This window comes from Desulfoluna sp. CLI2B (assembly GCF_056847375.1).
The window spans coordinates 686,670-1,142,897 of record NZ_CP186557.1 but is presented as its reverse complement, the minus strand read 5'-3'; the positions used below and the strand labels follow the sequence as shown (position 1 = coordinate 1,142,897).

The following is a 456,228-nucleotide window of genomic DNA, read 5'->3' as shown; positions in this document are numbered from 1 at the left end:
TGCCCAAAACAGGCCAACGGGTACAGGGTTCATTCAGGGACATCCGGGTTCATTTCCTGCAAAGGGGAATCAAATTCAAAGGGAGCCTGACGTCCCTTGAGCCCGATGCCATCGAAATCACACTCTCTCCCTTGAGTGCCCACTATCTCAGTGGGATCACCCCCGAAGAGACCCTGAACCTCACGTTTTGCAAAAAAAAGATCCCCCTTTTTCAAACCGAAGCAAAATTTCTCAGAATGGAATACCATGGAGAGAGCGTCATTATAAACTTAAAGCCAGCAAAATCGATACCTGATCCCCACACTGGTCAATGTTTTGGAAAAAAGTCATTTGAAATGATTCCTGCTCCTGACTTTGTGTTCTCTCACCCCTTGACAGAAACCGTGTGTACAGCTGTTATTGATTCGCTTTCGGCAGTAGATATGCACCTTACACTCCACCAAGAAACCCCTCCTCTTATCCCTGGAATGTTACTGGAGGATGCTGCAATTACACTTGGCGACCTCTATAGATTACCATTAACGGCTCAAGTAACAAAATGCTGCACTCAAAAGTACAAAACTAAAAAAGAAGAAAAATGTCACATCTCATTTCTGGAGATGTCACCTGAAAACCATAGAAAACTCCAGACCATGGTCCACAAAGCAGAAAACAGAGACATTCGAATATGTTATCCGTTAGAAGAAGATGATTTATGGCGTTTTTTTTTTGAAACAGGCTTTATTTACAAAAATAAATACAGACTATTTCTTGAAAACAAGAAAAATATAAAGAAAACCTATGAAACAATCTACTCGACACCATCAAATGTTACTTGTCATGTTGCGTATCAAGAAAATGGAAGAACAATGGGACATATTTCAATGCTCAGATATTCAGAAGGAGCTTGGCTTGTTCATCACCACGCAGCTTTAAAAGGTGCATCTATAAGAGTTGGACTTGGTGTTCTTAACCAAATTGGAAACTACATTATTGCATCGCAATATATCCAACCTGACTGCTTTAAATATCTAATATGCTATTTTAGGCCGGAGAATCATTTTCCTAACTTTTTTTTCGATGGCTTTAGAAAGAAAAAAAACGACCCTAAAATCTGTTCCTCGGACTTATTTGCATATGTCTATTTTAAAAGCGAGAGTAATGATGATACAAAATTCCCAGACGAATGGAAACTAAATGAAGCGACCGAAAAAGACCTGACTGAACTGGAGGCATACTACAATAAGACATCTAAAGGTATGTTAATTGAAGCTTTAGATCTTTTTCAAAGGCAAGCCCCTTTTGAAGCTCTAAGAGAGCGATACAACCATGCAGGGTTAAACAGGAACCGGCAAATATGGGCCATTCGTCACAAAAACGTAACCGCAGCCATACTCATAGTAAACACGTCCGATATCGCTCTTAACATGTCGGAACTTACCAACTGCATAAAGGTCTGCATTGTCAGGCCAGACATACTCGACAAACACACACTCACTAACGCACTAAATATACTCATAAAGAACTACAAGACACACCGAACACCTGTGCTTATTCACCCGTTAGACTGGGTCGATCGGACTGGATTCAACTATCAAAAACGATACCATTTCTGGGTACTAAACAATCGTTTTTTTGATGATTTCATGCAACACGTCGCCGACACAGCACCTTTATCCCATAGGTCACGCTAAATACTAAGTCCAAGATCAACATGCTTTCCATTTGAGGCATCGAAAGCACTTAAAGAGTAACATAATCAAGCAATTTAAAGAATTCCAATCAAACTCATTGCAGTACGAGTTCACTGATAATATCGTAGTTTCCGCTTTGGCTAAGTAGCCCGCATGAAGCTTCAATGTCTACAGAATTAAATAGGACAAGGAACAAATGATGTACTCAAAATACCAATCAGAAATTGTTCAAATCCAATCAACAGCTCTTGAAATCCCCTTAAAAACAACAGTTCGCCACGCCAGTGCATCGCGAAAAAACGGCGAAAGCATATGGGTGCAAGCTCGCAGAAGAGAACTCACAGGGTACGGCGAAGGTTGTCCCCGCTCTTACGTTGCGGGAGACGATCTGGAAACGAGCCTGGCATGGGTCACCCAGAAATTCGCAGACGATGCTCTCTCTATTCGCAACATTGAAGATATCACCCGGTGGGTAGATAATAACAACGCGCTTATTGATACCTACCCATCGGCCTGGTGCGCTGTGGAAACCGCACTCCTCGACCTTTTTGCACAGGAACGTTCCCAGTCGGTGGAGAAACTCTTAAGCCTTGCCGAACCCGAACTGTCCACCCGGTACTCTGCTGTACTTGGCAACGAAAAACCCTGGAAATTTAAAGGACAGATCGATCTCTACCTCACCAAGGGAATGACGGACTTCAAGGTAAAGCTCTGCGGAGAGATGGAAAAGGACCAAGAAAAACTGACTATTTTAGAGACACTGGCAAAGGAACACCAGGCCGAGGGAATCAGGATACGACTGGACGCAAACAACCTTTGGGAGGAGGACCTGGCCGGAGCCGTCTCCTACATCAACCAACTCAAGGGCGATTTTTTCGCCGTTGAAGAACCTTTAAAGGCGAAAATGCCAAAGATGCTAAGCCAGTTTTCTGTAGAGACGGGACTCCCTGTCATCTTGGATGAAAGCCTCTGCACCATAGGAGAATTAGAAAGCTATCGCGACCTTCCCGGACAATTTATCGCCAACATCAAAATATCGCGTGTAGGCGGGTTGCTAAGGACCAAAGCACTCATGGACACCCTGCACTCCATGGGGTGGAAAATCATTATCGGGTGCCATGTCGGAGAAACATCCATACTCACCCGATGCGGACTGATTGCGGCATCCATGGCCGGAAAATCCCTCATTGCCCACGAGGGGGGCTTCGGAGACTACCTGATGGACCGTGAGCCTGCTTTCCCCACCCTGACTTTCAGCAGGAAGGGCACCCTCAACCTGCGCCGGCCCTACTTCCTGAAAACGGCCCGGGGCTTGGAATGCGTCCCACCGGATACATGGAGCAAGGGCCTGGGCGTCAAAGGAAGAATGCCTAAACAGATAAATGACGGGTCCCCCCGCATCGCAACCCTAACAATGCCCGACGGGTACCCTATTCACTACCGAATCTGGGGAGAAGACAAGGGGAAAGACGTCGTTCTTATCCTCCACGGAGGGATGAGTCACTCGGGCTGGCAGGCTCCTTTGGCCGAGGCGTTACGAAATCGCCGCGACAACATCACGATCATGGCTGCCGACCGGGAAGTTGCAGCGATTGAAACCGTGGTGACTCGGAACCATCCACCACGTCATTGACGATGTGGTTCGGCACGTGACCTTCCTTCAGAAGCACTTTGACCGCGTACACCTTGCTGGGTGGTGCCAGGGTGCACAATACGCAACCATCGCCGCCGCAAAGCTTACAAAAAAAACGGACAGCCTGATTCTTATGACACCGGGATTCTTCTGGAACGAGCGGTTCCGTTCGGTGATTACCATTTCTGAAAATGTGATGATGGACATGATTTTTTAAAATTTAACCTCAGCACCAAATCGGATGGTTCCGTAGCTTTCCCATCCCTATGGAGCCTGCGGACTTCACCATGAATGAGTCGTGGCTTGATTATATTGAGGGCGACACACTCAAAACGACAAAAATCACACTTAAATCAGCCAACATTATGGATGAAATTCAAAACCTTGCAATTTCAGCAATTCAAGAAAACACATGCCCAACCATTGCCATACTCGCAAATCATGATCGAATTGTAGACAACAAGAAAATCGTTTCTGTCATAGGTAACCAGTTTGATACCAACACAAGCAACACACTCAAATTCATCGATACGGCTCATGCATTGCAATTTGAAAAGCCACAACAGGTAGCTCAATTTATCGATGAATTTCTAAACAAAATTTAGCCATAGAGAACCAACACCACCCACCTCCTGCAAAGGCGTTGTAATGCCTTTGCAGGAGAATAAAAAACAATTCATCTAATCTCTTGCATTGACTATTTCCACCACTGGTATACCCAATCCTCGGACATTATCAGTTTAATACCTGGGGAATTAATGTTTATCGGCATTGTTCATCAGAAGCCTCTCAAGCAAGAAATACTTGACGAGATGACGAAAGGCTCATAAATATAAAATTTACTGACCTGTAACAGAAGATAATATTAAGTTTCATACCACTTTTAATTCTTGAGTAATACCGATACAACATCAAATCTGGAACACACATCAACAGAGTCACAAAAAACGACAATGTTCTACTTCACTCAAGAATGTTTTTTTTATATGCGTATGGTAAGATAATAATTTCGAAGTTGATTTTCACGATATCTTCCACGACTATTTTTTTGAAACCAATGAACGGTCACGATAAGCCATGCTTGAAAAGCAAAAAAATAAAACGTACCAATTAACAGAGTCCATTTGCCCACACACCGGGCTGACAACATATACCTGCCCTGAATGGACCGACCTTATTTTCGGAGAAAGTTATTTATTTTCTTTAAAAATCATTGGGGATTGTATTTTATTCGTCAAAATAAACGGCTTTTCGACCCTCGACGTCGTTGCAGAATCGACGGACTTTACCAAAAGTATTATCCACGCTTATTTGCCCAAAGAAAAAGAGCTATTTTATATTGGTGACTTTACAGGCGTCACCGGAGTGACAAAAGAGGCCAGAAAATATTATATCAATTATTTAAACAACCTCAGACAACTCAAAACCTTTGTACTATGCTCTCCATCCCCCATAATGATGCTTGCAGCCAACCTTACGCGGCAGTTTAGAATCATCAAATTCGGCCTTACTGTTGAAAAAAACTATTCCGCTGCCGTAAAGCAAGCAGCATGGAGAGCACAAGCTTTTCATGGCACGGCAAATGTTAAAAAAAATACTATCGAAGATATTCGTTTAACTGAAAACCAAGAAAAAAAGCCTTATGGCCGGAAGATAAATCGCATAATTCAATCCACTTTCCCATTCTTTCAAAAAGCAAAAGAAGAATTTATTCCACTCAAACGCTTTACCCGAAAGACTTGGCAAGCCTCATTTCCAGAATACTCTGTTCAATACGAACTGATTAACGACAACATAATTCACAAAATTTCCAAAGGATATCTCAGCGCTGAATATGTGTTGCCTGTATACGAGCTGCAAGAAAAAATATTCAAAAGCTGCGGGCTCTCTGGGCACCCATATTACCTTGTAAATGACATCAAAGAACTCAAGGGGTCATCCCTGAAGGCAAGGAAAAAACACTCTCGCTTGTTTGCCGAGTGGATTGAGAAATACCCAGAGATATGTCAAGTGATTGTTTATGGTGCAAACCGGCTTTTGCGGGCAGGATTAAGTGTCGCAGTTTACAACAGTCCATTTTCGTTTGTGTTTGCCGATAGCTTCAATGAGGCAATGGAAACAATCCAGCAACATAAAGAAAATAAATCTTTCGCAACATCCGGTCTTTTTACGAAAAAAGTGGGCCGAAAAAACGCGGTTAAACACTATGCCGATGAGCTCAACGGTTTTTTAGGCAACATCAACTGGGAAGTCGAAGGCGGTAAAGAATTAACTGAGCCCAAGGACGATGAGCACCCTTTTAAAACGGTCTATGATGCCATCGCTTTAATCAAGTCGGACATTGATGAACTGTTCCGAGATCGGACCATGGCCCAGGTGGCACTGAGGGAGAGTGAAGAGATCGCGCGGGCCCTGCTCAACGCCACCAGCGACCTGGCCTTGCTTATCCAGTCCGACGGCACCATCATCTCCGTCAACAAGGCTTTTTCCGCATTTATGAAACAAAATCAAATCACGCTGAAAGGGGCCCGAATCGCTGACTTTTTCCCAGAAGCCATGGTTGACACAACCACCACCCATCTCAAAGGGGTACTCATGACAGGGGAACCGGCTCTTTTCGAGAGCCAGTTAAACGGGCTTTACTACCAGAACACCATCTACCCTGTGTTCAACTCCGAAAAAAAAGTGGATCGCCTGGCGCTCTATTCCAGGGACATTACCGGTTTAAAGTTGGCCCACGAGCAGATTCATTTGCTGACGCAAGAGCTCATCAAAGCCCAGGAAAACGAACGACGGCGCATCGCGCGGGACCTCCACGACAATGTAGCCCAAGACCTGGCGTCCCTTATCATCCGAAGCGACACCCTCTTTGAAAATCACAAGGACATCCCCTGGGATGTGAGAAAACGCAATAAAAAGTTCTCTGAAATCCTGAAGAATACCATTGCTTCCATACGGGACCTTGTCTATGACCTGCGGCCACCTGGCCTGACGGACATCGGCCTTGTGAAAACCATCGACCAGTACTGCGTCGAATTCAGCGGTAAAACGGGTATTGCGGTGGACCTCTACACCGCAGGCCTTGAGAGAATCAAGCTTGATACCGACACCAAGATCAACCTGTTCCGAATCATCCAGGAGGCCTTGAACAATGCCTCCAAACATGCAGAGGCCAGCATTATCAAGGTCCGTCTGCTCTGTTCCCACCCGGACATCATCCTCCGCATCGAAGACAACGGTCAGGGCTTTGACCCCGAGGTAAGGATGGTGTCTGCCCTGAAAGAAAAACGAATGGGCCTTAAAAGCATGGAGGAGCGGGTCAACCTCCTCAGCGGGACCCTGACCCTCCACTCCCGTGAGGGGTCGGGCACAAGAATCCTGGTAAAATGCCCGGCAGGTCTCACCATTGAAGAGGATGAGGACCTATTCGAAGAAAGCCCCAGGGAGCTCTCCCGATAAAAAAAAGCGGGAACGACCTTTGTGAAAAGCTCGTTCCCGTCTCTTGAAATTCGCGGGTGGATGCCCTCTTTCCGGGCAAGACCGGCCTTATGGCCCGACACTGCAGAGTTCACCGTTGCATCAGGCCGTTTTTTTTTGCCGATCTCACAGCCTCCGGGCAAAACCGTCCCGGTAGATTTCGTGCTTAAGACTCGTCGGAGGGGGTCTCCTTGGGTGGTGCCGGCATGGGGTTACGACCAAAGCCAGCTCCCATGCCACCTCTGCATCGCCCTCCTCCGCCGCCACCACGACCGCCTAAGCCGCGACCACCCCGGCCACCGCCTCGGCCACCCTGCTGAATTCCCTGATTGCTCCGTGCGCACGGGCCGGTTCCCCAGCCGGTTTGCGGTCCTTGTCCATTGGGTCCTGTTCCATCACCTCGAGGCATGGCGTCCTCCTTTACATTGATGTTGTCCTTTTCCGCGTCCATCCCTTCTCCGTCGCCTCCTTCCGCAACCCGGCATCCGAAAATGATCGGGTACTGTTCCGGTGTCAAGGCGCACTGCGAGAAGAGCATCCGCATCGCCTGCGAGAAAATCGTGGGTCACAATCCCCCCTGCCTCCAGCATCATCCGGATCGGCCGGGAAACAGCCCCGCAGATCAGCTCCGAGACCCCCGCCGTTACCAGCCAGTGGATCTTTCCCGCTGGATCCTCAGGGACCCTCTCCATGGTCCGGCGTACCACATGGTTCCCCTCCAGCTCAACGAGGAGCAGGGTGGTTCCCACATCAAACACCGGTGCTATCCGATTCTGCCATACGCAGAGAGCGATTATCATCGCAGACCTCCTTTCTTACCCGGAGAAAAATGCATAAACGATGCCAAAAGGTTTTCCCGTTCTCAATACATCGATATCATGCATCATAGTTTCAAAACCATCTTCACACAGGCCTGCGGCAACTGTCGCAACCTTGCATCACCCCCTGTTGCAACCGTCGCAAAGGTGCAACAGGCCATACAGGATAGGGCAAACCATGCCGTTCGCCCGTACCGAATGGTTGCCCTTTTTCCTTGTGACCACCGGCCCCATTTTTCTATGTCCGGTGTCCTGTTTTCCCATACCTTGCCAGTTTGCGGATGAGGGTGCTCCGATGAATGCCCAAGATCTTGGCGGCCGCCGTGCGATTCCCGTCGGTACGGGACAGAGCATCACGAATCATGCGAATCTCCGCAGCATCCCGGCCTGACACCAACCCTTCCTGTTTTTTCCCCGCCTTCTCAGGAGTCTCCATGGCGGCCTTCCGGCAATATTTCATTGGTGCACAGCCCGCGGCCCGCTCGATGCGGTTTTCAAGCTCCCGAACGTTTCCCGGCCAGTCGTGGGCCAGGAGCCGTTCCATGGCCACCGGGTGGATCCGCATCTCTTCGTGCCCGGCAAGTCGCCCGAACCGTCGGGCAAACCGGTCTGCCAGATCGGGGATATCCTCTTTGCGTTCGCGCAGAGGGGGCAGGTGAAATTGGATCCGAATGACATCCAGCCGCCACAACAGATCCTCTCGAAACAGCCCCCGTTGAACCAGGGATGACAGGTCCTGATGCGTCGCGGCAAGAAACCGCGCATCGGTGCTGTCGGTCCGCCCCGTCCCCAGGGGCTCGTAGGTTCGCTCCTGCAACAGCCGCAGCAGCCTCACCTGAAAGGCCGATGAGATGTCTCCGATCTCATCCAGAAAAAGGGTTCCTCCCCCGGCCTGGGCAATGCGGCCTTGCCGCTTGCGATCCGCACCGGTGAAAGCCCCCTTTTCATGCCCGAAAAGCTCGTTTTCAATGAGGGTATCGGGGAACGCCGCACAGTTCAGGGCAACAAAGGGCGCTGAAGCCCTGGGACCCGCCCCGTGAATGGCTCGGGCCAGCACCTCTTTGCCGGTACCGGACTCCCCGGTGATAAGAACCGTACTCCTGCTGGCCGCCACCTTGGGCAGTATGGCGAAAATCTGCTGCATCTTCGGGCTGCGGCTTGTGAGATCCCCGAATCGCCGCATGGCCTCCCGGATCCGATCCGTTCCCACGGACTCCCGAAGGTCCCGAAAGGTCTCGGCAGCCCCCAGGACCTTGCCATCGGCGTCTCTCAAAATGGCCGTGGAGAGTCGCACCGGAACCCGCTCCCCATCGGCATCCACAAACCAGGCCGGGATATCCAGAAGCGATTTGCCCTTTTCCATGGTCTGTCTCAACGGACAGGCCGACTGACAGAGGCTTGCACGCAACACCTCGCAACAGGGCCGCCCCAGCGCCTCCTCACGATCCACACCGGTAATGGCTTCGGCTGCGCGGTTGAAGCTGGTAATTCGCCAGGCTTCGTCCACGGTGAACACGCCGTCGGAAATACTCTCCAAAATGGCAGAGGTCATGGGATCTGTGGGGTGTGATGAATTCATGGTAACCTTATAAGGATAAAAAACAGTCCTTGGAAACTGAAACGTCGGCGCCGTGGGTAAAGGTCAGAGGCCGTGTGCCTCCGCTCCCGGCAGCAATTATGAGCATATACTCAAAATATACCCGCAATGCTCCCTTTGCAAGGGCATATGGTATGGAAAAGCCACCCTAATCCAGATACTTCATGGAAAAACGGTCAACCCAACTCACTAAGGAGATGTTGCTGTGAGTTATCTTTGGAAAAATGCCGGGCGCGATTCATTCCCGGGAATCTTCTCCGTTGCCCGCCCCTTGGGCTGCCTTGGGGTCCAGGGCCTTTGCAATGGCGCCCCCCAAGGTTTTGAGCGCCAGGAGTGCATCGGACAGATCCACGTCCTCCTGATGGGTCTGGGGCACAGCGCTTCCCACCTGGAGTGGCGGTGACTCGGGCTGAAGAGAGGGGTTCTCCAAAAAGGCCAGGCGACCCTGACTGCTTCCCACAACAATATCCATATCGGTGTCACCGTCCAAATCCAGGGCGGCAGGCATGGTGGCAATCCCCACGGACAACGCCGCAAAAGGACACCGGGATGGCTCCCTGAGCACAAAGGTCAGGGGACCGCCAGATGCCGTGGTATTTTCAATCCACCGGAGCCCCCCGCGGATCTCGCCGGACACCACGTCCAGATCGCCATCACCATCCACATCCAGAACAGCTGGACTGGAGTTGTCCCCCACATCAATGCCGAAGAAGGGATTCAGCCGTCCCATCATCTCTGCATAGACGGGCACCCCTTCCTCAACAAGCAGGTTCCGACAATAGCGAAACGTGCCGGACCGATCACCGAAGATCAGGTCCGCATCGCCGTCTCCGTCGAAATCACCGAAGGCTGGTGTGCCCTGCCATTCGGACGAAATGCCCGCAAAGGGGTTTTCTTCCTCGGGCACCATCTGGAAGTCGGGAGCCACAGGGCTCCCCTGATTTTTCAGGAAGACCATTCTGTTCAGGTAGACCGATGACACGCGGGTGTCCATGGGACGAAAATCAAACCAGACGGCATCGGTATCTCCGTCATTGTCGATATCGGCAAGGGCCACACAAGGGGTATCGCTTTCATAGGACATGGTGACGGCATCCAAAGGATTCGCGGAAACGCCTGAGGCTCCTCCCCCCATAGCGGCGCAGGCCAGGGCCGTCACCCGCTTTCCATACGCCCCCACATACAGCTCGGCCCACCCGTCTCCATTCAGGTCGGCGGCCGTTGGTGACAGGTTGCGCCCCAGATTACGGCTGCAGGAAGGGATAACCGTGTCGCTGAACCGGTCCCAGGAGATGGATGAAGCATCCGGCACCTCGCTTCCCGCAGCATTGGGCGCGCCAGCGCAAAACACAAAGAGGCAGGCCACCATCACCCATGATCTAGTCCAACACCCCATAGCCCGGGGTGTACTGGACCCCACGGGCACCCGACGACAACACTGCGAACTCATACGCATCCCCACGAAAAAAGAGACCACCGAAGGGAAACGGGCCCAAGCCCTCACCGGCCACGCCCCCCGTCCGTATAGACGAGAGCCATAAAAAAAGCCCATCCCATGGGATGAGCCGAAATTACCCGGGGGGCAACCCGGCTGTCTTGACCCACCAAGACCCGTGGCTTTCCGTCCCCGCCTCACGACGGGTTTGGCTTGTTTCCCTTTCCTGCACACAAACTGCCGTGGCCCGACGTACAAGCATCGGATTTAACGTGCATCACCCGGCAGTTACAACATATACCGCCCCCCGTGGATTCATCCTTAACACACCCCCGAGGAACGGACAATTTCTATTTCTACCACTCTATCCACTGCATGGCACGTCCGACAATGGCTGTCATTGACGGCAGATAGCCCAAACGGCCACAGGGCAGCAACTCACTTCGTGTTCCACACCGAGGCCAGGACCTCCCGAACAGCATGAAAATCCGTCCAGGGATGGAACGGAAGGCAATGGGCCTCCATGTGCTCGGCCAGCTGCCGTCGGGCAAAGACCCGATCAGCCGTTTTGGCCATGTTGTAATCGGTAATGCCGTCGCCGATGGCCACGGACTCATCAAAGGTATAGGCAGCCATGACATCGGCCTTGGCCAGAAGCTCTGTCTCGCCGGGGAAATCGCTGACAACCTTTAAAAATGACCCGTTGACCTCAAGGTCCGGGGCATAGACAGCCGCGACCTTGTGGGCCAGGTCCCCAAGTTTTCGAAGCACCAGCCCCTTGAGCCCGCCGGAGATAACCACAAAGGGCACCTCCCGCTCGGCAAGCCAGTCGATAAGCTCCTCCAGCCCGGGCCTCATGGGAACCGTCTCGCAATGATCCAGCATGGCCGGGTACTGCGAAGAGGGAATGGTCTCCAGGATCCTGGTGAGTCCCTCCCGAAGGGTGATGCTCCCGTCCATAACCCCGGGAAGCCATGTTTTCACCGCCTCGGGTGCAAAGGTTTTGCATACGCTCACAAACCCGTCTTGCTCGGTGATGGTGCCGTCAAAATCGCAAAAAACAATACGCTGTGCCAAAAACTGCCTCCCTGAAAATCTCTTTTTCGCCATAACACCAAATCGACGAACCCAATACTTCGCCCTTTAGCCCTTCACCTTTTGCCCTTTAGCCTTTTAACCCTTAGCCTTTAGCCATTTGGCCTTATTTTTCACCCTCTCGCCTCCCCACCCTCTTCTTCCCGGGTCAGGGCGGAAAGGATCAGGCCCGCAAAGGAACCGGTTTTGGACTCAAAGAGCCACCCCATGTGGGAACCGCATCCCCGGCAACCTGCAAGTCGCCACCGATACCCCGCAAACCAGGAGAATTCAGCGGACGAATCCGAGGAGAAGCTGCAACCCGGAGCCGAAGAAAAGCATCCGATCTCGTAATAGAGCCCATGGGGATTGGCAAAGCCGTGGGTATGGGATCCTCCCACCTCCATGCGATCGTTATCCCTCGTAATGGGAAACCCGCAGGAGGCGCAGACAATGACCACCCCGCCACCGGAGTGGCCCACCGCTTCGGTGGCGAGCCCCTTCTTGCGCGCGGGCTCCCAGGCCTTTCCGGTACGCCCTCCCTTTTTCCTCGGGCAATCCCTGGTTTCCATGGGAATAAAGCAACCTGTGCCCGCAGGGCAGGACAACGCCCGGGGAAACTCCCCGGCATGTGCAGGCGGATGTGTAGGCATCATGGCCATCGGCTCCTCATCGTTGGAGATACATGGGTTAACGGTCTACTTTACTCCGGACCGTTGCTGCTTAAAAGTCAAAAAGCGAGGTGTCCGCAAGATGGGAAGGGACCACGTGCCCCATCCCGTGAAAAATTTTCTCCACACGGCCGGGATGCTGTTTCCGCCACCCGGCAAGGATCTCTTTGATCTCGCGCCTTTTTTCGTTTTCACCTGCCCCGCACAGGTCCTTTGTCGCTGTTTCATACCCGGCAAGGCGCTGGTACCGGACGATATCCGCCTCAGCCACAAAGGCCATGGGCCGAATCACGGTCAAATCCCCTTTGCGTGTGACCAGCTTCGGAGGCATGCCCTTCATCATCCCCCCATAAAAAAGGTTGAGCAAAAGGGTCTCCACCATGTCGTCCATGTGATGGCCCAGAGCAAGGTGGGAAAATCCGTTGGATGCCGCGTGGGCATAAAGGGCCCCCCTCCTGAGCCGGGCGCAGAGGGCACACATTTTTTTGCCGTCCGGGCATTTCTCCTGAAGGGTCTTCCATATATTCTGGCGAATCACCTCAAAGGGAAGGTCCACCCCAGCCATGTGCCGGTGCAGAAACGATTCATCAAAGCCCGGGAACCCGTGATCAAGGAAGACCACGGCCATCTCAAAATGCTCTTTACACTGCCGTCGGTAAGAGACCATGAGATCCACCAAGGCCAGGGAATCCTTCCCGCCGGAGAGGCAGAGCATGACGCGGTCCCCTTCCCCCACCATGTGATATTCACGAACGGCCCTGGCCACCCGCCAGGCAAGGTGGCGCCGGAGTTTATCCCGCTGCTTTGGTTTCCTGTCCTCACCCATGAACCGCCGACATCTCCTTTACCGACCGAAGGGCCTCATCCACGGCAACGGGTTCCCGCTGGTGGTTGGCAGCCATAAGCCGCTCACCGTCGCGAAACAGCACCACCCCTTCCAGGTATCCCACCTTGCCCCAGGTTTCATGGGCCAGCTGCAGGGCATACTCTTTAACGGCGAACAGATTCCAGTCATGGGTCACGGCCACGGTCAGGCCCGGATCCCCTTCAGCAAGGCGCGCGTCCGCAAAGGAAAGCATGACGGAGGCGGCATGGTCTGCCGGCTCCATCACCTCAGTGGGAAACGCCCCGTCCATCCAGCGCCGGATAAACCCGGTGAGGTCGTATTCCAGAATCAGGCCCACGGTGCGCTCGAAATCCTTTACATAAAATGGAGAGAGGGCCTCTTCGAGGGTATTGAGGTTATCCGCCGTGCAGCCGCTTCCCCGTTGCAGGAGGTAGGCGGTTTCAATGCACCGGCCTATGTAACTGGAGCACGGGGTGACGGGCATCTCTGCCCCGAGGCCTTGCCCAAAGGCCAGGGATGCCTGTTTGCCCTCGTCCGTCAGCCCCATAAAAGGCTCCAACCTGGGGTCGTCGCTGTAATGGCGTGCCGAATGCCGCATCAACACCACCTGGTTTGTCACCCCTTCATCCCGGAGGCGGCGCACCACCTCAACCGTCGCCCGGCCAAGCTCCTCATTACCCATATTCACTCCCATACACATTGAAACACCATGATTGTCAACCGCCCTCCACCCATGGCAACCCCTTCCCGGGATGCCCCGGGACAAATCCTTTTCCGCCGAGCATATGAATTTTAGAGCAGGAAATCAATTGCCAAGGGGCGCCTTGTCCCCGGAAGGCTTTCGGTAAAAAGCTGTTCCCCCGCATGATTTTCATATTGCATACCAAAAGCCTTGATGGGGGACAAACCCCTTGACAGGCAACCCTCAAACGATATAACCACACGTGGGTATGGGAAATCGTGACAGTTGCATCCCCGGAAGGGAACCGCATCGTGCATGACAGAAACCATCGTCACACGTGGGTCTCCCGGTATCGGGACTTGAAGTCGAGAAGATCTTTTACACTCAATGCTTGACAAGGATAACATATCCGTATATCTAAAAAAACTTTGTGTAAGAACATCCGTCACGGAGGCACAAAATCCTTCTTTCAAGGGGCGACGGCATACATGATGTCGTAGCCCATCCGCGTTGCAACACACCATGCTGTTGCAATCGTGGAATTAAGGGAGGCCGAGCCGTGGATGTCCGAAACAGCCACACAGACCAAGGATATCGTCAGCTGAGCTATGAATTGTATCGACGCCATTGAAGGAACGGCCAAAAAGGTGATCTCCGATTTTTATGCCATGCATGAATCCGGAGAGATGGATGACACCGAGTTTGCACGGAGTACACGGGTTCTCATCGACGGAACCGGCGAGTTCGTGGTGGACAACTGTGAAATCACGCCCAATCCCGAGTTGCTGAAGACCGTTTTGTTCGAATACGCGCGGGATCTTTGGAAACGTTCCCTCAAAGCCAAGGAAGAGGACAGGTGCGCCTCCTCCGTGGACCAGGGATACGACGATTATTATTTTGACTATATTTTCAGACACGGCACCTACCCCGATTAGGGGACGCCGGGTCTAAAACTCACCATATGTATTATCAATGCCCGCAAGTGGGGCATTCAAAGCAGCAAAAATTTCAGGAGTATGTTGGTATGACACTTACAAAAAACGACATTGTGATGCGCGTAAGCGAGATGGGATTTTCAAAGCAGCGTTCCGTAGATATCATTGAGAGACTGCTGGCCATCATGAAAGACACCCTGGCCGTAGGCGAGGATGTCCTCATCTCCCGTTTCGGCAAGTTCTGCATCAAAACCAAGGGTGAGCGAAAGGGCCGCAACCCCGCCACCGGAGCCGAAATGATCTTACGGGATCGCAAGGTAGTGACCTTCAAGTGTTCCGGTAAACTCCGCGACAAAATCAACGGTGACGACTAACCTCAACCGCTGATCCCCAGATGCAAAAAAGGCGACCCTGAAAAGGGTCGCCTTTTTTAGTTTGCGCTGATTTTATAAAGACGGGTTTAATAAAAAAGCCGTGGTCGCACGTGGATTTCAATAGGTCTCGCCAGCGTACCGCCGGAGGCTCCCTTCGGGGCTGAGTAGATACGAGCGGTTCAGCTCTTTTCTCCGGCACGCCGCCTTGCAAACTGCATGGTATGGAGCCTGGCATACTCCCCGTCCCTTGCAAGCAACTCGTCGTGCTTGCCCTCTTCCACAATCTCCCCTTTGGAAACCACCACAATGCGGTCGGCGTGCTGGATGGTGGAGAGCCGGTGGGCAATAACAAAGGTGGTTCGTCCCTTCATAAGGTTCTCAAGGGCATCCTGCACCACCTTCTCTGCTTCTGTATCCAGGGCACTGGTGGCCTCGTCCAGCAGCAGGATGGGGGCATCCTTGAGCAGGGCCCGCGCAATGCAGAGGCGCTGTTTCTCTCCTCCGGAGAGACGGCTCCCAAGCTCACCGATGCGGGTATCAAAACCGTCGGGCAGGCTCATGATGAACCGATAGGCATAGGCCGCCTTGGATGCCGCCACGATGTCCTCCCAGGTGGCATCGCTGTTGCCGTAGGCGATGTTGTCCCGGATGGACTCGTTAAAGAGAATGGCGTCCTGGGTCACCATGGCGATGCGGCTGCGCAGAGAAGCCAGGGTCACGTTGCGGATATCGACGTCGTCAATGGCGATACGCCCTGACGTCACGTCGTAGAAGCGCGGAATAAGATTGATAAAGGTGGATTTCCCGCCCCCGCTCATCCCCACCAGGGCAATGACCTCTCCAGGGTCGGCGCTGAGGTTGATGCCCTTAAGCACCGGGTCTTCCCCATAGGAAAAGGTAACATCCTCAAAAGCCACCCGGTGGGAACTCGGTGAAAGCTCCACAGCCCCCGGACGATCCGTGATCTCCGGCTCCATCTCGATGATCTCAAACACCCTGTCCAGGGCGGCCAGCCCCTCCTGAACGGTGTTGTTGAGCTTGCTCAGTTTTTTCAAGGGTTCATAAAGCAGCATGACAGCCGTCAAAAAGGAGAGAAAGGTCCCGGTGGTGGAGGTGCCTTTAATCACACCGTGGCCGCCGTACCAGACCACCGCCGCGATCCCCAGACCACCGCAGACATCCGTCACGGGCGAGGAGAGGGCCTTGGCCTTCACCTTTTTCATCTCAAAACGGAACAAGTCCCAGGATTTTTTGTAAAATCGCTGCTTCTCGTACTCTTCCCGTCCGAAGGCCTTGATGATCTTGGCCCCGGCAAAGGTCTCGTGGAGAAAGGTGTTGAGTTCCCCCACCGACTGCTGGGTGCCGGTGCTCACCTTGCGGACCCGCCTGCCCAGCTTCACGATGGGATAAAAAGCCACCGGCACAACCACCAGGGCCACCAGGGCCAGTTTCCAGTCCCGGTAGATGATCACCCCGGTAAGGCCGATGATGGTAAACACATGCTCAATGGCGGCGGTCACCGAGGTGGAGACCATGGCCTGGATAAGGGTGACGTCGTTGGTGATGCGGCTCATGAGGACCCCGGTCCGCTCCTTCTGGAAAAAGGAGAGGGACAGGTCCTGGATGGTGCCGTAGAGTTCGTTCCGCAGGGTGGTGATGATGGTCTGCCCCACGTTGTTCATGAAGTACTCTTTGGCAAGGACATCCCGGCGCACCATCCAGGTAATACGAAGGTCACCACCTTGAGCATCACACCATTCTGGGCGATAAAGATATCATCCAGGATATTCTTGATCAGAAAGGCCAGGGCCGCGGTGGAGCCCGAGATCAAGGCCATGCAAACCATGGAGATCCCCAGCTTTGCCCAGCTGTTGCGGATAAGCCTCAGAATTTTGCGATGCCGTTCACCGGCGGTCAATTCCTGAAATAGTTTCATAGTGATAATGTATCTTACCTTAGGCCCGCCCCTTTCGGGCGAGCAGCACACCGCACGTCAACGAAACGGCATGGATGAATCAACAGAGAGGCTCACCCCGCCGGGAGTCACGGGGTGATCAATGACAGGGCTGCTTGGATGAGAAAAACCTTGGCGGTGCCTTACTTCCCACCGAGGACGGGACAGGACGACGGAGAGCCGTCCACCACCACAATGGTCATGTTGTTCTTATCGGCATAGGTCACCATGGCGTCGCGGTCGAATACCACGGCATGGCCCGCTTCCAGCACCAGCCCGGTAACCCCGGCCTCTTTCATGGTCTGAAGGGTATTCAGGCCCACGGCCGGTACGTCGAACCGCATGTCCTGGGTGGGCTTGCTCACCTTGACCAGAACCGCGTCGCCGGTTCCCAGGCTACCCCCCCGGCGAATGGTGGCGTCGGTGCCGTCGATGGCCTCCACGGCCAGCACCGAGCCGCCGCCCATGACGATGCACTGCCCCACATCGAGGCGGCCGATCTCCTTGGCGATATGCCAGCCCGTGCACATGTCCTTGGCCTGGGCATCGGTGGGGCGTTTCCGGGTCCAGAGTCCGGCGTCGGCCAGGATCTCCGGCACCAGAAAGGTGGACGAACGCACGGCCAGCCCCTCTTTTTCCAAGAGCCGGGCAAAGGCGCTCAGCAGGGTGTCATCGTTGGTATGGCGCATACGGGCGAGGAAGGCCAGGGCCTTGGTGTCCGGTCGGATATCCCGAAAGACGTTGGTCTTGGTGACGCCGCCCACAAGGACCACTTCCTCCACCCCATGGGCCCTGAAAAAGCGGATCAATTTTTTTACCTGACCGATGTGGATCCACTCGGTCTCCTCGCAGAGCCCTTCCACGTCGGCCAGTGCTTCGTTTTTAATCGCTGCGGCGTAAACCCGGTAGCCCTTCTCTTTTGCTGCGCGCGAAAACAGCAGGGGGAACTGGCCGTTGCCCGCAATGATCCCCACCTTCATGGCGTGATTCCTTTCCGGTGCCCGGTCAGCCGTGCCGGTGCCGTGTCTGCCGGGTGTCATCGTTAGCGGGTGATCCCTCGGCTGGAGTTCTGAATAAAATCGACGAAAGCCACGACCTCGGGAATCTGGTTCACCTCGGCCCGGACCCGCTCGATGCCCTCGTTAAGGGTCAGCCCGATGCGGAACAGGAGACGGTAGGTACGCTTCAGTTCGGTGATGGTGGCCTCGGAAAAGTCGCTTCGGCGCATGCCCACCTTGTTGAGCCCGTGGAGGGTGGCGCGGTCCCCGGCGGAAATCACATACGGGGGGATGTCTTTCACCACCACGGACTTGCCGCCGATATAAGCGTAATCCCCCACGCGGACAAACTGGTGGATGGCGGTGAACCCGCCGATGTTGGAAAAGTCCCCGAGCTCGCAGTGGCCTGCCAGGGTGGAGTTGTTGGCAAGGATCACCCGGCGCCCGGTCTTGCAGTCATGGGCCACGTGGCAATAGGCCATGAGAAAGTTCTCGGCCCCCACCTCGGTGATGCCGCCGCCCACGCCGGTGCCTCGGTTGATGGTAACAAATTCGCGGATCACGGTGCCCCGCCCTACCTTGAGGTGGGTGACCTCGCCTTTAAACTTCAGGTCCTGGGGAGCCGCTCCCACGGAGGCGTATTGGAAAATCCGGCAGTCCGGGCCAATGCTGGTGTGCTCGTCGATGACCACATGGGAGGCGATCTCGGTTCCGGCTCCAATGGAGGTGTTGCCCCTGACGATGGTGTAGGGACCGATGACGACATCGTCGTCAATCTCTGCCGTTGGGTCAATGATGGCTGTCGGGTGTATGTTTGTCATGGCACGTCCTTAATATATTGTGCACACCAAATCGGTGCAAATGCTCTCACAGTTCGTTTGATCGGTTCTAATATCACGGTACAAGGCACCGAAGGTCCCCACCAGTGTATACCTTACGCGGGAACCTCGCAACGGGAAGCAGCGAAGCCCCCCGTTTCCCTGGGCCTTTACTCGCCGGATTCAAGGCGGGAGACCCGCTTTTCGAGGCGGGAAACCGTGCGCTTGAGCTCGGGCAGTTTGGGCATGAGGCTGATGAGCCTCAACCACAGCTTGTGGGGCATGGCCGGTGTTCCGGAGACCACTTCGCCCTCGCCCAGGGACTTGACCACCCCGGCGTCGGGACCGACGATGGTGTTGTCGCCGATATGAATATGGCCGGAGATCCCCGCCTTGCCAGCCAGGATCACATGGTTGCCCACCGTGGTGCTGCCGGCAATGCCCACCTGGGCCACCAGGAGGGTGTCTTCCCCCACCTCCACATTGTGGGCCACATGGACCAGGTTATCGGTTTTTACCCCGCGCTTGATCCAGGTCCGCCCGGAGGTAGCCCGGTCAATGGCGTTCAGGGCCCCGATCTCCACGTCGTCGTCGATCTGGACAATGCCGGTGTGGGGAATTTTCCGGTAGCTTGTCCCTTCCGGGGCAAACCCGTACCCGTCGCTGCCGATGACGCTTCCGGAGTGAACCGTGATCCGATCCCCCAGAATGCAGTCGTGGCCGATGGTGACGTTTGATTTCAGGGTGACGCCGTCGCCGAGGCGGGCCCCCTCTTCCACGACCACCCCGGGAAAAATGCGGCACCCCGCACCCAGGGTGACGTTGTCGCAGATCACCGCGCCGGGACCGATCTCAACGGGTCCACCGAAGGTGACCTGCTCACCGATAAACGCCCGGGGGCTCACCTTGTGGGTTACGTCCCCTTTGGGAGAGAAAAACTCCATGACCTTAATGAAGGCCACCCGGGGGTTGTCCACCACAATGAGTGCCTTGTCGCTGTCGTCCCGGGCTTCGGGCACGAGCACCGTGCCGGCACCGGTCTCCGAGAGCCGTTTCAGGTAGCTTGCATCCCCTGCAAAGACAACCTGGTCTTCTTTTGCGTCTTCAAAAGGCGCCGGAGCCGTGACAACCCGGGAGCCGTCACCAATGATGGTTCCTCCCAGCATGTCGGCGATTTCTTGAACGGTCCGCTTCATCTTACCTCTTTTCGTATGCCTTATCGTACAGGCCGATGAGCCTGCTTGTCATGTCCATGGATTCGGGGGCGTAGAGCACCTCTTTTTTTTCAACAATCAGCAGGTAGCCCCCTTTGCGACCGAGCCGGTCGATGATCCCGGCCAGGTCCGATCCGGAACTCCGCCGCCTGCGGTTCGATATCTTCAAAAAGGCGGCTGTACTTCCTGTCCGCCGCCTTGAACTCGCCTAAAAGCGTCTCCAGCTCCTTGCGCTTTTCGCCCACCTCGCGGGTGGTGGCGGAAAGCTCAAGGTTCTCCAGTTCACCCTGCAGAACCCCGATGCGTTTTTTCAGGCGCCCGAGTTCCGCCGTGCGTTCTGCCTGTTTGGTTCGAAGGGCTTCGGCAGCCTCACGCCCTGCTTTGGACTCCTTGAGCACGCGCTGGAAATCCACCACGCCGATTTTTGCCACGTCCGCGGCCTGAACGTTTCCCCCCAGAAGAGCAAGGAAAGCCAATGCCATCAGGCATCTGGTCATGCATCGCATAATAACCCCCGTTTGATTCCGCAGTATGCTTTGGATCTAGAACGCCGTGCCCATGGTGAACTCCCAGCGTCCCGATCCTTCGTCGGGCTCGGGATCCACGATGTAGCCCCTTTCGAAGCGAATGGGACCGATGGGCGAGTACCAGCGAAAGCCAAAGCCGTAGGTGTGACGAAGGTCCGAGAGATCGATGTTTCCGTTCTCCTCGTACACGTTACCCGCATCGGTGAAGATCAGGGCCACCAGACCGTCCACCCCGAACAGGGGGGCGATAAGTTCGGCGTTGAACTGAACGTACTTTTCACCGCCGATGGTCTTGCCTTCATCGTCCTCCAGGTGCACATCCTCAAAGTCGAAGCCGCGCAGGGAGTTGATGCCCCCTAAGTAAAACTTCTTGTAGTCAGGAAGAAACCCGCCGCTGTTTTCATGGACAAGGCCCCCTTCACCATGGAGCATGCCGATGAGCTTCCAGGCAACGGGAAAGAACCAGCTGGACTCGGCCGTGTACTTGGAGTAGCTGATGTCGCCCCCCAACGGCCCACCGGTGTGCTCCACCCTGAGGGTGTGGTTGAAGCCCCGGGTGGTCTGGGCATTGTACCGTCGGTCCCTGGAATGAGGGTCGGACAGAGGCTGAAGGCGGCACTGCTGAGGGTGTTCTCACCCTCCATCTCCTTGATCTGATCCGACGCTGTGGCGTCGATGTCGTCGATGGTGTTTTTCTCAAAGGTGTAGGAGACAAAGGCGCGGGTGTAGTCGTAGACAGGATAACCCAGGGTCAGCCCGCCACCGACACTCTCTTTGTCGTAGGAGGTGTACTCGTCGTCCCACTTTTTCAATTCATACTTGGAGTAGAGGGGAATGTCAAAAAGCCAGGGTTCCACAAAGCTCAAGGTAAACTTGTTGCCGGTTCCGCCGAACTGGGCCTTCAGGTCCAGGGACTGGTCCCTGCCGAAGAGGTTTCGCTTGGAGATGGAGGTGGTCCCGAAGAGCTTGTCCTCGCTGCTGTAGCCCATGCCAAAGGTAAAGGTCCCGGTGGGTTTTTCCTTGACGTCGATGGAAAGGTTGACCTTGTCCGGGTCTGTGGTGTCCAGGGTATTGACCTTGACGTCGCCGAAGTACTGAGGACGATGAAGCCGCGGCCAGTTCTCCTTGAGCCTTGCCCCCCGGTAGAGTTCCTGCTCGTAGACCTTAAGCTGGCGGCGGATCACCTTGTCCCGGGTCACGGTGTTGCCGGTGATGATGATCTTGTCGAAGTAGACCAGGCTCCCTTTGGTGACCCGGTAGGTCACATCCGCCACCTTCTCTTTGCGGTTGCGCCGGATGTCGGGGACCACCGAGGCCCGGGCGTATCCCTCGTCGCTGTAGGTATCGGTAAGGGCCACCACGTCGTTCTGGACCTTCTCGCGGTTGAGGAACTCATCCTGCTCCACGGTCAGCCTCTCGAAAAGCGCCTCCTTGGTGTCCAGGATATCGCCTGAAACGTCCACCTTGCCCAGGGAGTACCGGATGCCCTCTTCGATCTTGATGGTGACAAAGATCCACTTGCCCTTGTACTCCACCACGGGGTCTGCGATGCGGCAGTCGATGAAACCATTCTTCTGGTATTCGGCGTTGATCACCGCCATATCGACGTTCAGGTCCGCCATCTCCAGGGTGCCTGAGGAGGTCAGCCAGGAGAAGAACCCCTTCTTTTTGGTTTTGATCATCTTTCGGATCTTTTTGTCCGAGAAAAAGTCGTTGCCCTCCACGGAGACCTTTTTGATCCAGATCTTCTCCCCTTCTTCCAGGGTGAATTCAAGATCCGCCTGGTTGTTCTCCACGTCGATGAGCCGGTAGCTCACCTTGGTCTTATAATAATGTTTTTCGTTGTAGAGGCTCTCGATCTGCTTGATGGAGGTGTTCAAGGCGCCGGTGTTGAAGATGGCCCCCTTGGAGAGGGTGATGTTCTCCTTGATCTTCTCGTCGTCGAACACATGGTTTCCGGTCACCAGGACGTTTCTGATGGTGGGTTTCTCCTTCACGCGGAAGACCACTGTGGCCGTGGCGTCGTCATGGTGCTCGGCCACCACCTTGATGTCCTCGAAATACCCCATGCGGTAGATGGCTTTCATGTCCCGGGTGAGGGCGTCCTTTTTCAGGCGATCCCCGGCCTTGACACGGACCACGCGAAGCACCGCGTCGGACTCGATGCGGCGGTTCCCCTCCACCTTGACATCGGCCACGGTCTCAAAGCTGAAGATACGGGAACCGATCTTTACGGCCAGGTCCCCCACCGTGGAGATGAGGGTTTCCACGCCCATGCCCTCGCTGGAAAGGGGTGTGGTGGTTGCGCGCCGTACGTCAAACAGCTTGGCATCCAGCTTGAAGGTATCCCCTGTCTGGGTCATGGTTCCCCAGACCACATGGTCGACATTCTCGGATGTTGCCAGGGTCGAAAGGCGAGCGGTGTTTACGGCCCCGTCTTCTCCCACGGCCCCCAGCAGGGGCCCGGCGTCCACCATCTCGCCTCCGTCCCGCTTGAGCTGGCCGGAAAGGGTTGCAGGGATCTGATCGGAAAGGTACGAAAGATCTGTATCAGAAACCACGCGAAACGGAAGAACGGCGATTCGTTTCGCCGCCTCTTCAGCCCGAACGGGATCGGCTCCGGCCATCACCACGATCATGATCATCAGAGAAAAGAAAAGTGATCTGGTCAGTCGAGTCATCATGCTGTTTTCCTTGTAATCAATTCCGTTCAACGAGTTGCCCCCCTTCCAGGGTTACCTGGCGGTCCATGTAGCCGGCCAACTCCATGTTGTGGGTCACCACCACAACGGTCATGCCGGTTTCACGGTTCAAATCGTCGAGCAACTCATGGATCTGGCTGCTGTTCTTACCGTCCAGGTTACCGGTCGGCTCGTCAGCCAGAAGAATCGCGGGCCGTCCCACCACCGCTCGTGCAATGGCCACGCGTTGTTGTTCCCCTCCGGACAATTCCCCCGCCCGATGGTGAAGCCGCTTGGAAAGCCCCACCCGGTCGAGGATCGCTTCGGCGTCCTTAACGGGTGCTTCTCCCTTTTCCCCTCTGATCAGCCGGGGCAACATCACATTTTCCAATGCTGTAAACTCCGGCAACAAATGATGAAACTGGAACACAAAGCCGATGGTTCTGTTGCGAAAATCCGCAAGGTGCTTGTCGTCCGCCGCAAACACATCAACCCCGTCACAGACAAGCCGCCCGGCGTCGGGCCGGTCCAGGGCCCCTACGATATGCAGCAGTGTCGATTTTCCGATGCCGGACGCTCCGGTGACGGCAATGCGCTCGCCGCCCACCATGGAAAAATCCACGTCCCTGAGCACGTCCAGGGACACGCCTCCGGCACTGTAGGACTTGGAAATGCCTTCCAGGGTCAGGCTGGCGCCTCTCTTGGAATCATCCATAACGTATCGCCTCCACCGTGTTCTGCCTGGAAGCCTGCCAGGCAGGGTACAGGGTGGCCAGAAAACAGATGCAAAAGGCCGAAGCGGAGATGGCCAGAACATCCATGGCCTCCAGCCGCACCGGCAGGGTTGAAAAGATGTAGACCTTGGGCAGGTCGATGAACTTGAAATGCTTCAGGACAAAGCAGAGCGCCACCCCCAGGGCCACCCCGATGGAGGTGCCCACCATGCCGATGAGGGTCCCCTGGTAGACAAATATCCGCATGATGCTGCCGTCCGTGGCGCCCATGGCCTTTAAGATGGCAATATCCCGCGTCTTCTCCATCACCATCATAATGAGGCTGCTGGCAATGTTGAAGGCAGCCACAAGAACGATAAGAATCAGGATCACGAACATGGCCGCCTTTTCAAGCTTGAGTGCTGAAAAAAGGCTGGCGTTCATCTGCATCCAGTCCCGGGCCCAGTACACGGGCCCCAGCTGCCCGAGGACCCCTTCGCGAACCTCATGGGCCTCATAGGGAGCATCGATCCAGACATCTATGCCCGTCACCTTGTCCCCCAGGCGAAAAACGGACTTGGCGTCCTCAATGTGAATGTAGGCAAAGGCGCTGTCGTATTCGTACATGCCGGAATCAAAAAGACCGGCCACCCGGAACCGCCGCATGGAGGGCACGTGCCCCATGGGGGAAATCATCCCCTTGGGAGAGATCAGGTAGATCATGTCCCCTTCCCCCACGCCGAGATTCAGGGCCAACTCTTTGCCCCAGCACCACCCCCGTGGGCGCTCCCCTGGAGGGGGCTTTGCGGGCGAGCTTTTCTTCAAGGAGTTCCGGGTCAAACCCTTCGACCTGGGTCACACCGGCATCAGGGTCCACCCCGCGGACCACGGCACCGGACACGCCGTAACCGGAACGCAGCATCACCTGGCCGTAGACAAAGGGGGCGGCCACCGTCACCCCGTCCACCCCCTGGATCACATCCTGAAGGTTTGCCGGGTCGGCAATGCCGCCGCCACGTTTCATCACGGTAATATGGGACTGGAATCCCAGGATACGGGCCTTGAAATCCTTCTCCGCCCCGGTCATCACGGCAATCACCACCACGAGGGCCATCACCCCCACGGCAACACCGGCGACCGACAGCAAAGAAATCAGGGAAATAAAGGCTTGCCTGCGCTTGGCCTTCAGATAGCGCAAGGCAATGAGGAGTTCATACGATATGGAAAGGGGCGATCCGATTCGGCTCATTCAACCATCGTTTTACAGGAGGTATTAAAAAAACCGTCGGCAGGGCTCTGCCCCGCCGACGGCGTCTTATCATGACTTTTCGATCCGCTTCATCAAGGGGAACAGAATCACCTCACGAATGGACGGGGAGTCGGTCAGCAGCATGGCAAGCCGGTCGATGCCGATGCCCTCGCCGGCCGTGGGAGGCATCCCGTACTCCAGGGCTTCGATGTAGTCGCTGTCCATGTTGTGGGCTTCTTCATTGCCCGCTTCCTTGTCCGCCACCTGCTGGAGAAAACGGTCGCGCTGGTCTTCCGGGTCGTTAAGCTCGGAAAAGCCGTTGGCGATCTCACGGCCCGCGATGAACAGCTCAAAACGGTCGGTGAGTTCCGGGTGGACGTCGCTGCGCCGTGACAGGGGCGACACCTCCACGGGGTAGCCGGTGATGAAGGTGGGCTGGATCAGGTTGGGTTCCACCAGCTCATCGAAGAGCTTGGTGATCACCTTGCCCATGCGATCCGCCTTGGTGATGTGAATGCCCTTGGACTCGGCAAAGGCCAGAAGGCCCTGGTGATCGTCCAGGATCTCTTTGTCCACCCCGCCGATCTCCACCAGGGAGTCCAGTAGGGGAATGCGTCGCCACGCCTTGCTGAAATCGATGGTGTTGCCCTGGTACTCGATGACCGGCGACCCGGTGGTCTTTTCGGTCACATAGGCAAACATCTCCTCGGTGAGGTCCATGAGGTCTTCGTAGTTGGCGTAGGCCTGGTAGAACTCAATCATTGTAAACTCAGGGTTGTGCCGGGTGGACACCCCTTCGTTCCGGAAGTTGCGGTTGATTTCGAACACACGCTCGAACCCGCCCACAACCAGTCGCTTCAGGTAAAGCTCAGGGGCGATGCGAAGGTAAAGGTCCATGTCCAGGGCGCGGTGATGGGTCACAAAGGGAGTGGCCTCCGCACCGCCGGCAATGGGCTGCATCATGGGGGTCTCCACCTCGAGGTAGTCCCGTTCGAGGAGGAACTCGCGCACAGCCTGGACCATGCGGCTTCGCCTGCGGAAGATCTCCTTGACGTCCTGGTTCATGATCAGGTCGACATAACGCTGGCGGTAACGTTTCTCCGGGTCTTTGAGACCGTGGAATTTTTCAGGCAGGGGGCGCACGGACTTGCACACAAGGGAGAGGCAGGTGGGCTGAAGGGTCCACTCACCGGTGCGGGTCTTGAAAAGGGTGCCGGTCAGACCGAGGAAGTCACCGATATCCATCTTTTTAAAGAGGTCGTAGGCCTCGTCCCCCACCTTGTCTTTGGCCACAAAGGCCTGCATCAGGCCGCTGCGGTCACGGAACCGGACAAAGGAGGATTTGCCCATGCGGTTGATGGCCATGATGCGGCCAGCCACGGTAAAGACAGCTCCCTCTTCGCCGGTATTCTCCGGCTCGGCTTCGATGAAGGCCTTGATATCGGCCACAGTATGGGTTACCCGCAGGTCATTGGGGTAAAGGTTGATGCCCCGCCCTTTCAGCTCTTCATTCTTCGCTCGTCTCTGCTCAACGACGTCCTGTGCGCTTTCTTTGCTCATTCTTTTGCTGCTCACTTTATTGATGGCCCCGTAAAAAAACAGCCCTGCCCCGGCACATCCGATGCCGGGGTTGCCCCTACCATAGCAGGATAGGGAGAACCATTCGCAGCATATTTTTTTACGGTCGCATCATCATTAGATTATGTTCAGAAGCCGAGGCTTCGGATATTTCCTGGTTCGAAACCGCTTTGGTCCCCAGGTGCCCCCGGCCGCACGGGCCGCACCTCCGCCCTCGAATCAGACGGTTTTCAAGACAGCTTTGCCCGGATTCGACCAAAGGTCCCTAACCTAACCAATTTCATTTGCCGCTGTCAACAGCGGTCCCGAAGTTCCCGGGGCGATGGGGTTCCGGAGTCACAGGGAAGCGAAAGCAGAAACTCCGCCCCCTCCCCGGGGCAGCTCACAACACGAATCCCGCCGCCGCTCTCTTCCAGGAGCCTGTGAACAATGGAAAGCCCCAGGCCCGTGCCCTCTTTTTTGGTGGTAAAAAAGGGGTCAAAAATGTGCTTTACGATATCCGGGTCGATGCCCACCCCATCATCTTTAACGGAGAGCGCCACTGCATCCCGGCTCTTCCTGTAGCCGGAAACAATGACAGTCCCGCCGCCTGAGACGGCCTCGGCAGCGTTGATAAGCAGGTTGAGCATCACCTGGCGCAGGTGCCCCAGATCCATGCGGACCGTCAGGCCCTCCACCACCAGAACCTCCACACCCACATGATGCCCGTACCGTACGTCCTGCTCCAGCAGGGCCACGGTCTCCTCCACCACTGACGCCACCAGGATGGGCGCCGGACTACCGGAGCCGGGCCGTGCAAAGAGAAGAAACTCCGTCACCAACCCCGAAAGCCGGGCGGTTTCGCGCACGGCAATCCCCATGAGTTTTTCATGGTGGGGCTCCCATCCTTTCTCCCCTTTGAGCATCTGGATGGAGCCGGAAAGGGAGGCCAGGGGATTTTTGATCTCATGGGCCAGGCCGGCAGCCATTTCCCCGATGATGGCCATCTTCTCCACCCGCTTGACCTGCTCTTCCATCACCGCCAGATCCGCCCGGGCCCGGGTCTCCTGTTCGGCGATGTATCCGCTCACCAGACAGGTAACGAGGCAGGCGAGAAACAGCACCGAGGTCCGATAAAAGACGACCTGTCCGGTAAAATCCTGTGCAAAGGGAGAGGACTCAAAGCCCGGGGGCGCCAACATGCCGTAGTGCTGAAAATTCACCAACACCCCAAAGGCAATGCAGGAGACGGCTGCGGTAAAGTACCCGCCCATCCGTCCCAGGATGATGGTGCCGCAGATAATGACAATGGGATAGAGAAAGAGAAAGGGGCTGTAGAGAAGCCCTGTGAGGTAGGCTATGGCGGAGACGACGAGAACGTCTCCGAAGATCTGGATCCCGCCGAAGGCCTCTTCATGCCGGAACCATCGGAAGGTCGCCAGATAGAGAAGGTTCACAAGAAACACGAACCCCGCCACCACATACAGAGAGGTGAGGGGCTCGACAAAAAACGAAAGGCGCTCGCCTGCCCGATAGACAAGGATGGCGCCAAGGGTCAGCATGGCAAACAGAGCCCGCCCGAGCATCAGCCACCGGAGTTTCCGCACAAACTCCGTATCTCCTGCACGCGCACCCTGTCCCCGGCGATCCGGTGGAGTTCCCACGGCGCCCGCGGCCATCAGCCCACAACGCTGGCCATTTTGAAGATGGGAAGGTACATGGCCACGACCAGCCCCCCGATCACTACTCCCAAAAAGACCAGCATAAAGGGCTCAATGAGAGAAGTCAGGTTCTCCACGGCCTGGTCCACTTCGTCGTCGTAGAAATCCGCGATCTTCTCCAGCATGGTGTCCAGGGCCCCGGTGGACTCTCCCACGGCGATCATGGAGCAGACCATGGAGGGAAAGATGCCGCTTTCGATAAGAGGATCGGCCATGGTGCGCCCTTCGGAGATCCCGGCACGCACCTCGTAGATGGACTCTTCGATGACCACGTTGCCCGAGGTCTTGGCCACAATATCCAAAGCGTCCAGAATGGCCACGCCTGAGTTGAGCATGGTTCCCATGGTGCGGGTGAACTTGGAGACAGCCACCTTTCGGATCAGGATCCCGAACACGGGAATTTTCAGAAAGGTCCGGTCAAGAATCTTTCGTCCTTTGACCGTCTTGCCAAACTGCTTGTAGGCGATGACCGCAAGCACGATACTAACCAAAATATACAGAATTTTCCCACGGACAAACTCGCTCATGTTGATGACCACCTGGGTGGGCAGGGGCAGCGCCGCGCCAAAATCTGAAAACATCGTCGTAAAAGAGGGAATGACAAACACCAGAATCACAGCCACCACCAAAACGGCGATGACCATGGTGACAATGGGATACGTCATGGCGCCCTTCACCTGGCGCTTGAGCTTCATCATTTTTTCCATGTAGTTGGACAGACGGCGCAAAATGATGTCGAGGATACCCCCGGCCTCTCCGGCAGCCACCATGTTCACGAACAGGTCGTCGAAGAGCTTCGGATGCTTCTTCAGGGCCGCGGCAAAGGTCTGGCCGCCCTCCACATCCCCCTTGATCTCCTTGATCACCTTTTTAAAGGTGGGATTCTCCTGTTGATTCAGCAAAATTTCGAGGCACTGGATAATGGGAAGCCCTGCGTCGATCATGGTGGAAAACTGCCGTGCAAAAACAATGATATCGTTTTCCTTCACCACGGGCTGCAGGAAGGTGACGTTCTCCAGGATATCTTTGGGTTTCTGCTTGACCTTACCCGGCACAATGCGCATGCGCGTGAGGTTCGCTCGGACCGCATCTTCACTGCGGGCTTCCATTTCCCCTTTACGGGTTTCGTTTTTTCTGTTCTTCCCTTCCCAGAGATAAACAGGCATCGTCAACCTCCTACAAAAACTGGAGAGCGGGTTGGCATCAACATGCCCTGAACGGGCATGGGCGTGGCATCGAAGCGACCTTGCGGTTGGTTGGATGGGCCAGGGAACACGGCAGGGCCGCCTGCCATGAACCCATCATTCCTGAGACAGAAATTCAGGAAACGAAAACGCGGTTATGATTTCATTAAATGTTTTTCCCCATTTTATCAATCAATTTTTGGTTTGTCGCCGCTTTACAAGGGCTTGTAAAACATTCCCCGAGCCTGGATTTCCTGCTGGATCCGCCCTGTGCGCATCAGTATTTCCAATGCCTCATCCACCTGTTCCAGTAAAACGCCAAGGCTCTCGGCCAGGTCCTCTGCCGTGCAGGGGCGCCTTTGCACCATCCCCAGAATCCGTGACGCCACATCCGCGTCGCTGTCTCCGCCCGTTGAACGGGGGGTGTACGCTCCGATAACCTCTCCGGATCCCAGGGCCTCGGTAATGATTTTCAGCCGCTCCGGGTCCGCCGGTTTCACCCAGGACTCGGTACCGGGACGATCCAGGGTGTTCACCTGAACACGGTCCGGGCCGATACGTTTCACCACCTCGGCAAGCCGCGCCACCTCAGCATCATCGTCGTTAACGCCGGGCACGATGAAAACCTCGATCCACAACTCACCTGAAAATTCCTGCCGGAACGCGATAAGCCCCTCGGCCATGGCTTTGGGGTCCAGGGAAGGATGGGGCCGGTTCAGGGCATGAAACACCTTTTGGTTCGATGCCTCAAAGGAGGCGACGACCAGATCCGTTCGGGCGGCGTCGCGTCTCACATCCTCCCGGTCAAAAAGAGTGCCGTTGGTGAGCAGCACCACACGGACACCGGGGCAGCGGGATTTGATATGGTCTGCAATCTCCCCCAGGTCTTCGTGGAGGGTCGGCTCCCCTGCCCCGGAAAACGTCACGGCGTCCGGGGGCTCATGGGTGGCGAGATACCGGTCCAGTTCCGCCATCACGGCTTCTTTCGGCACCAGGGCGGAGCGCTTGACCGTAAGCCTTGTGGTGGCCCCGCTTTCACAATATACACAATCCAAAGAGCAGGTCTTTGACGGCACCAGGTCCACACCCAGGGAAAGACCCAGACGGCGGGAGGGCACAGGCCCGAAAAGATAGACATACGGTTCTTCTGTCATGGAACGTCCTCACTTGCTGAAAAATATGAAAAGGCCACCGACGCCCGGCACCGGCCTTGACCTGACGGAGGCACTTGGTTATATCATGCTCATGCGCGTCGCGACCCGCGAAGCTAAACAAATTTCTCGCGCGATTTCAAGGCCGCCGGTCACGTAACCGGACGCGCCCTCGCAGCGTGACCCTTGTTCAAGGCTGTTGCATTCTCGCACACCCGGGAGCAAGACGCAAAAACGACGACCAGAACAGGAGCCGACTGCCGCCCGGCAGCCAGCCCAGGCCGTGAACACCTTCCGCAACCCGCATGCCGGGAACCCCGGTTCCACTCTTCCCGGCCACCACAGACGTTTAAAAGGGGAGCCCGTGCACGAAACCAACCCAGCCAGCCAGGACGGCCTGACCGTCATCACCACCCACATCAACGCTGATTTTGACGGCATCTCCTCGGTCCTTGCCGCCCATAAACTCTACCCCGACTCCGTGGTGGTCCTGCCCAACGCCGGAGAGAAAAAAAACCTGAAAAATTTTTTCATCAGCTCCCTGCTCTATCTCTTCAACATGAAACGGAGCACCGACATTGCCGGCAAGCGGGTCAGCCGGGTGGTCCTCGTGGACACCCGGGACCTTTCCCGTTTAGGGGAGGTGGCCGCCATCATCAACGAGCAGGCTCCGGAGATCCACATTTACGATCACCACCCCGACCTGCCCGACGCCCTGTCCGGAGCCCTTGAGGTCATCCGCCCCACCGGCGCCACCGCCACCATCCTCACCGGACTCATCCGGGAACGCGGCATCGAGCTCTCCAAAGAAGAGGCCACCATCATCTGCCTGGGGATCTACGAGGACACCGGATCCTTCACCTACGCGTCCACCACCCCGGAAGACTTTGAGGCCGCGGCATGGCTCGTCTCCCTGGGCGCCAACCTGGACATCGTCTCCAGCCTCATCGCAAAGGAGCTGGACCCGGCCCAGGTGGCCCTCATCAACGAGATGCTGAACCGGTCCGAGCGACGGATGATCAACGGGGTGGAGGTCACCCTGGTCACCCTGGCCCTGGAAGAGTACATCCCGGACCTGGCGACACTTGTGCAGAAAATGATGCGCATGGAGAGCCTGGGGGTCCTTTTCGTCCTGGCCGGCATGGGCAACCGTATCCACGTGGTGGCCCGAAGCTGCCTGCCCGAGGTGGATTGCGGGGCCATCTTATCCGATCTCGGTGGGGGCGGCCACCCCTTTGCCGCCTCGGCCTCCATCCGCAACATGCCCCTGGCCCAGGTGGAGGAGAGGCTCGGCGCCCTGCTCGCCGCCCGGGTCAAACCCATCCGGACGGCCCGTCACCTCATGAGCGCCCCGGCCATCACCACCGCACCGCTCCTGCCCCTGTCCGAGGCGTCGCGGCTCCTGACCCGTTACAGCATCAACGCCCTGGTGGTCACCACCTTCGACGACGAGAGCGAGCAGCTCCTGGGCTATATCACACGCCAGGTCATTGAGCGGGCCCTCTCCCACAACCTGGGAGCCTGCCCCGTGCAGGACTTTATGTTCTCCTCCGTGGCCACGGCCAGCCCGGACACCGACTTCAACACCCTGGTGGACCGCATCATCGGCGACAAGCAGCGGCTCCTGCCCATTATGGAAAACGACCGCGTGGCAGGGGTGGTGACCCGCACGGACCTGCTCAACCTGTTGGTCTACAGCAAGGAGCACGCCCGCCCCGAAGGCAGCGAAGTCAGCGCCCCGCCCCACTACCCGAAACAGAAACCCGTGGTCTCCCTCATGCGGGAACGCCTCACCGGAGAGATCCTCGACCTCCTCAAACAGATCGGACGCGTAGCCCACGACATGGGCTACGGGGTCTTTGTGGTGGGCGGATTTGTGCGGGACCTGCTCCTGCGACGGCAAAACGACGACATCGACATCGTCATCGAAGGGGACGGCATCACCTTTGCCAAGGCCTTTGCCGAGATGATGGGGGCCCGCATCAACACCTACACCAAATTCGGCACCTCGGTGATCATCTTCCCCGACGGCTTCAAGGTGGATGTGGCCACGGCCCGCATGGAGTACTACCCCTCCCCGGCCGCCCTGCCCGAGGTGGAAACCAGCTCCATCAAGCTTGACCTGTACCGCAGGGATTTTACCATCAACACCCTGGCCATCCGCCTGGATCCCGACGGGTTCGGCACCCTCACCGACTTTTTCAACGGCCAGCGGGACATCAAGGAAAAACGCATCCGAATCCTGCACAACCTGAGCTTTGTGGAGGACCCAACCCGGGTGTTCCGGGCCATCAAGTTCGAGCAGCGTTTCGGGTTCACCATCGGCAAGGTCACCCGGGAGATGATCAAGAACGCCATCCACCTGGACGTGTTCCGGGAGCTGGGGGGCCTTCGGGTTTTCAACGAGTTCCGGCAGATCCTGGAAGAGGAGAACCCCATCCCGTCCATCCTGCGGATTTTCGACCTGGGCCTCATGGAGATCATCCACCCGGGCATCACCCGGCACAACGAGCTCATCGACCAGCTGGACGAAGCCAAAAAAGTCCTGGCCTGGCATGACCTCATGTACACGGACGAACCCATCGAACGCTGGATCATCTACTTTTTGACCCTGCTGGCCCCGTGCGACAGGGAGGTTTCCGAGGTGGTGGCAAGGCGCCTCATGCTGCCCCCGAAGTACCGAAAAATCCTCACCGAGGAGCGATTCCACGCCAGGGGAGCTTACATCTGGCTCACCCACGGCCTGCCCGCCGCCAACAGCGACCTGCATCGGCAGCTCTCCCCCTTGAGGACCGAACTGCTCCTGTACGTCATGGCCATCTCAAAGGACGAGGCCATCAAAAAAGCCATCTCCCATTACATGAGCCAGCTCCGCCACATCACCCTGTCCATCAGGGGCCGTGACCTCAAGACCCTGGGCCTCAAACCCGGCCCCCGCTACGGTGAGATCCTGGCAGACACCCTGGCCGCCAAACTCGACGGCCAGCTCAAGGACAGAGACGACGAGCTGGCCTTTGCCGCCGGCTACCTAAAGGGGTGACCCGCCCAAGACAAACCGATTGACGTTTGATCTTTCCCCTTTTTTCCGGCATAGAAGGGGGGCACCCGGTGGGCCAGCCCCGCCTTGAGGATTAAAAAAGAGACACCGTGTGACCCCGCCAAGGGGCCGCCTTATTGACTGCATAGATACCCGGTGTTCCGCACCCCTTGCGGAACGCCACCCTAAGGATGAACGCGATGAAAGAGACCGTACTGACAGGGATACAAACCTCCGGCACCCCCCACCTCGGCAACTACGTCGGGGCCGTCCGGCCCGCCATCGAAGCGAGCCGCAGAACCGATGTCCGCTCCTTCTATTTTCTGGCGGACTACCACTCCATCATCAGCTCCCACGACCCGGAAAGACTCAGGCAGTCCAGCATGGAAGTGGCGGCCACATGGCTTGCCACAGGCCTGGACACCGACAACGCCGTGTTTTACCGCCAGTCGGACATCCCCGAGATCCCGGAACTCACCTGGGTCCTCACCTGCATGACGGCCAAGGGTCTTATGAACCGCGCTCACTCCTACAAGGCAAAGGTCCAGGCCAACGAAGAGAACCGCACCGGTGACCCGGACAAAGGGATCACCATGGGGCTCTACAGCTACCCCATCCTCATGGCCGCAGACATTCTCATGTTCAAGGCCCACAAAATTCCCGTGGGAAAAGACCAGATCCAGCACATTGAGATGGCACGGGACATCGCCGCCCGCTTCAACCACCACTACGGCGAACACTTTGTGCTCCCTGAAGCCATGATCGACGACTCCGTGGCCGTCCTTTCCGGCCTCGACGGCCGCAAGATGAGCAAGAGCTACAACAACACCATTCCCCTTTTTCTCCCCGAGAAAAAGCTGCGCAAGCACATCATGAAGATCAAGACCAACTCCCTGGAGCCCGGTGAGCCCAAGTCCACCGAAGGGTGCACCCTCTTTGAGATCTTCCGGGCCTTTGCCTCCGCAGACGAGGTTGCCGATGTGAAAAAACGCTATGAAGCCGGTATTGCCGGCGTACTAGTTCCTCTTCGAGTACTTAAACGAAACCCTCTCCCCCTTCCGGGACACCTACGACCGGCTCATCGCCAACCCCGGAGACATTGAGGCCGAACTCATCAAGGGCAGGGACAAGGCACGTGAGTACAGCGTCCCCTTCCTCAAGGAAATCCGGGAAGCCGTGGGGTTCACCCCCCTGGGATAACCCCGCACACGGAAACAGGAACGCCATGAACCGACTCTTCGGTACCCGCTACGCCGTCAAGCTCGATGTCTTTGAGGGCCCCATGGACCTTCTGGTCCACCTGGTCATCAAAAACGACATGGATATCCTCGATATCCCCATCGCCATCATCACAGAGCAGTACATGGCCTATCTGGAAATGCTGAAGAGCCTGGACATCGAATTTGCCGGTGATTTTCTCCTCATGGCGTCCACCCTCACCCACATCAAGTCGCGCATGCTCCTCCCCCCGACAGGGGGCGAGGAGGATGAAGACCCCCGTATGGAGATCGCTCGGCCCCTGCTGGAATACCTGCGCATGAAACTGGCTTCCGACGCCGGGACCGGAGATGCTCGGCACCGCCCCCGGGTTTTGCTCGCCAGGGGCAGCGGGAGCCCGCGCCGGACCCCCCTGCAGGGGAAGACCGGCTCGTGGAAGCCGACCTCATGGACCTGGTCAACGCCTACAAAGAACTCATGGCAGGACGCTACCGGGATCATGCCGTGGACTTCTCCACGGAAAAGCTCAGCGTCCGCCAGCGAATCGAAGAGGTGGCAGCAAAGCTGGCACAGAAAGGATCCGTCCTGTTCACCGACCTGTTCCATCCCAAAGAGTCCAAGGCCGAGTTGGTGGTCACCTTCCTGGCCATTCTGGAGATGGCCAAACAGGGCCGCCTGCGGATCATGCAACACGTCCAGAGCGGTATCATCCGCGTTTTTGCCCCCATGCCGGAACCTCCGGCCCATGAGGAGACAGCCCTCCATGCCCCAGCCAACCCTTAAACAGATCGTCGAGGGCCTCCTCTTCTCCGCCCCCCACCCCCTGTCCATGGACAAGCTCCGTCGCCTGGTCCCGGAAACGGAAAAAGAGAGGGTGCCGGAAACGGTCCGTGAGCTTGTGGCCGAATACACCGCCCGGGACGGCGGCGTCCACCTTGTCCGGGTGGCCGGAGGCTATCAGTTCCGCACAGCGGCTCGCCGGGCTGGACCGCCCGGACCGACCAGGCCCCGTCCCTGAAGCTCTCCAAGGCCGCCCTGGAGACCCTGGCCGTCATCGCCTATCGCCAGCCGGTGATCCGAAGCGAGGTGGAGTACCTGAGGGGAGTGGACTCCGGCGGAATTATCCGAAGCCTCCTGGACATGCGACTGATCCGGGTGGCCGGGCGCAAAGAGATCCCCGGGCGTCCGCTGATCTATGCCACCACACGCCACTTCCTGGAGCTCTTCGGCCTCAACAGCGTGGACGACCTGCCCTCTCCGGAAGAGCTCGGTGCCCTGGACACCCCTTCTGCCGATGTACCGGACCCCGCGCCCTGAACACGGCCCGCCCCTTGACAGCCCTTTTATTCCAAAGGCTGACATTCATTTTTGTTCATCGGCATGGGCACAACTTTCCCCCTGAAGTGTCCTTTTAAAGTTTTCATTGACAGAACTTCCCCCGGCAACATAATCTTTTAGTCCCGTCAGACGTCCATTTACCGGGATTGCTTCCGCTCAAGAGGCCTCAGGGTCGAGCCAAAAGCGCCCCATGGGGGTCGTGCCCCGGGCCACGACGCGGAGCATACCATACACAGGAAAAAGACATCAGGGACTTAAACGTGGCACAGACTCTCTTGATATTCGGGTAAAAAACATATGAGACTATCCAGCAAAAGCAGATATGCCGTCAGAGTACTTCTTGAACTCGCGCGCCATAAAGAGGGCGATCCCATTCAGGTGGGCGTCATTTCAAGGCTTCAGGACATCCCCGTTAAATTCCTGGAGCAGATCATTCGCGACCTTAAAAAAGACGGGTACATCACCAGCTTTCGAGGGCCCAAGGGCGGATACAAGCTCATGGCAGACCCCGAGGCCATCACCTTCGGTGAAATCGTCCGAAAATTCGAAGGCGAGAGCGATCTCGTGGAGTGTGTCGCAGACCCCGAAGGGTGCAAACTCTCCGACGAATGCAGGGTGCGCACCGTCTGGGCCGATGCAACGCGCAACCTGTACGAATCCCTGGACAGTATCACCATCGCGAGCCTTCTGGAAACGTCCGGCGGCAACCTCAACGATGCCTGTGATGCCTCCCACTTCAAGCGTGAAGAGTTTTATTGATCACGCCGTCGTCCGTTTCACGACACACGCAGGCCGTGTCAGGCCTCGAATAAGACTGAAAAACCCGGCTTTCGCCGGGTTTTTTTGTCTCGATCCGTTGCGTCAATTCAGCTCAAAGGAAGGCGGCATTCAGCCCGCCATCAAAACGAATAGCCTTTGTTATCGGGGTCAAAATCATAGCTGCTCAACCCCACGTTGAGCTGCAGGTCCCTGTAGTGGTACACCTCATAGGGTGTTGTTCCAGTCATAATTCTCAATCTTCACGAGAAGCTCAGAATCCGCGTCATAATAGCTGACGGAACGACGACAATAGTAATCAGGAATCGTCAGGGCCTGTCCTTCCCTGATATCCTGCGGCGTATCCACGCCCTTGTTCACCGAAAGAATCACGAACATGTCCTGATCGTATCGGGCCGCGACATCCCAGAGGGTCTCCCCTTTTTTCACCGTGTGGACAGCCCCTTTCACCTCTTCCGGGAAAAACGCCTCCACGACCACCACCTCACGGCCGTCCAGGCTCTGACGGCCCCGGTCCATCACACGGACTTCATTGCGGCTCAAGCCTTTCTCCAGGTCGCGGAGAACGACTTCTGTGGTAAAGACGATGCCTGCATGGAATATCGGGTGATGCTGCCCCTCCATGGCCATCTTGCCCGTGGGATCCACGTTCACCGTAACCAGCCCCAAAAAACCGCCCTTATGGGCCTTTAGACGGTCTTCGTTTTCCCCTTTGACGTACAGGGCCTCCTGCCCCTTGTTGACCTTTCCGATCCATTGCATATACACCCGACCCGGCTGGGCGTATTTAAAGAGGATCTCCTCTTCCGGGCCAAGGCTGCCTTCGAACTGCTCCCGCTTCACAAGGACCGCCGTGTAATCGGAAAGAGAGCGACTCGTCTCAAGGGATCGCTTCACCCGGGCCAGAGGGTCGGCCACCATGACCTCCGCACACACCCTGCTGCCGAAAAAGAAAAAAGCCGCAACGAAAACGACCGCCCCACCCCAGCCTGCAACGCTCCTTCTGCTTCTCTTCATCCCCTTCTCCCTTTGGTTGCCCGTAACATCATGGTGATTTTAGGCGGCCTGACGGACACCCTGCGTCATGTTTACATTACGTAACATTATTCACCAACAGAGTACAAGGAGCCAAAAGCAAAAGAAAAAAAGGCTATTAAAGCGGAATCCGCCCAAGCGGTCACACCGAGTCCAGATGTTCCTTCACCAGGGTATTCACTTCCGAGGCGTGTAAAACAGGGCTTAATGCCATCTCGGGGTACAGCTCATGGGCCCGGTTGCCAGACTGGCGGCCCAAAATGGCTGAGATGGCGGTGGTGAGCACCGGACTGTGCCGACCGGTGGCAAGACAGACGGGACAGTCGATTTGCCCGTAATCGAAAGGGTAAGGGGGGTGGAGACCGCGGGCCTTGAATCCAGAAGCACTCTGCCTACCCCCGATGAAAGGGCTTTGCGGGCACCGTCCGGAAGCAGGTGAAAGCCATCCGTACCCGTGAGGCTGTTGAAAAACTCCCGGGCGGCACCCTCGTCATCTCCACGGTCGTGGAGCTCCGTAATACGACCGATCAGGGCCCTGCCGTCGTGTTGAAGGGGGTGCCCCGTCTCGTCGAGGACATGGTTACACATGGGCTCGAAGAGCACCAGGCTCTTGACGGCCCCGGGGAACATAACCGCATAGCACAGGGCCACGGCCCCTCCGTAGGAATGGCCCACCAGGTGACAGGGACCACGGGCCTGCAAATGGCCGTACACAAGCCCATGGACCCTTTCGGCCTCGGCCTCCATGGAGTGAGGTGTTCCTCCGGGTCGGGAAAGGCGCCTCACCATAACCCGTCAGGTCGACGGCAACGGGACGATGGGTCGGCGTAAGCTCGTCAAAGAGTACGCCACTGGCGCCGGGTGTTCATGGGAGCCGTGGGAAGTAGACCACCGTCTGTTCCGGCGGCGTCGTGGGGAACAACGTGCAGCATCCGGCCTCCCAGGTTGTAAGAAAAGGGTAACTGTTCAGTTGCCTCCGGCGACCAGGTGGGGACACCTGGAAGCCCTGTGGCGAATGCATGAAGGCAGCCGCGAGTTGCACTCGCGCCTCCCCTAATTCGGTAGATTTCGCGTGGGGTATGACATGTGGCAACCGTTTTTGAGAGGCCCATGTCACTCTTCCGGCACAGGGGAGTGGGCCCCGTTTTGGATTTCCTTTACTTACGGAATAACTCCGGCGGATCGGTTTGTCACTCACCCGTGTGCTACATGATCTTTTCATCCGCGGCAAAGGCTTCTTCGGCGTCGGTTTCACAGTCCCGGGTCTGCCCTTCCTTGCGTGCGGCGGCCTGCTCGTCGTACCACTCCCCGGCGATAATCAGGGACATCACCTCGTTGGTCCCCGTCCAGATGGAGGCGAGCCGCAGGTCCCGGACAATTTTTTCCACCGGATAGATGGTGGTGTACCCGATGCCCCCCATCACCTGCATGGACTTTTCCGCCACGGTCTGGCAGGCCTCGGTGACAAATTTTTTGGACTCGGAGACCAGGCGACGGATGCGGGCCGGTTCCACGGCTTCGTCCACGGCGCGGCAGGTGGTGTAGATCATGCTTCGGCTGGCATCCAGGAGCATGGCGGCCTCGGCCACCTGAAAGCTCACCCCCTGATAGCGGTTGATGGTCTTTCCGAAGGCCCGTCGTTTGGTGGTGTACGCCGTGGCCACTTCCAGGGCGGGACGTGCGGCACCGATGGTCATGGCGGCCGTACCGAGCCGCTCAGGAATCATCATGGTGTTGAACACGGCAAAGGCACCGTTGAGGCGTCCCACGATGTTCTCCTTGGGGACCTTGACCCGGTCGAAGACAATGCGGACCCCCGGCACCCCATGAGCCCGTAAAGATACTCCACCTTCACACCGGGTCCGCGATCCACGATAAAGCAGGTGAGGGCCTTATGGGGCTCGGCCCCTTCATCGGTGCGGGCGTACACAAGAAAATAGTCCGCCCCTTCACCGCCTACGATGAACCGCTTCTGGCCGCTTAAAAGAAAATGGTCGCCCTTGTCCTCGGCCGTGGTGTTGGTGCCGAAAAAATCGGAACCGCCCCGGGGCTCGGTGAGACACTCGGCCGCAGCAGCCCCTCCCCCTTTAAGAAGGGGTTTCACGTATTTTTCCTTCTGGGCGTCGGTGCCGTGGAGGATGATGGCATCGCACACCAGCTCCGCCCCCACGCCGAAGGTGCAGGCCATGATGTAGCCCAGTACCCCCACCTCCTCCATGACCATGGCTGTGGTCACCCAGTCCAGGCCCCGCCCTCCCCAGGCCTCTGGGTAGCGGCATCCCATGAGATTGCGCCGCCCCGCCTCCTCAAGAAACTCTTTGGGAAACTGCACCTTGTCGTTGTCCATGTCGATGAGCAGCTGCCTGGGCACCGCCTTGACAAACTCCCGCACCTCGTCCCTTAACGCAAGGGCTTCCGGGCTCAACAGGTAATCGAACATTGCCCCTCCCTTTGGATTGATTTCATCGTCACCAACCAACCTGAACAGCTATGGACGCAAGGCCTCCGGCGGCCCTGCCGGGGGCAAACATATATAAGGCTTTAAAATGGTCTCGTCATCGCTTCAGCTCCTGCAGGCGAAGCTCCAGGGCCTCTTTCATGGCCCGTATATCCTTTTCCATGAGGTCCAGCTCCCGTTTGCGCTCCCTGACCTCCTCGATCTTTCTCTCCGCATAGGCAAGGCTCATTTCGATCTGCCACTCATTCCAACTCCCGTGCTGGCAAGGCCGATGCATGAGCGATCTCTTCCAGGGAACACCCAAACCGTTTTCCCCTCAGAATAAGCTTCAGGCGGGCCCTGTCCTTGCTCGTGTAGACCCTTGGTCTCCCGGGGGTTCGAGCCGGGGGTATTAGCCCCTTTTCTTTTGAGTACTGAATGGTTGAAGCACTGAGTTCCAGACTTGATGCCAGTCCTCCTTATATGGTATATTGCTGGCCTTCCGAACGGCTACTCTCAAACCTTTCTTCTCTTAAAGTTAACTTTAAGTTAGCGGTACACACCATCCCTTGTCAAGCCCTGTTTACCATGGTAAACATCGACCCATACCCTGTATCAAGTACCTATGGCTCGAAAGGCCTTACCCATCGTGCTTTGACAGACTCTCTTCCCCCACAGGTTTCACATTTTTGTAAGAGTGTGCCATAATGCCGCCCATCAAACCATCAGAAGCCCTTAAGCGCTTCCGATTCAACCCGCAGGGCTGCCTGCGCAACAGGAGATTTTCATGAGCATCAACCGATTTATGGACGAAGTCATTTCACGGGGAGCGGAAGCGGTTTTGCCCCACAACCTGGAGGAGGAATGGCTTGAACGCCTGTTTATCGCGGCAAAAACTTTTTCTTGCCATGGCGGTTCTGAGCTAGGACTCCGACGAAGAGCCCTTCGGAGACGAGAACTCCATGATGCTCCTCTCCGCCGTCACCGAGTTGACCCAGGCCCAGAAAGATTATACGCCCGACGAGGAAGATGACCAGGTGGACGAAGGCCTCTTTTTCGAGAACCTCTCCTGCTACTCCCTGTCCATCCTTTTTGAGGCCATCCGCCAGCAGAGCGAATTCACCTTCGACCTGCCGGACACGGAGACCATCTTCGACAGGGACCGCCTCTATGCCATCGAACAGGAGACACCCGTTATCACCGAAATCCTCAACGAGCTGGTTCTGGGTGTGAAGCCCGACGAGGCCTCAGACGAGGACGCGCAACCCGAATAGTTTACCGACCCGCAACACAAAAAGGGGACCAGGCACATGTGGCCTGCTCCCCTTTTTTTTGTGTCGCGTGTCTGTGCGGAATCTTCCCCGGATCAGCTGCGTCCGCGGCGCCCCATGGCCTGGCACTCCGCCAGGTAGTTCTGGACGCGGATAAAGGGTGCGTAACGTGCGTCCTCCTCCTTGATATGCGCGGGAAGCCACGAGATCACATAGGCCAGCGCGTCCTCGGACACCTTTGCGGGATCTTCGGAAAAGAGGCGACGGAACCCCATGATCTTTTTGATGAACCGCTTGTGCTCACGCTTGTGCTGGTTCAATTCGGGGTATTGTTTTCCCACCAGAATACGCTCCTCTTCGTTCGTCGAAGTGCATCCTGGGACTCATGATATCGGCAAGGGCTTCGCCGATATTCTCAAAATCCTCTTCTTTTTTCCGTTTCACAGCGGTGAGCTCCTGGAGCTTCATCGCTATTTCCATAAGGCGCTGATTGCGCTCGTCGATCAATGGAGTTCTGACCCGCAGGAATCATCCAAGCCAGTCCTTCCATAGGGTACCTGTCTCCTTTGCACCGATCGGTTTGTCTGTGATATGGGGATCGGACGCTCTGCCCGCAGCGTCTCCGCCGGGTCAGGTGCGGTATCATTCGTGAGTATATAAGACGATCTGGTTACTGTTTTGGATATATAGCATCGAAATTGCGAGGGGGACAACCCATTTTCACAACCCCGTTTCGAAGGTGAGCCCGGTAGGCGTCGCCTCCCCTTGCAACCACCTCTTCCAGAAGCGAAATCTGCGCTGAAATCTGATCGGTATAGACATTACGGTCCATCCGCAAGCCCTCAAAGTCGCGTCCCGAAAATGATCCAGCACGCCCTTGCCGTCCCCGTCCACCATCTCCCTTAGGGCCTTCCGGCAAAATGCCGGCGTGTTCATCACAAGATCCCGTTCACCGAAAAAGGCCTCTTTATCCGCCTCGCGAAGCTCCTGGGCCAAAAGCAGAATCTTCTCCGCATACCGGCAATCGGCCATTTGCCCGCCCAGGTCAGCCGCCTTCAGCAGCTCCCCCATGTACCGGCACTCTTCGGTGTCGAACCGGATGGAGCGCATGTCCGCCTCAAGCTCGGTGCATGCAAGAAGAGACCGTGCAAAGCCACAGGAGGCCCGGTCCCATCCATGGGCGACGAGATACGCCCCGAGCATCTCCATACCGCGCGGTACATGCCTTTTGGTGAGTTCCGCCCCCGTGGTTTCGGGGTCATCCACGCCCCGGATCAGCCCCGCGTCGTGGAAAAGGGCCGCCACCAGGCAGAGAAGCCCCTCTTCGGCGGTGATCCGGTGGCCGTCGAGCACCGCACCGTGAAGAAGGCGAGCCATGGCAAGCGTCACGGTGACCACGTGGGTCAGGTTGTGAATGGCTTCTCGGAGGGGCAAATATCCCGGCCACTCTCCCCGATAAAGACGCTCCACATCGTCCCAGGACTCATCCAGAAAAGCCTCGTTGCCTCCGGGCCACATCAGCCGAAACAGATCTCTCACCTCGTTGCGCGCTGCCCCATGGGATTCCATGGTGACCAGATCCACTGTCATGGTGTGTGCCTCCCCTTACCCGGCTGGATGCCCTCCACTTTTTCAAGGAGGCGCCCGGCATTTTCTACACCCTCTCCGGCCTTGGCATGCTCCGGATTCAAGATAAGGCTCTTTCGCCACTCGGCAATGGCGCCGGTAAGATTTTCCTGAAGAAACAGACGAACCCCCTTTCGATAATGGCTCTCCGCTCTGGCTTTCAGCGTCCGGTTCAGTTGCGCCGCCAGCGCCTCTTTCCCGGGGAAACCGGAATCCACGCCCTCCAGCACATCCCGGCACGTCACAAAGGGGATCTGTTCCAGACAGCCTGTGCCTCGCGAAGGCGCTGGGTATTTGTGCGAACCTTCTCCATCACGCTGCCGTGCCTGGATGGCAAGGATCTCCTTGATTTGTGGTTTTTCGTTCTGAAGGCATCCACCCGGCCATGGCCAGCGCCTCCCCGCAGGCCCCGCCGGAACAACGCTTCAGCCAGGTTATGGGCTGCGGTGTTTTTTAAATATAGGGCTCCCTCATCCCCGGCTAATAGCCAGGCATCCTCCGGAAACGGCCAGGCAAACCCCAGGCCTCGTTCCTGTAATCCCTGCGCGCCTTTGCAATGGAACGGCCGTAGCTGAACTGGGCGGCCACCAGGGAGGCCTCCACTTCGGGCAACCGAAGCAACTCTCCAGCGGCCAGGTCATCGCCGTAAAGGGCCGCCACCAGGGGAGCAAGCCGGACGTTCTTATACACCCGAAGGGCCATGTCCGTTGCGGATTCCCCCTTCCTCACGGTGCAGGGAACCACCAGGTGTCGGGACAGGGTCCCGCGAAGGCGCTCCTTGGACCCTCCATGGCCCGGGTCCATGCGCAACACCATGAGGAGGTGCCGGATCCCCTCGTCCGTATCGCCCCGGGTCAGGGCCGTGTCCGCAGCCGCGAGCTCTCCCTGGATGTGCTCACGGCGAAGCGCGTGAAGGGAAGCGAGCTTCTCACGGGACACTGCCGCCGACGCCTCCCAATACCGAATGGCCCCCACGATATCCCCCCGGGCCTCCAGGGCCAGGGCACGCTCCTGCAAGGCATCGGGAAAGGGCACCTCGGAACGGGGGACCATGGGAATCCCGCAGCCCCCCAGAATCATCAGGCAGGCCGCCACCCAGAAAATACGACACGACCTCACCATGCCAACCTCGCCTCCCTGAAGGTGTCCAGATAACGGTCCAGGGGCTCTTCAGCCCCGCGTCCCCCCACATCCATACGCACGATGCTCAGGTTGTCGCAGAAAAAAGGATTTCCTCCGTCTCCCAGGACAAAGATCCCTTTGGTCCCCAAAGAGACCATCACCGAGGCCAACACGCTGTTGCCGGTGCCGTCCGGATACGCGGCAAACCGCACGGGTTGCCCCGTATGACTCTCCAGGCGTTCATGGGACGTGGTGATGGATTTCTTGACACGGCGTGTGTAACCCACCAGGCTCTCCTTGGGCGCAGGGGACGAGAGCCCCCTGGCCTCAGCAGGAAGCAGGGCGGGCTCAAGTCCGCCTTGCGCAAGTTGCGCCACTTCCTCCCACGTCAGCTGCCCGGGCGCCCCCACCTCGGACGGGTCCAAAAACAGAAGCCCGGTAAGTTTTATATGGCCGACCTTTGCCAGGAAGTCCCTGAACCCCTCGGCATCGCGAACCTCAAAGGCAAGGAGCACAGCGCCCTTGGAAACCGACCGCTCCATGCGGATAAATCCTAAAAAGGCCTCGGGCGTCAACAGGGCAGACCCCATGGTCTTCAACTGGAGCAGGTCGCCCTGCAGATGTTTCCCCACGGATTCAGATGTGCTCTCCATCAATCCACCGATAAGTCAAAACCGGCACGGCCTGGTAGCCGTCCGATCGGATTCCCAGATCATAAGCAGGGGTTGTGGGAACAAGCAAAGGGGTGTTGGCAGGCGTCAGCCCGGGCGGGTTCAGGGCTTTGACGGCCGGAAGGCCCGCGTCCCCCCCGCCGAAATCAGCAGCTACTTTTTCAAGGTTCTCTCCGGGGCCGGGTTGCACCACCACATATTCCCCGGCATCGTGGTGCCAGGGACGCGCCGTGCAGGCACTCCCCAAAAAGAAAAGTGCCAGCAGCACACCCCACAGCCGTCGTTCGGATTTAATTTCCATAATCGCGTATTCCTGTCACCCGGTACACCTCCACCAGCCCGGAGCGCCCCTTGACCTTCTGGGGCACCAGGGACTCCACCTCCAGCATGTCCCTGTGCCTCTCCATGACGCTGCTTCCCACAACGATCTCACCGCCCTCGGCCAGGGCGTTGATGTATGCGGCAACATTGACCGTGTCCCCGATGACCGTGTACTCCATCTTGGCCTGGGAGCCGATGCTGCCCGCCACAACCACTCCGCTCTTGATGCTGATCCCCACGCGGGAGAGAAGAGGGTTCCGGCCAGACTCGCCGGCCTGGCGAAACGCCTGCTGCATCTCCACGGCAGCCCGGACACACCGTTCCCATGGTCTCCGGATCTCGAATCGAGAAATCCTCAACACGGCCAGCACCGCGTCGCCGATAAATTTGTCCACATACCCCCCATGCTTGAGGATAATGGAGGTGGCGATCTCAAAGTAGCTGTTCGTATCTTCTTCCACCAGCACCTCCGGGGCCCGGGTTTCGCGAATACACTCCACGTCGGGCAGACACGGCGGTGATCCTCAACCCCTCGAGCCAGCTGTTCCTGGTCTGCATGATCAGCTCCAACACGTCGGCCCCCACGTACTTGCCGAAGGACTCCCGCATCATGGTCTGCTTGAAAAGCTCCTTGCCCATGCGGTTGAAGGCCGTGGCCAGACGGCCGAGTTCATCGTTGCTGACGGCGTCCTGACCTATGGCCTGGAACCTCCTTGGCAAACTCCTGGGTGGCCGTCACAAGGCCGGAGATGGGCTTGGAAAAGCGGCGGCCAAAGAGCACCGCCACCACCAGGCCGATAAGGCAGATGATCATGGTGCTGATGACAAGAAAGGCCCGCTCGTCCAGGAAAAGCTGGTCGATGAAATCAATGGAGAGCCCCACGTGCACCTCGCCGAGTCGCTTCTCCTTGAACACGATGGGAGCACTCATGTTCAAAACCTGCCCCGCACCTTCGGCGCTGACGGTGAAGAGGTCGACCTCGCCCCGGGAGCCCACCGGTCCGGTGGGCGGGTAGCGCACCATGGTGTTACCGATGCGGGACGAATCGGTATGGGCCTTGATCACCTCGTTGTTGTCCACGATGAGGGCGTACAGATGGCCGTCCACCCCTTCGGCGTTCTGGATCAGGGCGTTGAGGGAAAGGATGTTGTCTTCAAGGAGGGGGATCTTGGCGTTGCTGGCAAAGTAACCGAGGCTCACCATGCCCAGCTTCACCGCGTGATTGTAGAGTTTTTCCTTCTGGCGCTCCAGGATCACGTAGCTTAAAAGCCCCACGGTCAGGAGCATCACCACGGTCATGGTCACCGAGAGCTGGAGCCAGATGGGATCCTGCGGGGGGGCCGGGAATATCTCCCGGTGAGGGAATCGCCGATGCCACGGATCAGCTTGCGAGTATTGTCTTTTTTTAACAGGGAGGTGACATGGATACGGTAGTGCTCGTTGACTGCCGTGACGATCTCCTCCTCCGTGGCGTAGGAGAGCTCCACGATGACCTTTCCCAGGGGAACGGCCACCCCTTGCTGAAACAGCCGGTCTCTCTGCACGTCCAGGGCAGTCTCCAGCTCGGCGGGCGTGATCACGTCACGGGTGGTCAACACCTCCCCCATGATCATGTCGTCGCGATTGCGCCGGGAAAACAAACGGCGAAATAAGCCCTGCTGATGAGCCGGAGGGTCTTCAACATAAGGATGGGCTCCGTCGTCCATACATGAATGTGGGAATAACACAAAACGGCGTGCGGGCTCATGAGGCCGTCACCGGGAAATAAACCAAATAGTAATACGATACATCTTAAGGGTGCAAGGACTAAGGCCCCGGGATCATGCGGTCCCGCACGTCTCCCGGGCTTCCAGCATGGCCAGCAGGCGTCCGTGGATTCCCTCAAAGCCGCCATTGGACATCACCATGAGGAGGTCTCCTTTCCGGGCGTTGGCCCGGCAAAAATCAACGATGGCCCCAGCGTCAGGAAAACAGTGTGCCTCCTTACCCGAGGCCGAAAGGGCACTCACCAGGGCATCGGAGGAGAATCGCTCCCCTTCGGGGACCTTCTCCGGGTTGGGCGGGGTGCGCACGCACACAAGGTCCGCCGAGTCAAAGGCCGTGGCATAGGCATCCTGGAACACATTGCGCATGCTGGAGTTGGTGCGGGGCTCGAAGATGGCCACAAGCCGCCGGTCCGGGTAAAAAGAGCGCACCGCCCCAAGGGTGCTGGCAACGGCCGTGGGGTGATGGGCAAAATCGTCCATGACCAGAATGCCGTCCTCTTCTCCACGGATCTCCTGACGCCGCCTGACCCCTTTGAACGTGGCAAGGGCGTCTGCCACCTCGCGCCGATCCAGGCCCAGGCGATGACAGGCCGCGATGACGGCCACGGCGTTTCACGTTGTGGCCCCCGGGCATGGGCAGGGTATACTCCCCGTATAGCTCCCCTTGGTAAAAAACGCGGAAGCAGGTGGCCGGTGCCGTGGCTGTCAAGACTTCGGAACGCCAGAGGGGGTCTCCGTTGAGTCCGTAGGTAAACACCTCGCAAGGAGCGTCGGCCGTCACCTCGGTCACGTGTGTGCCGGGTCCGGCCACCACAGCAGCCCCGGGACGGTGACGGCCCATGAATTTTCGAAAAGACCCCATGACATCGGCAAGGTCGTCATAGATATCGGCGTGATCAAACTCCACGCTGGTGAGGATCGTCACCTCGGGGTCGTAGTGCAGAAACTTGGTTGCCATTAAAACGCGTGTTTTGTACCTTTGTCCCCTTCCACTACCAGAAACTCGCCCTTGCCCACCTTGCAGTTGCGGGAAAAATTCTGCAGCACCCCCCCGATCATAAAACTGGGATCCTTGCCCGCATGCTCCAGCACCCAGGCCATCATGGACGATGTGGTGGTCTTTCCGTGGGTTCCTGCCACCACCACCGTGCGCTTTCCACGGCCAAAGAAACCTGCCACGGCCTCGGGAAACGAGCAGTAAGGAAGGCCCCGCTCACCTAAGGCCAATGCCTCCGGGTTGTCCTTGCGGATGGCATTGCCCACCACCACCAAATCGGCATCCCCTAAGTGCTCGGCCTTGAACCCCTCCAGCAGGGTAATCCCGTTGTCGGCGAGCAGATCGCTCATGGGCGGGTAGATCCCGTTATCAGAACCGGTCACCTTAAGGCCCATCTCTTTAAGCATCAGGGCCAGGGCCCCCATGCCCGTGCCGCACACGGCAATGAGATGCACGCGCTTCACCCCTTCGGGGATTGTGTTCAACGAGGATTTCAGGTGATGTGGGGGTGTCTTCTGCATCATATCTCCAGGTTATCGAATGCTTGTTTTTTTGTTTCGTACCTAATTCAGATCTTAAAAGCAGGTTGCGGATGTGATGTAACCGGAGGAACGAGGGGATACTACGGCACCGGCCTTACTATTTTTCCTGAGGTACGAAGGAAAAATCGCAAGGGCAATACGCTTTCGAGGTGGCACACCTCGCCGCCGGAGGCATGCTTCAGGCTCTTTCCCTGCCTATCCGGCCAGTTCGCCCAGCACCTTGGTGGCGGCGGCGATGGTGGCGTCGATGTCCTCGTCGGTATGGGCAGCCGAGACAAAGGCGGCTTCGAACTGGGAGGGCGCAAGGTAGATGCCCTCTTCGAGCATGCGGTTGTAGTAGGCGCTGAAGAGATCGAGGTTGGAGGTCTTGGCATCCTCGAAGTTGGCAACGGGTCCGGCGGTGAAGTAGAGGCCGAACATGGAGCCCGCGGTGTCGGCGGTGCAGGGGACGCCTGCTTTGGCGGCGGCACCTTTCAGGCCGTCCACCAGGCGGGTGGTTTTTGCGGAGAGGGCCTCGTAGAAACCGGGCTCCCGGATGGCTTTCAGGGTCTCGATGCCAGCGGCCATGGCCAGGGGGTTGCCGGAGAGGGTCCCTGCCTGGTAGACGGGACCGCTGGGGGCGATGTGGGCCATGATGTCGGCCCGGCCGCCGTAGGCGCCAACGGGGAGACCCCCGCCGATGATCTTGCCCATGGTGGTCAAATCCGGGGTGATGCCGTAGAGGGACTGGGCGCCGCCCAGGGCCACGCGGAAGCCTGTCATGACCTCGTCCACGATGAGCAGGGCTCCGTGCTTTTCGGTCTCTTCCCTTAAGACCTTGAGGAAATCGTTCTGGGGCTTGATAAAGCCCATGTTGCCCGCGATGGGCTCCACGATGATACAGGCCACCTGATCCCCCATGGAGGTCATGACCTCACGCACCTTGTCGATGTCGTTATAAGGAATGGAGAGGGTGTGCTTGATGGTGTCTTCGGGCACACCGGGGCTGCCCGCGATGTTGTAGGTGGCCACGCCGGAACCGGCTGCCACGAGAAAGGAGTCGGCGTGGCCGGCAGCAGCTGATCAACGACTACCACGTCCCGGCCTGTGAAGCCACGGGCAAGGCGGATGGCGCTCATGGTGGCCTCGGTGCCGGAGTTCACCATGCGCACCACGTCCACGGAAGCCACGGTGTCGATGACCAGCTCGGCCAGTTCGATCTCCATCTCGGTGGGAGCGCCGAAGCTGGTTCCTTTTTCAATGGCGTCTCGCAAGACCGCATTCACCCGCTCCGGGGCGTGCCCCAGGATCATGGGGCCCCAGGAGCCTACGTAGTCCAGATATCCGTTGCCGTCGGCATCATACACCCGGGCGCCCTTTGCGCGTTGAATAAAAAGGGGGTCCCGTCCAACGGACTTGCAGGCCCTTACCGGGCTGTTCACACCACCGGGGATCACGACCTGTGCCCGGTCAAAAAGCGCTTTTGATGTTGTATCCATACGCGTTCAAAGCTCCTTGTGTTATGATGCGATGGCAAAAATCAGTGCCCTGACTTTTTTAGGGCCATCATGGAAACCAAAATACGGGGTCGGAGCCGCAGGCAAAAGGGAGCCCGGCTCGTCCTTAGAAACAGACTCTCTTGACTTACCATCAACGGCTTAAAATGCAACAGCCATTTTCAATTCGTGGTGGGAGCGGCAGGGACACATCGGAAACGTGACATCATGAGCCAGATCAAAGCAGCCAAGGCCTTCGCAAAAATGCTCTCCTACACCCTGGGGGTGAACCCGTATGAGTTCGGGCTTGTCCCCGATGAAGAGGGATACGTCAAAATCAAGGAACTCCTCAAGGCCGTCACCGAAGAAGAGGGGTGGCGACACATCCGGGAGGGCCACATCAAAGAGGTGTGCCTCACCGTCTCTCCCTGCCCTGTGGAGGTAATGGAGAAGAAAATCCGCGCCGCAGACCGGAGCCGCCTGGAACTACCCCGCTACGAAGCCGAAATCCCCGGCGAACTCTACGCCGTCATCCGCCGCAGGGCCTGGCCCAGGGTCCACGCACGGGGCATCGCTCCCACGGACGATTCCCTCATCCGCCTTACAACAGACAAGGCCTTTGCCAGACGCCTCGGAAAACGCATCGATCCCGACCCGGTCATTCTCACCGTCCATGTGCCCATGGCCGAAGACGACGGCATTGTCTTTCAAAAGGCCGCCGACCACCTCTACCTGGCCCACGAACTCCCGGCCAAAGCCCTCTCCGGCCCGGGCCTTCCCAAAGCCGACGAACCCAAGAAACAAACCGCCAAAAAGAAACCCAAGCCCCAGGTGCAGCCCGCCCCGGGCAGCATCTTTCCCGACCCCGACGACCTGCCGGCCACTCCCCACAAACAAAAGAACGGCAAAAAAGACAAAGAGAGCTGGAAAGAGAATAAAAAGCGATTTAGACGGGAGAAGGGCCGGTTCGACAATAGGTGATCGTGTGCCCTATGATCAACGTGGCTGGAAAAACAGGCCTTCTTATGGTCAAAAGCGCCGGAAAAAGCATGCCTCCGGCGGCCAGGGGATGACCCCCTGGACCCCAGGTTGCGGATGTCCTCGCCCTTCGTTCCTCAGGGCGAGGACATCCGCGAAGGCTTTGAGAAAATTGGGCAAAACCTGTTTGTCAAACCCGGTTTTATAAATCAGGCTAAAAGTTTGGCCCCCGGCAGGGCCGCCGGAGGCAGATTTTCCTATCCCGTAAACATGTTGACCCCATGACAGCAAATGAATACGCCTTGCCGTTCACCACGGGCGAAGCCCGTCAGCGAATGCGATGGACCTGGGGAACAAAGGTCGGTAGCATTCGCGCCCCTGGGGTGCAGGGGATGTATCCCCTGCCCGCCGGAGACACGTCCCATTAAGGTGTGTTTTCTGCCTGGAAGGCTTTGAGCATCTTGCCGGTGGAGGCAAAGGGGGTGGAGCGTTCAAAGCGTTCCAGCTTGAGGGCCCCGGCCTCACAGGCAAAGGTGCAGACGCCGCAGCCGATGCACGCCGTGGGATCGGCCACGGCTTTTCCGGCCTCCTCGTCCAGGGAGAGGGCCCCGAAAAAGCAGCGATCCAGGCACTGGCCGCACATGACGCAATCGTCGTTTGCCTTGGGCACAAAATTGGAGGGGGAGATGGACTCGGGGTTGTCCCAGCGGGTCCGCCCCCGCACCTGGGAGCAGCAGCACTCGCAGCAAAGGCAGATGGTGGAGCTCTCTTTTTCCACGTTCTCGGTGTTGGGTACCAGTCCCAGGCGAATCATCTCGTCCATGTAAGAGAGGACCTGCTTCCGGGTCACGCGCTTTCCAAGGCCGATGCTCTCGAAGTGAAGGGCCGTAAAACCGATCATGATGCAGCTGCCGATGGGGAACTTGTCCCGGCACTCCCGGTCTCCGGCCTTTTCCGCCCGGGTCCGGCAGGGACAGGGCACCATGACGAAATCCTCGGTGGACAGGCTCTCAACAAAGCTGTGGGCCTCCTCCGAGGTCATGACCTTTTCCCCGCACCGGATGGCCTCTTCCACGGGGATGGTCCTGAACACGGGGCTTCCCGCTTCGCTGGTTTCGTAGTAGCGACCGTAGCCCTTGTCGATGAAAAAATCGCGATAGAGGGTGATGGACTTGAGGTCGTCTTCCCTTAAGTCGCTGTAAAAATGGTGGAGGTTCAAGAGAACGGGAATGGGAGGGAGGCAAAACATGGTCCCCATGCCCACCAGGGCGTTTTTGTGATGGGCCGATTCGATGCGGCGCCCCACCTCATCCACGGAAAGACCGGAGGCTTCGGCCACCTGCTCAAAGGTAACAAAGGCGGGAAGCACATCCAGATGCCGGACCACCTCCGCCTCTTCCGGGGTGTACACAAGCTTGAGGTATTCAATAAACGAAGGGGTGAACTCGCCCTCGACCCGGGGAACCCTCATGGGATTCCGATTCATCCTCTCTGCGATGATGATGTATGCATCCTTGCCCATGGAACCGCCTCCTTGTAGGTTTATCTGGAATGCACCGGCCCTTGCCTTCAGGGTGTCCCGGCACGACGCCACCAACGGTCCCACATCATACATGAAAAATCAATACTACACATGTAAAACAGTCAACACAAATTCGCGACATGTGCTATAACGAGCCTGCCTGCCCAGCAACCATCACAAGACTGGAATCTGCCATGAAACGTCACACCCCATTCATCGTCCTGCTCCTTCTTTTTCTCACCGGCTGCGCCAACGGGCTCTTCTACCACCCGGACAACCGGCTCTACCAGACACCGGACCGCCCTTACGAAGAGGTCACCTTTGAAAGCCTCGACGGCACCCGCCTCACGGGCTGGTTCATCGCCTCGTCCCAGGCAGATCCTTTCGGAACGGTCATCCACTTCCACGGCAACGCGGCCAATATCTCCAACCATTACGGCTTTGTCGAGTGGCTCCCTGAAGCGGGGTTCAACCTCTTCCTTTTTGATTACAGGGGGTATGGGGATTCTGAGGGAAAACCCGGCAGGCGGGGTGTATTCGAGGACTCTGTGGCGGCTCTTAAGTACGCGGCCTCCCGCCCGGATGTAGACCCGTCCCGCCTCATCGCTTTTGGCCAGAGCCTGGGTGGCGCTAATGCCGTGGCTGCGGCGGCAGCAACACCGGACGTGCCCCTGAAGGGGGTGGTGGTGGACAGTGCGTTTTTTTCCTACCGGTCCATCGCGCGAGATAAAATCGGGCTCATTCCTGTTCTGAAGTGGCTCAAGTGGCCCCTCTCTTTTGTCATGGCCACCAACGGCCACAGCCCCGGGCCGGTCATTGAACGCCTATCCCCCACCCCGGTACTCATCATTCACGGTACCAAGGACCGCGTGATCCCCTACGACCACGGGCGTCGCCTTTACGACGCCGCCGCCTCCCCCAAGACCATGTGGACCGTCAAAGTCCACACAGATGCCCTCATGACATGGCGAGACATCTACAGGGAAAAGCTCGCCGCAACACTGCGAAATCTCGCAGAAGGAAAGCCAGCCCTTGAATAAATCTTTTTTTTTACATATATTGTCGTCGTAGCTTTACTCCCCCCTTGCCGCAAAGCGCGGTAAACGTATTTTACTTGCGGCACGTTCACCTACCATTTCATTTCAGGAGAGAACCATGAAAAAGTGTATTATCACGTTGGGTATTCTGTTTATGTTGGTCGGTACCACTTACGGCAAAACGGTATCTGAAGATTGTGGATGTGGTTTGGGAAGGGTAGCAATAGGAGAAAAAGAGGGACTGGGTTGGAACCTCCTGGGCACCTTCCTCAACAGCCTCTGCGGCAACCAGACCTTCGGCATGTCATCCGGCACCCTGGAGTGCGGTGAGCCCACAAAATTCGCCATCGACCAGCGCATCAACACCTTTGTTGCGGGCAACATGGACAGCCTTGCCATGGACATCGCATCAGGCGGGGGCGAGTCCCTTAGCGCCCTGGCCGAAATCGCCCAGGTAGACCCCGCCCTCAGGGAGCCCCTGGCCACTGAGCTCCAGGCCCGCTTTGACACCATCTACCCCGACGCCGACGTCAGCTACGTCCAGGTGGCAGACGCCCTTCGAGAAGTATTTGCAAGCATCTAAGCCATGGCCCCAAGGCCTCGGCACCAAGTAAAACCGGCATCCCGCGGCACATGCCCGCGGGGTGCCCGCACACAGCCCGACGCCCTTTCAGCCCCTCGCCGTATCCAGGGCCTGTCGCACCTGGTCCGCAAGCTCGCCCATACTCACCGGCTTTTTCACGATACCAAGCACCCCCAGCCCCTTGGAGGCCCGCTCCTGGGCTGCGTCCTTAAGCCCGGTGCAGAGAAGCACCGGCATGAGGCATCCCATCTCGCGCACCCGGGCCACAAGTTGAAGGCCCGTCATCTGGGGCATGGTCATATCCGTCAGCATGAGCTGCACCGAATCCGGATCGGCGGCAATAAGATCAAGGGCCTCCAGGCCGCTTGACGCCACCGAGACCCGATAACCCAGCCTCTCAAGCATCATCCGCTCCACCATGCACACCTCTTCCTCATCGTCTACAACCAGGATGTGTTCATGGCCCTCGGGGGCGGGGGAAACATCCGAGACGTCCTCTTCAACGCAGGCCGACTCATGTAGGGGAAGGTGGGACTCAGGGCGCCCCCTAGCCAACCCCGAGGGTGCTCTCTACGTCAATCTCCCCCCCGTGGTTCTCCACAATGCCGTGCACGACAGCCAGGCCGAGCCCTGTGCCCTTCTCTTTGGGCTTGGTTGTAAAATAGGGGTCAAAGATACAGTCCAGAACGGCTGGTTCGATGCCCCCCCCGGTGTCGCGAACGGTGAGGGAAACACCGGAAGCCCCGGGCCTGCCCCCCGGAGCCAGGGTCACCCAGATACAGCCGCCCCTTCCCTCCATGGCATGGTAGGCATTGGTCACGAGATTCATCACCACCTGATGGATCTGGGTGGCGTCTCCCATCACGGGGAGAATCTCTCCGGTGACATGCACCCGCAGGTCGATGGTTGCCGGCAGGCTGGCACGCACCAGCTCCATGACCTCGGTGAGGACCTCTGGAATCATGACGGGCTCAAAGACCTGATCTCCCTTGCGACTGAAGGCAAGGATCTGGTTCACCAATTTTTTGGCTCGCAACGAGCTTGCATGGATCTTGTTCAGGTATCGACCGTGGGGGCTCGACGCGGAGATCTCCTCCTGCATCATCTGCACATACCCCATGATGGGGAAAAGAATATTGTTGAAGTCATGGGCGATACCGCCTGCCAGGGTGCCGATGGCCTCCATCTTCTGGGAGCGGATCAGGCTGATCTCCATGGCTTTTTTCTCTTTTTCGCTCTCAAGGCGCTCCATCTCGTTGGCGATGCCCTTGGCCAGGATGGCCACCACCTCCTGGGTCCGCTTGGGAATGGAAAAGCGGGTCCTCGACATGGCGCACATCACCCCGATGATCTTTCCGTTGTGATTTCGCAACGGTGCAAGCCCAGAAAACTTTGCCCAGCTCAGCTGGCGAAGCATGGAGTTAGCGGGGAACCGATCCCGGACCCCTTCGGGGTAGATGCAGACCCCCTCGTTCATGGACTCAAAGCAGGGGGTCCCCATGAGCTGATAGGTCATGGAATCCTTCATGTACCCGTCCTTCACCATGGCCAGGGTCTGGACCATGTTGTCCTCGCGGATCTCACCGATAATGGCAGTGTCGCACCCCAAAAAGGCGCAGAGCTGACGAACAGCGCCATCGAAGAAGTCCTGTTCCACGCGCCCTGCAAGGGTCTCCACCAGGGCCTTCATGGCGGTATCCTCCTGCTTTGCATCGGTGATGTCCGAGGCCATGCCCGCGATCTTGGAGTCCCTGTCACCGGCCTCTTCGATGCTGAAGCCCCTGAAGCGGAGCCACCGCAGCCGCCCCTTGACATCCCGCATGCGGAATTCAATGGACTCCATCCCCTCCTGGCCGGATTGCAGGCGAACCAGGTAGGCAAAAAAGGACTCCCTGTCCTCCTCATGGATGGCCTCCCGGATCAGGGTGGGGTTGCGGCGGACCTTTGACGGGGACAGCCCCAGAATATGCTCCACAGCTGGACTGATCTCCTGGATCTCCCGCGTGGCCATGGATCCCACGCAGAACACCTCCTCCATGTGTCGGGTCAACCGACGGAACCTCAGCTCGCTTTTGGCCACCTGCTCATCGGCACGCCGCCGGTGAAAGGCAATGACGGCCAACACGCAGGCGAGAAAGGAAAACACGCCGATGCCACCCAGGGCAACACGGGTGTAGAGCCCATAGGAGCTGTCCCACGGCTCGACATTGCGATAGCGGTCCACGCCGTTGGGAATCAGGGAAAGAGACATGCCCCTGGCCTCCATGGCCTCCGGGTCCACCACAAAACGATGGGGGCTCTCAGCCTCCACGGGAATCTCAAAGGCCGGCGTGCCGGACAGGATCTCAAGGGCCATCTCCGCGGCCCGTTCCCCCTGGTCAAAGTGGCTGATGAGCTTGCCGCCGATCACCCCTTGCCCCATGCCGTGATACCAGAGGTGATACAGGGGAGACGCAAGGTTCTCCGTGACCAGAGACAGGGCATGGTCGAAATCGATGCGGCGCCCGGTGCGGTCCACAAAGGCGGACAGCAGCAGCACCGCGTCCCTGTTGTCAAAGGTCTTCAGCACCTCTGCCAACTCTTCAAAGCTCAGGTTTTCAAGGGAAAGCATGGAGAACTGGACGGACTTGAACTCCCGGGCGGCGGCATGGAAGTGATCCAGCACGCCTTTGACACTTACGGTGTTGTCCGCGATGGCCACGATACGCCGGACATCCGGCTGTAACCGGGCCATAAGGGAGAGGGTCTCGGAGAGGGCAACCGACTCCACCACACCGGTCACCAGCGGATTTTCGTTCTGTTCGAGGGCAAGCCGCCGGTTGTTCACCCCGAAAAAGACCATGGGAATGTTCTGGAACAGGTCGTTCTGATGATCCAGAACGTAATGAAGGGCGTTGTCGTCCCCCACCAGAATGAGATCGTAGGCCGGGAGACGCGACAGTTTGAAGGTGAGAAGGTCATGGAAATGGGCTTTGATTTCCGGGGGGGCGAACCGCTTTGTGTCGATGCACTCGATATCAAAATGGATGGATCGGGAAGAGAAGACAGAGCGGATCCCCTCCACCTGTCTGAAAAAGGTGGGATAACTGGGATGGTAGAGAAAAAGCTGCCGAGGAACAACACACTCCCGGCACCGCGCACCGTATCGGCGGCACAGACAGTTGACACCTGACTGCCCCCCCACAGACACACGGCCGCAACGGCCAGCACCATCGCATTGAGCCCCCGCAACAAACAGCAACACCCTCTCCAGGGCCCTGGATATGTCCTCACGCTACTCCCCCCAGCCAGCGGTCATTTTCCGGTTTGTCGCTCCCCGGCCTCAACCGGGGCACCGCCGTTCACATCAAAACGCCTTTCCATGATATCGTCCCGCCACTGCGGTTTCTTTATTTTTTCATGGCAACAGGGACCGCCGCCGTCCGGACCGACACCCTTAAGGTGCCGCCCGGAACGGCGCGCAACCTTACCTGCGCTTCTTTTTTCTCTTTCGGCTTTTTTCGAAAGCTTCGTTCTCTGCGATGAGCTCCTCTGCCGACAGCTCATTGGAAAAATGCAGGGTCCGGGCGTAGTCGGTTTTTCCCACGTGGAGCACCTCGACCTCTTTACCGATGAATTCCTGGATCTCTTCCAGGCGTTCCTTCTCCTCCTTGCTGCAAAAGGAGAGGGCCACGCCCTTATTCACACCACGACCGGTCCGGCCCACCCGGTGGACGTAATTCTCAGCCACCTCTGGCAGGTCGTAGTTGATCACGGCGGTGACGTCCGGAATATCGATACCGCGCGCGCTCACATCCGTGGCAATGAGCATCCGGCACGCCCCGTCCTTGAACGCCTTCATGGCCTCAAGGCGCTGCGCCTGCTCTTTTTCCCCGTGGATGGAGACGGCGTCAATGCCCACGCGCCCCATGGCCTTTGCCACGCGCTCGGCCCGCACCCGGGTGCGCACGAACACCACCAGCTTGCTCTCGGGGTTGTCCCGCACATAGCGTTCCAGAAAAAAGCGCTTGTCGTCCATCTCCACAAACATCACCGCATGGGAGACGTTTTTGGAGACCGGGTCCTCGGGGGAGAGCTGAATGCGGATGGCCGAGCTCTTTACCTGGGAAAAGGCAAGTTTCTTGATTTTTTCATTGATGGTGGCCGAAAAAAACAGGGTCTGGTGCTTTCGGGTGATCTTCTTTTTCACGAAACGGATGTCGTCGATGAACCCAAGGTCCAGCATCCGGTCCGCCTCGTCCAGCACCAGGGTGTCGATACGGTTCAGCCGGATATAGCCCTGGCTGATGAGGTCAAACATGCGGCCCGGGGTGGCCACCAGCACGTCGATGCCGTCCTGGAGTTTCTTGATCTGGGCATCCTGCTCCACCCCGCCGTACAGGGCAAAGGTCTTGACCTTGGTGTGGCGGGAGAGGCTGTCGAACACCTCGCCGATCTGAGCGGCCAGTTCCCGCGTGGGCACCATGACGATACAGCGGATACCGTATGAGCGCTTGCTGCTCTTGCCCCGCTGGATCCTGTCGATGAGGGGAATGGCAAAGGCCGCCGTCTTACCCGTGCCTGTCTGGGCGATGGCCAGGACGTCCTCTCCCTTCTGAATGGAGGGGATCGCCTTGAACTGGATGTCCGTGGGCCGCTTAAAGCCGAGCTGGGCCAGGTTCTTCTTGATATCGTCGGATATATAGTATTGATCGAATTTCATTCGTTTCCCTTCGGGTCATGGTGCCTGCGGGGTACACGGTTCCCACAGCCACGGAATTCTCGGCTCGTCAGAGGGTTTGCCACAGGTACGCTACCTGTGGATATACCGGCCCGTCAATGCGGCGGTTTTTGCCCGCCCAGCCATGGGCTGGCGTATGTTACCGAGGCCCCGGCCCATGTTCTGTTTTGCCGTTTCGGTTCATCCACTTACATGCGAATCGTAAAAATAGCAACACCCGATCATGCGGTTCCGGGGGGCAGTTCACTGCCAGGGAATACCATTTATCTTTCTTGATAGCGACTAGTATTCGTGGTACGGATTACCGGGACAGTCTGAAATCAGGTTTCGAGGTGCCTTGCTCCTTTTCAGGCAAAGGGAGAAACCGCGTCCCCGGCCCCTGTAACAACCACACGCAATCAATGGAAAGAGAACACGCAGATGAAAAAAGTCGGAATCATTCGTTGCCAGCAGACAGAGGACATGTGCCCCGGCACCACGGATTTCAAGGCCGCCACCCAGGGAACGCTGGCCTTCGAGGAGACGGGCCCCGTCGACATTGTCGGGTTTGTCAGTTGCGGAGGCTGCCCCGGCAAGCGGGCCATCTCCCGGGCCAAGATCATGGTGGATCGAGGCGCCGAGGCCATTGTCTTTACCTCCTGCATCTCCAAGGGGAACCCCATCGGCTACCCCTGCCCCCACTACGCAAACATGAGGGACGCCATCATCAAAAAGATCGGACCGGACGTCCAGATCATCGAATACACGCATTAACCCGTTTTTCAGCAACCCAAGCAATTCGAGACACCGGGCCAGAACCACGAGGCCACGTATCCCTTCCTCCCGAAACGTGTCCCTCGCGAGACAAAAAACCCCGGGCAGTTTGCCTGCCCGGGGCTTTTTTTATCTCAACAGGGCAGCAGCCCCCTGATCGGCTCACCCAAAGGGAGAGACAATCGTGCATTCCATGTTCCACTTTTCAGCCATTTGACTTTGCCACCATGGACGAACAGCCACCTTCACACAGGCGTGCCCATAGTCTAAAATACAAACCCTTTACACCCGAAATCGCCCCACCAGATCGGACACCTCGGTGGCCAGGCCCGACAGGGCCTCGGCGCTATCGCTCACCCGGGTGCTGCTGGCCGAGGTTTCACCGGAGATCCGGTTGATCTGGGAAATCTCGTCGGCAATGCTGTTGGAGACCAGGGAACTCTGGGCCACGTTTTCGTTGACCTCCTGAATGCCCGTGGAGGCCTGGGCCACGTTCCCGGCGATCTCCTGGGTGGTGACGGCCTGCTCTTTCACCGCTTCGGCGATGGTGGTGACAATGCCGTTGACCTTGTCGATGACCTGGGTGATCTGACCGATCTCCCCGGCGGTCTCGGCCGTGGAGTTCTGGATCCCTTCGATATGGCTGCGGATCTCCTGGGTAGCCCCGGCTGTCTGACCGGCCAGGTCCTGCAATTCGTCGGCTACCACGGCAACCCGCAGCCGGATCTCCGGCCCGGGCCGCTTCGATGGTGGCATTGAGGGACAGAAGATTGATCTTCTCGGAGATCTCGGTATCGACCTCGGAAACATGGCGGATTTCTGGGTCCAGACCCAGGGTGTTCATTTTGGCGGCTGCGCTCCCTGCCTGATTCACAGCTTCCCGGGTAATGGTGTGGGAGGTGTCGGAGTGCTCGGAGATCTCCGAGATGGTCACCGTCATCTCCTCGGCCGCGGAAGCCACCATACTCATGTTGGCGGAGGCCTGTTCGGTGGCGGCAGCAATGGACTGCATGGTGGCGCTCATCTCCTCGGAGGAGGCCGACGCCGTGCCGGACTTTGAAGAGACCTCGTCGGCCCCTTCGCTCATCACATGGGAGATCTGGGCAAGTTCGGTGGACGACCCGTTGAGTTTTTCGGCGCTTTCGGACACCAGCCGGATGATCTCCTGCACCTTGTTGATAAAGGTGTTGAACCAGTGGGAAAGCTCGGCCAGTTCGTCCTTCCCCTTGACGTTGAGGCGCACCGTCAGGTCTCCCTCGCCGTCGGCAATATCCTTCATTCCCGCTGCAATATCGTTAATGGGCCGCGTGATGGAGCGGGCGATCAAAAAGCCCACACAGACGATGGCGGCAACCCCGAGCAGCACCACAACCCCGATGAGGGTCTTGAGCTGGCGAACGGCGGCAAAGGCCTCATGTCCGTCAATCTTGGAGATCATGATCCAGTCCAGGCCGTCGATACCCAGCTTTCCGTAGGAGACCAGTTGCTGCTCCCCCTTGTAGGTGTAAGTCCCTGCCCCGCTCTCCTGGGCAGAGGCGTCGTCCAGGCAGGCGAAAAAGGCCTGCTCACCGGCTTTGCCTGTCCGGGTGTCTGTTCGGAACACCGCCCCCTCCCCTGTGCGGGCCACAAGAAAGGATTCCCCGGTCTCTCCCATGCCCTCACGCCTCATGGCGATGCTGTTGAGCTGGCCGTTATCGAGCTTCAGGGCAACAAGCCCCGTGACCCGTGTCTCCTGGGTCATGTTATCCACAACGGAAATGGGGGCCAGGATAAAGGCAATGGACTGATTGTCCGCAGGGGCATACGGCATAAAGTCCGTGGTGGCCAGCCCTTTGAGCCCCAGGGCAAAGGCCCGCCCGAGATGGGTTTCGGCCAGGGGGCCCTCCAGCACGGACTTGCCGAGATCCGGGGCCTTCCGGGCCGAGTAGACAATGCGCCCGTTGGCCTGGATCAGCAGCAGGTCGTTGTACCCGTACTCCTGGACGGCAAGCTTCATGGACTCCCCGTATCGGGTGTCGTAGAAGTCGTAGCCATCCATGTTGACGTTGCCTTCTTCGTCAAACAGCATGGGAAAACGGTTCAGGGCCTCGGACAGGGCGTAGTTCTTGGACAAAACAGAGATGTCTCCCAGGCATCCGGCATAATACTCCCGGACCTGGGCTTTTTTAATCTCCTGGACAATTTTCAATTTTTCAAAGGATTGCTCTGAGAGGGATTCACTCGACTTCAAAACGGAAACGGAACCGATGACGGCCAGGGGCACAATACCGACCAACAAAAATGTAATCAGTATTTTGGTCCCAATCTTCAGTCTGTCCAAAATCATCCTGCATGTCCTTTCTCTGCATGGGCTCCGGCCCGGCGCTTGCCCGGACCAGACCGTTGAAATACCAGTCAAACACACCGACAAAACCCATTGAAACCCGGTCAAAAAACAGCCATGCAAAGAAACGCCATGGAAAACCGTTTACGGCGCCATGCCATCCCACGACAGGTGTCCACTCTGCTTTTGCATCAGCCCGAACTTTATTAACAATACTGACTGCGACCTTTTTGATTCCGACACACACCATCCATGGGTTCATTGCCCTTGATGATACCCCATAAGCTCCGTATGTCAATGTTTTCAGAGGACACAAAGCAAAAAACGCAAAGACAAAATTAAGGAAAGAATATCGGACAGGAGATATACCTAGCCCTGAGGTGAAAAACCGGATAGGGATGCGGGCGCCTGAAAGGAAAAAACCGGTGCCTCCGGCGGCAAGGTGAGCGGCGCCTTTTAAAAAGCGCACCGCCGGAGGCATGACCGATGTGGCTGCAGGGACTTGTTGCCTGGATGAGGCATCCGGATCAGAGGCGGTCCATGACGGCCTGGGTAAAATCCGTGGTGCCGTGGGAGCCCCCCAGGTCGCGGGTGGTGCGGTCCCCTTCCTCGATGACGGCGGTGACGGCCCGTCGAATGGCCTCGGCCTTCTCCTGCATGCCCAGGTACTCCAGCATCTGAATGAGCGGGTCGCGCCAGGAGGTGGGGTTGGCCAGATTCTTGCCCGCAATATCCGGGGCACTGCCGTGGACGGCTTCGAACAGGGCCGCGTTGTCACCGATGTTGGCCCCGGGGGCCATGCCCAGCCCGCCGACGAGGCCGGCGCACAGGTCGGAGATGATGTCGCCGAACAGGTTGGTGGTGACAATGACGTCAAACTCCTCCGGGTTCATGACCAGCTTCATGCAGGTGGCATCCACGATCATCTCGGCGGTCTCGATGTCGGGGTACCCGGCACTGATCTCCCGTGCCACATCCAGGAACAGCCCGGAGGTAGACTTCAGGATGTTGGCCTTGTGGACGATGGTGACTTTTTTCCGCTTCTCTTTCCGAGCCAGCTCATAGGCAAAACGAACGATGCGCTCGGCCCCCTCACGGGTCACCAGGCTCATGGCCTCTGCCGTGCACCCGTCTTCCGACACGGTCTGGCCCAGCCCCGAATACATGCCCTGGGTGTTCTCACGCACGGTGATGATATCGATGTTCTCGTAGCGGGCCTGGGTGCCTTTAAAGGAGATCACCGGGCGCAGGTTGGCGTAGAGGTTAAACTGCTTGCGCAGGGTGACGTTGATGGAGGTGAACCCCTTGCCGATGGGCGTGGTCAGGGGCCCTTTGAGGGTCACCCCGTTCTTTTCAATGAGGTCCAGGGTGCGCTGGGGCAGGAGCTCGCCGTGCTTTTCCAGGGCTGCAAGGCCCGCGTCAGCAAACTCATACTCAAAATCGCATCCGGCTTTGTCCAGAATCTGTAGTGCCGAATCAATAATATGAAGTTAGACCCGTCTCCGGGGATCACGGTGGCTGCCGTTGTGCATCGAATATTCCTTTCTTGGTGCCGCCCCTTCAGGGCGGCCTATGGGCAATGACGGATTTGAAACCGGGGGATAACGCCAGATAACCAGGTTACTTTCATCGGGCGGGACCTTTTGTACAGGAGATCTCCTCCGATCTCAAGCTCTTGCCGCAGAAAACACGGCTCGCACCCGAAACAGGGCGTCATCCCCCCACAGATCCCATGCCCCATCATACACCCCCCGCAGACGTTTTCAACCAATGACGGTTTTCATCATTTTTTCAATGGGTTTCAAAACACACACCACCCTGACCACCCCTTTTTCATTCCACCCTTGTCGAATGAAGAATCTTATGGTAATCCTCTTTCGATACCACAAACATTTTCCCACATACGGGCAACGCCTTGAAAACACGATAATATTGTCGCATAACGTCGGTTAAGGCAGCACCACGGGAGACCTGGGTTGGTCTTGTTCGGCGAGCACAATTCAAACGTCGTTTCTAACAAAAACTACGGTTCATAACCAAAAACATATACCCACTAAAACAGAAGAGACACTGCATGACACCTAACGGCACACTCTCAGGACATACGGGCGCAGGCTTTGCGTCCCTGCCCCGAACTCCGGGACAGATTTTCTACAGGATCCCCTACCTCTTTCTCCAGAAGGCCAAAGACCGCGTTCAGGAGGCCTGGGAATCTGTGGCACCGGTCATCGACACCTTGAAAAAAGAGTCGCGGGACCACGCCATCAAAGGCGAAGAGGTGGCCTCCTTTACCTGTGAAGACGGCTCCCGCGTGGAGATCAGCACCACCGTCTCCGACCTCTGGATCAAGGCCGAAGCCTCGGACCCGGTTCCCTCTTCTCCCTTCCAGAAAATCGACGAGCTCATCAAGGGGCTGAAAAAACCCGCGTACAAATACATCTGCGACAAGGGCCGCGCCCTGGCTTTCCCCCTGGTCTCGGGCAACTGGACCGACACCGTCAAAGGCTTCATCGGCCTTGACGCCGGTTCCATCTCCATCAACATCGCCTTTGTGGATGAAGCGGGCGTCGTCTTTGAGACCGACTACACCCTCACCGAAGGGGACGTCATCAACAACATCAAAAAAGCGTTCTCCCGCCTGTCGGCTAAGCTCCCGGCCAACATCGACATCCTGGGCTCCGGGGTCACCGGCAGCGGCCACGAGATCTCCTCGGCCCTTCTGGGGGCCGACGTCTACGAGACCGAGCTGGACGCCCACGCCGAAGCCACCCTCCATCTTCTCCCCGACACCCAGGTCATCTTCGATATCGGCGGCCAGGACTCCAAGGTGATGTACATAGAAGACGGCGAGCTTGATGAAGCGGGCATGAACAAAAAATGCGGCGCAGGCACCGGCTCCTTCCTCGACGCCCAGGCCGACCGGCTGGGCATTCCCATTGAAAAATTCGGAGAGACGGGCCTCAAGGCCAAAAAGCCCTACAGCTTCTCCAGCATGTGCACGGTCTTCGTGGGCCGCGACCTCATCGCCGAGCAGGCCAAGGGCAACACCAAGGAGAACATCATCGCAGGGCTGCACCGCTCCCTGGCCATGAACTTCTACGCCACCCTCGGCATCAACAAAAAGCACCTCAAGACCCCCATTGCTTTCCAGGGAGGCGTGGCCTCCAACATCGGGGTGAAAAAATCCCTGGAGGACCTCCTCAGCGAAGCCCGTGGCGAAAAGGTCGAACTCTACGTCCCCATGCACCACAAGGTGATGGGTGCCATCGGCATGGCCCTGTTTGCCCGGGACGAAGTGGAAGACAGGGGCTCTTTCCGAGGCATTGAGACCATCCAGGGGATCACCTCGGAGTTCACCGAATGCACCCGTGCCCAGGAGCTGGGCTGCAACAACCATGTTAGGACCTGGTTCACCTGTCCAGGGGCGGGGGAGATGACTTAACCCTCTACGCCTGCGACGCCTACGCAGCCACTCCCATGGCCTCCTCGGCCGAAAGGTCGGCCCAGTGAAAAAGATAGGATGGTTCTGCACCTACACCCCCCTGGAGATTCTCCACGCGGCAGGGGCCCTTCCCGTGGGCATCAAATCTGATTCCGGGGCCGAGCATGAAGACGTGGTCCTGGGGGACTCCATCTGTTCCTACGTCCGCTCTTCCATGGGAGGCGCCCTCACCGGGGCCTACGACGCCCTTTCCGGCGTGGTCATCGCCCACTCCTGCGAGTGCATGCGGCGCCTGGCCGACGGCTGGCTCTATCGCCAGGACGAGATCAAGCCCGCCATGCTCCACCTCCTGGATGTGCCCAAGGTGGTCACCAATGCCAGCGTTTCCTTTTTTGCAGGGGGCCTGCGGCGCATGAAAGAGGATGTGGAGGCCCACGCCGGCCCCATCACCGACGAGGCCCTGCGGGCCTCCATGGCCCTCTTCAACAAAACGCGGGCCCTGTTCCGCGAGGTGGACGCCTTGAGAAAAGAGGAGGCCACAGCCGTCACCGGACGCGAAGTGGAGGCCCTCATCACCGACTCCTGGGACATGCCCAGGGAGGAGCTCAACAGCCGCCTTGAAGCCTTCATCTCCGAGAAAAAAGGCCAGACCGGAGACAAGGACGCCCCGCGCATCATGGTCATCGGCGGCCCGGGCAACGGCTCCCTTATTAAAACCATCGAGGCCACCGGCGGCGTCTCCGTGGTGGAGCACATGTGCACCGGCCTCAGGGCCTTTACCGGCGAGGCGGCCCCGTCGGACGACCCGTACAAAGAGCTGGCCAGCCTCTACCTTTCCGGTACGCCCTGCCCCCGCATGCTCGGGGACAAGTCTCGGGAGGCCATCGAGGAGATCCAGCGCCTCATCACCGAATACCGGGTGGACGGGGTCCTCTACTACTCCATGAAATTCTGCGCCAACATGCAGATGCAGTGGGCCCTTTTGAAAAACGACATCCCCGTGGACGTGCCCATGAAGGTCCTCGAAGGCGACATCAGCTCCGAGATCAACGAACGTGAGGTGCAGTCATTTATCAAGAGACTCAAAAAAAGACGAAAGAGAAACCGATGAACCGAGCCAGAAGGGGATGAATACAAGAAGAGAACACGGAGCAGCGAAAAGCCCAGGTACAAAACCTGCTCCGCGTCAACGGCCTGGAGGGAATCGAGCCCGGGGATGCCGTTAAAATGGCCTTTCCCAAGGCCTTTGACACCCTCTCCCCCTCGGCAAAGCGGGGGTACCTCAACACCGAGCAGTTTTTCAACGCCTACAACCTCAACACCAACGGGGAGTTTGCCTACCACAACGTGGCCTGGCGAAGCCTCTTTGTGCCCACGGAGATCATGTACGCCATGGGCCTGCTCCCCTTTACCACGGAGATGGTGGCCTCCCAGCTCGCCATGACCGGGGCAGCCCGGGAGCGCATGGAGGCCAGGAGGCACGAACTTTCAGGGGACCTGTGCTCCTTCATGAAAACCGTGGCAGGGGGCGTCATCGAAGACATCTTCCCCACCCCGGATGTGCTCATCACCTCCACCCACCTGTGCGACCCCTCGGCCAAGTACGCCGAACTGGCCGCCCACAAATACAAGCGCCCGGAGTTTATCCTGGACATTCCCTACGGCCTCTACGACCTGGCCGCAAGCACGGATGAAAAGGACATCAAACGGGTGGAAGAGGGCGTGGACTACGTCTACGAGCAGCTTCTGGAGATGGTGGCCTTCGTCACCGAGCACACGGGCCTCACCCTGGAAGACGAAGCCCTGCGCCAGGTCATCCGGTGGACCAACGAAGCCCGCACCTGGCTCAACGAAGGCAACGACGTGGTGCTCCAGCAGCGCACAGCGGCCAAGAAAGGGGTGCGGGAGCTGGACTACGCGGCCAACCTCATGCAGACCTGGGGCACAGAACGCATCGTGGACGTCTACAAGTCCCGCTGCAAGGAGTACAAGGGGAGCACGGCACCGGCAGACGACGACAGCCGTCCCCGCATCGCCTGGTTCCACCTGCGTCCCTACTTCAAGACGCCTCTCATGACCTACCTGGACGAGCGCATCGACATCTCCGCCTCCCAGGTCAACTACGCCTTCTGGGAGCCCCTGGACCCGGCGGACCCCATCCGGTCCATTGCACGGCGCACGGTACTGCACCCGGCCTTTTCCTCGGTGACGGCCCGAACGGGCATCGCCATCGACGAGATCCCCGAGGACACCGAAGGTATCATCGCCTACTACCCGAAGTCGTGCCGGCACTTCCACGGTGGCTCCATCATGGAAAACGAGATGTTCAAAAAAGCGGGCATCCCCATCCTCACCATCGACGGAGACTGCATCGACGACCGCGGGGAAGATTTTCCCATCGTCAAGACCCGCGTGGACCGCTTCCTGAAATCCATCAAGAAGCACCCGCGCAGCAAACGATAGCACGGTTCAAAAACGGCCTCCGGCGCCCCTGCCGGAGGCCAGCATTTCGAGTTTTCGCCGAGGTTATTCCAGTTAAACTCAAGTGACTCCCAAAGCCCCTTCATCGTGTTTCCAGTAAAATGAAATAGGCCTCTGCCGCAAAAACGGTTGCATAATGACGACCTCCATGCATTCGCCATAGGTTTCAAGGTGCCCCCACCTTGCCGCCGGGGACCTGCTTTTTTCACCCACGGTCACCATAGAAGGCGCTTTTGGCCTTTTCCCCTGTATCCTGCATCCCTTCCCTTGCTTGACATTTACGGGATCGGTCTCATCTTGTGGTGAAACCGCACGACTGCGGGTTACTTTCACGGATTCATATGGAGACTGTCCCCATGGTGTTACGTCTTTTTCTTTTGTTTACCCTGGTCCCCGTCATCGAGCTGTGGCTCCTCATTAAGATCGGCTCGTTCATGGGGGCTTTTGCCGCCCTTGCCCTGGTCATCGGCACCGGCATTGCCGGGGCATCTCTTGCCAAGATCCAGGGGCTCCAGACCGTCATCAAGATCCGGGAGTGCATGGACCAGGGGATCATGCCCACGGAAGAGCTCATTGACGCCCTGATGATCCTCATCGCTGGGATCGTCCTGGTCACTCCGGGCCTTCTCACCGACGTCGCCGGGATTCTCCTTCTGATCCCCGCCTCCAGGGCCCGTATCAAGGCCTGGGCCAGGGACGCCTTTAACCGCCGCATCGAAAGCGGAAACATCCGCATCCACCGCAACTTCTGACCCGCCGATGCCCACGCGGGCTCCCCCTGTGCCGGGGGGCCCGCCAGCCACGGGAGTTCAGCCATGAACCGAGCCTTAAGCACCCTGGGCCTTTTTCTGGGAACCCTCCTGTTTGCCGCCGGATGCCTGGGCACCGGCCGCGCCGCCATGGAACCGCCCCGATACACCATCATTGCCCCGGACGGCACCCGAATCAGCCAGGACGCCCTTCTCTCCGAAGCCGCCCGGGCCGATGTGGTGCTGGTGGGGGAGACCCACGACAACCCCTCGGCCCATCACCTGGAATATGCCCTTTTCAAAGGACTCCTTGAAAAACGGACCGCCATGGGGACAACGCCCGGGGCCATCCTGTCCTTTGAGATGCTGGCCCGGGACCTCCAGGGCGTCACCGACGAGTACCTCTCGGGACTCATCACCGAGATGCACTTCATGGCCGCCTCCCGCCCCTGGGGCAATTACACCCGCGCTTACCGCCAAACCCTCAATCTGGCCAAAGAGAAGGGGGCTCCTGTCATTGCAGCCAACGCCCCGAGGCGCTACGTAAACCTGGTGGCCCGCAAGGGCAGAGAGGCCCTTGAGCAACTCAGCCCCGAGGCCAAAACCTGGATCGCCCCCCTGCCCTACGAGGGGGCATCTCCGGCCTACCGCGCCAAGCTGGCGGCCCTTGAGCGACAGATCCTCCACGCCTCCCAAAACGACAATCCCCACGGCACCAAGACCCCGGGATCACCCCCGTCCACCATTAACACCGACGCCCAGGCCCTCTGGGACGCCACCATGGCCTGGTCCATTGCCGAGGCCAGAAATCAACACCCCGGCGCCCTTGTCATGCACATCTCCGGTATCTTCCACTGCGAAGGCGGCCTGGGCATCCCCGAGCACCTTGCCCTTTACGACCCTTCAGCATCCATGCTCATCATCACCATCAGGCCCCCGGGCTATGAGGCGGCTCTCCCCGACGCCCCACCCGACCGCGCCATTCCCGAATACCTTGTCCTCACAGAATAGAAAAAGCCCGCCTTCCGAACGCCTTTCGGACAGCGGGCTTTTTTTCATTTGCCTCCTCCCCTCAACGGGAAGCAGGGCGATCTATTTTCCCTTGCCCTCCCGGCCGTCAAGGTACTCCCTGGACCACGCGTTGAGGTCCTTTAAGATGGGGCTGAGCCTGCGGCCGATCTCGGTGAGGGAGTACTCCACCACGGGCGGAACCTCCGGGTATATTTTCCTGCTGACGAGCCCGTTTTTTTCCAGGGCCCTCAGCTGCTGGGTCAGCATCTTCTGGGTTGCAGACGGCATGATCTTCCTGAGCTCTCCAAATCGTTTGGTCCCTTCGGTTGCAAGGGTCCAGACAATCAGCGGGACCCACTTTCCCGAGAGGAGCTCAAAGGCCACCTCCACCTCATTGACATAGGAACTGCAACTCACTTTATGGGTCCTGTCTTCCGGCATGATACGCCTCCCGCCTTCCGTTTCTTCGATGTGATCCATCGTACCACATTTTCTTGTCATCATAATCATTGCCCAATGGGGCGGCAATGGCCCCTACTGCAAAGCCATCTGCCGTGCGCAGCATCCCGTGCCATAACACGAAATTGAACCAAACCGAAAGATAGTTCCCTTTTGGGAACCACATCTGCCCAAAAGCATACTGAAACACGAAAAAGTGCCTACTTTACAGGAAATCCTTAAAAAGGTTTAGTGCCTCTCGTCGGGCAAAAGAGTGCCCGTCAAGTAACCAGAGACACCCTTTCAATTAAGGAAAAAATCATGACCACTTTTATTGTCCCCAAAGATATCTTCCACGGCCTGGGTTCCCTTGAAAACCTGAAAAACGTCGAAGGCACCAAAGCCGTCATCGTCATCGGAGCGTTTGTCCAGAAAAACGGCGTCCTTGCCAAACGCAACTTTCTCACGGAAGCCGGCATTACCTCTGCCGTGTTTTCCGGTGTTGAAGCCGACCCCTCCATTGCAACCGTCCTGAAGGGCGCAGCCTTCTTCACCGAGGAGCAGCCCGACATCATTGTGGGCCTGGGCGGGTGCTCCGCCATTGATGCGGCCAAGGCCATGTGGAGTCTGTGAACCCGGACTCCAAACTGGAAGAGCTGGCGGCACCCTTCGGTGTCAAAAAAATGCGCAACAAGGCGACATTCGTCGCCATTCCCTCCACAAGCGGCACGGGCACCGAAATCACCGGCCTTTCCGTGATCACAGACACCGAGAAAGGGGTGAAGTACCCCCTCGTGTCCCACGAGCTGACCCCGGATGTGGCCATCATCGATGGTGAACTCTGCGCCAGCATGCCCAAGACCGTCACCGCAAACACCGGTCTCGATGCCCTGAGCCACGGTGTGGAAGCCTACGTTTCCAACATTGCGGACCGTTACAACGACGCCCTGGCAAAGGGGTCCATCGACCTGGTGTTCAAAAACCTTCCCAAGGCCGTGGCAGAGCCCGGAGACCTGGAGACCCGCCAGGCCATGCACGACGCCTCCTGCATGGCAGGAATGGCCTTTACCAACGTATGGCTGGGCATTGTCCACGCCATGTCCCACCAGGTGGGCGGCACCTTCGGCGTCGCCCACGGCTGCGGCAATGCGATTCTTATGCCCAACGTCATCCGCTTCAACGCCAAGGTCACCGAAAAGTACGGGGACCTGGCAGCCCTGTTCGGAAAAACCACGGCCGAGGAGTTCGCCCAGGAGGTCGCCGGTTTGACCGCATCCGTCGGCGTGGCCGGTTCCTTTAAGGCGTGCGGCATCGATGAGGCGGAGTGGAACGCGAAGCTTGATGCCATGACCGAACATGCCCTCAAGGATCCCTGCACCCTCTTCAACCCGAGAAAGCCCACCTTCGACGAGATCAAGGCCATCTACCAGGCTTGTTACGACGGAACGGCCATCGATTTCTAACCGGGACTGAAGCAGCTTCTGCCAGCATGCACGAAAAGGGGAGGGCTCCAGAGCCCTTCCCTTTTTTATCTTGATTCGTAACTGTTCAGCTTATGCCTCCGGCGGCCCTGCCGGGGGCTAAACGTTTAAAAAGTTGAACAAACAGGCTTTAAAAAATCTTTTTGAGTGAATTTTTACTTTAAAAGCGGATGTGATGTGACCCGAGGAACGGGGGGCAAAACACATCCGCAACCTGCTTTCAAGGTGGCACACCTTGCCGCCGGAGGCTGTTTTTTTTGAGCTGAAGAGTTACCTTGATTCATCCCCAAGGCTGTGGGTGCGATACATCTGGAGTGCATTGAACACCCGAAACAAACCTCACGTGAGAGCCCACCGATAAAGGCAGGCAGGAATAGGCATGATATTTCCTGTAATCTCTATTCCCATGGCCCATTTGTTCCATTATACTGCATCCCCTTAAATGGAAGACTCAGGGCTTACCCCGATGAAACGATACACACAGCCAATGGCAAGGTGAACGCCAACGTCAGGGTTGATTCGCCCGGCATCGTTTTGTTGGGCATGGTTTTCATCCAGGCCCTTATGCATAAAACCAACACAACATGATAAGAACCCATGAATAAAATTCTTTACAAAGAGCAGCTCTCGGAGACCGTTTTCCTGATGCGGGTTGAAGCACCGCTCATCGCTCAGGAGCACAAGGCCGGTCAGTTTATCATTCTTCAGATCGACCATGATTTCGGGGAACGGATTCCCCTCACCATTGCAGGCACGGATACCCGGGAAGGCTCCATCACCCTCATCTTCCAGGCCGTGGGGGAAACGACCTCGCGCATGGCCCGAATGAAAGCAGGCGATGACATTTCCGATCTCGTAGGCCCCCTGGGCACCCCGACCCGCATTGAACACTTCGGCAGGGTCGTCTGTGTGGGTGGCGGTATCGGCATTGCCCCCCTCTACCCCATCGCCCTGGCCCTGAAACAGGCGGGAAACCATGTCACCGTCATTCTGGGTGCACGGGACAAGGACCTGCTCATCCTGGAAGAGCCCATGCGTGAGCTTGCAGACGAGGTGATTGTCTGCACCGACGATGGGTCTGCCGGGCGCAAGGCATGGGTCACGGAACCCCTCAAAGAGCTCTGCGAGCAAACGGAAAAACCCGACTTCACCATCGCCATAGGGCCGCCCATGATGATGAAGTCCTGCTGCGCCGTCACAAAGCCCTTCAACATCCGAACGGACGTCTCCCTCAATGCCATCATGATAGACGGCACCGGAATGTGCGGGGGATGCCGTGTCACGGTGGGCGGTGAGACCAAATTCGTGTGCGTGGACGGTCCGGAATTCAACGGTCACCTCGTGGACTTCGACAACCTCACCTCACGACTCGGAACATACAAAACCCAAGAGCACACATGCCGTATCGGCCGCACGGTCGGCCATCAGGATTAAGCCCATGACATATATTTCCCCCGAAACATTGCAGGAACAGGCCCTGGAAGCCCTCAAGGCACTGCCCGAAAACCTCACCCGAAAATCACGGCTGACCCTTCCCATGCAGGAGATGCCGTCCCAGGCTCCATCCGTCCGCCGCCGTAACATGGGCGAGGTGGCGCTGGGGTACACGCCCGAGCAGGCCAAAATCGAAGCAGAACGCTGCCTCCAGTGCAAAAACGCCCCGTGCATTCAAGGGTGCCCGGTACACATCAACATCCCCGGTTTCATCAAGTGCATTGCCGACGGGGATTACCAGGGCGCCGTTGCCACCATCAAAGAGAGCAGCCTCCTGCCCGCGGTCTGCGGTCGGGTCTGCCCCCAGGAGACCCAGTGCCAGGCCCCCTGCACCGTGGGCAAGGCCATGAAATCCACGGACAAAGCCGTCAACATCGGCCGCCTCGAACGCTTTGTGGCCGACTGGGAGCGCCAGAACAACCTCATCGAAACGCCCCCTGTCAAGCCTTCCACCGGGAAAAAAGTCGGCATCATCGGCACCGGCCCTGCCGGTCTCACCGTTGCTGCAGACGTTCGCCGCCAGGGGCATGATGTGGTCCTCTTCGAGGCGTTCCACAAACCCGGGGGAGTGATGCTTTACGGCATTCCGGAATTTCGGCTTCCCAAGGAGATCGTGCAAAAAGAGATCGAGACCCTTCTCGAGATGGGGTGCACCCTTGAAACCAACTTTGTCATCGGTCGCACCCGCAAGCTCACCGACCTCCTTGAAAAAGACGGTTTCGATGCCCTCTTCATCGGCACGGGCGCAGGCCTGCCCCGTTTCATGAACATTTCAGGAGAAAACCTCGTCGGGGTCTACTCCGCCAACGAGTACCTCACACGCACCAACCTCATGAAGGCCTACGACCGGCAGCGTGCGTCCACGCCCATTTTTGAGTCCCGCAAAGTCGCCGTACTCGGTGGTGGCAACGTCGCCATGGATGCAGCCCGTACCGCACTGCGCCTGGGAGCCGAAGAGGTTCACCTCATTTACCGCCGCACGGCAGCAGAGATGCCAGCACGTTCGGAGGAGGTCCTCCATGCAGAGGAGGAAGGGGTCACCTTCCACTATCTCCAGAACGCCTCCCGCATCCTGCCCGACGACAACGGATGGGTCAGGGGCCTCGAGTGCCAGCGCTATGAACTGGGTGAAGCCGATGCATCAGGCCGCAGAAGCCCTGTGGTCATCCAAGGCAGCGAATTCACCATGGACATCGACACGGTCATCATCGCTGTGGGCAATGCGTCCAACCCCCTGATCCGCCAGACCACACCGGGCCTTGCCACCGATAAAAAGGGTCAGATCCTCGTTGATGACCAGGGCAAAACCTCCATCGACCGGGTTTTTGCAGGCGGAGATATTGTTCTGGGTGCCGCCACCGTCATCCTCGCCATGGGTGAGGGCAGACAGGCCGCCGCGGGGATCAATGAGATGCTCTCCACCGAGGCATAACGCGGATATTTCACGGGTTGAGTGTGTTCATCGACAAGGAGCCAAAACAACCACCAGGCGTTGAGTTTGCCGGTTGGCCCCTTCAAGGTTATATTTTTGGTATAAATGACATAAATTCGCCTTGACATTTATTGCAGTGGGTATACCTTTGGCTAACGCCCGGATGATACCCAACAACCATCAACCCGGTTGAAACGGCTGCAAAACGGCCATCCGGGCTCGATGCATTCGCCCTTCCGCAGCACGCTGCGGAGTTTGACTCCGGGAGACCCCGCAGGGCCCCCCTTGAGAGCTTGCCGCCTTTTTCGGCGCCACAACATGTGGAGATCCATCCGTTGACAACCCCGATTATTCAATCATTGCTGGACACCGACCTGTACAAACTCACCATGATGCAGGGCGTTCTTCATCAGTTTCCCTGGGCGGAGGTGGAGTATGAGTTCCGCTGCCGCAACCTGGGCATCGACTTTGCCCCCGTCATCGACGGAATAGACCGAGAACTGGACCACCTTTGCTGTCTGCGATTTGAAAAGGACGAGCTGGACTTCCTCCAGAGCCTGCGCTTTATCAAGCGTGATTTCATCGAGTTTCTGCGCCTGTTCCAGCTCAACCGCGAATTCATCACATCGGAAATGGAAGGGGATGATTATGTGCTGAGGATCAAGGGCCCCTGGCTCCACACCATCTTATACGAGGTGCCGGTCCTTGCCATCATCAACGAGCTCTACTTCCGCCACAACCACCCCGACGCCGACCTCTCCGAGGGGCTCTCCAGACTGGAAGAAAAGATCGACCTCGTCCAGTCGGAAAACAGCAAGGGCCTGCCCCTGAAGTTCTCCGACTTCGGCACGCGCCGCCGCTACTCCCGGGACTGGCATGAAACCATCATCAAGACCCTCAAAGACGCCCTCCCGGACAACTTCATGGGCACCAGCAACGTCTATTTCGCCTGGAAGTATGACCTCACCCCCGTGGGCACCATGGCCCACGAGTGGCTCATGGCCTGCCAGGCTCTGGGGCCCCGGCTTGTGGACAGCCAGAAATTTGCCCTGGAGCACTGGGCCCAGGAGTATCGCGGAGACCTGGGCATCGCCCTCTCCGACGTGGCCGGGTTCAAGGCCTTTCTCAAAGATTTTGACATGTACTTTGCCAAGCTCTTCGACGGGTGCCGCCACGACAGCGGGGACCCCATCGCCTGGGGCGAAGACCTCATCACCCACTACAAGGGCCTGCGCATCGACGCGTCCTCCAAGGTGGGGGTCTTCAGCGACGGCCTCACCTTTCCCCGGGCCATCCAGATCGCCCGCCACTTCAAGGATCGCCTCATCACCTACTTCGGCATCGGCACCAACCTCACCAACGACGTGGTGGGAGAACCCCTTCAAATCGTCATCAAGATGACCCGATGCCAGGACACCCCCGTTGCCAAGCTCTCCGACTCTCCGGGCAAACAGATGTGCGACGACAAGGGCTACCTGGCCTACATGAAGCGGGTGTTCGGCAAGAGTTGACACAAGCCGCGGTGGGCCCTTTTAAAAAAAACGGCATGAGGAGAAGAGACATGAAACGTATCCTGTTGATCATCGATCCCCAGAACTCGTTTTGCGACCCCACCGGGGAGCTGTTCGTGGAAGGTGCGAGCCGGGACATGGAGCGCCTTACCGATTTTATCGAAATGAACGGCGACGCCTTCTCCCGCGTGGTGGTCACCCTGGATTCCCACAACCGCATGCACATTGCCCACCCTGCATGGTGGCAGGACCGCTCCGGCAACCCGCCGACCCCCTTCACCGTCATCACCGCCGACGCGGTGAAAAACGGTGACTGGAAGGCGGCACACGATGAAGATCAGGCGTGGAGCCAGACCTACATGGAGGCCTGCGACACCCATGTGATCTGGCCTCCCCACTGCCTGTTGGGAACCTGGGGCCATGGGGTGTACCACCCACTGGACACCATCTTGAGCAGATGGGCCAACCGACACACCGACCTGGTGATGCTCCCCAAGGGCGCCTCACGATACACGGAGCACTTCTCCATCTTCCGGCCCAAGGTCGAGCGGGAAGGCGACCCTGCATCCGTGTTCCACCGGTCGCTTTTGGACGACCTCTCCGGGTTTGATGAAATCTATGTGGCAGGGGAAGCCTCTTCCCACTGCGTGGCCGACAGCGTCCGGGACCTGGTCTCCGCCCGGCCCGACCTTGCGCCCAGAGTGGTTCTTCTCACCGACGCCATGAGCCCGGTTGCTGGCTTTGAACACCTGAGCGACACTTTTTTCACCGATATGGCTGCGGCCGGGGTTCGTACCGCCGCCACCAGCGAGGATATTGATTAAACGCATGAACCATAAGGACGATATCATCAGGCTGGGCATCGATGTCCACGGGGTGGCCGACACCTTCCCCGATTTTTTCTCCAGGCTGAGCCGGGAGCTGGTGGCCCACGGGCATGAAGTCCATATCATCACGGGAACCGAGCACACCCGGTCCCTGGAGCACTACCTGAAGGATCAGCTGGGGCTCGCCTGGACCCACCTCTTTTCCGTGACCACCCACCACAAGCAGGGGGGCACTGAGGTGACCTACATCGACGGCAACCCCTACATGGACAACCGCATCTGGAACCGGTCCAAGGCCGAATACTGCCGACGAAACGGAATCCAGCTGCACATCGACGATTCCGACGTCTACGGCAAATACTTCACCACCCCCTTTGCCCGCATGGTGGACAGCCTCTCCCACGAAGAGGACCTTGTCCCCCTTCCCGAAGGGGGCGAGTGGCACGCCACCAAAGCTGGCAGTGAGCCGAGTGTCTACAGCGCCAAGACCACCTGCCCCCTGCCCACGGTCTCCGTGGAGATGGTCATTGCCGCCTTTGCCGACGGAGAGATCCAGGTCCTCCTGCCCCCCAAACCCGGGCGCCCTGACCTCCGGGCCCTTCCCTTTCTCCCCTTTACCCCGTCGGAAGGCGGGGATTTGGAGGTGTGCGCCACGCGCATCCTCTCCACCATGACCGGCCTGACCCAAACATGGATGGAACAGCTCAAGACCTACGACGAATCCCGTCACCTGGTCACCAGCTATTTTGCCCTGGTGCCGGAAAAAGCCGTGGCCTCCCGACACGGCGACTGGTTTCCCCTGGGAGAGGTCATCGCCCAAAGCGCGCCGCACCTGTCCCCGTTTCACCGGCAGGTCCTCTCCGATTTTCACGAGCGTCTCAAGGGCAAGATCTCTTACACTCCCATCGCCTTTGCCCTTCTGGACGAACGGTTCACCTGGACTGAGCTGCGGTGCATCTACGAAGCGATTCTGGAAAAACCCATTGACCCGGCCAACTTCCGGAAGATGATCCGCACCCACTACACCATCCGGAGCCTCAAGGAGAAAAAGGTCAAGGCCACGGCCGGAAGACCCCCGGAACTCCTCACCTACGGGGGCACCCGGGACGTTTACTGACCCTTGTGAGCGCACAAGCGCCACCCGCCTTACGCCCGGCAGCCATCCCCATGGCCTGCCGGGCGCCCTGCCTGTTCCACTCACAACCCTGCCCCCCCAGGCATCCTTCACCTCGCCCAGCAGCCCTGTGCCCACACCAAAGCCAAAACACGAAAACCAGATGCAGGGGTATGACCTGATTGTACCTGATGGGTTCGTTATTGTTTAAAATGGAAAATACAGAAGGGGATCGCCGCTAAGGGCAAGGGAGGATGACCCAATCGGCCAACAGGCAATGGTGGGACGAGGGCAGAGACGCAGACCATGGGCCCGGTGCCGCCCCGAACTCGTAAAGGTCGGAGAGTCAGCACACAACGCCATGACATGTTTATCTATATAAAGTAAGACACAAGAAACAAATTTGATCAAAAAATTTCTTAGCCAAAAGTTTATTAGCATTCCCACGGGACCCACACAAGGATTGGAGATCCCATGGGATGCGACGTTTTTCATGCCTTCAACTGACCAGAATATTAATTCACTGTCTCATATTCGTAGCTGGCCTTGATTTTTTTCAGGTTTCGAAAATACTCTTTCGATCCCATCCGGAGCTTATCACTGCTCCTGGCCCTGTACTCAGTATTGGCCTTGATGAAGCATTTCTTGCATGCCGCACGGAGTCCGTCTTTCCCACCTTTCTGCCGATAATACTCTGTAATCGGCTTCTCCTCACCACACTTTGAACACAATTTTGTTGTCACCATTTCCAACCTCTTTCCTTCTACTTTCATTCAAACAACCCTAACCAAAAACGAGATATTACTAAAACACGTCATGGCTGTACAGACTTTTTTAACTTCCGGTAAAAAAAATCGACGTAAAAATGGTCAGTATAAAGAAACACTTCAAAGAGACGAGATAGCATTCCCCCTTTCGTCAACCGTATAACTACCCAACAAAAGCAGCCACAACCCCCTGTCCTTCAAGGCTTTCCATTGTCCTGTCCCATTGCGATCCACCAGTGAACACTTGGAGCATGTCACCCTGTTCAGGTAACAAAAAACCCCTCCACATTTCCGTGGAGAGGGTCCGTTGCATCCCGAGTGAGAGATTTAATTTTATGAAATATTTTCTATAAGAAAGAGCGGAGAAGTAATAATTCTCCGCTCCATATATCGCTGTCCGGGGTCTCCAGAACCATGGGGATCTCCTCGAACCGGTGGTCGTTCATGATGTAGCGAAACACCTCAAGGCCCAGCATCCCCTTGCCCAGGGACGCATGGCGATCCACCCTCTTGCCAAGCTCGGGCTTGGAGTCGTTCAGGTGCATGCCCATGAGATGCGAAAAGCCCACAACCTCCTCAAAAAGGGCAAAGGTCTCGTCACACGCCTCGGCTGTTCGGAGGTCGTACCCGGAAGTGAAGGCGTGGCAAGTGTCCAGACACACGCCCACGCGGGTTTTATCCTCCACCTTGTCGATGATGTCCCGCAGGTGCTCAAAGCGATACCCCAGGTTGGTGCCCTGGCCTGCCGTGTTCTCAATGACCGCGCACACCCCGGGCACCTCTTTGTGGGCCAGGTTGATGGATTCTGCAATGCGCGTAAGGCAGTCCGCCTCGTCCATCTTCTTCAGATGGCTGCCAGGATGAAAATTGAGGCGGTCCAGGCCCAGCTGATGGACCCGGGCCATCTCATCCACAAAGGCGTCCCGGGACTTGGCCAGGGCCTCGGCCTCGGGGTGCCCCAGGTTGATGAGGTAGCTGTCATGGGGCAGGATATGCTCCGGCAGGTACCCGTTGGCCTCGCAATTGGCCTTGAAGGCGGCAATGCTCTTCTCCGTAAGGGGCTTGGCCTTCCACTGCCGCTGGTTCTTGGTAAAAACGGCAAAGGCCGTGGCCCCGATGGCCGCCGCATTCAACGGGGCGTTCTCCACGCCCCCCGCCGCACTCACATGGGCTCCGATTCGTTTCATAGTATCTGCCTTTTATATGGTCTAACCTTGAAAACAGGTTCTCGCTGTGTTTTCCCCTCATTCTTCGTAGGAAACACAGCGGCGTTCAGTCATAGGGTAACCAGAGTTACCTTTCGAATAAAAATATCCGGGCTAAGCAAGCCCCTTCCATCGTTTTTCCAAAAAAATAAAATAAGCCTCTCCTGCAAAAACGGCTGCCACATGTCCCCCCCCATGCGAATGCCCCGATAACGCGGGCAGAATGGCTACCACCATGCATTCGCCATAGGGTTTCCAGGTGCCCCCACCTGGCCGCCGGAGGCTTGCTTTTGCTCTCGATCTTAACCTATGGAAGGCCCGGCTTTTTTTCCAAGCTGCCCGCACCCCGCCACAAGATCACGGCCTTTTGAGGCGCGGATGCGCACGTAGGCGCCTTCGTGCACGAGAAGGTCACGGAAGCGTTCCACGGCCTCCTGGCAGGTGGAGGAAGGGGCTCCGGGGCCTGCGTTGAACCCGATGAGGTTGTAGCGCACGGCAAGGGGGGCAAGGAGCACTTACCCCGGGCCTTGGCGTCCTCTTCGCTGTCGTTGACCCCTTCGATGACGATATACTCGGCAAAAAGCGCCCCTTTTCGGGCAAAGGGATACCTGGCAAGGGTCTCCACCAGGGTTTTTAAAGGGGTTTTCCGGTTCACGGGCATGAGGCGGGAGCGAATCTCGTCGGTTGCCCCGTTGACGGACACGGCCAGGTTCACCGATGAAACAGGTGAGCCTGCCAGTTTTTGGATGCCTTCGGCGCTGCCCACGGTGGAGACGGTGATGCGTTTTAAGGGGATATCAAAGCCCCGCTGATCGCTCATGACGCCGATGGCTTCGGCCACGGCATCCAGATTGTCCAGGGGCTCTCCCATGCCCATGAAGACGATATTTTGAATGGAGTAGGAGAGCACATGGCGGGCAACATAGAGCTGGTCCAGAATCTCCGTGGGCGTCAGGTCCCGCACGAACCCCATCTTGGCCGTGGTGCAGAAAAGACAGCCCCGCTTGCACCCCACCTGGGACGAGACGCACAGGGTGTAATGGTTCAGCATGGGGAGCACCACGGACTCCACCTCGTGGCCGTCGTGGAGACGGATGGTGAACTTCACCACGCCGTCGGCCTCTTTAACGGTCACCAGTTCAGGGGCGGGGAAGGCCAGGGCCCCATGCACGGCCTCTGTTAGGCCTTCCCGCCGGGGGAGACGCGTCAGGGCCGAGGTGTCCACGGCACCCGACCGGACGGCCATGGTGTAAAGTTCGGCCGAGGCGTACCGGTCCAGCCCCAGGCGCTCAACCATGGCGTGACGAAAGGCGTCATAGGTCAACGAAAAAGGGTTCACCGGGCCCAGGCCCTTGAAGGCGTGAGGTTCCATCATAATCCTTCCAAACCCTCCCCCCGTTTTACCAGGGCCTTCAAATCGTCCACGGCGTGTTCCAGGTGCCCGCAAATGTTGGCCAGGCGCTCCACAAAGGGATCGGCCTCGCCCAGTGCCTGAACCGACTCCGACAGGGAGCCGTGGAACAGGGCCTTTCTCTCCTCCACCCGTTTTAAAAGGGCCTTTCGCACGGCATGGCGCTGACGCTCGCCTTCGATGAGCTCGCCAAGCCGCTGGATAGAAAACTCCACCAGGGCATCCCGTGGAGCGCCGAACCGGCGTGAGGCCATCTCCAGGGCATCCAGGGTCCTGCGGCTAATCACAAAGGTTTTCTGTACCCGGGGCACCTCTTTCATGGCGTCGGCGGACAAGCTGTCGGCAATGGCGTTCAGGGCCTCTGCGTCTTCCACAAGGTGATCGAAGAGGGATTTCTGTTTGATGCCGAAGTGTTCCGCCACCACGGCCATGGACTCGATGGCCCGTGACGAGATGCGGAAGGTGGCCCGCACGGACTGTTTGCCCATGAGGTCCCGCAGGGATGCCCCGCCGGGATGTGCCATCCTGTTCAATGGATCGTTCTTTTTATTCATATGACCTCCTCTTCTTTCTATACCAAAGATCACGGCATTCGTCATTCTCATTACCTTTAATCTAATTACGTTTTTGGTAATGACAAAAAAATATCATATTCTTTTGTTGACACGAATCAGATCATGACTATTTTTGTTTCAAACGAAAGAAACACCAAGCAACAAAAAAGCATGACACGTACAACACACAACAATGGAGGACACATCATGGAACTTGTCAGATTCAACCCCTTTGCCACCGCACCTTCCGTCAACAGCCGCCTCAACCGTATGTTCGACGATTTTTTCAACGACTCCGGGCGCCTTCTCTCCAACACGGCCAAAAACTGGAGCCCCGAGGTGGACATCTTTGAAAAGGACGGAACCGTGGTCATCAAGGCCGACCTTCCGGGCATCGAGAAAAAGGACATCACCATCAACGTGGAAGACGGCGTCCTGACCCTGAAAGGTGAGCGCAAGACCGAAGAGGAAAGCGACGACAAAACCGTCTACCGCCGGGAACGATTCTACGGAAGCTTTGAGCGCGCGTTCCGCCTCTCCCCCAAAACCGACCCGGAGACCATTGAGGCAGAATTTAAAAACGGGGTGCTGCACATCACCATCCCCAAGGCGGTTCAGCCCGCCGGAAAACAGATCTCCATCCAGTAAACCAGGGGCTGCGGCCCACAGGTTCCTCCTCCCCGGCGAGTGCCCGAAAGGGCACTCGCCCTTTCGACGGAACCGGAGCCGTCCCACAGGTAAAAAAATCACACGGCGCCATCCCCCACAATCCGGCGCCTCACAACACGTTCCATCGCAGAACGCAGAAAACCGGGCCTCCCACAGGGAGCACCCGGTTTTTGTTTAAAAAGCCTGCCTCCGGCGGCCAGGGGATAAATCCCCTGGACCCCAGGCTCGCAAATGATCCGGGGCTTCGCCCCTTCACATTTGCTGACGGGCTTCGCCCGTGAATAACAGCTTTTGTGCCACTTCGTCGGATAACCCGAATGCATAGACAGGCATTGTCACAAAGCTTCGACCCACTCACTATTCACCACTCACTACTCACTACTCACTATCTCTTACCCAATCACCTCAAACCCCTCAAACTCCCCCCCAAAGGACGAGGTGGTCACCTTCACCCCATCGACTTTTGCCATGGGTGGCCCGATGCGACACCAGCCCATGAAAGTATCCACTGCGGCGGCTTCGCCTTCGGCCAGTGCCATCACCGTACCATCGGAAACATTTCGGACCCAGCCGGTAACGCCCAGGCGCCTGGCCTCGGCCACGGCGTGGTAACGAAAGGCCACGCCCTGAACCACACCGCTTATTTTCAATGTCACGCGTTTCATTCGTACCATGGGGGCTCCATAGAAACAGGGGAAGGGGTTAATAAAGGCTAAAGGCTAAAGGCTAAAGGCTAAAGGCTAAAGGAACATAGCCTTGGACCTGGGTCTGTCAATACGCAAGGATGGCTGCGGTCATGCGGATGGCCGAGATCAGGGTATCCTCGCCGTCGGTGACACGCACGTCCCAGACGTGGTTGCGGCGCCCCAGGTGAAAGGGCCTGCAGGTGCCGTACACCCAGCCATCTTTGGCGCTGCGGATATGGCTGGCGCTGATTTCGGTGCCCACCACCCCGTGGGTGTTTAAATCGACACACAGGGCAGAGGCAATACTGGCAAGGGATTCGCCCAGCACGCAGGTGGCGCCCCCGTGGAGGAGCCCGGCGGGCTGACGTGTCCGATCATCCACGGGCATGCGGCCCTTGAGCCAGTCATCGCCCATGGCCACCAGCTCAATTCCAAGGTGGCGGAGCATGGCCACCTCCACAACGGGTTTTACCTCCTCAAGAGTCACTGCCTGATGCCAGATATGCATGGTCTCCCCCGATTTCAAATGGTAAGTGCGGCCCAAATCCTCCTTGACACCCGCCTTGCGATTGGTAATAAAGGTCTGTTGCGGTTTTCCATCATGAATCGGTTTTCCTTTTTTTTCAACTATTAATGATGGATCCTCCCCGTATCCTGCAGGCCGGTTTCCGCTCTATTTATTTCGTTTTCCGGAAATCCGGTGCACCAAGGACATCACGAGACCATGAGTCAGAACATATGAGTCAGGACACGATTTACTCCAAAAAGCTGCCCTCCGTGCCACCCTTCGAGTTCAACGAAAACGTGGCCGGGGTCTTCAACGACATGATCCACCGCTCGGTGCCCCTCTACCGGGAGACGGTGAAACGACAGGCCCAGCTCGCCGCCCGGTTTTATAAGGAGAACACGTCGATCATCGACCTGGGTTGCTCAAACGGCAACTTCGGCATGCGCCTGCTCCACGAAATGGGCAAGCGCCCCCTGCGCATGGTGGCCGTGGATAACTCCGCCCCCATGCTGGAAATCTATCAGGAGCGCCTGGACAACCATCCGGCTGGGGACCAGATCGAGCTCATCCGGGCCAACATCCAGGATCTGGATCTGGAGGCCGCTTCGGTGGTGGTGCTGAATCTCACCCTGCAGTTCCTCCCCGTTGCCGAGCGGGATGCCCTCATCGCACGGATCTACGACGCCCTGACCCCCGGCGGGATTCTGCTCATCACCGAAAAGGTGATCCATGAAGAGCAGGTGCTCACGGACCTGCAACAGGAGTTCTACTACCGGTTCAAAGGGGAGAACGGCTACTCCAACCTGGAGATCAGCCAGAAGCGGGATGCCCTGGAGAATGTCCTGATCCCCGAAACCGTGGAGACCCATACGGCGCGGTTCAACGCCGCCGGTTTCACCAAGGTGGACATCTGGCAGAAGTGGTTTCACTTCACCAGTTTTATCTGCATGAAAGACGAGAAAGAGACGTAAAGATGGACGCGTTGCTGCACGACCTGACACGACTGGGCCTGGAGCCGGCCCGGGAGGGCCTTTCCGCCCTCATCGAAGAGAAAATGGCCCTGGTGGGCCGAGACTTCGGCAATGAAAAGAAATTCCGCGCCATTGTGGAGGCCCTGCCCGACATGTTCGGAGAAGGCATCGACATCACGGGCAGGCGGGTCAGCGTGATCCCCAGGGACGACCACGCCCCGGAGGAGATGGACGCCCTGCTTACCGGACTCCAGGACTTAAGGCCCTGGCGCAAGGGCCCCTACGGCCTCTTCGGCATCGACATCGACACCGAATGGAACTCAGACGTCAAATGGGACCGGCTGGCGGATCACATCGCCCCCCTTGAAGGGCGGCGCGTGCTGGACATCGGAGCCAGCTCCGGGTACTACATGTTCCGCATGGCCGCAGGCCAGCCCGAGATGGTCCTGGGCATCGACCCCCAGATCCTCTTCTACTTCCAGTACCTGGCCCTCCAGAAATACCTCCAGATCCCGGACCTCTATTTCATCCCCGCAAAGATGGAAGAGCTGCCCCCCATGGGCCGTTACTTCGACACCATCTTCTGCATGGGGGTCATCTACCACCGCAAGTCTCCGGTGGATACCCTGCGGGAGATCCGCAGCTGTCTGCGCCCCGGAGGCGAGCTGGTCATGGAGACCCTGATCATCGAGGGCGACTCCGAGACCGCCCTCTTCCCCGAGGATCGCTACGCAAAGATGCGCAACGTCTTTTTCATCCCCACGGTCCCGTGTCTGGCCAACTGGCTGAAGCGTGCCGGGTTCACCAACATCCGCTGCGTTAACGTCTCCCCCACCACCCTTGCCGAGCAGCGCAAGACCGACTGGGTAACCACCGAATCGCTGGAAATGTTCCTCGATCCCGAGGACCCCACCAAAACCGTGGAAGGCTACCCCGCGCCCATCCGGGCCGTGGTCCTTGCCGACGCCGAATAAAGGAGCCCCATGTCCACAGCAGAAAAACGGGACGAAACCCTTCAAACCATGAGCGAAAACCTGGCGGCCTTTGCCGTGGACCGGGAGGACCTCAAGCAGCTCCTGGCCACCCTGCCCGAAGACGACACCATCAAGAAGGTAACCGTGGAGTATGAACTGCAGCTCCTGAAAATCATCAGCGCGGGGTGGGCCGTCAGCGTCTACATGGACGGCAAAAAAGAGAAGGATGCCCTGGCCGAACGGTTCTGGCTCATTATCCGCGAGTTCTCCAAGACCCTCAGCGAGACCCTGCACCTCACCACCGGAGCGGACGTGGACTACTTCGACACCCTGAAGCAACGGTTCGACACCTACCTGGCCGCCATCAAAAAAGCAGGCAAAGGAGAGCCCACCCAGGCCGTAGGCCCCGAGTTCGCCAGCCTCTGCGACTGCCCGGACAATCCCTTTGTCACCTTGAACGGAGCCCGCATCTTCCACCTCACCGTCACCGCGGTGCAGGAGTACGTGGCCACCGTGACCATTGTCCCCGAGTCGTCCTGATCCCCTCAACCTTTGGCCTTTAACCTTTAGCCCTTAGCCTTTGGCCCTTTAACCCTGTTTACCCTTGACCTTTAGCCTTCGGCCCCAAACTATAGAGGTATTATGTACGCCCGCGACCACGACCACCTCCTCGACCTGATGCGCGAACACCCGGACGCCACCCCTTCCACCTTCCTGGCGGACAGCTCTTACGCATCCTGGCTATACGACCACAGCGATCTCCGACGCTTGAAATCCGCCATGCAGGGGGACCCGGATCCCGAAGCCATGGACCGCTGGGACCTCTCCCCCGGTCTCTGGCGGGAACAGGTGGCCATGGCCCTGCTGGCCCTGACCCGCAAACCCTGACCCAACCACGGCGAACACATGACCCTTTTTGCCTTCGACGAGCCAGTCAGGCAGCGACACGCTTTTTTTACAGAGACGAAAGAGAGACATAATGTCGGCAGTCAGCCAAAAAATAGGTGCCTACTTCGTGGCCATGGCAGCCATGATGTGGGGATTTGACGCGGTGGTACTCACACCCCGCATGTACAACCTGGACGTGGCTTACGTGGTCTTTATGCTCCACGCCCTTCCCTTTGCCGTGATGCAGCCCATCCTCTTCCGGGAGTATGCCTGGCTGCGCAAAATGCGCCCCAGCGACCTGACCTTTCTCTTTCTTGTCTCCCTCTTCGGCGGTGCCATCGGGACCCTGGCCATTGTCAAGGCCCTGTTCCTGGTGGAGTTCAAGCACCTCACCGTGGTGGCCCTGCTCCAAAAACTCCAACCGATCTTTGCCATTCTCCTGGCCCGACTCGTGCTGAAGGAACGCTTCAGCAGGCACTTTCTTCTCTGGAGCGTCGTGGCCATCATCGGCGGCTACTTTCTCACCTTTGAGTTCCACGTTCCCAGCCTGGCCCACAACGGCAAGATGCTTCCCGCATCCCTGTTTGCGCTTTTGGCAGCCTTCTCCTTCGGCAGCGCCACGGTCTTCGGCAAGCGGATCTTAGGACTCCTTCCGTTTCAGACCGCCCTGTTTTTCCGCTACGGCCTGACCACCCTCATCATGCTGGTGATGGTCCTGTCAACGGGGGCCCTGTCCCAGCTTGCCGTCACCACCCAGACCAACTGGATCTTCTTCTGCATCATCGGCCTGACCACGGGAAGTGGGGCCATTTTGCTCTACTACTACGGCCTGCGGCACATCACCGCCGGAGTGGCCACCATCTGCGAGCTGCTCTTTCCCATCTCCAGCATCCTTTTCGACTACGTCTTCAACGGCAACGTCCTCTCCCCCGTCCAGTGGGTGAGCGCCTCGGCCATGCTCTTTGCCATCTACCGCATCGGCACAGCGCCCCCGGTCAAGGCATCACACACCGCGTCGACCTGATCCCGCGACACACGCCCGGACCACCTCTTTTTCCCGCATCAGATGATGATGACAGGCGCGGCAATAACACGCCGCGACCTGTTCCCGTTGGACGACGCCGTCGCCCGCTGCCAAGCCCCTTCCCATTCCCGCCCCACGGCCCCGACCGGCACGCCCCTGCCTTCGATGGTCAAAGTCAGCTCAAAAAGCGTATCTCCGACGCTCAGCGGCCATGTTGACGAAGTCATCGCGCCCCCGCGATTTCATTTAAACTGAATATCACGCTAAAACCACAACACAACTTACTAGCTTTCCTTACACCCGCACAAAAATCCACCGCCCGTTTCAATTTCATATTCAGCAATCCACATGCCTCGCCGATATACACCCCAATGTCTTGAAGCGCCCTGTGCCCTTGCGTTAAAAACACGTTTAAATAAGAGGATTATCGGTTGACAGACCTGTTGTTTTTTCCAAAAAAAACGTGCCGTAGCCCAATGCAAGCTTCGACATAAACTAGGACAACCCGCAAGAAAGTGCTTCGGCATATCATGTAAAGGAGAAAGGCATTCATGCTGAAAAACATCAAGCTTGGCCCCAAACTCGTTTCCGTCTTCCTGTTGGTGGGCGTCATCCCCCTTCTGCTTGTGACGTTCCTGCTTGCAGATAGAGCTGATACCGCCCTCTCCCGCCAGGCCTTTGATCAGCTCACCAGCCTGCGGTCCGTGAAAAAAAAGCAGGTGGAGGCCTACTGGACGGAAAAGCAGAATCACATGCAAACCCTCCTGGAGGTGGTGGATGCCAATTACCAGGCAGCCTTTGACAAGCTCGACAGCATCCAGGAGTTAAAGCGCTCCTGGGTCGAATCGTTTTTCAATGGCGTCCGCCAGGACATCACCGTCTTGTCCGGCGGCAGTGACGTGAATCGGGCCCTTTTCGGCTTTTTATCCTATGGCCTCAACCAGGGTGTGGAGGCAGACGGATCCTTTCCCGTGGAGACGCCTGCCTACCAGGCCATCCGAAACCGCGTATCCGGTCCCCTCACCGAGTTTGCACGTACGAGAGGGTACAGTGACCTCCTTCTCATGGACGCCCGAAGCGGCCACGTCGTGTTCTCCGTGGCAATGGAGCCGGATCTCGGCACCAACCTCCTCACGGGCCCCCATCGGGATCAGGGACTCTCGGAGCTTTTTCGCCGGGTCGTTGCAAGCGGAAAAACCGCGGTCAGCGACTTCTCCCCGTACGCCCCCAGCGGTGGGGCCCAGGCCGCCTTCATCGGTGCTCCGATCCACAACGCAGACGGTGACATAGCTGGGGTGGTGGCCCTTCAGATTCCCCACGACCAGATCAACGCCATCGTGCAGAAAAAAAGCGGAATGGGAAGCTCCGGTGAGACCTACCTCGTGGGTCGCAGCGGTGGCCAGACAGCTTTTCGCAGCGACATGCTCACCATGGGGGACGGTGCGTATGTAATCGGTGCCCCCATCGACACACCGTACATCCACATGGTGATGGAAGGAGAAAGCGAGCGCGGCGTCTACACCGACTCCAGGGGGAAGCTGGTCATGGTAGCAGCCGACCCTTTGCGCATCCCCGGCCTCTCATGGGGGTGCGTCACCAAGGTCGATCTGGAGGAGGCCATCACTCCGGGAGACACCGAGGGCCAGGGTGACTTTTACGCCCGATTCACACGGGAATACGGTTACTACGACCTCTTTCTCATCCACCCCGAAGGCAGCATCTTCTACTCCGTCACCCATGAAGCCGACTTCGGCACCAACATCCTCACCGGCCCCTATGCGAACAGCGGCCTGGGCCGCCTGACCCGAAAGGCCATGGACACCAACCGGTTCGCCATGGAGGATTTTTATCCCTATGCCCCCAGCAACGGGGAACCCGCCGCCTTCATCGCCCAGTCCGTGGTGCACGGGGGAAACGTGGAGCTGGTGGTGGCCCTTCAGCTCTCCATTCACCGCATCAACACGATCATGCAGCAAAGAGAAGGCCTGGGCCAAAGCGGAGAGACCTACCTGGTGGGCTCTGACCGCCTGATGCGGTCCGACTCCCGGCTGGCGCCGGAGACCCACTCGGTGAAGGCCTCCTTTGCCGACCCGGCCAGCGGCAGCGTCAACACCGAAGCCGTAAACCAAGCGCTTTCCGGCAACTCGGACACCCACATCATCCACGACTACAACGGAAACCCTGTGCTCTCGGCCTGGGCCCCGGTCTCCCTGGGGGACATCACCTGGGCCATCATCGCCGAGGTGGATGAATCCGAGGCTCTGGCCGCGGTTTCCACCATGAAGCGCCTCGCCCTTCTCATGGCTGCGGTGGCAACCGGCCTGGTCATCCTGGCCGGAACCCTCTTGGCCCGTTCCATTGCAAAACCCGTTGCAGGGGCGGCCACCTATGCCGAAACCCTGTCCAAGGGCGACTTCAGCACCACCCTCGACATTCACAGAAACGACGAGGTGGGCCAGCTTATCCGGGGGCTGACATCGGTACGGCCATTCTTCGCACCATGGTGGGCCGGGTGATCAATGGGGTGGGTGTCCTTGAGAGCACGGCCACGGACCTTGCGGGGATCTCCGATGCAACCACCCGGGACGCAGCCGACACCAACGACCGCTCCTCCACAGTTGCCGGAGCAGCCGAAGAGCTCAGCACCGGGCTCTCCGGCGTGGCCGCCGCCATGGAGCAGTCCACCACCAACATCGGATCGGTTGCCACGGCCACGGAGCAGCTCAACAGCACCATCACCGAAGTGGCCCGCCGGTCGGAAGAGGCCCGATCCACCTCGGACAGCGCCGTGGAAAAGGCCAGGACCTCCTCAGCGCGCATCGGAGACCTGGCCAATGCCGCAGACAACATCGGTCAGGTCACCGACGTCATCGCCGAGATCTCCCAGCAGATCAACCTGCTGGCCCTCAACGCCACCATCGAGGCAGCCCGGGCCGGAGAGTCGGGCAAAGGCTTTGCCGTGGTGGCCAATGAGATCAAGGACCTCGCCGCCCAGACCGCGGATGCCACCCAGCAGATCAAGGAACGCATCGACGAAGTTCAGGACTCCTCGGCCTCCACCATTCAGGAGATGGAAGGGGTGACCCGGGTCATTGAGACCATCCACGACACCGTGGGCTCCATTGCCACGGCCATCGAAGAGCAGTCCATCGCCACCGGGGAGATCGCCGAAAACATCAGTCAGGCATCCCAGGGGATCGACGAGGTCAACGAAGGGATTGCAGGCTCCTCCCTTGCCGCCGGGGAGATCACCAGGGACATTGCAGGGGTCCACGCAGCCGCCGGAAGCATCGACGCGGCCAGCCGAAGGACGCGGGAACGTGTCTCCGAGCTGGAATCCCTCACCGCCGAGTTGACCCAGATGAGCCAGGCGTTTAAAATCAACTAATCGCCATAAAACAACACGTCAGTTGCCTCCGGCGGCGAGGGTGGTGAAACCACTATAGCGAAAACACCTCGAAAGCATATAGCCCTTGCGCTTTGTCCCTCGTTCCTCGGGCCAAAGCGCAAGGGCCTTCGGCTCGGGCTTCGCCCTACACAAACGCCGATGGTTTACGCGTGTTGGTTCACAAGCTTCGAGGTAACAGGTACGTTGCTGCTACTTGTCCATTGTAGATCTACCCGCACGGCCTCCGGCGGGTCGCTTTTTGAAAAAAGCTCCGCAAAAACGTTCCGGAAACCAAAGCGTCTATCTTCAGTCGCGGCAAGACTGGAGATAAACGTATAGCGGTGGCCGCCCCGTTGCCTCCGACCCTGCCCCGTGGTATGACACAGACACCACCATCCACCCATGCCCAAAGGGGAATAAACATGCCCTGTGACCCGCTCAAAGACGCCGTCTTCCAGGCCATCGATGCTCAACAAGAGACCCTCATCGCCCTGGGGGAAACCCTTTATGCCCAGCCGGAACTGGGATACCGGGAGCATGTTGCCACCCGGGAGGTGGCAGGCCTTTTTAAACGCCACGGCTTTGAGGTGGAAGAGAACATTGCCGTCACCGGCATGCTGGCCAAACCGAAAGCCTCCCGGCCCGGTCCGGTGGTCTCGGTCCTCGGCGAGCTTGATGCCATTGTCTGTGCCGAGCATCCCCATGCCGACCCGGTTACCGGGGCTGTCCACGCCTGCGGGCACCACATTCAGGTGGCCATCATGGCCGGCGTGGCCCTGGGCCTCAAGGCCGCCGGGGCCTTTGACCTCTTGGACGGATCCGTCAACTTCATGGCCGTTCCCGCCGAAGAGTTCGTGGAGATGGCCTTTCGTGCCCGCCTGAAACAGGAAGGGAAAATAACCTGGTACGGAGGCAAGCAGGAGCTGATCCACAAGGGCTATTTTGACACCACGGACATCGCCATGATGACCCACGCCCTGGACCTGGGCCCCGGTCCCTCCGCCGTCATCGGGGCCACGGGCAACGGGTTCATCGGCAAAGAGATCCGTTTATGGTAGGGTGTCCACGCGGGTGCGGCTCCCCACGATGGAGTCAACGCCCTCAACGCTGCCATGCTGGCCATGATGAACATCCACGCCCAGCGGGAAACCTTCCGGGACGAAGACCACATTCGCGTGCACCCCATCCTCACCAAGGGAGGAGATGCGGTCAATGTCGTTCCGGCGGACGTGTGCATGGAAAGCTTTGTCAGGGGCCGCACCATTCCCGGCATGCAGGATGCTTCCCGAAAAGTGGACCGCGCCATCCAGGCCGGGGCCATGGCCGTGGGCGCCGCCTCCACCATCCACAGCATGCCCGGCTACCTGCCCCTCCTCACCGTGCCCGGGCTGGACGCCCTGTTCAAGGAAAACGCCCTGCCCTTCTGCGGTTCCCGCATCATCGACGGGGCGGAATTTGCAGGTTCTTTTGACATGGGGGACCTTCAACCTATTGCCTGCACCCGTTCACCGGCGGGGTCTCCGGCAACATCCACACCCGGGAATTCCAGGTCACGGACATGGCCTCGGCTGTCCTCTTTCCGGCCAAGGCCCTTGCAGGAACCCTCATCGACCTGCTCCGGGACGGCGCAAAAAAGGGAAAAGCCATCATCGACGGCTTTTCCCCGAGACTCACCAAAACCCAATACCTCAACTACCTGAACACAACCCTTGAAACACGCCGAATGAACGGGCCCGCAGACAAAGAAAAGTAACTATTCATGGGATCTCAATACTTGAATCGCAAGCCTGTTCCCACCCCCCAGTCATAGGGCTTGTCGCCCCCGACCCCCACAAGGCCATCCAGGTACAGGGCAATCCTTTCATTGATGTGCTTGCCGAGCTGCAATTCCGCATTTGCCGGGATGGCTTCATCATTTTCCCAGTCCACGGGAACCTTGGCATCCAGCTTGATCCATACCTGTTTGGGCAATGGCCTCAACACGATCACGCGGAAGGCCGTGGTGTTCACGTCTTCCCCACTGTAGCTGAGATAGTGCTGGACCAGTGGAATCAACATGGTGCCGCTCTGGAAGCCCAAAGCGATGCCGGCAAAGGGACCGATCTGATCGGCCCCTGTGCCGATGCCTTTGTCCAGATCTCCCAGATCAACGATCCAGTCAAAGCCAAAGGCGATGCGATACTTCAAATCCCCCCAGATCCCTTCCGACGGAAAAAAGATCCCCTTCACCAGGGCGGACTCGAAATCCTTTTCGCTGCTCCCGGTCACGTTGGTCTCCCAGTAGTGGAGTTCGTACTTGATCTTCACCTTCTCGTGGGCCATGAACGCGCCGTCAATGGAGAAATCATTCACGTGACCGCTGTCCAGGTCCAAGTACTGCCACCTCAGATCGGTGTTCTTGACCTTTGCAAGGGGGTTACTGGCGTTTTCCCGTTTCGCCTGCTCGGCAACCGCAACCAAGGCACTCGACAAAAGCAGCGCACACACAGAGAAAGAGGCCACAAGGCATCGAACCATGCGTCTTTTCATGGGTATTCTCCCAGTCAACCGGATGTAATGGCGACATTGACCAACGCCACGCAGATGCCGCTCTGTTGTGGACCAGGGCGTTCAACGCCCCCAGCCCGGTGCCCCTTCCCATGTGCGGCAAACGGTATGCCGAACACCGGAAGGGGCGATGCAAAGGGCGATTACAGGCCGCCTTCACCCTGGTTTCCCCGCGCCTCAATTCAGGCAAGGTCAAAGCGATCCAAGTTCATGACCTTGTCCCATGCAGCCACAAAGTCGTTCAGGAACCTCTCCTGGGAATCCCCGCACCCATACACCTCGGAGATGGCCCGAAGCTGGGAGTTGGACCCGAAGACGAGATCAACCCGGGTGCCCGTCCATTTCCGCTCTCCGGTTTCCCGGTCCACGCCGTCGAACACATCGGCGTCGTCGGAGGTGGGCTTCCACTCGGTGCCCATGTCCAGCAGGTTCACAAAGAAATCGTTGGTGAGGGCCCCAGGCCGATGGGTAAAGACGCCGTGGGAGGATTGACCGGTGTTGGCCCCCAGAACCCTGAGACCGCCCACGAGCACCGTCATCTCCGGTGCGGTGAGGGTAAGCAGTTGGGCCCGGTCCACCAGCAGCTCTTCGGCCCGCACGGAAAATTTACCTTTAAGGTAGTTGCGGAACCCGTCGGCAACCGGCTCCAGCACCGAAAACGATGCCACGTCGGTCTGCTCCGGGGAAGCGTCCGTGCGTCCGGGAGAAAAGGGAACGACAATCTCATAGCCGGTTTTCCTGACTGCCTGCTCGATACCGGCGCAGCCCCCCAGCACGATCACATCGGCAAGAGACACCTTTTTACCGCCGGACTGGATAAACACCTGCCGGACCTCCTCCAGGGTGTCCAGCACCCCCTTCAGCGCAATGGGCTCATTGACCGCCCAGTCCTTCTGGGGCGCAAGGCAAATCCGAGCACCGTTGGCCCCGCCGCGCTTGTCCGAGCCCCGGAACGTGGACGCAGAGGCCCAGGCCGTTGTCACAAGCTGGGAAATCGACAAACCCGAGGCCAGGATCTTGCCCTTGAGGGCCTCGATATCCCGGTCGTCGATGAGTTCATGGTCCGCCGGAGGCACCGGGTCCTGCCAGATAAGGGCTTCTTCCGGGACCTCAGGACCCAGATAGCGGGAGCGGGGCCCCATGTCCCGGTGGGTCAGCTTGAACCAGGCCCTGGCAAAGGCGTCGGCAAAGGCCTCCGGGTCTTTGTGGAACCGCCGGGCAATGGGCTCGTAGATGGGGTCCATGCGAAGGGAAAGGTCGGCGGTTGTCATGATGGTCGTCACCTGCTTTGACGCATCATGGGCTGACGGGGCCAGGTCCTTTTCATCGGGGTTGACCGGTACCCACTGCCAGGCACCGGCAGGACTTTTGACCAGGTTCCAGTCATAGCCGAAGAGCATGTCGAAATAGCCCATGTCCCACTGGGTGGGTTTCGGGGTCCACGCCCCTTCGATGCCGCTGCTGATGGTGTCGTCCCCGTGCCCGCTCTTGAACCCGCTCTTCCAGCCGAGCCCCTGTTCTTGAATACCCGCGCCTTCGGGTTCCGGCCCCACATGGGTGGGGCTGCCCGCGCCGTGGCACTTGCCGAAGGTGTGGCCGCCCGCCACCAGGGCCACGGTCTCTTCATCGTTCATGGCCATGCGCGCAAAGGTCTCGCGCACATCGTGGCCGGAAGCCACGGCATTGGGCTCGCCGTTGGGCCCTTCGGGGTTGACGTAGATCAGGCCCATCTGCACAGCGGCAAGGGGGTTTTCCAGATTCCGCTCACCGCTGTAGCGGGTATCGCCGAGCCACTCGGTCTCGGTGCCCCAGTAAATATCTTCTTCCGGTTCCCACACATCCTCGCGCCCGCCGCCAAACCCAAAGGTCTTAAACCCCATGGACTCTAAGGCGCAGTTGCCTGCCAGAATCATGAGGTCCGCCCAGGAGAGCTTCCTGCCGTACTTCTGCTTGACGGGCCAGAGCAGACGACGAGCCTTGTCCAGGTTCACGTTGTCCGGCCAGCTGTTGATGGGTGCCAGGCGCTGGTTTCCGGTACCTGCCCCGCCGCGGCCGTCTCCGGTGCGGTAGGTCCCTGCGCTGTGCCAGGCCATGCGGATAAAAAGACCGCCGTAATGGCCGTAATCCGCAGGCCACCACCCCTTGGAGTCGGTCATCAACGCGTAGAGGTCTTGTTTCACTGCCGCAAGGTCCAGTGCCTTGAACTCTTCGGCGTAGTTAAACGCCTCGCCCATGGGATTGACCAGATGAGAATTCTGATGAAGCATCTTCAGATTCAGCTGATTCGGCCACCAATCCTTGTTGGATGTTCCTCTGCCCGCAGCCGGGCTGCCGGTTTTGCCCGTCACCGGGCACTTGCTGGCGTCGCTCATGATCCGTCTCCTTTAAGGCTGTTGGTTGGACACGCATGGTTATTGATCCATGATTTGTGCATCATCATCCGTCGAAAGAAGCAAAAAAAGCGGTGGAAGGTCCCAGCAGAGAAGCCTGGGTTTATGTAGCGCGAATCCCATATGGGCAGAGCAGAGGATTAAATGGACGGGAGGCCTTGCCTCCCTGAGAGGAGCTTTAGAAACGGGAAACGTTTTTTGTATGAAACCGGTAAGAACCCGGGTGGTCGGGGTCGGTCACAGGGCGTCCCCGGACACGGCATGGCGGTGAAGAAAAGCAGGCGGCCCCGGAGCCTCCGACCGGGTGGCATATGCCCTGTTACCGGACGGAAGCCGTGCAGCACTGAAGGCATAGTATCACATTGATATAGTGGGTTAAAACAGTTTAGCCCACAAAAACGCCCAAAGCACATTCGCTGACCTCACAAAAAACACGTGCCCCTCGGAACACCGAACGGCACGTGTTGGTCAGTTTTCAGAACCCATGGGGGATTTGCTGCCGGTTATTTGGCTTTTACCCGCTCCTTCTTGGGATCGTAAACGGGGAAGGCCACCACCGTACCGGTGCAGGCCCCCTTGTCTCCAACGATCTCCACCCTGGTGCCCACGGCCGAACATTCGGGTTTCAGGCAGCAGAAGGCCAGGGATTTGTTCAGGTTCACGGAGTAAGCCGGCTTGCCGTTGACGCTTCCCGCCTCCTGGCCGTCCACCAGCAACGTTTCGCCGCCTTCAAGGGCTTCATCGATATCCGCTTCAATGCCGCACAGAAGGAAGCGCTCTTTTCCCTTGGCTGCCAGCACGGCCTCTTTGCCGCGGTAGTCGGCCTCTTTTTCAGGATGGATCACCCAGCCCAGCCCCACTTCCCATGGGGTCTTCTCCATGAGGTCAAACCTTCGCCAGACAAGGCCCGCTTCGATGCGGAGGGTAAAAATACTGGAGAGGGAGCAGGGAATGATCCCCAGGTCCTGTCCCTTTTCGTAGAGGTTGTCCCAGATGGTGCAGATGGTGTCGGGGCGGGCAAAAATCTCATACCCGCGCTCGCCGGAGAAGCCCGTGCGGGAGATGACGCAGGGGCAGCCGAAGAGCTCGGTCTCCTGATGGTTGAAGTATTTCAGGGCGGGAAGGTCCATGGGGGTGTATTCGTTGAGAAACTCATGGGCCATGGGGCCCTGGACCGAAACCAGGTGAACGGCATCATCCACATCTACCTCGGCGTCCAAGCCCTCACAGGAGGCCTCCACCATCTTGCGGGCGCACCCGTCACCGTGCCAGACCAGATACTCATCGTTGCCCATGTTAAAGGCGATGCCGTCGTCACAAATGGTCCCGTCATCCCGGAGGAAGGGGCCGTATTTGGAGGTGCCGGGCTTCAGCCTGGTCATGTCGTGGGTCATGGCATGGTTCAGTGCTTTGGCGGCGTCTTTTCCCCTGACGTAAAACTTAAGGAACGCGGTCAGATCGTACATGCCCGCCTTGGTGCGCACCGCGTTGTGCTCATCTTGGGGATCGGTGCTGTAGGACATGGGAACGGCCATGCGGATATATTCCTGGAGGCTGCCTCCCAGGTCGATATGGCGGCAGGTCAGTGCGGAAGTTCTCATGATTTTGGTCATCTTTTACTCCTTGTCTGATGGTGCGCGTTACAGGCGTCACACCGGGGTGACGCCGGTCGTTCCTTTGATTGGTAAGGTGCGGCACAACGGGCAGATGCCGGGATGCCGCAATGCCGGGTGAATCCCCGGCGGCCAGGGGAGCTCGCCGGGGATTCGTGTTCATCGGCTGCCGCTAAAGGATAGTCGGGGAAGGCTGCCGTCTGTGGTGCCCCGGGACGCCGGCCGCTTGCTGTGATGCCGGAGCCATACGGAACGTGGATTGAACGTAGGTGGCACCCCCATGGTGCCGAGTACACCGGAGATGGTCCGCGGGCAAAGAAAAGCCGCCACGCCTTAGTCGATAATGGCAGCAGCCCGTGGTCCCGGTGCGTGATACCTCAAGGTAATATGCACGGGACGTGCCACGGACCTTACCCATCATATCTCGTCAAAATATCAACCCCTTACAACACCAGCCCCAACCAAGATCAAAACCACCGATGCATTTGTGCAAGTCTTGGCCCTCACCGCCTGCGTGTGCTGTGGGCACCAGACAGCCGAAACCCCCTTCAATTTGGCAGGTTGGACCTCACATCAACACAACCGACCAGGCTCAGGGAACAAAAGACAGCATGCAAAAACGCATCGGCCTTCCATAAAAGAGCCAAACGCCCTTTGAGCCAAGGGTGTTGACGATGCAAAAACCCATCGCCCCTGCAAGCCGACTGTGCCCGTCCCCCCCTTTCCTTTACCGACCAACCCAAAAAGCCTTCGCCGTCACGGGCTGCGTTCTTTATGCAGCACCTGTGCGGGCGAAGGCTTTGTATACACTTTTCTGGCTCGACGATTCGGATCAGGCCTTGATCTTACCCGAGCGGGTGCCTTTGAGATAGTTCATGCAGAAGGTGTCGTTGCCCCTGAGCATCTCGCAGGTGGCCAGCACCGCCATGAGCTCGGTATCCAAGGGGTCCATGATGGCCGAGTCAAACCCGCGGGCCATCATCATGGCCAGAAAGTTCCGGTTGACCATGCGGCGCTGGGGCAGGCCGAAGGAGATGTTGGAGAGGCCCCCTGTGGTGTGGACCCCCTCAAGGTCGGTCATGATGGTCGCCACGGCGTCCAAGGCCATGATGCCGTTGTTCACATCGACGCTCATGGGCTGAATCAGGGGATCGATAAAGATATCGTCCCTTGCCATGCCGATGGCCTCCAGCTCGGACACGAGGGTTGTGGCCCGATCCACAATGTCGGCTACGGTGCGGGGCATGCCCGAGTCATCCATGCACAAAGCGATGATGCTGCACTCCTTGCCTCTAAGAAACGAGATCATGGGGTCGAACCGGTCCTTCTCCAGGCTGATGGAGTTGATCATGGGCTTTTTCTCGGCCAGGCCGTAGGCCATCTCCAAAACCGCGGGGTCTGGGCTGTCCAGACACAGGGGAAGAGAGGTGGCCTGCTGCACCACGTCCATGAGCCAGCGCATGTCCTCCTCTTCATGGCCGATGCGGGCCCCGGCGTTGACATCGATGCAGGTAGCCCCACAGGCCTCCTGCTGCCTCACGTCCTCTATGATGTAATCGACGTCCCGGTCGACAACGGCGGCCTTTACGTTTTTCAGGGTGGTGTTGATTCTCTCTCCGATGACGGTAAACATGTGAGGGCCTCCTGGTGGTATGCCTTATCAAGGGTGGATGGATTTATTGAGTGAAAAACAGCCTCCGGCTGGGTCTCTTTTTGAAAAAAACGCCGTAAAAACGTTCCGGTTGCAAGGCATGTTCACGGGCAGAGCCCCGGAGCATGAGCATGCCCGGGGCCCGGGGAATCACCCGGCGGCCATGACGGATTTGGCCAGCTTTGTGGCGGAACCTGCATCCGGGGCGTACCCGTCGGCGCCGATTTCATCGGCAAACTCCTGGTTTACCGGGGCACCACCCACCAGGATCTTGACCTTATCCCGGAAGCCGGACTCTTCGAAGGTCTGGACGGTTTGGCGCATCATGGGCATGGTGGTGGTCAGCAAAGCGGAGAGGGCCACGATGTCTGCGTTGTGTTCCTTGGCAGCTTCGACAAAGGATTCCGGGGCCACATCCACACCCATTTCAATAATATTGAACCCGGCGCTTTCCAGCATCATGTGCACCAGGTTTTTGCCGATATCGTGGAGGTCTCCCTTGACCGTGCCCAGGACAATGGTCCCGGCGGCCGTAGTGTCCTCCTCGGAGAGCAGGGGCTTCAGGATCTCCACCGCGCAACCCATGGCCTGTGCGCTCATGATCACTTCGGGGATGAACATCTCCCCGGTCTCCATCTTGCCCCCGATCACATCCATGCCGGCGATGAGCCCCTTGTTGAGAACCTCGTGCGCCGGCATCCCGCCATCAAGCATCTCTTTGACCAGGGCCACGAGTTTGTCCCCGTCCCCTGAGAGCATCATGTCCAGAACCGGTGTGTAATCAGTCATTGCGTACTCCTTCTCAGTGGTTGTGGTATGCCGCCTCCCGGCAGGGGCGAAAGGGCTCCACGGAGCCCTTCCGCTCGCTCCATGGGACCATGGGTTGATTCGGTGGTGCCGGGCACCTGCCGAATCATGCGTTGTCGGTTTCAAGCGCCTTGGCGTCCTTAAGAGCCGGAAGTTCGTTCTGGATCAGGTCTTTCACCAGGGCCACGATGCTCAGGACCATGATCATGAAGTAAGGCACGGAGCCCACGATAGTAGCGGTCTGCAGCCCCTTGAGGCCCCCGGAGTAGTTGAAGACCACGGTGTAGCAGGCCCAGGATCACCCCGAAGGTGACGGTGAGCCAGTACCCGGCCTTGGGATCTTCCACGCCCTCTATGCTGCTGGTGGCAAAACGCGCGGCAACGTAGGTGGCTGAATCGCAGGAGGTGATGAGAAAGGAAAAAATCAGGATCAGGGAGACGCCGGTCATGACGTGAAAAAGCGGCAGGTGTCTCAGGGTCTCGAAAAGGGCCATGGCCAGGTCCTGGTTGATCACCTCGCTGACGTTGATGTCCTGAACAAATTGCAGGTGCAGGGTGGTGCCCCCGAGGGCGGCGGAAAAGATAAAGGAGAACAGCGGGGGCAGGATGACCACGCCCAGGATAAACTCCTTGATGGTGCGGCCGCGGGAGATCCGGGCGATGAAGGCCCCCACAAAGGGCGCCCAGGCGATCCAGAAGGCCCAGAAGAAAACGGTCCAGCCGCGGGTCCAGCCGTCGTTTCCGAAAAGGGTGGTGGCAAAGGAGAGCTTGGGCAGGTCGGTCATGTAATCGGAAAAGCCCATCCACAGGGTTTTAAAAATGTAGGCGGTGGGGCCGAAGACCACAAAAAAGGCGATGAGGACAAACATCAACACCACGTTGAGGTTGGACAGGTGCTTGATGCCCTTGGAGACCCCGGTGATGGCCGAGACCACGAAGGCAAGTGTCACCAGAAGAATAAGAACGGTGGTGGTGTTGGTTCCGCCGGGAATGCCGGTGAGGGAGCTGATGCCGCTGGCCATCTGCATGCCCCCCATGCCAAGGCCGGTGACCACCCCGAAGATGGTGGCCCAGGCGGCAAAGGCATCCACCACGCGCCCTGCCATGCCGTTGGCGTGCTTTTCACCGATCAGAGGAATCAGGGACCGGGAGATCATGGCGCCATGGCCCCTTCGGTACTGAAAGTAGGCAATGGCAAGGGCCACGATGGCGTAGATGGCCCAGGCGTGGATCCCCAGCGAAGAAAGCAGCAGCATCGAAGGCCGAGGCGGGCTGCGGGAAGGCGTTGGCGCTCTGGCCAGTGGGGGGTGCCGCCATGTGGACCAGGGGCTCGGAGACGGACCAGAAGATCAGACCGATGCCCATGCCTGCGGAAAAGAGCATGGAGAACCAGCTGAAGGTGGAGAACTCCGGCTTTTCATCGTCCCGGCCCAGCCGGACCTTGCCGAAAGGAGAAAAGGCGATGGCAATGCAGAAGAGGAGGATACCGGTGACACCGAGCAGGTAGGTGGATTGAAACGCTTTGAAGACGAAGCCGACGGCGGTGTTGCTCACCGTGGCCAGGGCCTGGGGCCAGAAGGCCCCGAGCACCACAAAGGGCACGGTCAGGGCGATGATGATATAGAAAATTGCCGGATCGAGCTCTTTTCCGAAGTACCGTCTCAAAAATCCATCGTTTGGGTGGGGACCTACTTGATTCATGGTATCTCCTCATTGTGTGGTTGATGACACCGGATCTTTGTGCCTGGAAAAGAGACCGGCATGGAGGCAGAGCCCCTCGTGTACGACGGCCCCGGCCATGCCTGATCGGGCAGGGTTTCTTTTCAAAGGACAAAGGTCCGTATGGATCTGGGACATCTTTGGCCCTATTTCATGAATCTTCCGTAACGCCGGTGCTTGCCTTGTTCACAGCACAAGCCAGCACCGGTTCGAAAGTTGTTAAGTTATGCGGCAAACTCTCCTTTGTGTATGTACTGTCTCAGGTCATTTTCAATGGTCGGGTCGATGTCGGGCTTGACGTAGGCTTCGAGCCGTTTCTGGACCTGGTTGGAGGCATTTTCAAAAAAGGCGTCCCTGTCTCCGGCAGCCCACTTTTCATAGGAGGTGCGAACGGCGACATCCGGGATATAAAATTCGGTGCGGCAGCGTTTGGCCGTCATAGGATCCATGATGTAGGTGCCGCCGGAGCCGATGCGGTGGATGGCGTCCAGGGCAAGGGCTTCATCGCTCAGGTCCAGGGGCGCCATGGCCCGTTTGAGCATCCCGCCGATCTCTTCGTCCATGATAAATTTCTCGTAACTCAAGGCCGTGTAGGCGTTTAAAATACCGCAGGCCTGGTGCATGTAATGGACCCCGGAGAGCAGCCCGGCCATGATGGTCATGGCAGACTCAATCCCCGCCTGGGTGTCCGGGAAATGGGCATCGCTGAGGCCGCCCCCGTACCGGCAGGGCAACCCGTAGTAGGCGGCCATCTGGGTGGCGATGCCCAGGAGTTTCAAGAGCTCGGGGCTGCCGATGCTGGCGCTGCAGAACCTGAGGTCTGCGGCGCAGGAGGTCCCGCCGCAGACGCACGGGGTCCCCGGCCTCACCAGCTGCGCCAGGACAATGCCCGCAAGACTCTCGGCCATCTCCATCACCGCGGTCCCTGCAAGGGTGATGGGCCCGCTGACCCCTGCCATGACCATGCTGGAAATAAGCAGGGCCTGCCCTCCCCGGGCATAGGTGATCAGGCCGTCGGCTGCGTCAGGATCGTAGGTCAGGGGCGAGGTGGGGTTCACCGAGATAATGGTAAAAGGGGCTTCACTTGCCGCTTCCCGGCTTCCCCACACAATGGCTCCCATGTCCATGGCGATGAGGGCGTTGGCCTTGCAGCAGGGGTTGCCGGTCATGGGCATGTCCGTCAGGGTAAAGGCGGCGGCGAGCTGCTCGGCAGAGGCTGTTTCCGGGGGAAGGTCCTTGGCAGGGACAATGGAACTGGCCGTCATGTCCAGAAAAGGCGAGGTTTGAACCAGCTTGGTGAGATCTGTGGAATCCTTCCAGGTGGCGTTGCGACGGGTGCCGGAGGCATCCATGATAAAGGGAGCGCCCCAGCCCGGACTGAGAACGAAATGGTCGCCGCCGATGCGAACGGACTTCTCCGGGTTCCTGGCCCGGATGGTAAACTCCGACGGAGCAGTCTCCAGGGCTTTCATGACCTGGGCCTCCGTAAAGAACACCTTGCTTCCCTCCACCAGAAAACCATGGGCCGTAAAGATCTCGAGGGCCTCCTCGGAGTTGAAGACGATGCCGGTGCGTCCCAGCACGTCCAAGGTGGCGTGGTGAAGGCGCTCGATTTCCTGATCGGTAAGGGACTGAAGTCTGTTCTGCATGGCTGAGTACACTCCTTTGCATGGTGCCACACACCGTGGCTGTTACTGATCCGGACATTGGGATGTCGTTGTGAAAGAGCAACTTGTATGCCATCAGGGGGACTTCGACGAGGAATGGAGCTATATCAAGGGCGTTGGAAGCCGTTCTCACGGGGGGCCGCGGGCAAAGCGATGCGAAAACCCATCGTCTTTTCCCGCAGAGGTTGAAAAAACAAGTGGTTATGCAAGGCGGCATTGGCGATGGGTTTTTGCATCGGCACCGAACATGTGAAAAAACACCGTTTTGCAGAATTTTCGCGGTTTCGAAAATGTAAAAATGCATCGAAAGAAAGGCAGCCCCTCTAAAAAAACGCCCGGCCGTGGAGGCAACTCTCCACAGGTCCGCCGGAAGGAGGTCATGAGTGACCACTGTTTGTTTATGGGACCCTGGTTATTGACTTTGGGGGCTCCGGCACGCTATGTATTTGGCATCACAGTCAGGATTTCAGCTTATGGTTTGCTTTATTTTCTTCTCTATTACTCGTTTATAGGCATCGAATCCTGATGGGGAGGGCATTGGTGATGGGAAGCATTTTAAATTCCGCACCCCACGGGATCTGGGTGTGGGATGGGTTTGGCCGGGTGATCGCCGTGAACAAGACGGCGGAGAAATACGGCAGGGTTGACGAGAAGTCTCTCATTGGAAAGTGTTATCTGGAGCTGATTCGGGACGGGCTTTACGACCGATCCGTGGCCCATGACATTTTTCGGACAAAAACCCGTGCGTCTGTCAATTCACGCTCCATGCGCACCGGGCTCCTGACGCGCAACACCGGCATTCCGCACGTGGATGAGCGGGGTGAAGTCTATCGCATTGTGGTTACGGAGACACCTGTCAACGGAGCCGGTGAGGTTCGGCCCCTGTCGGACTCCGAAGCCATTGACGCGCTGTTGAACGAATCCTTTCACGACCCCACCATGGTTCGGGTGGGAAGCTGCGAGGTCGTGGCCCGAAGTGAGGCCTACCGCAACACCCTGAAAAAGAGTTTCAACCTCGCAGACAAAGGGGTATCCCGGATCCTGATCCTCGGGGAATCGGGTTCAGGTAAGGGGCTCCTGGCACGCGTTATCCATGAGAGAAGCGCACGAAAATCACACCCCTTTGTCCAGATCAACTGCGCTGCTGTTCCGGAAAACCTCCTTGAAGCCGAACTCTTCGGGTACGAAGGCGGTGCCTTCACCGGAGCCAGGGCCCAGGGCAAGGCAGGCCTTCTGGAGAAGGCCAACGGCGGTACCATTTTCCTTGATGAAATCGGAGAGATGCCCCTGTCGCTCCAGGCAAAGCTGCTGAAGTACTTAGACGACTTCCAGGTGATGCGCCTGGGCGGGACCCAGGAGACCAAAGTGGACTGCACCCTGATCGCGGCCACCAACTGCGACCTGGCCACCCATGTGAAGAAGGGACGGTTCCGTGAAGACCTTTATTACCGAATCAACGCCTTCAGCGTCCCCATCCCGCCCCTGCGGGAACGCCCGGAAGACATTCCCGTCCTCTTCGAGCATTACCTTGCGGCCTACAATGAGCGGTACGGCTCCAAATGCAAGCTCTCCCCCCTGCTGGTGGAGAGCCTCCGGAGCTACCCCTTCCCCGGCAATGTCCGGGAACTGAAAAACATCGTCAAACGGGTGGTCGTGCTTGGGGAAACCGAGGCCCTGGATGGGCAGGTGGCCGCCTTTATCAGGCAACGGCCCTCTTCCGACACCTCACAGCCCCTGAAAGCCCAGGTCGAGGCCTTTGAACGTGAGCTTTTAAAAAAAGCCATGGTCCTTCACCCCACAACCCGGGCCCTGGCCCAGCACCTGGGCATCGACCAGTCCAGCGTGGTGAGAAAACTCAAGAAGCACGGGCTCAATGCCGGGCGCCAGGGGTAGCTGCACGGTGAGCCGCCCTGAAATCTGGCCTCAGCGAAGCTGGCTGTCCTTGCTGCCCCGCCGGTTGATGGCTGAGGCACGTGTCTGGCGTTGCTCTTCCTCCTGCTGGCACGCAACGCACAGGGTAACGCCGGGTATGGCCTTGCGCCGGGCTTCCGGGATCTCCTCCTCGCACAACGCACAATGGGTGAGACCGGGGCCCGTGGGCATCATCTCGCGGACCCGCTTTACCTCATCGCCGATACTGGCATCGATCTGATCGTTTACGGCCCCGTCACGGGCCCATCCTACAGCCATCCTCCCTCCTTGCATCACACCATGGTTTCCAGGCCTTTTCCTTAAGCAATATCCCCAACAAAAACAAGCCTTGGGCCAATAAAAAACCCCGAACCGTTAAGGGCCTCGGGGTTTTTCGTTGCCACGCTCCGGTTGCCTTCGGCAAGCCGGGGCTTACTTCATGGCGGCGTTGATCTCTGCTTCGAGGGTCTCGCTGGTGGGGATCAGGGAGACGTGCTTGATCTCGCCGTTCACCAGCATGGCCGGTGCGTTGGCAAGGCCCACCCGGTTCATGAAGGCGACGTTTTCGGGTACATGATGGAGCGTTCCACCACCTTGACCTTGTCGCCGAAGGGAGCGGCAGCGTCGTTGGCGGAGGCGGGGACCATCCCTCGCAGGCCGCGCAGGTCTTGGAGTCAATGGTGACCACTTCGATGAGGACGTGGTCGAGGCTGGCGTAGTCCGGCAGCTCGATCTCCGGAAGCTCGTCTTTTTTCACATAGGCCTCAAGGGCCTTGCGGGTGGCCTCCTTATTATGGACGGCCATGCCGATCCCCACGATGTTTTCCGGGGGAACGTTGAAGGGCACGTCGCAGCCGGGGGCCAGGATGAAGTCCTTGGTGCCCAGGGCGTCCATGAGCTCGATGGCGGCCTTCTGGTTGTCCTGCTGGGTGCCGAAGAGCATGGTGATGGTGAGCTGAAGGTTGCCGGAGATGAGGATGCCGTGCTCGTCGGTGACCTTCTTGGCTTCCAGGATGTCCACGTTTTCATCGATGGCGATGGCATCGGGCCGGGTCTCGCACATGGCGGAGATGCTCTTTGTGGCGTCGCCGCACACAAAAAAGGTGGAGGGCACGCCCTGGGTCCTGAGCTTGTTGTAAAAGGCCGTATAGGGCTCGGTCAGGAACTGCTTGAAAGAGACCGGAGAGATCTGGGAAACCAGGGGATCCACGGCACCGATCACATCGCATCCTGCTTCAATCAGGAACCCGGCATACTCGCTGACCACCTCTTCGCAGTAGTTGATGAGCTCTTTGACCTTGTCGGCGTCGCCGTACATGTCCATGAAGATGTTGGTACCGCGCAAATGGGACGCCAGGGTCAGGGGGCCGCACACCAGGCCGTAGAGGGCAATATCGGGACGGGCTTCCTTGAGACGTCGGGTGGCCTCCATGATGATGGGAATGCGGCCGTCCTCTTTGGTCAGGCGCTTGGTGGGAATGGTAAAATCGTTGGCAAGGGGGTGGCTGCACACCGTGGGCGGGGTGTTGGGGTACCACTTCAGGTCGCATCCGAGGATCTCGGCCTCCACCTGCAGGTCGAACATCACGGGCAGTCCGTCCGGCGCATACTGCGCCACCGCTTCCAGCAGGCACTCGACGAGCTTGTCTGCGTCCTTGAAAATTTCATCTGCGGCATAGCCTTTGAGGTTCGCGATCTGGGCACCGGTGTAGGGGACCCAGGGGGTGCGGGGGACATCGTTGTGGTTAAGGGCGTTCAGAATCAAGGACTTGCCGTCCATGGGGTACCTCCGATCAAAAAAAACATGTATGTACGGGCCAGAAACAAAATCCGGCGATGTTGCTTAAAAATACAGGGAGCCTGCCGCATCCACGCCTGTCCCAAAGGGATGGGGAAAAAGCGTGGATACAACAGGAAAAACGTCACTGTTCAGCTTATGCCTCCGGCGGGTCGCTTTTTTGAAAAAAAGCTCCGCAAAAAACTTTCCTGATACAAAATCAGGCAAAACTATTTCGGCAGGTCCGCCGGAGGCGTTTTGGCGCTGAACAGTTCCATGCGCCATTGCCTTGGAGCATTCGGATTAGTGAAGAACCAGCTGTCGGGCGACTTTTCCGGCGTCTCCGGCATCGGCGGCAAAGGCGTCCGCCCCGATGCTTTCGGCGTACTCCTGGCTCAAGGGGGCGCCCCCCACGAGGATTTTCACGGAGTCACGGATACCGGCCTCTTTAACCGCTTCGATGGTTTCTTCCACGTTGCACATAGTGGTGGTCAAAAGGGTGGAAAGGCCAATGATGTCTGCGTTGTGCTCTTTGGCCGCCTCCACGAAGGCCTCCTTGGTGATATCCACGCCCAGGTCCACCACATTGAAGCCCGCGCCTTCCAGCATGATGCACACCAGGTTTTTCCCGATGTCATGCAGGTCCCCGTGCACCGATCCGATGACAATGGTGCCGATTTTTGTGTCGGCCTCACCGGTGAGATGGGGCTTCAGGACCTCCACGCCGGTTTTCATGGCCTGGGCGGACATGAGCATCTCCGGCACAAAAGTCTCCCCGGCGGAAAAGCGCTCACCGACTTCATCCATGGCCTTGATGAGTCCCTCCTGGAGGATGGTGTTTGCGTTGGTCCCTGCCTCGAGTTCTCCGTTGACTTCGCTGACGACTTTGCCGGCATCAAGGCCGATGACGGCCTGGAATATATCTTGGATAGCCATTTTTTTATTCGTACTCCTTGCAAAAAAAAGACAAAAAACACCGGGGCGTGTGGTTGGATGGCCCCGGTGCGTGGTGCTTGCTTATTCGCTGTGGGAGGGGGCCAGCGCGCCGCCTCTTCCTCTGCTCGTTGTTGAATCAGGTCTTTGACCAGGGTGACGATGCCCAGGATCATGACGATGAAAAAGGGCACGGACCCCAGGATGGTGGCTGTCTGGAGGCCCTTGAGGCCGCCGGAGTAGTTGAACACCACGGTCAGGAGCCCCAGGATAAGCCCGAAGGTGATGGTCAGGCGGTTGTTTGCCTTGGGATCGGAGACGTCAACGCCGCTGGTGACGAATCGGGCGGCCACGTAGGTGGCCGAGTTGCACGAGGTGATGAGGAAGAAGAAAATCAACACCAGGGAGAGCCCTGTCATGAAATGAAAGCAAGGCAGGTGCTTCAGGGTCACGAACAGCGCCATGGCAAGGTCCTTGTTGATGGGATCACTGACGTTGAGGTGCCTGACAAACTCCAGGTGCATGGTGGTCCCGCCCAGGGCCGCCGAGAAGATAAAGGAGAAAACAGGCGGCAGGATAATCACCCCGAGGATAAACTCCTTGATGGTTCGCCCCTTGGAAATACGGGCGATGAAGGCACCCACAAAGGGGGCCCAGGCAATCCAGAAGGCCCAGAAAAAGACGGTCCAGTTACGGGTCCAGGTGTCGTTGTCGAACAAGGTGGTGGCAAAAGAGAGCTTGGGAAGATCAAGCATGTAGTCGGAAAAGCCCATCCACAGGGTTTTGAAGATGTAACCGGTGGGTCCGAACACAGCAAAGAAGAACATCAAAACGATCATGAACACGACACAGAGGTTGGCCACGAACTTGATCCCCTTTGCCACGCCTGTCACCGCTGTGGCGATATAGGCAAAGGTCACCACCAGAATCAGGGCCGTGGTCAGGTTGGGCCCTCCGGGAATGCCGAACAGGCTGCTGATGCCGCTGGCCATCTGCATGCCGCCCATGCCCAGGCCCGTAACCACACCAAAAATGGTGGCCCAGGACGCGAAGGTATCCACGAGGCGGCCCACCAGGCCGTTGGCGTGCTTCCTGCCGATGAGGGGAATCAGGCAGCTGGAGAACAGGGCGCCCTCCCCTTTTCTGAACTGAAAATAGGCCAGGGTCAGGGCCACGACGGCGTAGACCGCCCATGCGTGGAAGCCCCAGTGAAAAAAGTAAAGCTCAAGGCCCAGGCGGGCCGCTTCAAAGGTGTTGGCCTCACCCGTGGGGGGAGCGGCCATGTGCACCAGGGGCTCGGCAACGGACCAGAAGATCAGGCCAATGCCCATGCCGGCGGAAAAGAGCATGGAAAACCAGCTGAAGGTTGAAAACTCCGGTTTTTCGTCGTCCTTGCCGAGGCGCACCTTGCCATAGGGAGAAAAGGCAAGGGCCAGGCAGAAGACAAGAATCCCTGTGACTCCCAGGAGGTAGGTGGACTGAAAGACCTTAAACACATAGCCCACGGCGGTTCCGCAGACCTTGCTCAGAAGGTCCGGCCAGCCGGCGCCTAAAACAACAAAGGGCACGGTGAGGGTAATAATAAAATAAAAAATGGTGATGTCTAACTCGGCACCGAAGTACCGCTTCAGCACGCTTTGGTTTTCCTTACATCCGTCCTGTAACATACAATGTCCTGTCATAGTGGTTGGAATGCGCGGCCGCCTCTCGCTCCATACAAGAGGTGCGGCCGCAGTATGATTGGATGACCCGTAGCCCGGATATGTCATGTGCCGCCTGATTCCACGGTCACTGGCATCAATTCATCGGCGTTGCGTTTTCCCATGGGATATCCGGGTGAGCCCTCGTCTTTCACGGGTCGAGCCACCCTTATGTCTCATGAAATACCCGGGTCAGGCTGCGGTGGTGGCTGAACCGCGCCGTGTTTCGATATAGGCCTTCAGATCCTTTTCAATGGCAGGGTCCATGTCCGGCCTGGTGTAGGCGGCCAGGCGCTCCTGAACGTGCTTCGCGGCGGTATCGAGCATCTGAGGGCTGCCCTCCTGCACCCATTTGGTGTGGTTGTTGCGATAGGCCAGGGTGGGAAGGAAAAATTCCGTGCGGCAGCGCATGGCTGTCATGGGCTCCATCAGGAAGCTGCCGCCGGCCCCTATGCGGGTAATGGCATCCAGGTTCAAGGTCTCATCGGTGAATTCCACGGGTTCAAGGGCCCTTCGAACCATTCCGGCCAGCTCTTCGTCCATGACGAATTTCTCCAGGCTCATGGCGGTGTAAGCCCCCAGGATGCCGCAGGCCTGGTGCATGTAGTGGGTCCCGGCAGCAAGGCTCAGGGCGGTGGCGGGGAAGCCAGAGATCGCCGCCTGCATGTCTGAGCAGTGGGCATCGGTGAGCCCGCCGCCGTAACGACAGGGAAGGCCGTAGTAACGGGCCATCTGGTTGGAAATGTTCATCAGCTTCAGGAGCTCGGGGCTGCCGATGGTGGCGGCGCAGAGACGAAGATCGGCCCCGCAGGAGGTGCCCCCGCAAACACAAGGGGTACCGGGGCGCACAAGCTGGGCAAGGACGATGCCTGCAAGGCTTTCGGCCATCTCAATCACGGCGGTTCCGGCCAGGGTGATGGGGCCGCTGAGGCCCGCCATCACCATGCTGGAGATGAGAAGGGCCTGGCCGCCGCGGGCAAGCTCGATGACGCTGCCGGCTGCCTCGGGGCCATAGATAAGGGGAGATGTGGGGTTGATGGAGGTAATGGACACCGGGCTTTTGATGACCTCCTCGCGGCTTCCCCACACAATGGACGCCATCTCCAGAAGCTCCACGGAGTTCTGCCGACCGGAGGGGTTGCCGGTGAGGGGCTTGTCCGAATAGATGAAGGTGGAGGCCAAAAGTTCGGCCGATGCGGATTTGGGATCAAGATCCGGAGGGGCCACCATGCCGCTGGCGGTCATGTCGATATACTGCGATCCCTGCACCAGCTTGAGGAGGTTCTCCACATCGCCCATGGTGGCCGAACGCCGGGTGCCGTCGGCATCCATCACAAAAGGAGCCCCCCAGCCGGGACTCAGGGCAAAGTGATCCCCACCGATGCGAACGGATTTTTCAGGGTCCCTTGCGCGGATGATGAACTCCGACGGAGTGGTCTCCAGGGCTTTTTTCACCTGCTCTTCCCGGAAGAAGACCTTGTTCCCCTCCACCTTGAAGTCGTTTGCCTTGAAGATCTCGAGGGCCTCGTCGTCTTCAAAGATGACCCCTGTGGATCCCAGCACCTCCATGCAGGCGGCGTGAAGTTTCTCTTTTCCGGCGTTATCCAGTGTTTGGAACCTGTTCAGCATGTCACCACACTCCTTGTATCTATTCTGTCGACCTTGCGGTTGATTGAAATCAGAAGAATAATTTATCGAAAACCGGATAACAGCAAGACACATGCCAAATTGAAATAAAAAAATTTGATAATGATAATCAGCGGGTTTGGCGGCGGGCTATGTTACGGCAGAAGGAGCGTTGATGCAAACATGCATTTTATTTCAGGCAACAGGCCGGATTCTTGGCATTTTATCTGCTTTGATGTGCCAATGCATTTTTGCATAATCTCTCAACAGGGCGTGTTTCAAAGGGTTTTTCCAAGGAAGGGAGGCGTGCCAATGCAGTTTTGCATTAAATGTGCCCCATCAGAGACCGCGCCCACGGCCTGCTGGCCCAATCAAAGCCCCCTGCCTGATACCTCGAAAGCGGATCCTCCCCCTCAGAAATAAGGACCATCATCGATGATTTCGTATCCATGCATAGCCCGGATATTTCACGAGTCGAGTGCACCCATATTCAAGGCATCAGAGCTGCAGAAGTCGTGGTTTTATAAAAGCTCTGATAACGCAGAAGATGGGTGCACTCGGCCCGCCCGAAGGGTGAGTATATCCTCTACTTTGAAAGGCTCTGACCCAAACGGATACGGTCCCACCGCACCCATAGTCCACACATCAACGATACAATAAAAAACCCCGCTGCATGTAAATGCAGCGGGGTTTTTGCTGGTGCCGAGTCTTTTGCATATGAATGGGCTAAACCGAAAGCCCGCCGCAGAACCGGCAGTATCAGCGTACCCTTTCATTCACTCTAAAAAGACATTTCGTATTGACTATTTCAATTGCTCATATTAACGTCCTTGGAGCCAAAAATAAATTTCGACACCCCAAACAAATCATCCCCCCCGCCACAGTGACACTGCGTAAATGCTGGGGAGTTGCCCCACACCAGGCCTTTTCCATGGGAAGGGGAGGTGGGAATACCGTTTCCTCTGTTGCATCACCACATGCCGGCCCAGCCATACCGAAAAAAGGAATTCAGACACATGCGCACCACCATTCTCCCAGCAACTGCTCTCTGTTGCCTTTTGATTTTCGGCAACGCCTTCGCCCACGACAACAACACACCCGAACCCCGGGCATTGAAAGAAGTGGTGATCACCGCCCAGAAACAAAGTGAAGATCCCCAGGCGATCCCCATCAGCCTCACCCTTCTTGATGCCACTGACGTGGAGGACCGGGAAATAGGCGTCCTCCGGGACGTCAGCAATTACACCCCGTCTCTCATGATGTTTGACCTGGGCTTCTCCACCACCTCCCCCCCTTCCATCCGGGGCCTTTTTGCCGACGCCATTACCCTGGAGAGCACCATGGGTGTCTACGTGGACGGCGTCCCCATGACCATGGGCATCGGCATCAACGACCCGATCCTGGACATTGAGCGCATCGAAGTCCTCAAAGGCCCCCAGGGGACACTCTACGGCAAGAACACCGAGGCCGGCGTTCTCAACATCATCACAACGGAACTGGACAACGAACCCACTCGGAAGCTGAGCGTGCGGGCCGGCAGCGACAACCTGCGCGAGGCCTCTGCGTCCATCGGGGGGCCCCTCATTCAAGACAAGCTATTCCTGGGCGTCTCACTGCGCCACTATGAAAAAGACGGGTATGTTAAAAACGTTCTCACAGGGGATGAGGTGGATGACCGGGAACACAACTATGGAAAGGTAAACCTGCGTCTTGCCCCCACCGACACCCTGGACATCACCCTGATCAAGAGCATCGTGAGCTTCGACGATGGCGCAGGAAGCCTGGGGAACACGTTCCAGCCGGACCGGGAGGTATCATCCGACCTGGAGGGAGAGAACACCTCCAGCAACGACCTCACCAGCCTGAAGGTCCATGGGGACCTCACCCCGGACGTGGCCATCGATTCGGTGACCACCCATCGAAGGTTTCACGGCGAACAGGTCCAGGACAACGACTTCACCTCCAACCCCATGCTGGAGCGCCACCTTTTTCTGGACAACGTCTACACAAAAAGCTCCCAGGAGCTTCGTCTCAGCGGCACCTCAGGTGCCCTCAGCTGGCTCATGGGGCTGTATGGAGACATCTTTAAAAACGACATCGATGAACGGTGGACGGGCACCATGCCCATGACCGTTCTCCAGACCATTGACGGGGACTCCCTCGGCATCTTCGGCCACATCAACTACGGGCTCACGCCCCGCCTCAACATCATCGCAGGCCTCCGCTACGACGATGAAAAAAAGGAACTCGACGACAAGACCAAAGGCCTGACCGAGAAGAACACCTATGACGAAGTCTCCCCCAAAGTGGCTGTCAACTACCATATCACGCCGGACATTATGGGATATGTCACCATCGCAAAGGGTTACCGCTCCGGCGGATTCAACCCATACGCCGTTGCCGGCTACCCCACAACCTATGACGAAGAGACCCTCTACTCCTACGACATCGGGTTCAAATCCCGGCTCCTCCAAAAGCGGCTGACCCTTAACGCCAACCTCTACTACATGGATATATCGGATATGCAGGTCACGGCCCACATCTCCAAATCGAGCCCGACCCATACCTACACATCCAACGCGGCTGAAGCCACCTCCCAGGGCGCAGAGATCGAATTCACGGCACTTCTGGGAACAAGCTTCACCCTCTTTGGCGGCCTCGGGCTCAATGAAACCACCTTTGACTCCTTTGAAGACGCCCTGGGCAACTACAGCGGCAACGAAAACCGGTTCGCCCCCAGATACAGCTTCAATTGCGGCCTGGCCTACCGCGACGCCCGGGGCCTCTTTGCCCAGGTTGATGCCACCGGCTACGGCGACATGTATCTGGACAAAACCAACACCACAAAGCGGGATGCCTATGAACTGGTCAACGTCAAGTTGGGTTACGAAGCCCAGTCCTTCGATGTCTATCTCTACGGCCGCAATGTGTTTGACACCACATACGACACCTTAGGCTTTGCAGGGATCTACAACATCTACTCTCCCCCGGCCGAGTGGGGGGCCCGTGTAACCGTCCGATTTTAGCCCACGCCGGATTGAACATAAAAAACGACACCAGTTTCAGCGCCCGTTGCCTCCGGTAATGCTACCGGAGGCCAAGCTGTTGAAACATTCTGGCACACTCAATAGATTCGATAATCGGGGCCACAAGCGCAGACAACAAGCCAGCCGCAGCTACCTCGCGCGAAAGTAGTAGAATACGTCGTGCACACCGAATTCCCGCCAATCCCACCACACATTTCTTTACCTGCCTGCGAACAAAATACAGATTTCCTCCACAGGCAAAAAACGACCCATTCCTATTCAGATCTCAGATGACCTCATCAGGCTGAATGATGAAATAAAAAACCCCGTTGCCTTTGGAGGCAGCGGGGTTTTTGCTGGTACAAGATCTGTTACGATATACAATAAAAATGGATCAGCCCGATAGATACGAAGAGTGCAAGGTCTGGCCAACCACCTTTTTTCTTTTAACCTTTAGTAGAAGCCAAGACGTTTTTATTTATCAATGAAACGGCTTCATTTACCTTATCGATATCAACGGTGACGTTTTCGATAACACTGCGTTTAAAGGACAATCCCCACAAGGTGTCGCCACCGTTCTGGACATTCAGCGCCATCTCTTGCTTCAGCATATATATTGCGGTCAATACCCCGGCAATAACCAATGAGGCAATGGCCGCGGCCGCCCCAGCTTCCACAGATAAAGACACCCCACCAAACAAAACGGCAATGATAGCAAAGAACAATGCCTTAGGTTTTTGAAAGCCACCAATAACTCCGGTCATAGCAACCAATGGAATGTTGATGGTTTGCCTTCCAAAAAAGCTGGATTGAGTGACTTCAACCCTTTCGTCATTGCATTTAATTTCAGTTGTAGGGTCTATCTTCATCAAAGACAGCAAGAAGGCGACAAGACCTCCCTGCCGACCGATAACATGCAGACAGTCTTCACCGTTTTTAGCCTCTTTGTTCAGATGAAATTTCTTCAACACCAGTGCGGCCATCTTTTCCTCCTTTTAAAACAACTCATATCATCCACAACAGTAGCAACACAGGGCGCGGAACCGATTGCGTTCCGTGAGAATTCACATTCCTCACCCTGTCAAACCATACTCAACAGCGCACCATATACATAATTTTAGCTTTTCATCAACAAGAATTAAGCAAAAAAACAATCTCCACAACACTACTTATCGGGGCTCTTGCATTCTCATGAAATCTTTACTTATTTGATAGGCACCTTGCTCAAATCAAACGCCGAAATTACAATCAACGACATCTTTCCTTGATCTTGGTCAGCCCCCCAGCTTATCGCACATCTGGAGAAGGTCCTTATCATGCGGTTTCCTGGATTATTCCATTGGAATTCCGGCTTTCATCGATTGTCCAGTCTACACCAAAGGCATTTCAGGGCGTACCTTGGCAGCAAGTACTGAACGTCCACACCAGTAAGTCCAAACGAAGATAACACACTCTTACGGCAACGCTAAAGCCTCAACGGGATCCACATCCGCCGCACCCATTAGAGGCCAAGAAACAAAACGCCATCCATAAAGTCATGAAGTCCATTAAGAAACTGAGCAGCTTACGCAACATCTACTCTACTTGCCCAGCGGTCGCGAGGCTCACTTCAAACGCAAAAAGGTTCCCTGCCACAACGACAAGAAACCTTTTTTAAGACACTGAAACCGTACATTCAATTATGATACCCTGATCAAAAATCGAACTCGTACAGCCTTGCGACTGAGGGGTTTCAAGTTTCTAAGAGAGCACTATTAAATAGCGCACTTACGCCAAACTATAACGAAAAAAGCCTGCTAATCTCCACCCAAATGATATTTCAGTGGGCACTGAATTTACTTTTTTGGGGAGAGAACATGCCACTTCATCGATTACCAGGGAAGCAAAACAGGTTTAGGGTTCCAGGCATTACCGTCACCGAGTTGCCCATGGGTGTTCAACCCCCACGCATGGAGTGTTCCATCGGATTTAATAGCCACGGTATGATTAGGTCCGGCTGATACAGAAGACCAGTTGTTGTCGTCTTCAATTTGAGTTGGCATTCTCAAGATTTTAATAATATCATCTTGAATATAATGGCCCCAGAAGTAAAGCCCACCATTATCACTGATAGCTACATATTGGTCATCGCTTGATGAGATAGTAGCCCAGTTACTATGGATACCTACAGCGTGGGGGGTATCCCCACCAGCTCCGCCAGAAGAGAGCATATAAGACCGTCCACATTCATAAATTCTGCCATTGCTTTTAAGCGCAATAGTTGAATTAGGGCTGGCAGAAACAGCGACCCAGTCATAATCGTCGCCTACTTGCATGGGTTCAGTTCGGTCAGCTAATGTTCCATCGCCAAGTTGTCCACATTGATTGTTGCCCCATGTATAAAGAGAGCCATCAGTTTTAATGGCCACAGTGTGGTCGTCACCAGCAGAAACTGAAGCCCAGTCATTATCGTTTCCTATTTGAACGAATTTATACTTATCTACAGTTGTCCCATCTCCGAGTTGACCATACGAATTATATCCCCACGAATGGAGCGTTCCGTCCGTTTTAATCGCTACTGTATGGTTCTTTCGACAAGAGACAGAGGCCCAGTTATTATCCTCTCCTATCGGAAATGGACAGGTTGACATTGCCAGTAAACTATCACCTATCAGATAGTTTATAGCTCCCCATCCATATAGGGTTCCATCGGATTTAATAGCTATAGTTTTATATTGCCCACAAGACACAGCAACCCAATCGTTTTCACAGCCAATACGAGTGGGAACTTGCTTGTCTAAACCCAATCCGCTACCAACTCCTGAGCCCCAAGCATAAAGGGAGCCATCCGTCTTAATTGCAGCTGTGTGAGTTTCACCTGCAGCAGCAACAGCCCAATCGCTTTTTGTTCCTATTTGGACAGGCTTAGGCTTTTTAAGCGTAATTTTATCATAGAGCCATATATTTGGTTTTCTTTTTCTTCCCCAAGAGCAAAGCGTACCATCCTCTTTTAACGCGACCGTTTGGTTGGAACCGGCTGCGACTGCTGTCCAATGATTATCCTTGCCAACCCTTACAGGAAGTTTTTGCGCTGAATATGTTCCATTACCATGTTCGCCGTGTTCATTATCTCCCCACGCATAGAGTGTCCCATCTTTTTTCATTGCCATCGTATGGGACCATCCTGCAGAGACTGAGGCCCAGTCCTTATCATTTCCAAGGGGTGATGGGTTTTCCAACACCCTATCCTCGGGGTCACCAAATTGTCTACCCCAAGAAAAAAGTGACCCGTTCTTTTTTATTGCCACCGTGTGGATACTGCCCGTAGATATGAAATACCAATCTTTTTCGCTGCCAATTTGAACTGGCGTAAGTCTGTCTTCAAGGTCTCCTGTCCCGAGTTGACCTGTCCAATTTCTTCCCCACGCATAAAGAGCACCGTTTGTTTTGATAGCGATTGTATATTCATCGCCAGCTGAGACAATGGCCCAATCATTGTCGCTGCCAATTTGCATAGGATTTGTTTTATCATCTGTTGATCCGTCGCCCAACTGTCCATAATAATTCCACCCCCAGGCATATAGTGTACCATCGGTTTTGATCCCCATAGTATGGGATCTTCCAGCTGATACTGAAGCCCAGTTGCAATCATTTCCAATTTGAATAGGAGTGTGTTTATCTATTGTTGTTCCATCACCAATTTGCCCAGAGGAATTAAATCCCCAAGCCCATAAGGTTCCATCATTTTTGATTGCTACCATATGATGGCCTCCGGCTGATACAGAAAACCAATCACTATCCATGCTGGTTTTTATAGGAGTGTCTTGTGGAATTGTTGTATCGTCTCCTAATTGTCCAAAGTAATTGTTTCCCCATGTATAAAGCGTTCCATCGCTTTTTATAGCTGTGGCACAATTATCTCCTACAGAAAGAATCGATTGTTCACTGCTAACAGCATTCTCATGATTTATCGTATCTCCACCGTCACTTTCACATCCGGCAAATACTACCATTAAAAGAATCAAGATCTTTTTCATCATGTCCCCCATGAGTTGATTTCGACTATTTTTCATCTTTCCAGATAGATAAACATTGTAACTATATCAAAACATCAGTATCACACAAGAAGTAACAAGTGCAAAGAAACTTCTGTACTCACGGCCATTATAGTGACCCTGCACCCCACTTCATTTCTGCAAAAAAATGCTCCAAACCTATCAAAGGTGAGGTGTGGAGGAATGAAATTCTTAAGAGGTGGCGGGGCGTTGGGGGTGTGGTGGAAGGAGAGAGTCAGGCGGCTGGATCAGCCGTCGATTTGTGTTTTAGCCCAGGATGGAGTCGATGTCAGATTTTACAACGGCCACGATGATGGCCTTGGCAGCCAGCGTGCCGGCCGCTGAAGACTCGCCGGCCCCATAGATCTTCCTCTCGGCCACCCGGGCCCAGGCCGAGGTGTTCCGACGGTACATCGTGGGCATCGCCCGGCAGCACTTCGACATCGAGCTGTCCGGCAACCCCATCATACTCAACACGGAAAAAGGCCCGGCGGAGCTGCACTTCCTCTCCAACAAAGCCAAATCCGTCCAGAGCCATACGGGCAACGTGTACATTGACGAGTTCTTCTGGATCCAGAAGTTCAACGAGCTCTACAAAGTGGCCTCGGGCATGGCCTCCCAGAAGCGATGGAGAAAAACCGTCTTCTCCACCCCGTCCGCCGTCACCCATGAGGCTTACGACCTCTGGACCGGGTACCGCTCCAACAAACGGTTCAAGAAAAAGCGGGTGGAGTTCCCCGGCTTCAAGGAGATGCAGTCCGGCATCCTCTGTCCGGACAACGCCTGGCGCAAGCTCATCACCCTGAACGATGCCGAGGCAGGGGGCTGCGATCTGTTCGACCGCAAAGACCTGGAGCTGGAGTACTTCCCCTCAGAGTTGGCGGAGACCTCTTCGGGGTCCGGCATCGACGACACCTTCGGGGTGTTCCGCTTTGCCGACCTGGAGGCGTGCCCCACCGATATCTCCCAATGGAAAGACCTTGACCCGACCGCCCTTAGCCCCTTCGGCAACTGCCCGGTCTGGGGCGGCTACGATCCCTCGCGCCATCGGGACGATGCCAGCTTTGTCATCGTGGCCCCGCCCTTGAAACCCGGCGGCACGTTCCGGGTGATCAAGCGGTTCAAGTAGGTCAACAAGATCCTTACCAGGCCTGTAAGTGGCAACATCAAATGGGCCGACATTGAGCGCTTCTTAAGGAGCTGGGGGCAAAGGTTAGCGAGCGCGAAGGCTCCCGCATCGGTGTGGTGCTTTTCGGAGAGATCCAGGTATTTCACAGACCGCACCCATCGCCGAACACAAACAAAGGTGCGGTTGCTTCTATTCGAAAATGGCTTGAACGTAACGGGATAAAACCATGAAGAACGTGATGACCATAAACGGCTATAACGCCGTGATTAAATATGACCCAGAGATCGATAGCTTCTGTGGGGAGTTTGTCGGCCTTAACGGTGGTTCCGATTTTTACGGAGCCACTACAAATGAGCTTCGCAAAGAAGGGGAAATTTCCCTTAGGGCTTTCCTTGAGATGTGTGAAGAGGAGGGGATCAACCCACGCAAGGAGTATTTCTGGAAAGTTCAACCTGAGGGCCCCACCTGAATTACATGCCGAAATCGCAACCAGAGCGGCGGCTGAAGGCCTAAGCCTGAACCAGTATTTGACAAATCTGCTCAGAGACCGGATGTAACGCCTTAGAACGTGGTGAAACGTCTGATTGCCATGAGGAAATGCGTATGAAAGATTTTAACCCGACCCACCCCGGCGAAATCCTTCTCGAAGAATTCTTAAACCCATTGGGGATAAGCCAAAGATGCCTGGCAAAGGACTTGGGCGTTCCGGCCATGCTCGTGAACAAAATCGTCCATGGAAAAAAGGGCCTCAGCGCCGACACCGCCCTGCGCCTGTCCCGGTACTTTTGTACGTCCGTAAAATTCTGGATAAACACCCAATCCCATTATGATGTTGAGATGGCAAAAATCACCCTGGGCGACACGCTGACCGAGGTAAAAATTTACGCTGAAATACCATAAAAAAGTCCCCGCTCGATAGAGCGGGGACAGAAAAGAACCATAGTCATCCATCTGAATAGAAGAAATGGCTATGAATTATTCAGGGCTGGCAAATCTGGCAAGCCCTGTAGCCCGCTGAAACAGCTTCTTCCCTTGTTTCAAAAACAACCGTACAGTTTTTACACTTGTAATATCGGCAAGAGGACTGAGGGAACACATGGGACCTCTTGTTTCCGTGGTAGGGCCCCAAAGAAGCAGCCGAAAGACCGATTGTCAAAAGCATCAGGGACCCAACCAGAAAAAGTAGCCAACTCTTTTTCTTCAAAGCCGCAAATGCACCTTTCATATGACCACCAGCCTAACTTTTTATCCAACCCATCATCACCATGCCAATAACTGCCATTTCGCTAACTTTTTGGTTAGCATACATTTTCTCATTTTCGACAGGATCAGGATTCTTTTCTGTTGCCTTATCCATAAATACGACCAACTCTTTTGCGTAAGGCTTCATGTCATCCATAGATCGAATTTGATTCTGAATCGCCGGAATGAAGGCCTCTTTGCTCCATAAAGCCGCGAACATACCGCCTGCCGTGGCTAATTTATTGGCATAATCAGCATCTTGCCAGCCAAGCGCACCTCCAGAATTCAAGTTACCACCGGTGTACCATTCTTTTTGGGGTGCTGGGTTTGTTGCTGTCGTATTCGTGGACGTATTCGTGGACGTGGACGTGGGCGTATTATCCGTAGCAGCAATCAAAACAATTAACGCCACAGCACATGTTAAAAAAACCTTCGGTTTCTTGTCGAATTGCTCACTCTTCCAAAGTCCATAGAGCCCCACTGGAAAAAAAACAATCAAAAACAAAATCACTTTTCCCTTCTGCTCATACCATGGGAGCCCACCCCACTGGGGCACAGACGCATTAGCCTGATCATCATTTTTTTTTCCAAATTCATCCATGTCTTCTCCTTCATACCAAGTTCAATCAAAACAACAAAGCCGGGCCGCACTCACAGCCCGGCCCCATCAAACTCATTACATAAAAATTTTTTGATTTATAAAGGCATTGACCTTCGTAACATCCACACCTTTTGTAAATTGGAGTTCGCAAATACCAAACCCTGAACCGCAGATCTTCAATTCGGCATCCAAATCTAAGGTTCCCGAGTTCTCCAGAGAAAAGGCGGAAATAGACTTCCAGGGAATCGAGGAAACGCAGACTTTCTTCCCGCGTAGTCCCTGAGGGTCAACAACGATCAACCTTAAATCAGTAAAAATAAGTGCGTCTCTGATTCCTTTGAACTCCATCTGGACTGTCTCGTTCTCCATAAGGAAGTTATCATACTTGCTTTTTGACGTTCCAATTTCGACGGGGTTACCGATAAACTTTTTTTCAATAAAAGCACTTGGACCTTTAATCAAAACTTCACTCCTTAGATATAAACTCCCAAAACAAAATCACCGGACCACTCACGCAGCCCGGCAACACATCCACTAGCTATTTATAACGCTCCTTTCTCGTGAACATTGTTCCCTTTCGGGGTAAAAAAAATGCACCTCCGCCTTAGAGCGATTGTGCATGGGAATCACACGGCCGTTTTTTTCAGGCTTTGACGGCTTGTCTTTGGTCTCCGCCCTCCGCTTAGCCGTTTCCAGCTCGCGGTTTCGTTCTCTAAGGTAACCGATCTCGTCACGCAAGGCGCTGAGTTCAGCCGTGTTCACCTCCAGCATCACCTTGTAATGCTGAAGAAGCTCTTTCAGTGCTTCAACTTCCATCTTCTTACCAACCTTCACTTCTTTGGTGGGTACATCTTTTGTCAGGTTGGTGTCGCTGTTTTTTTTGGGGTTGCCTGAGGCTTTTTCGGCCAGCAGCTTACGTCCCAGGACGAGGAACTCATCGTATTGGTAACCGCATGCCTTGGCTATTGCCGTTTGAGCTTTAAAACCGGCGGTCTTCTTGCCATTAATAATTTCACTTAAGAAGCCTCCTGAAATATTTGCCTTATCGGCCAACGCGGTTCGTTGACGATTCCACTTTTCAGCAGCTTCCCACTTAAGTGCTGCCAAAAAATGAGTGTACTCGTCTCCAGCCAAAGAAGCCCTCCTTAGATCAAAAATAAAAATATGTTCGCAATGAGCTAAGAAAAAAGCAACATCTTTAAGTTAGACTATTGCGAATAATGCTCGACATAAATATTCGCCAAAGCCTAAGTCATGAGATATAAAACGTGGAACGCAAATAAAGATAGCCAGAAAGGCGAATTTAAGTACAGGCTTTATGAGCGAAATATTCGCTAAAAAAAGCGGCCATCATGGAAAAAAGCCAAAGAATTGGCTAATGCCACCAGCATCAACCCTATTGTTTGGATTGAAGGGACACCCGAAGAGATCCAGGTAGCCGTAAATAAAGCAGCGACTCAACCTGACTCACTGTCTTGATGTTGCTTGATGGATTTTTTCAGGAAATAGATCACCTGCCGGGAAAGGATGCGCTCCTGCTCTTCAGCGATCTTCGTGAGCTGCTCCTTGAGATCCCGGGTACACCGGATGTGAATGTGTGTGGTCTTTTCCATCTTATCCATGGATCTCCCTTAACAAGGAACACGCAACGGCGCAATGCAATATACTGGAATCAAAAAAAAAAAAAAAAAAAAAAAAAAAAACGTGGGCCACACGGAACACAAACACAACACCCTGTAACACACGGGGTTTCCCACGGGCCACCACAGGGGCCGATCCGCCCCTCACTGGCAGGTCCCGCGCCACGCTTTAATAGCGGTATCAACGTAATCCAGGGGGAAAGAACCCTCTACATAAAAAAAGGAGCAGGAATCATGGAAAACGAATCAGGAGATGTAATGAAATAACAGGCGATGGCGCTACTCGAAAGTCATAGCACCACAATTCCCAAGCGCATCGTTCCTCTTTCAGCGGTGGCCCTCACATGTGGGATCACCATGTGGAAGGACCGCTTTTGCTTTGTTGTCAGGGCCTGGGGCAAGGATCTCACCAGCTGGCTGATTGAGTATGATTTCATCTCTAACTGGGTCGAGCTGGAGGAGCTTATTTTCAATACCCGGTACCCAATCCAGAATGCATACCCTGAAACGATGGGCATCTTTCGAGCAACCTTTGACCTGGGCTGTATGTGTGGTGACGACGAGGACGGCCAAGCACGCATCGATACGGCATACGAATGGCTGAGGGAAAAGGGGCAGGGTGTGGTGTTCGGCGTCAAGGGCTCATCCAGGTCCCAGTTCCAAAAAACACAGGTCAAAGTGGTTGAGGCTCTTCACAGGAACGGCGCATTCAGACCTCAGGAAATCCGCACCGTGGACATGGACCAGCTCAAGGACCTTTTTCACTACCGCCTCACCCGCAAGGATAGCGACTTTCAAAGGCTCTACCTGAACGCAGATACCGAACCGGCATATGCCAGGATGCTCCTGGCCGAAGAAAAACGCAGAGACCCCGACTCCAAAAAGATCCGATGGCCCCTCATCAAAGGTGAAAACTCTTACTTCCGGGATTGCGAAATGTTTGCGGCAGCCTGTGCAGACTCTTCGTGGGTGCCCAACCTCCGTTCTCTTGCAAAGCTGGAAGAACAGGGCACCACGAAAGACAATGAGTTGGGCCCTGACGAAAGCCAGCGCCCTCAGGCCGATTTGAGTCAAGCCCAGAAGATAAAGTTGCTGGAGCTGGCTTGTTCATTACCTGTGCCCCTCAACGGCGACGGCTGGAAAGTCTATTACAATGAGATGGTCGAGCTGGTAACCGGCGCGAGCATCCAGCCCAATGATACGAGATTACCTCGGCTTGAAAAGATACCACTGAGCGACACCTCGTTGTCCCAGGTCATGGAAATGAAAGAACGTGAACGGTCTCTCATGACATCACTTGGCCCGCTACCTCAGGCCTGATCTGATTTCTCACGACTCCAAGCCATTCGGTCGGCTCCCCCTGAAGTTACCAACTCTTAATAGAAGAGGGAGAAGGCCAACGCGAAAGATAAGAAGTCGAAACGCCCCTTTCCCGGGGAGTCTGCACGGGACTGGCCGCCCGGCACTGATGAGACAGGCTGAACAAATGAGCTGATGGATGGCTGCTGTGTGAGACTCCGGCCACAACATCCAACGACAAAAAGACAGACAAAAAGGGCGTTTCCCGTCACGGGTGAATTGCGCCCAAAATCAGGAGAGCCATGAAGCGTGAAAAATCGGGTCTTACGGCCTCGGAAAAACGGAAAACATCGGCAACCCTACTCGGTAAGCCCCACCCCATCTTTAAGAAAAACGACCCTGTACGATACCACCCTGTCATCGGCGGCCCCGATGATGGCAAGACCTACACCATCCGGGGATCGGATGCCTGCCCAGCAATCGACATGTGGCGTGGCTGATAGGAAAGGTTGGGTACGTGCAAGTGAAGGCCTTAAGCCTTGTGGAGAAAGGAAAGCTGAAAAGATGAACATCACCTGCATCGCAAACCAAAAAGGAAGCGTGGGCAAAGCCACCACCGCCATCAACCTGGCCGCCGGGCTCGCACTGGCGAAAAACGGGTTCTCCTTGTGGACCTGGCCCTCCAGGCGAACCTCACCAGCGCCGCCGGAGTGTTTGCTTCGGGCTGTGCCTACACAACAAGCCATGTGCTCCACCAGGAGGCGGGGATCCCCGTGGCGGTGGTGAAGGATGTCCTGGGCCTCACCGCGGGATCTGCTCCCGGCGGACGAGACGTTGAAGCGTGCCGAAGATCTGTTGATCCCGGAGCTGTTCTCCGAGTCCCGGCTGGCCAAGGCCCTCCAGGGGCTGAACTATGACCACGTGCTCCTGGACTGCTCTCCTTCCCTGGGCCTTCTCACCATCAATGCCCTAGTGGCGGCGACCCATGTGTTGATCCCCTGCGACTACGGAAGCTTTTCCATCGGCGGAATCGCCTACATCCATAACAAGATCGTCGAAATCGGCCTTACAGGAAAGACGGTGCGCCTGTTTGTAACCATGTACCGTAGCACCACCACCCGCACCAATGAATGGGCAGAAGGTGAATTGTCCCAATACCGGGAGATCATGCTCCGGACAAAGATCCGTAAGACGGAGCCCCTGCTTAAAATCGTCAAGGCTGGCGGGAATCGACCCCAGCGCCTTAACATGCCATTGTATACTTAATATCAAAACCATATATGACCATTGGCCTTTCATCTGTATCATGCTGCAGAAATCATCTTCCCCAAATATGAAGAAGCGCTCCACCTTACATTATTGCCTTTATCTTATTCATTCAGAAACCCTGCAGATCCCAAAACTAAACTTTTGACATTTTTTATTAAACGCAACGGCATCTGCCACTTTTTTCAAAGCACACTTTTCATTGAGCCTAATCGCTTGTAAATTTTTAAACAAAATGATAATCACAACAGGTTTTCTAAATTGCTACGATTAACCTAATTATACGATTAACCTAATTAATGGAAAAACGTAATATTCAACATGAGTATATCCCAGATAAACAACAAATTTTTTGTAATACTCAGAAAATACTTTGAGCTTCGTGCAAAATGGAATATTCGCAAAAGGCCTGAACTTTGGGGGATGCTATCCGAATATCTGAATAACACAAAATCTACAGGTTGCAGTTATAGTGACTACTGGGAACTATATAAATATACCCGGAAAATAAAGCCGAATGAAGTTCTTGAATGCGGCACCGGGGTTTCAACCATTGTTATTGCGGCAGCATTGAAAAAAAATAGATTGGAGGGCTTCGGGGGTAGAATTACTTCAATGGAAGAAATAGATGAATATTATCAACTTTCATTAAAGCTACTACCCCAATCGATCAATCCCTTTGTTGAAATCATCTGCAGCCCTCGTCAAGAATTTGCTTATTCCATATATAGAGGTATGGGTTATAGAGATTTACCCAATAGAGATTACGATTTTATCTTTATTGACGGCCCAAATTATGCTTCTCCCAAAGATGGAATGCTCACATTTGATTTTGACTTTATAAATGTCGTGTTGACGTCTAATCGTCCAGTTTATGGATTTATCGATAAGCGAGTTAGCACTTGTTACGTACTACAAAAAATACTTGGATGTAAAAAAGTCAAGTATAATGCGATCAAACATATTGGCTACATAGGGCCTTGTACTAAAAACGATTTAAAACAAATCGATCTTGAAACTCCGTCCCTTTCATTCGCTAAAAGTTTCAAACTATTTGGCAACTCAGAATTAAAATTAACCCTTTAAAACACACCCCTATAAAAACTTTTTTTTTTTTGGGGGGGGGGGATACGTCTAAGACACAAAGCATAAAAATCAATTTTAGTGTGCATTTTATATTACATCTCAACATAGATTGAAATAACAGGCACAAATCATCACGGCTGAAGAACCACGGGCCAAGGAATTGAGTCGGCAACTGCGATTAAAGTTTCCGGTAGATCCCTAAGCTGTGATCTGTAGATTTTCCATTCTTTTCTTTTATCTACGTCGATCGGATAATCAAGTATCATTATATAGTCGCATTCGCTTAACTTTGCGTCCCGCTGCGGCCTAACCACATTATCCAACCAGAGGGACAGATCCGTTTCCCAATCATTACCTTTCCATCTCGAATTTGGTAGAGGATCTTTATCCGTCCAGGCAGAATCAGGAGTAATTCTTATCTCCGAGATGCTATGTGCTTCATTAGAAACTGTATCAAAAAAAAACTGACCACGGTAATCTGACTTAACAACCCATTTGTGATATTCTAAGACAGCAACCTCATTGTTGCTGATTTCAGGTGGAGACTGCAATGATTATGTTTTAGGATTATAAAGCCACCGTTCTTCCAAAGAATGTGTTTCGTTAGACCACATTAGATTTTGACGTGGGATAGAGTCTCTTTCCACAAGGTATTCGCCGGTCTCTGGATGTGCATTATAAAGAGATGCAATTAGTAAAAAATCCCCCCCATTTATATCTGTTTATAGGCCTGGATTCAGCACCTCCCGACTTAGAAGTGATGGCTGCTGAACTGTTTGTTGTTGAGCCATAGGCTGCTCCAGGCCCAGGAGAATTTGTCGCAAAAGTGTTTAATGCATGAGAATGTTCCTTAATTATCAGACAATTGTTTTGTACTAACATTATCCCCTGTTATGCCATCCCCTCTATTTGTTCGGGATCAAGCGTCAGGATCAATCTCAGCCCCGTGGTCCCAATACTTAGGAAAAAGGCCTCGGTCATCGGGCAGACTAAAATGCAATTCGTCAACTCCCCCATACATGGTTCCAATTTTGGTAAAAAGATCCGGGTAATCTAACCGCAAGATGCTCGACCCATCCCGTTCAAGCATACGCCGCCGGATTATGTCAGCATCCGTGGGAACATAGGACAAGTTGATGTCATCACCCGGCTCGTAAAATGAAACTCTCTTCCCTTTGATGCTCACATCACCCGAAATCGACACATTCCCATGCTCATCCTTCCTTACCATCTCCGGATAAGCCTTCAACTCATCCGCCACATGCGCCCTCGTCGCCAACACAACCGCCGGAGCCACCTTCAGCTACACTGCAGCAGTGTCCGTCACCTCCAGGATCATCTTCACGTAGAGATCCTTGGAAGCACCCTGGGTAATCTTGGGCTTGTAGGTATGGGGATACTTACCGATGGCGATGAGGTTACCATCGGGATCTAAGATACCCACCTCCCGGGTGTCGAAGTCCCCCACACCCGATGGGTTTAACGCCTCCACCACCAGCCAGTTCGTTGGGTTCATGCACAGAAATATGGTTGATGCTGCCGCGCCACGCTTCGTTGATGAGGGTCGTTCGCTGCAGCATGGCCGCCAGATCCAGGCCCGAATAGGATCCGTTGCCGTCTCCCACGACCAGAGTTGAAAACGAGACCGACTTGCCCAGGACCGGGGAGTTGGTGAACATCGCCTTGCCGGTGTTGGTTAAGGTTGTGAAATAGGATTCTGCCATTGGTGTTTCCTTTTTAGGGATAGATGCAGGTGGTTTCGATCATCTGGGTTCCCAGGCCAAAGTATACCGGCCTGGACTTTTCAAGGTTTTCGGGTTGCCAGGGGAAGACGGAGACGGTTTCGTCGTATTGTCCGGCCATGGCCATGTGGATTGTGCCCTGCCCTGTCAGGTATTTGATCACGGCATAAAGCTTGGAGCGGACGTTCTTGTAGGCTTCGATGAGCTGATCTGCCCAGGCGTAGGCCTGATTAGTGACGCCCTGCTCGGTGACTTCCACGCGTACCCGAAAGTGGTAGGGCTGGCCGTCGTAGGTCCACCACTCTTCCACGGTACCGCCGCCGAGTACGTCGGCAATGGCGCCCTCGATGGCGGACGGGGTTCCTTTTTGTCGGTGACGGGCCACGGAGTTCCGGACAAGGGCCCTCTTCTTTTCAAGGGTCAGGCTGTCGTCCCAGAAGTCCACCTTGAACTGCCATGCCAGGTGGGTGAGGAGGGGCTCCTCTATCTCGTCTCGCCGGCTGTACATATATAAGGAGTCGATGGCCCGGTTGATCTGTTTCAGGTCGCCATCGATAGCGCGGGCGGCTGCCCGGATGCTTTCGTCTCAGGAGATAGACGCGGGGAGGATGTCTGAAAAGGAGATGTCGGGCAAGGCCTTACTCATCTTCCCCCCCCGCATAGTTCAGGGTTTGGGTGCCTGCCTGGGCCACCTAGGTGGTAGCCAGCTTTTGAAAAGAGGGAGACCGCAGCACCACGCGTTTTGCGCCGGCACTCTTTAAACGGAAAACCAGTTCGTCGGGGTTGATGTCACGGCCCAGCTTTTCGCACTGCCAGGCTGTATAGTCGGCAATGGCCTTGCTCACCTCTGGAGACATCCGACATACGGAGGCTTTTTTGCGGAATGGGAAGAGGCCAAGCCTGCTACATCCAAAAGCAAGAGCAAAGGCAACACAAGGACCCGGCGGAAGGCTCTCTGTCTCCCCGGGAACAGCCGAGCCACAAAAGACCCGAAGCTTGCAAGGAAGCTTCTCATGGAACAGAAATGCAAGGATTCCCTAATGGAAGTTGCCTGGGGCAACTACAAAGACGAACTCCTTGGTTACATCAAGGCGACCCGGGCCGATGGGACGTTCAAGCTCTATCAACAGGCCCTGAACAAGGCCAGCGAATGTTGGGGGTACTGTCATGATTGAGATCAACGGGCGCCATATCGACCGGCTTACCAGCAGCCTTCTTCAGGACGGACTGTCCTCGGCCTACGTGGCCAAGGTATATCGGCATGTCAAGGCGGCCTTAAAAAAAGCCACGGAATGGGGCTACGCCAAGCCATTGATCTTTCCAAAAGCACCGGCGGTACCCAGAACGGTACGCTACATCCCAACCCCCCGGCTCACAGAGATCATGGGGAAGATCGAAGACCCTGAATTTTACGATTTCTGCACCCTCACGGCCTACCTGGGGCTGCGCTCCGGTGAGGCGCTCCGGCTTACGCTCCAGGACATCGACAACCCCAAGTGCTTCCTGCGGATCTCAGCCAAACAATAATGCTCAAGAGTCCCGGGGTTCCAATCACAGCATGCCGTATAGGTCGGAGCGCTGCATCACCCGGATAGAAAAAGCCCCCGTGCGCAAAACCCTCTGGAGATGGACGACCGTCACGTATATCGGGCAGATGTTCAAACGAGCCGCACGGGCCGCCGAATACGAAAAGTACCACTTCCATGACCTCCGCCAGTGTCATGGCCATGCAGGGCGAACCCCTCAAGGCCATCCAGGAGCTGATGCGGCACAAGTCCATCACCTCCACCATGGTTTATCCCCATCCTTCCCCGCAGCACCTGGTCGAAGCGTCGGAAAGGTTCACATTGGGGCCAATCCAGCCACCCAAAAGCCCCGACGACAAATAGCCTACTTCACTTTGAAATATTTAAAAATATTGATGACAATTTTTTACCATGTAGCATATTATAAAATAATTTTTTAACGTATTTTTATACGTTCAGCGCAAAACATTGAAGTACTTCACAAACAACTAAATACTACAAAATCTTAGCCGCACATTTCCCGTCAGTTCCCAGCCCCCCGAAACTATACGGGAACTGTACGGGAATAGCGTAATGACAAGCATTTTGGGACCTATTCCAAAACATTTGACAAAAAAAAAGGGCCTCTCGATTCAATCGAGAGGCCCTTTATAATCCTCTGAAATTCAATAATTTTTATGGTACCCGGAACGAGAATCGAACTCGTACAGCCTTGCGGCCGAGGGATTTTAAGTCTCTAAGAGAGCACTATAAAATAGGACACTTACGCCGAACTGTAACGAAACTGTAACGGAAAACAGCCAATTCATGCATGTAAAGAAGGCACACTATTGATTAGTAATGAGCCTTCTTTTTGGAAATACAAGCAGGGTTGGGGTATCGAGTTGCCGATGCATCTGCCTAACGCTGAATGGATAATATTATCCTTTCACAAATCAAGCCATACATTATCAAACCCTTAAATCATACGAACCTTTTATTCTTCGCTACAAGAATATATCGCCCCGTCTTTTCCCCTTGGAGAATTTCGAAATCATTATTTTTCAAGATCTCTATGCATTCATCGATCGTTGATTCTCCTCTTCGCTCTTTCCCACAGTCAAAGGTAACATATTCCGCAATTTTGAGAGCGTTAGCAGCACCTTCTAAAACTTCAGGTTCAGCACCCTCAGCATCACACTTGATTAACTTAATTTTATTGATTCCTTTTTGCTGTATCAACCAGTCAAGTGTAACGGCTTCTTTGGTAATGGATACAGCACCTCCTAATGGCTGAATCAATGAACTATCGGCGGTGTCAATTTCGGAGAAAAATTCAATTTGCTCATTTTTATTCCATATCGCGTAGTTGTTCGTATCAATATTTTTTTGAGCAGCATTAGCTGTTAATGTTTTGAAGACATTATCATCTGCTTCAACTGAATAAACCGTTGCTCCAAGTTTACTGCAAAACATTGAGAACTCACCAATATTGGCGCCAATATCAACTACAACATCAGACTCAGAGATGCTGTAATAGTCTCCATAGCCATATGTTTTTGATAGCTTATTGACCCTTGCGCTAACACCGTTTTTATAAATGTACCACCTGTCTGGAGACACAATAAATAAATCCTCACCCATCACACTTAAGCGATAAGTCCCATTAGCACGACACAATTTCATGCGATCGGTATAATGATTACCGCTGAGAATATTACTTAAATTGTGCTCAGCGACCCGAAATCGAGCTCGCCAATATGCCGGTACTGAATCAATGACATTTTTAGGAATTATTTTGAAGCGTAACATCGTTAGTCTTTAACCTGTCCTTTCTGGCTGCGAACAGTACTGCAGCATATCATGCTATAACGGCCTTATACTTGAAACAATGAGCTTTCCGTCATGTTTATAGGGCATCTGGCTTCATCCGAATCGATTATCCTCGGAAAGCGAGGTCTGGGACAAAAAGGCAAGGAGTTCGCTACTCAAAAACCGCTACATCTCTTAAGCCATTTCGACCGATTTTCGTTTACAGGCTTCGTCCTTAACCTTTGTAGAGGGATCGGCCTCCATTACAAGAATGACGGAGAACCAAACAATTTGTATATCTAAACAGAACAGCCTCGTTTATATGCCATATAATTATTAGGTAACACAACCCTTCCATAGAAAAATTGAAGTTACCCCAACATGAATCCCCATATAATACACTTGTTAGAAGTGTCACATCTATACCCATTTAGATTTATAGAAAAGCTCTATTATAGTTCACTATGATTTCGATTACCTGCGAAGCAATGCAAACTCTGCAATTCGAGAAAATCGACGAAGACCCAGTAACAACGGGCTCCCATCCCCCTGTTGCACCCACCCCCTTAGTTGCAAAAAAACGCTCCAAGCCTATCGAAGGTGAGGTGTGGAGGAGTGAAATTTTTCCCGGGTCTGGGATTTTTCACGGATAGCGGGGCTTTGGGTGGTTTCCCGTCGGTGCTAAAAAAACGGCACAGGGATTTTGCCTGTGCCGTGGGCTGAGAAGCCCGTTGTTATTGGAGGATCACGGATTCGAGGTGTGGTGGAAGGAGTGGTACCGGCGGCTGGATCGGCCGGAGCCAGTTGCATTTGCCTGGATGGAGTCGATGTCGGATTTTGCAACGGCCACGGCGGTGGCCTTGGCTGCCACTGTGCCGGCTGCAGAAGACTGGCCCACCCCGGGGTGGGTATGGCTGGCCAGAGCGGACAGGGCATCCTTGATTGCGCCCAGGGCGCTGGTTAGGGTGGGCAGAAGGGAGACGCCACCCGGGGCCCCGATGGTGATGGCCGGGGCGGCCAGGGTCACGGCGGCGGCGTTGATGGCCTTGGGGCCGGTGACGGTTTCGGTGGAGGATCCGCCCACGGTCTCGGCATGGTTGCCGGAGACGGTGACCGTCTTTTCTCCGGACGACTCGGAGCGGGTCCCGCTTGCGGTATCGTCCACGGTCTGGGCCTGGAGCTTTCGCAGGGCCGTGGCCACCTCCTCGATGTTCCGGGCGGCGTCCAGGATGTCCTGGTCTGTTGTCCGCTCCCAGTTGCCTGCGGCATCGTGGAGCTGGTGAACACCCGGGCGCTGTTGCCAGAGTCCGGAGCCATCCGGCACCCCTGGCATGGAGAGCCCCATGGGGTAGACGTGCTGGATCACCGGGTGATCGGGGCGGCCCTCCACCCACCGCACGGTGACGATGGTTCCGGGCCGGGGCCAAAGAAAAAGCCCGGCATCGGGCCCTGCTGCCGGTACGGGCAGGGGCACGGCTTCGAACCGGGGGAAATCCGGGGCGGGCTCGCCCTCGGGGGTCAGGATCTCGATGTCCGCCGCCCAGTAGGGCCGGAACCGGTCACAGGTTGCACCGGCCACGGGCGGGTCGGAGATCTTCACCACCCGGGCGTACCGGTCCAGGTGATAGCCTCCGGAGAGCTCCGGGAACATCCGGAGCACTATGCGTCTAATCGCTTCGCGCATGTCACCACCATAAAGTGTTCTTTGAGTTGCAGGCTTGTGATGTACTGCCCGTTCATCTGCACACCGGGCCGCAGCCCGGGAATAGCTTGCAGGGTCTTGGTGCCGTCCAGCTGCACGTCCTGGAAGAAGGTCTCCGGCACGGTGAAGGGCTTACCCGCCCACCGGCTGTCCTCCCAGGCCCCCACGAAGACCTGGCCATCGCCCTGCTGCTGCCAGATGTAATTGGGGATGGAAAACACGGCACCCATGGAATCCAGGCCGTGGATGCCGTTGGCGATGGTCTGGAAAGCCGGGCATGGGGTGTCCGCATAGGACGCCTCCGGAACCACGAAGGAGAGCCCGGTTTTCCGGGTGTAGACGCCCAGCACGTCCCGCAAGGAGGCGTTCCGGATCGACACGGGCAAGGAGCCCCACAGCACCGCCGAAAGCTCGCGGCAAAAAAGGCGCTGCTGCCTGGCGTCCACCGTGTGGCTTCGAACCACAAACCCGGTGAAAAACGCCACCGGATCCTTCCGGGCATCGCCCATGGCCATCTCCACAATACCTGAAAGGGGCTTATCGCCATTACGGCGCAGTCGGCCCGGCGTGGAGATATCCAGGCTCACGTGCTCCCGGACCAGGGGCACCGGTTGCCCGGCCACCATCACTATCTTTTCCAGCTTCACGTCAAGGCCTCCGCGTTTTCCAGAACATCATCAAAAGAATCCGCCCCGCGCCCGTTCCGCCACGATGCCTGAAGCTTCACCGGCTGGCGCACCTCCACCCGTTCCGGGTTGCTCTTGCACTCCCGAAGGGTAAAGGAGACCTTCCAATTGCAAGCTCCCTGCCTCCTCCCAGTTCACATGCTCGGAACTGCACTGGGCGCATCGCCACCATCGGCCGTGGGGTGCGTGATGGTCCAGATCTTCCGGTCTCCTTCGTTGAGGTCTCGGCGGTCTGGATCAGGCCCCCCAGGTCCGTTGCCATAGTGAAAGGGATCTGAAGGGACACCCGAAGGATCTTGGGCTTGGTCCCCTTCTCCACGGCATCGGTCCCCGATGTCTCCCCGGCCATATCCTCCGTCCGGAACTCCAGGTTGCCTTTCACCACCAGGTTCTTGCCTGGGACCTTAAAATCATCCAGTTGCATCATGGGGCTGTGTACCTCGTGGGTTTGGGGGGCTGTTCGGGCCATGGGACGTCCCCTTCAGGCCAGGGCCAGCCGGGCTGGTCGGGAAGATCGCACAGGGCATCGGCCCATGCGTGCCAGGCGGCGCGTTGGGTTTTGTAGTGGGCCTGGGCGTTGGGGTTGTCTTCGGAGGAATCGATCCAGCGGGTGAGCTGTTCGATGGCGGGACTGTATGAGGCTAAAAGCTTTCCGTCCCGTTCCTGGCGCTTGGCAGTGGATAGCATCAATACATCCACAATCCATACAGACCCATCGTGAGTCCGATGATAGGATGACGACGGTTCGGTTGTGAGACACCCTGCAGGCACATCAACAGCCAAATCCGTGATGATATGTTTTGCTCCGTCTTGGGTCCAGTAAGTGGTATCACGTTTGTCTATGACCACCTCCCATTCCCGAAACCACCCTTCATCGGTCAAGGCGGCGCGGACTGCGTAACCAGAATGGATATTTTGGGGCCTGGGGATAGCTGTTTCACATCGCCCGATGGGGTTACAGTGGCTATCAGGTTTTTCAACAGATGGTAAGGCTTCTCTGCTTCGCTCATCCCATGGATATATCAATGTTCATTTCCATAGTTCCCGTGTAGCAGTACGAGCATAGCCATGTTTGTGCGGCCGGGTTCTTCGGTGCTTCTCGTGGTTGATGTATTAACTCCGGAGGAGTTATCCGTAGGGCCATAACAGGCGCCACCACCGGGGCTACTTTTGCTATAGGTATTGAATTTATGATTGTGAGCCTTGACTTATTGGTCTCAATTGCTTCCACTTTTGCCCCAGATCAACACCACGCCCGTGATCCCAACCACGCACAAACTCCCCCCGGAGATCTGGCAACAAGCTCCGCCCATTCCCCCCCACCCCATGCCGTCCTGCAAGCAGTGCGTTAAGTACTGCGGAGGCCTCCGGGCACTCCCCCCCATTCGCCTCCAACCACCCAGTTGGCGGCACCTCACAATCAAAGAAATCGATTTTCCCGATCCCCTGATTAAAAAGGGTCTTCACTTTATCTTCTGTGCATGCCCCCGTTTGCTCCGCAGTCACCCCGTGGGGGTTGGCCTTATTGCCAGCATGCTGCGCAAAGGCATCCCGAATGCCTCCATGCGCCCCCCGCATCCCCATCATGCTCCTCAGCTTCCTCGCTGGCGATCACGTGGTGTAATCAAACTGCCAGTGCTTCCGCCTACACACTCACCCCCGTCAGCGCCTGGGCATCCTGGAACCGCATCATCACGTTCCGGGTGATGTTGTTCCCTGTGGTATTCGTGCCCAGGTTCGTTTTCCTCTTGGGCGTCTCCGGCGTGGTGGTCACCGTGATCACATTGCCTGTCACCGCCTCCACGGTTCCGATCCAGTTAAAGGACATACCGCCGACATCGGAGCCCAGGATCAGAACAAGAACACCCACCCGCTCCGGGTTCACGTAGCCCTTGTGGGCATCATCGATGGTGTGGAGGATGATGTGGGCCGGGTCCGGCATTTGCTGGTTGCGGTCCACGGGTTGGGATGGGTCCAGGCCGGGGACCAGGGCAAGCACCATGCGATCGATGACGAGGGGGTTCTCCTCGCCCCGTAGCTGGTTGATGCGGGTCTGGCCCAGGGCGGTGATTGCACTGCTCATGGTTCCTCCAATATGGCTGTTTCGGTCAGGTGATCATTGGAAAATTCCACCACCTGGATCTCCATGGGAATGGTGGTGATGATCTTCCATTCGTAGCGGCGGCAGGTCCGCCCGTAGTGTTGAATCAATTCGGACAAAAGGCTTTCATTTTGGGCCAGCTGGTTGTCGGATAGGCGGATGGCCACCACGTCCCAATCGCGGCCCGGCATGCGTTCTTCCAGCTCCACGTAGCCCACGCCCAGGCGCTCGAAAATCTGTTTGAAGCCCTCCACGCTTCCGGCGTCCCGGGCGTTGGCGTAGGCGTGACGGACTCGCAGGCGGAAGAGGTTCAGGGGCTCGCCCTTGAACCGGGTGATGTCGCGTTGCCAGGCGATGAGCTCCAGCACGGCTTCCCGGCAGGTCATGGGGTCCAGTTGCTTCAGGGGCCAGAGGGCCCATTCGCCCAGGCGGGTGAACCAGCGGTGGGCGGCGGCTGCCAGCTTGGCCACCTGGCCCTTGTTCATCCAGACGGGCAGATCAAAGGCGGGTAGTTCCGTCATCAGGCCACCTCCGTGTTGACGGTGAGGAAGGAGAGCGTGGGGATCTCCATGGCGCTCACGATGTCCCCCAGGCTGAAGGAAACGGACTTTAAGTCCGGAAGCTGCTGGTGGAGCTCATAGGCCAGTGTGGAAAAGGAGAACCTTGAAAAGGGCATGGTCCGGGTAATTTTCGAAAAATCCTGGTTCTCGCGAAAGGCGAATCGCACCCGGTCCGACACGGCCTGATTCAGGGCGGCGATTCTCTCTCCGGAGAGAACCCCGTCGTGGTACACGGTCACCACCAATTCCCCGGGTTTCTCCGGCATGGGGAAGCACAGCATATCGTCCCCATGGCCGTGGTGGCCCTGGTCCCGGATGTAGGTGTTGATGCCGTCTACAAAGGACTGGGACGGCTTGACCCGGAGTCGATCATCACGAAGGCGTTGGCGTCTTCGGCCTCGGGGCGTCGTGTTCGAACCAGACGAAGTCGGGCTGGATACCTGCAAACAGGGAGATATCCGCCCGGTACGCGGCGTCGTGGTGATACTGGCCCACGGCGGAGAACTGGTTGCGGCATCGCAGCCGGAGGGAGTCGTCGGACTCCGCATCCGCCCCGGCGATGGTGATCCACTCCGCCTCGTTGGTGACGGCGGCAATTCCGGACACTGGCTCCGGCAGCACGGTGATCTGGCCCGAGGTTGTGGGCCGTGCCGGGGATCTCCGCCTCCACCGGCACCTGGGCGGAGATCACGCCGTCCGGGATGATCACCTCCTGGGTGGTGCGCACCCGGTAGATCTTCGTGTTGATGGGCAGCGTGGCAACCAGGATCCCGGCCTCCACCGTTACCTCCCCTTCGGCGGCCTCCCGGGTAAACACGAGAACCCCCCGGGTGGTCGCGGCTTTTTTCCTCTCTAAGTCCACGGCCCAGGCCAGCAGCTCCAGCCAGGCCCCGGTGGCGTCCTTCAGGAAGAAGTTGGGAAGCACCTGGGTTGCCAGGAGCTGCACCAGCCACATGGCCGGTTTGGTGGCGATGGCCGTGATCAGCCGCCAGAAGGGGGCCCACTCCGAGTCGTTGGCGATGCCCACCTCCTCCTCGGCGTTGATGGCCCGCCACTCGGTTTCCATGGCATCCTGGGAGACGGGGATCCCCGCGTCCACCAGCATCTGCTCGTATACGTCCGTCATCACACCTCCAGCGAAAAGCCGATGGGGCCAAAGTCCATGGTCTCGGCCCTCAGATAGAATTCCCCGGGTTTCACCTCGTCGATGGCGGCGGAGCCCGGCACGATGCGCACATCGTTATCCACGGCCAGGGTGATCATCATCTTGGTGCGGTCCACCAGCCCCCGGTTCCGGTTGCCCACCAGGGGCGGTAAAAAGCCCTCCTCCCGGATCATATGAACCAGGTCCTGGGCGATGACGTCCCGATCCGTGATGGTGTCGCATGTCGTCCAGGACCAGGTCGTCGTCTTCAATCAACAGGTCAAGATACATTGCCATTTACGATGCCATCACCAGCTGGCTGGTGACCTCCTGTGCGTTGATGGGCCGGGATGTAACGATCTTCCCCACATGCACGGTTTGAGAAGAGCTTGTGCTGGTGTTGGAGACAGCCGTGGCTATGGATTGAGACACGCCCCCCGCAGGCACCGCCGCCTGCCTGGGCGCCTCCAGGGAAGGCGACGTCTTCGGCGCCTCGGCCACGGGATCGTCCCCCACCCCGGGTATCCAGGAGAATTTTCCCTTCACCCAGCTCCAGGCGTCCCCCAGCTTGGCAAAGCCCCCCATCACCCAATCGATGCCCCCCATGATGGCCTTGCCCCAGGAGGAGTCCATGAAGGCGGCCTTCAGGTCGTCCCAGTAGTAAATGGCGGCGGCAATGGCCCCGGTGAGAAGCACCACGCCTCCGGCAATGAGCAGCACCGGGTTGGCCCACATGGCTGTGTTCATGAGCCACATGGCGATCTGCCCGGCGATCATCACGCCCCGAAACACGGCCATGATGCCCGACACCGCACTCACCGCCACGCCCCAGCCCATGGTGGCCATACTGGCCACGCCACCTGCCATGGCAAAGGCAGCCAACCCGGCGGTGAGGCCCGCCACCCCGATCACCGCGTATCCGATGTATTTGGTCAGGGTGGGATTGGCCGCAACCGGCATGGTCCCCGCCCCTTCGGCCATGGTCTCCACCACAGGGATTAGTGTGGGCAAAAGCGCCTGCCCCAGGCCGATGCGCAGGGCCTTGGTCCCCTGGTTCAACCGTTGAAAGGGGTCCACCATGGCATCGGCCATGGTCATGGCTTTTTCCATGCCCTTCACCTTGCCCAGGGCGTTCATGTCGCCTTCCAGCTTGCCCACCTTGGGCAACAGCAAATCGATCATGGCCACGGCTTCGTCGGAGCCGAAGGCCTCTTTCAGTGCGTCGGACTCGGCCACGTCCAGAGTGCTCCCGAACTTGCCCCGGATCTTCTGCAGGATGTCCACCATCCCCAGCATGCGCCCGTTGGCGTCGGTAAAGGAGAGCCCCAGCTTCTCCTGGGCCCCGCCGATCCCGCCAAGGAAGGCTTTGTACTTGGTCCCGGCCTCGGAGCCGGACATGGTGGCCTGGAGCGATCCCAGCACCGCCATCTGCTCGGCCTGGTCGATGCCCGCCGAAGTGGCCTTGGCCCCCAGGGCGGAAAAAGATGCGGCCATCTCGGAGCCGGTGGTCTTGAACATCTGCACCGCCGTGGCCGTCTGCCCGGTGAGCTGTTCCACCCAGTCCGCCTTGCCCATGGCGTTGGCGGAGTCGGCGAAGATCCCGTACATGGTGCCCATGTAATCGGTGATGGTTGCGGCGTCGGATTTCGTCCCCTTGGCAAGGATGTTGGAAGCGTTGGTGAAGGAGGAAAGCTCCTCTCCGGAGAGCCCGGCAATGGCCGACTGGATGTCGTAGGACGACGACACAAAGTCCTTGGCCGATTCCCCATACTTCACGGAAAAAGCGATGGCCTTGTCCGCCAGCATGTCCAGGGAGTTCTGGGCAACGTCCAGGCTTCGCACCTCGCCGATGGCCATGTTGAACTCCTGGGCCGGGGCGGTCAGGGCCGACACCGCGTAACCGGCGGCAGCCACCCCGGCAGCCCCGCCCGCCACCTTGCTGAAGGTGTCCGTCACGCCTTCCAGGGAGTTTTTGATTTTCCCCGCCGGGCCGGTCACCTTGTCCATCAGGTCGATGGTGAACATCAGTTTTTGAAGCTGGTTTGCCATGCATCACCTTCCGTTGAACGCCATGGCCACGCCTGCGGCAGTGGCCATGCGCTGTTTTTCCCAATAGTCCTTTTCCAGGAAGAGCGCTTCCCCCATGGCCCTGGGCGTCACCTCACGCCCCGGGAACCACTTGTGGGAGAAGGCCGTCATCTGGGATAGAGCGGAGTTCTCTATCCCGGCGGCAATCCGTTCTACTCCCCCACCGCCACCTCGATGGCGGGCACCACCTTGTTGATCAGATGGGTGCCGATGGCCATCACGTGGGTGGGGTTCTCCAGGAAGGGCTTCAGGGCCTCTTTGCTCTCCGGGGCCACACAGCGCACCAGGAAGTTATGGGTGGGCTGAACCTTGTCGGTGGGCTGCATCTCGTTGATCAGGCGCTCATGGTGGGCGGGGGTAACGTCGAAATCAATGGCGGTGCCGTCGATGGTCAGGGTGATTTTTGTGCTCATGGGTCTTTCTCCTTATTTTTTGATGAGCTGTTCGAACATGGAAAAGCGTTCGTCCAGGCGTTTGTCGAATCGGGTTTCAAAGTCTGAGAAGCGCGCGCTGAAGTCCGCAAACGTGTGAATCTCAGCCTTGGGAATATGCCGGGCTATCTTCAGCTCCAGCTGAGACATCTTAAGCTGAGTTTTAAAAATCTCTTCTTTGGCCTCCAAGGTCTGGGTGTAGCTAAAAACGCACCAGCACACGATGAGGGGCCAGACGTAGCGTGCACCCAGGTCGACCAGGTCACGAAAAGACAGAGGTTCATTTGTCGGGTGTGTCACAGCTCTTTCCCCTCAAAGTGGCTTGTGGTTATTTAGCCAGGGCCTTTTCAGCCTCGGGCAGGTCTCGGGTGGTCAATTCCTCGGCCACGAAGGCCACCAGCTCATCATCCACCGTGTTGGTGGTCCGTTTAGCCAGCTTCTTCAGCCCCAGGATCACCAGGCGGGTGAGGATCTTTTCACTGGCAACGGCCAGGGCCATGCGGCCAAGGATGTGGGAAGCGGAACTTGCAATGGCTGTCAAAAACATGGGCGTCTCCTTTTTTAGGTGGTGGCCATGCGGATCCCCGTGGCGATCTGGTCGTCGCTGTAGGGCATCTGGCCGTTTTCGTGTTTGATGATCACCGGAATGAGCCGGGGCAGAACCTCAGTCACCACCAGGGGCTCGTCCGGATCCACACCCAGCACCTGGGCCACATGGTCCACGTAGGCGGCGGTGTCGTTCTCCTTGGGAGGCGCCCACCGGGTGATGATGCCCCGCACGGTCTTGATGCCGTGGCGGCGCTGGTAGTTGGTCAACACCCTTGCCATGGCCCGGATGCCGTACTCCGGGGTTTTGAACAGGCAGAAGGCGGGGTCCGGCTGCACCTTGGCCAGGCCGTCCCAGTTGTCGCCGTGGCGGATGTTGCCGGGGTTGTTGTTGCGAATGCCTCGTGTTGCTTCCATCACATGGTCTCCAGTTCTTCCTGACAGTCCCGACACAGGGTGCAGCCGGGCATGGCCTTCCTGCGCCCTTCGGGGATCGGTTCTTCGCAGTGCGCGCAGATCGCAAGGCCCGGCCCCGTGGGAAGGGCGGCCCGGGCGCTGGCCACGGCGGCGTTGCGCTCGCGGGCTTCAAGGATCTGTGCGCGGTCCAATATGTCCATCAGTCGGTGAGCCCTTCCACCCTGGCCGGATCGAGGTAGGGTATCCGGCTTCACAAAGTTGGGGCTTGTCACCTCAAAGCCGGTTGGCATTCTTGTCGCTGGTGGGGTCGTAGTCCATGATGTCCTTGAGGTTCAGAAGGCACCCGAAGGCCTCCACGTTCTCCTCCTCCTTGGTCCCCTTGGCGTAGAACTGAAGGTCCACGGGCTCGATGCCCTGCCAGGAGCCCTTGGCCGCCGCCTCTTCCGCCAGGATGGCCATGGCCATCAGGCGGGCGTCCAGCTCGATGTCTCCCGGAGGCGCTGCCGCCCGCCCCGGGCACCCACACCGTTGGGCACGCCCCCGTCCTGAACGGACTTCCGCCCGTCTTCAATGGAGAGGGAGGCCTTCTCCGCCCGCAGGCGAAAATCCCCCAGGCTAAATGAAAAGCTGCTGTTGCTGATTCGCTTCATGGGTCACTCCTATGCGTTGGTGCTGAGATCCAGCATCAGGTTCACGGTGATGTCTTTGGGGCAGTTGTAGGGCCGCGCCTTCATGTAGATGCGCACGGAGTCCTTATCCACCCACTGGATGGTGATGGCGTCCCGGGCCGGGGGATGGATCTCCCCGGGGAAGATCTCCTTGCCGATGCGCGACCCGATGGACATTTTTCTCAGGGGCCGCATGAAATAGCTGGCGTTCTGGGCGATGGACTCCGGCGTGGAGTTCAGGCGGCGGTCGCCGATGCGCGCCACGGTCAGGGGATACACCTGGCGCATGGCCTTCTGAATGACGCGTAGGTTCTCCACCACCTGGAAGTCGCCCCCGGGCACGTCCAGCATGTTGCAGTCGCCCCAGTACACCCCGGGGTAATCCGGGTACCACTGGGGGACAGAGAACCGGTTCGCGTCCAGGGCCTTCAGGTGAGCCATGGAGAGCATCACCCCGTCCTTGTCCGTGGGCCTCTCGCCGAAGGTGCCGATGAGGGGACCGGTGGCCACCCGCATGGGCGTGTCCGCCACCGTGACAGCCCGGTTGCAAAGGCGCCCGGCCAAGGTGCCCTGGTCCGGTCCCCACAGGGCAGGCACCACGCACACCTGGTCGGCGGCCACGCCGTCGGTGATGGGCTTGATGGCCGCGATGTAATCGGCCCAGGCCTCTTCCACTCCGCAGCCCCGTACGCTGGCCATGAAGAAAACGGGCCGCATGTAGGTGGCCAGGATCGACTTGGCCTTGGTGAACATGGCCTCGATGTCGGTCTTTTGGGTCACGGGGTCGGTGATGACGATGGCCTCGCAGCTCGTCACCTCCATGGCGTAGTCCACGGCATCGGCCCAGGACCCGTCGGCGGCGATGGGCAGCACGCTGGCCCCCCAATTCTGCCCGGCGTTGACCATGGCGGCCTCCACCTGGGTCTTGAGGTTGGAGGCATCCGCCCCCAGGGCTTCGTCCAGGTCCGTGGCGTTGCTCACGGAAAGCACCTTGCCCTGGTTGACGGTGCCCTCCCCGATAAACAGGAAGTGACGCTCGATCTCGGGCAGGGGTCCCTGCATGAGGTTGAGCCGGTTAATCTGAATCGTTCCAAGTGACATTTTTTTTCCTAAGCTCCTTCGCTCTATGCGCGTCGCACGCGTTTCAAGGCGTCTTCGGTCATTTGGGTGAGAAAGGCGTCGGCATCTTCCGGGGTGGCCCCCAGGATGGGCCGGGGTGCGGGTTTGGTGTCCCAGCTCTGCTTGCCTTTGCGGGTTTTGTAGCGCATCAGGCGAAGGATCAGCCCGGCCTGGCCCAGGGTCATGTTGTCCATGATCCACTTGGCAGGCACCCGCTTGAGAACCGCCCCGCCCTTCCCCCGCTTCCTGGCCACCCGGCGGCGGAACCCTTCCCGGTTCAGGGCCCTTGCCTGGGCCGCGGTGGCGGGCTTTTTGTAGTCGGGCACGCCGTGGACCCTTGCCATCTTCCTGGGCGTCCAGGACTCGGCCACGCCCCGGTGATGCCGGTCCGCCACCTTGGCCTGGCCCACGTTCTTCCAGCCCACGGTGGCCTTGCTCTTGCTCACCACCTTGGTCTGCATGCCCTTAGCCATCTTGCGCATCATCTTGCGCTTGGTCCGGCCATCGGCCCGGGGTGCCATCCTTTCTCCGGACACGGTCTTCTGGCCCCGCACGTTGTCCCGGGTCTTCTTCCGGGTCTGCCTGCCGATATCGGCCAGGAGCCTGCGGGACTGCGCCGTGCTCATGGAGAGCACGTCCAACTGATCCAGAAGCCGCAGGGTTTTCCGTTGGTCTTGCTTGACTGCCAGGTTCATCAAACCGCCTCCAGCCCGGCCAGATTCTCGGCCACGTTCACCCCGGCATCTCCCACCCGCCACTGCTCGCCTTCAAAGGCAAGGGGCCCTTCCGGGTCGGGAACGATGACCAGGGGCTCGTCAAACTCCACGCCGATCTCCACGTCCACGGTCTGCTCGTCGGAGAGGGACACATCCACGTCCGGGTCGGCCAGGTCGAGTTCAAAGCGCTCAACGTCGTATTTGGCCAGCCAAAGCACGATGCAGGAAAGAAGCAACTCGGCAACGGAGCCCGGGCACCTCTCGATGGAGATCACCGCGTCGTACCGGAACCGGCCCACCTCCAGGCCGTGGCCCAGGTCCTTGCCGATGAGGGAAAGTTTCCCCTGGTCGGCAAAGGCTTCCATCTGGTCCCGGGTGATGCCGGGAAGGGTCAACAGGTGGGCAGCAAGGCCGGATAACTTCTTCATCCTTAGAGGGCCTCCACATGGATGGTCATGGTGCCCTGCATATCTGCCAGGGCAGAAAGGGCTTCCCGGAACCACCGGTCCGCGGTCTCCGGCGCTTCCTTGGCGTCGGACTGGGCGTCGTTCTTCCGCAGCATGGTGGCGTAGTCCGAAAGCAGAAGCCCCTTGGCGTGGCAGCACACGGCCCGGACGTACTGCAAAACAAGGGGATGAAGGTCCCCCAGCATCTCGCCGTCGTCCACGGGCACCTCGGACAGGCTCGTCCTGCCCGCCTCGGCATGTCGCGCCCGGAACCCGGCCAGCTCCTTGTTGGCCCAGAGCATGCCCAGCCTCATCCGATCGGCCAGCAAGGCTTCCCGGTACTCACCCGGCAAGCGGTAGGCCTCCTGGAACTCGGCCAGGTCGATGTCCGGCCAGAACGCGTTGTTCTGGACCATCGTCCCCTTGGGCAATTCGTCTGCAAACCCGGTAAAACTCATGGTGTCTCCTTGGTTGAAAATGGACCGGCCCCCGCCTGGGTCCGAAGCGTTTCACATAACGTGGACGCACGGCCCGGCGGGATCGGCCGGTGGTGTGGGAGCTTTATTCGGTGCCTTCGGCTTCCGCCCCGGAGGCCTCAGCCGGTTCGGCGGGCTTCTCCTCGGCGGGCTTGGCGCTCTCCAGCTTCTTCCGTGCTTTGCCCAGCACGGTTTTCACTGAAGCGCCATACTCCGTGGCACGTTCAAAATGGGTTACGGCTTCGGCCCAGGACTCCAGGTCCATGGCCACCAGGCCCTTGAGCTTGAACATCTTGGCGCTCACCTCGTCGGGGATGTCCCAGTCTTCGGCCAGCTCGCACACCTGGCCGAAGTAGGGCTCCACCGACCGCCCGGCCTCGTGCTCGCCGTCGGCCCAGGCCAGGATGGTGTCGCAGAGGAAGGTGGGCAGGTCCCGGCGGAACCGCTCGGGCATGGGCACGCCGTGCTCGATGCAGTAGAGGGCCAGGGCCATGCCTGCGTGGATGTCGGCGATGTCAAAGAGCCACACCAGGATCTGCCCAAGCAGGGGGTGGTCGGAGCCGGACGCCTTCAAGGTCTCCACCACGGGCATGTACTTGGGCACCAGGTGCTGGGCCTTCTCCGTCTCTTTCTGCTTCTTGCTGCGGATCAGCTTGAGCTTGGCCAGGTCGTCCTCCAGCTCCTTTTCAAAGCCGGTCAACGTCTGCTGCCTGGCGATGGGCGAGGTGGGCATGGTTCCCAGAACAGCGAAGGACTCCCCTTCCCCGTAGCCGGGATCTTCTTTTTTCTTTTCCTGAAATCGTTTCATCAACGACATGGGTTTTCTCCTTCAATGAAGTGGGGGCCAGGGCCAGGAGGAAAGCCCCGGCCCCCGGTCATACCCGGGACACGCCCGGCGTGTTATGCCCAGGTGGTCCCGTCGGGCTGAAGGAGCTTCACCTTGTCGAACTCCACGGCCACGAACTTCTCCGGGGTCTCCACCACGTAGCCCTCGTTCCGGCTGTTGAAATCTTCCACGCGGTCCTTCTCGGGCTTGTCCTTGATGTGGCGCCTCCAGGAGCCGGACTGCACATAGATGGAGAGGTTGTCATGGCTGGTGATCACAATGCCCCTGCCGGGGAAGTTGCTGGGGGTCTCCCAGGGCAGCCCGCCGAAGGTGGCCAGGGCCGCAGGGGTGAGGGTCTTTTCGGAAGGGGTCTGACCCATGGCGATGGCAAGGGCCGCCTTTTCTTTGCCCACCAGCTCCGACCCGATAAGGGCCACCAGGCCCTGGCGGAGATACGGGGGGATCCCCTCCACCAGCTCCAGCACGGCGTGGTCCAGGTTGATGAAGTCGCCATCGGGGCCGATGCGGATTTCATTCTGCGCCTTCTCTCCGGTGGTGAGGATGTTGGCGCTCATCTTCTCCCGCATGTACTGGAGCCACCCCTTGTTCACGTCTTCCATCATGGGGTTGGCGTCCAGGTCGGTGTCCGGGGCCGCGCTGGTGCCGTGCCAGCCGATGATCTCCCGGTCCGTGGCCATGCGCTGCTGCACGTAGCGCTGGTAGCGCTCGGGAAGGTCCTGGAACTTGGCCCAGGAGTCCATGGTGGCGTAGCGGATGTAGGTGTCCGTGTTGGTCTGGTAGAGCCGGTAACCGGACGCGCTCAGGCTCAGAAGGTCTTTGGGCTTGCGCTCGTTACCGTCCACGCTGGTGTCGGTGCGACCGGAAGCCGGACCGGCAGCGCCGCCCAGGATGTTCTGGCCTTCCAGGTCGTCAACAGTAATGACGTTGATGTTGGGCAGGAAGGTGGACTGCTCCACGATCTTGTCCTGAAGCTTCTGCTCCAGGGTGGGTTCCACGGTGAAGGTCTCATGGACGTTTTCAACGCCGTAGGTCTTCGCCAGCCGGGCTTCCATCTGGTGGAATGCGAGGCGAGATGTTTTGTTCATGGTCGGTGCTCCTTAATACGTATGAAGTGAAGGGAAGACGATCTCAGGCCATCACAGAAGCTCGTCGTGCTCCCCTGAAGGGTTGGGGTTCTCCCGGAACTGTGTGCCGGGCACGCGCTGTTCCATGCGCTCGGTCATGGTGTTGAAGGCCTTCACCATGGTATCCATGCTCGCCTTCAGCTCGGTGTACTGGGCCTCGCCTGCGGGTGCCGGGCTCTCCTCTTTTTCCCCGCCTTCGCCGCCCTCGCCTTTTCCGCCATCTGCCGGGGGCGTCTTGAATGTCTCCATAAAGGTCTGCATGTGGCCGGCAAGGCCTTCCACGGCCTGCTGGGTTGCCTCAAGGGTGTCCTTGACGGCTTCGAATTGCTCTTTGTTCATGGGGTCGTCTCCCGTCTCTTCGTCGTGGTTTTCGTCTGTAAAAAAGTGGGCAAGCTTTCTGAAAAAGGTGGTCATGAAGCGGTCCTCATCGCCCATGAACTCTTTGCTCAAATCCGGCACCTCCTCCCCGGCGTACCGGGCGGTGAACTCCCGGCCCTTCATCTTGTTAAACCGCATCTCATCGGTACCCAGGGACGCGGGGGAATCGGTCATGGCCAGGCCCGTCAGGTAGGTTTTGCCCGTGGCCGCAAAGTCCTCAGTCACCTCAATGGAAAAGTGGAGGTACTCCTCCCACACCTGGTTCATCTGAAGCAGGGAGCGGTTCGGGGAGATCTTGGCGTAAAGCTTCAGCACGCCGTCCACCTCTTCGGTCTTCAGCTCTCGCACCGATCCGTAGGAACCGCCGCGCATGTGGTCGATCCAGATCTTGGCGGTGTAGGTGGCGGGGCTGTAGGTCTCGGCCATGTCGATAAACCACTGGGGCTGAAGCACCCGACCGTCCACGGTGGGGCCGGAGGTGGCGACACATTTCCAATCAGTCACAAGGGAGGAAGGCATGTTTTTTCCTTGGTTGCAGGGGCGGTTCTCATGGGTTTCAAGTCATCAACACCCCCAACATAGGTGGCGGGAAAAGGACTGTACACGAAACCAATTCCGATTTTGGCGTTATCGGAATGGAAGTAAATCGGGCTTTGGGTTCGGGCTGGTATGCTCACGGCATGAGCCTTTACACACAGGAAATAAAAGACGCGGCCAAGCGCCTCTACCTTCGCCACCACACCCCCAAGGAGATCGCCGCCATCGTCAACGTGCCCCTGCGCACGGTGTACGACTGGCGCACCAAGGGGCAGTGGGACGACCTCCTCTCCACCGAAAGCGTAGAGGAGGCCATGGGCAGGCGCCTGGCCCTCCTCTCCGAGCGGGACGAAAAAACCAAGCTGGAACTCACCGAAATGAACAGCCTGGTGGAAAGCCTGGTGAAGCTTCGGCACAGCCGCATGCTCATGGAAGGAAAGGGACACCCCGGGGAAGGGTCGGAAGGGAATAAAAGAAAGGGCGCCTCCGGAGGGAAGCGCAAGCGGGGCAAAAAGAAAAACGACGTCACGGGCATCAAGGAAGACGACTTCAAAGTCAAGATGCACAAGCACTACTTCAGGTATCAGATGGAGCTTCGGGAAGCCCGGCACCACCGGTTCCGCATGCTCTTAAAGTCCCGGCAGATCGGGGCCACCTGGTACTTCGCCCAGGAGGCCTTTGAAGACGCCGTGCTCACGGGCCGGAACCAGATCTTCCTGTCGGCCACCCGGGCCCAGGCCGAGGTGTTCCGGCGGTACATCGTGGGCATCGCCCGCCAGCACTTCGACATCGACCTGTCCGGCAACCCCATTATCCTCAACACGGAAAAAGGCCCGGCGGAGCTGCACTTCCTCTCCAACAACTCCAAGTCCGCCCAGAGCCATACCGGCAACGTGTACATTGACGAGTTCTTCTGGATCCAGAAGTTCAACGAGCTCTACAAGGTGGCCTCGGGCATGGCCTCCCAGAAGCGATGGAGAAAAACCGTCTTCTCCACCCCGTCCGCCGTCACCCATGAGGCCTACGACCTCTGGACCGGGGACCGGTACAACAAGCGCTTCAAGAGAAAGCGGGTGGAGTTCCCCGGCTTCAAGGAGATGCAGTCCGGCATCCTCTGCCCGGACAACGCCTGGCGCAAGATCATCACCCTGGACGATGCCGAGGCAGGGGGCTGCGACCTGTTCGACCGCAAAGACCTGGAGCTGGAGTACTCCCCCTCAGAGTTCGCCAACCTCTTCGGGTGCCAGTTCATGGACGACACCTTCGGGGTGTTCCGCTTTGCCGACCTGGAGGCGTGCCCCACCGATATCTCCCAATGGAAAGACCTTGATCCCACCGCCCTCGCCCCTTCGGCAACTGCCCGGTCTGGGGCGGCTACGATCCCTCGCGCCACCGGGACGATGCCAGCTTTGTCATCGTGGCCCCGCCCTTGAAACCCGGCGGCACATTCCGTGTGATCAAGCGGTTCAAGTGGGTCAACAAGTCGTTCACCTGGCAGGCCGCCGAGATCAAGAAGCTCTGCGCCATGTACAATTTTACCTATATGGGCATCGATGTCACCGGCCCGGGCATGGGCGTGTTCGACACGGTGAAGACCTTCTACCCCCAGGCCACGCCCATCCACTACTCCGTGGGCAGCAAGACCCGCATGGTCCTGAAGGCCCAGGAGATCATCACCTCAAACCGTCTTGAATGGGACGCCCAGGAGACCACCATCGCCCACGCCTTCCTCACCATCCGGCAGACGTACACCCCCAACGGCCAGGTGACCTACTCGGCCAACCGAACGGACACCACCGGCCATGCCGACGTGGCCTGGTCCATCATGCACGCCCTGATCAACGAACCCATCAGCCACGACCAGGCGCAAGGCGCTTGCGTGGAAGTTTTATAATCCGGAGGCAACACCCATGGGAAAAAAAAGAAAACAGAGAAAGGACCACATGACCGACCAGGGCGGCACCGCCGAGGCCTTCAACTTCGGAGAACCCACCCCCATCCTGGCAAGCCAGCTCCAAGATTACGTGGGCGTCTGGCTCCTGGACAACGGCAGCTACTACAGCCCGCCCGTGTCCCTGGCAGGCCTGGCCCGGCTTCGCGGGGCCAACGCCTACCACGGCCCCCTGCTGGAGTTCAAAACCAACATGATCATGCGGGCCTTCAAGGGATCGGCCGCGGTGCCCATGCTGCAGATGCTCCCCTTTGTCACGGACTACGTCACCTTTTTGAACGCCTACTTCCAGAAGGTCACCAACTGGATGGGAGAGGTCATCGCCCTGGTGCACCTACCCGCCATCAACATGCGCAGGATGAAGGAACCAGGCCAGTACTGCATGCTCAACGTGGACGGCAGCCGCACGGACTTCCAGCCCGGGGAGGTGATCCACGTGAAGAACTACGACGTGGCCCAGACCATCTACGGCCTGCCCTCCTACCTGGGGGCCATCCAGTCCATGTTGCTAAACGAAGACGCCACCCTGTTCCGGCGGCGCTACTATCTCAACGGGGCCCACGCCGGGTACATCTTCTATTCATCCGCCGCCACCCTGGGGGACAAGGAGCAGAACGCCATCCGGGACGCCGTGAAGTCCACCAAGAAGCTGGGCAACTTCCGCAACCTCTACCTCCACGTACCCAACGGCAGGGAAAAGGATTTTCAGATCATCCCCGTGGGCGATTTTTCGACTAAGGACGACCTGGAAAAGATCAAAAACATCTCCCGGGACGACATCATCGCCGCCCACCGCATCCCCCCTGCCCTGGCCAGCATCGTCCCGGCGGAAGCCCGGGGCGGATTCGGAGACATCGCCAAGGCCGATATCGTCTATGAAAAAAACGAGATCGTCCCCATCCGCAACATCATCCTCCAAATCAACGACCATTTGACCGGCACCAAGCGGATAGCCTTTGACGAACCTGAATATGCACCATAAATTAAGGCTGAAAGGAATTAAGCCATGCGAATCAAGTGCAATCGATGCGGCCAGGCCGCCACCATTCAGTCCAGCACCCAGATCTCCGACGAGTTCAAGCAGCTCTACTGCTCCTGCACCAACACCCTGTGCGGCCATACCTTCGTCATGGACCTGGCGTTTTCACACACCCTGTCGCCCAGTGCGGTGGATATCCCACCGGAGGCGCTGGAAAAGATCCGTAAAGGGGCGTCGAGGTGTGAGCAGAGGGAGATGTTTCAGGTGTTGGAGGCGGGGTGATGGGGATTGAAAATGGTGTGGAGATGGAGGGGGCTGTACCAGGTGTCAAGGGGAGGTCCCTTTTCCATTCGATTTTTTATCGTCAGTGCCAATAATCGTTTTAGGAAAAAGATTTTTCATAACAGCCATAAATGCGGCCAATACGTTTACGGTAACCCCAGTTATGAATGAAATAAGAACCTTATTATCCAAAGCTGGATAAAACTTCATGCTATCATTGCCAATGAATCTCATATTATGAAAAACAACTATACAAATCACAATTGTTAGTACAACAAAGCTACCTACTGCAAACATAAATGATTTACCAGCATATTCGTTTCTTAACTCTATATGCTGTTTTAATTTATCAATTTCTAACTTATCAAGTTGATTTCGATAGTGTAGTTCTGAAGCTTTAAGCTGGCTTAAGGGGCTTTCTGTATCAAATTTTTCTGGATTTTCATAAGCCGCTAATTCATCTAAGTATGCTGAAATACCTTGTGAATCTTCTTCAACTTCAATTGCTTTGATTTTGTCTAAGTCAATAGTATCGCCCATGGCATAAAACAATCCAATATATCAGCTATTTAATCTTGCCTCAAAATACTCTTTAATTATTTCATTTGGGATTTCTACATAATCTTCACCTCGGAATTTCTTTACAACTTTATCCCAGGGTGAATCAGGCAGATGCGTTATTTCAGACAACTGTATTCCAGACAGATGTCCATAAACTTCCCATATCTTTTCCATTAAACTCTTGGGATATTGGTCATTTATAAGAGGCTCTTGTAATTCACCATCGACAAGAGTGCTAGCAAGTCGATTTATTCTTAAATTTTTAAAATGCTTAAACTCATGATAAATAGATGGTAATACTGGTCCAAATTTCCATGCCTGAAATTTTTCTTTAACCAAAGGTTTTTCAGCCAAAGCTAACGACCACCCATGTCCAAAATAAATTAATTTTTGGAGTTTTAGTGGTGTTATCGTAGCATGCGTACATTCTGGCAATATCTAAAACTATTAAATTTACAGGCTTAAGCTATACTGTAGAATATACCTCCTTACTACGGTGTATATCTGACAATACAGAACTTGCAATTTCATCCATAATAAAATTTATACTCGAAAAGTAATATTTAAAAATCACAAAGTAATTTTGTGATTTGTCTTTAATGAATCATAGAATACAAAACTGAAAAAAACAATTAACAGATCATAAATCATATTTCAATGAATAAGTACATTTCCCATGCAGTGCATTATATGTCAATAATTCAACTCGAAAAACAACAAACCTTTGACATATAGGAAAATTTTACTCAACACACCAACCTAAAATTTCAACAACGTATAACTCTATTCGCTGTGCGGCCCCCACGACGAATAGGCACAGAAGAACAAAAAGAAGTGACAAAAAAGATCTGTTTGTCGGATGTGTAGGCCTGACATCGTGCTCCGCATTTGGAAACATGTCTTTGTGAAAAGAGCTGTTCCATATGCCAAGACGAACCCCTTCACACTGGACTAAGCCAATCATTCTATAGCATTAAGTAAAGCCTTAACCAATTGTTCACCAGTTGTGGCTGCATCGATCATACAAATGTCCATTTTCATTAACCTGGAGGCGAGTTGTTCATCTATTTCTATACGATCCAAAAAAAACATACGAGAGTTACTATTAAGTATCTTTTTTTTCTGCTTTGTAACCCAACTCAACTTATCTGTTGTAAAGAGCGTAGTATTTGACAAATAAATTCTTGAAAAGACAGAGGGCAAAAATTCTTTTTTGTCAAAAGAGACAAATGGGTCTCCAATAGAAAGCTTTTTGACCGTCTTTTCACCATAGTTCATCAAATCCTTGCGGACAATCTCATAAATATTTGTGGGTAAAAAAACAGTAGTATCCACTCCTTTCTCAGAACATTCTTGGGCTATTTTCTTCTCGAATGCACTGCCACCCAATAAAATACTCAGACTGTGAGATTGACATATCTTTATTATTTCCTGAATTTTATTTATCTCATATTCACTTGGTTTTGTGCTGCATACAACGGTGATATCAAACTTGAAACGTTTAGTATCTACTCCATAAGAATAAAGGGTCTTTTCCGTCAACATTTTAAGCTTTTGTGGGTATTCATATGATGAAAACTCGACACTATTTATACCAAACTCAGTTAACAGGTTTAGATCCAAAACATTAGTTTTCTTTATATTCTTTGAACTTTTTGGCTCGAAAACAAGAATATGAGCCGGAGAATCATGCAAATATTTCTTAATTAGTGACTTTACGTTCTCCCATTTTAACCCACCATGCCCACAACCAAGTGCAGGAAGGGTAACGACTTTTCCAGGTTGATCTTTTAAATATGATGCAAGCCAAACAAGGCCATCTTCAACATATTTGTATTCAGAAGGATTTCTCCAATTGTCTTTAGTCGGATAGTTTATAATCGTAACCCCTTTTGAAAAGAGATCTCCCTCATGCCAAACATCTGGAATCCCGGGTTTAATTTTACCAGCCTTACATTTTTTAACATAATCCTTGAACATATCAGGGTATTTTCTCTTAAATGCCAATGCAACACCAGCACCCATAACGCCGACACAATTAACCGTGTTGACCCTAATATCTGCATCGTAATCGAAAAAGTCACCTGATATAAATTCAACCATTGTCATTACCTAAATTTTCTATTACTTTTGTTCTAAGCTCATTTATAGCAGGCCTATAAATATCCGCCCAAACACTCTGAATCGATTGCATATCTGAAACACCAAGTGCTATGAGCATATTCAGTGTATCTATATTATCTACTATATCAAATAACTGTTTCTTATCTCTATCTTTTGCAACAATATCGCCCACAAGGTCATGATACGCAACAAGCTTTATGATTCTTTCAATATCATACAAATCCAATCCACCAATTTCATGAGTCAAGATTCGCTCCAACAGTGGCAAAGCTCTTTTTGGATGGTTACTATCAACTTTCTGGCGCCCATCTTTTTTTGGACTTTTTAACTTGCCTATGTCATGGAAATAAGCTGCTATTTTAACGATTTTTTTGTTATGCGAATCTAATTGCTCATATTCAGATATTGAAACAAGTATTCGAACGACAGAGCGCGTGTGACTACCTACATTTTCAGGATGTACATCATTATCAGTTTCCAAACAATCTATTTCTGCCAGCTCATCGATACAACCAAAATTGGCATCTATAGACTGAAGCGCAATTTGAAGATTTTGATATTCAGGAGTGCAACCCGATCTTTTATCAGCGATATTATCAATTGTTCTTTTTACAGCTAAACTTAAGTCAATTGGACCAGCGACAATAGATGCTCCTTTATCACGTTTAAAATCTGTAAAATAATGATAATCATCAAATTTCACAGGTGGCGGTGTAACTCCTTTATTGGCAAACTCGCGCAATACACATGATCTTACTGAACCATTCCAAACATCTATATGGCTGATATCAGACAGACTGACACTTTGAGGAATTAATAGCTCAGCCATCTTTCTATGGCGTTGGTCATCATCTGTATACCCCCATGAGTTAGATTCTATGGTATTCCAATCAATTAGTGTATCTAACATACAGGCACAATCATGCTTGTAAAAATTTGGGGGATCCTCGGTATTCGCAGAAGCATCTGAAAAAAAACCTGTCCTTCTTTCAAGTATATCTAAAGAAACCGCAAAATAAATTAGCAGACATTGATCAATGTTTTTTTTGTTAATAATGGACAATTGCATTGGAGTGCGCCTTGCAAAATAAAAAGGGACAAAATCATGAACACACTTACCGCCTGATCCGGGAACAATCATTTCACTCCGTCTTCTTTGTATCCCATTTTCTGCAACATCAGTATGGTTTATCCCCCTATTTTTTTTTTCATTTGTACATAAAAGGCCACTCTCAAGAATAGACGACAGGTTATCTAACACAGTAAAATGATAGGCATATTTTCCTCTTAAACTTTTCGGAATACTCATTATATCACCTCTTTGTTATAAACAAAAATATCCAACCATGACAGTAGACACAATCACACTCTGAATTCAAAGAAGCATACACCTATACTCAACAATTTAGCAACAGTATTAATTTCAAAAAAGGCTCGACTATTGCCGAGCCCTAACTTTATTATATCTATTTTTCAGCATATTAACATCGGATAAACAGAGGTTTCATCACAGGCCAAAACAGTCGGCCTCATTTTTTTCGTGTTGTCACCGCAGACTATTTTGCGATCACACTTGAAGTATCGATCACTTCAATCTTTCTTTTAAAAATATCAGAGTGTTCAAAATACAAATTTGCTGCAATGTAAGAAAGGCCAAAAATAAGAATTATCCACAGCCACCATTTAGAATACTTTGAAACCTGCCTTTCAAGATAAATACGATTCTCAACAATAACCGGATCAATGCATTCATCAATTTCTGAAGCCATTAATACTTTTTGATAGTTCAATTTTAATATTTTTTTGATAGTATTTGCAGCGTTCTCAAATTGATGTAATATTTCAATCTTCATCATTGCACGCCAAACAAGAGACACAATGCAAAGTATTACTACAATCCCTAAATAAATATCTGAGAACACACTTTTAGACCCGGTATCTTTTAAGCCATTAACAACAACAACTGTCAGTATAAATGTTATGAAAATAAAAACACTACTTTTAAACGAACTGAGAAGTTCATCGGCCATAGCATAAGTCTTGGAAGATGATTCGATAACAAACTCTCCAATCTTATTTTTCACATCTAAATAACTTTTAACATTATCCTTCAGATATATTTGATAGTTTGACTTGACAGCTTCCCAAACTTCTTTATCAAATTTTATTTTACCTTCTGAGTCAAGATGAATAGAAAGCACATTTCTAACCAATCCAATTTTATCAGAACTATTACCCCCCTCATAAGCCCATGCGTATATTTTATATAATAATTTATAGTTATGGTCTTCAATATTGGAAGCGGGAACATAGAGAAATCGATTTATACCCCGAAATTTTATAGTTCAGCAATAAGTATCATTAAAAGAGGATGAATTGGAAATAAAAATCAAAGAGAGTACAGATGAAATATTTTTAAAGATGGTATTTAAATCCGTATTCTCAGATTCTTTCAACAAATAAAAATCATTTGGCAAGAGTTTGAGTGTAAAATTTGAAGTTGTTGCATTATCAAACAGTAAAGAAAAAATATTACCTCGGTTGTAGACAGCATTGTTTGCGACAATTGGGTCACATGATGTATTTGCCTCAACAAAACGAATCGTACTGCTTCCAAAACCATCAAATTTTGAAAACACTTCAAATTTAAGCTCATCGGAAAAGATATTAGAAACATTGTTTATTGTATTAATTAGAGACTATACTATCTTTTAAGTACTTTGGAGAGAAAAATCAACAAAGTATATGGAAACACATTTGTTGCTAACATTTTTGTTAATTTTAAGTTCAATCTCATAATCTGAATCTTCGGAAAAATCATCTATATGAGACTTAATTTTTTCATAGCTCAAAATTGTGCAATCAGAAACTTTCTCATGAGTACCCTCTATTTCAAGAAACATTTACATTTTTAAAAGGCTGTTTATCAGGCAGAGTTTTTAACTCGTCAAAAAATTTCGGAACAAAATCTAAAACAGGAATCGTAGGTTTTATGACAAGCCTTGAAGAGTCAAAAGTTTCTTCAATTGTAGCAGCATCAAATGTTTTGTTGTATTTTAAGTATTCTATCAACATAAAATTAAGTTCTCTTTTTAGCCTTGAACATAGCGTACCCATCCGGCGAGTCTACAACAACTAATTTTTTTCCATCCCTTGCTATTTCAGACCAAACTTTATCTTCCAAATTTTCAATACCATCATCAATGGAGATAGTTATTTCTCGACTAAGCTTAAATTTGACTCCTCGGAAACTATGATGGGACTAAGTTAAAAGAGGAATCAAATTTTTTTTTCTCTGGTAACTGACGAAGCTTATCAAGATCTTTTTGTAATTTTTCTTTTAACGCAGATTCTGGTTCCGTCATTCCTAAAAGTATTTGTTATAAAATCATCGAACCTCATTACCCCCTGTTGCTTAAATGCAGAAATTGTCGCATTTCGGAGTATTGTATAGTCTGCTGGAGAATCTTTCCTAATTCTATTAAGATATTTTATCACCTCTTTTGAAGCAGTTTTTGTATTCAAAGAGTCGCTCTTTTTTTCTTTTAAATCCAAAAAACCTTTCCACCAATAGACTGATAGTATATTGTTCTATCATAAATATAGACATCCAGATCCATTCCAAAGGTAGTCTTGCAAGCTTTTTGTATATTTTCTTTGAAATTGCCAGTCCTATTTTTCTCTTGAAATATTTTGCTTTCGTCCAAGAAAGCTGATGCTCTGTCTTCACACCCTAGGATCTGAAATATCAGTTCCTTTATCTCTGAATAAAAACTGAAGGAAACTTCCTTTTTTTACATGCCCGTCACCTGATGACGATAAGTGGCAGAGACGATTGTTGTGGATTATAAATTTCTTCCTCTAACAACTTCTGAGCTAAACATTTTGAGGCTTTCTCACGGACAAATCCTGTTGTCATTAATTGAAATTAATGCTTGATCAACTTTTGATTGTTTTTCTCGTGTAAATTCATAGCTCGCTTTTGTTTATCGCCGCTAATCTTTTTAAGCAAATCTGACGGAATTGATTTTCTAAATCATTTTTTATCATCTGTTATATTTTTGTCTTCTAAGATGACCTTATCAACATCTATTTGATAAAGGACACTACTTATTATTCGGCCTGATTCCACCTCGTCCAATTGTTTTACGGCTTCCATTTATGGTTCCTTTTTAGCTATTTCGAATTAAGGAAAAAGCTTAATAGAATAAATAATCATCAATATTTGTCCCGAACAAAAACACGCAAAAGAATCTATTCATTTTTATTTATCAACATCAAACCCTACTTCAATTTATATATTATATTGTCATAATTCTGGACTCTTACGATCATTTCATCAGATTTTATGGTTAATACTTAAGCATAAACTCAACAATCCATCAACAGTATTTAAGTCAAACAAAAAAAGCCCCGACCTTCGCCGGGGCTTTTCATTTGGTTTCTTTGTATTTTTTTTCTTCGGGCAGATTTTTGAGAATAGTTGGTCGGTAGTCCCAGCAATTTTTCTGGTAACCTTTTGGCCTGCCATGAATCTCATATAATGTATTGTTTCAAGGGGTTGAAAAAAATCAATTTTGCTTGTTGGTGCAGTTGACAATGGCCTGGGTACTCACGTCTTAGGGTGCTGAGCCCTTTCCGTTTGCCGCCCTCTTCCAGGCCTCGGTCGAAAAAGAACATGTGGACGTTGGCTTCGTAGATTTGGCGAGCGCGTGTCTGGCTCACGTTGAAAAGCCGACCGGCTTCCGCAAAGCTTTTGCCTCAGAGCACGGCGCGGGTGAGTTTGATGTTTCGGGTTTTCTGTTCTGGTTGGCCTATGGGGTCCTCCGTGGTTGTTTGGGTTCAGCCGTGCATGGCCGTGGGGGTGTTTGTGCCGATGGTTTTCACCATGCCCTGGATGAGGCCGCCCACGGCGGTGGGGCCGGAGATGGCCTTGACCTCGTCGCATTTGCGGTGGGCTTTGTAGGCGGCGGCCATGTTGCGGAGGAACCAGCTTCGGTCGCTGTCCGGGGTGGCGCAGATGGACTTCCAGCCGAGCTGGGAGACGACCCGGTTTGTGACGGGGTCCTCGAAGACTGGGCAGGCGTAGACGCCGTGGCGGCGGATGGCATCCCACACGAGGAGGGCCTGGACCGATGCCTTGTCGTCGGCGCTGCCCTCGATGGCCTCCACGAAGTCGGCGATGGTGGGCATGGTGGTGTACTTGCGGGTCCGCACGATCTGGAGGGCGGCGGCTTCGATCTGGGCCATGGTGTAGTTGCCCAGGGCCTTGAGCATGAACTCAAGAAAATGGGGCTCAAGCTGGACGCCGTAGTTCTGGCCGATGCCGATCATGGTTGTGGCAAAGTGTTTCCTCTCCGACGGGTTCAGCATGGCACCCCCAGGAACTCGGCAGCAACGCGGGTGTTGTGGGCCAGAAGCTCAGATCCCTGGAGCCTGCCGGTTGGGCGCATGGATTGCTTGGGCGGAGGGCATGGGTGTACTTCGTCTTCCCAGCGCTGCCCGTTGATCCAGGTGACGGCATCGGGCGGGAACTCGCCGTATGTGTCCCGGAGCCGGATGATGTCGGCGATGATCTGATCCGGGTTGTTGCGTTTGTGGCGCATGGCTTTCCACCAGGCATCGAAGGCTTTTCGCTTGTTGCCCTTCCTGCCCCTGCGGGCCGGGTACTCTGCCCAGAACGTTTCGAACGCGGGGTGGTAAGCTTTTGTGGGACGACCTGAAAACTCGGGCTTGGGTTTGGCTTGCTGGCTTGGCTCCTCTCCCGCGCCTCCGGCAGGAGGCAAAGGTTTTTGTTTTGTGTTTGGAATGTGAAGGGAAGGGAAAGGAAAGGGGCCGGGGACTGGCTGGCCTTCGCTGGCGACCGGCTGGCGATTCGCCGGGGCCTCGCCGGAAAGCCGCTCGGGCTGGCTCAGGGCATCGTACTCTTCCCGGGAGATGGCCTTCACGCCCTGGGCTTTCAATTCGTCGTACTTGGCTCGGTTGACCTGGGCGAGCCTGGAAAAGCGGGATGCGTCTGCCCTGTCTTTCACCTTGTGGGCCCAGGGCTGATGGCGCCGGTCTGAATGATGGCGTCATCCCCTTCCGGATCTTTGGTGAGCCAGTGGGTTTCCACCAGGGCATCCACCAACACCTTGGGGTCTTCCATCCAGTTGCAGGCATCGGCAATGTCTTCCTGGTCCCATCCCTCCAGGTAGCCGGAGGGGCGATCCACCCCCGCGGCGATCGCACCCGCCAGGTCTATGGTACACCTCGGCCCCGACGCCCGAGGCAGAGAACGTTTTCTTTTCTGTGATTACTAAAGGCAATGGACAATCGAATATATTGATCCCGTCTTATCACTCCGCTCAGCGTTCCAGCTTTCCGTTCAGACTCTACCCACGTTCCCCTGCTTCGATCATGGCAAGATCTTGCCGCATCTCTTGAAGCAGCATCCCGGCCTCCTCTTCGATGAGTTCACCCCAGACCTTTGGCCCGGCGATCTGGGTCCAGCCGCCGCAAGGTGTGATCCTGACATCCTTCATCACCTCACTTGCCAGGGGTCGGCAGCAATTTTGTGGCCCCAGGCCTCAATCCGTTCTACCTGATCTATGTGTTTGCCGAGCTTCATGGCCCGGGACCGGCGACTACACATAACGCCCCTCCGTTTCAAAACAGTATTGATGTGTCACTTCATCGTAAGCTTCAATGAAGGCTGCCGCCTGCTGGGCAACGATTGCATTGCCGTAACCGCCCATCGCGCCGATTATGGCGGACTCCCCATGAGCCAGCGGGAATGCTCGGGTCTAACTTCGCCAGCACATTCCATCCCTGCAGAAAAGCCAATCAACATCTCGCCAGAAGCCGTTAGTCGGGCCGGGCCCGTAAACTCTGCGGTGGCATATAGATGATCGGTTGACTGTTTCCCGGCACTGCCCCGACTGCCTGCCGCAATTGATCGCGGCCACGTCGCCAACGCCGCGATGTCCTGCAAATTCTGCTGCCGCCCTTGCGCTTTTCGTTTCATAACCAGCATCGGGTCCTTGTATCTCCCCTTGACATTCATTGTGTTTGGCCTGGGCCAAGAACTCAGGAGAACAGCATCCTCCAAATTCTTTGGACCGCCCGATTCGGTAAGCCTTGCTTTCTGAGCCCCACAATTCATTGTCGGTCTCGGCCATGTCGATAATGTGACTTGTTGTGTCAATGAACTGTGGCTGTTCATCCCCGGCGTTATTGTTCCGCCCCTTTCGCCGTCGCTCGCTGCGGGCCTCCGCCACCCAGTAAAGTCTTTCGCTTTGCATCGGCGCACCGACACCACATGCCGCAAAAGAGACACGCCCGACGGCGTAGTGCTCAACTTCCAATGATGCTTGTACAATGTCGCCCCAAGCTTCTCCGTTTTTTCCTGCAACCTGCTCGCCAAAGACAATTGAAGGGCGGCACTCTTTGATGAGCCTGTGAAACTCGGGCCACAGATGCCTACCGTCCGCATACCAGTCGTGTCCGCAATCTGTGCAGCGGAATACCCCTGTTCGATAAGCATGCGGTAGAGAGTTCCAGCTACCGCACTTCGGGCAGCTCTTTTTTTTGCCTGCGGTGCTAAATGGGGGGCATGGGCAGGATCCGGTCCAAACCGGGCGATCATCTGGCCATCCTGCTTGCCTGAGGGCGTAGCACCAAACGCCGATACCAGCGAAGAAGTGGCATTGGGCATATCCGCGAAGGTCATCTGGGTTAACATCTTCGATACTCCTCTCATCTACATCCCCGCCTGCAATGAGGCCCCGGGATATAAGTTCCCGCAGCCATGCCGCCGCCTTGGGGTCAACTTCATTGTAGTAAGCCGTCATGTCATTGCCTTTGGTATATGGGTGCCGATGGGTGTGGCTCTGGCCCCAACAACATCAGGCCCCATATTCATTTCATTGTCTGTTGATGGTTATGCGTAAATAACGTCGAACTTGGCCTGCTCGGTTTTGATGGCCAGATAAAAGGAGCCGAACGCCTGGAGGGCTTCCCAGGTTTCTTTCTCGCAATCGGCCAGCTCGCCTTTGTCCAGGCGATCATCGTTGCTCAGGCCCTCGGCCAGGGCCTTGATGGCCTCGGCGGATTCTTTGGCCATGGTGGCGCAGTACTGCACCCAACTCAGGGCGTTCATTTCAACCCCGGGTTCGGGGATGGGCAGGCTGATGCGACCAAACCGGCGGTTCATCTCGTCCAGGCTGGTGAGGTTTCCGGTTTCATCCAGAAGCACCATCCAGTCCAGCACCCCAAGCTTGTTGGTCCTGCGGCCAACGGACCGGGGATCCACATCTGCGTACAGAGTCTGGGGCCTGACGCCCAGGCGATCGGCCAAAGTCTTGACACCATGGGCTTTCACATCACGCTGAATGCCCCCTAAAAGTTCAACGAATTCACTTTTGTACATGAGTCGCTCCGCTAATTTCCGGTTATCTATTCGATTTGAAAGTGAAATACTGTTGTTACAGCAAGCCGCCACTCAACTTTTTTTGCTTGCGTCACTCAACATTTATGGCAATATGGAACCACTCAACATTTGGGTGGCCAAATTTCCGAGGGTTTCTTGCCAAGGGTTTCAATAATCAAGCCCCTGACGGGTGAACTTGGATGCGAGCCAGACATGACATGGCTCACCATTGAGCGCGTAACCATCGCTTTTCTTGCAAGATCCACAGGGCGAACTCCCTTCGCCTTGAGGGCCTTTTTGATTTCATCTTTGGTCATGGCCTCCTCCTATGTTGATCTATCATCATTGAGTGAGCTAAACGTCTGATGGATCAGAACTGAGTGTCAACAGTCACGTTACATTTTCCAACGCTACAGATCCTCAAAAATATGATAACCTAAATCAGCTGGAATTGCAGCAGATTTCGCCAGAGCAATAGGCGTTGCCCCAGCAACATTTCACACTTACATTAAGGGCAGATCTCCATCTGTTGAGACCCTAACGGGAATGCGGGATACATTCTCAATAAATATAAACTGGCTGCTAACGGGTAAGGGGGAAGTGTTTGGCGAAGGGGACAGAACTCCTGAAAATACTCAAGAAAGCCTGTCAATGGATCTTGAGGTCTTGCACCGCATCATAAAATGGGTTAAAGAAGCGAAAAACGAAGGTAAAGAGCTGGTCCAGAAAAAAAAGCCCGGTTTATTGCCTGCCTATGAATACTTCACCTCGCCTGAGGACGGAAAAAGTGTTGATGATAAGGGGATGAATCAACTTTTTAGGCTGGTTGTATAATTGCTATATAAGGGTTTTTTTATGTCAAATGAGCTACTTTTATCTTTCCGGGATTATGTAAATCACGTTATTTTAACCACAGGAGTAACAACATTTCTTTCCACTTTAATACTATTCATGCTTAGGTCATGGATAACAAGAGCTCAAAAACTAGATGGGATTGTGGTATGATGAAAGACTTGAAAACCACAAAGAAGCTTTAAAACGTGAATCTAAAAAAAGTATTGAAAGTTTAAAGCATGAGTTTGAATTAACAGTTGAACAATACAAGTCTGAACTTGCTTCTTTAGAGCACATAAAAAACACCAAATACAACAGAGTTGATGCAGATCGATCCGAAGCAATTAAGCAGATCAATAAAAATCTTTTTATCGTTGAAAAAAGTGCCATGGAAATGAGTAAGGAACTTCAGGATGCCCATTTTCTTCTTACTCATAGCCCACTCCCACCAGACTCAATCATGGAAGATATTGATTCCAAAATTAGCAATTTTAAATCATCTACGGAAAGGGCAATGGACAATTTGTCACTAAATTCAATATATTTAGACAAAGAAACATCAGCTAAAATTTTTCAAATTTTAAATATATTAATTAGTGAGACAAAATCGTTTATGGATCCTGTCATTGATGCTATTGCTACAGACTATGATTATACCCTTCTCTCAAACATCAAGGATGATTACCAAAAACTTTTTGATCAGGTTTATGCAACGCCAAAAAAAGAGCTTATGTATAAATTAAGCCGATTACTAAACATGGAGTTTGCATTAGATCTTGACCAAAAGGCCACGAGCGATAAATAGACATCTCTTTTTAAATATATAGAGACGCGAAGCCATTGAAGCCCGGCTGCATGCCCTCGTAAACGAAGCCCCCCACCAGACAAAAGCCACCTGCAAACCTGCTCGACCCGTCACCCCACAGAAGACATACAGCAAGGCCACCATGGCCGCCCTGATCCTGGGCGGGGCCATGCTCGGCGCCCTGGCCATGGGGATCTTTCGGGGTCATTCCGTGCCCCGGACGGCCGTGCCCGAGGCGGTGGCCGTGGCGGGTGATTCCGGTGAGGCTTCCGGGATAGACACCTTCCTCTTGTACGTGGGGGTGGGCCGCCTGCGGAAATAAGACAGATCATAAAAAAACCACCCCGGATGCCGGGGTGTTTTTTTTTGTGTTGTTCCTGTCGGTATATTCGGCTACCTTGAAAATCTCTCACCCCGATAAACATCGGCCCATATCCGGTCCTTCCGGCATGGGCCTTTTGTATTGGCCCCGGAAGGCGTTATTCGAAGCTTTAAGGGGAGAGATCATGACCCACACCATTTGCCACACCCAGGCCGCGGTTCGCGGCCCCAAATCCACACTGCCCCTGGAGGAGATCCAGCGCCTCCTGGACGAAGGCCACAAGCAGACAGACGTGGCCCAACTCTTCGGTACCAGCCAGCCCACCATCAGCCGCCTTTGCCGAAACACCCACTCGGCAGCGGCCAGGAAAAAACCCAAGGACGGCCCCATCTGCACCTGCTGCGGCCAGCACACCGTGGCCAAGGGAAACCGGTTTCTCTGTTCCTGGTGCTTCACCCACGCGGACACTGCCGGACCTGCGTTTTCCGAACACGCCCTGGCCGTCTGAACCGGGGACACCCCTTCAGATGGTCTATGGATAGATCCCCTCAATACAATGGAGTTGGTTTCATGGAGTTGACACACAGTGACATGGAGGCGATGGCGGCGGCCATCGCGGGAAAAGTGGCGGACACCCTGCGGGCGGAGCAGACCGTTCAACGGTGGCTCACCCTGGAGGAAGCGGCGGGGTATGCCAAGGCGTCCAAGAACACCCTGCGCGGCTGGATCAATGCCGGGTACATCTACGGGTTCAAGCGGACGGGAAAGCTGATCGTGGACCGGGAGTCCATCGACGCCTGGTACGCATCTGAAACAATTCAATTTTAACGCGAATAGCATCCACGGATTCAGATTGACATGGCAGTAAAGCTCTCTTACGGTGTCACCATGCCCAGGCTCTGGAGACACACCGAACACGATACCTACTACGCACTCTGGCAGGAGAACGGCAAACAGCGCCGCAAGGCCCTGTGCGTGCCGGGGTCCAAGCGCGCCACCAAAGACCCGAAGCTGGCCCGGAAGCTCTTCACCCAGTTCACCCGCCAGCTCATGACCGGGCAGGTGGCCGCCATGAAGACCGGCATGGCCAAAAGCTTCGGGGATTTTAAAAAGGAGTTTCTGGACTATGTGGAGACAAACCGGTCGGAGGGGACCTTCCTTGCGTACAAGCAGGGACTGAACAAGGCCTCCTCCTGCTGGGGGGATACCACGGATGTGAACCAGATCAACACCCGCCACCTGGACAAGCTGGGCAGCGACATGATCCGGGCGGGCCTGGCCCCGGCCACGGTGAACAAACACTACCGCCACGTGAAGGCCGCCCTGAAAAAAGCCCGGCAGTGGGAATACATCGACCACCCCATTGTTTTCCCCAAGCCCGTGAAAGAGCCCAAGAGCATCCGCTACATTCCCAAGGAGCACATGGCCCGGATCATGGCCCACATCGAGGAGCCGGAGTTCTACGACTTCTGCACCCTCTCCTGCTACCTGGGCCTCAGAAACGGCGAGGCCCTGCGCCTGACCCTGGCCGACGTGGACAACCCGCCCGACTACCTGCGCATCGTGCCCCTGCAGAAAAACCGGAAAGAGTCCCGGGTGCCCATCAACGCCACGGCCCGGGAAACCCTCTCCCGATGCATGGCCCGGGCCAGGGAGAAGAAGCGTCAAAAGATCTTCTGCTGGACGTCCCGCACCCACACCGGGCACAAGTTCAAACGGGCCGTGCGGGCCGCCGGGTTCGAGAACTACCGCTTCCACGACCTCCGCCACACCTTCGCCTCCTACCTGGCCATGGGCGGCGCCAACCTCCAGGCCATCCAGGAGCTCATGCGCCACGAGTCCATGGCCTCCACCCTCATCTATTCCAAGCTCTCCCCGGATCACCTCAAGGCCGCCTCAGAACAATTTTGCCTTACCTTAGGCCCCATGCCCCTCCCCACCTGCACAGATGAATAAGAAAAGATTTTGCCCCAGGGGCGCACATGCTCCGGGGCATCGCCCCTTCCCATGTGGTGACGGACTGCGCCCGTGCGTGACTTTTTTTGTGAGGTGCCACGGGGTGGCCATGGCAAAGGGGAAGCATTGGTTCAATGAGAGGGGGTTCGGCGGGGCGTATTCATTTTTCAACTGTAATGAAACTGTAATGAAAAACGGCCGATTTTGGCCCATTTTGTTACAGTATGAACGCAAAAAAGTTTCTTACCCATTGGCAAGAAACTTTTTACAAGATACCGAAATCGCATATGAATTTTTATGGTACCCGGAACGAGAATCGAACTCGTACAGCCTTGCGGCCGAGGGATTTTAAGTCCCTTGCGTCTACCAGTTCCGCCATCCGGGCAGAGCATAAAAATGGCCCTGTTCGACGTGTGTCGAAAGGACTGTATCTCTTTACTCGATTTTTTTTTGAATGGCAACCGACAATTTGGGGCTGAAGGATTTTAAGCTCCTTCGTAGCCTGAAAGGGGAAAGAAGCGCCCCGGCCCCCTGATGGCAAGGGGATGGGGCCACGCGGCTTATTTTACGGTGCGCCTTGCAACCCGGATTTATTTCTGCTACAACCCCCGAAATGAAAGAAAATCAACATATTGATACACAACGACTTGTCCTTGCATCCCAGTCTCCCCGACGGAAAGATCTCCTTGAAGAAGCCGGAGTCCTTATAGATATCCTCCCCAGCTGTGCCGATGAAGTCCTTCCGGAAGGGGTGGCGCCTTCGGGCTGCGCCATGGCCCTGGCCCGGCTCAAGGCGCGGGACGTCGCCGAAACCCACCCCGAACGATGGGTCCTGGGGGCCGATACCATCGTGGTGGTGGATGACACGATTCTCGGCAAGCCTGACTCAGCAGACGACGCGCGACGCATGCTGTCCCTTTTGTCCGGCCGCAACCATCAGGTGTGCACCGGGTTCTGCCTGATCAACAAGGCCCTTGAACGGGAAATCTGTGACGTTGTGGTCACCGACGTCACCTTCAAAGCGCTGTCCGAAGCTGAGATAAGCTGGTATATTGGCACGGATGAGCCCTTTGACAAGGCCGGTGCCTATGGAATCCAGGGCAAAGGGGCCTTCCTGGTAAGAGGGATCAAGGGCTCATACACCAACGTGGTGGGACTGCCCGTCTGCGAAGTGGTGGAACATTTAAAGGACATCGATCTGGTGGAGTTCAGATAGCACGAGATGAAAGATCGCATTGAACGTATTGAAAAGCAGATAAGAGAAGCCGCCGAAAAGGCCGGACGCAACCCCGACGAGATCCGACTCGTTGCCGTCAGCAAAATCAAACCCGCGGACATGGTCAGAGAAGCCAGGGACGCCGGTCAGACAATCTTCGGCGAGAACTACATCCAGGAAGCCGTAGCCAAAATCGAGGAGGTCGGAGACGACAGCATCGAATGGCACTTCATCGGCCACCTCCAGAGCAAAAAGTCGAAGTACGCGGCCGGGGTATTTACCCTGATCCACTCGGTGGACAGCCTGAAGCTGGCCAAAGAGATCAACAAACAGGCGGCCAAAAAAGAAGTGGTTCAGCCCATCCTGATCCAGGTCAACACCAGCGGCGAAGAGAGCAAGTCCGGCACCACGGCCGAGGAGGTCATTGAGCTGGTGCGAGACGTGGCAACCCTGGAACACGTTGCCGTCAAGGGCCTCATGACCATGCCCGCCTTTTTTGATGACCCTGAAGGGGCCCGGCCCTATTTCCGGCAGCTGAGGCTCATCAGGGACCGTATTGAGGCCCTGGGCATTCCCGGCGTGGAGATGAAGGAACTCTCCATGGGCATGAGCGGAGACTTTGAGGTAGCCATCGAAGAGGGCGCCACCCTGGTGCGTGTGGGCACGGCCATCTTCGGCGCACGGGACTATTCTGCAAAGTAAGGGCATGCCGCCTCCGGTGGCCCCCGCCGGAGGCCAAACTTTTCAAAAGTTAGACAAGCAGGTTTCAAGGGCTATTTCGGTTTTTTCCAAAAGAGTTGGTTTTCCGGTGGCCTTGTTTTGGTCCTCCGCCCCGTTGGAGCTGAGGACCAAAAGGGAATGTAACCGAAAAATTTTTTGCGGCGCGCTACGCCGCAGGCTTTTGCACAGACGGGACCTTATATTTAAAAAAGCGCCCGCAGGAGGCACTGAGCGACCATGAAAATTTTGATGCACACATGCTGCGGCCCCTGCGCCATCTACCCGACACGGGTGCTTCGCGAAGCTGGCCACACCTTGATGGGCTTTTTTTACCGCCACAACATCCACCCCTTCACCGAGTGCATGAAGCGTGAAGAGGCCATGCAGCAGTTTGCCGAATCCTGTGATTTAAGGATGATCTACCAGGAGGGATACGAGCTGGAGGCCTTTCTCCGGGGCGCCGCCTTCCGGGAACAGGACCGCTGCCGGGTCTGCTATCACGACCGGCTCCGGGCCACGGCCCTTCTTGCCAAACGCGGTAAATTCGAAGCCTTCACCTCCACCCTTCTCTACAGCCGTCACCAGAACCACGAACTCATCCGAAGCATCGGCGAGTCACTGGGCAGGCAGGTGGGCGTAAAATTCTACTATGAAGATTTTCGCCCGGGCTGGAAGGAGGGCATCGATACCTCCAAAGAGATGGGCCTGTACCGGCAGCAGTATTGCGGATGTATTTACAGCGAAAAGGATCGGTACGCGAAAGAGATCAAAAAGGTAAAACAGGTGATAGGTGATAGGTGATAGGTGATAGGTGATAGGGCCCTGCCCCTTTGCGCCCCGCGATACAATAAAAAAGGGCGACCCCACGGTCGCCCTTTACTGTTTCAGTATCCTTCCCTACCTAATTACCTATCCCCTTTTTTTTCCGAGTAACCGCCACCCCTCTTACACACCTTCCTCACCTGCAACAGGTCACAATACCCCTGAAAAATCTTTGCGATACCGTCTTGCTTCAGGCTGGTCATGCCGTCACGGACGGCCTGGTCCCGCAGCTCCTCCATGCGGGCGCTGGTCTGGATCAGCTTGCGCATCTCATCGGTGCCTTCCAGAAGTTCATGGATACCCATACGGCCCCGGTAGCCCGTGTTGCTGCACTTGTCACAGCCTTTGGGGCGATGCAGCATCAGGTCATCCGTAGGGAATTCTTGAAACTCATCGAACTCCTCCTGGCTGCCAAACTCCCTCACCAGTTCATCGTACTCGTCACGGCTGGGGTGGTACTCCTCTTTGCAATCCTTGCACAGGGTCCGCACCAGGCGCTGGGCCAGAATGCAGAGGATGGCGTCGGCAAAGTTGAATGGATCCATGCCCATGTCGAGGAGACGGGTGATACTTTCGGGCGCGCTGTTGGTGTGAAGGGTGGAGAAAACGAGGTGACCTGTGAGGGAGGCCTCGATGCCGATATGGGTGGTCTCACGGTCACGCATCTCCCCCACCATGATGACGTCGGGGTCGGCCCGGAGAAAGGCCCGCATGGCCGCAGCAAAGTCGAAACCGATCTTCTGCTGCACCTGGACCTGCCTGAGGCCCTTCTGAGTGATCTCCACCGGGTCCTCGGCCGTCCAGATCTTGCGTTCCTCGTCGTTGATCTTGGCCAGGGCGGAGTGGAGGGTGGTGGTCTTGCCGGAGCCCGTGGGGCCGCAGACAAAGATGATCCCGTAAGGCTTGTTGATCATCTCCACGAATTTATCGAAGTTCCGGTCGGAAAAGCGCATGTCCTCCAAGGGAATGGGCTCTCCGGCCGCCAGGATCCTCAGCACCACATCTTCCATGCCGCCCTGGGTGGGCACGGTGGCCACACGAAGCTCCACGTCAAGGCCGCCGTAACGCTTGAACTTGATCTTGCCGTCCTGGGGCTTGCGGCGCTCGGCAATGTCCAGGTCACACATGATCTTGAGGCGCGAGACAATGGCATTCCGGTACTGGTAGGGAATGGTCTGGTAGACCGCGCAGGCACCGTCGGTACGAAAGCGAACCTTGGTGTTCTCCTTGCCCGGATAGGGCTCGATATGGATATCCGAAACCCCTCGGTTGTAAGCATCGATAATGATCTTGTTCACCAGCTGGACCACCACGCTGCTCTCTTCGCTCAGGCTGCTTTCGGCCTCTTCGATCTCATCTTCTTCATCGGCCAGCTGAGAAATGATGTCGTCAATGGAGGATTGCTGCTTTTCGTCCTGGGTAAACAGGGTGATGTAGTCAAGGATATCCTCCCGAAAGGAGATAAAGGGTTCCAGCTCCCTTCCAGGGAAAAGCACGCGAATCTGCCCCATCTTCTGGGCATCGTGGGGGTCGTCCACGATGATAACCACCTTATCCCCCTCGGACCTCAGGGGCACCCAGTGGTTGTTGCGCATAAAGGGTACCTTCAGGTCCTCTAAAAGCTCTCCGGGGATGGGCATGCTGCTGTTGTACTCCACAAAGGGGGCCTTGTAGTAGCGGCTCAGGGCCTCGCCCACGTCACCTTTGGGAATGTTAAACCGGGAGAGGAGCACCTTCTCCACCGTCTCGCCGGTCTCCCTGGCCATCCGTTCGGCCTGGGACAGCTCCTTCTGGGTCATGATGTGATTTTCCAGGAGGTAGTCGAACTTGCTTTTCTTGTTTCGCGCCGCACGCTTCTGGTTGTACAAGGCGATCCCGATGATCTTGGCGATCTCCTGGAGGTTCTCTTCGTCCTGTGCGGTAAAGACATCCCCCTGCTTGCGGTTCATGAGCTGAACAGCGCCGAGGAGGTAAGTTTTGTAGAGGATGGGAACCACCAGCATCTGCCGGGTCACAAAGCCTGTCCTGCGGTCCCAGCTGGAGTCAAAGGTAATGCTCGGGTCGATGGCGGCCAGCTCCTGATTGTCGTGGACATCCTTGATGTTCAGGAGGCTTTTTTTAAGGACACTGTAGCCGGCGATGCTGGAGGTGGTGATGGACAGGCGGATCTCGTCGATCTCCGTGCCGGTCTTAAACCGGGAAACGATCTCCCGTTTGACCCCGTCCACGTAGTAGATGGTGATGCGTTCGGCTTCAAAGAGGGACTTTATCTCATCTTTGAGATGAATGATGATGTCGTCCAGGTTCACCGCAGCGTAAATTTTGTTGCAGATGTCCTGAAGACGGGTACGGTAGGTCACTTCCTGCTGAAGGTTTTCGACTTCGCTCACCCCGTTGGTCGCTCCGCTCACAGCCCACTCCTTTGCTAATCACCGCATGGGCGACCCTGTAAGGGCCCTCGCAACGGAAAAGGGGACGGCACTTGGGGGGGGGGTCGCCATCGACATGAAAATCTATAATTTAGTGGATGAAGGTTCGTACCGCTTCTTTATGGGGATCGATCCGGTATCTTAGGTGTCCCTGATCCCGGGTGCAGGGTATCGGCGGGATGGTATCGCCCTCATGTCACATGTTTTTTCCTTGTGACGCCGGTACGAACAACTTGTTTAAGGTTAATGCAAACCTCGGAAGATATAAACCTTTTTTATTTTTCGTGCATCCTTACCCTTCACAGGGCCGGGTCAGGAATCTTCGTCTGTATTTCCCTTGAGCTTCTGGATGCCGCCGCCCATAAGAAGGATACTGATGAGATAAAAACAGAATTTCATTAGCAGGACCGTCCCGCCGGATAGCTCCCGGATTTCCTGAATTTGTCGCGCTTTGGACGGAATGGTAAAAAACATGGCCAGCCCCATCAGCAGCAGCATGGCACCCCAAACTTTTTTCATCGCCTCTCCCCCTTATCGTCTCCACTCAGATACCCGCCGGACGGCCCTTTCCGGCCCTACACCGGACGCATTGGCAAAGGCCCCTGTCACGCAGCCCCCGCAATCTCTTGCCGCACCAGCTTACACAGCGCCGCCGAGTTCTTCAAGCTCCGCGTTGAACGAGGCCTCCAAACGGTCCAGCTCATCGGACAGGGTCTCAAGCACCTCAAACCCCTCGTCGATGACGGCATTGTGATGGTGCAACTCCTTGGACAAAGAGGTAATCAGGGCCGAATCCCCGCCCTGGGTGGCTTCAAGCAGAGCCTCATTGATCCGGTCGATCTCTTTTTCACTGGTATCGATGGCCTCCTCGGCAGCAGTCATCTTCTTTCGCAGGGGGGCCGTCTCTTTGTTTCGCCGTGAGATAATGGCGGAACGCAACTTGCGGCTCTCTTTTTTTCCCACGGATTTCTTAGGGGCCGGCGCCTCCGCCTCATCCATGGCAAGGGTTTCCGATACGGCGCCTTCGGGCTCATCGCCCCACCCCACTTTGTTGAGGAACTCGGCGTAGGTACCGTCAAACACCTCCACCCCGCCGTTGCGGAACACCACCAGACGGGTGGCCACCGCGTGGAGAAACATCTCGTTATGGGTGACCATCACCACCGTGCCGTCAAAGTTGTCCACGGCGGCCATGAGGGAATCGCAGGACTCCATGTCCAGGTGGTTGGTGGGTTCATCCAGAAACAGAAGGTTCAAAGGCGTCACCAGCAGTTTGCCGCACGTCGCCCGAGTCTTTCTTCTCCCCACCGGAGAGCACCGAGCACTTTTTCAGTGCCTTGTCCCCTTCAAACATCATGGCCCCGCAGATGTTTCTCGCCTGTTGGCGTTCCACATCGGGGTGGGCGTAGAGGATCTCTTCTTCCACGGTGCGCATGGGGTTGATGCTGCTGACGTTGGTCTGCTCGTAAAACCCGGGGGCTGCCGAGGGGTGATGGGTGATGGTACCGGTCTTGGGCGCCAGCTCCCCTGCCAGGAGCTTCAACAGAGTGGTCTTGCCCCGCCCGTTCTGGCCCACCACGCAGATGCGATCCCTTGCCCCCAGGGTGAGGGAAAAGTCGCGGATCAGCTCCGGCCCACCATCGTACCCGAAGGAGAGGTTCTCGGCCGTGTAGAGCTGCTTGCCCTTGATGGGGCAGCTTCGGAAACTGAATCCCAGTGTATCCAGGGAAGCCAGCTTGTCTTTTTTCTCCATTTTGTTCAGGGTCTTCACGCGGGACTGCACCATGTTGGCAAGGCGCGCCTTGGCCCGGAATCTGGAGATGAAAAGCTCCATCTCTTTTCGCTTTTTCTCGTCGTTGAGACGGGTCTTCTCGTAGATCTCCTCTTCCTGGGCGATCTGGGTATAGCAGGCCTCGGTGTTGCCCGTGACCTTGCGAGCGCGGCCCCTGTGGATCCCCACGGTATGGCTCACCACACGGTCCATGAATCCCCGGTCGTGGGTGATGAGCAGCAGCTCACGGGGCCAGGCCTTCAGAAAGCCCTCAATCCAGCGGATGGAGGTGATGTCCAGGTAGTTGGTGGGTTCGTCCAGAAGCAGCAGGTCCGGATCTGAGACCAGTACTCGTGCCAGGTTCAGGCGCACCTGGAATCCTCCGGAAAAAGATCCGGGATGTTTTCCCATGGCTTCCTGGGAGAACCCCAAGCCAGCCAGGATCTTCTCCACCTTCCAGAGCTGATCCGCCTCATGCTCGGGCAACCCGAGGGCGGCTTCCGCAAGGACCGTCTCTTCGGTAAAGCGGATATGCTGCGTTACGTAACCGAGACGATAGTTTTTCGGAATGGTCACCTGGCCCGAATCGGGCTCTTCCTCCCCGGTAATCAGTCGAAAAAGGGTGGTTTTTCCATGGCCGTTACGGCCCACCAGCCCCACACGTTCCCGTGTGTTGATCTTGAAGCTGACGTCATCAAAGAGTTGCTGCCCACCATAACTTTTGGTGATATTTTCAAGGTCACCATGGGTCTCCCAGAATTACCTTGGTCCGGTTGATTCCAACGCTTCCGCAGAAAATATGCGGGTTATATCGGAGGGCTGTCCCCTTGTCAACGCCGGGGCAGGTTCCCGGAGTTCCGTGAAACGTCCCGGTCACGCAAAAAAGCCCCCGGTTCCCCTGTGTTAAGGCTTGGGGTAACGGGGGCTCTCATGGACACCGGCCTGTGGCGGCGATCCGTCAGGAGGCCTTTACCGCTCTTTTTTTCATGGGACTCATCAGGGCGGTCCCCGTGATCACCACGGTGCCATCCTGATTGGTGCAGACCGTCTCAAGGATCACGCGATTCTTTTCGGCCATCACCTCCACCACCTCGGCCCGCGCCGTGATGGTATCGCCGATATACACCGGCGCCGTAAACTTGAGTTCCTGGCTCAGATAGACGGCCCCCGGCCCCGGCAGGTGCGTTCCCAGCACATTGGAGATAAGGCCGGCCGACAGCATGCCGTGGGCGATGCGCCGCTTGAAAAACGTCCCGCTGGCATAATGCTCGTTCACGTGGGCCGGGTTAAAATCCCCCGTCACCCCGGCAAAGGTGTAGACATCCGATTCAGAGATGGTCTTGGCCACCTCGGCGTGATCTCCCACGGCTATGTCATCGATGCTTTTCCCGTTCATGCCCTCTCCTTGTTCGCCTTACCGGTTCACCGCAGGCAAGGCTCTCCACAAGAGAGCAGCCTTGCCGGGGCTCTTCTGGCCCTGACGTGTCAAGTTGCAGACGTCCAGGCCGACAGGCCTCGTCCGGTTTCCCGATCGGCCAGCCACTGGATAATCTCCGGCGCAAACTCCTTCTGGGACCTGGAGCTCACGTAGATGCCGATGTGCCCGGTGTCGATGCAGAGATCCCGGGCATCCCGGCTTCCCACGGCACTGATCAACCGGTTGCAGGCCTCCGGTGGCACGAGGTGGTCCTTCTTTCCGTAGATGTTGAGAAGGGGCATGGTGATGTTTCTTAAATCCACGGTCTTGCCCCCCAGGACCATCTTGTTCTGGATCAGCAGGTTTTTCTGATAGCAGTCCGTGATAAACTGGCGGAAGGTGGCCCCGGGGACATCAGGGCTGTCGAAAATCCATTTTTCCATCCGCACAAAGTTCTCGACAAAATCCCTGTCCCCCATGTTCCTGGCAAAGTTGTTGTACTTATCCAGCATGAGACGGGCCGGGTTCAGCAGGAGAAACCCCAGGTTCATGACATCGGCCGGCATGTTCCCCCAGGCGCCGATGAGCTTGTCCACGTCCAATTCCCTCATCCAGCTGTGGAGAAACCCGGCATCGGTGTCGAAATTTGTGGGGGTAACGGTGGTGATGAGGCTGTTGACTTTTTCAGGGTGAAGCGCCGCATACATGGTGCTGAAGGTCCCCCCCATGCAGATCCCCATCAGGTTCAGGGTGGAGAGTTCCTCCCTTTCCAGCACCACGTCAACGATCTTGTCCATGTACCCGTTCACATGATCGTCGATGGTGAGGTGCTGGTCCTTGCGGGTGGGGTATCCCCAGTCCACCATGTACACGTCCAGGCCGCTCTCAAGGAAAATCTCCAGCACACTGCGTCCCGGCTGAAGATCCAGCATGGTCTCCCGGTTGATCAAGGCATACACCACCAGCAGGGGCCGCTGAAAAGCCTTCCGCTTGGTCTGTGCACGGTAGTGCTTCAGCTTCACGCGGTCGATCTCGAACACCACCTCAAAGGGCGTATCGGCAATGGTCGTGTCGAGCTCCGACTCAAAGACCTCCATCCCCCGGCGTGCTCTGTCCAGGCTGTCGGTACCGTACGCCATCAACGAGGTGAACGCATCCACCACAGGGTTTGCCATACCTTCCATGGAAGCGCCCTCCTATGGGGTTTTCCCGGCCGGTTTCGCCGTTGGTTTTGTCGGTTTTGAGGCCTTGTCCGGACTTTTCGCCGTCACAGGTGCAGACTGTTTCCCGGCGGGGGTCGCAGTGCGGGGCGTCTCGCTGGGCTTGGCCTGGGCCGACGGCGCCTTGGCTGTCTTTGCAGCCTCTTTTGGCTTCACAGCCGCTTTCGGTGCAGGCTTGGCTGCCTTGGGGGCGGCCTTGGGCTTTGCTGCTTTTTTTGGGGCGGGTTGCTGGGCTTGCGCAGCCTGAGTCAGTGCCTCCACAGAATTCTCAAGGGATGAAAGCGTCTTTTTGATGCTGTAAAGGTCCCTGTAAAGGTCGTCCAGGTCGTTTTCCGACGGGACGCCCATCAGTTTTAAAAAATCGCTGATGAAATTCTGACGAGCCATGTTGAACTCTCCCATGGCCGAAACCAGGCGTTTCAGGAGCCCCAGGTACTCCTCGGAACCGTACAGAGTGAAGTAGCCCTGCTCCAGCTCCTTGAGCCATGTTTCGTACACGGATTCAGGGGTCAGGGTGCGACGCTGCTCGTCGGTGAGCCCCTCAATGGTGACCTGCACCATGCGCATGGACTGCTCCAGGGGTGAGAACATGAGGAACATGTACTCGCCCAGGGTCAACAGGAACTGGTTTCCCTTCTCCACCACTTCAACAACCTTCTCCTGGTAATTTCGCGAAAGCCCCAGGGGAGGAATGGAGATGAACCGGTTCATCTCACCGGACATCATCTTGAACATCTCTTTAAAGGTGCCTTTTCCGCTGAACATATCCGGAACGCCCATGCCGAAGGCCTGCTGCCCCCATCCCATGGAGGGGCTGAAGCCATCGCCCATGGAGACAAAATTCTCCCAGCCACTCTTGGCCATTTTCTCAAACTGTTTGAAGCCCTCTTCCCTTACCTTTTCAAACTGACCGGCAAAGGTCTCCGGCGTACACGACTCCTGAAACTGTTTCCATGCGTCCATGGCTGGTTCCCAGGGCTCCCAGGGGTTGTACTCACCGGATCCCGTACCGCCTGCGCCAGACTCCTGGCCGGGCCAGGTAAAGCCCGCCATGCCCTCCCAAAATCGCGTTGAATTCCTGACCACCGCATCCATAAACTGAGAGGGATCCATTCCTTTTGAATCTTTACGGGTCATGTCCTTTTCCTTCTTTCATTATGCAATCAGGTTAACGTGCTGAGACCAAAGCAAAGGAAACAGCCCAGCCGAACAGAAAGGCTCGGGCTTTCCTGTGTTCATCGTTGGGCGTGGCAATGACGGATTGTGTGGCTGAAAATCGTAAAACGCCTGCCGGTGAAGGCCAGGAGGTTGCCGGGGTCAAGAATGGGAAAAGAAGGAAGGCGAGCAACTATGGGTTCGAATCGGCGAAGCATCCCCGGGAACCTGTGCACCGTTTATACCACTAAAAGCAGGAGCCCTGTCCATAAGGCCCACATCTCAATTTTTCGTGGAGATCTCCCAGGCAAACGAAATCACGGGACAATCCCCCGAAAATAGCGGGATAATCCTCCGGGAAATCATCACAGCCCGCTACCGGTCGCTGCGAAGGCCCTTGTCCGACGCAGGGTGACAGGTGCGAAGCGTCTCTTCAAGAAAGTGAAGCTCTTCAGACGTAAACACTTGTTTGGTTCGACAATATTCTGACTGGCGGGTGGCCCCGGGGCGGGGAGAGGGATCGGCGGCGAGTTTTTCGACCTGCTTCAAGGCATCGTCAATCACCTTGATCAACGCTTGCTGCCGTCTCTCGTCGAGGGGATTGGAAGCATGGACGGTGTAGGCTTTACGGCCCCCTGACAAGCGGGCCGAACTCTCCCCGTCGTTTTCGGGGCATGGCGGATCCAATTCGTTGATGAGACGCTGGCACGTGTCCATCAACGTATGAAACCGACGGGAGAGAAGGGTTGTATCATCCATGTCGTGCGGCTTGTCCATCAGTCCCTGGCCTTGGTTATGGGGTCAACCGGCTGTTGGTATGGAACGGAAAAACTGACAACTGCAATTCTAATGAAACCGGGTACAGGCGAAGAGGCGTTTGATTTTATATCGTATTATTTGACCCGTAATCGTTGACCGACATAGATACGGGTTTTGTCTTTCAGGCCGTTCATGTGGATCAGTTCTCGCTCGGAGATGTGATATCTCTTGCTGATCCTGTATAACGTCTCGCCTTTTTTTACGACGTGATAAGAAGAACGCGATGAAACCACGGGCCTGACGGGCAAGGCCCTTTTTTCTACTTTTACTACGTTATCTTTCGTTTTGACGGGATTGTCAACACTTTTTTCATGGCGTTCCAAACGCTTAGCAACCCCCACCACAAGGGATTGGAGTCCGTGCATCTGCTGCTTCAGGGTAGCGATCTCCCCCGGGTCACCCTGCCCCCCTTCAGCCAGGAGGCTTTCAAGCTTGAGAAGCCGGGCATCCAGCTCCCTGACCTGTGCAGCCAGCGCCTCCGAGGCGCCACCCGCCGCCACGGGGCCTGCCCCCTCCCCGCCTCCGCGGGATACCAGAAAAATCGAGCCCATAAGACAAAAAAGGCCGACACATACCAGGCCCACTGTTTTCAACGAAATAGACTTAACCATCACTTCCCCGATCGATCTGAACATTCTTCGCCCTTCAACAAGCATCAATCCATTGCCGCACATCATCATTATTTTGGGCACCATGCCTCTTTGGGCTGGTATTTTGGCAAGGCCCCCGGTTATGATAAATATGTAGCACAGCACCGGCTTCAAACCCAATTGAAAAGGGAACACGGAGCCGAACCGCCGGCCCGGATAGAAACGCCCTTAATTATTTCGGCCTCTCCGGGCCCCGGGTAACAAGACATGAAAAATCAGACAACCCATCAGGAGTAACGGCTTCACCATGAGCAAGCATACTTACCGTTTTGTTGAAGAATATACTGGAATTGCAATGTATGGATGGGATCTCGAAGGAGATCTCGACACCCTTAAATACTACCTTCAGAAGTTTTCCGACGACTCCTTCCTTGATCTGATCATGAAAAAGCTGGACCAGGAAGACCGCGACGCCATCTACAGCCTCCTGACGTCCCTTCTGAAAAAACATCTCACTGAACCGGAGTACCATCGCCACTTCCTCAAAGACGGCACCCATTGACACCGGTCGGCCGCCACCGACAAGCCCATCAATCACACTGTGGAGGTACCCCTTCCGGCCGGGAGATAATCCCGATCCGACGGGGATTCCACGGGGTTGACAGGCGGTTTTCCCCAACACCCTGAAAAAACCGACGGGAGAAAGACAATGCACCCTGCCCCCACCCCATCAACGGGCACCTACACACCGGGTCTCGACCCGGATACCGATGCATGGTTCACCACCTTTGTTCTTGAAAATCACCTGGACTACTTTGCCTATCCCGGAGAGGTCGCCACCCCGGAGCAGGTGAAGTTCATGGTGTTCCTCGATGAAAAGGAACGTTACTTTCCCTGTTCGGAGGCCACGTTCCGGGAGGTGATGAGCCGCGATCCTTCTCCCTACCTCCAGCAACGATATCTCACCGCCTTGAACCACATCCTCGACCTCATCGATGCCACCATCGAGGACCCCAAGGAGAGGGCCTACCTGACGACCCTCATCAAAACCAAATACGCCCACGAGACCCGTGATGAAATCATGATCCCCTCCCGGGTAGAAAAACGGCTCCTGCGCATCTTTCTCAACCGCACCCACATTGCCGATCCGTTTCAGGAAACCAAGATCAAGCGCAACGAAACAGCCGCAACATTCCTGGCTTCGCCCCTCTTCCGGGAGGCGTTCCAGCACATCGGGGATGCGGACATGACCCCGGCCCGGGCCATGACCCAGGTGCGCACCCGGCTGGACCACATGGCCGTCAGGCGATTTTTGAGCCTGCTCACCGCCCCTGAAATCTGGACGGGCAACCAGCCCTGCCCGGACACCGAAGAGGCCATTCAGGCCCTGTTCCAAAAGCCTGTTTCGGGCAATGCAGCCGACACGTTCTTCGACTTTCTCGGCATCCCCGCTTCCGGGGAACGCCACCAGGGCACCGAGCGGCGAACCCTTTTGTGGCTTGCCGACGAATCCGGCGAGGTCATGGTGGACCTGGCCCTGATCCGCTACCTGGTCAACCTGGGCCACAAGGTGGCCGTTGCTTTCAAGGCAGGCCCCCTCTTTTCCAAGGCCGAAATCCTGGGTACACAGGAAGACCCCACCCTCATGGAGGCCCTGGACGGCTCGTTTTTCATCCGCAGCGACTCCCTGACCAAAAACCAGCTCGTGGATATTCTGCGCCAGGAAAGCGACCTGCTGGTCCTCTCGGACGGGACCCACGAAAAACTCAACCTGCTTCTCACCTCCACCACCTTTGCCCGGCTGTTCAAAGAGGTGGACTGCATCGTGGCCCGCGGGCCGGAACAGAAAAACCGCCTCTTCGATACCCCCTTCCATTTCACCCAGGATGTCTTCAGCATCTGTGCCGACACCCGGGGGGTGACCATCGACTTCAACCCCAAGTCCCCCCAGGCCATCAAATTTTCCCACAAGGACCTGGAACGCAAAGCTCAGACCATCATCAGCGACATGAAAGCAGCCAAGAAGAAGGGCATGGCGGTCTCCTTCTACAGCGGCATCATCGGATCCATCCCGGGGAAAATCGATGTGGCCAAAAAAATCATGACCGTCTTTATCGCCCACCTTGAAGAGCAGTTCTCCCAGACCCACATCATCAACCCGTCCCTCTACTATGAACCGGGAATGGACGCAGACGACCTGATGTTCATGTGGGAAATCGTGCAGCGGAGCGGGTGCATCGACATCTGGCGTTTCCAGACCTACCAGGACATCGTCACCGCCTTCCAGCTCATGGGCCAGAAGGTCCCCCCCGAGTGGGTGGGCAAGGACGCCACCTACAGCACGGGGTGCACCAAGGAGATGAAAATCGCCATGGAGGTCCAGCAGGTGCACCCGGAGATGCAGATCATCGGCCCGGCCACGGAGAAATTCATGCGGCGCCGGGACTACGGCATCGGAAAGATGTACGACCAGCGCCTGGGACACGTGTCCCACGAATAAGGCGCCCCCAAATAAAAAACGGCGCGTTCGATGGACTCGAACGCGCCGTTGCATGTCTGTGTCACTCTCCCCGACGTTGGGGGCCCTACTCCTTCCAGAGTTCCACGTCAATCAGGCCAAGCCGGGCGGCATACCGCACCAGCTCCATGGTGGAATGGATGCCCAGCTTCTTCATGATGTTGGCCCGGTGATTCTCCACGGTCTTGGGGCTGATGCACAGCTTGTCGGCGATCTCCTTGGGGGTGGACCCTTCGGCCAGAAGGCGCATCACCTCCTGCTCCCGGGGTGTGAGGGAACCGTAATCCGCATCGGTGATCTTGGCGTCCTTCACCGGAAACTTCATGAGCTTCTCCATCACCTGGTGGGATACGGAGCTGTCCAGAAAATATTCGCCCTTCAGCACGGACTCAATGCCCTGAATCAACCGATCCGAAGCCGAATCTTTAGCCACGTACCCCGTGGCTCCGGCCTGAAAGGCCTCGGCAATGTAATCGATTTTGGAGTGCATGCTCACGATCATGATCTTGGTCTCCGGCAGGTAGGAGCGCATCTCCGTCGCCACCTGAACCCCGTTGATGTCCGGCAGCGATATATCCACCACCGACAGGTCCGGCTTGAGCTGGCGGGCCATCTTCAGGCCCTGTCGACCATTTCCGGCCTCTCCCACCACTTTAAAACGCTTGTCCCGTTCCACAATGGTCTTCAGCCCCTCCCTGAACAACGGATGGTCATCAATTATCAAAATATGTTTTGTCTGACTCACGGACGCATCTCCTCTGACTGTTCGGACATGTTGGCCCTTGCAAGATGGGGAAGTCGGTGGGGTCTTCCGTCAATTCGCATATTGCGAACGTTTGATCTTCTGAAAAAAACTTGTTTAGTAATAAAAAAGAGGGGGGCAACTGTCAATAGAATAAATCGGGAGTCGGAGCCCTGCATTGTGATACCAGGCACCGCAGGGCAACCCATGCGCCTTTGTGGTCGGAATTAATTGACCGTATGGGATCTGACGGAAAACCCCATTTCGCTCTCAAAGAGCCCCACCATCATGTCGAAGGTGGTCTCATCCAGAACCGAGGGCGGCCACCCGCGGCCCTCCATCGCCTTGTTGACGATGGCCACGGTAAAGCTCCCGCCGTCCCGGATCACCTGGAACACATCCTTGACCATCCGATGAATCTCATCCGGAGAGTGCCCTTTTTCAGCAAGGTGCCACAAAAGAGAGGTACACAGACGGGCCCCGTCCTTGGCTTGCCCCCCCTTTCCCACAGGAATCTGCCCCATACCCGCTCCTTTCATACCGGTTGCGAAAACGCGGACAACCCGCCCCGCTTCGCCGGTATCCGAACGTATCGTCCGTGATTGACCTGAGTCCTTCGGTGCCACAGGCGTCAAAGCACAACAGCACCATTCCGTATCGGCGAAATAACAAAACCGCCTCCACGATAAAAAGGTACCAATGCGACAACAATTTCCATTTTCCCGAAGTACCGTGATGTCAAAAGAAAATTTTGAGGTGATCGGCGTCGTGCAGCAAGAGGTTGGGGCACGGCCCCGGAGAAGGGATCAATGGGCGAAATTCGCAGCAGAGATTGACGTTCACGATCATACGATTGAATGATGACGTTTATCCATGAGACAACCCCATCAATTCAATGGGGCCTTCTCCCGAAACTGCTGGTAATATCCCGCTTTACATTATAATCTAAAGGATATATATCTGGGGTCCATAAGACACAGGTGAATTGAAGATTGTTCTCCCCAATTCAACAGACGAACCAGAAACGCCCGGTTCTCCCGCTATTCGCAACAACACTCCTCCGGCGTCAACGGTATAAGCAACATCAATCGATTCATCCCGATTTACAATCGATTCATCGTCCGCCCGGGCTTTTCCCGGCCTGTGGTGGGGCGACGGTACACACCGACATGGAGGTACACATGAGTGAATTCCTGAAAACCGTAAGAAACACACAGGGACGTTATCCCGGTAAGCGCGGCGGGAACTATACCGCCGGAAGCGGATACTATAACCAGGACCGCCGGGGCAACGAAAGACGCGGACAATCCCCACGGGGACGAGACCAGGACAACCGGGGATACAATCGTCAGGACGACCTCCTGACCCCCATACGCCAGCTCCTTGAGCAGGTCACGGAAAACCAGAGGATCCAGGAAGGATTTCTCGAGCGACAGACCATCGCATCCGAAGAGGTCGCCGCAGCATTCATCGACATCGTCAAAATCCTGGAACGACTCACCGAAGGGGCCCCCATGCCGGCCCCCCAGGAGACGGCGGCCCCGGCAGCACCGGTAAGCCTGACCCAGCTCACCGACGACCAGCTGCTCTCCCCTGCCGACGAACGCAGAGAAGCCATCAAGATCATGAAGAAGCTGAGGAAAAAAGGGGCAACCTACAAGGAGATCGCCCACTTCCTCAACGAAAAGGAGATCCCCACCTTCTCAAACAAGGGTCACTGGCACGCCCAGACCATTCACAGGCTCTGCAACCAGTAGGGCCTGGAAACAGGAAACCATCCAACCCCAGGGAGACGGCCGCCCCGGCCAATGCCCTGAGGTTGCGGTTTCCCCACCCCGGATATCGGTCTGGTTGGGCCTCTGTTTCATCGGCAACCTCACCCCGGGCACCGCGCCCGGGGTTCTTACCCTCCAGCCTGAAGAACGCCCCTTAGGATTCGCACCCCATTCCCGTCACAAGCGATGCTGCCACCTGGGCCAGTTGCCGGTAGCGCAGCCTGTCTTCGCAGGTCACGGATTGAATCACCAGCCCGTCGAGCACGGCCACCAGAAGCCGGGCCAGACCGTCGGGAAAGGGGCGACCGCCCGCCATGCGCAGATACCCGTCTTCCACAAGCTGAAACCACTGCATGTACGTGGATTCCAGGCGTTCCCTTAAAGCGGGGTTACCGGACAGGGATTCGTTTATAAGGTAGAGGTGCAGCCGGCTTCGGGTCTTGGAGCCCAAAAGCCCTTCAAACAGAATCCCCAGGACGTCTTCCCACACGGGATGCTCGTCCCCGGTCTCCATCATGGCAAACACCTTTTCCGTGATCTGGGCCATGTGGATGCCCGCGATATCAAAAACAAGATCGTTTTTCGTGGGGTAATAATAATAGAGGGTGCCCTTGCTGATGCCGGCTCTGCGCGCAACCTCAGACAAGGTGGTCTTATCCACGGATTTTTCACTGAAGCACTGCTGTGCCGACGCGATGATCCGATCTTTGCTGTCGCCTTCCTTCAGGCCCTGTTTCACATTCACCTGCCACCGAAATACCCTGCACCCCGAATGGAAGACACGGAAAACCTTGTAGGAATTACAGGCTGTTGATATAAGATTTCAATTTGTCCAGTTCCATGGTGTTTTCACACATAAAGCGAACGGCAAATCCATTGTTTCCTTTTCTTACAACATCACCGGAGAGCTTGACAAGGTCCACACCGGAATAGTCGGAAAAGAGCATCTGGACCCTCTCGCCCGTGGCCGGCCCGTTATCCGATTCGATAAAGACCCCGCCCACGCTGATATCCCGGATGGGATCTGAATAGACCCCTTCGGAGAGGGCATAATCCACATCGGTAAAAAAACAAAGTTTACGGTCATAGGCCCGTTTGGCAACCCTGCCGTCTCTGTCTTGTGTTGTCATCGGAACACCCCGCTTTGTCTTGGTAAACGGTTATGATGCGATGCCCCGCAAGGAGAATCGCTGCGCCCCGTACCCTGAGGCACCGGAGCGATGACGTCAGGTGCCGTTGACGACCGCATCAACAGTCAGGCGAATCGCCGGGAAACGCCATGGGCCGATCTGCGCGACATCGCCGCGGTGTCGCAAGGCGTCCGTTGCCAAACCGGCCCGATGGCACCTTATGCATAAAAGTATATAGAATTCAAATTGTTGTGTCCACTCTCAATTCAGAGAATCAGACGCCGGCCTCATCCTCAGCCTTAAGTTCCTCAAGGGCTTCCCAGCGGCTGTACAGGGACTCTACCTCTTTCTGGGCCTCGCCCAGGGCCCCGCAGGCTTCCTGCAGTGCCGCCGGATCCGAGGCAATGGCAGGATCGTTCACCCGGGCTTCGAGATCCGCGGCCAAAGCCTCGGCCTCACCGATCTTCTCCTCGATCTGCTCCAGCTCATACTTGTGCTTGTAGGTGAACTTTTTCTTTGCCTTGGGCTCCTGCCGCACCTTTTTCTCCGGTGCCGCCTTTTTCTGCACCGGCTTCGGACGGTTTTCCCGCCCCCATTGCTCCACCCCGCTGCAGGCAAAAGCGCCCCCCTTGTCCAGAAATCCCAGCATGGACGATGTGACGGTCTCCATGAGGTACCGATCGTGGGAGGCAAGAACCACGGCCCCCTGGAATTCACGGAGGCTCTCCTCCAGCATCTCAAGGGACGGGATATCCAGATCGTTGGTGGGTTCGTCCAGAAGCAGGACGTCGGCGGGCTGGCGCATGAGGCGCGCCAGAAGCACCCGGGCCTTCTCTCCGCCGGAGAGACGCCCCAGGGGCAGATCAAGCTGGTCGGGGGTGAAGAGGAATTTCTTGGCCCAGGTCACCACATGCAGGGGGCGGCCCCGGTAGATCACCGAGTCGCTGTCCGGGGAGAGCGCCTTTCTCAGGGGCATCTCAAGGTCCAGGGAGTCCCGTTCCTGCTCAAAATGGACGATGCGGAGTCCCTCGGCCTCGCGCACAAGCCCCTTGTCCGGGGCCTCCTTACCGCAAAGCTGACGCATGAGGGTCGACTTGCCCGTGCCGTTGTTCCCCACCAGCCCCAGGCAGGTGCCGGGGGAGAGCACAAAGGAGAGCTCCTCAAAAAGGGTCCGGTCTTCAAGGTGCCTTGCCAGGCCCTTGGCCACCACCAGCTGCCGGGTCTTGCGCTGGGTGGAGGTAAAATCCAGGTCCATCTCCCGGTTGCTGCGGTTTCGGGTCCTGACGTCGGCCAGCTCCTCCTCCATGCGCTTTGCATTGTCGATGCGGAACTGGGCCTTGGTGGTTCGCGCTTTGGGGCTTCGGGCAAGCCACTCCTTCTCCCTGCGCATCACCGATGCCAGGGCGCTCTCCTGCTTTGCCTGGCTGGACAGCAACTCGTCCCGGCGACGCAGAAACTCCTTGTAGTTGCCCTCAATCTTTAAGTACCCACCGGGGTACTGCTCACCGAGTTCCACAGTGATTCCCGTGACATTGGAGAGAAGGGCCCGGTCGTGGGTGATCATCACGTAGGCAAAATCGGCGCGCTTCAAAAGCGCCTCAAGCCAGAGAATACCGGAGAGATCCAGGTGGTTGGTGGGTTCATCCAAAAAAAGGAGATCCGGCATCTTGATCAGGGCCAGCACCACGGCAAGACGTTTTTTCCATCCCCCCGACAGGGTCTCCACCGGTGCGGACAGGTCCGGAAACTCCACCTGCCCGATGAGGTGCCAGGCTTTGCCGTAGGCCTCCGTATCCTCGGCGCAAAAGGCGTCCAGGGTCTCGTCGATGAGGGCCGAAACGGTTTTCCCCTCCTCAAAGTGGCTCTCCTGGGGAAGGTAAACCGCCCGGAAGCCCTTTTTGATGGAGACCTCTCCGGCATCCGGGGATATCACCTCGGCAAACACCTTGAGCAGGGTTGATTTTCCGGCGCCGTTGACGCCGATGAGGCCGATGCGGTCGCCCTCGTGGATATTCATGGATATGTCGGAAAAAAGGGTCCGGGCCCCGTAGGATTTGCCCAGCCCCCTGTATTGTGCGATGAGGGACATATGTCTTTTGCGTCTCTCTTTGTCCTTCGGCCTCCCCGGCACCTGAGATAAACCACCGATACGTGGGAAGCCCTAAAAAAAAGAAATCCCGTCTCCCCATGCAGTTCCCCAGTGGTAAACCACTGCCGCATGAAGGAAGACAGGCCGGTCCGTGTCCAGATGCCTGAAAAATGCCTTTTGTTTTTCTTAAAAGAGTACTACTGTTTTTGCTTTCACCATTTGGTTTTGTCGCTTCCATAGGGGGGACGCGGTGTCGATACGCATCCCACAGCCTGCCACGAGCCCTCTGACTTTACGGGCACTTGGTTCGGCCCCGCCCCCCACGGCGACATCAGCGGGGACCCGACAGCAGAAGGCAGACCGGAATGGACAAGAGTAGCAGATATATCGACATGTGCAAAGGGGCCAGAGAGATTCAGGAAACCTGGCAACACAAAACCGGGGACATCTTTGCCACCGAGGAAGGAGAGGTGCTTTTCTGGGTGCCGGGAAAGTACGGCGCCCCTGAGATCAAGAACGGCTTCGGCGTCACGCGAACCGATAAAGTCGTCACCCTTGCCCGCTACACCTGGCTGCCCCGATACAGCCAGCTCATTGAGATTGCCCAGGAGGGCTCCGCAAGCAGCTTCCGGGACGTCACCTTCCACTTCTACACCTGGCTGGACACCCCTTATGGCCCTGAGGCCGCACAACAGCCCAAAGAACTCTTTGCAACCAACGAGCAGGTATGGCTTGCCTATATAATGGAGAAACGCCACCAGAAGGTGTGGGAAGAGGCGGGATGGGTGGAAGCGGGCCTAAGGGCTAAGGGCTAAGGGCTAAGGGCTAAGGGCTAAGGGCTAAGGGCTAAGGGCTAAGGGCTAAGGGCTAAGGGAAAAAACAGGAAAGAAGGTCCTTTGTCAAGGAGATACGTGAGCCCCGGTTCATCTGCCCTCTGCCAGGCAGAGCGTGTTTCACGCCCGATCAATCGGCAACCGCCATGCCGATTTACCCGGGGAACAAAAGGTAAATCGACATGGCCTCTTCGTTTCCGCAAGGTAATAGACAGCCCGTTTATCAGGCCACGTCACGGGGGGCCAGGGTCACGGCGTCGGCGGGGCAGTCCTCCACACAGAGGCCGCAGCCCAGGCAGGCGGAGAGGTCTCCCATCTCAGGATAGCCGTTGGGGTCCTTGCCCTGGGGCGCCCCTAAGGCAAGGCAGCCCGTGGGACAGGCATCCAGACAGATCACGCAGGCCATGCAGCGCTTCCGGTCAAAGACAGGGGCGAGCCACTCGCTTTTTTTGATGCGAAGGGCCGGTATCCCGAAGGGATCGGCCACGGCTCCGGCCGGGCAGACCCGTCCGCAGCTGCCGCAGTCAATGCAGAGATCCGCCTTGATCTCGTGCGTCTCTTTCTTTTCTCCGGTAATGGCACCGGTGGGGCAGATTCGGCTGCAGGAGCCGCACCCCGTACAGTTGTCGGTAATGGTATACGCCATCTCTTCTCCCCCTTACATCGCCGCTTCGAGTTCCCGGATGGTTTCATCCAGGGGTTTTCCGGTTTCGGGGTCCCATCCGAACTGTGTCCAGTAGTCCCGCATCATCTCCTCAATGGCCACGGTGCGTCCCTTGTTGGCCCCTTGCGACTGCACCGGTCGCCCCAGGGCCCGGTCCGAAATCTTGAAACTCTTCGGTTCGATGCCGTGGCGCACATTAAAGGCCTGGCGCAGGGTCTGCACGTTGGCCCCCACCTCCATGTACTCGTTGGGGGTCAGGGTCCAGCCCGTGGCCGCGTTGAGCCAGTCGAACAGCCGCACGCGGCGGGCCCCAAGAAAGGTGCCGAACAGGCAGGCCCCGGAGCCGTTGACCACGTTCATGAACCGGCTGTTGGCCGCCCCGATAACGGCCTTCTCCTCATCGGCTTTGTACTTGCTTCCCTTCATGTACAGAGGGGTGACCTTGGGCAGACCGTCCACCACCTGCCAGAGCTTGAACATCTCATAGTAGAGCCCCGATCCCACGGTGTGCTTGCCCGGCGAAGGCTCCACGCTGTAGTGCAGGGCAAAACCGGGGTCGTTCCGGGAGTCGTGCATGGCCGGTTCCTGCCCCCCTGCGTGGACGGCAAAGGCCTCGGAACCCTTGCCGATGCGGTGGGCCGCCTGTTTGACCCCGTCGGCCAGGATGTGGCCGATGCCTTCACGGGCCACCATTTTTTCGATGAGGGTCACGATGGTCTCGCTGTCCCCCCAGCTGAGGGCCAGGCCACCGGTGTCTTTTTTGGTGAAGACCCCTTCCTCATAACACTCAATGGCAAAGGCCACGGCGTGCCCCGCGCTGATGGAGTCCATGCCCGCACGGTTCAACAGCTCGTTGAGGTAAAAGATGGAGTCCATGTCCTTGTTGAGGAGCAGCCCCCCCAACGAGAGCACGGTCTCGTACTCCGGCTTGTGGGTCTCTTTGTACTTGCCGTCGGTGCTGCAGATGCCTCCGCATCCCAGGGGACAGGAGTAGCAGTGATACTTTACCTGTTCGCACTTGGTAAAGGCTGACGGGCTGGAGCTGCGGCTCTTGAACATACCCCAGTCCTTACTCGACCCCTTCCAGTTCTTGATGGGGGAATCCCCCATCTCCACGGACATCTGGTTCATGGCCACGGTGCCCCATTTCTTGAGCATGATCTTGTACAGGATCCCGTCCTGGGCCATGACGCTGGGAAGCCACCGCATAAGGGCCCCGGTCCCCGCCATCATGGGGGCGGACATAAAAGGAGGCTGAAACTGAACCCACTTGTTGCAGATGGCGCTTAAACGCTTCATCTCCTTGCGGTTGTGGGGGACGATGCGTTTGCTCCCGGCCAGCACTAGGGCCTTGAGGCGCTTGGCACCCATCACCGCCCCCAGGCCCGAGCGAGCCGCCATGCGCCCGTAATCCGTTGCCACCCCGGAGATCAGGGAGACGCTCTCCCCTGCCGGGCCGATGCAGGCCACACCGATCCTGCGACCCTTTCTCCCCTGCCGGAAATGGGTCTCCGTCTCCACGGTGTCCTTGCCCCACACCTCGGAGGCGTCACGCAGCTCGGCCCCGTGATCGTCGATGTAGAGGTAAACCGGGGTCTCGCTGATGCCGCGCACAAAAATCCCGTCGTAGCCGCAGCGCTTGATGGCAGGGGAAAAGGTGCCGCCGCAGTTGGCGTCCCCCCAGGCCCCGGTGAGGGGCGATTTGCCCACCAGGGTCCAGCGGCCGGTAAACAGGCTCCCCGTGCCGGTGAGGAGCCCGGAGACAAAGCCGATCATGTTGTCCGGTCCCAGGGGATCGGCCCCTGCCGGAATGTGCTTATAAAGCATGTAGGCTCCCAGGCCCATGCCCGAGAGGTACTGCCGGTAAACCCGGTCCGGGATCTCTTCTTCCCGGACGCTTCTCTCCCCAAGATCCACGATGAGGACCTTGCCCATGTATCCGTTACCCATAATGTCTCCCTAAAAAGGCTACGAAAAACAGCCTCCGGCGGCCCTGCCGGGGGCCAAACTTTTGAAAAGTTTGACAAACAGGTCTTAAACCATCATTTCGAGGCTCCGCAAAAACAGTTCAGACACGTTCTCATCAGGAACATTTTTTGCGGAGCTTTTTTTCAAAAAGCGACCCGCCGGAGGCAAGCTTTTCCATGCACGTTAAGCATAGATGGCATTTTTCCGACAGGAATCTGCCCTAAGCCGTCTTCACACGGCTCAGGTCCAGGGGGTCTCCTGCCCAGGACGCCTCCATCACCATGAGGGCGTCGTCGTAGTCCACCTCCTCTGGGTTGTAAAAGATGGAGCCGTCCCCCAGGGCTGTCCGGGCGATGGCGGGCAGGTGCTCCCGAGTCACCGCCGGGTTGCCGTTCTGGTCCGTCACCTCTTTAAAAAAGCGGCTGTGGCGACCGTCGGTTGCCTCGTACAGGGCCTGATTAAACTCACGGATGCACGCCACGGTCTTTTCCGCCCGCTTGTCAGGGGCGGTGGCCGCGTAAACAGCCTCCCCTGCGATGGGGTAGAGGAGCTCTCCCGTCCACCGGCCGTTTTTGTGCATGTTGTACTCCAGGCCGTAGGGAAGCAGGATGGACATGCAGGTCCCGTGGGCCACATGGCAGACGCCCCCCACGGAGTGGCCCAGGGTATGCACCATGCCCACCATGGAGTTGGAAAAAGCGATACCGGCCAGGTTGGCAGCCGTGGCAAGGGCCAGGCGTCCTTCCTGATCCTCGGGCCGCTTTACCACGTCCATGAGGTTCCTGGAGATCAGGGAGATGGCTTCCACGGCAAAGGCATCGCTGATGGGATTCTTGGACAGGCAGGTATAGGCCTCCACGGCATGGGTCATGGCGTCCATGGCCGTTGCCGCCGTCAGGTGAGGCGGCAGGGTCAGGGTCATGCGAGGGTCCAGGACCGCGATATCCGGCAAGAGAAAATGAGAGGAAAACAAAAGCTTCCGGTTCACCGACGGATCGTTGATTACCGCCACCAGGGTCACCTCGGAGCCTGTCCCTGCGGTGGTGGGTACGGCCACCAGGGGCTTCAGGGGACGCTTAAGTACCCCGGCCCCGGAAAAATCGAGGAGGCTCTCCGCCTCTTCGGAGACCACGATGTTAACCCCCTTGGCCGTGTCCATCACCGACCCCCCGCCCACGGCGATAAGGGCGTCGCACCCGGCTTCACGGTACACTGAGGCGATGCGGTGCACGGTGCCCACATCGGAGTCCACGGGGACATCGTCCTCCACGGCAACGGCGGGCATGCCCGAGGCCAGGGCCTCTTCCACGATGGAGACAAGGCCTGCGGCCGCAACGCCCTTATCCGTGACGATCATGGGCTTTGAAGCCCCCAGGCCCTCAAGCAGGGCAGGGATGCGCTCCAGCGCCTCATGGCCTGCCACGGTCTTTACGCCGCAAAAAAACTCATAATATCCTGGGTTGTACATTAGGACACCTCCTGTGTGGCTCGGATGGGCTGGTTGTTCGGGTCGGGACGGGTCCCGTCCCAGGCGGAAAGGAGAAGACTCTCCACCTCCTGGCGCTGCCACCCCTCGGCCATGGCCGCGGCCTGCTCGCACAGCCCCTGCAGGGTCTCCTTCTCCAGGCCTGCTTCGGCAAGGCTCCGCGGAAGCCGGGCTTCGGAAAAGATCCAGAGGCGGTTGATGGTCTCCCGCACCATGGCAAGGGCGGCCTCGGCCCTCTGGTTCACGGGTGTGGCGCACAGCAGGTCCAGATCCGCCAGGGCGGAGAGCAGGCCGGAAAGATCCTGCCCCCTTACCCGGCTAATGTACTCCAGAACCGTGGGCAGCAATACGGCGGCAAGCACCTCACGGGAGGTCCCGGCCGCAGGGGAGAGCACGTCCGCCAATACAAAGGTCAGGCTTTTCCGTGCTTCGGGAAGCAACCCGCCGGAAACCGCCATGGCCGTCACAAAGGCCACCTCCTCCTCACGGGGCCCACCGGTGCCGAACAAACGTGAAAGGCGTCCCCGGGGCGCTTCCGCACGGGTCAGAAGAGGCATCAGCCCTGCCACCACCTGCCGGGCAGTAAGGCGTGCATAGGGCAAGGCCAGGGGATTCGCCTCCACCGGTTCATAGAGGCAAAGGGCCGCGGCCAGGGCACCCAGGCCTGCCTCGACCAGTCCGGCCCCGGCCTGTCCTTGAAGCATCCGCGGGTCCACGGCGATGAGATTGGGGCACAAAGACGTTCCCCGGATCACCTGATTCCCCAGGGCAGCTTCCGGAGCAGCTTCCCGGCCCGTCAACTCCAGGGTGGGAACCCAGGCAAAGGGAGCCGTCGCCGAAGCCGTCCCCCCACCTGCCAGGAGCTCTCTCAGGGCCTCGGGCCCTCCCTGGGCAGCCACGGCAAGGCACTTGCCCACATCCGTCACCGCGCCGCCCCCCACGGCAATGACGGCATCAAAGCCTCCTTCGTTGTAATGTCCCCAGACCTCGCGGACGGTCTCAAGGGTGGGCATATCCTCCACGGCATACACCCCGTAGGTAAGCCCTGACCCTTTGAACGCAGATTCCAGGGGCTTGAGCCCGCCTTTGCTGTCCAAGGCCTCGGCACACACCACCATGGGGTGGTATACAGAACCCGCCCAGGTCAAAGGGCAGGTGTTCCAGGGCCCGTGATCCGGCCCCGATCTTCGACGGAAATATAAAATCCCTCACACCCGTATCCATAACGTGCCTTCCTCCCTCCAGGTTTATAACCCGGTCACGGTTCTCAGGTAGACCTTGCTCCGCCCCAGAAGATGTCGGGACCAGGGCCAGGCGGGGTAGCGCTTGACGGCCAGTTTTGCGATAAACTTCGGCAGCAGGTAGACCTGAACGATATCCAGGACCCTGACCACGGCGCAGGCCTCGGGCACGCCGCCGTCCACGTAAAGCCGCGCCCTGGCATTGGCCGTGGGGGTGCTCTCCTGAAACGAAAAGATCATGAAAAAGGCCTGCATGTGCTTGATGGTCATGTCCAGATCAATGGACTCGCCCTTGCCCTGCCCGAGGTAACGCACCTTACCCCCTGCCTCCTTGCGCACCACCATGCGGGGGCCGTCGGGCAACACCCCCAGGGAGAACGTCAGCCCGTCCGGCAGCGACTCGAACTCCCGTTTCACGTCCTCATCCACCTTGGAGGCCGCCACGATGGCTCGGCCTACGAACCAGAGCATCAGCGTGATATAGAGTCTCTGAAACACCCTGCGCCCCGCCCTAACCTCTCTGAATTGTCCCATACCTACTCCTTGAATTCTGTGGTCTGCCTGAACCGGCTTACACCCTGACGAACTTACCGAGCCGAGAACAATGTTCGCTTTTTAGCTAAAAAAATTTACTCTCCGGCCCTCTCCACACCTCTCGGCCAGCTGGCCGACTCCATGAACATATAGCAAAGCAACGAGTACTGTCAAGGAAGCCCGGTATGCCCCAAAAACAAAAAAGCCGACCATCCGCCCTTATTCGGGCGGCATGGCCGGCTTTGCTTCATACAAAAAGCACGTGGTGAATCACCTGCCGAGGCCAGGGCCTCGGCATAACTCTCCACCTGAGACGGGACATCAGATGGATTCCAGGGACGCCCCTTCGCGCATGATGAGGAGAGCCAGCTTGTGCATGTACTCGCGACGCTCGGACTCGTTTCGGCCCGGATAGTTGCGAAAGGTCATGACAATGCCTGCAAGGGAGGCGAAGAAGGCCTGGCTGTGGAAGCGCAGGGGGGTCTCGCCGTCGGACTTTTTGACCACCTCGTCGAACATCTTGGTGAAGTAGAGGAGTACCGCGTTGAACTTCTTCAGGGCGCGGGGGTTTTCCTCTCCGCGCATGAGGAAATGGCACATCATCTGAAAGGTCGCTTCGTTGTCGATCATGTAATCCACAACGGCCACGGCAAGGGATTCAATGGTTCCGCCTGCCTTGAGACGGGTCTCCAGGAGCTGCTCGATCTTGTTGATGTCCCGGATCAGGGCCTCCACAAACAGGTCGTCGCGGCTGGGGAAATAGCGGTAAATGGATGCCGCGGAAACACCGGCTTCGCTGGCAATGTCCCTCATGCCGATCTCGTGGAAATTCTTGGTTTCGAACAGCTTCATGGCGGCTGAAATGATCAGCCCCTTTCGCACTTCTCGTTCGTTCTCTCTGAGACGCATGAACGTGGACTTGTCTGTCATTTTATATACCCTCCAAACTTCTCGGTACCGCCCGCTGGGCCGGGTACTCGTATTTTTTTAAGCAATGGCATGCCGCATCAGAAACATCGTTTTACTTCACAGGATATGACCGCCTTCCCGGAGGGGCCGTTTTCACCGATGTGCATCCCAAAGGTGGCGCAACCTTTGAGACTCCTTGAGGTAACTTGATCTGGACGACACAAAACAAAATTTACTTTAACAAATTTCGATATATACTACTGTTCATTTGGCATTGCAACACCTTCTCCCTTTTTTTATACGATCGGTATACTTCCTGGAGTAAAGGGAAGAACCGCCTTTTTCCATCCCGCTGTTTTTCAGGTGTGTTTTCATCATGTTGCCACATCAAGACCGGCTCATCACGGAAGAGGAGAAAAACCCGACAAACGGATTTTCCCTTAAGGGGAAGGGTCGGTGCCTGGCAAAAACAGCACTGTGCAGGCCTTTCGCACCGCCAGCAAGGGACTCACAACACAATGCCCGCACATGGACCGCTGGCATCAGCCACAAGCCGCCAGGATGGCACAGCTACTTGTAAAGGAAACACCAACGGTCATGAAAAGTGTATCAGATCACGGGCCCGCCATCAAACATTCAACCGGAAACCCGTTCATCGAGATACACTTATCACACACAAAACATCGTTCAATACCAAAAATAAAAAAAAGGAAACTATTCAACTGAAAAAGCCTCCGGCGGCCCTGCCCCGCGCTTCAGGGCACGGGGTAGGCAACGTCGGCCATGAACCGGTTGATAACCTCCCGCAAGGCGTTGATGGAGATGGGCTTGGAGATGTAATCGTTCATGCCCGCCTCAAGGCACCTGTCGCTGTCCTCTTTCATGGCGTGGGCTGTCATGGCCACCACAGGTACCCGAGGGTTGCTGACCCCGGTTGCCGGATCCCGGATCAGGCGTGTGGCGGCAAGGCCGTCCATTTCAGGCATCTGCACGTCCATGAGCACCAGCTCGTAGCTTTTAACCTTCAGCAGTTCCACGGCATCGGCCCCGTTTTCAGCCACATCGGCTTTGAGCCCGAGCTTGGAGAGAAACTTCTGGGCCACGAGGCGGTTGGTGGGGTTGTCCTCCACCACGAGAATGGGGTTGTCCGGGGCCTGGCCGTCCTCTGCATCTGCGGCCCCTTCGCCCCCAGGGCCCTGCCCGGCTTTTCCCGGGGATGCCGACTCCATGGCCACGGCAAGGCCGTCCAAGAGCCCCTTGACCTTCACCGGCTTGGCCACCATGGCGTGATAACCGTCGCCATCGGTCCCGTCGGTCTCCGGCGCCTTGCCCCTCTGGGTCAGAAGCAGCAGGGGAATGGCGTCTCCGCAACGTTCTTTCACCCGGCGGGCCAATTCCCCGGGCTTCATGATGGAGAGCTCGCAATCGATAATGACCAGGCTCACCGCCCGCACAGCACCGCCTGCCCGTAAAATTTCCAGGGCATGGTAGCCGTTGAGGGCCTCTTCACACCGAAGTTCCGCCGACTCCAGCAGGTTGCGAACCGACTTGCGGGTGGGGAGGCTCTCGGCCACCACAAGGTACTTCCCCTGCCGGACCCTCTCGGGCACGGCATGGGGCCGGGCTCCTGCCTGGCCACGGGAAAACACGGCGGTGAACCAGAAAAGGGCGCCCCCGCCTTCGCGCCTTCTGGCGCCGATCTCTCCGCCCATCATCTCCACGATCTGCTTGCAGATGGAGAGCCCGAGCCCCGTGCCCCCGTACTTGCGGGTGACGGAGACATCCTGCTGGGCAAAGGGAGTAAACAGCTCTTCCACCTCCTCTTCGCAGATCCCGATGCCGGTATCCGACACCTCGAATTTCAGCACCACTTGGTCCGCGCCTAAGCTCACCGGTGAAATGGAAAGCCCCACCTCCCCTTTCCCCGTAAACTTCACGGCATTGTCCATGAGGTTGGTCAGGACCTGCTTCAGACGAACCGGGTCACCGGCCAAAAGCGAGGGAACCTCCTCGCCCACAGACCCGTGGAGCGCCACATGCTTTTTGGCGGCCCGCACGGTGATGAGGTCCATCACGTCCTCCACCGCGCTTCGCAGGTCAAAGGAGATCTTCTCCAGGTCGAGCTTGCCCGCCTCCACCTTGGAGTAATCCAGAATGGCATTGATGATGGTGACAAGGGAGGTGGCGCTGCTGCGGATGATGTTGACGTACTCCAGCTGCTCGGCCCCGAGGCGGGTTCCCAGAAGCAGCTCGGTCATGCCCACCACCCCGTTCATGGGAGTGCGGATCTCATGGCTCATGTTGGCAAGGAAGGCGCTCTTGGCCCGGTTGGCCGACTCAGCCCGTTCGGCAAAGAACTTCAGCCGCTCCACGGCCTGGCGCAGTTCCAGGGTACGTTCCCGGACCTTTTCGTCCACCTCTTCGCACAGGGCCCGGTTTTCGCTGTCGAGAAAGCCCATGCAGAGGGCCTCTTCCATCCAGATCCCCAGGGACTCGGAGGCGTCGTCTCCCGAGCACGCCACCGAACGGACAAAGGGGCCCTTCGGGGCACTGCCGCCGGGGTCGTCCAGAAGGTAAAACAGGTGCACTGCGGCATGGGAGGGCACGTTTCGAAGGCATGCAGCCACCTCCTCGCTCCCCGGGGCCCCCTGCCGGGCCACCATGGCCACAAGGTTTCCGCAGGTGGAGGATGCCGCTTCGGCCTCTTTGGGCGTGGTGCACCGATACAAGGTTGTGATCCGGTCTTCGAGCCCGCGGCCCCTCAGGGCATTTGTCACAAACGCCTCGGCCTCGGCATCAAGGTCGTAGAGCAGCAGGCTGCCCCTGCCCTCAACCGGAATCAGGGATGTGGATGGATCATTGGATTCACAGGCGCCGGATGACATGGAGGTGCTTCCCATAGAACCGCCTTTTGAAATTTGTTTCATGTGCCGCCGAATTTAACCCGCATATCAGGGCCGCGGCCACAGTAAGAACCAATCGGTTTATGAATGGATTGTCGATTCATAACAGGTGCCGGACACACGTGTCAACAAGCCGAAATAACACAACTCAAGAGGCCCGGATGCCCTATGCGGCAGAAGGTCTCTGACTGAGAAACACCCCGGCAATCACCATGGCGCCTGCGCCGAACTGAATCGGCTTGAACACCTCGCCGAGCATCAGCCACCCGAAAAAAAGGGTCAGCACCGGGATCAGGTTGATGAACGCCGTGGCCTGACCCGCAGGCATCCGGCCCATGGCAAAGCTGAAGCAGAAGTAGGCCCCGAAGGTCACGAACACCCCGAGGTAGACGATGGTCCATACCGCCTCCATGGGAATGAAATCGGGGATGGGCACCTTGAGACCCCAGATGAGCAGGGCAAAAAAGAGGGCCCCCACAACGGACTGGACAAAGGTGAGGAACAGCGCGGTGTAACGGCAGGAGAGCCGCTTGAGAATCAAGGTATACCCGGTGGCCGTTACCATGGCCGGAGCAAAAGTTACGGGCGGGATTGGGCGCAGATTCCGTGGCCTCTCCGGTGAAGGTCAGCAGGCAAACCCCTGACAGGGCGACCACAAAGCCCGACGCGGTCCGCCACGTCATGGTTTCGTTGAAGATCATCCACGCCCCCACGGCCACCATCACCGGGAGCAGGGCCGTGACCATCCCCGCCTGGGAGGCGGAGGTGAGCATCAGGGCCTTGGCTTCAAAGACAAAGTAAAGGCAAGGCTCGAAAAGCCCCAGGGCCAGAAGGTACACCCAATCCCCTTTCCGATAGTCGGCGCGCCGGATCTGTCGAAAAAACAGCAGGGCACAGCAGGTGGCAACCGCCATGCGACCGAAAATAACCAGATAGGGGTCGCAACTCCTGAACGCAATCTTCAAGGCCACAAACGACCCGGCCCAGAGCACGATGGCCCCGAGAAGCGTTGCCACGGCAAGCCCTCTTTCACCCTTCATAACCGTTCACCTTTCACCCCCATTGCAAGTCATCCCGGGGATGCGGGATATCCATCACGTCAATCTCTGCGGGGAGGGCCGGGCAGTCCGTCTATCCACGGCATCGTCTCCCTGGGGCACCCCGTGCTGCATCGGGTGCGCATGGAGCTTTATCATCTTTTTATACAATTTGGAAACCACAAGGGATCCGCCCCCGCCTGCGCCACCGGTTTTCACGTGCCCGCCCCCCCTGATAATGGTATAGTAGACCCAACGATAAAGGCCTGAACTCGGCTTCCTTCCACGGGGCTCCCGCCCCTCACGGCAGCCGGTGCGGCCTTTGTGCGGACCCCGGGCCATGCATGGGGCCAGTTTTTTTTAATAAGGTGCGCTTTTTTGCCGCCACCCGAGGAGTTATTGTTATGCCGTGGGACCAACCGTCCAATACAGCGCCCCTTCCCATCAAATCCTGGTGCACCGACCTTGAAGAGGGCGCCCTGATCCAGGCGAGAAACCTGCAACGCCACCCCGCCCTGGTGGGACATATCGCCCTCATGCCCGACTGCCACCAGGGCTACGGCATGCCCATTGGCGGTGTTGTGGCGGCTGAAAATGCCATCATCCCCAACGCCGTGGGGGTGGACATCGGCTGCGGCATGGTGGCCATGCAAACGGACCTGGCCTGGGATACCCTCTCCCGAAACGAACTTCGCCAGCTCCTCACCCGGGTCAAGGAGAGGGTCCCCTTGGGGTTCTCCCGCCACAAAAAAGAACAGCCCTGGGAAGGTTTTGCGCGGCATCGTCCCCGGTTCATCAAGGACGGAGCCTGGAAAACCGCCCGGGAGAGCCTGGGTACCCTGGGGGGAGGCAACCACTTTATTGAGGTCCAGAAAGGGGACGACGGCAGCCTCTGGCTCATGGTTCACACGGGCTCCCGCAACCTGGGAAAAACCATTGCAGACCACCATCACAGGCGTGCCCTTGCCTGGTGCAGGGAAAGCGGCATCCTCCTTCCCGACGACGACCTGGCCTTTTTTCCCACGGAGACCCCGGAGGGCCTTGCGTATATCGAAGACATGGGCCTGGCCCTGGCCTATGCCATGGAGAACCGGAAACGCATCATGACGGCCCTGGCCCACGCCCTGGAGACCCAGTTCCCCTTCAGCGAAAAACGGCTGGTGAACATCCACCACAACTACGCCTCCCCGGAAACCCACCAGGGCAAAAAGGTGTGGGTCCACCGAAAAGGCGCCACCTCCGCGGGCAAAGGGGAAGCAGGCATCATCCCCGGGTCCATGGGCACCGCTTCGTACATCGTGGAAGGCCTCGGCAACCCGGCAAGCTTCCGCTCCTGCTCCCATGGCGCCGGACGGGTCATGGGCCGCAACCAGGCGTCCCGCATCCTCGATGCCGAACGCTGCAATGCCGCCATGGGGGACGTGGTATTCGACCGCTGGCACACCATCCGCCGCGGCAAGCTCAAAGGGCGCCCCGACCTCGGGGAAGCGCCCCAGGCCTACAAGGCCATCGACTCTGTCATGGCCGCCCAGGCAGACCTGACACGTCCTGTGGTCCGTCTCTTTCCCCTGGGCGTCGTCAAGGGATAGAACCCAACTCACCGCCTCCAGCCCTGTCGCCGGTGACACCCCGGCAACCGCCACCTGAAACGACCCAGCGCACACAAACCCGCGGTTGGTTTTTTCACGCAGACGCGTTGCAGCCCCTTCCGGTTTAAAAGGCCCTCAACCTCCACCGGGTTCCCGCCGATAAAAAATATCGGCGCTCGGGGTTGACAAACGGTATACGCCCTTTTAATTTGCGCCTTTCCAGACAGATACACCAGAATCAGGCATACACACCGACCGGAGCGACGGCGCACCGGCCGGATTAACATCACCCGCAAACAGGCACGGTCCCCTTTGCTTATCGGTACTTATCCAAAGGGCACCCGGGACAGCGATCATGGAAAAAAAACGAGAAACCCCCTTTTCCGCAGGCGACCACAACAGGGCCCCCTGGGCCGGATTAACGTTTCTGGTGGCACTTGCAGCCCTTTTTGTCGTCTTTTATCCCGAGCACATGGAGCCGAAAACGCCCCCTGTCCAGCCCCTGCCCCGGATCACGCCCCCGGTGGCACACACGGCCCCGGCCCTGCCCGATTTCGGTGCCATCCCTGTTGTGGTTGAAAAGAAAGAGGCCTTCTTCTCCTACATGCGGCCCATCGTCATTGCGGAGAACAACGCCATCCTCACCCTGCGCCGCCAGCTCATCCTTCTCCACGAAGCTGAGGTCCTGGGGCCCGAGGAGAGCACCTGGCTCAGCGAGCTGGCCACCCTCTACAGGCTCTCTCCCTTTTCGGCCCAAACCCCCGAGGACCGGGAGTCCCTGCTGACCCGCGTGGACATCATCCCCCTCTCCCTGGCCCTGGCCCAGGCCGCCAACGAGTCTGCCTGGGGCACCTCCCGCTTTGCCCGTGAAGGCAACAACCTCTTCGGCCAGTGGGTCTTCGGCAAAGGCAAAGGCATGGTCCCCAAAAACCGGACCGAGGGCGCCAGCCACGAGGTGGCCCGATTCGATACCGTGGCCGAGTCCGTGCGAAGCTACCTCCACAACCTCAACACCCTCTGGGCCTACAAACCCTTACGTGATATCCGCAGGGAGCAAAGGTCCATGGGGGTGGAACCGGACGGAGAGTCCCTTGCGGCGGGCCTTGTACGCTATTCCAGCCGGGGTGAGGCGTACATCCGGGAGATACAGCAACTTATACGCACAAACAACTCTCTCTTGAGCAAAAGGTAGACACACGAAGAAGATTTACCGTTGAAACCTTTGTTCAACCTCCAGACATTTCATTTCATTCATCAATCACGCGACACAGGCCACTTTTGCGTCAAAATGTTTATTTCAGTTATTGTGGCAAACTGTGTTTTATACTATGAGATAAATCAACCACCCAGATCAGGAGCATGATCATGAAGTTCCATACCCCATCTGTCATGGCAAAGGGGTTTCGCTGCGCCAGCATGAACTGCGGAATCAAGGAAGAGGGAAAGGACCTCTCCCTGTTTCTTTCCGACGTCACCGCCAACGCCGCAGGCGTCTTTACCCGCAACCTCTTTCCCGGGGCCCCCGTTGTGCTGGGCCGTGAGATCATCCGCAACGGAAAGCTCCGTGCCGTGGTGGTCAACAGCAGGGTCAGCAATGTCGGCACCGGCGAGGAAGGCATCGAAAACGCCCGCCGCATGGCCCGTGCCACAGCACACGCCTTTGATATCCCCGAGCAGGAAGTGATCATGAGCTCCACCGGCGTCATCGGGCGCCAGCTCCCCATCGAAAAAATCGAAGCAGGCCTCACCAAAATCGGAGAGGGCCTGACCACCGACCCCCTGGTGGGGGCCGAAGGGATCATGACCACGGATACCTATGCCAAGGCCATCTCCCTTGAGGTGGAGGGCGCCACCCTCACCATCATCGCCAAGGGTTCCGGCATGATCGAGCCCAACATGGCCACCATGCTGGTGTACATTCTCACCGATGCGGAGATCCCGGTCCCTGCCCTGGACCGCATGCTCCGCGAGGCCGTCAAAGACTCCTTCAACATGCTCTCGGTGGACTCGGACACCAGCACCTCGGACACCTGCCTGGCCCTGGCCAACGGACTGGCCGGGCCCGTGGACCACATCCTGTTTGCAGAGGCCCTGAAGGCCGCCTGCGTCGAAATGACCAAACTCCTGGCCCGGGACGGCGAAGGGGCCACCAAGCTCCTCACCGCAACCGTCACCGGGGCCGTCAACGATACCGAAGCCCGGTTCATTGCCAAAGCCCTGATCAACTCCCCCCTGATCAAAACCATGGCCTACGGCGCCGACCCCAACATCGGCCGTATCCTCATGGCTGTGGGCAAGTGCACCCACTGCACGGTTGCACCGGAAAAGCTCTCCATCACCATCAACGGCACCCTGGTCTACGCGGACCAGGCCCGCGTGGACTTCGACGAAGCCAAGGTCCGCAGCCTTCTTTCGGGCGAGCATGTCGCCATCGTTGTCTCCCTTTCCACGGGAGATGCCTCGGCCACCGCCTACGGCTGCGACCTCACCGAAAAGTATATTGAAGAGAATGCAGCCTACTATTCATCATGACAAGGGGAGACGTGAAGCGATGCATGAAATCAGAGTGGATCTCGAGAAAAACCGGCTCTATTTCACCCTGGGACGGATCAATCAGGCGGATGAACTTGCCGAGATTGTCCACAAAATGCAACGGGCGGTACACCAATTGTCCCGGGGATTTACCTGCATCACAGACCTTCGGCACTACATGCTGGCAGACGGTCTCTCCGAGAACTTCATGCGCCACTGCCAGGAGGCCCTCTGGGACTCGGCCATCGGCCGGGTGGTTCGCGTCAAGGCCGCGGAGCGGACAACGCCCCACTTCCCCCATGAGCACCAGAGCCTGGTCTGGCCCGCTTACAGTGTGACCTCGGCCCTGAGCCTGGAAGAGGCCGAGACCATGCTGGACCACTCCGTCTGATTTTTTCCAAAAGCACGTCGCCCTGCCTCCGGCAGGGCCCCCGTCACACCCCGGCAGGCTCCGTTAGGCCTGCCGGGACCGCCCCCTCCTTTTTGCCCCCCTTTCCCTTCCTGTTCCATCCTGTCATTGTGCTGATGCCTGTGATAAGGTAGCTCTCTTTTTCGCCTTGATTAATAAGGCACGGCACCACAACACACGCGACCCAAGCCAAGGGCTTCGGTCTGAGAACAAGACGAAGGATGGACCCCATGAACACACCCCACCGTTTTTTACCCGCCACCCGCAAGGAGATGGACGACCTGGGCTGGGAGCGCCCCGATGTCATCCTGGTGACCGGAGACAGCTACGTCGATGCACCGGCCATCGGTGCGGCCGTGGTGGGCAGGGTCCTGGAACGGGCCGGGTTCAAGGTGGCCATCATTGCCCAGCCGGACATCCAGAGTGACCGGGACATCACCCGCCTGGGAGAACCGGCCCTCTTCTGGGTGTGCCACCAAACATGGCCTGGACTCCATGGTGGCCAACTACACGGCCTCGGGCAAAAAGCGCAAGCGCTGCGACTACACCCCGGGGGGTGATAACACCCGCAGGCCCGACCGTGCCGTCATCGCCTACACCAACCTCATCCGCCGCCATCACAAGGGGAGCCCGGTTCCCATTGTCTTAGGGGGCATTGAAGCAAGCCTTCGCAGGGTCCCCCACTACGACGCCTGGCAGAACCGCATCCGCGGCTCCATCCTCTTTGATTCCAAGGCAGACTACCTGCTCTACGGCATAGCGGCGTGGTGAAAGCTGCCAAGGCCCTGGCCTCCGGGGACTCCCCCCATGACATTGCCGGCCTCTGCCGAAAATCCGACGCCCCTGTGCCCGGTTACCTGGAGCTGCCCCCTCTTGAAGAGGTCAAAAAGGACAAAGAGGCCTTTTCCCGAATGTTCACGGCCTTCAAGGCCAACGCCGATGCCATCACGGCCCGGGGCCTCATCCAGAAACACGACACCCGCTACCTGGTACAGAACCCGCCCCAGCCGCCCCTTTCCGAAGGGGAACTGGACGACGTCAACGAGCTTCCCTTCACCCGGGAACTCCACCCCCTGTGCAGCAGCATGGGCGAGGTACGGGCCATGGAGACCATCCGGTTTTCCATCGCCACCCACAGGGGCTGCTACGGGGATTGTAACTTCTGCGCCATTGCCCTTCACCAGGGCCGCACGGTCTCCAGCCGAAGCGAGGACTCCATCCTGAGGGAAACCAAAACCCTCACCACCCTGCCCGGCTTCAAGGGGTATATCCTCGATGCAGGGGGCCCCACGGGCAACATGTACGGGTTTGAATGCGAGAAAAAGCTGAAAAAAGGAGCGTGCAGCGACCGGCGGTGCCTCTACCCGTCCGTCTGTCCCGCCCTGAAACCGGATCACTCCCGGCTCATCTCCCTGCTTAAGAAGATGCAACGGGTGCCCGGCATCAAAAAAGTCTTCTCCGCCTCGGGGATCCGGCCGGACCTGGTTCTGGCCGACAAGAAAAAGGGGGACCTCTACCTCAAAGAGGTGGTGGCCCACCACACCTCGGGCCAGCTGAAGATCGCACCGGAGCACACCAGCGACAAGGTCCTCTCCCTCATGGGCAAGCCCCAGACCGAGCTGATCCGGTTCCGGAACCGATTCCTGGAACTCACCGAACAGGCGGGCATGCCCCAGTTTCTCACCTACTACTTCATGGCGGCCCACCCGGGCTGCGGCCAGAAAGAGATGGAGGAGCTGGCCCGGTTCTGCCGCACCGAGCTGCACACACGGCCCGAACAGGCACAGATCTTCACCCCCACCCCGTCCACCCTCTCCACCCTCATGTACGTGACGGAAAAGGATCCTGAGACCGGAAAACCTGTTTTTGTGGAAAAGCAAAAGGAAGCCAAGGAGCGCCAGAAAGCCGCTCTCAAAGGCACAGGACAGGGACACGGACGGGACAAAGGCAGAAAACCGTCAGGGGACAGAAAAAAACACGCCCCGGGCCCCGGACGAAAGCCCGGCAGGCACAAGGGCGCGCCACGTAAAAAAAGTCGTTAATACGAAACGATTCGACTCAAACAAGCCTCCGGCGACCTTGCCGGAGGCTTTCTTTTTGGACCGGTGTTGGCCATAGAAGGCCAGCTTCAGGATGTGACCCGGTCCAGGACTTCGGCCAGCTCTTTCAGGGTAAAGGGCTTGAGCAGGATCTCGGCCCCCTCCACATGACCCAGGGAACTCCGTGTCGTGGACTCGGGCCGCCCGGAGGTCACCACCAGGGGCATCTCCGGGGCATGGCTCCGCACGGAGCGCACCATGTCCACACCGCCCACGCCTGCCGTGAACAGATCCATTACCACAGCCTCGTATTTCTCAGGAGCCCCTGCAAACACCTCCAGGGCCTTCTGCCCGTCTGTAAAGGCTTCCACCTCATAGCCCAGCCTGCCCAGCACCTCCCGGGCCAGGTCAATGAGAATCTCCTCCTCATCCAGCAACAGCACCGTGCCCTTGGCCTCATCCGTGGCCCGAGCCCCTTTCGCTCCGTCGGCCCCGAGGGGTGTGATGGGAAGGTAGACATGGAAGGTGGCCCCTTTTCCCCGCTCGCTCTCCAGGCTCACGGCACCGCCGTGATTCAGGACAATCCCGTGCACCACGGCCAGTCCCATGCCCGTTCCCTTGCCCACCTCCTTGGTGGTGTAGTAGGGCTCGAAAATCCGCGAGGCGATCTCCGGGTCCACCCCGTGGCCCGTATCCGAAACACTTAAGCGCACATAGGGCCCTTCCGGCAGGTGCAGGGCCAGCGAGAGGCTCTCCTCCACCGTCACCTCCTCGGCGTGGACCCAGATGGTGCCTCCCCCTTCGCCGATGGCGTGAAAGGCGTTGGTGGCAAGGTTAATGATGATCTGATGGATCTGCACGGCGTCGGCCACCACCCGCAGCTTGCCCTCCCCTGCCGTAAACCGGACGTCGATGGTGGAGGGCAGGGAAGCGCTGAGAAAGCCCACCGTCTCCTTAAGGTGCTCCCGAAGGTAGCAGGGCTCCCGTTTCTGTTTGTTCCTCCGGCTGAAGGCAAGGATCTGGGCCACTAGGTCCCGGGCCCTCTGGCCCGCCTTCTCGATCTGCATGATCTTTTCCCGGGCCTTGACGTTCTCTTCGGAGATGTACATGAGGGCCAGGCGTGTGTAGCCCATCACCGCCATGAGGATGCTGTTGAAATCGTGGGCGATGCCCCCTGCCAGCACCCCGATGGACTCCATCTTCTGGGCCTGCCGCAGCTTGCGCTGAAGGGCTTCGCGCTCCCGCTCCAGGTGACGGCGCTCCGTGATGTCCCGGGAGACCAGCAGGATCTCCCGCGCCTTGCCCTCCCCGTCCCGGAGAAAACGGGCCGACAGCTCGCTCCACACCGGGGAGCCGTCCTTTCTGGTGAGCTCGGTTTCAAAAATAAAGGCATTGCGGGAATGGCCGCCCCGCACAGAAATGGCATGGCTCAGGACCGAGCGAATCTCCCGCTCCGACTCGTCGGAGAGCACCACATCCACCCCCTGCCCGATGAGCTCTTCCCCTTCATACCCCAGGTGCTTGACCACCGAAGGGCTCAGGTAGGTAAACTCCAGGGGATCGATGCTCAGGATGCCAATGGTCTCCATGACGTTGTCCGCCAGGAGCCGGGAGCGTTTCTCGCTCTGCTCCGCCTCCTCCTGGGTCCGTTTTCTCTCGGCGGCCTCCTCCACCAGGGCCCCGGTATGCCGGGAAAGCTCCTCCTGGAGGCGGCTCAGGTTCTGGTAGACCGTGGAGTTGTACAGGGCGATGGAGACAAACTCCTTGATGCGGCTGACAAAACGCTCCTCCCCGAGGGTCAGGCCCAGCCGCGCCGATTTCTGGGGAAAAAGAACGAGCCCCAGAAGTTCTCCGTACCTGGAGAGGGAGACGATGTACCCGCACCCGCACTGGTAGGAAAGGCCAGGTTGCCGGCGGCCTGGGCTTCCGGCGCGCCGCTCCACCTCCCGCCGGTCCAGCGGGACCTGAAGCAGCGAAAGCCAGCGATGGGTGGCCTCGGACAGCTCCAGGGCCCTGCCCGTGTCCTCCTCCAGGAACCCCTCCCCTTTCCGCGTAAAAAAGACCATGCCCCGGATGCGCAGGGTCTCCCCCACGGTCCGGCGGAACTCGTTGATCATCTCGTCGGTGCGACGTAACAGAAGGATGTTCTCGGAGAAATGGGACTCCACCTTTTTCAGGTCAAACCGTGACCCCTGGATCCCGTCGAGATACGGCAACATCACCAGCAGGGCCCGGTAGTTGAGATAAAACCAGCAGAGGAGAAAGAAAAAAAGGCTCAAGGGATCGATGGAAGAGAAGTAGGGGTGGATCAGGTAAAGCAGGCCCAGGTTCGGGGCCAGGAGCACCACCGCAGCCACGCCGCCTGCCAGCAGAAACCGGACCACGGCGCAAAGATTCGGCAGACGATCCCGAAACACGGCGCAGGCAAGGGTCGCCATGGGGAAAAAGAGCAAGTTCCCGGGGGCGTAAAGCGAAAACCCGGACAAGGGGACCAGGTTCAGGACAAAAAGCACCACCGCGCACACCACGGAGCCCACGGCAAGCCGGAGATTCCGTCGCTCCTCCACGGAGTACACCCACCCCATGCGGCCGCTGCTGAGCCGGATCAGGTACCCGGCGGTCAAGCCGCACACCAGCAGGTGAAGGCAAAAAAGCGGTCCGGTATCCGCCACCACCCCCCAGGGATACCGATGCACCCCCTGGACATACCAGGGGGTCAGGCTCGCCCCCGACACCACCAGGGTCAGCGTCAGGCCGATGCGCTCCATCCTCTCGTTCCTGAGGTCCAACCAATTGTAGATAAAATAGAGATGGGCCAGGGAGACCCAGGCCAGGAGCAGATAGTGCAACCGCTCCGCCACCACGGACAAAGTCACCGATACCAAGGGCTGGACAATAAAAAACAGGGCATCCAGGGACCAGAGCAGACAGATAAAGGGAAAAAACGGGTTTTCCACCCGGAACCGTCCCTTGAACCTGGAGGCAACCGCCAGGAAAAGGCCGCAAAACACCGTCAAGACTGCCGGTACATAAAATATCAATTGCGCATCTCTCATCATCGTCCTGTCTGTTGCAATGCCGACTCCGGCACCGTCCCTGCCTGAAAATACTCAGACGACTCCCTGTCCGTGGGCGCCCGCCCTGCTGCCTGCTGGCCGACGCGGACCGCGTGGATGGCCTCTGCCAGCTCCTTCATGGGCACCGGCTTGAACAGCACCGCCGACACCCCCATCTCCTCGTGGCGCCTGCCCACCAGCTCGTTGCTGAACCCGGTGCAGAGAATCACCGGCACACCGGCATTGAGGGCCCGCACGCTTTCGGCCAGCTTCAGCCCGGAAATCCGGGGCATGGTCATGTCCGTTACCACCACGTCGAATCCCATGGGATCCTCGGTAAAACGGTCCAGGGCCTCCACCGGGTCCTCCAGGGCCACCACGTCAAAGCCCATGCGGACCAGGGCTTCATCGGCCAGGGCCACCAGCATGGACTCGTCGTCCACAAACAGCACCCGCCCCCTGCACACATCCCCCGGGTCCCCGCTGAGGAGGGCCACGTCGGTTCCCCCTTCGGCCCTGGGAAGGTAGACATCCACCGTGGTTCCGCGCCCTTTGCCGGAGTCCACCACCACGGCCCCGTTGTGGCTCAGGATGATGCCCTGGACGACAGCCAGCCCCATGCCCGTGCCCTTGTCCGGCTCCTTGGTGGTGAAATAGGGTTCGAAAATCCGGGCCCGCACTTCGTCATCCATGCCGCCCCCGGGGTCCGAGACACGCAGAAGCACGAAGGCGCCGGGTTCCAACCCGTAACGCCGCGCCTCCCCCGCATCCAGGGAGGTCTGGCTCACCGACACGCGGATCGCCCCGGCCGCCTCTTCCATGGCATGGGAGGCGTTGGTAAACAGGTTGACCACGATCTGGTGGATCTGTACGGGGTCGGCCACTACCATCATGGACGTGTCCGGGAAATCGGCTTCGATGGAGACCCCTTCAGGAACCACGGGCCGCATGAGGGAAAGGGACTCCCGGGTGATCTCCACCAGGTCCACGGCCTTGCGGGCCTGTTCGTCCTGACGGCTGAAGGCCAGGATCTGGGAGACCAGCTCCTTGGCCCGGACCCCCGCTGTTTCGATCTGTGCCACCACCTCCGGGGCCTTTCCGTCTGCTTCCCCAAGGTACATGCCCCCAAGCTGGGCGTACCCCAAGATGGCCATGAGGATGTTGTTGAAGTCGTGGGCAATGCCCCCGGCCAGCACCCCGATGGACTCCATCTTCTGGGCCTGCCGGAGCTTCTGGCTCAGCTCCTCTTTCTCCATCTCCGCCACCCGGCGTTCCGAGATGTCCCGGGCCAGGCCCACCACCTCCATGCGCCCGTTTCCGGCGGCGATGAAGTGGCCGGACACCTCCAGCCAGGCAAGCTCCCCGTCCTTTCGACGGTGCTCCAGCTCCACCAGAAAAGCCGCCCCCTCCTCCGGGGGAGGAAGCACCCGGGCCAGCTCCCGGCCGGAACTTTTGGTCAGAAAATCCCTGAAACGCGCCCCCACGATCTCTTTGGGGGTATACCCGCTGATTTTAAGGCAGGAGGGGCTGGCGTACTGAATGGTTTCCCGCTCCACCTCCACCACCACCAGGGTGTCGAGAATATTGTCGGACAAGAGCCTGTAGTGCTTCTCGCTTCGGCGGAGGCTCTCCTCGGCTCTACGGCGCTCAAGGATCTCCCGGGACAGCTCCCGGCGCCTGAGCTCCAGCTGGTCCTTCACCGAGGTGACGGCCTGGTATACCCGGGAGTTGTACAGGGCAATGGAGAGGTACCGGCTCACCTTCTCCAGGAACTCGATCTCCACCGGGGTCACGGGCACGCCCCCCTGCTTGTCGGAAAACACCACCAGCCCGATGAGCTGATCGTACTGGACCAGGGGCACCGTGCACATCCCGTTGCAGGCCTGGAACAACGCCTCCACATCGGCGCGCACCCCTTCGTCGGACATAAGGATCTCGTTGTTCAGGAAGTAGTGGTCGATGAGGCAGTCCTCGGCCACAAGAAAGGCCGTGGTGGCCTCATCCAGAAAGATCTCCTCCCCGTCCATGTCCATGAGCCGCCCCGGATCTTCCACGGGGGCAAAGAAAAAACGGATGGACCGGAACCGAAGGGTGGACCGCACCAGCTCCCCGAACTCATCCACCAGGCTCCGGGTATCACGCAGTATCAGGAGGTCACGGGCAAATTTACTCTCCACGGTCTTCAGGTGATGCCTGTAGCGATTGAACCGCCGACTCACCTTGGGGTGCAGCCTTGTAACCGCCAGATGGTTGGCCGCATACCAGCCGAGCAACAGTGGGGCCAGGGGAACCATTTCACCGCCGTACAGCAACGGTTTGATCAACGAAAAAATGAATAGGTTGGGAAGGAGAAACACCAGAGCATAGGCCATCCTGTACAAAAGGAACCGGGCCACGCTGAAGATATCCTGGATGCGATGGCGAAGCACCCCGTATGCCATCACCCCCATGGGCACGAACATGAAATTGGAGGCGGGGTACGTGGGGCTGCCGGTAAAGGAGAAGGCGGTCACCAGGATCAGGCTCGGTCCCCCCACAAGGGCGGCGAACAGGTAGTGCTGCTTTCGGCGCGTATCAAGATCCTGCCGTCCCTTCATCACCGACACGATGCAAAAGAGGGTGTACCCGAAGGAGATCACGCCATAGGCCACATATACAGGGAACAGGGGGCCGGCCTTGCCGATGACGCCCCAGGGGTGGGTATGAAGCCCGGAAAGAAACCACGGCCCGAGGCAGGCTCCGGCCATGAGAAGGCTGAGCGCACACACCCCGTACTCCAGCCGGGGTTTGCGCACCTTGAGAATGCGATGGAAAAAAAGGACCCCCACATAGGGCATGAGGGCATAGGCCATGAGGACACACCTCTCCATAAAGAGCAGCATCCCGGAGTCCGAAACAACGTGCTGGAGGAGATATTGAATCGGCCTTACAGACGCCAGCAGAAACAAGATGGTAAAAAGAACCGTCTCCTTCTTTAACCGGCTCCTGAACAGTGAAAACAAAGAGAGACACACCCCAAAATAGACAGACAACAGGGGCGGTATCAGCCTCACATCAAACTGATCCATCTGCATCCCTCCTTCTGCGGCATGACCGACGCGGACCTGACCGTCGGTGCCCCTTCCACCATGTAATCACTCGTTTGACTCGTTCCTGGCGTTCATATATACTACCTTCATCGGCAAAACCGACGACCGATTTAATATTTAAAGAACAAAAAGCCCCCGGCAGGCGTCTTTTCGCCCGCCGACGGCTGTTTCACGATGATTTGAGATAATACACTTTCGAGTGGCTATCAACCATTCTTACGCTTTCAACTCAGAGGTTCCCGGGCGGATACCCCTGCAGTTTACCGTTGATGGAAATTGGAAACATTCCCCTCTCCTGATCCGAAGACTGTACCCCGACCCCGCCACGGCCCTGGCCGATCCGGACATTATGGACACAATCAACGCCATCTTCAGCAGACATCCGGCCCTCCTGAGCCTCTTTGTCATCACCCCCGACGAAACCGTGGACCACTCCCGGTCCAACGGCACGAATCAGGCACCGTCCTGCCCCCTGCCCCGCCTCAACAAATTGTACCATGAGGCTGTGCGGCTTCTCCCCGAAGGCCATGAAGTGCACCTTTCCCTGGGGGACACAGGCCTGACCCTGCGACAGCTGCCCCTCTCCTGGGTTCTGGCCGTACACCACCAGCCCGACTGCGGAACAGCCCCCATCGACGCCCTTGAAGAGGCAACCCGCAGCCTGCCCAAGAGCCCCGAGGCGCTCCAGGAAGAGACACTGTCCATCATCACCCCCGAAGCCCTTATCGCAGGCCCCATGAGCCCCTGGCTCCTCCCCCTGATGAAGCTCCTGGAGCGGGTGACCGGTGCTCCGCCCCAGGCCCCCTTCCACGAGGCCCTCAACTCATGGATCGACCGGGAGGACCCGGACCTTAAGGGGTTGCCCCGCTTTGCAGCCATCCTGGCCAAGGCCATCACCGATCCGGGCCAGCGGCGGGTTTTTGCCGAAAATGCTAAAGAGATCTTCACTTCCGGCGAAAAACCGGCTAAAGGAAACCGGACACCATGACCACCATACTGGACTTTATCAAAATCGCCCGCATACAGGGTGTGGACTCCTATTGCCTGGTCTCCGCCAACGGTCGCCGCATGGCGGGCAACACCGCCCATAGCGACGCCTTCTGTCAGGAGCTGGCCCGGTTTGCCGAGGAGAGTGCGCGGGCTACCGAGAACACGGCCTTTGCCCCTCCGGCAAGCGTCTCCATCCGAGGGCCGGAGACCTCGCTTATTATCATTCCCGTGGGCGGATACGCCCTGGGCATCACCACCGCGGCAAAGACCCCGGAGGGCCCCCTCATCGACGATGTCATGGCCTTTCTCCGGCGCATCCGTCACCAACATACCGTCAGCCAGAAGAGTTAGTCTTGCCATGCCCCGATTGATCCTGCCGCTTATCGCCGTGTTCCTGCTGGTCACCCCCTGCTTCGCCGCCGAGCTGCCCGATGTCAGCTCCCGGGTCCTGCCCGACCTCACCGAAGCCCTGGCGCGATACCGGGACCTGAGCCGCGCCCTTGACGAGACACGCCGGACCCGGCTCCAGGAGATTGAGCGCGCCTATTACCTGAAGCTCAACAGCCTCAGGCTGGAGAGCCCGGAGCCCCCCAAACCCAGGGGCATGTTCGAGACCACCGAAGAATATAAGGAGCGCCTGGCCAGCTACCGCAAGGAGCTCGACAGGGTACGCACCGCCAACCATGACACCCTGGCCGACATAGAAAAGCGGGGCGTCCTGCGCATCCAGGTGGCCGAGGTGGAGGTCGACTGGCTCGAATCCCAGCTCATTCGCCTGGCCCCCCTGGCCGAAACCATCGACCTGCTTCAGGAGAAAGGGTGCATTGTCTCCCGGGACTCCGCCACCATCACGGTGCAGCGCCCCGACGCCGACACCTTCCGCTTTCCCGTCACCATCAATCACAACGAAACCCTCTACCGGGATACCTGGACGTACCCGGACCGTGACCGCGCCGAAACCATCTGGCGCCTCCGCCACGATCTCAAGGTGTTTCCCTACTACACCCCCGTTCCCGCAGAAAACGACGGCATTGAGCTGAACCTCACCGCCTTTATCGTCACCGGACCGGACAACGCCCCCCTGATGCGCTTTCCCGTGGGCACCTCAGAACCCTTTGACGAGGTGAGGCGCCTTGCCCGCATCCGATCGGACGAGCTCCCTGCTGCCCGGGTGCTCCTGGCTCTGAGCAACGCGGTGGAAGGCCCCCTGCCCGGCATGCGGTTTGTCTTTATCTCCCCGCGCTCCTTTACCATGGGCAGCCCCAAGGACACCCCGGGCCGCCTCCCGGACGAACGACTCCACAAGGTCCGGCTCACCCGCCCCTTTTACATGCAGACCACCGAGGTCACCCAGGCCCAGTGGGAGACCGTGATGGGCGAGAATCCCTCCGCCTTTCCCTACTGCGGCGGGGACTGCCCGGTGGAAAACATCTACTGGCAGGATGTCCAGCGCTTTATTACCCGGCTCAACGCCCGGTACAAAGGCAAGGGCCGCTTCCGCCTTCCCACGGAAGCCGAATGGGAGTACACCGCCCGCACCGGCTCCTCAGACCCCTGGGACCAGCCGGGCGGTGACGCAGGGGCCTACGCCTGGTTTCGCTCCAACTCAGGGGACGCCCCTCACAAGGTGGCCACCAGGCGATCCAACCTGTGGAACATCTACGACATGAACGGCAACGTCTCGGAGTGGTGCAGCGACTGGTACGGCCCCTACCCCGAGCTTCCCATGGCCCGCAACCCCAAGGGCCCCGTGCGGGGTGACTTCCGCGTCAGCCGGGGCGGCAGCTGGTTCCACGGCATCGACAGCATCCGGGGCGCTCACAGAAACAGCGACAACGCAGGGGACAAAAGCGGGTACATCGGTTTCCGCCTGGTTCTGGAGATCCCCACCGAGGCCCTGAACCACACCCCGTGATCATCCCCCGATCGCCCCGGGAAACCGGCCTGAAAATCGGGAATCTCCCCTATAGACATCCCGACCACCCCAGACATACAATCCATCCATGCACTGAGTTTTTCCCGTGTCTTCAGATGAACAAGACGGATCTCCCGCGCCACAGGCGCACCTAGGGCCTTTCAGGCCCTTTTGGCGCGGGATCACCCTTTGACGTTTTCGGAGGCCCCATGATCAGCAAAGCAGCCATCGCCTCATTCAAGCTCCCGCCCCACACCATCCGATCCTGCCGGGATCTTTATGAAGAACTCTCCCGGCACCCCAAACGCTACCAGTCCCTCAAGGAGACCCTCGCCCACTTTGAGTCCGATCCCCAGGCCCTCAACAAGCTCTGGTGGGTCCTGAACTACCATTCGGAAAACTTCGACAAAACCCGCAAGCTCCGGGCCTGGGTGGAGGCCCGCCTGGAAGAGCTGGCCGCCGACCGAAAGCGCAGTCATCCCCTCCAGGCCTGAGGCTTCGGCCCCACGGCCCGACGGAGCCCCGAGGCACCACCCGTCAAACGGAATATCCCCTTTCCCCGCACTTTTTGCTTCCTTTTCCCTTCGGCAACGACTACCTTAATAAAACAATGATCACCCGAACGGTGGCGAAACGGACGTCACCGTTCGGCAACCGCCCCCGCCCCCTGCGGTGTCGGCTGGCTGCCCTTCCCTTTCCAGTGAGACACGTTGCCCATGGTACGAGACTACTCCACAGTGCTTCAAGAGATGATCGTGACCCCGGAAGTGGCCTTAGAAGAGCTCGAACCCGGGATGAGTATCTTTATCGGCACCGGTGCGGCCGAACCCCGCACCATGGTCCGGGCCCTCCTGGCCTCTGCCGCGCCCAACATCCAGGATCTGGAGCTGATCCAGATCATCAGCTTCGGCGATGCCGTCAACTCCAAGAATTTTTCGGCCGACCGCTTTCGCCTGAAGACCTTCTTCTCCGGATGGGTGGCCGACGACGCCATCTCCAAGGGCCATGTGGACTACATCCCCAGCCGCTATTCTGAGATCCCCAACCTTTTTGCCTCGGACCACATCGACGTCCACGTGGCCATGATCCAGGTCTCCCCGCCCAACGACTCGGGCTATTGCAGCCTGGGCACCGCCGTGGACGTGGCCCGGCAGGCCATCGACAAGGCCACCGTGGTCATCGGCGAGATCAATGAAAACGTCCCCCGCACCTTCGGGGACACCTTTGTGCCCATCTCGGATTTCGACTGCTTTGTCCTTTCCGACGACCCGCCCTTCACCTTTGACCGCTGGCCCGTGGACAAGGTCTTTGACGTGGTGGCCCAGAAGGTGGCCTCGGTCATCGAGGACGGCAGCTGCATCTCCTACTCCATCGGCCCCCTCTTCGAGGCCCTTCCCCGCCACCTGCGGGGCAAAAAGAACCTGGGTATCCACAGCCCCTTTGTCACCGACGCCCTCATGGACCTCATCAACAGCGGGGCCGTGACCAACCGGAACAAAAAAATCTACCAGGGGAAATCCCTGACCTCCTACGCCCTGGGGTCCAAAGAACTTTTAAAGTGGCTCGACGGCAACCCCATGGTGGAGTTCCAGGCCATCAACCGGGTCTTCAGCCCCATGCAGATCGGTAAGAACCCTTCGGTGGTCACCATCGTCCACGCCCGGAAGGTGGACTTAAAAGGCCGCTTTGCCCTGCACACCGGCAAAGGCAACGTGGCCACCGGGCCTTCGGAGGTCATCGACTTTTTCAACGGCGCCGAAATCTCCCGGGGCGGGTGCACCATCTTCGCCCTGTCCAGCAGAAACCTGGAAAGCAAGCCCAACGTCATCTGCAGCGTGGACAACTACCCCAACCAGTTCTCCCTCCATGAATCCGTGGACCTGGTCATCACCGAATACGGGGTGGCCAGCCTCAAAGGGCGCACCGTGCGGGAACGGGCCCAGGCCCTCATCGAAATCGCCCACCCCGACGACCGCGCCGCCCTGGTGGCCGCCGCCCGGGACAGCCACATCCTCTACCCGGACCAGATCTTCCTGGAAGATTCCGCCCACTCCTACCCTTCGGAGATCCACCGCACCCGGACCTTCAAGGGAGGAAAGGTGATCCACTTCCGTCCCATCCGCCCCTCCGACGAAGAGGGCATGAGAAAGCTCTTCTACCGATTCTCGGACACCGCCGTCTACTACCGTTACTTCACCCCGGTGACGGCCATGCCCCATGCCAGGATGCAGGAGTACGTCAACATCGACTACACCGACACCATGGCCATCGTGGGCGTTACGGGCCGGGCCGACAAGGAGCGCCTGGTGGCCGAAGGCCGGTTCGTCAAGGGAAGAAAGGAGGGGTACGCCGAGGTTGCCTTTGTTGTGGACGAAGCCTTCCAGAACATGGGCATTGCCACCGGCATGCTGGACATGCTCACGGACATCGCAAAAAAAAGGGGACTTAAAGGCTTTACCGCCGATGTCCTCAGCTCCAACCGCCAGATGCTCGCCGTCTTCAAAAAGCTCGGGGAGAGCTGCAAGGTGACCATGAGCGACGGAGTGTATGAAATTGCCGTGACGTTTTGAATTTACGAGGGTAATGCCCGTCATGCCCGACCCAGCTCCGCGCTGCCGGGCAGGCGGCGCCCCACAGTATGTTCCCTGTCCGTTCCGGCGTCGCCCGCCGTGACGCTCCGTTGACAAGCCGTTCATAAACAGCCCTGCCTCAGCCGCCCATCCCTTTGATCTTGCAATGTTCCTGATAACCCCATAAAGTGACAAACCATGTGTCGCAGCACCGGGAACACGCCCACGTGATAACGCCCGGCAGCACCTGCCCATCTGCCCGGTCTGTGCCACCACGCCGATTTTATCTGTCACACACGTTTGTGTCGGCCTCCGTAACTCACACACTTGCACTGCATGCGCCCGGTGCACCCCATGCCCATCATTCCGGCGCGCATGTTTAACGTCTGCTATTTCGGTGTCCCATGTATTTCCTGCTCTTAGCCATCCTCGCGATCTGCGTGTTTACACGGCTCAATAACGTCAACAAGCAGCTCTCCAGGCGTATCGATGCCCTTGAGACAGCCCTGAAGGACTTGTCTGCCGCAGAAGCGGCCCATGAAGAAAGGGCGCCCCGGGCGACCGCAGCCCCTCAGACGCCATCCCATGACGAGATTCTGGATGAGATGCTCCTCGACCTTCCACCGGAGCCCCAAAGGGCGCCATCGGAAAAGAAACCGGCCCGCCCGCGCTTTCAAAAAGGCCGCATCCTGCTTGCGCCGCCAGCCCTCTTCATCAGGGAGCCCCAGGCAACACCTGCCGCACCCAAACCCGCCCCTGCCCCCAGCCCCACCCTGCGCAGCACCTGGGCCGCCCAATGGCAGCGGTTCAAGGAAAACGTGGACTGGGAACTCTTTGCAGGCGCCCGGCTCTTTGCCTGGCTCGGGGGGCTGGCCCTCTTCATTGCCGCCGGGTTCTTCGTCAAGTACTCCATCGACAACAACCTCATCCCGGCCCAGCTTCGCCTGGCCATCGGCGCGGCCACGGGCACGGCCCTGCTTATCGCCTCGGGACGGGTCAAAAGCCTGCGGTTTGATATCCTCAGGCAAACCCTGGCGTCAGGGGGCATCGGGGTTCTGTACAGCGTTGTCTTTGCAGCCACCCTCTACTATCACTACATCCCCAATCCCATGGGCTTCGGGATCCTCTCCCTTATCTCGGCAGCGGCCTTTGCCCTCTCCGCTTTTTACCGGCGCATCTCCATCGCCATTCTGGGAGCCGTGGGCGCCTATGTCACCCCCCTGCTCCTGGGCAGCGGCCAGGGGAGCCTCATCCTGCTCTTTGCCTACCTGGCCGTGGTGGGCGTGGGACTTCAGAGGGTCTCGGCGTTCCTTGCCGCGCCCTCCCTTCTCTTTGTGGCCGCAACAGGTACCCTCATCACCGCAGGATGTGCCACCTTCGCCACCCTTGGCTCAGGCCCTGCCTTTCCCATGGCCGTGATGTGGGGCGCCATTCCTGGGCTGTTCGCCTTCTTTCTCGCACCAAAACAGCTCAACCCCGAAACAGACCAGTCCGTCAGGTGGGCGGGGTTCCTCTCCTTTTTGCCGCCCATTGCCGTGGCCCTGCTCCTCACCTTTGCCAAACCGGGCTGGGAGCCCCTTTTTATCCTCACCGCCACCTCGGCTGCCGCCCTGGCCCTTGGACTTTTCAACAACGCATGGCACCACCGGGTTGTCCCCTGCATTGCCATTACCTTTCTTCCGGTGCTGGCCTGGGTCGCCATGCGGTTTGGTGCCGAGACCGCTTCGACAGGCACCCTTCTCCTGCTTGTCTACGGCGTGACCGGAGGCCTGGGCCCCGTGGCCCTTATCCAACGCAACGGCCACTCCGACATGATCCTCCGCTGGCTCAAGCTCTTTCCCGCGGCTGTTGTGGCGGCAACCGTCCTGGCCCTTGCGGGAACGCCCTTTGCAGGACCCCTCTTCTGGCCCGTGCTGCTGATCCTCCAGATCGCGGGTATTGCCATAAGCCTTTTTGTCGGCGCCTTTCTCCAGGTGCTGCTCCTTCTGGGACTTTTTGTCGGAGGCGGTCTCTACTGGCTCTTTGCCGTGCCCACCTCCTTCATCGGCTTCGGGTTCTTCGCCTTTGCCCTCATGGCGGGCGCACTCCTCATGGCCGCCATGATCCTTTTGATCAGGTCCATGCCCGCCCTTTTGGCCCGGCTGGACCTTCCCCCTGCCAAAGGCTTTGCCACCCCCTTTTTCAAACTGGAGGAGTGGCTCACCGCAGCACCGTCCGTGGGGCTCTTTCTCCTCATGGGGGCCGCCTTTGCCGTGCGCCATCCCCACTACCCCCACGCAGGCATGGTGACCCTTACGGCCTTTCTGGGGCTCTGCCTGTTCATGTGCAGACGGACGGGCTTTCAGCCCACCGGGGCCATTGCCCTTGTGGCCACGGCCGCGGCCCAGTCGGCCTGGGTCTTCAGCCAGTGGGGCGCCCCCCTTCTCTTTTCCGCCGTTACCTGGTCCTCGGCGCTCTTTGTTGCCGCCCTGGCCCTTCCTTTTCTCCTGTTCTCTCAGCAGAAGAAATGGCCCGTGGTCTGGCACGCCGCCGCCCTCTTTGAGCTGGCCCAAATGCTCTTTGCCCTGTATGCCGCAAAGATCCTCTGGCCCGGAGACCTCTCGGGCTGGCTGCCCCTGGTCCCTGCCCTTCTTAAAATTGGGCCTGTCACCATCCTGTTAAAACGGCTGGAGGCAAGCCCCCACCGCAACGGCATTCTCGCGTTTCACGGCGGGGTCCTTCTCTTTTACATCTCCGCCCTGCCCGTGCTCCTGCTTCCCCACGGATGGCTCGGGGTGGCTCTGGTCTTTGAGTCCGCCCTTTTGCTCTGGCTAAACAGGCGCATCGAACACCCGGGCCTCAGATGGGTCTCCCTGGGCCTGGCCCCGTCCGGGCTCCTGGTCCTCTACACCGCCCTGCCTCGGATGAGCGCAGAGGGTGTCCTGCCCTTGCTCAACCCGGCCTTTTTCTCCGTGGCAGCCTGCACCGCGGCCCTGGGAGCCGCCGTCAAACTCAGCCCCTGGCCCGGGCGCAAGCTGGGCCGCATGGACCTGCCCAACGTCTTTCTCTGGATAAGCCTTGTCACGGGATTCTATCTGGCCAACCTGGCCGTGGCCGACCTCTTCTCCGGGTCCGGCTCCTCCCACAGCCTCATCCCCGACGACTCCTATGCCCACTGGGCAGCCTGCGCCCTGGCCTGGGCCGGGTTCGGCGCCGCCACCTGGCGCGTGCCGCGGCTTCACATCGCCATGCGCCTTGCAGGACTCCTGCTCTTTGTCTCCGGCAGCACCGGCCTTGTCCTGTTGCCCATTTTCATGCCCAAGGCCATCGCCACCATGGGCCCCTGGGCCAACCCGGCCATCTTTGCGTGCCTGGCCCTTGTTGCCATGGCCTGGTTTACCTTTAAAAAGGAGTCTCCGGACGCCTTCAACGGCTATTCCCGCAACCTGCTCCTGGCCGTGCTGCTCGTGGCAGGGTTTGCCCTGCCCGCCCTGGCCTTAAGCACCGGTCTGGCCACGGGACGGCCCTTCACCCTCTTTTTCAGCCAGACACCCTACCGAGCCGTGGCCTCGGCCGCCCTGTGGATCCTCTACGGCACGGCCATGCTCCACTGGCCCAAGGCCCTGGATCGCCCCTTTCGCCTTGCCGGTCTCGTCCTGGCCATCATTGGCCTGGCCAAGGCCCTTCTCTTTCCCCTGCGGTTCAGCGAGGCCTTCGGTCTCATGACGCCACTGGCCAACACCCCCACCCTCCTTTACATCGGAGCCCTGGGCCTGTTGACCTTTCTCACCATAAAGCCCCGCCCCACCCCCTGGCCCCTTCCCAAGCCTGAGCCAAGTGCATTCTGGGGTGTGGCCCTTGCCGTCACGGCCTTTGCCATCCTCAACATCGAGATCGCAAGCGTGTTCGGAGGACCGGACGAACCCTTCAGCTTCCTCACCAATGGAAGCCTTCCCAAACAACTGGCCTACAGCATCGGATGGATGCTCTTTGCCATTGGCCTTCTGGCCGTGGGCGTCAGAACCAGGAACAACCAGACCCGATGGGCCGCCATCGCCCTTCTGGGCGTCACGTCCCTCAAAATATTCACCCGGGACCTCTGGTCCCTCGGCCACCTCTACCGCGTGGGCTCCTTTGCAGGCCTGGCCGTGGTCATGATCCTCGTCTCCGTCATCTACCAGAAGTTCCTGGCCGGTGAGGACAAAGGGGATGGATAAATAAGGAAAAAAAGCCTCCGGCGGCAAGGTGTGCCACCTTGAAAGCAGGTAGCGGATGCGTTTTGCCCCTCGTTCCTCGGGGCAAATCACACCCGCCTTAAAACGACATTCATTCAAACGATTTTTTATAATCTGTTTGTTAAACTTTTTTAAAAGCTTAGCCCCCGGCAGGGCCGCCGGAGGCATAAACTAAATAGATTTTTCTCGTTCTCAGGAGTTGATATGAAACCGATTCATGCCCTTATCCTCTGCGTTGCCCTTCTTGGGGCGCCCCTGTCCCTCCATGCTGCCGACACATGGGAGAACCGGGCGTCGGTCCTTGTGCCCGAGCCGGGTATTGCCGAAGCGGTCCTGCCGCCGGAGTTGATGGAAAAAACCGGCCCCAACGCCGTGGACCTTGCCCTGGAAGGCCCGGACGGCAACCGCCGCGCCTTTGAGTTGTACTGGCGGGAGCCGGACACCACGAATCGGTACGACTTAAGGGCCTACAGCAAAAAATTCAACGACAGGGGGGAGTTTATCTGGCGGTGCAACGCCCCGGACCATGAGGTGAGCGCCCTTCATGTGACGTTGGACAATCCGAGGATAATGGGCAAGGTGGAGGTCAGGGCACGGGTTAACGACATCTGGATCGTCCTTGCCAAAGACGCAGCCCTTGTAAGGTCCGGCAGGCAGACCCGGAGCGAGATCCCCATCAAGCCCGACACGTACCAGGAGTTCGGCCTGATCTTCAAAGGCTTTGACCGTGACTTTGAACAAAAAGTGATCTCTGTGGAACGCGTCACAGCCCTTTCCGTCACCGAAGGCACGGACTACGCAAAACAGAACGTCACACCGAAATTCCAGGTGTCCGAGTCCGGCGACATCACCGAGCTTCGTGCCCTGTTGCCCGGCTCCGGCCTTTATATCGACACCCTGCGCCTCACCACCGAAACCCAGTTTCTGGGCGACTGGCTGGTCGGCAGGGAAGAGATCCGCAACGGTCAGCGCACCTTCGTGCCCATGGCTGAAGGCTCGGTAAGGCACGTCTCCGACAAGATCCATGAGCTCACCCTGCCCATCAGAGACAGGTGGAAAGGCAAGTCCCTGGTCATCAAACTGGATCCCAAGGGCCGCTACCTGGGCAGCCCCTCCGCCCTCTCCGTGGAACTTTTTCTCCCCCGACTCGTCTTTTCTGCAGACAAAATGGGTTCCTACACCGCCCTTTCCGGCACCGGCTCCGAAGCCCAGATCCTCACCAGCCTCGGGTACAGGAACCGGGCACCCTATCAGGTCGTCTCCTTTTCAGAGGCCAAAGCAAACCCGGATCTCACGAAACAGGCCCTCACCGACACTTACAAACTCAAAGGTGGCCCCTTTACCAACGAGGGTTTTACCTGGGCTGCCTCCGTTGCCGTAAGTGCCCCCGGCTACTACCGGCTCCCCTTTCCCATGGAAGCAAGCCTTTCCCCCAACCGTGCAGGAATCCGCCTGGCAAAAGGTGAGACCCAGGTGCCCTTTTTCATGGACCGCACTGAAAACGTGCCGACCCCCCTGCCCCTTGCCCCGGACTATGACAAAGCCCAGAACAGAACCACCTGGGACCTCACCCTGCCCCAGCCTTCCCCCTGGTGGGTGGCCCTCAACCTGTCGGCCGAGGGCATCTTCAGGCGCACCGTGACCATCCAGCTTCCCAAACCCGGACAGGTGGGCTGGGAAACATGGAAGACCGTCACCTGGAGAAACACCCTCGACAGCGAGACCACCCTCAGGATCCCCCTGGCCCGCCTCCCCGAAGGCCAGAACAAGATCCGCATCCTCATGGATCACAACGACAACGAGCCCCTGGTCATCACAACAGCCGAGGCTGTCTATACCGCGCCATCCATCTGCTTTCTTGCCTATGAGCCCGGCCCCCTTACCCTCCACGGCGGGCACCCGACCCTCCCCGCCCCGGACTACGACCTCTCCCTGGTCCGCACAAAGCTCATGGAAACCCTGCCCACCCAGGTTATGGCCCAGCCCGTGGCCCCCAAGACAACAACCTGGTCCGGCAACTGGATCAAACACTTCCAGGCCAACGGCTGGGGCCTCTACGCCGCCCTGGGACTCGTGGCCCTGGTGCTCCTCGGTATCATCGCAAAGATCCTTCCGGCAGCTGAGGCAGGGAAGGAAGCCGAATAATAAAAGCCTCCGGCGGCCAAGGGCTGAGCCCTTGGATCCCAGGTTCGCACATGCTCCGGGGCTTCGCCCCTTCGCTTTTACTGACGGGCTGCGCCCGTGATATAGATCGGGGGTAAGAGGCAACAAAACGTATCAGGCTATCTTTCGTTCCCAGGCTCTGCCTGGGAACGATTCACGGCGCTCTACCGCCATACGGCACAACGGGCGGAGCATCTCACCCCTCAGACGCTCGAAAGCCATGATCACCCCGAACTCTGCCCCCCCGCCCTTTCATCCTCTCCTGCTCTTCTTTGTAAATGGCCGCCATGCGGTCGATCTTGGCATACTGCCGGGCCAGCAGATCTTCAGTAATGGTCCGAATCCCCCACCGCTTGAAATCCAGTTGCAGGCCGTTCCCGCAAGGGTCTTCGGCCCCTTCCAGCTCCGCAATAAAGTCACCCACAGATTGCAGCAACCGATGTATATCCTTGATGGAATCACACAACTCTGAAATCTCCGACCCGGAAAACATGCCGGGGGAGTGGCTGTTTGATGAGGTCATGGTGGAAACCTTTTTTAGTCAGTAGTGATTGGGGAGTGGTGAATAGAATGTGAAGCAACCGTTTCATCCATCGACAAATAACAACAAGCCACCGGCCCTGAAGAGAAATAGTGAAAGAAGTCACCCCGATGGTACTCAGCGCTCCAATACCCCTCAGCCCGTAGGGTGCACTCCGTGCACCAGAAGAACCCACAAATGTCGATCCTTCAAAATCACGCCATGCAGCACGAAGCCTCCGTGTCACCTATAAGCTGATCAATCCCTATTCACGGATCCTGATTGCCCGCATAGATATCTTCATAAGATTTTATGGAAAAAAATCGCCCTGCCCGAAAACAAAAGGCCCTGCTCAGACATCAGGAAAAGGAAAACGCACCTTCGGCAAAACGCAAGAGGAAACCAGACGCAGCACCGCTATTACCCATTCTGTTTGAACGCACGCAGAAATCCGAAGGGGCGTTTTCCCGCCCGTCAGTCGGAACTTCCTGTGTTCATGGGCCATTTAAAACGGCTATACCGCCGGTTGAGGGAGCGCAAGATTGCGCGTGGTGAGGAAAATACGACTTGAAAAGGGGGTGAGTGTGGTGTAAAAAACCGTGTAGCCATGACGACCTCCGATGAAGGTTGTTTTTGGTCAGGCCTGGCAGGATGGTAGGACATCCTGTCGGGTCGCTTCATGAATTCCATGATTTCCGTAATAACTAGTTATTATGTCCAACCCTAATTCCATCCTTTTCATGTGTCAACACTTTTTTCACTGACAAATCCCACAGTTATTCATTTCGAAATAAGCAGAAGTATCGTTCATACGCCCTTATGATAATGGCCACAATTGCATGAACTCTTCGCTCTCCCATCTCGGCCACAACACGACAAAACATTCCATTCATTTCATGAAAATTATCCAAAGTTCTTTCTCAAGGAATGACAAGTTTTTTAAATTGAAAAATCAAGATGCCAGGGGTATGACGTAAAAACGTTTGCCTGGAATGCCGGTGCCAGAATCACAGGGGCCAGCCCCGTGGACAGGAACAGTTCGCGCGCCCTCGATACACTAGATTGTGCGCGAAGACTTCTGTAACTATAGAATTGTAGTGCTTTGGCACATTCAAAACAAGTTCTGGAACAGCAGACGAATGGGCACCATTAAACTAATTTTTTCTGCAATATCAGGCACTTAAAGCGTTAAATCGGCTTACTTTAAATAACCGGGCCAAGATTGGACTACAATGCAAACTATTTGCAATGGTTCACAACATAGGGAATTCGGCTCGCTATGCTTGGTGTAGAGCGTGATGGGTCTGGTCGAAAAGCTCCAGACAGTCACATCGATAACAACAAAAGGGAATATAGCCTGAAAAACCAGGTTCTATATAGATCAGATATGGTGAAAGTTGTGGCATTTGCCTGAAGGATTTCTTTAAAATCAGCCGAAGAGGCATTTATGGAAATGGTGTTATTTTAGAGACTTCTTAGGATTCCAAAAATCGAAATATCCATAATAGAGCTTTTTCAAGCCTAATATCAAAAAGCTCATCGTAATAATTGATTTTCGTTTTAGCGTTCACAGTAAAGGAGTAATTAATGAGTGATTTTGATGTACAAGAAGAACAAAAAACCATGTCAATATTTTCAGCATTAGGAATATATACAGCACTATTAATAGTTACATTTTCCAACTTAGATTCTTCATTCTTCTTATTGCTTTATTTGGCCTCTGGTTTTGTTATGAATCGAATTGTTTTACGAAGGCTTATTGATTGGCATCCCGTCTACAACACATTAGAAAATGTATCTCGAGGAAAGCTGAGCATGTTTCTATTCTGGCCACTTTCCTATATTGTACTTTTTGCCAGAATTGCTATAGTTAAAATCCTGTAGTTCCAAGAAGGGAGAGTCCTCCAAACGGGACAAACATATACCGGACGAGTCATTTTGCGCCTCAATGAGGTGCTCATAAAACTCGTGGTAAGGGTAAAACTCCAAGCCTCAGGATACGACAGCTCGCCTTGCAATAAAGGACAAGCCGAATTTCGCTGCCTTGACAGCAGGGCTCCCTGTCGTTTGAGGTAGCTGCGAGTAAGCCCCAAAAAGGAGATTTTTCCCACCTTAACTTTTCCGTTTCGTGGTCAGGATGAAGGGGCAAGTCAAGCCTACACCTTTGACATTTTTGATTCTGAAACAGATTTGATCTGATAAAATACAGCTCCTGCGGCAACAGCTGCATGAAAACCATACTGAAGTTTTCTTTAATTGAATCGGTTTTCCAGATGGGATAGACCGATGTAAAGGGGTCCGGGCTCGAAAAAGTGACCCAATCAATATTTCACTAAGTACAGACGGTCAGTGGGAAAAAATGCGAAGTATAAAAAACTTATTTGTTATCTTTATTTGTTCAGCTTTGTCTGCTTGTGCTACATCTCAAAACATTAAGTGGGATCATACAGATAATTCATACAAAGACATAGAGAACAATGCCTCTTTCCGGGCTCCAGAAGGTTACAAACTTTACACCCCCTACAATGCACCAGGTGGTTTAAAAGATTTGGCCCAAGCACAGAGTGAAGACCACGCAATAGTCCTTTACAATAAAAATACCAGAATCAGTATTATTGCTGAGATAAACATACAAAAAGATGTATCCTACAGCAATCAACTCACTTCTTTTATTGACAATTATGACCAGCATCAAAACCCGACCAAAGTCTTTAATGAATTTTATTGGGAGCATGAACAAAAGGATTGGATTACTACTGTTAGCATAACACCTATACAAGTTGAACCATTCAACTTAATTGCAGGTATCATCCAAGCCATGTCGTTTGAGTCATTTTTTAGTTTAGGATATGCGTCTTTTATTGATCACAACAAAAACGACAAATACATATCTTATGTTTTGATTTTATCACCACTTACATGCTATGAGACAGCTTTGAAAGATCTAAATTATTTCCTATCCAGCATAACTCTCAGATCAAACCAGTAAATACGACAGAAACAAACGAAGCCTCTGAACCTATACATCTGATATTTTGATTCTTTTAGTAGCTCTTTATGTCCACGGAATATGCCAATAAGTCGAATGATTCAGCTCTCAGAAACACCAAAAAGCAGGTTTTGGTACAGCAGGCGTCTATACACCATAGAACCGGTCTTCGGTAACATCAGGAGCCCCCTCAAATTGAATCGATTTACCCAGATTTAGGAGAGGTCAGGTTGATACGCAGTGGATGCTCTTTGCAATTGCCGACAAAATAGGAAGCTTGAGGCACTATGCCTGATGAGTCTGATCGAAAAGCTCGCGGCTGTCGTATCGATGACCAAAATGTGGCGTGAATATTTTCGTTGACTGAATTGTGATGAATGCGAAAAAACTTTCTTTGAAATAAGCTTGGAAAGATATTCTGAAAAAAGAATTAATCTCCAAGGCTCGTTAGGCCACAAGATGGATATAAACAAAGCACTTGATAACTTTAGAAATGCCATTGATTCGATATGGGACAATCTAAGGGTCGCCAATATATCACCTGGAGATGATGAATGGGATGATATTACAGAAACTCTATTTGCCAATTTGGTTTGCATCCCACTCGATAAAGACTTTGGTCGGTATGCCTTTTACAACGAGGAGACCAAAAGTAAGATCATTTTGGTAATTCCTCATGATGTAAAAGTTCTTATTGGTACAGACGATAAGTCAGATAATGGATTATCAAACATGATAGTATGGAAAACAGATAAGTTTAATGATGATAATGAGTTTGTCTTCCGGGAATTTACAAACCCAAGTGAGCCATATTCGAAAACCAGTTTATCATTTGTCACTGGTCAATGCCTTAAAACAGGATTAATAATTTCCGCCCCTTATAGAGACGTATCTTTCAAAATTACAGAGACCTAACAAACGCATAGTAAGGGACCGCTGGCGCTCCGCGCCAGTGCCCTCGATTTGTTCAGCGGCAACACATGCGCTGCGTTCAGGCACATACAATGAATTCAATTCGAAAAAACATTAAAGAAATTCTTGATTTGATTTCTTCAAAAGAAGAACAGATTAAATATGAAAAAGAGGTACCTATTGCAAATGTACCTGCCGAATTGATTTGCACGTGGTTTGATGACCTTTATCATCCACAGTCAAAGTTACATCAAGAGGCTTTTTCAGATGATGAACAACAGATTTTAGATTCTTTCAACACTTTTTATGAATCTCGTATTGATGAACTCCCCGAAACACTGCCTGAAATGCATATAAATCTTCAGTGGGAAGAAATCATTGAAGAAGCCCAGCGTGTTCTAAGAAGCATAACATGGTGATACAGAAACGTTTTCTCGCCAACCGGGTTCAAGCAGAAAAGGGGCGAACCTACATATTTGACATTCTTGCCATCCGATCAGCGTTTTCTGCTGAGAAAATTGATACCAATCCTAATTGTGTTTGTGAGGCGGGCATTGAACCGCCTCTACACAAACCATGCATCAGCATTGCAAGCTTATAAAACACATAAATTCAGAACTTTACACCCCCACCAAGACAAGATTATATTCTGAAATAGCAGACGTATGTCACCATGGAAACGGTCTTGGGCAACACCGACGGCACTCTCAGCCTGATCTACGAGGGTTCAATCAACCAAAACCACGCCCAGGTGTACGTCAAGCATCAGACACCAGCTGAACCGGACGATGATTTTCATGTTACGAAGTGCCTGTAGTGGTCCGGATGGTTGCAACCCTAAGCCACCGACTACAGTCGGTGGGGTATCCACAAAGGCATAAAATGCATTTTTTTATTATTATAAACGTGTTTTTTATAATTATACTCACAATTATAGTAAATAAAAATATTACTACAGGATTTGATGAAAAGATTCTTGCATGGTTTGATTCTATAGAGAGTTTGACTCTAAACTTGTTTTTTATTCTTATTACTTGGCTTGGATCACTTTGGATTTTGTTGCCCACATTGGCTGGCATAACAATAGGGTTGATATTTTATGGTTATCGCATGGCTTCCATTGTGTTCAATATAGGCTTTATAGGCGCAGTATCCACGACTTATATCATGAAGTCCCTCATAGAGCGGCCAAGGCCTGAACTATTTGAAAACATGACGACTATGCCTTATGATTCTTCATATCCAAGTGCGCATACGACACAGGCTTTTGCCTTTGCATTGATGTTGTCACTATTAGTTTACTCACTGGACACCTCTTTTAAAACGTCTTTCGCATCACTGTTTTTAAGCTTTGCTGTCATGGTTGGGATCTCCAGGATGTATCTTCAAGTTCATTTCCCCAGTGATGTGATAGCAGGCGTATTGGTAGCATCAATATGGACTGGCATCGTTATATATCTCATAAACTTGGGGGTTCTCAGATGAAAAATAAGCTGTTAGGCACAGGTGAGGAGGGATATAATCCTCTTCGTAAGTTCAAGGTGATTATGCAAGGTTTGCGTTATTCTGCATCTGATTTTTCTGTTTTGCACAAGTTTATGATTTCGGTTGTCATTTTAATACCTGTTGTGATTTACAATGGTGCCTTAGATGCGTCTATTATTGTATTGGCTACGGTATTTATGTTGAGTGCAGAGATGTTCAATACCAGCATAGAAGCCATTTGTGATTTCATCCATCCCGAGTATCATGACAAAATCGGGATCATCAAAGATATCGCAGCAGCAGCTACAGGCTTGGCTATTTTTGCCTGGCTACTTGTATTGATTGTTGAAATTGTTGAGGTTGTTGGGCATATGTAGGATCTTCTGAAACATTCAGCGATTACCTCGGGGTGTCTCACGGATCGTTTCCAAACGGAACTCCGTCCATGAAGCGGTCCTACACCTCCCATGGCCTCTGCTGACTCCTGCTCCAACACTTGCTGTGTTGCCACATCCTGCGCTGCCATCTGACCGCAAAGTCGAACAGGCCTTCCCGAACTCTTTTGAGTGCCCCTTGTGGGGTATAAGAACGCGATCTTTCTTTCCACAACCGCAGCATTTACCATATCTATTCGAATCCTGGACTTCATCATGTTGTGCTGACTCATCCAGAGACTTGCTCTTGTGAGCTGGTGACTCAGAACGCCCTGCTTCCCACCCTTCGGGCCCGAATCAATACGCCCCCCCCCCTTGCTCCTGTCGGTTTATCTGTTCGTCGGCTCGTAAATTTGCCATGGAGTGACCACTCCCTCCGGTCATTCTCGCTGATGCTCGTGATTCTGCTCTGCTCCATCTCCTCCAGACGGAACCACAGGACGCCTCCCTTGCCTTAGACTAGTGCTTATGCTAAACCGTTGTTTGATCAGAATGATTCACTCACAGAGGACTTCTCGGTTAAGCTTCCGGGTCACCGCATAAAATTGCCCCCATGCCGGGCGTACACAAGTCATTGCACCGGACGGGAACAGCTGGACGTTTTCAAGAGCTTCCGGCTCTCAAATAGGTTAACTTATTCACCGTTGTCGGTCCTCGTCGCACACCCGGTGAATTCCAGTATTATCAGCTAACCATCATGAACATGCCGAACTTCAAAAAGGTTATTTACAGCATTGCCCAAGCGCAGGGCATGACAGTTGGCACATTCCATGAGGCCAGCATCACTCCCAACTTCCACGCGTGTCAACTAAGTCATCCACATGGCCTCACACTATTTGTGTTGTGCTCAATCAATGATGACTGGGCATTTGCTAAGACGTTCCACCCCATGACATGGGGGCTCGAATTCACTGATCATTCTGGCCTGGCAAGCAGTCTCCGTGAAAGCTATGGTATCGAGGTATTGGTAAAAAAGGAACTTGATGGTCCGTTCTCAAGCAGGCCATATCTGCATGACTACGATATCAAACACTGGAAGCCGAAAACCCTGGGTGAGGGATTATTCAATTGGTGGGATTAAAGGAAAAGGGGGTCGCGTTGGAAGCAGTTGGTTTTTGTAGCCATACCGGGTGAGTTGCTGTATTTGAAATATGCTTACTCACTCTTTGTATTATGTTTTTTATAGCAATAATTTTTTTCACTGAAAGCCATTTGATGAATTGAAAACTTATTGTTATGAAGTACTGTATCTCAACAGGCATATCCGAATTCAGCATTCCCCTATTGCCCTTACCGAAACACTTTTTTTAAAAAAGCCCCTTGCACATGGACCAGGCTACGTTTCGTAGTTTTGAGGTTTATCGTTATTCGCACCTACACCTAATACGAGGGCAAACCGTGACATTTCAAGCACTTGCCATCGAGCAACTATGTACGCTTAAAGAATTAATATCGAGACTGCTAAGATTAGGCCTACAATGACTATACGTAAAGCAACCCCAGATGATTCGAATGAGTTAACCGACATTTCATTTATGTCAAAAAAACACTGGAATTACCCTGACCATTATTTTGATATATGGAACGCAGAGCTAACGATTACACCTGAGTACGTACAAAAAAATCATGTCTTCGTTATTGAAGACTCTGGTATCAGGGGATTCTATTCTGTTATCAAGCTTCAGACTGAAATCACTCTTTCAGAGTTCACCATGCGACCTGGAACATGGCTGGATCATGTTTTTATTAGACCTGAATACATTGGCATGGGCTACGGAAGGTCACTGATGGGTCATCTTGCAGGACAGTCCCAGACACAAAAGTGGGCACAAATTCAAATTCTTGCAGATCCCAATTCAAGAAATTTCTATAAAAAAATGGGCGCTTCTTACATCAAAGAAGTCCCCTCAAATATTGAAAGCAGGACCGTTTCGTATTTCATTTGGAACCAACCGATTTCATTACCCTGAAGCCCACAGGCAATGAAAAGAGCCCTTAACAGATACTGGTACCAAACCATTCTGCTGGCAGGTTAACCACTCGATTATATATAAGGTTTCTTGAACAAAAGGCGACATATGGTACAAATAATTTCAGGGCTATTTATTGTATGCTTTGGCCTTCTTGGCTTTTCCGTAGAAATTGAAAATTTCCTGATAACCGGTTTTTTAGACCCATTTGGGGTCGCATTCTCATTTGTTATCCTGATGACAGGATCCTGCCTGGTTTATTTCAAATATTCCACACGAAAAAAGACAAATAACGTACTAAATGAGGCCCTTTCAATGTACCGCCACAATATCGAAATAAACACGATGGTTATTAGCAATAAAGTTGGGCTCAGCGAAATAGATGTCAGGAGAATCATTAAAAAAGCACAAGAGGACGGATTATTCCCTAAGTATGCTGATATGGCGTAGTTGTTATGATAATACTGCTTAATTATGGGCGCCCATACATTATAAAAGAAAAAAGTACCCAACTGGCGTTTTTTCATTGCACATGGAACAAATGCAATCGAATCCGATTAGGGGCTGTCTATCGTACTCATTCTCCCTGGGTTATGCACGGCATTTGCCATGAGCCATGTGGTTAACACCACTTTCTATAAATTGAGCAGACCCGACCTACCTCATGCTGACCCATTTTGTCGTCCTTAACAGTGTATAATAGGACTACGCCTCCCTCGCTTGCGTCTCTGTAGCCTACCAGTCAACGTGAAAAGTGGTCGCTTTGCTGTTCGGCGGGGGTATTGACCATTACCGCTTTGATGTATGTATATCTCGACCAAAATGGAATACTCTACAAGGGTAGATACATCCCCTGCCTCTCAAGTATTTCCACAGAAGACCAAATCAAAAATATGACGACAAAATATTTGCGCGCAAAGGAGCACTTGTATCAAGCGCAACAACTATGCTAGTATGCAATTTAAACAGCAATAGCTAAGATCATTAAATCAAACGTGAATGACAATTTTGATCTTTTGCTCAAAACTCATAAATAGTTCTTAGAGATACAAATCAGTTGGCACCGCGCACTATACGTCCAAAAAAGATTCAGTGATTTTTCTCAAGGTTCATACCTGAAAAGGAGAGCAATTTTTGAATCAGACCAGAAACGCTTTCGACCCAGTAATTGGTTCCAAGTCTCAAAATGGACCTAACGGATATAAACTTTATAAAATATCCGGAATAGGAATCGCTATCTGTCTCGGGTCTCCCATTGCCGGGGGCTTTTTAATGTCACAAAACTACAAAAAATTAGGGAAAAGATCCGAAGCTCGGAAAGCGCTGCTCTATATAACAATAGCGTGGGTTCTATTTCCAATAGCCGCGGCTCTCATTACCGAGGAATTGAACATTTCAGCGTCTTCCATATTAGTACCGTTGGCGATAGGTACATTTCTATACGCAAAACAAAACCAGCTTGAAGATATAGAAGCGCACGCCATGCGTGGCGGTAAGTTTGCATCAAACTGGAAAGCCCTGGGAATATCTCTCTTGTTCTCGACAGCCATCCTCACGGTTGTACTGTCGGCCATTATTTCGCTAAAGCAGGTTGGTAGCGCATATTTCATGTAAGGATTCAATAAAGTGCCCTTAGTAAAAATCAGCATCCTAAAGGGGAGATCTGATTCTGAAAAAAAATATTGCTGAATACCATTCACTCATCTTTGGTTGAAGCATTCAAAATTCCGGATCAAGACAGAGTACAAAGAATTATCGAGTATGATACCGGTTCTTTTTGAAATTCCAAGTGACAGAACAAATAAATTCACAATTATCGAAATTACAATTCTACCCGGCAGGTCGGCTGCTGCGATGAAATCATTATACAGGCTAATATTCAGTGGGTTAAAGGATCTCGGTTATCAAGACAATGATGCCGTCGTTGTCCTTTATGAACCTGAACTGGGTAATTGGGGCGTCCGTGGTGGTGTTCCTGCAAGTGAAATTGATTTGGGGTTTGATCTAAACGTGTGAGAGATCACGCGATAACTGGAAGAGAGTCGCATAGCAGCATCTTTCTTACAATGTCAAAAGCCAAGGAGCGGCGCCTTCGCCCCTCCGGCATGTGGCCCCACAACACGATCGAGAATACAACGGTTTATGTAATATCACAGGGTATTGCAACGCCATACGGTGCGCACGGCGCACCCTACCATCAAAAACCCGAGTTCACCCATTTCTCGAATTATCATAGATTTAAGACATGCAAAATTTTCTTTTAGGACTATCCTTCATCATCCTCGGGACAATTTACTATTTCGATGAGTGGGATTACAAATATGGGTTTATGGTCCCAAAAGAAACTGGCTATTGTCTCATTATGCTGGGGTCCTTCATTCTAATTTTTGCCTTCATTTATGGATGCATCAAAGAATACAACTCGGAAAAAGTTGCAACATACAGGAATGGCGTGTGTGTGAGGGTTGCTTGGATGTATTTCCCTAAGGCCAAGTCACCTTAAAAAAATGCCCGACCTGCGGTGGTGCCATCTTGGATTTGGCATATTTCGTAAGAAACCGTCCGGATCAATGCCATGAGATCAGACAAAAAATTCTCTCCTGGCCAGATGAATAATCTTTGAACATCCCAATCCATTCGGTCCCGACATCGCTCCATGCATTCAAGACTGCCCTTCCAGGATTCCTGATAGTTGGAGTGATGTTAGGATTAGATAATATCTCTGGAGTACCCACATAATCCACACAGGACACCACAAAACATGATGAATAAACTTATTCTCACTCTGATCTTTGTCTTGAACGTTCACACCGTTTTTGCTGAACCGGACCTTGAGACGTTCCTGTTACTCAACATGCCCTCCAGCGATATCGTCCAAGCAGATGCCAGGAAAATGGATCCAAGGGTTCAGATATACGCAAAAAGCCAGGTATCTGAAGATGTGGTGGTCGTACTGTATGCGGCAACCCAGACCGGCCCGCATCCTGAAGACAAGGGCCATACCGTCTACCTGTCCACCGTAAACGTCTGCAACGACCTGCGTTCTGTCTTCCATGGACATCACCGATCGTCTCTGACATCGTATACCGAATATCCCGGCCACTTTTCCGAGATGGACGGCGTCATGGAACCATTTGAGATACCGGCTGGGGATCCATGTCAACCTGTGGTCTGTGCTGGCAGGGTCCGGACACCTCAGCTCATCCTCAGACCTGTTTGTGTCGATTCTGCCGGACTTCTCCTTTCAGCCCGTTCTGTCATTGCCTGGCTCAAGTTCCTTCTCCAAGGAGGGATTTAAACTCTTTTCATCAGGCATAACGTATCTGTTTTATGGAGACATCGACGCAGACAGCGGTAATGAAATCCTTGCCTTGGACACACAGTATCGTTCAGAGGTATCCTATGAGGCGTATATCACGTTGAATCCCACCATGCGGGTGTTTAAATTCAATGGTCAGGGATATGTCCCTACCGGATCCATAAACATCTTCGAAGAAACGAAAATCGACGTGAAGCCATTTCACTTTTCGAAGAAAATCATGTACTCCAACGTGCCTGCGGCTCTGAACTCTTTGTTTGACTGCCAAGGCAGCTAAGGTAAAGAGCGTATAGAGCCAGTCCCCATACGGTTTTATTGCACGAGATGCTGTGGTAAAGAGGTGGAGCAACGGGCTGGCACATGGCCCGGAAAGGATCAGCCACCACCCATGAAACTGTCACAGCGGATGCTCAAGGCTGGATGGAACATCGTCCCTGGACGGGATGGTACCTACACGGTGCATGCATCACATGCCAGGCAATGCACCTTTTCATCGGCAACGGGCCACTGGTCCGTCCCCCTGGAGCGCATAGAAAAGGCCCTGGCAGCAGACCTTGCAAACATGGCCTCCCATGCCCACTCCCCCATGGTCACCGCTTCCAGGCTCACGGCCCTCGACCATTCCAGGCGATCATCTCAACCCCTTCGATACCTATGCGACCAGGGCCTTGTGAAGGGCCGCACGGTATTGCACCTGGGAACCGGTCGGGAATGCATGGCCCGCAAGGACCTGCTGGCTGCAGGAGCCCGTGACGTGGCGGACTATGATCCCAACTTTTACCCGAACAGGGACGTTCTGAAACGGACGTACGATGTCATCATCGCCAGTTATGTTCTCAATGTCCTGCCCCCTGAAGACCGCGCCGAAGCCTACCGATGCATCGAGGGGTGCCTTCACACCGTCGGAACCGCGTACCTCACGGTCCAGGGAGTGTGGCCAGTGGAGCACAAATACAAGATCATCGGCAGGCACGAAGATGGTTACCTCATCCAAACCGGGTACAACACCACCTTTCGGAAAGGGTATGCCCCGGCCATGTTTGTTGATGAACTGCGCAGAACCCTTGGAGGCACCCCCAAGGTCCTCAGGATGTTTTACAGCAACACCCTTGCTTCCTGGACAAAGGATGACCGCTAAAAGGATACCAGGTCCTGATGCACTTGGTTTGCCTGACCCGCTTGCCTACGGCCACGAATACTCACTTGCAATTATAGAGATCAAAAGGTAAGGATTTATCCAGGCTATCCAATGGCGTCCATGTAGCCTGCAGGCCCGCCAACCCTTTGACGTGATGCGTTCAGGGACATTGTCATCAGGATCAACGTGCATAAAAAGCAGAAAGACAAGCCTCACTATGTTTGGTAGCAAAGATAACACCCAGGACATTACCGCTGAGATCATTGAAAAAGTGAGACAAACAGATCAGCAGCAGAAACTGGAAAATGAGCGAAAAGAGTCCATCGACAGTGTCATTGATGTGTTGGAAGACATGGTTGACATGCCAAGGGATCAAATCGAAAGCCTGGCTCGTGAGGTAGCCGAAAAGCATGAAAACGGCCCGGAGACCCATCCAGACAGCATCGACAGCGGCACCAATTGGTATGATCATAACTGGAAAGTGGTTCTGCTTTTGATTTTTTTCTTTCCACTTGGGCTCTATGGGCTGTGGAAAAGCCCTCACTTCAAAAAGCCGACAAAAATTATTATTTTCATCACGTACTTCATTGGTCTTGTGGGCTCCTTGTTGAGTAACCCCACCTGAGAAAATCAAGACCTATTCTTATTTTTTTCCAAATCTGGCCAACGGAAAACCCCAGAGGGTCCACCTACCTGCCGGTCACCGGAACGGGCTTATCCCTTGGCCAGAGCCATGTTTCACACCCCTTCCCTGCCCGCCATTTCTTGAGACCTCCTGCCTGCATTTCTAACCAGGCGTCTGCCTTGTTATTTTTATCATTGTTTTTTACTCTTGATTGTGCTCAATTGTCGCGCTGGAATTGACTATTGGTGATTATTTGCGTCGCTGTGAAGGCTGACGCCAACAACATATCAACACAAGGACACCATGAATTTTAAGATAAAAACACACCACTATATCCTGGCGGCATTGATTATATGCGGAACCCTGTTCCTTTTGGGCGTTTTTCCCGAGGAGGCCATGGCAAGGGCCGGAGGTGGCGGCGGATTCGGTGGGTTCAGCAGCTCCAGGGGCGGTGGTGGAGGAAGATTTAGCATCTGGGGCATTCTTTTGGCGCCATTTTTCATGATGTACTCCGGCATCACGACCACCATGCTCGTCAAGAAAAACAAGCAATGCAAGGGCCTCATCGAGCAGCTCGCCGCCCATGATGCCTCCTGGGACATGTCCAACATCAAATCACGGGTGGAGGTTGCCTTTTTCAAGGTTCAACAAGCGTGGATGGAGCGCGATCAGGAGGTAGCCCGGGACTACATCAGCGAACGGCTCTACCTGAAGCACAAAACACAGACCGACATGATGATTTCCCAGAACAGGCAGAACATCCTCGAAGGGATCAACCTTGAAGAGGCCAAAATCGTCGAAGTTGCAGACTACAAAGACGATTCACGGGACAGGTTCTGGGCCCATATCAAGGGCCGCATGGTCGACTACACCATCGACACCACCAGCGGGGAGCTGATTTCGGGCAAAAAAGATACGCCCGAAGGGTTTGTCGAGTTGTGGAAATTCATCAGGGGCCCCGAAGGCTGGGTGCTGGATGAGATCGACCAGACGGTCACCATGTCCGACATGAAAGGGTTTCATTCCTTCAGCGAAGAACTGAAATAACATACTTGGGTAGTCCCCTCAGCCCATAGCCCACTTAAAGCAGGGCTGTTTTTGCAGCAAAGCACCTTAAGCACGACCACTGAAAGACGATTTAGAGCATAAAAGGATACCGCATGTTAAGCAGTGATATATATGACACCCTCACACTTCCAGAGGACGCCAAGAGCTACATTGACGGCCTGGATGACTATGATGACCCCTACTTCATCTGTATCAAGGTAAACAAAGACGAAAAACAGGCGACAGGCCTCTTAAAGGAAGCCCTCAACAGCAAAAAAGAGGCGTTTTACAGTGTCGCCGCCTTTGCCATCGGTGATGGGTTGTTCCTCCTGTCCATCGACGCTGAAAAAGAGGACATTTCAGGCTTTGCAAACGGAATGAAAATCACATGTACCGACCATGGGCTCGTTGCCCACATCTCCGTGTTTCGCCATAACTGCCTTGGAGAAGCCATGGAAACATTCAAATGGTGCACTCAATTGCTGGAAGAGGTGATGAAAGGCTCCCCGGATGCGTCCGCAATTGGGGTGAATGACTTTACGGACAGAGGCAACTGGCCGGGTATCGCTGCATACCAGGGCCAACAGGCCTGATAACAGCCCATAGAAGATGCCCCGTGGGCCCTCAAGCCCGGTGGGCCTGGACACCATATACACCCAGGCCTGCCGGTAATTGGAAGTCCACCACACTTAACAGTGATATAAACCTCAAATATCATGTTCTTCAAAGCATGAGAAATCTCTGCAGCCAACCGTCAATACACCGTAAATTTGACGATTTCTTCCAAATATAAAGAACCCACAAAGCCGCAGTAAAATTTTAACGGCGCCCCTGTTAACCTCGGCTCACATCGCCCCATGCAGTGTCAGAAAAAGGGTTGACGGCTTTTCATATATACTTTATTTTTAGATACATATTTGCAGATTTCCCGTTTTCACATTCTTCCACCATTCCTTTCGCGAGATACATCCAACCATCCTCCCGGCCCTACCCTACATGGGAACCTCTGCAGTGTAAGACCAAACCCAAAAGCCTCCTTTCAATTCACTACCATAAAAACAACGCAATCAAAGGCGACTTCCTTCGTTCAACCGCGGTCAGGAATGATGGACGAATGGACTGTCGCTGCCGAGCCTCAACAACATCAAACGGCGATTGCAGTCCCCCCCCGAATGGCAATGCACCAAACGCCATTTATGATCATGAGCGCACCATTTTCAGGAAACAGGCCTACTTTTCCAGGCAATAATGTACCGGAAAGATGTTTCCAAAGTGATAGCAAAGTCTCCCACGAATTCTGACACATGCAACATCCCTGACCCTTACGACTTTATACGGGACGTAAACTCTTACAATTACATCATCAAGGAGTTTGCTTATGTACTGCCAAGATAAAAGGCCATTCCAGCTACTGATTATTTGCTTCTTTGCACTTCTGGTTTTTCCATATTTCACCCATGCAGAACAAAAGCAGCCCAATATTCTGATCATTTTAACGGATGACATGGGCTGGGCTGATATAGGCTCCTTTGGAAGTGAGATTCAAACCCCCAATATCGATAAACTGGCCATGGGAGGGGTACGTTTTACCAATTTTTATACAAACCCAATGTGCACCCCGACCCGGGCTACCTTGATGACCGGTGTGGACCACCACGTCGCAGGCGCGGGGACAATGAACCTTTTTACAGCCCCAAACCAGGTGGGAAGACGCGGCTATGAGGGATGGTTGAGGGAAGAGTACAAGACGCTGGGAGACGTGATGCGGCAAGCAGGATATGCCACTTACGTAACCGGTAAATGGGACCTGGGCAGATTCCCTGAGCTCATACCCAGAGCGCGCGGGTTTGATAGGGACTTCGTCATGCTTGACAGCCATGGCAGCCATTACGACATGACAAACCTCTATACCGACAACCCCAAGTTAATGTTCACGGAAGACGGCAAGTACCTGAAAAAGCTTCCCCGCGGTTATTATTCCAGCAAGACCTATACAGATAAAATGATCTCCTTTATTGAGGATGGCCGCAAAACAGGAAAGCCGTTCTTTGCCTATCTGGCGTATCAAGCCCCCCATGACCCTCATCACGTCGACGAGCCATGGCGAAGTATGTATCAGGAAGTCTACGACAAGGGCTGGACACACTTTCACAGAGAGCGCTTTAAAGCCCAGCACGAATTGGGGTTGCTGCCAGAGGGAGTGGAGTTGGCGGAACGCTATTGGTTCCTGCCGGATTCAGAAGTCCTGGCACCCATAACAAAAGCCATGCTTGGAAGGCATATGGAGCTGTACGCCGGCATGATGACCAATGTGGATCATCACATCGGCCGAGTCATTCAATACCTGAAAGACATCGGAGAGTATGAGAACACAGTGGTCATTTTTTTCGGAGACAACGGCCCCGAAGGCAACAATACCTTTGAAGCTATCACCGCACCTGGCCTCAGTAACAATATTTTCAGGGCACGAAACTGGTCCCAGGAGCACCACATCAACGTGCTGGGCACGCCTCGGTCCTACCCGGAATACGGTCCCGGATGGGCCCAAATTTCGACAACGCCCTTCTATGGACATAAGTCCTTTCCCTCTGAAGGAGGGATTCGAAATGCCCTCATTGTAAAAATGCCCGACAGCAAGCATGAAGCAGGCAGCATCCGCAATGACTTCATGCACGTCAGCGATATCATGCTGACACTGACAGAGCTGACCGGCCAGGTTTACCCCAACGGAGATACATCCGGGCGGAGCTGGCTCGGTATGCTCAAAGATCCCGCGAAAACAGTCAGGGGCCCCGATGACTGGGTTGGCTGGGAGATCATGGGTGCCATGGGGCTTCGAAAGGGAAATTGGAAGATTCTCAATAACTGGCGGCCATACGGCACAAGGGAATGGCAGTTGTTCGACCTCAGCTCCGATTGGGCAGAGCGCCATGACCTTGCAAAGGATAAGCCGAACGTGCTGAAGGAGCTGGTAGCCCTATATGAAAACGAGTATATGCCTAAAAACAATATTATCTTGCCCAATAGAGCCTTGTCAGAAAGCCTCTGGTGGAACAAACCCCTGAGGTTTCCCATGTACGACGAGTACCCCCCGGGATTGTATCGAAAACAATACATACCGCCAACGGATATGCTTGCTGACCCCAAGGATTAGACTCAAGGACGGTGACTATGAACGTACACAAAAAAACAAGAGTTTCCCACTTGGTCGTTACATGCGTACTGCTGACAGTCCTTTTGGCTTTTTCCGTGACCGCCGCTGCGGTCTCGCTGCCGCCACGGTTTTACCATAAGACGTTAATCGGTACGAATTTCACGCCGATCCTGGGTCTTAATGTGGATGGCAATGTCAATCCCCTGGATCCCAGCTATACGATTAACGCAGATGCCAATATCGATGCAAACATTGTGTTTGCCGGATATGCACGAAATTTTGCCCTGTTTGGCCGTTCTGCCCAATTTGCCTACCTTCAACCCATGGGAGACATTTCCCTCAGGAGTACATACGGCTCCGCAAATCAGGTTGATTCTTCGGCCAACGGATTTGGAGATCCGTTTTTTGAATTCAACATAAACCTCATCGGGCCTGGCCCGCAACGAAACCTACCTGATGCACTCAGGTACAACCCCGGGTTTTCGGTTGATTTCCTGGCAGATTTAAGCGTTCCACTGGGAGAATACAACAAGGGGGAAGCCATCAACATGGGGATGAATCGTTTTTGGGGGCGTATCGGCCTGCCGATGATTTACCAGATAGGTGATGTCTGGGGGCCTGGCCATCGAACGTCCCTTGAAATAATTCCCGCCGTTATCCTGTATGGCGATAACGACGATTACGGCCCCACCGGAAACCTGACCCAGAGCACGGACCCGGGTTTCAGCATAGCCGCCCACTTAACACACGACCTGAGTGACAACCTCTGGGCGTCTCTTGATTACACGTATTTACAGCTGGGTGACTCGGAAGTAGGCCCCATCGAGACAGATGGAGAGAATTTTTCAAGTGTCGGTGCAACCATTGGAACGCAGCTCACCCGGAATCTGGTTCTGGATTTGGGTTATCAAACCACCATCAACGACTCTGATCCAGGGGATATTCGAATGAGTACATTTAGTTTCTCACTTACCTTTTTCTGGGCACCACTTCTCGACGGCCTGCACCGCATAGGGTCTGACATGGAATAGATCAGAACGTGCCGGCAAGGTTTTCACTCAATCGCTATAACCTTTAAGCATGGAAAGGCTTTCCCTATTTAGGAGATAAATAATGAATGACCATTTGAAAACGCAGCCACTGACGACAATTTCCACAATGGACCGTATAAATGCATCAGCCCTCATGATGGTAACCCCGGAATCTTCACACCTCAGGCGCCTGAGAGCCACATCTGGTTATCAACCGTCCAAACCGACGTTTCCGACCCTATACCCACTTCCGCTGAAATCCGTCAAATTAAACGGAACCACCGTACGTTACGCCCACTCACCGGCTGAAGGGAAGCCGACCCTCGTGCTTCTCTGCCCCCTTCCCCAAAGCATACAGGCCTACGCTCCCATATGGGAAGGGCTTGCCGAGCACACAAACCTCTTCGCTTACGACCTCCCTGGGTTCGGGCATAGTGAAGGGGGCACAGAGTACATGAACTTCAAAGCTCAAGGGGAATTTCTGGGTGCCTTTTTAGAACACTTCGAGATTGAGGGTGCCCACCTTTTGGGCCCGGATATCGGCATGCCGACCATCCTCTACCATGTGGGGGCAGGCAATGGAAACACAGCTAAGGTAAAAAGCATTCTGGTGGGAGACGGCCCGGCAATCGAGCCGTCGTCTAATGGAAGCATCATCGACAAAATGGTGTACTCTGCGTTTTGGCGCCGTATCATGACCATTGCCGGTGGCGGTGCCCTGGTTGAGGCAGGCAACCGGGTCGGGTACGTAAATTACGTACCGAATACAGAAGAAATCTCCGATTATAAAAACGCCTACGCAAAACGGATGGACATCATCTTGAAGTGGTTCGAAGGGTACCCCCAAAGCTTGGCACAAGTGGACCCTCTCCTTGAAGGCATTCAGGTTCCCACCCTGATTTTCTGGGGAGAAAACGATGAACTGCTCAAACTCGACAATGGAGAACGCCTCCACAAAAGACTTCCAAACAGCACGCTTCATGTATTCAGCAACTGCGGCCATTTTTCGTATCAGGATGCTCACGAGGAGTTTCAAAAAATGGTCCTTAGCTGGATCAAAGAGCACCCCTGATCCATCAGGGATGGTGTGTCGGTATCGTGCGCTGAGTTCATAAAATATATTCGCCTCATTATGGCTGATATTCACTCGCAAGTGGCCACCCCCGAGGAGGTAACATGAAATATCCGGCAGCAATCACCTGGCTTGTCGTACTTCTCTTTGGTGTGACACCTTCGGTTTTTATCGGGTGTCAATCAGACAGCGAGCCCCAAACCCGATTCAGTAGTGTTGACAAGTACAGCCAGGCCATTGGTGAAAAAATCCCTGAAAAAGAGATTGTCCTGATGATTGATCATGCCCGCCTTGCAGAAGAACAAGGGGTTGACATGCCTGCGTCCCAGGTCACCATCTACAATGACCCAAAGGTAAATACCCCCTTACTCAAACACTCCCCCCTTATCGGGTTGGACCTTCCATTTCGCATTCTTGTATACAGCGACGAGATGCAGGGACAGACAGCAAACGTTCTTTATGCTTCCGCTGATTTTTTAAGGAAAAGACACGGGCTGGATGCCTCGGTGAGTTTGGATGAGTATACACAAGCGTTCACAACTCCTTTGAAAAAGCTGCCGCCGGACGTTGTCTCCATGGTTAACGGAAAGGGTGTTACCCTTGAATACGGGATCAATTATCTATCCTCCCCGTTTCTTCTCGAAGAGACCATTGAACGGCTGAAAAACAGTATCATGGCCGAAGGGGACACCCTGTGGTTTTCCACGATCAATTATGATGAAGACGCAAAAAGCATCGGTGACGAGCTACCCAAAATGAAGCTCCTCCTTTTCGGCGGTCCCGCTGCGGGTGGTGCGGCAATGGCGAAGTTTCCAAAGCTGGGGCTTGATGCTTTTTGCCAGAAAATTCTTGTGTATGAAACGGAAAAAGACGGAGTCAAGGTGGCGTACAACGACATTGTCCTTTTGGCGGAGTTACATTACGGTAAAAGTATCAAACCCCATCACGTTATAAATAAAAGGCTTTCAACAACATTTAAACAGGCCCTTGAGTTGGCTGATAAGTAACAGAGTATCAGACACGACCATTTCCCAGAGGCGTCCAACCCTCTGGTGCCGCGTGGATGGGCAGCCTTTGGGAAACATCTCGTCTGCCCACCCACTCAAAGTCCCCCTATCACAAACCCCTTCCGCACCCCGCACCGGCCATACCTGCCAGCTATCCCCAAAAATCGTGGGATTTTCCTGTGGACATAACCCCATAGACCGTTTTACCGTCATGTACGCACCGCCTTTGGGTAACAAAAATAGCCCATCGTCCCAGGCGGATATCAAGCACAGTGACGCCTCAACGGGAGGGGTACAAGTGAACGATCTCAGTTGGAAAACATACTGCCACAAGACAAACGACATACCTCCCAGGCCAACGCTTGTAAAAGCGCTGTCTTTTTTTGACCATGAGCCCTTCCATGGCGCAGAAAAAATCGCTGTGGACCTTGGGTGTGGTGCCGGGGGTGATTGCCTGAGCCTTCTGACTGCGGGATGGTCCGTCTTTGCAGTCGACAAGGAACCGGAAGCCATACGCGCGGTTGAGGAAAAAGCCGCTCCCCATGCGAACCACCTGAAAACCCGCGTGTCGCTGTTTGAGGAAATTCAGTCTTTGCCAACCGCTTTGCTGGTAAACGCCAGCTTATCCCTCCCATTTTGCAGACCGGAGGCATTCCATACCCTCTGGAAGATTGTTGCCAGTTCCATCCAGCCTGGTGGTCGGTTTGCCGGGACACTTTTCGGTGACCGCGATGAATGGTCGGCCAATAAAGCCATGACCTTCCTGAGCGTGGATCAGGTCTACGGCATGTTTTACGGCTTTGAGATGGAACACTTCCATGAACGGGATGAAATGGGGCCCACAGCCACGGCAGGCGATAAGCACTGGCATTCCTATTCTGTTGTCGCAAAGAAAATACACCCCACACAAAAATAACTTAAATCAAATTGCCATTATGGCAATTTACCGATCTATACATCTGAAAGTATGTGTACCCCGCCTCTGCACTCGCGAAAAAGCAATCACAGATACACACCTCATTTTTTTATTTACTTTTCTTTTAAAAAGTATAAATATCTCAAAAAGTGATTCATCATACACATAGAAATGACCACCCAGCGAACGTCTCAATTCAACCCCATGGGCATAGCCCCAACACTGTTCACAGCTAAGCGCTTCAGCATTATCCAGCAAGCATTCAGAAAACCATTTCAATGTTATGGAGGTAACCGCAGTGGATGTATCGTGGAAAGTAGCAATTAAAGTCTGGTTCAGCTTCCTTTGGAGAACCATTGCCTTCTCTGTTCTCATCGGAATCATAGTAGGCATTTTCTTCGCCCTCATTGATGTCGGTGGAGCCATCATGTTACACGAACGTTCCATTACGGCAAAATTTCGCCCATTTATCATTTGGGCCTCCATGATTCCTGTTCAAATTATAGCGATAAAGGGAGCCCTGAAGGCAGAGTACAGCGACTTCCACATCAGCCTCGTAGATATCAAACAGGGTTTTTCAAAAAAAGTACTCATTAAAAGCCCATCCTGATTCCATCGTAGACATCGGGCACAGCGCATTGGCTTCAGCAGCCTGCCGTGCCCGATTCCGAAAACAACCGCGATGCGTCCAGCACACCCACCCATTGCCCTTCCGAAAACCAGTCGCCCCATCCCCTTCCGGACGACCTTGTCCCACACCTACCAGCCAGTCACAATTTTTAGAAACAAATTGACTAAATATATTGGGCTATAGTAGTACCCTTCGATTCTGGGTTGACATTGTGTTGTTCCTTATTGCATCGAATCCGAGGGGATCATATGAGATTTTGTTTTACCAAAAAGTGCGCCATTTCTGTATTTTCCTGTTTTTTCATTTGTATCCTGATGACATCCTGTGCATCCAAGCTGAAAGTGCCGCGCCTGAAGCCTGCAGAGATAAACCTTTCATCGTACAAGAATGTCACGGTCTTTCCCTTTAAGGGGACCCATGGCCGCGAAATCAGCGACACCCTGACGCAACAGCTCTTCGAGAGCGACCGGTTCCATGTTCTGGACCGGACGAACCTGAACCGCATCTTAAAAGAGCAAAACCTCTCCATGTCCGATATTGCCAACCCAAACAACTCCGTCAGGTTAGGTAAAGTCATGGGCAGCAGTGCGTTGATCTTCGGGCAGGTGTACAAACGGAAATACACCCAGAAACGAAGCTCTTCCAAGGCAACCTGCCGTGAGGACGGGAAAAAATATTCATGCCGCCGCTACAAGGTAAAGGGCAACTGGCATCTCAAGGTGGGCTTTAAAATGGTGGACACCTCCACCGGTGAGATCATCGCAACCAAAGTAATTGACGAGACCAAGTCCAAATCCAAGTCGCGACGGGAAGAAAGGCCAGAGGTCACCTGGGACAAAGAGAAGGTGTTCACCTCTTTGCAGGATAAATTGATCGGCAAGTTCATGAGAATGATCGCGCCTTACACCGTTTACAACAGCGTGAAACTCTATGACGACGATGACCTCCCCTGGCTTGAGACCGGCATTAAATTCGCCAAAACAGGGGACTGGGCAACGGCCATCGAGATGTTTGAAACCGCGGTTGCCGAAGCCGAGAGAAACCCCGACATCGATGAAAAACTTCGAGCACGGGCCCATTATGACCTGGGCGTGGCCTACGGCTACAGCGGCCACTACACCAAAGCCCTGGAACAGCTGAAGCGCGCCTGCACCCTCAGCCCCGACGATGTATTTTTCAAGGAGCTCGAAAAAATCAAACAGTTCAGGCTGGACGACAGGCTGCTGAAAGAACAGGGCGTCACATCGTCGCGCCGTTGCAACACGGCGCATCTCACCATTGTGACCATGGCGTCCTGATACGCTGCTGACTGGTATTCTGGGCTTCCGGGTCAGCAAGGGCGCTTGCACCCTGCCTCGGAAGCCCACCACCCATTTCGGAGATCATCATGTCCATGAAAAAACTGATCCCTGTTGTCCTTCTCATCCTTGCGGCAGGCTGCAGCGCAAGGCAGCCCGCCTGGGTGACAAACAGCACACACCCCGGATACGCACCGGACCAATTCCTTGTGGGGGTGGGCCTCTCCTCCCGATCGCGGGACCCGCAGGCAGATGTGCAGAAAGCCGATGCCAACGCACGCCTGGAGGTGGCCAAGCAGCTGAGGGTCAATATCCAGAGCAGCCTCAGCTCACGTAAAAAGCAGAAAACCAGAGCGTCTTTGCCCCAGACCTACACCTCGGAGACAGCCATCGACTCAACGGAAAACGTCGACATCCTGCTCCAGGGAATCTCCATCGCCGATCGCTATTACAGCAAAAAGGACCAGCTCCATTACGCCATTGCCGTGCTGAACAAACCGGAAACTGCCCACCGGCTGGCATCGGAGATGACTCGTCACAGCGCCCGTGTTTTTGAATTATCCCGCCAATGCAAAGAGCTGTTGGAAAAAGGGAACACCATCGGCGCCCTGCACAAGGGAATCAAAGCCCTGGACCATTACCGCAGGTACATGGACAACAGGCAGATGATCGCCGTTCTGGACCCCATGGCACCGGCGGGCAAGAAGACGCCTCCCCGCGACCCGTACGATGAGGTGGCAAAGATCAAAGGCAGCCTGAGCCTCATGGGCCTGGGCGGAGACATGCAAACCGCCAAAAAGGGCAGCGGCCTTGCCCAGCCATTGCGCGTTAAGGCCATGGTCCATGGCACCACGCCCCTGGCCAACCTGCCGGTAAAGGCTACCTTTTCACCGGGATCCACGAGTAAAGCCCAGGCCGTTGTCACAGGCCCGGGCGGCAAGGCTGCCGTCCGAATCCTGGAGGTGACCGCCACCCAAACGCCCCTCAACCCGGTTGAGGTAACCGTGGACTGGAACCGCATCATCAAAGACGCGTTGGGTGAAAAGCCCGGCCCCTCGTGGGAGGGGGTTTTGTCCGGGCCTTCGGTACGGTTTACCTATGCGTTGAGAACGCCCGAAACATCCTGTGTGCAGCTCAAGATCCACACCCGTCAGAACGACGCCGGTGTCGATGCAACCTCCATACTCTCTCCGGTGAGTGCCGACCTTTTCAGGAAAAAGGGGTTTCAGGTGCAAAGCCGTGGGCACCATAGTGACAGGCCCACAAACGGTTCAGGGTCCAAGGCAACGATCCTCGTCGTTGAAAAAGTCGACGTGCAGTATTCCGGCAGGCGCGGCCGAGGCGTTGTCTACCGCGCACGCATGTCGGTGACCGCCTACGACACGGCCAGCCGCAGCATCATCGCTTCCGCCCACGGGACGGCCCTTGGCGGCGCGAGCAGCAGAAAGGCTGCCGCCGAAAGGGCCATCAAGGACGTGGCAAACGATCTGCTCCCTAAGCTTGCTGCCCGCATGGCCGAGGGTCTGTAGCGAGTGGAATAACAAAAATCAAAAGCAATGCCTCCGGCGGCGAGGTGAGCCACCTCGAAAGCAGGTTGCGAATGCGCTTTCCCCTTCGTTCCTCAGGGAAAATCACATTCGCTATTGATTCAGATTAAGCCGAATCTGTTTTTAAAACCTGTTTATTAAACTTTTTAAAAGTTTAGCTCCCGGCAGGGCCGCCGGAGGCATCTTTAACCTGGCTGCCTCCGGCGACGAGGTAAGCCACCTAAAAAGCGGGTTGCCGCTGCACTTTTCAGCACCGCGCATATTCAGGAGTACCCATGAATAACGAGAATCAATGGGAGGCCATTGCCCTCCGCTACCCGGAAGGGCAGAAAGTCCGAGGCCGCGTCACCCAACTGCAGCCCTACGGATGCCTTGTGGAATTAGAAGACGGTGTGAAAGGATTGCTCCACGCCACGGACCTGCACTGGACCGACAAGACCCTCCGCCCAGCCGACATGCTCAGCCAGGGGGACCTTGTGGACGTGATGGTCCTGCGCGTTAACACAGAGAGCGGCGCCATCGCCCTCGGTCTCAAACAATGCGGGGAGAACCCGTGGGAGGACCTTGCCGCACGCTGCCCGGAAGGAAGCCGTGTCCGTGGTCGCGTCACCCGAATCGTGGACTACGGATGTTTTGTTGAAATCGAAGACCGCTTCGAGGGCATTGTCTATGTCTCCGAGATGGACTGGACCAACACGAACATTCACCCCAGCAACGTCGTTCAGGTGGGTGACACCATCGAGGTCATGGTTCTGGACGTCAACGCGCATAAGGGTTCCATCTCTTTGAGCCTTAAGCAGTGCCACCCCAACCCCTGGGAACAGTTTGCCGAGACCCATAAGAAAGGCGACAGGGTCCGGGGCACCCTCTCATCGGTGAGCAACATCGGCCTTTTTGTGACCTTGGAAGGAGGGGTTACCGGCCTGACATTCTACTCAGACAGCCCGTACGAAAATGGTGAAGAAGCCATCTCCCACCTCACCGAAGGGGATGATATCGATGCCGTTGTGCTGAGCATTGATGCCGAGCGGGAACGCATCTGCCTGGGGATCTCTCTGCCGTGCAAGGATGATAACAGCTAATACCGTCTTGCGCTCCGGGAGAGCGGCATGCGCCCTTTTGAGAACTCGCGGTGCTCCATCCGCCCTCTCCCTTAGCGTTTTTTGTTTTAAGACAATTCCCTTCTCAGGGGCGAACGCATTTAGAATTTGGCCTCCGGCGGCCCTGCCGGGGGCCAAACGTTTGAAGAAGTTTGACAAACAGGTTTTATTTTTTAAAGATTCGTCCCTGCAGGGCATAGCCCATCTTCTTTTTCTATTTATTACCGGAAAGGTTTTGCGGAGCTTTTATCAAAAAACGACCCGCCGGAGGCAACTGGATTTTTAAATGCGTTGGCCCTGAAATCCCCTTTGCCTCACCTTGTTGCCTGTGGTACCCATCGAATACGTCATTTTACGATGCCCAGCGCTGAGCCCCCGGCCTGTTTCGTGCATCTTCGAAAAAACGCATACCATGGGAAATCCAACGCATATGATGATCAGCCAGGAAGCCATCAGAAAAAAATTCGGCGACGACTACACCGCAGACGAGCGTACCTTCATCATGGGAATCGATGAACGCTTCACATCACACTTTGCGAAGCGGTTCTCCGGCCGCCGTGTCTTAGAGACATGCAGCGGTGCAGGGTTCACGACCATCTCCCTTGCCAGGACAGCGGCCCGGGTGACAACCGTTGAAATCCATGGGCCCACCCGGGAAAAAGCCATCCAAAACGTCCATCGGGCCGGGCTTTCGGAGCGGGTGTCCTTTGTATCCGGGGACATCATGAACCCTGAGACCTTAGAGAACCTTCCCATGATCGACGCGGTGTTCATGGACCCGGACTGGGCTGTCACCGGTCCCGAGCATGTGTATCGGTTTTTAGACTCCAATACACAGCCGCCTGCGGACGTTCTTCTGGATAAGATGCTGTCCATCACCCAAAACGTGGCCATGGTGCTGCCGCCCTTTATCGACACGCGGGAGTTCGAGGGCCTTCCTCCCCATGAGCGTGAACGCCTCTTCCTAAGGGACAGCCATGAGCTTTTCTGCCTCTACTTCGGCGACCTGGCACAAACCATCGGCACCACCGACTTTCGGGTAAAAGAGATCTCGGCGTTGCCGTGAGAAGGGATCAGTCGCCAATGGGAATATTGCGAATCACGGCTGCCGCCTGCTTCCTGCTCGGCATCTTGCTGGCCGCCTGGCTCGGGGAAGTGTCGGTGACCATAGCAGCCGTCTATCTTGGCGGAAGTATCGCGGCCTTCCTGGCCTATGCACTGGACAAATCCGCTGCCAAGGAAAGCAGGTGGCGAACCCGGGAGAGAACGCTTCACCTGCTTGCCCTTGCCGGTGGCTGGCCCGGAGCCATCATCGCCCAGGAATCGCTTCGCCACAAAATCAGGAAAAAATCGTTCCGCGCCCTTTTTTGGGCAACCGTCACCCTGAACGGCTGCGGCCTGTTTTTATACCTCAGGCCGGACACCGTTCAACGGGCGATGCTGAGCTTTGAAAGGTACCTGACACGTTAGACCGGTTCGCCCGAAGGGTGAAAAACGCGATAAGAAAACGGTGAAATACATTTTGCATTTTTAAAATATCGTAACTATTCAGTTGCCTCCGGCGGGTCGCTTTTTGAAAAAAGCTCCGCAAAAACGTTCCGGTTGCCTCGCCTTCAGCCGTCCAGCCCCGTTGGGGCCGGACGGCTGAAAGCGAGGCATATCCGTTATGCTTAGAAGAGTCGGCTTGTGGATAACTTTAAGGTCGTCCCAAGTCCCTCGTAAGACCTGTTTGTCAAACTTTTTAAAAGTTTGGCCCCCGGCAGGGCCGCCGGAGGCGATTTTGAACTAAATAGTTACACCGCCCGAACAACAACCTGTAATAACAGTTTATTTATCCAGCATGGCCGTTTCCTCATGAAATATCCGGGTTAGCAGCACACACAATCCCTCCCTATTGAGATACGGCCCTGTTACCCGGCGTTGAAACGCACCGACACAAAGGAAAACAGCAACATACCAAACGCGGTACCAAAGAGGTACGGCTCCGCTCAACCGCCCGAATCGTTGCCCGAATTTTCAACCCACGCTCATAATCCTACTGAATATTTTTTCAGAATTATAAAACATCCAAATCTTTTCACACGAGCCATCAAAATGTTTGACTGGCGAAATAGATCCCTATACGGTCAACTTTACTCTCGCGAAATACCCGGCCCAACCTGAAGGGCCCTGGATTTGGAACAGCCTGCCTTATCCACTCTCATTATTACGAATATTTATCGCCGATTTATCGCAATCAATATCGCGCTTCATTTACCAGTCGCCTGTGATCCGGCCTGTGGCCTGATCCGCCGATCTTTTTATCGTTTCCCGGATATATCCCTGAGAGGAGTACTCCTTTTTCAGGGTTCACTCAAAGCCCTCGTTTATCAACAGTCGAGGGGCTCACCCACAACTGAAGCAAAGGAGAATGTCATGACAAAACGATTGGGCATGGTTACCGCGGTCATCATCACGTATGTCCTTTCCGCTGTGGCTGTCCAGGCGGGAGACGGATTTGACGTATCCCTTCTCCGATCCACCCCCCAGGAGATCGTCCTGGAGTTCACCCTGGGGGATTACACCCTCAACTCCGTAGATAAAAACGGCACCATCTACACCGAGATCCTCTTTCCGGGCAAGGTCACGACCAAGAAAAAGGGGTATGCGGAGTTGCCTTTTATCCACGCATCCGTGGCCCTTCCGGCAAGCGGGGATCTGCGCATCTCCGTAGAACCAGGGAACGTCACGGAGATCCCCCTTGCCTACCCCATGCTCCCCTCCCGCGGGGTGATCTACCGTAACCAGAACCCTGCCGACATCCCGTACGAAACCGCGCTGTCGGCACGCACGGGCCGCTGGTACCCGGACAAGGTTGCCACGGCCTCCGAGCCCTACATCCTTCGAGATGTCCGGGGGACGGACATCCACGTCTATCCCTTCAGGGCCCATGGAACAAAAAACATCCTGAAAGTTTACCACTCGGTGATTGTCACCCTCTCCACGGGAAGCGGTGAAGGTGCCAACGCGTTGACCGCACCGGTGCGCTCTGTGGCACCGGAGATGGAGGCCATCTATCGCGACATGTTCATCAACTATGCCCCGACCGCCCGGTCCATCGGAGAGGCAGGCGAACTCCTCGTGATCCACACGGCACGCGATGCATCCGTCATCCTCCCATACGTCACATGGAAACGGCAAAAAGGAACCACCGTCCACACCCTGGAGGTGGCCACGGGCACCTCTGTCAAAAACAGCATTTCCCAATTCTACGCATCCCACCCGTCCTTGCTCTACGTGCAGCTGGTGGGGGATTGGGCAGACATCAAATCCGAGCTGGGGACCTCGGCCAACGCCCCCACAGACCCCATGCTGGGCTGCGTGGCCGGCAGCGACTATTACCCGGACCTGATCATCGGTCGATTTTCCGCCAACAATACCTCCCAAGTCACGGTACAGATAAACAAAGCCGTTGATTACGAGAAGACGCCCCAACTCTCCGCAAACTGGTATACAACGGCCCTGGGCATCGGTTCCGGTGAGGGGAGCGGCAGCGGTGACGACGGCGAAGCCGACTACGAGCACGTGGACGTCATCAAGGATTACAAGCTGCTGCCCACCACCTACACCACCGTAAACGAGGTGTACCGAGAGTGGTTCTGCCTCCTCTGTCAGCGGGTATGTCAACGGCGGTCTCTCCCTCATCAACTACACCGGCCATGGTTCCCATACATCGTGGGGCACCTCTGGCTTCAACAACGACGATATCAATGCCCTGACAAACGGCTCCCAGCTCCCCATCATCATCTCCGTGGCCTGCGTCAACGGGGAATTCCATAACGGTGGCCAATGTTTTGCCGAAACATGGCTGAGAAAAAGCGGAGGCGGGGCGGTTGCCACGGTGATGGCCACCATCAACCAGCCCTGGACGCCCCCCATGCGCGGTCAGGACTACATGAACGACCTGCTGGTAGGCGGCTACGACTACACCACCAACCCGGGAAGCGGCACCTCCACCACCGAGGGTCGTTCCACCTTCGGGTCCCTTGTGTTCAACGGTCTCATCCTCATGTACGCCGAGTCCTCTACCTCTTCGGATCTGGATACCCTGAAAACCTGGACCATCTTCGGCGACTCCTCCCTCCAGGTACGCACGGCATCCCCCCAGCCCTTAACACTCTCCGCCACAGAAGCCCAGGGAAACACCCCCTTTGACTGCGTGGTTACCTCAGGCGGCAGCCCTGTCCAAGGGGCCACGGTCTCCCTATACCAGGGAGGCACCTCTGCCAAAGCCGTGACTGACGCCAACGGCGCGGTCTCCATTGCCCACACCATCACCGCCGGGGAGTACACCCTGACGGTCACCGGGCAAAACCTGGAGACCAAGTTCTACACCCGTAACATGGGAGGCTCGGCCAACCAGCCCCCTGATGCCTCGTTCTCCACGGCTGTCAGCAACCTGACCGCCACCTTCACCGACACCAGCCAGGACAGCGACGGAACCATCGCATCCCGCCAGTGGGACTTCGGCGACGGAACCTCCTCCACCGCCACCAACCCGGCCCACACCTACGCAGCAGCGGGGTCCTACATCGTCACCCTCACCGTCACCGACGACGACGGCGCCACGGACCAGGCCACTGCATCGGTAACGGTCACGAATCCCGACACCGTTCCCGTTCTCCAAAACGGCGTTGCCGTCACCAATCTTTCGGCAGCCCAGGGCGACTGGCTCTACTACAAAATCGTGGTACCGGCCGGCGTGTCGAGCCTGGTCATGGAGATCAGCGGTGGCAGCGGAGACGGCGACCTCTACACCCGCTTCGGGGAAAAACCGGACACCTATACCTACGACTGCCGCCCCTACCTCTGGGGCAACAACGAAACCTGCACCGTCAGCACCCCGGCGGCAGGCACCTACTACATGGGGATTCGCGGATACAACGCTTTTTCAGGCATGAGCCTGACCGCTTCGTTTAATTAACCTTTACGTTTTGTAGAGAATTTCTTAAGTAAAGAGTCGATATGGCCCCCGGCAGACTTGCCGGGGGCCAGTACATCTGGGCATACAAAGTTACCCCCTCCATGATCACAAAAAGCTAACCCGGAAATACGCTACGCGAGGAACCTGAATGAAAAAACGCTCCGTCACCCTCCCTGTTCTTGCCGCAGCCATGCTTTTTTTCACAGCCTGCGCTTCACACCAACCCGCAGCGTTGCAGCCCGCCTCCCCCTTCAACGGCGACATCGTGGATTTAACTCAGCCCCTGACGCCGGACATTCCCATCTGGCCGGGTGACCCTGCCTTTGAGATTGCGCCATGGGCCACTTATGTAAAAGATCAGTACTTTATCAATCGTATTGCCATAGGAGAGCACAGCGGCACGCACTGGGGCACCCCGAACACCTTTATCAAGGGCGCACGAAGCGCAGAAATGTTTGAAGCCCGGGAGCTGGTGGTACCCGCTGTTGTCATCGATATCCGGGAAATTGCCGAACAAGATGCGGATCATCGCTTTTCCATCGACGAACTGAAGGCCTGGGAGAAAGCACAAGGCCAACACGTACCGCCTGGAAGCCTGGTGATCCTCTTCACCGGATGGCAGGACAAATGGAACGCCCCTGAGGCCTTCCTCGGAACAGACAAGGAAAAGACCCTGCACTGGCCCGGCTTCGGCGCCGACACCGCCGAATTCCTCGTCAACGAACGCGGAGTGGTGGGGCTTGGGACGGACACCCACGGTGCAGACCCCGGCAACGACACGGAGTTTGGCGCCAGCTTTGCCATGTACGACGCCGACGGCATGATCCTGGAATGCCTCACCGGCCTGCACCGCCTGCCTCCCCTCGGCACCGTGCTGGTGATCGGCGGCTGGCCCGTCAAGGGCGGCTCCGGCAGCCCGGCAAGGGTCTTGGCCTTTGTGCCCTCCCCTAAGGATTCCGTGGCCTTTAGGAGTCAGCATGACGTGTACCGTTGAAAATCTCTGCATCGTCACGGATGCCGGCTCGTTTCATGCAAAAAAATGGACGCCACAAAACCCATCGTCATCCGTCCCCATGGTGCTGCTCCATGACTCCCTGGGATGCGTGGACCTGTGGCGCCATTTTCCCCCTACACTTGCCGAGCGTTTATCTCTGTGTGTCATCGCCTACGACCGATTGGGTTTCGGTCGATCCACTCCGCGAAATGAGCTGCCCTCCATCCATTTCATCGAAGAGGAAGCCACCGATTACTTTCCGTGGGTTAAAAAGCACCTCAACTTAGAAGACTATATCCTTTTCGGCCACAGCGTGGGAGGCGCCATGGCCGTCAACATTGCTGCTCGGGACAAGGGATGTGTGGCGGTAATAACCGAAGCATCACAAGCCTTTGTGGAGGATCGAACGGTGGCAGGCATTAAAGCGGCACAGAAAGCGTTCCAAGAGCCGGGCCAGATGGACCGCCTGAAAAAATGGCACGGAACCAAAAGGGAGTGGGTGTTCAGGGCCTGGACCGACATCTGGCTCTCCAGTGCGTTTTCCGGCTGGAGCCTGGACGCCTGCATGGGCGAGGTGAGATGCCCTGTCCTTGCGATCCACGGCGACAGCGACGAATACGGCTCCACCGCGTTTCCTGAATTCATCGCACACAAGGCAGGAGGCATTTCAGAAATGGCCATCCTGAGCAACTGCGGACACATCCCCCACAAGGAAAAGCCGGAAGATGTCGTCAACACAGTAGAATTGTTTTTAAACAAGAATGCAGTAACCTGATCCCCTGATCACCCCGAGCCCCCCTGCGCAAGGCATTTTCTCTCCTTCTGTCCACACCTTTCCATTGCACTGAAAGAGCAATCTGATATAAGCCAATTCAGGTATTCGCTGAGGGATACTACATACCTTATTTCAGGAATTTTCCAGCGGTCGGTTCTTCGGCAAGGCCTGGAAGCCATGGAGCAGCAATGAAATCATTCAGCATCGTTCCCATCATCATGGGTATCTTTTTAGTGATCGGGTGCCTGGGCCTCAGAGAGTCACACCAAAACTACCAGAACTACCGGTCCGTGGAAGCGTTCAAAGCCAGGGCGATCTCCACAAGGGCCGAAATCATGAGCCACATCACCAACAGCTCCAGAGAAGAAGGGGTATACGGTTTAGAGCGTGCGCGGGCAAGGCACCTGACGGCAAGCTCATCCACACCGAAACCGTACGGCTGCCCACCAGGCCCCCGGGAGAAACCGGAGAACTCATTGAGATCCTCTATGATCCCCAGCACCCCGATGAACCACGCCTCCCCCCCGTCGGCATTCCCTTGAAAAAAACCCTGATCCCGGGGGCCGTCGGTGCCGGCTTTATCGGTATGGTCTTTCTCTACGCCATGGCCGCCCTCATGAAGGCAGCACGCACCGCACGACATGCCACGTCCAAATACCAAGGCCAATCCGCCCGGGCACTCAACACCTCGTCCTCCAGAGACAGACTCGTCGCAAAGTACCAGAAAAGCCACGGGCGATTCAGTAAATCGTAACGGCAAACCAAGCCACTCGAGCAAAATCAAATTGCGGTTAAAACCTGTTTATGAACCTTTTCAAAAAGTTCAGGTAACTATTCAGCTTATGCCTCCGGCGGCCCTGCCGGGGGCTAAACTTTTAAAAAGTTTAACAAACAGGTCATAAAAAAAAGTTACATGAATGCCGTTTTAAATGCAGATGTGATTTGACCCGAGGAACGAGGGGCAAATTACATCTGCTATCTGCTTTCAAGGTGGCACACCTTGCCGCCGGAGGCTGTTTTTGGAGCTGAATAGTTACAAGTTCAGAAAGGAACGATCCCTGCCACAAGGGCCATCACCACCATGAGGGGTGCCGGAACCTTTCCGGTGGCAAGAATAACCACGGTGGCGGCGGTCATGGCCAGGTTGGCAAATCCCACGCCGTTGGCCTGTATCAGGATAATCGCCGCAGCCGTGATCATGCCACCTGCCACGGCGTTGACTCCATGAAGGGAGATCTTGATGGCTTTCACCTCTTTGATGCGCTCCCACACGGGACAGATAAAATAGATAAGCAGAAGGCCCGGCAGGAAGATCCCGATGCCACCGGCAAGGGCTCCCATGACTTGTTGAAGGGTGGAGCCGTGGCGTGAAGCCATGCCGCCCGCATAGGCTGCAAAGCTGAACATGGGGCCGGGCAAGCCCTGCACCAGCCCGTAGCCGGTGAGAAACTCCCCGTTGGTCATGTACCGGTTCACCTCCACCAGTTCGCTGTGCATAACCGGCACAACGACCTGCCCCCCTCCGAACACCAGGTACCCGTACCGGTAAAAACTCTCGAACAGTTTGAAAAACCGTATGTCCGTTGCAAGGGAAAGCACGAGGGAACCGGCCGTGCAGAGAAGGAACAGGGCCAGGTAGCCCCAGGGCGGATTGATGCGGGGTTTGTTCCAGATCGCCTTTTCCCGGGAGGCAAGGATACTTGCCGCTCCCCCCGCCACGAGAACCAGGGGAAAGAGCCAGGGGGTCCTGACAAGGTATGTACTTACCGTGCCGAAAACCATCAAAAGGCATGTCAGCTTGTCGGTAACAACTTTTTTGCCGATGCGCCAGGCCGCCAGAAGAATGAACCCCACGGCCATGGGACCGATGAACCGCAGGATCTCCGGGGACACATGGGCCGTCGCCAAAAGGGCATAGAGAAACGACAGGGCCGTCATGATCAGCAGCACAGGCGCGGCCCAGACCAGCATGGTGAGAAAGGCAAGCAAGGGGCCGCCTTCTTATTACCCACGGCCACGATGATTGATATTGTGGGCCCCGGAAGAATGCTGCAAAGCGCCAGCAATTCGACCAGCTCCTCTTCCGTCACGTGGTTGCGCCTGGCCACCAGCTGGTCCAGAAACACACCCATGTGGGCTTCGGGGCCGCCGTAGGCTCCCAGGGAACAGACGAGGACGTCCTTGAGAAAGGAGGCCCTGGGCGAGATTGCCGTTTCAACGGTTGCGTCGTCAGTCATTTGCTCTTTCCTTTCTGTGAACCGTTGCCAAGCCAAACCACGGTTAAAGATTTATTCCCCATGACGGCCCGGCCCTTGTCAAACACCCCAATACCCCCTACACTTCACATCAACGTCACTACAACCAAGAAAAGGACACCCCATGCGTACTCGAAAAGCCCTGGCTGTGGCAGTTTTGCTCCTGCTCTCCGTCAGTCCTGCCCTGGCCTTGAACAAAACCCGTGTCATCTATGGTCCCCCTTCCGGGAAACAAGAAACAGCCATCCAACAAGAGGTAAAGGCATCCGGTGCGGTAGAGGATGTGGCGTCATTCATCAACGACCAGTTCAGCCTCAATGTGCCCCTCAGCCTTGTCTTCGGCAGGGAGGACGGGCCGTTGTATGACCCGCAAACCCAGGAAATCGTCGTTCCCTATGCCTTCCTTCAAGAGGTGAAAGAACGGTTTATCGACGCAGGGTATCCTGAAACCGGTGTAAGCGTAAGCGAGGCAACGATTGATGTGCTTATGCACACACTGTTTCATGAACTTGCCCACGCCCTGATATTTACCTGTGAGCTGCCGGTGGTCGGCAAAGAAGAGGACGCCGCAGACGGCCTGGCAAGCGTGTTGCTCATCGAGTTTTACGAGCATGGTGCGGAGATGGCCCTCAGCGCCGCCGACCTGTTTGACCTTGAAAGTGAAGAGATCGAAACCTTTGCCGACGAAGATTTCCAAGACGATCACAGCCTGGATATCCAGCGGTTCTACACCACGCTCTGCCATGTCTACGGAAGCGATCCCGAAACCTACGCCGACCTGAAAACCGACGCAGGCTTTTCCGAAGACCGGGCCCAAGGGTGTATCGAAGAGTATGAGCGCCTGGCAAAAAGCTGGTTTGCCCTGCTGGAGCCCCATCGCAAGCAAGGCGCTAAATCCCGGTGATTCGCAGTATCACCGGGTTCACACGGCATTCGCAATGACATGCCGCCCTTCCCCAGCCGTGTCGTCCCTACCTGTTGTCCTGATGATTCAAAAACTCATCGAATTCAATGCTGTAGATGTAGAGCAGCACCATGGCCAGCCCGAAGATAATGGGGCCGTACAGAAGACCGATGAGGCCGAAGTAGTTGATGCCGCCCAGGATGGCAAAAAAGATCAGGAGGGTGCTCATGTCGGCTGAGCCCTGCATGAACAGGGGGCGCACGATGTTATCGATCATGCCCACCACCACCACGGACCAGACCGTCATGAAGACGGCGTATCCCCAGTGCCCGGAGATCAGCAGAAAGATGGCCGCGGGGATCCAGATCAGGGCGGTACCCACCAGGGGAACCAGGGACGCAAAGGCCATGGCAATACCCCAGAACAGGGCCGGGAGCCCGGTAATCCAGAAGGCGATGCCACCGGCCAGCCCCTGGGCAAGAGCCGTCACAAAGGTCCCCAGAAGGGCGGATTTGGAGACGGTCTTGATTTTGTCGATGATACGGGATTCCTGGCTGGAGCTTAAGGGGATGAGATGAAGAAGGCTGTCGAAGATCACCTCTTCGTCCCGAACAAAAAAGAAAAAGGCAAAGAGCATCAAAAAAAACTTGCCCACAAAGGAGGTCAGGCCTCCGGCCAGGTTGCCCCCCTGATTCAACAGGGCCTTGCCGATGGTGCGGGTGACATTGAGGATGGCCTCGTCAAAGCGGAGGGCCTGCAAATTAAAATCCGGGAAAAACCGTTCAATGTCCGGGAGCACGCCCTTGCCCCATTCAGCAAACCGCATCACCAGGGGATGGTTTGACAAGGCCTGGTACTTGCCGGTTTCCACCCAGGTGTAGATGGCGTCAAAGGAGTCGATGCCCTGCTGGATAATGGCCAGGAGCATAAAGAGCACCGGCAGGACCACCACCAGGGTCAGCAAAAGGCACGAAAGCGCCGCCGCTGTGTTCTTGCGGCCCTTGAGCCACCCCTCCAGCTTTTTGTTTACCGGTGTAAAGAGCACGGCCAGGATCATGGCCAGGATGATGGTGTGCAGGTAAGGCCTGATGATGTTGTAGCACCCCACGAGCACGACGATGATCAGGACAAACAGAAAATAGTGGGCATTCATGAACGCCCGGCCCGCTTCGGAGGCAGGTTCCGATGTTTTTTTCACCTCGGGGGCTGCGGCCTGGGGGCTCTTTTTTTTCTGTTCTTTACCGGTGGATTTCGCCTTTGCGGCTTTTCGCTTTTTTGCCATAGGGGGACCCTTATCTGTGGTTTTGCCTGCTGGATAGTTTTTCTGGAAGGGTTCGGGGACATTGGCCCGTGCCGCAGATCCTATTTCGGCAACACACGGCCTTTGACACGTTATACATGGCCCCCGGCCATTAGAGAACCCCTAAATTGATCATCGGCGACAGGGCACCGATGGTTCCCACGGCTGCCAACCGTTTCAAGCAAGGGCTAAGGCGCGATAAGTAAGATTCATCATCCTACCTTCAAGTGCGGCGCTCCAAAAACGACCCCATGCCTGTGCGGCATCCGCATGGCAAAGCGGATGTTGGCGGGCCATGCCTTCGGCATAGAAGAATCAATGCAGGAAGCGCCTTGATTGCCGGAACGTTTTTGCGGAGCTTTTTCAAAAAGCGACCCGCCGGAGGCAACTGAGCTTGTTTGCATGGCCCTTACCGGTCCCTTCGTTGACAGCGCCTCAGTGCTAAAAACACCGTCCCAGGCACTTTGCCTTTTTACCCATTTCAACGACGTTGCGACGCATCCTTATGAAGACAGATCTTGAGCTACTTGCACCCGGCGGGGATATCGACGCCATCAAAGCCGCCATTGCCGCCGGTGCGGACGCGGTGTACTGCGGGCTGAACAAATTCAACGCCCGGGACCGGGCCACCAACCTCTCCGCCGAGGACCTGCCCGGCATCGTCAGCCTTGCCCACAAGCACGGTTGCAGCGTGTTTGTGACCCTTAACATCATCGTCGTCGAAAGCGAGATCCCGGCCCTTATCCGCCTTTTAAACACCCTCGTCAACACCCGCATCGATGCGGTCATTGTCCAGGATTTCGGCCTGTTCTATCTTTTGAACAAACACTTCCCGAGCCTGGTCATCCATGCCTCCACCCAGCTCACCACCCACAACGAGGGGCAGGTCCGATTTCTCAGCGCCCTCAACGCCACCCGGGTCAACCTCTGCCGGGAGCTGAACCTGGAAGAGATCAGGGCCCTCACCGACGCCAGCCGCAAGCAGGGCATGGACACCGAGGTCTTTGTCCACGGTTCCTACTGTGTTTCTTTTTCCGGGCTCTGTTACTTAAGCTCGGTGCTCGGAGGCAAATCGGGAAACAGGGGCCGGTGCAGCCAGCCCTGCAGGGACCGGTTTGAAACCACCCCCGCAGGCAGGGAGTACCCCCTGAACCTCAAGGACAACTCGGCCTACGGCAACCTGAAAGAGCTTGCCGAGGCAGGGGTGTACTCCCTGAAGATCGAGGGGCGCATCAAAAAATTCGACTACGTCCACACCGTGGTCTCCTGCTGGAGAAACCAGATTCAAAGCCTCAGCGAACAAGACCGCCTGCTCACCGACACCGGTGACCTTGCCAAGGTCTTCAACCGCGACTTTTCCAACGGATTCCTGGTCGGAGAGATCACCTCGGACATGTTCATCGACAACCCCAGGGACCACTCCATCCGGCAGGTGTCCAAAGAAAACCCCGCCTGCCCCCAGGGCACCAGGGAACGCTTTTACGAGGACAAGGCCGCCCTGTCCGCCAGGGCCCGCCTCGCCGTGGGCCAGCTCCGCATCGAAAAGACGGCCCTCACATTTCGCATCCATGGAGAGCCGGGTGCGCCCCTGGGTGTGTCGGTCTCCAGCCCTGAGGCCTCCTTTTCCGTGGCGTCTGACTCTCCCCTTGCCCCCAGGCGGGACACAAGCGCCCCCGGGGGCCTCAGCCGTGCCGTACTCCTTGAAAAATTCAAGCGTTTCGACAATTCAGAATACCGCGTCGATGCCGTGGACACTGAAAACCTGGCCCCCGGGCTCTACCTCCCCTTTAAGGAGCTCACCGCCCTGATCCGGCGCGTTGCCTTTCTCTTGAACGGCTCCCGGGAACCCGTGGCCCCGGTGGCGGTCCCCTCCCCGGGAAAACCAAAGCCTGTGGATACCCCGCCCGTCCTCTCCGTGGTGATCTCCTCACCCGGGGATATTCCCCTTTGCGAGGCCACCCCTGCCAAGATTTTTTTCCAGCTACCCGAGGCCCTTGAAAACCGGAAAGACGAATTTATCGCGCTGTTCAACCAATTCCCGGAGCTCACCCCCTGGTTCCCGCCCGTGCTCATCGGAGAGGACTACACCGCGGCCCGGGCGATTCTGGAAACCGTCAAGCCGGCCCGCATCGTAACGGACAACTCAGGCATCGCCTTTGACGCCTTCAGGCAAGGCATTGCCTGGATGGCGGGGAGCTGTTTCAACCTCGTCAACTCCTTCGGCCTGCGCTGCCTCAAGGAGCAGTTCGGCTGCTCCGGTGCCATTGTGTCCCGGGAGATCAAAAAAGAGCAGCTCAAACGCCTTGTGCCACCGGAAGGCATGGAGCTGTGCATGGGCATCTACCACCCCGTCACCCTGATGACCAGCCGCCAGTGCCTGCACCAGGGAGTCATCGGGTGCTCCAGAAAGCGATTCGACAAAACGTGCCTTGAAGGGTGCGACAAATCGTCATCCATCACGCACGCAAACGGGGCTACCCTTCACATTCACAAGTCCGGGGGCAACCACCACCGCCTCTACCATGAGACCCATTGCCTCAACACCGAGGTGGTCGCGGACCTGCCCCACACCTTTTCCCGTTTTTTCATCGACCTGCGGGACATCGCCACCCACACAAAAACCGACACGGACAAGGCCGGGCTCATCGCCCTGTTCCATGACCTCCTCACGGGGGTTCCCGGAGCCGAAGCCGCGCTTCACCGAACAATCCGCCACACCACCAACATCCAGTACGTCAGGAACGAACCCTTTTCCCCAACGCCCCCAAAAACGAAAAAACCGGCCCCTGCAAGGGACCGGTTACGTCATCCCACGGGGCCGTGATCACCCCGCAAGGCTCATGGCCACGTCTGCACGGGGCACCAACTCCCTTCTCCAGATATTCATCTTTTCCGCCTCCCGCATGAGGCCCTCCCGGAAATCGGGGTGGGCGATGCCGATGAGGGCTTCGGCCCGCTGCCAGGTGCTTTTTCCCTTGAGGCTGGCCACGCCGTACTCGGTCACCACGTACTGCACGGCAGACCGGGGAAGGGTGACAATGGTGCCGTGATCCACAAAGGGCCGGATCCTTGAGGTGACGGAGCCGTCCCTGTCGGTCTTGGTGGATGCCTGGCAGATAAAGGCCTTCCCGCCCTTGGAATGGTAGCTTCCGTAGGCAAAATCAAACTGCCCACCGGTTCCGGAGATCTGCCTGAACCCCGATGATTCGGAGCAGACCTGGCCGTAAAGGTCCACCTCCACGGCGTTGTTGATGGAGACGGCGCGTGGGTTTGCCGCGATGCGGTGAAGGTCATTGACGTATCCCACGGGATAGCTGGCGCATGCCGGATTCCGATGGATAAATTTGTAGAGTTTTTCACTGCCCAGGGCAAAGGTGTAGACCATCTTCCCAGGGTTGTCGGCCTTCTCCATGTTGGAGATCCTGCCTGCCCGGTACATGTCCACATAGGCGTCCACCAGCATCTCCGTGTGAACCCCGAGATTCTTGATGTCCGAATCGGCGATCATCTTGCCGATGACATTGGGAAGGCTCCCGATGCCGAGCTGCAGGCAGGAACCGTCTTCAATCTGTTCCACCACATGCCGGGCGATGGCCCGGTCCACATCGGATATGGGGGTGCGGGGCAGGGAGACCAGCTCCGTGTTGGTCCCCTGGACCACATAGTCCACCTCGGAGATATGCACGGCCTCGCCATACCCGCCGTAGCAAACCGGCATGTTGTCATTCACCTCAACGATCACCGTCTTTGCCTTGCGGAGCTGGCTGTACTGACAGGAGTTGGCGATGCCGAAGTTGAAAAACCCGGAATCGTCCATGGGCGCCACCTGAACCATGAACACATCGGTGGTCAGGTCCCCGTCATCGTAGATCTGGTTGCCCTCGTGGTAGAGAACCGGGATGTAGCTGCAGCCGCCCCTGTCGTGGAGATACCGCTCACCACCGCTGAAATGAAAGCTGTTGTAGTTGAAGCTTCTGCCCGAAGGATCGGCCAGGGCCACCTTGGGAATCCCCGGGTACCCCACCCCGCGCACCTTCACCGCCTCAAGCTCCCCGGCGCGATGGGCAAGGGCCTCATCCAGGTCCACGGGGCTGCAGAGAAAATTGCCGTAATCCACCCAGTCACCGGACTTGACCAGTTTTACCGCTGTGGCCGCATCCACGCATTTTCGCCCGTACTCGCTTCTGTACATGCCCACCTCCCGGTTCCGTTAAAGGTTATCTTTCCGGCATGTTACTTGAGCAAAGGACGTGCCACAGGCATCATTACAAGATCTAACCAACTGGTTTTACCTGCTTTCACCACAAAACAGACAAGACATGGGCGGGCAAGGAAATGCGACAGGCATGTCGCATAGCAGAGCCATAAAACGCCAGGCAGCTCTACATCAGGGGCTTTTCAACCATGCGACACCAACGCCGCACTTTGCGACACATCATTCGCATGACCGGAGTCTGTGCAGTGCCATTTTCCGCTCAAGGGTCCGTCGGTTAATGCCCAGGCGGTGGGCGGTCTTGCCCCGGTGCCACTTCATCTCCTCCAGGGTTTTGAGGATGTGCGCCCTCTCGGTTTCGGCCAGCAGGGACTTCAGGTCCCTTCCGTGATCGGACACGCTGCGGTACCTTTTGTCCACCGAGGGCATGGCCCCATCTGCTGAAAAGATCTCCGTGAAGTCCAGTTTTTTCAGGGTCACATAGCGATGCAGCACATTTTGCAGCTCCCGGACGTTCCCCGGCCATCGATACCTCTGAAACGCATCCAGAATCGCCGGGGTAATGGGGGGGACCTCCGTTGCACCGGGGTACTGTTTCAAAAAATGATCCATGAGAAGGGGAATGTCCGATGGCCGCTTTCGAAGCGGGGGAAGGTGGATGGGAATGATATGGATGCGGTAAAAAAAGTCCTCCCGCATGAGGCCTTTGGTGATGAGGTTGGTCAGGTCCCTGTTGGTTGCGGCGATGATCCTCAGGTTCGGCTTTCGAACTGTCTTTCCCCCTAGGGCGGTGTACCCGTTGCCCTCAATGGCCCGCAACAGCTTGGCCTGCATCCCCAGGGCGATCTCCCCGAGCTCATCGAGAAACAGGGTTCCGCCGTCGGCCAGGTCCAAAAACCCTTTTTTATCCTGAACCGCCCCGGTGAAGGCCCCTTTTTTGTACCCGAAAAACTCGCTTTCCATGAGAGATTCGGGGATGGCTCCGCAGTTGACGGGAATAAAGCCATGGTCCATGCGATCGCTCAACCGGTGGATTTCCCGCGAGACCAGCTCCTTGCCCGTCCCCGACTCTCCGTAGATAATGATGTTGGCATTGGAGGCGGCGGCGTTCAGTATCACCTCGTAGACCGCCTGCATTTCCGGGCTCTTCCCGATGAGATCCCCGAAGCGGGCGCGTGCGGTCATGGTGGATTTCAGGCGCCTGTTCTCTTTGCGCAGGCTGTCGGCACTGTCACGCAGGCGCTTCTCCTTGAGTTTCCGATCGGTGATATCCGTAAGCAGGGTCTGCTGTTTCCGCACGCTGCCGTCCATGGCACAAATGGGGGTGGAGACCGCCGCATACCACCGGTGGTCACGGGGGTTTAAAAACTCGGATCGCACGGTTTCCCCCTTGAAAACATCTGCCGCTCCACACCACGGGCAAGGCGTTGTCCGGTCATAAATGGCGGAATAGCAGGGGTCCCCCACGGCCTCCCGGCCAACCTGTGCCCTAAGGTGGCCATTCATAAATTCAAGGGTGTAATCCCTGTAAGAGGTGTAGAGATGACCCGGAAAGTTCTCAACGATACCCCGCAACTCATCTTCCCTGAGTTTCAGCTTTTTTTCCGCCTCTTTTCGAGAGGTCACATTCACCAGGGTGGCCACGCTGGTTGAGCCCTGGACCATGTTCAGCTTGATCAGAATATCATAGACATCCCCGTCCCGGTCCATCAGGCGACACTCATACTCCTCCGGGGCCCATGAAGGGTCCTGACGCCGCCTGTGGTGGAAGTGCGTCATCCGCTCCAGGTCCTCTGGCACCACAAACCGCGTCCATTTCATTTTGCCTTCAAGCTCCGCCCGTGAATACCCCACAAGCTCTTCGAGCTTCTCATTCATCATGGAGATCGTCAGGTCCTCTTCGAGAATAACCGAAGGGGCGGTGGATTTTTCAAAAACCCGGCGAAACAACTGAGCCCGGCTGTTGGAAGTCTCTTCTCCGACAAGGCTCTCACCCGCTGGTTTGTCCCTGTTCCCACACACCTTGAGTTCTGTCATCGTCCGCCCCCTGCCATGGTAAATGAACCCTGCCTGCCCCGCCGATCCCGCTGATATGACACGGGACCAAAAATACTCGTGTGGTATCTATCCAGGGGTTTGCAGGACGTCTCCGCCCGTTTGCGTTACACAAACAGTGGTTGCCAAAAAACAAAACGATCCATTGCTAAACATGGTTATTTTGTGCCCGAGCCATTGCCTTCTTGCAAGTATAAACTGGTTTCAGGACCACACGTTTGGTTGCGAGGAATGGCTTTAGCATGTATATATCTCGCAGCGGCTTAAGATAACGTATCATCACGTAAAAGCCTCAACCAACGCCGCTGCCTCCGCCAACCGGAACAAACCGCAGCCCCAAAACTCCGCAGGTTCGGCTCCCGCTCCGCAGACAGCACGTTCACATGCATGCACCGGAATCTGCCCGCAAAAGAGGGTGGCAATGGGGAACTCACAGCGACAGACAAAACGAAAGGTTGTTGCCTACGGTATCGGGATGGTTGCCGTTCTGATGCTTCTGGTCGCGGTGGCCGGTCGCTTCTGGCTCACCTCGGACCACGGCCGCCATTTTCTTCAGGATCGCATCAACAGGGCCATTCCCGGGAGCCTCCACTGGGACGACCTGAGCCTTTCACTGTTCGCAGGACGCATGGAGGTTACCAATCTTCGGCTCCACGACCCGGAGTCTGCCCCCCTTGTCTCTCTGGACCGGCTTGTTGTGAACCTTGCATGGGCTCCCCTTTTGGGCAACACCCTTGCCCTTGAAAACGTCATCTTAGAATCGCCCAAGGTCCTGCTGGCCACGGATGCATCCGGCACATTCAATATCCTCACAGCCTTTCCTGCCCGGGAGCCCGCCCCCCCGACACAAGACAACGACTCGGGGGAATTCCCCTTCAACATCAGAATCGACGCCCTATCCCTCACAGACGGCTTTTTCCAATACGAACACCGAAATGCCCCTGAGCCCCAGGGACGGATTGTCGCAGGCACCGTCGGCCTCTCGCTGGAGGATGCAGACCTCCGGGAAAAAACCATTCGGGCCTCCCTTCGCCTCGGGGGCGGGGAAATCAACATGGCGGGCATCACAACAGGGGTCGATGCCTTGCGGATCGACGGCCATCTCAACGGCGACCGCCTGAAGTCCCTCGCCCTGGCCCTGGAATCTGACCTTGTGGCCCTGGAGGCCAAGGGCCAGGCCGAAGACCTTTTCGAGCGCCCCCTCTTTGATATCGACCTCACGGCCACCACTGCCCTCACCACCGTAAAAGAGACCTTTCATCTCCCTGCCACCCTCTCGGGCCCGGTCACCCTCAACCTGACGGCCCGCGGAACCACCGACAACCCCAGCGCGCACCTGACCCTCTCCTATTCCGGGGGCGAGATCGCGGGTATCCAGGTGGACCGGGCCGGCCTGGCCTGTACCCTTGAAGAGAAACAGCTGGCCCTCAAAAAGCTCAATATCGATGCCCCCCTGGGCCAGGTCAAGGGTACCGGGAGCCTCGACCTCCGGGAAGCCTTCGCCCGGGGGTTCACCGCCCAGCAAAGAAACCTCGACGCCATGGCCTGGCACCTGGAACTGAGCCAGACCGGCACCGCCCTTGAGGCGTTTTCCCGCAACGTCCCGGGGCTGGCCGGTGCGCTGCGGTCGGATCTTACCATCGATGGTACCGGGGCCTCACCTTCTGTCATGTCCGCGGAGGCTCAACTGGACGCCTCAATCCAAACGCTTACCCTGGTCCAGCTCCCCGACCCCGTGGACCTCGACCTGAAAACCCGTCTCACCCTGGACAACAACCGCCTGGCCCTTCGCAACCTGAGCATCAAAGCCGGAGAGGCCTCCGTTAACGGGACCGGAAGTTTTGACCTTGCGTCCTCAAACATTGAAACCGAACTCTCCCTTGCCATCCCAAATCTTGCCGACCTTCGCCTGGCCCCTGAAGCTGCCGGACTTACCGGCCGACTGACCCTGGACGTCGGGATAACCGGAACCACTGCCCACCCGGTGGCCGAGGCCAGCCTTCAGGGAGACGCATTAGAGCTCGGGGGTCATGCCCTCGGCACCCTTCGCATGGCAGCCGGCCTGGACCGATCCGGTCAGCTCACCATCCACGAGCTGACCCTTGAGGAAGAAGACTCCCGGCTCCGCGCCCAGGGTTCCATCCATCTCCTGAAAAGCAGGTTGGAACCCGGCTCACCGGCCCAGCTCTCCCCCACCCTCCCCGTGGACCTTGACCTGGCCTTTGAACACATCGACACCGAGGCCTTCCTGGCAAGCGCCGGTGTCTCGGGCATTCTGGACGGGACCCTCTCCTGTAAGGGTCCCCTCAGGTCTCCCTCGGCCCGCCTTGCCCTGTCAGGCCGCTCTCTGGCCGTTACGGACTATCGAATCGGAGACCTCGAAGTCCTTGCCCTACTCAAGGACGGCATGCTCTCCATGGACACAGCCCGGTTGACAAATGGCCAATCCCAACTGGAACTCTCGGGAACGGCACGCCTCCTCGAACCTGAAACCGGGGCCGTGATGGCCCACCCCGCCTTTGATGTCACCCTCAAGGCCGAAGCCTTCAACTTAAACGATGTCACCCCCCGGATGTCGGGACAGGTCTCCATCGACGCACGCCTCTCCGGCAACACGGCTGCCCCCCGGGGCAGCCTCTTTCTTGGGGCGGAAAAACTCAACCTTGGCGTTCAGACACTCCACGAGGTCACCCTGGCCTCCCGCATGGAAGACAACCGGGTGACCATTGAGGAACTCACCGTGGTCCTGACCCCGGGAGAGGAGCTGAGAGCAGACGGCTGGTTTTCCCCTGTCGAAAAGACCTACGCCCTGCAGCTCAAGGCCCGGGACCTGGACATTGAGGAGATCGAATTCATCGGTGAAAAAAACGCGGCCAAAGGCCAGCTCAGCCTGGACATCACCGGGGAGGGGAGCCTGGACAATCCCCGGCTCAAAGGAAACATGGTCGTCACCGACCTGTTCCTGAACAACGAGCCCTTTGACGACGGCAGCCTCGAATTGACCCTCAGGGATCAGGAACTCCGGGTCCGGGGAGACCTCGTGGCGGAGCTGTCCGGCAGTTACAATCTCGTCACCCACCTCTTCTCCGCCAGCGCGCGCCTGGAGCAAACCCGGCTGGAGCCCTTTTTCAAAATGGCGGGCCGCAGGACCCTTACAGGGACCGTCACCGGCCTCATCGAAGCCCGGGGAGACGCCACCTCACCCAAGACCCTCACCGCCGATGCAACCGTGACAGAGCTCACCGCCTCCCACGACGGAACGGCCCTCATCACCAAAGGGGCCTGCAACGCCTCCTTTGACAACGGCACCCTGCGGGTGGAGGCCCTGAACCTCTCCCTCTTCGACCAGGGACACCTTGACATCAACGGCACGGGGTCACCGGACGGCACCCTGGATTTTTCCCTGGACGGTGCCGTTCCCATGGAGGTGCTCCACCTCTTCACCGAAAGCCTCGGGGACATCACCGGAGACATCACCCTTTCTGCCCGCCTCACCGGCACACCCAAGGAGCCGGACTTTAACGGGGACCTCGTCCTTAAGGAGATCGGCTTCACCGTGCCGGTCCTGGGCCAGAAACTCCAGAACCTCAACGGTCGCATGGCGATCACGCCCAAAGCCCTCACCGTTAAGACCATCACCGGCAATCTCGACAAGGGGCAGTTTGACTTTTCCGGCACCCTGGGGCTGGACCATGTGACCCCAAAGGCCATCAAGGCAAGGCTCAGGGCACAGGCCCTTCCCCTGACTCTGCCGGGCACCATGGAGCTTTGGGTCAACGGCGACCTGACCTATGAAGGCACACCGGAGCACGCCCTCATCTCAGGGGGATTATCCTGGTGGAGGGGCGCTACTTCAAAAACGTCCGGCTGGGGCTCATCGACAACCTGGGCCAGCGACGCCGGGAGCAGTCCCCTGTCACCCGAAGGCGCGACACCCCTATTCTGAACAACACGGAGCTCAACATTTCCATCCGACACCGCTCCCCCTTTGTGGTGGACAACAACATTGCGCTGATGGACCTGAAGCCCACCCTCACCGTCTCCGGCCCGTTGAGCCGGGTCCTTGTCAATGGACGGGCCGAGGTGGAATCCGGCACCATCTCCTACCTGGGCAAAGAGTTTGAAATCAAAAAAGGGGTGGTGGACTTTATCAACCCCTACAAAGTCGAGGCGACCATTGACGTGGACAGCGAGATCGTCATCAGGCAATGGACCATCACCCTGAAGGTTTCGGGGGTGGAGGACAACCTCAAATTCGAGATGAGTTCGGTGCCCGAGGAGAGCGACTCGGACATCCTCTCCCTCATCGTCTTCAACAAAACGCACAACGAAATGGTCAGCGGAGAGGGCGGATCCAGCCAGTCCACCAAGCAGATCCTTGCCGACATGGTGACCCGCACCCTTGAAGGGAGCCTCAAGGAGGCCACGGGCCTGGACACCATAGAAATGACCTACACGGAACGCACGGACCAGGATGATGCCGACGATGTCAACATCACCGTGGGCAAAGAGCTCTCCAAACGCATGACCCTCAAATACGGGGTGGGAACCAAAAACGGGGTCACGGTCCAGAGCGCCATCACCGAGTACAAGTTCTACGAAAGCCTCCTGATGAACGCCTTCCGGGACACGGACGGGGACTTCGGCGGCGAGCTGGTCTTCCGGCTGGAGATGAGGTGACCATGATCGCATCACCGCCCACATGCGCCCGACGAAACGGCCCCCGTGCTGCCCGGCACTGGATGTGCCTTGCCCTTGTGCTCTCAGCCGTCCTGATGCCTAGGCCCACCGTGGCCGAGCCCAGCGCCCCCGTCATCTCGGAGATCAACGTGGAGATCGTGGGGACCGTCACAAAACCCGCGCACCTTGCCGCCTTTGCCCGCCGGATCATCCTCCTGGAAGAGGGAGAGCCTTTTTCCGCCGAAGCCCTTGAGAAAAGCCTGGAGCTGCTCAAGAGCACCCGTCTGTTCCAGGCCATCGACGTGCCCGACCCGTCCGAGGGTGAAGGGGAGATGGCCCTGACGTTCCGACTGACCCCGTTCCGGAGGATCAAGGATATCCACATCAACGGGGCGTTTCCCCTCCTGGAAAAGGAGGTGCTCAATGCCATGACCATCTATACCGGTGACGCCTTTGTTTCCGAAAAGCTTCAAAAACAGGAAGCACTCATCAAAAAAACGTTCAAAGACGAAGGGTACCCGGACGCCACGATCCGGGTCACGTCGGAGGAGGACCCGAAAGACGGCCATTTCGAGGTGACCGTTTCCATCCACAAGGGGGACTTCGACCGAATCCACCGCGTGGAGCTCATCGGAAACAACGGTTTTTCCGACGCACGGCTCAAGCTGAGACTCGACACCTGGAAGGTCTCCCTCTTCGCCGGAGAGATCCCCCGGTTCATCCAGAAAAAACTCGATGAAGATGTGGACAACCTCCGAAAATTCTACCGCGCCAAGGGGTATGGAGACGTGGAGATCACCCCGGAGGTGGAGCACCTCGCCGATCCCCACGATATGGTCATCCGGTTCAGGATAGACGAAGGGAAAAAATACGTGGCCCTCTTTGAAGGGAACACCGAGTTCTGGGGACTGACCCTGAAAAAGGAGCTGGCCTACCTGACAGAGGGAAACCGAAGCGAACTGGGCCTGAAAAAGAGCCTCAGAAACATCCGGACACGCTATCACAAAGCCGGTTACCTGGATGTGCAGGTGAGCATGGAGGAGTCCGACGTCACCGTCGAGGGTATCAGGGAGCGAGAGCTGCTCTTTTCCATTGACGAGGGACCCCGTTACATCGTCCAGGCCTTGGACATCCAGGGCAACACCGTCTTCGACCGGAAGCGCATCGAAAAGCAGATGCTCACCCGCCTGCCCGGCACCTTCAGCGCCGGAGAGTTCGTCCCCGATGTCCTGGACGAGGATATCAGCGCCATCCAGTCCCTCTACCTGACCAAGGGCTATCTGGAGACCACCGTGGACCATAAGGTGACCTTCATAGAGGACCCCGAAGCCCACCGAAAACTCGCCGATATCTCCCTTTCCATTCAAGAGGGCATACAGACCCGGGTGACATCCGTTGCCTTCAACGGCCTGCAGGCCCTCACACCCGATGAGGCGCTGGACGCCATTGCCCTGAAGGAGGGAGAGCCCTTTCGGGAATACATGATCGAAAGCGATGAAAACACCCTCTCCGGGGCCATCTCTGAAAAGGGCTACCCCCATATCACCGTCACGGGGCAGGCCCGGGTCGAGACCGATGACGAGGGGGCGGGCCGGGCCGAGATGGCCTACGACATCACCGAAGGGCCCAACGTAACAACCGGCGAGGTCTTCTACACAGGCAACTTCCGCACCCGCGAGCGCATCCTCAGGCGGGAGGTCGAGCTCACCCCGGGGGAACCCTTCTCCCTGACCCAGGCCCTGGAGACCCAGCGCAACATCCGGAACATCGCCGCCCTTTCCGCAGCGCACTTCCGGACCATCGGGCTTAAAGAAGAGGAACCCGAGGTGAATCTGTTGGTGGAGGTGGAAGAGAGAAAGCCCTACTACTATGAGCTCGGCCTCGGATACGACACCCGGCGGGAAAAGTATGCCCACACCCGCCTTGGGGACCGCAACCTCTTCGGCCAGAACAAAGACGGCTGGATCGCAGCCGAGATCAGCGACATCGGATACCGCACCGAGCTGGGCATCACCGAGCCCCGCTTTCTGGGCACCCGGATCAACGCCACCTTCAGCATGTTCGGAGAGAAACTCGAAGAGTTCAACCAGGATTTCGGCACACGCACCTACGGTTCCTCCCTGACCTTCAACCGACGGTTCCTCGAAAATTTCAACGCCTCCCTCAACAACCGCTACGAATACAGGGAGCAGTACAGGCTGAACGACACGCCCATTCCCCCGGGGGATGAAGAGCAGTACGAGCAGCGAAACATTGTGGTGGTCACCCCGTCCCTCACCTACAACTCCACCGACTCCTTTGTGCGCCCCCGAAAAGGCATGATCGCCTTCGGGGCCCTGGACATCTCCGCAGGCGTCGGAAATTCACTGGATGACTTTTTCAAATACCGCTACGAGCTGCGGTTCTATAAAACCCCCGTCAACCGCCTCACCTTTGCCCTGAGGGGCAGGATCCACCACATCGATCCATACGGAAGCAACAACAACATCCCCGAAGACCAGCTCCTCTTCCTGGGTGGAACCACCGACATCCGGGGCTACAGCGAGAACAAGTTCCTTATCAACGACAGCGGCGAAGCCGTGGGCGGGCGCACCACCCTGCTGGGAAGCGTGGAGGCCCGCATCGACCTGGGCTTGAATGTGGAACTCACCACGTTTTTCGATACAGCAAGCCTCCGCAATGCCTCCCAGCCCGATCTCTCCGAGTCCTTTCGTTCCAGTGCCGGAGCAGGCCTGCGCTATATCACCCCCATCGGCCCCGTGGGATTTCTCTACGGCTGGAAGCTGGACAAACAGCCCGGAGAAAGCTCCGGTAATTTTCATTTTTCCATCGGATACACCTTCTGAATCCCCCACATAAAACAAGCAGCAGCCCCTGATCCGTTTATCTCTCGAATCGGGTGGACACGCCCCTGGTTAATTTTTCCTCCTCACCAAAAGTCATTTTTTTTGCGTTGTTACCTACAAAAACCTTGCGTCCAATTCAAACATCGTTTAAAACCCTTTTTTATCGATGTTTCAAACAGCGTTTAAAATATTTGTTTCCCACACAACGGACCCCTTAAATGGATACCAAAACCAAAATACTCGATGCCGCCGAACGGCTCATCGTCGAACTGGGCGCAGACAAGGCGTCCATGCGAAAAATCACAGAGGAGGCCGGAGTCAACGTGGCGGCCATCAACTACCACTTCGGCTCCAAGGACAACCTCATCTCAGCCATTGTCACCCGGTTTCTCACCCCCCTTGAAGAGGAGCAGACCCAGCGCCTGGAGGTGGTGATGGACCGTGCAGGAGACAAGGCCCCGGTTTTGGAGGACCTGCTGCGAAGCCAGCTGGCGCCCCTTCATGAGTTCACCGTCACCCACCCGGACTGGATGAACGTTTTCCACCAGTTTGCCGCGGCCTACGAAAACGAGGATTTCTTCAAACAGAACCTGAAAAACATCCTGGAGAAAAAACTCATCTACCTGGTCGACTGCATGGCAAAGGCCCTGCCCCAGATCCCGAGGATGACCCTGCTGCGCCGCATTGCCTTCTTCCGGATCGGCCTTCAATTTACGGAGGGGGAGTGCATCATGGAGGAATCCATTGCCATCCTGGGTATCGACCGGGATCCCGATGCCATGCTGGAAGAGTTGATTCACTACATCTCAGCGGGCCTCCGGCAAATGCCTGCATATCCGCCCTACAGCCGGGCCTGAAAGTCACTTCCACTGGCAGGAAATCAGGTGGTGTTGCGTTTATATCTAAATACCGGTTCAGAAGAATAAGAAAACGGGCCCTTCACCTTACGGTGGGCCCAAATGAAGACAACCCGACCTTTCGGGGTCCAAACCGCAATCTCCGACGGGACGGCCGCGCGTTAACTGCGCAACTCCTTAGGCCACCGCTTTTACCGACCATTTTTTTCGAGTAGCGAGGTACATCAATGAAAGCTATGAAATGGATAACCGTCATCACCCTGCTTGCCCTGCCGGTCCTCTCGTACGCCGAAGGGCCTCGTCAGCTCCGGTGCTCGGCGCGACCAGCCAGATTCACCAGAAGACCATCGCCAAAACCCTGGATGTGGTGGGAACCCTCCAGTTCGACCGCGTCTCCGCCCTCTCTCCCGAGGTGAGCGGCCAGGTGGAGGCCGTTCTGGTCAAAGAGGGTGACCAGGTCACCAAGGGAGCGCCCCTCTTCCGCCTGAACCTCGATTTTGTGAACAACGAGATCGGCACGGTCAGGAAAAAAATCGCCCAGGTGGAAATCCGGCTGGCCCAGGCCAAAAAGGACCTGACCCGCTACGAGACCCTCTTCAAGCAGCAGGCGGCCAGTGAGCAGGAGTATGACAACATGCGCCTCTCCATGGAGGACCTTGCCATGCAGAAGGCCACCCTCCAGGAAAACCTGGCCCTGGCCCTCCTGAAAAAGGAGAAGAGCGTCATCCGTGCCCCCTTTGCCGGCGTGGTGCTGGAGAAAAACGCCGATGAGGGCAACTGGGTGGTGCCGGGGAACCCCGTGTGCCTCTTGGGCTCCATGGACGACCTCTACGTGAAGGTGCCCATGCCCGAAGACCTCCTGGTCTTTGCCAGGACCGGCGAGGAGCTGGACGTCTCCATCACCGCCCTGGGCCTCACCACCCGCGGCAGGATCACCGGGTACATCCCCGTGGCGGACACGGCCACCAAGAACATCTTCGTCAAGGGCGATGCTTCCCAGGCCTACGTGCCCGAACATGAGCGCCACCGTGGCCATGCCCGCCAGTGACAAGCAGGAGATGACCCTGGTCCCCAGGGATGCCCTGGTCACCTTCAACGGCCAGACCCTGGTCTACACCATCAATGAAGGGGCGGCAGCGCCCCTGCCGGTAACGGTCCTTGCCTACGTGGAGGGCGCAGCCGGCATCGCCGAAGGGCCCGTGGCCCCCGGCATGGACGTGATCATCGACGGCAACGACCGGCTCCAGCCCGGCCAGCCCGTGACGGTCATTGAAGCAAGGAAGTAAACCGGATCTGAAGCACAGCCGTGCCCCACTCCCCCCGCAAGGTGCCCGTCGCCTTGTGGTCGCACGAGAGATGCCGAGGGCGTCGGGCCTTTTCTGACATGATGAAACCAGGGATACCAAGCCACCCATGGATTTGATTAAATTTTCCATCCAACGACCCGTCACCGCTGCGGTGATGGTGATCATGATCGTCCTGTTCGGAATGATCGGGCTCTCCAAGCTCCCCGTGCAGCTTGCCCCCGACACCGAGCTGCCGGAAATCGAGGTGATGACCTCCTGGCCGGGTGCCAGCCCCAGCGAGCAGGTGATCGAAGAAGCAGGAAGACAACCTCAAGAGCCTCCAGAACCTCCAGAAGATGGAGAGCTCCAGCTACAACGACTACGCCACCATCACACTCACCTTTGACCTGGAGACCGACGTGGACACGGCCCTGCTCCGGGTCTCCAACAAGCTCAACGAGGTGTCGGACTACCCGGACAACGTCTACGAGCCGGTGATCTCCAGCTCCGGGGGTTCCGCCAACCCCATCATCTGGATGCAGATGCGCGCCCTTGAAGGAAGCAACACCGACATCCGCACCCAGCGCACCTTCTTCGACAACGAGGTCAAGCAGTACATCGAGCGTGTCGACGGCGTGGCCTCTCTCTTGGTCTTCGGAGGCACCAAGGACCAGCTTGAGATCGTTCTGGATCCTGAGAAAATGGCCCGGCGGGGCATCACCATCAACCAGGTGATCGCCCGGGTTACGGCCGCCAACAACGACATCTCCGCAGGGGTGCTGGGCATTGACCGGCGAAACTACCGCATCCGCACCACGGCCAAGTTCCAGAAGGTCACCGACCCTCTGGACGTGGTGATCATGGATGACGGCATCACCCGCATCCTCCTTCGGGACATCGCCACCAGCCGCATCGGCTACGAACCCCAGTTTGTCTCGGTCATGGAAAACGGCGCCGAAGGCATCGTCATCGGGGTGAAAAAGCAGAAAGGGGGCAACGTCCTGGAGATCGTGAACCGGGTCCACGCCGAAGTGGACCGCCTCAACGATGGCATTCTGGCCAAAAGGGGCCTGTACATCAACTGGTCCTACGACGAGGCGCCCTACATCATGCGGGCCATCTCCATCATGAAAAAGAACGTGCTCATCGGGGCGGCCCTGGCCATCCTGGTTCTGGTGACCTTCCTGCGCAGCGCACGGTCCACGGGCACCATCGGCCTGGCCATTCCCATTTCGGCCATCGGCACCTTCACCTCCCTGTGGCTCATGGGCCGCAACCTCAACGTGGTGAGCCTTGCGGGCATCTCCTTTGCCGTGGGCATGCTGGTGGACAACTCCATCGTGGTGCTGGAAAACATCGACCGGCACCTGAAACTCGGCAAAAAGACCTTTGACGCGGTCTACGAAGGGGCCACCGAGGTGTACGGTGCGGTCATCGCCTCCACCCTGACCACGGTGGCGGTCTTTCTCCCCGTTATCTTCATGAAACAGGAGGCAGGACAGCTCTTCCGGGACATCGCCATCGCCATCACCACGGCCATCCTCCTGAGCCTGTTTGTCTCCATCACGGTGATCCCCTCCTTCATGCACCTGATCTACAGGAAAAAGGGACCGGCCCAGAAAGAGGGGGGCGCTTTGGGCAAGGCCGGAGACCTTTTTATCTCCAGCATCATGGGCGTGGCCAACGCCTGCCTGAAAAACACGGTCACCCGGGTGGCCTGCGTGGTGTCCTTCACCGCCTTTTCCCTGCTCATCGCCTGGGCCCTCATGCCCAAGGCCGAGTACCTGCCCCAGGGCAACCAGAACTTCATCATGAGCATCCTGGTGCCGCCCCCCGGGTACTCCGCCGAAAAACGGCACGAGGTGGGCGAGTACATTTTTGAGAAGACAGACACCTACCGAAAAGACACGGGCGAGGGCCTGCCCAAGATCAAAAACGTCTTTTACGTCTCTGCGGACATGATCAGCATGTTCGGGGTGGTCTGCACGGACGAGGACGAGACCCGGGCCGGTGAGCTGATTCCCTCCCTGACCCAGATCATCTACTCCATGCCCGGCATGTTCGGCATCAGCCTCCAGCCCGGTATCTTCGAAACCGGCCTGGGCAAAGGGCGCACCATCGACCTGAACATCTCCGGCGAAGAGATGGGCTCCATCGTACAGGCAGGCTTCACCCTCATGGGTGCCGTGGGCCAGGCCGTGCCCAACTCCCAGATCCGGCCGGTGCCCTCCCTTGAAATTGCCTACCCGGAAGGGCGCATCATCCCGGACAAGCAGAAAATGGCGGCCAGCGGCCTCACCGAGCAAGAGCTGGGGATCTACGTGGATGTGCTCATGGACGGCCGGAAGGTGGCAGACTACAGCCCCGACGGCAAGGACCGCATCGACCTGGTGGTTCGCAGCGAGGAGGCGGACTTCAAGACCCCCGAGGCCATCCTGGAAGCCCCCATGGTCAACAACCACGGGAAACTGGTGCGCGTTGGCGACGTGGCCTCCCTCTCCTACGAGCACGGCATGACCCAGATCGACCGCCTGGAAAAACGGCGCAACATCCGCCTGGAGATCACGCCCCCCATTGACGTGCCCCTTCAGGAAGCCATGGAAACCATCCGCGCCAAGGTGGACGGCCTCATGGAAGCCGGTCAGCTCTCCGGGGTGAATGTAAAGCTGGGCGGCAACGCCGACAAACTCATGGAGACCTTCCATGCCCTGAAGTGGAACCTGGCCCTGGCCATCCTCATCACCTATCTGTTGATGGCCGCCCTCTTCGAGAACTTTCTCTACCCCTTCATCATCCTCTTCTCCGTACCCCTGGCAGCCGCCGGCGGGTTCATCGGACTGAGGCTGGTGGACCTTCTCGTGGCCAGACAGCCGTTGGACGTTCTCACCATGCTGGGATTCATCATCCTCGTGGGCACGGTGGTCAACAACGCCATCCTCATCGTGCACCAGTCCCTGAACAACGTGCGACTGGAGAACATGTTGGGGATGGACGCCATCAAGGACGCCATCCGAACCCGTATCCGGCCCATCTTCATGAGTGTCTGCACCAGTATCTCCGGCTTTCTGCCCCTGGTGCTGGCCACGGACTCCGGGTCCGAGCTCTACAGGGGGATCGGCAGCGTGCTGCTGGGTGGCATGGCATTGTCCACCCTCTTCACCCTCTTTGTGATCCCCGCGCTCCTCTCCTTCTTCATCGGCTTTGAAGAAAAAGGCCGGCAGGCCTCGTCGCCAAACGAGCCCCTGGAGCGCTACTCAGCCTAACACACACCATGGGGGCCGGAACGTCCGGCCCCCATGTCGAGCAGTGAGGTATACGACATCATGAAACGACTTCTCGTTCTGGCAGCCCTTTGCCTGGTTGCCACCCCCTTACACGCCCTGACCCTGTCCGAGCTGCAGCAGGAGGCCCTGGCCGAACGCCACGCAGTCAAGGCCAGTGAGGCCACAGCCGCCATCGCCGAAAAAAAGGTCCAGGAGGCCAGGAGCCCCTTTCTCCCCAGCGTGGACGTGGGCTACGAAGCCAACCGCTACAACCACGACACCATCACCGAAATCCGGGAAAAAAATGACGGGTTCACCGGCAGCATTGCCTTAAACGTCTTTGCCGGATTCAAGGACGCATACTCCCTGAAAGCCGCACGATTTGGTGCCGAAGCCGGGCAACTCGACCTGGCCTCCACGCGCCAGGACGTCAGCCAGAACGTGGCCCTGGCTTTTCTGGGGGTCTACCGCAGCAGACAGAACCTCACCGTGGCCCAGGACTCGGTGCGCCTCTACAAAGACCGCTACCGTGAGATGGAGCTCAAATACAACGTGGGGGTTCTTAAAAAGCGGGACCTGCTCACCGTCAAGGTGGAGCTGGACAACGCGGTGCAGACCGAGCGCCGCACCCTGGCCAACATCACCGCCTCCCTCAACACCCTGGCCCTTGCCGTGCTGCCCCACAAGCTGAAGCGGACGCCCTGGACTTTTCCGTGTTCACGGAACTCCCCATGGTCATGGACGCGGCCGAAGGCAAGTCCGTCCTTCTGGCCGAAAACAGCCGGATCCTCTCCCTCAAGGAGACCCTCTCCGGTGCGGGAATGGAGAGGAAGGCTGCCCGGGCCGCCTACATGCCGCGCCTGGACCTGTCGGCCACCTACACAAGCCGGTACCTGGACGACTACAGCTTCGGCTCCTCCGAGGTCAACGGCGACGATGTCCGCCTCACCGCCTCGGTGACCATGAACCTGTTTGACGGCCTCAAAAAAGAGTCGACCTTAAGCCAGGCTTCCCTCAACGAAGCCGCCCTTCGCCATCAGCTCCGGGAGCTTGAAAACAGCCTCTCCACGGACTTCGACAACGCCGTTCTCGACCGAGACGTGGCCATCGACAACCTGGCCGTGGCCCGCTCAGGCCTTGCCGAGGCCGAGGAAAACCTCCGGGTCACGGACCTGGCCTTCGAGCAGGGGGTCGCCACCTCCACCGAGGTACTGGACGCCATCTTCAGCCTCTCCCGCGCCCGGTTCAACAACATCTCGGCCCTTACCGACGTGTTTGCCACACACTATACCCTGCTGAGACTGACGGAAGGGTTTGAGACAGGTAAATCAGGAAATAGGTCATAGGTAATCAGGTAATAGGGCAAGATGGCAGGGAACAGGCCTCTCCTGCCGCCTTCGTGTTTCAAGCGCAGCGACACCCTGCGCCGGTTGGATCGCACGCGCGACTGCGATCCGGCCGGTGTGCGGGGGAAAAACAGGTGATAGGTGATAGGTGATAGGTGATAGGTGATAGGTGATAGGTGATAGGTGATAGGTGATAGGTGATAGGTGATAGGTGATAGGTGATAGGTGATAGGTGATAGGAAGGATAGAAACAACTCACTCACCGAAGTCAATCATTAAAAAGAAGGAAAACGGCTTATTGGCGGTGCGCACGGCGCACCCTACGAGGTATCGGCCTTTTGCCTCCATGACATAAAAACGATACCCGCCCCCCCCCCAACCATGCCCGACCCGCGAAGCGTAGGGTGCGGCCCCCGCACCGTTTTCGCCACGGACCACCGCAATGCCCATCAAACAAAAAAAGCCATCCCCACAGAAGCGTCACGCCCCATGACCGATGGCCTTTCCCTATTTCCTATTTCCTATTCCCTATTCCCTGTTTTTCCCGCTCTCCACCTCGACTCCCCCAATTCAAATACTGACGAAGCATCTGAATGGCACCGTCCAGGCAAAACCCCAAAACGCCGATGGCAAGGACCGTGGCCATGAGCAGGTCGTACTCCATGGTGTCCCTGGCGTCGTTGATGATGTAGCCGAGGCCGCTTGAGACCCCCAAAAATTCAGCGGGAACAAGAACGATCCAGGCCACGCCCAGGGCCAGGCGGAGGCTGGTGAGGATGTAGGGAACCGAGGCGGGGATAATGATGCGGGTGAGGAGCTGACGATCTGTTGCCCCCTGGTTTCTGGCCATCATGATCCAGCCGGGGTTGACCCGCACCACGCCCAGGGAGGTGTTGAGAATAATGGGCCACACCGTGGCCATGGTGATGATAAAACAGATGGCTGTCTCAAAGCTGGAGAAGATGAGAAGAGCGATGGGCATCCAGGAGAGGGGGCTGACCATGCGGAGGAACTGCATGGGCGGGTAGGTGAGGACCCTGACGGTGCGGTAGAACCCCAGGAGCAGGCCCACGGGAAACCCCACCACAAAGGCGATGAGAATCCCCAGGCAGACCCGGGAGAGGCTTGCCCCGGCAGAGGCCCAGAAATGTGCGCTGCCCACCAGGCGCACCAGCCCCTTCAAGGTGGGGCCGGGCAGAAAGCCCTGGAACTGGGCCAGGTCCGTGCGGCTGAAGAGAAGGGTCCCTCCTGCCGCCCAGAGGGCGATGAAAAAAAGGAACCCGGCAAGCCCCATGAAGAGGCCGCTGTTCATCATTTTTTCCGCATAGGGTTGCCTTGCGTATACTGACTGCTTTTTCAAATATCTCTCAATCACATTCATAGGGTTTGGGTTCTCGGCAACGCAAGGTGGGCCAAAGGGCCAATGCTGGCGGCAGGAAACGTTAGTGGCCCTGACGCGGGTTGATCCGGTTACACGGAGATGATCTCCTCCCGGTGGAAGGGATCGTCCAGGCGGCCGTACGAAAATTTTCCCGGCCCGCCCACGGCTTCGATGGCCCGGGTGACATAACGGTCGTCCACAAGCTCGGCCGCAGCCACTTCAGGATCCAGGGAGCGGAGGAAAGCGGCGTCCCCCTCCACAACGGTTCGCCCCAGCTCGCCCACAAGCAGCCGGGTGGCCGACGGATAGGGCCAGGGCTGGAAGCCGATGCGCTCCAGCTGCCACTCGGGATGATGGATGGCACCGGTGCCTCCCATCTCGCCGTAAACCGCGGGATCGTACCCGGTAAACGCCCTTAGCAAAATTTCTTCGTCCACGGGGAGGTAGTTCCCTCCCTGGCGGCTCAGGATACGGGCGGCATCCCTGCGGTTCTCCGTGATCCAGAGCTGAGCACGGACAATGGCGTTCATCACCTTCTGGGAAAACACCGGCTGCCGGGCCACCAGCCCTTCGTTCATCACCACCACACAGCAGGGATGGTTCTTCCAGATATCCCCGGTAAACCGCATGATACGGGCCCCGGTCTTCACCTCGCTGATGGCGTTGATGGGGTCGGCCACAATATAGCCGTCAATTTTCCGTCCGGCAAGGGCAGCGGGCATCTCCGGAGGAGAGAGCACAAAAAGGTTCACCTCGTCCGGGGCAAGGGGAGCGGTCTGCCGCTGGATCACCGGCTTGAGCCCGAATTTCCTCAAGCCCATCTGGAGGATCACGTTGTGGGTGGAATACCAGTAGGGCACGGCAATCTGGTGGCCGCCCAGATCGGCAAACGATTGAATATCCGAATCCCCGCGCACGGTAATGGCGCTGCCGTTGGTGTGGTTCCAGGCCAGGACCTTCACCGGCACCCGGTGCTTAAACCGCATCCACACCGGCATGGGAAGCAGCATGTGGGTCAGGTTGAACTTGCCGGAAAGAAAAGATTCCATGAGGGTGGACCAGCTTCGCACCCGCACCGGTTTTTTAAGGCGCAGCCCCTCTTCCTGAAAATACCCCAGGGCATGGGCGATGAGAAGCGGTGCCGAGTCGGTGATGGGCAGGTAGCCCACCCGAAGCTCGGGTTCGCCTGCGGCCCGGGCCAGGGCAGGCATCCCGGCCACGCCCAAGGCGCTGCCTGCGGCGGCCAGCCCGGCCTGTTTCATAAACTCCCTGCGGGTCACGATACGGCTCACAGGCCCTCCTCCTGAAATCGGTCCATAATGGCGCCCTTCATGTCCCGAAGGACCGGATCGGAAGGGTCCCGGGGGTACGCCCTGTCCAAAGCATACTCCTCCATGATGTGACCGGGCTCGCCGCCCAGAAGCACCACGCGGCTTCCCAAGGCCAGGGCCTCGTCCAGGTCGTGGGTCACGAACACCACGGTGATGTCGGTTTCCAGGCGGATGCGCACCATCTCTTCATGGAGCCGGGATCGGGTAAAGGTATCCAGGGCCCCGAAGGGCTCGTCCATCAACAAAAGATCAGGGTGGCCCATGAGGGCCCGCGCCAGGCAGACACGCTGCTGCATGCCCAGGGAGAGTTCTCCGGGAAGATAGCTCTCGTGGCCTGCCATGTGCACCCTCTCCAGCCAGCGCCTGGCCCTTGAAAGGAGATGATCGGTCTCCCCCCTGAGCTTGCACCCGAAGGCCACGTTCTCCAGCACGGTGAGCCAGGGAAGAAGCATGGGCTGCTGGGTCAGGAGAATGCGCGAGGGATCGGGATGCTCCACCGCAGCGCCGTCCACGGTCACCTCCCCGGACGTGGGGGGCACCATGCCGGCCACGATGTTGAGCAGGGTGGATTTGCCGCACCCCGACCTGCCGAGGACCACCACGAAGTCCCCTTCGGAGACCGAGAGGCGCACCCCACCCAGGGCCGCCTTGCGCTTGCGCCCGGAGAGCTTGAATACTTTTGAGATGTCGCTGAGTCGAATCTTTTCGGTCATCTTGCCTGCCTGGTTCCGCCGTTGCCGCAAAGGGCCGATGCCCTTTTCCGGAATGAGATCCCCCTACACTGTGTTTTTCGGTTGTTCCCCCCAAAGAGTTAAAGAGAAAAACAAATGACAATCGGCGTTTTCCGGGCATACCTCTTATATTATGTCTATTTCGGCACTCAGAATTTCCACAGCTCGCGTTTCCAGGATGCCGAGTGCCGCTGTCATTCATGACACCGTTCCCCCGGTTGTCACGCTGGTTGTCGCACCCGTTGTCACCCCTTGTATTATCTGCGAAATACGATACAATATCGGCTTATTAACCCCTGAACGAGGTGCCCCATGCCCTTTCCTCAGTACGATGCCGTTCATGTTATCTCCGACATCCATTTGGGGGGCTCCCCCGGCTTCCAGATCTTCAACCAGCAAAAAGCCCTGGCCTGGCTCATCAAACACCTGGCCGCCGAGCCCGACAACCGAAAAACAGCCCTTGTCCTCAATGGCGACATCGTGGATTTTCTCGCCGAACCCGCACCGCCCAATGAAAAAGCTTGTTATTTCCGCCCCAACCATGCAGCAAAAGACCTCACCCGCATCATGAACGACCCCGAATTTACGGAGGTCTTCCAGGCCCTTTCCACCTACACCCGGTCTGAAAACCGCACTCTGGTCATCGTCCTGGGCAACCACGACGTGGAACTGGCCCTTCCTGACGTCAGGGCCCTTCTGGCCGAAAGACTCTGCGGAGGATCCGACGCGGCACGGGGCCGCCTCATCTTTGCCATGGACGGCACCGGCTTTGCCTGCCGGGTGGGGGAGAAAAACGTGCTGTGCATCCACGGCAACGAAACCGATGCCTGGAACCCCGTGGACTACAGGGCCCTGAACCGCATCCGGGCCGAGAAAAAACGCCGTACCCCCCTGCCCCCGTGGACGCCCAACGCTGGCACCAAGATGGTCATCGACGTCATGAACGGGCTCAAGAAAAAATACCGGTGGGTCGACCTGCTCAAGCCCGAGACCGAGACCATCCCCGCCCTGCTCATGGCCATGGACGACCATGCCGTCACCTGGTCGCGGCTCAAGAGCCTCTTTGGTGTCGCCGCGGACTTCATGCGAGACAAACACCGGGACCCGGACAGCTTCCTGGGGCTCCAGGGGGAACTCCCCGGCCAGGAGGCGTCCGAGGACACCGCCTTCCAGCGGGTCATGGCCTCCAGCTACCCGAGCCTGGTCAATACCCCGGCCACCGGCACAACGGACATGGACAGCCTCCTCCACGAGATGGACGCCCACCTGGCAAGGGGCACCTCTCCGGCCTCACTGGCCTCGTCCCCGGAGCAGGCCGACTTCTTAGGTGCCTGGGGCGCGGTGTGGGACAAGATACGGGGCCGCTCCCCGGAGGAGAACATGCGCGAAGCCCTCCAGGGCTGGCTCAAGGACGACCCCACCTTCAACCCCAAAACCGAAGACGACACCTGCCGGAGTGTCCGGGAGCTTGTGGGCCCGGAGGTGGATGTGGTGGTGGCCGGCCACACCCACCTGCACAAAGCCATCAACTCGGGCACAGGCCCCGCTTACTTTAACTCCGGCTCCTGGATCCGACTCATGCAGCTCACCCCGGACCTGTTGGAAAAAGAGCCCTTTAAAAAGGTGTGGGCCATCCTTGAAAAGGGCGACATGAAGAGCCTGGACAATGCCACGGTCAACGGCAGGCCCCTCATCCGTCACGTCCGCTCCGTGGTCTCCATTGAAAAAGAGGACGGCGGAGAGGTCTCAGGAGCCCTTGCCACCGTGGAAGGGACAGACGGCGCCTACAGCCTCTGCCCGGTGCCCGACGGGCGACTTGCCTGCTGACCGCCGGAATGTTTTTTTACCCGGCTTTTTTCCTAACGATACCCATGGATCTCACACAGGAGCCCCCATGCCACACATTCGATCCGTGAAACTGGAGTTGTTGCGCCATGGCCCGCCCCACAACCAGCTTATCTCCCCGTTGACGCGCTACATGGGCCTCAGCGGTCGCCACGAGCCCGTCACCGTCACCCTGCCCTACGAGCAGCAGGATGTGCTCACCCTGCTCAGGGCCCTGCGTTACGGGGAAAAGGACACCCCCACACGAAGGGCGCAAATCCGGGAGATCTCGACGGCCATGGGGCAGATCATGGAAAAGGTCCCCGGCCTCATCGCCGACCTCTCCCTGGAGGGAGACGAAACATTCGTTCAGCTGCGCCTTGTCTTCTCCGCATCGGAGCTGGCCCTGCTCCCCTTTGAGATGGCCGACGCAGCCCGCGGCTTTCCCGGTGAAGGCTCGCCCCTGGCCCTTCAGCAGGAGGTGCCGGTGGTGATGACCCGGGAGATCCGGGGAGCCGACGGACGGGTCCAGCCCTGGGACACAACGCCCCGAATCCTCTTTGCCGCCGCAGCCCCCCCGGGGGTGGGAACCATCCCCTTCAAGGCTCACCTCCTCGCCCTTCGGGAGGCTGTGGGGCCCTGGCTTCCAAGGGCCTCGGCCCACGAATCGCCCACGGAACGCCTCTCCCCCTTTCTCACTATCCTGCCGTCAGCCACCCTGGCCCAAATCCAGGAAGCCTGCGCCGAAGGCTCTTACACCCATGTGCACATCCTCGCCCACGGGGTGCCGCACCCGGACGCGTCGGAAGTCCGATACGGGCTGGCCCTGTGCGACGATACCAACCCCACGTCCATGGACGTGGTGGATGGAAAGAGACTCTCCGCGGCCCTGCGGGTCAAGGCCCGGGGCGAGGGCTTTTCCTCCCCCCTGGTGGTCACCGTCGCCAGCTGCGACAGCGGCCAGCAGGGCTCGGTGGTACTCCCCGGTTCCAGCCTGGTCCACGCCGTGCACAACGCAGGGGTGCCCCTGGTCATCGGCTCCCAATACCCCTTGACCAAGACCGGCTCCGTCACCATGGTCCGGACCCTCTACGGGGGCCTCCTCTGGGGAAAAGACCCCCGCGCCTGCCTTTACGAGCTGCGCCAGCAGCTCCGGCGGCAGGACCGTACCACCCATGACTGGGGCAGCCTCATCGCCTACGCGTCTCTGCCCGACGACATGGAATCCCAGCTTGGGGAGTTCAGGACCATCCAGGCCCACAGGGCCCTCACCGCGTCCATGAACCGCGCCCACAACCTCACCGAGCGGGGGATCAAAGGCGTTGACGGTGACTTCACCGAGGTCATCGACGACATCCGCCACGCCATCTCGGTGATGCCCGACTGCGATCCAAAACCCGACGCGCCTTTCCTCGCTGTCCAGGAGAACCGCATCGCCAAGCTCTGCATCCTTGGGTCAGCGGAAAAGCGTCAGGCCCAGGCCCTTTACCTTCAGCACAACGAAAACAAGTCCCCCGAGGCCCCTCGTCTCTCCGACGACGCCCTCCTGAGCCTGGAACGGGCCCTTGCCTTTTACCGACGCGCAGCAGCCATCAACGCCCACGCCCACTGGCCCGGCACTCAGGTACTGAGCCTCTCCATGTTCCTTAAATATTACAAGACAAAGAAAATGGAGCTGGAGATTCCCTTGTGGGCCTTTCTGGACGCCTCGGCCCGCTTTGACCTTCACCACCCCGATTCATCCCAGAGGCTCTGGGCCTGCGCCAACCTGGCCGAGCTCCACTTTCTGGCCCTGGTGGCAGGACCGGTTCGACCCGGGGACCCGAGGCCGTCCCCCGAGCACTTCATCGCCCGGCTTCTGGAAGAGGCCCCCACCAATGCGGTCCAGGTCATCGCCCTGCGCTGGCAGCTGCATCGCTACACCCACATCCTGCGCTTCGACGACACCTCGGCCAGCCATGCCGAACGGCTCACCAATATGCTCACGGGCCTTGCGGAGGAGAACACCACGTGCGAACCGATCAGCCAAGCAGGACAGCCCGCAAAATCGCGTTGAACATCGTGAGCCTGGGCGCCACACCGGACGCTGCCGACGCCCTGCCGGCGGGCATGGCCGATGCCACGGCCCGCCTCCTCGTGGCCTCCGGGGCCGCAGGCCCGGCCCTGGTCCGGTGGTCCCGCTCCTGGCAAATGGTCAGCCTCTGTCACCTGTTTGACCCGCTCATGCCCGGGGAATTCGAAGGGATCGGGCGCCGAAAAGTGTTCTGCGAGGAGCAGGTGCGGGACGCCGTCGAAAATAGATGCACCCAGGTCCTCGTCCTCGGGGCGGGGTACGACACCCTGGCGTGGCGCCTGGCCCACGAGTTCCCCGGCGTCCGTTTTTTCGAGATCGACCATCCGGCCACATCCCGCCTCAAGCGAAAAGGCATCGCGGCCATGGGAAGGCCGGGCAACCTGCACCTCATGGCAGAGGACCTGGCCCACACCCCGCTGGCCGAGGCCATGGAGGCCGATCCGTTGTGGGCCTCAAACGCCCAGACAGTGATCCTGGCCGAGGGCCTGCTCATGTACCTGCCCGAAAAGGCGGTAAAGGCCCTGTTTTCACAATGCAATGACATCACGGGCCCCGGAAGCCGCATGGTCTTTACCTACATCGGCACCGGTGCAGGGGGCAGGCCGGATGTGGGGTGGCTCTCCGGGCTCCTGCTCTGGACCATGGCCCTGGCCGGAGAACCCTGGCTCTGGAGCCTCCGCCCCGAACAGATCGGCGCCTTTCTGGCCGACACGGGCTGGGAAGCGTCACCGTGCGCCCCGGAATCACCTTCAGGCCACGGGGTGGAGTTTTACGCGGTGGCAGACAAACAGAAGATAAAACAAGAAAGGTCACCATTCAGCACCCGTTTGCCTCCGGCGGCAAGGTGAGCCACCTTGAAAGCAGATAGCAGATGTGTTTTGCCCCTCGTTCCTCGGGTCAAATCACATCCGCCTTTAAAGTAAAAATTCACTCAAAGAACCGAAGGTTTGAAGCATGAGCGTCCGGATGACCAGGATCCCCCTGGCCGCCGGCACAACCGACATCACACCAGATACGGAGATCGCCATGATGAAGCCCCAGGAATCGTTTCTCGCAAAATTTTTCAAAATGGAATCCGCTGGCGGCATTGTCCTGATGCTGGCCGCCACCCTGGCGGTGGTGCTGGCCAACACCCCGTTGCGGACGTATTACGCCCTTTTCATCGACACCCCGGTGGAGATCCGGGTGGGGGCCATCCACATTGCCAAGCCCCTTTTGCTGTGGATCAACGACGGGCTCATGGCGATCTTCTTTTTCCTTGTGGGCCTGGAGTTGAAGCGGGAGCTTCTGGAAGGCGAGCTGGCGGACAAGCGCAATATCATCCTGCCCGGGGTGGGAGCCATCGGCGGCATGGCCGTCCCCGCGCTGATCTACGTCTATTTCAACATAAACGATTCCGCGGCCATGAAAGGGTGGGCCATTCCGGCGGCCACGGACATCGCCTTTGCCCTGGGGGTGCTCTCCCTTTTGGGATCGCGTGTTCCCATCAGCATCAAGGTGTTTTTAACCTCCCTGGCCATTTTCGACGACATCGGGGCCATCGTCATCATCGCCGTCTTCTATACGGAAAACATCTCACCGGTGGCCCTTGCTGTGGTGGGATTCTGCATCCCGGTCCTGGCCCTTCTCAACTGGAGGCATGTTGAGGCCAAGAGCCTCTATATCGCGGTGGGGGTCGTCATGTGGGTGGCCATGCTGAAATCAGGGGTGCACGCCACCCTGGCGGGGGTCTTGCTGGCCATGTTCATTCCCATGACGTCCAAAGAAGAACCCGGGACCTCGCCCCTCAAGAGCCTGGAACACGATCTGCATGCAGTGGTAGCCTTTGTGGTGTTGCCGGTCTTTGCCTTTGCCAACGCCGGGCTCAACCTGGCGGGCATGGGCATGGAGCAGATCTTTCATCCCGTCCCCCTGGGCATCGCCCTGGGGCTCTTCGTCGGAAAGCAGGTGGGGATCTTCAGCTGCTGCTGGGCCGCCGTGGCCCTGAAGCTCACGGACCTGCCCAAAGGGGTGTCCTGGGGGGCCCTCTACGGAGCCGCGGCCCTCTGCGGTGTGGGCTTTACCATGAGCCTGTTCATCGGCTCCCTGGCCTTTGAACAGACCTCCGTCAACCTTCTGTTCGACGAACGGTTAGGCATCATCCTGGGCTCCCTGGCCTCAGGTGCCGTGGGCTACCTGGTCCTCAAAGTGACCCTGCCTGCAAGCATCACCGAAGACGCGCCCGAACCGGCCTGACCTTCCGCCTGTCATGGGCCGCACCAACCCCGCAACGTCACCAGGCCGTTTGCCCAGAAACGCAAAAACTCCGAGCCCTCGTTACTCGGGCTCGGAGCTTTTTTGCAATAAGTGACCTGCCCGAGTCAACTGAACTGTTCTCAGGCCGCCTCAACAAACTTCAGGCATTCGCCCTGAGTCCCCCATTGCGACGGGTTCGGCGATCTGGTATCATCTTAAAAAATCACGTATTTTCTTACAGCTCCGGGCCAGAGAGCAGCGCCGCTTCTTACGACCCCGCCCTGACAGCGGCCATTGACCGATGTTCCATCCCTTCCTCCGGCCCCACCGCACCCCCGCTGGTTCGCGTGTCAGCACCTCCGATCCTCACCCCGTCCCACCCAAAAAGGAGAACACCATGGATTCAAGCACGTACAAAATCATCGAAGTTGTCGGCTTGTCGGAAAAATCCTGGGAAGATGCGGCCAAAGTCGCCATTCAGACCGTGGACAAGACCCTGCGGGATATCCGCGTGGCCGAGGTCGTGAACATGGACATGCGACTCGAAGACAACCGCATTGTCGCGTACCGCACCCGACTGAAGGTGTCGTTCAAGTTCGACCAGTAGAGCGTGACACCATCCCTTCACACAGAGCCGGGGAGCCAGCGACTCAGGGCTGTGCAGCCCGCTCCCCGGCCCCGTCGCCAAGGGTCGACGCCATGCGCCTCAGGAAGAGGGAGTTGAGCACCACGGTAATGGATGAGAACCACATGGCGATGCAGGCCATCTCCGGCTTCAGGGTCAGGTTGAAGGGGACATAGAGAATGCCTGCGGCAACGGGAATCATGAGCACGTTGTAGAAAAACGCCCAGAAAAAGTTCTGCTTGATGGTGGCAAGGGTCTTTCGCCCCAGGCGAATGGCCCCTTCAACGTCCAGCAGGCTGTTGTTGACCAGAATGACGTCCCCGGTCTCCCTGGCGATATCGGTGCCCGAGCCTATCGCCAGGCCGATATCGGCCTGGGCCAGGGCCGGTGCATCGTTGATGCCGTCCCCTGCCATGCCCACCTTGAAGCCCTTTTCCTGCCACTTTTTCACGATCCGGCTTTTTTCTTCAGGAAGCACCTCGGCCTCCACCTCAACAATCCCCACCTGATCGGCCACGCTGCGGGCCGCGCGCTCATTGTCCCCGGAAATCATGGCGGTCTTCACGCCCAGGGCCCGAAGCCGCTTTATGGCCTCGGCAGAGTCGTCCTTCACCTGATCGGCAAGGGCGATGACCCCCATGACCTCGGTGCCATGCCAGACATAAACCGTGGTCTCCCCGGCGTCGGAAAGCTTTCGCCCCAACGCTTCGGCCTCGGGGTTTCCTTTGAGGTCCGCGTCCACAAACAGGGCCCTGCCCACACCGGCGGGCTTGCCGTCCAGCTCGGCTGAGAGCCCTTTGCCGCTGACTTCCGTGGCCTGGTCGGTCTTGCGGAGTTCCAGCCCCTCGGCCTTGGCCCGCGCAACGATGGCACGGGCCAGGGGATGAGACGAGTTGGCCTCCACGCTGGCAGCCACGGTCAAAAGCGCTTCTTCGGAAACGTCCCCCACAGGGTGGACCCCGGAGACCTCGGGCATGCCCCGGGTGATGGTGCCGGTCTTGTCAAAAAGGATCACGTCGAGCTTGGAGATGGACTCCAGAACCGAGGCCCGTTTAAAGAGGATCCCCCGGCTCAGCCCCACCCCGCTGCCCACCATGATGGCTGTGGGCGTTGCCAGACCCAGGGCGCAGGGGCAGGCCACCACCAGCACCGCGATCATAAGCTGAAAGGAGAAGAGAAAACGCGTGGTCCCCGGGGGAAGGGCCGTGTCCACCAGCCCGTACCAGACGGTAAAGGTCACCACGGCGGCCATCACCACCATGGGAACAAAGTAGTTGGAGACCGTGTCGGCCAGGCGCTGGATGGGGGCCTTGTCGGCCTGGGCGTCTTCCACCATCCTGACAATCCTGGAGAGCATGGTGGCGCTGCCCACATGCTCCGCCCGAAAGGTCATGACACCGGTAAGATTGATGGTGGCACCGGTCACCTTCTCGCCCCTGCCCTTTTCCGCGGGGATGGGTTCACCGGTGATCATGGACTCGTCGATGCTCGTCTGGCCCTCGATGATCTCACCGTCCACGGGGATCACCTCCCCCGGGAGCACGCGGATGATGTCTCCCACCTTGACCATGGCGGCGCTCACCGTCTTCTCTGTCTCCCCTTCCACAACCCGCGCTTTGTCCGCCTGAAGGGAGGCGAGTTTTTCCAGGGCCTGGCCTGTTTTTCCCTTGGCCCGGGCTTCGATGGTTTTCCCGATGAGGATAAAGGTGATGATCATGGCGGCGCTGTCAAAAAAGGTGTGGGCGGCCGGATCCAGGAAAAAGAGGGAAAACACGCTGTAAAAGTAGGCGGCGGAGATCCCCAGAGTGACCAGGACATCCATGTTGGTGGACCGGTTTTTCAGGGAATGCCACGCCCCTTCAAAGAAGGTGCGCCCCGACACAAAAAAGACCAGGGTGGCCAGGGCGAACATCACGTAGTTGGTGGTTACGTGGCCGAAGGGCATGGTGTACATCAACACCACCAGGGGCACAGTCAGGGAAAGGGCAAAGAAAAAACGGAACCTCTCTTTGGCCGCCAGGGGAGAGGCCTCGGCCTCAACGGATTCGGGGATTCCCCGGTACCCTGCGGCCTCGACGACCCCGAGCACGCCCTCTTCATCGATCTGCGTTTTATCAAAGGTCACGAACCCCTTTTCCATGGAAAAGTTCACCGAAACCCCGGTGACCCCCGGGGCCTTCTTCAGTGCCTTTTCAACGGCTGCCGCACAGTTGGCACACGACATCCCCTCAATCCTGAAGGTGGTCTCCCCTGTAGGCGTGTCATCGTGAACACGGGCCTCAAACCCGGCTGAAGCCACCTTCTCCTGAATTGCCTCAGGGGTTACCGCGGCCTCATGCTCCACGGCCAGGCGCTCCACGGCAAAATTCACCGACGCCCGATGCACCCCGGGGTATCCGACAAAGGCCTTCTCCAGCCCTGCTGCGCAGTTGGCGCAGCTCATCCCCGTCACATCGAAATGCGTGGTGATCACCTGGGGCACGTCTGCCATAAGGGAGAGCCCCCCTCCCGGCCCAGGGACCGAAAGGTCCGGCTCCGGGGCGACAAGGCTGAAGCCCTTGCCCGTGATGACGCGCTGGAGCCCTTCAAGGTCGGCCCGGGTGTCGTCAAAGGTTACCGTGGCCGAGGCCCCCTCAAGGGAAACATCGGCACGCTCAACACCCTCTGTCTCTTCTAAGGCCTCGGTGACCGCTGCCACACACCTGTGACAGGACATGCCGTAGACAGGTATTTTCTCAACACAGACCATGGAATCCTCCGTTCATTTCTTGGAATACCGGTAGACCGTATCAATCAACTCGTTGATCTTCTCCTGGCCCTCGCCCTTTAAAATAGCCTCTTTCACGCAGCTCTCCACGTGGCGTTTCATGACGATACGAGCCACCATGTTCAGGGCTTTTTCAGCGGCAGTGACCTGGTTGATGATGTCGATACAATACTTCTCACCCTCCACCATCCTGGCGATGCCGCGCACCTGCCCTTCGACTTTTTTCAGCCGGAGCAGGGCGTCTTTTTTCACCTCTTCGTTGATCATCGATGCCTCCTCATGTGTTATGTACCCTACCCCCGTAGGGTATGAATCAGGCAAACCGATGTCAATGCATTTTTTAGGCATGCCGTACTTTTTATGCACCAACAACACCGCGTATCGACGCCACATCTTGCCGACCAACCAAACGGCGTAAACGCTGTGCCACCCTGACCCGAATACGCCATCAGGGATGACAGGGCCGACAATGCATAAAGAAAAGGGTGGTGTAACTATTCAGCCCACAAACAGCCTTCTATGGTTAAAGTGCATGGAAAAACCTGCCTCCGGCGGCGAGGTGAGCCACCTCGAAAACTTATTGCCATTGCGCTTTGCCCTTCGTTCCTCAGGGCAAAGCGCAATGGCCTTCGGCTCGGGCTGCGCCCGACATGAACGCTGATGGTTTATGCGGACTGGATCGCAAGCTTCGACGTTACAGGATACGTTGTCACCACTTGCCCTGTGTTGATTTAACCGCACGGCCTCCGGCTGCAAGGTGGGGGCACCTTGAAACCCTGAGGCGAATGCATGGAGGCCGTCATTCTACCTGCGTTATCGGGGCATTCGCGTGATGTGTGACATCTGGTAACCGTCTTTGCAGGAGAGGCCCATTTCATTCTTCTAAAAACACAATGAAGAACTTTTGGGATTCGTTTGACTTTAACCGGAATAACTCCGGCGGCCAAAGGTTTAACAAACAGGTTTTACGAATGACGAGGCCTGCTGCCGATAGTTTTTTGGAGTTTTTTTCAAAAAGCGACCCGCCGGAGGCATGCTTTTCCTGCCAGCTTAACCATACAAGGCAACTGAATCGTTACAACGTGGTCAGGTTCAAAACCGTCACGATCCGGGTGCCGCGGCACCTTGGCGCTTCATCCCCCTTTTCTTCATCTCGCGCTGGTCCCGGCGCATCACGTCGTAGATTTCCCTGGGGGTGGTGTGATTCGCCTTTGCCACCTCAAGGAGACTCTGCTTTCCGTCGGCCGCCGTCATCCCGCTATCCGTAAGATTCCGGACGCTGATCATCGGGTCCAGCCCCATTCTCCGGGGAGAGCACCTCAACGGACGACAGCTCGGCATGGCCGTAAGGAGGCGTGCCGTATTTTTGTTCGCCGCGATCCTTCAGGGTGTCGCTCAGCTCCAGGGTCAGGGTAAAGGGAGGGAGCATCAGGATCGTCCCCACCACCACGGCAAGGGTAATGCCAAGGGCCCCGGCGCACTCTCCGGACATTGGCCGTCTTGCCCTCCTGGCTTTTTTGCGGACATAGGCAAGGACAAGGGCCCAGTTCAGCACCACGTGCAGACAGGCCGCAGCCAAAAACAAGATGCCGCTGTTGATATGGACGTTGTCCCAGTCCGCCTTGGCAAGCCCCCAGTAATGCCAGTCCGCCCAGAACGCCACCCGGCCGTGGGGCATGACATACAGTACAATGGACGACACCGTCAGCACGACAAAGGGACACAGGGGTCAACGAGAAGTAATTCTTTAAGGATATCTTCCGTACAGACGGCTCCATGGGCAGCCGGGTGATGTCATGTTCATGTTACCGCACCAACGTGAGAATCACCCTGCAGGCAGGGCTTCACCAGATTGTTCTGATGAATGTAACTATTCAGCTCAAAGTTGCCTCCGGCGGCCCTGCCGGGGGCCAAACTTTTAAAAAGTTTGACAAACAGGTCTTAAGTAAGCCTTCCAGGCTACGCCGAAACAATTTCGACATTTTCGCACCCGCGCTAGAAAAGTTTTTTGCGGAGCTTTTTTTTAAAAAAGCGACCCGCCGGAGGCATAGCTGAATAGTTACTGATGAATCGTTTTCTCATGAAATATCCGAACCAGAAGCACCGTTCCTCTTCGGGGCAGCAAAATCCACCACAAACCGGTAGTCCTTTCCGCAGCGGACCAGAATCTCCTTCTGCCCCTTTTTCAAAAAACGCATCTCAAGCTCCATGCGGCCGTGGCCATCATGATGAAAAAGGTCTTCGTACAACGTTTCAATGGTCTTGAGTATCTGGCTGTGCCCTTCAGGTATCATCCGTCCATTCCTTGCGATTCAGTGCGTTGGTTCATCCGGGGCAAAGTGGAGAAAGCGCCCCGCTGTGTGCCTTGTTTTTCTCCCCGACATCTCGAATAACTTCATTACCCATGCTAAGTATGAAGTGTCAAGTATTTTTTGCCTAACCAAAACAATATCAAGCATCCAAAACCGATTTTTTCCAGCCCCAAAATAAAGGAACAATATATTGACACACGACCACTTTTTGTCTGACACCACCATCCGGAGTGCATATTACTAGTTTATAAACACCAACAAAAAATGATACACAACAACCACGTCAGAGTTCTCCATCCTCCCCCCACTTCAGGCCCTGACGGATGCGCCCCGTTACAGAGCCGGCAATGAAAAGGCGTTCCACCGTTCAAAACCATGGTTCTATCCGGATTACGGAAGAAAGGAGACACCATGCACCTCCCGGACATCACCGCCCCATTTCGCCCCATCCATCACATTGTCGCCGCCGGGTACGGCCACCGAATCCTCCTGGGAGCCTTGGAGATCGGTCTCTTTGACCAACTCGCCAAAGGCCCCGCCACCGTCGAAGAGCTCACCATGGCCCTGGACGCGGGCCCCGTCCAGACCAAGGCCCTGCTGGAGACCCTTGTGGCCCTGGCACTCGTGGAAACCGACGGGAAGAGCTACCAGAACACCCCCTCGGCTCAGCAGTACCTTGTCCGGGCATCGGACGCCTGCCAGGCCCCCTTTATCACAATGCTTACCGGACTCTACGAGACCGCCCTGGCCGACATCCCGGCCCGCATGAAAACCTCGGAAGCGGAACAAAAAAAGACGGAAAGCATATGGGCAAAGCCCGAGGCCCTGGAGGGCATGGGGCGAGCCTCCCTGAGGGGCCCCGTCCAAAAAGCCCTTGCCTTCATCCGTGACCTGCCCGGCTTCGACGGGTTCTCCACCCTGTGCGATGTGGGAGGAAACCACGGCTTTTACAGCATGGCCCTTTTGGACGCCAACCCCGGATTGACAGCCATGGTCTGCGACCTTCCCCATGTCACGGGACCGGCCGCCGAGATTCATAAAAAGTACGGCTACAGCGAGCGCATAACGGTGCAGGACCTGAACCTGAACACCGACGCCCCGGAAGGGACCTACGACATCGTCTTTGCGTCCCACATCCTCTACGCCTGGAGCGGGCGGCTCATTGAGGTGATCAGGCGCCTGGCCCAGCCCCTGAAGCCGGGTGGATGGCTTGTCCTTAACCACATGGCCCCCACCGAGGGCAGACCAAACCTCATCAACGCCCTGATGAACTTCCACGCAAGCCTGTCCGGGTATCCCGCCCACGTCCTTGATTCCGACGAACTGGAATCCGCCATCGGGGAATGCGGTCTCACCGCGCCCCGAACATCCCTGGACCATGACACATGGGCTCTGCTTTTTGCCGTGCAAAAGCCTTCCGGATAGAAACATCGGCCAGAAAACAGAGACTAAAATATCCGGGTCAGGAGGCCCCGGCAGGAGACTGCCGGATGGCCCCCGATGGGGGTATTCCCGTGTGGCACAGGCCACATTTTGCCTGTCAATTCCTGAGCCCATCGTGTACGTTCAAAGGAACACGCCGGACTCCCCCTTTGCACTGTTCACCGCCCCCATTATCCTGTGCTGCTTCAGCTCCGAACAGGCGGAGTTCTCACCCACCTACATTGAGGACCCTGGACATGATCAACCGAAATCATCGAAGTCTGCGGGCCTGGGCTCTTTGTCTTCTTCTGCTGCTCGGTTTCGGCGGGTGCGCCACCCGCTCCGCGCCCCCGGCGCCCCATGATGTTGTGGCCTTCCTGCCCCCCGAGGACAACACGATTCTCAGCCGGTACGCACCGGCCTTTGTCGTCGAAGAACCCGAACAGTTTTACAACCTCGTGGGCACTCCCACGGCCGGGCTCGGAGGCGACGGCACGGAAGAGATCCGGGTGGACCCCTGCTCGAGTCGCTGCACTGAAACCCGACGGTTCGACACAGGCAACGGGAGCTGGACAAACCTTGTCTACCGCGTCCACTTTCAGGAGGTTCCCGGCGGGCTCCGGCCCTATTACCTGGGAAAGGGAAAAAACGTCGGTCTCCTTGTGGTGGTGACCCTCAACCGGGAGATGAAGCCCGTTCTCTACACCACGGTGCACACCTGCGGCTGCTACCTGGCCTTCGTGCCCACCAACCTTTTGCCGCAGAGCGCGCACCCCGCAGGCTGGCCCCAGGGCCGCCAGACGGTTCACTCCGAAAACCTCCCCGCCCTCATCCGTCTGGGAGAAAACCCGGAATCAAAGCGCCTCATGGTTCTCCTCCGGGACGGCACCCACCGGGTGAAAGACCTGTGGCTGGAGCCCGAACATGCCCTGATACATTACCGGCGCATCAAAACCGAAACAGCCCCGCTCTCCTCCCTGGAGGCCCTGCCCCTGCCCACGGGGGGAACCACCTCGCTGTACGAATCCACAGGTTCCCGCTCTGGCTATGTCAAGGGAAGCCAAAAACCCAGGGAGCGGCTGCTGATGAGCTGGTGGGCCTTTGACTGGCGGGTGGGCGAAGACAAAAAACTGGGGGAATCCAAAACCGACGGCACCCTTTTTTACACCAGCCTCAAGCCCTGGGCACGGGACCGGTCGGACATGCGGGATTTCCCAACGTTCCTTACGTACTGGGGCTGGCGTCTGTAAGGGCAATGCATAGAATAAAGACACATGACGGGATCATCCCATCAGTCCTCAGCAGGATTTTTTGATCGTTGCTTCGATACATAACGAATTTGAGGCGGCGTATCGTTATGTCTTATTACTTTAGGGCATAGCCCTAAACCAAAACGCCCGGCCCATTTTCTCCCCCGCATCCCCAGGGCTAACACATTTGGATTTTGCCTCCGGCGGCCCTGTCCGGGGCCAAACTTTTAAAAAGTTTGATAAACAGGTTTTGTTTTTTGAGGATGCGTCTCTACACGGTATAACCCCTCTTCTTTTTTTATTACCGGAACGTTTTTGCGGAGCTTTTTTCAAAAAGCGACCCGCCGGAGGCAACTGAGTTTTTAAATGCGTTGACCCTGCCCGCATCCCACTTTGCTGTTGACATGATTCGGCTTTATTCATAGTAAACGGTGATACGTTTACTGACTGGAGTTCTCCTCAACCGCACACCCCGGTCCCAAAACTCCTGAACCCCAGAAACTGCCGCGACAGAGAGCTTTGGCTTTTGCGTCGGCCCACAACCCGTTTGGCCCCTTTCTCCACCCCTGTCCGCCATGGGACAGATGCTGAATCAGGAGCCGTTTACGTTTTTCGGCTCCCGGAGTAAGGCATGAACTATCGCATCACCGGTTCCTGGGCTATCCCGACCCTCCCCCTTCTTCTCTTTGCCCTTCTTATGGGCACAAGCCACTACGTGGTCAAACGCGAACGGCAGCACCTCCGGGATGTGCAGTACCGCAAGGTCTACGAGCACGCCGGTGCAATCCGCACCCGGATGGAGGTGGAGCTCAGCACCACCCTGAATCTCTGCCTCGGGCTGGCGGCGGTCATCCACTCCCAGCCCGATTCCCCGGACCGCGCCTTTGAAAATGTGGCCAGACACATCATGTCCGGGGCACCCCACATCCGAAGCATCACCCTTGCCAAAGACAATGTCATCACCCACATCTTCCCTGCCGGAGGAAATGAAAAGGCTTTGGGCCTCCATTACGCAGACCATCCCGACCAGTGGGCCACGGTGGAGCGGGCCATGCTCTACCGTCAGCCACTTATGGCTGGTCCCATGCTCCTGGTTCAGGGGGGCAGGGCCTTTGTCTGCCGTATCCCCATCTATCCCCGGGACAACATCTACTGGGGCGTGGCCAGCGTGGCCATTGATGAAAAGTCCCTCTACCGCCTCAGCGGCCTTCTGGAACCGAATCCCACGGTGCAATTCGCACTCAAGGGAAAAGACGGCCTCGGCATGTCCGGCGATGTGTTCTACGGAGAGCCTCAACTCTTCGAAGATCCACATGCAGCGGTGCTCCCCGTCAAGCTCCCTGCCGGCACATGGCTCCTTGCCGCCGTCCCCGCCACCGGGTGGGTGGAAAGCACCTCCGTACTGTCCGTGATCCGCTGGTCGGGCCTGCTGCTCTCCCTTATCATCTCCGGTCTTGTCCACGCCCTGCTGCGCTCTTACCGGCGCATTCATCTCATTGCCCTTGAGGACCCCCTCACCGGCCTTTCCAACCGTCGCCTGCTGGAGGAACACCTCTCCCAACTCATCCTTCTCTCCCGCCGAAAGAATAAAGGATTTTCCCTCCTGTATGTGGACCTGGACCGCTTCAAACCCATCAACGACCGGTTCGGGCACGAGGCCGGCGACGCTGTTTTGACCACCCTGGCCCGCCGCCTCAAGACCAACCTCCGTCAGTCGGATATCATCGCACGGGTCGGCGGTGATGAGTTCATCCTCCTTTTCCACGACATGGTCACCAGGCACGACGCCGACGCCATGGCATCCAAGGTGGCACGTATCATCCAGGCCCCGGTGGCCCTCTCCTGCGGCAGGGAAATCTCCGTGGGCGCCAGCATCGGTGTCAGCCTCTACCCGGACGACGGCACCTCCGGCGAGGCCCTCATCAGCCATGCCGACCTGGCCATGTACTCCCAAAAGAACCAGTAGCCCCTGCCCCGACCGCCCAAAAGTGGTCGCCCATGCCCTCCACGAACACAAAAATACCATTGACAGGAACACGTCACTCCGCTAACTATTGACATGTCAACATTTGACATATCAATGATTTATAATCACCCCACAGGAGCGGTCATGAAACACCCCGACTCACGAAAAACATCCTTCGGTTACCGTTTTGCCATGATCCAACGGCTCCATGCCGCCCTGTCCCGTGACGGAATGGCCGCCCTGGGTATCACCACAGCCCAGTTCCCCTTTCTGGCAGAGTTGTTCCACCAGCAGCGCCCCGTCACACAGAATGAACTCTCCATAGCACTCTGCATTGATCCGGCGGCTACGGCCCGGGCCCTGGACCAGCTTGGAAAAAAAGGGCTCGTCACCCGGGAGGTCAACCCCGAAAACCGCCGCCAGAAACTTGTGGCCATCACCCCCCTGGCCCGTGAAATGGAGCAGGATTTCTACAAGGTGCTGGGCAACGCCTCCAACACCCTGGTGTCAGGCCTCTCCGAGCCGGAAAAACAAGCGGCCCTCACGCTGTTAGACCGCATCATGACGGAATCGCCGCACGGTACGGAACAGGCGACAACCAGAGCACATCGGGGCATCCCCCCCGCAAAACCAGATAAACGACGCATCCATCGATGCTGAAAGGAATAGAACAGCGCATCATGCAGACACACCCCCCTGAACAAACCATCTCACCTGCCGTCACCATCTTCGTGGTGTCGGTGATCCAATTCCTGACCCCGTTCATGATGTCCGCCGTGGGCGTGGCCCTGCCCGCCATCGGACACGAGTTCTCCGCCGGTGCCGTACAGCTCGGCCTGGTGGAGATGGTGTACATCCTGGCCGTGTCCCTGATCATGCTCCCTGCAGGGCGCATGGGCGATATCCACGGACGAAAAAAAATCTTTGTCTCCGGGTCGGTGATCTTCACCGTGGCCACCCTCTTTCTGGCCATGGCCCCCACCATCGGGGCCTTCATCCTCTGCCGATTTCTCCAGGGTGCAGGCGCCTCCATGGTCACGGCCACCAGCGTGGCCATTCTCTCTTCGGTGATCCCCCCTTCCAAAAGGGGAAAAGCCATGGGGATCGTTGTGGCGGCAGTCTACCTGGGTCTCTCCGCAGGTCCCACCCTGGCTGGGTTCATGGTCACCCACATGGGATGGCGATGGATCTTTTTCACCGCCCTGCCCCTGGAGCTGGCCTCTTTGGCCCTGACCCTCACCCGCCTTAAGGGGGAATGGAAAGGGGCAGAGGGCATGCCCTTTGACTGGACGGGCAGCCTCCTATACATGGGGTCGCTCTTTGCCATGATCTTTGGAGCCACCCACCTCAAAGACGGGTCGCTTCACGCAGGCCTTCTTATCCTGGGCCTTGGGGGCATGGCCGGTTTCCTCGCCTGGGAGGCCAAAAGCGACTCCCCCATCCTCAACGTCCGGCTCCTCATGGAAAACCGGGTCTTTGCCATGAGCAACATCGCCACCTTGATCAACTACGCGGCCTCCTTCGGGGTGACCTTCTTTTTCAGCCTCTACCTCCAGCAGGTCAAGGGGCTCTCCCCCCAGAGTGCGGGGCTTATCCTCGTCACCCAACCCATCCTCCAGGCCATCTTATCCCCGGTTTCCGGCAGGCTGGCCGATACCCTGCCGCCCGCCCGCATCGCCACCCTGGGCATGGGACTCTGCACTGCGGCCCTGGCCCTGTGCGCCACCATCCGCATGGAGACCTCCATCCACGCACTTTTGGGCATCCTCGTACTTTTAGGCATCGGCTTTGCCCTCTTCTCTTCGCCCAACATGACCACGGTCATGGGCAGCGTTGCCCCCAAAGACTACGGCATCGCCTCCAGCCTCATCGCCACCATGCGAACCGTGGGGATGCTCACCGCCATGACGGTCATCACCTTCATCCTCACCCTCTTCATGGGCGATGCCCCGGTGACCCGTCAAACCGCAGGCGCCTTTGTGGAGGCCATGGGCACCGGCTTTCTCATCTTCACTGTCCTGAGCGTCATCGGCATCTTCTGCTCCATGGGACGCATGGAAAAAAAAACCGACGAGGCCCTGCTTGAGCCACGGCATTAGGATACACTGGCCTTCTGTGGGCTGCGGTGGCCCGGACGGGTGAAAGTCGACCCGTCTTGAGCCTCCGCCTTCCACCCGATGGATATTTTGTGGTATTCTCAATACATCCACCCACCCCAAGCGGACAGAGGACCCATGGCCCACACCCCATTGCCTGCGGCCGGAGGGCGGAGGCTCCGCCGCCTGCAGGTGGTCTTCATCGGCCTCCTTTGCCTTTCGGCCTGCCGGACTGAATCCCCCCTTCCCCTGACACAGGAAGAGCAGGACTGGCTTGCGACCAATGGGAAGCACCTTGTGGTCCTCCTGCAGGAGGATCGCCCCCCCTTCACCTTCCGCGACGAAAGCGGAGCCTATGACGGCCTGTTTGTGGACTACCTCCGTGAAATAGAAAAAAACCTGGGCCTGCAGCTGCCCATTCGTCCCTTTGCCCGGTGGGGCGATCTTCTGGCCCATGCCGAGCAGAACCGCCACGTAATCATCCTGGCTGCCAGCCGGTCCAGGGAAGGGCCGGAAAACCTTTTCGTCACCGCCCCGATAGTCAAAGTGCCCTACGCCATCATCACCCGTAAAACCAGCCACGCAACGGGCATTCTGGAGTTTGCAGGAAAAACCCTCTGCGCGGTGGCCCACGACACGGTCCACACCACCCTGGCACGCCACTACCCCCACATCGCCATCACTGGAGTAAAAAGCAGCATTCAAGGTCTCCACGCGGTCTCGTCCGGGACCTGTGATGCCATGATCGCCAACAGCATGGAGGCCTCTTACCTCATTGAGGCCTTAGGGCTCACCAACGTGCACATTGCCGGCAGGACCCGCTTTCTCAACCGCGTGGCCCTGGCAACCTCCCCAGATACCCCGGAGCTCTTCGACATCATAGAAAAAACCGTGGACAACATCCCGCCGAACCGCCGCAGGGACATTTATCGCCGATGGATCAGCCCGGGGGACAGGTGGGTGCCAGACAGCCTGGTCATCAGCCTCGAAGTCATGGCGGGCATTGTGCTCTCCATTATCTTCCTGCTATGGGCCTGGACCACGAGCCTGAGGAAACAGGTGGGCCGGCAAACCAAAAAACTCCGGGACAGCAGGGAGAACCTGCGCATCACCCTGGACTCCATCGGAGACGGGGTCATGGTCACCGACACCGAGGGCACCGTCACCCGCCTCAACCCTGCTGCCGAAATCCTCACCGGCTGGTCCCTGGCCGATGCCTGCGGCAAGCCCATGGCCGAAATTTTCCGGCTCAGGGATACCCACACGGCCCGCCCCCTGCCCCCTCCGGATCTCAGCGTCCCCGCGGCCCGGCAGCCAACGGACACCACCACCGAAGCCGTCCTGGTATCCCGCAGCGGCGCCCCCTTCAGAATCTCCTGCAACATGGCCCCCACCCGCGACGAAGAGGGGCTTATCACCGGCGCCGTTTTTGTTTTCAAAGACATCACGGACAAAACAAAGGCCGAAGAGGAGGCCCTGCGGATGAAGAAGCTCGAATCCCTGGGAATCCTTGCCGGCGGCATCGCCCATGACTTCAACAACCTGCTCACCGGGCTCTACGGCAACGTCTCCATGGCAAAACTGGCCCTGCCCACAGATCATGAAGCCCTGACGTACCTCTCCTCTGCCGAGGAGTCCATGGAAGCGGCCGTGGCCCTTACCGGCCAGTTTCTCACCTTTGCCAAAAACGAAGCCCCGGTGAAAAAAATCATTCACGTGGGGAAAACCCTCAGCGACGCCGCCACCTTTGCCACCCACGGGCTCAACACCCGGCTGGAGACCGCCATCGACGACGATCTGTGGCCCGTGGCTGCGGACAAGGGCCAGCTCAGCCAGATCATCGGTAACCTCATCATCAACGCCCATCAGGCCATGGCCACCGGAGGGATCGTCACCTTGACGGCAAAAAACGTCCGGGCAACAGGCGGCCGAATCGTCCGCATTACGGTGAGGGACACCGGTACCGGTATCGACCCGGAGCACCTGGACAAAATCTTCGACCCCTACTTTACCACCAAAACCACGGGCAGCGGCCTGGGCCTGGCCACCACACATGCCATCGTCACCAAGCACGGCGGCACCATCTCCGTGGATACCGAACAGGGCAAGGGCACCGTCTTCACCGTGGACCTTCCCGCAGCCGACATCCGCCCTGCCGAGGCCCCCGATAAACAGCCGGAGCCCCTGGGCGACACCAGCGCCGAGGGGGCCCGCGTCCTTATTCTGGATGACCAGGCAGTGATCCGAAAAATCATTGAGACCATCCTGGGCAAGATGGGCATCGTCCCCACCTTCACCGTGGAAGGCTCGGAGACGGTCCGCGCATACCGAAGCCAGTTCGAAGAAGGAACGCCCTTTGATGCGGTAATCCTGGACCTGACCATCCCCGGGGGCATGGGGGGCCGGGAGGCATCGGAGCAGATCCTGGCCATGGACCCCGAGGCAAAAATCATCATCTCCAGCGGCTACGCCAGCGATCCCATCATGTCCCGCTACGAAGAGTTCGGCATCAAAGCCATTGCCGTGAAGCCCTACCGGTTTTCCGACTTTCGGAACATCCTCCTGGGCGTGCTGAAACCCGACGCCTGATATTTCCCCCATGGGGCATTGACATCTGTTTCGCCCCGCACAATACTTCACCCTGAAAAAAAAGTTATCGACCACCCGATCCATGCCGGGCGGTCTCTCATGTGCAAAAGGATATAAGGATACCCATCATGAAGGTCACCCTCACCGCCCTTGTGGAGAACACCCTGGGCGACAATCCGAACCTGGAAGCCGAACACGGCCTCTCCTTTCACATCAAGGCCGGAGACACCACGTTTCTCTTTGATACCGGGGCAACGGGCCTCTTCCTCAAAAATGCGGAACGCCTTGGCATCCAAACCGATGCCGTGGACTCTGTCTTCATCAGCCATGGCCACTACGACCACTCCGGCGGGTACAAGGCCTTTGTGGAACAAGCTGCCGGGAAAAAGACGAATCTTTTTGTGAGGCCCGGTTTTTTCGACAGGAAATACGGATTTAGGGAGACGGGAGAGGCCTTTCTCGGCAACGCGTTTTCGAAGGAGGAGCTTGAGCAGGCAAACGTTGCCGTAAACGAATTGGAAGGGGGCACAAAGGAAGTTTTCCCGGGGGTATTCTCGGTGACAGGCTTTGAAAGGACCAGCCCCTTTGAGAAGATCAATCAGCGATTTGTGGTGGAAAGAGATGACGGCCGCGTGGTGGACGACTTTTCCGAGGAGCAGACCCTTGTGCTGAAAACCTGCCGCGGCCTGGTGGTGGTCCTGGGCTGCTCCCACCCCGGGGTGGTGAACATCCTGGAAAAGGTCAAAAAAGAGTTTGGGGAACCCATCCATGCGGTCATCGGCGGCACCCATCTGGTGGAGGCCGCCCCTTCCCGCATCGAAAAAACCACCGACTACTTCATAAAAGAAGCCATCCCCCACATCATGATCTGCCACTGCAGCGGCGGGCCCGACCACCTTAAAGGGCTCATCTCCCGGCTGGGAGACACGTATCGTTCGGTCCACACGGGGACGGTGATCTCCTTTGAATAGACCGGCATAGTTACCATACCGGAATGCGGCATTCCAAACGACGTTCGTTTATGGAGCGCCGCACTCCGTGCGGCTTTTCAAAAATTAGGGCAAGCCCATCCACGGCCACTCATGGGAAGAAGCCACAAGCCCTGCATGTACAGGGTTGTTGGCGATGTATTGAAGGGCCGCTTCATAGTGGTGTTCATTTCGAATCAACCGATCCCAAAAGCCGCGTTGCCAAATGTTCTCGGGCAGTGGCTCCCCATGTACTTCCCTGATCTTCTTTGAGGTAAAGACCTTCCAGCTTCAAATCACCCCACCCAGGGGCCAGCCCTCATATTGCCGGATAACAAGGTGAACATGGTTGGGCATCACCACCCATGCGATGAGTTCATAACGCGTTTGATGAAAATACCGAAACGAGTCGGCAACAACTGTCGCGCATTCCGGATGGTTCAGAAGACACGACCCATACCCTGTATCGAGCCACTCATTGATGCGCCGGCGCAATCTACGGCTCTTTTGGCCCTCAGGTGATGCCGCAACGTCTCTTTCCATCTTCTTCAACACATCAAGGGGAAGGCTGTCGGCAAGACGAAAAGTTATGGCCTGCAAAGCGCCCGGTGCATCGCAATGGGGAAGGTACCCCCGGGAATACCACCCAAGGTGCGTCATGCTTCCTCCTGTGCCAGGATGATCATGTTGACCGCCCGATCTGAAAGTATGGTTCGGGATGCCATTGGCCTGCGAATGCCGCACAGGAGTGCGGCGCTCCAATGGTGTCGGATCTGTTATGGAGCGCCCCACTCCATGCGGCTTTTTCGGGCAACGGGGTGAACCGTCTTGTTGTGAAGTGACCCTATTGACTGCCTGGTTCAAAGGCATGGCCCGAGATGCCGTTGTCTTGCCAATGCCGCACAGGAGTGCGACGCTCCAATGGCGTCGGATCGGTTGTGGAGCGCCCCACTCCATGCGGCTTTTTCGGGCAACAGGATGAACTGTCTTGTTGTTATGAAATCCTATTGACTGTCTGGTCCGAAGGCATGGCCCGGGATGCCGTTGTCTTGCCAATGCCGCACAGGAGTGCGGTGCTCCAATGGAATCGGCTCGGTTGAGGCTTTCTTTGCCACCTCAAATCACCCCGACGCTCTCTTTTTTGACCCAACCGATCTTACCCTGGGCAAAGGCGATGCGGACCCAGCCGCTGCGCTCCTGCTCCACGGTGACCCGGCTGCCTGCGTGGAGGACAAAAAGCTCGGTGGCGGTATCCGAAAGGCCTGAACGCACGGAGACGGCCTGGGGTAGCACCACGCCCCTTTGAATGCGCGCGTCGGAAACGGTGTCCCAGAGGGCCGTGGAGGCCAGAAGAAGAAACAGGGCGCCGCTTACGGCAGCTGCGGTTTTAAGGGGTGTCTTGCGCAAAAGGATCGCCAAAGCCCAAAGGCCCCAGAAGAGCACTCCCAAGCCCACGGCAAGCTGCTGGAGGGTTTTCAGGGAGAGCCCCTGCTTCCAAAAGAAAAGAACGGACACCACCGGGTTTTGTGTCTCCTCCTGGCGGTCTTTCACCTGGGAGAGGGCCTGGTTCCGGTTGAAGGTCAGGTCCGGGTCCCCGGGCATGAGGCGATGGGCCCTGTCGTACCAGAGAACGGCGCGACCCAGGTCCCCTTTCTGCATGTAGGTATTGCCCAGGTTGTAGGCGAGTTTACCGTTTACAATGCCCTGGCGGGAGATGGAGAGAAAGCTCTCCAGGGCGTCGTCGTAGCAGCCCTTTTCGTAGTGGGCGATGCCGTCGTAAAAGGCCTTGGAGAATTCGCTGCCAAAGGCCACGGCGGGGATCAACAAAATCAGGATACACAACAGACGCTTCATGCCTTCACCTCCTTCAAGAGCTGCGCCAGGGCCCGGACTTTTTCCTTGCGGCCCCCCTCTCCTTCGGCGGCGCCGCCGTACCGGGCGGCTTCCACGGCCTCCAGAATAGCCACGCTCGATTCAGCGGCCTCAGGCTTCCCACCGGCCCGGGACACGATCTGCCGGATATCATTCCCGGTCAACCCTTCCACGGGGCGTCCTGCAAGGGCTCCCATGACGGCCACCAGGGCGGCGTGAAGGACGCCGTAAAACTGATCGGTGTCACCCACAGATTTTTCCGCTTCTTTCAGCTTACCCGAAGCCTTGCGCCCCAGGGCCTGGCCCACGCTGAGGCCGCGGGCAAAGCGCTTGAGCCCCGCCACAAGAATCAAAAACACCCCAAAGGGCCCTGCCAGCAAGGCCAAAAGGGTAGTCACATCCATGGGCGCCCTGTGAACAACGGCGTCCGGGTCCACATTTAAGGGAAGGATGTCTCGGCCTTTGAGGCGGACATCCTTTTTTTCCGGTGTCAAAGAAGGAGCATCCCCGGCCCCTGCCTGAAACACCTCCACGGCCTCGGCGGCGGTGTTTTCTGTTACGGTAAAGGTAAGTGGCCCGGATTGCCCCGTGCGATAGGTTTCAGCTTTGGGGTCAAACCACACCAAGGAAACGGACGGGATGGTCACGTTTCCTGGTTTGAGGGGCACGATGGCTGTTTTAAAGGTCTTTTTCCCCTGCCACCCGGAGGGTCCCATGGCGATCTCCTCCACGGGGGTGTCCCCGTACTGCTTCATGCCCTCGGGCAGAAAGACAAGGGGGGAAGCGGCATCGCGGATATTGCCCGTGCCCTGGATCGTCAGGGTCAGGGTCAGGGGGTCTCCGGCCTTAACCTCCTCGTTTTCAAGGGCAGCTGTGAGGGAAAAATGTCCCACAAGCCCTGAAAAAGGGGTTTTCCCAGAGTACGGCGGCAGGGGCCGAACGGTAAGGGCAACGGCTTCAGTGGTGAGAAGCTTCTGCTCCATGACGTTGCGGGTGGAGAAAAAATCATCGAAAAGAGGATCCCGGGACCTGCGGGAGCGCCCCGTGACCACGGAGACAGACAAACTTGCCGGCTGGATCTCAAAAGCACCTGCTTTCTGAGGGGTGAGCAGCTCGGTGACTTCGTGGATGGCATAGCGCCTGCCGTTGATCACCTGTTCAAAGGCCCGGCCTTCCCCCATCTCGTCCGAGGAGAAACCGTTAAAATCGGGTTTTCCCAGGCGCGCGTTCTGAAAGGCGGCCGCGGTTTGAAACCTGAACGTCCACACCACCTGCTCCCCCACGTAAGGCGAGGTGTTGGAGACCTCGGCCGTCACCGACCAGGGCTGATCCGAGGTTGACGCGGCGCTGCGCTCGTCCACCTGCACCACAATGGGCCGGGTCTCGGCCTGCACGCCCTTTCCACGGACGGGAATGGCCGGAATGGTGAGCTGACCGGTTCGCAAGGGGATGAGCAGAAAGAGGCTCTCCACCTCCCGGGTGGTGGTTCCGTTGATCATCTGAACCCGGGAGCTGGTACCCCTGGGCGACACGCGAAAATCGGCCAGCTCGGGCATCGCCACCCGGGCGTCGTCAAAATCGGCGATGACGCGCAGGGTCAGGGACTCTCCCAGCCGCAACCGGTTGGTATCCACCACGGCCCGGGCCCCCTGGGCCTGGACACCGGAGGCCGAAGACCCCAAGAGCAGTATCGTTATCAAAAAAAGAAACAAGCGTTTCATCTACCAGTCCTTTTCCACACGTCGTTTTTCGGCGCGCCGCATCATGACGCCGCCGGGTTTGTCCTTCAATCGGTTGAGGGCCGAGGCGGCCTGCTGCATCTCCTCATCCCCGGGTTCGCCCTGGCTGCCCATCGCCTGATTCTCCTCCGCGCCGGGGGCTTCATCTCCGGGCTGGCCGCCTGCGGGATTGGCATCGGCAGGATCGGGGGAAGAGGCCTGTTGCTGTTGACCAGCCTTCTCGTCCCCGGATTTTTCCGGGTCAGGGGATGGCTGCTGATTCTGCCCCCCCTGGGCCCCCTGTTGCCCTTGATCTTTCTGGCTCTGGTCTTTCTGCCCCTGGCCCTGCTGGCCGGAATTCTGGGAGTCTTGTGACTCTTGCTCTCCGTCCTTTTGGGGCTGGTTGTCGCCTTTCCCCTGCTGGTTTTTGGGCTGCTGTTTCATCTCTTCCAGCCGTTTTCGCGCAAAGTCCAGGTTTTCGGCGGTCCGTTTGTCCTCCGGGGCCTCTTTAAGGAGGTTCTCCCAGGTCTCGATGGCCTCCTTGACCTCGCCTTTTTTGAACCGGCTGTTGCCCAGGTTGTAGAGCGCCTTGTTTTTAAGGGAGGGGTCTTCGGAACGGGCGGCCCGCTCAAAGCTGTTGGCAGCTTCGTCGAATTTTTCCAGGCGATAATAGGCGGTGCCGATATTGAAATCAATGGCCGGGTTGTCCGGGTCGTTGAGCTGCCCGTCGATGAAGTGGGTCAGGGCCCCCTCGTAGTCCCCGGTGTCAAAGGCCGCCACCCCCTTTTCCAGAGGGGAGGCCAGATCCAGGGCGCTGGCGTATCGGGGCAGAAACAGGCACAGGGCCACCAGGGCAACGGTGCCGTTTTTCCTGGCGTCTCCAAGGCCGAGGTAGACAAGCAGGAAGGCAACAGCCGCTGCCAGAAACCACTGGTATCTGTTCTCCCACACCTTCTTGCGGGAGCTCTCCAGGGACCGGGCCTCCATGGTCTTGCGGATGCCCTGGGTGTAGATGACGTCTAAGTCCATGTCCCCTGCCACGGACCGCACAAAGCTGCCCCCGGTGATGGCGGCCATGCGCTTGAGGGTGGCGGCGTCGAGCTTGGAGAGCAGGATGCTGCCGTCCCGGTTTTTCTTGAACCCGCCGCCTGCATCGGGCACCGGCACCCCTTCCCTGCTGCCCACACCGATGGTAAAGACCTTGATCCCGAGCTCCGCCGCCTTTTTTGCCACCTCTTCGGGGTTGCCGTCGGTGCTCTCTCCATCGGTGATGAGGATCACCGCCTTGTCCGTGGCGTCTTCTGCCTTGAAAGCCTCCATGGAGACGGCAAGGGCCCCTGCGAGGTCAGTGCCGCCCACGGGCAGGTATGAAGGGGTCAGGGCGTCCAGAAACATATTAAAGGAGCTGTAGTCCAAAGTGAGGGGACACTGCAGAAAGGCTTCTCCTGCAAAGGCCACCAGCCCGACGCGGTCCCCTTCCAGCATCGCCGGAGGCGGTCGTTCCCGCTTGGCCCGCTCCAGACGAGACGGCTTCACGTCTTCGGCCAGCATGCTCTTGGAGCAGTCCAGGGCCACCACGATGTCCACGCCTTTTCGCTCCACCTCCTGCCAGACATACCCGTAGCGCGGCCCGGCCAGGGCGAGGATGAGGCTTAAGGTCGTCAGGACCATGAGGGTCGCCTTGACCCGCCGGCGACCCGTTGTGCGCTCCGGAAGCACCGAGGCCCGGCTTTTTTCCGAGGCAAAGGAGATCGCCTGCGCCGCATGCCGCCCCAGGCGAAGAGCGCGGCCACGGCAGGTACGAGCCAGATCAGGTAAAGCATGTGTGAGTCTGCAAAGGTCATGGTACCCTCAAAAATCGTGTGTTACCCAGGATGACGGAGGCCAGGAGAAGCGCCACGGCCAGGAGAAGGGGAATGCGGTAGTACTCGCGATCTTCAGTTCCAGGAGGTCGCCCTCGCTCCCGCTCTTTTCCATGCGGTCGATGATGGCCCAGATCTGTGCATGCCTTCGGCGTCCTCGGCCCGGAAGTAGAGACCGCCGGTCTTGGCCGCGATCCCTTTCAAGGTCTCCTCGTCCATGGAGACCTCCTGATAGACATAGCGCTTACCGAACAGGGGATGGTTCACAAGGAAGGGCACCTTGCCCTTGGTGCCCACGCCGATGGTGTAGACCTTGACGCCCCGTTTGGCGGCCAGCTCGGCAGAGAGCATGGGGGTGAGTTTGTTCCCTGCGGTGTCTATTCCATCGTGAGGGCACGATGACGTTGGAGGTGCTCTCGATGTCTTCCAGACGCTTCAGGGAAATGCCCAGGGCATCGCCGATGGCCGTCTGCTCCCCTGCCGCGCCGATCTCCACCTCTTTAAGGATTGACGAGATGGTGTTGTAATCCCGAGTCAGGGGTATCTGGGTGATCCCTTCAGTGCCGGAACAGACCAGCCCGATGCAATCCCCCGTTCCCAGCCGCCACGAACCGGTCCACCACCTCTTTGACGGCGTCCAGGCGATTGACGGTCTTGTCCTCACGGGTAAAGTCCAGGGCGGCCATGCTGCCCGAGGTGTCCAGGGCAATAACGATGTTGACCCCGGCGGTCTTTACCATGCTGTGCTCAACACCCAAGCGCGGCCGAGCAAGGGCAACGATCATCAAAAAAAGGGCCACAAAGGCACACAAAGGCACCAACTTCGCGCCGGACACGGCCCAGGACCGCTCCACCAGAGAAAAGGAAACGGTGGTGGACACCCTCAAGGCCGGTGCCTTGCGCCGCCGACCCGCCCACCAGAGGACCGGAAAGGCCCCCATCAAAAGAAACGCCCACGGCGTTGCAAACTCAAACATGTTATGCCTCCGGCAGGTCGCGTGAAAGCGCCCCGCAAAAACGTTTCAGGTGGAGGACCCACTCAGTCGTTATCTGGTGCATCCTCGTCCGGATCCCGGGCCGTGTCCGTGACAAACCGCCGGATGGCGGAAAAATCCCCGGCCATGATCCCGGCGTCGGGCGCGATTCCGGCAAACTTCACGGGCTCGGCGTGGGCAAACAGACCGGAGACCGTTTTTTTCTGGTCAGGAGTAACCGGCAGGCCGGACAAGGCCGGAAGCAGCTCTTCTGCGGTCATCTCCGGGGCATCCAGGCCAAAGCGCCCCTTGAGGTAGTGCTTTGCTGTTTCGGAAAGCTCAAAGTAAAAGGCCTTGCCGTCCTGTGTCATAAGGGGCTCGATGCGATCCAGGGCCATGAGGGCCAGGGCGTCCGGCGGCTGGTAGATCTCCGGGACCTTTTTCGGGCCCTGCTTGCGCCGGAACCAGAGCCAGAGCCCTGTAAGCACCAGGACCACGACCCCAAGGGCAAGCCCGCCATAGAACATGGCCTTCTTCACCCCCGAGGAGAGCCCGGTGAATCGAGGCGGGGCGATGTCGTGGATATCGGTCATGGGGGCCTTATCCGGGGCCTGGGGAGCAATGGCGGGGGAGTCAGGCGCAAGAGGTGCGATGGGCTGGGATGCCTCATCGGCGTGCAGGCAGGTCACGGCCAGGCCAAACACCAGAAACAGAGCCAGAAGAATCTTTTGAATCGGGGATGTCATCAGCGCCTCCTCCCTTCCCGCCAGGTGAAGTACCGGGTAAGGGCGTCCGTGGTGGAGGCCTCGGTGGAGAGCTCGATGACGTCCAACCCGGCGCGCTTCATCTCATCCATGATCTCTGCCTTTTCGGACAGCTTGACCTGGCGTACCTTTTCCCGGCACCGGCGGTTGGACACGTCGAGGACCACGGTGCGGCCGGTTTCAAAATCCCGGGTGGTGAGGAGCCCGCCGGAGGGAAGCAGAAAATCCCCGGGGTCGGAAAGGAGAATGGAGATGAGCTCATGTTTTCTTCCCACCAGCCGCAGGGTGCGGGTGCAGGGGTCGGAGAGGAAATCGGAGATCACGAAGCTTACCGTGCGCTTGCGGCAGACCCTCGCCAGAAAGGCCACGGCCTCTTCGATGTCGGTGCCCCGGGATGATGGGGTAAAGGTAAAAATCTCCCGGATAACTCGCCAGATATGGGCGGAGCCGTTCTTGGGGGGGATGTACTGCTCCACCCGGTCGGTCGCGGATCACCACTTTGTCCCCGTTTTTGATGGCGTTGAAGGCGATGACCGAGGCCACCTCCGCTGCCTTGTCCACCTTTAAGTTCTCCCCGGTTCCGAAAAACCCGGAGCGGCTCATGTCGATGAGGAGCATCACCACCATTTCGCGTTCTTCGCGAAACTGCTTGATAAAGGGGCGGCCCATGCGGGCGGAGACCTTCCAGTCGATGCTGCGGATCTCATCTCCGGGGGTGTACTCCCGCACCTCTTCGAACTCCATGCCCGCGCCTTTGAAGACAGATCGGTAGTGCCCCGCCATCATGGTATCGGCCATGCGGCGGCTTCGGATATGGATCCGCTTGATTTTTTTCAGCACCTCGGCAGGCAGCATATCAGGGCACCTCCACCCTCTCGAAGAGCCGCTCGATGATGGTGTCTGTGGTGATGTCCTCTGCTTCCGCCTCGTAGGAGGCGATGATACGGTGGCGCAGGACGTCCGGCGCGATCTGTTTGACGTCCTGGGGGGTCACGTAGGTGCGGCCCTGGAGAAAGGCCCAGGCACGTGCCGCAAGACTCAGGAAAATGGTGGCCCGGGGGGAGGCGCCGAACCGGATCCATGCGGCCAGGTCGTCGTCCACCTCGGCAGGCTCGCGGGTAGCGCAGACTAAATCCACGATGTAGTCCCGGAGCTTTTCGTCCATGTAGATTTCGTGGATCAGGTCGAAGATGGCCGAAAGGTCTGAGGGGGAGAGGACCGCACGAATCGCTTCCGGGACCTCGAACCCCACCCGGCGCATGATCTCTTTCTCTTCGGACTTGCTGGGGTACTCCACGAGGAGCTTGAACATGAAGCGATCCACCTGGGCTTCGGGAAGGGGGTAGGTTCCCTCCTGCTCGATGGGGTTCTGGGTGGCCAAGACGAGAAATGGGTCGGGAAGGGGGAAGGTCTGGTCTCCGATGGTCACCTGGCGTTCCTGCATGGCCTCCAGAAGCGCGGACTGCACCTTGGACGGGGCCCGGTTGATCTCATCGGCAAGGATAATATTGCGAAACAAGGGCCCTTTGCGCGTGACGAAATCCGATGACTGGGGGCGGTAGATCTCGGTTCCCACAAGGTCTGCCGGCAACAGGTCCGGAGTGAACTGAATGCGCTTGAATTCAGCGTCCACGGCGTCGGCAACGGCCTTCACCGCGCTGGTCTTGGCAAGGCCCGGCACCCCTTCGATGAGAATATGCCCACGGGTGAAAAGTCCCATGAGCAGCCCGTCTACCAGTTTCGTCTGTCCCACAAGCACCTTGCCGATCTCCTGGCGAACGGCGTTGATACGGCCATGGGCCTCTTCCACTTTTGCTTTGAGTTCTTCCATATGTAGTTTCTCCGGTCAGCTCAGACATGAGGTTCAACCCGAACACGTTTGGGGCTCAACACAATCACGCGACAGTCATCGTTTTTTCCAGGTCCGCTGCTCCATTTCAGGATAACAGAGTAAACAAGCTCCGACGACGAGGGTGGCAAAGCCACGGTAGCGGCATGTTTCTCGAAAGCAGGTTGCAGTTTCCCTGTTACGGGATTCAAGAGGATCGTCCATACAACACCCTGCGATCGTTTCCTTTACCAAAGCACGCAGGACGTCAAAATACAGTCCCATTGCTTCAAAGAATGGCAGCAAATATATAATCATTTTGGGGTCAGGTTTCAAGGGGAACAAAACCGGTACAGACCCCTGCCGAAACACTTTCCATAAGGTTCACACAAAAAAAACCGCATATCTCCCAAAGGGAAACATGCGGTCACTTTACACCCCGCCACAACAGCAGAACAAATGACTTCTTTGTAATGTTACGCCGACGGAAACACATCTGTTTCCGGTCCCTGTTCAGGGAACGAGGCAGCAAGCATGCCCGTGCCTTGTGGCCTGGGGCAGTTTACTCCTCTTCCGCACCAAACCCGTGAACCATGATGTAATCCTGATCCACCATGGAGGCATGGCAGTCGATGCATCCCTGGGGGCGCCCGAATTTTTCCGCTTTTCCCTCGGGGCTGTACTTTACCCAGAACCAGTCGCCGGCCTCGGGATTATAGCCTTTGACTTTGTACATGATCGTGACGGCTTTTAAATCCTTTCCCATCTCATCACCGTAATTCTCTTTGACAATAAGGGTGCCGTACCGCACGGGGGGCTTTTTGGAATCAAGGCCCAGCTTGTTCACAAACACCTTGTGGAAGGGTCCATGGGGCGCGCCCCCGGCTTGGAGCCCGACGTGATCTCCCCAGAATCCCCAGGAATCATAGGCGGACACCTCGGTGATGTATCGCCACAGTTTATCCGGATCGGGCTCCGGTTTCATGGCGTTGACCACCCCCACACCGATAATCATCCACACGACCACAGCGGCAAGCATCCATCGTTTCTTCATGGCGGCTCTCCCTCTTCTGGTTTGGTATCCCTGTTGTTGGTGTATACGTTGCGTGAAGCCCCGTGTTTGAAGCACTCCGGGGCGCTGTTGCCATGATGGGCAAAACAAAGGCGATGCCACAGGCTCAGAGTCTTTTCAGGATCGGTGGAAGAAAGGAACGCGACAGATATAACCCATTGAGGATTCATAACATTCAACCATCACACTATACATCATTAGTCTCCCTTCATCCCCTGCACAATTTTATTTTCTTTAGGAGTCAGGCAAATGTTCTTAAAAAACGTCGAGTATGGTTTCGATGCCAATTGAGGAAAACGAAAGGATGGATTGGAAAACAAAAAGGGTCAGGCAAAAAATTGACAAAAAACAAATCCGTTCTTCGGACAAATATGCAGACGGCTCTCCACTCAGCCGACAACGCTTATGGAAGTAATTCTCGTTATAAAAGAAACTAAATTTTCATATGCCATCAGGCAAACAACCGTCCCGGTAAAAATACGTGTAGCGTCCCCTCAAGATCCGCCTTTCCGTTTACTGCTCTTTATCAAGAAGACAAAACCACGCGGCCACCGGATGCTCTTGATCTCCCGATCCTTTCTGCACGCGCACGTCACCTTGCCAACACACCCAGCGTGAGTCCGCCATAAGCCAAACCCTTCAGACACGGCTCAAACGCTTCAGTGTAAACAGCCCCTCGAACCCTGATATTTCACGGGGAACCCTTTTTCGCTTAGCCGGAACAGACGATTTGAAATGATGAATCATCCCTTCAACAAAACTCTGGGAGCCGATGACACCGGAATCCGTAAAAAACCTTGCACGATATTCCAAGCACTTTGCCTTACCTATTCGAAAACCGCTCTTAATTTCCTTTTCAAGGATACTGCTTTCAATTTTTGCGGCTCCCACTTTGTCAATGGCACTGGCATGGTAGACATATTCACGGTACCTGATGAGTCGCTCGTCCGAAGAAAACGTTCCGAATTCCAAAAGGCCAAAATCATCGCACAGAAACGTGTCCCGGTTCCCGGTCTGCGCATGGTACCCCAGCGAGCACCAGCGATAATCCTCCGGGCGATTGACGATCCCCGCCCTGACAGGATTTAGGTCTATGTACGCCAGGCAGTTGAGCATCGCGCCACCGTCTTCGACAATGACGCTTTTAAATCGATCCCCCCACAGCGTCCCTTTCCGGTCCCTTCTCTTGTTATAAAACCTCGAAAACGTCTGTTTTACCTCTTTGACATATTCTGAAAGGTTGCACCATTTCGACTTTAACCGTGCCATCTCCGACTCTGGAAACACGCGTTTGGAGCCATACCGCAAAACATATCGCCGCCTTATTTCAGCATCGGTTGCGGCGAGATCAGGATGCACGACAACGAGGATATGAAAATGATTCCCCATGATGCAATACCCCTGAACATCGACAAAATAGACGGTACTGAGCCATTTGATGAGCCGTACCAACTCATCTTTGTCCCGAGGGTCAAAGGGAAGCCCGTCCAGGGCGGTTCGAGAAATAATGTGATAGGCACAGGCCCGATCCGGCACAAGCATTCGAAGGCTGCGAGGCATACATAACCTCCTTATCGAATCATATGGCATCGAAATGACGGGATGCTGGTTCTGAGTTGAAAAGAATGATGGCAAGAGACAAAAAATATCGTGCAATTTTCAACACATAATCATGTGACATGATACAAGGAATTTTGTCAAGTTGATTTGCCTGACCCTTTTTTGTTTTATAAGCGGTTGGGTAATGAGCCCAAGCCTGAACCCCTACCGGTGATGAAGAACGATCAATTTTTCCTGGGTCATCTCACGCATGGTATAGCCGATGCCCCCGACACCCAGGCCGCTCTCACGCCTGCCGCCAAAGGGCATCCAGTCTACCCTGAAGGCGGTATGGTCGTTGATCATGACGGCCGATGCGTCAAGGTGACGGGCAACGTGCATGGCGGTATCGATATTCTGGGTAAACACCGAGGCCTGGAAAGCCATCTTGACGCTGTTGGCGCGTCGCACCGCTTCGTTTACGTCCTTACAGGGGTAGACACAGATCACCGGCCCGAAAATCTCTTCCGTGGAAACCCGGGCCGCTTCGGGGGGGGCCATAACAATCGTCGGGGCGTAGGCGGATTCGGCCACCTTGACGCCGCCACACAGCACCTGGCCTCCGTCCTTGACCGCATCCTTCACCCACTCATCTACCCGGTCCGCTTCCCCGGAATGAATCAAAGGCCCCACATCGGTGGTGCTGTCGGTGGGATCCCCCACAATCAGTGTCGATGCGGCCTGGGCCATCTTGGCTGCGAGCTCCCCTGCAATGCCCTTCATGGCAAAGACCCGTTGAACCGACACACACACCTGGCCGGCATGATAGAATCCACCTTTCATAAGGGGAGGCACCAGAAGGTCCAGGTCAACCCCTTCTCCCACAACCACGGGAGCCGCGCCCCCATGCTCAAGGCCGCACCGGGTCCCCGGCGCCAATTTGCTTCGCAGCCCCCACCCCACCGTTGCCGAGCCGATGAAACTGAAATAATCAACGCGGGAATCCGTCACCAGCGCTTCTGCCTCTGAACGGCCGAGGAGCGCCACCTGGCACCAGGCTTCGGGAAGCCCGTTCCTGTGCAGGCACTCCACCAGCGCCAGGCATGACAAAGGCGTCCGCGTGGCCGGCTTGACAATGACCGGACATCCCGTGGCCACCGCTGGCATCACCTGGTGAACAATCAGGTTCAAAGGATGATTGAACGCGCTCACCGCCACCACCACGCCGATGGGTTCTCGGATCGTCACGGCAAGACGTCCGGTGGAGGCAGGAGTCAGCCCCATGGGCACCTCCCGACCGGACATGCGGCCCATCTCCTCTGCGGCCAGCTCAATGCCGCCGATGGCACGGGTCACCTCCACCCTGGCGTCCATGAGGGGCTTTCCCCCTTCCCGCGCAAGAGGGGGCACCTCATGCCGCGCCTTCACATCAGCCGCGGTTTTCAACAGGATCTCCCGACGCTCCCACACGGGAAGCCACGCCTTGCAACTCCGAAGAACCCCCGTGGCCTTGTGCAGCAACTCTTCCACATGGGCTATACCGCCCATATGCAACGTTTCCAGAACCTTCCCATCCCATGGGGACCGCACCTCCACCTTCATATCGTCCTCCTCATAAAATTCTGTTTATTGTTCAATGAGTCCGACGCATAAAGCGACGCAAAAGGCTGCCCGCCGTCACCAATCACAACAGGCACACCCGGGCGGCCAGCTCATCAATCAAGACCCGCTGGTTTTCCGAATAATCCACCGGCACCTCAATAAGGTGAACCCCTCCCCGCTCAAAGCAGTCCTCCATCAGCGGCAACAACGCGTCAGCTTTCGCCACCCGGTGCCCGCCTGCGCCGTATGCCTTTCCATAAAGCACAAAATCAGGGTTCCCGTATTCCAGGCCCCAATCCGCATACCCGACCATGGACTGCTTCCAGCGAATCATTCCATAGGCGTCGTCCCTCAACACCAGAACAACCAGGTTGAGGCCCAACCGAACGGCCGTTTCCATCTCCTGGGAGTTCATCATGAATCCTCCGTCCCCACAGACGGCCATGACCCGTCGGCCAGGGTTGAGCATGGCCGCCACCATGGCCGAGGGCAAGCCAGCCCCCATGGTGGCCAGGGCGTTGTCCAGCAAGATGGTGTTGTCCATGTTGGTCCTGTAATTTCGGGCAAACCAGATTTTGAAGATACCGTTGTCCAGGGCGACGATGCCGTCCGGCGGCAACACCTTGCGAACATCCGCCACCACCCTCTGGGGCAACAAAGGAAACCTGGGAGAGTCGGCGTCCATCCCCATATGCCCGAGCACCTCCTTGCGGATCTTCATAAAGTAGGAAAAGTCGTGGTGGTCACTCTTGGCAAGCCTCTCCGTAAGTCGCGTGAAGCTGTTGCCGATATCCCCCACCACATCGTGCTGCGGAAAATAGACGGTGTCCACCTCCGCCGGGCTGTAGTTGACATGAATCACCGTCTTGCCCCCGGGCACCATGAAGAAAGGCGGTTTTTCCACCACATCATGACCTGCGTTGATCACGAGATCCGCCCGGTCGATGGCACAATGCAGGTAATCGTTATCCGACAGTGCCGCGGTGCCGATATACAACGGATGGGCCCCGCCAATGACGCCTTTGCCCATCTGGGTGTTGAAAAAGGGGATCCCGGTCTTCTCCACGAACGCCTTCAACGGCTCGATCACCTGCTTTCGGTTGGTCCCGGCCCCGATAAGCAGAAGCGGCGAGACAGCCGCCTCAATCATCTCAGCCGCTTTTTCAATGGAGGTACGAGACGCACAACTAAGACAGGGTGCCCTTCGCGGAATCAGGTGCCAGCCCTCCACCATCTCGCCTGCAATGTCCTCGGGCAGTTCCAGATGCACCGGCCCGGGCCGTTCCTCCTCGGCAAGGCGGAAGCATTCACGGACAAGGGCAGGGACCGTATTCCCATGGACAATCTGACGGGTGAACTTCGTCAGGGGGCGCATCATGCTCACCACATCCACGATCTGAAACCGCCCCTGCTTGCTCCGGGTAATGGGCTTCTGCCCGGTGATCATCACCATGGGCATGGCACCAAGCCGGGCATAGGCCGCACCGGTCACGAGATTTGCCGCTCCTGGGCCAAGGGTGGCCAGACACACCCCGGCACGACCGGTGAGCCGTCCATACGTCGCAGCCATAAAGGCAGCGGCCTGCTCATGCCGGGTCAAGACCAGCTGGATGGTGGACGTGCGAAGGGCCTCCAGAAAATCGAGGTTCTCCTCACCCGGCACGCCGAACACATGCCGAACGCCCTCTCCTTCGAGGGCTTTCACCAAAAGCTCAGAGGTTTTCAAGGGAATGCCGGAAAGGGACATGAGGCTTCTCCCGAAAAGGTTTGGCTTCCGGCACCGCGACACCGCCGCAAGCAAAGAGAAATTCCACAAACAAAACATTGATCAGGCTGCCAGAAAAACAGTTCGTCCTTCAGCTTGCATGAGGATTAAAGACCTTGTGACGCGATGCAGCCCGTTCCTGCCTTCTGTGGTTCAAGTGAATGGAAAAGCCTGCCTTCGGCGGGCCTGCCGAGGAAAGGCGTTAGGTGCGTTCTTATGGGCTGGTTGTATAGTAAGGAAGGGAAGACTCGGTTTTCGCAGGTGTCGGCGCAAAAAGAGATGGAAGGACAACAATTTATTATGACACCAAATTATCACAGTTACCCTGCCGGGACAAGCAATGCCCCGGCAGGGCAACCTTAGATAGGGTGACCCATGGGGAAATGGCAGGGCAGGAACGGCTTAGCGCGACATGCCGTCCCAGCTACGGGTAAATTCAATGAAGGCGGTGATGAGCGAGCTCATGAACTTGTTTTTGTGCCAGATGGTATAAAAGGACCGCGTAAACGAATACCCTTCCACGGGGAGCCTGAACAAAAGGCCGTATTTCAGCTCTTTTTGCACACTGTACCGGGAAAGGCACGAAACCGTGTCCCTGTTGGACAGAATCGATTTTACCGCACCGGTATGGTCCAACTCCATATAGACGTTCAGCGCTTTGGACAGATCCCCCAAATGGCCCATGAAGGTCTCTCGGGTACCGGACCCCTTTTCACGGAGCACCCAGCGCCTTCCGAGAAGCTCCTCCATGCGGTAGGGCTCCTCCCGCACCAGGGACGCATCCCCGGTGACAATGTAGAGCTCATCCTTGCCGAGGACCTCGTGCTGGATATCCAGGCCGTCGTACTCCCCTTCGATGAACCCCATGTCCACACGGCCGCTTTCAATAAGAGAGGCCACCTCATGGGTGTTGCCCGTCTCCATCTTAAAGCTCACCCCGTCGTGGGTCTGCATGAAGCTGTAGAAGATCTTCGGAATAATATAGTTTGCGATGGACGAACTCACCCCCACACGGATCTCTCCATGAAGGTGCTCATCCCTGAAGATGGACTCCGCCTCCTTCAGGCCAAGCACAAGGTGCTCCACCCGCCCGAGGAAAAGCCGCCCGTTTTCATTCAACACGATCTTTTTGTTGATCCGATCGAAAAGCCTCGTCTCCAGAATCTCTTCCAGGGACTTGATGGCCATGGATACGGCCGACTGAGTCAGCCCCACCTCTTTGCCCACTTCCCCGATGTGCGGCCTCTTTGCCAGAGCCAGGAACAACTCCAGCTGCCGTAATGTCATGCGCATCTGCATGGTAACATCATCTCCTTGATATAGAACCGAAACGTGCCGGTATGTCTGCTTTTCCCCCGGCATTGAACGCTTTTCCGCGAAACAACACCTTGAATTTTAAACCAATCACCCACAAAAATCAAATATTTTTATGAGCTTTTTAAATACAATGAATTTGACTTATCACAGCCCTATTCATAAAACAAGCTCATCTCCTTCACGGAGTGGAGCAACAAAAAAAGCAGTCTGTATCTCCACGGCACCGGGCGGCGCGACACGTGCACGTCCTCACCGCCCGGTGCCCGATACATCCTGAAAAAAACTCCACCCCCCCGGGACAGAAACGCATGGCCGGATACGTTGGGTTAAAAGCCATGCAAAACACCCTGACTCACGTTCGTCTCCCACACGTTGAATAACGCCGGATCCTTGCCCATGCAAGGCACAGGAGAGGTGTTTCTTCACGCCACCGACGAACTGACACAACGTATCGCACACGATTTCGGCCCGTTAAACGGACCACTCAAAGCAGGACACAAGGAGCGGTAACCGATGTTTTTTCCAGCAGAAAGTCGTAAAGATGCCATGAACGGCCTCCTTTTCGTCACCCTTTTCGCCACAACAGCTATCTACTGTTCTGAATTTCCGCCCATCAAAAGAATGGGGGTCAGCCCCCTGATCATCGGGATCATGCTCGGCATGATTTACGGCAACACCCTGCGCATGGCACTGCCCGCCAGGTGGGTGCCCGGCATCGTGTTTGCCACCCGTACCCTGCTGAAGCTCGGTGTCATCCTCTACGGATTCCGTATCACCTTCCAGGATATCGCAGCCGTCGGAACCGCCGGGTTTGCCGTAAGCGTCACCATGGCCACATCGACCTTTCTTATGGGAAGCTTTCTCGGCATCAAGTTCTTCAAGCTGGATTATGAAACGGCCATGCTCACCTCCATCGGCAGCTCCATCTGCGGTGCGGCGGCCGTCCTTGCCACAGAGCCTGTGCTGAAGTCCGATGCCCATAAAAGCGCCATGGCCGTCTCAACGGTTGTCCTCTTCGGGACCCTGACCATGTTTCTCTACCCGGCCCTCTACAAAGCCGGCTTCTTCGACATCAGCGAAAAGCTCTTCGGGATCTATATTGGAGGCACCATCCATGAGGTAGCCCACGCCGTGGCCGCAGGAAACGCCATCTCCCCGGAGGCCGCATCCTCTGCCATCATCGTGAAAATGCTCCGTGTGATGCTCATCGCCCCCTTTCTCATCGGGATCAGCATCTGGCTGGGGCGCCGTAAAGGGGCCGAGGAAGGTAAGCGCGGCAAAATCACCATTCCCTGGTTTGCCGTCCTCTTCATTGTCGTGGCCGGTATCAACTCCATGAATGTGATCCCCACTCCCGTGGTGGCCTTCTGGAACAAACTGGACCTCTTCATCCTCACCATGGCCATGTGCGCCCTGGGTATCGAAACCAACTTCAGCCGCATCAGGGGCGTCGGCATGAAGCCTGTATGGCTGGCCCTGATCCTCTTCGGGTGGCTGACCATCGGGGGCTTCGGTGTCACCCGACTGATGTCCGCACTCTTTGCCTGATCAGCACCAGAAAATCATGCAACGGGCCGTCGTCCTTAATACAGGAAGGCGGCCCGTTGTGGTTTCGGCCCCTGCAACCGGAACGCCCGGGTGGACAAATCAATCATATTGATAAACTTCTTAAATACGTTGAATTTGACCTGATTTAAAATATCTTATACTTATGCATCAAGATGTTGTGCGGTTCCTGATGAAGTTGTTCGTCCCTTCTTCATCACTTCCAAAGCCGGACTCCATCTACGAAATACCTCGAGCCCCCATCCGCGTTGGGGGTTCGAAGGGGAACAAACAAAGGTTGATGGTCCCAAAAAGGCTATACCTCCCTGAAAATCATCAACCGGTTAAAAAAAGGCCCGGATCCAACTTCCCAAACTTCCCAACTTCCTCCTTACGGGCCTTTCCTCCCCCTCTTTTTTCAGGGTTATTTTCATCCACACAAGTCCCTTACTTTGTCCTTTTTAATCCCGACCAGCCGGAGCGGACTTCTCCCATGAAGACAGCCCTGGACGCTAAGGCTTAAAAAAACGTGTGGATGAAAATGCCCACCCTTTCAAAGGCATTACCCGTAAAGTAACTTCGAAGTGTAATACACCCGTTCTCCCGTTGTCAAATGTTCCCCGGCGAAAGCGCGTCGCCCCCGCCTCCCCTGCGACCACGCACCGAATTCATTCCAGACACCATGCAGGCATAAATCATCAGAAAAAGCCAACACCAGGTGCATCTCCTGAATTTTCCCGGCACAGCAAAGGGTGAAAGCTCCGATAATTGGCTGAATACCTTTCACACGTGTATTCCAAGAGCGGATAATCACCACCCGAATATGTCGGTATGCCACCTCTCCCTGCCTGTGACCTGATGAAGCGTTTTTTTGCCTGACCCTTTTTTAAACGTTAAACGTAATTTTGCCTGACCCATGTTTTTCTGCATCATAAAAAAAGAGCCGCACCAGCATAGATATGCGGCGCGGCTCTTCTCCCACGTTGTACCCATTGGAATTCAGACAATCAGGGCCTGGATCCTCTGCATGTAATCGTTCAGGTTGGCGGCGTACTCGGGAGAGCCTTCCACGGTGACGAGCTGTCGCCCCAGGGCTTCCACAAACTCCACATCCCCCATAAGCACCGGCAGGGCACCCTGGATCCCGTTAAAGCAGATATGGACAAAGGGGCGCCTGCGTGTGTAGAGCCCTCGACCGGCCTTGGTCTTGCCCGCCTTGACCCGGACATAGGCGGCAATCTCTTCGCCGTCCACGGACATCTGGTAAATGCGATCGGGCTGCTTTCCTGTCCACCGGCTCATCTCCGGGTCCCCGCCCTTGTTGTACTGGCTCAGGGCGGTGGTGATCATGTAGAGGATCATCTTCACCTTCAGCCGCTGCTTTGCCTCCTGCTTTGGCCGGGCATCGGGCATGAGGATCTTCATGGCCAGGAGCAGCGAGACCATTTTCCCAATGAGAATGGGATGCCGCCAGCCCCGGATTCCCGGAACCACTGGTTTTCCGGCCATGAAGGCGTTGAAGCTCTCCGGGCTCTTGAAGCGAAAGAAGACATCCGCATCCCCCTCCATGGCCCCGTCCACGGAAAGCGCCCCGTCCTCAAACACCACGTCGGTGCCCCAGGGCCCCCCGTCACCGGCCACGGAAAAACGCACCCGTGCCGATATGCCCTCAAAACGCCTGTTCATCTTCGGGTCATCGGCCACCACCACCTTCATCACGGGAAACAGGGCCTTCAGCAGAATACGCGTCGCAAGATGCGTTCGGTTTTCGGTCATGTCACACCTCATCTTCCCAGTCTTCGTCCTCTTCAAAATCCCGGCCCATGACCTCCCGCACCTTTTCGATGATGCCGTTGGTGTCGAGCTTGTAATGGGCGTAAAGATCTTCGGGATATCCCACCAGAGAAAAGGCGTCGGGCAGCCCCACCTTTTCAAAGGCGCACCCCTTGCCGCTTTCCGCGATCACATCGGCCACGGCGCTGCCCAGCCCTCCGTGGACCGTGTGCTCTTCAAAGGTGATGATGCGCCGGGTCTCCTGAACAGCCCGCAACACCGCCTCTTCGTCCAGGGGCTTGATGGTGTGAAGGTTCAGCACCCGAACGCTCAACCCGTCCTCCTCCTTCAGGGCTTTGGCCGCTTCCGCAGCCTGGAGCACCGTCACTCCGCAGCAGATAAGGGTGATGTCGGTCCCCTCGCTTACCGTAACAGCCCTGCCGATCTGAAACCCGTAATCTTCGCTGTGATACCAGGTGGGCTCAAAGCCCCTGCCAACACGGATATGCCCGTCGTAGCTCCAGACACAGGCACGAACCGCGTTGGCGGTTTCAATGCCGTCTGCCGGAATGATCACCGTCATGTTGGGAAAGGAGCGCATGATGGCCACATCCTCCTGGGCGTTGTGGGTGCTGCCCGCCGTTCCGAAGGAGATACCGCCGTGGGTGGCGATGATCTTGCAATTCAGGTTCTGGTAGCAGATATCGGTGCGCACCTGCTCGCAGGCCCGCATGGAGGCAAAGGCCGCCATGGTTGAGACAAAGGGCGTCAGGCCGGAAAGGGCCATACCCGCGGCCACGCCAAAGAGGTTCTGCTCGGCAATGCCCACGTTAAAAAAACGATCCGGGAATTTCTCTCCAAAGAGACCTATTTTCGTGGATTTGGCCAGGTCTGCAGTAAGACCCACCACATCATCCCGCTCCTCACCGATCTCACACAGCACATGGCCGTACACCTCCGCCTGGGTCATGGAGTTGGCGTCATAAACGGTCCAGGTGGTTCCGGTCACTTCACTCATGATCTCCTCCTTAAGCCTTGCCGTACAGACGGTCCACAGATGCCCGGGCCTTATCGGCCAGGGTGGAATCGATGCTGCCGTAGTGCCACTTGACGTTGCCCTCCATGTAATCGACCCCCCGCCCCTTTTTGGTATGGGCCATGATCACGCACGGCCCCTTGTCACCGGAAAGAGAGGTGTCGATGGCTCCCGCAAGATCCGCAAAATCATGCCCGTCAACCTCCAGCACATGGAACCCGAAGGCCCGCCACTTGTCGCTGAAGGGCTCAAGGGCCATCACCTCTTCGGTGGCCCCGTCGATCATGTACCCGTTGCGGTCCACGATGGTCACCAGGTTGGTCAGCCCGAAATGGGACGCGGACATGGCCGCCTCCCACACCGCCCCCTCGTTGCACTCCCCGTCCCCTAAAATGCAATACGTTTTCCACGCCTTGTTCTGGGCCCGCGCCCCCAGGGCCAACCCCACGGCCATGGAAAACCCGTGCCCCAACGAACCGGTGGAGGCATCCACACCGGTCACTTTGGAGGCGTCAAGGTGCATGCCAAAGGGCGACCCGAACTGATTGAAGGTCTTCAGCGCGTCAAAATCAAAATAACCGCGGCGCGCCAGCACCGGAGCAAAGCCCACCCCCCCATGCCCCTTGCTCACCACCACCCAATACCAATGCCATCTCTGCGGCTGCCGGACTGGAGATCTAGGTACTTGAAGTAAAGGAGCACCAGGATATCCAGCATGCTGAGCCCCCCGCCGATGTGGGCCCCACCCGCCCACACCGTCACGTTGATGATGTCGTGCCTGAGCTGCCAGGCCTGCTCTTCCAGCTCCCTGATCTCCGCATCGGTCAATGCCATGGTCCATCTCCTTTATTTTCAGAAAAAAAGTACACAACGAAGAGGCCTCCGGCGGCCCTGCCGGGGGCCAAACTTTTGAAAAGTTTGACAAACAGGTCTTGACGGCTTTGGCATGAATTTCAGTAATTTTGACTGTTCTAATCTTTCTGCACACTCTCTTCGTATTCTGCCCCCCAGGGGCAGAATACGAAGAGAGTGTGCAACCTGAACGTTTTTTGCGGAGCTTTTTTTTAAAAAAGCGACCCGCCGGAGGCAAGCTGAATGCTTACAAAAACTTTAACAAACAGGCTAATAAAACAAATTCGCGTCAATCAAGCTCAAGGGCGAATGTCATTTTTCCCGCACCCCTTCTGTAAATAGCCCGCCATCACGAGGCCAGCCGCCCTTTTTCCGCAGCATCTTTGATTACCTGAAAGGCTTCGTCGCAGATGGCAAGGGTCCGGGCCACCACTTCATCGTCGTGGGCCGTGGAGATAAACCAGTTGTGGTGGGAGGCAAAGAAAGCGCCCCGTTTTGTGCATTCCGCGCACCAGGCCTGGTGGAGCATCCCGCTGGGGTCATCGGTCAGGCGAACATTGGGCATGGAGGGCTCGCCGGTCACCTTGAGGTGAAAGCCGTAACGAGCGGCCATGGACTCCATCTTGCCGAAAAGATCAGCCCCTTGCCTGAGCATCCAGGCAGGGGCATCTAACCGCTTGAGCTCCTCCAGACAGGCCAGGGCCGCAGCCATGGGCACGGCCTGGTACCAGTAGCTGCCGGTGTAGAACACCTTGGCCGCTTCGTTCTTCATGGCTTCCGTGCCCATGAGGGCGGATATGGGGTACCCGTTGGCCAGGGCCTTGCAGTAGCAGACCAGGTCCGGGGTGAACCCGTAGTGCACGTGGGAGCCCTTCATGTTGAGGCGAAAGCCGTGGCGGATATCGTCCACGATCAGCACAATGCCCTCTTTTCGGCAGATGGCCTCAATCTTCTGCCAGTATCCGGGATCCGGGAGGACGTTGTCGTAAAAGGTGGGAACATGGTAGGGGGTGGCGATGAAACCCGCCACATTGCCGGGGTGTTCGGCGATCACCTTCTCAAAGGCCGCGGTATCGTTCCAGGGGATGCGCAGGGTGTGGGCGTGGTCCTCTTCGAGAATGCCGTGGTGCCCCAGGGCCTGCATCCAGGGGGCCACCCCGTGGTACCCGCCCTTGATGGCCACGATCTTTTTCCGACCCGTGGCGCTTCGGGCCACCATGGCGGCGTAGTTGGTGACGTCCCCGCCGTTTTTGGCAAAAAAGGCCCAGTCCATGGCATCCACCGTGTCCACAAGGGCTTCGGCCAGCTCCACCATCTTGGGAGATGCACACATGGTGAGATCCGCCTCGTCGGCCTGGCGTCGGGCTGCCCCGTCCACCACCGGATTTCGGTACCCCAGAATCATGGGGCCGTACCCGCACATGTAATCGATGAATTCATTGCCATCCACGTCCCAGAAGCAAGCACCTTCGGCCCTGGCCGCATAGATGGGATAGGCCGAGGGCGGGATGTTCACGGCAGGGCTCATGTGGCCGGGCACGCCGCAGGGAATGACGTTTACGGCCCGCTCAAAAAGGGCCTGGGACTGCTTGTAGCTGTAAGTATCCATGGCCTCCTCACACGTTTTGGTTGGGTTACCCAAGGTAATGGGGGATACGGTCCATCAGGAGGTTGGTCGCCTCGATCATGGGAATGCTGCCCTTCATGGAGACATCGCCCTTGGCCAAAGCGGCAAAAGCGTCGCATTTGCCGTTCATCAGGTCGCATGCAACGCCCATGTCCCGGAAACTCATGATGGCCATGGGGTTTTCCGGACGGGGGGCTCCCACGGCATAGCTGCCCTTCTCTTTTACGATGGAGACCGACGGGCCGTCGGGCAGCACGCGGATGGCCAGGGTTCCGTCGGGCATGGATGCGGCATTGAGGGACCCCATGGGATCCGAGGTGGCAAGCTCGCGCACGGCATAGGCGGCAACCCCCAAATTAAGGCGGGTGTTGACCTCTTGATAGGCGGCATCGGCAAGGAGGGTGTCGTCGGGTTTAAGGAAGTATTCGAGACGGTCGGTAAGCTGGGGAAACTCCTTGGTCAGAAACGAGAGATGGGTGAATCCCTTGAGTGGAATGGGCGAGCCTTTGCCGTCCATCATGCGGTTGAGGTGACCTGCCGAAAGAAAAAAAAGACGAACATCCGGCGATGGGTGCGCCCCTTCCCCTGCCCTGCATCTGCCGTTGTGAAACTCAAGGAAAAGGGTGGGCCCCCGGAACACCGAGAACTGAAGGGTAACCTCCCACCCCTTGATCAACTCGGCCGATGTGCCGTCGCACGCCACAAGGGTCTCCAGGTTGCGCAGGACCGCATAGAGATTAAGATTGGCTTTCACGCGCTGGTACTCCATGGACATCCCCTCCTTTCCGCTCTTTTTATGAAAGCGATTGAAAAAGGCTACGGGACCCGGGAACACGACCTCGCACTTCTCACCATGGTCTCGGCACGGCGGTTTTCATTGAGACGGCCGCCTTTACCTGGAAACCGGGCCATGCTATTGTAGGTTGAGTGAGTGATCACTCACTTATGGATCATTGAATAAATATCGTATGTTGTCAATACCCATTCACTAAAATTGAGACCTCACGAACCACAGGCCCCGGGGGCACACCGACCGCCCCAGGCGTCAGGAGCGCGCAACCATGACCCACGCCTTTCCGGCATCCGACATCATTGAACAGCTCAAGGCCACCCACGCCAAACCGGCCTTTGAAAAAATTCCCATTGAAAAGCGAGAACGCATCTTAAAGGCGGCCGCCAAAGAGTTCGCCGGGCAGGGGTTTGCCTCGGCTAACATCAACGTCATCGCAAAAAAAGCTGATATCAGCATCGGCTCCATGTACAACTACTTTGAGTCCAAAGAGGCCCTTTTTCTCACCATCAACGACCTGAGCTACCACCTCATCGATGCCATCCTGGCCGCAACAGACTTAGAGGAGGGAACGCTCTTCGACAAGTTCGAACGGCTGCTCCGGTCGGTGCAGGTGTATGCCCGCCTCTACCCGGAGTTCAATCAGATCTACCAGGAGCTCACCTCCGAAGGGCTCTCCCACCTCTCCCGCCAGCTCTCCGGCAAGCTGGAGACGGTGACGGCCCGGTATTACCGCGGGCTCCTGCGGGATGCCCGGGACAAGGGGGACATCGCCGCGGATATCGACGAGTTCACCGCGGCCTTCTGCATGGACAACCTCCTGGTGATGCTCCAGTACGCCTACTCGTCTAACTACCACTCCCAGCGCATGAAAATTTTTGCAGGCGAGGACGCCCTTGATAACGATGAAAAAATGATCCAAGGTATCATGACGTTTATCCGCAGAGCCCTGACCAACCCGGAGACATAGATGCACGCACCGAACACCGACCACACCCTCCGCCTCAACCGCGCCCTGGACCACATTGACGCCCACTTAAGCCAAAGCCTCACCCTGGACGATGTGGCAGCCGTTGCCTGCTACTCCCCCTACCACTTCCACCGCATCTTCAAGGCCACTGTGGGGGAGACCCTCAACAGGTACATCCAGCGCCTTCGGGTGGAGAAGGCAGCCGCCATGCTCCTCTTGTCGGCAGAGACAATCACCGAGATTGCCCTTGCATGCGGGTTCTCAAGCTCAGCCACCTTTGCAAGGACCTTCCGGGACTTTTACGGAATGAACGCCGGGGAGTGGAGAAAATCAGGGAATCTTCGAAACAGCAAGAAATGCAAAACAGACCACAAGATCAGGAAAGCCGCCGTTGTCAAAGCAGTTTATGATGCCTCAACCCTACACCAATGGAGGCTTTACATGGACGACACACTGAACACGACGATACGAATCGAACCGCTTGAAGAGATGGAGGTGGCCTACGTTCGGCACATCGGGCCTTACCAGGGCAACGGTGAGCTGTTCGACAGACTCTTCAACCGGCTCTTTACCTGGGCCGGCCCGAGGCAGCTCCTGAACTTTCCCGAGACCCTGACCTTGAGCGTCTACCACGACAACGAGCCCCTCACCGAAGACGACAAGCTCCGCTTAAGCGTCTGCATCACCGTCCCCGAAGGCACCCCTGCCGAAGGCGACATCGGTCGCATGACCCTGGCTGGCGGCACCTACGCCGTGGCCCGGTTCAACCTCTTCCCCTCGGAGTACGCCGCAGCCTGGGACGCGGTCATGGCCGACTGGCTCCCCCAGTCCGGATACCGCTCCGACGACCGCCCCTGCCTTGAGCTCTACCGAACCGCCCCGGGCGAACACCCCGACGGCCGCCACACCGTAGACATCTGCGTTCCGGTCAAGCCGGCATGAGACAATAATAGGTCAATAGGGGTCAGGCAAAAAACGAGACGATGGGAAAACCCACCGGCTCGTTTTTTTCATAGGGTATCAAGGGGCACTGCTGACCAGAGCCAGGCCCGAACTTTGGCCTGACCCTTTTCACTTTTCAGCCTTTAGCCTTTCAGCCCTTCGCCTTTCGCCTCTATTTAGGTAGAGGTCAGGCAAAAAAAGAGCCGGAGGGAAAACCCACCGGCTCGTTTTTATTCATATGGTATCAAGGGTCACTGCTCAGCCCCAGACCCGAACTTTGGCCTGACCCTTTTCACTTTTCAGCCTTTGGCCTTTTGGCCCTTCGCCTTTCTATTTTACCACTTAAGACCTGTGACGAAAATCCACCCGATGGCCGCAGGGGCCACCACGCAGCAGATCACGCGCCAGGCAGGATAGATGGCCAGAGGCTTTCCATCGGGACCGGAGAGTTCCTCTTTGGCCATGGCGTGGAGTCCCCATCCGGCGAGAAGGGCAAAGCCCATGCCGCCCAGGGGCATGATCATGTTGGAGGCCATGAAATCCATGGCGTCGAGAAAGGATTTTCCGGCGATATTGAGGCCGCCCCCCAGACTGATGGCCGAAGGGATCCCCAGACAGAACGTAAGACAGGTTACGGTGAGGGTCGCCTTGCTGCGGCTCCATTTGCGATCGTCCACAAAGTAAGCGCAGATCACTTCAAGCTGGCTCATGGACGACGTCAACGAGGCAATGACCAGGAGAAAAAAGAAGAGCACGGCAAAAAGGGCGCCTCCGGGCATCTTGCTGAACACCGCGGGCAGGGTCACAAAGGTGAGGCCGGGGCCGGAGCCGGGCTCAAGGCCGAAGGCAAAGACCGCCGGAAAAATCACGAGGCCGGCAATAAGCGCCACAAAGCTGTCCAGAAAGCAGATCTGAAACGCCGGACTGACGATGGGCTCGGATTTCTTCAGGTAGGACCCGTAGGTCAGCATCACCCCGATACCGATGGAAAGAGAGAAAAAGGCCTGGCCCAGGGCGGCGAGGATCATGGCCCCGTTCACCTTGGAAAAATCGGGCTTCAGGTAAAACGCCAGTCCTTCGGCAGCTCCGGGAAGGGTTACGGACCGCACGGCCAAAACGATGAGGAGCAGGAAAAGCACGGGCATAAAGACGGTGCAGAACTTTTCGATGCCGTTGCCGATGCCCCGCGCCACCACCCCGAAGGTTCCCAGCATAAAAAGGGCCTGATAGAAAATGACCATCTTCGGGTCTTTTACAAAGTTACCGAACACCGCCCCGGCCGACGGCACGTCCGTGCCCAGGGCCCCCATGAGGGCATCCACGGTGTATTTGATGGTCCACCCACCCACCACACCGTAAAAGCTCAGGATAACGATGGCGGCAAAGATCCCCATGCCGCCCAGGGGGGTGAAGAACTTTCCAGCCACCCGCCGAAGGGACCCCACCGGGTCGCCCTGGCCTCTCCGGCCCACGACAAATTCGGCGAGCATCACCGGCATGCCGATGCAAAACACCAGCAGCAGGTAGATGAGCACAAAGGCTGCGCCGCCGTTTTCACCGGCCACAAAGGGAAATCGCCAAATGTTGCCAAGCCCCACCGCCGATCCGGCAGATGCAAGGATAAAGCCGATACGGCTTCCGAACTGATCTCTGTTTTCTACCTCTGACACGAATGACTCCCGGCCTTATTCAACCGTGATTAAATAAGGACATGCTTGATCCTGGGCCCGCTGCGTAACGGGCTGTTTATGTTAAAGCCTTAAAGAAACCGAAACCCACTGCCTGCGCATGGTTCACCGCACGCACCATGTGCCTATGCGGTCTTCGGCCCTTGCAAGGCCCTTATTCGCTTGAGATGTGAATGCATGAACGACGTGATACAACTCTGAAGAGAAGAACAGCGCGAGAAAACACACAAAGGGGATGCATCGCAAAACGAACACACTCAACCAAACCCGTGACATCTCTACGTGAACGCAACCGGGTTGGTCAAGAATAAAATGGCGCACCGGGCGATCCGCTGATTTGTTAAAACAAAGCGCCCGGAGCTATGGATATATCAAGAACCACCCCTTATTTGTGCTTGGTATTGGACGGCAGGCGGGCCCGGGAATAGGCATCATCGTTCACCCCCAGGGTGCTCCCCTCCATAAACCGGTGGTAACCGATGGCACCGATCATGGCTGCATTGTCCCCGCAGTACTTAAGCTCCGGGGTATGAAACGAAAGGCCCCTGCGGGACGCCGCCTTTGCCACCATGGCCCGCACGCGGGAGTTGGCCGCCACCCCGCCCACCACGGCCACATGTCGGCATCCCTTGACCTTGGCGGCGTACATCAGCTTGTGACAGAGCACCTCGGCCACCGACTCCTGAAAACCGGCCGCAATGTTGCGGAGGCGCTCCTCGTCGGGCTCTGGGAACTCTTTGAGATGACGGCCCACGGCGCTCTTGAGGCCGCTGAAGCTGAAATCAAAGGCCTTCTTGTCCAGGTAGGGCCGGGGAAAGGAGATGGCTTTGGGGTCCCCTTTTCCTGCCAGGCCGTCGATGACCACCCCACCGGGGTAGCCGAGGCCCAGCATCTTGCTCACCTTGTCGTAGGCCTCGCCCACGGCGTCGTCCCGGGTCTGCCCCATGAGCTCGTACTCGGTGGGCCCGGTGACGTAGTAAAGGCTCGTATGCCCGCCGGACACCAGCAGGGCCACATAGGGAAAGGAAGGCGGGTTGTCCCCCAGGAAAATTGAGGACATGTGCCCCTCCAGGTGATTCACCCCCACACACGGGATTCCCAGGCCCCAGGCAAAGGCCTTGGCATAGGAAAATCCCACCAGGAGCGCTCCCACCAGGCCGGGCCCCTGGGTTACGGCCACCGCATCCAGCTCGGAACGGTCTATTCCTGCCGTCTCAATGGCCTCCCGCACCACGGGCACAATGGCCTCCACATGCTTTCGTGAAGCCAGCTCCGGCACCACGCCTCCGTAGACATGGTGCACAGCCACCTGGGAAGCCACCACAGATGAAAGGACGCGGGTCCCGTCTTCCACCACGGCAGCGGCGGTTTCATCACAGGACGACTCGATGGCAAGTATCTTCATGGGTCACTACACTCCTCATTTCCAAAAACAAAAGGCCATTTTCATGGGTCAAACCCGGTGAAAATGGCCGCATCATCATGTTGTATTCACACACTCCGGAAGCTCGCTGCGCGGCTTATCACAGAGTTGGACGTCGGGCCTACACCCACTCCACCCGGGGGGCACCCTCTTCACGCGTGTCGATCTCACCGATGATCCAGGCTCTCTCTTCCATGGCCTCCAGCATATCCAGCAGCGCCTGAGCATACTCTTCGGGAACCACAACGGCAAGTCCGATGCCGTTGTTAAAGGTTCGCATCATCTCGCCATCGGCCACGTTACCCGCCTCCTTGAGCCAGGTAAAGACCGGCGGCACCTCCCAGCTGTTGCGCTTCAGCACGGCCTTGCACGCATGGGGAATGACGCGGATGATATTTTCGTCCAGCCCGCCGCCGGTGATGTGGGCAAACCCGTCCACCTTGATGCTCTTAAGCATCCCCTGCATGAGATCGGAGTAAATCCGTGTGGGGGTGAGCAGCTCTTCGCCCAGGGTCTTGCCGAATTCGGGCACGTGACTCTCAACGGTGAGCTTCATCTTCTCGAAGCAGATCTTGCGCACAAGGGAAAACCCGTTGCTGTGCAGGCCCGTGGAGGCGATACCGATGATCTTGTGCCCCACATGGATTTCGGAGCCGTCCACAATCTTGTGGTCGTCCACGGCCCCCACGGCAAAACCGGCAAGGTCGTATTCCCCGACGCCATACATGCCGGGCATCTCTGCGGTCTCACCGCCGATGAGGGCGCAGCGCGCCTGGCGACAGCCCTCGGCAACCCCTTCGATGATTGCCTTGGCAATGTCCGTATCCAGGTTTCCCATGGAGATATAATCCAGGAAAAACAAGGGCTCAGCCCCTTGCACCGCGATATCGTTGACGCACATGCCCACCAGGTCGATCCCCACCGTGTCGTGCTTGCCCATCTGAAACGCAATGTTAAGCTTTGTCCCGACGCCGTCGGTGGAGCTCACCAGCACGGGCTTTTCCATGCTGGACAAATTGGGCGAAAAAAGCCCGCCGAACCCGCCGATGCTACCCATCACACCGGGCCGGTTGGTCTGTTTGGCGATCTTCTTGATGGAGTCCACAAGGGCATTGGCCTTTTGGACATCAACCCCCGCATCTGCATATGTTAACGACTCACTCATGGTATGAGGACACCTCCGGAAAATTGATCACCCGCGAACCGCTGATTTAAGACGGCCGGATCAAGGCCCAAACCATCGTGTTCCCCGCGCCCCCCGCGCATCACGATCCCTTGTAAAATCCGTACTCGCGGCTGTCATTGTAAAATCACATACCTAAACAGATTCCTTCAAAAAGTCAAACCAAAAGGGTGCCCGCAGCGCCGGTTTTCCCGGCCGGAACGTTTCGTGGAACGCCTGATTTTTCAACACAGCCTCAAAGGACACGACCATACAACATCCTGTGGTTCCACCCGATTTATCCATAATATATTGTTAACCCCTTGGCGTTCACCCCCTTGTCATTGGGCCAGTCGCACCGCCCCCAGATTTTTTTTTGACATCAAGGGCCGTTGTATTGTACGTTTGCCTGTTAGTGACTGCCATCGAACGCGCCAAGAGAAAAGAGCGTTGTAATATCAAAATGTTACAGCACACTTCCCTGGGCCTGTATCTCAGACTATCACGTTTTGCCGCTGCCTCAAAGGAGCTCCCGCTTATGAAAACGATCAAAATCGGTATCCTTGGACTTGGAACCGTGGGAACGGGTGTGGCCCGCATGCTTGAAAAGGAGAAAGATCTCATCTCCTCCAAGCTGGACGCCGAACTCGTCATTGCCAGAATTGCCGACCTCGACATCGACACCGATCGAGGCCTTACCATATCCCGCGACCGCCTCACCACCGATGCCTTTGCCGTTATCGATGATCCCGAGATCGACATCATCGTGGAACTCATCGGCGGAGAGACCTTTGCCAAGGAGTGCTTCGAACGGGCCATCGCCAAAGGTAAACACATCGTCACCGCCAACAAGGCCCTCATCGCCGCCCACGGAAACGACCTCTTCCGCCGGGCCGCGGAGCAGGGCGTGGACATCGCCTTCGAAGCGAGCGTGGCAGGCTGCATCCCCATCATTAAAACCATGCGGGAAACCCTGGCCGGCAACACCATTCACAGCCTGGCCGGCATCATGAACGGCACCTGCAACTACATCCTGACCAAGATCACCTGCGAGGGAAGCAGCTTTGAAGATGCCCTGGCCCAGGCCCAGGAGAGCGGCTTTGCAGAGGCCGACCCCACCCTGGACATCGAAGGGTACGACACAGCCCACAAGCTGGCCATCCTGAACTCCCTGGCCTACGGCATGAAGGTTAACTTAGACGACATCTATGTGGAGGGCATCACCCGGGTCACCCCGGAAGACATCCGGTTCGCCGATGAGTTCGGCTACCGCATCAAGCTGCTGGCCATCGGCAAACGCACCAACGGTGCCGTGGAAGCCCGTGTCCACCCCACCATGATCCCCAAGGACAACCTCTTTTCCAGTGTCAACCACGCTGTCAACGCCGTCAATGTCTGCGGGAGCGCCACCGGGGACATGTTCCTCGTGGGCCAGGGCGCGGGCATGCTGCCCACGGCCAGCGCCGTGGTAAGCGACCTGGTGGACATCGCCCGAAACCTCATCACCGGGGCCGGCCAGCGGGTTCCCTACCTGGCTTTTACCAGCGAGCGCATGAACGACCTGCCCATCCTCCCCATGGATGAGGTAACCTGCCGTTACTACGTCCGGTTCAAGGCCATGGACAAGCCCGGGGTCCTATCCCGCATCTCCGGTATCCTGGGGGAATACAACATCAGCATCCGCTCCGTGCACCAGAAAGAAGGTGGCCAGGGCGACGGCTCCGTCCCCCTGGTCATGCTCACCAGCGTGGCACGGGAAAAAGACATGAGGCAGGCCCTGGCCGACATCGAGTCCCTGGACATCATCCAGGGCAAGGCCGCCCTGATCCGCATCGAAGAGTAAGGTATCCGGGCCCGTCCGTAAAAGATATGGGCGGGCCCGTCCCTTTATCATAACCCCGCCTCATGGGCGTACCCACAAATAAACGGAAACCGCACACCATGATGAACATCATCTGCTCCGACCTGGAAGGGGTCTTCATCCCTGAAATCTGGATCAACGTGGCTGAAAAAACCGGCATCGAAGAGTTGAAACTCACCACCCGGGACATCCCCGACTACAACGTGCTGATGAAAAAACGCCTGGGGATTCTGGACGCCCACGGTTTGAAGCTTGCCGACATCACCGAGGTCATCGACACCATGGACCCCATGGAAGGCGCCGCCGACTTCGTGGCCTGGATGCGTGAAAATGCCCAGCTCATTATCCTCTCCGACACCTTCGAGCAGTTTGCAGGCCCCTTCATGCGCAAGCTGGGCATGCCCACCCTCTTCTGCCACCAGCTGAAAATCGATACGGACGGGCGGGTCACGGACTACTGCCTTCGTCAGCAGGATCAGAAGAAAAAGGCGGTCATGGCCCTTAAAGGGCTCAACTACCATGTCACGGCCTTCGGGGACTCCTACAACGACGTCTCCATGCTCAAGGAAGCCGACCAGGGTTTTCTCTTCAGGCCGCCTGCCAACGTCATCGAAGAGTTCCCCCAGTTCCCGGTGACCACCAGCTACGACGAACTCAAGCCCCTGGTGGCCGCCTCCCTTGAAACAGGGGCCGCACGCTGATCATGTTTGCCGTCGAAGAAAAAAAGGGGGATCTCTTCTTCCGCATCTTCGTGCAGCCGAAGTCCTCGAAAAACATGATCTCCGGCATCCACGGAGACGCCTTGAAGGTGAAGATCACGGCTCCTCCCGTGGACGGTGCGGCCAACGCCATGTGCATCAAGTACTTCGCCAAATTCCTAGGGGTCTCCAAATCATCCCTGGAAATCGTCTCCGGACAGACAGGACGGAACAAACGGGTCCGCGTGGAGCTTGGGGCGTCCCCCGGCGATGAAGAAAAGCGGCGGAATATCGTGAAATTACTCACATCGTATGCTTAACGGCGATTTTTTTACGATCCCTTCCTTGACAAGGATCCAAGGCCCATGTATATTCCCTCACATTGTTGCGGGGTGGAGCAGTCTGGTAGCTCGTCGGGCTCATAACCCGAAGGTCAGTGGTTCAAATCCGCTCCCCGCTACCACCGCTTTCAAAAAGCCTTGAAGGATATTCCTTCAAGGCTTTTTTTGTTTGGTCCGCATTTTCCTTCGACGCCTCCTTCTCTCCTATCCAGGAGGACAAAGGGGATGCCATCCCACCCTGTTTCTGATATGAACCACACAGACATGCATAACGCTGTCCCATGACGCCAAGAAACAGGAGCCGTTGTACCGCCCATGCACCACCAGCCCCCGGAAACCATTCTAAAAAACGTCTTTGGTTATGAAGCCTTCAGGGGCAACCAGAAAGCGATCATCGATAACCTCCTTTCCGGCGGCGACGCCCTGGTGCTCATGCCCACGGGCGGGGGAAAGTCCCTCTGCTATCAGATCCCGGGCATCCTGCGGCCCGGCACCGCTGTGGTGGTCTCCCCTCTTATCGCCCTCATGCAGGACCAGGTGGAGGCCCTGCGCCAGAACGGGGTCAGGGCGGGCTACCTCAACTCCTCCCTGTCCCAGGCCGAGGCCCTGCAGGTGGAACGGGCCATGGCCCAAGGGGAGATGGACCTGGTCTATGTGGCGCCGGAGCGGCTCATGACGCCCCGGTTCCAGGAGCTCCTCACCCGGACGCCCCTGGCCCTCTTTGCCATCGACGAAGCCCACTGCGTCTCCCAATGGGGGCACGACTTCCGCCCCGAGTACATGCAGCTCGCCATCCTTGCAGAACGATTTCCCCAGGTCCCCCGCATTGCCCTCACCGCCACGGCCGACCCCATCGTGCGGGAGGAGATGGCCGAACGCCTCCACCTCACACAGGCCGAACGCTTTGTCTCCAGCTTTGACCGCCCCAACATCCGCTACCGCATCGTGGTGAAGAACACCCCCAAAAAGCAGCTCCTGGACTTCCTGGAGCAGGAACACAACGAAGACTCGGGCATCGTCTACTGCCTGAGCCGTAAAAAGGTGGAGTCCACCGCAGCCTGGCTCTCGGACAAAGGATTCACCGCCCTGCCCTACCACGCCGGACTCCCCCAGCAGACCCGGGCCGAGAACCAGCGACGGTTCATCACCGAGGAACAGGTGATCATCGTGGCCACCATCGCCTTTGGCATGGGCATCGACAAGCCGGACGTCCGCTTTGTGGCCCATCTGGATCTCCCCAAAAACCTGGAGAGCTACTATCAGGAGACCGGCCGGGCCGGACGCGACGGCCTGCCCGCCGACGCCTGGATGGCCTACAGCCTGGGGGACGCCGTCTTCCTGCGCCAGATGCTGGATTCATCCGAAGGAAACGAGCAGTTCAAGCGGATCCAGCACCAGAAACTCAACGCCATGCTGGGATTCTGCGAGATCACCGGGTGCAGGCGCCAGGCCCTCCTCGCCTACTTCGGCGAAACCCTGGAGAGCCCCTGCGGCAATTGCGACACCTGTCTCTCACCGGTGGACACCTGGGAAGGCACCACCGAAGCCCAGAAAGCCCTCTCCTGCATCTATCGCACCGGACAGCGCTACGGCGCCGGGCACCTCATCGACGTGCTCCTGGGCAAAGGCACCGACAAGGTAGAACTCTGCGGCCACGACTGCGTCTCCACCTTCGGCATCGGCAAAGAGCTCTCCGACGCGGAGTGGCGCTCCGTCTACCGGCAACTGGTGGCCGGGGGCCTCATCAGCGTCAACGCCCAGACCGGAGGGTTCCGGCTCAACGAAAAGTCCATGCCTGTTTTAAAAGGCCAGCAACAGGTGAGCTTCAGAAAAGATCCCACCCCCACGCGCAGGGGCAAACAGGCCGGACGACGCTCCAACGCCTCCCGCCTCATGGAAGAGGTCTGCGTGGCCCTCGGCGCCCGGGCCCTCTGGGACAAACTCAAAGCCTACCGCAAAGAGACCGCCGCCGAAGCCGAGATCCCTCCCTACCTCGTCTTCAACGACGCCACCCTGGCCGACCTCATCGACAAAATGCCCACCGACGACCTGGAACTTCTTGCCGTTTCCGGCATCGGCCAGCAAAAACTCTCCTCCTACGGCGACGAGATCCTGGCGATTATCGACGAGCACCTCAAAGATTTCATTTAGATAAGAACACATAGAGAAGCACAAAAAAGCATACCGATACAGGAAAATTCGGCAGGTGGAATCACCCGCTAAGACGCCAGCACTTAGGTCGTTATGCACAAAAAAAGCCGCACAGCAGTGCGGCGCTCCAGGCTTCCGATTCCCCTTTGTGGGTAGCCTCCTTTAAGGACTCTTCTCAATGGGGAATGTTACCGGGTGGCATGGCATCCGTCAGACTGAAGTAGACCAATTGCCACTGGCCTGAGGCAACGTCATGACGAATGAGATACACGCCCCCGTCGTCACCCCGGCATTTGAAATAACGATGGTCCGGGGCCAGCCATTGGTCCAGAACCTCCTCCACGCGGATGAGGTTCTCGCCGATGGAGATCGCCCGGGGCGTCTCCTCTCCCCGGTACCCCGCATAACAGCTGACATGGATTTTCATGGGGCTCTCCGCTATGTTGATACTGAATCAACGCTACCGAACGTTTGCGAAATTTCATGGGCTTGTTTTGATAACCGGTTTGTAACTATACAGCTTATGTAGGTATGACGCATTGCCAACGGTGTAGTGGATGTGAGGTAGGGTGCGCTTGCGCACCGCCGAAGATTCGTGACGGTCATAAAAAACCATATACGGGTAATCTTCAGGTATTATAAACATGCCAAAAAATGTTGGTTTCTATACCAAATGGTGCGCAAGCACACCCTACAGGGTGTCGCATAACCAACGATTCAACCCATTCCGGCAGTCCGAGACAGATTGATATGAATAACCTGTGGCAACACCATCTTACTGACTTAATCCCATCGTTTTCTCATGAACATGCTCCCGCCGGGCCATCCAATTTAAGAAGTCGATAAAAAAGGGATCATCATTCAGATGTAACATCTTAAACTTAAGGTCTAATTACCGCCAGAACGTCTGCCTGTACAGAAAAATTTACTGTCGAAAGCTCCCCCTCACCCTCTCATCATTGCCCACCACACCGGCAAGGCAGAGCCTTGCATACCCCACCCCCGGACAGAGCCCGGACTCGAGACTCGAAAATCTCGATCCGACCAAGCCCAACCGCCTCTTCATCGGTCCCAGGCTCCGCCTGGGAATGCACCTCAAGAGGCTCTGCCTCCATGGTCCATACCGCACCAGCCACGAATTCCTTCCCATCCTTCCCTTCCCAAAACAAAACGAGCCCTGAGCGATCCGTCAGGATCACTCAGGGCTCGTTCATACCCAAACGTTTTTGATCAAACTTTTTTCAAAAAGTTTGGCCCCCGGCAGGGCCGCCGGAGGCTTCTTCGTTTACCCACCAAAGGCGCATTATACCCGTTCCAGGTTCTGCTCGATGACCTCCAGGTGGTTGTAGTCCACGCCTTCGATCTGGACGCGTTTGCCGCTTTTGCGCACGGCCACTCGGTGTTCGAAGAGGCCCAGGGACTCGGTGTCGTTGATGCCGGTAAAGTAGACGCACTGGATGCCCATGGCGCGGGCCACCTTGAGCTGGGCGTCCAGAAAATCCGACCGGTTGCAGACGCCCAGGGGGTTGTCTGCGATGAGGAAGGCCGGGAGGCGATCCTCTTTGCGGTTGCGGCGTTTCTGGCGCATGGAGGTGAGCAGGGCGTAAAGGAGCACGGCCGTGGTGAGGGCCTCGCCGCCGGAGCCCAGGTCCTTGCCTACCTGCTCGTAGCGCCTGCCCGTGTCGTCACACTTAAGGAGCCGCACGGCAAACTCGCTCTTTCCGGTGGCGGCCTGGAGAAGGCGATACATGAGCTCTGCCCCCAGCATGTTGCCGGTACGGGCGTTGACCTCGGGCATGCGGTTGGCCTCGATGAGCTCGTGGAGCCAGTTGTCGATGGACTCCCGGAAGGCCTCTTCGTGGCGGGCAAAATCAAGCCGCCTGCTGCAGCGCAAGATCGCTTTTCCGCCATAGATAAAGACATCGTCGGGCATGGTGATGCGGGTGGCGGTGAGGAGCTTCTGGTGGCACTCCTTGACGTGCTGGAGCATCATGCCGATGAGGCTGCCCACGAATTTTTCCGACCGGGCCAGGTCGCTCTCGATGTTTTCGGCCAGGTCCTTGCAGGTGGCCACCATGGCAGCGCTCTGGGCTCCCAGGGTTTCGGCGTCGTGGCGGCGCAGCTCGTCCACCACCGCTGGCAGGGCCTCTTTGAGCTTCTCATCGGAGAGACTCACCTGAAGGCGGTCAAAGGCCGCGGACATCACCCGGTGCTGGCGAACGCTTTCGGCCACGGAGTCGGCTTCCAGGCGGATCACCTCCTCCACCTCTTTGAGGAAGACCTCGGCGGCCACCACGGGGTTGGTGCACTCCACAAGCTCGGGCCACTCGCGCCTGGGCGACTCTTCGTCCCAGACCGGGGTGTAATCCTTGATGCGGGCGGTGCCCAAGTCCAGGGAGGTGCTCCAGGTCTTGACCATGTCGGCCTTGCTCTTGAGCTTGGTCTGCCTGGTCTCCAAGTCCATGAGCTCTTCGCGCAGGCGGGCCCCTTCCAGGGAGCACCCCTCCATGGCCTCGTCGAGAGCGGCGGTTTCCAGGGTATCGGCGGACACATCCGGAAGCACGCCCCTTCCCTTCCAGCGCCCCAGTTCCAGATCAAGGCGCTGTTTCTCGCGGACGATGCCCTCCTGCTTGCCCACAAAGGCCCCTTTCTGCTCCAGGGTCTCTTCCAGCATGGCGGCCAGGGCCTCCATCCGTTCAGCACGTTCGGCGTCGGTGTGGGAAGCCCACGTCTCCACCAAGGCCTCGTCCAGATCGTACTCGCGGCGGGAGCGCTCCAGCTCCGCCACCTCTTTCTGGCGCTTGGCCTTGAGTTCGGTGAGCTCGGCCGCCAGGGACTCAATGCCCAGCTCGCCTGCCACCCGGCGCTCCCGCTCCAGGGCCTCGGCATACAGGGAGGCCAGGGCGGAAAGGTCCATCTCCCGGGCTTCCTGTTTTTGGTCCTCATCCAGCGTGGCGTCCCCCTGGGGCACGAGCTCGGCCTTTTCATCCAGCCGCTTGACCGACGCCTCATTGCGGGCAAGGAGCTCCACAAGGCGCTGCTGATCTTGACGCCATCCCTGCCGGACCTGGCGAACTGTCTTGCGCCCTTCAAAGGAGGAGAGGTTCCGGTTCTCGTCATTGAGGCTCTGCTTCCAGGCCTCCAGCTCCCCGTACTGAGTCTGCCAGGCGGTAATCTGCTGCATGCGGCGGGTAAGTTCGCCTTCTTTTTCCGTGATGCCCTTGGCTTCACCTTTGAGGCGGTTCTCTTCGGAGAGAAGCACCCTCTGGGCCTCTTCCGCCCTGGCGATCTCGGCCTGGATCTCTTCCACCCGATGCCCGGCTTCGGTGAGCTGGCCTTCCAGGGCCTGGATCCCGGACTCGTCGGGATACTGCTCCAGATAGGCCGTCAGAAGCCTTGCGGCATGCTCCATCTCCGCCAGCAGGGCCTGCTCAGAAACCAGGGTTTCCACCAGGGCGGCACGCCTGGCCTTCAGCTCGGTGATACGGGTTTCAATGAAGGAGGGACTGTAGACCGAGGCGTCGGCCGGGGCCAGTACGTGGCCCTGGCAGTCGGCCACCTCCTCAAGGGCAGACGGCACGGAGATCACCACCGGACGCGTCAGCCAGTCCGGGGTGGACAGGGCTTTCACCTTTTCCAGTACCTTGTCGTTTTTGGCCATGATGCCGGTAAAGCGCCCCGGGTCTTTTTCAAGGAACCGGGCCACCACCTGGGGGTCGCCGTACTCTGCGGCAAGGTAGTCGGGAAACGCCTTGACGTCGGCAGGGGAGACGCCCTCTTCCTGAAGCCATGCCAGCAGGCGACGGGTGTCCGCGTCCACGGCCAGGGTCTCGGTGGTGGAGAGGCGCTCGATGTCGTCATCCAGGGTAAAGCGGCGATGGTTCTGCTCGGCCACGGCGTTTCGCTTGCGCTGGAGCATCTCGGCAACCCGGGAGGCCAGGTCCGACCGATGGGGGGACAAGTCGCTGCACCCGGCCACAGCAGCCAGGTGACGGTTGGTCTGGAGGGACTCGCGGGCAGCTTTTTCCTTGTCCAGGGCCTCGGCCGCCTGCTTAGCGGCGGACTCGGCCTCCACCTGTTCCCGCTGGCTCCTCTTCCAAAGCTGCTTGGACTCTTCCATCTCCAGGTAGAGGTCCTCCAGGGATGCAATAATCTCTTCCCGGCGCGAGGCATGCTGGCCCTGCTCAGTTTTCAAGTTTTCCAGGGCCTCTTCCGGAGACTGATCCTGCGCCAGGGCCAATGCGGTTCGGGAGGTTTCAGCGGCATCGATGAGGGTGGTGCAGCGGGTGATGGTGTGCCTTGCCTTCTCCACGTCCGAGGCAAGGGCTTCGGCCTCGGCTTCAATGGTTCGACGCCTGGACCCGGCGGCCTGCTGCTCCTCCTTCAGGCGGTGGCGTTCCTTTGCGGCCTCGTCCCGTTCCGAGGCAAGGCGGTGATGATACTGGGAGGACCGGACGGAGATCTGCTCGCGCACGGGCGCCAGGGCGTCGTCTTTGTCGGAAAGGGCCTTTTCCCGGTCGTCGATCTGGGCGGAGAGGCGCCGGATTTTTGCGGCCAGGCCCGCCCCGCGCAGGGAGGCCTGCTCCCTGCGGCCGGAGGCATAGGCCTCTGTGGCCGCGTCCACCTGCTCTTTGAGGCGCTTCTCTTCCCGGGCATATTTTACCGACTCCAGGTAAAAGGCGTTGGCCCGGGTACGGTTCAGCTGCAAGGTCACGGCGTCATGGGACTCGGCAGCCTCATGGATCTTGGCCGCCACCTCTTTTCCCCTGGCAGCCGCAGCCGCCTTTGCCGTAGACAGGAGACGGCGGGCCTCGCCCAGGCGCAGGCGAAAGGCGTCGGTGTCGTCACCGGCGCTGCGCCACTTGCCGCTGACCGCCTCGAACTCGGAGAGTTTCTCCCGAAGCCCCCAGGCCGCCTTGAGCCGGGCCTTCTTCTCGGGGCGATGGCGCATCTTCTCCATGGACTGCAGGGTGGTCTCCCGGAGCTTTGCCGCCACGTCCAGGTCCGTAACGCACCCCAGAAAAAAGCCCATGAACTCCTCTTCGTTGCGGAACTTGAAGGCATCCTTGATGCCCCCTTCGGACCGGGCAAAGTCCACCTGGCGGTTCACCAGCCAGGGGTCGAGGTCGAGTTTTTCCAGGTGCTCTTCCCAGTCCCGCTGGGAGGTGGTGGAGGTGACCCTGGGGGTGATGTACTCCCGGGCGGCGGTAAAGGGCTTCTCCTCGGCGGAGAGGCCCGGCCAGGCAGAGCGAAGTTCGTCGAACAGGGACTCTTCCGAGGATGTAAAATAGATGCGGTCGATCTTGCCCGCCGCCCCTTTGTGGCGGTAGATGAGCTGCCCCACCAGAAGGTGCTCTTCGGGCTCGGCCTCAAAGAGGGTGGGCTCCGCCGTGACGGTGAGGTTGATGAGCACCACGGCCGGGCGCCCGGGGATCAGGTACTGATCCAGGCTCTTGTCCCCGCCGGACTGAAGGTGCTGGACAAACCGGCGCTGTTCCGGGCAGAAGGCGCTGAGTAAAAACGAAAGCAGCGTGGTCTTGCAGGAGCCGTTCTGGGCAAAGAGCACACCGTGGTCGGCACGTTCCCCCTCACGGCAGATGGGAAAATAGCCGTTCTGGACGATGTTCTCCCCGGCCGCCACGTCACTGATAAAAAATCTGCTGAGTCGATACATCCTAGTGCGCCTCCTCTTCTGCCTGGACCTCGGCCTGCTCCTCGGCCATCATCTGATGATCCTCCACCACGTCTCGGAAGGCATGGAACGCATAGACCGTGGCATTCTTCAGGGCCGCCTGATACGACGGCGTGGGCCGGAACTCCAATTCTCCGGGACGGTCCTCAAAGGCCAGGAGGTAGCCGGTCTCCACCATGTGTTCAAAGACCCGCTGGATGAGCTCCACCCAGCTGTGGCCGCCGCCTGCGCGCTTGCTGTCGGGGTTCTCCTCGGGAAGCTCCCGGAACCTCTTGGCCGCGGTCCGCACCTCGGGGTGGACCAGGTCGTCGTCCTCTTCCATCTGGGCTTCGGCCTCTGCAAAGCGCCGGAGCACCTCCACAACGTCTTCCACCATGGCAATGCCCAGGTCCTCCACGGGCGCGTCCAGATCCGCCTCAGACGGGAAAAACGCCGTGGCAACGGCGCAGTGCACCATGAGCAGCTCGGCTGCCTTCAGCTCGTTACGGGCCAGGATCTTGCCGTACTCGGTGAGGTTTGCCGCAAAAAAGCTTCCGGCATGCAAAGCGGAAACACGGAGAGCAAGGGCCTCTACGTCCAGCACCTGAAGCTCCAGGCCGGCGAGGCCGTCATGAACCATCACCTGGAACTGGCCGTCCGCCTGGTATCGCTGGACCAGCTCTTTGGCCTCATCCTGATGGCGTCCCACCAGCTGCTTACGCCCGTTGCTGTGGGCCAGGCTGAGATAAATCAACCGATTGACCTGATAGATATCGTTTGTTTCCAATTATATTTCGCCTCCGGCGGCAAGGGGATGATCCCCTTGACCCCATATGGCATCCGGCTCGCTGGCGCTCACCGGATGCGAAAAGGATGATATGGTCAAAGTAGGTTCAAAAAGCATGCCTCCGGCGGCAAGGTGTGCCACCTCGAAAGACGGTTTTTCTAAATCACTTTCCCCTCGTTCCTCGGGAAAAAACACATTCGTCTTTGATTTAAATTGACTTGAATCAACGTTTTAAAACCTGTTCGTTAAACTGTAGCTATTCAGTTGCCTCCGGCGGGTCGCCGAAAGCTTGCGGCCGATCCACGACGTTCGTAAGACCTGTTTGCCAAACTTTTTAAAAGTATGGCCTCCGGGGGCATTTTTATAACAGGCGCAGCCCGTCAGCAAATGTGAGGAACCCGAGGAACGAGGGTTCAGAGCATTTGCGTCTCTGGCCCGTTATCCTGTTTTCCGAAGAATGACATGGGCCTCTCCAGCATAAACGGTTGCCCCATGTCACACATCACGCGAATGCCCCGATAACGATTGTATGCTGGCGGCCTCCACGCATTCGCCATAAGGTTTCCAGGTGCCCCCACCTGGCCGCCAGAAGACTCTGAACGTCGACCCCGCCCTCGGCAAGGGGCACCAGGCCACCAGTTGTGGCCTCGGTAAAGGCGCCCGTCCGGGAGTCGGGCGGAGAAGCGGCTTTCGGTGTCTGCCAGGCGAACCTGAACGCGGTTCTTTTCGGCGGTGCGGGGGTCCACGAAGCACTGGAAAACAGTCATGGCGGCGGCAACGGCCATGGGGGTGCCATGGTCGCAGGAGCGGTCCATGAGGTCGGAGAGGGCCAGGAAGCCCTCTTTATGGACGGCGTTGCGCATAAAGGCACCGGCCGAGGCCATGAGCTTCTCGGTGAGTTTGACGGTAGGTCTCCAGATCCTCTCCGTCGATTTCGCAGACGGCCCGCTGTTTTTCCTGGGGGCCGCTCATGCGTTCGAGGAACCGGTCCATGGCGTCCATGAGGGTTGCCGGGTCAAACAGGGAGGGCCGGGTGGGCGGGTCAAAGCGGGCGATAAATTCCATGCCCACCTCCGCGGCTTTGTGCTCCTCCAGCCTGGCCACCCGCTTGAGCACCTCATCCGGTGAGGGCAGGATACCGTAAGAGTTACGCCGGAACAGCTTGTGGCTGTGTTTGTGGTAATCGTCAGGCAGGCGCTGGAGTTCGCCCACCAGGTCCATCTGGCGGGAATTCAGGTGCCTGAGCTGGCCTGCCAGCTGGTGCAGTTTCTCTTCAAGGTCCGCATCGGAGGTGTCCTGTAGGTAGGCCATGACCAGGGTCTGGAGACGGCTGCTCTCCTCCTGGATCTGAAGGGCCTGACCCGTGCCTTCATCGGCCAGGGCGTTGATCTTTGCAAACTCCACGGCGTGGATGTTCCGGGCGATGGCCCGGCGCACGTTCCTTATATCTCCGGCCTTTCGGAAGCACTGCTTCTGGTTCTGGTCCGCCACCAGAATGGCGTCGTCTACGTTGCCGCGTTCGATGAAGAGCTTGATTCGAAGGTTGCCGATGGCTGTTCCGTCCAGGGCGCTGGTTTCATGCAGGCCGAAGTACGCGGCATAGCCTTCGTCGGTGAGGGCGAAGAGAGATGTTGAAGTATCCATAGCCGGTGTACACGAGCCATCTGATCAGCCAGAATTTCCGGGTATCGAAGCGGCCCTCCTGGCCGTCGTAGTAAGGGTATTCAAAGGGGAGGTAGCGCCGCTCCCGGTTGGAGAGGTGGTCAAAGACGCGGCTGATCACCTCGTGAGCTGAGTGGTGTCGGTGATCTGGACCCTTGCGGCCTGGGCCTGCACCCGAGCCGTCGCCGGATCCGGCAACGCCTCAGTTACTGGAGGCCCCCACCTGGTATTCGGTCACCTCGGAGATGGTGTCTCAAATGGCAAAGGCCGGCCAGCGGAGATCCAGCACCTCGCCACCTTCCCCGGCCTCGCCGAACCGGAACCGCCGGGCCTCCAGCTCATAAATGGGCCGCATGACAAGGCCCGAATGGACCACCCGGGTGACGTCCGATTCGCGGGTTCGAACCGTCCTGGACTCCCCTTCGCCCTCAAGGCGATTTTCCTCTGTTGTCAACGTATCCAACGTGCACCCCTGTATCTATCTGATCCGGTCTCCACGCACTCGACGTTGACCCGGCACCATACAAAATTCATGCTGCGGTCAAGCCCGCGCCAAAAACAAAAAGCCCCTTGATGGGGCCTTTTTTAGGTATCACATTTTTTTGTCAGTGACACCCTGAAATCGAAGGGCGCCAAGGCACAAAAACACCCTCGGACCCATTGAGCCCGGGGGCGTTTTTATCATTGCCGAGGCCGAGGCCCCGCTCATCCTTGAGCCGACCCCCTGATGAGATCTATGCTGCCGTCTGAAAACAACGCCAGGGGCATGGGTGAACCGCCCTTTCCGATCTCAACCCACCCTCCGGTATTGTCACCCCGCATTGACAGAAAGAGATTAAACAGAGTCAACCATCTCTCCGCGCACCCATAACATTTCGGGTACCTACTCGTTCAACCTGAAACTATGGAAAAAACCACAGAAGGCAGCAGCGAATTGAGTCTACACAAGGGATCTGCTCGAAAATGAGACAGGAGGGAAGAAGGAAATCCAAAGACTGGAACGGTAACATTCCGGTTCCTCGGCCTGCAGGCCCCAAGGGGCCTGCCACCGATCCGGCGCTGCCTTCCCGATGGTTCAGAGGGCAGGGCGACCGGGAATCTTGCTATACGTTGAAGCGAAAGTGCAGAACTTCTCCGTCCTGCACCTCATACTCTTTGCCTTCCACGCGGAGCTTGCCCTTCTCTTTGAGGGCAGCCTCGCTCTTGTATTCGAAGAGCTCTTCGCAGTGGTAGACCTCCGCACGGATGAACCCGCGCTCAAAATCGGAGTGGATCACGCCTGCGGCCTGGGGAGCTTTGGCCCCTTTGGGGAAGGTCCAGGCTCGGACCTCTTTTTCACCGGCCGTGAAGTAGGTCTGGAGGCCCAGCATGCTGTAGCCTTCGCGGATGAGACGATGGAGCCCGGACTCTTCCAGCCCTGCGTCCTCCAGGAAGGCCTTTTTCTCCTCTTCGTCATCCATTTCGGAGATTTCCGATTCGAACTTGCCGCAGATCACCACCACGCCGGAGCCGTCTTTCTCGGCAAACTCACGGACGCTGGCCACGTAATCGTTCTCGCTGCCGAGATCGTCTTCCCCCACGTTGCAGCAGTAGAGCTGCTTTTTCTGGGTAATGAGGTGCAGGTCGGAGATGAGCTCAATTTCACGGTCATCCAGCTCCAGGCTTCGAGCGGGCTGCCCCTCTTCCAGGGCCGCCTCCAGCTTTTTCAGGACGGGCTCCAGGGCCTTGGCCCTGCCGGAGACCTTCTTGTCCTGGGACTTGAGGAGCTTGGGAAGACCGGTCAGGCGCTTCTGGACCGTCTCGAGGTCGGCAAAGGCCAGCTCGATGCTGATGGTCTCGATATCGCTCACCGGGTTGACCTTGCCATCCACATGGACCACGTCGTCGTCATCAAAGCAGCGCACCACATGGATAATGGCACCCACCTGACGGATGTGACCGAGGAACTGGTTGCCGAGCCCCTCCCCCTTGGACGCCCCGCGAACGAGGCCTGCAATGTCCACGAACTCCACCACCGCGGGGATCACCTTCTGGGGAGGGATCAGCTCCGTGATACGGTTCATGCGCTCATCGGGCACAGCCACCACGCCCACGTTGGGCTCGATGGTGCAAAAAGGGTAGTTGGCCGCCTCGGCAGGAGCAGAGGTCAGGGCCGAAAAGAGGGTGGATTTACCGACGTTGGGCAGGCCAACAATACCGCAGTTCAATTGCATGGGTCACAAAACTCCTTCAAAAAATAAAAAAGAGAACACCCGACCATCCGGGCCTTCTCATCGGTTCAATGGTGGTTACCGCCTCTATGCACCGACACTCAACGTTCCGGGTCCCCGGCACATTGAAACGCCCCTGCGCAGGCAATGAGGTCTTCTGGGGCCGACACCCCATGGGCGCATCCCAAAAACCGGGCCGCAGCCTTCCAGGCCACATCAGGGGTCATCCCGGCTTCACGCATGTCTTTCAGGGCGTAAGCCCCCCGGGATTTCGACAGCTTCTCGCCGTCCTCCCCGGGAATCAACCGATGATGCAAAAAGGCGCAACGCTTGAAATGGGACGCATCAAACAGGTCCGCCAGGTAGAGCTGCGCGGCCGTTGACGGCAGGAGGTCTTCGCCCCGGACGATAAAATTGATCTGGCCGGCCTCGTCTTCCAAGAGACTGGCAAACTGATACGCGGGCTGATCGTCCTTTCGCCAGAGCAGAAAATCCCCGAAGGTTCTGGACAGGTCCAGGCTGTGGCCGTTCACGCTGACCATGGCGCCTTCATCCACCTGCACCCGCATGGCGGTCTTCTGGGGCACCAGCGCAAGTCCGCAGTGACGACATGTCCCGGGGTAGAGACCGTCGGGAGAGGCCTTTTTAATGGTGCTCCGGGAGCATTCACAGGCAAAGAGCTTTTCGGTGGCCTTCTGCAATCGGTCCAGCTCGCCCCGATAAAAAGCACGTCTTTTCTGGAGAGAAAATGAGCTGTGAAACGCATCCGGTCCAAAGGGCCCGCTGTCCCAGTCCAGCCCCAACCACTCCAAAGAGGTGAAAATATCTTCCAGCACCTCGTCACGGAACCGAATCCCGTCCATGTCATCAATGCGCAGGTGAAGGGTGCCGCCCTCAGCCAACAGGCCAGGGTCGAGAAAATTCACCGCATTGCCCAGATGCAAGTAACCACTGGGAGTCGGCGCTATGCGCGACACCGGCTTTTCAGGTATCTCCATCCTGTCCAAAGGCGTTGTTTCCATGGGGCAAAAAAGGGTTCTCCCTCTGTTGGACCTGTTAAAAAGCGCATCGATTCAAAACGAACCTACATATCACTGTTTTTATTCCATGTCCAATATCGGATGGGTCAGATACCGGCAGAGTGCACGTCAGCAACATAAATAGCTGCGGCATTGTTGCCCCGTATAACGATTTGCCCTTCGCCCTTAGCCTTTCGCCTTTAGCCGCCTTTCGCCCCACCAAACGCAAAAAGGCCCGGAAGAGAACTCTTCCGGGCCTTTGTATTTTTTTATTGGTAGCGGGAAGCGGATTTGAACCACTGACCTTCGGGTTATGAGCCCGACGAGCTACCAGACTGCTCCATCCCGCAACAATGAGACGCACACTACTCCCCGCGCCGGGGGATGTCAAGGGATAAAAGCAAAAAAGATGCCACATGCCATTTCCCATGACGCAAAATGCAAAAAAGGCCCGAAAGAGAACTCTTTCGGGCCTTTGTATTTTTTAGTGGTAGCGGGAAGCGGATTTGAACCACTGACCTTCGGGTTATGAGCCCGACGAGCTACCAGACTGCTCCATCCCGCAACAACGAGACGCACACTACACCCCAGCCCGGGTGATGTCAAGGCACAAAAGCAAAAAAGATGCCACCCTTGTTACCATTACCTATGGACGGTCCTCCTTATGCTGCTCCCACCCCAGGATCCCCCCTTCGATATTGTAGACCCCGGTAAACCCCTTGGCCGCCAGAAACCGCGAGGCCAGCCTGCTCCGGTTGCCGCACCGGCAATACACAAGCAGGGCGGTGCCCTTGTTCAGCTCTCCGGCCCGCTTCCTGACCTGAAACAGCGGAATATGGATGGAACCCTCAAGATGCCCTCCGTCGTATTCCGCCTTCTGCCGCACATCCAGAAGGGTCCACCCGTCACTGTCTGCCATGATCTTCCTGGCCTGTTCCGGGCCAATGGAGGTCACCGGAAGAAAAAAACGAAACCACGTCATTCAAGAGCTCCTTTCATTCACTCGCCAATACTGGTATGCCTGTCGAAAAGAAATGCAACGGTTCAGTTGCCTCCGGCGGGTCGCTTTTTTGAACAAAAGCTCCGCAAATGAATGTTCCGAGGACACCGTACCATACGGACACAGCAGGCCATACAAGCCCGTTCATCCAAAATGCTCCACGTCTGTGTGCCCGCATGTTTATCATGATCATCACAGGATCCACACAGCCCAATGAATCATCTCAACCAATGGTTTGACGACTACACCGCATCCTTCCTCACCGGCTCCGAGGAAAACGACCAAAACATCAACCTCAAACGGTACCACACCCAGAGGGTCCGTGCCGAGAGCCGCTTCCTGGCAGACGCCCTGGACCTCAACGAGCGACAAACAGCCCTTGCCGACCTGGCCGCCCTTCTCCATGATATCGGCCGTTTTGAACAGTTCAGGCGTTTTCGCACCTTTGTAGACGACCGCTCCACCGACCATGCCCGACTCGGCCGTGACATATTGGAGGAACAGGAGTGCCTCGCACGGATGGCCCCTTCCGACGCCGACCTCATCAAACGGGTCGTCCTCTATCACAACCGGGCCTTTCTGCCGGAGGATGAATCTGAGGAGTGCCTGTTTCACACCCGCCTCCTGCGGGACGCCGACAAGCTTGATATCTGGTTTGTGGTCACCTCGTATTACAAGGAGATGAAGCTCAAACGAAACACCACCCTTGAACTCGGACTGCCCGATACCCCCGGCATCTCTGACGAGGTCCATAAAAGCCTTATAAACCGAACCGTGGTGCTTAAAGAGCACCTGCAGAACTTAAATGACTTCAAGCTCCTTCAGGTAGGCTGGGTCTTTGACCTCAATTTTGTCCCTTCCATCCGTCGCCTGGAGAAAAAGGGCTATTTGCAGATGATCAAAGAGAACCTGCCGAAAGACCCGAGAATCGATGAAATCTACGACAACATAGCCCGATACATGGGGGAGAAGGGGGCTTAAGGGCTAAGGGCTAAGGGCTAAGGGCTAAGGGCTAAGGGCTAAGGGCTAAGGGCTAAGGGCTAAGGGCTGGGGCTGGGCTAGGGCTCGGCTCAGGCTACAGGCTAGGGCTAAGGGCTAAGGGCTAAGGGCTAAGTAGCCGATTTTCGCAGTATGTCAAGATGAAACGCCGTATACCAAGGACAATTTTACCCACAACGCCACGTGAGGCGACACCCTGCTACCGTTGCTCAACCCCTTTCCAGAAAGGCCTGCGTATCCACGCAATCGACCCCGATGTTTGCAATATCAACCATATTGGCCGTGGCAATCTCGGGCGTACGCGCAGAGGCGGCGTCGGTGACCAGGGTCACGTCGTAGCCCAAAGCCACGGCATCGAAAATGGTGGCCCTGACGCAGTTGGGGTATTGGGTGCCGCACACCACCAGCCTGGTGACAGCGAGCCGCCGGAGCATCAGGTCCAATTCGGTCTGCATGAACCCGCTGTACCGTTTTTTCACCAGCAGATACTCCCCGGCAACGGGCTCCAGCCCCGCCACAATGTCGCAGCCCCGGGTCCCGGGCACCACGAACCCACCCGCCTCTTCAAAGGCCGTCCTGCGGTTGGCCTCCACATCGCTCCCGTCTGCACGGTACTCCCGCACCACATGGAACACAGGCGCCCCTTCACGCCTGAAACGCTCCAGGACCTTGGCGATATTGGGCACCGTCTCCAAAGCCCCTTCCACGCACACCGGCGCGCCGACAAGTACAAAGTCATTCTGCATATCGATGATCAGCAGGGCGGTTTCCTTCAACATAAAAGCTCCTTTGCTTTGTCGCTTTTCAAGCCGCTCACCGGCGGGTACCAGACAAACCAGCAGACATCAAACGCTAACAAAAACAGGAACAATCCACAACATCCCGGCGCCATCGGCACACAGGGACCGAAACGATACAGCGCCCAACCTGATTCTCGCAACGCCAACGAATCATATAAAAAAACGGACCGCCCTCTCTCGAAAGCGGTCCGCCTTTTACGTGTTCATCGACTCAAGCCGGTATCAGTCCTTCATCGTGTACTGATCCTTCATGGCGTACACCTGCTCGGTCCAGATCTTGTTGAACCGCTCAGGATTGGCCGCAGGGCTCTTGACCATCTTCAGGCAGTACTCTTTCTGGGCGTCACTGTTGCTGGGCTTGCCGTGGAGGGTGACTGCGTACTTGGCAAAATCCCGGATCATGAAGTCGAAGATCTCTTCAATAAGGTCGTCTTCCACATCAAAGAGGGGCTTGGCTTCAAGGATCAGCTGACCGTAGGCAACCAGGGTGAAGATATCCCCAACGGAGAGGAGGTAGTCGATGTCCCGGGCCTGATTCTTGTCCGGAGTCGCCTTCATGAGGAACTCCTTGAAGGTCGCCGAAATGTTGTCCTTGAAGACATTGACATTGGGAAGATCGCGCTCGTAGGCGATGGCGTAGTCGTGGAACTGCACCTTGCCGAGACCCTTGGTGGGGCCCTGATCGAAGAGGAAGTCGTCGTTGGCCGCGTCGGTCCGCATGGGCACCTCGGGGAACTCCCCGGGGTTGAAGAAGAAGTTCTGCATGAACTTAACGATGAGAGCCATGTTCACGTGAACCGTGCCTTCCAGCTTGGGCAGCATGCGGATCTCATGAGCGGCGACCTCGAAGAAGGGCTCTTTTTCGAAGCCCTTGGCGGCGATGACATCCCAGAGGAGGTTTATCACCTCTTCGCCCTGACAGGTGACCTTCATCTTCACCATGGGGTTGTAGAGGAGGTAGCGGCGATCGGTCTCAGAGGCACAGCGCATGTAATCCCGGGCACGCTCGGAGAAGAGCTTCATGGCCACGAGGCGGGCGTAGGCGTCGGTGAAGAGGCGCTTGACGTGGGGGAAGTCCGTGACGTACTTGCCGTAGACATAGCGGTTGGCCGCGTGGTCGATGGCCTCGTAAAAGGCGTGGGTGCACATGCCGATAGAGCCCCAGCCCAGGTTGAACTTGCAGATGTTGATGGTGTTGAGCATGTTGTCCCAGGCTTTATCACCCTTCTCCAGGATGTCCCCTTCGGTGATGGGGTAATCGTGGAGGGCATACTCAGACACGTAGTTCTGCTCATTGACCGTGTTCCGCAGCTGATCATTCTTGTGCTTGGAATCCACACCAAACCAGACGTACTCGCCGGTGTCACTCATCTTGGCAAAGGTGGAAACGATGGAGGCCTCGTTGCCGTTACCGATGTAGTACTTGTCCCCGTTGGCCTTGTACGTTCCGTCCCCGTTGGGAGCGAGCATCATGTCCGAAGAGTAGATATCCGCACCGTGCTCACGCTCGGACAGACCGAAGGCAAACACCCCGCCTTCCTCAAGAAGCTTGGCGGTTTTGTGCTTCATTTCTTCGTTGGAACCGAGGAAGATGGGCCCCAGGCCGAGCATGCTCACCTGGAAGGTGTACCAGTACGTAATGCCGTAAAACGCAGAAATTTCGGCAAACTCAGCGTTTCGAAAGGTATCCCAGCGGGAGTCGTCCGCACCGTATCCCGTGGGGGTCATGAGGGTGGCCAGAACCTTTTCCTGCTTCATGAACTCGACAAACTCGTAGTTCCAGGCCTTGTCATGCCAGTCTTTCTTCAAGGACTTCAAGCCCTTGTTTTCGAGAAACTCGATGGTCTTGGCCATCATGTTCCGGGTTTTTTCGTCCGCGTATTTCCGATCGAATTTCTGGGGATTCAGAAGTAACATTGTCTCTCCTCCTTACATCACAGACCCACGCCTGCAACAACACCATGTTATGGGATCGCCCGACGGCTATCGGACGACCCCTTTGTCTTCCATAATTTCTGAACCATAGAATCATATCTCTATAATTAATCCTGCGCTATAAAACAATGTCAAGCTCCGATAACTTTATACACATACAAGTATTGCATTAGCCATAAACAACAATAATGGACCCATCAATCAGTTCCTACGGATTGTTTTGACCCTTCATCATCCTGTGCTATAGTCCCCAAAACCGGGACACATGTTTTCCATACCGTCACAATCCATGGGGCACCTTCACACCTGGGACCAGAAGGCGCCTTGCAACGACAGACCACCCTGCAGCGCCCAGAGAAACCATCACGGCAGGGAACCTCAGCACCTGACCCAGGGCGGAGCCTTTCATGAATGATGCCACCCAAACCGGAATGAAACTGCCCCAACTCGCCAAACAGAGCGGACTCAGCATATCCACCCTCTACGAATACCTAAGAAACGGAATCCTTCACCCCCCGGAACGCAAAGGGCCCACCAAGGCCATCTTCAATGAAAGCCACCTTGCGCGCCTCAAGACCATCCGGAGCCTGCGAGAAAAGGAAAAGCTCTCTCTTGCCGACATCAAGGAGAGGCTCCGCAGCGAAGGCGACAACACCGAAGATGACGGGGCCAGCATCCGAAACCAGATCATCGACACCGCCCTTGTCCTTTTCTCCCGGAAGCACTACGACAAGACCAAAATAAGCGACATCACCGATGCCCTTCACATGGGCAACGGCACATTTTACCGCTACTTCACCTCCAAAGAGGAGCTCTTCCTCCACTGCCTGGAGCGCCTCCCCAAGATTATGGTCTCACGGGAGACCTGGAACGACGTCAAACGGGAAACAGACTACATCACTCGGCTCAGAAAACGCGGAAACGCCATGCTGGGATCCTTTCACAGCTACATCGGCATGCTCAACCACACCAAGTTGGTCCTGGGCGGAGAAGACGCCCACCTCGCGGAAAAAGCATCGGAGTGCCTGAAGTCTCTGGCCACCCCCCTGCGCAAGGATCTGGACCAGGCCATCGCCAAGGGCCAGGTGCGCCCCCTGGACACCGACCTCACCGCCTACCTCTTATTAGGAATCAACGAAATTTTCGGACACCGGCTCCTCATGGATGACAACTACACCATCGAAGAGGGCTTTGACTTCATCGAAGAGTTTCTCCGACACGCCCTGGCCTCGTCATCTCCCCCCACCCGGAAAACGTTCATCCTCACCCTCCGCACAGGCGAGACCATCACCATCTGCCCCGTCTCCTTCAACGGAACCCCCCGGTTCGTGGGATCCGTGGGCGCAGGAAATCTGGAAGTGGCCTTCGACACCCTCTCCGCCATCACCTTCACCCACGACCAGAAGAACACCACCGCCCATATCCTCACCGACACAGGAAAAACAGGGGACCTCCTTGTCGACCCCGGCCATGAGCTCTCCGGAGCCACCGACCTGGGGGATTACACGGTCAGAGCGAAAGACATCCTTCGCATGGACAGAGAGAACAACCACGATCAAACAGGAAAATAACTATTCAACGTCGGTGAAATGAAAAAAGGGACACAAGTGCCCCTTATGTGGAGGAGACGCGTGACCGACGGCGTTGGGGATGTGAGGTAGGGTGCGCTTGCGCGCGCAGTAAGATAGTAATGGACATAAAATCCAGTCCCGTCAGCCTCACACAGCACAGAAAGGCAAAAGGCGTTGGCCTTCGGAACGTATGGTGCGCAAGCGCACCCTACAGGCAGGCGGTCACAAGCGGGGGTCGGGAGTGAGTGGTCAGGCAAAATACAACCGGATGAAGTACCCGTATGGATTGGACCAAGCCATAGATGAGCTGGATTGCCAGAATAACCAAAGTTAGAAAACATCGGTAACCACGAGGCAGAGTTACAAGGTACAAGGATGCTGCCTGAAGGCTTGCTGCGCAAAGCCGCGCCAACTCATACAACCAAAGGCCAAAGCAATCGCCCCGGTGAAGATTGGATAAATCGAAAACTCGATCAACCGGGGGCGGGTTCCGGGCTGCGCCCGGTGCCGCCTGAAGGCTTGCGGGGCAAGCCTTGCATGGCTTCGCCATGCCCAAAAAGCAAAAAAGCGATTGACCCGAAGAATTAAGGACAGTGTGGGCACGGCTAACCGGAGGAGGGTTGCCCCCTCGGGGCTGCCAGAAAACCTAAGAGCAGAAATACTCGGTAACCTGAGGGCGGGTTCCAGGCTGCGCCTGGTGCCGCCTGGCGTCTTGCTGCGCAAGCCGCGCCGGACTTCGTCCGGCCCAAAAAGCAGAAAGCAATCGCCCCAGTGAAGATTGGAAAAATCGAAAACTCGATCAACCGGGTGTGGGTTGGCCATCTTGATAGTTTGACTCTCTGCAACATATTAGAGTTGGATAATTCGATAACCTAAGGGCGGGTTCCGGGCTGCGCCCGGTGCCGCCTGAAGGCTTGCAGAGCAAGCCTTGCATGGCTTCGCCATGCCCAAAAAGCAAAAAAGCGATTGACCCGGGGGGGGCAATCGCTTTTTTGCTTTTTGGAGGCGGCTTCCAGATTCGAACTGGAGAATAACGGCTTTGCAGGCCGTCGCCTTACCACTTGGCCAAGCCGCCGAAATCGGTGGAGCGGGAAACGAGATTTGAACTCGCGACGTCAACCTTGGCAAGGTTGCACTCTACCACTGAGTTATTCCCGCTCAATGCCCGAAGGCGAGGATGTATTTAACCGGACAGAGGGGCGATGTCAACAGATAAAATACACCCCGTGACGCGTCACGGCCACACCGAAAAGAACGTACGTTCAAATGAGCAACGAGCACGATGTGTTGCCCGTTTGACAGCCACATTGGGGTATTTTTAAAAAAAGAGCGCTCTGCCCACCAAGCCTATGTCAGACCCCTTGCCCGGCCTTCAATCGATCGGCAATTTCACGGCCCAGTGCTTCGGCCGATTCAAAAGAAAGGGGCTGGGCTTCAAACTGCTTGATCCCCACGGAGTCCACCGTGGCCTCGGGCCCGTAGATCATGTTGATCCCGGACTTTTTGCACTCATCACCGAACCCACAGCGCACACAGGGCACGTTGCCCGTAATCTTCACAGCTCCCACGCACTCTATGCCCTCCTCCTGCATATAATTGGTCACGGCCTGGATCCCCATATCGCACACAGGGGGCGCACCCGGTGCATCATGGGGCACCGCAGAGGTCATCACCACGGCCCCGAGCTTGCCTGCCATCAGGCCCTTCCGGTGTCGGAGGGGGTACAGGCGCTCAATAAAAGCCTTGGTCCGCGAATCCAGCGTGCTGTACGGGGTAAACCCTGCAATGACGATGGCGTCGCACTCCCGGGCCTTTTGGGCCAGAGGCACCCCGTCATCCTTAACCACGCAGACATTGGTCTTCACACACCCCAGACACGCTCGACAGGGCTCAACAGTATACTCCGAAAGCTTTATAAACTCCGTATCAAGACCGGTGGCTGCCAGCAAAGCCTGGACAGCACGATCGGTGTTGCTGTTTTTGATGGGAGAACCGGAAACACCAAGCACTTTCATGAAAAACCTCCTTGGTTGGGATGACATGCGCCACATGAGAAAAGAAGAAAACGTTCCCATAATGGTTACACGTCATCATATCCCATTGTAAAGAGATATCATCCACACGCCTGTGGCTGCTCGATTTCACTGCAAGCCCAAAACAGAGCAAATGACAACGATATGTCTATAAGGATGGTTGCCCCTTTGGGACTGGTGGGGTACCGGACTTGCCCAAGGCAAACAACAACAGTAGAAATAGTAAGAAAAAACTGGATAGAGAACTAGCGGTAATACGGAGGTGGGTTACACCCCGGGACTAAAGAAACCCAAGAACAGAAACCCTTGGTAACCTCGAGATAGATTGTCGGGTTGAGTTGGCAGCCAGGAGGCATGCCGAACTCGTCCACGCGATGCATTGGCCCATGGAAAATGGATAAATCGGAGGCGGGCTGCACACTCGTGGCTGCCGAAAAACCAAGAACAAAAAAACGGCAACCTGAAAGCGGGTTCCGGGCTGCGCTATGCCCAAAAAGCAAAAAGCAAAAAGCGATGATCCAGTGGAATTAGAATAGTGTGGCGAGGCCACCGGAGGCGGGTCGCCCCTCCGGGGCTGCCGCCTGAACCAATGACCATAGCTTGGCATTGCCCAATACTTTAGAACGGGAGGATTCTATGACCTGGAGGCGGGTTCCGGGCTGCGCCATGCCCAAAAAGCAAAAAAGCGGTTGCACCAAAGAATCGAGGATAGTGCGGGGTCGGCCAACCGGAGGCGGGTTGCCCCTCCGGGGCTGCCGCCTGGCGTCTTGCTGCACAGACCGCGCCGGACTTCGTCCGGCCCCCGAAGGCAAGTCTCCCCAAAGAATCAGAGGGTGCATTCGGCCAACTGGGGGCGGGTTCCGGGCTGCGCCCGGGGCCGCCTGAAGGCTTGCAGAGCAAGCCTTGCATGGCTTCGCCATGCCCAAAAAGCAAAAAAGCGATTGACCCGGGGGGTCAATCGCTGTTTTTGCTTTTTGGAGGCGGCTTCCGGATTCGAACCGGAGAATAACGGCTTTGCAGGCCGTCGCCTTACCACTTGGCCAAGCCGCCGAAATTGTGGAGCGGGAAACGAGATTTGAACTCGCGACGTCAACCTTGGCAAGGTTGCACTCTACCACTGAGTTATTCCCGCTCAGTGCCCGAAGACCTGTGTGTTTTAACCGTTGAGCCGCTTGGTGTCAACGAAAAACTTTACATGGTGAGAAGTTTTCTAAAGCGGAAAAAATAGTCAGCGCCGGACCAGATGGTCAGGATGAGCGCGCACCAGAGAAAAACCATTCCGATGCCGTGAAAATTGATTCCAAAATAGCTGAAATGAATCAGGAGCGGGATGATGGCGGCGATCTGAAAGCCTGTTTTGTACTTGCCCAGCTTGGAGGCGGATACATCCTCGCCCCCTTCGGCAATAATGCTTCGAAGCCCCGTAATGGCCAGCTCACGGCCGATGATGACGCACACAACCCACCCGGGGATCCACCCCACTGAACTCATCATGATCAGGGAGCACCCCACAAGAAGCTTGTCGGCCAAAGGATCCATCACCTTGCCGAAGGTGGACTCCAGGCCCCACTTGCGTGCAAGGAATCCATCCAGATAATCGGTGATGGACGCGGCGGAAAAGATCAGAGCTGCCAGAATCGTTGCGATTCGGCTTCCAGAAAACAACAGAAGGATGACGATCAACGGCACGGAAGCCATCCGGAGAAGTGTCAGGTTGTTGGGGTGCTTGATTGTGTTTATCATAAAAATACTGCCCGAATCCCAATCTGACAGGTCGCCTGATCAGCGATCACCTGTCGGTTCATTCATCCTGCGGTCTGCAGACTGCAGCCCCGCTTCTCTCATCACTATGGGCCGATGCACCGGAGCTCATAAACCCCGGCCATCGGCACTGCTACATACATCAATTCCCGTGTACCCGCTTCCAGTCCGCCATGAACATCTCGATCCCCCTGTCCGTCATGGGATGGGAGGCCAGCTTGGCAAGGACTGCGTGGGGGATGGTGGCGATATGAGCCCCCACCAGGGCCGCATCCAGTACATGCATGGGGTTGCGGATGCTGGCCACGATAATCTCGACAGGAAATTCATAATTGACAAAAATTTGCCCGATCTGCTCCACCAGGGGCATGCCCTCCTGGGCCAGGTCATCGAGGCGCCCCACAAAGGGACTGACGTAATTGGCCCCGGCCTTGGCAGCCATGAGCGCCTGAAGGGGAGAAAAAACAAGGGTGACGTTGGTATGGATCCCCTCCGCCGACAAGATGCGAACGGCCTTCAAACCGTCCACGGTCATGGGAATCTTCACCACGATGTTGTCGGCAATCACCGCAAGGCTCCGGGCTTCCTGAACCATGCCGTCGGTGTCGAGGCTGATCACTTCAGCGCTCACCGGGCCTGCCACGATGGAGGTAATGTCCTTGAGAAGAGCCACGGGCTCTCCACCTTCGCGGGCCATGAGAGACGGGTTCGTGGTCACCCCGTCTGCCATACCCATACTGACTGCATCTCGAATCTCGTCCACATTCGCCGTATCGATGAAGAACTTCATGCTGCCTCCTTTCGAATCCCAATGGGACGTCAGAAATGGAACATCAGCTGTGCTTTTTCAGATAAGCGTCTCGGCACGTCGTCGAACAGAAATTGAAGGTTTCCCCGTTCACTCTCCCGGGCACCCCTTCGCGCAAAGGAAAATAGACCCCGCACTCCGGATCCTGGACCATCACGTCGTCGGCATGCCCCTGCCGCCCTCCGCTCTGGCCGCCTCCTGCCCCCATGTCGTTCAGCATCTTGTTTTTCAGATGCCGGTAACCGAAATAGATAATGGCCAGGATAATCAGAACCTTTAACACGGTCTACTCCTTTGTGTATGGAACCACCTCCTGGGATGCGTCGTCGATCTCAGAGAGGAGTGTTTTCATTTTTTTGTTTGTATCCGGGTGAATAATCTCAGAATCTATATCACAAAGGGGAGTAAGGACAAAAGCCCTTTTATCCATGCGAGGATGGGGGATGGTGAGCTCATCATCGCTGTAGACAAGGTCGTCGTACAACAGGATATCGATGTCCATGGGCCTCGGTCCGAACCGGATCCCCGATGCATCACGCCCCAGATCAGCCTCCACCGCCTTGAGCTGCGCAAGGAGGTCCCGCGGGGAAAGCGAGGTCTCAACGCGGGCGGCTCCGTTTAAAAACCACGCCTGGTCCGTGTAGTCCACCGGGGAGGTCTTGTAAAGCGGAGAGACCGCCACAAGGCGGGCGATACCCCTGGACTCGATTTCATGAAGCGCCCTGTCAAAATTGGCTTTGCGGTCGCCCATATTGGACCCGAGGCAAAGAAACACGTCGTGCATCATCACGCCATATCCTGGTTGGAGTTACCAAACGGCAACGCCGCCTTTGCAGAAACGCAAAGGCGGCACAGCCTGATTCAAACGGCCAGAGACCGGTGCTTAGCTTGTGGGGGAAAGCGCCCTTCTCAGGTCCACCTTGACACGCTTGGACGGATCACTGACGTAACCGCCCTCGGCCGTGGCCCTCACCTCAAGGAGGTAGCGCGTACCCGGCGAGACATCCAGGCGAAAACGCCTGTCAGCCGGACCTGCGTCCCCGATTTTTTCAAACCGCACAGGGCAGCCCTCGCACACCTCCTCCCCTTCGTCCAGGGTGGAGAGATAGATGCGATAGCCTGTCACCAGACGCCGTTCAGCCTTGGGCGGATCCGCCCAGGTCACAATAATCGCCTCGCCCTGGACATGGGCTGCCACACCCGCAGGCGGTGTCAACCCGTCAAACCGGGGAGGCACCGGAGGCGCCTTGCGGCCGCAGGCCGCACATACCAGAAGCAACGCACACAGCAGACACAGCCTGCGCACCCATCCACCTGTCCACCTGTTTCCTCCCCGCATCATGGCTATGAAATCCTTCCGCCCAGATCGGCAATGGCCTGATCCATGGCTTTGCGCACGCGTGACGGCGCGGTGCCGCCGAAGGAGGTGCGTCTCTCCACCATGGCATCGGTGGTGAGAAAGTCAAAGATATCCGGCTCGATGAGCTCGGAAAAGCCCTTCATCTCGTCGGCAGACAGATCGCCCAGTTCAACGCCCTTGTCCAGGGCAAAGGCCACGGCCTTACCGGCCACGCTGTGGGCCTCCCGGAAGGGCATGCCCTTGGTGGCAAGGTAGTCGGCCAGGTCGGTGGCGTTCAGGAAACCCGTTTCCGTGGAAAGACGGGTCACATCCGCCATCACCTTGATGTTGGGCAGCATGCGGACGTAGATGTCGATGACCGCCTTGAGGGTGTCCACACCGTCGAAGAGGGGGGGCTTGTCTTCCTGCAGGTCCCTGTTGTAGGCCATGGGAAGCCCCTTCACCTGGGTGATGATGGCCATGAGGCTGCCGATGACCCGCCCGGCCTTGCCGCGCACCAGCTCGGGAATATCCGGGTTCTTCTTCTGGGGCATGATGCTGCTGCCCGTGGTGAAGGCATCGGAGATCTCGATGAAGTGATACTCGGAAGCGGACCAGAGGATCAGCTCTTCGGAGAACCTTGAAAAGTGCACCATGGCAATGGAGGCCGCCGAGAGGAACTCCATGATGAAGTCGCGGTCGGCAACGGTGTCCATGCTGTTGGCAGAGACCTTGGGAAAATCGAGGAGCTCGGCCACGTAATGGCGATCAATGGGATAGGTGGTCCCTGCAAGGGCCGCCGCCCCAAGGGGCATCACGTTGATACGGGTCAGGGCGTCTTCGAAGCGCTCCTGGTCCCGGGTGAACATCTCATAGTAGGCCATCATGTGATGGGAAAACAGCACGGGTTGGGCGCGCTGGAGATGGGTGTACCCCGGCATCACCACACCGAACTGCTTCTCCGCCAGCGCCACGATGACACCCCGAAGGGTCTTGAGGCCGTCGATAACCACCCGGGTCTCATCCCGGAGATAGAGCCGGGTATCCAGAGCCACCTGGTCGTTGCGGCTTCTGCCGGTGTGGAGCTTTCGGGCCACGTCCCCGATCTTTTCGGTGAGGGCGGACTCGATGTGCATGTGGATATCTTCCAAGGCGTCGTCGTAGACAAAGCTGCCGTTTTCGATATCCGCCTTCACCTCGAGGAGCCCCTTTTCCATGAGCTCTGCCTCGTCTTCCTCGATGATGCCCTGCTTGGCCATCATCTTGGCGTGGGCGATGCTGCCTTGAATATCATGGGCGTAGAGGCGCTTGTCCACGAGGATGGAGGAGGTAAAGGCCTCCACCGCCTTGTCGGTTCCCATGGAGAAACGGCCTGCCCAGAGTTCGCTGGTCGGGTACTACTCTTCCTCCCAGCTTTCTGCCCGCCATTTTCTGGATACGCAGCCTCAGGGCGTTCAATCGAATGAACCCTTCGGCGTCCTTCTGGGTGTAGACCTCATCCCCTTCGAAGGTGGCGAAGGCCTCGCTGTACAGGGTGTCGTCGGACTTGCGGCCCAGCACGTAGGTGTTGCCCTTGTAGAGCTTCAGTCGAACCACGCCGTTGACGAACTCCTGGCTCTGGTCGATGGTGTTCTGGAGCATGCGCATCTCAGGGGAGAACCAGAAGCCGTTGTAAATCAGCTCGGAGTATTTGGGAATCAGGGAGTCCCGCAGGTGGGCCACCTCACGGTCCAGGGTGATGGACTCCATGGTCAGATGAGCGTGGCGCAGGATGGTTCCGCCCGGGGTTTCGTACACACCGCGGGACTTCATGCCCACGAAACGGTTCTCCACCAGGTCGATGCGGCCGATGCCGTGGCGGCCACCCAGGGTGTTGAGCTCCTTGAAGAGCACCGCAGGACTCATCTCCACGCCGTTGATGGCAACGGGGTTGCCCTTGCGGAAGGTGATTTCGATCTCTTCCGGGGTGTCCGGGGCGTCCTCGGGGCGCACGCTCATGGTGTACATCTCGTCGGTGGCAGAGGCCCAGGGATCTTCCAGGATGCCGCCTTCGTAGCTGATGTGCAGCATGTTGCGGTCTGTCTATCGCAGCTTGGGGGTCTGGGGTACTTCGATGCCGTGCTTTTTGGCAAACTCCATGAGCACGGTGCGGGAGTTCAGGTCCCAGTCGCGCCAGGGCGCAACGATCTTGATGCCGGGATCGATGGCAAGGTAACTCAGCTCAAAGCGCACCTGATCGTTGCCCTTGCCGGTGGCACCGTGGCTGACAGCGTCGGCGCCTTCCATGCGGGCGATCTCCATCTGACGCTTGGCGATAAGGGGCCGCGCAATGGAGGTGCCCAGGAGGTACTGGCCTTCGTAAATGGCGTTGGCGCGGAAGGCGGGGAAAATGTAATCACGGACGAACTCTTCACGAAGGTCGTCGATGTAGGCCTTCACCGCACCGGTTTTCAGAGCTTTTTGATCGAGACCGTCCAGCTCCTCTTCCTGGCCGAGGTCGGCCGTCATGGTCACCACTGGCGATGCGACGTTCTTCGGCGTCGCCACTTGAGAATAACAGATGTATCGAGTCCGCCGGAGTAGGCAAGGACCACTTTTTTGATATCAGACACAATAACCCCCTGGGCATTTTTTGGCTTCGCAAGACATCAGCACACCGCACTGCAGAACACTTAAGCGGTGACTGGATTCACCGCCTCACCTGAGGCTCAGGAACGAAGGCGGAATTTCATGATCTTTTGCTCTTACGAACGCATCTTAAATTTTTATCAGAGTGAACAACAAACGCCCTTGATACAGAAAACGATACCAGGGCATTCAATATGGATGGTACATCAAGGCAAGACCCCAGAGGGCCATTACGTCAACGTCAACCTCGGCAGTGACAGCTCGTTCCCTGCCATCCCCCACGCTCCTTATTAACACCACGTTATAAAAGGACGCAACAGACAAATAGTGAGGATGGTGAAGCCAGCAGAAACAAACAGTAGCTGGGCCGTGGCGTCGCTCCCTTACACTTGGTCACAAGTGGAACCCAAACAGCCCCAAATACCGTCTCTGGAACACTACGTTCCAGCAGCAGGCGTGGCCCTGCGGGTGAGGCGTGCATAATTTGGCACTGTATACACGCCTGCTTAATGCCCACGGGCGACACGAGGATGAAAGATTAGCGAGCCTCCCTGTCCGCCGGAGGCGCGCTTTTTCTCCTTACAACGTCTGGTTGATCAACATATCAAGGATGGCTTTATGCATGTGGAGCTTGTTCTCCGCCTCGTCCCAGATGATGGACTGGGGGCCTTCCATGACAGACTCGGAGACCTCTTCCCCGCGGTGGGCGGGAAGGCAGTGCATGAAGGAGGCATCAGGCTTGGCAAGGGCCATGAGGGCGTCATCCACGATGTACCCTTCAAAGGATTTCTCACGGGCCTTCTGCTCGGCTTCCTGGCCCATGCTGGCCCAGACGTCGGTGTAGACAATGTCCGCTGCAGCCACCGCCTCTTTGGGATCGCGTACCACCGTGATTTTCGCACCACGGGCCAGGGCTTCCTTAAGGATACCCGCATCCGGGTCAAAGCCTTCGGGGCAGGCAAGGGAGAGCTCAAACCCGAGGGTGGAGGCCGCCCACATCCAGGAGTGGGCCACGTTGTTGCCGTCTCCCACCCAGGCCACCTTGGCATCGTAGCTGCCCTTGGCCTCGATGACGGTCATGAGGTCCGAAAGGATCTGGCAGGGGTGGTACATATCGGTCAGGGCGTTGACCACGGGCACGTCTGAGTAGCTGGCGTACTCTTCCACCAGGTCCTGGGAGAAGGTACGGATCACCAGACAATCGATATAGCGGGCCAGAACGCGGGCCGTGTCCTTGACGGGCTCGCTGCGCCCAATCTGGGTGTCGTTCTCATTCATGAAGATGGACACACCCCCAAGCTGGATGGTGGCTGTCTCAAAGGAGATTCGGGTTCGGGTGGAGGGCTTGTTGAACAGGAGCCCCACGCTTTTCCCTTCCAGAGGGCGATCCGTGATCCCCTCTTTTTTTCTCTTCTTCAGCTCCAGCGCGCGGGCGAACAGAGCGTCAAATTCGTCTTTGGTCAGGTCCTTGAGTGTCAGCAGGTCTTTTTTCATCGTTCTCTCCTTGATCGGTTCCTTTGACGCACAAAAAAAATAATGGCTGTTCAGCTTGGCCTCCGGCGGCAAGGTGTGCCACCTTGAAAGCTTATTGCCGCTGCGCTTTCCCCCTCGCTTGTCGCGCCGTAGCCCATTGACGCTGATCGAATGGGAACTCACTGACATGGGCGTAGGCGAGTACCTCGGGTGAGTGGGGCCTTCACGTATGACGTGTACGTTTTTTTAACTGAGGCCCAAAACCAATCGAAATACAGACAAATTCGATTGATTAAACACCCACCCCTTTAAAACCTGTTTATCAAACTTTTTAAAAGTTTGGCCCCCGGCAGGGCCGCCGGAGGCCTTTTCCAGGCTACAGAAGCTGAACAGTATCAAACAATCAGGCGGCGCCCATGTCGTTAAAAATCTCGTCCAGTACGCCCATGAGGGCATCGATCTCAGGCCGCGTGATGATCAGGGGCGGCACAAAGCGCAGGGTCTTGCCCTGCACCGCGTTGATCACCTGACCTTTTGCAAGGGCCTTTTCAACCACAGCAGCACCGTCGCCATCGATCTCCATGCCGAGGAGCAGGCCCTGGCCACGCACATCCTTGACCAGGGCGTGCTTTGCCTTGAGGGTTTCGAGGCAGGTCTTGAAGTAAGCGCCGGTGTCGGCGGCTTTGTCCACAACCTTCTCCTCGTCAAAGGCCCGTACCACGGCAAGGGCTGCCGCAGTCACCAGGGGGGTCCCGCCAAAGGTGGACCCGTGGGCGCCTTTGGAAAACGAGGCCATCACCTTGTCGGTGGCCAGCATGGCGCCGATGGGAAGGCCGTTACCCAGGGCCTTGGCCAGGGTCATGATGTCCGGCGTGACGGAGGTATGCTGGTGAGCAAAGAGTTTGCCCGTTCGGCCCATGCCCGTCTGGATCTCGTCAAAGATCAGCAGGGCGCCGCTGCGATCGCACAGGTCCCGCACCGCTTCGAGATAGCCGTCGTCGGGTACGCACACACCGCCCTCTCCCTGGATGGGCTCCACCAGAACGGCGCAGACGGTCTCGTCCATGACCTCTTCAAGGGCCTTGACGTTGTTGTACTCCACGTACTCAAAACCGGGCAGGAGCGGGGTAAACCCCTCCTTGACCTTGTCCTGCCCCGTGGCGGACAGGGTGGCCATGGTGCGGCCGTGAAAGGACCGGGCCATGGTAATGATGCGATGCCGTGATTCGCCCTTGTCATGAAAATATTTCCGCGCCAGCTTGATGGCCGCCTCGTTGGCTTCGGCGCCGCTGTTGCACAGGAAGAGCCGGTCGGCAAAACACCGTCCGGTCAACCATTCAGCCAGCTCCACCATGGGCCGCGTATAAAAGAGGTTGGAAACATGACACAGGGTCGATGCCTGCTCTGAAAGGGCTGCGGCCACTTTGGGGTGGGCGTGTCCCAGGTTGCAGACAGCGATGCCGGAAAGAAAATCCGTGTAGGTTTTTCCCGCATCGTCAATGAGTGTGGTCCCTTCGCCTTTGACGAAAACCACGGGGCAGCGGGCATACGTCTGCGCCACCACCTCTGCTTCACGAGCTATCCATTCATTCATAGTACCACTTCCGTCCCGATCCCTTGATCGGTAAAGAGTTCAAGAATCAGCGAATGTCTTCGCTTCCCGTTGATGATATGTGTTTTTTCAACGCCTTGTTTCAAGGCGGCCAGGGCGTATTCAATTTTGGGGATCATGCCGCCGGTGACGGTGCCTTCCTGGATCAGACCGGGCACGCTGTCCGCCTCGATGGTGGAGACCAGATTCTTCTCCTTGTCGAGGACCCCGTCCACATCCGTGAGAAGAAGCAGGCGGGTTGCCTTGAGGGCCGCCGCCACCTCCGAAGCCACCAGGTCGGCGTTGATGTTGTACGTTTCACCGGTTTCCCCGACACCCACCGGCGCGATGACCGGGATAAAGCCCTGGGCGGTGAGAGTGTCGATGATCTCAGGGTTGACGCGAGTCACCTTCCCCACATGCCCGGCGTCGATGATTTCGGGGGGCTTGCCCTCCTCCTCACTGACGATCTTCAGCTTTTCTGCCTCGATGAGACCACCGTCCTTGCCGCTGAGCCCCACGGCCCGACCGCCTTCCCGGTTCACCTGGGCCACAATGGACTTGTTTACCTTGCCGCCAAGGACCATCTCCACCACGTCCATGGTTTCGTCATCGGTCATGCGCATGCCCCGGACAAAGGTGGAGTCGATGCCCATCTTGTCCAGCACCAGATTGATCTGGGGGCCGCCGCCGTGGACTACCACCGGGTTCAACCCGATGTACTTCATCAGGGTGATGTCCCGGGCAAAGTCTTCCTTGAGCTGCTCATCCACCATGGCATGGCCGCCGTATTTCACCACAATGGTCTTGCCGGCAAACATCCGTATGTAGGGCAGAGATTCAATAAGAATATCTGCGACACTCTTCTCCATCATCGTCTTCATCTCCACAATTAGGCTAAAACCACAAAAAAATGCCTTCGGGGCCAAAGGCTTGGCCGAAGCATAATGGCACAATCAAACTCTGTCGGCCGATTCACCCCTGACGCGTATCCACGTGTCGGCAAATGGTGCCCCCGCAAGCATACGGGACATGTATCGTTTATTTTTGGCTGAGCCCCAATTCACTTCCTGGGATGGGCCTTGTCATAGGCTTGCGTCAACCGCTCAATGGACACATGGGTGTATTTCTGCGTGGTGGACAGGCTCACGTGGCCCAACATCTCCTGAACACCCCGCAAATCCGCCCCCCCGTCGAGCATGTGGGTGGCAAAGGAGTGCCGCAAGGCATGGGGAGAGACCGGCACGGTGAGCCCGCTCTCTTTGGCTGTCTTCTCCAGGGTCCGGGCCACGGATCGCGTGGAAAGTCGCCCAAGGTTCTTATTCAAAAACAACGGTCCCTTATCGGCAGGAACCTTTTTTTCCTCTTCAAGGGTCCCCCGATAAAACCGGATGGCACGCAGCGCACGCTCCCCCACAGGGACAACGCGCTCCTTGTTGCCTTTGCCGAGCACGCGAACACTGTGTGCGCAAAAATCGATATGGGGACAGTCAAGACCCGAAAGTTCGGAGACGCGTAGCCCGCTTGAATACAGCAACTCAAACATGGCAATGTTTCGCCTGGCAAGAAGGGTGCCGTCATCCATGGCATCGAGCAGCCGAAACATGTCGTCCACCGTCAGATAAACGGGAAGGGTCTTGTCCAGCTTCGGGGATCGGATGGTGTCCAGAGGACTCGTCTCCACCACCCCCCTCTTTTTCAAAAATTTGTACAGGGACCGAAGAGAAGAAAGTCGCCGCGCCACGGAGCGTTTTGAAAGCCCCTCTTTATGCAGCCTGTTAAGGTACCCCCTTATACAGATGACGTCAACAGCATCCGGGCTCAGGCGGGCATTTCTCTGCGTAGAATCGTCCGTGCAGCCGGAAAACTCCGCATAAAACCCGTAAAACCCCTTGAGGTCGGTACGGTAGGCCCGCACGGTATGGTCCGAGTACCCTTTCTGGGCCGAAAGGTACTCCAGAAAATCGAGGATATGCTGATGAAATGTTTTATCCAATGTGGCCTGAAAAGGATCCTGGTTCGTCATGGCGATAACTGAGGGGCTAAGGGCTAAGGGCTAAGGGCTAAGGGCTAAGGGCTAAGGGCTAAGGGCTAAGGGCTAAGGGCTAAGGGCTAAGGGCTAAGGGCTAAGGGGCGTTTAGCCCAACAACGTCGGGGGATCAACCTAAAACCAAAATAAATTACTGCTTTTTAAAGGAGATACAATAGATATTTTTGAGTTTACACGCCCGTAGGGTGCGGCTCCCGCACCGACAAGCGCACCGCAAGCCCCATGCCGACCCCAAAAAGATCGGTTACGTTCCTTGCCTTTATCGCATACAGATCGAAATAAACACATCGATATTCAACAGTCATTGTCAAAAGGCGTGTACCGATTCTCCTATTACCGGCTTTTCCTATGGCCTATCGCCTATCCCCTGCTTTCAACACCGCCATCACCTGCTGAAGATCCTGCCAGGCCTGCCGCTTGCGCTCTGGGTGGCGAAGCAGAAAGGTCGGATGAAAGGTCGGCATCAATCGAATGCCTTTGTAATTCTGAAACTGCCCCCTGATCTCGGCAACCCCGGAAGTAATGCCGAGCAGGGCCTGGGTAGCCACAGCCCCAAGGGCGCAAATCACGTCGGGCCTGATCACCGCGATCTGCCGTTCCAGAAACGAAAGGCAGAAACTCGCGTCAGGGCGCCCTTGCCCCGGTGCAGGGCAGCATTTGAGCAGGTTGGAGAGGTAGACGTCTTCCCGGCGCAGCCCCATGGCCTTGATCATGTTGTTGATCAGCTCTCCGGAAGCGCCAAGAAAAGGGGTGCCTTCACGGTCCTCTTCGGCAAGGGGCATATCGCCGATGAACATCAATCTGGCCTGCGGGTTGCCCGCACCGAAAACAATATTCGTCCGCCCACGGAACAGACCGCATCGGGTGCACTCGCCCATGTCCCGCCGGATGGTTCCCAGAGTATCCACCACGGGCTCGGCAACAGCCCGGCGTACCGCAAAGCCAGAGCCTTTCGGTGAAACCGGATCCGTCCCGTTGGAAGACGCCCCCCCCGCCCGGGAGACGCCGGGAACAGGCTGCGGGGCTGCAGGCGAGGATTCTCTCCGCTGTTGCACCACCTGCGCCCGGTTGACAGAAGCCTGACCGCGCCCCGGAGAGACCGGAGCCCCAACCCGCTTGACAGGTCCTGCTGCAGGACGCCCCATGGCCCGAAGCAGCTTGGACGCATCCTCGGTGCACTCCACCCCCTTGAGCCCCAGACTCTTCAGATAAAGAAGGGTGGCTTTGATCTCCTCCAGGGGAGCTCTGTGTTGATGTGTCCGGGGATTGTTTTCCATCATGGCGTCTATCTATCCTGAATCTTCACTGTGTTGTGTTTCGTACTACCTAAAGTCTAAAGGCGCTCTTTCAGAAGCCCCGACACCCTGTTGAGGAGTTCATGGGCCACCACATCTTTGCCCATGGACTCAAAGGGCTCTTTCCGACCGTCGGGATGAAAAAAGGTAACGATATTCGTGTCGGTCCCAAAACCGGAAGCAGGGTCTCCCACCAGATTGCCCACAATCATGTCAAGATTCTTGGCTTCTATCTTTTTTCGGGCATTTTCAGCCAAAGACTGTGTCTCGGCGGCAAACCCCACAAGCACCTGACGGGTCTTTCGCTTTCCGAGCTCTTTTAAGATGTCGATGTTCTTGTCGAGCTCCAGAGTCATGTCGTCGCTTTTTTTCTTGATCTTGTGCTCGGCCCGTGTGCGGGGTCTGTAGTCCGCCACAGCCGCCACCTTAATCACAGCATCGACCTCGTCAAGGCGGGAAAAAATGGTTTCGGCCATCTCGCCCACGGAAGTCACCGAGAGCCGATCCACGCCAAGGGGCGAGGCAAGGCTCACAGGCCCTGAGACAAGGGTCACCTCTGCACCGCGGTACTCCGCCGCCCGTGCGATCTCATAGCCCATCTTCCCGGACGACCGGTTGGAGATATAACGGACCGGGTCAATGGCCTCCCGGGTGGGCCCGGCCGAGACCAGAATCTTCTTGCCGACCAAATCCTTGGGGTGCAACGCGGCCTTCACACGGTCCACAATGGTGGGGGGCTCGGCAAGGCGCCCGGGACCTGTGGTGCCACAGGCCATCTCGCCCACCCCGGGCTCCACAAGGATATACCCGTCCCCTTCCAGGATATCGATATTCCTTTGAACGGCCCGGTTTTCGTACATGTGGGAATTCATGGCCGGGCAGATCAATTTGGGCGCTGTCACGGCAAGCATGGTCGTGGTCACGGCGTCATCAGCGATACCATGAGCCAGCTTCCCGATAACATCGGCCGTTGCAGGGGCCACCACCACCACATCGGCCCTCTCGGCAAGCTCGATATGACCGATGGAGGCACCTTTCCCCTCATCAAACAGATTCGACAAAACCGGATGACCAGAAATCGCCGCAAAAGTCGTCTCCCCCACAAACTCTTTGGCTCCCCGAGTCATAGTGACCCAGACATCGGCCCCCTCTTTTTGAAGCAGCCGCACCACCTCCACAGCCTTGTAAGCAGCAATCCCCGCCGTCACACAGACCAAAACGTTCTTATTTTCAAGCACAGCCATGACTTATCTCCTCCCTCTCCGCGCAGCGTTGTATGGCTCTCTTACAGATTTACAATGGACACCACTGTATATGGATAAGGCGAATACCACAACCCGGTTGTATCACGAAGCAGGGCTCAGAGAACCCGAAAAAGTAGCCTCGCACGAAATCAAAATAACGTTCTTACAGATTCCCACGACGTAAACCGCCACTGACACCAAAATATGAGTCTAGGGGGGGCTGCCCCCACAAACATTGCCGTTTCAGCGACACACGAAAAAGACATAGAGACTATTGATTCACACCGTCCCTGATACGCCGACATCAATCGTAACGAAAAATCATCCACGACGCAAACAGCGCCGGAAACGTCCGCCCCAACGGACTCCCACCCCACCCGAAAAACGCCAGGAGAGACAGGCCATGAACAATCAAGGAATACAGTCCCGAGCGCCATCCAACAATTAAATTGACCCGATAAACCGCTCAGCACCTGAAAACACAGATCCCCACAGTCGCCCAAGAGCACAAACCACTCACCGCACCCCACCACCCCGCCAACCGACACATGTATATCAAGGAGTATCTATTAAGGGTTGACAATCCGATCATCTATGGATTACGTTCAATTATACTACTCAATAAAGGGTCAATCATGAGCAACCTACTTTCCGGCATCATCGGATCCAAAACACGCATCAAACTCCTTGTCCGGCTCTTTTTCAACCCGGACACCCACTCATACCTGCGTGAACTGGCATCCGAATTCGGCTTATCAACCAACGCCGTCCGAGAAGAGCTCAACCAGCTCAGCCAAGCCGACCTGCTCACATCATCCAAAAACGGCCGACAGATCCACTACGCAGCCAACCGCAACCACCCCCTCTTCCCCGAACTCCGCTCCATGGTCCGAAAAGCCATCGGCGTCGATCAGATCATCGACAGCGTTGTCACCCGTTTGGGCGACCTCGAAGCCGCGTATCTCATCGACGACTATGCGGAAGGAAAGGACACGGGGATTATTGACCTGGTGCTGGTTGGCGACATCGACCCGTATCATTTGAATGATTTGAGCAGGAAAACAGAGCGATATATCAACCGGAAACTCAGGTCGCTGGTGCTGAGCCGGGAAGAGTTCGAGGACTTTCACGAGAACCTTGAAAAAAGACCCATGGTGTTGGTGTGGGAATCGGCACCCCAAATTAACTTGAAAAACCACGATATCTGAAAATCATCCCCGGCAATCGCCCGACCAGAATTCCGAGATATGATTCAGCCTCTGCTCAACCAAGGGAGATAGCAAATAAAACATGGGTTGCCGATAACCATAAGTGACGAGTAAATTGTATACAAAATTCAAACTTGGTGTAACCGAGAGGGCGGAGCTGTGTAACCAGAATGCCCCCCTCTAACGACAACTTCTTCACCAAAAGCCACATACTCATGAAAAAAGCTCTTATTACCGGTATCACCGGGCAGGATGGTGCCTATTTGGCTGAACTGTTGCTCGAAAAGGGATATGAAGTCCATGGCCTCAAAAGGCGTAGTTCCCTCTTCAATACAGACAGGATAGATCACCTATACCAGGACCCACATACTGAAAATAGACGATTCATCCTCCATTACGGGGACCTCACGGATTCCACCAACCTCATACGTATCATCCAGCAGGTTCAGCCTGATGAAATATACAACCTCGCTGCCCAGAGCCATGTGGCCGTCTCCTTTGATTCTCCAGAGTATACGGCCGATGCCGATGCGTTAGGCACCCTGCGTATCTTAGAAGGCATACGACTCCTCGGGCTCGAGAACAAAACCCGATTCTACCAAGCCTCTACATCGGAGCTCTTCGGTAAAGTCCAGGAAACCCCCCAAACCGAAAAAACACCATTTTATCCCCGCAGTCCATATGGCGTTGCCAAACTTTATGCATATTGGATTACAGTAAACTATCGTGAGGCTTATGGGATCTATGCATGCAACGGCATTCTTTTTAACCATGAATCCCCTCTACGCGGTGAAACATTCGTTACACGAAAAATAACTCGCGCACTCTCGCGCATCAAGTTAGGACTTCAGGACTGCCTTTACCTCGGCAACATGGATGCCAAACGTGATTGGGGCCATGCCAGTGACTATGTAAAAATGCAGTGGCTTATGCTCCAACAGGAAAAACCCGAAGATTATGTTATTGCAACGGGTGAGCAACACTCCGTGAGAGAGTTTGTCGAAATTGCAGCTCAAACCCTTAACATGAAAATATCCTGGCAAGGCTCCGGCATCGCCGAAAAGGGGGTTAACAGTGAATCGGGCGATACAATCATCGCAATCGACCCCCACTATTTCAGACCTACGGAGGTGGACTCCCTCCTTGGCGATCCATCCAAGGCAAAAGCACAACTTGGCTGGACCCCGGAAATAAAGTTCAAGGAACTCGTTTCTGAAATGGTAGACCGAGATTACGAAGAGGCAAAAAAGGATCTTCTGTGCAGAAATAACGGTTTTGAGATAGCGAGCAGACATGAATAAAAACGCACGCATTTATGTTGCAGGGCATCGCGGTCTCGTTGGGTCTGCTATTGCACGCAAACTAAAAACAGAAGGATACAGCCATCTTATCACGCGCACCCACGCAGAGCTCGATCTCACGAATCAGAAAGCCGTCGAGCAATTCTTTAATAATGAAAAACCGGAGTATGTTTTTTTAGCAGCAGCCAAGGTTGGTGGTATCATGGCCAATCAGACCTATCCCGCAGAATTCATCCATCAGAACCTGATGATCCAAACCAACGTCATCCACTCCAGCTATGTGCACGGCGTTAAGAAACTCCTGTTCCTCGGCTCTTCTTGTATCTATCCGAAAATGGCATCGCAGCCCATCAAAGAAGAGTACCTGATGACAGGCCCTTTAGAACCCACAAATTCAGCCTACGCCGTGGCTAAAATCGCAGGTATTGAGATGTGCTGGGCCTATAACAAACAATACGGCACCCGTTATATCCCTATCATGCCGACAAATCTTTACGGGCCCAATGACAATTTTGACCTGGAAACATCCCATGTGTTGCCCGCGTTAATCAGAAAATTCCATGAAGCAAAAGAAACAAAAGCAAAGTCAGTGACAATCTGGGGAACAGGAACGCCCAAGCGTGAATTTTTATATGTGGATGACATGGCAGACGCTTGCATTCACCTGCTCACCAGCACCATGAATACGAATACAGAAATATTGTTCAACATTGGTACCGGGACAGACATAAGCATCGGAGAGCTGGCTCAAATTGTCGGGAGTATTGTGGGTTATAGCGGCACCATCGTCTATGATCACTCCAAACCCGACGGCACCCCGCTAAAACGCCTTGATGTGAGCAAAACAGAAAAGATCGGGTGGAAACCCAAGACACCACTCGCAGAGGGCATCAGACGGACTTACACATGGTTCAAAACCAACCGCCACCCATGGGAACCACAGGATAAGCAGTCATGACTCAGTTTGAACTGATCATTGAACCCGACAAATCGATAAAGAATTTCTGGCGAGAACTTTGGCAATACCGGGACCTCTTCTATTTTCTCGCATGGAGGGACGTGCTGGTCCGTTACAAACAGACAGTTATCGGTGTTGCCTGGAGTGTTTTACGTCCACTTCTGACAATGGTCGTCTTTACCATAATATTCGGTAAAATTGCAAAGCTCCCGTCTGGTGACATCCCCTATCCAATACTGGTCTTTTCAGCCATGCTTCCATGGCAATTTTTCAGCAACACCTTTTCCGAGGCCAGCAACTCGCTTATAGCAAACACGCAGCTGATATCGAAAGTCTACTTTCCTAGAATCATCATCCCCACAACAGCAATGGTTGTCAGTCTGATCGATTTTGCGATCTCCTTCATCATTTTATTGGCTCTCATGCTCTGGTATGGACTCATTCCGGATATTAAATTATGCCTATTACCGTTACTAATGCTCATGGCCATATTAACCTCATTAGGCGCAGGGTATATCATGTCTGCCCTGAATGTAAAATATCGTGACTTTAGGCATATCGTTCCCTACATTGTTCAGTTTGGGCTCTATATATCACCTGTGGGATTCAGCAGCGGCATAGTCCCAGAAAAATGGCGACTCCTCTATTCAGTTAATCCGATGGTAGGCGTCATCGATGGATTCAGATGGATTCTACTCGGTAACGATACGACCATTTATTGGCCGGGGTTTACTATTTCAATTGCGCTTTCGATACTCATCTTTTTTACCGGGGGGAAATATTTCAACATAACTGAACGCAGTTTTGCGGATATTATTTAGATCACTATGAGCAATATAATCACAGTCAATAACCTGGGGAAAAAATATACGCTCGGCCATCATAAACAGAGAGAGTATCAAACGTTACGAGACTCTCTTTCGCATGGTGTAAGAAGATTTTACCAGCGGATGCGCAATCCGTTATCGCAACACGCGAACGCAACAACGCAAAATGAATTCTGGGCATTGCAAGGCATTAATTTCGAAATGAAGCAGGGAGATCGGCTCGGTATCATTGGACGAAATGGTGCCGGAAAATCGACACTGCTCAAAATCCTGAGCAGAATCACACATCCGACTACTGGCAAAATTCATATCAAAGGGAGGGTTGCAAGCCTTCTTGAAGTCGGTACCGGCTTCCACCCTGAGCTCACCGGACGAGAAAATATTTTTCTAAACGGCGCAATCCTCGGAATGACTAAAAATGATATCAAAAAGCGTTTTGATGAAATTGTTGCCTTTGCAGAAATTGAAAAATTTCTTGATACCCCGGTTAAACGATATTCCAGTGGAATGTATGTACGACTCGCATTTGCCGTTGCAGCCCACCTGGAACCTGAGATTTTGATTGTTGATGAAGTCTTAGCTGTTGGCGACATCCAATTTCAAGAAAAATGTATCGGTAAAATGAAAGAAACGACAGCCGCTGATAGGACCGTCATATTTGTCAGTCATAATCTCGGAGCAATAGAATCTCTCTGTTCTAGGGTTTGTGTCCTCGATGGTGGGACATCTCTTTATGACGGCGACGTTGATGCCGGCATTCAGACTTATACTTCCGCACTGATGGAGCAGCACGCCAGTTGGTCATTTGAAAACCGTAAAGACCGACAGGGATCTGGAGTCCTTCGAATACTCTCTTTCCAAATTCTGGATCATTCTGGAACCCCTGTAGATATTGCTATGACAGGAAAGGATTATACGTTTCGATTTAAATATGCTTCATCCATTTCGTATGTCCGTGATCTGGACTTCAGTTTTACCATTAGAGATATGAAAAATATAAACCTGTTCAGAAACAACACGAGGGAACGGGGACTATTTATACCGGAGGCATTGCCCCCCACAGGTTTTATAGACTGCAAGATATCCCGTCTGCCACTTACAGCTGGGCGATATGGCTTCGGCTTTAGGCTTCTGGTGAACGGTCTGGAATCAGATTATATAACGGGGCCTTTTGCGGCATATTTCGATGTTGTAGGAGGAGATTATTATGGGACTGGCCAAATTCCAGGACACACCCCTCTTGTTATTGATCATGATTGGGAGTTAGCATCGGAGTTGTAAAGGCAAAAGATCCCTGCCTATAACATTCAAAATTCATGAGGCAGCCATGAAAAAGTCTCAGAGCGCCAAACATATATCGAATATTTTCGAAATAAATCAACCACATAAAGCCATTCCTCAAAAATTGATTCGATATATCAAGTCTTTACCGGTAGGGGGACGAGAATCCAACATTTTAAGGAATTTGTTTTATCATCTCCCCATAACAATTCAAAATATAATCCTCGGATATTTAAGGATCATAAATCGGGGCCCAAAAGTTCCTGCCCTCGTGTCCGAAAAGGGTCCTTGGACACAAACTTTATTTCCACTGACTTCGACATGGGAAGAATTGGTCCCCCTCCCACAACCCCCACCATCGCCAAGGACCTACCCGTATCATTTTCTTCAATAAACGCACAACGATGCTCCTTGCAGCATTTCTGGTGTTGGACGAACCTTTTATGGGAAAGCTGTCCTTCGGTGGGAGACGCTGCCAGTCTTCGCCTTGAAACAGATTTGTCTTATCCGCAATATGACAAAATGCTGTTTTGCCTCTCTATGATACCTGAAACTTCTATCCGGTTTGAGTTTGAAGTTGACGGGAAAATTTATAAACATGACGAGGTGTTCTGGGGAACAGGGTCACGATTGGAAATTTGCATTCCAGCCCCAAAAGGTCACATTTGTGCGATATATATGATTATCAGTACGAAATATGAATTTGAACAAATGCTGTCGTTGAGTTGGTTCGGATTGCAGAATAGTTCTTTAGTTAAACAGTTGCAAACATCCATACAAAAATACGATTCGAGCTGGACAGGCTTAATAAAATCCCTCGATAACTGGGAAGATATTCATTTTCAAGTAGGCTTATTATTTAACGAAACTGATTTAGAAAAATTAAGAGAAAAACGCCTATATCCAGGGTGGAGTGATCATTATCGATATTTGGAAGAAAAGGCAACGATATATATGAACCGCCACCCCGAAGCGGACCTGACTGCATTTTTACCCACAGACGATCGGCGCTATATTCGGGAAAGCGAAAATGACAGGACCCCCTATCATTTTGAAGCACTTGTCCTAGGATTTGTTGGAATAATCAACGATGACAAGCAGATGATGCAACATGCACTTAGATATTTAATGAGCATGCTTCATACCGAAAATTGGGTTCAATCTGCAGAACAGAAACTTACAGGATCAACATGGAGCACTCGCTGCTTCATGGAAGAGATGACCACGACCAGCGTCGTCCTTTTGGCCGACTGGTACGCATTTGCTCTTACAGACAGGGCCAAGGATCTCGTCCGACAATGTATATGGGACAAAGGGCTCGCCATAATTGATAGGGATATGATGAAACACGATTATATGCACCGAATCAATCAGGGAGCATGGTTTTGCCGAGCTGGAATTCTGGGTGGATTGTACCTTGAGAACGCATGGCCTCACATGGGAAGATATGTGAATGCTAAATTTGGTACCATGAACAAGATCCTTAAACGTTATATTATGCGTGATGGAGGCGTGGATGAGGGAATCGGTTATTTTTGTATGACCGCTCAAGCCGTGCTCCCGGCCCTGGTCGCTTATGCCAGGAGCAGAGGGAAAAGCACTCACAGAGTAGTAAACCGATACTTTAAAAAAGCAGACAATTACCTTTCGACACTATCCAGTTTCGAACCGGGAAAAGGTTCGGTTGACGGAGACTGCAGAACTGAAAATTTCTGTGGCGATATCGTTCCCGTACTGGCTGGCTTGTTCCCCGGGTCTATTTGTAACGACATCCTGCATCAATGCATCCAAAACAGAAGCATTTACAATGTTACAGGTAGTCTCATAAACAGCGGCGGCCTCATTGGGTTCGTGTACGGACCAGACAAGATAAAGGTTTCCAAGCCGATCGTTTCGACATTCAACATCATGCCAAAGAGTGGGTTTGCCGTCAGCGCCAGGAAATCTGGAACACATTCTCTCCGGATTCTATTTTCAGGTTCGAAACCAAACCCAAGCAGCCACGCCCATTATGATAAAGGAGCGTTCACAGTCGAAGCCGATGGAACAGACGTTTTCGTAGACAGAGGTATGCTGCAATATGACGACCCCAGAGCATTGCTGGCAAAATGCTCCAGAATGCATAATGTTATTACGCCATATCTTCCAAATGGTAGTTATCCGGATCAAAATCTACCCGAAAAAAGGGTCTGCCCCAAAGGCTCTGGAAACGAACAGCAAGTTGAGCTAACTCTCGACCTCGCAGAGGTCTGGAAAGAATACATGAGTTCATACCAAAGGCATATCATATCGGACTCCGTAGAAAAAATCATTATTACCGATCATGGCACACTCAAAAAAAGGGGGCGTGTCGCATTTCATCTTCATTCAGGAGTAAAATTCGACCTGAATGCCTATAAAGCCGTTGGAACTGTAAACAGCATGACGTTCGAGGTAACAGCAAAGTGGGCTGATGAGATTTTGCACTTTGAGGATTCATTGAGTTTCGACGGCAGAGCCCTCCATCACTTGGTTTTCCACAGTAAGGAATTGGAAACGTTTTCACTCGAAACAACAATTTCCGTAAAGAGAGACTCTCAACCAACCATCCAGATGATTTGAAGTCATGATTCTCACCCTTACCACTGTCAATATTGTCCCTTCGAGGAAAGAAAATATTTTTTCTTACATACGAACAACCAGTAAAAATATCGTAGTATTACGTCGCCAATCAGAAGCCTTTATTGGTGCCGCCTCAAGTATGGCAAGAGTTTCGACCGATGCGGATAATGGCAGAAAGCGTTACTTTCTCACAAAAATATAATTTCAGTTGCGTTACGATGTTAAGGACTTAGCCATGTGCGGTATAATCGGAGCATTGTCGTATCCTCCCGTCGGAGGCCAGTCACTGGAAACAGCACTGGACAGCCTTCATCACCGGGGGCCCGATGACCGTGGGATATACAGTGATGAACAGATTCAACTAGGACACGTCCGTCTGTCCATAATTGACCTGAGCAGCAAAGGGCATCAACCGATGCCTTCCCACTGCGGCAGGTACTGGATCTCATGCAATGGAGAAATATATAATTTCATTGAACTGAAACGGGAACTGGTTCAGTTGGGCTGCGTCTTTAAAAGCCAAAGTGACACCGAAGTCCTCCTGGAAGCCTATGCCCAGTGGGGAAGCTCCTGCCTCAATAAATTGGTAGGGATGTTTTCTTTCGCTATCTGGGATAAAAATAAAAAAGAACTGTTTCTGGCCCGTGACCGGACCGGTGAGAAACCACTTTATTACTGGTCAGACAACAAACAGTTCGTTTTTTCGTCCGAATTAAAATCACTGCTCCATCTGCTCCCATCTACGCCCCGTATTTCCCCTGCGGCTATGGACGCGTATCTCCACAACCAATATGTCCCCGAACCTGAAACTGCCTTAGAAGGAATACATAAACTGCCCGCCGCCCATTTTCTCGTGATTCGATGTGATCAATGGGCCATCAAACCAGAGCGATATTGGTGCCTTACTGACGCCAGGCCAGTATATGGAAACCCTGCGCAGCTGGTTCGCCAGCAGCTTGAACGTTCCATGGAGCTGACCTTACGTTCAGACGTACCCGTGGGGGTTGCGCTTAGTGGCGGTATCGATTCCGGAATTATTGCGACCCTTGCGGCCTCGATGAGCAACGCCCCCCTGAGCGCTTTCAGTGTTGGGTATCCGGGCAGGCCGCCCTACGATGAGAGGAGCGACGCAGCCAAACTGGCAATAGAAAACGGGATTCCTTTCTTTGATATAGAACTTAAGACGAGTCATTTTGTAGATCGTTTCCCTGAACTGGTAACGATTATGGATGATCCAATCGGAGATATTGCTGCCTATGGCCACTATGCAGTCATGGAACTTGCTTCGGACCACGGAATCAAAGTGATGTTGTCCGGTATTGGAGGAGATGAGCTTTTCTGGGGCTATGAATGGATGATAAGGGCAGCGGATATGACGAGAAAAAAAATGCCCGCCGCAGAGTATGATTCACAATTTTTAAAAGCAATTTCCCCGATACTTGAACGCATTGCCTTTACCCGTTTTTATCGGCGGTTAAATTATTCTCAAACAGCTCCGAAACCATTTCGGGACCTCGTTTCCAAGGGAAAAAGGCTGGCCGAAATTGCGGTTCACAGGCCGGATCAATTGGTCCTGAGCAACCTCGTTCCGGATTTTCAGCATGCCATAGGGGCGCTTGCCAATTTCTATACCCCTGATTTTGCGAGACAGATCCCCCATCGAAATCCTTTCCGCCAGTTTTCAGATAAGTTGAAGGGGTTAAAAGAACCACACGAAATCAATATGGCGGTATGCAAGGCGCTATTTGAAACATGGCTCGTTTCAAACTGTCTTTCCCTGGGGGACAGAGTCAGCATGGACTCTTCGGTGGAAGCGCGTTGCCCGTTTCTCAATCATCGCTTGATTGAGACGGTGATCGGCATCATGAACACACACGAAGAGGTCGAATACCGGCATAAAGCTCTCTTAAAAACCGCTGTAAAAGATATTCTTCCGACCGAGGTGCTTCACAGACCGAAACAGGGATTTCAACCACCTGTTAATGAATGGATGACACAAATTGTAAAAACTTATTATGATTATGTAAAAAGCGGTTACCTTATCTCCAACCATGTAACGTCTACATGTACACTGGATAGACTTCTCAAGAGAGCCGACACATTCGGACCCGATTTGTTTCTTTTATATAAAATAACTGTTTTGGAACTGTGGTATGCCAGTGTCGTCCAAAACAAAACGTTCTGAGATTTTAAAGTAGGAACCACACTTGTTTGATAACATAATATCGGTAAATTTATCATTCTCGGGAAATAACGTATCGGCTTACCGAACTTGGAATAAAGCATTTTTTTTCCGAGAACGATCCGGATATCAAAAAAGCGAGTGCAGCTGTGAAATTCAGCATCGTAACACCCTCATACAACAGTCAGAAATATATCGGTGAAACCATAGAAAGTGTCATCAGCCAGAAAGGTGACTTCGAGATAGAGTATATTGTGGTTGATGCTTGTTCAACGGACCGCACCCCAGATATTGTAAAAGCATACCAGCATTCACTTTTGACGTGTGACAGGCCTATTTTTTGCCGACAAGTGACTATCAAATTCTTATCTGGGAAAGATTCGGGCATGTATGAAGCCATCAATAAAGGCTTCGCTAAGGCAACAGGCGATATTTATGCATGGATTAATTCAGACGATGTTTATCGGAACGGGGCTTTTGATACAGTCTCCAAAACCTTTTCAAAATTTTCTCAAATTCGCTGGCTCAAGGGCATAACCTCTTATTTAGATGAAGCGTCCACTTTATATGCATCCGGCAAGTGCAATCTTTATAGCCGCCAACTAATTTCTAAAGGACTGTATGGGCCCGTTCTTCATTTCATCCAACAAGACAGTGTGTTCTGGTTGTCGAATCTCTGGCATGAATCCGGAGGAGTAGATGAAAGCCTTTCCCTTGCAGGTGACTATTTCTTATGGATTGAATTTTCCAAGCTCACGCACCTTTACTCATTAAACGCACACATCAGCTGTTTTAGAAAGGTTGCTGGTCAGAAGAGTGAAAACATCCAGGCGTATTTTAATGAGATAAGTGAACAAGGATATCCGAGCCTCGAAGAAGACCGCCTCCTTCGCTCCTATTTCAAACACCGAAAACGACTCCCCTCTTTTCTACACCCTTTGGCTTGCAAACTGTTCCAGTTTAATCGTAATTATCGCGTGGTTATGATGGGCCGTCACAATACGCTAACACTTGTCAAAGGTCCCCACCACACCCTGAGAAACGCCTTATGAAATGCCCGATATGCAAATCCTCACATTCTGTCCCATCCTTTAATTTATGGGACGATCGATACGGTTATCCCGGCAAATTCAAACTAAGGCGCTGCCGCATTTGCGGACACGCTTTCCTAGAAAACTCCTTCTCCCCGGATCAACTGGCACGCCTGTACACCGACTATTATCCCCGATCGGCGTTAGACGCCGATGAGTATTGCCCCCATATTGAGAAAAAAAAGAGGGATTGCTGGCTCAACGGTGAGTATGCTTCGGCCTTTCGCTGGGTTCCCAAGGATGTTCGCATTCTCGACATCGGGTGTGGTTTTGGAGAATCCCTGGGGTATCACGCCTCAAGGGGATGTGGTGTATACGGGGTTGAGGCTGATGAAAACATTCGCCGCGTGGCAGAGAAACAAGGTTTCCGGGTTCATGTCGGTGTGTTTGACCCGACCATTTATGAGCCTAACTTTTTCGACTATATCACCATGGATCAGGTGATGGAGCATATGACGGATCCCATCGAGACGTTGAGGAGGGCCGCGAGGATATTGAAACCCAAGGGGCAAATCATTATCACCGTTCCAAACAGTCAGGGTTGGGGAGCGAGAATCTTCTCACAGCGATGGATCAACTGGCATACACCTTACCATCAGCAATTCTTTTCCAAAGAATCCATGGGGATGACCGCACTCAAGGCGGGCCTTGAAATTCTGAAGGTGAAATCAATAACAAATTCCCATTGGCTGAGCTTTCAATGGCATCATCTTTTATTTTATCCGAAATACACTGTTGCCTCCGCTTTCTGGTCTCCGAACTGCGGTCCCATCCCAAAGAAAAGATATTGGCGTGCCCTTCTCGCTCTCACCCACATAACGAAAATTAACCATATGATAACTCGCCTTTTCGATGCCTTTGGTTATGGCGACAACCATTTGTTTATTTTGGAGAAACCTTAAATAATGGTTTATATAATCCTTCCGGTTCACAATCGCAGGAAGATCACCATGGGATTTGTAGAATCTTTGCTTGACCAAAGCTGTAATGATTTTCACTTAATATTGGTGGATGATGGCTCCACCGATGGCACGAAAGAAATGGTTAGCGAACGAATCAAAAAGTTGACTGTAATCACCGGATCTGGAAGTTGGTGGTGGGCCGGATGCCTGCAAAAGGGGTTTGAATGGCTTAAAAAAAAGAATATCCCAGGGGATGACACCGTCCTGATCATCAATGACGATGTCCACATTGAACCGGACTTTCTTGAAAAGGGAATATCCCTTCTGCACGGCAATGAACGAAGCATCCTTTTAGCACAATCCCAATCAACCCCCGGAGCCCCCTCCTTTGAAACCGGTATCCATGTGAACACCAAAAAATTCACCTTTGATATCGCTTCCGCACCGGAAAAAATAAACTGCCTGTCTACCAGGGGGCTTTCCTGCGGTGGAAGGGTTAAGAGAAGTAGAAATCTCACCCGATCATTCTCCCCCATTATTGGTCGGATTATGAATTCACCATGAGGGCACATAGAAAAGGATACGCCCTCATCACATCCCCCTCGGTATCTTTGGTCCCCATGCTCCACGACACCGGGCGACAGGGCCTTGATTATTCAGGCAACTATGCTTGTTTCTTGAGATCAGTATTTTCGATAAAGACGATAATGCATCCTCTATATACAGCATCGTTTGTCCTGCTGACCTCTCCATTGAAATGGCTTCCTCTAAATTTGATGAGGGTTGCCTGCAAAACGGTTTTAATCAATTTGAGATATCCTGTTACCAAATTGAGGGCGATGTTATTATCCATGCGGATAAAAAAAATTTCAAAAAAAGCATCTTGCGGCTACCGGGTCATTATCGGAGCCAACACAACGCGGTATCCCGGTTGGATCGCAACGGATTATCCGGAGTTGGATATCACTAATCCAAAACAAATCAACAACTATTTTCCAAAGGATTCTGTGGAGGTTTTTCTGGCTGAGCATGTGTTCGAACATTTAAACATAAAACAGTTGACGATGGCATTAAATAACTGCAAGGCCCACTTGTCAAAAGGTGGGCACATAAGGATTGCGGTTCCTGACGGGTTTCACCCTGACGAAGAGTATATAAACCAGGTCAGGCCAGGCGGATGGGGAGTAGGATCATCCGATCACAAAGCACTTTACAATTATAAAACCTTGACGGGGATCCTCGAAAAGGTTGGTTTTCAGGTGCAGCTTCTTGAATGGTTTGATGAGAAAGCCAAATTTCATTTTGTTGATTGGAAGCGTGAATCCGGTTTTGTAAAAAGATCCTCCAGGTATGACGAAAGAAATCGGAACAGGACTCTTGCGTATACCTCCCTTATAGTTGATGCAGTCAAACCTTGAACGCCAGAGTGAATTGTTGCGGTGTGCCATGGCGGCAGCCTACCGTCATTGGGGGACACCTTTCTCAAAGTAATGAGGATATTAACCGATCATGAAAGCAGCACCGGTTGCCCTGTTTACATACAACAGGCCTGAACACACGCGCCGAACGGTGGAGGCACTTCGCAATAACGAACTGGCCGGGGCCACACCCCTGATTATTTTTTCCGATGGGCCCAGGGATCATTCCATGGACAAAAGTGTCCAGGAGGTACGGAATTATATTTCAACCGTTGACGGCTTTGAAAGTATTGTCATTCACCATAGGGAAAAAAACATGGGGTTGGCCTCTTCGATCATCCAGGGAGTCACCGAAGTCGCAAGAGAATCCGGCCGGGTGATCGTTCTGGAAGACGACCTTGTGACCGCGCCTTCGTTTCTTTCATATATGAATGAAGCCCTCTCTTTTTACCGTGACACCCCGGAAGTATTTTCGGTTTCCGGGTACAATCTGCCCCCACAGACCATGAAAATAGCTGCCGATTATCCATATGACGTCTACTTCAACCCCCGTGCGCATTCATGGGGCTGGGGAACCTGGGCCGACAGATGGGCAAAAGCGGACTGGCAGGTGAATGATTTCAAAACCTTTATTGCGGACAGGGAACAGATTAAGCAATTTCACTCAGGGGGGGAGGATTTGACCCATATGTTGCAACTGCAGATGGAAGGGCGCATTGATTCATGGGCCATCCGGTGGTGCTACACCCATTTTCGGGAACATGCCTTCTGTGTTTATCCCACCCGTTCCCTGGTGGAGAATATCGGTTTCGACGGAAGCGGCGTTCACTGCGGGGCCTCCGGCAATGACAAATACTATGCACCACTGCCTGAGGGGAAACAAAGCTTCAATTTTTCAAAGGTAATTCAAACAAATGAAACACTGATGAATGATTTTCGCGCGGCTTATCGGCCCGCCCGGGGGCCCGGAAACCATCCGTATGCTGGACGAAACGATTTAACGGTATTTTTAAAAGATTAAGTGGATGATATTGATGATGTCACACACAGGCCATCAGATACAGACGACACTTTAGACGAAATAAAGGGATGCACGGAATGAAAGCCGTCATACTTGCAGGTGGTTACGGTACCAGGCTAAGCGAAGAGACAGAAGTCAAACCCAAACCCATGGTGAAAATCGGCGGACGGCCGATTCTCTGGCACATCATGAAAATCTACTCGGCCCACGGGATCAATGATTTTATCATTTGCTTAGGATACAAGGGATATGTCATCAAGGAATATTTTGCCAATTATTTTCTCCACATGTCCGATGTCACATTCAACATGGCGAACAACGAAATGGAAGTCATACAGAAAAACGTAGAGCCATGGCGTGTGACCCTTGTGGATACCGGAAATGGAACCATGACCGGGGGCCGCCTGAAAAGGGTGGCCAAATACCTTGGAGACGAAACATTCTGTCTAACATACGGGGACGGGGTGGGTAACATCGACATCACGGAGACCCTCGCATTTCACCGGAACCATGGGCGTAAGGCCACCATGACCGCTGTCATGCCCCCTGCCCGGTTCGGTGCATTGGAAGTTGCCGGAAACCGGATCACCAATTTTTCAGAAAAGCCCCAAAGCAGTGAATCCCGGATTAACGGTGGCTTCTTCATTTTGGAGCCCGCGGTGATTGATTACATTCAGGGAGACAGTACATCATGGGAAAAAGAGCCGCTGGAGCAACTAGCCCGGGCCGGACAACTGGAAGCCTATTTCCATAACGATTTCTGGCAGCCCATGGATACCCTGCGGGATAAAAAGAGACTGATGGATCTCTGGGATGCCGGCAACGCGCCCTGGAAGGTGTGGTGATACCTATGCTCCAAGAAACATTCTGGCAGGGAAAAAGAGTGTTGATCACGGGCCACACCGGCTTCAAGGGGTCCTGGCTATGTATCTGGCTGCATACTCTGGGTGCCAGGGTTACGGGGTATGCACTGGCTCCCCCCAGCCAGCCCAACCTCTTCGAAAGCTGCGGTATTCACCGTCTGGTTGAGTCTGTCACGGCGGATGTTCGTGATCTGCACCGGCTGTCAGATGTCGTGGCACAGACAAGGCCGGAAATCATCATTCACATGGCCGCGCAATCCCTGGTAAGAGAGTCTTATGACGCTCCCGTCGAAACCTATGATACCAATGTGATGGGCACGGTTAACCTGCTCGAAGCCGTCAGAAAAACCCCAGGTGTAAAAGCGGTCATCAATGTCACCTCCGATAAGTGCTATGAAAACATAGAAACGCTTAAAGGCTATCATGAAAATAAGACACTCGGGGGGCATGACCCCTACTCCAACAGCAAGGCCTGTTCCGAACTGGTGACAAGAGCATTTCGATCCTCCTTTTTTCATCCCGACCGATACAATACCCACGGAGTGGCTCTGGCAACCGCAAGAGCAGGCAATGTAATCGGCGGTGGAGATTGGGCGACAGACCGTCTCGTTCCCGACTGCATAAGGGCCATGTTAAAAAAAGAGACCATTTTATTGCGATTCCCCCAGGCGGTCCGCCCGTGGCAACATGTGCTGGAACCCCTGAGGGGTTATCTGATGCTGGCAGAAAAACTTTACCTGTCGGGTCCACAATTTTCAGGGGCCTGGAACTTCGGCCCTGCAGAGGAGGACACAAGAACGGTCTTAAGTGTGGTAAAAAAACTTTGCATAACCTGGGGGGCTCCCGAGGGATATGCCCTGATGGATGGCAACCATCCCCATGAGGCCGGCCTTCTGAAACTGGATTGTTCAAAAGCCAGAGAACGGTTGGGATTCAATCCGTACTGGCATATTGATATCGCCCTTGAAAAGGTTGTCGCATGGGCAAAGGCCCGCGAACGGGGCGAGGACATGCTGGCCTTCAGCCAAAGACAGATAGCACAATATCAGGAAGAGGGACACTAAGGTCATGAGTGAGGAGCATGTGTTGCGCCAGGGAGCCCTGGATGCGGTTAGCGAATATTTTCGAAGGGTTCTTGACACGAAAAGGGAATTTACGCCGGGAGACCGAATCCCCTACGGCGGAAGAGTTTTCGATGAAGAGGAGATCCGGTCTCTCACCGAATCCTGTCTCGATTTCTGGCTCACCTCCGGCCGTTTCGTAAAACGGTTCGAAAAGGAATTTACTGAATTTATCGGTGTGCGGCATTGTGCGCTGGTAAATTCGGGGTCATCAGCCAACCTCTTGGCCTTCATGGCCCTGACCTCACCGACCCTGGGTAAAAAGTGTATTCGCCCGGGGGATGAAGTGATCACCCTGGCTGCTGGATTTCCCACCACGGTTTCCCCGATACTGCAGTTCGGGGCTGTTCCTGTCTTTGTGGACATCGAATTGCCCCAGTACAATATTGATTGCGCTCTGCTGGGAGGGGCGCTGTCGGAAAAAACAAAAGCCGTTATGATTGCTCATACCCTGGGGAACCCCTTCGATGCAGAACGTGTCAGACAATTCTGTGAGAAAAACGAACTTTGGCTGATTGAGGACAATTGCGATGCGCTGGGTTCAAAGATTCTATCCGAAGGCGCCTGGAGATACACGGGAACATTCGGCCATCTCGCGACGTCGAGTTTCTATCCCCCCCATCATATGACCATGGGCGAAGGAGGAGCAGTTTATACCAATGATACAAAACTGTTCAAACTGATAAAGTCGTTCCGGGACTGGGGCCGGGATTGCTGGTGCGACTCAGGCCAGGACAATACATGCAAACATCGGTTCGACCGACAGTTCGGCCTGCTGCCCAGGGGATATGATCATAAATATGTCTATTCCCACTTCGGTTACAACCTCAAGGTTACGGAAATGCAAGCTGCTATCGGTTGCGCGCAGTTGAAAAAGCTTCCTGGATTTATCAGGGCCAGAAAAAAGAATTGGGACAAACTGTTCAATGGCCTGGATAAACAGAAAAAATTCTTCCATCTACCGGAAAAAGCACCAAATACTGATCCAAGCTGGTTCGGATTTCTCCTGACAATACGTGAGGAGGCGCCCTTTAACAGAGATGCCATTGTCCAGCACCTGGAAGAGTGCGGCGTTCAGACTCGAATGCTGTTTGCGGGGAACCTGCTCCGTCATCCCTGCTTCGATGAATTGCGCAGCAAAAGAGAAGGGTTCAGGGTTTCCGGCACCTTACACAATTCTGATCTGATTACGGAGCGGACATTCTGGGTCGGAGTTTATCCTGGCCTGGATGATACGCAGATCGAATTCATGATAAACTGTGTGGACGATTTTTGCGGACGGTACTGATTTGAACGATTTCACCGCTGAAAGCAGGTGCAAAAAAAAGGCGTTTGTGACCGGGGGAACCGGTTTTGTCGGTTCCCACCTCGCAAAAGGACTTCTTTCCAGAGGATGGGAAGTGCATCTCCTGATCAGGGAAACGTCCTTGCTTCCGGAATCCATCAAGCTGGAGGAAAATGTATCCACCCATCTTTATGACGGAACCACAGATTGCCTTATCCGAATCCTGGGTATAGTAAAACCCCATGTGGTTTTCCACCTTGCCGCCTGCTCCATTGCAATACACACACCCGATGATATCATTCCCTTGATACATTCAAACATTTTGCTGGGTACCCAGTTAATCGAAGCAATGGTTAAAAACCGAGTGTATTGCCTGGTTAACACCGGAACCTACTGGCAGCATTATGGCAACGAGGAGTATAATCCCGTCTGCCTTTATGCGGCAACAAAACAGGCCTTTGAAATGATCGTCCGGCATGCCGTGGAAACATCTTACCTCAAGGCTGTTACCCTTGTACTGTACGACACCTATGGCCCCGGAGATACAAGAGGAAAGCTCTTTGACCAGCTTTCCGTCGCATCCAAGGAGCAAAAGCCCCTGCCTTTGTCTCCGGGAGGGCAGAAGATTGATTTTGTTTTTGTCGGGGATTGCGTCGAGGCCTATGTCATCGCATCAGAACAGTTGATGCACCGCCGCTTTCCCTGCAATGAGCGTTATCGGATTTCATCAGGCAGGGCGCTGACACTTAAAGAAGCCGTATCCGTTTATGAATCGATTTCCAGAACAAAAATTCCGGTAATATGGGGCGGAAGACCGTATCGAGCGAGGGAGATCATGCACCCTTGGGATGGCGGAACACCTCTCCCCGGATGGCACCCGAAAGTATCGCTGGAAGATGGACTACGAATTATGCTGCACGAAAAAACTTCACGTGGGAATTCGATTTGATATGAGACATAGACTCACAATTATTGGTGGCTTAATGCCCGGCCCCACCGGTGTAGGCAGAGTCATGACACAACTTGCCTCGGAAATTAGTCAAAAAAACAAGACCGGAGGACATTCGGCAAGACTGCTTTATCGTGGACAGGGCAGGCCCGTCAGAAAATTGTTTTCACAAAAACAGCTTGTGCTTGCCCTGAAGACGATCATAACAGCTTTCTGGAGCGAAGCACGGTTCCGAACCGTCACGGCAAAACTACCCATGAAGGATACGTCTTTACTTATTCACCCGCAGACGCTGGGATATGAATGGTCCATCGAGTTTATCAAAAATTCTAAAAAGCCCGTGTGGTTGTACCTGATGGATTCATCTTTTTTTTGTGTCCGTTCCTATAACTACATGGCCCATATGGAGAGCGCCTGCACAAAGTGTATCGGAGGTGATCTCACCCATGCCCTGAATAATCGCTGCTCAACAGATTTCGGGAGCACAGAGGGGGCGATGGAATTTATCAGCTCTCTCAAAGAGCTTAGCACAAGGGTAAAAGTTCGATTTATTGCTCAAAACAAGCAACAGGCAGAGCTTGCAAAAAAACATTTCGGTGAAAAAGCCACAGTTAAAATCGGTGGCATCTGGGCCGCGGACTGGTGTCTCGAAGAGGCCCCCGCCCCAGCGGCAACGCCCCACAAATACCACATCGTTTTTCACGCCCCACCTCTTGATGCAAAGGGGTTTTCCTGGGCGTTGGAATTGGCTGAGGTTTTGACGGAAAGACGTTTTCTTTTTCCTTTTGAAAAACCGGAATGGGTCACCAACGCTCTCCCCAATTGCACTTTCAAAGACTTTCGCTGGGAATCCGGATTACGGGAAGCCGTCACCGGTTGTCCCCTTGTGCTGGTTCCCTCTCTTTGGTCTGCCCCCATAGAGGGGGCGCTGATCAAATCCATCCGCCTGGCGCAAAAAACGGCTGTTATAAGAAACGAAACAGCGTATTCCACAGAAATTCCAGAAGATGTCCTGCTTCAATTAACCTTCGATGTGAAGCGTGCCGCAGAGGAAATTGAAGTGTATTTTGCCAACCGCCAAAAAGCATCTCCCCAAGCAGGTAAAAATTTTTACGACGACTTCATGCAATCCAACACCCGCCTGTTGGAACGGCTGCTACGATTAACGTTTGATTAACCCATTGCAAGATTGGGAATCTCGTAAGCGTTCACGGCCAACCAAACAGCCGTGAAAGGAACGTATCCATCTTTAATACTTATCGAAACAACACCATTTTCAGAACAATTTCAAAATAGACATGCAACCACTAGTGTATAACCTGTCTTTATGAAAACGATACCTAAGCCATCATGAGACACCCGCAAACCATGACCCATAAACCATTTTTTTCAATCATCACAGCTTCGTACAACGCCGACAGGACAATTGATAAAACGATCCGTTCAATCAAAAAGCAGACCTTCAAAAACTATGAACACATTGTCGTCGACGGAGGTTCCAAGGATCAAACGCTATCCATCCTCACCCATCACTCGGGGTCATACCCATTGCGTTATGTATCGGAAGATGACCATGGAGTTGCCGATGCAATGAACAAGGGGGTTCACATCTCCACGGGGGAGTATATTGTCTTTATCCACGCAGATGACGAACTCGCCGATGCCAATACCCTTCAAGGCGTTTTTAACGACATGACCCGCGAAACCAGCAAAGTCTATGCTTACGCCATCAATTTCGTTTCAAGGAACGGGAGCCATATTGCCCGCCCCATACGCATTCCCTTCTGGTATAAACTTCGCAACACGATCCCCCATCAGGGGGCCTTCGTACACCGAAGATATCTTCTGGAAATACGGAACCTTTGATACCTCATTTTCAATTTCCATGGACTATAAACTGTTCTACGCCGTATTACTGGCCAAAGAGCCCGTCGTCTACAGCAATACCATCGTTTCGAATATGGGGTCACAAGGCATCAGCTCGGACCGTAACCAGTGCCACGAACGCCTCAAACAGGATTTCAGAATCCAAAAGACGCCGGAAATATTCACTGTTGAAGAAAGCAGTTAATTTTCCATACCCATTATTGCTAAAAACCAAATCGTACCGCGCATTAAACAATCAGGAAACCAGGCAGGAAAAGAGTGAACATTATCTCGCCAATGGCAGATGGAAACGGGGCATACATTCTCCATAAACACATTGAACGCCACCTTCCCAGATACAAGGTCAAGGGGTATTCTCCATATTTGACCCTTTTTCCTTTTTTACTGAAAACGATTCACATACCTCAAAAAACAAACCTCATTCACACAACACCTGACTATGCTCCCTTTTTCGTGTCCAAAGACAAGCCCCTTGTCATCACATTTCACGGGTACTCCCTGGACAGTGCCACCGCGCACTACAACTCCGTATTGCAAAACGTACACTACTCTACCACGCTCAAGTTGTTCACACATCTTGCGATAAAACAGGCCCGGACCATTACGGCAGTAAGCAAGCACACGGCCTCACTTATCCTAAAAAACCACAAGCTTTCCAAGCCTGTTCATGTCATTTACAACGGCATTGATGAGACAACATTCAGGCCCATTTCAAAAAATAACACAACAAATAAAATAAATATCCTTTTCTCCGGCAACCTCAAACGCCAAAAAGGGGCCCACTGGCTGCCTGAAATACGGAACAAATGCACCGGAAACCTGGCCTTCCATGCAACGTCCGGCCTGATGGATATCCCAAGGAACCTCGAAGGCATCACCTCCGTTGGCAGATTCAGGCACGACGATATGCCACACCTGTACAACGTCATGGATATCCTTTTGATGCCGACGGTACGCGAGGGCTTTGGCTTAGCAGTCGCAGAAGCCATGGCGTGCGGACTTCCCGTTGTTGCGACCAACTGCTCGGCACTTCCTGAGCTGGTCGATCACGGGAAAGGCGGTTTCCTGTGCACCCCGGGGGACACGGATGATTTTGCGGAAAAGCTCGGCATTCTGGCAGATTCGCCACAATTAAGGAAAGAAATGGGAGAGTACAATCGCAGCAAAATTGAATCACATTTTACACTCCGCCGCATGCTGACTGGGTATCGAGATCTTTTTGAAAGCATCCTGTAGGTAACCGTAAGGCCTCACGGCAGACGGATTGGAAAGTCTGACCGGGACAGTCCCCCATGCGGGTTCACCAAGCCCGGGCCTTCACACCGCTTTGTCGGTATACATTCCGCACATCCATCGCCCAAGGCCCACTGAATCAGATCCGGCTTTCACAGGATATGATAAAATCGGCAATTCGCCGGGACGTGCCGTGGACCGGCCCCATGGAACGTGGTTCGGATTTTTTTCCACATTTTTTATTCAACTGATCTTGAATCCGCTGGATGTCATACTTGGCCAAGAACGCATTCTTTCCAAGGCCATCGTCACGCTCGGTGGATGACCGGAGAATGATGCAGGGAATATTGAAATAGGAGCACTCCTCCTGTATGCTTCCGCCATCTGTCATGACGCAATCCGCGTTGACCATCAATTCAATAAATTTATCATAAGGTTGCAAAGGCAAGCACGTGATATTCTCATGATTCGATATCGCCTCCAGCATGCCATACTTCTTCAATTGAATGACGGTGGGATCATGAAGCACAAAAATAAGAGGCCCCTTGTCGGCAGCTGCCAGAACGGCTTGATATAAAGCCTTCAAGCGTCGCTGATGGTAGATATTCTCTGCACGATGTATGGTAACAAGAGTGTATCTATTTTGCAGCTTCGATACCGGTTGAGGGGCTCTCGATACCTGCCTCAGCATCTCCAGTGCAGCATCTTTTCCTGTATTCCCTGCGATCAAGACAGACTTCGAGCGGTACCCCAGATCACATAAATTCCCATATGCTTTGGCAGAGGGTGCGATCAGGTAATCCGACAATTTCATGGACAGAAGGCGAATCATCTCCTCGGGAAACGGGTTGAGCCAATCATAGCTCCGGAGGCCGGACTCAATATGGACGACCTTGAGGCCACAGCGTTTCGCGCACAAAATGGATAAAAGAGTGGTCAGGGTATCGCCGTGAACGACACAGACGCCCCCCTTGCCGTTGAAGAGGTGATTGAACAGTCTCCCGGGTTGGCAGACCAGTTTCAGGGTGTCCTTTGCAAACCAAGCCATTGCATCCCGAACCCTGTCGATATTCTCTGACCTTGAATTCATGACCGCGTCGGGCTGTCGCAAATGGAACAGAGCCATCAAGTCGGCCGTTGTCTTGGAATGCTGCCCTGAATCTATCAAGCGGTATGCCATGCTTTTTTGACTGACCGCCCTGATAACCGGTGCCACCTTGATAAATTGCGCCTTCGTTCCTATGAAAAAATGTATCATCGCATATGACCACGCTCGAGGGATAAGGTTCCGGATGTCATCAACGACAAGAATCAGCACATCAGATCGCGTCATCTGTAAATAAAACAAGCCACGAGACTCAAAGAATTACTGAATTAGAATTTATCGCCGCTCGTTGTGTCGGGCCGATCATATCGCAACTGACAGATCTGCTCAGAAATGATGCCCATCATAAAAATGATGACCCCCGACATAAAAAAAACAGCACTCATATTTGTAAACCGCCCATGGGTCATGTAGGTATATGCATAATTGAAACACCCAAGAAGAAACATCACAGCACTCACGGGTAAAAAGACACGAAGGGGAGAGTAGAGCGTACACACCTTAATGATAATCATCAAAAACCGCGTTCCGTCTTTTACCAGGTGAATCCCGCTTTTTCCGCCAACGCGTGCCTTCGCTTTTATCGGAACATACGTGACACTGTAACCGCTCCGAAGAACAGCCAATGTAAGCGTGGTCGGATAGGAATACGTATTGGGGAAAAGGGGCAAGTGCTCAAGGGCCACGCCACGGCGGACCGCCCTGAAGCCGGATGTCAAATCCTGAACCTTGAACTTTGCGACATAAGATGCAAGGGCGTTGTAAATCATATTTCCAACGGCCCTTTGAGGCGTGGCCTGCCCAAGGAAGGAACGCGAACCGACAGCCATGTCATAGTGATCCATGAGGGCCACAAGGGATCTTAAGTCCCCAGGATCATGCTGTCCATCGGCATCCATCGTAACAAAGATATCCCCTGAGGCCTGACGCATTCCTGACTTTACCGCAGCCCCGTTCCCCATATTGTAGGGATGACGAACCAACGTCACGCCGAATGGCTGGCAGATGTCTTCAGTCGCGTCGTTGGACCCATCATTGACAACAACAATCTCATAATCGGGATAGTTCGAAGTCAGCTCCGACAACAACCCAGGCAGAGACTCCTCCTCGTTAAAAACCGGCAAAATGACGCTGACGCGTCCCATACAGAACTCCTTTTCATCGTTCCCCCATGAGAAGCCAGGTCCACACATGGTTCCAATTGGGAAAAATGCAGTCACGTGCAACAAGTGGCTCATGGGTTTGCCGATGCCTGGACCGGACCCAAAAACTCAAAGTAGATCCTTCCTTTCAAAGCATTTGGTAGAAATCACGAGCAACGTTAGTGCATACACGATTCCATATGTCCAAGACACCAAAACAGCCTTTGGATCTATATCCAACATGTGAACATACTGATAAGAAAAATCGAGATTTTTAAAATTCGGTATCAACGAATAGACAACACGCTGCAATACGGAGCTATCTGCGACGTGATAGATGTGTTTAATCTGATAAGAAACGCTCCCGATAACATAGAAAAACAGTGTAAACATACCGCTCACAAGAGGTGAACTCACAACGGAGAACAACACAGCGCAACTCAGAATCATGATGATTTTGAGAAGAATAGAACCAAAAACCACAAGGGATCCAGGGGACACATCGATGTTTTTATAAAATAAAAAAAATACGATACATACAAACATTATTGTTTCGACAAGCAAAAGAGCAAAAAAAAGTCCGGTGAATTTTCCCACAATAAACTCGGATCGTCTCACCGGCTTCGAGAGAATATTAAAAACGGTCTTCTGTTCAATCTCGCGATAGACAAGTGTTATACCGACAAAAATGGAGATGAGAACACCGGTGATCTCCATTGCAAAAAAGGAGAAATCCATTATAAAAACCCGTGTTTCTCCGATTGAAAGACGCCCCAACAGACTGGAAAAAAGCATCACAAACAGTGAAAAAAAGAAAAAGACATAATACACTTTATCCCTAATCACTTCCTTATAGGTATTCTTTCCAACGCACAGTACATGATGGATATTCATATGTTCGGCCCTTTGGTTGCCCTTCTATCAATCCACTCTTCCAACGGAGGGATAACCCGTTCAATATTCGTTAGTGTCCCTCCTGATTGAATGACGGACGTGACCCTGAGATGTAACTCTTTTTTTGTATGGACGACCTCACGGTGTTCAGCGGTATCATCGGCATGGTGAGTCAAAGAATAATCAATGCACCAGCTTGATTTTCCAAGGATGTCGTTCATCTGTATCTTGTTGACCAAACGTCCGCCGTCAAGCAAATAAACCGTATCACAGAGTTTTTCCACATCGTCTAAAATGTGTGATGAAAAAACGATGGTCTTTCCGTTCCGCTTGAGCCCCTCAATAAGCGATCTGATCTCTTTCCTGCCCACAGGATCCAGCCCCGACATGGGTTCATCAAGAATAATGAGCAGCGGATCATTCACAAGGGCCTGGGCGAATCCGAAGCGCTGAAGCATTCCCTTGGAAAAAGTGTTGAGCCGTTGGGCATGAACATCCTTGGGCAACCCGACTTGGATCAAAGCATGTTCGAGCTCTGAAGGGGATACGTTTACCCCATCAAACAGGGCAACATAGAAGGACAATGCTTCAATCGCTGTCAAATATTTATAAAAATAAGGATTTTCCGGCAAAAAGCCGAGACGCTGCCTCGGGTTGTCCCCCATCTTTTCGCCAAATGAGACACGGCCTTTGTCCGGAAAAGCCAAGCCCGTTAAAATCTTAAAAAGGGAGGTCTTCCCGGCACCGTTGTGGCCGATGATCCCCGCAACCGTCCCTTCGCCGAGTTCCAATGTCACACCGGATAAAATCGTTTTTCTCTTTGACCAAAAATGCCCCTTGAAGGTTTTCGTTACGTCCTTCAACGACACAAGGGTGGGGGACGCCTCATCCATTCTATCACTTTCTTTTTTCGTCATATGCATCTGCATACTCAAAATAGCCCCATTGCCTCAAGCAGTGTCGATTCGTTTTTGTTAAACATCAACCTCAAAAGATACTGGCTTGTTTCTTTCTCCACTTGCCCCTTGAGGGCACGTTTTTTTTTCCTTAAAAGAGAAAGAATATAGGGATCATCATACACCTTCAAAAAGCGTTCGACAGCTTCCAGACCGGCATGGGTGTCACCACCTTTTGCATACAGCGTTGCCGCAAGACGAGGGAAATAAGCGGGTGCTGCCTCAAAGGTTGAAGCTTCTTCAATAAAACGACCTGCACGAGAAGAATCGTTTGACCAAAAATAGGCATTGATCCCCAGATAAAAGGGAATATACCAGTACCGCTCGCTTCTCTTGGAGACATGAACCCGTCCCATTTCAAGAATACGATTCGAATAGTCGACATCACCCGTCAGGCGCGGCACAAGGGCCCCTGTAAATTCATATACGCCCCCGAATGCCGGTGACAAGCGTGTGATGCTATCAATATAGGTTTTAAGAAAATGCGCATCAGTACCGGTCTTTGATTCGGTCCCCAGCCGGAAGACTAAATCCAACCACAAGCAGTCCGCCGCAAGGCTCTCATGGCCTAACGAGAGTATTGATAAATATGGAGGAGAAATATCTATCAAGCGGTAGTTGTCATCGTGATCCGGACTATTGCCGTCATGCATCCAAAAAAAATCCAATGCAACAATCATGCTGAGGCACACAACGACCACCAGAAAAAATTTAGCGCGATTCATTGCAGTCTCTCAGTACTATTTTATCAATAAAACCCCAATTACACCAAAAGACAGGCTGAATTCAATCAGCCTGTCTTTTGGTGTTTTCACTATCATGCTGGTGGTTTCAAAGATATCCACCTACCTAAGACAGCCATGGCAGCAGCCTTTTCCTGGCAGGTGAACAGCCAAAACCAACAAAAAATGATTTACTGACTGCTTAAAACGTATCCTTTGCAGACGTTTTGGAGACACTGCTGGTGTTGGATACTGACCAAACATTATCTCCACTTCCGCTGCCGTCAAGATTGCCCGTTGCTGTGGCTGTAAATGCAATTGCGGTAGCAGCAGTGGTTTGATAGGTAAAGTAGACGTTTGAATCTTTAGGCGCAAAGCCGATTGCAGCATATCCAGCTGCCGTGGGACTCCAAGTTCGCTTGGCGCCACTCGCTGTACCTGCCGGATTTGCTGCCAGCGTAACATACCCATCATACTCGGCAAAATAAGCTTCTTGAGCAACAGCAATGGCAGCCAGGTTCACCTTGGCCTCGGACTCCTTGGACTTGAGCTGGTAGTTGCGGAAATTGGGAATGGCCACCGCGGCCAGAATCCCGATGATTGCCACGACAATCATCAATTCGATGAGGGTAAAGCCTTTGTTGTTCTTCATCATGAGTCATTCCTCCTGGTTTTTTGGGTAAATTGCACCTAAGACAAGGCACGCTTCTCATTCGTTCAACATGAGGGGTTTGGATAAACCGCCATCGTCAACAGCCAATGCCACAGTTCATTCGGAGAACCCCATGGCATCACGTGAAAGATGACTGTGCACAATTCATTCCATACCACTACATATATTTTATAATAAACATATATTACACGGGATATCAGCAGAGATCTTACTTATTACGCCTCTCCTCGCTATCGCCACGACCCATATAGGGCACCAACCTGACAAAAAACGTCACATCACAAAATATTGAGCTTGTCGCACAAATTTTATTGAACGACCGAAACGACACCCCCAGAAGCTCAGCCGCCTTGCTTTTGTTGCCTTTGGTGAATTCCAGGGCTTTTTCCATGTACGCTTTTTCGATGGATTCGAGAATCTCGGGAAGATCCACACCGGTGGCCACGTCGTCGAGGTCGAAGCGGCGCCTGGGGACGCCTTCAATCCAGCGCCTTCGCTTGGAAGACATGGAGAGGCTCTCGGGGAGGATGATGTTGGTGGCCGAAAGGGCGACGCTGCGCTCAATGAGATTCTCAAGTTCTCTTACGTTACCCGGAAAATCGTAATTTTTCAACAAATCAATGGCATAGGATGAAATCTTGGTAATATCTTTGCCCATTTCCCGTGCGTACTTTTCGAGGAAAAACTGGGCCAGGGGCTTGAGGTCGGCCTTGCGCTCGCGCAGGGAGGGGACGCGGATTTCAATGACGTTGAGGCGATAGAAAAGGTCCTTTCGGAACCGCTGCTCCATCACCTCCTCTTCGAGGTTTTTATTGGTGGCGCAGATGATACGGGTGTCCACACCTACCTCGCGGGTCCCGCCCACAGGTTTAATCTTGCGTTCCTGAACCACCCGGAGGAGCTTAACCTGAAGGGGCATGGAGAGCTCTCCGATCTCGTCCAGAAAGACTGTTCCGCCCTCGGCCTCTTCAAAGAGACCTTTCTTGTCGTGGGTGGCACCGGTAAAGGAGCCCTTGAGGTGACCGAAGAGTTCGCTCTCCATGAGGGTCTCAGGGATCCCGCCGCAGTTTACCGCCACAAAGGGATGTGCCGCACGGTCGCTCAGGGTGTGGATGGACCGGGCGATGAGCTCTTTGCCTGTGCCGCTTTCGCCGGTAATAAGGACATTGGTCCGTGTGCCAGCCACCTGCTCCACCAGGGTGTAGATGCGCCGCATGGGACCGCTGCTGCCGATCATGGTACCGAAATGAAGGACCTCCTGGGTCTCTTCGGAAAGCTTTTCTTTTTCAGCGGCGATGCTCTGGAGCTCCAGGGCGCGCTTGAGGGTGTCTTTCAACTCTTCGTTGTCAAAGGGCTTGGGGACATAGTCGTAGGCGCCCTCGTTCATGGCCTCCACCGCGGTCTCGGTGGTGGCAAAGGCAGAGATCATGACCACGGCGGTTTCCTGCTTGACCTCCTTGGCGGCCCTCAAGACATCAAGGCCGGTCAGGTCTCCGAGGCGGATATCCGTGAGCACCAGGTCAAAGGTTGTCTTCCTGATTCGTTTCACCGCGTCTTTACCGCAATCCGAAAGGGTCACCCCGTACCCTTCCCTGGTCAGCATCAGTTCGAGGAACTCACGCATTCCGAGGTCATCATCCACAACAAGAATTTGGGGTTTTTTAGACATGTATCGATTCCGTCACGTTTCAATCTAAGTCACCCGGCCTGGTCAGCTCGGGAACATTTCATTTTATAGATCGGTCATGCTGTGTTGCAGCACGTGTGTCAAGGAAGGGCTATCATGCGTGTGTACAGGCAGGATGGGTTGGCAGTGACATTTTTTGTCACCCCATGACATAATTCGGCAGGCTATTTGGGCACACGCACCTGAGGGGCGGCTTGTCCCATGAGATGAAAGCCGCCCCGTTACCAGCCGGAGTGTGTTTTTTATTTCGTTTGCTGTGAAGCACTTACCAGATCAGATTGCGTCCGCATCTTGCAATCCACAAGGGTCCGTACGGCCCGTCCCTTCATGGTCCACCCCTCAAAAGGCGTGTTTGCACTCTTGGTTTGCAATTGGGATGCCACAACGGTCCATTCGGTTTGATCATCGATGAAGGCAAGGTCGGCCGGGTGGCCCGCCACCAGAGAATTATCAAGCCCCAGGATCTCTGCAGGTCGTTTGGACATGCGGACAACCATCTCCTCAAGGGTCAAGACGCCGTCCCTGACGAGCTGCAAACTCAGGGGTAAGGAGGTCTCCAGGCCGATGATGCCGTTCATGGCCCGGTTGAACTCCAGGTCCTTCTCCAGAATGGAATGGGGAGCGTGGTCTGTGGCAATGACATCCAGGGTGCCGTCGGCAAGGGCTTCGCGGACAGCCTGGCGATCCTCTTCCGTTCGCAAAGGAGGGTTCATCTTGGCGTTGGTGTTGTACCCCTTCACCGCCTCGTCCGTCAGGGTGAAATAATGGGGAGCGGTTTCAGCCGTTACGGACACCCCGCGTTTTTTGGCATCCCGGATGGCCTCAATGGACTCATGGGTGCTCACATGGGCCACGTGGAGCCGGGCACCGGTGAGTTCTGCCAGGCCGATATCCCGGATGACCATCATGGACTCCGAGATGTTGGGTATCCCGGCAAGACCCATGCGGGTGGCGGTGAGACCTTCGTTCATGCAGCCGCCCGCCACAAGGGAGAGTTCTTCGCAGTGTGAGACCACCAGCATATCAAACCCCTTGGCATACTCCATGGCCCGGCGCATGATCTGGCCGTCCTCCACGGGGCGGCCGTCGTCGCTCACGGCAACGGCCCCGGCGTTTTTCAGCTCGCCGAACTCACACAAAGAGCCCCCGGAAAGCCCGGAGGTGATGGCCGCCACAGGATATACCTTGGCGTAGCCAGCTTCCTTGGCCTGCTTCACGATAAAGGAGGTGATCTCCGGCGTGTCGTTCACCGGCTTGGTGTTGGGCATGGCGCACACTGCGGTAAACCCGCCTGCAGCAGCGGCCCTGGCACCTGTTTCAATGGTCTCTTTGTACTCTTCCCCGGGTTCCCTCAGGTGAACGTGCACGTCGATGAGCCCCGGTACCACCAAGAGCCCCTGGGCGTCGATCACCTCGGCGCCTTCGGGGATCTCTTTTTCACCCCGGGCAACCAGCGCTTCAATGCATCCGTCCTTGATCCAGACATCGTAATCACCCACCGCGTTGCCGGGATCCACCACCCTGCCGTTTTTAATCACTGTCTGCATCACGACCTCCTGCCAGAAGATAAAAAAGTGCCATACGCGCTGCCACACCGTTGGAGACCTGATCCAGGATCACGGACCACGGCCCGTCGGCGATTTCACTGGTAAGCTCCACCCCGCGGTTCATGGGTCCGGGATACCGTCCACGATAGCCCCTTCGTTGGCCCGCATGAGCCGCTCTGTCGGGTCAGCCCGTAATTTTTGGAGTACTCCCTCACCGATGAGAACAGAAAGTTTTCCTGTCGCTCTTTTTGGATCCGGAGCATCATCACCACGTCAGCCCCTTCCACGGCTTCGTCCACGGATGTGGCCACCTCACAGCCCAGCTCTGCCACCCCGTAGGGAAGCATGGTAAACGGCCCTGCCACCACCACCGAGGCACCCATCTTGGTGAGCCCGTTGATGTTAGAGCGGGCCACCCGGCTGTGGGCGATGTCGCCGATAATGGCCACCCGTTTCCCGGCAATGGAGCCGAGCTTCTCACGGATGGTGAGCATGTCCAGAAGGGCCTGGGTGGGATGGGCGTGCATGCCGTCTCCCCCGTTGATCACCGAAGCATTGACGCGCTGTGCCATCATGTGGGGGGCTCCGGCCGATGAGTGGCGCATCACAATGATATCCGGATTCATCGCCTCAAGGGTGAGGGCCGTGTCAGCCAGGGTTTCCCCCTTGACAAGGCTGCTTGAACTGGCCGCCATGGAGATACTGTCGGCGCTCATGCGCTTGGCGGCAATGTCAAAGGAGGTCTTGGTGCGTGTGCTGGGCTCGTGGAAAAAAAGAATGATGGTCTTCCCGCGCAGGGTGGGGACCTTTTTCACAGGGCGCCGGGAAACCTCCCGCATCCTCTCCGCCGTATCAAGGATCAACCCGATCTCCTCGGCTGAAAGGGACTCAATATCCAGAATATCCTTGTTCTTTAGTTTCATGGCACCTCAGATCTGGAATTTTTATGTAGTGTGACCTTTAAAACAAGCCCCCGGCGGCCCTGCCGGGGGCCAAACTTTTGATCCGCCTTCGCCCAGGGGCTTCGGCGCGACAAGAAAGTTGGATAAACAAATTTTTACAATGGATTTCGTTTCATCTCAATCAAAGGAGAATGTGCTTTTATGTGAAAGCAGACGCCTTTATAACAGACAAGCCGGACAGAGATCGACAACCTCTCACCTAAATATCCTATAACCTATGCCCTATGACCTCACTTACCTGAGTATATCCCCCATCCGGCCCCATCGTACCGAATGATCCCGTCCGTTCCAGGAGAAGTAGATCATAAAGGCTTTGCCCTTGACGGCCTTTAAGGGAACAAATCCCCAAAACCGGCTGTCATGGCTGTTGTCCCGGTTGTCCCCCATGACAAACAGAGAATCCTTGGGAACCGTGACGGGCCCGAAGTTATCCCGCGTGGTGAGCTGGCCGGGAAGCACCCGGCGGTCGGTATGGATGGTATAGTCCCTCTCCACCCGCTTTCCGTTGACGTAGAGCTTCTTGGCCCGCATCTCCACCTCATCCCCTTCGACGCCCACAACCCGCTTGATAAAGTCCTTCTTAGGGTCTTCAGGATAGATAAACACCACGATGTCGTCGCGTTTCGGGTCCTTGACGGGGATAATGGTATTCTGGATAAAGGGAAGCTTCACCCCGTAGATAAACTTATTCACCAGAATATGGTCGCCGATCTGAAGGGTGTTGAGCATGGAGCCCGAGGGGATCTTGAACGCCTGGACCACGAAGGTTCGAATGAAAAGGGCCAGGATAAGGGCAATGACAATTGCCTCGATATTTTCGCGAAGGGGGCCTTTGGCCGGAGAGGATTCAGCAGGGGGATTCTTTTTCGATGCCAATGTGGATTCGCCTTTTGATTTCAGCCCTGCAGAGCCTGGCTGCCCCTTGGACGCACCTCAAACCCATGGAGTGAGCGCATGTCATGGCAGCCGGAATGACCGGCACAGGCCGTTTCATCGTAAAATACAGTAAACGTCGGAATAGAGACTGATGACCACGAGTCGTGAGTCCATGCGGATACATTGAAAGGCTCATTGCCGGAACAGCCGTGGCTTAAAGACACACCACGCCGCCAGCCGGACGCCTGTCGCGTTGACGGGCCATCCGTAACGATGCCGTCGCATTGCCCGTGATCATATACCGGTCCCCGGGCATCGGCAATATAAAAATGGGCTATGTCGCCCGGCCTGAACAGGGCAACAAGCCTTCACAAAACGCCGGGCACAAACCATGTTCTTGAACGCCGGGAGCTCCCCGACAGGGTCGCCGGAGGCATTTTAAGCGAACTAGTTGCAAACGCCCTTACTCGACAGGCAGAAGCTCCTGGGGCACCCCAAGGAGAAACTCCCCGCGCTGGATCCACCCTTTCAGGGTCTCGGCCACGGCACGGGCCTTGACCATGCTGGAGAGGGGCACCGTGGAGATCGTCTCGCCATTGACGGTAATGCTGCCGCTCTTGAGTTCCTTGTAGCTCACCTGCCCCAGGCTGCGGGACACCCCGTTGGGATAATCATCGCTGTAATCCACCACCTGGGTAAAGATCTCTTCGTCCCGGACGGCGGTGTACCTTGCCATCTCCTCGTTGAGGATGGGAATGGGAATTCCCAGCCCCACGGACAGCGAACAGCCGTACCCCCTCATGCTCACCCCGCGGAGCCATTCCGGGGACATCTTCTTTAGGTCCCCCATGGCCCAGATGGTCCCGGCGGGCGAAAGGGGCACATCGTTCTCGCCCCTGGGGTTGCCCGGCCTGTGCTGGGTCCCCGGACCGGCCACGTAGCCCTGGGCCCCACCCAGAAAAATCCGGGTGCCGAAGCCGATGGTCTTGTACAGGGGGTCGTTCAACAGGGGAGAAAGTTCACCGGCAGAACAATAGTTGGCGTTGCCCATCTTGGGCTTCAGGGTCCCCATGTAGGTGTAGATGGTCTTGTCCGAAGGGTTCACCGCGCAGTTGTAGTTCTGGTAGGCGTTTCTCGGATTGCAGAGCACGGCGGACGGAAGCTCGTCAAGGGTCATCTCCTTTTCGACGTGGAGATTGGGGTAGCAGGCGGTGCCGTAGCTGTCGGCGCGGATGTAAACCGTTTTTCCGGCCACCAGATCTTCGATGACATGGCCGCCGCCGTATCGGAACTCACCGGGGTAGACCTTGTTCAGGGGGTCGTCGTCACACACAGCCGTGGCACCCAGGTAGCAGTCCACCGCCGCCACCCCGGAATAGGCCGGAACGTTGTTGAACCAGGTGGAGGTGGTGCGCACGGACGGCGTGGACTGGCCGATGTTCAGGAAGGCCCCGGACGAGCACATGGGGGCAAAGGTCCCGGTGGTGACCACATCCACCTGTCGGGCAGCCTCCTCAGGGCCTTTTTCGTCCACAATGCCAATCATCTCTTCAGCCGTGACAACCACAACGTCACCGCTCTTGATCCTGGCATTAATCTCTTCGTAAGTTTTTTCTACCTTGAATGTTTTGCCCACCTGATTTCAGCTCCAAAAATTGAATTGGTTGTGTGATCTGCAGAGGGGCACGCCCGGCGACCCGAGCCACCGCACCCGCCCCACGGCTTTATCACCCGCTCACCCCGGCGCTTCCGAGCTCCCGCTTCACCCGGTCAAGCTTTGAGGTGATGTTGTTTTTGATCCAGTGGCCGTCCAGCCATTCGATGGGATTGACAAACACATGACCCACAATCATCCCGAAGTGGAGATGGTCGCCACCCACAAGACCCGTGACGCCCGTTCGCCCCACCACATCGCCTTTTTTCAGCACGTCGCCCTCTTTCACCCGCACCGAACTCATGTGGGAGTAGCTGGAGAGAAGACCGAAGCCGTGGTCGATAATAACGGTTCGCCCGTAAATCCCCACCTCCTGGACAAAGACCACCTTGCCCGCGTTGGCCGCAGGGATCTTGGCGTGCTTGATGGAGGCAAAATCCATCCCGAGGTGGTACTTCTGATCCACCCGCTGACCTTTGTAATAGTAGCTTCGATGATCGGCAAAGGTGGCCGGGGTGGCGGAACCCGGCAGCTGCTTGAAGGTGCCCTTCCACCGCATCTTGGCCTCGGTCTTGGTTCCGTTGGACAAGATCGTGCGGTTGTTGTCCGCCCGCATCTTGCTGTTGATCACCAGGTACTTTTCGAGGTTGTTGGACGGCTTTGCCCCAAATTGCTCCACGCTCATGGCTGGAATCTTGGCGTTGAGGAACCCGTCGCCGATGTTGATGCGGTCGCTTTTGAACTGCTTACCGATAATGTAGTGGTAAAAGCCGGCCTTGGTGCGGTTCCCGGCCTCATCCTCGGCCTCCACCAGGATTTCGGTCCCCTTCTTCTGGAGGTGGGTCAGGGCAAAAAACGCCACATAGACGTTGTCATGGCCTTCAAAATAACCGGCATACCCGGGGAAAAAGTTATCGCCGACCCTTACCCCGCTTTCTGCAACTTTCTCAGAAACCCGATAGGCCACCACGCCGGTACCGCCCTGGGCCACGTTATGGCTTCGCGTCAGGATATCCACCACCGGGGGCTGGGTATCGATGGTGATCTCTTTTTCAATGTAGGTCGTGTTCCCTTTGAGCAGGTTGCGAAGGGAGTGGTCGGTGGCACGGATGCGCAACAGCGCCTTGCCGTCGGTGAGCCCAAGTTTACCGGGGTCTGCGTCCACGTCGATGGTATCGGAAAAGGTGCTCCCCTTTCCGGGGAACCCGTCACTCGGCCAGGTCTTGCTGTAAATCACCTTATCCACGCCGCCGCGGGACAGGGCGACCCACACCTCCCGCAGACCGCTTGTTTCATCGTTCACGGTTCCGGTCAACCGAGCCTGGCTCCCCAAGGTCTCAAAGGAGAGATCCAGCCCCACCTCAGGGGGGGTTCCTTCCAGTCGGCTGAACCCGAACCAACCGGCCACAATAAGCATTACCAGAAAAAGCAGGACCACCAGCCGCCCTTTTTTGCTTTCTTTTTTTTGTCTCAAACTACATCTCCAGACACCCGCACCAAAAATAGAAATTGAGGGGCAATGATAGAAAACCTGAACTGAAAAACCGCCCAGGATGCATTCACACAAGGCCACGGCACCTGCACCGGGTCCCATGGAAAAGCGCCCGATACCCTTGGCAATCATGGGCACTTTGGCATATCAACACTATCAGATACCAGCAAAGCCCATGGTTATCAAGGGCTCTTTTGGCGGCTTGACTTTTGATGGGTTTCCGGGATACATCCCTTAGATCGTTCGGGTGCAGCAAATTCCGTACCTAAACAAAAAATTCATTTAAGAAACGTCACGCCCGAAGCGTCTCGCAAATTCGGGTGTTATCTGGTACAGGTAATCGGCAACATCTTGACATGCGATCAGGCGCCTTGCGACGTATTCGAGGCGGCCACACCCCAACCCCGAGACTTTTTTAAGGAGTTTTGTATGCCAGACCCCATCCGTTCGTTACGCACCGGACCCGATGCTCCCCCTTTCCTGATTGCCGGCCCCTGCGTCATCGAAAACCGGGACATCTGCATGCGCATCGCCGACTTCCTCAGGCGACTGACCGTTAAAGAAGGGGTCCCCTTCATTTTTAAAGCGTCCTACGACAAAGCCAACCGCACCAGCATTGAGTCGTTCCGAGGCCCCGGCCCCCAGGAAGGGCTGCGCATTCTGGAAGAGATAAAGCGCGAATTCGACATCCCCGTCATTTCAGATATCCACGCCCCGATGCAGGCGGCCGAAGCTGCCGAGGTTCTGGACATCATCCAGATCCCGGCCCTGCTCTGCAGGCAAACCGATCTCATCGTGGCGGCCGCGGAGACCGGCAAGCCGGTCAACATCAAAAAAGGCCAGTTCCTCGCCCCCTGGGACATGGGCAACATCGTCGACAAAGCCCGTTCTGCCGGCAACGACCGCATCTTTCTCACCGAGCGGGGCACCGCCTTTGGTTACAACAACCTTGTGGTGGACATGCGAAGCCTGGGAATCATGAAAGAGACCGGATGCCCCGTCATCTTCGACGCCACCCACTCGGTGCAGCTCCCAGGAGGCCAGGGCAGCAAATCAGGCGGTGACCGTAGACAGGCCCCGCCCCTTGCCCAGGCAGCCATTGCAGCAGGGGCCGACGGCCTCTTCATGGAGACCCACTTCGATCCGGACAACGCCCTGTGCGACGGCCCCAACTCCGTCAACTTCGAGATGATGGAGACCCTACTCCCCCGCATCGTGGCCATCAAGTCCATTATAAATGACGGAGGCAAGGCATGACCCCCATAGAGAAACTCGCTTCCGTCGACCTGCTCATCATGGACGTGGACGGGGTCCTCACCCAGGGCGAAGTCACCTACTGCGACGACGGCAGCCAGATCAAACACTTCAACGTCAAAGACGGTCTTGGCCTGAGGCTCCTTATGGATGCAGGCATCCAAACCGCCATTGTTACCGGCCGATCCGCAGGGGCCCTCCAGGCCCGCGTGGACAACCTGGGCATCCCCCTTCTCTTTGACGGGGTCTCAGACAAGACAAAAGCCCTTGATGAGGTGGTGGCACGCTCGGGGATTCCTGCCGATCGCATGGCCTTCATCGGCGATGATCTCCCGGACCTGCCCATCATGAAACGGGTCGGGGTTTCCATTGCCGTGGCCGATGCCGTGGCCGAAGTCAGAGAGCGCGCCCACCTGACCACCACCCATGCCGGGGGCAGAGGTGCGGTCCGGGAAACCTGTGAAGCGATCCTTAAAGCCAAAGGGCTTTGGGATAAAGCCATCGAAAGATACCTTGCATGAAGGGCAAAAGCGCCATATCCACCCGAAAGGTGGTCCGAAGGGTGCTCATCGCCATCATGGCCGCCACCGCCCTGTCCACCGGGGTCATCCTGGCCACCCACAGAGGCAGCCAGACGCCTGCCACAGAGCCCCGGGAGGAGAGCAAAGCGACCCTCACCCTGGACAAAATGCGCCACACCTCGTCCCGCCAGGGCGTGGATGAGTGGAGCGTCGAGGCGGAAACGGTCAACCTGTACAACACGGAAAACCGCGCTGTGTTCCTGATGCTCACCGCCCGGTACTTTGAAAAAACCGGGGCGGTCACCACCCTGACCGCCGACAAGGGAGTCCTTGACACCCAGACACGGAATATGGAGGTGTCCGGCAATGTGGTGGTCAAACGGAGAGGAATCACCATCACCAGTGACGCCCTCACCTACACCAAGGAGTCCCAGGTCATCATCTCCACAACCCCGGTGGTCATCACCGACGCCATCTCCCGGCTCACCGGAGATGCCATGTTCCTCGACCTTGCCGGGGGACGGATGACCCTGGACGGAAACGTCAACGGCACGCTCCGAGAAGCAAGTAAAGGAAAATACGATGAAACACGTCCCCAGTAAATATCTCTGGTGCCTCCTCCTGGCCCTTGTGCTGCTGCCTGTGGCCGGGGTTGCCCAGGAAGGCGAAGTCGGCATCAGCGCCGATCACCTCACCTCGGACAGCCAGGGCCGCTACGCCCTTTTCTCCGGCAACGTTCGCATCACCCGGGACGGCGCCGTACTCAAGGCCGACTCGGTCCAGCTTCACTACGAAGACGGCAAACAAAAGGGAGACACCACCAAGGGCCTCTCCCTCATTGAGGCTGAGGGCAACGTCACCATGGATTTTGAAGAGAAACACGCCACCGCCGACAAAGCCATGTACGACCTGCGCAAGGAGGAGGTGACCCTCACCGGAGGCCCGCCCCGCGTGGTAAGCGGCAAAAGCACACTGACAGGCAAAACCATTGTCATCAACCGCCTTACAGGCGCCATCAAGGTGGACAGCGGAAACAGCACCCGGGTAAAGGTCCGGCTCGTGCCCGGGGAAAAGGGGTTCTCCTTTACCCCGGACAAAAAGGATAAATAGAGCCTCAAGCCTTGGGAATAGCTGCTTCCGGTAACCTCTGACAACATGCCAAGTGCTTTTTCAAAGCCCCTGTGGTATGGTAAGGGACGTCCCGGACAAGTTGAACCGGCTACCGGTATAAGGGCCGCCCTTGAGATCGGCGACAGATGCATTATATTTTTAAGGTACGGGCCCGGTAAGTGAAGACGCATTACGAAGAGGGAAGATCGGGATTTTATGACTGAGCTTGTGATGAACAGCCTGATAAAAACGTACGGAGGGAGAGCCGTTGTGGACGGTGTCTCCATCCGCGTGGAGAGCAACCACGTCACCGGCCTCCTCGGCCCCAACGGCGCAGGGAAAACCACCACGTTTTACATGGCTGCAGGTATTGTACGTCCCGACTCAGGCTCCGTCTTCATCGACAGCCAGGAGATCACCAACTACCCCGTGTACAAGCGGGCCAGGTGCGGGATCGGCTACCTCCCCCAGGAATCGTCCATCTTCAAGTCCCTGTCGGTCAGGGACAACGTCATGGCGATCCTGGAGCTTCTGGGCATCTCCAAACAGGAACAGGAAGAGCGCCTGGAGACCCTCCTGGGGGAACTGCGCATCAGTCACCTTGCCGACCGCAAAGCAGCCGTCCTCTCCGGTGGAGAACGCAGGCGCCTTGAAATCACCCGGGTCCTGGCCATCAAACCGGACTTTATCCTTCTGGATGAGCCCTTTGCAGGGGTCGACCCCATTGCGGTCATCGACATCCAGAACATCATCGCCATGCTCAAGGAGCGCGGCATCGGGATCCTGATCTCCGACCACAACGTCCGGGAGACTTTGGGAGTCTGCGATAACGCCTACATCATGAGTGTCGGCAAGGTCATCGAATCCGGCTCCCCCGAGGAGATTGCATCAAGCGATATCGCCCGCCGTATTTATCTGGGCGAAGGCTTTACCCTATAGAAAACCGCAGGCCCTCAGACCGTTCAAGGGCCCGCGTTCCCAATTTCGATGGATCGAACCGTCCCGACAGACGGCTTCAGTCGGCGTATCAATGGCGATGCGACCGGCAACCCAAACTTGTGTGAACCGTAATGGAAACCGTGAAGTTGTAGTTATGGCAATGGAACTCAGGCAACAGCTGCGCCTCTCCCAACAACTGGTGATGACCCCCCAGCTTCAGCAGGCCATCAAGCTCCTGCAACTCTCCCGTCTCGAGCTGGTCGACGCCATCTCCCAGGAGCTGGAAGAAAACCCGGCCCTCGAAGAGATTCAGGAGACGGCACAACGGGAAGCGGGAACCCACGAGGACGAGAAGCCGGCACCGGAAGAGAACGCAACGTCCGAAGTGAAAATCGACGAGAAGATCGGAAGCGACATCGACTGGGACAACTACCTGGGAGAGTACAACTCCACAGGCAAGGCCCAGTACGAATCCGAGCAGAAGGAGGCGCCCAAATACGAGGCCTTCGTATCCCAGAAGAAATCCCTGGATGACCACCTTCTCTGGCAGCTCCTGATGACCTGCCCGGACTCCGACACCGAGGAGATCGGCTGCCTCATCATCGGCAACCTGAGCAGCGACGGCTATCTCACCGCCTCCGTCGAAGAGATCGCGGAGGAGTGCGGCCACTCGGTGGAACTCGTGGAGGATGTCCTTGAAGACTCCAGACCTTCGATCCTCCGGGCATCTGTGCCCGGAACTTAGGGGAGTGCCTCCTGATCCAGGCCCGCCATTTCGGCGTGGAGACCCGGATCATGAAAGAGGTCGTCACCAACCACATCAAGGAGCTGGAGGACCCGAAGACTACAAGGCCATGAGCAAGGCGCTGGTGCAGGACTTGCCCAGCATCATCTCCACGGTGAACATCATCAAGGAGTTCGAGTCCAAGCCGGGCCGCCCCTTCAGCACCGAAGAACCCCACTACATCACTCCGGACATCTACGTCTACAAGGAGGAGGGGGAGTTCATCATCGCCTTGAACGACGACGGCATGCCGAGGCTCCGCGTCAACCCCTATTACCGCCAGGCGCTCTCCAAGGGCCAGGACATCCCCAGCGACACCCGGGACTACCTCCAGGACAAAATGCGCTCTGCGGCCTGGCTCATCAAGAGCATCCACCAGCGCCAGAAAACCATCTACAGCGTCATGGAGAGCATCTTAAAATTCCAGGCTGAGTTCTTTGAAAAAGGGATCTCTCACTTAAAGCCCATGGTGCTGCGGGACGTGGCACAGGACATCGGCATGCACGAGTCCACCATCAGCCGGGTCACCACCAACAAGTACGCCTATACCCCCCAGGGTATCTTCGAGCTGAAATACTTTTTCAACAGCTCCATCAACCGCGTCCACGGAGCCGCCATCGCGTCGGCCAGTGTCCAGGACAAGATCAAACAGATCATTGACGGAGAGGACACCAAAAAACCCTACAGCGACGAGAAAATCGCTCAAATCTTGAAAAAGGAGGCCAATGTAGACATCGCTAGACGAACGGTAGCCAAATACCGTGAGGCAATGAAAATATTGCCGTCAAGCAAACGAAAACAATTTTAGGAGGTCATTTATGCAAGTATCTGTAACATTCAAGAACATTGACCCTTCCGACGCACTCAAGGCGTACGCCACCAAAAAGCTGGAACGTATCGACAAACTGCTTGATGCCCCTTCCGAAGCCAACGTCGTTTTTTCCGTTGAAAAGATACGGCATATTACCGAAATAAACGTCACAAGCGGCCGCACCACGGTCCACGCCACGGAAACAAGCGAGCGCATGTATGCAGCCATCGACCTTGCCGTGGATAAAATCAAGCAGCAACTCTCCAAAAACAAGAAAAAGATACAGGCCCGCAAAAGCGGCAACCCCGGGATCCGTCCCACCCTGGCCGAAGAGATAAACGAGGCCCCTGTTGACGTGGATGAGTTTGATGACTTTTCCGATTTCGATATGGATGAGGACCGCCGGCTGGCCTGACCCGCCGTCTGTCCGCAACGTCACGAGGATGAACTCGTAAAATATAGCCCCGCCTGAAAACGCCCCGCACCTCCGTTTCAAGGGGGTGCGGGGCCCTTGAGGAGCAGCCGAAAATGCGTTTCGATTTCGCCGGGTTGATCACACACGGGTTCATCTTGCAACAGGGCGACTCGCCCGTATACACGACAGCCTCCGGGGGCCACCGTCCAATGAAATCCATTTGACAACCCCGGTGATGTCAGCTACAAAACACTCCGTTTAAAAGGTGCCTGCCCGGTGCAGGCGCCTTTTTTCATGGGCAAAAACCGATGCTCGGACGACGAGACGCGACCCGCGCATCAGGTCTTGAAAGATGGGCCATCCACTGATATGAAAGTAGAGGTCCCAAACCTGTCGGCAACCGCCCCACGCACGATCCTGCAAAGGACGGCCTGACACACGGCCTGGCAGACACACCGCCGGACAGGCCAACAGAGACTCTCTGGGTGAATCATTATGAAAATCCTTGATGTACTGCAGCTGGAAACGATCATCCCCGAACTCACGTCACGGGACAAAAAAGGAATCCTGGAAGAACTCGCGGCCCCCATTGCGGACCTCACTGGCCTCCACCACCCGGACCTGGTAAGGGTTCTCCTTGAACGGGAGCAACTCGGAAGCACCGGCATCGGAGACGGCATCGGCATTCCCCACGGAAAGATCGCCGGCCTGGACCGCATGGTGGTGGGATTCGGCATGAGCCGCCAGGGTGTGGACTTCGACTCCCTGGACGGGCGACCGGCCCATATCTTTTTTGTCCTCGTCACTCCCGAGCAGTCCACCGGTCAACATTTAAAGCTCCTGGCCAGGCTCTCCAAAATGCTCAAGAGCGATCTCTTTCGCAAAAAACTGATGACCGCCACATCACGGGACGAGATCCACGCCATTATCCGAAACGAGGACAACGAAAACGGATGACGGCCCGGGCTTTTCCCGGGCACCATCGGATGTCAGCCCTTGAGAGGCAAACTCCTTGACGATTTCAACGAACACCAGCACCCCGAACCGGTCCGTTCCCTAAAGGACACGCAACCTTCACGCGGCCTTGCCGGCGACGGCTCCGGGCAGCAAAGGGAGTTCTCCCCATGAACATCTTCAACATTTTCATCATCACAGGACAGGCAGGATCCGGTAAAAGCACGGCCCTGGCCGCGTTTGAGGATGCCGGATACTATTGCGTGGACAACCTCCCCGTCACCCTCCTGCCCAAGTTCATGGAAATCCCCATTGCCAAGGAGACCCACTACAGAGGCATTGCCTTTGGCATGGACCTTCGTGAGCGCACCTTTCTCAAGTCATACCGCGGCGTCTTCGATGAGCTGAAGCAGGCAGGCCACAACCTGAAGGTCATCTTCCTGGAGGCCGACGTGGCTACCCTGACACGGCGCTTCTCCCAGACGCGCCGCACCCACCCACTGGCCGTGGGGGACAAAGGGGTGATGGATGCCATCACCCAGGAACGGGAAGAGCTCACAAGCCTGCGCAACGAAGACGCCACCCGGATCATCAACACCTCCAGCCTGACGGTCCACGAGTTGAAAAAGGTTATTTCGGAGCTGGCCGCAGACTCCCACCACAAAACCCCGCTGAAGATCTCCGTGGTCTCCTTCGGGTTCAAGTACGGTGTCCCCCAGGATGCCGACCTCATGGTGGATGTGCGGTTCCTCGAAAACCCCTACTTCGTCCCGGAGCTCAAGCCCCACAGCGGCCTCTCCCCGGATGTGCGGGACTTTGTCCTCAACGGTGAGGGAACCCGGACCTTCCTGCTCAAATACACCGATCTTCTGGACTTTCTCATCCCCATGTACCAAAAGGAAGGGAAACACTACCTCACCCTGGGCGTGGGATGCACCGGGGGTCGGCACCGTAGCGTGGCCGTGTCCTCGGAAATCCACAACCACTTGAAGCGTCGTTATTCCGATATCCGCCTCCTGCACCGGGACATTGGCCGGGAGGAATAAACGCCGGCAGGTGTGTGCCCTGCCGCCAAAAAATGATACACTCGTTAGCGTTACAGACCGAACACGCCTCGCACCGAAGCCCATGCTGCGGCACCACACCGCGGGGGCATGCTCCATGCCGCCCGGACCGTGGCGAGGCCACCATACAAGATGCCCCACATGAGGTTTATATATGATTGGCATACTGGTCGTCACCCACGGCAATCTCGGTGAAATTCTCATCGAAACCGCCGAATTCATACAAAAAGAACCCCTTGAGCAGGTCAAACCCGTCTCCATCAACATCACCAAGAGTGTCGATGACCTGCACAACAAGGTGGCCAAGGCCATCAAGGAGGTCAACTCCGGAGACGGGGTTCTCATCCTCACCGATATGTTCGGCGGTACCCCCTCCAACCTCTCCCTCTCCTTTCTGGAGGAGGACCAGGTGGAGGTGATCTCCGGGGCGGCCGCCCGGTATTGATCTCTGCGGTGGGCCGCCAGAAAAAAGGAGCCCTCACCTCCACGGCCAAGCTCCTGGAAAACACGGGCAAACGCAGCATCTCCCTTGCCAGCAGCATCTTAAACGGCGCCAAGCGCTGATGCATTCCCTTTGACAGGGTAATAAACGATCGCCATCGGGGCGACCGAGATATAAGCAACCGGGGGCCGGGTCATCACAAAGATTCCGGCCCCTTACAACGTTTAAAGACCCGCCCGAACATTGCCTTTGGATGGGCTGCACCCGTTGCAGCCCCGGACATCGGACGCCTCTTTGCAAACGTCACCAACCATTTATCACCATCACATCTCCAACTGGTGCTGACACCCAACGTTGGACGGAGGAAGACCCATGAGCATCAAAATCGGTATCAACGGATTCGGACGTATCGGTCGTATGGTTTTCAGAGCAGCCCTCAACAACCCCGCAATCGACGTGGTTGCCATCAACGACCTCACCGACATCAAAACCATCGCCCACCTTCTGGCCTACGACTCCGTGCACGGGCGCTTTGACGGCGAGGTAAAAGCTGCGGACAACGGCATTGTCGTCAACGGCAAAACCATCCGCGTCACCGCCGAAAAAGACCCCGCCAACCTGCCCTGGAAAGAACTTGATGTGGCCATCGCCATGGAGTGCACCGGCATCTTCCGCGACCGCGAAGGCGCCTCCAAGCACCTTGCAGCCGGCGCCAAAAAAGTGATCATCTCCGCCCCGGCCAGCGACCCCGACGCCACCATCGTCATGGGCGTCAACGATGCCACCTACGATGCGGCCGCCCACCACATCGTCTCCAACGCCTCCTGCACCACCAACTGCCTGGCCCCCGTGGCCAAGGTGCTCCACGAGACCTTCGGCATCAAAGAGGGCCTCATGACCACCATCCACGCCTACACCGGTGACCAGCGCATCCTGGACGCCCCCCACAAGGACCTGAGGCGCGCCCGTGCCGCCGGTTGCTCCATGGTTCCCACCACCACCGGCGCTGCCAAGGCCGTGGCCCTGGTCCTGCCCGAGCTCAAAGGCAAGCTCAACGGCATGTCCATCCGCGTCCCCACCCCTAACGTCTCCCTGGTGGACCTGGTGGTCAACCTTGAAAAGCCCGCCACCAAAGAAGAGGTCAACGCAGCCCTTCAGAAAGCGGCTGACGGCGAGCTCAAAGGGGTCCTCGATTACTGCGATGCTCCCCTGGTCTCCATCGACTTCAACGGCTGCCCCGCCTCCTCCAGCGTGGATGCCCCCTCCACCGACGTCATCGACGGCATGGTGAAGGTCCTCTCCTGGTACGACAACGAGGCCGGCTACTCTCACCGCATGGTGGACCTGGCAGCCATGATCGCATCCAAACTGTAATCTTCTGCCTCGGACCGGCCTGTTTTCCGGGCCGGTCCCCCACATAAGGAGCCCCTATGGCAACCCGTACCCCTCTCATCGCCGGCAACTGGAAGCTTCACAAGGATTGCGCCGAATCCGTTACCTTTGCAACCGAGCTCAAAGACGCCCTGGGCGCCGACATCGACGTGGACGTGATGGTGGCCCCCACCTTCACCGCCCTCTACCCTGTTTGCCAGGCCCTTGGGAAAAGCCCCATCGCCGTGGCCGCCCAGGACATGTTCTGGGAAACCACAGGCGCCTGGACCGGAGAGATCTCCGCCGAGATGATCCGCTCCTGTGGCTGCACCCACGTCATCATCGGCCACTCCGAGCGCCGTCAGTTCTTCGGCGAGACCGACGAGACCGTCAATAACAAGCTCAAAGCCGCCCTCAAGGCTGGTCTGGTCCCCGTGGTCTGCATCGGCGAAACCGATGAGGAGCGCAAGCAGGGAAAAACCTTTGAGGTCCTTGACACCCCAGGGGTCATGGATTTAAGGGATTGTCCGCCGAGGAGCTGGCCCCTGTTGTCCTCGCCTACGAGCCCGTCTGGGCCATCGGCACCGGCAACACGGCAACCCCTGATATGGTTCAGGAAGTCCACGCCTTCCTGAGGAAAAGCGTTGCCGACAGCATCCAGAAAGAGCTTGCCAATGCCATGAGAATCCTATATGGTGGCAGCGTCAAATCGGGCAACATTGCTGAACTAATGGCCCTTGAAGATGTGGATGGTGCCCTCGTTGGAGGTGCCAGCCTTGACACCGAATCCTTCAGCGGGATTGTTCGATACAAACGATGATAAACGGATGGCTACACAATGCTTTTTGTTAAAATAGTTCATATTCTGGTCTGCGTCGGCCTGATTCTCATTGTCCTTCTCCAGACCGGAAAAGGCGCCGACATGGGCGCATCTTTCGGTGGTGGAAGCAGCCAGACTCTGTTTGGCCCTTCCGGCGGCGCCACGTTCCTGAGCAAGGCCACAACGGCCATCGCGATCATCTTCATGATCACCTCGCTCTTCCTGGCGTACGACTCAGGCACGAAAAAGACCGGCTCGGTGATCACCGCACCTCCGGCTGCCGAGCAGAGCGCGCCCGCAGCACCTGCGGATACAAAAAGCGAATAGTCGCACGATTTGCCGAAGTGGTGGAATTGGTAGACGCGCACGGTTGAGGGCCGTGTGGGGCAACCCGTGGGAGTTCAAGTCTCCCCTTGAATCACAGCACAAAAACCCCGTCTTGTGAACACAAGGCGGGGTTTTTTGTTGCCCAAAACAGATCCAGCTTTTCAGAAGGGGTAGAAAAGCACGCAGAAAGCCCGTAAATGCCCCTTTGCGTCCGTGCAATCCTTTGTTTATTCCAAGACACCAACCCCAATGAAGCACCATTACTTTGACCCCACCGCGCCCCCTTGGAAACTCCCCATCAAAATCCCGGGACCACCCCAGGGGAACATCACCTTGAAAACACACCCCAAACCACCCTCCTTCCCCACCCACGGTTTCCGACCCTCAAAAAAAGCCAAGAGCCCCGCAAAAAGGGCTTGATCAACCCGAAAACCGATGTTATAACGCTCTCACATTTTGCCGAAGTGGTGGAATTGGTAGACGCGCACGGTTGAGGGCCGTGGACAGAATTCGCTGTCTCCAAGTCTCCCCTTCGGCACCATTTGACTTCAACCCCCTTGCTGGAAACGGCAAGGGGGTTTTTGCGTTTCGCACCATGGAAAACAGCCCCCCCAAATAAGGACAACCAAGCCGTGTTTTTTAAAAGAAGTGAGTCCCTGCCCCTTCCGGCTCACCTTTTTATCATCCCGATGACGCGCTCGCGCACCCGCGTTCCCCGTTCAACCTCTGCCCAATAAAGCAAAGAACCCGCCGTACGGACTTATGAGCCCTGTCGGCACCTTAGCATGACCCGCTTTAAAAAAACGCCTTACCCCGTTGAAAAAGACTTGATCAACCCGAAAGCCGGTGTTATAACGCTCTCACATTTTGCCGAAGTGGTGGAATTGGTAGACGCGCACGGTTGAGGGCCGTGTGGGGCAACCCGTGGGAGTTCAAGTCTCCCCTTCGGCACCATTTAAAAGCAAGAGCCGTCGGATTTATTTCCGGCGGCTTTTTTGTTTTGGTTCAAAAGTCTCGCCACACGAACAGACCCCATCCTCCCCTTCCATAGAGCACAGGATACGGTTTTAAGAAACCATCATACTCCCGCTCCCCTATGATTGTTGGTCCATCTGGACATGGCGTGAATAGCACTCAAAAGCGCGAGCTATGGATGATAAACGGCGTGGGACACGAGGTAGGGTGCGCTTGCGCACCGCCGACGCATCTTAACGGCCAATCTCGGTCTTATCAAAGCCTTTGCCATAAATCGGCCATTCCCATTATCCACATCATCTGAAGATGTTACCCCTCCCCTCAAAAAAAGAGCGCCGAAACCCGGGAAAAAGGCTTGATCACCCCGAAAGGCGGTGCTATAACGCTCTCACATTTTGCCGAAGTGGTGGAATTGGTAGACGCGCACGGTTGAGGGCCGTGTGGGGCAACCCGTGGGAGTTCAAGTCTCCCCTTCGGCACCATTTAAAAGCAAGAGCCGTCGGATTCATATCCGGCGGCTTTTTTGTTTTGTTCAAACCCTATGGCTGTGGTAACAAATCATCCGAGACCCATAACCTTCAACCGGGGCACGTTTTGATTTGCCCCTGTGCGTGATTGCCATGACCACACCCCCTCGAATCAACTGCAGGGCCTGTATCCACTTCTTTATCACCTGGGACAACCGCCACCCCTACGGATGCCGTAAAATGGGCTTTAAAGGCCCTATGCTCCCGTCTGTCACCGTGCGGAAGAGCTGGGGTGGCGTCTTCCACTTCCAGGCCAAGGCCTCCAATAAACAAAAATCCTCCAAGACCGACATCATTGCCTGATCGCGCCATCGTTCAATGATGCCTTGACAGCATTCCGCGCCATACCTTAAAGTTAACTTTAACTACCACACCAACAAACGACCCGTTATCAAAGGAATGCTCCCCATGTTCACGATCCAGGTGGTGGACGGCTTCATTGAGACCCTTTATCTTGCCGTGTACGAAGAAAAGGTCCTGCTCATCGACTCCGGCTGCCGAAGCGACGTACCCCGCATCGAACAGGTCATGAAACGTCGCCTGTACTACCTATGAGCTAACTAACTTCTGCCGTGGCCTCCCACACCCACCCCGACCACGCAGGGGCGCACACACCCTCCGCAGCCGCCACAGCGTTCCTGTTGCCGCCCCCGAAGAGATCAACCGCTGGTATGCGGGATTTTCCGGGGCTCTCCAGCACACAAATTATCTTCCTGGGTGACGCCTGTGGGCACGGGCCATGAAATATCCCTTTGAGTGGATCTGGTACAAAAAACGCCTCACCTTCGATCACCCCCTCAAAGACGGGGACCGCCTCCCCGGCTTTGAAGACTGGCAGGTCATCGCCACCCCGGGCCACACCGCCCACGACGTGGTACTCTACCACCCCCACAGCAAAACCCTCTACGCCGCCGACGTTATCCTGAAAGTGGGCAACAGCTTTCGCCCTCCCTTCCCCGTCTCCATGAGACCCGAAATGCACCAGAGTATTGAAAAACTCCGGGACCTGGAGGTGGTAATCAACCTCTTGCATGGCCTCGTACTGCGGCCACCGAAACCGACGATTTTTCGACAATTCTCGATATCATGCAAAAAGAGATCGACAAAGGCGTGCCCCCGGGCCTCAAACGCCTAAAAGCTCGCTTCTCCCTAAGTGATGAAACAGTACAACAAAAAAAAGGAATAACCGTGCCTCCGGCGGCAAGGTGAGCCACCTTGAAAGCGGAATGCCGCAGCGCTTTCCCCCTCGTTCCTCGGGTTAAAGCACTGCGGCATTCTTGGTTAACGTGTACACGTCTTGTCCAGAGCCACGCTCAGAATTATCGGTGTGGAAAACCAAGCAATGGGTGGCGAACGGCACAGGCTCTGGTGGTATCGGACATGGAGGCAGAGCCTCCGAGAAAGCGTTCCCAGGCGGAGCCTGGGAACGAAAGGCCCCTGATACGGTCTCGATATCCAGAATGGGCAAAGCCGTCAGGGAATGTGAGGAGCCTGAAGAATTTGCCTGCGCCCGTATCTATGTGTCCCCATTTAACCAACGGCATCGGACTACGCCACGACACGCTATGGCGATAGTACATTCCCGAACCTGGAGGCATCTTTTGGGGTTACAGACAAAAAAGGCCGAACACCCATACGGGCATTCGGCCTTTTTGTTGTTTAGCTTTTAAAAAGAAAAAATTATCAGAGGGTCAGGGAACTCTCCTCGCCGAACAGCAGGTCGCAGAGGAGGCGAACCCCGAAGCCTGTGCCGCCGGGGCGGACGTAGGGGGAGTCCTTCTGGGTAAAGGCGGGCCCGGCGATGTCGATGTGGGCCCAGCGGGTCTTGCCAACGAACTCCGAAAGGAAGAGAGCCGCGGTGGAGGACCCGCCCCAGCGATGGCCTGCAATGTTGGCGATATCGGCCACATCGCTCTTAAGATGGGCTTTGTAATCCTCGGGCATGGGAAGGGGCCAGCAACGCTCGTGAACACGCTCAGAAGAGCGCATCAGGGCCTTGGAGAGCCTCTCATCAGCGGTAAACACACCGGCGATGTCCTGGCCAAGGGCAACCATACAGGCACCGGTGAGGGTTGCCAGGTCGATCATGAGGTCGGGCTTGTAGGTCTTGGTGGCCCAGGCCATGGCATCGGCCAAGATCAGCCGTCCTTCGGCGTCGGTGTTGCCAACCTCAATGGTCTTGCCGGAGAAGCTTTTCAGAACGTCACCCACGCGCAGGGCCCTGCCTGAGGGCATATTCTCCACCAGGGGCATGACGCCCGATCACGCGCACATCAGCCGGCCCTTGCCGCGTTTGTAGAGGGTTCCGGCAACGGCTGCCGCCCCTGCCATGTCGCTCTTCATGCCCTTGAGGCCGTCGGCGGGCTTAAGGTTGAGACCACCGGAGTCGTAGGTGACGCCCTTACCCACGAGGACAACCGTCTTGGTGGCGCCTTCGGGGTGGTAATCGGCCACCACCATGCGGGCCGGGCTGTCACTGCCCATGGCAACCCCGAGCATGGCCCCGAACTTCATCTGGGCCAGCTCCTTGTGGTCCTTGATCTCTACGGAGACTCCCACCTCTTCCATGGCCTTTTCCACCATGGCCCCAAACTTTTCAGGTACCTTGTCCATGGGGGGCGTGGAGACCCAGTCCCGGGCCAGGAGAGCCCCGGACACCACGGTCACGGCCTTTTCAGCCACAGGGCGCAGGCGGTTCACCTCGTTGCGGGCGATGAGCACCTCAATGGCCGACAAAGCCTTGACCTTGCGCTCTTTTTTCCCCCGGTAGCGATGGAAAAAGTGGTTGGCCAGAAGCGCCCCCTCGATGATGGCTGTCACCTGGCGCTCTCGATCGATCTTGAGGGTTTCGATGTCCGGCATCACGATGGCCACCTTGGGCTGGCCCAGGTCCAGGGCGCGTCTGACACCGTTGGCAGCCATGCGGCGCAGGTCGTCTTCCGTCACCTGCTTGGCCTTTCCCAGCCCCAGGAAAATGAGGCGCTCGGCCTTGATGCCCCCGGTGGAGTAACGCACCAGGGCGTCATCCTCCTTGCCTTCGAACTCAGGCAGGGTAAGGGCATCGTCCACCAGGGCCGCCAGCCGGGCCTCGGCGGTAATGGATTTTTTTTCGCACACCGGGACCACAATGTTGGTAAATCGCCGCCGGGACAAATCGGCACTTTTCAATATGATCATAGAGTTCTCCAATCAAAGGTGCGTTTATACAGAAAGAGCGGGAGGAGCATCACTCCGGTCATTTGCGTGCGGATTACACCATGTTTGTGTGGACGGAACGGACCATGCAGAGGTGGCCGGAGCCGCCGTCAAGGACCATGGAGTGGGTCACAATGCCCGAGGCGTCGTTTTCCACACCGGCCAGGAAGGTGCCGCCGGAGATTCCGGTTGCCACAAAGCAGGCCTTCTCGCTGTCCACGAGGTCGGTGGTGGTGAGGAGCTTATCGATGTCGGTGCCGTACTTGATAACGTTGTCCCGCTCTTCCTCGGTTTTGGGATCCAGGCGGCCAAAGATCGCCCCGCCCAGGGCCACCACCGCGCAGGCGGAAATCACGCCTTCGGGGGTGCCGCCGGTGCCCATCATCATGTCCACGCCGGAGTCCGGGGTCACGGCCATGAGGGATCCGGCCACGTCACCGTCGGTATGAAGCTGAACCCTGGCCCCCTTGGCACGGATGCGCTGAATCAGTTCCACGTGACGGGGCTTGTCCAGGACGAAAATCACCAGGTCCCGAACGTCCTTGCCCAGGGCCTTAGCCGTGTTGTCCAGGTTGTCCTCCACAGGGGCGTCGATGTCCACCACCTGGGCGGCCTCCTTGGGCACCACGAGCTTTTTCATGTAAAAACTGGGGCCGGGATCGTACATGGAGCCGCGGGGTGCCGCACCAAGGACGGCGATGGCGTTGGGACGCCCCAGGGCCATGAGGTTGGTGCCCTCCACAGGGTCCACGGCGATGTCCACAGCAAGGCCGCGACCGTTGCCTACCTCTTCACCGGTGTAGAGCATGGGGGCTTCGTCCTTCTCCCCCTCGCCAATGACCACGCGGCCTGCGAGGTTGATGTTTGAAAACGCCTGGCGCATGGCGGCCACCGCCGCGCCGTCTCCGGCCTTCTTGCGTCCGGTGCCAACCCATTTGGCCGCTTCAATGGCTGCAGCCTCCGTTACCTTCATCAAATCAAATGCGATATTCATGCGTTAAATCTCTTGGCTTCACTTCCGGTGCGATACTCCCCGCGCACCCCGGGATAATCCGGACTCCGGACCGTATTGTGGTCATCGCAGAACGCAGTCGCCGGACGCAGGCCCTGCCCGCATCCGTCCGCATCCTACATGGTTGAATCAAAAAGGATAATCTATACCACACCCACCCGTGATCAAGCCACCATATTCATCAAATGTGCGAGGGTCATGGCCCCGAAAAGGGACACCGCTGCCGACCAGACCATCAGACGGCAGGCGCTTTCCACGGTGGCGGGCACGTAGGGGTTCTCTTTGTACTCTTCGCAGATGTAGGCCTTGTCCACCACCTTGCCGAAATAGACGGAAGGTCCACCCATGGTCACCTCCAGGGCTTCGGCAAAGGAGGCTTCCGGGTACCCGGCGTTGGGGCTCAAATGGTTGCGACCGTCCCTGAAGGCAGCGCGCAGAATCTCTTTCCAGCGCCGGGCAATGCCGTAGTTGGCCGCGGCCACGCAAAAGACGGAGAGCCGGGCCGGGATAAAGTTGACCACATCATCCAGCCGGGCCGAGGCCTTGCCGAAGGCGATGTATTTCTCATTTCGGTACCCCACCATGGAATCCAGGGTGTTGACCATCTTGTAGGTCATGGCCAGGGGTGCCCCGCCCAGGGCCGCAAAAAAGAGAGGGGAGATCACCCCGTCCACCAGGTTCTCGGCCACGGTCTCCACCGCCGCTTTCAGCACGCCCCGCTCATCGAGCTGCGAGGTGTCCCGCCCCACGATCATTCCCACCTTGGCGCGGGCCGCTTCGAGCCCGCCCATGCGCAGAGCGTCAGACACGGCCAGGGCCGCTTTTTTCAGGGACCGCGTGGAGATGGCAAACCAGATCATCAGGATCTCCACCACCCGGGCAAGGTCCGCGTGCACATAGGACGCAACGGCCATCACCGCCGTGGCAACGGCCCACACAACAGCCACCATGCAGACGGTAAACAACCCGCCGGAGACCACCGTGGGGACCTTCAGGCGCCTGAAAAAGGCCTCGGATTTGCTGATGAGGTTCCCCATCCAGCAGATGGGGTGTGGGATAAACGCGGGATCCCCCACAAGGAGATCCAAAAGAAAGGCTGCAGGCAGGATGTACCACTCGGAGATGGGAAACATGAATCGTCCTTTTTGATGTTGCTGTCCTTAAATGAAACAGGAAACGGCCATTGGCCGCCCCCCCTCACTGAATTAGTGAAAGCCCTCTGTAATGTCAAGAAAGGAGAGAAGATACCTCCTCGATTTCGGTCTTGAAGTCGACGAAAAAAAAGGCGATGATATATCTTTTTTATTTTGTAACAACACTGACCCCCCGCAATTTGGGAGCATACACGTATGGAACACTTAAAAGCCTTTGGTGACCTGGTCCTCGATGTCTGGCAAAACGGTCTTTTCGGCATCGATATCGGCCGTATTCTCGTGGCAACACTCATCTTTCTGGCCTTCCTCCTTTTCCGAAAAACCATCTCCAAGGCCATCTTGAGACGATTAAAACGGCTGACGGCCAAGACCAGCTCCGAGCTGGACGACAAGATCCTCACGGCCCTGGAGCCCCCCCTGAACCTGCTGCCCGTGGTCCTTGGCCTCTTTTTCGCCAGGCAATACCTGGGCTTTGAAGGCGCTGCCGCCATTCTCCTGGACAAGCTCATCCGCTCCCTGGTGGCCTTCACCATCTTCTGGAGCGTCTTCAACATCATCCTGCCCATCTCGCACCTGTTCAAAAAGCTGGAGTCCATCTTCGATCGGTCCCTTCTGGACTGGTTCTTCAACGCCACACGGGCTGCCCTGGCCCTCATCGGGGGTGCCACCATCCTGGAGATCTGGGGCATTCGGGTCGGTCCCATCATCGCCGGTCTCGGACTCTTCGGTGTGGCCGTGGCCCTGGGGGCCCAGGACCTCTTCAAGAACCTCATCTCAGGGATCCTCATCCTTGCCGAGCGCCGCTTCAAAATCGGAGACTGGATACAGGTCAACGGCGTGGTGGAGGGCACCGTGGAACAGATCGGCTTCCGGTCCACCCGAATCCGCAGATTCGACAAGGCCCCGGTCTTTGTCCCCAACACCCTGCTCTCGGACAACACCGTCACCAACTTCACCTCCATGACCTTCCGCCGCATCTCCTGGCTCGTGGGCCTGGAGTACCGCACCACGGTAAGCCAGCTCAAGGCCATCCGGCAGCGCATCGAGGCCTGGATCACCGAGCACGAAGGCTTTGTCAACCCGCCGTCGGCGCCCCTGTTCGTGCGCATCGACAACTTCTCGGACTCGTCCATCGATTTAAAAATCTATTGTTTTACCCGCACAACGGTCTGGGGAGAGTGGCTGGAGCGAAAAGAGGAACTCATCTGCGCCATCAAAGAGATCGTGGAAGAGGAAGGATCCGGGTTTGCCTTCCCCAGCCAGTCCCTCTACGTGGAGACCATGCCGTGGGAAGAACGCCCCGCTGTGGCCCAGGGCAATCGCCCCGGCAGTACTACGTCGGCAGAGCGCGGGCAGCGATTGATAGTTCGCACGTGTTCTGGTGCACAGAGTGCACCCTACGGGCTGAGGGCTTATCCATGGGTTAAGAAAACCCGCACGGTGTTTCGATGCGGGCAGATCTAAGTGCACCGCCCGTTCAATCAACAAACCATCATGGCATTCAAGGTGCCCCGGACAACCGGGGCACCTTTTTTTGTGTTTTGCACGCCAGCTTACTTCAGATGCTTTTTCAGCAGCCCGAGGAGCCTGTCGTTGGTCTCTTTGTCTTTGAGGGAGAACCGGACGAACTCGCCTTCGATGCCGATGAAGTTGGTGCAGTCCCGGATCAGGACCGCCTCTTCGGCCAGGGCGGCCCAGAGGCCTTCTGCGGTGTTCTCGCCGGTGAGCTCGCAGATGACAAAATAAGTTTCAGCGCCGTAGGGAATGATCCCGTCCATGGCATCAAGAACGGCCACAAACCGCTCCTTCTCCCCTTTGACGTAGGCGCGGGTCTCCTCCAGAAAAGTATCGATGGCCTCTCCGCCGGAGAGGATAAAATCCACGGCAGCCTGGGCCATGGCGTTAACGCACCAGGGAAGCACGTACTTGGAGAACTCGGCGATGATGGCCCCAGGGGCCATGAGAAAACCCACACGCAGGCCGGGGATGCGGAACACCTTGCTCATGGAGTTCAGGGTCACCACGTTGGCCAGGCCGTACCGGGCCACGCTCTGGCCGTAGGCGTCGCAAGCAAAGGGCAGGTAAGATTCGTCGATGACAAACCGAATGTCGGGCCGGGACTCTGCCATGGCCTTGATGGCCTCGGGCGTGGTCATGGTGCCGGTGGGGTTGTTGGGGTTACAGAGAAACACCGTGTCGTAGCCGTCTGCGGCTTCCGCAATGTCCATGGTGTCCATGGCAAACCTGTCTTCCTTGCGGGTGAGGAGAAAATCCGCCTCTGCCCCGTACATCTCGCAGGCATCACGGTAGTCCGCGTAGGTGGGCCCCACAATAAGGGCCCGCTTGGTCCCAAGGGCCCTGGGGATGGCATAGATGAATTCGGTGGTGCCGTTACCGGCCAAAATGGACGAAGCCGAAATGCCGTACTTTTCCGCAAGCAGCTCCTTGATATGCCCTGCATCCACCTCGGGCAGGCTGACAATGGTGGAGAGCTTGGACGCCAGATGCTCCATGAGTCCTTCAGGCGGCCCCAGGGGGTTCAGGTTGCTGCTCATATCGGTAATATCAGAAGGGGTCACCCCCAGATCCTTCGCCAGCTTGTAGATGTTGCCTCCATGACCGATTATCATAACCCGAACTCCTTATTTTTCATGGATTTTCATTCTTTTTCAAATATACACCGAATGGCCCGTCAGGCACACCCTGTAAAAATCAAAAAGTCAAAAGCAAGGCCTCCTGCGGCCAGTGGATGAGCCCCAGATTGCGAATGCGCCTTGATCGTCGTATGTGGGACGCACTCCTGTGTGCAGGACGCGGGGAACGACGGACAAAAAAGCCGCACCGGAGTGCGGCGCTCCATAATGACACAGGTGTCCCCGGTAACACCGGTTGGCGGACGCCCCCCTAAGCGAATGACCTGAAAAGACACGGATAACGATATCCTCAGTCATTTTCTTTCGTTCCCAGGCTCCGCCTGGGAATGATAGACGGAGCTCTGCCTCCACGATTAAACTCGCTTCACGCTGAAAATTATATGCAATGTGCCGCTATGATTCACACCAACATGGCGGAGCCTGAAAGCCAGAATAGTCCCCTATGCCCCACCGGGTTTGGTAAAGAATGAAATGGGCCTCTCCCGCAAAAATGGTTGCCCCATGTCAAACATCACGCGAATGCCCCGAAACCGTTTGCATGATGCCTGACTCCATGCATTCGCCATAGGGTTTCCAGGTGCCCCCACCTGGCCGCCGGAGGCATGCTTTTAAAGCGCTGCTGCGGCGGCTACAAAGAGAAACCCTTCGGATATCTCTGTCATGGCGCCCAGCATATCGCCGGTGATGCCCCCCATCTTTTTCTTGTACCAGGCAAGAAGCACGGCGGTTATGGCAGCATAGACCAGAAGCACCATCACGCCCCGGCCGCCGGTGCACAGGGTCAGCAGCACAGGGATGACCATGAACCGGAGGCGCGTTGCCAGGGGCACGTCCCCGAAGAGGTCGTGGGCGGTGCCCTCTTTACGGCCATAGGGAAGCAGGCCGATGCCGAAAATCTGGCTGCCCCGGGCAAGGGCGGGAATGGCAATGAGCAACAGGGCCCGGCTCCAGCCGGGTGCGCTCATGGAGGCAAGACCCGCCCACTTCATGGAGAGGATGGCGATCATGGCCAGAACGCCCATGGCGCCGCTGCGGCTGTCCTTCATGATCTCCAGGACCCGCTCTTTGGGGCGGTGGCTGAAGAGGCCGTCGGCTGTGTCCCCCAGGCCGTCCAGATGAAACCCGCCGGTGAGGACCATGAGCAGGACTGTGTCCAGAATCCCCACCACCATGGGGGGCCAGATATGAGAAAGAATAGCGTCCGCAAAGGCGAGGATGCCGCCCAGGATAAGCCCCACCACGGGAAACATGGCCACCTGCCCCACGGGACGGAACACATTGCCCGCACCCACGGGAAGGATGGTGGAAAACTGCAGGGCCGACTTCAGATCCAGCATGTATTCCTTGATCTTCATGCTCACCCCTTCACCGTCATGGGAATCCCGGAGACCGTAAAGACCACCTTGTGGGCCCGTGCGGCAAGTCGCTGGTTGGCGGCGCCCTGGATATCCCGAAACTGACGCGACAGGGTGTTGTCCGGGACAATGCCCATGCCCACCTCGTTGGAGACGGTCACCACGGGCACCTTGGAGGCTGCGGCGGCTTCTGCAAATTCGTCCACGAACCCCAAGATCTCCTCTTCGCTCTGCTCGGCCATAAAGAGGTTGGTCACCCAGAGGGTGATGCAGTCCACGAGGATCACCTCGGCCCTGTCCTGCTCCTCCTCAATGACCCGGACGATGTCGTAGGGCTCTTCAATGGTGTACCAGGAGTCGTCCCTTTGGGCCTGGTGATCGGTGACCCGTCTCTCCATCTCGGTATCCATGGGCTGAAGGGTGGCCACGTAAAGTCGGTTGTCCGACGCAAGGGACTCAGCTAATTTCTGGGCGTGGGAGCTCTTTCCACTCCGGCAGCCCCCGGTGACAAAGGTAAAGGAGCCCATTCAGGCCTCTCCTTTCGCCATGGTATCAATGGCATCCATGGCCAGGTGGGTTCGTGTGTGTTCGGCAAGCCTTCCGTAAGCTTCCTGGCGGGCGTCGAGGCCCCCTGCGGTATCGGAGGGGCGCACTTCGATGCCGATCTCCGTAAGCCAGGAGTCCACGATGAGGTCGAAGATGCCGTGCATGTAGGTTCCAAGAACCTTTCCGGACGGGGCCATGCAGCCGTCGTGGTCCCCTGCGGGCTCACTGTTGCGCTCCAGCACCTCCACCAGGGGGTCTCCGCCGTGGCGGGAGGTGGTGCCCATGTGGATCTCGTAGCCGCTGCCCTCGATGCCTTTATAAGTAAACCGGCTCAGGGTGGTGGTCTTGGGCGCTTTCATTACCGTGGCAACGGGCAGGAGGCCCAAGCCCTCTTCGGCTCCGGCCGCCCCTTCCACGCCCTGGGGGTCCTCGATCTTCTCCCCCAGGATCTGGTAGCCGCCGCAGATGCCTGCCACGTGCCCCCCGTTACCGGAAAACGACTTGATGCGGGCGTCCCAGCCCGTCTCCTTGAGCCAGGCCAGGTCCTTTCGGGTGTTTTTGGAGCCGGGAATAATGACAAAGGAAAACTCCGACAAATCGCAGGGGCGATCCAGGTAGCAGAGCTCGATCTCATCCCGCTGCATGAGGGGCTCAAAATCGGTAAAATTGGAGATAAAGGGAAGGCGGATCACCGCCCCTGCGGGCTTGGTTCCCGAAAGGGACGAGCGCCCCTTGGGCTGCTCGATGACCACCGAGTCTTCGGAGCCGATGTGAAAATCGGTGTACCAGGGCAGCACCCCGAGGACGGGTTTCCCGCACTTGTCCTCGATCCAGTCGCAGCCGTCCTTAAACCGGGGGTTTCCGCCGGACGCGGTCGTGGCACCACCTCCACCGATTGGCACTGGCAACTGATCGGCAGGCCGGAGCCAGGGTTCCCACCACCTGCCCGAAGACCCCGCCCCGGTGGATATCGGCCACGAGGATGACGTCGGCATCGGCGTAGTCGGCCATGCGAAAGTTCACGATGTCCCCGTCCATGAGGTTCACCTCGGCACAGGAACCGGCCCCTTCCATGATCACCAGGTCGTTCTCTTCCCGGAGGCGATCCAGGGCCTCGGCAGCGACATGGAAGTACCGCTCTTTTTTCTTGTGGTAGGCGGCGGCGGATTCGTCCCCGTCCACCTTGCCCATGAGCACCACCTGGGAGCCGGTCTCCCCGGTGGGCTTCAGCAGCACCGGGTTCATCAGCACCGAGGGCACCACGCCCGCGGCTTCGGCCTGGATGATCTGGGCACGCCCCATCTCCAGCCCCTCGGGGGTCACCCCGGAGTTGTTGGACATGTTCTGGGCCTTGTAGGGCACCACCTTGAGCCCCTGCTCGGCAAAATGCCGGCAGAGCCCGGTGGTCACCACACTCTTGCCCACGTCCGAGCCCGTGCCGAACACGGCAATGCAGCGGGCCAACTTCTTCTGATCGTCAGCTTGTTTCATTCAAAAAATGCCTCCGGCGGCAAGGTGAGCCACCTTGAAAGCTGGTTTCCGCTGCGCTTTAAGCCTCGTTCCTCGGGTTAAATCACAGCGGCAGTCATGCAGGACTTGTCGGTTCATGTTTTGTTTAAGCCCTACCCCGGATATATCATACATTCAAAACGTCATTCACCGCCTGCGCCCTGCTATTTTTCGATGCCAACACGGGCTTTGACGCCCTGGTCGGCAAAATAGTGCTTTACGGGCTCAATCTGAGACACCAGGTCGGCCCGGGCCATGACCTCTTCATGGGCATAGCGCCCGGTGATGACAAGCTCGGTGCCGTGGGGCTTCATCTCCATGAGGCCCAGCATCTCTTCCAGGGTGATGAGGCCGTACTTGACGGCGAGGTTGCCCTCTTCAATAACCACGACGTCATGGGAGCCCGTGGAAAGGGCCTCTTTCACGAGGTTGTACCCCTCCCGGGCCCGGGCCTTCTCCTTGTCCGAGGGTTTGCCCTTGACCCAGCCTCCGGCACCGAACTGACGCACGGTGATCAGGTCGTCAAACCGCTCCAGGGCCTTGATTTCGGAGTAATCGCCCTGCTTCATGAACTGGGCGATGAGCACCTTGAACCCGGCCCCGGCCGCCCGGACGCTCAAGCCGATGGCTGCCGTGGTCTTGCCCTTGCCTTTGCCTGTGTAGACCTGGATGTACCCTTTTTCCATGGTTCGCCTCATGGGTTCCTGTCGGTTAAGATGTAACGATTCAGCCAATATCCCTCAAACGGCCGGAACGACCTTCTCCGCTTGTTTTGTGACATCCCGTAGGGTGCGCTTGCGCACCATATATCTGAAAAACCAGCACCTTTTGTCATGTCCATGCTGCGTGAAATCCTTCTCGACATTAGGGATTCATGATAATTAGGTTCTTCGGCGGTGCGCAGCACCTATAAGCATGCAGGACACCGTTGAGAAGCTGAATCGTAACGTTATGATTTCAGATCATACTTCTTTCCGTAGCCCCGGGGGGTAAACATAAAATCGAGGTACCCTTCCGAGGCGCTGTTGCCGATGAACACGGTGGTAAGCATGTCCACGTCGGCTTCGTGCAGGTCTTTCAGGGGCACGATGGTCACCTCCTGGGCGTCCCGCATGGCGCTCTTGACGATGCCCACGGGGGTGTCCCCGCTGCGGTGCTTCAGGGCGATCTCCTGGGCCTTGTTCAGCTGCCAGTTACGCTTCTTGCTCTTGGGATTGAAGATCACCATGACAAAGTCGGCCTCGGCCACGGCGTTGAGGCGCTTTTCAATGAGCTCCCAGGGGGTGAGGAGATCGCTTAAGCTGACGCAGGCAAAATCGTGGGTCAGGGGCGCGCCCAACAGAGACCCGCCTGAAGAGAGGGCCGGAATACCGGGCACCACTTCCACGGTGAGATCGCCCTCTTCCGGGGTGCCGCAGCCGGGGCGACGGGCAGAAACCCCTTTTTCCTTGATGATCTCAAGGGCCAGACCTGCCATGGCGTAGATACCGGGGTCCCCGCTGGAGACCAGGGCCACTTTCTTGCCGGTGAGGGCCGTCTCCACGGCGGCCTTGACGCGGTCCACCTCTTTTTTCATGGTGGTGGCGATCACCTCTTTGCCGTCCATGAACTCTTTGATGAGATCCACGTAGACGGTGTACCCGGCGATGACGTCCGCGCCTTTGATCACGTCCACGCAGCGCATGGACATGTGATCCACGCTGCCGGGGCCGATGCCTATAATGTAGAGGACGCCATTGCCAGCGCCGCCGTTACATTTATCCCCTTCACCTTGGGCACCACGAGGATCCATCCTACACTGTGGATCGCTGTGCTTGCGCATTACGCTCACCGTTCCTACGTGTTTTAAAGCGGCCGCCGAAGGGGTCACCACCCCGTCGGTACCGCTGAGTTGGTCCTTGGTATAAAACGAGAGGGACACCCCTAAGCGCTCGGCGGCCTTAAGGATCCCCTCTTCATCGGCTTTTACGTCAATGGAGGCCATGGTCTTCAGGCACAAAGGGGAAATCCCCCCCGCCTGAAACGCTTTTTCAACGCCCTCCAGGATCTCTTCCACATCGGTGCCCCGGTTGCACCCCACCCCAACGGTGACGCGCCTGGGCCGGATCACCAGGGCCCCCTCTTTTGCCGGGTCCGACGAGCAGTCCACCACCACATCGGCTTCAGCCCGTTCTCCGGCCGGGACATAGAGATCCGCCATGTCGGCATAGATCCCCATGGGGTCCCAGAGCAGGGGTTTTCTCTTTTCCAACAGGGCCATGTTCACGGCTTTGATGGCCGGCGGGTTCTCCACCACCAGCCCCCGTTCGGACACCACGCCGTCCACCGAGGCAATGCCGTGGGTGTCGGTGGCCGTGGTAATGACCGGCACCGCGCCCACAGCCGCCGCAGCTTCCTGCGCCAGGCGGTTTGCCCCGCCGATGTGACCGGACACCAGGCTCACGGCAAAGCGCCCCGCCTCGTCCATGACCACCACCGCCGGGTCCTGGGCCTTCCCCTTCAAAAGGGGCGCGATCAACCGCACCACAATGCCCGTTGCCATGACAAACACATGGCCGGCTGCGCCCGTGGAAACAGCTCGATCCCCTCCCCAAGGGAGGGTGCCAGGTGCACACCATAGAGGGAAACCCGGATGCCCAGGGCTTGTCCGGCAGACACAGCTCGCCGCCCAGGGCTGCACCCAACCTCTGGCCCAGGTGCGCGCCTTTCCGTGACAGCCCAGATTTCCCCATTCAATTAGCACCATTTCCGCCTTCTTATGGTAACAATCAGTTCAAAAGCATGCCTTCAGCGACCAGAGGCCTTTTTCTCGCTCCCAGGCTCTGCCTGGGAGTGTGGGCTGCGAAGCGCCTTGCCGGTGTCAAAAGCAGCAGCGTGCGCGATCATCCACGTCGTCGGTGGCGGCAGAGCCTCGTGGAGTTCCCAGGCGGAGCCTGGGAACGAAGTCATCCAGATACCGAAGAGTGCCCCCTGTCCTCGGCAGCAGCCACGGGCGCAGCCCGAGCGGCGAATGTGATCGGCCTGAGGACGAGAGGCGGGGAGCATCGCGACCTGGGGTTGCAGGGCTCGCCCTCTCCACCGAAGGTTCCTTTTTTTGCCCTTCTCTCTTTTTACGCCTTTTCGACCCCGTCCCGGTATTCGTGGGTAAAGGTGGCGTCGTAGAGTTTTCATATTGGCCGGTGGCGTTGGTCGCCCACGCCTTTGCCCACGATGATGAGGGCGGTTTTTCGGATGCCTTCGTTTTTCATGGTCTCGGGCAGTTTACCGATTGTGGTGTAGATGATCCTCTCATCGGGCTGGCTCACGCGGTAGGCCACGGCGCAGGTAGACTCTTCCCCGTAGTGAGCGGCCAGCTGGCTGGAGACTTTTTCCGCCAGGGCGCTGGAGAGGTAGATGGCCATGGAGGCACCGTGGGAGGCCAGGGCGTCCAGGGTTTCGCCTTCGGGCACGGGGGTACGGCCTTCGGCACGGGTGAGGATCAGGGTCTGGGTCACCTCGGGGAGGGTGTACTCCATCTTCATGGCGGCGGCGGCCCCGAAGGCTGCAGTGACGCCGGGAATGACGGTGTAAGGGACGCCCAGCTTGTCCAGGTCGCGCATCTGCTCGTCGATGGCACCGTACAGGGAGGGGTCGCCGGTGTGGAGGCGCACCACCTTTTTGCCTGCCCGGTGGCCTTCGGCCATCTTCTCCACCATGCCGTCGAGGTCCATGGAGGCGCTGCTCAGGCATTCGCAGCCTTCCCGGGTCCAGACCAGGAGTTCCTCGGGGACGAGGGACCCTGCAAAAATCACGAGGTCGGCCTCTTCCAGGCTTCTCTTGCCCTTGACGGTAATGAGTTCGGGGTCGCCGGGGCGCTGCCCCGGTAAAGATTGAGATAGGATGTGGTCCGTTCATCATCAACCTTCTCCTCGTATTCCGGTGACGATGAACGCCGGATTCGTTCCTTGGAGCGTCATGTCCCAGGCCACGGTGGTGGAGACACTTGCATTCATGTGCAGCACCTCCACGTTGAACCCTTCGTCTTCAAGGGCGGTCACGGCGGTGCCGAGGCTCTGGAGGAGCACGGTGTTGACCACCATGCGTGCGTTGTCTCCCATGCGGTCTGAGGCCATGCGGATGATGGCGTCCAGGTTTTTACCGCCGCCTCCGATGAAGACCACGTCCGGGTCGGGGAGATCCTGGGCGGCATCGGGAAGGGACCCTTCCGTCACCGTCATTCTTGTTGCGCCGTAGCGCGTGATGTTGGTCCGGATGTCTGCCACGCGCTCGGTTTTCTGCTAGGCCGCGCACCTGCACGAACCGGGAGGCTTCGATGGCGACCGAGCCGCTGCCGGCCCCCAGATCCCAGAGCACCTGGTGACCTTCGAGCCCGAGCTTAGCCAGGGTCACGGCCCGCACTTCGGGCTTGGTGATCATGCCGCGCTGGTGAGCAAAGGCTTCGCTGGGCATGCCCAGGCCGATGGCCTGTGGCGGCTCGGCAAGGGCGGCCCCCAGGACGACCATCATGTTGGGATCGCTAAAGGCGCCCGCGGCAATGCCTTCCAGGGTGGCTTCGGTGTGTTTTTCTTCCTGGGTGCCCATGGCCTCGAACACATGGCAGGCGCGGGCTGTGACGCCCTGCTCCAGGAACCGGGCGGCCACGCTGTCCGGGCTGTTCGTAAGGTCGGTGAACACCGCTGTCTTGTCGTGGGCCAGAAGGGTCTTCAGGGTCTCGGGGGAAAGGCCCCGGCCATGGAGGCTCACCACCCCGGCGTCCTGCAGGGCAGAGCCAAGAACAGGAAAAGGCCCCCGGCAACAGCAACATCGGTGCGCCCACGGCGTCGGCACCGAAGCGCTTGGTCACCAGGGAACCGATACCGTAATACAAGGGGTCCCCCGAGGCGAGGATCACCACCTTGCTGCCCTGGGACACCTTCACTTCCAGGCGATCCAGAACATCGGACATCTTGCCCCGGATAACGATTTTTTCAGCGGATGTGTCGGGAAAGGCGAGCTCCGCCGAGTGGCTTCCTCCACCAGCGCGTCCACATCCGAAATCAGCGTCAGGGAAGCCTCAAGGGTCCTGCCTCTCCGACAAGCCGAATCCCATAACCGTAATGGACTGATTCATACCATCTCCTTCCGGCTGTCGCTTGCCACGTTTCCGTCAAAGTCAAAAATCAGGCACCGGGCCGTGACCTCCCCCCCGGCAAACCCTTTGGCAGAGGCTGCCGCCAACTCGGCAACCCGATCCACCACCTGAGGGCAGGGTTCCACGGCGGCGGCGGAGCCCGGCCGTGTTGGATGCGGCCACCTTAGCCACCAGCTCGGGGTCGTCCACCATCTCTTCCACCAGGTCGGCCAGGAACCGAAGGTTCAGGTCGGACTTGGCGGCGTGGGTGTGGGGGATGCCTGCGGCCATTTTCACGGCCTTGCCGAAAAAGACGGCCAGGATCACATCCACGGCCTGGTCCCCGGCCGTCTCCATGGAGCTTTTGAAGAAGTCGCCGATCTGCACGAAGCAGGCCTCGGCAAGTTCCGGGAACACCTCCATGGCAAACCGCTCGCTGCGTCGGCCGGTGGTACAGACCACGCTGTGGGCCCCCATGGCCTTGGCCACCTTGATGGAAGAGCGCACCGTGGCTTCATAGGCTTCGTGGGACAGGGGCCGCTCAATGCCTGTGGTACCTAAAATGGAGATCCCGCCTTCGATGCCCAGGCGGCTGTTGAGGGTCTTTTTGGCCATCTCCTCCCCATCGGGAACAAAGATCTCAACGACCAGGGGATCGGACTCCCCGGTTTCGGCCCTGAGCATCTCAACGACCGCGTGGATCATCTTCACCGGGCCGGGGTTGATGGCGGCCTGGCCCACCGGGACTTCCAGGCCGGGCCGGGTGACCCGTCCCACGCCCTGCCCCCCGCAAATGGCCAGGGCATCTTCGGCGGCATCGTCCCGCCTTACCCGCGCGCCGATGATGGCGTTTCGGGTGATGTCCGGGTCGTCACCGCCGTCTTTCATGACAGTGCATACCGCGGTCTCCCCGTCCATGTGGCAGGAGACCAGGGGAATGTCCACATGGCCTTCGCTTAAAAACGCGATGCGGACCGTCTCCGGGCACACGCCGGTAAACAGGAGGCTTAAGGCCCCCTTTACGGCCGCGGCTGCGGCTGTTCCCGTGGTGAACCCGCTTCGTAATGTTCGTTTTTTTGCCATATTAAGAAAACCTAACGGGTCTCTCTTACGGAATAAGGCAGTAATAGAGAACCCCTGTGACCATCAACGAGAATATCCTCAGGAACTGGCCGATCAGCAGGATCTGGGTCCCCATGACCGGGGAGAAAATACCTGCGTACCGGGGCAGCTGGTGCCTGACGGCCCGAATGGGAAAGGCGATGATATTGCCGATGAGAAGGGCCAGGGCCGTCTGTTTGACGGTGAGGACCCCGGCATCAAGCAAAGCGCCTGCCGCGGCAAAGCCGGAGGAGAACTCGGCGGTAAAACCCAGCACCACCACGGAGAGGGACTCCACGGGCATGATCCTGGAGACGGCCAGGTGCGCCAGGGCTTCGTTCATGAAGTCGAAAAAGCCCAGGCGATGCACGAAAAAGACCGCCACGTAGATGGGAATCACCCAGGTGATGATGGTAGCCACACGTTTGGGAAAGCGCTTTCGGATGCCCTGTTTCACCGCATCCCACCCCTTGGCCGTGGGCTCTTTGCCCTCAACCTCTTCGGCTCCGCCCTTTTCACCGTCCAGTATGGCATGGCCCAGCACCAGGAGAAACCCGCTGCGCAGGAGAAGGGCCGTGAAGGTGAGGCCGAAGTAGACCAATCCAGCCTTGCCCACCAAGGGAATCACGATAAAAAAGGTGGTGGGCAGGTGAAGGAAATAGGCCGGGAACTGGTTGAGGAAGTTGGCCATGAAGAGCTGCCTGCGGCTGATGGTACCGTCCTTGTAGAAACCGTAGAGCATGGAATTGGACGCCTACAAGGCCGTGGTAAAGGCCGCGCTGCAACGATCGCCCAGGCCCGCGAACCGAAAGAGCGGCCCCGCCACCTTGGCAAGGTAGCGCGTCCATCCGGTGGATTCGATGACCTGGCCTGCGACCAGCCCCAGGGAGATAAAGCAGATCAGGCGCAGCAGGGGCTTGAAGACGCGGGTCACCACGTGGGGGGTGACCCCGTCCATCCAGACAATTCCTGCTGCGATCATGGCTGCCGTTACGCCCAGGGAGACCGCCAGCGCTTTACCGCTGCCTTTTCCCTTGCGATTTCCGGCCATCTCAGTTTGCCAGCCCGTTCTTCTGCTTGGCGATAATGAGGGTCCAGTAATCAAGCAGAGGATCACCCACCATTCCAGATGATCTCTTCGCCTTCGCGGCCGCACTTCTTGATGGCGCAGCTGTTCTCCATCAGGCCGCTGTCGGAAAGGGCGTCGGCGATGTCATCCACGTTTTTGTAGGCCTTGAGGAGCACCACGTTCTCGGAAGTGGCGGCGACCCTGCGGACGTGTTCGCCCCCGTAGGCGCCGGAAGTGATCACAAGGGACTCTTCGGCTTCCACAAGGGGTGTGTTGATGCGGGCCGCGGCGGCCTGGAAGGAGGTGATGCCGGGGATGGTGACCACGGGGCACTCCGCGTGGTCGGCTTTCATGTACTGGAGGATGTACCCGAAGGTGGAGTAGGTCGGGGTCGCCCAGGGTGAGGAAGGCTGCGTTTTTCCCGGTGCTCAGAACCTCAGCGATGCGGTCGGCGTTCTCTTTCCACGCTTTGGTGGTGACGTCCTGCTCGCTGGTCATGGGAAAGGGAAGGATCTCCACCTCCAGGTGCTCGGGGAGGTGGGGCCTGGCGATTTCCACCGCCAGGCTGAAGCTGTTCTTGGATGAGGATGCCGTAAAGATGACATCCACGTCTTGCATGGCCTTGACGGCTTTCATGGTGATGAGGTCGGGATCTCCCGGACCTACGCCAATGCCAAAAAGCGTGCCTCTGTTCTCAGACATAACTAACTACCTCGGTATCCGCCTGCTGTTCAGGCGGTTGATGGGGCCCTCCCAACCCTGGAACACCGACTGTTTTTAAGCGGCACGTGCCGCATCTTTCATCATAGCAGGGTTGACAGTTGACAGAAACGCCCCTAAACGCGCTGCACGCAGCATCCAACTCCTCCTGTCCGCTGTGATGAAAGCTTCTATGGATCAATCGGCGCCGTCACCTCGTTCCATGCCGATGACACGCCAGTATCACCTTGCCCGGCGCGGCAAGGCGTGGTCGTGTCACCTGGTTGGGGCATGGCCTCAAGGGGCCGACACAGATTTTTTTCTCACTGCCTCACTACATGGCTAAGCCCCTTGGGATGCCGCCATGATGGCCAGGGCATTGACCGCGGCGGCGGCCACGTTGGAGCCACCTTTTCGTCCCACGTTGGTGATGTACGGAACCCCAGGGGTCTCCAGGAGCTCGGCCTTGGACTCGGCCGCGTTCACAAACCCCACGGGAAAGCCCACGATAAGGGCGGGCTTGATGCGCCCTTCCCGCACCAGCTCCAGCAGGCGAAGCAGGGCGGTGGGGGCGTTGCCCACGGCGTAGATAGCCCCGTCGAGGCGATCTGCCACAGCGTCCACAGCGGCCTTGGCCCGGGTGATACCCCCGGCCTTGGCGGTGGCGGCCACCTCAGGATCGGCCACCAGGCAGGTCACGCTTCCCCCGAAGGAGCCCACCTCCATTTTGCGGATCCCGGACAGGGCCATGTTGGTATCGGTAAAGATGGGCTTTCCGCCACGAATGGCGGCGATGCCACGTTCAATAGCCTCGGGATGAAACCGAAGGCTCTCGACGTATTCAAAATCGGCGCTGGTGTGAATCACGCGGCGGGCAATGGGCCACTCCGCGTCGGAGAAGCCGTGGTCACCGGCCTCTTCTCCGATAATCTTGAAGCTCAGGTCTTCAATCTCCTGGGGTTTCATCGTGTCGTTGACTCCTTGTACGCGTTGCAGCGGGCCACAAACGCCTCCCCCACCCCGGCAGAGCTTCCGAAGTGAAGGTGGACGTAGCTGCCCAGTGTATTGCCCTTGACATACCCTTCATCGGGAAGGGTGCGATGGGTACGCGGGGTGACCCGGTAGATCCGGTCTGCCTTGGGCTCCCCCACGGGTTTGGAATAGTGAAACTCATGGCCCCGCACAATGGTGCCGGACGGGCCGAGCAGAGAGGTCTCTTTCAGGGTAATCTCCCGATAGCCCAGGGCACAGCGTTTCTCCTGCATGCGGGTTTCCAGGGGCAGGCAGCCGGTCATCTCCCAGCGACGCCCCTCAAAATCGGTGATGGCCTCGGAGAGGTACATGAGCCCCCCGCACTCGCCGTAGACGGGCATGCCGGCATCGGCGGCGGCTTTGACGGCGCTTCGCATGGCGGTGTTTCCGCTCAGGGCCTCGGCAAAGAGCTCGGGGTAGCCCCCACCGAAGTAGATGCCGCTGATCCCTTCGGGAAGGGTTTCGTCTTCGGCAGGCGAGAAAAAGGCCAGGGTGGCCCCTGCTTTTTCGAGTGTCTCAAGGTTGTCCGGGTAGTAGAAGCAGAAGGCGCTGTCCATGGCCACCCCAATCTTGACGGGTTGGGCGCTTTCGGGGGTGGCCCCTTTGGGTTCTTCCTGACTTAGCGAAAGCTCCCCGGCCCGCTCTAAGAGAAGATCCAGGTCGATGTGGGCCTCCACGGTGTCGGCCAAGTGATCGGTTTCGGTGCCGGAAAGTACGTGCTCTTCATCGGTGACAAGGCCCAGGTGCCGCTCGGGGATCCTCAGGGCTTCGTCCCGGGGAATCCCGCCCAGGCAGGGCATGTCGCTGTGGACCGACAGGGCCTCGGTGAGATAGGTGAGGTGGCTCTTGCTGCCGATGTTGTTGAAGACCACGCCCAGGAAATTGAGCTCGGGGTCGAAGTTTTCAAAACCGGTGACCAGGGCGGCGGCGCTTCGGGCCATGCTGGCGGCGTTGACCACCAGAATCACTGGCAGCCCAAGCCACTTGGCCATCTGGGCCGATGACCCGGCCTCGTCCGTGCCGGAAAAGCCGTCAAAGAGCCCCATGACCCCTTCCACCACGGCCAGGTCTGCCTGGGCCATGGATCGGGAAAAGGCGTCCCGGCAATAGTCCCGGCTGAGCATCCAGCCGTCCAGGTTCCGGGAGGCCCGGCCCGTCACCCGCCGGTGATGGCCCGGGTCGATGTAGTCCGGCCCCACCTTAAAGGGCGCCACATCATACCCGCGCCGCTTCAGCGCCGCCATGATGCCCAGAGACAGGGTGGTCTTGCCGCTGCCGCTGGAGGTGCCCCCGATGAGAAAACCTGTTTTGCCGAAAGTCGCCTTAATGCCCATGCGTTGCCAGTCCTTGTGTGCTCGGTTCAAAAAGAGTGGGGTATAGAATTTCCCCGATGCGCCGGGCCCCGTCCAGAAGTGCCGGTGTGGGTCTTGAAACCAGGGCCTCGTCCACAAAGTGGATCTCGCCCTTGCGCACGGCCCGAATCAGGGAAAAGCCCGGTTCCTTTTCGATCTCTTCCCGGGTGACGCGGTTCATGCGGCCCTGCTGCACCAGGTAGACGTCGATCATCGGCCCCTTGGCCAGGAGGCGCTCCTTGCCGTAAATGGCGATATTGCTGCCCTTGGAGGGCACGGCGTCTTCAGCCACGTTGACGCCCCCTGCCAGCTCCAGGGCCCAGGCGGCCATGGAGCCTTTGGAGAAGGTGCGCAGCTTGCCGTGCATGGCCTCGAAAAATACGGTCCGCTTTTCCGGTACCATCCGGGTGACCTCGTGGATACGGCGGGTCTCTAATTCAAATGCCGACACCAGGGCCCGGGCCTCGGCCTCGTGTCCGCTGAGGAGGCCCAGGGCCACCCAGTAATCCATCATCTCGTCCACGGTGCCGGGTTGCAGGGAGACCACGGTGATCCCCCGGGCTTTGAGGCTGGACACCAGCCTGCCGTAGCCCCGCTCGATCATGGGGCGAATCAGCACCAGGTCGGGCCGGGCCGCCAAGAAGCGCTCGGTGCCGTCGTGGTAGGAGAACCGGGGGAGCTCTGCTGCTCCGTCGCTCTTGGACGCGCCGATAAGGACATCTGCGGCCCCCATGGCCAGGAGGTTGTCGGTATGGGCGCTGTAAAGGGAGATGATTCGGGTAAAGGGCTTGTGGAAGGTCACCACCTGACCGGATGCGTCGGTGATCCGGGCGGCATCGGCGGCAGGTGCCATCAACCCGGCCACAAGGCAAAAACAGAGGATGCGAAGAAGAGTTCTACCCATGGAACCCTCCCGCATCAAAGAGCACCTGACGGCTCCGGGTCACCTCGTCTGTCATGACCCGTGCCTTGACCCCGAACACCTCCCAGAGGGTCTCGGGGGTGAGGGTCTCCTCCACGGAGCCGGACACGGCCATGCGCCCCTCTTTCAAAAAATGGAACCGATCACAGAAGAGCGCGGCGGTGTTGATGTCCTGAAACACCCCCACAACGCATCGGTTTTCCTGTTTCACCTTCTCCCGCACCACGGAAAGAAGGCTCAAGGTGTGTTTCATGTCCAGGTTGCTGGTGGCCTCGTCCAGGATCAGCACGGGGGTGTCCTGGGCCAGGGCCCGGGCAAAAAGGGTCCTCTGGCGCTCTCCCCCGCTCACCTCGGTGACGGGGCGGTCGGCCAGGTGACGGATATCGGCCACGGCCATGGCCTCGTCCGCCAGCTTGAAATCGTGTTCCGACGGGGAGCCGAACCGGTCGATATGGGGGTGCCTGCCCATCATCACAACCTCCCGCACGGAAAAGGCAAAACGTACTTCATGGCTCTGGGACACCACCGCCACCTGCCGGGCCACCTTGCGGGCCGACAGCTTTCGGACCGGGGTCCCGAAAAGAGAGGTGGTCCCGGCATCGGGGTCCATCTGTCCACTCAAAATTTCCACCAGGGTGCTCTTTCCCACCCCGTTGGGCCCTAGGATGGCGTGGAACACGCCCTTCTCAAAATGAGCGTCAACGCCTTTAAGCACCTCTCGCCTGCCGCGCTTAAACGAAATCCCCTCCATGTGGAGCACGCTGTCCGTCATACTTATGCCCCCCCTCCCATGCGGCTCTTTCGAAAGATCACGCAGAACACCGGCCCGCCGATGAGGGCCGTGAGCACCCCGATGGGCACTTCATAGGGTAGCACCGCACGGGTCACGGTGTCGGCAAAAAGCAGGAGCACCGCCCCGATGATAAGGGTTGCGGGAAGAAGCTTCCGGGCATCCGGCCCGGTGACAAACCGCACCATGTGGGGCACCAGAAGCCCCACAAAGCCGATAATGCCGGAGACCGCCACGCAGACCGCCGCCACAAGGGACGCGGCCACAAGAAGGATAAGGACCGTCTTGGAGGTATCCACCCCCAGGCTTCGGGCGCTTTTTTCGCCCAGGGCCAGAAGGTTCAGATCCCGGGCGTAGAAGAGAAAAAGAAGAAACCCGGCCCCGGAAACGCCGGAAAGCACAGCGGCATCACGCCAGGTGGCCGCGCAAACTGCCCGATCATGCCAGAAGATGATGACGGAAACCTGCTCGTCGGCCAGGTATTTCATGAAGCTCAAACCCGCCGAGAGGATGGCCGACACCATGATGCCCGATAAGATGAGGTTGGAAGAGTCGATGCCACACCGCAGCAGCCGCCCCGAGGGTGAGGCCATGGCGATAACGATAAACAGGGTGAGGATGGCGCCGCCAAAGGCAAAGAGGGGAACGGACAAGAGGGTCTTGCTCATGCCGAAGAGAAGGGCCACGGCCGCGCCAAAGGCGGCACCGGAAGAGACGCCCAGGGTATAAGGGTCGGCCAGGGGATTCAGCAGAATGTTCTGGTAGACGGCCCCTGCCACGGCCAGCCCGGCCCCTGCGGCTGCCGCCGTCAGGATGCGGGGGAGCCTTACCTCCCAGACCATGACCCGGGCTGTTTCAGCCGCTGCCGTGGCCCCGTCCGTGCCGGTGATCCCGTTCCAGAGGGCCCCAAGGACGTCCTTAAAAGAAAACGCCACAAACCCCATGCGGGCCGAAAGCAGCACCGCGCAGAAAAGGAGCGCGCACAGGCACACCAGCCCTGCCGAGCCTTTCATCAGGGCAAGGGAGGGTTTTGTTTTCCTCATGGACTCCGTGGCGATGGTCATGGGGGGGCTTTCGAATGACGTTTGGGTTCAGCGAAAACCTCCGGCGGCAAGGTGTGCCACCTTGAAAGCAGGTTGCGGATGCGTTTTGCCCCTCGTTCCTCGGGTCAAATCACATCCGCCTTTAAAGCAAAACTCACCCAAAAAGGGTTTTTGAAACCTGTTTGTTAAACTTTCATGTCGCGCCGTAGCCCTTGGGCGAAGGCGGATTAAAAGTTTAGCCCCCGGCAGGGCCGCCGGAGGCCACCAAACCATAGAAAACTACTTGCCGGTGTGAACCGTTACCGCGTCCACGGCATGCTTTGCGTAGAGCTTGGCCCACTCGGGGTTCTCGCCCAGGCCTTTGAGTTCGCAGGTCACCTTGATACGCATCTTCTCCATAACGGTCTTCCATGCGTCGTCTTCGTCGCCGGCCATGTCGTTTCTGGCATGGTCACCGGCAACCACCATAAAGGGCTTCATGAAGACCTTCTTGGCCTTGATGTGCTTCAGGGCGGTGGTGACGTCATCGAGGCCGGGGTAGCCCTCCACGGTCCCCACCAGGGTGGTGACCTCAGGGTACATGGCATTCATGGTCTTCTGGAATTCAATGTACGCGCTGGTGGGAAACACCTCGTTGCCGTGGCCCATGTAGACCAGCACAGCGCCCATCTTTTTGGCCTTTTGCACATCCGCGGCCATGGTCTTGGCGGCGGCTTCAATGTCATTGCGGTACTCGGGGTGCAACCCGGCTTTGCCGAGGCGGATCGGTCGATGGTCATGTAGGAGAAGGGCTTCCACTTGGCGCGAAGGGTATCGATGCCTGCAATGGCGTCCACATAGGCCTTGAGATCAAGGTACTCTTCCCCGGCGTAGACGTGGGTGGTCTGTACCACCACGCGCTTTTTGCCCTCTTCCTGAAGGGCACCGAAGGTGGCCAGGGGGCCTTTGACGTCATACAGCCACTCGGGAACGTTGGGGTTGGCTTTTTTCCAGGCGGCGTCATCGGCGCGGTCGTGCCAGATGCCCCGGATGATGTTGGAGGTAAAGGCGTGCTTGATCTCTGCCTTGGGGAACTCTTTTCTCATCTCTTTGTCGATGGTGAGGATGGCCTGAAGGGCTTCGGGGTAGCTGGTGCCGAAGCTTGCAATAACCACGGCGTCCACCGCCTCTTTTTTGGTGGCTGCCGTGGCGGGATTTACACCCAGAAAGGACAGCAGTGATACAATCAAAAGCAGAAGGGTCGTCTTTTTCATCGTTTTTAAATCTCCGTACGTAACAGGTGTATTTATTAAATATGATACCCAGGCATTCAACCGATGGACCAGATGGGAACGCTGCCTCCCTTTAAAGCAATACGCCCCTTTTCATACCCGGCCATACGGCACTGAATCGAGGTAAACCCCTTGGATATCATGCGCCACCATGCCCAATGGATGTCTCCTTCTCCGTCCAGGGGAGAGACCACGGCCACCTTGTCCACGTCAAAGGACAGATGGCCGCCCTTAAGCAGGTCATCCGGGGCAACGCCTTCGGGTAGCTGCCCCTGCACACAAAGAATCATGCCTTTTTTCATCATCGGCTCCTTTATAAACTGATCATTTACAAAGGACCGGAGCCCGGCTGACTCCTTGCACAGCCCCTCCGGTCCGACCATCTCCGAAAAAGGGCTGTTCCCTGTTTGCTTCGCCCTTTTCATCACGCGGTTCCCCTGTTCTCCGCAGGGGTCTTGTGATGCGGCATGCCGCACCCAAAACATCACGTCTTATGCCGGGCAGGTCTTCTGACTCCCGGGCGTTCCGAACGGCGCACCTTCCCGCCCTGGTTGCCGCCGGCCTGAAAAGGAGAGCCAGCAGCGGGCAGTGGCTTATGGATGAGAGGCATATACCCCTTATCCGTGCCGTACGGTTCCCGGTTACAGCGGCGGGACCGTTCCCGATTTTCACGGGATTCCCTTCCTGCGTGTATGCAAGACCCCTTGCGGGGACCCGGTCACGTACTCACCCGAAAATCGGCCGCCGTGACGGGGACAGATTTTCGGGTCTTCCAAACAAAAAAATCCCCATGCCTGCAATCGTATGCAAGCATGGGGATTCCGTATTCAATCCTCAAAGTCGGGCGCACCCTTTACCACGGCAGTGCGCCACTTCTATATGATTCAATCCCCGTGTTCCGGCGGCTTTTCCTGTTTCAGGCCGCCCCTTTCACCACGGTGAAGATATGACGATAACATCAGACAACGGGACATCATATAGCGCATGGCAGGTCTTCTGACTTCCGGATCATCCGTACCTTCGCGCCTTCCCCTCATTGTTCGACCCGATTACTTCGGACGCATCAAGAAAGTGGCGTTGTTGCAAAGGACGTCCCCGGTTACAGCGGCGGGCCCGTCTCCGATTCTCACGGAGTTCCCTATTAAGCATTAGCTGCACCAAGCATAGGATGTGATCCTAAGCCACACTTTTCCGGTTGTCAAGCCAATCTAAGGCCCACGCCCCATTCCCTGCCCGACGGCCATCCCGTTAAAATTCCGAACAATGGCACCGGACAGGGAACATGATGGGAAATTCCTTCACGGGCAGTGCTTATTCAGCAAGTCCGTCGGCACGTTTCGCTGCCCGTACGCCGGAGAACTTGAAGAGGAAGAGGCAGAGCAGTACCACGGCGGTACCCACGCCGATGACGGTGGAGGTTCCGATGGAAAGCCCGAAGCCGATCTTGGCCTGAAGGATAAAGGTGACCACCACAGAGGTCATAAAGGTCGCCGGCAGGCAGGCGATCCAGTAGTTCTTCATCTCCTTGGCAAGGAAGACAGCGGCGGACCAGAGAACCAGAGTGGCCAGGGCCTGGTTGGAGAACCCGAAGTAGCGCCAGATGATCCCGAAGTTCTGGGTGGAGATGACAAAGCCCAGAGCAAACAGGGGCACGGCGATCATGAGCCGCTTGGCGGTCTGGGACTGGCTCACCTTAAAGGACTCGGCCAGGATCAGGCGGGTGCTTCGGAAAGCGGTGTCCCCGCTGGTGATGGGCAGAACGATAACCCCGATAACCGCCAGGAAGCCGCCCACGGGCCCCAGAAGAACGTTGGAGACTTCAGAGACAACAGCTGAAGGAGTTCCAGCAGCAATTACGGCGTTCAGGGCTTCCGGAGACTTGTAGAAAGAGAGTCCCACGGTGGCCCAGATCAGGGCGATGATCCCTTCCAGGATCATGGCGCCGTAAAAAACAGCGCGGCCGTCCTTTTCGTTTTTGACGCAGCGGGCCATCAAGGGAGACTGGGTGGAGTGGAAGCCGCTGATGGCACCGCAGGAAGGGAATGAGAGAACAGCAGGGGCCAGATGGGCTTGTTCGCAGGATGGGCGCTGGTGGTCATCCAGGTTGGGCAGAATCTCATAGCCACCGAACATCAGGGCCACCACGGTGGCGACAGTGGTGATGAGCAGCAGAGCTCCCAGCAGGGGATAGATCTTTCCGATGACTTTGTCGATGGGAAGGATGGTGGCGAGGAAATAGTAGCCGAAGATGGCAAAGATAAAAATCTGGGTATTCACGCCGGTGAGCCCGGTGAGGAGCTTTGCCGGGGCCAGAACAAAAATAACGCCCACCAGCATGAGGAGCACGACGGAGAAGACCCGCATGGCCTGTCGTGCGGGCATGCCGAGGAAGTCGCCCACCACCTCGGGGATGCTGCCCCCACGGTTCCGCATGGAGAGCATGCCGGAAAGCTGGACTGCCCCGTAAAAACAGAGCCGATGACAATCCAGACCAGGGCCACCGGACCGTAGAGGGCCCCCAGAATAGGTCCGAAAATGGGGCCGATCCCGGCAATGTCCAGGACCTGAATAAACAACACCTTCCACTTGGGAAGGGGCATGTAATCCACCCCGTCCTCAAGCTCGTAGGCAGGGGTCCTTCGGGAGCTGTCCGGCCCGAAGGTTTTTTCAACAAAGGTACCGTAGGTAAAGTACCCGAGAATCAGTGCAGCGACGCACGCAAAAAAAGTAAGCATAATCTAAATGACCTCCATGACAAAACGCATTGATCGCCCGTGGGGCGGTTCCTCTTTCACACCTGCTGTTGTAGCGGAATAAAAAGGGGATACGCCACGCTCGAAACGGCCCATGTCGTTTTTCGGGGATGGAATGCATCAGGAGGGTGCCGAAACAACATGGCCGCCCAAAGGGGCGGCCAGAGAGCTTTCAAAAAGGGAGGTCAGGGACGGGCTGGAGGGTGGTTCCGGGGGATGGAAAAGGAGACCTCCGTGCCCTGGCCCTGGGTGCTCTCGATGACCATGCGGCAGGAGGGGCCGTAGATCCGCCGGAGCCTGTGGATGGTGTTCCGCACCCCGATGCCCTCCCCGGCCGCGGCCAGCTCCTCGGGATTATACAGACGGCCCACTGTCTCCTCGGACATTCCCACGCCATCGTCGGTCACCCGCACCGTGAGAAGCGCTGCATCACAGTCAATGGAAACAGCCACCGTCCCCCCCTTCTCCTTGGGGGTGATCCCGTGCTTGACGGCATTTTCCACCACGGGCTGGATCACCAGGGCGGGGATGGGCCAGTTGTCACCTTCTCCTCACATAAGCCCCGGTAGGAGACCCGGTCGCCGAAGCGGGCCTGCTCAATGGCCAGGTACGCTTCCACCTGCTCCAGCTCCTCCTGGACGGTGATGTAGCCCTTGCTCTGGTCAAGGTTCCGGCGCATGTAGCTGGACAGGTCCAGGATCAGCTCCCGAGCCCGGTCGGGTCGGGTGCGGCAGAAGCTGGCGATGGTGTTAAGGGAGTTGAAGAGAAAATGGGGGTTGATCTGGGCCTGGAGCCGCCTGATCTCCGCATAGGCCAGCATCCGGGCCTGGATCTGGATGTCTTCCAGCTCCAACTGGGTAGAGAACAGCACGGCAAGCCCCCGGGCGGTCTGGAAATGGACCTTGTCCAGGGGTTTTTCCCGGGTGCCGTAAAACTTCAGGGTCCCCACGATGCTCTCCCCCTTTTTCAAGGGGACGATGATGCCGTGATGAAAGGGGCAGCCATGGTGCGGGCAGGCGATCTCCCGCTTCGTGTGCCGGAACAGGGGCAGCCCGTCGTCCAGAACCATGCCGGTGGCGGCGGTGCGGATGGGTTCACCGGCAATGTGGTGGTCCGCCCCAACCCCCATGTGGGCCAGCACATGGGTGGTGTCCGTGATGGCAACGGCCGCCACGTCCACCTGTCGGAAAATGATCTCAGCCGTCTTTTTGCTGTTCGCCCAAGCCCTGCGCGCAGATACCCCACGGTGAGGTTGGCGATCTCCAGAATCTGCTGCACCTGGCGGGACTCCCGCCGCTCGCGTTCCCGAAAGAGCCCCTTGATCAGCTCCACAAAAAAGGCAGCCCCAACAGAGTTGACTAAAATCATGGGCACGGCAATGAGCCGCACCAGGTCCACGGCCTCGGAAAAGGGCTTGGCAAACACCAGCACCAGCCCCATGTGCATGGACTCACCGGCCACCCCCAGACCAAAGGCCACCTTCCAGTTCATCACCCGCGAGCCGTACCACCCGGCCAAAAGCCCTGCGGCCACACCTTCCAAAAGCGTGGCCGTGGCACAAGGTGCCGAGGTAAACCCGCCGATATCAATAAGGAAGCGATGCCCGCCTGCAATAACACCGGCCCCAAGCCCCACCCAGGGGCCGCCGAAAAGCCCGCCCGTCACCACGGCCATGGCCCTTAAGTTGGCAAAGGCGTCGTGGACCGGATCGAACCCGTAGTTGCCCAGAATGGCAAACAGGCCGAAAAAGCAAGTCAGCACGGCCTTCTCCACCCAGGGGTGCTTCCCCAGAAAGGTCTTGCCCGCCGCCCCCATGTTCAAAATGAGAAAGGCTGCGGCCACGGTGAGGCCCAGGTGCTCTATGAGGGTGATCAACAGATGGGTGATGGATACATCCACGTTCGGGTATTCTCCTTTAAAAAAGCCTCCGACGGCCCCGCCGAGAGTCAAGCCTTTGAAAAGTTTAACAAACAGGTCTTAGATCATCGTTTTAAACATGCGCCGGAACAATTCAGACGGTTCTCGGTATCAGCCCCTGTTTTTGTTTTGATCGCCCCGGGGGCGATCAAAACGAAGAACTGGTGCATTAGTACGTTTTGTGCAGTTTTTTCAAAAAAGCGACCCGCCGGAGGGGAGCCGGCTTCCTCAATCTACCTCAACCGTAGACCGCACCGACACCTGGGTGCCAGGGTTTCATAGGTACCGGTCGTTTTTTGGAGATGCGGGGACTTTTCCGGGGGCTGGAACGACAGGGAATCAGAGCCCAAGGTTCTCCTTGAGGCCCTTGACACGATTTCGGCTCACCACCACCTCGCTGGCGGCGGGGTCGTCCATGACGAGGAGGTACTTGCCGTTGTACCAGCTGGTGACTTCGCGGATGTGCTTGAGGTGAACCAGGCTGGCGCGGTGAACGCGATGGAAGGGGTAGCCTGCAACCAGCTCTTCGAGGCGATCCAGGGTGGGGGCGCCGTGGGAGATGTAGTCGCCGTCATGGGTAAAGACCCGCACCCGTTTCTCTTCGGCCCGGCAAAAGATCACCTCATCGGGATCCAGGAGCAACAGGCGCCCCTGGCTCTCCACGGACAGGCGTACCACATGGGGCGGCCTGGCGCCCAGAGCCTCCAGCAGCCTTGCCACCTCATCACCCGGAGCCGAAGACTCCGCCTCCAGCCGCTCTCTGGCCCGCCCAACACCCTTGGCCACGCGCTTCATGGAAAAGGGCTTCAGGATGTAGTCCACGGCCTGCTCGTCGAATGCCTTCACCGCGTACTGGTCATAGGCCGTGCAGAAGATGAACAGAGGCGCCTTGTGCAGGTCGCCGCAGGCTTCAATGACGTGAAACCCGGTGTGACCCGGCATGTTGATATCCAGAAAAACCAGATCCGGCTTCAAGGTGCCGATCTTTTCCACCGCTTCTTTGGCGGAGTTGGCCGACCCCACCACGGTGACATCCGGCAACCCCGACAACAGGTAAGCCAGCTCGTCCACGGCAGGCTGCTCATCATCCACCACCAGACATCGAATTTCCATACCCCCTCCCATGTAAGCGCCGACGCACATCGCATTGCCACTATATACATCCAGAAGGCAACACGTCAAACAGGCACAAGGCCCTTCAAAACGCAAAAAAGCGGGATATCGCCGGGCGACTCCCGCCATGCCGTGCCACACAACCTGGCCGTATTTCAGCTCTCTTCCAACACTCGATTCATGCGGCCCTGGCTATAGCCCTCCAGGTCGGCGGCCACATGGAGATACCCTGCCTGCCTCACCGCGGCAACCACCGTCGCCATCAACTCCTGGCCAAACACACGCCGCAGGTCCTCCTGGGAAAACTCGATCCTGGCCACGGTCCCGTGGTGCCGCACCCGATAGTGTGAAAACCCCAAATCGTCCAGGGCCGCCTCGGCAGCCTCCACCATGGCAAGGGCCTCCCGCGTAATCTTCTCTCCGTAGGGAATACGCGTTGCCAGGCAGCTCATGGCTGGTTTGCGGGCCACAGACAGCCCCAGGGCTTACAGTTTCTCGCATCTTGGATCATAGAGCCCCGCATCCACCATGGGCGCACCGATACCGAGCTCTTCTGCGGCCTTGAGACCGGGGCGGTAGTCCCCCAGGTCATCGCAGTTCACCCCATGCACTACATTGCTCACCCCCAGGGCCTTCGCTTCATTACTCATCTGCGTGAACATACGGCGTTTACAATAATAACATCGCAAGGGTGTGTTCCCCAGAAAATCCTCATCCTCCAGCATACCGGGATCATAAAGGATATGCCGGACACCCAGTGCCTTGGCACAGGCCTTGGCCGCTTCGATTTCACGACGCGAGTGCACAGGGGGAGCCCAACGCCACCGCCGCTGTCCCAGGGTATCTACCGCTGCTTTCAAAAGCAGTGTACTGTCCACTCCCC

The 456,228-nt window shown here is 56.5% G+C and carries 444 protein-coding genes, 12 tRNA genes, 1 other RNA gene, 17 pseudogenes and 3 riboswitches (2 of these 477 running past the window's edge); of the genes and pseudogenes, 197 read left to right on the top strand and 277 right to left on the bottom strand.

Features of this window, described 5'->3' with window-relative positions:
* The 5 genes from ACOYW2_RS05695 to ACOYW2_RS05675 form a co-directional block, all read left to right on the top strand.
* A protein-coding gene (locus tag ACOYW2_RS05695; protein ID WP_482769714.1) for a hypothetical protein crosses the window boundary here: on the top strand, positions 1 to 1,673 show its 3' portion. 367 nt of this gene lie to the left of the window's left edge; the window shows 1,673 of its 2,040 coding nt (coding positions 368-2,040); its start codon lies beyond the left edge, outside the window; its stop codon occupies positions 1,671 to 1,673.
* A 196-nt stretch (positions 1,674 to 1,869) separates the two neighbouring features.
* Complete coding sequence (locus tag ACOYW2_RS05690) at positions 1,870 to 3,306, top strand: enolase C-terminal domain-like protein (protein ID WP_482769713.1); 1,437 nt, start codon at positions 1,870 to 1,872, stop codon at positions 3,304 to 3,306.
* Positions 3,307 to 3,322: 16 nt separating this feature from the next.
* Positions 3,323 to 3,523 (top strand): hypothetical protein, encoded by a 201-nt coding sequence (locus tag ACOYW2_RS05685; protein WP_482422071.1) that lies wholly within the window; start codon positions 3,323 to 3,325, stop codon positions 3,521 to 3,523.
* A 70-nt stretch (positions 3,524 to 3,593) separates the two neighbouring features.
* Positions 3,594 to 3,911, top strand: coding sequence for an alpha/beta fold hydrolase (locus ACOYW2_RS05680; protein WP_482769712.1), 318 nt, complete (start codon positions 3,594 to 3,596; stop codon positions 3,909 to 3,911).
* Between the two features lie 472 nt (positions 3,912 to 4,383).
* The gene (locus tag ACOYW2_RS05675; RefSeq protein WP_482769711.1) at positions 4,384 to 6,765 is read left to right on the top strand and encodes a PAS domain-containing sensor histidine kinase; all 2,382 of its coding nucleotides are present in this window, start codon (positions 4,384 to 4,386) and stop codon (positions 6,763 to 6,765) included.
* A gap of 184 nt (positions 6,766 to 6,949) precedes the next feature.
* Here ACOYW2_RS05675 and ACOYW2_RS05670 read toward each other — a convergent pair whose 3' ends face one another.
* The 8 genes from ACOYW2_RS05670 to ACOYW2_RS05635 form a co-directional block, all read right to left on the bottom strand.
* Positions 6,950 to 7,192: a DUF5320 domain-containing protein gene (locus ACOYW2_RS05670; protein ID WP_482422068.1), complete on the bottom strand. Its 243-nt coding sequence runs from the start codon at positions 7,190 to 7,192 to the stop codon at positions 6,950 to 6,952.
* A complete protein-coding gene (locus ACOYW2_RS05665; RefSeq protein ID WP_482422067.1) occupies positions 7,179 to 7,583 on the bottom strand; it encodes a NifB/NifX family molybdenum-iron cluster-binding protein in 405 nt (134 codons plus the stop codon). The genes ACOYW2_RS05670 and ACOYW2_RS05665 overlap by 14 nt, the downstream gene beginning before the upstream one ends.
* A 256-nt stretch (positions 7,584 to 7,839) precedes the next feature.
* Positions 7,840 to 9,180 carry a sigma-54 interaction domain-containing protein gene (locus tag ACOYW2_RS05660; protein ID WP_482769710.1) on the bottom strand — a complete coding sequence of 447 codons (1,341 nt, stop codon included), beginning with the start codon at positions 9,178 to 9,180 and terminating at the stop codon, positions 7,840 to 7,842.
* A gap of 256 nt (positions 9,181 to 9,436) precedes the next feature.
* Positions 9,437 to 10,510, bottom strand: a complete 1,074-nt coding sequence (locus tag ACOYW2_RS05655; protein ID WP_482769709.1) for an FG-GAP repeat domain-containing protein — start codon at positions 10,508 to 10,510, stop codon at positions 9,437 to 9,439.
* A gap of 266 nt (positions 10,511 to 10,776) precedes the next feature.
* Positions 10,777 to 10,856: riboswitch (cyclic di-GMP riboswitch) on the bottom strand.
* 215 nt (positions 10,857 to 11,071) lie between these two features.
* Positions 11,072 to 11,710: an HAD-IB family phosphatase gene (locus ACOYW2_RS05650; protein WP_482417091.1), complete on the bottom strand. Its 639-nt coding sequence runs from the start codon at positions 11,708 to 11,710 to the stop codon at positions 11,072 to 11,074.
* 131 nt (positions 11,711 to 11,841) lie between these two features.
* Entirely contained in the window at positions 11,842 to 12,363 is a 522-nt protein-coding gene (locus ACOYW2_RS05645) for a cereblon family protein (protein WP_482769708.1), read from the bottom strand.
* Positions 12,364 to 12,430: 67 nt separating this feature from the next.
* Positions 12,431 to 13,204 carry a tRNA 2-thiocytidine(32) synthetase TtcA gene (ttcA, locus tag ACOYW2_RS05640; RefSeq protein ID WP_482769707.1) on the bottom strand — a complete coding sequence of 258 codons (774 nt, stop codon included), beginning with the start codon at positions 13,202 to 13,204 and terminating at the stop codon, positions 12,431 to 12,433.
* Complete coding sequence (locus ACOYW2_RS05635; protein WP_482769706.1) at positions 13,197 to 13,907, bottom strand: histidine phosphatase family protein; 711 nt, start codon at positions 13,905 to 13,907, stop codon at positions 13,197 to 13,199. The genes ttcA and ACOYW2_RS05635 overlap by 8 nt, the downstream gene beginning before the upstream one ends.
* Before the next feature lie 608 nt (positions 13,908 to 14,515).
* Between ACOYW2_RS05635 and ACOYW2_RS05630 the strand changes: the two genes are divergently transcribed.
* Both ACOYW2_RS05630 and ACOYW2_RS05625 read left to right on the top strand, forming a co-directional pair.
* A complete protein-coding gene (locus tag ACOYW2_RS05630) occupies positions 14,516 to 14,842 on the top strand; it encodes a hypothetical protein (RefSeq protein WP_482769705.1) in 327 nt (108 codons plus the stop codon).
* Positions 14,843 to 14,931: 89 nt separating this feature from the next.
* Positions 14,932 to 15,216: an integration host factor subunit alpha gene (locus tag ACOYW2_RS05625; RefSeq protein WP_482417096.1), complete on the top strand. Its 285-nt coding sequence runs from the start codon at positions 14,932 to 14,934 to the stop codon at positions 15,214 to 15,216.
* Between the two features lie 179 nt (positions 15,217 to 15,395).
* On the opposite strand, the gene ACOYW2_RS05620 is transcribed toward ACOYW2_RS05625, so the two are convergent.
* The 15 genes and pseudogenes from ACOYW2_RS05620 to ACOYW2_RS05550 all read right to left on the bottom strand — a co-directional run bounded on the left by ACOYW2_RS05620 (position 15,396) and on the right by ACOYW2_RS05550 (position 30,986).
* The gene (locus tag ACOYW2_RS05620) at positions 15,396 to 16,898 is read right to left on the bottom strand and encodes an ABC transporter ATP-binding protein (protein WP_482769704.1); all 1,503 of its coding nucleotides are present in this window, start codon (positions 16,896 to 16,898) and stop codon (positions 15,396 to 15,398) included.
* Complete coding sequence (locus ACOYW2_RS05615) at positions 16,895 to 17,152, bottom strand: hypothetical protein (protein WP_482422060.1); 258 nt, start codon at positions 17,150 to 17,152, stop codon at positions 16,895 to 16,897. The genes ACOYW2_RS05620 and ACOYW2_RS05615 overlap by 4 nt, the downstream gene beginning before the upstream one ends.
* 161 nt (positions 17,153 to 17,313) lie before the next feature.
* Positions 17,314 to 18,210: an LpxI family protein gene (locus tag ACOYW2_RS05610; RefSeq protein ID WP_482769703.1), complete on the bottom strand. Its 897-nt coding sequence runs from the start codon at positions 18,208 to 18,210 to the stop codon at positions 17,314 to 17,316.
* 2 nt (positions 18,211 to 18,212) lie between these two features.
* Entirely contained in the window at positions 18,213 to 18,989 is a 777-nt protein-coding gene (lpxA, locus tag ACOYW2_RS05605) for an acyl-ACP--UDP-N-acetylglucosamine O-acyltransferase (protein ID WP_180145922.1), read from the bottom strand.
* 167 nt (positions 18,990 to 19,156) lie between these two features.
* Complete coding sequence (lpxD, locus tag ACOYW2_RS05600) at positions 19,157 to 20,182, bottom strand: UDP-3-O-(3-hydroxymyristoyl)glucosamine N-acyltransferase (protein ID WP_482769702.1); 1,026 nt, start codon at positions 20,180 to 20,182, stop codon at positions 19,157 to 19,159.
* Positions 20,183 to 20,271: 89 nt separating this feature from the next.
* The gene (locus ACOYW2_RS05595) at positions 20,272 to 20,682 is read right to left on the bottom strand and encodes an OmpH/Skp family outer membrane protein (protein ID WP_482769701.1); all 411 of its coding nucleotides are present in this window, start codon (positions 20,680 to 20,682) and stop codon (positions 20,272 to 20,274) included.
* A 60-nt stretch (positions 20,683 to 20,742) separates the two neighbouring features.
* Positions 20,743 to 21,258: a BamA/TamA family outer membrane protein gene (locus tag ACOYW2_RS05590; RefSeq protein ID WP_482422056.1), complete on the bottom strand. Its 516-nt coding sequence runs from the start codon at positions 21,256 to 21,258 to the stop codon at positions 20,743 to 20,745.
* Positions 21,259 to 21,344: 86 nt separating this feature from the next.
* A pseudogene (gene bamA / locus ACOYW2_RS05585) lies at positions 21,345 to 23,003 on the bottom strand (outer membrane protein assembly factor BamA); the annotation flags it as partial.
* Positions 23,004 to 23,427: 424 nt separating this feature from the next.
* Positions 23,428 to 24,123: an ABC transporter ATP-binding protein gene (locus ACOYW2_RS05580; RefSeq protein WP_482417102.1), complete on the bottom strand. Its 696-nt coding sequence runs from the start codon at positions 24,121 to 24,123 to the stop codon at positions 23,428 to 23,430.
* Entirely contained in the window at positions 24,116 to 24,844 is a 729-nt protein-coding gene (locus tag ACOYW2_RS05575; protein ID WP_482769700.1) for an FtsX-like permease family protein, read from the bottom strand. The genes ACOYW2_RS05580 and ACOYW2_RS05575 overlap by 8 nt, the downstream gene beginning before the upstream one ends.
* Positions 24,756 to 25,370 (bottom strand): ABC transporter permease, encoded by a 615-nt coding sequence (locus ACOYW2_RS05570; RefSeq protein WP_482769699.1) that lies wholly within the window; start codon positions 25,368 to 25,370, stop codon positions 24,756 to 24,758. Before ACOYW2_RS05570 ends, ACOYW2_RS05575 begins: the two co-directional genes overlap by 89 nt.
* Positions 25,371 to 25,439: 69 nt before the next feature.
* Positions 25,440 to 26,930: a lysine--tRNA ligase gene (gene lysS / locus ACOYW2_RS05565; protein ID WP_180145907.1), complete on the bottom strand. Its 1,491-nt coding sequence runs from the start codon at positions 26,928 to 26,930 to the stop codon at positions 25,440 to 25,442.
* Positions 26,931 to 27,241: 311 nt separating this feature from the next.
* On the bottom strand, positions 27,242 to 28,534 hold the full coding sequence (locus tag ACOYW2_RS05560; RefSeq protein ID WP_482769698.1) for a two-component system sensor histidine kinase NtrB: 1,293 nt from the start codon (positions 28,532 to 28,534) through the stop codon (positions 27,242 to 27,244).
* 71 nt (positions 28,535 to 28,605) lie between these two features.
* On the bottom strand, positions 28,606 to 29,814 hold the full coding sequence (locus tag ACOYW2_RS05555; RefSeq protein WP_482769697.1) for a type II secretion system F family protein: 1,209 nt from the start codon (positions 29,812 to 29,814) through the stop codon (positions 28,606 to 28,608).
* A gap of 233 nt (positions 29,815 to 30,047) precedes the next feature.
* Entirely contained in the window at positions 30,048 to 30,986 is a 939-nt protein-coding gene (locus tag ACOYW2_RS05550; RefSeq protein ID WP_482769696.1) for a radical SAM protein, read from the bottom strand.
* Positions 30,987 to 31,347: 361 nt separating this feature from the next.
* Between ACOYW2_RS05550 and ACOYW2_RS05545 the strand changes: the two genes are divergently transcribed.
* From ACOYW2_RS05545 to ACOYW2_RS05515, 7 genes and pseudogenes are all read left to right on the top strand, one after another.
* A complete protein-coding gene (locus ACOYW2_RS05545) occupies positions 31,348 to 34,023 on the top strand; it encodes a CBS domain-containing protein (protein WP_482769695.1) in 2,676 nt (891 codons plus the stop codon).
* A gap of 197 nt (positions 34,024 to 34,220) precedes the next feature.
* Positions 34,221 to 35,123, top strand: coding sequence for a tryptophan--tRNA ligase (gene trpS / locus ACOYW2_RS05540; protein ID WP_482769694.1), 903 nt, complete (start codon positions 34,221 to 34,223; stop codon positions 35,121 to 35,123).
* Positions 35,124 to 35,245: 122 nt separating this feature from the next.
* Positions 35,246 to 35,467: pseudogene (locus ACOYW2_RS05535) on the top strand (segregation and condensation protein A); the annotation flags it as partial.
* A 203-nt stretch (positions 35,468 to 35,670) separates the two neighbouring features.
* Positions 35,671 to 36,021: a segregation/condensation protein A gene (locus tag ACOYW2_RS05530; RefSeq protein ID WP_482422047.1), complete on the top strand. Its 351-nt coding sequence runs from the start codon at positions 35,671 to 35,673 to the stop codon at positions 36,019 to 36,021.
* Positions 36,002 to 36,256, top strand: a complete 255-nt coding sequence (locus tag ACOYW2_RS05525; protein ID WP_482423673.1) for an SMC-Scp complex subunit ScpB — start codon at positions 36,002 to 36,004, stop codon at positions 36,254 to 36,256. The genes ACOYW2_RS05530 and ACOYW2_RS05525 overlap by 20 nt, the downstream gene beginning before the upstream one ends.
* Entirely contained in the window at positions 36,145 to 36,555 is a 411-nt protein-coding gene (scpB, locus tag ACOYW2_RS05520) for an SMC-Scp complex subunit ScpB (RefSeq protein WP_482770986.1), read from the top strand. The genes ACOYW2_RS05525 and scpB overlap by 112 nt, the downstream gene beginning before the upstream one ends.
* Before the next feature lie 318 nt (positions 36,556 to 36,873).
* On the top strand, positions 36,874 to 37,335 hold the full coding sequence (locus ACOYW2_RS05515) for an RrF2 family transcriptional regulator (protein ID WP_482417110.1): 462 nt from the start codon (positions 36,874 to 36,876) through the stop codon (positions 37,333 to 37,335).
* A 140-nt stretch (positions 37,336 to 37,475) separates the two neighbouring features.
* On the opposite strand, the gene ACOYW2_RS05510 is transcribed toward ACOYW2_RS05515, so the two are convergent.
* The 7 genes from ACOYW2_RS05510 to ACOYW2_RS05480 form a co-directional block, all read right to left on the bottom strand.
* Positions 37,476 to 37,583, bottom strand: coding sequence for a DUF1571 domain-containing protein (locus ACOYW2_RS05510; RefSeq protein WP_482769693.1), 108 nt, complete (start codon positions 37,581 to 37,583; stop codon positions 37,476 to 37,478).
* Positions 37,561 to 38,370 carry a DUF1571 domain-containing protein gene (locus tag ACOYW2_RS05505; RefSeq protein WP_482769692.1) on the bottom strand — a complete coding sequence of 270 codons (810 nt, stop codon included), beginning with the start codon at positions 38,368 to 38,370 and terminating at the stop codon, positions 37,561 to 37,563. Before ACOYW2_RS05505 ends, ACOYW2_RS05510 begins: the two co-directional genes overlap by 23 nt.
* Before the next feature lie 222 nt (positions 38,371 to 38,592).
* Positions 38,593 to 39,177 (bottom strand): alpha/beta fold hydrolase, encoded by a 585-nt coding sequence (locus ACOYW2_RS05500; protein ID WP_482769691.1) that lies wholly within the window; start codon positions 39,175 to 39,177, stop codon positions 38,593 to 38,595.
* 416 nt (positions 39,178 to 39,593) lie between these two features.
* Positions 39,594 to 40,157 (bottom strand): acyl-CoA dehydrogenase family protein, encoded by a 564-nt coding sequence (locus tag ACOYW2_RS05495; protein WP_482769690.1) that lies wholly within the window; start codon positions 40,155 to 40,157, stop codon positions 39,594 to 39,596.
* A complete protein-coding gene (locus tag ACOYW2_RS05490; protein WP_482769689.1) occupies positions 40,115 to 40,828 on the bottom strand; it encodes an acyl-CoA dehydrogenase family protein in 714 nt (237 codons plus the stop codon). The genes ACOYW2_RS05495 and ACOYW2_RS05490 overlap by 43 nt, the downstream gene beginning before the upstream one ends.
* 115 nt (positions 40,829 to 40,943) lie before the next feature.
* Positions 40,944 to 41,123 carry a hypothetical protein gene (locus ACOYW2_RS05485; RefSeq protein ID WP_482769688.1) on the bottom strand — a complete coding sequence of 60 codons (180 nt, stop codon included), beginning with the start codon at positions 41,121 to 41,123 and terminating at the stop codon, positions 40,944 to 40,946.
* Positions 41,089 to 41,238 carry a MerR family DNA-binding protein gene (locus ACOYW2_RS05480; protein ID WP_482770985.1) on the bottom strand — a complete coding sequence of 50 codons (150 nt, stop codon included), beginning with the start codon at positions 41,236 to 41,238 and terminating at the stop codon, positions 41,089 to 41,091. The genes ACOYW2_RS05485 and ACOYW2_RS05480 overlap by 35 nt, the downstream gene beginning before the upstream one ends.
* 549 nt (positions 41,239 to 41,787) lie before the next feature.
* Here ACOYW2_RS05480 and ACOYW2_RS05475 point away from each other — a divergent pair.
* Positions 41,788 to 42,099, top strand: coding sequence for a hypothetical protein (locus ACOYW2_RS05475; protein ID WP_482769687.1), 312 nt, complete (start codon positions 41,788 to 41,790; stop codon positions 42,097 to 42,099).
* A 92-nt stretch (positions 42,100 to 42,191) separates the two neighbouring features.
* Here ACOYW2_RS05475 and ACOYW2_RS05470 read toward each other — a convergent pair whose 3' ends face one another.
* The 15 genes and pseudogenes from ACOYW2_RS05470 to ACOYW2_RS05400 form a co-directional block, all read right to left on the bottom strand.
* Complete coding sequence (locus tag ACOYW2_RS05470) at positions 42,192 to 42,443, bottom strand: bacteriohemerythrin (protein ID WP_482770984.1); 252 nt, start codon at positions 42,441 to 42,443, stop codon at positions 42,192 to 42,194.
* A 373-nt stretch (positions 42,444 to 42,816) separates the two neighbouring features.
* Entirely contained in the window at positions 42,817 to 43,686 is an 870-nt protein-coding gene (locus ACOYW2_RS05465; RefSeq protein ID WP_482769686.1) for an HD domain-containing protein, read from the bottom strand.
* A complete protein-coding gene (locus tag ACOYW2_RS05460) occupies positions 43,683 to 43,967 on the bottom strand; it encodes a hypothetical protein (RefSeq protein WP_482769685.1) in 285 nt (94 codons plus the stop codon). Before ACOYW2_RS05460 ends, ACOYW2_RS05465 begins: the two co-directional genes overlap by 4 nt.
* A 235-nt stretch (positions 43,968 to 44,202) precedes the next feature.
* A complete protein-coding gene (locus ACOYW2_RS05455; protein ID WP_482769684.1) occupies positions 44,203 to 44,844 on the bottom strand; it encodes a hypothetical protein in 642 nt (213 codons plus the stop codon).
* Positions 44,838 to 45,497 carry a polysaccharide deacetylase family protein gene (locus tag ACOYW2_RS05450; RefSeq protein ID WP_482769683.1) on the bottom strand — a complete coding sequence of 220 codons (660 nt, stop codon included), beginning with the start codon at positions 45,495 to 45,497 and terminating at the stop codon, positions 44,838 to 44,840. Before ACOYW2_RS05450 ends, ACOYW2_RS05455 begins: the two co-directional genes overlap by 7 nt.
* Positions 45,481 to 45,816, bottom strand: coding sequence for a hypothetical protein (locus ACOYW2_RS05445; RefSeq protein ID WP_482769682.1), 336 nt, complete (start codon positions 45,814 to 45,816; stop codon positions 45,481 to 45,483). The genes ACOYW2_RS05450 and ACOYW2_RS05445 overlap by 17 nt, the downstream gene beginning before the upstream one ends.
* Entirely contained in the window at positions 45,806 to 46,297 is a 492-nt protein-coding gene (locus tag ACOYW2_RS05440; protein ID WP_482769681.1) for an adenylate/guanylate cyclase domain-containing protein, read from the bottom strand. Before ACOYW2_RS05440 ends, ACOYW2_RS05445 begins: the two co-directional genes overlap by 11 nt.
* On the bottom strand, positions 46,269 to 46,556 hold the full coding sequence (locus ACOYW2_RS05435; RefSeq protein WP_482769680.1) for a HAMP domain-containing protein: 288 nt from the start codon (positions 46,554 to 46,556) through the stop codon (positions 46,269 to 46,271). The genes ACOYW2_RS05440 and ACOYW2_RS05435 overlap by 29 nt, the downstream gene beginning before the upstream one ends.
* Positions 46,507 to 47,136, bottom strand: a complete 630-nt coding sequence (locus ACOYW2_RS05430) for a hypothetical protein (RefSeq protein WP_482769679.1) — start codon at positions 47,134 to 47,136, stop codon at positions 46,507 to 46,509. The genes ACOYW2_RS05435 and ACOYW2_RS05430 overlap by 50 nt, the downstream gene beginning before the upstream one ends.
* A 2-nt stretch (positions 47,137 to 47,138) precedes the next feature.
* Positions 47,139 to 47,444 carry a hypothetical protein gene (locus tag ACOYW2_RS05425; RefSeq protein WP_482769678.1) on the bottom strand — a complete coding sequence of 102 codons (306 nt, stop codon included), beginning with the start codon at positions 47,442 to 47,444 and terminating at the stop codon, positions 47,139 to 47,141.
* Between the two features lie 213 nt (positions 47,445 to 47,657).
* Complete coding sequence (locus ACOYW2_RS05420) at positions 47,658 to 48,209, bottom strand: glutamate ligase domain-containing protein (RefSeq protein ID WP_482769677.1); 552 nt, start codon at positions 48,207 to 48,209, stop codon at positions 47,658 to 47,660.
* 67 nt (positions 48,210 to 48,276) lie between these two features.
* Positions 48,277 to 48,561, bottom strand: a pseudogene (locus tag ACOYW2_RS05415) (Mur ligase family protein); the annotation flags it as partial.
* A complete protein-coding gene (locus tag ACOYW2_RS05410; RefSeq protein ID WP_482769676.1) occupies positions 48,561 to 49,124 on the bottom strand; it encodes a Mur ligase domain-containing protein in 564 nt (187 codons plus the stop codon). The gene ACOYW2_RS05410 and the pseudogene ACOYW2_RS05415, both read right to left, overlap by 1 nt.
* 213 nt (positions 49,125 to 49,337) lie before the next feature.
* On the bottom strand, positions 49,338 to 50,153 hold the full coding sequence (locus ACOYW2_RS05405) for an aminotransferase class III-fold pyridoxal phosphate-dependent enzyme (protein WP_482769675.1): 816 nt from the start codon (positions 50,151 to 50,153) through the stop codon (positions 49,338 to 49,340).
* Positions 50,048 to 50,620, bottom strand: a complete 573-nt coding sequence (locus tag ACOYW2_RS05400; RefSeq protein ID WP_482769674.1) for an aminotransferase class III-fold pyridoxal phosphate-dependent enzyme — start codon at positions 50,618 to 50,620, stop codon at positions 50,048 to 50,050. The genes ACOYW2_RS05405 and ACOYW2_RS05400 overlap by 106 nt, the downstream gene beginning before the upstream one ends.
* 225 nt (positions 50,621 to 50,845) lie before the next feature.
* Between ACOYW2_RS05400 and ACOYW2_RS05395 the strand changes: the two genes are divergently transcribed.
* Positions 50,846 to 51,598 (top strand): RNA 2'-phosphotransferase, encoded by a 753-nt coding sequence (locus ACOYW2_RS05395; RefSeq protein WP_482769673.1) that lies wholly within the window; start codon positions 50,846 to 50,848, stop codon positions 51,596 to 51,598.
* A 421-nt stretch (positions 51,599 to 52,019) separates the two neighbouring features.
* Here the strand turns inward: ACOYW2_RS05395 and ACOYW2_RS05390 are convergent, their stop codons facing one another.
* Complete coding sequence (locus tag ACOYW2_RS05390) at positions 52,020 to 53,117, bottom strand: ATP-binding protein (protein ID WP_482769672.1); 1,098 nt, start codon at positions 53,115 to 53,117, stop codon at positions 52,020 to 52,022.
* 194 nt (positions 53,118 to 53,311) lie between these two features.
* Here ACOYW2_RS05390 and ACOYW2_RS05385 point away from each other — a divergent pair, with 194 nt between their 5' ends.
* Entirely contained in the window at positions 53,312 to 54,157 is an 846-nt protein-coding gene (locus tag ACOYW2_RS05385) for an alpha/beta hydrolase (protein ID WP_482769671.1), read from the top strand.
* Positions 54,158 to 54,272: 115 nt separating this feature from the next.
* Complete coding sequence (locus ACOYW2_RS05380) at positions 54,273 to 54,737, top strand: DUF3015 family protein (RefSeq protein ID WP_482422022.1); 465 nt, start codon at positions 54,273 to 54,275, stop codon at positions 54,735 to 54,737.
* 87 nt (positions 54,738 to 54,824) lie between these two features.
* On the opposite strand, the gene ACOYW2_RS05375 is transcribed toward ACOYW2_RS05380, so the two are convergent.
* The 3 genes from ACOYW2_RS05375 to ACOYW2_RS05365 form a co-directional block, all read right to left on the bottom strand.
* On the bottom strand, positions 54,825 to 55,292 hold the full coding sequence (locus ACOYW2_RS05375; RefSeq protein ID WP_482769670.1) for a response regulator: 468 nt from the start codon (positions 55,290 to 55,292) through the stop codon (positions 54,825 to 54,827).
* Positions 55,285 to 57,978, bottom strand: coding sequence for a sensor histidine kinase (locus ACOYW2_RS05370; protein WP_482769669.1), 2,694 nt, complete (start codon positions 57,976 to 57,978; stop codon positions 55,285 to 55,287). The genes ACOYW2_RS05375 and ACOYW2_RS05370 overlap by 8 nt, the downstream gene beginning before the upstream one ends.
* Positions 57,979 to 58,203: 225 nt before the next feature.
* On the bottom strand, positions 58,204 to 59,439 hold the full coding sequence (locus ACOYW2_RS05365; RefSeq protein WP_482417126.1) for a DEAD/DEAH box helicase: 1,236 nt from the start codon (positions 59,437 to 59,439) through the stop codon (positions 58,204 to 58,206).
* 438 nt (positions 59,440 to 59,877) lie between these two features.
* Here ACOYW2_RS05365 and ACOYW2_RS05360 point away from each other — a divergent pair, with 438 nt between their 5' ends.
* Entirely contained in the window at positions 59,878 to 60,210 is a 333-nt protein-coding gene (locus tag ACOYW2_RS05360) for a CGGC domain-containing protein (RefSeq protein ID WP_180145826.1), read from the top strand.
* A gap of 282 nt (positions 60,211 to 60,492) precedes the next feature.
* Here ACOYW2_RS05360 and ACOYW2_RS05355 read toward each other — a convergent pair whose 3' ends face one another.
* The 5 genes and pseudogenes from ACOYW2_RS05355 to ACOYW2_RS05335 all read right to left on the bottom strand — a co-directional run bounded on the left by ACOYW2_RS05355 (position 60,493) and on the right by ACOYW2_RS05335 (position 64,014).
* Positions 60,493 to 60,660, bottom strand: coding sequence for a hypothetical protein (locus ACOYW2_RS05355; RefSeq protein WP_482423893.1), 168 nt, complete (start codon positions 60,658 to 60,660; stop codon positions 60,493 to 60,495).
* A 45-nt stretch (positions 60,661 to 60,705) separates the two neighbouring features.
* A pseudogene (locus ACOYW2_RS05350) lies at positions 60,706 to 60,966 on the bottom strand (hypothetical protein); the annotation flags it as partial.
* A 421-nt stretch (positions 60,967 to 61,387) separates the two neighbouring features.
* Positions 61,388 to 61,648 (bottom strand): annotated as a pseudogene (locus ACOYW2_RS05345) (HAMP domain-containing protein); the annotation flags it as partial.
* A gap of 778 nt (positions 61,649 to 62,426) precedes the next feature.
* Positions 62,427 to 63,014, bottom strand: coding sequence for a hypothetical protein (locus ACOYW2_RS05340; protein ID WP_482769668.1), 588 nt, complete (start codon positions 63,012 to 63,014; stop codon positions 62,427 to 62,429).
* Between the two features lie 46 nt (positions 63,015 to 63,060).
* Positions 63,061 to 64,014 (bottom strand): isocitrate dehydrogenase, encoded by a 954-nt coding sequence (locus ACOYW2_RS05335; RefSeq protein WP_482770983.1) that lies wholly within the window; start codon positions 64,012 to 64,014, stop codon positions 63,061 to 63,063.
* Between the two features lie 593 nt (positions 64,015 to 64,607).
* Between ACOYW2_RS05335 and ACOYW2_RS05330 the strand changes: the two genes are divergently transcribed.
* The 5 genes from ACOYW2_RS05330 to ACOYW2_RS05310 all read left to right on the top strand — a co-directional run bounded on the left by ACOYW2_RS05330 (position 64,608) and on the right by ACOYW2_RS05310 (position 70,216).
* The gene (locus ACOYW2_RS05330; protein WP_482769667.1) at positions 64,608 to 65,975 is read left to right on the top strand and encodes an acyl-CoA dehydratase activase; all 1,368 of its coding nucleotides are present in this window, start codon (positions 64,608 to 64,610) and stop codon (positions 65,973 to 65,975) included.
* A 64-nt stretch (positions 65,976 to 66,039) separates the two neighbouring features.
* Positions 66,040 to 67,086 (top strand): 2-hydroxyacyl-CoA dehydratase subunit D, encoded by a 1,047-nt coding sequence (locus ACOYW2_RS05325; RefSeq protein WP_482769666.1) that lies wholly within the window; start codon positions 66,040 to 66,042, stop codon positions 67,084 to 67,086.
* A 116-nt stretch (positions 67,087 to 67,202) separates the two neighbouring features.
* Entirely contained in the window at positions 67,203 to 68,438 is a 1,236-nt protein-coding gene (locus ACOYW2_RS05320; protein WP_482769665.1) for a 2-hydroxyacyl-CoA dehydratase, read from the top strand.
* A gap of 374 nt (positions 68,439 to 68,812) precedes the next feature.
* The gene (locus ACOYW2_RS05315) at positions 68,813 to 69,208 is read left to right on the top strand and encodes an FxsA family protein (protein WP_180145809.1); all 396 of its coding nucleotides are present in this window, start codon (positions 68,813 to 68,815) and stop codon (positions 69,206 to 69,208) included.
* Positions 69,209 to 69,271: 63 nt separating this feature from the next.
* Positions 69,272 to 70,216, top strand: a complete 945-nt coding sequence (locus ACOYW2_RS05310) for a ChaN family lipoprotein (RefSeq protein WP_482769664.1) — start codon at positions 69,272 to 69,274, stop codon at positions 70,214 to 70,216.
* A gap of 81 nt (positions 70,217 to 70,297) precedes the next feature.
* Here ACOYW2_RS05310 and ACOYW2_RS05305 read toward each other — a convergent pair whose 3' ends face one another.
* The gene (locus ACOYW2_RS05305; protein WP_482769663.1) at positions 70,298 to 70,657 is read right to left on the bottom strand and encodes a winged helix-turn-helix transcriptional regulator; all 360 of its coding nucleotides are present in this window, start codon (positions 70,655 to 70,657) and stop codon (positions 70,298 to 70,300) included.
* Between the two features lie 318 nt (positions 70,658 to 70,975).
* Here ACOYW2_RS05305 and ACOYW2_RS05300 point away from each other — a divergent pair, with 318 nt between their 5' ends.
* From ACOYW2_RS05300 to ACOYW2_RS05270, 7 genes are all read left to right on the top strand, one after another.
* Positions 70,976 to 71,287, top strand: a complete 312-nt coding sequence (locus ACOYW2_RS05300; RefSeq protein ID WP_482769662.1) for an iron-containing alcohol dehydrogenase — start codon at positions 70,976 to 70,978, stop codon at positions 71,285 to 71,287.
* Complete coding sequence (locus tag ACOYW2_RS05295) at positions 71,284 to 72,117, top strand: iron-containing alcohol dehydrogenase (protein WP_482769661.1); 834 nt, start codon at positions 71,284 to 71,286, stop codon at positions 72,115 to 72,117. Before ACOYW2_RS05300 ends, ACOYW2_RS05295 begins: the two co-directional genes overlap by 4 nt.
* A gap of 615 nt (positions 72,118 to 72,732) precedes the next feature.
* Positions 72,733 to 73,569: a sulfide/dihydroorotate dehydrogenase-like FAD/NAD-binding protein gene (locus ACOYW2_RS05290; protein WP_482769660.1), complete on the top strand. Its 837-nt coding sequence runs from the start codon at positions 72,733 to 72,735 to the stop codon at positions 73,567 to 73,569.
* A gap of 4 nt (positions 73,570 to 73,573) precedes the next feature.
* A complete protein-coding gene (gene gltA / locus ACOYW2_RS05285; protein ID WP_482769659.1) occupies positions 73,574 to 75,061 on the top strand; it encodes an NADPH-dependent glutamate synthase in 1,488 nt (495 codons plus the stop codon).
* Positions 75,062 to 75,396: 335 nt separating this feature from the next.
* Entirely contained in the window at positions 75,397 to 76,572 is a 1,176-nt protein-coding gene (gene pncB, locus ACOYW2_RS05280) for a nicotinate phosphoribosyltransferase (protein ID WP_482769658.1), read from the top strand.
* Between the two features lie 50 nt (positions 76,573 to 76,622).
* Entirely contained in the window at positions 76,623 to 77,396 is a 774-nt protein-coding gene (locus tag ACOYW2_RS05275; RefSeq protein ID WP_482769657.1) for a cysteine hydrolase family protein, read from the top strand.
* Between the two features lie 4 nt (positions 77,397 to 77,400).
* The gene (locus tag ACOYW2_RS05270; protein WP_482769656.1) at positions 77,401 to 78,516 is read left to right on the top strand and encodes an NUDIX hydrolase; all 1,116 of its coding nucleotides are present in this window, start codon (positions 77,401 to 77,403) and stop codon (positions 78,514 to 78,516) included.
* A gap of 512 nt (positions 78,517 to 79,028) precedes the next feature.
* Here ACOYW2_RS05270 and ACOYW2_RS05265 read toward each other — a convergent pair.
* The 4 genes from ACOYW2_RS05265 to ACOYW2_RS05250 form a co-directional block, all read right to left on the bottom strand.
* Positions 79,029 to 79,286: a hypothetical protein gene (locus ACOYW2_RS05265; RefSeq protein ID WP_180145791.1), complete on the bottom strand. Its 258-nt coding sequence runs from the start codon at positions 79,284 to 79,286 to the stop codon at positions 79,029 to 79,031.
* Positions 79,287 to 79,627: 341 nt separating this feature from the next.
* The gene (gene nfo / locus ACOYW2_RS05260; RefSeq protein WP_482769655.1) at positions 79,628 to 80,467 is read right to left on the bottom strand and encodes a deoxyribonuclease IV; all 840 of its coding nucleotides are present in this window, start codon (positions 80,465 to 80,467) and stop codon (positions 79,628 to 79,630) included.
* A gap of 325 nt (positions 80,468 to 80,792) precedes the next feature.
* Positions 80,793 to 81,860, bottom strand: a complete 1,068-nt coding sequence (locus ACOYW2_RS05255) for a radical SAM protein (protein ID WP_482769654.1) — start codon at positions 81,858 to 81,860, stop codon at positions 80,793 to 80,795.
* Positions 81,857 to 82,450, bottom strand: a complete 594-nt coding sequence (locus tag ACOYW2_RS05250) for a hypothetical protein (protein ID WP_482417143.1) — start codon at positions 82,448 to 82,450, stop codon at positions 81,857 to 81,859. Before ACOYW2_RS05250 ends, ACOYW2_RS05255 begins: the two co-directional genes overlap by 4 nt.
* A gap of 207 nt (positions 82,451 to 82,657) precedes the next feature.
* Here ACOYW2_RS05250 and ACOYW2_RS05245 point away from each other — a divergent pair, with 207 nt between their 5' ends.
* Positions 82,658 to 83,098, top strand: a complete 441-nt coding sequence (locus ACOYW2_RS05245; protein ID WP_482769653.1) for an Hsp20/alpha crystallin family protein — start codon at positions 82,658 to 82,660, stop codon at positions 83,096 to 83,098.
* Between the two features lie 413 nt (positions 83,099 to 83,511).
* On the opposite strand, the gene ACOYW2_RS05240 is transcribed toward ACOYW2_RS05245, so the two are convergent.
* Complete coding sequence (locus tag ACOYW2_RS05240) at positions 83,512 to 83,793, bottom strand: acylphosphatase (RefSeq protein ID WP_482417145.1); 282 nt, start codon at positions 83,791 to 83,793, stop codon at positions 83,512 to 83,514.
* A 97-nt stretch (positions 83,794 to 83,890) separates the two neighbouring features.
* Positions 83,891 to 84,313, bottom strand: coding sequence for a hotdog fold thioesterase (locus tag ACOYW2_RS05235; protein WP_482417146.1), 423 nt, complete (start codon positions 84,311 to 84,313; stop codon positions 83,891 to 83,893).
* 230 nt (positions 84,314 to 84,543) lie between these two features.
* Between ACOYW2_RS05235 and cmoA the strand changes: the two genes are divergently transcribed.
* From cmoA to ACOYW2_RS05190, 9 genes and pseudogenes are all read left to right on the top strand, one after another.
* Complete coding sequence (gene cmoA, locus ACOYW2_RS05230) at positions 84,544 to 85,284, top strand: carboxy-S-adenosyl-L-methionine synthase CmoA (RefSeq protein ID WP_482769652.1); 741 nt, start codon at positions 84,544 to 84,546, stop codon at positions 85,282 to 85,284.
* 2 nt (positions 85,285 to 85,286) lie between these two features.
* Positions 85,287 to 86,258, top strand: a complete 972-nt coding sequence (gene cmoB / locus ACOYW2_RS05225) for a tRNA 5-methoxyuridine(34)/uridine 5-oxyacetic acid(34) synthase CmoB (RefSeq protein ID WP_482769651.1) — start codon at positions 85,287 to 85,289, stop codon at positions 86,256 to 86,258.
* Between the two features lie 9 nt (positions 86,259 to 86,267).
* Positions 86,268 to 86,798, top strand: a complete 531-nt coding sequence (locus ACOYW2_RS05220) for a hypothetical protein (RefSeq protein WP_482769650.1) — start codon at positions 86,268 to 86,270, stop codon at positions 86,796 to 86,798.
* 102 nt (positions 86,799 to 86,900) lie between these two features.
* The gene (locus tag ACOYW2_RS05215; protein ID WP_482421998.1) at positions 86,901 to 87,146 is read left to right on the top strand and encodes a hypothetical protein; all 246 of its coding nucleotides are present in this window, start codon (positions 86,901 to 86,903) and stop codon (positions 87,144 to 87,146) included.
* A 91-nt stretch (positions 87,147 to 87,237) separates the two neighbouring features.
* Complete coding sequence (locus ACOYW2_RS05210; protein ID WP_180145757.1) at positions 87,238 to 88,170, top strand: DMT family transporter; 933 nt, start codon at positions 87,238 to 87,240, stop codon at positions 88,168 to 88,170.
* Positions 88,171 to 88,721: 551 nt separating this feature from the next.
* On the top strand, positions 88,722 to 90,686 hold the full coding sequence (locus ACOYW2_RS05205; protein ID WP_482769649.1) for a HAMP domain-containing protein: 1,965 nt from the start codon (positions 88,722 to 88,724) through the stop codon (positions 90,684 to 90,686).
* Entirely contained in the window at positions 90,683 to 91,558 is an 876-nt protein-coding gene (locus tag ACOYW2_RS05200) for a methyl-accepting chemotaxis protein (RefSeq protein WP_482769648.1), read from the top strand. The genes ACOYW2_RS05205 and ACOYW2_RS05200 overlap by 4 nt, the downstream gene beginning before the upstream one ends.
* Positions 91,559 to 91,980: 422 nt before the next feature.
* Positions 91,981 to 92,616 carry a zinc-binding metallopeptidase family protein gene (locus tag ACOYW2_RS05195; protein ID WP_482769647.1) on the top strand — a complete coding sequence of 212 codons (636 nt, stop codon included), beginning with the start codon at positions 91,981 to 91,983 and terminating at the stop codon, positions 92,614 to 92,616.
* 15 nt (positions 92,617 to 92,631) lie between these two features.
* Positions 92,632 to 93,258: pseudogene (locus tag ACOYW2_RS05190) on the top strand (hypothetical protein); the annotation flags it as partial.
* Between the two features lie 67 nt (positions 93,259 to 93,325).
* Here the strand turns inward: ACOYW2_RS05190 and ACOYW2_RS05185 are convergent.
* The 8 genes from ACOYW2_RS05185 to ACOYW2_RS05150 all read right to left on the bottom strand — a co-directional run bounded on the left by ACOYW2_RS05185 (position 93,326) and on the right by ACOYW2_RS05150 (position 103,934).
* Positions 93,326 to 94,087 (bottom strand): hypothetical protein, encoded by a 762-nt coding sequence (locus tag ACOYW2_RS05185; RefSeq protein ID WP_482769646.1) that lies wholly within the window; start codon positions 94,085 to 94,087, stop codon positions 93,326 to 93,328.
* A 200-nt stretch (positions 94,088 to 94,287) separates the two neighbouring features.
* The gene (katG, locus tag ACOYW2_RS05180; RefSeq protein ID WP_482769645.1) at positions 94,288 to 96,477 is read right to left on the bottom strand and encodes a catalase/peroxidase HPI; all 2,190 of its coding nucleotides are present in this window, start codon (positions 96,475 to 96,477) and stop codon (positions 94,288 to 94,290) included.
* Positions 96,478 to 96,998: 521 nt separating this feature from the next.
* The gene (locus ACOYW2_RS05175; RefSeq protein WP_482769644.1) at positions 96,999 to 98,108 is read right to left on the bottom strand and encodes an aminomethyl transferase family protein; all 1,110 of its coding nucleotides are present in this window, start codon (positions 98,106 to 98,108) and stop codon (positions 96,999 to 97,001) included.
* Between the two features lie 832 nt (positions 98,109 to 98,940).
* Positions 98,941 to 99,741 carry a dihydropteroate synthase gene (locus tag ACOYW2_RS05170; RefSeq protein WP_482769643.1) on the bottom strand — a complete coding sequence of 267 codons (801 nt, stop codon included), beginning with the start codon at positions 99,739 to 99,741 and terminating at the stop codon, positions 98,941 to 98,943.
* 168 nt (positions 99,742 to 99,909) lie between these two features.
* Entirely contained in the window at positions 99,910 to 100,548 is a 639-nt protein-coding gene (locus tag ACOYW2_RS05165; RefSeq protein WP_482769642.1) for a corrinoid protein, read from the bottom strand.
* 158 nt (positions 100,549 to 100,706) lie between these two features.
* Positions 100,707 to 101,771, bottom strand: coding sequence for a BCCT family transporter (locus ACOYW2_RS05160; protein ID WP_482770982.1), 1,065 nt, complete (start codon positions 101,769 to 101,771; stop codon positions 100,707 to 100,709).
* Complete coding sequence (locus tag ACOYW2_RS05155; RefSeq protein ID WP_482769641.1) at positions 101,689 to 102,267, bottom strand: BCCT family transporter; 579 nt, start codon at positions 102,265 to 102,267, stop codon at positions 101,689 to 101,691. The genes ACOYW2_RS05160 and ACOYW2_RS05155 overlap by 83 nt, the downstream gene beginning before the upstream one ends.
* Positions 102,268 to 102,509: 242 nt before the next feature.
* Positions 102,510 to 103,934: a trimethylamine methyltransferase family protein gene (locus ACOYW2_RS05150; protein WP_482769640.1), complete on the bottom strand. Its 1,425-nt coding sequence runs from the start codon at positions 103,932 to 103,934 to the stop codon at positions 102,510 to 102,512.
* A gap of 561 nt (positions 103,935 to 104,495) precedes the next feature.
* Here ACOYW2_RS05150 and ACOYW2_RS05145 point away from each other — a divergent pair.
* Positions 104,496 to 105,845 carry a sigma-54 interaction domain-containing protein gene (locus ACOYW2_RS05145; protein WP_482417161.1) on the top strand — a complete coding sequence of 450 codons (1,350 nt, stop codon included), beginning with the start codon at positions 104,496 to 104,498 and terminating at the stop codon, positions 105,843 to 105,845.
* Positions 105,846 to 105,875: 30 nt separating this feature from the next.
* Here ACOYW2_RS05145 and ACOYW2_RS05140 read toward each other — a convergent pair whose 3' ends face one another.
* From ACOYW2_RS05140 to ACOYW2_RS05120, 5 genes and pseudogenes are all read right to left on the bottom strand, one after another.
* Positions 105,876 to 106,142: a DksA/TraR family C4-type zinc finger protein gene (locus tag ACOYW2_RS05140; protein ID WP_180145741.1), complete on the bottom strand. Its 267-nt coding sequence runs from the start codon at positions 106,140 to 106,142 to the stop codon at positions 105,876 to 105,878.
* Positions 106,120 to 107,643 carry a uroporphyrinogen decarboxylase family protein gene (locus ACOYW2_RS05135; RefSeq protein ID WP_482769639.1) on the bottom strand — a complete coding sequence of 508 codons (1,524 nt, stop codon included), beginning with the start codon at positions 107,641 to 107,643 and terminating at the stop codon, positions 106,120 to 106,122. Before ACOYW2_RS05135 ends, ACOYW2_RS05140 begins: the two co-directional genes overlap by 23 nt.
* A 300-nt stretch (positions 107,644 to 107,943) precedes the next feature.
* Positions 107,944 to 108,576, bottom strand: coding sequence for a corrinoid protein (locus ACOYW2_RS05130; RefSeq protein WP_180145735.1), 633 nt, complete (start codon positions 108,574 to 108,576; stop codon positions 107,944 to 107,946).
* Between the two features lie 143 nt (positions 108,577 to 108,719).
* Positions 108,720 to 110,240, bottom strand: a pseudogene (locus ACOYW2_RS05125) (BCCT family transporter); the annotation flags it as partial.
* 225 nt (positions 110,241 to 110,465) lie between these two features.
* Positions 110,466 to 111,995 (bottom strand): trimethylamine methyltransferase family protein, encoded by a 1,530-nt coding sequence (locus ACOYW2_RS05120; protein ID WP_482769638.1) that lies wholly within the window; start codon positions 111,993 to 111,995, stop codon positions 110,466 to 110,468.
* Positions 111,996 to 112,915: 920 nt separating this feature from the next.
* Between ACOYW2_RS05120 and ACOYW2_RS05115 the strand changes: the two genes are divergently transcribed.
* Positions 112,916 to 114,925: a TonB-dependent receptor gene (locus ACOYW2_RS05115; protein WP_482769637.1), complete on the top strand. Its 2,010-nt coding sequence runs from the start codon at positions 112,916 to 112,918 to the stop codon at positions 114,923 to 114,925.
* 446 nt (positions 114,926 to 115,371) lie between these two features.
* On the opposite strand, the gene ACOYW2_RS05110 is transcribed toward ACOYW2_RS05115, so the two are convergent.
* The 3 genes from ACOYW2_RS05110 to ACOYW2_RS05100 all read right to left on the bottom strand — a co-directional run bounded on the left by ACOYW2_RS05110 (position 115,372) and on the right by ACOYW2_RS05100 (position 119,373).
* The gene (locus tag ACOYW2_RS05110) at positions 115,372 to 115,908 is read right to left on the bottom strand and encodes a hypothetical protein (RefSeq protein ID WP_482421976.1); all 537 of its coding nucleotides are present in this window, start codon (positions 115,906 to 115,908) and stop codon (positions 115,372 to 115,374) included.
* Positions 115,909 to 116,796: 888 nt separating this feature from the next.
* Positions 116,797 to 118,944, bottom strand: coding sequence for an RCC1 domain-containing protein (locus ACOYW2_RS05105; protein WP_482769636.1), 2,148 nt, complete (start codon positions 118,942 to 118,944; stop codon positions 116,797 to 116,799).
* Positions 118,945 to 119,226: 282 nt separating this feature from the next.
* On the bottom strand, positions 119,227 to 119,373 hold the full coding sequence (locus ACOYW2_RS05100) for a hypothetical protein (protein WP_482769635.1): 147 nt from the start codon (positions 119,371 to 119,373) through the stop codon (positions 119,227 to 119,229).
* Here ACOYW2_RS05100 and ACOYW2_RS05095 point away from each other — a divergent pair.
* The 5 genes and pseudogenes from ACOYW2_RS05095 (at position 119,357) to ACOYW2_RS05075 (ending at position 120,988) form a co-directional block, all read left to right on the top strand.
* Positions 119,357 to 120,088, top strand: coding sequence for a terminase large subunit domain-containing protein (locus tag ACOYW2_RS05095; RefSeq protein WP_482769634.1), 732 nt, complete (start codon positions 119,357 to 119,359; stop codon positions 120,086 to 120,088). The genes ACOYW2_RS05100 and ACOYW2_RS05095 overlap by 17 nt on opposite strands.
* 68 nt (positions 120,089 to 120,156) lie before the next feature.
* Positions 120,157 to 120,318: pseudogene (locus ACOYW2_RS05090) on the top strand (type II toxin-antitoxin system HicA family toxin); the annotation flags it as partial.
* Positions 120,315 to 120,557: a hypothetical protein gene (locus ACOYW2_RS05085; RefSeq protein ID WP_482423891.1), complete on the top strand. Its 243-nt coding sequence runs from the start codon at positions 120,315 to 120,317 to the stop codon at positions 120,555 to 120,557. The pseudogene ACOYW2_RS05090 and the gene ACOYW2_RS05085, both read left to right, overlap by 4 nt.
* Positions 120,490 to 120,645 (top strand): toxin-antitoxin system HicB family antitoxin, encoded by a 156-nt coding sequence (locus tag ACOYW2_RS05080; RefSeq protein WP_482423667.1) that lies wholly within the window; start codon positions 120,490 to 120,492, stop codon positions 120,643 to 120,645. The genes ACOYW2_RS05085 and ACOYW2_RS05080 overlap by 68 nt, the downstream gene beginning before the upstream one ends.
* Positions 120,646 to 120,691: 46 nt before the next feature.
* A complete protein-coding gene (locus ACOYW2_RS05075) occupies positions 120,692 to 120,988 on the top strand; it encodes a HigA family addiction module antitoxin (protein ID WP_482769633.1) in 297 nt (98 codons plus the stop codon).
* 79 nt (positions 120,989 to 121,067) lie between these two features.
* On the opposite strand, the gene ACOYW2_RS05070 is transcribed toward ACOYW2_RS05075, so the two are convergent.
* The 5 genes from ACOYW2_RS05070 to ACOYW2_RS05050 form a co-directional block, all read right to left on the bottom strand.
* The gene (locus tag ACOYW2_RS05070) at positions 121,068 to 121,250 is read right to left on the bottom strand and encodes an Ada metal-binding domain-containing protein (RefSeq protein WP_482770981.1); all 183 of its coding nucleotides are present in this window, start codon (positions 121,248 to 121,250) and stop codon (positions 121,068 to 121,070) included.
* A gap of 75 nt (positions 121,251 to 121,325) precedes the next feature.
* Positions 121,326 to 121,931 carry a hypothetical protein gene (locus ACOYW2_RS05065; protein WP_482769632.1) on the bottom strand — a complete coding sequence of 202 codons (606 nt, stop codon included), beginning with the start codon at positions 121,929 to 121,931 and terminating at the stop codon, positions 121,326 to 121,328.
* Between the two features lie 75 nt (positions 121,932 to 122,006).
* The gene (locus ACOYW2_RS05060; RefSeq protein ID WP_482769631.1) at positions 122,007 to 122,393 is read right to left on the bottom strand and encodes a PH domain-containing protein; all 387 of its coding nucleotides are present in this window, start codon (positions 122,391 to 122,393) and stop codon (positions 122,007 to 122,009) included.
* A gap of 72 nt (positions 122,394 to 122,465) precedes the next feature.
* Positions 122,466 to 123,065: a hypothetical protein gene (locus tag ACOYW2_RS05055; protein ID WP_482769630.1), complete on the bottom strand. Its 600-nt coding sequence runs from the start codon at positions 123,063 to 123,065 to the stop codon at positions 122,466 to 122,468.
* Positions 123,066 to 123,388: 323 nt separating this feature from the next.
* Positions 123,389 to 123,553 carry a hypothetical protein gene (locus ACOYW2_RS05050; protein ID WP_482769629.1) on the bottom strand — a complete coding sequence of 55 codons (165 nt, stop codon included), beginning with the start codon at positions 123,551 to 123,553 and terminating at the stop codon, positions 123,389 to 123,391.
* Between the two features lie 291 nt (positions 123,554 to 123,844).
* Between ACOYW2_RS05050 and ACOYW2_RS05045 the strand changes: the two genes are divergently transcribed.
* From ACOYW2_RS05045 to ACOYW2_RS05020, 6 genes are all read left to right on the top strand, one after another.
* Entirely contained in the window at positions 123,845 to 124,891 is a 1,047-nt protein-coding gene (locus ACOYW2_RS05045) for a terminase gpA endonuclease subunit (RefSeq protein WP_482769628.1), read from the top strand.
* A 94-nt stretch (positions 124,892 to 124,985) separates the two neighbouring features.
* Positions 124,986 to 125,054: hammerhead ribozyme type II (locus ACOYW2_RS05040), an RNA gene on the top strand.
* 118 nt (positions 125,055 to 125,172) lie between these two features.
* Positions 125,173 to 125,370: a hypothetical protein gene (locus ACOYW2_RS05035; protein WP_482769627.1), complete on the top strand. Its 198-nt coding sequence runs from the start codon at positions 125,173 to 125,175 to the stop codon at positions 125,368 to 125,370.
* A gap of 64 nt (positions 125,371 to 125,434) precedes the next feature.
* Positions 125,435 to 125,656: an AAA family ATPase gene (locus tag ACOYW2_RS05030; RefSeq protein WP_482769626.1), complete on the top strand. Its 222-nt coding sequence runs from the start codon at positions 125,435 to 125,437 to the stop codon at positions 125,654 to 125,656.
* 3 nt (positions 125,657 to 125,659) lie between these two features.
* On the top strand, positions 125,660 to 126,136 hold the full coding sequence (locus ACOYW2_RS05025; RefSeq protein WP_482769625.1) for a ParA family protein: 477 nt from the start codon (positions 125,660 to 125,662) through the stop codon (positions 126,134 to 126,136).
* Positions 126,137 to 126,457: 321 nt separating this feature from the next.
* Positions 126,458 to 127,222, top strand: coding sequence for an O-methyltransferase (locus ACOYW2_RS05020; RefSeq protein ID WP_482769624.1), 765 nt, complete (start codon positions 126,458 to 126,460; stop codon positions 127,220 to 127,222).
* Between the two features lie 131 nt (positions 127,223 to 127,353).
* On the opposite strand, the gene ACOYW2_RS05015 is transcribed toward ACOYW2_RS05020, so the two are convergent.
* The 6 genes from ACOYW2_RS05015 to ACOYW2_RS04990 form a co-directional block, all read right to left on the bottom strand.
* Positions 127,354 to 127,536, bottom strand: coding sequence for a phage tail assembly chaperone (locus ACOYW2_RS05015; RefSeq protein WP_482423665.1), 183 nt, complete (start codon positions 127,534 to 127,536; stop codon positions 127,354 to 127,356).
* Between the two features lie 605 nt (positions 127,537 to 128,141).
* Complete coding sequence (locus ACOYW2_RS05010) at positions 128,142 to 128,483, bottom strand: phage tail protein (RefSeq protein ID WP_482769623.1); 342 nt, start codon at positions 128,481 to 128,483, stop codon at positions 128,142 to 128,144.
* Positions 128,484 to 128,525: 42 nt separating this feature from the next.
* Positions 128,526 to 128,738 (bottom strand): phage tail-collar fiber domain-containing protein, encoded by a 213-nt coding sequence (locus ACOYW2_RS05005; protein ID WP_482769622.1) that lies wholly within the window; start codon positions 128,736 to 128,738, stop codon positions 128,526 to 128,528.
* Positions 128,641 to 128,946 carry a phage tail-collar fiber domain-containing protein gene (locus tag ACOYW2_RS05000; protein ID WP_482769621.1) on the bottom strand — a complete coding sequence of 102 codons (306 nt, stop codon included), beginning with the start codon at positions 128,944 to 128,946 and terminating at the stop codon, positions 128,641 to 128,643. The genes ACOYW2_RS05005 and ACOYW2_RS05000 overlap by 98 nt, the downstream gene beginning before the upstream one ends.
* A 13-nt stretch (positions 128,947 to 128,959) precedes the next feature.
* Complete coding sequence (locus tag ACOYW2_RS04995; RefSeq protein ID WP_482770980.1) at positions 128,960 to 129,541, bottom strand: phage tail protein I; 582 nt, start codon at positions 129,539 to 129,541, stop codon at positions 128,960 to 128,962.
* Positions 129,542 to 129,656: 115 nt separating this feature from the next.
* The gene (locus ACOYW2_RS04990; protein WP_482769620.1) at positions 129,657 to 129,809 is read right to left on the bottom strand and encodes a hypothetical protein; all 153 of its coding nucleotides are present in this window, start codon (positions 129,807 to 129,809) and stop codon (positions 129,657 to 129,659) included.
* A gap of 168 nt (positions 129,810 to 129,977) precedes the next feature.
* Between ACOYW2_RS04990 and ACOYW2_RS04985 the strand changes: the two genes are divergently transcribed.
* The 3 genes from ACOYW2_RS04985 (at position 129,978) to ACOYW2_RS04975 (ending at position 130,853) form a co-directional block, all read left to right on the top strand.
* Entirely contained in the window at positions 129,978 to 130,139 is a 162-nt protein-coding gene (locus tag ACOYW2_RS04985; protein ID WP_482769619.1) for a hypothetical protein, read from the top strand.
* Positions 130,132 to 130,491 carry a hypothetical protein gene (locus tag ACOYW2_RS04980; RefSeq protein WP_482769618.1) on the top strand — a complete coding sequence of 120 codons (360 nt, stop codon included), beginning with the start codon at positions 130,132 to 130,134 and terminating at the stop codon, positions 130,489 to 130,491. The genes ACOYW2_RS04985 and ACOYW2_RS04980 overlap by 8 nt, the downstream gene beginning before the upstream one ends.
* A 176-nt stretch (positions 130,492 to 130,667) precedes the next feature.
* Positions 130,668 to 130,853 carry a hypothetical protein gene (locus tag ACOYW2_RS04975; protein WP_482769617.1) on the top strand — a complete coding sequence of 62 codons (186 nt, stop codon included), beginning with the start codon at positions 130,668 to 130,670 and terminating at the stop codon, positions 130,851 to 130,853.
* A gap of 600 nt (positions 130,854 to 131,453) precedes the next feature.
* Here ACOYW2_RS04975 and ACOYW2_RS04970 read toward each other — a convergent pair.
* From ACOYW2_RS04970 to ACOYW2_RS04835, 28 genes and pseudogenes are all read right to left on the bottom strand, one after another.
* Positions 131,454 to 132,281, bottom strand: coding sequence for an FkbM family methyltransferase (locus tag ACOYW2_RS04970; protein ID WP_482421961.1), 828 nt, complete (start codon positions 132,279 to 132,281; stop codon positions 131,454 to 131,456).
* Between the two features lie 745 nt (positions 132,282 to 133,026).
* A complete protein-coding gene (locus ACOYW2_RS04965) occupies positions 133,027 to 133,965 on the bottom strand; it encodes a hypothetical protein (protein ID WP_482769616.1) in 939 nt (312 codons plus the stop codon).
* Positions 133,941 to 134,630 carry a hypothetical protein gene (locus ACOYW2_RS04960; protein ID WP_482769615.1) on the bottom strand — a complete coding sequence of 230 codons (690 nt, stop codon included), beginning with the start codon at positions 134,628 to 134,630 and terminating at the stop codon, positions 133,941 to 133,943. Before ACOYW2_RS04960 ends, ACOYW2_RS04965 begins: the two co-directional genes overlap by 25 nt.
* Positions 134,627 to 134,746: pseudogene (locus tag ACOYW2_RS04955) on the bottom strand (hypothetical protein); the annotation flags it as partial. The pseudogene ACOYW2_RS04955 and the gene ACOYW2_RS04960, both read right to left, overlap by 4 nt.
* Positions 134,707 to 135,093, bottom strand: coding sequence for a baseplate complex protein (locus ACOYW2_RS04950; protein ID WP_482770979.1), 387 nt, complete (start codon positions 135,091 to 135,093; stop codon positions 134,707 to 134,709). The pseudogene ACOYW2_RS04955 and the gene ACOYW2_RS04950, both read right to left, overlap by 40 nt.
* The gene (locus ACOYW2_RS04945; protein WP_482769614.1) at positions 135,093 to 135,356 is read right to left on the bottom strand and encodes a hypothetical protein; all 264 of its coding nucleotides are present in this window, start codon (positions 135,354 to 135,356) and stop codon (positions 135,093 to 135,095) included. The genes ACOYW2_RS04950 and ACOYW2_RS04945 overlap by 1 nt, the downstream gene beginning before the upstream one ends.
* 501 nt (positions 135,357 to 135,857) lie before the next feature.
* Positions 135,858 to 136,247, bottom strand: a complete 390-nt coding sequence (locus ACOYW2_RS04940; protein WP_482770978.1) for a tail fiber protein — start codon at positions 136,245 to 136,247, stop codon at positions 135,858 to 135,860.
* Positions 136,248 to 136,314: 67 nt separating this feature from the next.
* Positions 136,315 to 136,752 (bottom strand): phage tail-collar fiber domain-containing protein, encoded by a 438-nt coding sequence (locus ACOYW2_RS04935; protein ID WP_482769613.1) that lies wholly within the window; start codon positions 136,750 to 136,752, stop codon positions 136,315 to 136,317.
* Positions 136,749 to 137,291: a phage tail protein gene (locus ACOYW2_RS04930; protein WP_482769612.1), complete on the bottom strand. Its 543-nt coding sequence runs from the start codon at positions 137,289 to 137,291 to the stop codon at positions 136,749 to 136,751. The genes ACOYW2_RS04935 and ACOYW2_RS04930 overlap by 4 nt, the downstream gene beginning before the upstream one ends.
* Positions 137,291 to 137,611, bottom strand: a complete 321-nt coding sequence (locus ACOYW2_RS04925) for a hypothetical protein (RefSeq protein WP_482769611.1) — start codon at positions 137,609 to 137,611, stop codon at positions 137,291 to 137,293. Before ACOYW2_RS04925 ends, ACOYW2_RS04930 begins: the two co-directional genes overlap by 1 nt.
* Before the next feature lie 53 nt (positions 137,612 to 137,664).
* Positions 137,665 to 138,456, bottom strand: a complete 792-nt coding sequence (locus ACOYW2_RS04920; RefSeq protein ID WP_482769610.1) for a baseplate J/gp47 family protein — start codon at positions 138,454 to 138,456, stop codon at positions 137,665 to 137,667.
* Complete coding sequence (locus tag ACOYW2_RS04915) at positions 138,456 to 138,746, bottom strand: DUF2590 family protein (protein WP_482769609.1); 291 nt, start codon at positions 138,744 to 138,746, stop codon at positions 138,456 to 138,458. Before ACOYW2_RS04915 ends, ACOYW2_RS04920 begins: the two co-directional genes overlap by 1 nt.
* Before the next feature lie 25 nt (positions 138,747 to 138,771).
* On the bottom strand, positions 138,772 to 140,523 hold the full coding sequence (locus ACOYW2_RS04910) for a phage tail tape measure protein (protein ID WP_482769608.1): 1,752 nt from the start codon (positions 140,521 to 140,523) through the stop codon (positions 138,772 to 138,774).
* A gap of 3 nt (positions 140,524 to 140,526) precedes the next feature.
* The gene (locus tag ACOYW2_RS04905) at positions 140,527 to 140,673 is read right to left on the bottom strand and encodes a DUF6890 family protein (RefSeq protein ID WP_175469783.1); all 147 of its coding nucleotides are present in this window, start codon (positions 140,671 to 140,673) and stop codon (positions 140,527 to 140,529) included.
* 41 nt (positions 140,674 to 140,714) lie between these two features.
* Positions 140,715 to 140,975 (bottom strand): putative phage tail assembly chaperone, encoded by a 261-nt coding sequence (locus ACOYW2_RS04900; protein WP_180136644.1) that lies wholly within the window; start codon positions 140,973 to 140,975, stop codon positions 140,715 to 140,717.
* A 12-nt stretch (positions 140,976 to 140,987) separates the two neighbouring features.
* On the bottom strand, positions 140,988 to 141,293 hold the full coding sequence (locus ACOYW2_RS04895) for a hypothetical protein (protein WP_482769607.1): 306 nt from the start codon (positions 141,291 to 141,293) through the stop codon (positions 140,988 to 140,990).
* A gap of 28 nt (positions 141,294 to 141,321) precedes the next feature.
* Positions 141,322 to 141,540 carry a hypothetical protein gene (locus ACOYW2_RS04890; RefSeq protein ID WP_482769606.1) on the bottom strand — a complete coding sequence of 73 codons (219 nt, stop codon included), beginning with the start codon at positions 141,538 to 141,540 and terminating at the stop codon, positions 141,322 to 141,324.
* Between the two features lie 14 nt (positions 141,541 to 141,554).
* Entirely contained in the window at positions 141,555 to 141,956 is a 402-nt protein-coding gene (locus tag ACOYW2_RS04885) for a hypothetical protein (RefSeq protein ID WP_482769605.1), read from the bottom strand.
* Positions 141,956 to 142,156 carry a TraR/DksA family transcriptional regulator gene (locus ACOYW2_RS04880; RefSeq protein WP_482417200.1) on the bottom strand — a complete coding sequence of 67 codons (201 nt, stop codon included), beginning with the start codon at positions 142,154 to 142,156 and terminating at the stop codon, positions 141,956 to 141,958. Before ACOYW2_RS04880 ends, ACOYW2_RS04885 begins: the two co-directional genes overlap by 1 nt.
* 73 nt (positions 142,157 to 142,229) lie before the next feature.
* On the bottom strand, positions 142,230 to 142,421 hold the full coding sequence (locus tag ACOYW2_RS04875; RefSeq protein WP_482769604.1) for a phage protein: 192 nt from the start codon (positions 142,419 to 142,421) through the stop codon (positions 142,230 to 142,232).
* Entirely contained in the window at positions 142,421 to 142,606 is a 186-nt protein-coding gene (locus ACOYW2_RS04870; RefSeq protein ID WP_482769603.1) for a hypothetical protein, read from the bottom strand. The genes ACOYW2_RS04875 and ACOYW2_RS04870 overlap by 1 nt, the downstream gene beginning before the upstream one ends.
* A gap of 9 nt (positions 142,607 to 142,615) precedes the next feature.
* Complete coding sequence (locus ACOYW2_RS04865; protein ID WP_482769602.1) at positions 142,616 to 143,725, bottom strand: DUF2586 domain-containing protein; 1,110 nt, start codon at positions 143,723 to 143,725, stop codon at positions 142,616 to 142,618.
* Positions 143,726 to 143,748: 23 nt separating this feature from the next.
* A complete protein-coding gene (locus ACOYW2_RS04860; RefSeq protein WP_482769601.1) occupies positions 143,749 to 144,438 on the bottom strand; it encodes a hypothetical protein in 690 nt (229 codons plus the stop codon).
* On the bottom strand, positions 144,438 to 144,887 hold the full coding sequence (locus ACOYW2_RS04855) for a phage tail protein (RefSeq protein WP_482769600.1): 450 nt from the start codon (positions 144,885 to 144,887) through the stop codon (positions 144,438 to 144,440). The genes ACOYW2_RS04860 and ACOYW2_RS04855 overlap by 1 nt, the downstream gene beginning before the upstream one ends.
* Positions 144,888 to 144,889: 2 nt before the next feature.
* The gene (locus tag ACOYW2_RS04850; protein WP_482769599.1) at positions 144,890 to 145,363 is read right to left on the bottom strand and encodes a head completion/stabilization protein; all 474 of its coding nucleotides are present in this window, start codon (positions 145,361 to 145,363) and stop codon (positions 144,890 to 144,892) included.
* A 103-nt stretch (positions 145,364 to 145,466) separates the two neighbouring features.
* Positions 145,467 to 146,198 (bottom strand): phage terminase small subunit, encoded by a 732-nt coding sequence (gpM, locus tag ACOYW2_RS04845; protein ID WP_482769598.1) that lies wholly within the window; start codon positions 146,196 to 146,198, stop codon positions 145,467 to 145,469.
* An 83-nt stretch (positions 146,199 to 146,281) separates the two neighbouring features.
* Positions 146,282 to 147,313: a phage major capsid protein, P2 family gene (locus ACOYW2_RS04840; protein ID WP_482769597.1), complete on the bottom strand. Its 1,032-nt coding sequence runs from the start codon at positions 147,311 to 147,313 to the stop codon at positions 146,282 to 146,284.
* A 51-nt stretch (positions 147,314 to 147,364) separates the two neighbouring features.
* Entirely contained in the window at positions 147,365 to 148,249 is an 885-nt protein-coding gene (locus tag ACOYW2_RS04835; protein ID WP_482769596.1) for a GPO family capsid scaffolding protein, read from the bottom strand.
* A gap of 161 nt (positions 148,250 to 148,410) precedes the next feature.
* Between ACOYW2_RS04835 and ACOYW2_RS04830 the strand changes: the two genes are divergently transcribed.
* Genes ACOYW2_RS04830 through ACOYW2_RS04815 form a run of 4 tightly spaced genes read left to right on the top strand, consistent with a single transcriptional unit; the run spans position 148,411 to position 151,479 of the window.
* Entirely contained in the window at positions 148,411 to 149,700 is a 1,290-nt protein-coding gene (locus ACOYW2_RS04830; RefSeq protein WP_482769595.1) for a terminase large subunit domain-containing protein, read from the top strand.
* Complete coding sequence (locus ACOYW2_RS04825; RefSeq protein WP_482769594.1) at positions 149,685 to 150,161, top strand: phage terminase large subunit family protein; 477 nt, start codon at positions 149,685 to 149,687, stop codon at positions 150,159 to 150,161. The genes ACOYW2_RS04830 and ACOYW2_RS04825 overlap by 16 nt, the downstream gene beginning before the upstream one ends.
* Before the next feature lie 16 nt (positions 150,162 to 150,177).
* On the top strand, positions 150,178 to 151,200 hold the full coding sequence (locus ACOYW2_RS04820) for a phage portal protein (protein ID WP_482769593.1): 1,023 nt from the start codon (positions 150,178 to 150,180) through the stop codon (positions 151,198 to 151,200).
* Positions 151,201 to 151,224: 24 nt separating this feature from the next.
* Complete coding sequence (locus ACOYW2_RS04815; RefSeq protein ID WP_482769592.1) at positions 151,225 to 151,479, top strand: Ogr/Delta-like zinc finger protein; 255 nt, start codon at positions 151,225 to 151,227, stop codon at positions 151,477 to 151,479.
* Positions 151,480 to 151,524: 45 nt separating this feature from the next.
* Here ACOYW2_RS04815 and ACOYW2_RS04810 read toward each other — a convergent pair whose 3' ends face one another.
* From ACOYW2_RS04810 to ACOYW2_RS04735, 16 genes are all read right to left on the bottom strand, one after another.
* Complete coding sequence (locus ACOYW2_RS04810) at positions 151,525 to 152,019, bottom strand: hypothetical protein (protein WP_482769591.1); 495 nt, start codon at positions 152,017 to 152,019, stop codon at positions 151,525 to 151,527.
* A 21-nt stretch (positions 152,020 to 152,040) separates the two neighbouring features.
* On the bottom strand, positions 152,041 to 152,475 hold the full coding sequence (locus tag ACOYW2_RS04805; protein WP_482769590.1) for a Panacea domain-containing protein: 435 nt from the start codon (positions 152,473 to 152,475) through the stop codon (positions 152,041 to 152,043).
* A gap of 525 nt (positions 152,476 to 153,000) precedes the next feature.
* Positions 153,001 to 154,143 (bottom strand): macro domain-containing protein, encoded by a 1,143-nt coding sequence (locus ACOYW2_RS04800; protein WP_482769589.1) that lies wholly within the window; start codon positions 154,141 to 154,143, stop codon positions 153,001 to 153,003.
* A complete protein-coding gene (locus ACOYW2_RS04795; protein ID WP_482769588.1) occupies positions 154,136 to 155,473 on the bottom strand; it encodes a DarT ssDNA thymidine ADP-ribosyltransferase family protein in 1,338 nt (445 codons plus the stop codon). Before ACOYW2_RS04795 ends, ACOYW2_RS04800 begins: the two co-directional genes overlap by 8 nt.
* A 247-nt stretch (positions 155,474 to 155,720) precedes the next feature.
* Positions 155,721 to 156,365 carry a hypothetical protein gene (locus tag ACOYW2_RS04790; RefSeq protein ID WP_482769587.1) on the bottom strand — a complete coding sequence of 215 codons (645 nt, stop codon included), beginning with the start codon at positions 156,363 to 156,365 and terminating at the stop codon, positions 155,721 to 155,723.
* Positions 156,366 to 156,509: 144 nt separating this feature from the next.
* Positions 156,510 to 156,803 (bottom strand): hypothetical protein, encoded by a 294-nt coding sequence (locus tag ACOYW2_RS04785; protein ID WP_482769586.1) that lies wholly within the window; start codon positions 156,801 to 156,803, stop codon positions 156,510 to 156,512.
* Positions 156,804 to 157,056: 253 nt separating this feature from the next.
* Entirely contained in the window at positions 157,057 to 157,239 is a 183-nt protein-coding gene (locus tag ACOYW2_RS04780; RefSeq protein WP_482769585.1) for a hypothetical protein, read from the bottom strand.
* Between the two features lie 240 nt (positions 157,240 to 157,479).
* The gene (locus ACOYW2_RS04775) at positions 157,480 to 157,719 is read right to left on the bottom strand and encodes a hypothetical protein (RefSeq protein ID WP_482769584.1); all 240 of its coding nucleotides are present in this window, start codon (positions 157,717 to 157,719) and stop codon (positions 157,480 to 157,482) included.
* Positions 157,720 to 158,200: 481 nt separating this feature from the next.
* Entirely contained in the window at positions 158,201 to 158,323 is a 123-nt protein-coding gene (locus tag ACOYW2_RS04770; protein WP_482769583.1) for a hypothetical protein, read from the bottom strand.
* A gap of 683 nt (positions 158,324 to 159,006) precedes the next feature.
* Complete coding sequence (locus tag ACOYW2_RS04765; protein WP_482769582.1) at positions 159,007 to 159,537, bottom strand: hypothetical protein; 531 nt, start codon at positions 159,535 to 159,537, stop codon at positions 159,007 to 159,009.
* Positions 159,531 to 160,196 carry a hypothetical protein gene (locus tag ACOYW2_RS04760; RefSeq protein ID WP_482769581.1) on the bottom strand — a complete coding sequence of 222 codons (666 nt, stop codon included), beginning with the start codon at positions 160,194 to 160,196 and terminating at the stop codon, positions 159,531 to 159,533. The genes ACOYW2_RS04765 and ACOYW2_RS04760 overlap by 7 nt, the downstream gene beginning before the upstream one ends.
* The gene (locus tag ACOYW2_RS04755) at positions 160,193 to 160,378 is read right to left on the bottom strand and encodes a hypothetical protein (protein ID WP_482421929.1); all 186 of its coding nucleotides are present in this window, start codon (positions 160,376 to 160,378) and stop codon (positions 160,193 to 160,195) included. The genes ACOYW2_RS04760 and ACOYW2_RS04755 overlap by 4 nt, the downstream gene beginning before the upstream one ends.
* Positions 160,379 to 160,538: 160 nt before the next feature.
* Positions 160,539 to 160,688, bottom strand: a complete 150-nt coding sequence (locus tag ACOYW2_RS04750) for a hypothetical protein (RefSeq protein ID WP_482769580.1) — start codon at positions 160,686 to 160,688, stop codon at positions 160,539 to 160,541.
* Between the two features lie 221 nt (positions 160,689 to 160,909).
* Positions 160,910 to 161,887, bottom strand: coding sequence for a hypothetical protein (locus ACOYW2_RS04745; protein ID WP_482769579.1), 978 nt, complete (start codon positions 161,885 to 161,887; stop codon positions 160,910 to 160,912).
* Positions 161,888 to 162,085: 198 nt separating this feature from the next.
* The gene (locus ACOYW2_RS04740; protein ID WP_482769578.1) at positions 162,086 to 162,574 is read right to left on the bottom strand and encodes a phage regulatory CII family protein; all 489 of its coding nucleotides are present in this window, start codon (positions 162,572 to 162,574) and stop codon (positions 162,086 to 162,088) included.
* Between the two features lie 122 nt (positions 162,575 to 162,696).
* Complete coding sequence (locus tag ACOYW2_RS04735) at positions 162,697 to 162,891, bottom strand: helix-turn-helix domain-containing protein (protein WP_180147068.1); 195 nt, start codon at positions 162,889 to 162,891, stop codon at positions 162,697 to 162,699.
* Positions 162,892 to 163,120: 229 nt separating this feature from the next.
* Here ACOYW2_RS04735 and ACOYW2_RS04730 point away from each other — a divergent pair, with 229 nt between their 5' ends.
* From ACOYW2_RS04730 to ACOYW2_RS04705, 6 genes are all read left to right on the top strand, one after another.
* Entirely contained in the window at positions 163,121 to 163,408 is a 288-nt protein-coding gene (locus ACOYW2_RS04730; protein WP_482769577.1) for a hypothetical protein, read from the top strand.
* Between the two features lie 154 nt (positions 163,409 to 163,562).
* Positions 163,563 to 164,213, top strand: a complete 651-nt coding sequence (locus ACOYW2_RS04725) for a hypothetical protein (RefSeq protein WP_482769576.1) — start codon at positions 163,563 to 163,565, stop codon at positions 164,211 to 164,213.
* Between the two features lie 142 nt (positions 164,214 to 164,355).
* Positions 164,356 to 164,535 (top strand): hypothetical protein, encoded by a 180-nt coding sequence (locus ACOYW2_RS04720; RefSeq protein ID WP_482421924.1) that lies wholly within the window; start codon positions 164,356 to 164,358, stop codon positions 164,533 to 164,535.
* Between the two features lie 184 nt (positions 164,536 to 164,719).
* A complete protein-coding gene (locus ACOYW2_RS04715; protein ID WP_482417229.1) occupies positions 164,720 to 165,043 on the top strand; it encodes a hypothetical protein in 324 nt (107 codons plus the stop codon).
* A gap of 62 nt (positions 165,044 to 165,105) precedes the next feature.
* A complete protein-coding gene (locus ACOYW2_RS04710) occupies positions 165,106 to 165,363 on the top strand; it encodes a helix-turn-helix domain-containing protein (protein WP_482417230.1) in 258 nt (85 codons plus the stop codon).
* Between the two features lie 30 nt (positions 165,364 to 165,393).
* Positions 165,394 to 166,491, top strand: coding sequence for a tyrosine-type recombinase/integrase (locus ACOYW2_RS04705; protein WP_482769575.1), 1,098 nt, complete (start codon positions 165,394 to 165,396; stop codon positions 166,489 to 166,491).
* 298 nt (positions 166,492 to 166,789) lie between these two features.
* Here the strand turns inward: ACOYW2_RS04705 and ACOYW2_RS04700 are convergent.
* Positions 166,790 to 166,876, bottom strand: a tRNA-Leu gene (locus ACOYW2_RS04700).
* A 228-nt stretch (positions 166,877 to 167,104) separates the two neighbouring features.
* Here ACOYW2_RS04700 and ACOYW2_RS04695 point away from each other — a divergent pair.
* The 3 genes from ACOYW2_RS04695 to ACOYW2_RS04685 all read left to right on the top strand — a co-directional run bounded on the left by ACOYW2_RS04695 (position 167,105) and on the right by ACOYW2_RS04685 (position 169,228).
* On the top strand, positions 167,105 to 167,707 hold the full coding sequence (locus tag ACOYW2_RS04695; RefSeq protein WP_482769574.1) for a Maf family protein: 603 nt from the start codon (positions 167,105 to 167,107) through the stop codon (positions 167,705 to 167,707).
* A gap of 6 nt (positions 167,708 to 167,713) precedes the next feature.
* Positions 167,714 to 168,409, top strand: coding sequence for a YggS family pyridoxal phosphate-dependent enzyme (locus ACOYW2_RS04690; protein ID WP_482769573.1), 696 nt, complete (start codon positions 167,714 to 167,716; stop codon positions 168,407 to 168,409).
* Positions 168,410 to 168,664: 255 nt separating this feature from the next.
* Positions 168,665 to 169,228, top strand: a complete 564-nt coding sequence (locus tag ACOYW2_RS04685; RefSeq protein WP_482421918.1) for an epoxyqueuosine reductase QueH — start codon at positions 168,665 to 168,667, stop codon at positions 169,226 to 169,228.
* Positions 169,229 to 169,332: 104 nt separating this feature from the next.
* Here ACOYW2_RS04685 and ACOYW2_RS04680 read toward each other — a convergent pair whose 3' ends face one another.
* The 9 genes from ACOYW2_RS04680 to ACOYW2_RS04640 form a co-directional block, all read right to left on the bottom strand.
* The gene (locus tag ACOYW2_RS04680; protein ID WP_482769572.1) at positions 169,333 to 171,660 is read right to left on the bottom strand and encodes a GspE/PulE family protein; all 2,328 of its coding nucleotides are present in this window, start codon (positions 171,658 to 171,660) and stop codon (positions 169,333 to 169,335) included.
* 330 nt (positions 171,661 to 171,990) lie between these two features.
* Entirely contained in the window at positions 171,991 to 172,197 is a 207-nt protein-coding gene (locus ACOYW2_RS04675; RefSeq protein WP_180147034.1) for a hypothetical protein, read from the bottom strand.
* 120 nt (positions 172,198 to 172,317) lie between these two features.
* The gene (locus tag ACOYW2_RS04670; protein ID WP_482421914.1) at positions 172,318 to 172,935 is read right to left on the bottom strand and encodes a hypothetical protein; all 618 of its coding nucleotides are present in this window, start codon (positions 172,933 to 172,935) and stop codon (positions 172,318 to 172,320) included.
* Complete coding sequence (locus ACOYW2_RS04665) at positions 172,913 to 174,109, bottom strand: ABC-F family ATP-binding cassette domain-containing protein (protein ID WP_482769571.1); 1,197 nt, start codon at positions 174,107 to 174,109, stop codon at positions 172,913 to 172,915. The genes ACOYW2_RS04670 and ACOYW2_RS04665 overlap by 23 nt, the downstream gene beginning before the upstream one ends.
* Positions 174,110 to 174,407: 298 nt before the next feature.
* A complete protein-coding gene (locus tag ACOYW2_RS04660; protein ID WP_482769570.1) occupies positions 174,408 to 174,845 on the bottom strand; it encodes a MaoC family dehydratase in 438 nt (145 codons plus the stop codon).
* Between the two features lie 89 nt (positions 174,846 to 174,934).
* Positions 174,935 to 176,050 (bottom strand): class III poly(R)-hydroxyalkanoic acid synthase subunit PhaC, encoded by a 1,116-nt coding sequence (gene phaC / locus ACOYW2_RS04655; RefSeq protein ID WP_482769569.1) that lies wholly within the window; start codon positions 176,048 to 176,050, stop codon positions 174,935 to 174,937.
* A 12-nt stretch (positions 176,051 to 176,062) separates the two neighbouring features.
* Positions 176,063 to 177,223 (bottom strand): poly(R)-hydroxyalkanoic acid synthase subunit PhaE, encoded by a 1,161-nt coding sequence (locus ACOYW2_RS04650; protein WP_482769568.1) that lies wholly within the window; start codon positions 177,221 to 177,223, stop codon positions 176,063 to 176,065.
* 393 nt (positions 177,224 to 177,616) lie between these two features.
* On the bottom strand, positions 177,617 to 178,000 hold the full coding sequence (locus ACOYW2_RS04645) for a hypothetical protein (RefSeq protein ID WP_482769567.1): 384 nt from the start codon (positions 177,998 to 178,000) through the stop codon (positions 177,617 to 177,619).
* Positions 178,001 to 178,134: 134 nt separating this feature from the next.
* The gene (locus tag ACOYW2_RS04640; RefSeq protein WP_482769566.1) at positions 178,135 to 178,845 is read right to left on the bottom strand and encodes a LysM peptidoglycan-binding domain-containing protein; all 711 of its coding nucleotides are present in this window, start codon (positions 178,843 to 178,845) and stop codon (positions 178,135 to 178,137) included.
* A gap of 160 nt (positions 178,846 to 179,005) precedes the next feature.
* Here ACOYW2_RS04640 and ACOYW2_RS04635 point away from each other — a divergent pair, with 160 nt between their 5' ends.
* Both ACOYW2_RS04635 and ACOYW2_RS04630 read left to right on the top strand, forming a co-directional pair.
* On the top strand, positions 179,006 to 179,212 hold the full coding sequence (locus ACOYW2_RS04635) for a cytoplasmic protein (RefSeq protein ID WP_482417241.1): 207 nt from the start codon (positions 179,006 to 179,008) through the stop codon (positions 179,210 to 179,212).
* Between the two features lie 147 nt (positions 179,213 to 179,359).
* Positions 179,360 to 181,150, top strand: coding sequence for an ARMT1-like domain-containing protein (locus tag ACOYW2_RS04630; protein WP_482769565.1), 1,791 nt, complete (start codon positions 179,360 to 179,362; stop codon positions 181,148 to 181,150).
* A gap of 85 nt (positions 181,151 to 181,235) precedes the next feature.
* Here ACOYW2_RS04630 and ACOYW2_RS04625 read toward each other — a convergent pair whose 3' ends face one another.
* Positions 181,236 to 181,913, bottom strand: coding sequence for a response regulator (locus ACOYW2_RS04625; protein WP_482769564.1), 678 nt, complete (start codon positions 181,911 to 181,913; stop codon positions 181,236 to 181,238).
* A 224-nt stretch (positions 181,914 to 182,137) separates the two neighbouring features.
* Positions 182,138 to 182,434, bottom strand: coding sequence for a hypothetical protein (locus ACOYW2_RS04620; RefSeq protein WP_180147007.1), 297 nt, complete (start codon positions 182,432 to 182,434; stop codon positions 182,138 to 182,140).
* Between the two features lie 657 nt (positions 182,435 to 183,091).
* Here ACOYW2_RS04620 and ACOYW2_RS04615 point away from each other — a divergent pair.
* Complete coding sequence (locus ACOYW2_RS04615) at positions 183,092 to 183,667, top strand: hypothetical protein (RefSeq protein ID WP_482417244.1); 576 nt, start codon at positions 183,092 to 183,094, stop codon at positions 183,665 to 183,667.
* Positions 183,668 to 183,839: 172 nt separating this feature from the next.
* On the opposite strand, the gene ACOYW2_RS04610 is transcribed toward ACOYW2_RS04615, so the two are convergent.
* The 3 genes from ACOYW2_RS04610 to ACOYW2_RS04600 all read right to left on the bottom strand — a co-directional run bounded on the left by ACOYW2_RS04610 (position 183,840) and on the right by ACOYW2_RS04600 (position 186,904).
* On the bottom strand, positions 183,840 to 184,424 hold the full coding sequence (locus ACOYW2_RS04610) for a TetR/AcrR family transcriptional regulator (protein ID WP_482421907.1): 585 nt from the start codon (positions 184,422 to 184,424) through the stop codon (positions 183,840 to 183,842).
* 61 nt (positions 184,425 to 184,485) lie between these two features.
* Entirely contained in the window at positions 184,486 to 184,815 is a 330-nt protein-coding gene (locus ACOYW2_RS04605) for a PilZ domain-containing protein (protein ID WP_482417246.1), read from the bottom strand.
* A gap of 274 nt (positions 184,816 to 185,089) precedes the next feature.
* Positions 185,090 to 186,904, bottom strand: coding sequence for an ABC-F family ATP-binding cassette domain-containing protein (locus ACOYW2_RS04600; protein WP_482769563.1), 1,815 nt, complete (start codon positions 186,902 to 186,904; stop codon positions 185,090 to 185,092).
* A 365-nt stretch (positions 186,905 to 187,269) separates the two neighbouring features.
* On the opposite strand from ACOYW2_RS04600, the gene ACOYW2_RS04595 reads away from it, so the two are divergent.
* The gene (locus tag ACOYW2_RS04595; protein WP_482417248.1) at positions 187,270 to 187,719 is read left to right on the top strand and encodes a hypothetical protein; all 450 of its coding nucleotides are present in this window, start codon (positions 187,270 to 187,272) and stop codon (positions 187,717 to 187,719) included.
* Between the two features lie 241 nt (positions 187,720 to 187,960).
* Here ACOYW2_RS04595 and ACOYW2_RS04590 read toward each other — a convergent pair whose 3' ends face one another.
* The 9 genes and pseudogenes from ACOYW2_RS04590 to ACOYW2_RS04550 all read right to left on the bottom strand — a co-directional run.
* The gene (locus tag ACOYW2_RS04590) at positions 187,961 to 188,383 is read right to left on the bottom strand and encodes a 4Fe-4S binding protein (RefSeq protein WP_482769562.1); all 423 of its coding nucleotides are present in this window, start codon (positions 188,381 to 188,383) and stop codon (positions 187,961 to 187,963) included.
* Positions 188,384 to 188,395: 12 nt separating this feature from the next.
* A complete protein-coding gene (locus tag ACOYW2_RS04585; RefSeq protein ID WP_482769561.1) occupies positions 188,396 to 190,351 on the bottom strand; it encodes an aldehyde ferredoxin oxidoreductase family protein in 1,956 nt (651 codons plus the stop codon).
* Positions 190,352 to 190,589: 238 nt separating this feature from the next.
* Positions 190,590 to 191,837 (bottom strand): iron-containing alcohol dehydrogenase, encoded by a 1,248-nt coding sequence (locus tag ACOYW2_RS04580; protein ID WP_482769560.1) that lies wholly within the window; start codon positions 191,835 to 191,837, stop codon positions 190,590 to 190,592.
* Positions 191,837 to 193,003 carry an iron-containing alcohol dehydrogenase gene (locus tag ACOYW2_RS04575; protein ID WP_482769559.1) on the bottom strand — a complete coding sequence of 389 codons (1,167 nt, stop codon included), beginning with the start codon at positions 193,001 to 193,003 and terminating at the stop codon, positions 191,837 to 191,839. Before ACOYW2_RS04575 ends, ACOYW2_RS04580 begins: the two co-directional genes overlap by 1 nt.
* Positions 193,004 to 193,102: 99 nt before the next feature.
* On the bottom strand, positions 193,103 to 193,630 hold the full coding sequence (locus tag ACOYW2_RS04570; RefSeq protein ID WP_482421899.1) for a hypothetical protein: 528 nt from the start codon (positions 193,628 to 193,630) through the stop codon (positions 193,103 to 193,105).
* Between the two features lie 321 nt (positions 193,631 to 193,951).
* Positions 193,952 to 194,560 carry a TetR/AcrR family transcriptional regulator gene (locus tag ACOYW2_RS04565; protein ID WP_180146976.1) on the bottom strand — a complete coding sequence of 203 codons (609 nt, stop codon included), beginning with the start codon at positions 194,558 to 194,560 and terminating at the stop codon, positions 193,952 to 193,954.
* A gap of 734 nt (positions 194,561 to 195,294) precedes the next feature.
* Positions 195,295 to 197,439, bottom strand: coding sequence for a response regulator (locus ACOYW2_RS04560; protein WP_482769558.1), 2,145 nt, complete (start codon positions 197,437 to 197,439; stop codon positions 195,295 to 195,297).
* A 169-nt stretch (positions 197,440 to 197,608) separates the two neighbouring features.
* Positions 197,609 to 198,007 carry a DMT family transporter gene (locus tag ACOYW2_RS04555; protein WP_482421897.1) on the bottom strand — a complete coding sequence of 133 codons (399 nt, stop codon included), beginning with the start codon at positions 198,005 to 198,007 and terminating at the stop codon, positions 197,609 to 197,611.
* Between the two features lie 118 nt (positions 198,008 to 198,125).
* Positions 198,126 to 198,482: pseudogene (locus ACOYW2_RS04550) on the bottom strand (DMT family transporter); the annotation flags it as partial.
* Positions 198,483 to 198,883: 401 nt separating this feature from the next.
* Here ACOYW2_RS04550 and ACOYW2_RS04545 point away from each other — a divergent pair.
* From ACOYW2_RS04545 to ACOYW2_RS04515, 7 genes are all read left to right on the top strand, one after another.
* The gene (locus ACOYW2_RS04545; protein WP_482769557.1) at positions 198,884 to 200,068 is read left to right on the top strand and encodes an RtcB family protein; all 1,185 of its coding nucleotides are present in this window, start codon (positions 198,884 to 198,886) and stop codon (positions 200,066 to 200,068) included.
* 355 nt (positions 200,069 to 200,423) lie between these two features.
* Positions 200,424 to 201,260, top strand: coding sequence for a glucosaminidase domain-containing protein (locus ACOYW2_RS04540; protein WP_482769556.1), 837 nt, complete (start codon positions 200,424 to 200,426; stop codon positions 201,258 to 201,260).
* A 173-nt stretch (positions 201,261 to 201,433) separates the two neighbouring features.
* Positions 201,434 to 202,600: a bifunctional glutamate N-acetyltransferase/amino-acid acetyltransferase ArgJ gene (gene argJ, locus ACOYW2_RS04535; RefSeq protein WP_482769555.1), complete on the top strand. Its 1,167-nt coding sequence runs from the start codon at positions 201,434 to 201,436 to the stop codon at positions 202,598 to 202,600.
* Positions 202,601 to 202,619: 19 nt separating this feature from the next.
* Entirely contained in the window at positions 202,620 to 202,991 is a 372-nt protein-coding gene (locus ACOYW2_RS04530; protein WP_180146961.1) for a hypothetical protein, read from the top strand.
* 248 nt (positions 202,992 to 203,239) lie between these two features.
* The gene (locus tag ACOYW2_RS04525; RefSeq protein WP_482769554.1) at positions 203,240 to 203,569 is read left to right on the top strand and encodes a hypothetical protein; all 330 of its coding nucleotides are present in this window, start codon (positions 203,240 to 203,242) and stop codon (positions 203,567 to 203,569) included.
* Entirely contained in the window at positions 203,505 to 203,780 is a 276-nt protein-coding gene (locus ACOYW2_RS04520; RefSeq protein ID WP_482769553.1) for a hypothetical protein, read from the top strand. The genes ACOYW2_RS04525 and ACOYW2_RS04520 overlap by 65 nt, the downstream gene beginning before the upstream one ends.
* Positions 203,777 to 205,051 (top strand): radical SAM protein, encoded by a 1,275-nt coding sequence (locus tag ACOYW2_RS04515; protein ID WP_482769552.1) that lies wholly within the window; start codon positions 203,777 to 203,779, stop codon positions 205,049 to 205,051. Before ACOYW2_RS04520 ends, ACOYW2_RS04515 begins: the two co-directional genes overlap by 4 nt.
* Positions 205,052 to 205,137: 86 nt before the next feature.
* Here ACOYW2_RS04515 and ACOYW2_RS04510 read toward each other — a convergent pair whose 3' ends face one another.
* Together ACOYW2_RS04510 and ACOYW2_RS04505 are read right to left on the bottom strand one after the other, a co-directional pair.
* Complete coding sequence (locus tag ACOYW2_RS04510; protein WP_482769551.1) at positions 205,138 to 208,005, bottom strand: hybrid sensor histidine kinase/response regulator; 2,868 nt, start codon at positions 208,003 to 208,005, stop codon at positions 205,138 to 205,140.
* Positions 208,006 to 208,103: 98 nt separating this feature from the next.
* Positions 208,104 to 211,172, bottom strand: coding sequence for an ATP-binding protein (locus ACOYW2_RS04505; RefSeq protein ID WP_482769550.1), 3,069 nt, complete (start codon positions 211,170 to 211,172; stop codon positions 208,104 to 208,106).
* Between the two features lie 370 nt (positions 211,173 to 211,542).
* On the opposite strand from ACOYW2_RS04505, the gene ACOYW2_RS04500 reads away from it, so the two are divergent.
* The 7 genes from ACOYW2_RS04500 (at position 211,543) to ACOYW2_RS04470 (ending at position 223,027) form a co-directional block, all read left to right on the top strand.
* The gene (locus ACOYW2_RS04500; protein WP_482769549.1) at positions 211,543 to 212,181 is read left to right on the top strand and encodes a hypothetical protein; all 639 of its coding nucleotides are present in this window, start codon (positions 211,543 to 211,545) and stop codon (positions 212,179 to 212,181) included.
* A complete protein-coding gene (locus tag ACOYW2_RS04495) occupies positions 212,178 to 212,534 on the top strand; it encodes a hypothetical protein (protein WP_482417263.1) in 357 nt (118 codons plus the stop codon). Before ACOYW2_RS04500 ends, ACOYW2_RS04495 begins: the two co-directional genes overlap by 4 nt.
* Before the next feature lie 7 nt (positions 212,535 to 212,541).
* A complete protein-coding gene (locus ACOYW2_RS04490; RefSeq protein WP_482769548.1) occupies positions 212,542 to 214,098 on the top strand; it encodes a formylglycine-generating enzyme family protein in 1,557 nt (518 codons plus the stop codon).
* Positions 214,099 to 214,307: 209 nt separating this feature from the next.
* The gene (locus ACOYW2_RS04485) at positions 214,308 to 214,592 is read left to right on the top strand and encodes a hypothetical protein (RefSeq protein ID WP_482417265.1); all 285 of its coding nucleotides are present in this window, start codon (positions 214,308 to 214,310) and stop codon (positions 214,590 to 214,592) included.
* Between the two features lie 222 nt (positions 214,593 to 214,814).
* The gene (locus ACOYW2_RS04480; RefSeq protein ID WP_482417266.1) at positions 214,815 to 216,668 is read left to right on the top strand and encodes a GNAT family N-acetyltransferase; all 1,854 of its coding nucleotides are present in this window, start codon (positions 214,815 to 214,817) and stop codon (positions 216,666 to 216,668) included.
* A 404-nt stretch (positions 216,669 to 217,072) separates the two neighbouring features.
* Entirely contained in the window at positions 217,073 to 220,864 is a 3,792-nt protein-coding gene (locus ACOYW2_RS04475; protein WP_482769547.1) for a DUF2339 domain-containing protein, read from the top strand.
* A gap of 222 nt (positions 220,865 to 221,086) precedes the next feature.
* Positions 221,087 to 223,027: a hypothetical protein gene (locus tag ACOYW2_RS04470; protein ID WP_482769546.1), complete on the top strand. Its 1,941-nt coding sequence runs from the start codon at positions 221,087 to 221,089 to the stop codon at positions 223,025 to 223,027.
* Positions 223,028 to 223,241: 214 nt separating this feature from the next.
* Here the strand turns inward: ACOYW2_RS04470 and ACOYW2_RS04465 are convergent, their stop codons facing one another.
* Entirely contained in the window at positions 223,242 to 223,568 is a 327-nt protein-coding gene (locus ACOYW2_RS04465; RefSeq protein ID WP_482769545.1) for a hypothetical protein, read from the bottom strand.
* A 1,584-nt stretch (positions 223,569 to 225,152) separates the two neighbouring features.
* Here ACOYW2_RS04465 and ACOYW2_RS04460 point away from each other — a divergent pair.
* The 32 genes and pseudogenes from ACOYW2_RS04460 (at position 225,153) to ACOYW2_RS04305 (ending at position 255,972) form a co-directional block, all read left to right on the top strand.
* Positions 225,153 to 225,449 carry a hypothetical protein gene (locus ACOYW2_RS04460; protein WP_482421882.1) on the top strand — a complete coding sequence of 99 codons (297 nt, stop codon included), beginning with the start codon at positions 225,153 to 225,155 and terminating at the stop codon, positions 225,447 to 225,449.
* 475 nt (positions 225,450 to 225,924) lie between these two features.
* Entirely contained in the window at positions 225,925 to 226,554 is a 630-nt protein-coding gene (locus ACOYW2_RS04455; RefSeq protein ID WP_482417271.1) for a hypothetical protein, read from the top strand.
* A 459-nt stretch (positions 226,555 to 227,013) separates the two neighbouring features.
* Positions 227,014 to 227,469, top strand: coding sequence for a hypothetical protein (locus ACOYW2_RS04450; RefSeq protein ID WP_482769544.1), 456 nt, complete (start codon positions 227,014 to 227,016; stop codon positions 227,467 to 227,469).
* Between the two features lie 89 nt (positions 227,470 to 227,558).
* Positions 227,559 to 227,885: a hypothetical protein gene (locus ACOYW2_RS04445; RefSeq protein ID WP_482769543.1), complete on the top strand. Its 327-nt coding sequence runs from the start codon at positions 227,559 to 227,561 to the stop codon at positions 227,883 to 227,885.
* Positions 227,886 to 228,291: 406 nt separating this feature from the next.
* On the top strand, positions 228,292 to 228,951 hold the full coding sequence (locus ACOYW2_RS04440) for a phosphatase PAP2 family protein (protein ID WP_482769542.1): 660 nt from the start codon (positions 228,292 to 228,294) through the stop codon (positions 228,949 to 228,951).
* Positions 228,948 to 229,328 carry a diacylglycerol kinase gene (locus ACOYW2_RS04435; RefSeq protein ID WP_482769541.1) on the top strand — a complete coding sequence of 127 codons (381 nt, stop codon included), beginning with the start codon at positions 228,948 to 228,950 and terminating at the stop codon, positions 229,326 to 229,328. Before ACOYW2_RS04440 ends, ACOYW2_RS04435 begins: the two co-directional genes overlap by 4 nt.
* 754 nt (positions 229,329 to 230,082) lie before the next feature.
* Positions 230,083 to 230,466, top strand: coding sequence for a hypothetical protein (locus ACOYW2_RS04430; RefSeq protein WP_482769540.1), 384 nt, complete (start codon positions 230,083 to 230,085; stop codon positions 230,464 to 230,466).
* Positions 230,467 to 230,863: 397 nt separating this feature from the next.
* Positions 230,864 to 231,355, top strand: a complete 492-nt coding sequence (locus tag ACOYW2_RS04425; protein ID WP_482769539.1) for a GNAT family N-acetyltransferase — start codon at positions 230,864 to 230,866, stop codon at positions 231,353 to 231,355.
* A 108-nt stretch (positions 231,356 to 231,463) separates the two neighbouring features.
* A complete protein-coding gene (locus ACOYW2_RS04420; RefSeq protein ID WP_482769538.1) occupies positions 231,464 to 231,805 on the top strand; it encodes a hypothetical protein in 342 nt (113 codons plus the stop codon).
* A 684-nt stretch (positions 231,806 to 232,489) separates the two neighbouring features.
* Positions 232,490 to 232,969, top strand: a complete 480-nt coding sequence (locus ACOYW2_RS04415; protein WP_482769537.1) for a hypothetical protein — start codon at positions 232,490 to 232,492, stop codon at positions 232,967 to 232,969.
* A gap of 147 nt (positions 232,970 to 233,116) precedes the next feature.
* A complete protein-coding gene (locus tag ACOYW2_RS04410; RefSeq protein ID WP_482421874.1) occupies positions 233,117 to 233,371 on the top strand; it encodes a tautomerase family protein in 255 nt (84 codons plus the stop codon).
* A gap of 745 nt (positions 233,372 to 234,116) precedes the next feature.
* The gene (locus ACOYW2_RS04405) at positions 234,117 to 234,653 is read left to right on the top strand and encodes a hypothetical protein (RefSeq protein WP_482769536.1); all 537 of its coding nucleotides are present in this window, start codon (positions 234,117 to 234,119) and stop codon (positions 234,651 to 234,653) included.
* Between the two features lie 409 nt (positions 234,654 to 235,062).
* Positions 235,063 to 235,812 carry a hypothetical protein gene (locus tag ACOYW2_RS04400; RefSeq protein WP_482769535.1) on the top strand — a complete coding sequence of 250 codons (750 nt, stop codon included), beginning with the start codon at positions 235,063 to 235,065 and terminating at the stop codon, positions 235,810 to 235,812.
* A gap of 217 nt (positions 235,813 to 236,029) precedes the next feature.
* Entirely contained in the window at positions 236,030 to 236,437 is a 408-nt protein-coding gene (locus ACOYW2_RS04395; protein ID WP_482769534.1) for a hypothetical protein, read from the top strand.
* A 303-nt stretch (positions 236,438 to 236,740) separates the two neighbouring features.
* Positions 236,741 to 237,484, top strand: coding sequence for a Tim44 domain-containing protein (locus tag ACOYW2_RS04390; RefSeq protein ID WP_482769533.1), 744 nt, complete (start codon positions 236,741 to 236,743; stop codon positions 237,482 to 237,484).
* Between the two features lie 113 nt (positions 237,485 to 237,597).
* Positions 237,598 to 238,077, top strand: coding sequence for a hypothetical protein (locus tag ACOYW2_RS04385; RefSeq protein WP_482769532.1), 480 nt, complete (start codon positions 237,598 to 237,600; stop codon positions 238,075 to 238,077).
* 785 nt (positions 238,078 to 238,862) lie between these two features.
* A complete protein-coding gene (locus ACOYW2_RS04380; protein ID WP_482421867.1) occupies positions 238,863 to 240,638 on the top strand; it encodes an arylsulfatase in 1,776 nt (591 codons plus the stop codon).
* Positions 240,639 to 240,655: 17 nt separating this feature from the next.
* Complete coding sequence (locus ACOYW2_RS04375) at positions 240,656 to 241,669, top strand: transporter (RefSeq protein WP_482769531.1); 1,014 nt, start codon at positions 240,656 to 240,658, stop codon at positions 241,667 to 241,669.
* Between the two features lie 82 nt (positions 241,670 to 241,751).
* A complete protein-coding gene (locus ACOYW2_RS04370) occupies positions 241,752 to 242,741 on the top strand; it encodes an alpha/beta fold hydrolase (protein ID WP_482769530.1) in 990 nt (329 codons plus the stop codon).
* A 104-nt stretch (positions 242,742 to 242,845) separates the two neighbouring features.
* Positions 242,846 to 243,748 (top strand): DUF302 domain-containing protein, encoded by a 903-nt coding sequence (locus ACOYW2_RS04365; RefSeq protein WP_482769529.1) that lies wholly within the window; start codon positions 242,846 to 242,848, stop codon positions 243,746 to 243,748.
* Between the two features lie 298 nt (positions 243,749 to 244,046).
* A complete protein-coding gene (locus ACOYW2_RS04360; protein WP_482769528.1) occupies positions 244,047 to 244,664 on the top strand; it encodes a class I SAM-dependent methyltransferase in 618 nt (205 codons plus the stop codon).
* Between the two features lie 298 nt (positions 244,665 to 244,962).
* A complete protein-coding gene (locus ACOYW2_RS04355; RefSeq protein WP_482769527.1) occupies positions 244,963 to 245,274 on the top strand; it encodes a hypothetical protein in 312 nt (103 codons plus the stop codon).
* A 335-nt stretch (positions 245,275 to 245,609) separates the two neighbouring features.
* Positions 245,610 to 246,593, top strand: a complete 984-nt coding sequence (locus ACOYW2_RS04350) for a CsgG/HfaB family protein (RefSeq protein ID WP_482769526.1) — start codon at positions 245,610 to 245,612, stop codon at positions 246,591 to 246,593.
* Positions 246,594 to 246,688: 95 nt separating this feature from the next.
* Entirely contained in the window at positions 246,689 to 248,122 is a 1,434-nt protein-coding gene (locus ACOYW2_RS04345) for a hypothetical protein (protein WP_482769525.1), read from the top strand.
* Between the two features lie 293 nt (positions 248,123 to 248,415).
* Complete coding sequence (locus ACOYW2_RS04340; protein ID WP_482769524.1) at positions 248,416 to 249,222, top strand: S1 RNA-binding domain-containing protein; 807 nt, start codon at positions 248,416 to 248,418, stop codon at positions 249,220 to 249,222.
* 448 nt (positions 249,223 to 249,670) lie between these two features.
* On the top strand, positions 249,671 to 250,306 hold the full coding sequence (locus ACOYW2_RS04335; RefSeq protein ID WP_482769523.1) for an O-methyltransferase: 636 nt from the start codon (positions 249,671 to 249,673) through the stop codon (positions 250,304 to 250,306).
* Positions 250,307 to 250,323: 17 nt separating this feature from the next.
* Positions 250,324 to 250,710 carry a DUF1294 domain-containing protein gene (locus tag ACOYW2_RS04330; RefSeq protein ID WP_482769522.1) on the top strand — a complete coding sequence of 129 codons (387 nt, stop codon included), beginning with the start codon at positions 250,324 to 250,326 and terminating at the stop codon, positions 250,708 to 250,710.
* Positions 250,711 to 251,655: 945 nt separating this feature from the next.
* Positions 251,656 to 253,059 carry a C25 family peptidase propeptide domain-containing protein gene (locus tag ACOYW2_RS04325; protein WP_482769521.1) on the top strand — a complete coding sequence of 468 codons (1,404 nt, stop codon included), beginning with the start codon at positions 251,656 to 251,658 and terminating at the stop codon, positions 253,057 to 253,059.
* Positions 252,941 to 253,306: pseudogene (locus ACOYW2_RS04320) on the top strand (C25 family cysteine peptidase); the annotation flags it as partial. The gene ACOYW2_RS04325 and the pseudogene ACOYW2_RS04320, both read left to right, overlap by 119 nt.
* A complete protein-coding gene (locus ACOYW2_RS04315) occupies positions 253,289 to 254,203 on the top strand; it encodes a PKD domain-containing protein (protein WP_482770977.1) in 915 nt (304 codons plus the stop codon). The pseudogene ACOYW2_RS04320 and the gene ACOYW2_RS04315, both read left to right, overlap by 18 nt.
* Before the next feature lie 148 nt (positions 254,204 to 254,351).
* Positions 254,352 to 255,197 (top strand): cyclase family protein, encoded by an 846-nt coding sequence (locus ACOYW2_RS04310; RefSeq protein ID WP_482769520.1) that lies wholly within the window; start codon positions 254,352 to 254,354, stop codon positions 255,195 to 255,197.
* Positions 255,181 to 255,972 (top strand): alpha/beta fold hydrolase, encoded by a 792-nt coding sequence (locus tag ACOYW2_RS04305; RefSeq protein WP_482769519.1) that lies wholly within the window; start codon positions 255,181 to 255,183, stop codon positions 255,970 to 255,972. The genes ACOYW2_RS04310 and ACOYW2_RS04305 overlap by 17 nt, the downstream gene beginning before the upstream one ends.
* A 280-nt stretch (positions 255,973 to 256,252) precedes the next feature.
* Here the strand turns inward: ACOYW2_RS04305 and ACOYW2_RS04300 are convergent, their stop codons facing one another.
* The 3 genes from ACOYW2_RS04300 to ACOYW2_RS04290 form a co-directional block, all read right to left on the bottom strand.
* Positions 256,253 to 256,615, bottom strand: coding sequence for a hypothetical protein (locus ACOYW2_RS04300; protein ID WP_482769518.1), 363 nt, complete (start codon positions 256,613 to 256,615; stop codon positions 256,253 to 256,255).
* 398 nt (positions 256,616 to 257,013) lie between these two features.
* Positions 257,014 to 257,961 carry a chromate transporter gene (locus ACOYW2_RS04295; RefSeq protein ID WP_482769517.1) on the bottom strand — a complete coding sequence of 316 codons (948 nt, stop codon included), beginning with the start codon at positions 257,959 to 257,961 and terminating at the stop codon, positions 257,014 to 257,016.
* Positions 257,913 to 258,209, bottom strand: a complete 297-nt coding sequence (locus ACOYW2_RS04290; protein WP_482769516.1) for a chromate transporter — start codon at positions 258,207 to 258,209, stop codon at positions 257,913 to 257,915. The genes ACOYW2_RS04295 and ACOYW2_RS04290 overlap by 49 nt, the downstream gene beginning before the upstream one ends.
* Before the next feature lie 142 nt (positions 258,210 to 258,351).
* Here ACOYW2_RS04290 and ACOYW2_RS04285 point away from each other — a divergent pair, with 142 nt between their 5' ends.
* Positions 258,352 to 259,131, top strand: coding sequence for a DUF4344 domain-containing metallopeptidase (locus ACOYW2_RS04285; protein WP_482769515.1), 780 nt, complete (start codon positions 258,352 to 258,354; stop codon positions 259,129 to 259,131).
* A gap of 67 nt (positions 259,132 to 259,198) precedes the next feature.
* Here ACOYW2_RS04285 and ACOYW2_RS04280 read toward each other — a convergent pair whose 3' ends face one another.
* On the bottom strand, positions 259,199 to 260,413 hold the full coding sequence (locus ACOYW2_RS04280; RefSeq protein ID WP_482417304.1) for an AI-2E family transporter: 1,215 nt from the start codon (positions 260,411 to 260,413) through the stop codon (positions 259,199 to 259,201).
* A gap of 523 nt (positions 260,414 to 260,936) precedes the next feature.
* Between ACOYW2_RS04280 and ACOYW2_RS04275 the strand changes: the two genes are divergently transcribed.
* Complete coding sequence (locus tag ACOYW2_RS04275) at positions 260,937 to 263,255, top strand: peptidase U32 family protein (RefSeq protein ID WP_482769514.1); 2,319 nt, start codon at positions 260,937 to 260,939, stop codon at positions 263,253 to 263,255.
* On the opposite strand, the gene ACOYW2_RS04270 is transcribed toward ACOYW2_RS04275, so the two are convergent.
* Positions 263,256 to 264,623: an acetyl-CoA hydrolase/transferase family protein gene (locus ACOYW2_RS04270; protein ID WP_482769513.1), complete on the bottom strand. Its 1,368-nt coding sequence runs from the start codon at positions 264,621 to 264,623 to the stop codon at positions 263,256 to 263,258. It lies immediately after the preceding gene.
* Between the two features lie 243 nt (positions 264,624 to 264,866).
* A complete protein-coding gene (locus ACOYW2_RS04265; protein WP_482769512.1) occupies positions 264,867 to 266,681 on the bottom strand; it encodes a sigma 54-interacting transcriptional regulator in 1,815 nt (604 codons plus the stop codon).
* A gap of 439 nt (positions 266,682 to 267,120) precedes the next feature.
* On the opposite strand from ACOYW2_RS04265, the gene ACOYW2_RS04260 reads away from it, so the two are divergent.
* The 10 genes and pseudogenes from ACOYW2_RS04260 to ACOYW2_RS04215 all read left to right on the top strand — a co-directional run bounded on the left by ACOYW2_RS04260 (position 267,121) and on the right by ACOYW2_RS04215 (position 280,977).
* Positions 267,121 to 270,645, top strand: coding sequence for a DUF748 domain-containing protein (locus tag ACOYW2_RS04260; protein ID WP_482769511.1), 3,525 nt, complete (start codon positions 267,121 to 267,123; stop codon positions 270,643 to 270,645).
* Entirely contained in the window at positions 270,537 to 271,379 is an 843-nt protein-coding gene (locus tag ACOYW2_RS04255) for a translocation/assembly module TamB domain-containing protein (protein WP_482769510.1), read from the top strand. Before ACOYW2_RS04260 ends, ACOYW2_RS04255 begins: the two co-directional genes overlap by 109 nt.
* A 2-nt stretch (positions 271,380 to 271,381) precedes the next feature.
* Positions 271,382 to 274,225, top strand: coding sequence for an outer membrane protein assembly factor BamA (gene bamA / locus ACOYW2_RS04250; RefSeq protein ID WP_482769509.1), 2,844 nt, complete (start codon positions 271,382 to 271,384; stop codon positions 274,223 to 274,225).
* Between the two features lie 218 nt (positions 274,226 to 274,443).
* A complete protein-coding gene (locus ACOYW2_RS04245; RefSeq protein WP_482421839.1) occupies positions 274,444 to 275,082 on the top strand; it encodes a TetR/AcrR family transcriptional regulator in 639 nt (212 codons plus the stop codon).
* A gap of 310 nt (positions 275,083 to 275,392) precedes the next feature.
* Positions 275,393 to 276,130: an efflux RND transporter periplasmic adaptor subunit gene (locus ACOYW2_RS04240; RefSeq protein ID WP_482769508.1), complete on the top strand. Its 738-nt coding sequence runs from the start codon at positions 275,393 to 275,395 to the stop codon at positions 276,128 to 276,130.
* Positions 276,099 to 276,368, top strand: coding sequence for a hypothetical protein (locus tag ACOYW2_RS04235; protein ID WP_482769507.1), 270 nt, complete (start codon positions 276,099 to 276,101; stop codon positions 276,366 to 276,368). The genes ACOYW2_RS04240 and ACOYW2_RS04235 overlap by 32 nt, the downstream gene beginning before the upstream one ends.
* A gap of 127 nt (positions 276,369 to 276,495) precedes the next feature.
* Positions 276,496 to 276,774, top strand: a complete 279-nt coding sequence (locus ACOYW2_RS04230) for an efflux RND transporter permease subunit (protein WP_482769506.1) — start codon at positions 276,496 to 276,498, stop codon at positions 276,772 to 276,774.
* Positions 276,725 to 279,631: an efflux RND transporter permease subunit gene (locus tag ACOYW2_RS04225; RefSeq protein ID WP_482769505.1), complete on the top strand. Its 2,907-nt coding sequence runs from the start codon at positions 276,725 to 276,727 to the stop codon at positions 279,629 to 279,631. Before ACOYW2_RS04230 ends, ACOYW2_RS04225 begins: the two co-directional genes overlap by 50 nt.
* 33 nt (positions 279,632 to 279,664) lie before the next feature.
* A pseudogene (locus ACOYW2_RS04220) lies at positions 279,665 to 280,291 on the top strand (TolC family protein); the annotation flags it as partial.
* 71 nt (positions 280,292 to 280,362) lie between these two features.
* Positions 280,363 to 280,977: a TolC family protein gene (locus tag ACOYW2_RS04215; protein WP_482769504.1), complete on the top strand. Its 615-nt coding sequence runs from the start codon at positions 280,363 to 280,365 to the stop codon at positions 280,975 to 280,977.
* A 514-nt stretch (positions 280,978 to 281,491) separates the two neighbouring features.
* Here ACOYW2_RS04215 and ACOYW2_RS04210 read toward each other — a convergent pair.
* From ACOYW2_RS04210 to ACOYW2_RS04200, 3 genes are all read right to left on the bottom strand, one after another.
* A complete protein-coding gene (locus ACOYW2_RS04210) occupies positions 281,492 to 282,337 on the bottom strand; it encodes an ABC transporter permease (protein WP_482769503.1) in 846 nt (281 codons plus the stop codon).
* Positions 282,338 to 282,447: 110 nt separating this feature from the next.
* The gene (locus ACOYW2_RS04205; protein ID WP_482769502.1) at positions 282,448 to 283,650 is read right to left on the bottom strand and encodes an ABC transporter substrate-binding protein; all 1,203 of its coding nucleotides are present in this window, start codon (positions 283,648 to 283,650) and stop codon (positions 282,448 to 282,450) included.
* A complete protein-coding gene (locus tag ACOYW2_RS04200; protein ID WP_482769501.1) occupies positions 283,647 to 284,402 on the bottom strand; it encodes an ABC transporter ATP-binding protein in 756 nt (251 codons plus the stop codon). Before ACOYW2_RS04200 ends, ACOYW2_RS04205 begins: the two co-directional genes overlap by 4 nt.
* 330 nt (positions 284,403 to 284,732) lie before the next feature.
* On the opposite strand from ACOYW2_RS04200, the gene ACOYW2_RS04195 reads away from it, so the two are divergent.
* The 5 genes from ACOYW2_RS04195 to ACOYW2_RS04175 all read left to right on the top strand — a co-directional run bounded on the left by ACOYW2_RS04195 (position 284,733) and on the right by ACOYW2_RS04175 (position 291,160).
* The gene (locus tag ACOYW2_RS04195; protein WP_482769500.1) at positions 284,733 to 286,247 is read left to right on the top strand and encodes a metallophosphoesterase; all 1,515 of its coding nucleotides are present in this window, start codon (positions 284,733 to 284,735) and stop codon (positions 286,245 to 286,247) included.
* Positions 286,248 to 286,314: 67 nt separating this feature from the next.
* Entirely contained in the window at positions 286,315 to 288,300 is a 1,986-nt protein-coding gene (locus ACOYW2_RS04190; protein WP_482769499.1) for a CHAT domain-containing protein, read from the top strand.
* Positions 288,255 to 289,166, top strand: a complete 912-nt coding sequence (locus tag ACOYW2_RS04185) for a class I SAM-dependent methyltransferase (protein WP_482769498.1) — start codon at positions 288,255 to 288,257, stop codon at positions 289,164 to 289,166. Before ACOYW2_RS04190 ends, ACOYW2_RS04185 begins: the two co-directional genes overlap by 46 nt.
* Before the next feature lie 118 nt (positions 289,167 to 289,284).
* Complete coding sequence (gene nhaA, locus ACOYW2_RS04180; RefSeq protein ID WP_482769497.1) at positions 289,285 to 290,553, top strand: Na+/H+ antiporter NhaA; 1,269 nt, start codon at positions 289,285 to 289,287, stop codon at positions 290,551 to 290,553.
* Between the two features lie 397 nt (positions 290,554 to 290,950).
* Positions 290,951 to 291,160, top strand: a complete 210-nt coding sequence (locus ACOYW2_RS04175; RefSeq protein ID WP_482417321.1) for a dodecin family protein — start codon at positions 290,951 to 290,953, stop codon at positions 291,158 to 291,160.
* Positions 291,161 to 291,203: 43 nt separating this feature from the next.
* On the opposite strand, the gene ACOYW2_RS04170 is transcribed toward ACOYW2_RS04175, so the two are convergent.
* From ACOYW2_RS04170 to ACOYW2_RS04150, 5 genes are all read right to left on the bottom strand, one after another.
* Complete coding sequence (locus ACOYW2_RS04170) at positions 291,204 to 293,927, bottom strand: heavy metal translocating P-type ATPase (RefSeq protein WP_482769496.1); 2,724 nt, start codon at positions 293,925 to 293,927, stop codon at positions 291,204 to 291,206.
* A 12-nt stretch (positions 293,928 to 293,939) separates the two neighbouring features.
* Complete coding sequence (locus tag ACOYW2_RS04165) at positions 293,940 to 294,212, bottom strand: metal-sensitive transcriptional regulator (protein WP_180146198.1); 273 nt, start codon at positions 294,210 to 294,212, stop codon at positions 293,940 to 293,942.
* A gap of 834 nt (positions 294,213 to 295,046) precedes the next feature.
* Positions 295,047 to 295,199 (bottom strand): hypothetical protein, encoded by a 153-nt coding sequence (locus ACOYW2_RS04160; protein ID WP_482769495.1) that lies wholly within the window; start codon positions 295,197 to 295,199, stop codon positions 295,047 to 295,049.
* Positions 295,200 to 295,203: 4 nt separating this feature from the next.
* The gene (locus tag ACOYW2_RS04155) at positions 295,204 to 295,656 is read right to left on the bottom strand and encodes a DUF4405 domain-containing protein (RefSeq protein ID WP_482769494.1); all 453 of its coding nucleotides are present in this window, start codon (positions 295,654 to 295,656) and stop codon (positions 295,204 to 295,206) included.
* A gap of 367 nt (positions 295,657 to 296,023) precedes the next feature.
* Positions 296,024 to 296,239 (bottom strand): hypothetical protein, encoded by a 216-nt coding sequence (locus tag ACOYW2_RS04150; RefSeq protein ID WP_482769493.1) that lies wholly within the window; start codon positions 296,237 to 296,239, stop codon positions 296,024 to 296,026.
* A 429-nt stretch (positions 296,240 to 296,668) separates the two neighbouring features.
* On the opposite strand from ACOYW2_RS04150, the gene ACOYW2_RS04145 reads away from it, so the two are divergent.
* The 7 genes from ACOYW2_RS04145 to ACOYW2_RS04115 all read left to right on the top strand — a co-directional run bounded on the left by ACOYW2_RS04145 (position 296,669) and on the right by ACOYW2_RS04115 (position 306,551).
* The gene (locus ACOYW2_RS04145; RefSeq protein ID WP_482769492.1) at positions 296,669 to 297,682 is read left to right on the top strand and encodes a methyltransferase; all 1,014 of its coding nucleotides are present in this window, start codon (positions 296,669 to 296,671) and stop codon (positions 297,680 to 297,682) included.
* Positions 297,683 to 297,936: 254 nt separating this feature from the next.
* Positions 297,937 to 298,929: a hypothetical protein gene (locus ACOYW2_RS04140; protein ID WP_482769491.1), complete on the top strand. Its 993-nt coding sequence runs from the start codon at positions 297,937 to 297,939 to the stop codon at positions 298,927 to 298,929.
* A 631-nt stretch (positions 298,930 to 299,560) separates the two neighbouring features.
* A complete protein-coding gene (locus ACOYW2_RS04135; protein WP_482769490.1) occupies positions 299,561 to 300,895 on the top strand; it encodes a diguanylate cyclase domain-containing protein in 1,335 nt (444 codons plus the stop codon).
* 144 nt (positions 300,896 to 301,039) lie between these two features.
* On the top strand, positions 301,040 to 301,555 hold the full coding sequence (locus tag ACOYW2_RS04130) for a MarR family winged helix-turn-helix transcriptional regulator (protein ID WP_482769489.1): 516 nt from the start codon (positions 301,040 to 301,042) through the stop codon (positions 301,553 to 301,555).
* A gap of 20 nt (positions 301,556 to 301,575) precedes the next feature.
* Complete coding sequence (locus ACOYW2_RS04125; protein ID WP_482769488.1) at positions 301,576 to 302,994, top strand: MFS transporter; 1,419 nt, start codon at positions 301,576 to 301,578, stop codon at positions 302,992 to 302,994.
* 135 nt (positions 302,995 to 303,129) lie between these two features.
* Positions 303,130 to 305,580: an ATP-binding protein gene (locus ACOYW2_RS04120; RefSeq protein ID WP_482769487.1), complete on the top strand. Its 2,451-nt coding sequence runs from the start codon at positions 303,130 to 303,132 to the stop codon at positions 305,578 to 305,580.
* A 128-nt stretch (positions 305,581 to 305,708) separates the two neighbouring features.
* Positions 305,709 to 306,551 carry an MBL fold metallo-hydrolase gene (locus ACOYW2_RS04115; RefSeq protein WP_482769486.1) on the top strand — a complete coding sequence of 281 codons (843 nt, stop codon included), beginning with the start codon at positions 305,709 to 305,711 and terminating at the stop codon, positions 306,549 to 306,551.
* A 288-nt stretch (positions 306,552 to 306,839) separates the two neighbouring features.
* On the opposite strand, the gene ACOYW2_RS04110 is transcribed toward ACOYW2_RS04115, so the two are convergent.
* The 15 genes and pseudogenes from ACOYW2_RS04110 to ACOYW2_RS04040 all read right to left on the bottom strand — a co-directional run bounded on the left by ACOYW2_RS04110 (position 306,840) and on the right by ACOYW2_RS04040 (position 322,843).
* On the bottom strand, positions 306,840 to 307,208 hold the full coding sequence (locus tag ACOYW2_RS04110; RefSeq protein WP_482769485.1) for a transposase: 369 nt from the start codon (positions 307,206 to 307,208) through the stop codon (positions 306,840 to 306,842).
* A gap of 456 nt (positions 307,209 to 307,664) precedes the next feature.
* The gene (locus tag ACOYW2_RS04105) at positions 307,665 to 308,402 is read right to left on the bottom strand and encodes a tetratricopeptide repeat protein (RefSeq protein ID WP_482421817.1); all 738 of its coding nucleotides are present in this window, start codon (positions 308,400 to 308,402) and stop codon (positions 307,665 to 307,667) included.
* On the bottom strand, positions 308,399 to 310,141 hold the full coding sequence (locus ACOYW2_RS04100; protein ID WP_482769484.1) for a BatD family protein: 1,743 nt from the start codon (positions 310,139 to 310,141) through the stop codon (positions 308,399 to 308,401). The genes ACOYW2_RS04105 and ACOYW2_RS04100 overlap by 4 nt, the downstream gene beginning before the upstream one ends.
* Complete coding sequence (locus tag ACOYW2_RS04095) at positions 310,142 to 311,809, bottom strand: vWA domain-containing protein (protein ID WP_482769483.1); 1,668 nt, start codon at positions 311,807 to 311,809, stop codon at positions 310,142 to 310,144.
* 266 nt (positions 311,810 to 312,075) lie between these two features.
* Complete coding sequence (locus ACOYW2_RS04090; RefSeq protein ID WP_482769482.1) at positions 312,076 to 312,351, bottom strand: hypothetical protein; 276 nt, start codon at positions 312,349 to 312,351, stop codon at positions 312,076 to 312,078.
* A 206-nt stretch (positions 312,352 to 312,557) separates the two neighbouring features.
* The gene (locus ACOYW2_RS04085) at positions 312,558 to 312,977 is read right to left on the bottom strand and encodes a BatA domain-containing protein (protein WP_482769481.1); all 420 of its coding nucleotides are present in this window, start codon (positions 312,975 to 312,977) and stop codon (positions 312,558 to 312,560) included.
* 62 nt (positions 312,978 to 313,039) lie between these two features.
* Positions 313,040 to 313,720 carry a hypothetical protein gene (locus ACOYW2_RS04080; protein WP_482769480.1) on the bottom strand — a complete coding sequence of 227 codons (681 nt, stop codon included), beginning with the start codon at positions 313,718 to 313,720 and terminating at the stop codon, positions 313,040 to 313,042.
* The gene (locus tag ACOYW2_RS04075; RefSeq protein ID WP_482769479.1) at positions 313,720 to 314,214 is read right to left on the bottom strand and encodes a DUF58 domain-containing protein; all 495 of its coding nucleotides are present in this window, start codon (positions 314,212 to 314,214) and stop codon (positions 313,720 to 313,722) included. Before ACOYW2_RS04075 ends, ACOYW2_RS04080 begins: the two co-directional genes overlap by 1 nt.
* A 76-nt stretch (positions 314,215 to 314,290) precedes the next feature.
* A pseudogene (locus ACOYW2_RS04070) lies at positions 314,291 to 314,482 on the bottom strand (DUF58 domain-containing protein); the annotation flags it as partial.
* A 112-nt stretch (positions 314,483 to 314,594) separates the two neighbouring features.
* On the bottom strand, positions 314,595 to 315,569 hold the full coding sequence (locus ACOYW2_RS04065; protein ID WP_482417339.1) for an AAA family ATPase: 975 nt from the start codon (positions 315,567 to 315,569) through the stop codon (positions 314,595 to 314,597).
* Between the two features lie 559 nt (positions 315,570 to 316,128).
* Complete coding sequence (locus ACOYW2_RS04060; protein WP_482769478.1) at positions 316,129 to 316,620, bottom strand: cytochrome P460 family protein; 492 nt, start codon at positions 316,618 to 316,620, stop codon at positions 316,129 to 316,131.
* 657 nt (positions 316,621 to 317,277) lie between these two features.
* Positions 317,278 to 318,198, bottom strand: a complete 921-nt coding sequence (locus ACOYW2_RS04055; RefSeq protein WP_482769477.1) for a transposase — start codon at positions 318,196 to 318,198, stop codon at positions 317,278 to 317,280.
* Positions 318,199 to 318,402: 204 nt separating this feature from the next.
* The gene (locus ACOYW2_RS04050) at positions 318,403 to 319,779 is read right to left on the bottom strand and encodes an aldehyde dehydrogenase family protein (protein WP_482769476.1); all 1,377 of its coding nucleotides are present in this window, start codon (positions 319,777 to 319,779) and stop codon (positions 318,403 to 318,405) included.
* Between the two features lie 82 nt (positions 319,780 to 319,861).
* On the bottom strand, positions 319,862 to 321,526 hold the full coding sequence (locus ACOYW2_RS04045) for an acetolactate synthase large subunit (RefSeq protein WP_482769475.1): 1,665 nt from the start codon (positions 321,524 to 321,526) through the stop codon (positions 319,862 to 319,864).
* Positions 321,527 to 321,946: 420 nt separating this feature from the next.
* On the bottom strand, positions 321,947 to 322,843 hold the full coding sequence (locus ACOYW2_RS04040) for a LysR family transcriptional regulator (RefSeq protein ID WP_482417345.1): 897 nt from the start codon (positions 322,841 to 322,843) through the stop codon (positions 321,947 to 321,949).
* Between the two features lie 531 nt (positions 322,844 to 323,374).
* Here ACOYW2_RS04040 and ACOYW2_RS04035 point away from each other — a divergent pair.
* On the top strand, positions 323,375 to 324,409 hold the full coding sequence (locus ACOYW2_RS04035; RefSeq protein ID WP_482417346.1) for a YeiH family protein: 1,035 nt from the start codon (positions 323,375 to 323,377) through the stop codon (positions 324,407 to 324,409).
* A 996-nt stretch (positions 324,410 to 325,405) separates the two neighbouring features.
* Here the strand turns inward: ACOYW2_RS04035 and ACOYW2_RS04030 are convergent.
* The 6 genes from ACOYW2_RS04030 to ACOYW2_RS04005 form a co-directional block, all read right to left on the bottom strand.
* Positions 325,406 to 326,182: a hypothetical protein gene (locus ACOYW2_RS04030; protein ID WP_482769474.1), complete on the bottom strand. Its 777-nt coding sequence runs from the start codon at positions 326,180 to 326,182 to the stop codon at positions 325,406 to 325,408.
* A 1-nt stretch (position 326,183) separates the two neighbouring features.
* Positions 326,184 to 327,197, bottom strand: coding sequence for a transketolase family protein (locus tag ACOYW2_RS04025; RefSeq protein WP_482769473.1), 1,014 nt, complete (start codon positions 327,195 to 327,197; stop codon positions 326,184 to 326,186).
* Between the two features lie 10 nt (positions 327,198 to 327,207).
* Positions 327,208 to 327,846 carry a transketolase gene (locus ACOYW2_RS04020; protein ID WP_482421801.1) on the bottom strand — a complete coding sequence of 213 codons (639 nt, stop codon included), beginning with the start codon at positions 327,844 to 327,846 and terminating at the stop codon, positions 327,208 to 327,210.
* Complete coding sequence (locus tag ACOYW2_RS04015) at positions 327,843 to 328,049, bottom strand: hypothetical protein (RefSeq protein WP_482421800.1); 207 nt, start codon at positions 328,047 to 328,049, stop codon at positions 327,843 to 327,845. Before ACOYW2_RS04015 ends, ACOYW2_RS04020 begins: the two co-directional genes overlap by 4 nt.
* Before the next feature lie 367 nt (positions 328,050 to 328,416).
* Positions 328,417 to 329,676, bottom strand: coding sequence for an aminotransferase class III-fold pyridoxal phosphate-dependent enzyme (locus tag ACOYW2_RS04010; protein WP_482417350.1), 1,260 nt, complete (start codon positions 329,674 to 329,676; stop codon positions 328,417 to 328,419).
* A gap of 25 nt (positions 329,677 to 329,701) precedes the next feature.
* Entirely contained in the window at positions 329,702 to 330,463 is a 762-nt protein-coding gene (locus tag ACOYW2_RS04005; protein ID WP_482421798.1) for a hypothetical protein, read from the bottom strand.
* 292 nt (positions 330,464 to 330,755) lie between these two features.
* On the opposite strand from ACOYW2_RS04005, the gene ACOYW2_RS04000 reads away from it, so the two are divergent.
* Together ACOYW2_RS04000 and ACOYW2_RS03995 are read left to right on the top strand one after the other, a co-directional pair.
* Entirely contained in the window at positions 330,756 to 331,454 is a 699-nt protein-coding gene (locus tag ACOYW2_RS04000; RefSeq protein ID WP_482769472.1) for a TetR/AcrR family transcriptional regulator, read from the top strand.
* Positions 331,455 to 332,396: an AraC family transcriptional regulator gene (locus ACOYW2_RS03995; RefSeq protein ID WP_482769471.1), complete on the top strand. Its 942-nt coding sequence runs from the start codon at positions 331,455 to 331,457 to the stop codon at positions 332,394 to 332,396.
* A gap of 335 nt (positions 332,397 to 332,731) precedes the next feature.
* On the opposite strand, the gene ACOYW2_RS03990 is transcribed toward ACOYW2_RS03995, so the two are convergent.
* The 3 genes from ACOYW2_RS03990 to purM all read right to left on the bottom strand — a co-directional run bounded on the left by ACOYW2_RS03990 (position 332,732) and on the right by purM (position 336,672).
* Positions 332,732 to 334,066: a sodium-dependent transporter gene (locus tag ACOYW2_RS03990; protein ID WP_482421795.1), complete on the bottom strand. Its 1,335-nt coding sequence runs from the start codon at positions 334,064 to 334,066 to the stop codon at positions 332,732 to 332,734.
* A 403-nt stretch (positions 334,067 to 334,469) separates the two neighbouring features.
* Positions 334,470 to 335,489 (bottom strand): tRNA (adenosine(37)-N6)-threonylcarbamoyltransferase complex transferase subunit TsaD, encoded by a 1,020-nt coding sequence (gene tsaD, locus ACOYW2_RS03985; protein ID WP_482769470.1) that lies wholly within the window; start codon positions 335,487 to 335,489, stop codon positions 334,470 to 334,472.
* 139 nt (positions 335,490 to 335,628) lie between these two features.
* Complete coding sequence (gene purM / locus ACOYW2_RS03980; RefSeq protein ID WP_482417355.1) at positions 335,629 to 336,672, bottom strand: phosphoribosylformylglycinamidine cyclo-ligase; 1,044 nt, start codon at positions 336,670 to 336,672, stop codon at positions 335,629 to 335,631.
* A gap of 535 nt (positions 336,673 to 337,207) precedes the next feature.
* On the opposite strand from purM, the gene ACOYW2_RS03975 reads away from it, so the two are divergent.
* The 5 genes from ACOYW2_RS03975 (at position 337,208) to recQ (ending at position 341,720) form a co-directional block, all read left to right on the top strand.
* A complete protein-coding gene (locus ACOYW2_RS03975) occupies positions 337,208 to 338,512 on the top strand; it encodes a homoserine dehydrogenase (RefSeq protein WP_180146100.1) in 1,305 nt (434 codons plus the stop codon).
* A gap of 98 nt (positions 338,513 to 338,610) precedes the next feature.
* Positions 338,611 to 339,231 (top strand): bifunctional phosphoserine phosphatase/homoserine phosphotransferase ThrH, encoded by a 621-nt coding sequence (gene thrH, locus ACOYW2_RS03970; RefSeq protein WP_482769469.1) that lies wholly within the window; start codon positions 338,611 to 338,613, stop codon positions 339,229 to 339,231.
* 2 nt (positions 339,232 to 339,233) lie between these two features.
* Positions 339,234 to 339,548 (top strand): DUF167 domain-containing protein, encoded by a 315-nt coding sequence (locus ACOYW2_RS03965; RefSeq protein WP_482421790.1) that lies wholly within the window; start codon positions 339,234 to 339,236, stop codon positions 339,546 to 339,548.
* Between the two features lie 66 nt (positions 339,549 to 339,614).
* Positions 339,615 to 339,691 (top strand) — tRNA-Met (locus tag ACOYW2_RS03960).
* Between the two features lie 193 nt (positions 339,692 to 339,884).
* A complete protein-coding gene (gene recQ, locus ACOYW2_RS03955) occupies positions 339,885 to 341,720 on the top strand; it encodes a DNA helicase RecQ (protein ID WP_482769468.1) in 1,836 nt (611 codons plus the stop codon).
* 175 nt (positions 341,721 to 341,895) lie between these two features.
* Here recQ and ACOYW2_RS03950 read toward each other — a convergent pair whose 3' ends face one another.
* The 11 genes from ACOYW2_RS03950 to ACOYW2_RS03900 all read right to left on the bottom strand — a co-directional run bounded on the left by ACOYW2_RS03950 (position 341,896) and on the right by ACOYW2_RS03900 (position 354,051).
* Positions 341,896 to 342,147 (bottom strand): hypothetical protein, encoded by a 252-nt coding sequence (locus ACOYW2_RS03950; RefSeq protein ID WP_482421788.1) that lies wholly within the window; start codon positions 342,145 to 342,147, stop codon positions 341,896 to 341,898.
* A gap of 876 nt (positions 342,148 to 343,023) precedes the next feature.
* Positions 343,024 to 347,394 carry a coiled-coil domain-containing protein gene (locus ACOYW2_RS03945; protein ID WP_482769467.1) on the bottom strand — a complete coding sequence of 1,457 codons (4,371 nt, stop codon included), beginning with the start codon at positions 347,392 to 347,394 and terminating at the stop codon, positions 343,024 to 343,026.
* Position 347,395: 1 nt separating this feature from the next.
* Positions 347,396 to 348,178, bottom strand: a complete 783-nt coding sequence (locus ACOYW2_RS03940) for a hypothetical protein (protein WP_482769466.1) — start codon at positions 348,176 to 348,178, stop codon at positions 347,396 to 347,398.
* 413 nt (positions 348,179 to 348,591) lie between these two features.
* Complete coding sequence (locus tag ACOYW2_RS03935; protein ID WP_482769465.1) at positions 348,592 to 349,062, bottom strand: hypothetical protein; 471 nt, start codon at positions 349,060 to 349,062, stop codon at positions 348,592 to 348,594.
* Positions 349,022 to 349,822: a hypothetical protein gene (locus tag ACOYW2_RS03930; protein ID WP_482769464.1), complete on the bottom strand. Its 801-nt coding sequence runs from the start codon at positions 349,820 to 349,822 to the stop codon at positions 349,022 to 349,024. Before ACOYW2_RS03930 ends, ACOYW2_RS03935 begins: the two co-directional genes overlap by 41 nt.
* A 271-nt stretch (positions 349,823 to 350,093) precedes the next feature.
* The gene (locus ACOYW2_RS03925; protein ID WP_482421783.1) at positions 350,094 to 350,303 is read right to left on the bottom strand and encodes a hypothetical protein; all 210 of its coding nucleotides are present in this window, start codon (positions 350,301 to 350,303) and stop codon (positions 350,094 to 350,096) included.
* A gap of 640 nt (positions 350,304 to 350,943) precedes the next feature.
* Entirely contained in the window at positions 350,944 to 352,053 is a 1,110-nt protein-coding gene (ychF, locus tag ACOYW2_RS03920; protein ID WP_482415317.1) for a redox-regulated ATPase YchF, read from the bottom strand.
* Between the two features lie 98 nt (positions 352,054 to 352,151).
* On the bottom strand, positions 352,152 to 353,048 hold the full coding sequence (locus ACOYW2_RS03915; RefSeq protein ID WP_482769463.1) for a glutamate--tRNA ligase family protein: 897 nt from the start codon (positions 353,046 to 353,048) through the stop codon (positions 352,152 to 352,154).
* A 294-nt stretch (positions 353,049 to 353,342) separates the two neighbouring features.
* A tRNA-Met gene (locus ACOYW2_RS03910) sits at positions 353,343 to 353,419 on the bottom strand.
* A gap of 138 nt (positions 353,420 to 353,557) precedes the next feature.
* A tRNA-Met gene (locus tag ACOYW2_RS03905) sits at positions 353,558 to 353,634 on the bottom strand.
* An 81-nt stretch (positions 353,635 to 353,715) separates the two neighbouring features.
* Positions 353,716 to 354,051, bottom strand: coding sequence for a rhodanese-like domain-containing protein (locus ACOYW2_RS03900; protein WP_482769462.1), 336 nt, complete (start codon positions 354,049 to 354,051; stop codon positions 353,716 to 353,718).
* Positions 354,052 to 354,282: 231 nt separating this feature from the next.
* Here ACOYW2_RS03900 and ACOYW2_RS03895 point away from each other — a divergent pair, with 231 nt between their 5' ends.
* Complete coding sequence (locus tag ACOYW2_RS03895) at positions 354,283 to 355,050, top strand: HD domain-containing protein (RefSeq protein ID WP_482769461.1); 768 nt, start codon at positions 354,283 to 354,285, stop codon at positions 355,048 to 355,050.
* A gap of 227 nt (positions 355,051 to 355,277) precedes the next feature.
* Here the strand turns inward: ACOYW2_RS03895 and ACOYW2_RS03890 are convergent, their stop codons facing one another.
* A complete protein-coding gene (locus tag ACOYW2_RS03890) occupies positions 355,278 to 355,847 on the bottom strand; it encodes a cysteine hydrolase family protein (RefSeq protein ID WP_482769460.1) in 570 nt (189 codons plus the stop codon).
* Positions 355,848 to 356,090: 243 nt separating this feature from the next.
* The gene (locus ACOYW2_RS03885) at positions 356,091 to 357,785 is read right to left on the bottom strand and encodes an acyl-CoA dehydrogenase family protein (RefSeq protein WP_482769459.1); all 1,695 of its coding nucleotides are present in this window, start codon (positions 357,783 to 357,785) and stop codon (positions 356,091 to 356,093) included.
* 425 nt (positions 357,786 to 358,210) lie between these two features.
* Between ACOYW2_RS03885 and ACOYW2_RS03880 the strand changes: the two genes are divergently transcribed.
* Positions 358,211 to 359,374 carry a TetR family transcriptional regulator gene (locus ACOYW2_RS03880; protein ID WP_482769458.1) on the top strand — a complete coding sequence of 388 codons (1,164 nt, stop codon included), beginning with the start codon at positions 358,211 to 358,213 and terminating at the stop codon, positions 359,372 to 359,374.
* A 1,000-nt stretch (positions 359,375 to 360,374) separates the two neighbouring features.
* Here ACOYW2_RS03880 and ACOYW2_RS03875 read toward each other — a convergent pair.
* The 20 genes from ACOYW2_RS03875 to coaBC all read right to left on the bottom strand — a co-directional run bounded on the left by ACOYW2_RS03875 (position 360,375) and on the right by coaBC (position 375,596).
* Positions 360,375 to 360,449 (bottom strand) — tRNA-Cys (locus tag ACOYW2_RS03875).
* Positions 360,450 to 360,457: 8 nt separating this feature from the next.
* Positions 360,458 to 360,532, bottom strand: a tRNA-Gly gene (locus ACOYW2_RS03870).
* A 194-nt stretch (positions 360,533 to 360,726) separates the two neighbouring features.
* Entirely contained in the window at positions 360,727 to 361,389 is a 663-nt protein-coding gene (locus ACOYW2_RS03865) for a flavodoxin family protein (protein ID WP_482769457.1), read from the bottom strand.
* A 993-nt stretch (positions 361,390 to 362,382) separates the two neighbouring features.
* Positions 362,383 to 362,457 (bottom strand) — tRNA-Cys (locus ACOYW2_RS03860).
* Positions 362,458 to 362,464: 7 nt separating this feature from the next.
* Positions 362,465 to 362,539: transfer RNA gene (locus ACOYW2_RS03855), tRNA-Gly, on the bottom strand.
* A 59-nt stretch (positions 362,540 to 362,598) separates the two neighbouring features.
* Positions 362,599 to 363,150: a CDP-diacylglycerol--glycerol-3-phosphate 3-phosphatidyltransferase gene (gene pgsA, locus ACOYW2_RS03850; RefSeq protein WP_482415309.1), complete on the bottom strand. Its 552-nt coding sequence runs from the start codon at positions 363,148 to 363,150 to the stop codon at positions 362,599 to 362,601.
* A 160-nt stretch (positions 363,151 to 363,310) separates the two neighbouring features.
* Positions 363,311 to 363,958: a fructose-6-phosphate aldolase gene (gene fsa, locus ACOYW2_RS03845; RefSeq protein WP_482769456.1), complete on the bottom strand. Its 648-nt coding sequence runs from the start codon at positions 363,956 to 363,958 to the stop codon at positions 363,311 to 363,313.
* Between the two features lie 43 nt (positions 363,959 to 364,001).
* Entirely contained in the window at positions 364,002 to 364,259 is a 258-nt protein-coding gene (locus ACOYW2_RS03840; RefSeq protein ID WP_180146875.1) for a hypothetical protein, read from the bottom strand.
* 3 nt (positions 364,260 to 364,262) lie between these two features.
* A complete protein-coding gene (gene folK, locus ACOYW2_RS03835) occupies positions 364,263 to 364,763 on the bottom strand; it encodes a 2-amino-4-hydroxy-6-hydroxymethyldihydropteridine diphosphokinase (protein WP_482423656.1) in 501 nt (166 codons plus the stop codon).
* A 96-nt stretch (positions 364,764 to 364,859) separates the two neighbouring features.
* The gene (locus ACOYW2_RS03830; RefSeq protein ID WP_482769455.1) at positions 364,860 to 365,282 is read right to left on the bottom strand and encodes a hypothetical protein; all 423 of its coding nucleotides are present in this window, start codon (positions 365,280 to 365,282) and stop codon (positions 364,860 to 364,862) included.
* Between the two features lie 38 nt (positions 365,283 to 365,320).
* Positions 365,321 to 366,676, bottom strand: coding sequence for an argininosuccinate lyase (gene argH / locus ACOYW2_RS03825; RefSeq protein WP_482769454.1), 1,356 nt, complete (start codon positions 366,674 to 366,676; stop codon positions 365,321 to 365,323).
* Positions 366,606 to 367,385 (bottom strand): adenine nucleotide alpha hydrolase family protein, encoded by a 780-nt coding sequence (locus tag ACOYW2_RS03820; protein WP_482769453.1) that lies wholly within the window; start codon positions 367,383 to 367,385, stop codon positions 366,606 to 366,608. The genes argH and ACOYW2_RS03820 overlap by 71 nt, the downstream gene beginning before the upstream one ends.
* Before the next feature lie 12 nt (positions 367,386 to 367,397).
* A complete protein-coding gene (locus tag ACOYW2_RS03815) occupies positions 367,398 to 367,823 on the bottom strand; it encodes an argininosuccinate synthase domain-containing protein (protein ID WP_482421771.1) in 426 nt (141 codons plus the stop codon).
* Between the two features lie 2 nt (positions 367,824 to 367,825).
* Positions 367,826 to 367,927, bottom strand: a complete 102-nt coding sequence (locus ACOYW2_RS03810; RefSeq protein WP_482421770.1) for an argininosuccinate synthase domain-containing protein — start codon at positions 367,925 to 367,927, stop codon at positions 367,826 to 367,828.
* 595 nt (positions 367,928 to 368,522) lie between these two features.
* Positions 368,523 to 369,437 (bottom strand): ornithine carbamoyltransferase, encoded by a 915-nt coding sequence (argF, locus tag ACOYW2_RS03805; protein ID WP_482769452.1) that lies wholly within the window; start codon positions 369,435 to 369,437, stop codon positions 368,523 to 368,525.
* A gap of 382 nt (positions 369,438 to 369,819) precedes the next feature.
* Positions 369,820 to 371,010: an acetylornithine transaminase gene (locus ACOYW2_RS03800; RefSeq protein WP_482769451.1), complete on the bottom strand. Its 1,191-nt coding sequence runs from the start codon at positions 371,008 to 371,010 to the stop codon at positions 369,820 to 369,822.
* On the bottom strand, positions 371,007 to 371,879 hold the full coding sequence (gene argB / locus ACOYW2_RS03795; protein WP_482770976.1) for an acetylglutamate kinase: 873 nt from the start codon (positions 371,877 to 371,879) through the stop codon (positions 371,007 to 371,009). The genes ACOYW2_RS03800 and argB overlap by 4 nt, the downstream gene beginning before the upstream one ends.
* A 191-nt stretch (positions 371,880 to 372,070) precedes the next feature.
* A complete protein-coding gene (locus ACOYW2_RS03790) occupies positions 372,071 to 373,003 on the bottom strand; it encodes a tyrosine recombinase XerC (RefSeq protein ID WP_482769450.1) in 933 nt (310 codons plus the stop codon).
* 407 nt (positions 373,004 to 373,410) lie between these two features.
* Entirely contained in the window at positions 373,411 to 374,337 is a 927-nt protein-coding gene (locus ACOYW2_RS03785; RefSeq protein WP_482769449.1) for a uracil-DNA glycosylase, read from the bottom strand.
* A 53-nt stretch (positions 374,338 to 374,390) separates the two neighbouring features.
* Positions 374,391 to 375,596, bottom strand: coding sequence for a bifunctional phosphopantothenoylcysteine decarboxylase/phosphopantothenate--cysteine ligase CoaBC (gene coaBC / locus ACOYW2_RS03780; protein WP_482769448.1), 1,206 nt, complete (start codon positions 375,594 to 375,596; stop codon positions 374,391 to 374,393).
* A 635-nt stretch (positions 375,597 to 376,231) separates the two neighbouring features.
* Here coaBC and ACOYW2_RS03775 point away from each other — a divergent pair.
* The 19 genes from ACOYW2_RS03775 to ACOYW2_RS03685 all read left to right on the top strand — a co-directional run bounded on the left by ACOYW2_RS03775 (position 376,232) and on the right by ACOYW2_RS03685 (position 397,727).
* On the top strand, positions 376,232 to 376,804 hold the full coding sequence (locus ACOYW2_RS03775; RefSeq protein WP_180146848.1) for a winged helix-turn-helix domain-containing protein: 573 nt from the start codon (positions 376,232 to 376,234) through the stop codon (positions 376,802 to 376,804).
* Positions 376,805 to 377,019: 215 nt separating this feature from the next.
* Entirely contained in the window at positions 377,020 to 378,105 is a 1,086-nt protein-coding gene (gene gmd, locus ACOYW2_RS03770; RefSeq protein ID WP_482770975.1) for a GDP-mannose 4,6-dehydratase, read from the top strand.
* Positions 378,098 to 379,063 carry a GDP-L-fucose synthase family protein gene (locus tag ACOYW2_RS03765; RefSeq protein WP_482769447.1) on the top strand — a complete coding sequence of 322 codons (966 nt, stop codon included), beginning with the start codon at positions 378,098 to 378,100 and terminating at the stop codon, positions 379,061 to 379,063. The genes gmd and ACOYW2_RS03765 overlap by 8 nt, the downstream gene beginning before the upstream one ends.
* The gene (locus ACOYW2_RS03760; RefSeq protein ID WP_482769446.1) at positions 379,060 to 379,884 is read left to right on the top strand and encodes an ABC transporter permease; all 825 of its coding nucleotides are present in this window, start codon (positions 379,060 to 379,062) and stop codon (positions 379,882 to 379,884) included. The genes ACOYW2_RS03765 and ACOYW2_RS03760 overlap by 4 nt, the downstream gene beginning before the upstream one ends.
* A 6-nt stretch (positions 379,885 to 379,890) precedes the next feature.
* On the top strand, positions 379,891 to 381,171 hold the full coding sequence (locus tag ACOYW2_RS03755; RefSeq protein WP_482769445.1) for an ABC transporter ATP-binding protein: 1,281 nt from the start codon (positions 379,891 to 379,893) through the stop codon (positions 381,169 to 381,171).
* Between the two features lie 462 nt (positions 381,172 to 381,633).
* Positions 381,634 to 383,772, top strand: a complete 2,139-nt coding sequence (locus ACOYW2_RS03750; RefSeq protein WP_482769444.1) for a heparinase II/III domain-containing protein — start codon at positions 381,634 to 381,636, stop codon at positions 383,770 to 383,772.
* 235 nt (positions 383,773 to 384,007) lie between these two features.
* A complete protein-coding gene (gene asnB / locus ACOYW2_RS03745) occupies positions 384,008 to 385,957 on the top strand; it encodes an asparagine synthase (glutamine-hydrolyzing) (RefSeq protein WP_482769443.1) in 1,950 nt (649 codons plus the stop codon).
* A 146-nt stretch (positions 385,958 to 386,103) separates the two neighbouring features.
* Positions 386,104 to 387,006 carry a glycosyltransferase gene (locus ACOYW2_RS03740; RefSeq protein WP_482769442.1) on the top strand — a complete coding sequence of 301 codons (903 nt, stop codon included), beginning with the start codon at positions 386,104 to 386,106 and terminating at the stop codon, positions 387,004 to 387,006.
* Positions 387,003 to 387,947, top strand: coding sequence for a class I SAM-dependent methyltransferase (locus ACOYW2_RS03735; RefSeq protein WP_482769441.1), 945 nt, complete (start codon positions 387,003 to 387,005; stop codon positions 387,945 to 387,947). Before ACOYW2_RS03740 ends, ACOYW2_RS03735 begins: the two co-directional genes overlap by 4 nt.
* A 3-nt stretch (positions 387,948 to 387,950) precedes the next feature.
* The gene (locus ACOYW2_RS03730; RefSeq protein ID WP_482769440.1) at positions 387,951 to 388,511 is read left to right on the top strand and encodes a glycosyltransferase family 2 protein; all 561 of its coding nucleotides are present in this window, start codon (positions 387,951 to 387,953) and stop codon (positions 388,509 to 388,511) included.
* Complete coding sequence (locus ACOYW2_RS03725) at positions 388,508 to 389,365, top strand: class I SAM-dependent methyltransferase (RefSeq protein ID WP_482769439.1); 858 nt, start codon at positions 388,508 to 388,510, stop codon at positions 389,363 to 389,365. The genes ACOYW2_RS03730 and ACOYW2_RS03725 overlap by 4 nt, the downstream gene beginning before the upstream one ends.
* Before the next feature lie 91 nt (positions 389,366 to 389,456).
* A complete protein-coding gene (locus ACOYW2_RS03720) occupies positions 389,457 to 390,386 on the top strand; it encodes a glycosyltransferase (RefSeq protein WP_482769438.1) in 930 nt (309 codons plus the stop codon).
* Positions 390,387 to 390,463: 77 nt separating this feature from the next.
* Positions 390,464 to 391,231, top strand: coding sequence for a glucose-1-phosphate cytidylyltransferase (gene rfbF / locus ACOYW2_RS03715; RefSeq protein WP_482769437.1), 768 nt, complete (start codon positions 390,464 to 390,466; stop codon positions 391,229 to 391,231).
* A 5-nt stretch (positions 391,232 to 391,236) separates the two neighbouring features.
* Positions 391,237 to 392,313 (top strand): CDP-glucose 4,6-dehydratase, encoded by a 1,077-nt coding sequence (rfbG, locus tag ACOYW2_RS03710; RefSeq protein WP_482769436.1) that lies wholly within the window; start codon positions 391,237 to 391,239, stop codon positions 392,311 to 392,313.
* A gap of 4 nt (positions 392,314 to 392,317) precedes the next feature.
* Positions 392,318 to 393,658: a lipopolysaccharide biosynthesis protein RfbH gene (gene rfbH, locus ACOYW2_RS03705; protein ID WP_482769435.1), complete on the top strand. Its 1,341-nt coding sequence runs from the start codon at positions 392,318 to 392,320 to the stop codon at positions 393,656 to 393,658.
* Position 393,659: 1 nt separating this feature from the next.
* Positions 393,660 to 394,604 (top strand): NAD-dependent epimerase/dehydratase family protein, encoded by a 945-nt coding sequence (locus ACOYW2_RS03700; RefSeq protein ID WP_482769434.1) that lies wholly within the window; start codon positions 393,660 to 393,662, stop codon positions 394,602 to 394,604.
* A gap of 64 nt (positions 394,605 to 394,668) precedes the next feature.
* Entirely contained in the window at positions 394,669 to 395,781 is a 1,113-nt protein-coding gene (locus ACOYW2_RS03695) for a hypothetical protein (RefSeq protein WP_482769433.1), read from the top strand.
* A gap of 191 nt (positions 395,782 to 395,972) precedes the next feature.
* Entirely contained in the window at positions 395,973 to 396,470 is a 498-nt protein-coding gene (locus ACOYW2_RS03690; protein WP_482769432.1) for a glycosyltransferase, read from the top strand.
* A gap of 279 nt (positions 396,471 to 396,749) precedes the next feature.
* Entirely contained in the window at positions 396,750 to 397,727 is a 978-nt protein-coding gene (locus ACOYW2_RS03685; RefSeq protein ID WP_482769431.1) for a glycosyltransferase family 4 protein, read from the top strand.
* A gap of 136 nt (positions 397,728 to 397,863) precedes the next feature.
* Here the strand turns inward: ACOYW2_RS03685 and ACOYW2_RS03680 are convergent, their stop codons facing one another.
* The 13 genes from ACOYW2_RS03680 to ACOYW2_RS03620 form a co-directional block, all read right to left on the bottom strand.
* Positions 397,864 to 399,042, bottom strand: coding sequence for a UDP-N-acetylglucosamine 2-epimerase (locus ACOYW2_RS03680; protein WP_482769430.1), 1,179 nt, complete (start codon positions 399,040 to 399,042; stop codon positions 397,864 to 397,866).
* Between the two features lie 56 nt (positions 399,043 to 399,098).
* A complete protein-coding gene (locus tag ACOYW2_RS03675; protein ID WP_482769429.1) occupies positions 399,099 to 399,974 on the bottom strand; it encodes a glycosyltransferase family 2 protein in 876 nt (291 codons plus the stop codon).
* A 126-nt stretch (positions 399,975 to 400,100) separates the two neighbouring features.
* On the bottom strand, positions 400,101 to 400,865 hold the full coding sequence (locus ACOYW2_RS03670) for an ABC transporter permease (RefSeq protein ID WP_482769428.1): 765 nt from the start codon (positions 400,863 to 400,865) through the stop codon (positions 400,101 to 400,103).
* Entirely contained in the window at positions 400,862 to 401,782 is a 921-nt protein-coding gene (locus ACOYW2_RS03665; RefSeq protein WP_482769427.1) for an ABC transporter ATP-binding protein, read from the bottom strand. Before ACOYW2_RS03665 ends, ACOYW2_RS03670 begins: the two co-directional genes overlap by 4 nt.
* A gap of 14 nt (positions 401,783 to 401,796) precedes the next feature.
* Positions 401,797 to 402,546: a hypothetical protein gene (locus ACOYW2_RS03660; RefSeq protein ID WP_180146788.1), complete on the bottom strand. Its 750-nt coding sequence runs from the start codon at positions 402,544 to 402,546 to the stop codon at positions 401,797 to 401,799.
* A gap of 199 nt (positions 402,547 to 402,745) precedes the next feature.
* Positions 402,746 to 403,198 carry a type IV pilin protein gene (locus ACOYW2_RS03655; protein ID WP_281374553.1) on the bottom strand — a complete coding sequence of 151 codons (453 nt, stop codon included), beginning with the start codon at positions 403,196 to 403,198 and terminating at the stop codon, positions 402,746 to 402,748.
* Between the two features lie 226 nt (positions 403,199 to 403,424).
* The gene (locus tag ACOYW2_RS03650; RefSeq protein WP_482769426.1) at positions 403,425 to 404,885 is read right to left on the bottom strand and encodes a sigma-54-dependent transcriptional regulator; all 1,461 of its coding nucleotides are present in this window, start codon (positions 404,883 to 404,885) and stop codon (positions 403,425 to 403,427) included.
* A 260-nt stretch (positions 404,886 to 405,145) separates the two neighbouring features.
* Positions 405,146 to 406,450: a dihydroorotase gene (locus ACOYW2_RS03645; RefSeq protein ID WP_482769425.1), complete on the bottom strand. Its 1,305-nt coding sequence runs from the start codon at positions 406,448 to 406,450 to the stop codon at positions 405,146 to 405,148.
* Positions 406,434 to 406,574, bottom strand: coding sequence for a hypothetical protein (locus tag ACOYW2_RS03640; protein ID WP_482421738.1), 141 nt, complete (start codon positions 406,572 to 406,574; stop codon positions 406,434 to 406,436). Before ACOYW2_RS03640 ends, ACOYW2_RS03645 begins: the two co-directional genes overlap by 17 nt.
* Positions 406,546 to 407,373, bottom strand: coding sequence for an aspartate carbamoyltransferase catalytic subunit (locus tag ACOYW2_RS03635; protein ID WP_482769424.1), 828 nt, complete (start codon positions 407,371 to 407,373; stop codon positions 406,546 to 406,548). The genes ACOYW2_RS03640 and ACOYW2_RS03635 overlap by 29 nt, the downstream gene beginning before the upstream one ends.
* 273 nt (positions 407,374 to 407,646) lie before the next feature.
* Positions 407,647 to 408,288: a signal peptidase I gene (lepB, locus tag ACOYW2_RS03630; protein WP_482769423.1), complete on the bottom strand. Its 642-nt coding sequence runs from the start codon at positions 408,286 to 408,288 to the stop codon at positions 407,647 to 407,649.
* Positions 408,289 to 408,751: 463 nt separating this feature from the next.
* Positions 408,752 to 409,924, bottom strand: coding sequence for a homocysteine biosynthesis protein (locus ACOYW2_RS03625; protein ID WP_482769422.1), 1,173 nt, complete (start codon positions 409,922 to 409,924; stop codon positions 408,752 to 408,754).
* A 91-nt stretch (positions 409,925 to 410,015) separates the two neighbouring features.
* Entirely contained in the window at positions 410,016 to 411,416 is a 1,401-nt protein-coding gene (locus ACOYW2_RS03620; protein WP_482769421.1) for a M23 family metallopeptidase, read from the bottom strand.
* A 447-nt stretch (positions 411,417 to 411,863) separates the two neighbouring features.
* On the opposite strand from ACOYW2_RS03620, the gene kdsA reads away from it, so the two are divergent.
* The 23 genes and pseudogenes from kdsA to ACOYW2_RS03505 all read left to right on the top strand — a co-directional run bounded on the left by kdsA (position 411,864) and on the right by ACOYW2_RS03505 (position 424,883).
* On the top strand, positions 411,864 to 412,691 hold the full coding sequence (kdsA, locus tag ACOYW2_RS03615) for a 3-deoxy-8-phosphooctulonate synthase (RefSeq protein ID WP_482769420.1): 828 nt from the start codon (positions 411,864 to 411,866) through the stop codon (positions 412,689 to 412,691).
* Positions 412,688 to 413,209 (top strand): KdsC family phosphatase, encoded by a 522-nt coding sequence (locus tag ACOYW2_RS03610; protein ID WP_482769419.1) that lies wholly within the window; start codon positions 412,688 to 412,690, stop codon positions 413,207 to 413,209. Before kdsA ends, ACOYW2_RS03610 begins: the two co-directional genes overlap by 4 nt.
* Complete coding sequence (gene lptC / locus ACOYW2_RS03605; RefSeq protein ID WP_482769418.1) at positions 413,206 to 413,811, top strand: LPS export ABC transporter periplasmic protein LptC; 606 nt, start codon at positions 413,206 to 413,208, stop codon at positions 413,809 to 413,811. The genes ACOYW2_RS03610 and lptC overlap by 4 nt, the downstream gene beginning before the upstream one ends.
* Positions 413,792 to 414,319, top strand: coding sequence for an LptA/OstA family protein (locus ACOYW2_RS03600; RefSeq protein ID WP_482421731.1), 528 nt, complete (start codon positions 413,792 to 413,794; stop codon positions 414,317 to 414,319). Before lptC ends, ACOYW2_RS03600 begins: the two co-directional genes overlap by 20 nt.
* A 216-nt stretch (positions 414,320 to 414,535) precedes the next feature.
* Positions 414,536 to 415,258, top strand: coding sequence for an LPS export ABC transporter ATP-binding protein (gene lptB, locus ACOYW2_RS03595; RefSeq protein WP_482415265.1), 723 nt, complete (start codon positions 414,536 to 414,538; stop codon positions 415,256 to 415,258).
* Positions 415,259 to 415,349: 91 nt separating this feature from the next.
* Positions 415,350 to 416,116: pseudogene (locus ACOYW2_RS03590) on the top strand (RNA polymerase factor sigma-54).
* Positions 416,113 to 416,850: an RNA polymerase factor sigma-54 gene (locus ACOYW2_RS03585; RefSeq protein WP_482769417.1), complete on the top strand. Its 738-nt coding sequence runs from the start codon at positions 416,113 to 416,115 to the stop codon at positions 416,848 to 416,850. Before ACOYW2_RS03590 ends, ACOYW2_RS03585 begins: the two are co-directional and overlap by 4 nt.
* Before the next feature lie 10 nt (positions 416,851 to 416,860).
* Complete coding sequence (hpf, locus tag ACOYW2_RS03580) at positions 416,861 to 417,268, top strand: ribosome hibernation-promoting factor, HPF/YfiA family (protein WP_180146747.1); 408 nt, start codon at positions 416,861 to 416,863, stop codon at positions 417,266 to 417,268.
* Between the two features lie 495 nt (positions 417,269 to 417,763).
* On the top strand, positions 417,764 to 418,225 hold the full coding sequence (locus ACOYW2_RS03575) for a PTS sugar transporter subunit IIA (RefSeq protein WP_180146744.1): 462 nt from the start codon (positions 417,764 to 417,766) through the stop codon (positions 418,223 to 418,225).
* 167 nt (positions 418,226 to 418,392) lie between these two features.
* On the top strand, positions 418,393 to 419,268 hold the full coding sequence (rapZ, locus tag ACOYW2_RS03570; protein ID WP_180146740.1) for an RNase adapter RapZ: 876 nt from the start codon (positions 418,393 to 418,395) through the stop codon (positions 419,266 to 419,268).
* A 172-nt stretch (positions 419,269 to 419,440) separates the two neighbouring features.
* Positions 419,441 to 419,731, top strand: a complete 291-nt coding sequence (locus ACOYW2_RS03565; protein ID WP_482769416.1) for a PTS sugar transporter subunit IIA — start codon at positions 419,441 to 419,443, stop codon at positions 419,729 to 419,731.
* Positions 419,728 to 419,850 (top strand): hypothetical protein, encoded by a 123-nt coding sequence (locus ACOYW2_RS03560; protein ID WP_482769415.1) that lies wholly within the window; start codon positions 419,728 to 419,730, stop codon positions 419,848 to 419,850. Before ACOYW2_RS03565 ends, ACOYW2_RS03560 begins: the two co-directional genes overlap by 4 nt.
* Positions 419,851 to 420,100: 250 nt before the next feature.
* The gene (gene gap / locus ACOYW2_RS03555; RefSeq protein ID WP_180146734.1) at positions 420,101 to 421,102 is read left to right on the top strand and encodes a type I glyceraldehyde-3-phosphate dehydrogenase; all 1,002 of its coding nucleotides are present in this window, start codon (positions 420,101 to 420,103) and stop codon (positions 421,100 to 421,102) included.
* A gap of 56 nt (positions 421,103 to 421,158) precedes the next feature.
* Positions 421,159 to 421,734, top strand: coding sequence for a triose-phosphate isomerase family protein (locus tag ACOYW2_RS03550; protein WP_482769414.1), 576 nt, complete (start codon positions 421,159 to 421,161; stop codon positions 421,732 to 421,734).
* A complete protein-coding gene (locus ACOYW2_RS03545) occupies positions 421,623 to 421,919 on the top strand; it encodes a triose-phosphate isomerase (RefSeq protein ID WP_482421726.1) in 297 nt (98 codons plus the stop codon). The genes ACOYW2_RS03550 and ACOYW2_RS03545 overlap by 112 nt, the downstream gene beginning before the upstream one ends.
* 18 nt (positions 421,920 to 421,937) lie before the next feature.
* Complete coding sequence (gene secG, locus ACOYW2_RS03540) at positions 421,938 to 422,246, top strand: preprotein translocase subunit SecG (protein ID WP_180146729.1); 309 nt, start codon at positions 421,938 to 421,940, stop codon at positions 422,244 to 422,246.
* 6 nt (positions 422,247 to 422,252) lie between these two features.
* A tRNA-Leu gene (locus tag ACOYW2_RS03535) sits at positions 422,253 to 422,340 on the top strand.
* Positions 422,341 to 422,704: 364 nt separating this feature from the next.
* Positions 422,705 to 422,787, top strand: a tRNA-Leu gene (locus ACOYW2_RS03530).
* A gap of 328 nt (positions 422,788 to 423,115) precedes the next feature.
* Positions 423,116 to 423,200: transfer RNA gene (locus tag ACOYW2_RS03525), tRNA-Leu, on the top strand.
* A gap of 418 nt (positions 423,201 to 423,618) precedes the next feature.
* A tRNA-Leu gene (locus ACOYW2_RS03520) sits at positions 423,619 to 423,703 on the top strand.
* Positions 423,704 to 423,841: 138 nt separating this feature from the next.
* Positions 423,842 to 424,051: a hypothetical protein gene (locus ACOYW2_RS03515; protein ID WP_482421725.1), complete on the top strand. Its 210-nt coding sequence runs from the start codon at positions 423,842 to 423,844 to the stop codon at positions 424,049 to 424,051.
* Positions 424,052 to 424,156: 105 nt separating this feature from the next.
* A complete protein-coding gene (locus ACOYW2_RS03510) occupies positions 424,157 to 424,303 on the top strand; it encodes a hypothetical protein (RefSeq protein ID WP_482769413.1) in 147 nt (48 codons plus the stop codon).
* Between the two features lie 184 nt (positions 424,304 to 424,487).
* On the top strand, positions 424,488 to 424,883 hold the full coding sequence (locus ACOYW2_RS03505; protein WP_482769412.1) for an MBL fold metallo-hydrolase: 396 nt from the start codon (positions 424,488 to 424,490) through the stop codon (positions 424,881 to 424,883).
* Between the two features lie 548 nt (positions 424,884 to 425,431).
* On the opposite strand, the pseudogene ACOYW2_RS03500 reads toward ACOYW2_RS03505, so the two are convergent.
* From ACOYW2_RS03500 to cbiB, 3 genes and pseudogenes are all read right to left on the bottom strand, one after another.
* Positions 425,432 to 426,925, bottom strand: a pseudogene (locus ACOYW2_RS03500) (leucyl aminopeptidase).
* Positions 426,926 to 426,998: 73 nt separating this feature from the next.
* Positions 426,999 to 427,937, bottom strand: a complete 939-nt coding sequence (gene glpX / locus ACOYW2_RS03495) for a class II fructose-bisphosphatase (RefSeq protein ID WP_482415256.1) — start codon at positions 427,935 to 427,937, stop codon at positions 426,999 to 427,001.
* 182 nt (positions 427,938 to 428,119) lie between these two features.
* On the bottom strand, positions 428,120 to 429,088 hold the full coding sequence (cbiB, locus tag ACOYW2_RS03490; protein WP_482769411.1) for an adenosylcobinamide-phosphate synthase CbiB: 969 nt from the start codon (positions 429,086 to 429,088) through the stop codon (positions 428,120 to 428,122).
* A gap of 216 nt (positions 429,089 to 429,304) precedes the next feature.
* On the opposite strand from cbiB, the gene ACOYW2_RS03485 reads away from it, so the two are divergent.
* Positions 429,305 to 430,573: a mechanosensitive ion channel family protein gene (locus ACOYW2_RS03485; RefSeq protein WP_482769410.1), complete on the top strand. Its 1,269-nt coding sequence runs from the start codon at positions 429,305 to 429,307 to the stop codon at positions 430,571 to 430,573.
* Between the two features lie 89 nt (positions 430,574 to 430,662).
* On the opposite strand, the gene ACOYW2_RS03480 is transcribed toward ACOYW2_RS03485, so the two are convergent.
* From ACOYW2_RS03480 to larE, 31 genes and pseudogenes are all read right to left on the bottom strand, one after another.
* Positions 430,663 to 431,739 (bottom strand): threonine-phosphate decarboxylase, encoded by a 1,077-nt coding sequence (locus ACOYW2_RS03480; protein WP_482769409.1) that lies wholly within the window; start codon positions 431,737 to 431,739, stop codon positions 430,663 to 430,665.
* A gap of 632 nt (positions 431,740 to 432,371) precedes the next feature.
* On the bottom strand, positions 432,372 to 433,118 hold the full coding sequence (gene cobS, locus ACOYW2_RS03475) for an adenosylcobinamide-GDP ribazoletransferase (RefSeq protein ID WP_482769408.1): 747 nt from the start codon (positions 433,116 to 433,118) through the stop codon (positions 432,372 to 432,374).
* 2 nt (positions 433,119 to 433,120) lie between these two features.
* Complete coding sequence (gene cobU, locus ACOYW2_RS03470) at positions 433,121 to 433,645, bottom strand: bifunctional adenosylcobinamide kinase/adenosylcobinamide-phosphate guanylyltransferase (protein ID WP_482415251.1); 525 nt, start codon at positions 433,643 to 433,645, stop codon at positions 433,121 to 433,123.
* On the bottom strand, positions 433,646 to 434,566 hold the full coding sequence (locus ACOYW2_RS03465; protein ID WP_482769407.1) for a hypothetical protein: 921 nt from the start codon (positions 434,564 to 434,566) through the stop codon (positions 433,646 to 433,648).
* Positions 434,511 to 435,155: a cobyric acid synthase gene (locus tag ACOYW2_RS03460; RefSeq protein WP_482769406.1), complete on the bottom strand. Its 645-nt coding sequence runs from the start codon at positions 435,153 to 435,155 to the stop codon at positions 434,511 to 434,513. The genes ACOYW2_RS03465 and ACOYW2_RS03460 overlap by 56 nt, the downstream gene beginning before the upstream one ends.
* Positions 435,156 to 435,337: 182 nt before the next feature.
* Positions 435,338 to 435,859, bottom strand: a complete 522-nt coding sequence (locus ACOYW2_RS03455; RefSeq protein ID WP_482769405.1) for a cob(I)yrinic acid a,c-diamide adenosyltransferase — start codon at positions 435,857 to 435,859, stop codon at positions 435,338 to 435,340.
* Positions 435,860 to 436,122: 263 nt separating this feature from the next.
* The gene (cobJ, locus tag ACOYW2_RS03450) at positions 436,123 to 437,919 is read right to left on the bottom strand and encodes a precorrin-3B C(17)-methyltransferase (RefSeq protein ID WP_482769404.1); all 1,797 of its coding nucleotides are present in this window, start codon (positions 437,917 to 437,919) and stop codon (positions 436,123 to 436,125) included.
* A 421-nt stretch (positions 437,920 to 438,340) separates the two neighbouring features.
* Complete coding sequence (gene cobM / locus ACOYW2_RS03445; protein WP_482770974.1) at positions 438,341 to 439,006, bottom strand: precorrin-4 C(11)-methyltransferase; 666 nt, start codon at positions 439,004 to 439,006, stop codon at positions 438,341 to 438,343.
* 63 nt (positions 439,007 to 439,069) lie between these two features.
* Positions 439,070 to 439,333, bottom strand: coding sequence for a hypothetical protein (locus tag ACOYW2_RS03440; protein ID WP_482769403.1), 264 nt, complete (start codon positions 439,331 to 439,333; stop codon positions 439,070 to 439,072).
* Positions 439,308 to 439,919 (bottom strand): hypothetical protein, encoded by a 612-nt coding sequence (locus ACOYW2_RS03435; protein WP_482769402.1) that lies wholly within the window; start codon positions 439,917 to 439,919, stop codon positions 439,308 to 439,310. Before ACOYW2_RS03435 ends, ACOYW2_RS03440 begins: the two co-directional genes overlap by 26 nt.
* 406 nt (positions 439,920 to 440,325) lie before the next feature.
* Positions 440,326 to 441,366 (bottom strand): cobalt-precorrin-5B (C(1))-methyltransferase CbiD, encoded by a 1,041-nt coding sequence (gene cbiD, locus ACOYW2_RS03430; RefSeq protein ID WP_482769401.1) that lies wholly within the window; start codon positions 441,364 to 441,366, stop codon positions 440,326 to 440,328.
* A 25-nt stretch (positions 441,367 to 441,391) separates the two neighbouring features.
* Positions 441,392 to 442,126 (bottom strand): hypothetical protein, encoded by a 735-nt coding sequence (locus ACOYW2_RS03425; protein WP_482769400.1) that lies wholly within the window; start codon positions 442,124 to 442,126, stop codon positions 441,392 to 441,394.
* Positions 442,127 to 442,138: 12 nt separating this feature from the next.
* Entirely contained in the window at positions 442,139 to 442,435 is a 297-nt protein-coding gene (locus ACOYW2_RS03420) for a hypothetical protein (protein ID WP_482769399.1), read from the bottom strand.
* A gap of 62 nt (positions 442,436 to 442,497) precedes the next feature.
* Positions 442,498 to 442,779 (bottom strand): SAM-dependent methyltransferase, encoded by a 282-nt coding sequence (locus ACOYW2_RS03415; protein WP_482769398.1) that lies wholly within the window; start codon positions 442,777 to 442,779, stop codon positions 442,498 to 442,500.
* Between the two features lie 121 nt (positions 442,780 to 442,900).
* A pseudogene (locus ACOYW2_RS03410) lies at positions 442,901 to 443,089 on the bottom strand (precorrin-2 C(20)-methyltransferase); the annotation flags it as partial.
* A gap of 405 nt (positions 443,090 to 443,494) precedes the next feature.
* A complete protein-coding gene (locus ACOYW2_RS03405) occupies positions 443,495 to 444,118 on the bottom strand; it encodes a precorrin-8X methylmutase (RefSeq protein WP_482415242.1) in 624 nt (207 codons plus the stop codon).
* Positions 444,115 to 445,518 carry a cobyrinic acid a,c-diamide synthase CobB gene (locus ACOYW2_RS03400; protein WP_482769397.1) on the bottom strand — a complete coding sequence of 468 codons (1,404 nt, stop codon included), beginning with the start codon at positions 445,516 to 445,518 and terminating at the stop codon, positions 444,115 to 444,117. The genes ACOYW2_RS03405 and ACOYW2_RS03400 overlap by 4 nt, the downstream gene beginning before the upstream one ends.
* Positions 445,508 to 446,440, bottom strand: coding sequence for an ABC transporter substrate-binding protein (locus ACOYW2_RS03395; RefSeq protein ID WP_482769396.1), 933 nt, complete (start codon positions 446,438 to 446,440; stop codon positions 445,508 to 445,510). Before ACOYW2_RS03395 ends, ACOYW2_RS03400 begins: the two co-directional genes overlap by 11 nt.
* On the bottom strand, positions 446,433 to 447,230 hold the full coding sequence (locus ACOYW2_RS03390; RefSeq protein WP_482769395.1) for an ABC transporter ATP-binding protein: 798 nt from the start codon (positions 447,228 to 447,230) through the stop codon (positions 446,433 to 446,435). Before ACOYW2_RS03390 ends, ACOYW2_RS03395 begins: the two co-directional genes overlap by 8 nt.
* A 2-nt stretch (positions 447,231 to 447,232) precedes the next feature.
* Positions 447,233 to 448,312 (bottom strand): FecCD family ABC transporter permease, encoded by a 1,080-nt coding sequence (locus tag ACOYW2_RS03385; RefSeq protein WP_482769394.1) that lies wholly within the window; start codon positions 448,310 to 448,312, stop codon positions 447,233 to 447,235.
* Between the two features lie 258 nt (positions 448,313 to 448,570).
* Positions 448,571 to 449,089 (bottom strand): sirohydrochlorin cobaltochelatase, encoded by a 519-nt coding sequence (locus ACOYW2_RS03380; protein WP_482769393.1) that lies wholly within the window; start codon positions 449,087 to 449,089, stop codon positions 448,571 to 448,573.
* 86 nt (positions 449,090 to 449,175) lie between these two features.
* Positions 449,176 to 449,544, bottom strand: a pseudogene (locus ACOYW2_RS03375) (sirohydrochlorin cobaltochelatase); the annotation flags it as partial.
* Between the two features lie 56 nt (positions 449,545 to 449,600).
* The gene (locus tag ACOYW2_RS03370; protein WP_482421699.1) at positions 449,601 to 449,867 is read right to left on the bottom strand and encodes a hypothetical protein; all 267 of its coding nucleotides are present in this window, start codon (positions 449,865 to 449,867) and stop codon (positions 449,601 to 449,603) included.
* Between the two features lie 177 nt (positions 449,868 to 450,044).
* A riboswitch (cobalamin riboswitch) is annotated at positions 450,045 to 450,295 on the bottom strand.
* A 236-nt stretch (positions 450,296 to 450,531) separates the two neighbouring features.
* Positions 450,532 to 450,739: riboswitch (cobalamin riboswitch) on the bottom strand.
* A 134-nt stretch (positions 450,740 to 450,873) separates the two neighbouring features.
* Complete coding sequence (locus ACOYW2_RS03365; RefSeq protein WP_482769392.1) at positions 450,874 to 451,944, bottom strand: carbon starvation CstA family protein; 1,071 nt, start codon at positions 451,942 to 451,944, stop codon at positions 450,874 to 450,876.
* Positions 451,836 to 452,297, bottom strand: a complete 462-nt coding sequence (locus ACOYW2_RS03360) for a carbon starvation CstA family protein (protein ID WP_482769391.1) — start codon at positions 452,295 to 452,297, stop codon at positions 451,836 to 451,838. The genes ACOYW2_RS03365 and ACOYW2_RS03360 overlap by 109 nt, the downstream gene beginning before the upstream one ends.
* A gap of 203 nt (positions 452,298 to 452,500) precedes the next feature.
* Positions 452,501 to 452,821, bottom strand: coding sequence for a sensor histidine kinase (locus tag ACOYW2_RS03355; protein ID WP_482769390.1), 321 nt, complete (start codon positions 452,819 to 452,821; stop codon positions 452,501 to 452,503).
* Positions 452,822 to 452,829: 8 nt separating this feature from the next.
* Complete coding sequence (locus ACOYW2_RS03350) at positions 452,830 to 453,264, bottom strand: sensor histidine kinase (RefSeq protein ID WP_482769389.1); 435 nt, start codon at positions 453,262 to 453,264, stop codon at positions 452,830 to 452,832.
* 17 nt (positions 453,265 to 453,281) lie between these two features.
* Positions 453,282 to 454,214 carry a LytS/YhcK type 5TM receptor domain-containing protein gene (locus ACOYW2_RS03345; protein WP_482769388.1) on the bottom strand — a complete coding sequence of 311 codons (933 nt, stop codon included), beginning with the start codon at positions 454,212 to 454,214 and terminating at the stop codon, positions 453,282 to 453,284.
* 357 nt (positions 454,215 to 454,571) lie between these two features.
* Entirely contained in the window at positions 454,572 to 455,345 is a 774-nt protein-coding gene (locus ACOYW2_RS03340; RefSeq protein WP_482769387.1) for a LytR/AlgR family response regulator transcription factor, read from the bottom strand.
* Positions 455,346 to 455,500: 155 nt separating this feature from the next.
* Positions 455,501 to 455,815 carry an adenine nucleotide alpha-hydrolase family protein gene (locus ACOYW2_RS03335; protein WP_482421693.1) on the bottom strand — a complete coding sequence of 105 codons (315 nt, stop codon included), beginning with the start codon at positions 455,813 to 455,815 and terminating at the stop codon, positions 455,501 to 455,503.
* A 15-nt stretch (positions 455,816 to 455,830) separates the two neighbouring features.
* Positions 455,831 to 456,228: the 3' portion of an ATP-dependent sacrificial sulfur transferase LarE gene (gene larE, locus ACOYW2_RS03330; RefSeq protein ID WP_482769386.1), read on the bottom strand. Its footprint extends 79 nt past the window's final position; the window shows 398 of its 477 coding nt (coding positions 80-477); its start codon lies beyond the right edge, outside the window; its stop codon occupies positions 455,831 to 455,833.

Excerpts from the sequence above, each read along its gene's own strand:
- ACOYW2_RS05690 (WP_482769713.1), top strand. The coding sequence starts at position 1,870 with ATGATGTACTCAAAATACCAATCAGAAATTGTTCAAATCCAATCAACA.
- ACOYW2_RS05680 (WP_482769712.1), top strand. The coding sequence starts at position 3,594 with ATGAATGAGTCGTGGCTTGATTATATTGAGGGCGACACACTCAAAACG.
- ACOYW2_RS05675 (WP_482769711.1), top strand. The coding sequence starts at position 4,384 with ATGCTTGAAAAGCAAAAAAATAAAACGTACCAATTAACAGAGTCCATT.
- ACOYW2_RS05670 (WP_482422068.1), bottom strand. The coding sequence starts at position 7,192 with ATGCCTCGAGGTGATGGAACAGGACCCAATGGACAAGGACCGCAAACC.
- ACOYW2_RS05665 (WP_482422067.1), bottom strand. The coding sequence starts at position 7,583 with ATGATAATCGCTCTCTGCGTATGGCAGAATCGGATAGCACCGGTGTTT.
- ACOYW2_RS05660 (WP_482769710.1), bottom strand. The coding sequence starts at position 9,180 with ATGAATTCATCACACCCCACAGATCCCATGACCTCTGCCATTTTGGAG.
- ACOYW2_RS05645 (WP_482769708.1), bottom strand. The coding sequence starts at position 12,363 with ATGATGCCTACACATCCGCCTGCACATGCCGGGGAGTTTCCCCGGGCG.
- ttcA (WP_482769707.1), bottom strand. The coding sequence starts at position 13,204 with ATGGGTGAGGACAGGAAACCAAAGCAGCGGGATAAACTCCGGCGCCAC.
- ACOYW2_RS05635 (WP_482769706.1), bottom strand. The coding sequence starts at position 13,907 with ATGGGTAATGAGGAGCTTGGCCGGGCGACGGTTGAGGTGGTGCGCCGC.
- ACOYW2_RS05630 (WP_482769705.1), top strand. The coding sequence starts at position 14,516 with ATGAATTGTATCGACGCCATTGAAGGAACGGCCAAAAAGGTGATCTCC.
- ACOYW2_RS05625 (WP_482417096.1), top strand. The coding sequence starts at position 14,932 with ATGACACTTACAAAAAACGACATTGTGATGCGCGTAAGCGAGATGGGA.
- ACOYW2_RS05620 (WP_482769704.1), bottom strand. The coding sequence starts at position 16,898 with ATGAACAACGTGGGGCAGACCATCATCACCACCCTGCGGAACGAACTC.
- ACOYW2_RS05615 (WP_482422060.1), bottom strand. The coding sequence starts at position 17,152 with ATGAAACTATTTCAGGAATTGACCGCCGGTGAACGGCATCGCAAAATT.
- ACOYW2_RS05610 (WP_482769703.1), bottom strand. The coding sequence starts at position 18,210 with ATGACACCCGGCAGACACGGCACCGGCACGGCTGACCGGGCACCGGAA.
- lpxA (WP_180145922.1), bottom strand. The coding sequence starts at position 18,989 with ATGACAAACATACACCCGACAGCCATCATTGACCCAACGGCAGAGATT.
- lpxD (WP_482769702.1), bottom strand. The coding sequence starts at position 20,182 with ATGAAGCGGACCGTTCAAGAAATCGCCGACATGCTGGGAGGAACCATC.
- ACOYW2_RS05595 (WP_482769701.1), bottom strand. The coding sequence starts at position 20,682 with ATGGCATTGGCTTTCCTTGCTCTTCTGGGGGGAAACGTTCAGGCCGCG.
- ACOYW2_RS05580 (WP_482417102.1), bottom strand. The coding sequence starts at position 24,123 with ATGGATGATTCCAAGAGAGGCGCCAGCCTGACCCTGGAAGGCATTTCC.
- ACOYW2_RS05575 (WP_482769700.1), bottom strand. The coding sequence starts at position 24,844 with ATGATCTACCTGATCTCTCCCAAGGGGATGATTTCCCCCATGGGGCAC.
- ACOYW2_RS05570 (WP_482769699.1), bottom strand. The coding sequence starts at position 25,370 with ATGAGCCGAATCGGATCGCCCCTTTCCATATCGTATGAACTCCTCATT.
- lysS (WP_180145907.1), bottom strand. The coding sequence starts at position 26,930 with ATGAGCAAAGAAAGCGCACAGGACGTCGTTGAGCAGAGACGAGCGAAG.
- ACOYW2_RS05555 (WP_482769697.1), bottom strand. The coding sequence starts at position 29,814 with ATGCCTGTTTATCTCTGGGAAGGGAAGAACAGAAAAAACGAAACCCGT.
- ACOYW2_RS05550 (WP_482769696.1), bottom strand. The coding sequence starts at position 30,986 with ATGACAGAAGAACCGTATGTCTATCTTTTCGGGCCTGTGCCCTCCCGC.
- trpS (WP_482769694.1), top strand. The coding sequence starts at position 34,221 with ATGAAAGAGACCGTACTGACAGGGATACAAACCTCCGGCACCCCCCAC.
- ACOYW2_RS05525 (WP_482423673.1), top strand. The coding sequence starts at position 36,002 with ATGCCCCAGCCAACCCTTAAACAGATCGTCGAGGGCCTCCTCTTCTCC.
- ACOYW2_RS05515 (WP_482417110.1), top strand. The coding sequence starts at position 36,874 with ATGAGACTATCCAGCAAAAGCAGATATGCCGTCAGAGTACTTCTTGAA.
- ACOYW2_RS05510 (WP_482769693.1), bottom strand. The coding sequence starts at position 37,583 with ATGACTGGAACAACACCCTATGAGGTGTACCACTACAGGGACCTGCAG.
- ACOYW2_RS05505 (WP_482769692.1), bottom strand. The coding sequence starts at position 38,370 with ATGAAGAGAAGCAGAAGGAGCGTTGCAGGCTGGGGTGGGGCGGTCGTT.
- ACOYW2_RS05500 (WP_482769691.1), bottom strand. The coding sequence starts at position 39,177 with ATGGTGAGGCGCCTTTCCCGACCCGGAGGAACACCTCACTCCATGGAG.
- ACOYW2_RS05490 (WP_482769689.1), bottom strand. The coding sequence starts at position 40,828 with ATGTTCGATTACCTGTTGAGCCCGGAAGCCCTTGCGTTAAGGGACGAG.
- ACOYW2_RS05485 (WP_482769688.1), bottom strand. The coding sequence starts at position 41,123 with ATGCATCGGCCTTGCCAGCACGGGAGTTGGAATGAGTGGCAGATCGAA.
- ACOYW2_RS05475 (WP_482769687.1), top strand. The coding sequence starts at position 41,788 with ATGATGCTCCTCTCCGCCGTCACCGAGTTGACCCAGGCCCAGAAAGAT.
- ACOYW2_RS05465 (WP_482769686.1), bottom strand. The coding sequence starts at position 43,686 with ATGACAGTGGATCTGGTCACCATGGAATCCCATGGGGCAGCGCGCAAC.
- ACOYW2_RS05455 (WP_482769684.1), bottom strand. The coding sequence starts at position 44,844 with ATGGTGAGGTCGTGTCGTATTTTCTGGGTGGCGGCCTGCCTGATGATT.
- ACOYW2_RS05450 (WP_482769683.1), bottom strand. The coding sequence starts at position 45,497 with ATGGAGAGCACATCTGAATCCGTGGGGAAACATCTGCAGGGCGACCTG.
- ACOYW2_RS05445 (WP_482769682.1), bottom strand. The coding sequence starts at position 45,816 with ATGGAAATTAAATCCGAACGACGGCTGTGGGGTGTGCTGCTGGCACTT.
- ACOYW2_RS05430 (WP_482769679.1), bottom strand. The coding sequence starts at position 47,136 with ATGACCGTGGTGATGCTCCTGACCGTGGGGCTTTTAAGCTACGTGATC.
- ACOYW2_RS05425 (WP_482769678.1), bottom strand. The coding sequence starts at position 47,444 with ATGGGGGAGGTGTTGACCACCCGTGACGTGATCACGCCCGCCGAGCTG.
- ACOYW2_RS05410 (WP_482769676.1), bottom strand. The coding sequence starts at position 49,124 with ATGATGCAGAAGACACCCCCACATCACCTGAAATCCTCGTTGAACACA.
- ACOYW2_RS05400 (WP_482769674.1), bottom strand. The coding sequence starts at position 50,620 with ATGGATACAACATCAAAAGCGCTTTTTGACCGGGCACAGGTCGTGATC.
- ACOYW2_RS05395 (WP_482769673.1), top strand. The coding sequence starts at position 50,846 with ATGAGCCAGATCAAAGCAGCCAAGGCCTTCGCAAAAATGCTCTCCTAC.
- ACOYW2_RS05390 (WP_482769672.1), bottom strand. The coding sequence starts at position 53,117 with ATGGGCAAGGATGCATACATCATCATCGCAGAGAGGATGAATCGGAAT.
- ACOYW2_RS05385 (WP_482769671.1), top strand. The coding sequence starts at position 53,312 with ATGAAACGTCACACCCCATTCATCGTCCTGCTCCTTCTTTTTCTCACC.
- ACOYW2_RS05380 (WP_482422022.1), top strand. The coding sequence starts at position 54,273 with ATGAAAAAGTGTATTATCACGTTGGGTATTCTGTTTATGTTGGTCGGT.
- ACOYW2_RS05365 (WP_482417126.1), bottom strand. The coding sequence starts at position 59,439 with ATGAAATTCGATCAATACTATATATCCGACGATATCAAGAAGAACCTG.
- ACOYW2_RS05360 (WP_180145826.1), top strand. The coding sequence starts at position 59,878 with ATGAAAAAAGTCGGAATCATTCGTTGCCAGCAGACAGAGGACATGTGC.
- ACOYW2_RS05340 (WP_482769668.1), bottom strand. The coding sequence starts at position 63,014 with ATGCCTCCGGCGGTGCGCTTTTTAAAAGGCGCCGCTCACCTTGCCGCC.
- ACOYW2_RS05330 (WP_482769667.1), top strand. The coding sequence starts at position 64,608 with ATGACACCTAACGGCACACTCTCAGGACATACGGGCGCAGGCTTTGCG.
- ACOYW2_RS05320 (WP_482769665.1), top strand. The coding sequence starts at position 67,203 with ATGGCCTTTCCCAAGGCCTTTGACACCCTCTCCCCCTCGGCAAAGCGG.
- ACOYW2_RS05315 (WP_180145809.1), top strand. The coding sequence starts at position 68,813 with ATGGTGTTACGTCTTTTTCTTTTGTTTACCCTGGTCCCCGTCATCGAG.
- ACOYW2_RS05310 (WP_482769664.1), top strand. The coding sequence starts at position 69,272 with ATGAACCGAGCCTTAAGCACCCTGGGCCTTTTTCTGGGAACCCTCCTG.
- ACOYW2_RS05305 (WP_482769663.1), bottom strand. The coding sequence starts at position 70,657 with ATGCCGGAAGACAGGACCCATAAAGTGAGTTGCAGTTCCTATGTCAAT.
- ACOYW2_RS05300 (WP_482769662.1), top strand. The coding sequence starts at position 70,976 with ATGACCACTTTTATTGTCCCCAAAGATATCTTCCACGGCCTGGGTTCC.
- ACOYW2_RS05290 (WP_482769660.1), top strand. The coding sequence starts at position 72,733 with ATGAATAAAATTCTTTACAAAGAGCAGCTCTCGGAGACCGTTTTCCTG.
- gltA (WP_482769659.1), top strand. The coding sequence starts at position 73,574 with ATGACATATATTTCCCCCGAAACATTGCAGGAACAGGCCCTGGAAGCC.
- ACOYW2_RS05275 (WP_482769657.1), top strand. The coding sequence starts at position 76,623 with ATGAAACGTATCCTGTTGATCATCGATCCCCAGAACTCGTTTTGCGAC.
- ACOYW2_RS05270 (WP_482769656.1), top strand. The coding sequence starts at position 77,401 with ATGAACCATAAGGACGATATCATCAGGCTGGGCATCGATGTCCACGGG.
- ACOYW2_RS05265 (WP_180145791.1), bottom strand. The coding sequence starts at position 79,286 with ATGAAAGTAGAAGGAAAGAGGTTGGAAATGGTGACAACAAAATTGTGT.
- nfo (WP_482769655.1), bottom strand. The coding sequence starts at position 80,467 with ATGAAACGAATCGGAGCCCATGTGAGTGCGGCGGGGGGCGTGGAGAAC.
- ACOYW2_RS05255 (WP_482769654.1), bottom strand. The coding sequence starts at position 81,860 with ATGATGGAACCTCACGCCTTCAAGGGCCTGGGCCCGGTGAACCCTTTT.
- ACOYW2_RS05250 (WP_482417143.1), bottom strand. The coding sequence starts at position 82,450 with ATGAATAAAAAGAACGATCCATTGAACAGGATGGCACATCCCGGCGGG.
- ACOYW2_RS05245 (WP_482769653.1), top strand. The coding sequence starts at position 82,658 with ATGGAACTTGTCAGATTCAACCCCTTTGCCACCGCACCTTCCGTCAAC.
- ACOYW2_RS05240 (WP_482417145.1), bottom strand. The coding sequence starts at position 83,793 with ATGGTACGAATGAAACGCGTGACATTGAAAATAAGCGGTGTGGTTCAG.
- ACOYW2_RS05235 (WP_482417146.1), bottom strand. The coding sequence starts at position 84,313 with ATGCATATCTGGCATCAGGCAGTGACTCTTGAGGAGGTAAAACCCGTT.
- cmoA (WP_482769652.1), top strand. The coding sequence starts at position 84,544 with ATGAGTCAGGACACGATTTACTCCAAAAAGCTGCCCTCCGTGCCACCC.
- cmoB (WP_482769651.1), top strand. The coding sequence starts at position 85,287 with ATGGACGCGTTGCTGCACGACCTGACACGACTGGGCCTGGAGCCGGCC.
- ACOYW2_RS05220 (WP_482769650.1), top strand. The coding sequence starts at position 86,268 with ATGTCCACAGCAGAAAAACGGGACGAAACCCTTCAAACCATGAGCGAA.
- ACOYW2_RS05215 (WP_482421998.1), top strand. The coding sequence starts at position 86,901 with ATGTACGCCCGCGACCACGACCACCTCCTCGACCTGATGCGCGAACAC.
- ACOYW2_RS05210 (WP_180145757.1), top strand. The coding sequence starts at position 87,238 with ATGTCGGCAGTCAGCCAAAAAATAGGTGCCTACTTCGTGGCCATGGCA.
- ACOYW2_RS05205 (WP_482769649.1), top strand. The coding sequence starts at position 88,722 with ATGCTGAAAAACATCAAGCTTGGCCCCAAACTCGTTTCCGTCTTCCTG.
- ACOYW2_RS05195 (WP_482769647.1), top strand. The coding sequence starts at position 91,981 with ATGCCCTGTGACCCGCTCAAAGACGCCGTCTTCCAGGCCATCGATGCT.
- ACOYW2_RS05185 (WP_482769646.1), bottom strand. The coding sequence starts at position 94,087 with ATGAAAAGACGCATGGTTCGATGCCTTGTGGCCTCTTTCTCTGTGTGT.
- katG (WP_482769645.1), bottom strand. The coding sequence starts at position 96,477 with ATGAGCGACGCCAGCAAGTGCCCGGTGACGGGCAAAACCGGCAGCCCG.
- ACOYW2_RS05175 (WP_482769644.1), bottom strand. The coding sequence starts at position 98,108 with ATGACCAAAATCATGAGAACTTCCGCACTGACCTGCCGCCATATCGAC.
- ACOYW2_RS05170 (WP_482769643.1), bottom strand. The coding sequence starts at position 99,741 with ATGTTTACCGTCATCGGAGAGAGAATCAACACCACCCTGAAAAACGTA.
- ACOYW2_RS05165 (WP_482769642.1), bottom strand. The coding sequence starts at position 100,548 with ATGACTGATTACACACCGGTTCTGGACATGATGCTCTCAGGGGACGGG.
- ACOYW2_RS05155 (WP_482769641.1), bottom strand. The coding sequence starts at position 102,267 with ATGAATCAAGTAGGTCCCCACCCAAACGATGGATTTTTGAGACGGTAC.
- ACOYW2_RS05150 (WP_482769640.1), bottom strand. The coding sequence starts at position 103,934 with ATGCAGAACAGACTTCAGTCCCTTACCGATCAGGAAATCGAGCGCCTT.
- ACOYW2_RS05145 (WP_482417161.1), top strand. The coding sequence starts at position 104,496 with ATGGGAAGCATTTTAAATTCCGCACCCCACGGGATCTGGGTGTGGGAT.
- ACOYW2_RS05140 (WP_180145741.1), bottom strand. The coding sequence starts at position 106,142 with ATGGCTGTAGGATGGGCCCGTGACGGGGCCGTAAACGATCAGATCGAT.
- ACOYW2_RS05135 (WP_482769639.1), bottom strand. The coding sequence starts at position 107,643 with ATGGACGGCAAGTCCTTGATTCTGAACGCCCTTAACCACAACGATGTC.
- ACOYW2_RS05130 (WP_180145735.1), bottom strand. The coding sequence starts at position 108,576 with ATGGCTATCCAAGATATATTCCAGGCCGTCATCGGCCTTGATGCCGGC.
- ACOYW2_RS05120 (WP_482769638.1), bottom strand. The coding sequence starts at position 111,995 with ATGTGTCTTGCTGTTATCCGGTTTTCGATAAATTATTCTTCTGATTTC.
- ACOYW2_RS05115 (WP_482769637.1), top strand. The coding sequence starts at position 112,916 with ATGCGCACCACCATTCTCCCAGCAACTGCTCTCTGTTGCCTTTTGATT.
- ACOYW2_RS05110 (WP_482421976.1), bottom strand. The coding sequence starts at position 115,908 with ATGGCCGCACTGGTGTTGAAGAAATTTCATCTGAACAAAGAGGCTAAA.
- ACOYW2_RS05105 (WP_482769636.1), bottom strand. The coding sequence starts at position 118,944 with ATGATGAAAAAGATCTTGATTCTTTTAATGGTAGTATTTGCCGGATGT.
- ACOYW2_RS05100 (WP_482769635.1), bottom strand. The coding sequence starts at position 119,373 with ATGTACCGTCGGAACACCTCGGCCTGGGCCCGGGTGGCCGAGAGGAAG.
- ACOYW2_RS05085 (WP_482423891.1), top strand. The coding sequence starts at position 120,315 with ATGAAGAACGTGATGACCATAAACGGCTATAACGCCGTGATTAAATAT.
- ACOYW2_RS05075 (WP_482769633.1), top strand. The coding sequence starts at position 120,692 with ATGAAAGATTTTAACCCGACCCACCCCGGCGAAATCCTTCTCGAAGAA.
- ACOYW2_RS05070 (WP_482770981.1), bottom strand. The coding sequence starts at position 121,250 with ATGCTTTTGACAATCGGTCTTTCGGCTGCTTCTTTGGGGCCCTACCAC.
- ACOYW2_RS05065 (WP_482769632.1), bottom strand. The coding sequence starts at position 121,931 with ATGGATGAATTTGGAAAAAAAAATGATGATCAGGCTAATGCGTCTGTG.
- ACOYW2_RS05050 (WP_482769629.1), bottom strand. The coding sequence starts at position 123,553 with ATGGATAAGATGGAAAAGACCACACACATTCACATCCGGTGTACCCGG.
- ACOYW2_RS05045 (WP_482769628.1), top strand. The coding sequence starts at position 123,845 with ATGGCGCTACTCGAAAGTCATAGCACCACAATTCCCAAGCGCATCGTT.
- ACOYW2_RS05035 (WP_482769627.1), top strand. The coding sequence starts at position 125,173 with ATGAAGCGTGAAAAATCGGGTCTTACGGCCTCGGAAAAACGGAAAACA.
- ACOYW2_RS05030 (WP_482769626.1), top strand. The coding sequence starts at position 125,435 with ATGAACATCACCTGCATCGCAAACCAAAAAGGAAGCGTGGGCAAAGCC.
- ACOYW2_RS05025 (WP_482769625.1), top strand. The coding sequence starts at position 125,660 with ATGTCCTGGGCCTCACCGCGGGATCTGCTCCCGGCGGACGAGACGTTG.
- ACOYW2_RS05020 (WP_482769624.1), top strand. The coding sequence starts at position 126,458 with ATGAGTATATCCCAGATAAACAACAAATTTTTTGTAATACTCAGAAAA.
- ACOYW2_RS05005 (WP_482769622.1), bottom strand. The coding sequence starts at position 128,738 with ATGAACCCAACGAACTGGCTGGTGGTGGAGGCGTTAAACCCATCGGGT.
- ACOYW2_RS05000 (WP_482769621.1), bottom strand. The coding sequence starts at position 128,946 with ATGGCAGAATCCTATTTCACAACCTTAACCAACACCGGCAAGGCGATG.
- ACOYW2_RS04985 (WP_482769619.1), top strand. The coding sequence starts at position 129,978 with ATGGAACAGAAATGCAAGGATTCCCTAATGGAAGTTGCCTGGGGCAAC.
- ACOYW2_RS04980 (WP_482769618.1), top strand. The coding sequence starts at position 130,132 with ATGATTGAGATCAACGGGCGCCATATCGACCGGCTTACCAGCAGCCTT.
- ACOYW2_RS04975 (WP_482769617.1), top strand. The coding sequence starts at position 130,668 with ATGACCTCCGCCAGTGTCATGGCCATGCAGGGCGAACCCCTCAAGGCC.
- ACOYW2_RS04970 (WP_482421961.1), bottom strand. The coding sequence starts at position 132,281 with ATGTTACGCTTCAAAATAATTCCTAAAAATGTCATTGATTCAGTACCG.
- ACOYW2_RS04965 (WP_482769616.1), bottom strand. The coding sequence starts at position 133,965 with ATGCGCGAAGCGATTAGACGCATAGTGCTCCGGATGTTCCCGGAGCTC.
- ACOYW2_RS04950 (WP_482770979.1), bottom strand. The coding sequence starts at position 135,093 with ATGCAACTGGATGATTTTAAGGTCCCAGGCAAGAACCTGGTGGTGAAA.
- ACOYW2_RS04945 (WP_482769614.1), bottom strand. The coding sequence starts at position 135,356 with ATGCTATCCACTGCCAAGCGCCAGGAACGGGACGGAAAGCTTTTAGCC.
- ACOYW2_RS04940 (WP_482770978.1), bottom strand. The coding sequence starts at position 136,247 with ATGCGGGGGGCGCATGGAGGCATTCGGGATGCCTTTGCGCAGCATGCT.
- ACOYW2_RS04935 (WP_482769613.1), bottom strand. The coding sequence starts at position 136,752 with ATGAGCAGTGCAATCACCGCCCTGGGCCAGACCCGCATCAACCAGCTA.
- ACOYW2_RS04930 (WP_482769612.1), bottom strand. The coding sequence starts at position 137,291 with ATGACGGAACTACCCGCCTTTGATCTGCCCGTCTGGATGAACAAGGGC.
- ACOYW2_RS04925 (WP_482769611.1), bottom strand. The coding sequence starts at position 137,611 with ATGCTGTGCTTCCCCATGCCGGAGAAACCCGGGGAATTGGTGGTGACC.
- ACOYW2_RS04920 (WP_482769610.1), bottom strand. The coding sequence starts at position 138,456 with ATGACGGACGTATACGAGCAGATGCTGGTGGACGCGGGGATCCCCGTC.
- ACOYW2_RS04910 (WP_482769608.1), bottom strand. The coding sequence starts at position 140,523 with ATGGCAAACCAGCTTCAAAAACTGATGTTCACCATCGACCTGATGGAC.
- ACOYW2_RS04905 (WP_175469783.1), bottom strand. The coding sequence starts at position 140,673 with ATGACGGCCTTCTCCCACAAGTGGTTCCCGGGGCGTGAGGTGACGCCC.
- ACOYW2_RS04900 (WP_180136644.1), bottom strand. The coding sequence starts at position 140,975 with ATGAGCACAAAAATCACCCTGACCATCGACGGCACCGCCATTGATTTC.
- ACOYW2_RS04890 (WP_482769606.1), bottom strand. The coding sequence starts at position 141,540 with ATGTTTTTGACAGCCATTGCAAGTTCCGCTTCCCACATCCTTGGCCGC.
- ACOYW2_RS04885 (WP_482769605.1), bottom strand. The coding sequence starts at position 141,956 with ATGGAAGCAACACGAGGCATTCGCAACAACAACCCCGGCAACATCCGC.
- ACOYW2_RS04880 (WP_482417200.1), bottom strand. The coding sequence starts at position 142,156 with ATGGACATATTGGACCGCGCACAGATCCTTGAAGCCCGCGAGCGCAAC.
- ACOYW2_RS04875 (WP_482769604.1), bottom strand. The coding sequence starts at position 142,421 with ATGGCCATGGCCATCCTGGCGGAAGAGGCGGCGGCCAAGGGCTCCTGG.
- ACOYW2_RS04870 (WP_482769603.1), bottom strand. The coding sequence starts at position 142,606 with ATGAAGCGAATCAGCAACAGCAGCTTTTCATTTAGCCTGGGGGATTTT.
- ACOYW2_RS04865 (WP_482769602.1), bottom strand. The coding sequence starts at position 143,725 with ATGTCACTTGGAACGATTCAGATTAACCGGCTCAACCTCATGCAGGGA.
- ACOYW2_RS04860 (WP_482769601.1), bottom strand. The coding sequence starts at position 144,438 with ATGAACCTGGCAGTCAAGCAAGACCAACGGAAAACCCTGCGGCTTCTG.
- ACOYW2_RS04855 (WP_482769600.1), bottom strand. The coding sequence starts at position 144,887 with ATGAAGAAGTTATCCGGCCTTGCTGCCCACCTGTTGACCCTTCCCGGC.
- ACOYW2_RS04850 (WP_482769599.1), bottom strand. The coding sequence starts at position 145,363 with ATGAGTTTTACCGGGTTTGCAGACGAATTGCCCAAGGGGACGATGGTC.
- gpM (WP_482769598.1), bottom strand. The coding sequence starts at position 146,198 with ATGTCGTTGATGAAACGATTTCAGGAAAAGAAAAAAGAAGATCCCGGC.
- ACOYW2_RS04840 (WP_482769597.1), bottom strand. The coding sequence starts at position 147,313 with ATGAACAAAACATCTCGCCTCGCATTCCACCAGATGGAAGCCCGGCTG.
- ACOYW2_RS04835 (WP_482769596.1), bottom strand. The coding sequence starts at position 148,249 with ATGCCTTCCTCCCTTGTGACTGATTGGAAATGTGTCGCCACCTCCGGC.
- ACOYW2_RS04830 (WP_482769595.1), top strand. The coding sequence starts at position 148,411 with ATGAGCCTTTACACACAGGAAATAAAAGACGCGGCCAAGCGCCTCTAC.
- ACOYW2_RS04820 (WP_482769593.1), top strand. The coding sequence starts at position 150,178 with ATGGGAAAAAAAAGAAAACAGAGAAAGGACCACATGACCGACCAGGGC.
- ACOYW2_RS04815 (WP_482769592.1), top strand. The coding sequence starts at position 151,225 with ATGCGAATCAAGTGCAATCGATGCGGCCAGGCCGCCACCATTCAGTCC.
- ACOYW2_RS04810 (WP_482769591.1), bottom strand. The coding sequence starts at position 152,019 with ATGGGCGATACTATTGACTTAGACAAAATCAAAGCAATTGAAGTTGAA.
- ACOYW2_RS04800 (WP_482769589.1), bottom strand. The coding sequence starts at position 154,143 with ATGGTTGAATTTATATCAGGTGACTTTTTCGATTACGATGCAGATATT.
- ACOYW2_RS04795 (WP_482769588.1), bottom strand. The coding sequence starts at position 155,473 with ATGAGTATTCCGAAAAGTTTAAGAGGAAAATATGCCTATCATTTTACT.
- ACOYW2_RS04780 (WP_482769585.1), bottom strand. The coding sequence starts at position 157,239 with ATGTTGATAGAATACTTAAAATACAACAAAACATTTGATGCTGCTACA.
- ACOYW2_RS04770 (WP_482769583.1), bottom strand. The coding sequence starts at position 158,323 with ATGGAAGCCGTAAAACAATTGGACGAGGTGGAATCAGGCCGAATAATA.
- ACOYW2_RS04765 (WP_482769582.1), bottom strand. The coding sequence starts at position 159,537 with ATGCTGAACCCGTCGGAGAGGAAACACTTTGCCACAACCATGATCGGC.
- ACOYW2_RS04750 (WP_482769580.1), bottom strand. The coding sequence starts at position 160,688 with ATGAAGGATGTCAGGATCACACCTTGCGGCGGCTGGACCCAGATCGCC.
- ACOYW2_RS04745 (WP_482769579.1), bottom strand. The coding sequence starts at position 161,887 with ATGTTAACCCAGATGACCTTCGCGGATATGCCCAATGCCACTTCTTCG.
- ACOYW2_RS04740 (WP_482769578.1), bottom strand. The coding sequence starts at position 162,574 with ATGTACAAAAGTGAATTCGTTGAACTTTTAGGGGGCATTCAGCGTGAT.
- ACOYW2_RS04735 (WP_180147068.1), bottom strand. The coding sequence starts at position 162,891 with ATGACCAAAGATGAAATCAAAAAGGCCCTCAAGGCGAAGGGAGTTCGC.
- ACOYW2_RS04730 (WP_482769577.1), top strand. The coding sequence starts at position 163,121 with ATGCGGGATACATTCTCAATAAATATAAACTGGCTGCTAACGGGTAAG.
- ACOYW2_RS04725 (WP_482769576.1), top strand. The coding sequence starts at position 163,563 with ATGGGATTGTGGTATGATGAAAGACTTGAAAACCACAAAGAAGCTTTA.
- ACOYW2_RS04720 (WP_482421924.1), top strand. The coding sequence starts at position 164,356 with ATGGCCGCCCTGATCCTGGGCGGGGCCATGCTCGGCGCCCTGGCCATG.
- ACOYW2_RS04715 (WP_482417229.1), top strand. The coding sequence starts at position 164,720 with ATGACCCACACCATTTGCCACACCCAGGCCGCGGTTCGCGGCCCCAAA.
- ACOYW2_RS04710 (WP_482417230.1), top strand. The coding sequence starts at position 165,106 with ATGGAGTTGACACACAGTGACATGGAGGCGATGGCGGCGGCCATCGCG.
- ACOYW2_RS04705 (WP_482769575.1), top strand. The coding sequence starts at position 165,394 with ATGGCAGTAAAGCTCTCTTACGGTGTCACCATGCCCAGGCTCTGGAGA.
- ACOYW2_RS04695 (WP_482769574.1), top strand. The coding sequence starts at position 167,105 with ATGAAAGAAAATCAACATATTGATACACAACGACTTGTCCTTGCATCC.
- ACOYW2_RS04690 (WP_482769573.1), top strand. The coding sequence starts at position 167,714 with ATGAAAGATCGCATTGAACGTATTGAAAAGCAGATAAGAGAAGCCGCC.
- ACOYW2_RS04685 (WP_482421918.1), top strand. The coding sequence starts at position 168,665 with ATGAAAATTTTGATGCACACATGCTGCGGCCCCTGCGCCATCTACCCG.
- ACOYW2_RS04675 (WP_180147034.1), bottom strand. The coding sequence starts at position 172,197 with ATGAAAAAAGTTTGGGGTGCCATGCTGCTGCTGATGGGGCTGGCCATG.
- ACOYW2_RS04660 (WP_482769570.1), bottom strand. The coding sequence starts at position 174,845 with ATGAACGGGAAAAGCATCGATGACATAGCCGTGGGAGATCACGCCGAG.
- phaC (WP_482769569.1), bottom strand. The coding sequence starts at position 176,050 with ATGGAAGGTATGGCAAACCCTGTGGTGGATGCGTTCACCTCGTTGATG.
- ACOYW2_RS04650 (WP_482769568.1), bottom strand. The coding sequence starts at position 177,223 with ATGACCCGTAAAGATTCAAAAGGAATGGATCCCTCTCAGTTTATGGAT.
- ACOYW2_RS04645 (WP_482769567.1), bottom strand. The coding sequence starts at position 178,000 with ATGGATGATACAACCCTTCTCTCCCGTCGGTTTCATACGTTGATGGAC.
- ACOYW2_RS04635 (WP_482417241.1), top strand. The coding sequence starts at position 179,006 with ATGTATGGATGGGATCTCGAAGGAGATCTCGACACCCTTAAATACTAC.
- ACOYW2_RS04630 (WP_482769565.1), top strand. The coding sequence starts at position 179,360 with ATGCACCCTGCCCCCACCCCATCAACGGGCACCTACACACCGGGTCTC.
- ACOYW2_RS04620 (WP_180147007.1), bottom strand. The coding sequence starts at position 182,434 with ATGGGGCAGATTCCTGTGGGAAAGGGGGGGCAAGCCAAGGACGGGGCC.
- ACOYW2_RS04615 (WP_482417244.1), top strand. The coding sequence starts at position 183,092 with ATGAGTGAATTCCTGAAAACCGTAAGAAACACACAGGGACGTTATCCC.
- ACOYW2_RS04605 (WP_482417246.1), bottom strand. The coding sequence starts at position 184,815 with ATGACAACACAAGACAGAGACGGCAGGGTTGCCAAACGGGCCTATGAC.
- ACOYW2_RS04600 (WP_482769563.1), bottom strand. The coding sequence starts at position 186,904 with ATGTCCCTCATCGCACAATACAGGGGGCTGGGCAAATCCTACGGGGCC.
- ACOYW2_RS04595 (WP_482417248.1), top strand. The coding sequence starts at position 187,270 with ATGGACAAGAGTAGCAGATATATCGACATGTGCAAAGGGGCCAGAGAG.
- ACOYW2_RS04590 (WP_482769562.1), bottom strand. The coding sequence starts at position 188,383 with ATGGCGTATACCATTACCGACAACTGTACGGGGTGCGGCTCCTGCAGC.
- ACOYW2_RS04585 (WP_482769561.1), bottom strand. The coding sequence starts at position 190,351 with ATGGGTAACGGATACATGGGCAAGGTCCTCATCGTGGATCTTGGGGAG.
- ACOYW2_RS04580 (WP_482769560.1), bottom strand. The coding sequence starts at position 191,837 with ATGTACAACCCAGGATATTATGAGTTTTTTTGCGGCGTAAAGACCGTG.
- ACOYW2_RS04570 (WP_482421899.1), bottom strand. The coding sequence starts at position 193,630 with ATGGGACAATTCAGAGAGGTTAGGGCGGGGCGCAGGGTGTTTCAGAGA.
- ACOYW2_RS04565 (WP_180146976.1), bottom strand. The coding sequence starts at position 194,560 with ATGACAGACAAGTCCACGTTCATGCGTCTCAGAGAGAACGAACGAGAA.
- ACOYW2_RS04560 (WP_482769558.1), bottom strand. The coding sequence starts at position 197,439 with ATGGGAAGCACCTCCATGTCATCCGGCGCCTGTGAATCCAATGATCCA.
- ACOYW2_RS04555 (WP_482421897.1), bottom strand. The coding sequence starts at position 198,007 with ATGGTAACGGCCACCGGGTATACCTTGATTCTCAAGCGGCTCTCCTGC.
- ACOYW2_RS04545 (WP_482769557.1), top strand. The coding sequence starts at position 198,884 with ATGCCGTGGGACCAACCGTCCAATACAGCGCCCCTTCCCATCAAATCC.
- ACOYW2_RS04540 (WP_482769556.1), top strand. The coding sequence starts at position 200,424 with ATGGAAAAAAAACGAGAAACCCCCTTTTCCGCAGGCGACCACAACAGG.
- argJ (WP_482769555.1), top strand. The coding sequence starts at position 201,434 with ATGAAGTTCCATACCCCATCTGTCATGGCAAAGGGGTTTCGCTGCGCC.
- ACOYW2_RS04530 (WP_180146961.1), top strand. The coding sequence starts at position 202,620 with ATGCATGAAATCAGAGTGGATCTCGAGAAAAACCGGCTCTATTTCACC.
- ACOYW2_RS04525 (WP_482769554.1), top strand. The coding sequence starts at position 203,240 with ATGAACACACCCCACCGTTTTTTACCCGCCACCCGCAAGGAGATGGAC.
- ACOYW2_RS04520 (WP_482769553.1), top strand. The coding sequence starts at position 203,505 with ATGGTGGCCAACTACACGGCCTCGGGCAAAAAGCGCAAGCGCTGCGAC.
- ACOYW2_RS04505 (WP_482769550.1), bottom strand. The coding sequence starts at position 211,172 with ATGGATCAGTTTGATGTGAGGCTGATACCGCCCCTGTTGTCTGTCTAT.
- ACOYW2_RS04500 (WP_482769549.1), top strand. The coding sequence starts at position 211,543 with ATGGACACAATCAACGCCATCTTCAGCAGACATCCGGCCCTCCTGAGC.
- ACOYW2_RS04495 (WP_482417263.1), top strand. The coding sequence starts at position 212,178 with ATGACCACCATACTGGACTTTATCAAAATCGCCCGCATACAGGGTGTG.
- ACOYW2_RS04490 (WP_482769548.1), top strand. The coding sequence starts at position 212,542 with ATGCCCCGATTGATCCTGCCGCTTATCGCCGTGTTCCTGCTGGTCACC.
- ACOYW2_RS04485 (WP_482417265.1), top strand. The coding sequence starts at position 214,308 with ATGATCAGCAAAGCAGCCATCGCCTCATTCAAGCTCCCGCCCCACACC.
- ACOYW2_RS04480 (WP_482417266.1), top strand. The coding sequence starts at position 214,815 with ATGGTACGAGACTACTCCACAGTGCTTCAAGAGATGATCGTGACCCCG.
- ACOYW2_RS04475 (WP_482769547.1), top strand. The coding sequence starts at position 217,073 with ATGTATTTCCTGCTCTTAGCCATCCTCGCGATCTGCGTGTTTACACGG.
- ACOYW2_RS04470 (WP_482769546.1), top strand. The coding sequence starts at position 221,087 with ATGAAACCGATTCATGCCCTTATCCTCTGCGTTGCCCTTCTTGGGGCG.
- ACOYW2_RS04465 (WP_482769545.1), bottom strand. The coding sequence starts at position 223,568 with ATGACCTCATCAAACAGCCACTCCCCCGGCATGTTTTCCGGGTCGGAG.
- ACOYW2_RS04460 (WP_482421882.1), top strand. The coding sequence starts at position 225,153 with ATGAGTGATTTTGATGTACAAGAAGAACAAAAAACCATGTCAATATTT.
- ACOYW2_RS04455 (WP_482417271.1), top strand. The coding sequence starts at position 225,925 with ATGCGAAGTATAAAAAACTTATTTGTTATCTTTATTTGTTCAGCTTTG.
- ACOYW2_RS04450 (WP_482769544.1), top strand. The coding sequence starts at position 227,014 with ATGGATATAAACAAAGCACTTGATAACTTTAGAAATGCCATTGATTCG.
- ACOYW2_RS04445 (WP_482769543.1), top strand. The coding sequence starts at position 227,559 with ATGAATTCAATTCGAAAAAACATTAAAGAAATTCTTGATTTGATTTCT.
- ACOYW2_RS04440 (WP_482769542.1), top strand. The coding sequence starts at position 228,292 with ATGGTTGCAACCCTAAGCCACCGACTACAGTCGGTGGGGTATCCACAA.
- ACOYW2_RS04435 (WP_482769541.1), top strand. The coding sequence starts at position 228,948 with ATGAAAAATAAGCTGTTAGGCACAGGTGAGGAGGGATATAATCCTCTT.
- ACOYW2_RS04430 (WP_482769540.1), top strand. The coding sequence starts at position 230,083 with ATGAACATGCCGAACTTCAAAAAGGTTATTTACAGCATTGCCCAAGCG.
- ACOYW2_RS04425 (WP_482769539.1), top strand. The coding sequence starts at position 230,864 with ATGACTATACGTAAAGCAACCCCAGATGATTCGAATGAGTTAACCGAC.
- ACOYW2_RS04420 (WP_482769538.1), top strand. The coding sequence starts at position 231,464 with ATGGTACAAATAATTTCAGGGCTATTTATTGTATGCTTTGGCCTTCTT.
- ACOYW2_RS04410 (WP_482421874.1), top strand. The coding sequence starts at position 233,117 with ATGATACCGGTTCTTTTTGAAATTCCAAGTGACAGAACAAATAAATTC.
- ACOYW2_RS04405 (WP_482769536.1), top strand. The coding sequence starts at position 234,117 with ATGATGAATAAACTTATTCTCACTCTGATCTTTGTCTTGAACGTTCAC.
- ACOYW2_RS04400 (WP_482769535.1), top strand. The coding sequence starts at position 235,063 with ATGAAACTGTCACAGCGGATGCTCAAGGCTGGATGGAACATCGTCCCT.
- ACOYW2_RS04395 (WP_482769534.1), top strand. The coding sequence starts at position 236,030 with ATGTTTGGTAGCAAAGATAACACCCAGGACATTACCGCTGAGATCATT.
- ACOYW2_RS04390 (WP_482769533.1), top strand. The coding sequence starts at position 236,741 with ATGAATTTTAAGATAAAAACACACCACTATATCCTGGCGGCATTGATT.
- ACOYW2_RS04385 (WP_482769532.1), top strand. The coding sequence starts at position 237,598 with ATGTTAAGCAGTGATATATATGACACCCTCACACTTCCAGAGGACGCC.
- ACOYW2_RS04380 (WP_482421867.1), top strand. The coding sequence starts at position 238,863 with ATGTACTGCCAAGATAAAAGGCCATTCCAGCTACTGATTATTTGCTTC.
- ACOYW2_RS04375 (WP_482769531.1), top strand. The coding sequence starts at position 240,656 with ATGAACGTACACAAAAAAACAAGAGTTTCCCACTTGGTCGTTACATGC.
- ACOYW2_RS04370 (WP_482769530.1), top strand. The coding sequence starts at position 241,752 with ATGAATGACCATTTGAAAACGCAGCCACTGACGACAATTTCCACAATG.
- ACOYW2_RS04365 (WP_482769529.1), top strand. The coding sequence starts at position 242,846 with ATGAAATATCCGGCAGCAATCACCTGGCTTGTCGTACTTCTCTTTGGT.
- ACOYW2_RS04350 (WP_482769526.1), top strand. The coding sequence starts at position 245,610 with ATGACATCCTGTGCATCCAAGCTGAAAGTGCCGCGCCTGAAGCCTGCA.
- ACOYW2_RS04345 (WP_482769525.1), top strand. The coding sequence starts at position 246,689 with ATGAAAAAACTGATCCCTGTTGTCCTTCTCATCCTTGCGGCAGGCTGC.
- ACOYW2_RS04340 (WP_482769524.1), top strand. The coding sequence starts at position 248,416 with ATGAATAACGAGAATCAATGGGAGGCCATTGCCCTCCGCTACCCGGAA.
- ACOYW2_RS04335 (WP_482769523.1), top strand. The coding sequence starts at position 249,671 with ATGATGATCAGCCAGGAAGCCATCAGAAAAAAATTCGGCGACGACTAC.
- ACOYW2_RS04330 (WP_482769522.1), top strand. The coding sequence starts at position 250,324 with ATGGGAATATTGCGAATCACGGCTGCCGCCTGCTTCCTGCTCGGCATC.
- ACOYW2_RS04325 (WP_482769521.1), top strand. The coding sequence starts at position 251,656 with ATGACAAAACGATTGGGCATGGTTACCGCGGTCATCATCACGTATGTC.
- ACOYW2_RS04315 (WP_482770977.1), top strand. The coding sequence starts at position 253,289 with ATGTACGCCGAGTCCTCTACCTCTTCGGATCTGGATACCCTGAAAACC.
- ACOYW2_RS04310 (WP_482769520.1), top strand. The coding sequence starts at position 254,352 with ATGAAAAAACGCTCCGTCACCCTCCCTGTTCTTGCCGCAGCCATGCTT.
- ACOYW2_RS04305 (WP_482769519.1), top strand. The coding sequence starts at position 255,181 with ATGACGTGTACCGTTGAAAATCTCTGCATCGTCACGGATGCCGGCTCG.
- ACOYW2_RS04300 (WP_482769518.1), bottom strand. The coding sequence starts at position 256,615 with ATGTCGTGCGGTGCGTGCTGCCTTCATGAGGGCGGCCATGGCGTAGAG.
- ACOYW2_RS04290 (WP_482769516.1), bottom strand. The coding sequence starts at position 258,209 with ATGACTGACGACGCAACCGTTGAAACGGCAATCTCGCCCAGGGCCTCC.
- ACOYW2_RS04285 (WP_482769515.1), top strand. The coding sequence starts at position 258,352 with ATGCGTACTCGAAAAGCCCTGGCTGTGGCAGTTTTGCTCCTGCTCTCC.
- ACOYW2_RS04280 (WP_482417304.1), bottom strand. The coding sequence starts at position 260,413 with ATGGCAAAAAAGCGAAAAGCCGCAAAGGCGAAATCCACCGGTAAAGAA.
- ACOYW2_RS04275 (WP_482769514.1), top strand. The coding sequence starts at position 260,937 with ATGAAGACAGATCTTGAGCTACTTGCACCCGGCGGGGATATCGACGCC.
- ACOYW2_RS04270 (WP_482769513.1), bottom strand. The coding sequence starts at position 264,623 with ATGTACAGAAGCGAGTACGGGCGAAAATGCGTGGATGCGGCCACAGCG.
- ACOYW2_RS04265 (WP_482769512.1), bottom strand. The coding sequence starts at position 266,681 with ATGACAGAACTCAAGGTGTGTGGGAACAGGGACAAACCAGCGGGTGAG.
- ACOYW2_RS04260 (WP_482769511.1), top strand. The coding sequence starts at position 267,121 with ATGGGGAACTCACAGCGACAGACAAAACGAAAGGTTGTTGCCTACGGT.
- bamA (WP_482769509.1), top strand. The coding sequence starts at position 271,382 with ATGATCGCATCACCGCCCACATGCGCCCGACGAAACGGCCCCCGTGCT.
- ACOYW2_RS04245 (WP_482421839.1), top strand. The coding sequence starts at position 274,444 with ATGGATACCAAAACCAAAATACTCGATGCCGCCGAACGGCTCATCGTC.
- ACOYW2_RS04235 (WP_482769507.1), top strand. The coding sequence starts at position 276,099 with ATGAGCGCCACCGTGGCCATGCCCGCCAGTGACAAGCAGGAGATGACC.
- ACOYW2_RS04230 (WP_482769506.1), top strand. The coding sequence starts at position 276,496 with ATGGATTTGATTAAATTTTCCATCCAACGACCCGTCACCGCTGCGGTG.
- ACOYW2_RS04225 (WP_482769505.1), top strand. The coding sequence starts at position 276,725 with ATGGAGAGCTCCAGCTACAACGACTACGCCACCATCACACTCACCTTT.
- ACOYW2_RS04215 (WP_482769504.1), top strand. The coding sequence starts at position 280,363 with ATGGTCATGGACGCGGCCGAAGGCAAGTCCGTCCTTCTGGCCGAAAAC.
- ACOYW2_RS04200 (WP_482769501.1), bottom strand. The coding sequence starts at position 284,402 with ATGACCGAAAAGATTCGACTCAGCGACATCTCAAAAGTATTCAAGCTC.
- ACOYW2_RS04195 (WP_482769500.1), top strand. The coding sequence starts at position 284,733 with ATGCCCTTTCCTCAGTACGATGCCGTTCATGTTATCTCCGACATCCAT.
- ACOYW2_RS04190 (WP_482769499.1), top strand. The coding sequence starts at position 286,315 with ATGCCACACATTCGATCCGTGAAACTGGAGTTGTTGCGCCATGGCCCG.
- nhaA (WP_482769497.1), top strand. The coding sequence starts at position 289,285 with ATGACCAGGATCCCCCTGGCCGCCGGCACAACCGACATCACACCAGAT.
- ACOYW2_RS04175 (WP_482417321.1), top strand. The coding sequence starts at position 290,951 with ATGGATTCAAGCACGTACAAAATCATCGAAGTTGTCGGCTTGTCGGAA.
- ACOYW2_RS04170 (WP_482769496.1), bottom strand. The coding sequence starts at position 293,927 with ATGGTCTGTGTTGAGAAAATACCTGTCTACGGCATGTCCTGTCACAGG.
- ACOYW2_RS04165 (WP_180146198.1), bottom strand. The coding sequence starts at position 294,212 with ATGATCAACGAAGAGGTGAAAAAAGACGCCCTGCTCCGGCTGAAAAAA.
- ACOYW2_RS04160 (WP_482769495.1), bottom strand. The coding sequence starts at position 295,199 with ATGACGGCGGCCGACGGAAAGCAGAGTCTCCTTGAGGTGGCAAAGGCG.
- ACOYW2_RS04150 (WP_482769493.1), bottom strand. The coding sequence starts at position 296,239 with ATGATACCTGAAGGGCACAGCCAGATACTCAAGACCATTGAAACGTTG.
- ACOYW2_RS04145 (WP_482769492.1), top strand. The coding sequence starts at position 296,669 with ATGCACCTCCCGGACATCACCGCCCCATTTCGCCCCATCCATCACATT.
- ACOYW2_RS04140 (WP_482769491.1), top strand. The coding sequence starts at position 297,937 with ATGATCAACCGAAATCATCGAAGTCTGCGGGCCTGGGCTCTTTGTCTT.
- ACOYW2_RS04135 (WP_482769490.1), top strand. The coding sequence starts at position 299,561 with ATGAACTATCGCATCACCGGTTCCTGGGCTATCCCGACCCTCCCCCTT.
- ACOYW2_RS04130 (WP_482769489.1), top strand. The coding sequence starts at position 301,040 with ATGAAACACCCCGACTCACGAAAAACATCCTTCGGTTACCGTTTTGCC.
- ACOYW2_RS04125 (WP_482769488.1), top strand. The coding sequence starts at position 301,576 with ATGCAGACACACCCCCCTGAACAAACCATCTCACCTGCCGTCACCATC.
- ACOYW2_RS04120 (WP_482769487.1), top strand. The coding sequence starts at position 303,130 with ATGGCCCACACCCCATTGCCTGCGGCCGGAGGGCGGAGGCTCCGCCGC.
- ACOYW2_RS04115 (WP_482769486.1), top strand. The coding sequence starts at position 305,709 with ATGAAGGTCACCCTCACCGCCCTTGTGGAGAACACCCTGGGCGACAAT.
- ACOYW2_RS04110 (WP_482769485.1), bottom strand. The coding sequence starts at position 307,208 with ATGACGCACCTTGGGTGGTATTCCCGGGGGTACCTTCCCCATTGCGAT.
- ACOYW2_RS04105 (WP_482421817.1), bottom strand. The coding sequence starts at position 308,402 with ATGAAGCGTCTGTTGTGTATCCTGATTTTGTTGATCCCCGCCGTGGCC.
- ACOYW2_RS04100 (WP_482769484.1), bottom strand. The coding sequence starts at position 310,141 with ATGAAACGCTTGTTTCTTTTTTTGATAACGATACTGCTCTTGGGGTCT.
- ACOYW2_RS04095 (WP_482769483.1), bottom strand. The coding sequence starts at position 311,809 with ATGGTCCTGACGACCTTAAGCCTCATCCTCGCCCTGGCCGGGCCGCGC.
- ACOYW2_RS04090 (WP_482769482.1), bottom strand. The coding sequence starts at position 312,351 with ATGCTCTCTGCCGAGCTGGCCGCCAAACGGGGCGTCAAGGTCTACACC.
- ACOYW2_RS04085 (WP_482769481.1), bottom strand. The coding sequence starts at position 312,977 with ATGTTTGAGTTTGCAACGCCGTGGGCGTTTCTTTTGATGGGGGCCTTT.
- ACOYW2_RS04080 (WP_482769480.1), bottom strand. The coding sequence starts at position 313,720 with ATGACATCCCCGATTCAAAAGATTCTTCTGGCTCTGTTTCTGGTGTTT.
- ACOYW2_RS04065 (WP_482417339.1), bottom strand. The coding sequence starts at position 315,569 with ATGGAAGAACTCAAAGCAAAAGTGGAAGAGGCCCATGGCCGTATCAAC.
- ACOYW2_RS04060 (WP_482769478.1), bottom strand. The coding sequence starts at position 316,620 with ATGAAGAAACGATGGATGCTTGCCGCTGTGGTCGTGTGGATGATTATC.
- ACOYW2_RS04055 (WP_482769477.1), bottom strand. The coding sequence starts at position 318,198 with ATGCCTCGCAGCCTTCGAATGCTTGTGCCGGATCGGGCCTGTGCCTAT.
- ACOYW2_RS04050 (WP_482769476.1), bottom strand. The coding sequence starts at position 319,779 with ATGAAGGTGGAGGTGCGGTCCCCATGGGATGGGAAGGTTCTGGAAACG.
- ACOYW2_RS04045 (WP_482769475.1), bottom strand. The coding sequence starts at position 321,526 with ATGTCCCTTTCCGGCATTCCCTTGAAAACCTCTGAGCTTTTGGTGAAA.
- ACOYW2_RS04040 (WP_482417345.1), bottom strand. The coding sequence starts at position 322,843 with ATGCAGATGCGCATGACATTACGGCAGCTGGAGTTGTTCCTGGCTCTG.
- ACOYW2_RS04035 (WP_482417346.1), top strand. The coding sequence starts at position 323,375 with ATGTTTTTTCCAGCAGAAAGTCGTAAAGATGCCATGAACGGCCTCCTT.
- ACOYW2_RS04030 (WP_482769474.1), bottom strand. The coding sequence starts at position 326,182 with ATGACCGAAAACCGAACGCATCTTGCGACGCGTATTCTGCTGAAGGCC.
- ACOYW2_RS04025 (WP_482769473.1), bottom strand. The coding sequence starts at position 327,197 with ATGAGTGAAGTGACCGGAACCACCTGGACCGTTTATGACGCCAACTCC.
- ACOYW2_RS04015 (WP_482421800.1), bottom strand. The coding sequence starts at position 328,049 with ATGGCATTGACCGATGCGGAGATCAGGGAGCTGGAAGAGCAGGCCTGG.
- ACOYW2_RS04010 (WP_482417350.1), bottom strand. The coding sequence starts at position 329,676 with ATGGATACTTACAGCTACAAGCAGTCCCAGGCCCTTTTTGAGCGGGCC.
- ACOYW2_RS04005 (WP_482421798.1), bottom strand. The coding sequence starts at position 330,463 with ATGGAGTACCAGCGCGTGAAAGCCAATCTTAATCTCTATGCGGTCCTG.
- ACOYW2_RS04000 (WP_482769472.1), top strand. The coding sequence starts at position 330,756 with ATGACCCACGCCTTTCCGGCATCCGACATCATTGAACAGCTCAAGGCC.
- ACOYW2_RS03995 (WP_482769471.1), top strand. The coding sequence starts at position 331,455 with ATGCACGCACCGAACACCGACCACACCCTCCGCCTCAACCGCGCCCTG.
- tsaD (WP_482769470.1), bottom strand. The coding sequence starts at position 335,489 with ATGAAGATACTTGCCATCGAGTCGTCCTGTGATGAAACCGCCGCTGCC.
- purM (WP_482417355.1), bottom strand. The coding sequence starts at position 336,672 with ATGAGTGAGTCGTTAACATATGCAGATGCGGGGGTTGATGTCCAAAAG.
- ACOYW2_RS03975 (WP_180146100.1), top strand. The coding sequence starts at position 337,208 with ATGAAAACGATCAAAATCGGTATCCTTGGACTTGGAACCGTGGGAACG.
- thrH (WP_482769469.1), top strand. The coding sequence starts at position 338,611 with ATGATGAACATCATCTGCTCCGACCTGGAAGGGGTCTTCATCCCTGAA.
- ACOYW2_RS03965 (WP_482421790.1), top strand. The coding sequence starts at position 339,234 with ATGTTTGCCGTCGAAGAAAAAAAGGGGGATCTCTTCTTCCGCATCTTC.
- recQ (WP_482769468.1), top strand. The coding sequence starts at position 339,885 with ATGCACCACCAGCCCCCGGAAACCATTCTAAAAAACGTCTTTGGTTAT.
- ACOYW2_RS03950 (WP_482421788.1), bottom strand. The coding sequence starts at position 342,147 with ATGAAAATCCATGTCAGCTGTTATGCGGGGTACCGGGGAGAGGAGACG.
- ACOYW2_RS03945 (WP_482769467.1), bottom strand. The coding sequence starts at position 347,394 with ATGTATCGACTCAGCAGATTTTTTATCAGTGACGTGGCGGCCGGGGAG.
- ACOYW2_RS03935 (WP_482769465.1), bottom strand. The coding sequence starts at position 349,062 with ATGGCCTCGGCCGGTGCCTTTATGCGCAACGCCGTCCATAAAGAGGGC.
- ACOYW2_RS03930 (WP_482769464.1), bottom strand. The coding sequence starts at position 349,822 with ATGGATACTTCAACATCTCTCTTCGCCCTCACCGACGAAGGCTATGCC.
- ychF (WP_482415317.1), bottom strand. The coding sequence starts at position 352,053 with ATGCAATTGAACTGCGGTATTGTTGGCCTGCCCAACGTCGGTAAATCC.
- ACOYW2_RS03915 (WP_482769463.1), bottom strand. The coding sequence starts at position 353,048 with ATGGAGATACCTGAAAAGCCGGTGTCGCGCATAGCGCCGACTCCCAGT.
- ACOYW2_RS03900 (WP_482769462.1), bottom strand. The coding sequence starts at position 354,051 with ATGACGTGGTTTCGTTTTTTTCTTCCGGTGACCTCCATTGGCCCGGAA.
- ACOYW2_RS03895 (WP_482769461.1), top strand. The coding sequence starts at position 354,283 with ATGAATCATCTCAACCAATGGTTTGACGACTACACCGCATCCTTCCTC.
- ACOYW2_RS03890 (WP_482769460.1), bottom strand. The coding sequence starts at position 355,847 with ATGTTGAAGGAAACCGCCCTGCTGATCATCGATATGCAGAATGACTTT.
- ACOYW2_RS03885 (WP_482769459.1), bottom strand. The coding sequence starts at position 357,785 with ATGTTACTTCTGAATCCCCAGAAATTCGATCGGAAATACGCGGACGAA.
- ACOYW2_RS03880 (WP_482769458.1), top strand. The coding sequence starts at position 358,211 with ATGAATGATGCCACCCAAACCGGAATGAAACTGCCCCAACTCGCCAAA.
- ACOYW2_RS03865 (WP_482769457.1), bottom strand. The coding sequence starts at position 361,389 with ATGAAAGTGCTTGGTGTTTCCGGTTCTCCCATCAAAAACAGCAACACC.
- pgsA (WP_482415309.1), bottom strand. The coding sequence starts at position 363,150 with ATGATAAACACAATCAAGCACCCCAACAACCTGACACTTCTCCGGATG.
- fsa (WP_482769456.1), bottom strand. The coding sequence starts at position 363,958 with ATGAAGTTCTTCATCGATACGGCGAATGTGGACGAGATTCGAGATGCA.
- folK (WP_482423656.1), bottom strand. The coding sequence starts at position 364,763 with ATGATGCACGACGTGTTTCTTTGCCTCGGGTCCAATATGGGCGACCGC.
- argH (WP_482769454.1), bottom strand. The coding sequence starts at position 366,676 with ATGGGAACCGACAAGGCGGTGGAGGCCTTTACCTCCTCCATCCTCGTG.
- ACOYW2_RS03820 (WP_482769453.1), bottom strand. The coding sequence starts at position 367,385 with ATGCTGCACATCAGCTACGAAGGCGGCATCCTGGAAGATCCCTGGGCC.
- ACOYW2_RS03815 (WP_482421771.1), bottom strand. The coding sequence starts at position 367,823 with ATGACGGCCGACCTCGGCCAGGAAGAGGAGCTGGACGGTCTCGATCAA.
- argF (WP_482769452.1), bottom strand. The coding sequence starts at position 369,437 with ATGAAAAAAGACCTGCTGACACTCAAGGACCTGACCAAAGACGAATTT.
- ACOYW2_RS03800 (WP_482769451.1), bottom strand. The coding sequence starts at position 371,010 with ATGAATGAATGGATAGCTCGTGAAGCAGAGGTGGTGGCGCAGACGTAT.
- argB (WP_482770976.1), bottom strand. The coding sequence starts at position 371,879 with ATGGAGAAGAGTGTCGCAGATATTCTTATTGAATCTCTGCCCTACATA.
- ACOYW2_RS03785 (WP_482769449.1), bottom strand. The coding sequence starts at position 374,337 with ATGATGGAAAACAATCCCCGGACACATCAACACAGAGCTCCCCTGGAG.
- coaBC (WP_482769448.1), bottom strand. The coding sequence starts at position 375,596 with ATGGCTGTGCTTGAAAATAAGAACGTTTTGGTCTGTGTGACGGCGGGG.
- ACOYW2_RS03775 (WP_180146848.1), top strand. The coding sequence starts at position 376,232 with ATGAGCAACCTACTTTCCGGCATCATCGGATCCAAAACACGCATCAAA.
- gmd (WP_482770975.1), top strand. The coding sequence starts at position 377,020 with ATGAAAAAAGCTCTTATTACCGGTATCACCGGGCAGGATGGTGCCTAT.
- ACOYW2_RS03765 (WP_482769447.1), top strand. The coding sequence starts at position 378,098 with ATGAATAAAAACGCACGCATTTATGTTGCAGGGCATCGCGGTCTCGTT.
- ACOYW2_RS03760 (WP_482769446.1), top strand. The coding sequence starts at position 379,060 with ATGACTCAGTTTGAACTGATCATTGAACCCGACAAATCGATAAAGAAT.
- ACOYW2_RS03755 (WP_482769445.1), top strand. The coding sequence starts at position 379,891 with ATGAGCAATATAATCACAGTCAATAACCTGGGGAAAAAATATACGCTC.
- asnB (WP_482769443.1), top strand. The coding sequence starts at position 384,008 with ATGTGCGGTATAATCGGAGCATTGTCGTATCCTCCCGTCGGAGGCCAG.
- ACOYW2_RS03735 (WP_482769441.1), top strand. The coding sequence starts at position 387,003 with ATGAAATGCCCGATATGCAAATCCTCACATTCTGTCCCATCCTTTAAT.
- ACOYW2_RS03730 (WP_482769440.1), top strand. The coding sequence starts at position 387,951 with ATGGTTTATATAATCCTTCCGGTTCACAATCGCAGGAAGATCACCATG.
- ACOYW2_RS03725 (WP_482769439.1), top strand. The coding sequence starts at position 388,508 with ATGAGGGCACATAGAAAAGGATACGCCCTCATCACATCCCCCTCGGTA.
- ACOYW2_RS03720 (WP_482769438.1), top strand. The coding sequence starts at position 389,457 with ATGAAAGCAGCACCGGTTGCCCTGTTTACATACAACAGGCCTGAACAC.
- rfbF (WP_482769437.1), top strand. The coding sequence starts at position 390,464 with ATGAAAGCCGTCATACTTGCAGGTGGTTACGGTACCAGGCTAAGCGAA.
- rfbG (WP_482769436.1), top strand. The coding sequence starts at position 391,237 with ATGCTCCAAGAAACATTCTGGCAGGGAAAAAGAGTGTTGATCACGGGC.
- rfbH (WP_482769435.1), top strand. The coding sequence starts at position 392,318 with ATGAGTGAGGAGCATGTGTTGCGCCAGGGAGCCCTGGATGCGGTTAGC.
- ACOYW2_RS03695 (WP_482769433.1), top strand. The coding sequence starts at position 394,669 with ATGACACAACTTGCCTCGGAAATTAGTCAAAAAAACAAGACCGGAGGA.
- ACOYW2_RS03690 (WP_482769432.1), top strand. The coding sequence starts at position 395,973 with ATGACCCATAAACCATTTTTTTCAATCATCACAGCTTCGTACAACGCC.
- ACOYW2_RS03675 (WP_482769429.1), bottom strand. The coding sequence starts at position 399,974 with ATGGGACGCGTCAGCGTCATTTTGCCGGTTTTTAACGAGGAGGAGTCT.
- ACOYW2_RS03670 (WP_482769428.1), bottom strand. The coding sequence starts at position 400,865 with ATGAATATCCATCATGTACTGTGCGTTGGAAAGAATACCTATAAGGAA.
- ACOYW2_RS03665 (WP_482769427.1), bottom strand. The coding sequence starts at position 401,782 with ATGACGAAAAAAGAAAGTGATAGAATGGATGAGGCGTCCCCCACCCTT.
- ACOYW2_RS03660 (WP_180146788.1), bottom strand. The coding sequence starts at position 402,546 with ATGAATCGCGCTAAATTTTTTCTGGTGGTCGTTGTGTGCCTCAGCATG.
- ACOYW2_RS03655 (WP_281374553.1), bottom strand. The coding sequence starts at position 403,198 with ATGATGAAGAACAACAAAGGCTTTACCCTCATCGAATTGATGATTGTC.
- ACOYW2_RS03650 (WP_482769426.1), bottom strand. The coding sequence starts at position 404,885 with ATGTCTAAAAAACCCCAAATTCTTGTTGTGGATGATGACCTCGGAATG.
- ACOYW2_RS03645 (WP_482769425.1), bottom strand. The coding sequence starts at position 406,450 with ATGCAGACAGTGATTAAAAACGGCAGGGTGGTGGATCCCGGCAACGCG.
- ACOYW2_RS03640 (WP_482421738.1), bottom strand. The coding sequence starts at position 406,574 with ATGAACCGCGGGGTGGAGCTTACCAGTGAAATCGCCGACGGGCCGTGG.
- ACOYW2_RS03635 (WP_482769424.1), bottom strand. The coding sequence starts at position 407,373 with ATGAAACTAAAGAACAAGGATATTCTGGATATTGAGTCCCTTTCAGCC.
- kdsA (WP_482769420.1), top strand. The coding sequence starts at position 411,864 with ATGCCAGACCCCATCCGTTCGTTACGCACCGGACCCGATGCTCCCCCT.
- ACOYW2_RS03610 (WP_482769419.1), top strand. The coding sequence starts at position 412,688 with ATGACCCCCATAGAGAAACTCGCTTCCGTCGACCTGCTCATCATGGAC.
- lptC (WP_482769418.1), top strand. The coding sequence starts at position 413,206 with ATGAAGGGCAAAAGCGCCATATCCACCCGAAAGGTGGTCCGAAGGGTG.
- ACOYW2_RS03600 (WP_482421731.1), top strand. The coding sequence starts at position 413,792 with ATGAAACACGTCCCCAGTAAATATCTCTGGTGCCTCCTCCTGGCCCTT.
- lptB (WP_482415265.1), top strand. The coding sequence starts at position 414,536 with ATGACTGAGCTTGTGATGAACAGCCTGATAAAAACGTACGGAGGGAGA.
- ACOYW2_RS03585 (WP_482769417.1), top strand. The coding sequence starts at position 416,113 with ATGAGCAAGGCGCTGGTGCAGGACTTGCCCAGCATCATCTCCACGGTG.
- hpf (WP_180146747.1), top strand. The coding sequence starts at position 416,861 with ATGCAAGTATCTGTAACATTCAAGAACATTGACCCTTCCGACGCACTC.
- ACOYW2_RS03575 (WP_180146744.1), top strand. The coding sequence starts at position 417,764 with ATGAAAATCCTTGATGTACTGCAGCTGGAAACGATCATCCCCGAACTC.
- rapZ (WP_180146740.1), top strand. The coding sequence starts at position 418,393 with ATGAACATCTTCAACATTTTCATCATCACAGGACAGGCAGGATCCGGT.
- ACOYW2_RS03565 (WP_482769416.1), top strand. The coding sequence starts at position 419,441 with ATGATTGGCATACTGGTCGTCACCCACGGCAATCTCGGTGAAATTCTC.
- gap (WP_180146734.1), top strand. The coding sequence starts at position 420,101 with ATGAGCATCAAAATCGGTATCAACGGATTCGGACGTATCGGTCGTATG.
- ACOYW2_RS03550 (WP_482769414.1), top strand. The coding sequence starts at position 421,159 with ATGGCAACCCGTACCCCTCTCATCGCCGGCAACTGGAAGCTTCACAAG.
- secG (WP_180146729.1), top strand. The coding sequence starts at position 421,938 with ATGCTTTTTGTTAAAATAGTTCATATTCTGGTCTGCGTCGGCCTGATT.
- ACOYW2_RS03515 (WP_482421725.1), top strand. The coding sequence starts at position 423,842 with ATGACCACACCCCCTCGAATCAACTGCAGGGCCTGTATCCACTTCTTT.
- ACOYW2_RS03510 (WP_482769413.1), top strand. The coding sequence starts at position 424,157 with ATGTTCACGATCCAGGTGGTGGACGGCTTCATTGAGACCCTTTATCTT.
- ACOYW2_RS03505 (WP_482769412.1), top strand. The coding sequence starts at position 424,488 with ATGAAATATCCCTTTGAGTGGATCTGGTACAAAAAACGCCTCACCTTC.
- glpX (WP_482415256.1), bottom strand. The coding sequence starts at position 427,937 with ATGAATATCGCATTTGATTTGATGAAGGTAACGGAGGCTGCAGCCATT.
- cbiB (WP_482769411.1), bottom strand. The coding sequence starts at position 429,088 with ATGTTTCCCATCTCCGAGTGGTACATCCTGCCTGCAGCCTTTCTTTTG.
- ACOYW2_RS03485 (WP_482769410.1), top strand. The coding sequence starts at position 429,305 with ATGGAACACTTAAAAGCCTTTGGTGACCTGGTCCTCGATGTCTGGCAA.
- ACOYW2_RS03480 (WP_482769409.1), bottom strand. The coding sequence starts at position 431,739 with ATGATAATCGGTCATGGAGGCAACATCTACAAGCTGGCGAAGGATCTG.
- cobS (WP_482769408.1), bottom strand. The coding sequence starts at position 433,118 with ATGAAGATCAAGGAATACATGCTGGATCTGAAGTCGGCCCTGCAGTTT.
- cobU (WP_482415251.1), bottom strand. The coding sequence starts at position 433,645 with ATGGGCTCCTTTACCTTTGTCACCGGGGGCTGCCGGAGTGGAAAGAGC.
- ACOYW2_RS03460 (WP_482769406.1), bottom strand. The coding sequence starts at position 435,155 with ATGAAACAAGCTGACGATCAGAAGAAGTTGGCCCGCTGCATTGCCGTG.
- ACOYW2_RS03455 (WP_482769405.1), bottom strand. The coding sequence starts at position 435,859 with ATGGAAAAAGGGTACATCCAGGTCTACACAGGCAAAGGCAAGGGCAAG.
- cobJ (WP_482769404.1), bottom strand. The coding sequence starts at position 437,919 with ATGGTGCTAATTGAATGGGGAAATCTGGGCTGTCACGGAAAGGCGCGC.
- cbiD (WP_482769401.1), bottom strand. The coding sequence starts at position 441,366 with ATGGCAAAAAAACGAACATTACGAAGCGGGTTCACCACGGGAACAGCC.
- ACOYW2_RS03425 (WP_482769400.1), bottom strand. The coding sequence starts at position 442,126 with ATGCTCTACGGTTTCTACAAGGACGGTACCATCAGCCGCAGGCAGCTC.
- ACOYW2_RS03420 (WP_482769399.1), bottom strand. The coding sequence starts at position 442,435 with ATGGCCGGAAATCGCAAGGGAAAAGGCAGCGGTAAAGCGCTGGCGGTC.
- ACOYW2_RS03405 (WP_482415242.1), bottom strand. The coding sequence starts at position 444,118 with ATGAAACCCCAGGAGATTGAAGACCTGAGCTTCAAGATTATCGGAGAA.
- ACOYW2_RS03400 (WP_482769397.1), bottom strand. The coding sequence starts at position 445,518 with ATGGGCATTAAGGCGACTTTCGGCAAAACAGGTTTTCTCATCGGGGGC.
- ACOYW2_RS03395 (WP_482769396.1), bottom strand. The coding sequence starts at position 446,440 with ATGGGTAGAACTCTTCTTCGCATCCTCTGTTTTTGCCTTGTGGCCGGG.
- ACOYW2_RS03390 (WP_482769395.1), bottom strand. The coding sequence starts at position 447,230 with ATGACGGACAGCGTGCTCCACATGGAGGGGATTTCGTTTAAGCGCGGC.
- ACOYW2_RS03385 (WP_482769394.1), bottom strand. The coding sequence starts at position 448,312 with ATGACCATCGCCACGGAGTCCATGAGGAAAACAAAACCCTCCCTTGCC.
- ACOYW2_RS03370 (WP_482421699.1), bottom strand. The coding sequence starts at position 449,867 with ATGATGAAAAAAGGCATGATTCTTTGTGTGCAGGGGCAGCTACCCGAA.
- ACOYW2_RS03365 (WP_482769392.1), bottom strand. The coding sequence starts at position 451,944 with ATGCCCGCACGACAGGCCATGCGGGTCTTCTCCGTCGTGCTCCTCATG.
- ACOYW2_RS03360 (WP_482769391.1), bottom strand. The coding sequence starts at position 452,297 with ATGCTTACTTTTTTTGCGTGCGTCGCTGCACTGATTCTCGGGTACTTT.
- ACOYW2_RS03340 (WP_482769387.1), bottom strand. The coding sequence starts at position 455,345 with ATGGAAATTCGATGTCTGGTGGTGGATGATGAGCAGCCTGCCGTGGAC.